General features: G+C 61.7%; 347 protein-coding genes, 4 pseudogenes and 2 riboswitches. Of the genes and pseudogenes, 152 read left to right on the top strand and 199 right to left on the bottom strand.

Features of this window, described 5'->3' with window-relative positions; genetic code table 11:
• The first annotated feature begins 11 nt into the window (after positions 1-11).
• From ACFVHU_RS06285 to ACFVHU_RS06310, 6 genes are all read left to right on the top strand, one after another.
• Positions 12-902, top strand: coding sequence for a LysR family transcriptional regulator (locus ACFVHU_RS06285; RefSeq protein ID WP_388023195.1), 891 nt, complete (start codon positions 12-14; stop codon positions 900-902).
• A gap of 138 nt (positions 903-1,040) precedes the next feature.
• The gene (gene kdgD, locus ACFVHU_RS06290) at positions 1,041-1,979 is read left to right on the top strand and encodes a 5-dehydro-4-deoxyglucarate dehydratase (protein ID WP_105656281.1); all 939 of its coding nucleotides are present in this window, start codon (positions 1,041-1,043) and stop codon (positions 1,977-1,979) included.
• 50 nt (positions 1,980-2,029) lie between these two features.
• Positions 2,030-3,631: an aldehyde dehydrogenase (NADP(+)) gene (locus ACFVHU_RS06295; RefSeq protein WP_332594604.1), complete on the top strand. Its 1,602-nt coding sequence runs from the start codon at positions 2,030-2,032 to the stop codon at positions 3,629-3,631.
• 3 nt (positions 3,632-3,634) lie between these two features.
• On the top strand, positions 3,635-4,963 hold the full coding sequence (locus ACFVHU_RS06300; protein WP_388023199.1) for an enolase C-terminal domain-like protein: 1,329 nt from the start codon (positions 3,635-3,637) through the stop codon (positions 4,961-4,963).
• A gap of 122 nt (positions 4,964-5,085) precedes the next feature.
• Complete coding sequence (locus ACFVHU_RS06305; RefSeq protein ID WP_388023202.1) at positions 5,086-6,027, top strand: AEC family transporter; 942 nt, start codon at positions 5,086-5,088, stop codon at positions 6,025-6,027.
• Positions 6,028-6,669: 642 nt separating this feature from the next.
• Positions 6,670-8,631 carry a S8 family peptidase gene (locus tag ACFVHU_RS06310; RefSeq protein ID WP_388023204.1) on the top strand — a complete coding sequence of 654 codons (1,962 nt, stop codon included), beginning with the start codon at positions 6,670-6,672 and terminating at the stop codon, positions 8,629-8,631.
• An 87-nt stretch (positions 8,632-8,718) separates the two neighbouring features.
• Here ACFVHU_RS06310 and ACFVHU_RS06315 read toward each other — a convergent pair whose 3' ends face one another.
• Complete coding sequence (locus ACFVHU_RS06315; protein WP_105656276.1) at positions 8,719-9,516, bottom strand: dioxygenase; 798 nt, start codon at positions 9,514-9,516, stop codon at positions 8,719-8,721.
• Between ACFVHU_RS06315 and ACFVHU_RS06320 the strand changes: the two genes are divergently transcribed.
• Positions 9,515-10,372, top strand: a complete 858-nt coding sequence (locus ACFVHU_RS06320; protein ID WP_388023207.1) for a MarR family winged helix-turn-helix transcriptional regulator — start codon at positions 9,515-9,517, stop codon at positions 10,370-10,372. The genes ACFVHU_RS06315 and ACFVHU_RS06320 overlap by 2 nt on opposite strands.
• 62 nt (positions 10,373-10,434) lie before the next feature.
• Here ACFVHU_RS06320 and ACFVHU_RS06325 read toward each other — a convergent pair whose 3' ends face one another.
• Entirely contained in the window at positions 10,435-13,650 is a 3,216-nt protein-coding gene (locus ACFVHU_RS06325) for a DEAD/DEAH box helicase (protein ID WP_388023210.1), read from the bottom strand.
• A gap of 140 nt (positions 13,651-13,790) precedes the next feature.
• Positions 13,791-13,912, top strand: a riboswitch (SAM riboswitch).
• Between the two features lie 31 nt (positions 13,913-13,943).
• Here ACFVHU_RS06325 and ACFVHU_RS06330 point away from each other — a divergent pair.
• Positions 13,944-14,495 (top strand): OsmC family protein, encoded by a 552-nt coding sequence (locus tag ACFVHU_RS06330; RefSeq protein WP_332594599.1) that lies wholly within the window; start codon positions 13,944-13,946, stop codon positions 14,493-14,495.
• 76 nt (positions 14,496-14,571) lie between these two features.
• Here the strand turns inward: ACFVHU_RS06330 and ACFVHU_RS06335 are convergent, their stop codons facing one another.
• From ACFVHU_RS06335 to ACFVHU_RS06350, 4 genes are all read right to left on the bottom strand, one after another.
• The gene (locus ACFVHU_RS06335; RefSeq protein WP_388023214.1) at positions 14,572-15,627 is read right to left on the bottom strand and encodes an L-idonate 5-dehydrogenase; all 1,056 of its coding nucleotides are present in this window, start codon (positions 15,625-15,627) and stop codon (positions 14,572-14,574) included.
• Positions 15,617-16,387 carry an SDR family oxidoreductase gene (locus ACFVHU_RS06340; protein ID WP_388023217.1) on the bottom strand — a complete coding sequence of 257 codons (771 nt, stop codon included), beginning with the start codon at positions 16,385-16,387 and terminating at the stop codon, positions 15,617-15,619. The genes ACFVHU_RS06335 and ACFVHU_RS06340 overlap by 11 nt, the downstream gene beginning before the upstream one ends.
• A 172-nt stretch (positions 16,388-16,559) precedes the next feature.
• Positions 16,560-17,267 (bottom strand): FadR/GntR family transcriptional regulator, encoded by a 708-nt coding sequence (locus ACFVHU_RS06345; RefSeq protein ID WP_105656270.1) that lies wholly within the window; start codon positions 17,265-17,267, stop codon positions 16,560-16,562.
• 24 nt (positions 17,268-17,291) lie between these two features.
• Entirely contained in the window at positions 17,292-18,968 is a 1,677-nt protein-coding gene (locus tag ACFVHU_RS06350; RefSeq protein ID WP_388023220.1) for an L-lactate permease, read from the bottom strand.
• A gap of 146 nt (positions 18,969-19,114) precedes the next feature.
• Here ACFVHU_RS06350 and ACFVHU_RS06355 point away from each other — a divergent pair, with 146 nt between their 5' ends.
• The 5 genes from ACFVHU_RS06355 to ACFVHU_RS06375 all read left to right on the top strand — a co-directional run bounded on the left by ACFVHU_RS06355 (position 19,115) and on the right by ACFVHU_RS06375 (position 24,256).
• On the top strand, positions 19,115-19,879 hold the full coding sequence (locus ACFVHU_RS06355) for a (Fe-S)-binding protein (RefSeq protein ID WP_105656268.1): 765 nt from the start codon (positions 19,115-19,117) through the stop codon (positions 19,877-19,879).
• Positions 19,880-19,896: 17 nt separating this feature from the next.
• Positions 19,897-21,348: a LutB/LldF family L-lactate oxidation iron-sulfur protein gene (locus tag ACFVHU_RS06360; protein ID WP_105656386.1), complete on the top strand. Its 1,452-nt coding sequence runs from the start codon at positions 19,897-19,899 to the stop codon at positions 21,346-21,348.
• Positions 21,345-21,977, top strand: a complete 633-nt coding sequence (locus ACFVHU_RS06365; RefSeq protein WP_105656267.1) for an LUD domain-containing protein — start codon at positions 21,345-21,347, stop codon at positions 21,975-21,977. The genes ACFVHU_RS06360 and ACFVHU_RS06365 overlap by 4 nt, the downstream gene beginning before the upstream one ends.
• A 535-nt stretch (positions 21,978-22,512) precedes the next feature.
• Positions 22,513-23,685 (top strand): MFS transporter, encoded by a 1,173-nt coding sequence (locus ACFVHU_RS06370; protein WP_388023224.1) that lies wholly within the window; start codon positions 22,513-22,515, stop codon positions 23,683-23,685.
• Positions 23,686-23,812: 127 nt separating this feature from the next.
• Positions 23,813-24,256, top strand: coding sequence for a hypothetical protein (locus tag ACFVHU_RS06375; RefSeq protein WP_388023227.1), 444 nt, complete (start codon positions 23,813-23,815; stop codon positions 24,254-24,256).
• 113 nt (positions 24,257-24,369) lie between these two features.
• On the opposite strand, the gene ACFVHU_RS06380 is transcribed toward ACFVHU_RS06375, so the two are convergent.
• Positions 24,370-24,918: a YceI family protein gene (locus ACFVHU_RS06380; protein ID WP_105656264.1), complete on the bottom strand. Its 549-nt coding sequence runs from the start codon at positions 24,916-24,918 to the stop codon at positions 24,370-24,372.
• Positions 24,919-25,139: 221 nt separating this feature from the next.
• Here ACFVHU_RS06380 and ACFVHU_RS06385 point away from each other — a divergent pair, with 221 nt between their 5' ends.
• The gene (locus tag ACFVHU_RS06385) at positions 25,140-25,298 is read left to right on the top strand and encodes a hypothetical protein (protein WP_166650780.1); all 159 of its coding nucleotides are present in this window, start codon (positions 25,140-25,142) and stop codon (positions 25,296-25,298) included.
• Between the two features lie 149 nt (positions 25,299-25,447).
• Here ACFVHU_RS06385 and ACFVHU_RS06390 read toward each other — a convergent pair whose 3' ends face one another.
• From ACFVHU_RS06390 to ACFVHU_RS06405, 4 genes are read right to left on the bottom strand one after another with little or no spacing between them, the layout of a single operon-like run.
• Positions 25,448-26,425, bottom strand: coding sequence for a glycine betaine ABC transporter substrate-binding protein (locus ACFVHU_RS06390; RefSeq protein WP_388023231.1), 978 nt, complete (start codon positions 26,423-26,425; stop codon positions 25,448-25,450).
• Positions 26,422-27,150, bottom strand: coding sequence for an ABC transporter permease (locus tag ACFVHU_RS06395; RefSeq protein WP_105661999.1), 729 nt, complete (start codon positions 27,148-27,150; stop codon positions 26,422-26,424). The genes ACFVHU_RS06390 and ACFVHU_RS06395 overlap by 4 nt, the downstream gene beginning before the upstream one ends.
• Positions 27,147-28,409, bottom strand: coding sequence for a betaine/proline/choline family ABC transporter ATP-binding protein (locus ACFVHU_RS06400; protein ID WP_133834049.1), 1,263 nt, complete (start codon positions 28,407-28,409; stop codon positions 27,147-27,149). Before ACFVHU_RS06400 ends, ACFVHU_RS06395 begins: the two co-directional genes overlap by 4 nt.
• A complete protein-coding gene (locus tag ACFVHU_RS06405) occupies positions 28,402-29,043 on the bottom strand; it encodes an ABC transporter permease (RefSeq protein ID WP_105656261.1) in 642 nt (213 codons plus the stop codon). The genes ACFVHU_RS06400 and ACFVHU_RS06405 overlap by 8 nt, the downstream gene beginning before the upstream one ends.
• Before the next feature lie 220 nt (positions 29,044-29,263).
• On the opposite strand from ACFVHU_RS06405, the gene ACFVHU_RS06410 reads away from it, so the two are divergent.
• The 4 genes from ACFVHU_RS06410 (at position 29,264) to ACFVHU_RS06425 (ending at position 33,124) form a co-directional block, all read left to right on the top strand.
• Positions 29,264-30,121: a fumarylacetoacetate hydrolase family protein gene (locus ACFVHU_RS06410; RefSeq protein WP_388023236.1), complete on the top strand. Its 858-nt coding sequence runs from the start codon at positions 29,264-29,266 to the stop codon at positions 30,119-30,121.
• 111 nt (positions 30,122-30,232) lie between these two features.
• On the top strand, positions 30,233-31,294 hold the full coding sequence (locus ACFVHU_RS06415) for a GTP-binding protein (RefSeq protein WP_388023239.1): 1,062 nt from the start codon (positions 30,233-30,235) through the stop codon (positions 31,292-31,294).
• On the top strand, positions 31,284-31,406 hold the full coding sequence (ykgO, locus tag ACFVHU_RS06420) for a type B 50S ribosomal protein L36 (RefSeq protein ID WP_073707785.1): 123 nt from the start codon (positions 31,284-31,286) through the stop codon (positions 31,404-31,406). The genes ACFVHU_RS06415 and ykgO overlap by 11 nt, the downstream gene beginning before the upstream one ends.
• A 227-nt stretch (positions 31,407-31,633) precedes the next feature.
• Entirely contained in the window at positions 31,634-33,124 is a 1,491-nt protein-coding gene (locus tag ACFVHU_RS06425) for a sodium:alanine symporter family protein (protein WP_133834052.1), read from the top strand.
• Positions 33,125-33,211: 87 nt separating this feature from the next.
• Here ACFVHU_RS06425 and ACFVHU_RS06430 read toward each other — a convergent pair whose 3' ends face one another.
• Complete coding sequence (locus ACFVHU_RS06430; protein ID WP_105656257.1) at positions 33,212-34,057, bottom strand: CoA ester lyase; 846 nt, start codon at positions 34,055-34,057, stop codon at positions 33,212-33,214.
• Between the two features lie 608 nt (positions 34,058-34,665).
• Here ACFVHU_RS06430 and cycA (ACFVHU_RS06435) point away from each other — a divergent pair.
• Positions 34,666-36,147 (top strand): D-serine/D-alanine/glycine transporter, encoded by a 1,482-nt coding sequence (gene cycA / locus ACFVHU_RS06435; protein WP_388023244.1) that lies wholly within the window; start codon positions 34,666-34,668, stop codon positions 36,145-36,147.
• 25 nt (positions 36,148-36,172) lie between these two features.
• On the opposite strand, the gene ACFVHU_RS06440 is transcribed toward cycA (ACFVHU_RS06435), so the two are convergent.
• The 9 genes from ACFVHU_RS06440 to ACFVHU_RS06480 all read right to left on the bottom strand — a co-directional run bounded on the left by ACFVHU_RS06440 (position 36,173) and on the right by ACFVHU_RS06480 (position 45,511).
• Positions 36,173-36,580 carry a DUF4262 domain-containing protein gene (locus tag ACFVHU_RS06440; protein WP_181148764.1) on the bottom strand — a complete coding sequence of 136 codons (408 nt, stop codon included), beginning with the start codon at positions 36,578-36,580 and terminating at the stop codon, positions 36,173-36,175.
• Positions 36,581-36,653: 73 nt separating this feature from the next.
• A complete protein-coding gene (locus tag ACFVHU_RS06445; RefSeq protein WP_359185406.1) occupies positions 36,654-37,097 on the bottom strand; it encodes a DUF4262 domain-containing protein in 444 nt (147 codons plus the stop codon).
• Between the two features lie 175 nt (positions 37,098-37,272).
• The gene (locus ACFVHU_RS06450; RefSeq protein ID WP_388023248.1) at positions 37,273-38,448 is read right to left on the bottom strand and encodes an NADP-dependent malic enzyme; all 1,176 of its coding nucleotides are present in this window, start codon (positions 38,446-38,448) and stop codon (positions 37,273-37,275) included.
• 363 nt (positions 38,449-38,811) lie between these two features.
• Positions 38,812-40,413: a sulfatase gene (locus tag ACFVHU_RS06455; protein ID WP_388023251.1), complete on the bottom strand. Its 1,602-nt coding sequence runs from the start codon at positions 40,411-40,413 to the stop codon at positions 38,812-38,814.
• Positions 40,410-41,231 (bottom strand): ABC transporter ATP-binding protein, encoded by an 822-nt coding sequence (locus ACFVHU_RS06460; protein WP_332499324.1) that lies wholly within the window; start codon positions 41,229-41,231, stop codon positions 40,410-40,412. The genes ACFVHU_RS06455 and ACFVHU_RS06460 overlap by 4 nt, the downstream gene beginning before the upstream one ends.
• Positions 41,228-42,004, bottom strand: a complete 777-nt coding sequence (locus ACFVHU_RS06465; protein ID WP_388023254.1) for an ABC transporter permease — start codon at positions 42,002-42,004, stop codon at positions 41,228-41,230. Before ACFVHU_RS06465 ends, ACFVHU_RS06460 begins: the two co-directional genes overlap by 4 nt.
• On the bottom strand, positions 42,001-42,831 hold the full coding sequence (locus ACFVHU_RS06470) for an ABC transporter permease subunit (RefSeq protein WP_332499320.1): 831 nt from the start codon (positions 42,829-42,831) through the stop codon (positions 42,001-42,003). Before ACFVHU_RS06470 ends, ACFVHU_RS06465 begins: the two co-directional genes overlap by 4 nt.
• Complete coding sequence (locus ACFVHU_RS06475) at positions 42,803-43,786, bottom strand: ABC transporter substrate-binding protein (RefSeq protein ID WP_359185397.1); 984 nt, start codon at positions 43,784-43,786, stop codon at positions 42,803-42,805. Before ACFVHU_RS06475 ends, ACFVHU_RS06470 begins: the two co-directional genes overlap by 29 nt.
• A gap of 21 nt (positions 43,787-43,807) precedes the next feature.
• Positions 43,808-45,511, bottom strand: coding sequence for an amidohydrolase (locus ACFVHU_RS06480; protein WP_332499318.1), 1,704 nt, complete (start codon positions 45,509-45,511; stop codon positions 43,808-43,810).
• Positions 45,512-45,690: 179 nt separating this feature from the next.
• Here ACFVHU_RS06480 and ACFVHU_RS06485 point away from each other — a divergent pair, with 179 nt between their 5' ends.
• The 4 genes from ACFVHU_RS06485 (at position 45,691) to ACFVHU_RS06500 (ending at position 49,367) form a co-directional block, all read left to right on the top strand.
• A complete protein-coding gene (locus ACFVHU_RS06485; protein WP_332499316.1) occupies positions 45,691-46,320 on the top strand; it encodes a TetR family transcriptional regulator in 630 nt (209 codons plus the stop codon).
• Positions 46,317-47,267 carry a formylglycine-generating enzyme family protein gene (locus ACFVHU_RS06490; protein WP_359185392.1) on the top strand — a complete coding sequence of 317 codons (951 nt, stop codon included), beginning with the start codon at positions 46,317-46,319 and terminating at the stop codon, positions 47,265-47,267. Before ACFVHU_RS06485 ends, ACFVHU_RS06490 begins: the two co-directional genes overlap by 4 nt.
• A 45-nt stretch (positions 47,268-47,312) precedes the next feature.
• Positions 47,313-47,702: a helix-turn-helix domain-containing protein gene (locus ACFVHU_RS06495; protein ID WP_388023259.1), complete on the top strand. Its 390-nt coding sequence runs from the start codon at positions 47,313-47,315 to the stop codon at positions 47,700-47,702.
• Between the two features lie 429 nt (positions 47,703-48,131).
• Positions 48,132-49,367, top strand: coding sequence for a PLP-dependent aminotransferase family protein (locus tag ACFVHU_RS06500; RefSeq protein ID WP_388023262.1), 1,236 nt, complete (start codon positions 48,132-48,134; stop codon positions 49,365-49,367).
• 126 nt (positions 49,368-49,493) lie between these two features.
• On the opposite strand, the gene ACFVHU_RS06505 is transcribed toward ACFVHU_RS06500, so the two are convergent.
• Positions 49,494-50,426: a LysR family transcriptional regulator gene (locus tag ACFVHU_RS06505; RefSeq protein WP_332498846.1), complete on the bottom strand. Its 933-nt coding sequence runs from the start codon at positions 50,424-50,426 to the stop codon at positions 49,494-49,496.
• Positions 50,427-50,498: 72 nt separating this feature from the next.
• On the opposite strand from ACFVHU_RS06505, the gene ACFVHU_RS06510 reads away from it, so the two are divergent.
• Positions 50,499-51,557 carry a YeiH family protein gene (locus ACFVHU_RS06510; RefSeq protein WP_388023266.1) on the top strand — a complete coding sequence of 353 codons (1,059 nt, stop codon included), beginning with the start codon at positions 50,499-50,501 and terminating at the stop codon, positions 51,555-51,557.
• Positions 51,558-51,585: 28 nt separating this feature from the next.
• Here the strand turns inward: ACFVHU_RS06510 and ACFVHU_RS06515 are convergent, their stop codons facing one another.
• The gene (locus ACFVHU_RS06515; protein WP_388023275.1) at positions 51,586-52,356 is read right to left on the bottom strand and encodes a 3-hydroxybutyrate dehydrogenase; all 771 of its coding nucleotides are present in this window, start codon (positions 52,354-52,356) and stop codon (positions 51,586-51,588) included.
• A gap of 247 nt (positions 52,357-52,603) precedes the next feature.
• Between ACFVHU_RS06515 and ACFVHU_RS06520 the strand changes: the two genes are divergently transcribed.
• Positions 52,604-53,308 carry an NUDIX domain-containing protein gene (locus tag ACFVHU_RS06520; RefSeq protein WP_332488883.1) on the top strand — a complete coding sequence of 235 codons (705 nt, stop codon included), beginning with the start codon at positions 52,604-52,606 and terminating at the stop codon, positions 53,306-53,308.
• Positions 53,309-53,318: 10 nt separating this feature from the next.
• On the opposite strand, the gene ACFVHU_RS06525 is transcribed toward ACFVHU_RS06520, so the two are convergent.
• Positions 53,319-54,455 carry an acyl-CoA dehydrogenase family protein gene (locus ACFVHU_RS06525; protein WP_332488881.1) on the bottom strand — a complete coding sequence of 379 codons (1,137 nt, stop codon included), beginning with the start codon at positions 54,453-54,455 and terminating at the stop codon, positions 53,319-53,321.
• A 118-nt stretch (positions 54,456-54,573) separates the two neighbouring features.
• Here ACFVHU_RS06525 and ACFVHU_RS06530 point away from each other — a divergent pair, with 118 nt between their 5' ends.
• Positions 54,574-55,083 (top strand): GNAT family N-acetyltransferase, encoded by a 510-nt coding sequence (locus ACFVHU_RS06530; protein ID WP_332504326.1) that lies wholly within the window; start codon positions 54,574-54,576, stop codon positions 55,081-55,083.
• Here ACFVHU_RS06530 and ACFVHU_RS06535 read toward each other — a convergent pair.
• Positions 55,080-55,448, bottom strand: coding sequence for a helix-turn-helix domain-containing protein (locus tag ACFVHU_RS06535; RefSeq protein WP_105656244.1), 369 nt, complete (start codon positions 55,446-55,448; stop codon positions 55,080-55,082). The two genes, ACFVHU_RS06530 and ACFVHU_RS06535, sit on opposite strands and share 4 nt — an antisense overlap.
• A gap of 83 nt (positions 55,449-55,531) precedes the next feature.
• Here ACFVHU_RS06535 and ACFVHU_RS06540 point away from each other — a divergent pair, with 83 nt between their 5' ends.
• From ACFVHU_RS06540 to ACFVHU_RS06560, 5 genes are all read left to right on the top strand, one after another.
• Positions 55,532-56,140, top strand: a complete 609-nt coding sequence (locus tag ACFVHU_RS06540) for an NAD(P)H-binding protein (RefSeq protein WP_332488877.1) — start codon at positions 55,532-55,534, stop codon at positions 56,138-56,140.
• 130 nt (positions 56,141-56,270) lie between these two features.
• Complete coding sequence (locus ACFVHU_RS06545; RefSeq protein ID WP_388023281.1) at positions 56,271-57,935, top strand: ABC transporter substrate-binding protein; 1,665 nt, start codon at positions 56,271-56,273, stop codon at positions 57,933-57,935.
• 6 nt (positions 57,936-57,941) lie between these two features.
• Positions 57,942-58,874 carry an ABC transporter permease gene (locus tag ACFVHU_RS06550; protein ID WP_105656241.1) on the top strand — a complete coding sequence of 311 codons (933 nt, stop codon included), beginning with the start codon at positions 57,942-57,944 and terminating at the stop codon, positions 58,872-58,874.
• Entirely contained in the window at positions 58,871-59,668 is a 798-nt protein-coding gene (locus tag ACFVHU_RS06555) for an ABC transporter permease (protein WP_388023285.1), read from the top strand. The genes ACFVHU_RS06550 and ACFVHU_RS06555 overlap by 4 nt, the downstream gene beginning before the upstream one ends.
• Positions 59,665-61,260, top strand: coding sequence for a dipeptide ABC transporter ATP-binding protein (locus tag ACFVHU_RS06560; protein ID WP_388023287.1), 1,596 nt, complete (start codon positions 59,665-59,667; stop codon positions 61,258-61,260). Before ACFVHU_RS06555 ends, ACFVHU_RS06560 begins: the two co-directional genes overlap by 4 nt.
• On the opposite strand, the gene ACFVHU_RS06565 is transcribed toward ACFVHU_RS06560, so the two are convergent.
• Positions 61,257-62,945, bottom strand: coding sequence for a long-chain-fatty-acid--CoA ligase (locus ACFVHU_RS06565; protein ID WP_388023290.1), 1,689 nt, complete (start codon positions 62,943-62,945; stop codon positions 61,257-61,259). The genes ACFVHU_RS06560 and ACFVHU_RS06565 overlap by 4 nt on opposite strands.
• A 207-nt stretch (positions 62,946-63,152) precedes the next feature.
• Here ACFVHU_RS06565 and ACFVHU_RS06570 point away from each other — a divergent pair, with 207 nt between their 5' ends.
• Positions 63,153-64,151: a DNA topoisomerase IB gene (locus tag ACFVHU_RS06570; protein ID WP_388023292.1), complete on the top strand. Its 999-nt coding sequence runs from the start codon at positions 63,153-63,155 to the stop codon at positions 64,149-64,151.
• A gap of 9 nt (positions 64,152-64,160) precedes the next feature.
• Here the strand turns inward: ACFVHU_RS06570 and ACFVHU_RS06575 are convergent, their stop codons facing one another.
• Both ACFVHU_RS06575 and ACFVHU_RS06580 read right to left on the bottom strand, forming a co-directional pair.
• The gene (locus tag ACFVHU_RS06575; protein WP_105656383.1) at positions 64,161-65,261 is read right to left on the bottom strand and encodes an alanine racemase; all 1,101 of its coding nucleotides are present in this window, start codon (positions 65,259-65,261) and stop codon (positions 64,161-64,163) included.
• A gap of 108 nt (positions 65,262-65,369) precedes the next feature.
• Positions 65,370-66,158 carry an IclR family transcriptional regulator gene (locus ACFVHU_RS06580; RefSeq protein WP_105656236.1) on the bottom strand — a complete coding sequence of 263 codons (789 nt, stop codon included), beginning with the start codon at positions 66,156-66,158 and terminating at the stop codon, positions 65,370-65,372.
• Positions 66,159-66,260: 102 nt separating this feature from the next.
• Here ACFVHU_RS06580 and ACFVHU_RS06585 point away from each other — a divergent pair, with 102 nt between their 5' ends.
• The 5 genes from ACFVHU_RS06585 to ACFVHU_RS06605 all read left to right on the top strand — a co-directional run bounded on the left by ACFVHU_RS06585 (position 66,261) and on the right by ACFVHU_RS06605 (position 72,163).
• On the top strand, positions 66,261-66,716 hold the full coding sequence (locus ACFVHU_RS06585) for a VOC family protein (RefSeq protein ID WP_133834072.1): 456 nt from the start codon (positions 66,261-66,263) through the stop codon (positions 66,714-66,716).
• 162 nt (positions 66,717-66,878) lie between these two features.
• A complete protein-coding gene (locus ACFVHU_RS06590) occupies positions 66,879-67,583 on the top strand; it encodes a CoA transferase subunit A (protein WP_332502959.1) in 705 nt (234 codons plus the stop codon).
• 2 nt (positions 67,584-67,585) lie between these two features.
• Positions 67,586-68,236, top strand: coding sequence for a CoA transferase subunit B (locus ACFVHU_RS06595; protein WP_105656234.1), 651 nt, complete (start codon positions 67,586-67,588; stop codon positions 68,234-68,236).
• Positions 68,233-69,402, top strand: a complete 1,170-nt coding sequence (locus ACFVHU_RS06600; RefSeq protein WP_388023297.1) for an acetyl-CoA C-acyltransferase — start codon at positions 68,233-68,235, stop codon at positions 69,400-69,402. Before ACFVHU_RS06595 ends, ACFVHU_RS06600 begins: the two co-directional genes overlap by 4 nt.
• A gap of 253 nt (positions 69,403-69,655) precedes the next feature.
• Complete coding sequence (locus ACFVHU_RS06605) at positions 69,656-72,163, top strand: hypothetical protein (RefSeq protein ID WP_388023300.1); 2,508 nt, start codon at positions 69,656-69,658, stop codon at positions 72,161-72,163.
• 98 nt (positions 72,164-72,261) lie between these two features.
• Here the strand turns inward: ACFVHU_RS06605 and ACFVHU_RS06610 are convergent, their stop codons facing one another.
• Together ACFVHU_RS06610 and ACFVHU_RS06615 are read right to left on the bottom strand one after the other, a co-directional pair.
• On the bottom strand, positions 72,262-72,822 hold the full coding sequence (locus tag ACFVHU_RS06610) for a histidine phosphatase family protein (RefSeq protein ID WP_332488856.1): 561 nt from the start codon (positions 72,820-72,822) through the stop codon (positions 72,262-72,264).
• Positions 72,823-72,885: 63 nt separating this feature from the next.
• On the bottom strand, positions 72,886-73,716 hold the full coding sequence (locus ACFVHU_RS06615) for a metallophosphoesterase (protein ID WP_332498835.1): 831 nt from the start codon (positions 73,714-73,716) through the stop codon (positions 72,886-72,888).
• Between the two features lie 248 nt (positions 73,717-73,964).
• Here ACFVHU_RS06615 and ACFVHU_RS06620 point away from each other — a divergent pair, with 248 nt between their 5' ends.
• The 9 genes and pseudogenes from ACFVHU_RS06620 (at position 73,965) to ACFVHU_RS06660 (ending at position 81,603) form a co-directional block, all read left to right on the top strand.
• Positions 73,965-74,915, top strand: coding sequence for a beta-ketoacyl-ACP synthase III (locus ACFVHU_RS06620; RefSeq protein ID WP_332498834.1), 951 nt, complete (start codon positions 73,965-73,967; stop codon positions 74,913-74,915).
• 137 nt (positions 74,916-75,052) lie between these two features.
• A complete protein-coding gene (locus tag ACFVHU_RS06625; protein WP_105656228.1) occupies positions 75,053-75,391 on the top strand; it encodes a helix-turn-helix transcriptional regulator in 339 nt (112 codons plus the stop codon).
• Positions 75,388-75,713: pseudogene (locus ACFVHU_RS06630) on the top strand (SRPBCC domain-containing protein); the annotation flags it as partial. The gene ACFVHU_RS06625 and the pseudogene ACFVHU_RS06630, both read left to right, overlap by 4 nt.
• 138 nt (positions 75,714-75,851) lie before the next feature.
• Positions 75,852-76,367 (top strand): TIGR03086 family metal-binding protein, encoded by a 516-nt coding sequence (locus ACFVHU_RS06635; protein ID WP_388023797.1) that lies wholly within the window; start codon positions 75,852-75,854, stop codon positions 76,365-76,367.
• A gap of 9 nt (positions 76,368-76,376) precedes the next feature.
• Positions 76,377-76,814 carry an SRPBCC family protein gene (locus ACFVHU_RS06640; RefSeq protein WP_332594985.1) on the top strand — a complete coding sequence of 146 codons (438 nt, stop codon included), beginning with the start codon at positions 76,377-76,379 and terminating at the stop codon, positions 76,812-76,814.
• Between the two features lie 136 nt (positions 76,815-76,950).
• Positions 76,951-77,655 (top strand): FadR/GntR family transcriptional regulator, encoded by a 705-nt coding sequence (locus tag ACFVHU_RS06645; RefSeq protein ID WP_105656225.1) that lies wholly within the window; start codon positions 76,951-76,953, stop codon positions 77,653-77,655.
• On the top strand, positions 77,652-78,647 hold the full coding sequence (locus tag ACFVHU_RS06650; RefSeq protein WP_286172202.1) for an asparaginase: 996 nt from the start codon (positions 77,652-77,654) through the stop codon (positions 78,645-78,647). The genes ACFVHU_RS06645 and ACFVHU_RS06650 overlap by 4 nt, the downstream gene beginning before the upstream one ends.
• A gap of 47 nt (positions 78,648-78,694) precedes the next feature.
• Positions 78,695-80,110 carry an aspartate ammonia-lyase gene (locus ACFVHU_RS06655; protein WP_388023305.1) on the top strand — a complete coding sequence of 472 codons (1,416 nt, stop codon included), beginning with the start codon at positions 78,695-78,697 and terminating at the stop codon, positions 80,108-80,110.
• A gap of 14 nt (positions 80,111-80,124) precedes the next feature.
• Positions 80,125-81,603, top strand: a complete 1,479-nt coding sequence (locus ACFVHU_RS06660; RefSeq protein ID WP_105656223.1) for an amino acid permease — start codon at positions 80,125-80,127, stop codon at positions 81,601-81,603.
• Between the two features lie 75 nt (positions 81,604-81,678).
• Here the strand turns inward: ACFVHU_RS06660 and ACFVHU_RS06665 are convergent, their stop codons facing one another.
• The gene (locus ACFVHU_RS06665; protein ID WP_388023308.1) at positions 81,679-82,455 is read right to left on the bottom strand and encodes a hypothetical protein; all 777 of its coding nucleotides are present in this window, start codon (positions 82,453-82,455) and stop codon (positions 81,679-81,681) included.
• 205 nt (positions 82,456-82,660) lie between these two features.
• Between ACFVHU_RS06665 and ACFVHU_RS06670 the strand changes: the two genes are divergently transcribed.
• Positions 82,661-84,718: a S9 family peptidase gene (locus ACFVHU_RS06670; protein ID WP_388023310.1), complete on the top strand. Its 2,058-nt coding sequence runs from the start codon at positions 82,661-82,663 to the stop codon at positions 84,716-84,718.
• Between the two features lie 31 nt (positions 84,719-84,749).
• Here the strand turns inward: ACFVHU_RS06670 and ACFVHU_RS06675 are convergent, their stop codons facing one another.
• From ACFVHU_RS06675 to ACFVHU_RS06710, 8 genes are all read right to left on the bottom strand, one after another.
• Positions 84,750-87,326, bottom strand: a complete 2,577-nt coding sequence (locus ACFVHU_RS06675) for a hypothetical protein (protein ID WP_388023313.1) — start codon at positions 87,324-87,326, stop codon at positions 84,750-84,752.
• Positions 87,326-88,840: a hypothetical protein gene (locus ACFVHU_RS06680; protein ID WP_388023315.1), complete on the bottom strand. Its 1,515-nt coding sequence runs from the start codon at positions 88,838-88,840 to the stop codon at positions 87,326-87,328. The genes ACFVHU_RS06675 and ACFVHU_RS06680 overlap by 1 nt, the downstream gene beginning before the upstream one ends.
• Positions 88,841-88,899: 59 nt before the next feature.
• Positions 88,900-89,796: a sigma-70 family RNA polymerase sigma factor gene (locus tag ACFVHU_RS06685; RefSeq protein WP_388023318.1), complete on the bottom strand. Its 897-nt coding sequence runs from the start codon at positions 89,794-89,796 to the stop codon at positions 88,900-88,902.
• A 32-nt stretch (positions 89,797-89,828) separates the two neighbouring features.
• On the bottom strand, positions 89,829-90,266 hold the full coding sequence (locus ACFVHU_RS06690) for a carboxymuconolactone decarboxylase family protein (RefSeq protein ID WP_332489305.1): 438 nt from the start codon (positions 90,264-90,266) through the stop codon (positions 89,829-89,831).
• Between the two features lie 136 nt (positions 90,267-90,402).
• Positions 90,403-91,818 carry a dihydrolipoamide acetyltransferase family protein gene (locus ACFVHU_RS06695; RefSeq protein WP_332731564.1) on the bottom strand — a complete coding sequence of 472 codons (1,416 nt, stop codon included), beginning with the start codon at positions 91,816-91,818 and terminating at the stop codon, positions 90,403-90,405.
• A 20-nt stretch (positions 91,819-91,838) separates the two neighbouring features.
• Positions 91,839-92,816 carry an alpha-ketoacid dehydrogenase subunit beta gene (locus ACFVHU_RS06700; protein ID WP_133834092.1) on the bottom strand — a complete coding sequence of 326 codons (978 nt, stop codon included), beginning with the start codon at positions 92,814-92,816 and terminating at the stop codon, positions 91,839-91,841.
• Entirely contained in the window at positions 92,817-93,959 is a 1,143-nt protein-coding gene (gene pdhA / locus ACFVHU_RS06705; protein WP_105656216.1) for a pyruvate dehydrogenase (acetyl-transferring) E1 component subunit alpha, read from the bottom strand.
• Positions 93,960-94,086: 127 nt separating this feature from the next.
• Positions 94,087-95,196 carry a histidinol-phosphate transaminase gene (locus ACFVHU_RS06710; protein WP_332489307.1) on the bottom strand — a complete coding sequence of 370 codons (1,110 nt, stop codon included), beginning with the start codon at positions 95,194-95,196 and terminating at the stop codon, positions 94,087-94,089.
• Positions 95,197-95,278: 82 nt separating this feature from the next.
• On the opposite strand from ACFVHU_RS06710, the gene ACFVHU_RS06715 reads away from it, so the two are divergent.
• Positions 95,279-95,665 (top strand): phage holin family protein, encoded by a 387-nt coding sequence (locus ACFVHU_RS06715; protein WP_105656214.1) that lies wholly within the window; start codon positions 95,279-95,281, stop codon positions 95,663-95,665.
• Between the two features lie 182 nt (positions 95,666-95,847).
• Here the strand turns inward: ACFVHU_RS06715 and ACFVHU_RS06720 are convergent, their stop codons facing one another.
• Positions 95,848-97,197 (bottom strand): hypothetical protein, encoded by a 1,350-nt coding sequence (locus tag ACFVHU_RS06720; RefSeq protein ID WP_388023324.1) that lies wholly within the window; start codon positions 97,195-97,197, stop codon positions 95,848-95,850.
• A 2-nt stretch (positions 97,198-97,199) separates the two neighbouring features.
• The gene (locus ACFVHU_RS06725) at positions 97,200-97,631 is read right to left on the bottom strand and encodes a hypothetical protein (RefSeq protein WP_133834095.1); all 432 of its coding nucleotides are present in this window, start codon (positions 97,629-97,631) and stop codon (positions 97,200-97,202) included.
• Between ACFVHU_RS06725 and purB the strand changes: the two genes are divergently transcribed.
• The gene (purB, locus tag ACFVHU_RS06730; RefSeq protein WP_388023327.1) at positions 97,612-99,021 is read left to right on the top strand and encodes an adenylosuccinate lyase; all 1,410 of its coding nucleotides are present in this window, start codon (positions 97,612-97,614) and stop codon (positions 99,019-99,021) included. The genes ACFVHU_RS06725 and purB overlap by 20 nt on opposite strands.
• 141 nt (positions 99,022-99,162) lie before the next feature.
• Here purB and ACFVHU_RS06735 read toward each other — a convergent pair whose 3' ends face one another.
• Complete coding sequence (locus ACFVHU_RS06735; protein WP_388023330.1) at positions 99,163-100,713, bottom strand: AbgT family transporter; 1,551 nt, start codon at positions 100,711-100,713, stop codon at positions 99,163-99,165.
• Between the two features lie 169 nt (positions 100,714-100,882).
• Positions 100,883-101,971 carry a DUF5937 family protein gene (locus tag ACFVHU_RS06740; RefSeq protein ID WP_388023333.1) on the bottom strand — a complete coding sequence of 363 codons (1,089 nt, stop codon included), beginning with the start codon at positions 101,969-101,971 and terminating at the stop codon, positions 100,883-100,885.
• Positions 101,972-102,127: 156 nt separating this feature from the next.
• On the opposite strand from ACFVHU_RS06740, the gene ACFVHU_RS06745 reads away from it, so the two are divergent.
• A complete protein-coding gene (locus tag ACFVHU_RS06745) occupies positions 102,128-103,987 on the top strand; it encodes a CocE/NonD family hydrolase (protein WP_388023336.1) in 1,860 nt (619 codons plus the stop codon).
• Positions 103,988-104,794: 807 nt separating this feature from the next.
• Here ACFVHU_RS06745 and ACFVHU_RS06750 read toward each other — a convergent pair.
• The 6 genes from ACFVHU_RS06750 to ACFVHU_RS06775 all read right to left on the bottom strand — a co-directional run bounded on the left by ACFVHU_RS06750 (position 104,795) and on the right by ACFVHU_RS06775 (position 108,850).
• Positions 104,795-105,373: a hypothetical protein gene (locus ACFVHU_RS06750; protein WP_388023338.1), complete on the bottom strand. Its 579-nt coding sequence runs from the start codon at positions 105,371-105,373 to the stop codon at positions 104,795-104,797.
• Positions 105,374-105,411: 38 nt separating this feature from the next.
• Complete coding sequence (locus tag ACFVHU_RS06755) at positions 105,412-106,014, bottom strand: hypothetical protein (protein WP_388023341.1); 603 nt, start codon at positions 106,012-106,014, stop codon at positions 105,412-105,414.
• Entirely contained in the window at positions 106,011-106,637 is a 627-nt protein-coding gene (locus tag ACFVHU_RS06760) for a hypothetical protein (RefSeq protein ID WP_388023343.1), read from the bottom strand. Before ACFVHU_RS06760 ends, ACFVHU_RS06755 begins: the two co-directional genes overlap by 4 nt.
• Before the next feature lie 64 nt (positions 106,638-106,701).
• Positions 106,702-108,087, bottom strand: coding sequence for a hypothetical protein (locus tag ACFVHU_RS06765; protein ID WP_332498720.1), 1,386 nt, complete (start codon positions 108,085-108,087; stop codon positions 106,702-106,704).
• Positions 108,088-108,105: 18 nt separating this feature from the next.
• Positions 108,106-108,429, bottom strand: coding sequence for a hypothetical protein (locus ACFVHU_RS06770; RefSeq protein ID WP_105656206.1), 324 nt, complete (start codon positions 108,427-108,429; stop codon positions 108,106-108,108).
• Between the two features lie 133 nt (positions 108,430-108,562).
• Positions 108,563-108,850, bottom strand: a complete 288-nt coding sequence (locus ACFVHU_RS06775) for a WXG100 family type VII secretion target (protein WP_066141890.1) — start codon at positions 108,848-108,850, stop codon at positions 108,563-108,565.
• Positions 108,851-108,995: 145 nt separating this feature from the next.
• Between ACFVHU_RS06775 and ACFVHU_RS06780 the strand changes: the two genes are divergently transcribed.
• A complete protein-coding gene (locus ACFVHU_RS06780) occupies positions 108,996-110,042 on the top strand; it encodes an RDD family protein (protein ID WP_388023348.1) in 1,047 nt (348 codons plus the stop codon).
• On the top strand, positions 110,039-114,493 hold the full coding sequence (locus ACFVHU_RS06785; RefSeq protein ID WP_388023351.1) for an FtsK/SpoIIIE domain-containing protein: 4,455 nt from the start codon (positions 110,039-110,041) through the stop codon (positions 114,491-114,493). Before ACFVHU_RS06780 ends, ACFVHU_RS06785 begins: the two co-directional genes overlap by 4 nt.
• A gap of 22 nt (positions 114,494-114,515) precedes the next feature.
• On the opposite strand, the gene ACFVHU_RS06790 is transcribed toward ACFVHU_RS06785, so the two are convergent.
• The gene (locus ACFVHU_RS06790; RefSeq protein ID WP_388023353.1) at positions 114,516-115,964 is read right to left on the bottom strand and encodes an amino acid permease; all 1,449 of its coding nucleotides are present in this window, start codon (positions 115,962-115,964) and stop codon (positions 114,516-114,518) included.
• A gap of 130 nt (positions 115,965-116,094) precedes the next feature.
• Between ACFVHU_RS06790 and mmuM the strand changes: the two genes are divergently transcribed.
• Complete coding sequence (mmuM, locus tag ACFVHU_RS06795) at positions 116,095-117,042, top strand: homocysteine S-methyltransferase (protein ID WP_388023355.1); 948 nt, start codon at positions 116,095-116,097, stop codon at positions 117,040-117,042.
• 111 nt (positions 117,043-117,153) lie between these two features.
• Here mmuM and ACFVHU_RS06800 read toward each other — a convergent pair whose 3' ends face one another.
• The 6 genes from ACFVHU_RS06800 to ACFVHU_RS06825 form a co-directional block, all read right to left on the bottom strand.
• Positions 117,154-117,918 carry a hypothetical protein gene (locus ACFVHU_RS06800; RefSeq protein ID WP_388023357.1) on the bottom strand — a complete coding sequence of 255 codons (765 nt, stop codon included), beginning with the start codon at positions 117,916-117,918 and terminating at the stop codon, positions 117,154-117,156.
• A 126-nt stretch (positions 117,919-118,044) separates the two neighbouring features.
• Positions 118,045-118,863 carry a xanthine dehydrogenase accessory protein XdhC gene (xdhC, locus tag ACFVHU_RS06805; RefSeq protein ID WP_388023360.1) on the bottom strand — a complete coding sequence of 273 codons (819 nt, stop codon included), beginning with the start codon at positions 118,861-118,863 and terminating at the stop codon, positions 118,045-118,047.
• Between the two features lie 2 nt (positions 118,864-118,865).
• Positions 118,866-121,199: a xanthine dehydrogenase molybdopterin binding subunit gene (gene xdhB / locus ACFVHU_RS06810; protein WP_388023363.1), complete on the bottom strand. Its 2,334-nt coding sequence runs from the start codon at positions 121,197-121,199 to the stop codon at positions 118,866-118,868.
• On the bottom strand, positions 121,196-122,701 hold the full coding sequence (locus ACFVHU_RS06815; RefSeq protein ID WP_388023366.1) for a xanthine dehydrogenase small subunit: 1,506 nt from the start codon (positions 122,699-122,701) through the stop codon (positions 121,196-121,198). Before ACFVHU_RS06815 ends, xdhB begins: the two co-directional genes overlap by 4 nt.
• Positions 122,702-122,973: 272 nt before the next feature.
• Positions 122,974-124,476, bottom strand: a complete 1,503-nt coding sequence (locus ACFVHU_RS06820; protein ID WP_388023368.1) for an NCS2 family permease — start codon at positions 124,474-124,476, stop codon at positions 122,974-122,976.
• A 12-nt stretch (positions 124,477-124,488) separates the two neighbouring features.
• Positions 124,489-124,974 carry a nucleoside deaminase gene (locus tag ACFVHU_RS06825; protein ID WP_388023371.1) on the bottom strand — a complete coding sequence of 162 codons (486 nt, stop codon included), beginning with the start codon at positions 124,972-124,974 and terminating at the stop codon, positions 124,489-124,491.
• Positions 124,975-125,443: 469 nt separating this feature from the next.
• Here ACFVHU_RS06825 and ACFVHU_RS06830 point away from each other — a divergent pair, with 469 nt between their 5' ends.
• From ACFVHU_RS06830 to ACFVHU_RS06840, 3 genes are read left to right on the top strand one after another with little or no spacing between them, the layout of a single operon-like run.
• The gene (locus ACFVHU_RS06830; RefSeq protein ID WP_388023374.1) at positions 125,444-126,820 is read left to right on the top strand and encodes an MFS transporter; all 1,377 of its coding nucleotides are present in this window, start codon (positions 125,444-125,446) and stop codon (positions 126,818-126,820) included.
• Between the two features lies 1 nt (position 126,821).
• On the top strand, positions 126,822-128,957 hold the full coding sequence (locus tag ACFVHU_RS06835; protein WP_388023377.1) for a molybdopterin oxidoreductase family protein: 2,136 nt from the start codon (positions 126,822-126,824) through the stop codon (positions 128,955-128,957).
• Positions 128,954-130,444, top strand: coding sequence for an FAD-dependent oxidoreductase (locus tag ACFVHU_RS06840; protein WP_388023379.1), 1,491 nt, complete (start codon positions 128,954-128,956; stop codon positions 130,442-130,444). Before ACFVHU_RS06835 ends, ACFVHU_RS06840 begins: the two co-directional genes overlap by 4 nt.
• Before the next feature lie 92 nt (positions 130,445-130,536).
• Here ACFVHU_RS06840 and ACFVHU_RS06845 read toward each other — a convergent pair whose 3' ends face one another.
• From ACFVHU_RS06845 to nirD, 6 genes are all read right to left on the bottom strand, one after another.
• The gene (locus ACFVHU_RS06845; RefSeq protein WP_388023381.1) at positions 130,537-130,980 is read right to left on the bottom strand and encodes a hypothetical protein; all 444 of its coding nucleotides are present in this window, start codon (positions 130,978-130,980) and stop codon (positions 130,537-130,539) included.
• Entirely contained in the window at positions 130,977-131,882 is a 906-nt protein-coding gene (locus ACFVHU_RS06850; RefSeq protein ID WP_388023383.1) for an SAR2788 family putative toxin, read from the bottom strand. The genes ACFVHU_RS06845 and ACFVHU_RS06850 overlap by 4 nt, the downstream gene beginning before the upstream one ends.
• Positions 131,867-132,616, bottom strand: a complete 750-nt coding sequence (locus ACFVHU_RS06855; RefSeq protein WP_388023385.1) for a S8 family serine peptidase — start codon at positions 132,614-132,616, stop codon at positions 131,867-131,869. The genes ACFVHU_RS06850 and ACFVHU_RS06855 overlap by 16 nt, the downstream gene beginning before the upstream one ends.
• Positions 132,617-133,147: 531 nt before the next feature.
• Complete coding sequence (locus ACFVHU_RS06860; protein WP_388023387.1) at positions 133,148-133,507, bottom strand: hypothetical protein; 360 nt, start codon at positions 133,505-133,507, stop codon at positions 133,148-133,150.
• 732 nt (positions 133,508-134,239) lie between these two features.
• The gene (locus ACFVHU_RS06865; RefSeq protein ID WP_388023390.1) at positions 134,240-134,656 is read right to left on the bottom strand and encodes a dihydrofolate reductase family protein; all 417 of its coding nucleotides are present in this window, start codon (positions 134,654-134,656) and stop codon (positions 134,240-134,242) included.
• A 534-nt stretch (positions 134,657-135,190) separates the two neighbouring features.
• Positions 135,191-135,568 carry a nitrite reductase small subunit NirD gene (gene nirD / locus ACFVHU_RS06870; RefSeq protein WP_388023392.1) on the bottom strand — a complete coding sequence of 126 codons (378 nt, stop codon included), beginning with the start codon at positions 135,566-135,568 and terminating at the stop codon, positions 135,191-135,193.
• A 358-nt stretch (positions 135,569-135,926) separates the two neighbouring features.
• Between nirD and nirB the strand changes: the two genes are divergently transcribed.
• Positions 135,927-138,542: a nitrite reductase large subunit NirB gene (gene nirB, locus ACFVHU_RS06875; RefSeq protein WP_388023395.1), complete on the top strand. Its 2,616-nt coding sequence runs from the start codon at positions 135,927-135,929 to the stop codon at positions 138,540-138,542.
• A 22-nt stretch (positions 138,543-138,564) separates the two neighbouring features.
• On the opposite strand, the gene ACFVHU_RS06880 is transcribed toward nirB, so the two are convergent.
• Positions 138,565-139,554 (bottom strand): aldo/keto reductase, encoded by a 990-nt coding sequence (locus ACFVHU_RS06880; RefSeq protein ID WP_388023398.1) that lies wholly within the window; start codon positions 139,552-139,554, stop codon positions 138,565-138,567.
• Positions 139,555-139,687: 133 nt separating this feature from the next.
• Between ACFVHU_RS06880 and ACFVHU_RS06885 the strand changes: the two genes are divergently transcribed.
• Positions 139,688-140,569, top strand: a complete 882-nt coding sequence (locus tag ACFVHU_RS06885; protein WP_133834112.1) for an SPFH domain-containing protein — start codon at positions 139,688-139,690, stop codon at positions 140,567-140,569.
• 726 nt (positions 140,570-141,295) lie between these two features.
• On the opposite strand, the gene ACFVHU_RS06890 is transcribed toward ACFVHU_RS06885, so the two are convergent.
• The 6 genes from ACFVHU_RS06890 to ACFVHU_RS06915 form a co-directional block, all read right to left on the bottom strand.
• A complete protein-coding gene (locus tag ACFVHU_RS06890) occupies positions 141,296-141,922 on the bottom strand; it encodes a hypothetical protein (RefSeq protein ID WP_332488581.1) in 627 nt (208 codons plus the stop codon).
• A 195-nt stretch (positions 141,923-142,117) separates the two neighbouring features.
• Entirely contained in the window at positions 142,118-143,599 is a 1,482-nt protein-coding gene (locus ACFVHU_RS06895; RefSeq protein WP_388023402.1) for a nucleobase:cation symporter-2 family protein, read from the bottom strand.
• A gap of 158 nt (positions 143,600-143,757) precedes the next feature.
• Positions 143,758-146,079, bottom strand: a complete 2,322-nt coding sequence (locus tag ACFVHU_RS06900; protein ID WP_388023404.1) for an FdhF/YdeP family oxidoreductase — start codon at positions 146,077-146,079, stop codon at positions 143,758-143,760.
• A gap of 57 nt (positions 146,080-146,136) precedes the next feature.
• The gene (fdhD, locus tag ACFVHU_RS06905) at positions 146,137-146,964 is read right to left on the bottom strand and encodes a formate dehydrogenase accessory sulfurtransferase FdhD (protein WP_388023407.1); all 828 of its coding nucleotides are present in this window, start codon (positions 146,962-146,964) and stop codon (positions 146,137-146,139) included.
• Between the two features lie 170 nt (positions 146,965-147,134).
• Complete coding sequence (locus ACFVHU_RS06910; RefSeq protein WP_105656186.1) at positions 147,135-148,793, bottom strand: BCCT family transporter; 1,659 nt, start codon at positions 148,791-148,793, stop codon at positions 147,135-147,137.
• A 44-nt stretch (positions 148,794-148,837) separates the two neighbouring features.
• Positions 148,838-149,812, bottom strand: a complete 975-nt coding sequence (locus tag ACFVHU_RS06915; protein ID WP_105656185.1) for a flavin reductase — start codon at positions 149,810-149,812, stop codon at positions 148,838-148,840.
• Positions 149,813-149,958: 146 nt separating this feature from the next.
• Between ACFVHU_RS06915 and ACFVHU_RS06920 the strand changes: the two genes are divergently transcribed.
• From ACFVHU_RS06920 to ACFVHU_RS06950, 7 genes are read left to right on the top strand one after another with little or no spacing between them, the layout of a single operon-like run.
• Positions 149,959-150,639, top strand: coding sequence for a GntR family transcriptional regulator (locus tag ACFVHU_RS06920; protein ID WP_286134632.1), 681 nt, complete (start codon positions 149,959-149,961; stop codon positions 150,637-150,639).
• Between the two features lie 30 nt (positions 150,640-150,669).
• Positions 150,670-151,338: an amino acid synthesis family protein gene (locus ACFVHU_RS06925; protein ID WP_105656183.1), complete on the top strand. Its 669-nt coding sequence runs from the start codon at positions 150,670-150,672 to the stop codon at positions 151,336-151,338.
• Positions 151,335-151,886, top strand: coding sequence for an amino acid synthesis family protein (locus ACFVHU_RS06930; protein WP_133834116.1), 552 nt, complete (start codon positions 151,335-151,337; stop codon positions 151,884-151,886). Before ACFVHU_RS06925 ends, ACFVHU_RS06930 begins: the two co-directional genes overlap by 4 nt.
• 34 nt (positions 151,887-151,920) lie before the next feature.
• Positions 151,921-152,673 (top strand): alpha/beta fold hydrolase, encoded by a 753-nt coding sequence (locus ACFVHU_RS06935; protein ID WP_133834117.1) that lies wholly within the window; start codon positions 151,921-151,923, stop codon positions 152,671-152,673.
• Positions 152,670-154,154: an aldehyde dehydrogenase gene (locus ACFVHU_RS06940; RefSeq protein WP_388023413.1), complete on the top strand. Its 1,485-nt coding sequence runs from the start codon at positions 152,670-152,672 to the stop codon at positions 154,152-154,154. The genes ACFVHU_RS06935 and ACFVHU_RS06940 overlap by 4 nt, the downstream gene beginning before the upstream one ends.
• Before the next feature lie 14 nt (positions 154,155-154,168).
• Positions 154,169-154,375 carry a tautomerase family protein gene (locus ACFVHU_RS06945; protein WP_286134045.1) on the top strand — a complete coding sequence of 69 codons (207 nt, stop codon included), beginning with the start codon at positions 154,169-154,171 and terminating at the stop codon, positions 154,373-154,375.
• Between the two features lie 30 nt (positions 154,376-154,405).
• Positions 154,406-155,452 (top strand): LLM class flavin-dependent oxidoreductase, encoded by a 1,047-nt coding sequence (locus ACFVHU_RS06950; protein WP_133834120.1) that lies wholly within the window; start codon positions 154,406-154,408, stop codon positions 155,450-155,452.
• A gap of 68 nt (positions 155,453-155,520) precedes the next feature.
• Here the strand turns inward: ACFVHU_RS06950 and ACFVHU_RS06955 are convergent, their stop codons facing one another.
• Positions 155,521-156,306: a VOC family protein gene (locus tag ACFVHU_RS06955; RefSeq protein WP_133834121.1), complete on the bottom strand. Its 786-nt coding sequence runs from the start codon at positions 156,304-156,306 to the stop codon at positions 155,521-155,523.
• A 191-nt stretch (positions 156,307-156,497) separates the two neighbouring features.
• Here ACFVHU_RS06955 and ACFVHU_RS06960 point away from each other — a divergent pair, with 191 nt between their 5' ends.
• Positions 156,498-158,057, top strand: coding sequence for a long-chain fatty acid--CoA ligase (locus ACFVHU_RS06960; protein WP_105656176.1), 1,560 nt, complete (start codon positions 156,498-156,500; stop codon positions 158,055-158,057).
• Between the two features lie 6 nt (positions 158,058-158,063).
• On the opposite strand, the gene ACFVHU_RS06965 is transcribed toward ACFVHU_RS06960, so the two are convergent.
• The 5 genes from ACFVHU_RS06965 to ACFVHU_RS06985 all read right to left on the bottom strand — a co-directional run bounded on the left by ACFVHU_RS06965 (position 158,064) and on the right by ACFVHU_RS06985 (position 163,738).
• A complete protein-coding gene (locus ACFVHU_RS06965; RefSeq protein WP_388023419.1) occupies positions 158,064-158,858 on the bottom strand; it encodes an enoyl-CoA hydratase/isomerase family protein in 795 nt (264 codons plus the stop codon).
• Between the two features lie 212 nt (positions 158,859-159,070).
• Entirely contained in the window at positions 159,071-160,060 is a 990-nt protein-coding gene (yjfF, locus tag ACFVHU_RS06970; protein ID WP_332727657.1) for a galactofuranose ABC transporter, permease protein YjfF, read from the bottom strand.
• A complete protein-coding gene (locus ACFVHU_RS06975; RefSeq protein ID WP_105656173.1) occupies positions 160,057-161,079 on the bottom strand; it encodes an ABC transporter permease in 1,023 nt (340 codons plus the stop codon). The genes yjfF and ACFVHU_RS06975 overlap by 4 nt, the downstream gene beginning before the upstream one ends.
• The gene (locus ACFVHU_RS06980; RefSeq protein WP_388023423.1) at positions 161,076-162,638 is read right to left on the bottom strand and encodes a sugar ABC transporter ATP-binding protein; all 1,563 of its coding nucleotides are present in this window, start codon (positions 162,636-162,638) and stop codon (positions 161,076-161,078) included. Before ACFVHU_RS06980 ends, ACFVHU_RS06975 begins: the two co-directional genes overlap by 4 nt.
• 284 nt (positions 162,639-162,922) lie before the next feature.
• Entirely contained in the window at positions 162,923-163,738 is an 816-nt protein-coding gene (locus ACFVHU_RS06985) for an ABC transporter substrate-binding protein (protein WP_388023426.1), read from the bottom strand.
• A gap of 335 nt (positions 163,739-164,073) precedes the next feature.
• On the opposite strand from ACFVHU_RS06985, the gene ACFVHU_RS06990 reads away from it, so the two are divergent.
• Positions 164,074-164,574, top strand: a complete 501-nt coding sequence (locus tag ACFVHU_RS06990) for a DUF456 domain-containing protein (RefSeq protein ID WP_208294262.1) — start codon at positions 164,074-164,076, stop codon at positions 164,572-164,574.
• Here ACFVHU_RS06990 and ACFVHU_RS06995 read toward each other — a convergent pair.
• The 4 genes from ACFVHU_RS06995 to ACFVHU_RS07010 are packed head-to-tail and all read right to left on the bottom strand — an operon-like array spanning position 164,571 to position 167,993.
• Entirely contained in the window at positions 164,571-165,176 is a 606-nt protein-coding gene (locus ACFVHU_RS06995) for a response regulator transcription factor (protein WP_105656169.1), read from the bottom strand. The two genes, ACFVHU_RS06990 and ACFVHU_RS06995, sit on opposite strands and share 4 nt — an antisense overlap.
• A complete protein-coding gene (locus tag ACFVHU_RS07000) occupies positions 165,173-166,327 on the bottom strand; it encodes a sensor histidine kinase (protein ID WP_388023429.1) in 1,155 nt (384 codons plus the stop codon). The genes ACFVHU_RS06995 and ACFVHU_RS07000 overlap by 4 nt, the downstream gene beginning before the upstream one ends.
• Complete coding sequence (locus tag ACFVHU_RS07005) at positions 166,324-167,079, bottom strand: ABC transporter permease (protein WP_105656167.1); 756 nt, start codon at positions 167,077-167,079, stop codon at positions 166,324-166,326. The genes ACFVHU_RS07000 and ACFVHU_RS07005 overlap by 4 nt, the downstream gene beginning before the upstream one ends.
• Positions 167,076-167,993, bottom strand: coding sequence for an ABC transporter ATP-binding protein (locus ACFVHU_RS07010; protein ID WP_105656166.1), 918 nt, complete (start codon positions 167,991-167,993; stop codon positions 167,076-167,078). Before ACFVHU_RS07010 ends, ACFVHU_RS07005 begins: the two co-directional genes overlap by 4 nt.
• A 347-nt stretch (positions 167,994-168,340) precedes the next feature.
• On the opposite strand from ACFVHU_RS07010, the gene ACFVHU_RS07015 reads away from it, so the two are divergent.
• Positions 168,341-169,015, top strand: a complete 675-nt coding sequence (locus ACFVHU_RS07015) for a DedA family protein (protein ID WP_388023432.1) — start codon at positions 168,341-168,343, stop codon at positions 169,013-169,015.
• Between the two features lie 3 nt (positions 169,016-169,018).
• On the opposite strand, the gene ACFVHU_RS07020 is transcribed toward ACFVHU_RS07015, so the two are convergent.
• Together ACFVHU_RS07020 and ACFVHU_RS07025 are read right to left on the bottom strand one after the other, a co-directional pair.
• Positions 169,019-169,375 carry a DUF2695 domain-containing protein gene (locus ACFVHU_RS07020; RefSeq protein WP_105656164.1) on the bottom strand — a complete coding sequence of 119 codons (357 nt, stop codon included), beginning with the start codon at positions 169,373-169,375 and terminating at the stop codon, positions 169,019-169,021.
• 104 nt (positions 169,376-169,479) lie between these two features.
• Entirely contained in the window at positions 169,480-170,676 is a 1,197-nt protein-coding gene (locus tag ACFVHU_RS07025) for a pyridoxal phosphate-dependent aminotransferase (protein ID WP_105656163.1), read from the bottom strand.
• Positions 170,677-170,914: 238 nt separating this feature from the next.
• On the opposite strand from ACFVHU_RS07025, the gene ACFVHU_RS07030 reads away from it, so the two are divergent.
• The 3 genes from ACFVHU_RS07030 (at position 170,915) to ACFVHU_RS07040 (ending at position 172,315) form a co-directional block, all read left to right on the top strand.
• Positions 170,915-171,043 carry a hypothetical protein gene (locus tag ACFVHU_RS07030; protein ID WP_286134044.1) on the top strand — a complete coding sequence of 43 codons (129 nt, stop codon included), beginning with the start codon at positions 170,915-170,917 and terminating at the stop codon, positions 171,041-171,043.
• A 24-nt stretch (positions 171,044-171,067) separates the two neighbouring features.
• Entirely contained in the window at positions 171,068-171,916 is an 849-nt protein-coding gene (locus ACFVHU_RS07035) for a fibronectin type III domain-containing protein (protein ID WP_388023800.1), read from the top strand.
• Between the two features lie 153 nt (positions 171,917-172,069).
• On the top strand, positions 172,070-172,315 hold the full coding sequence (locus ACFVHU_RS07040; RefSeq protein ID WP_388023436.1) for a hypothetical protein: 246 nt from the start codon (positions 172,070-172,072) through the stop codon (positions 172,313-172,315).
• 50 nt (positions 172,316-172,365) lie between these two features.
• On the opposite strand, the gene ACFVHU_RS07045 is transcribed toward ACFVHU_RS07040, so the two are convergent.
• From ACFVHU_RS07045 to ACFVHU_RS07070, 6 genes are all read right to left on the bottom strand, one after another.
• Entirely contained in the window at positions 172,366-172,851 is a 486-nt protein-coding gene (locus ACFVHU_RS07045; RefSeq protein WP_359185232.1) for a carboxymuconolactone decarboxylase family protein, read from the bottom strand.
• 94 nt (positions 172,852-172,945) lie between these two features.
• Complete coding sequence (gene rlmN / locus ACFVHU_RS07050; protein ID WP_166650787.1) at positions 172,946-174,157, bottom strand: 23S rRNA (adenine(2503)-C(2))-methyltransferase RlmN; 1,212 nt, start codon at positions 174,155-174,157, stop codon at positions 172,946-172,948.
• Positions 174,158-174,355: 198 nt separating this feature from the next.
• Positions 174,356-174,676: a hypothetical protein gene (locus ACFVHU_RS07055; RefSeq protein ID WP_388023438.1), complete on the bottom strand. Its 321-nt coding sequence runs from the start codon at positions 174,674-174,676 to the stop codon at positions 174,356-174,358.
• Between the two features lie 32 nt (positions 174,677-174,708).
• Positions 174,709-175,842 (bottom strand): FAD-dependent oxidoreductase, encoded by a 1,134-nt coding sequence (locus tag ACFVHU_RS07060; RefSeq protein WP_388023441.1) that lies wholly within the window; start codon positions 175,840-175,842, stop codon positions 174,709-174,711.
• Complete coding sequence (locus tag ACFVHU_RS07065) at positions 175,835-176,548, bottom strand: methyltransferase domain-containing protein (RefSeq protein WP_359185225.1); 714 nt, start codon at positions 176,546-176,548, stop codon at positions 175,835-175,837. The genes ACFVHU_RS07060 and ACFVHU_RS07065 overlap by 8 nt, the downstream gene beginning before the upstream one ends.
• Positions 176,548-177,669, bottom strand: a complete 1,122-nt coding sequence (locus tag ACFVHU_RS07070; RefSeq protein ID WP_388023445.1) for a type III polyketide synthase — start codon at positions 177,667-177,669, stop codon at positions 176,548-176,550. The genes ACFVHU_RS07065 and ACFVHU_RS07070 overlap by 1 nt, the downstream gene beginning before the upstream one ends.
• 167 nt (positions 177,670-177,836) lie before the next feature.
• Here ACFVHU_RS07070 and ACFVHU_RS07075 point away from each other — a divergent pair, with 167 nt between their 5' ends.
• Positions 177,837-178,502, top strand: a complete 666-nt coding sequence (locus ACFVHU_RS07075; protein WP_332499259.1) for a GntR family transcriptional regulator — start codon at positions 177,837-177,839, stop codon at positions 178,500-178,502.
• 39 nt (positions 178,503-178,541) lie between these two features.
• Here ACFVHU_RS07075 and ACFVHU_RS07080 read toward each other — a convergent pair whose 3' ends face one another.
• The 3 genes from ACFVHU_RS07080 to ACFVHU_RS07090 form a co-directional block, all read right to left on the bottom strand.
• Positions 178,542-179,204 carry a GPP34 family phosphoprotein gene (locus ACFVHU_RS07080; RefSeq protein ID WP_359185219.1) on the bottom strand — a complete coding sequence of 221 codons (663 nt, stop codon included), beginning with the start codon at positions 179,202-179,204 and terminating at the stop codon, positions 178,542-178,544.
• A 60-nt stretch (positions 179,205-179,264) separates the two neighbouring features.
• Positions 179,265-180,437, bottom strand: a complete 1,173-nt coding sequence (locus ACFVHU_RS07085) for a hypothetical protein (RefSeq protein WP_388023449.1) — start codon at positions 180,435-180,437, stop codon at positions 179,265-179,267.
• A gap of 78 nt (positions 180,438-180,515) precedes the next feature.
• The gene (locus ACFVHU_RS07090; RefSeq protein WP_388023452.1) at positions 180,516-181,265 is read right to left on the bottom strand and encodes a sulfite exporter TauE/SafE family protein; all 750 of its coding nucleotides are present in this window, start codon (positions 181,263-181,265) and stop codon (positions 180,516-180,518) included.
• Positions 181,266-181,366: 101 nt separating this feature from the next.
• Here ACFVHU_RS07090 and ACFVHU_RS07095 point away from each other — a divergent pair, with 101 nt between their 5' ends.
• Positions 181,367-182,542 carry an FAD-dependent oxidoreductase gene (locus ACFVHU_RS07095; protein WP_388023454.1) on the top strand — a complete coding sequence of 392 codons (1,176 nt, stop codon included), beginning with the start codon at positions 181,367-181,369 and terminating at the stop codon, positions 182,540-182,542.
• 4 nt (positions 182,543-182,546) lie between these two features.
• On the opposite strand, the gene ACFVHU_RS07100 is transcribed toward ACFVHU_RS07095, so the two are convergent.
• Positions 182,547-183,578, bottom strand: a complete 1,032-nt coding sequence (locus ACFVHU_RS07100) for an agmatine/peptidylarginine deiminase (RefSeq protein ID WP_388023456.1) — start codon at positions 183,576-183,578, stop codon at positions 182,547-182,549.
• Positions 183,571-184,548, bottom strand: coding sequence for a nitrilase-related carbon-nitrogen hydrolase (locus tag ACFVHU_RS07105; protein WP_388023458.1), 978 nt, complete (start codon positions 184,546-184,548; stop codon positions 183,571-183,573). The genes ACFVHU_RS07100 and ACFVHU_RS07105 overlap by 8 nt, the downstream gene beginning before the upstream one ends.
• 140 nt (positions 184,549-184,688) lie before the next feature.
• Here ACFVHU_RS07105 and ACFVHU_RS07110 point away from each other — a divergent pair, with 140 nt between their 5' ends.
• Positions 184,689-185,294, top strand: a complete 606-nt coding sequence (locus tag ACFVHU_RS07110; RefSeq protein WP_388023461.1) for a TetR/AcrR family transcriptional regulator — start codon at positions 184,689-184,691, stop codon at positions 185,292-185,294.
• Here ACFVHU_RS07110 and ACFVHU_RS07115 read toward each other — a convergent pair.
• The 7 genes from ACFVHU_RS07115 to glsA form a co-directional block, all read right to left on the bottom strand.
• Entirely contained in the window at positions 185,291-186,421 is a 1,131-nt protein-coding gene (locus ACFVHU_RS07115; protein ID WP_388023463.1) for a signal peptidase I, read from the bottom strand. The two genes, ACFVHU_RS07110 and ACFVHU_RS07115, sit on opposite strands and share 4 nt — an antisense overlap.
• Before the next feature lies 1 nt (position 186,422).
• Entirely contained in the window at positions 186,423-186,998 is a 576-nt protein-coding gene (locus tag ACFVHU_RS07120) for a hypothetical protein (protein WP_388023466.1), read from the bottom strand.
• Complete coding sequence (locus ACFVHU_RS07125; protein WP_388023468.1) at positions 186,995-187,681, bottom strand: hypothetical protein; 687 nt, start codon at positions 187,679-187,681, stop codon at positions 186,995-186,997. The genes ACFVHU_RS07120 and ACFVHU_RS07125 overlap by 4 nt, the downstream gene beginning before the upstream one ends.
• Positions 187,678-188,247, bottom strand: a complete 570-nt coding sequence (locus ACFVHU_RS07130) for a signal peptidase I (protein WP_388023471.1) — start codon at positions 188,245-188,247, stop codon at positions 187,678-187,680. The genes ACFVHU_RS07125 and ACFVHU_RS07130 overlap by 4 nt, the downstream gene beginning before the upstream one ends.
• Positions 188,244-188,819 (bottom strand): hypothetical protein, encoded by a 576-nt coding sequence (locus ACFVHU_RS07135; RefSeq protein ID WP_332489205.1) that lies wholly within the window; start codon positions 188,817-188,819, stop codon positions 188,244-188,246. Before ACFVHU_RS07135 ends, ACFVHU_RS07130 begins: the two co-directional genes overlap by 4 nt.
• A gap of 25 nt (positions 188,820-188,844) precedes the next feature.
• Positions 188,845-189,399, bottom strand: a complete 555-nt coding sequence (locus ACFVHU_RS07140) for an alternate-type signal peptide domain-containing protein (protein ID WP_332489206.1) — start codon at positions 189,397-189,399, stop codon at positions 188,845-188,847.
• Between the two features lie 338 nt (positions 189,400-189,737).
• Positions 189,738-190,766 (bottom strand): glutaminase A, encoded by a 1,029-nt coding sequence (gene glsA / locus ACFVHU_RS07145; protein ID WP_105656141.1) that lies wholly within the window; start codon positions 190,764-190,766, stop codon positions 189,738-189,740.
• A gap of 243 nt (positions 190,767-191,009) precedes the next feature.
• Between glsA and ACFVHU_RS07150 the strand changes: the two genes are divergently transcribed.
• Together ACFVHU_RS07150 and ACFVHU_RS07155 are read left to right on the top strand one after the other, a co-directional pair.
• Positions 191,010-191,432: an acyl-CoA thioesterase gene (locus tag ACFVHU_RS07150; RefSeq protein ID WP_105656140.1), complete on the top strand. Its 423-nt coding sequence runs from the start codon at positions 191,010-191,012 to the stop codon at positions 191,430-191,432.
• Positions 191,433-191,630: 198 nt separating this feature from the next.
• On the top strand, positions 191,631-192,053 hold the full coding sequence (locus tag ACFVHU_RS07155; RefSeq protein ID WP_388023477.1) for a VOC family protein: 423 nt from the start codon (positions 191,631-191,633) through the stop codon (positions 192,051-192,053).
• Positions 192,054-192,057: 4 nt separating this feature from the next.
• Here ACFVHU_RS07155 and ACFVHU_RS07160 read toward each other — a convergent pair whose 3' ends face one another.
• The 3 genes from ACFVHU_RS07160 to ACFVHU_RS07170 all read right to left on the bottom strand — a co-directional run bounded on the left by ACFVHU_RS07160 (position 192,058) and on the right by ACFVHU_RS07170 (position 194,770).
• Complete coding sequence (locus tag ACFVHU_RS07160; RefSeq protein ID WP_388023479.1) at positions 192,058-192,897, bottom strand: SGNH/GDSL hydrolase family protein; 840 nt, start codon at positions 192,895-192,897, stop codon at positions 192,058-192,060.
• A 104-nt stretch (positions 192,898-193,001) separates the two neighbouring features.
• Complete coding sequence (locus ACFVHU_RS07165) at positions 193,002-194,114, bottom strand: 3-isopropylmalate dehydrogenase (RefSeq protein ID WP_388023481.1); 1,113 nt, start codon at positions 194,112-194,114, stop codon at positions 193,002-193,004.
• On the bottom strand, positions 194,111-194,770 hold the full coding sequence (locus tag ACFVHU_RS07170) for a GntR family transcriptional regulator (RefSeq protein WP_388023484.1): 660 nt from the start codon (positions 194,768-194,770) through the stop codon (positions 194,111-194,113). Before ACFVHU_RS07170 ends, ACFVHU_RS07165 begins: the two co-directional genes overlap by 4 nt.
• Before the next feature lie 207 nt (positions 194,771-194,977).
• Between ACFVHU_RS07170 and ACFVHU_RS07175 the strand changes: the two genes are divergently transcribed.
• Genes ACFVHU_RS07175 through ACFVHU_RS07185 form a run of 3 tightly spaced genes read left to right on the top strand, consistent with a single transcriptional unit; the run spans position 194,978 to position 198,057 of the window.
• On the top strand, positions 194,978-196,426 hold the full coding sequence (locus ACFVHU_RS07175; RefSeq protein WP_388023486.1) for an aldehyde dehydrogenase family protein: 1,449 nt from the start codon (positions 194,978-194,980) through the stop codon (positions 196,424-196,426).
• A gap of 30 nt (positions 196,427-196,456) precedes the next feature.
• Entirely contained in the window at positions 196,457-197,227 is a 771-nt protein-coding gene (locus tag ACFVHU_RS07180) for an SDR family NAD(P)-dependent oxidoreductase (protein WP_105656134.1), read from the top strand.
• Between the two features lie 50 nt (positions 197,228-197,277).
• Positions 197,278-198,057, top strand: coding sequence for a FadR/GntR family transcriptional regulator (locus tag ACFVHU_RS07185; RefSeq protein WP_105656133.1), 780 nt, complete (start codon positions 197,278-197,280; stop codon positions 198,055-198,057).
• A gap of 79 nt (positions 198,058-198,136) precedes the next feature.
• On the opposite strand, the gene ACFVHU_RS07190 is transcribed toward ACFVHU_RS07185, so the two are convergent.
• The 5 genes from ACFVHU_RS07190 to ACFVHU_RS07210 are packed head-to-tail and all read right to left on the bottom strand — an operon-like array spanning position 198,137 to position 204,694.
• Positions 198,137-199,552 carry an amidase gene (locus tag ACFVHU_RS07190; RefSeq protein ID WP_388023490.1) on the bottom strand — a complete coding sequence of 472 codons (1,416 nt, stop codon included), beginning with the start codon at positions 199,550-199,552 and terminating at the stop codon, positions 198,137-198,139.
• Positions 199,553-199,580: 28 nt separating this feature from the next.
• Complete coding sequence (locus ACFVHU_RS07195) at positions 199,581-201,338, bottom strand: dipeptide ABC transporter ATP-binding protein (RefSeq protein ID WP_388023493.1); 1,758 nt, start codon at positions 201,336-201,338, stop codon at positions 199,581-199,583.
• 3 nt (positions 201,339-201,341) lie between these two features.
• Positions 201,342-202,193 carry an ABC transporter permease gene (locus ACFVHU_RS07200; RefSeq protein ID WP_105656130.1) on the bottom strand — a complete coding sequence of 284 codons (852 nt, stop codon included), beginning with the start codon at positions 202,191-202,193 and terminating at the stop codon, positions 201,342-201,344.
• Entirely contained in the window at positions 202,193-203,140 is a 948-nt protein-coding gene (locus ACFVHU_RS07205) for an ABC transporter permease (RefSeq protein ID WP_133834157.1), read from the bottom strand. Before ACFVHU_RS07205 ends, ACFVHU_RS07200 begins: the two co-directional genes overlap by 1 nt.
• A gap of 33 nt (positions 203,141-203,173) precedes the next feature.
• Entirely contained in the window at positions 203,174-204,694 is a 1,521-nt protein-coding gene (locus ACFVHU_RS07210; protein WP_388023496.1) for an ABC transporter substrate-binding protein, read from the bottom strand.
• Between the two features lie 187 nt (positions 204,695-204,881).
• Between ACFVHU_RS07210 and ACFVHU_RS07215 the strand changes: the two genes are divergently transcribed.
• Positions 204,882-205,640 carry a FadR/GntR family transcriptional regulator gene (locus ACFVHU_RS07215; protein ID WP_105656128.1) on the top strand — a complete coding sequence of 253 codons (759 nt, stop codon included), beginning with the start codon at positions 204,882-204,884 and terminating at the stop codon, positions 205,638-205,640.
• 60 nt (positions 205,641-205,700) lie between these two features.
• Here the strand turns inward: ACFVHU_RS07215 and ACFVHU_RS07220 are convergent, their stop codons facing one another.
• Positions 205,701-206,309 carry a GNAT family N-acetyltransferase gene (locus ACFVHU_RS07220; RefSeq protein ID WP_388023499.1) on the bottom strand — a complete coding sequence of 203 codons (609 nt, stop codon included), beginning with the start codon at positions 206,307-206,309 and terminating at the stop codon, positions 205,701-205,703.
• Positions 206,310-206,434: 125 nt separating this feature from the next.
• On the opposite strand from ACFVHU_RS07220, the gene ACFVHU_RS07225 reads away from it, so the two are divergent.
• The 3 genes from ACFVHU_RS07225 to ACFVHU_RS07235 are packed head-to-tail and all read left to right on the top strand — an operon-like array spanning position 206,435 to position 209,264.
• Entirely contained in the window at positions 206,435-207,727 is a 1,293-nt protein-coding gene (locus ACFVHU_RS07225; RefSeq protein ID WP_388023502.1) for a histidine kinase, read from the top strand.
• Positions 207,715-208,404, top strand: a complete 690-nt coding sequence (locus ACFVHU_RS07230) for a response regulator transcription factor (RefSeq protein WP_105656125.1) — start codon at positions 207,715-207,717, stop codon at positions 208,402-208,404. Before ACFVHU_RS07225 ends, ACFVHU_RS07230 begins: the two co-directional genes overlap by 13 nt.
• Positions 208,401-209,264, top strand: a complete 864-nt coding sequence (locus ACFVHU_RS07235; protein WP_388023505.1) for a hypothetical protein — start codon at positions 208,401-208,403, stop codon at positions 209,262-209,264. Before ACFVHU_RS07230 ends, ACFVHU_RS07235 begins: the two co-directional genes overlap by 4 nt.
• Positions 209,265-209,350: 86 nt before the next feature.
• On the opposite strand, the gene ACFVHU_RS07240 is transcribed toward ACFVHU_RS07235, so the two are convergent.
• The 3 genes from ACFVHU_RS07240 to ACFVHU_RS07250 all read right to left on the bottom strand — a co-directional run bounded on the left by ACFVHU_RS07240 (position 209,351) and on the right by ACFVHU_RS07250 (position 212,993).
• Entirely contained in the window at positions 209,351-210,178 is an 828-nt protein-coding gene (locus ACFVHU_RS07240; protein WP_388023508.1) for a PspA/IM30 family protein, read from the bottom strand.
• An 84-nt stretch (positions 210,179-210,262) separates the two neighbouring features.
• Positions 210,263-210,982 (bottom strand): AAA family ATPase, encoded by a 720-nt coding sequence (locus tag ACFVHU_RS07245; RefSeq protein WP_388023511.1) that lies wholly within the window; start codon positions 210,980-210,982, stop codon positions 210,263-210,265.
• 112 nt (positions 210,983-211,094) lie between these two features.
• The gene (locus ACFVHU_RS07250) at positions 211,095-212,993 is read right to left on the bottom strand and encodes an FAD-dependent monooxygenase (RefSeq protein WP_105662054.1); all 1,899 of its coding nucleotides are present in this window, start codon (positions 212,991-212,993) and stop codon (positions 211,095-211,097) included.
• Positions 212,994-213,162: 169 nt separating this feature from the next.
• On the opposite strand from ACFVHU_RS07250, the gene ACFVHU_RS07255 reads away from it, so the two are divergent.
• Together ACFVHU_RS07255 and ACFVHU_RS07260 are read left to right on the top strand one after the other, a co-directional pair.
• Positions 213,163-213,828, top strand: a complete 666-nt coding sequence (locus ACFVHU_RS07255) for an IclR family transcriptional regulator (protein ID WP_388023514.1) — start codon at positions 213,163-213,165, stop codon at positions 213,826-213,828.
• 408 nt (positions 213,829-214,236) lie between these two features.
• Positions 214,237-215,001, top strand: coding sequence for a DUF2786 domain-containing protein (locus tag ACFVHU_RS07260; protein WP_105662055.1), 765 nt, complete (start codon positions 214,237-214,239; stop codon positions 214,999-215,001).
• Here the strand turns inward: ACFVHU_RS07260 and ACFVHU_RS07265 are convergent.
• The gene (locus ACFVHU_RS07265; protein ID WP_286134065.1) at positions 214,998-216,245 is read right to left on the bottom strand and encodes an MFS transporter; all 1,248 of its coding nucleotides are present in this window, start codon (positions 216,243-216,245) and stop codon (positions 214,998-215,000) included. The two genes, ACFVHU_RS07260 and ACFVHU_RS07265, sit on opposite strands and share 4 nt — an antisense overlap.
• Before the next feature lie 115 nt (positions 216,246-216,360).
• Positions 216,361-216,819: a GatB/YqeY domain-containing protein gene (locus ACFVHU_RS07270; protein ID WP_105662056.1), complete on the bottom strand. Its 459-nt coding sequence runs from the start codon at positions 216,817-216,819 to the stop codon at positions 216,361-216,363.
• 109 nt (positions 216,820-216,928) lie between these two features.
• Here ACFVHU_RS07270 and ACFVHU_RS07275 point away from each other — a divergent pair, with 109 nt between their 5' ends.
• Positions 216,929-218,353, top strand: a complete 1,425-nt coding sequence (locus ACFVHU_RS07275; protein ID WP_388023518.1) for a DUF4232 domain-containing protein — start codon at positions 216,929-216,931, stop codon at positions 218,351-218,353.
• Between the two features lie 12 nt (positions 218,354-218,365).
• On the opposite strand, the gene ACFVHU_RS07280 is transcribed toward ACFVHU_RS07275, so the two are convergent.
• A complete protein-coding gene (locus ACFVHU_RS07280; RefSeq protein ID WP_388023521.1) occupies positions 218,366-219,640 on the bottom strand; it encodes a carbamoyl-phosphate synthase in 1,275 nt (424 codons plus the stop codon).
• A 13-nt stretch (positions 219,641-219,653) separates the two neighbouring features.
• Complete coding sequence (locus ACFVHU_RS07285) at positions 219,654-220,796, bottom strand: peptidoglycan bridge formation glycyltransferase FemA/FemB family protein (protein ID WP_105656114.1); 1,143 nt, start codon at positions 220,794-220,796, stop codon at positions 219,654-219,656.
• A gap of 96 nt (positions 220,797-220,892) precedes the next feature.
• Between ACFVHU_RS07285 and ACFVHU_RS07290 the strand changes: the two genes are divergently transcribed.
• The 5 genes from ACFVHU_RS07290 to ACFVHU_RS07310 all read left to right on the top strand — a co-directional run bounded on the left by ACFVHU_RS07290 (position 220,893) and on the right by ACFVHU_RS07310 (position 226,554).
• Positions 220,893-221,222: a metal-sensitive transcriptional regulator gene (locus ACFVHU_RS07290; RefSeq protein ID WP_388023524.1), complete on the top strand. Its 330-nt coding sequence runs from the start codon at positions 220,893-220,895 to the stop codon at positions 221,220-221,222.
• A 59-nt stretch (positions 221,223-221,281) separates the two neighbouring features.
• A complete protein-coding gene (locus ACFVHU_RS07295) occupies positions 221,282-221,596 on the top strand; it encodes a heavy-metal-associated domain-containing protein (RefSeq protein WP_105656112.1) in 315 nt (104 codons plus the stop codon).
• Positions 221,597-221,652: 56 nt separating this feature from the next.
• Positions 221,653-223,911: a heavy metal translocating P-type ATPase gene (locus ACFVHU_RS07300; protein ID WP_388023527.1), complete on the top strand. Its 2,259-nt coding sequence runs from the start codon at positions 221,653-221,655 to the stop codon at positions 223,909-223,911.
• Between the two features lie 228 nt (positions 223,912-224,139).
• A riboswitch (glycine riboswitch) is annotated at positions 224,140-224,238 on the top strand.
• Positions 224,239-224,560: 322 nt separating this feature from the next.
• Entirely contained in the window at positions 224,561-226,063 is a 1,503-nt protein-coding gene (cycA, locus tag ACFVHU_RS07305) for a D-serine/D-alanine/glycine transporter (RefSeq protein WP_388023530.1), read from the top strand.
• A 167-nt stretch (positions 226,064-226,230) separates the two neighbouring features.
• Positions 226,231-226,554, top strand: a complete 324-nt coding sequence (locus ACFVHU_RS07310) for a 4a-hydroxytetrahydrobiopterin dehydratase (RefSeq protein WP_388023532.1) — start codon at positions 226,231-226,233, stop codon at positions 226,552-226,554.
• 10 nt (positions 226,555-226,564) lie between these two features.
• Here the strand turns inward: ACFVHU_RS07310 and ACFVHU_RS07315 are convergent, their stop codons facing one another.
• From ACFVHU_RS07315 to ACFVHU_RS07330, 4 genes are all read right to left on the bottom strand, one after another.
• Entirely contained in the window at positions 226,565-227,593 is a 1,029-nt protein-coding gene (locus ACFVHU_RS07315; RefSeq protein ID WP_388023534.1) for an FUSC family protein, read from the bottom strand.
• Entirely contained in the window at positions 227,590-228,042 is a 453-nt protein-coding gene (locus ACFVHU_RS07320; protein ID WP_388023536.1) for a MarR family winged helix-turn-helix transcriptional regulator, read from the bottom strand. Before ACFVHU_RS07320 ends, ACFVHU_RS07315 begins: the two co-directional genes overlap by 4 nt.
• Positions 228,043-228,164: 122 nt before the next feature.
• The gene (locus ACFVHU_RS07325) at positions 228,165-229,175 is read right to left on the bottom strand and encodes an SMP-30/gluconolactonase/LRE family protein (RefSeq protein WP_388023539.1); all 1,011 of its coding nucleotides are present in this window, start codon (positions 229,173-229,175) and stop codon (positions 228,165-228,167) included.
• A complete protein-coding gene (locus ACFVHU_RS07330) occupies positions 229,172-230,995 on the bottom strand; it encodes a flavin-containing monooxygenase (protein ID WP_388023541.1) in 1,824 nt (607 codons plus the stop codon). The genes ACFVHU_RS07325 and ACFVHU_RS07330 overlap by 4 nt, the downstream gene beginning before the upstream one ends.
• A 212-nt stretch (positions 230,996-231,207) precedes the next feature.
• Between ACFVHU_RS07330 and ACFVHU_RS07335 the strand changes: the two genes are divergently transcribed.
• The gene (locus tag ACFVHU_RS07335; RefSeq protein ID WP_388023544.1) at positions 231,208-231,690 is read left to right on the top strand and encodes a MarR family winged helix-turn-helix transcriptional regulator; all 483 of its coding nucleotides are present in this window, start codon (positions 231,208-231,210) and stop codon (positions 231,688-231,690) included.
• Between the two features lie 42 nt (positions 231,691-231,732).
• Here the strand turns inward: ACFVHU_RS07335 and ACFVHU_RS07340 are convergent, their stop codons facing one another.
• Both ACFVHU_RS07340 and ACFVHU_RS07345 read right to left on the bottom strand, forming a co-directional pair.
• Complete coding sequence (locus ACFVHU_RS07340) at positions 231,733-233,256, bottom strand: GMC family oxidoreductase (protein ID WP_388023547.1); 1,524 nt, start codon at positions 233,254-233,256, stop codon at positions 231,733-231,735.
• A 127-nt stretch (positions 233,257-233,383) separates the two neighbouring features.
• Positions 233,384-234,361, bottom strand: a complete 978-nt coding sequence (locus tag ACFVHU_RS07345) for a DMT family transporter (RefSeq protein WP_105656105.1) — start codon at positions 234,359-234,361, stop codon at positions 233,384-233,386.
• Positions 234,362-234,485: 124 nt separating this feature from the next.
• Here ACFVHU_RS07345 and ACFVHU_RS07350 point away from each other — a divergent pair, with 124 nt between their 5' ends.
• A complete protein-coding gene (locus ACFVHU_RS07350) occupies positions 234,486-235,037 on the top strand; it encodes a CGNR zinc finger domain-containing protein (RefSeq protein ID WP_105656104.1) in 552 nt (183 codons plus the stop codon).
• A 291-nt stretch (positions 235,038-235,328) separates the two neighbouring features.
• Positions 235,329-235,637 carry a hypothetical protein gene (locus tag ACFVHU_RS07355; protein ID WP_105656103.1) on the top strand — a complete coding sequence of 103 codons (309 nt, stop codon included), beginning with the start codon at positions 235,329-235,331 and terminating at the stop codon, positions 235,635-235,637.
• A 16-nt stretch (positions 235,638-235,653) separates the two neighbouring features.
• Here ACFVHU_RS07355 and rraA read toward each other — a convergent pair whose 3' ends face one another.
• The 6 genes from rraA to ACFVHU_RS07385 all read right to left on the bottom strand — a co-directional run bounded on the left by rraA (position 235,654) and on the right by ACFVHU_RS07385 (position 241,366).
• The gene (gene rraA, locus ACFVHU_RS07360) at positions 235,654-236,130 is read right to left on the bottom strand and encodes a ribonuclease E activity regulator RraA (RefSeq protein ID WP_332502708.1); all 477 of its coding nucleotides are present in this window, start codon (positions 236,128-236,130) and stop codon (positions 235,654-235,656) included.
• An 83-nt stretch (positions 236,131-236,213) separates the two neighbouring features.
• The gene (locus ACFVHU_RS07365; RefSeq protein WP_286134064.1) at positions 236,214-237,608 is read right to left on the bottom strand and encodes an amino acid permease; all 1,395 of its coding nucleotides are present in this window, start codon (positions 237,606-237,608) and stop codon (positions 236,214-236,216) included.
• A 207-nt stretch (positions 237,609-237,815) separates the two neighbouring features.
• A complete protein-coding gene (locus ACFVHU_RS07370; RefSeq protein WP_286134039.1) occupies positions 237,816-238,109 on the bottom strand; it encodes a hypothetical protein in 294 nt (97 codons plus the stop codon).
• 38 nt (positions 238,110-238,147) lie between these two features.
• Positions 238,148-238,741: a DUF308 domain-containing protein gene (locus tag ACFVHU_RS07375; RefSeq protein ID WP_105662065.1), complete on the bottom strand. Its 594-nt coding sequence runs from the start codon at positions 238,739-238,741 to the stop codon at positions 238,148-238,150.
• 56 nt (positions 238,742-238,797) lie between these two features.
• Positions 238,798-240,018 (bottom strand): alpha-hydroxy-acid oxidizing protein, encoded by a 1,221-nt coding sequence (locus ACFVHU_RS07380; RefSeq protein ID WP_388023551.1) that lies wholly within the window; start codon positions 240,016-240,018, stop codon positions 238,798-238,800.
• Between the two features lie 34 nt (positions 240,019-240,052).
• Entirely contained in the window at positions 240,053-241,366 is a 1,314-nt protein-coding gene (locus ACFVHU_RS07385) for an MFS transporter (RefSeq protein ID WP_388023554.1), read from the bottom strand.
• A gap of 130 nt (positions 241,367-241,496) precedes the next feature.
• Between ACFVHU_RS07385 and ACFVHU_RS07390 the strand changes: the two genes are divergently transcribed.
• Both ACFVHU_RS07390 and ACFVHU_RS07395 read left to right on the top strand, forming a co-directional pair.
• The gene (locus ACFVHU_RS07390) at positions 241,497-242,132 is read left to right on the top strand and encodes a GntR family transcriptional regulator (protein ID WP_105656097.1); all 636 of its coding nucleotides are present in this window, start codon (positions 241,497-241,499) and stop codon (positions 242,130-242,132) included.
• Between the two features lie 77 nt (positions 242,133-242,209).
• A complete protein-coding gene (locus ACFVHU_RS07395; RefSeq protein WP_388023557.1) occupies positions 242,210-242,404 on the top strand; it encodes a hypothetical protein in 195 nt (64 codons plus the stop codon).
• 75 nt (positions 242,405-242,479) lie between these two features.
• Here ACFVHU_RS07395 and ACFVHU_RS07400 read toward each other — a convergent pair whose 3' ends face one another.
• On the bottom strand, positions 242,480-243,820 hold the full coding sequence (locus ACFVHU_RS07400; RefSeq protein ID WP_105656095.1) for an MATE family efflux transporter: 1,341 nt from the start codon (positions 243,818-243,820) through the stop codon (positions 242,480-242,482).
• Positions 243,821-243,972: 152 nt separating this feature from the next.
• On the opposite strand from ACFVHU_RS07400, the gene ACFVHU_RS07405 reads away from it, so the two are divergent.
• A complete protein-coding gene (locus ACFVHU_RS07405; RefSeq protein WP_332731283.1) occupies positions 243,973-244,806 on the top strand; it encodes a hydrolase in 834 nt (277 codons plus the stop codon).
• Positions 244,807-244,847: 41 nt separating this feature from the next.
• Here ACFVHU_RS07405 and ACFVHU_RS07410 read toward each other — a convergent pair whose 3' ends face one another.
• The 9 genes from ACFVHU_RS07410 to ACFVHU_RS07450 all read right to left on the bottom strand — a co-directional run bounded on the left by ACFVHU_RS07410 (position 244,848) and on the right by ACFVHU_RS07450 (position 256,333).
• Positions 244,848-246,047 (bottom strand): MFS transporter, encoded by a 1,200-nt coding sequence (locus ACFVHU_RS07410; protein WP_388023561.1) that lies wholly within the window; start codon positions 246,045-246,047, stop codon positions 244,848-244,850.
• 3 nt (positions 246,048-246,050) lie between these two features.
• Entirely contained in the window at positions 246,051-246,821 is a 771-nt protein-coding gene (locus ACFVHU_RS07415) for a CPBP family intramembrane glutamic endopeptidase (RefSeq protein WP_388023564.1), read from the bottom strand.
• Positions 246,822-246,959: 138 nt separating this feature from the next.
• On the bottom strand, positions 246,960-247,724 hold the full coding sequence (gene aqpZ / locus ACFVHU_RS07420) for an aquaporin Z (protein ID WP_105656091.1): 765 nt from the start codon (positions 247,722-247,724) through the stop codon (positions 246,960-246,962).
• Between the two features lie 158 nt (positions 247,725-247,882).
• Positions 247,883-248,941 (bottom strand): FUSC family protein, encoded by a 1,059-nt coding sequence (locus ACFVHU_RS07425; protein WP_388023568.1) that lies wholly within the window; start codon positions 248,939-248,941, stop codon positions 247,883-247,885.
• 200 nt (positions 248,942-249,141) lie between these two features.
• Positions 249,142-250,065 (bottom strand): LysR family transcriptional regulator, encoded by a 924-nt coding sequence (locus ACFVHU_RS07430; protein ID WP_388023571.1) that lies wholly within the window; start codon positions 250,063-250,065, stop codon positions 249,142-249,144.
• Positions 250,066-250,214: 149 nt separating this feature from the next.
• On the bottom strand, positions 250,215-252,299 hold the full coding sequence (locus ACFVHU_RS07435) for an ABC transporter ATP-binding protein (protein WP_105656089.1): 2,085 nt from the start codon (positions 252,297-252,299) through the stop codon (positions 250,215-250,217).
• On the bottom strand, positions 252,300-254,033 hold the full coding sequence (locus tag ACFVHU_RS07440; protein ID WP_105656088.1) for an ABC transporter ATP-binding protein: 1,734 nt from the start codon (positions 254,031-254,033) through the stop codon (positions 252,300-252,302).
• 256 nt (positions 254,034-254,289) lie between these two features.
• Positions 254,290-255,540 carry a M20 family metallopeptidase gene (locus ACFVHU_RS07445; protein ID WP_388023575.1) on the bottom strand — a complete coding sequence of 417 codons (1,251 nt, stop codon included), beginning with the start codon at positions 255,538-255,540 and terminating at the stop codon, positions 254,290-254,292.
• Between the two features lie 142 nt (positions 255,541-255,682).
• Positions 255,683-256,333 carry a 4a-hydroxytetrahydrobiopterin dehydratase gene (locus ACFVHU_RS07450; protein ID WP_388023578.1) on the bottom strand — a complete coding sequence of 217 codons (651 nt, stop codon included), beginning with the start codon at positions 256,331-256,333 and terminating at the stop codon, positions 255,683-255,685.
• 190 nt (positions 256,334-256,523) lie between these two features.
• On the opposite strand from ACFVHU_RS07450, the gene ACFVHU_RS07455 reads away from it, so the two are divergent.
• Together ACFVHU_RS07455 and ACFVHU_RS07460 are read left to right on the top strand one after the other, a co-directional pair.
• Positions 256,524-257,060, top strand: coding sequence for a hypothetical protein (locus ACFVHU_RS07455; protein ID WP_388023581.1), 537 nt, complete (start codon positions 256,524-256,526; stop codon positions 257,058-257,060).
• Positions 257,060-257,515, top strand: coding sequence for a DUF421 domain-containing protein (locus ACFVHU_RS07460; RefSeq protein WP_133834812.1), 456 nt, complete (start codon positions 257,060-257,062; stop codon positions 257,513-257,515). Before ACFVHU_RS07455 ends, ACFVHU_RS07460 begins: the two co-directional genes overlap by 1 nt.
• Positions 257,516-257,589: 74 nt before the next feature.
• On the opposite strand, the gene ACFVHU_RS07465 is transcribed toward ACFVHU_RS07460, so the two are convergent.
• The 3 genes from ACFVHU_RS07465 to ACFVHU_RS07475 all read right to left on the bottom strand — a co-directional run bounded on the left by ACFVHU_RS07465 (position 257,590) and on the right by ACFVHU_RS07475 (position 259,015).
• Positions 257,590-257,928, bottom strand: coding sequence for a hypothetical protein (locus ACFVHU_RS07465; protein WP_388023584.1), 339 nt, complete (start codon positions 257,926-257,928; stop codon positions 257,590-257,592).
• Complete coding sequence (locus ACFVHU_RS07470; protein ID WP_388023587.1) at positions 257,919-258,515, bottom strand: cysteine hydrolase family protein; 597 nt, start codon at positions 258,513-258,515, stop codon at positions 257,919-257,921. Before ACFVHU_RS07470 ends, ACFVHU_RS07465 begins: the two co-directional genes overlap by 10 nt.
• Before the next feature lie 245 nt (positions 258,516-258,760).
• The gene (locus ACFVHU_RS07475; RefSeq protein ID WP_146112202.1) at positions 258,761-259,015 is read right to left on the bottom strand and encodes a hypothetical protein; all 255 of its coding nucleotides are present in this window, start codon (positions 259,013-259,015) and stop codon (positions 258,761-258,763) included.
• 193 nt (positions 259,016-259,208) lie between these two features.
• Here ACFVHU_RS07475 and ACFVHU_RS07480 point away from each other — a divergent pair, with 193 nt between their 5' ends.
• Positions 259,209-259,625: a CBS domain-containing protein gene (locus ACFVHU_RS07480; RefSeq protein WP_105656079.1), complete on the top strand. Its 417-nt coding sequence runs from the start codon at positions 259,209-259,211 to the stop codon at positions 259,623-259,625.
• Positions 259,626-259,730: 105 nt separating this feature from the next.
• On the opposite strand, the gene ACFVHU_RS07485 is transcribed toward ACFVHU_RS07480, so the two are convergent.
• From ACFVHU_RS07485 to ACFVHU_RS07495, 3 genes are read right to left on the bottom strand one after another with little or no spacing between them, the layout of a single operon-like run.
• Positions 259,731-259,979 carry a hypothetical protein gene (locus ACFVHU_RS07485; protein WP_105656078.1) on the bottom strand — a complete coding sequence of 83 codons (249 nt, stop codon included), beginning with the start codon at positions 259,977-259,979 and terminating at the stop codon, positions 259,731-259,733.
• 27 nt (positions 259,980-260,006) lie between these two features.
• Positions 260,007-260,162 (bottom strand): hypothetical protein, encoded by a 156-nt coding sequence (locus ACFVHU_RS07490; RefSeq protein WP_166650857.1) that lies wholly within the window; start codon positions 260,160-260,162, stop codon positions 260,007-260,009.
• A 24-nt stretch (positions 260,163-260,186) separates the two neighbouring features.
• Positions 260,187-260,447 (bottom strand): Rho termination factor N-terminal domain-containing protein, encoded by a 261-nt coding sequence (locus tag ACFVHU_RS07495; RefSeq protein ID WP_105656077.1) that lies wholly within the window; start codon positions 260,445-260,447, stop codon positions 260,187-260,189.
• A gap of 312 nt (positions 260,448-260,759) precedes the next feature.
• Here ACFVHU_RS07495 and ACFVHU_RS07500 point away from each other — a divergent pair, with 312 nt between their 5' ends.
• Positions 260,760-261,680: an SDR family oxidoreductase gene (locus ACFVHU_RS07500; RefSeq protein ID WP_105656076.1), complete on the top strand. Its 921-nt coding sequence runs from the start codon at positions 260,760-260,762 to the stop codon at positions 261,678-261,680.
• A gap of 37 nt (positions 261,681-261,717) precedes the next feature.
• On the opposite strand, the gene ACFVHU_RS07505 is transcribed toward ACFVHU_RS07500, so the two are convergent.
• A complete protein-coding gene (locus tag ACFVHU_RS07505; protein ID WP_388023594.1) occupies positions 261,718-262,812 on the bottom strand; it encodes a hypothetical protein in 1,095 nt (364 codons plus the stop codon).
• A gap of 245 nt (positions 262,813-263,057) precedes the next feature.
• On the opposite strand from ACFVHU_RS07505, the gene ACFVHU_RS07510 reads away from it, so the two are divergent.
• Complete coding sequence (locus tag ACFVHU_RS07510; protein WP_332499153.1) at positions 263,058-263,228, top strand: hypothetical protein; 171 nt, start codon at positions 263,058-263,060, stop codon at positions 263,226-263,228.
• Between the two features lie 47 nt (positions 263,229-263,275).
• Entirely contained in the window at positions 263,276-264,448 is a 1,173-nt protein-coding gene (locus ACFVHU_RS07515) for an alcohol dehydrogenase catalytic domain-containing protein (RefSeq protein ID WP_105656074.1), read from the top strand.
• 3 nt (positions 264,449-264,451) lie between these two features.
• Here ACFVHU_RS07515 and ACFVHU_RS07520 read toward each other — a convergent pair whose 3' ends face one another.
• Complete coding sequence (locus ACFVHU_RS07520; RefSeq protein ID WP_388023597.1) at positions 264,452-265,453, bottom strand: Ku protein; 1,002 nt, start codon at positions 265,451-265,453, stop codon at positions 264,452-264,454.
• 158 nt (positions 265,454-265,611) lie between these two features.
• Between ACFVHU_RS07520 and ACFVHU_RS07525 the strand changes: the two genes are divergently transcribed.
• The 3 genes from ACFVHU_RS07525 to bcp all read left to right on the top strand — a co-directional run bounded on the left by ACFVHU_RS07525 (position 265,612) and on the right by bcp (position 269,263).
• Entirely contained in the window at positions 265,612-268,128 is a 2,517-nt protein-coding gene (locus ACFVHU_RS07525; protein ID WP_388023600.1) for an ATP-dependent DNA ligase, read from the top strand.
• A gap of 14 nt (positions 268,129-268,142) precedes the next feature.
• Complete coding sequence (locus ACFVHU_RS07530) at positions 268,143-268,400, top strand: DUF4235 domain-containing protein (RefSeq protein ID WP_105656071.1); 258 nt, start codon at positions 268,143-268,145, stop codon at positions 268,398-268,400.
• 386 nt (positions 268,401-268,786) lie between these two features.
• Entirely contained in the window at positions 268,787-269,263 is a 477-nt protein-coding gene (gene bcp / locus ACFVHU_RS07535; RefSeq protein WP_388023603.1) for a thioredoxin-dependent thiol peroxidase, read from the top strand.
• 114 nt (positions 269,264-269,377) lie between these two features.
• Here bcp and ACFVHU_RS07540 read toward each other — a convergent pair whose 3' ends face one another.
• The 4 genes and pseudogenes from ACFVHU_RS07540 to ACFVHU_RS07555 all read right to left on the bottom strand — a co-directional run bounded on the left by ACFVHU_RS07540 (position 269,378) and on the right by ACFVHU_RS07555 (position 273,027).
• On the bottom strand, positions 269,378-270,457 hold the full coding sequence (locus ACFVHU_RS07540) for a YbdK family carboxylate-amine ligase (protein ID WP_388023606.1): 1,080 nt from the start codon (positions 270,455-270,457) through the stop codon (positions 269,378-269,380).
• Positions 270,458-270,785: 328 nt separating this feature from the next.
• A pseudogene (locus ACFVHU_RS07545) lies at positions 270,786-271,777 on the bottom strand (IS481 family transposase).
• On the bottom strand, positions 271,774-272,952 hold the full coding sequence (locus ACFVHU_RS07550; RefSeq protein WP_105656069.1) for a Cmx/CmrA family chloramphenicol efflux MFS transporter: 1,179 nt from the start codon (positions 272,950-272,952) through the stop codon (positions 271,774-271,776). The pseudogene ACFVHU_RS07545 and the gene ACFVHU_RS07550 overlap by 4 nt, the downstream one beginning before the upstream one ends.
• A 21-nt stretch (positions 272,953-272,973) precedes the next feature.
• On the bottom strand, positions 272,974-273,027 hold the full coding sequence (locus tag ACFVHU_RS07555; protein WP_124770126.1) for a chloramphenicol resistance leader peptide: 54 nt from the start codon (positions 273,025-273,027) through the stop codon (positions 272,974-272,976).
• Between the two features lie 566 nt (positions 273,028-273,593).
• On the opposite strand from ACFVHU_RS07555, the gene ACFVHU_RS07560 reads away from it, so the two are divergent.
• Entirely contained in the window at positions 273,594-274,022 is a 429-nt protein-coding gene (locus ACFVHU_RS07560; RefSeq protein ID WP_388023609.1) for a hypothetical protein, read from the top strand.
• Between the two features lie 143 nt (positions 274,023-274,165).
• On the opposite strand, the gene ACFVHU_RS07565 is transcribed toward ACFVHU_RS07560, so the two are convergent.
• On the bottom strand, positions 274,166-275,542 hold the full coding sequence (locus ACFVHU_RS07565) for an NAD-dependent succinate-semialdehyde dehydrogenase (RefSeq protein ID WP_359185078.1): 1,377 nt from the start codon (positions 275,540-275,542) through the stop codon (positions 274,166-274,168).
• A gap of 431 nt (positions 275,543-275,973) precedes the next feature.
• On the opposite strand from ACFVHU_RS07565, the gene ACFVHU_RS07570 reads away from it, so the two are divergent.
• From ACFVHU_RS07570 to ACFVHU_RS07595, 6 genes are all read left to right on the top strand, one after another.
• Positions 275,974-276,846: a hypothetical protein gene (locus ACFVHU_RS07570; RefSeq protein WP_388023612.1), complete on the top strand. Its 873-nt coding sequence runs from the start codon at positions 275,974-275,976 to the stop codon at positions 276,844-276,846.
• 9 nt (positions 276,847-276,855) lie between these two features.
• Positions 276,856-277,275 (top strand): phage holin family protein, encoded by a 420-nt coding sequence (locus tag ACFVHU_RS07575; RefSeq protein WP_388023615.1) that lies wholly within the window; start codon positions 276,856-276,858, stop codon positions 277,273-277,275.
• The gene (locus ACFVHU_RS07580) at positions 277,272-277,850 is read left to right on the top strand and encodes a DUF3618 domain-containing protein (RefSeq protein ID WP_388023618.1); all 579 of its coding nucleotides are present in this window, start codon (positions 277,272-277,274) and stop codon (positions 277,848-277,850) included. Before ACFVHU_RS07575 ends, ACFVHU_RS07580 begins: the two co-directional genes overlap by 4 nt.
• A gap of 155 nt (positions 277,851-278,005) precedes the next feature.
• Complete coding sequence (locus ACFVHU_RS07585) at positions 278,006-279,388, top strand: cryptochrome/photolyase family protein (protein WP_388023620.1); 1,383 nt, start codon at positions 278,006-278,008, stop codon at positions 279,386-279,388.
• 322 nt (positions 279,389-279,710) lie between these two features.
• The gene (locus tag ACFVHU_RS07590; RefSeq protein ID WP_332489345.1) at positions 279,711-280,121 is read left to right on the top strand and encodes a DUF4383 domain-containing protein; all 411 of its coding nucleotides are present in this window, start codon (positions 279,711-279,713) and stop codon (positions 280,119-280,121) included.
• Complete coding sequence (locus ACFVHU_RS07595; protein WP_332504630.1) at positions 280,118-280,792, top strand: hypothetical protein; 675 nt, start codon at positions 280,118-280,120, stop codon at positions 280,790-280,792. Before ACFVHU_RS07590 ends, ACFVHU_RS07595 begins: the two co-directional genes overlap by 4 nt.
• Before the next feature lie 52 nt (positions 280,793-280,844).
• Here ACFVHU_RS07595 and ACFVHU_RS07600 read toward each other — a convergent pair whose 3' ends face one another.
• Entirely contained in the window at positions 280,845-281,906 is a 1,062-nt protein-coding gene (locus tag ACFVHU_RS07600) for a 2,3-butanediol dehydrogenase (RefSeq protein WP_133834796.1), read from the bottom strand.
• A 186-nt stretch (positions 281,907-282,092) separates the two neighbouring features.
• Between ACFVHU_RS07600 and ACFVHU_RS07605 the strand changes: the two genes are divergently transcribed.
• The 8 genes from ACFVHU_RS07605 to ACFVHU_RS07640 all read left to right on the top strand — a co-directional run bounded on the left by ACFVHU_RS07605 (position 282,093) and on the right by ACFVHU_RS07640 (position 291,167).
• A complete protein-coding gene (locus tag ACFVHU_RS07605) occupies positions 282,093-282,623 on the top strand; it encodes a very short patch repair endonuclease (RefSeq protein WP_208294293.1) in 531 nt (176 codons plus the stop codon).
• Between the two features lie 54 nt (positions 282,624-282,677).
• The gene (locus tag ACFVHU_RS07610) at positions 282,678-283,961 is read left to right on the top strand and encodes an MFS transporter (protein ID WP_332504053.1); all 1,284 of its coding nucleotides are present in this window, start codon (positions 282,678-282,680) and stop codon (positions 283,959-283,961) included.
• 216 nt (positions 283,962-284,177) lie between these two features.
• Entirely contained in the window at positions 284,178-285,722 is a 1,545-nt protein-coding gene (locus ACFVHU_RS07615) for an ABC transporter substrate-binding protein (RefSeq protein ID WP_332499419.1), read from the top strand.
• 1 nt (position 285,723) lies between these two features.
• Positions 285,724-286,677, top strand: a complete 954-nt coding sequence (locus ACFVHU_RS07620) for an ABC transporter permease (RefSeq protein WP_332499418.1) — start codon at positions 285,724-285,726, stop codon at positions 286,675-286,677.
• Positions 286,670-287,521 carry an ABC transporter permease gene (locus ACFVHU_RS07625; RefSeq protein WP_286172304.1) on the top strand — a complete coding sequence of 284 codons (852 nt, stop codon included), beginning with the start codon at positions 286,670-286,672 and terminating at the stop codon, positions 287,519-287,521. Before ACFVHU_RS07620 ends, ACFVHU_RS07625 begins: the two co-directional genes overlap by 8 nt.
• Positions 287,514-289,070, top strand: a complete 1,557-nt coding sequence (locus ACFVHU_RS07630; RefSeq protein ID WP_133834792.1) for an ABC transporter ATP-binding protein — start codon at positions 287,514-287,516, stop codon at positions 289,068-289,070. The genes ACFVHU_RS07625 and ACFVHU_RS07630 overlap by 8 nt, the downstream gene beginning before the upstream one ends.
• A gap of 464 nt (positions 289,071-289,534) precedes the next feature.
• Positions 289,535-290,056, top strand: coding sequence for a hypothetical protein (locus ACFVHU_RS07635; RefSeq protein ID WP_133834791.1), 522 nt, complete (start codon positions 289,535-289,537; stop codon positions 290,054-290,056).
• Between the two features lie 271 nt (positions 290,057-290,327).
• Positions 290,328-291,167, top strand: coding sequence for a transporter substrate-binding domain-containing protein (locus ACFVHU_RS07640; RefSeq protein WP_388023627.1), 840 nt, complete (start codon positions 290,328-290,330; stop codon positions 291,165-291,167).
• 103 nt (positions 291,168-291,270) lie between these two features.
• Here the strand turns inward: ACFVHU_RS07640 and ACFVHU_RS07645 are convergent, their stop codons facing one another.
• Entirely contained in the window at positions 291,271-292,044 is a 774-nt protein-coding gene (locus tag ACFVHU_RS07645; protein ID WP_388023630.1) for an SDR family NAD(P)-dependent oxidoreductase, read from the bottom strand.
• A gap of 245 nt (positions 292,045-292,289) precedes the next feature.
• Between ACFVHU_RS07645 and ACFVHU_RS07650 the strand changes: the two genes are divergently transcribed.
• The 6 genes from ACFVHU_RS07650 (at position 292,290) to ACFVHU_RS07675 (ending at position 298,954) form a co-directional block, all read left to right on the top strand.
• Positions 292,290-293,627: an MFS transporter gene (locus ACFVHU_RS07650; RefSeq protein WP_332489285.1), complete on the top strand. Its 1,338-nt coding sequence runs from the start codon at positions 292,290-292,292 to the stop codon at positions 293,625-293,627.
• Positions 293,628-293,679: 52 nt separating this feature from the next.
• Positions 293,680-294,564, top strand: coding sequence for a transketolase (locus ACFVHU_RS07655; protein ID WP_388023634.1), 885 nt, complete (start codon positions 293,680-293,682; stop codon positions 294,562-294,564).
• Positions 294,565-295,557 carry a transketolase C-terminal domain-containing protein gene (locus ACFVHU_RS07660; protein ID WP_332489287.1) on the top strand — a complete coding sequence of 331 codons (993 nt, stop codon included), beginning with the start codon at positions 294,565-294,567 and terminating at the stop codon, positions 295,555-295,557. It begins immediately after the preceding gene.
• 124 nt (positions 295,558-295,681) lie between these two features.
• Positions 295,682-296,344, top strand: a complete 663-nt coding sequence (locus tag ACFVHU_RS07665; RefSeq protein ID WP_388023637.1) for a GntR family transcriptional regulator — start codon at positions 295,682-295,684, stop codon at positions 296,342-296,344.
• 673 nt (positions 296,345-297,017) lie between these two features.
• Positions 297,018-297,671: a helix-turn-helix domain-containing protein gene (locus ACFVHU_RS07670; RefSeq protein ID WP_388023640.1), complete on the top strand. Its 654-nt coding sequence runs from the start codon at positions 297,018-297,020 to the stop codon at positions 297,669-297,671.
• On the top strand, positions 297,668-298,954 hold the full coding sequence (locus tag ACFVHU_RS07675; protein WP_388023643.1) for a type II toxin-antitoxin system HipA family toxin: 1,287 nt from the start codon (positions 297,668-297,670) through the stop codon (positions 298,952-298,954). Before ACFVHU_RS07670 ends, ACFVHU_RS07675 begins: the two co-directional genes overlap by 4 nt.
• Positions 298,955-299,037: 83 nt before the next feature.
• Here the strand turns inward: ACFVHU_RS07675 and ACFVHU_RS07680 are convergent, their stop codons facing one another.
• The 4 genes from ACFVHU_RS07680 to ACFVHU_RS07695 all read right to left on the bottom strand — a co-directional run bounded on the left by ACFVHU_RS07680 (position 299,038) and on the right by ACFVHU_RS07695 (position 303,507).
• The gene (locus tag ACFVHU_RS07680) at positions 299,038-300,111 is read right to left on the bottom strand and encodes an alkene reductase (protein ID WP_359185044.1); all 1,074 of its coding nucleotides are present in this window, start codon (positions 300,109-300,111) and stop codon (positions 299,038-299,040) included.
• A 211-nt stretch (positions 300,112-300,322) separates the two neighbouring features.
• Positions 300,323-301,075: an SDR family NAD(P)-dependent oxidoreductase gene (locus ACFVHU_RS07685; RefSeq protein WP_388023646.1), complete on the bottom strand. Its 753-nt coding sequence runs from the start codon at positions 301,073-301,075 to the stop codon at positions 300,323-300,325.
• Positions 301,076-301,254: 179 nt separating this feature from the next.
• Positions 301,255-302,052 carry an IclR family transcriptional regulator gene (locus ACFVHU_RS07690; RefSeq protein WP_105659173.1) on the bottom strand — a complete coding sequence of 266 codons (798 nt, stop codon included), beginning with the start codon at positions 302,050-302,052 and terminating at the stop codon, positions 301,255-301,257.
• 93 nt (positions 302,053-302,145) lie between these two features.
• Positions 302,146-303,507, bottom strand: coding sequence for a flavin monoamine oxidase family protein (locus ACFVHU_RS07695; RefSeq protein ID WP_286172303.1), 1,362 nt, complete (start codon positions 303,505-303,507; stop codon positions 302,146-302,148).
• 73 nt (positions 303,508-303,580) lie between these two features.
• On the opposite strand from ACFVHU_RS07695, the gene ACFVHU_RS07700 reads away from it, so the two are divergent.
• Positions 303,581-304,984 carry a PucR family transcriptional regulator gene (locus ACFVHU_RS07700; protein WP_388023650.1) on the top strand — a complete coding sequence of 468 codons (1,404 nt, stop codon included), beginning with the start codon at positions 303,581-303,583 and terminating at the stop codon, positions 304,982-304,984.
• A gap of 81 nt (positions 304,985-305,065) precedes the next feature.
• Here the strand turns inward: ACFVHU_RS07700 and ACFVHU_RS07705 are convergent, their stop codons facing one another.
• From ACFVHU_RS07705 to ACFVHU_RS07780, 16 genes are all read right to left on the bottom strand, one after another.
• Positions 305,066-306,577, bottom strand: coding sequence for an MFS transporter (locus ACFVHU_RS07705; RefSeq protein ID WP_388023653.1), 1,512 nt, complete (start codon positions 306,575-306,577; stop codon positions 305,066-305,068).
• Between the two features lie 528 nt (positions 306,578-307,105).
• On the bottom strand, positions 307,106-307,291 hold the full coding sequence (locus ACFVHU_RS07710; protein ID WP_105659169.1) for a hypothetical protein: 186 nt from the start codon (positions 307,289-307,291) through the stop codon (positions 307,106-307,108).
• Positions 307,288-307,677, bottom strand: coding sequence for a riboflavin kinase (locus ACFVHU_RS07715; protein ID WP_388023656.1), 390 nt, complete (start codon positions 307,675-307,677; stop codon positions 307,288-307,290). The genes ACFVHU_RS07710 and ACFVHU_RS07715 overlap by 4 nt, the downstream gene beginning before the upstream one ends.
• Positions 307,678-307,713: 36 nt before the next feature.
• Positions 307,714-309,192, bottom strand: a complete 1,479-nt coding sequence (locus tag ACFVHU_RS07720; RefSeq protein WP_388023659.1) for an aldehyde dehydrogenase (NADP(+)) — start codon at positions 309,190-309,192, stop codon at positions 307,714-307,716.
• A 31-nt stretch (positions 309,193-309,223) separates the two neighbouring features.
• Positions 309,224-310,030 (bottom strand): 2-keto-4-pentenoate hydratase, encoded by an 807-nt coding sequence (locus ACFVHU_RS07725; RefSeq protein ID WP_388023661.1) that lies wholly within the window; start codon positions 310,028-310,030, stop codon positions 309,224-309,226.
• 95 nt (positions 310,031-310,125) lie between these two features.
• A complete protein-coding gene (locus tag ACFVHU_RS07730; RefSeq protein WP_388023664.1) occupies positions 310,126-310,551 on the bottom strand; it encodes an ester cyclase in 426 nt (141 codons plus the stop codon).
• A gap of 4 nt (positions 310,552-310,555) precedes the next feature.
• The gene (locus ACFVHU_RS07735) at positions 310,556-311,089 is read right to left on the bottom strand and encodes a flavin reductase family protein (RefSeq protein WP_208294291.1); all 534 of its coding nucleotides are present in this window, start codon (positions 311,087-311,089) and stop codon (positions 310,556-310,558) included.
• A gap of 9 nt (positions 311,090-311,098) precedes the next feature.
• Positions 311,099-312,487: an LLM class flavin-dependent oxidoreductase gene (locus tag ACFVHU_RS07740; RefSeq protein ID WP_388023667.1), complete on the bottom strand. Its 1,389-nt coding sequence runs from the start codon at positions 312,485-312,487 to the stop codon at positions 311,099-311,101.
• Between the two features lie 531 nt (positions 312,488-313,018).
• Positions 313,019-314,410, bottom strand: coding sequence for an ATP-binding cassette domain-containing protein (locus ACFVHU_RS07745; RefSeq protein WP_388023669.1), 1,392 nt, complete (start codon positions 314,408-314,410; stop codon positions 313,019-313,021).
• A complete protein-coding gene (locus ACFVHU_RS07750; protein ID WP_388023672.1) occupies positions 314,407-315,165 on the bottom strand; it encodes an energy-coupling factor transporter transmembrane component T family protein in 759 nt (252 codons plus the stop codon). The genes ACFVHU_RS07745 and ACFVHU_RS07750 overlap by 4 nt, the downstream gene beginning before the upstream one ends.
• Positions 315,166-315,172: 7 nt before the next feature.
• Positions 315,173-315,979, bottom strand: coding sequence for a glycosyl transferase family 9 (locus ACFVHU_RS07755; protein WP_105659162.1), 807 nt, complete (start codon positions 315,977-315,979; stop codon positions 315,173-315,175).
• A 117-nt stretch (positions 315,980-316,096) separates the two neighbouring features.
• The gene (locus ACFVHU_RS07760) at positions 316,097-317,194 is read right to left on the bottom strand and encodes a nucleoside hydrolase (RefSeq protein WP_388023675.1); all 1,098 of its coding nucleotides are present in this window, start codon (positions 317,192-317,194) and stop codon (positions 316,097-316,099) included.
• An 807-nt stretch (positions 317,195-318,001) separates the two neighbouring features.
• A complete protein-coding gene (locus ACFVHU_RS07765) occupies positions 318,002-319,384 on the bottom strand; it encodes a DNA cytosine methyltransferase (protein ID WP_388023678.1) in 1,383 nt (460 codons plus the stop codon).
• Positions 319,385-319,440: 56 nt separating this feature from the next.
• Positions 319,441-325,074 (bottom strand): hypothetical protein, encoded by a 5,634-nt coding sequence (locus ACFVHU_RS07770; RefSeq protein ID WP_388023680.1) that lies wholly within the window; start codon positions 325,072-325,074, stop codon positions 319,441-319,443.
• On the bottom strand, positions 325,031-326,431 hold the full coding sequence (locus ACFVHU_RS07775; protein ID WP_388023682.1) for a hypothetical protein: 1,401 nt from the start codon (positions 326,429-326,431) through the stop codon (positions 325,031-325,033). Before ACFVHU_RS07775 ends, ACFVHU_RS07770 begins: the two co-directional genes overlap by 44 nt.
• The gene (locus tag ACFVHU_RS07780) at positions 326,424-328,964 is read right to left on the bottom strand and encodes a hypothetical protein (protein ID WP_388023685.1); all 2,541 of its coding nucleotides are present in this window, start codon (positions 328,962-328,964) and stop codon (positions 326,424-326,426) included. Before ACFVHU_RS07780 ends, ACFVHU_RS07775 begins: the two co-directional genes overlap by 8 nt.
• Positions 328,965-329,451: 487 nt before the next feature.
• On the opposite strand from ACFVHU_RS07780, the gene ACFVHU_RS07785 reads away from it, so the two are divergent.
• Positions 329,452-330,159 carry an SDR family oxidoreductase gene (locus tag ACFVHU_RS07785; protein ID WP_388023687.1) on the top strand — a complete coding sequence of 236 codons (708 nt, stop codon included), beginning with the start codon at positions 329,452-329,454 and terminating at the stop codon, positions 330,157-330,159.
• 100 nt (positions 330,160-330,259) lie between these two features.
• Here the strand turns inward: ACFVHU_RS07785 and ACFVHU_RS07790 are convergent, their stop codons facing one another.
• The 6 genes from ACFVHU_RS07790 to ACFVHU_RS07815 all read right to left on the bottom strand — a co-directional run bounded on the left by ACFVHU_RS07790 (position 330,260) and on the right by ACFVHU_RS07815 (position 335,059).
• Positions 330,260-330,889 carry a TetR/AcrR family transcriptional regulator gene (locus tag ACFVHU_RS07790; protein WP_388023690.1) on the bottom strand — a complete coding sequence of 210 codons (630 nt, stop codon included), beginning with the start codon at positions 330,887-330,889 and terminating at the stop codon, positions 330,260-330,262.
• A complete protein-coding gene (locus ACFVHU_RS07795; RefSeq protein ID WP_388023693.1) occupies positions 330,886-331,650 on the bottom strand; it encodes a tyrosine-protein phosphatase in 765 nt (254 codons plus the stop codon). The genes ACFVHU_RS07790 and ACFVHU_RS07795 overlap by 4 nt, the downstream gene beginning before the upstream one ends.
• Positions 331,647-332,483 carry a phosphonate ABC transporter, permease protein PhnE gene (gene phnE / locus ACFVHU_RS07800; protein ID WP_388023695.1) on the bottom strand — a complete coding sequence of 279 codons (837 nt, stop codon included), beginning with the start codon at positions 332,481-332,483 and terminating at the stop codon, positions 331,647-331,649. Before phnE (ACFVHU_RS07800) ends, ACFVHU_RS07795 begins: the two co-directional genes overlap by 4 nt.
• A complete protein-coding gene (gene phnC / locus ACFVHU_RS07805; RefSeq protein WP_388023698.1) occupies positions 332,473-333,309 on the bottom strand; it encodes a phosphonate ABC transporter ATP-binding protein in 837 nt (278 codons plus the stop codon). Before phnC (ACFVHU_RS07805) ends, phnE (ACFVHU_RS07800) begins: the two co-directional genes overlap by 11 nt.
• Positions 333,306-334,193, bottom strand: a complete 888-nt coding sequence (locus tag ACFVHU_RS07810; protein WP_388023701.1) for a phosphate/phosphite/phosphonate ABC transporter substrate-binding protein — start codon at positions 334,191-334,193, stop codon at positions 333,306-333,308. Before ACFVHU_RS07810 ends, phnC (ACFVHU_RS07805) begins: the two co-directional genes overlap by 4 nt.
• Before the next feature lie 146 nt (positions 334,194-334,339).
• Positions 334,340-335,059 carry an ankyrin repeat domain-containing protein gene (locus tag ACFVHU_RS07815; RefSeq protein WP_388023704.1) on the bottom strand — a complete coding sequence of 240 codons (720 nt, stop codon included), beginning with the start codon at positions 335,057-335,059 and terminating at the stop codon, positions 334,340-334,342.
• Between the two features lie 243 nt (positions 335,060-335,302).
• Here ACFVHU_RS07815 and ACFVHU_RS07820 point away from each other — a divergent pair, with 243 nt between their 5' ends.
• The 3 genes from ACFVHU_RS07820 to ACFVHU_RS07830 all read left to right on the top strand — a co-directional run bounded on the left by ACFVHU_RS07820 (position 335,303) and on the right by ACFVHU_RS07830 (position 337,737).
• Complete coding sequence (locus ACFVHU_RS07820) at positions 335,303-336,412, top strand: sensor histidine kinase (RefSeq protein WP_388023707.1); 1,110 nt, start codon at positions 335,303-335,305, stop codon at positions 336,410-336,412.
• Positions 336,409-337,035, top strand: a complete 627-nt coding sequence (locus ACFVHU_RS07825; RefSeq protein ID WP_388023710.1) for a response regulator — start codon at positions 336,409-336,411, stop codon at positions 337,033-337,035. The genes ACFVHU_RS07820 and ACFVHU_RS07825 overlap by 4 nt, the downstream gene beginning before the upstream one ends.
• Positions 337,036-337,188: 153 nt before the next feature.
• Positions 337,189-337,737, top strand: coding sequence for a DUF4822 domain-containing protein (locus ACFVHU_RS07830; protein ID WP_388023713.1), 549 nt, complete (start codon positions 337,189-337,191; stop codon positions 337,735-337,737).
• A gap of 201 nt (positions 337,738-337,938) precedes the next feature.
• Here the strand turns inward: ACFVHU_RS07830 and ACFVHU_RS07835 are convergent, their stop codons facing one another.
• From ACFVHU_RS07835 to ACFVHU_RS07845, 3 genes are all read right to left on the bottom strand, one after another.
• Positions 337,939-338,409, bottom strand: a complete 471-nt coding sequence (locus ACFVHU_RS07835; protein WP_388023716.1) for a GNAT family N-acetyltransferase — start codon at positions 338,407-338,409, stop codon at positions 337,939-337,941.
• A gap of 70 nt (positions 338,410-338,479) precedes the next feature.
• Complete coding sequence (locus tag ACFVHU_RS07840) at positions 338,480-339,844, bottom strand: MFS transporter (protein WP_388023718.1); 1,365 nt, start codon at positions 339,842-339,844, stop codon at positions 338,480-338,482.
• A gap of 163 nt (positions 339,845-340,007) precedes the next feature.
• Complete coding sequence (locus ACFVHU_RS07845) at positions 340,008-341,093, bottom strand: YbdK family carboxylate-amine ligase (protein WP_388023721.1); 1,086 nt, start codon at positions 341,091-341,093, stop codon at positions 340,008-340,010.
• 421 nt (positions 341,094-341,514) lie between these two features.
• Here ACFVHU_RS07845 and ACFVHU_RS07850 point away from each other — a divergent pair, with 421 nt between their 5' ends.
• Positions 341,515-342,309 (top strand): YsnF/AvaK domain-containing protein, encoded by a 795-nt coding sequence (locus tag ACFVHU_RS07850; RefSeq protein WP_388023724.1) that lies wholly within the window; start codon positions 341,515-341,517, stop codon positions 342,307-342,309.
• 241 nt (positions 342,310-342,550) lie between these two features.
• Positions 342,551-343,018 (top strand): DUF4383 domain-containing protein, encoded by a 468-nt coding sequence (locus ACFVHU_RS07855; protein ID WP_105658756.1) that lies wholly within the window; start codon positions 342,551-342,553, stop codon positions 343,016-343,018.
• A 153-nt stretch (positions 343,019-343,171) separates the two neighbouring features.
• Here the strand turns inward: ACFVHU_RS07855 and ACFVHU_RS07860 are convergent.
• The 5 genes and pseudogenes from ACFVHU_RS07860 to ACFVHU_RS07880 form a co-directional block, all read right to left on the bottom strand.
• A pseudogene (locus tag ACFVHU_RS07860) lies at positions 343,172-343,354 on the bottom strand (DUF4193 family protein); the annotation flags it as partial.
• Positions 343,355-343,639: 285 nt separating this feature from the next.
• Positions 343,640-344,194 carry a type 1 glutamine amidotransferase domain-containing protein gene (locus ACFVHU_RS07865; RefSeq protein ID WP_388023727.1) on the bottom strand — a complete coding sequence of 185 codons (555 nt, stop codon included), beginning with the start codon at positions 344,192-344,194 and terminating at the stop codon, positions 343,640-343,642.
• A 189-nt stretch (positions 344,195-344,383) separates the two neighbouring features.
• Positions 344,384-345,913 carry a tripartite tricarboxylate transporter permease gene (locus tag ACFVHU_RS07870; protein WP_332499253.1) on the bottom strand — a complete coding sequence of 510 codons (1,530 nt, stop codon included), beginning with the start codon at positions 345,911-345,913 and terminating at the stop codon, positions 344,384-344,386.
• Positions 345,914-346,480 (bottom strand): tripartite tricarboxylate transporter TctB family protein, encoded by a 567-nt coding sequence (locus ACFVHU_RS07875; protein ID WP_332728656.1) that lies wholly within the window; start codon positions 346,478-346,480, stop codon positions 345,914-345,916.
• Positions 346,477-347,463, bottom strand: coding sequence for a tripartite tricarboxylate transporter substrate-binding protein (locus ACFVHU_RS07880; RefSeq protein ID WP_332489379.1), 987 nt, complete (start codon positions 347,461-347,463; stop codon positions 346,477-346,479). The genes ACFVHU_RS07875 and ACFVHU_RS07880 overlap by 4 nt, the downstream gene beginning before the upstream one ends.
• A 155-nt stretch (positions 347,464-347,618) precedes the next feature.
• Here ACFVHU_RS07880 and ACFVHU_RS07885 point away from each other — a divergent pair, with 155 nt between their 5' ends.
• From ACFVHU_RS07885 to ACFVHU_RS07900, 4 genes are all read left to right on the top strand, one after another.
• Positions 347,619-349,256, top strand: coding sequence for an ATP-binding protein (locus tag ACFVHU_RS07885; protein ID WP_388023732.1), 1,638 nt, complete (start codon positions 347,619-347,621; stop codon positions 349,254-349,256).
• On the top strand, positions 349,249-350,013 hold the full coding sequence (locus tag ACFVHU_RS07890; RefSeq protein ID WP_388023735.1) for a response regulator: 765 nt from the start codon (positions 349,249-349,251) through the stop codon (positions 350,011-350,013). The genes ACFVHU_RS07885 and ACFVHU_RS07890 overlap by 8 nt, the downstream gene beginning before the upstream one ends.
• 95 nt (positions 350,014-350,108) lie before the next feature.
• Positions 350,109-351,596, top strand: coding sequence for an FAD-dependent tricarballylate dehydrogenase TcuA (gene tcuA / locus ACFVHU_RS07895; RefSeq protein ID WP_388023738.1), 1,488 nt, complete (start codon positions 350,109-350,111; stop codon positions 351,594-351,596).
• Between the two features lie 88 nt (positions 351,597-351,684).
• On the top strand, positions 351,685-352,326 hold the full coding sequence (locus ACFVHU_RS07900) for a GntR family transcriptional regulator (protein ID WP_332499244.1): 642 nt from the start codon (positions 351,685-351,687) through the stop codon (positions 352,324-352,326).
• 382 nt (positions 352,327-352,708) lie between these two features.
• On the opposite strand, the gene ACFVHU_RS07905 is transcribed toward ACFVHU_RS07900, so the two are convergent.
• Entirely contained in the window at positions 352,709-353,848 is a 1,140-nt protein-coding gene (locus ACFVHU_RS07905; protein WP_332489319.1) for an alpha-D-ribose 1-methylphosphonate 5-triphosphate diphosphatase, read from the bottom strand.
• Positions 353,842-354,558 carry a GntR family transcriptional regulator gene (locus ACFVHU_RS07910; RefSeq protein ID WP_332489318.1) on the bottom strand — a complete coding sequence of 239 codons (717 nt, stop codon included), beginning with the start codon at positions 354,556-354,558 and terminating at the stop codon, positions 353,842-353,844. Before ACFVHU_RS07910 ends, ACFVHU_RS07905 begins: the two co-directional genes overlap by 7 nt.
• Before the next feature lie 180 nt (positions 354,559-354,738).
• Here ACFVHU_RS07910 and ACFVHU_RS07915 point away from each other — a divergent pair, with 180 nt between their 5' ends.
• The 7 genes from ACFVHU_RS07915 to nhaA all read left to right on the top strand — a co-directional run bounded on the left by ACFVHU_RS07915 (position 354,739) and on the right by nhaA (position 361,658).
• Complete coding sequence (locus ACFVHU_RS07915) at positions 354,739-355,692, top strand: phosphate/phosphite/phosphonate ABC transporter substrate-binding protein (RefSeq protein ID WP_332489317.1); 954 nt, start codon at positions 354,739-354,741, stop codon at positions 355,690-355,692.
• A gap of 41 nt (positions 355,693-355,733) precedes the next feature.
• Positions 355,734-356,513 (top strand): phosphonate ABC transporter ATP-binding protein, encoded by a 780-nt coding sequence (gene phnC, locus ACFVHU_RS07920; protein WP_332489316.1) that lies wholly within the window; start codon positions 355,734-355,736, stop codon positions 356,511-356,513.
• A complete protein-coding gene (gene phnE, locus ACFVHU_RS07925) occupies positions 356,510-358,177 on the top strand; it encodes a phosphonate ABC transporter, permease protein PhnE (protein WP_388023744.1) in 1,668 nt (555 codons plus the stop codon). The genes phnC (ACFVHU_RS07920) and phnE (ACFVHU_RS07925) overlap by 4 nt, the downstream gene beginning before the upstream one ends.
• Complete coding sequence (locus ACFVHU_RS07930; RefSeq protein ID WP_388023747.1) at positions 358,153-359,226, top strand: zinc-binding dehydrogenase; 1,074 nt, start codon at positions 358,153-358,155, stop codon at positions 359,224-359,226. Before phnE (ACFVHU_RS07925) ends, ACFVHU_RS07930 begins: the two co-directional genes overlap by 25 nt.
• 28 nt (positions 359,227-359,254) lie before the next feature.
• Complete coding sequence (locus tag ACFVHU_RS07935) at positions 359,255-359,941, top strand: phosphonatase-like hydrolase (protein ID WP_332489313.1); 687 nt, start codon at positions 359,255-359,257, stop codon at positions 359,939-359,941.
• 182 nt (positions 359,942-360,123) lie between these two features.
• Complete coding sequence (locus ACFVHU_RS07940; protein WP_166650850.1) at positions 360,124-360,285, top strand: hypothetical protein; 162 nt, start codon at positions 360,124-360,126, stop codon at positions 360,283-360,285.
• An 86-nt stretch (positions 360,286-360,371) separates the two neighbouring features.
• The gene (gene nhaA, locus ACFVHU_RS07945) at positions 360,372-361,658 is read left to right on the top strand and encodes a Na+/H+ antiporter NhaA (protein ID WP_388023751.1); all 1,287 of its coding nucleotides are present in this window, start codon (positions 360,372-360,374) and stop codon (positions 361,656-361,658) included.
• Between the two features lie 54 nt (positions 361,659-361,712).
• Here nhaA and pstS read toward each other — a convergent pair whose 3' ends face one another.
• Together pstS and ACFVHU_RS07955 are read right to left on the bottom strand one after the other, a co-directional pair.
• The gene (gene pstS / locus ACFVHU_RS07950; protein ID WP_332595336.1) at positions 361,713-362,789 is read right to left on the bottom strand and encodes a phosphate ABC transporter substrate-binding protein PstS; all 1,077 of its coding nucleotides are present in this window, start codon (positions 362,787-362,789) and stop codon (positions 361,713-361,715) included.
• Between the two features lie 211 nt (positions 362,790-363,000).
• A complete protein-coding gene (locus tag ACFVHU_RS07955; RefSeq protein WP_388023754.1) occupies positions 363,001-363,162 on the bottom strand; it encodes a hypothetical protein in 162 nt (53 codons plus the stop codon).
• Between the two features lie 196 nt (positions 363,163-363,358).
• Between ACFVHU_RS07955 and ACFVHU_RS07960 the strand changes: the two genes are divergently transcribed.
• Genes ACFVHU_RS07960 through ACFVHU_RS07975 form a run of 4 tightly spaced genes read left to right on the top strand, consistent with a single transcriptional unit; the run spans position 363,359 to position 368,132 of the window.
• Positions 363,359-364,063, top strand: coding sequence for an ATP-binding cassette domain-containing protein (locus tag ACFVHU_RS07960; protein ID WP_388023757.1), 705 nt, complete (start codon positions 363,359-363,361; stop codon positions 364,061-364,063).
• The gene (locus ACFVHU_RS07965; protein WP_388023760.1) at positions 364,060-364,734 is read left to right on the top strand and encodes an ATP-binding cassette domain-containing protein; all 675 of its coding nucleotides are present in this window, start codon (positions 364,060-364,062) and stop codon (positions 364,732-364,734) included. Before ACFVHU_RS07960 ends, ACFVHU_RS07965 begins: the two co-directional genes overlap by 4 nt.
• Positions 364,735-364,791: 57 nt before the next feature.
• Positions 364,792-366,327 carry an ABC transporter substrate-binding protein gene (locus tag ACFVHU_RS07970; RefSeq protein WP_388023763.1) on the top strand — a complete coding sequence of 512 codons (1,536 nt, stop codon included), beginning with the start codon at positions 364,792-364,794 and terminating at the stop codon, positions 366,325-366,327.
• On the top strand, positions 366,327-368,132 hold the full coding sequence (locus ACFVHU_RS07975) for an ABC transporter permease subunit (RefSeq protein WP_388023766.1): 1,806 nt from the start codon (positions 366,327-366,329) through the stop codon (positions 368,130-368,132). The genes ACFVHU_RS07970 and ACFVHU_RS07975 overlap by 1 nt, the downstream gene beginning before the upstream one ends.
• A gap of 119 nt (positions 368,133-368,251) precedes the next feature.
• Here the strand turns inward: ACFVHU_RS07975 and ACFVHU_RS07980 are convergent, their stop codons facing one another.
• Genes ACFVHU_RS07980 through arsB (ACFVHU_RS07990) form a run of 3 tightly spaced genes read right to left on the bottom strand, consistent with a single transcriptional unit; the run spans position 368,252 to position 371,202 of the window.
• Positions 368,252-369,679: an FAD-dependent oxidoreductase gene (locus ACFVHU_RS07980; RefSeq protein WP_388023769.1), complete on the bottom strand. Its 1,428-nt coding sequence runs from the start codon at positions 369,677-369,679 to the stop codon at positions 368,252-368,254.
• 42 nt (positions 369,680-369,721) lie between these two features.
• The gene (locus tag ACFVHU_RS07985) at positions 369,722-370,135 is read right to left on the bottom strand and encodes an arsenate reductase ArsC (protein ID WP_388023772.1); all 414 of its coding nucleotides are present in this window, start codon (positions 370,133-370,135) and stop codon (positions 369,722-369,724) included.
• An 11-nt stretch (positions 370,136-370,146) separates the two neighbouring features.
• Positions 370,147-371,202, bottom strand: coding sequence for an ACR3 family arsenite efflux transporter (gene arsB / locus ACFVHU_RS07990; protein WP_388023775.1), 1,056 nt, complete (start codon positions 371,200-371,202; stop codon positions 370,147-370,149).
• Positions 371,203-371,343: 141 nt separating this feature from the next.
• Between arsB (ACFVHU_RS07990) and ACFVHU_RS07995 the strand changes: the two genes are divergently transcribed.
• Positions 371,344-371,718, top strand: a complete 375-nt coding sequence (locus ACFVHU_RS07995) for a metalloregulator ArsR/SmtB family transcription factor (protein WP_332489430.1) — start codon at positions 371,344-371,346, stop codon at positions 371,716-371,718.
• A 29-nt stretch (positions 371,719-371,747) separates the two neighbouring features.
• On the opposite strand, the gene ACFVHU_RS08000 is transcribed toward ACFVHU_RS07995, so the two are convergent.
• Both ACFVHU_RS08000 and ACFVHU_RS08005 read right to left on the bottom strand, forming a co-directional pair.
• Positions 371,748-372,245, bottom strand: coding sequence for a GNAT family N-acetyltransferase (locus ACFVHU_RS08000; RefSeq protein ID WP_286172297.1), 498 nt, complete (start codon positions 372,243-372,245; stop codon positions 371,748-371,750).
• Between the two features lie 9 nt (positions 372,246-372,254).
• Positions 372,255-372,644, bottom strand: a complete 390-nt coding sequence (locus ACFVHU_RS08005; RefSeq protein ID WP_286172296.1) for a MerR family transcriptional regulator — start codon at positions 372,642-372,644, stop codon at positions 372,255-372,257.
• Between the two features lie 187 nt (positions 372,645-372,831).
• Between ACFVHU_RS08005 and ACFVHU_RS08010 the strand changes: the two genes are divergently transcribed.
• Positions 372,832-374,355: a SulP family inorganic anion transporter gene (locus ACFVHU_RS08010; RefSeq protein ID WP_133834748.1), complete on the top strand. Its 1,524-nt coding sequence runs from the start codon at positions 372,832-372,834 to the stop codon at positions 374,353-374,355.
• A 399-nt stretch (positions 374,356-374,754) separates the two neighbouring features.
• Here ACFVHU_RS08010 and ACFVHU_RS08015 read toward each other — a convergent pair whose 3' ends face one another.
• The 4 genes and pseudogenes from ACFVHU_RS08015 to ACFVHU_RS08030 form a co-directional block, all read right to left on the bottom strand.
• Positions 374,755-375,168 (bottom strand): arsenate reductase ArsC, encoded by a 414-nt coding sequence (locus tag ACFVHU_RS08015; protein WP_388023781.1) that lies wholly within the window; start codon positions 375,166-375,168, stop codon positions 374,755-374,757.
• A 10-nt stretch (positions 375,169-375,178) separates the two neighbouring features.
• Positions 375,179-375,901, bottom strand: a pseudogene (gene arsB, locus ACFVHU_RS08020) (ACR3 family arsenite efflux transporter); the annotation flags it as partial.
• A gap of 242 nt (positions 375,902-376,143) precedes the next feature.
• The gene (locus tag ACFVHU_RS08025; protein ID WP_133834746.1) at positions 376,144-376,359 is read right to left on the bottom strand and encodes a CDGSH iron-sulfur domain-containing protein; all 216 of its coding nucleotides are present in this window, start codon (positions 376,357-376,359) and stop codon (positions 376,144-376,146) included.
• Positions 376,356-377,384: an iron-containing redox enzyme family protein gene (locus tag ACFVHU_RS08030; RefSeq protein WP_388023784.1), complete on the bottom strand. Its 1,029-nt coding sequence runs from the start codon at positions 377,382-377,384 to the stop codon at positions 376,356-376,358. Before ACFVHU_RS08030 ends, ACFVHU_RS08025 begins: the two co-directional genes overlap by 4 nt.
• A gap of 921 nt (positions 377,385-378,305) precedes the next feature.
• On the opposite strand from ACFVHU_RS08030, the gene ACFVHU_RS08035 reads away from it, so the two are divergent.
• Positions 378,306-378,542, top strand: a complete 237-nt coding sequence (locus ACFVHU_RS08035; protein ID WP_105658704.1) for a hypothetical protein — start codon at positions 378,306-378,308, stop codon at positions 378,540-378,542.
• Positions 378,543-378,861: the final 319 nt, after the last annotated feature.

Consider the following 378,861-nt stretch of genomic DNA (forward strand, 5'->3'; position numbering starts at 1 on the left):
AAAGGTATCAAATGTTTACTCTGGACCAAGCACGCAGTTTCGTTGCCGTTGCCGAGGAATTGCACTTCGGCCGTGCCGCCGAGCGGCTGAACATGACTCAGCCGCCGCTGAGCCGGCAGATCCAGAAACTCGAGCGCACGGTCGGCGTGGAACTGCTCGAGCGCGACAACCGCCGCGTGGCCCTCACCGCGGCGGGCCGTGCTTTCCTCCAGGATGCCCGCCGGCTGGTCGTGGCCGCCGAGCGTGCCCCGGACAATGCCCGCCGCATCGCCGCCGGCCAGCTGGGCGAGCTGCGCATCGGCTTCACCGCGGCCTCGGGCTTCAGCCTGCTCGGCCCGCTGCTGGGAGAAATCTCCGCGCAGATGCCGCAGGTGCACCTGGAGCTGTCGGAAATGGTGACCGGCGAGCAGGTCGACGCCCTGCTGGACGGCGACATCGATCTGGGCTTAGCCCGCCCGCCCTTCGACGAGAAGCTCTTCGAGTCCGCACTGCTATTAACCGAGGGGCTCTACGTGGCAGTGCCCTCCGGCCACCGGCTGGCCCGGCTGCAGCGGGAGGTATTGTTCGATGACCTGCGCAACGAACCGCTGATCATGCACTCCCCCACCAAGGCCCGCTACTTCTACGACCTGGTGGTGCGCCGCGTCGACATCGAGCACAAGAACGTGCGCCATACCGTCAGCCAGGTGCTGACCATGCTCGCGCTGGTCTCCGCCGGGCGCGGTATTGCTTTCGTCCCGGAGAGTGCCAAGCTGCTGGGCGTGGGCGGGGTCAGCTACCTGCGGCTTGGCGAGGTTACCGACGATCCGGTGCAGCTGCACGCCATCTGGAGCAAGTCCTCGCGCAATCCGGCGCTGGAACGGGTGGTCTCGATCGTGCGCCACGCGCTGCACGCTGAATGATGCACAGTAGGTATCAAACAATACAAATATGGGCTTGGACAGGCATCATAGAGGGTTCCTAGGCTGAGGGTAATACCAATGCACCGCCCCCAGCTTTCCCGCCTCGCCTGAGGCGGGAACCAGTCAAAGGAACAAACCATGGCCCAGTACACCCCCGCCGAACTTGCCTCCAAGCTCAAGGACGGGTTGCTCTCCTTCCCGGTCACCGCATTCGACGCCAACCTGGAAATCGACGAGGCCGCGTACCGCAACCACCTGGCCTGGCAGTCCAGCTTCGACGTCGCCGGACTGTTCGCCGCCGGAGGCACCGGCGAAGGCTTCACGCTGACCCCGGCAGAGGCCTCGCGTGTGGTCCGCATGGCAGTGGAAGAAGCCGGCTCCAAGGTTCCGGTGCTGGCCTCGGCCGGCGGTTCGACCAAGCAGGCCATCCAGAACGCGCAAGACGCCGAGGCCGCAGGGGCCGAAGGCCTGCTGCTGCTGCCGCCGTACCTGACCGAATGCGACCAGGAAGGGCTCTACCAGCACGCGTCGGCCATCTGCGCATCGACGACGACCGGCGTGATCGTCTACAACCGCGCCAACGCGATCTATTCGGCGGACACCGTGGCCCGGCTGGCCGATAACCACGAGAACTTCATCGGCTTTAAGGACGCGCTGGGCGACATCGAGCACCTGACCAAGGTGTACGCCAAGAACGGCGACCGCCTGTTCTACCTGGGCGGGCTGCCTACCGCGGAGACCTTCGCGTTGCCGCTGCTGCAGCTGGGCATGAGCACCTACTCCTCGGCCATGTACAACTTCGTTCCGGAATTCGCGCTGGACTTCTACAAGGATGTGCGCGCCCAGGACCTGAAGGCGGTCAACGAGAAGCTGAACCGCTTCGTGCTGCCGTACCTGGAAATCCGCGACCGCGTCAAGGGTTACGGCGTATCCATCGTCAAGGGCGGGCTGAAGGCCATCGGCCGCGACTCCGGCTCGGTGCGCCCGCCGCTGCAGGATCTGACCGAGCAGGACCTGGCGGACCTGTCCGCGCTGATCCAGCAGGCAGGCATCGTTCCCGCCGGCGCGAGCCTCTGACCAGCACTGGCACTTTACGACACACCAATCAGTCGACTCAGGAGCAATTCATGAGCACAACCACGCAGAACCTCACCGGCCAGTCCATCCTCGCCGGCGCCAGCACCGAAGGCAACGGGCGCAAGGTCAACGGCTATAACCCGGCGACCAACGAGCGCCTGGAACCTGCCTACAGCCTCATCGATGAGCAGCAGCTGAAGCTGGCCACCGCTGCGGCGGCCGAGGCCTTCGAGTCCTTCCGGTCCTTGGAACCGTCGAAGCACGCAGAGTTCCTGGAAGCCATCGCGGAGAACATCGAGGCAGTGGGCGCCGAACTGGTCGCTCGCGCCATGGCCGAAACCGGCTTGCCCGAGGCGCGCCTGACCGGCGAGCGCGGGCGCACCACCGGACAGCTGCGGCTGTTCGCGCAGGTGGTGCGCCAAGGTGACCAGCACGGCGTGCGCGTGGACCCGGCCCTGCCAGAGCGCACCCCGGCCCCGCGCGTGGACATCCGGCAGCGCAAGATCCCGGTGGGCCCGGTCGCGGTGTTCGGCGCGTCGAACTTCCCGCTGGCGTTCTCCACCGCCGGCGGCGACACCGCCAGCGCGCTGGCTGCCGGCTGCCCGGTGGTCTTCAAGGCCCACAATGCGCACCCCGGAACCAGCGAGATTGTTGGCCATGCCATCAGCAAGGCCGTCGCCGACTTCGGGCTGCACCCGGGAGTCTTCTCCCTGGTTTATGGCCCCGGCGCGTCGATCGGCCAGGCGCTGGTGAAGGATCCGGCCATCAAGGCCGTGGGCTTCACCGGTTCGCGGGCCGGCGGCACCGCCCTGATGGCCGCCGCGGCCGCGCGACCGGAACCCATCCCGGTGTATGCCGAAATGAGCTCCATCAACCCGGTGATCTTCTTCGAGGGAGCATTGGCGCAGGATCCTGTTGCGCAGGCCAAGGCCTACTTGGCTTCTGTTGTCGGTTCTTCCGGGCAGCTGTGCACCGCACCGGGTCTCGTCTTTGTTCCCACTGGAGCTGCCGGCGACGCATTCGCCCGCGCCGTCAGCGGCCAGGCACCGGAAACTTCCGGGCAGACGATGCTCACCGAGGGAATCTACAATTCCTGGACCGCTGGTGTCCAAGCGCTCGGCAGCCAGGACGGTGTCGAACTGCTGGGCCGTGGCACCGAAGGGGCAACCGAGAACGCTCCGGCACCAGCCATCTACACCGCTGGAGTGGAGCAGCTGCTGGCCAACCCGGTGCTGCAAGACGAAATCTTCGGAGCCGCCTCGCTGGTGATTCGCTACGCCGATGCCGCACAGCTGCAAACGGCGCTGGGCCGGCTGGAAGGCCAGCTCACCGCCACCTTGCAGCTGGACGATTCGGATCACGAAGCCGCAGGGCAGATCATCGGGACGCTGGAAACCAAGGTCGGGCGCATCCTGGTCAACGGATGGCCAACCGGTGTGGAAGTGGGCCACGCGATGGTGCACGGAGGTCCGTTCCCGGCAACGTCCGACCCGCGGACCACCTCGGTGGGCACCCTGGCCATCGAGCGCTTCCTGCGCCCGGTCGCCTACCAGAACTTCCCGGACGCGCTTTTGCCCAAGCCCATCGCGGAAGACAATCCGTGGAAGTTGACCCGCCGGATTGACGGCGTCCTGCAGGCGAAAGGCGAATAATCCATGACTTCCCAGCCCACCATTGCCTCGGTGAAGGTCATCCCGGTCGCCGGGCACGACTCCATGCTGCTGAACCTCTCCGGGGCGCACGGGCCGTTCTTCACCCGCAATATCGCCATCATCACTGACTCCGAGGGCCGCACGGGCCTCGGCGAAGTGCCCGGCGGCGAGGCGATCCGTTCGACCATAGAGGAGGCCGGCACACTGATTACCGGCGCCCCTGTGGCGACTTACCGTTCGCTGCTGCGCCAGGTGGCAGCCCGCTTCGCAGACCTCGATTCCGGCGGACGCGGTGCACAGACCTTCGATTTGCGCACCACCGTGCACGCAGTCACCGCACTTGAATCTGCACTGCTGGATTTGCACGGCCAGTTCCTCGGAGTGCCGGCGGCCGAACTGCTCGGCGACGGGCAGCAGCGCGACGCGGTTCCGATGCTCGGTTACCTGTTCTACGTGGGCAACCCGGATACGACGGATCTGCCGTATCTGCGCGAACCGCAGGGCAACGACGACTGGGAGCGCTTGCGCCGCGAAGAAGCCATGACGCCAGAAGCCGTGGTGCGCCTGGCCGAGGCGGCTCAGGCCCGTTACGGGTTCAAGGATTTCAAGCTGAAGGGCGGCGTCCAGGACGGGGACTCCGAGGTCGATGCTGTCATCGCTTTGAAGGAACGCTTCCCCGAAGCCCGGATCACGCTTGACCCCAATGGCGGCTGGCTGCTCGAAGATGCTATCCGGCTTGGCAAGCGCATGCGTGGAGTGGTGGCCTATGCCGAGGATCCGTGCGGCCCTGAGGGCCGCTTCTCGGGCCGCGAGGTCATGAGCGAATTCCGCAGGGCGACCGGTCTGCAGACCGCCACGAACATGATTGCGACTGACTGGCGAGAAATGGCGCACGCGGTGCGCACCAGTGCGGTAGACATCCCCCTGGCAGATCCGCATTTCTGGACCATGTCCGGATCAGTGCGCGTTGCCCAGCTGTGCAACGAGTTCGGACTGACTTGGGGGTCGCACTCGAACAACCACTTCGACATCTCGCTGGCGATGTTCACCCAGGTCGGCGCCGCTGCTCCGGGCGAGATCACGGCACTCGATACCCACTGGATCTGGCAGGATGGACAGGGCCTGACCGAGGAACCATTGGTGATTCGGGACGGAGAGATCAAGGTTCCGCAGCGGTCCGGCTTGGGTGTCAGCCTGGACATGGATCGGGTCGCCCAAGCCCACGAACTGTACCTGGAACATGGGTTGGGCTCGCGTGACGACTCGGTGTCCATGCAATACCTGATTCCCGGCTGGACCTTCGATTCGAAGAGTCCCGCGCTGGTTCGCTGACAGGCTGCCAGGGAATCTGAATAATGCACCGTGGACGGTAGAGGGAGCTTTCGCACCCTCGCCGTCCACGGCTTCGAGAAGCCCCGGAGCTGGGAACACCATTACCGGGCGGGAAAGGCAATATGCAAGGAGTTCTACAGGGATTCTCCGTTGTCTTGATCCTCATCGGCATCGGCCTGCTGATGTCGGTCGCACTGCCGCGACAACGCGCGGCCATTGCCCAGGGGCTCACCCCGCTCATCTTCTACATCACCAACCCCGCCCTGATGTTCACCCTGCTTGCCAGTACCGATCTGCATGCGGTGGTTGGTGTATTCACCCCGATAGCCTTGATGGTTGCGGTGCTGACCGGCTCCGCTTATGCATTGGTCGCGCGGCTGGCCTTCAAGACTCCAGCTCATCGGCTGCCCGTTGCGGCCATGTCCACGAGTTATGTGAATGCTGGAAATATCGGTGTGCCGCTGGCCCTTTATGCGGTGGGCAGCACCAGTCCCGTAGTGTCGGTGCTCATCGCGCAGTTGCTGATCATCGCTCCCGTCTACCTGTGCATGTTCGCGGTGCTCTCCCGCGCCAAGTCCGGTGGCGCGGATAGCCTGCCCGGTGCGAAAATGATCCTCAAGTCCATCGCCAACCCTGTCACTATTGCGACCTTCCTCGGTGCGGTGTTCTCCTTCTTTGGCCTGGCACTGCCCGAAGTCATTCATGCGCCAGTGCAAATGATTGGCGACGCATCCATCCCCCTGTTGCTGATGTCCTTTGGAATGGCGCTATACGGCCGGCGTCCATTGTCAGATAAGAACCTGCGCGGCGAAATCTATCTGGCGACCGCGTTCAAGGTGTTCTTCATGCCTTTGCTCGCCTGGCTCGTTGCCCGCTTCGTTTTCGGCCTATCAGGAATCGAACTTCTCGGAGTGGTGATCATGGCGGCGCTTCCAACCGCGCAAAACGTCTTGCTGTTTGCCCAGCAATTCAAGCTCCCCGTCGCCGTGCCGCGCGAAGTGGTGCTGGCAAGCACCCTGCTGACCTTTCCCAGTGTGCTGGTCATTGCCTTCTTGCTGGGCTAGATACGTGCAGCACCGGTATTCGCTCCGGTGGGCATCTTGGGCCTGCCGCTGCTACCCATCCCGTGCGACAGCGTAATCCCTGCCTCGAATGCGCTCGAACCACCTTGCCGAAGCTATCCGTTGCCAGCTGTCTTCCGAACGGTAACTCGGCGGAACTCATGGGCTGGCCAAGCGTCCAGCCGATGAGCTGGCAACCAAGCGGCTATTGGCCATCTCACGGTGCCGAATCCGGAGGGACGCCATTTATTCAATGAATTAGCCAAGATACCTAGCACGCTTGGACCACGGCTTCGACGCCAGGAGAGCTGGATCCCGGAATGTACTCCTAGCTTGAAACAACTTTGGAAAGATAGCGTTCGCTATGCAAATAATTATGTGTTTTCCATGGTCAGTGCGGATCTGAAAATTTCGAACTCCCCAAACATGCAGATAACCATCATTCATTTTTCGAATCTGCGAGTCCGCCGGGATAGTTCCACAGAAATATGTGAAACACCTTTTTAGTACATGAGCGAATATAAAAGATTTATTTGAGAAGTACTTCCTTTAGGAGTTGCCGAGCAGTTACGCTCCTACCGGCACACACCACATCGATTGATCACCGACCTTTGTGCGCCCAAAAACCCTACAAGGAGAACATCAATGGCACGTTTTTCTACCCCTCTTCGGAGAACCCTGGCCGTCTCCGCGGCCGTAGTGATCGGCATGAGCGGCTTCGGCGCTGGCGCCTTGCCAGCTACCGCCTCCCCCGTATCGGCTCCCGCTGAAAAGTCCCTCCCCAAGGCAAATGGCGAAGACAAGGTCAAGATCGGTTCGGTTCAATCAGGCGAGGCCTACGACCAATTCATCGTCACCTACAAGGCTTCAGCCACGCAGACGGGCAAGTCCTCCCGCGCCAAGGCCTGGGGCCAAGCAGCCAAGGCAGCAGGCATTACCGTCAAGGAAATGCGAGCCATGGCCACCGGCAGCTTCGTGGTGAAGGCCGACAAGAAACTCAAGGGCAACGGCGCCAAGGAGTTCATGGCCTATATTGCGCAGTCTGGTCTCGTGGAATCGGTGGAACCCGATGCCATCATGAAGATTTCCATGACGCCTAACGACACCCGGTACGGCGAGCAGTGGCACTACAGCGGCACCAACGGGATGCGCTTGCCTTCGGCCTGGGACATCGCCACCGGCGAGGGCAGCATCGTCGCAGTCCTGGATACCGGCATCACCTCGCACTCGGACCTGAACGCCAACATCGTTTCCGGCTACGACTTCGTCTCCAGCTCTGCCTCGGCCCGCGACGGCAACGGCCGCGACGCGAACCCCCAGGACGAGGGCGACTGGTACGCCGCCGGTGAATGCGGCGGCAGCTACTCGGGCAATTCCTCTTGGCACGGCACCCACGTGGCCGGCACCGTAGCCGCAGTCACCAACAACTCCAGCGGCGTGGCCGGAGTTGCCCCGGATGCCAAGATCCAGCCGGTCCGCGTCCTGGCCAAGTGCGGCGGCAGCCTGTCCGATATCGCCGATGCCATCATTTGGGCTTCGGGCGGTTCGGTCCCGGGAATTGCCAATAACCCAACCCCGGCAGACACCATCAACATGTCCCTGGGCGGTGGCGGCGCTTGCGGAACTACCTACCAGGCGGCCATCAACGCCGCGGTTTCGCGCGGCACCTCGGTGGTAGTTGCCGCCGGCAACGAAAGCCAGAACGCTTCGAATTCCCGCCCGGCCAACTGCGAAAACGTCATTACCGTAGCGGCAAGCAACCCTTCGGGCGCTCCGTCGTACTACACGAACTACGGCTCGGCCGTTGACGTCACCGCACCTGGTGGCGACACCCGCTACGCCGGCCAAGGCGTGCTGTCCACCATCAATACCGGCACCACTACTCCATCCAGCCAGGGCTATGCCTTCTACCAGGGCACTTCCATGGCCACCCCGCACGTAGCGGGCATGGTCGCACTGATGAAGTCGGCAGACCCTGGGATGTCCCCCGCCTCCGTGGAAACTGCGTTGAAGCAGGGCACCCGCGCGATGCCAGGCGGTTGCAGCATCGGTTGCGGCGCCGGACTGGTGGATGCCGCCAAGATCATGAATGCCCTGGACGGCAGCAACCCAACACCAACCCCGGAGCCAACTCCGGATCCGGAGCCAAGCGGCAACCTGCTGAAAAATGCAGGTTTCGAGAACGGGGCGGATTACTGGACCGCCAACCGCGCCGACACCTTCGAGTCCGGCTCGGCAGCCCGCTCCGGCAGCGGATTAGCTGGGCTCAATGGTTGGGGCAATTCCAACACCTACACCCTGGACCAGAAGGTCGCCATCCCGGCAGATGCCACCAATGCGCAGCTGGAGTTCTACCTGCATGTGCTGACCAATGAAACTACTGCCTATAGCCAGTACGACAAGCTGACCGTACAGGTTCTGGACGGCTACGGAACCTACAACATGGGCACCTGGTCGAACTTGGATGCCGGCTCGTCCTACGAACTGCAGGCCGTTGACCTGAACAACTTCCGCGGTAAGACCGTTACTTTGCGTTTCAAGGGCGTGGAAGACAGCTCGCAGGCTACCTTGTTCCGCATTGATGATGCATCGGTAGCCGCCAGCTAGAGGATCGACCAGAAAAGTCCACTATTACCTGCGCAAGCGCGGCACCAATCGGTGCCGCGTTTGCTGCGGGAAAGATAGGGATATCGCCTAGCTCAAGGTCCAGGAGCGCTTGGACAGGCCGTACCAGAAACCGTCAATTGCCGTCTTGGCATCAATTCCACCCGAGGCGTATGCCGCACCCAGCGCAACGTACAGCGGAGCCCAATGCTCCGAGCGCGGGTGCGCTTCGCGGGCCGCCGGGGCCTTGTGCAGGAAGTCGAGGATGGAGTCCACATCCCCGCGGGCCATTGCCTCCTCGGCCCAATGGTCGAACTCGCTGGAGGCCGATGGCGGCGCCGAATCCGGCCCGCCGGCTGGGTTGAACCAGCGCAAGTTGTGGGTGGTGAATCCGGAGCCAACGATCAAGGTTCCCCGCTCGCGCAAGGGCGCCAAGCTCTTGCCCAGATCAAAGAGTCCTGCAGGATCCAGTGTTGGCATGGACATCTGCACCACCGGTACATCCGCATCCGGAAACATTTCCTTCAGCGGCACGTAGGCGCCATGGTCCAGTCCACGCGTCTCGTCGCGCTCCACGTGATGGCCATAGGCCGAGGTCAGCCGTTCGACTTCATTGGCCAGCTCGGGCGCCATTGGCGCGTCGTAGCGAACGTCGTAGTACTTCTGGTCGAAGCCCCAGAAGTCGTAGACCAATTCGTTCTTCTGCTGGGTAGCACTCAGCGTCACCGGCGCATTTTCCCAGTGCGCGGAGATCATCAGAATATCTTTCGGCTTCTCGAAAGTGCCGGACCAGCTAGCCAGCTCCTGGGTCCAGCGCTGGTCGTCGGCCAGTGGCGGTGCGCCATGGCTAAGGAACAAGACGGGAGGGGTATCGGATAGCTGATTCATGATTAAAACCTACCAAGCATTAGTTGAAGCGTCAAGTTTTATTTTCATGAATCCCGATATCCAACTCCAAATGCTCTCCAAGAGGCCCGTGGACAGTGCGGACAGCTTCGCCGCACCACGTTGGGTCCAACGCCAGAGGCAACGGAGGCCATGGCTTTCTTGCTCTGCTTCTGAGCGGCGGCGGAAATCTATTGCTTCTCTAATCACGAATGCAATCGGCAAGTCGTTCTTAAGCTGCGCCGGAGAAGTGGAACTGTACGGCTTTGCAGGCATCAGGCGTTGCCTGGCCAGTCTTTTCCAAGCCATTAATTACGCTCAGCTGGGGATTCGCAGTACGTTCAACACTTCGGCTTCGAACGGCTGCGGTCTCCAATATCAGACTTATCGACCATTAATCTTTAGAATGGTTTGTATGCAAGAAGAAGAACTGATGCAGACGGTCGAAGAAGAATTCACCGCCATCTTATTGCGCGCCCGCCAGATGCTGATCCGTCGCGCCAAGATCATCCACCCGGACCTGCAGGATCCGGGGTACCGCTTGCTTGCAGTGGTCATCCGCGATGAAGCCCAGCAACAGGGAGCACTCGCAGAAAAACTGCGTCTGGACAAGGCGACTATTTCCCGCCTCGTGCAGCACCTCGAGTCTCTGGAACTTGTCACCCGCACCCAGGATCCTTCCGATGGCCGGGCCCAGCTGGTCTCGGCAACAGAAAACGCCAAGGAAAAATGGCGCTCCAGCGGTAACACGCTGCGTGAGGAACTGCGCCGCCAGCTCAAGGAATGGGAAGCCTCCGAACTGAAGAATTTTGGAGATCTCCTGCACCGCCTCAACGACAGTTTTGAACAGATTCTCTAGTCCCCGATCATCAGCTGAAGCCTTGGAGACCTTCTGGTTTCCAAGGCTTCAGCTTTTTAGGCTCACTCCATCAGCGCCAGGAAATCATCGGCGCTTAACGCAGCACTCTGCGCGGCTTGGGCAGTCTCTCCCAGGACATCATTGAACAGCTGCGTCTTCTTGGCCTGCAGCGCGAGCACCTTGGATTCGATGGTGTCCTTTGCCACCAAGCGATACACATAGACCGGACGAGTTTGCCCAATGCGGTGGGCCCGGTCAATAGCCTGGGCTTCGGCCTGCGGGTTCCACCATGGGTCCAGCAAGATGCAGTAGTCGGCGGAAGTGAGATTAATGCCGAAGCCGCCGGACTTCAGCGAGATGAAGAAGACCGGGAAATCTCCCTCGCTGAAACCGTCAATCAGTTCCTTGCGCTTTGGGCCAGTGGTGGACCCATCAAGGTATCCGTGCTCAATGCCCAGCTCTTCAGCGACGTCGCGTGCCTTGGCCAAGAAACTGGTGAATTGGCTGAAGACCAGAATCTTATGCCCTTCAGAAACCGCGTCCCCCATGAGTTCGCGCAGCATTTCCAGCTTCGCGCTCGGGGCATCGCCCTCGCCTACCAGGGACGGATCCAAGGCCAGCTGGCGCAGCAGGGTCAGCGACTGGAGAATCTGGAAGCGATTCGAATCAACGTCGTCAACCAGGCCCAGGACTTCTTGCCGCACACGCTGGAAGCGGCGGTCATAGGCTTTGCGGTGCCCCGGCTCCAGTTCGACTTCCAGCACCTGTTCGGTCTTCGCCGGCAGCTCTGGAACGACCTGTTCCTTGGTACGGCGCAGCACGAACGGACGCAGTCGGCTCTTCAGGCGCTCCAGGCGCTCCTGGTCTCCGTCGGCAATGGGCTTCTGGTAGTTGTCCTTAAAGGACTTCGCACCGCCCAGCAGGCCTGGTGCAGCCAGTGAGACCAACGCCCACAGTTCCAGCAGGTTGTTTTCCATGGGAGTGCCAGTGACCACGAATTTGCACGGCACTGGCAGCTGCCGGGCCTGCTTGTAGCCTTTGGAGGCATGGTTCTTCAGTTGCTGGGCCTCGTCCATGATCATGACGTTGAATCCGGCGGCTTCAAAATCCCCATAGGCCAGGCGGAAGATCGTGTAGCTGGTAACTACCAATTGGGCGTCACCGATCTGCGACGCCATGCTTTGGCCGCTCTTTCTAGCTGTTGAAGTGATGCCGGTGACGCTCATCTGCGGCGCAAATCGCTGCGCCTCATTGATCCAGTTGCCCACCACCGAGGTAGGAGCCAGCACCAGGAATTTCTGGGCAGGATCCTCGACGCGCGCTTGTTCAAGGCAAGCCAGCAGCTGGACGGTCTTGCCCAGACCCATATCGTCGGCAAGGACGCCACCGAGATCATGGGTACGCAAGAAGTTGAGCCAGGATAAGCCGTGGCCCTGATACGGGCGCAGTTCAGCGTTGAACGTTTCCGCTAGCTGGACCGGCTGCATTTCTTCACCGCTTTGCAGCGCATTCATGGTCTGCAGCCACTGGTTGTGCTGGGCTTCGATAATGCCCAGATCCACCAGTTCTTGCCACCAGTCGATGCTCAACTTATGGATGCGGATCGTATCGCCCTGCACCGTGCCCAGCTCCCCGGCCTCTGATATCAGCTGGCGCAGCTGCGTGAAATCTGCACCATCAATCGGGATCACCGTAAGGTCATCGAGGACGAGATACTCATCTTGCTTGGTCAAGGCCTCCAGCAGCAGTGGGAACGGGACCTTGGTCTCGTCCAGGAGCACTTCCACAGACAAGTCGAACCAGTCCCCCGTGCTTTCGCCGGCTTCGACACTGACAGCGGCCGGCGCGTGGCTGATCCGGTACTTCGGCAGCCTGTTCTGCTCTTCAACGACCACATCGGGATGCTCTGCCAATAGCGGCAATGCGTAGACCAAGAAATCGATGGATTCGGAGGTGCTGAATTCCTTCGGCGGGAAGATTCCTGAAGAGGTCAGTTGCCCCAAGGAAGCCTGCGCGCCGAGCTTGTCCTGCACCGAAGCAGCAATTTCCTTTTCCACGGCATACTGGCGGGGGCCCGCGGAGGCGTACTCCCAGGAATAGCTCACGGTCAGCGGAGTTCGGATGCTCTCCAGGGACAGCTTGAGGCTGGGGCGTGCTGGAACAGGGATGCTGTAGCTGTCATCCTCGCTCTTCAACGGTGCCATCAGACGCAATCGGTCCAGGTGCTGGCGCTCGAAAAGCTCAACGCCTTCCTGCGGGATGGATTGCGCACCGGATTCAATAAATGTGGCCAGTTCCTTCGTGACCGGTTCAGCGAACCGGGCCAAACCGATTTCCCTGGCCTTCGGCAAGGGGCTGGACGCGTAAGCCAACAAGGTCGGCGGCGTGCCTATGGGCAAGAGGTAGAGGTGCTCTTCGCTCGGCCCGCGCAGCTTCCCTTCCATGCTCAGGCCATGTTCACCGCGACGCACATCCACGTGTGCCATGGCTGGTTGCTCGCTGAACTCCACCGGGGCCTTGGCCGTAGAACCGCCGTTGACGATCTGCACTCCAGCTTCACGCAGGGCTTCGAACGCATCCAGCAGGTCCTGGCCTGGAAGATCCATCAAGGAGATCCACTCCTTGGGATCCCACGAATGGCGATAAGTATCTTGTTCAACGTGTTCACGCAACCGGTCCAGTTCAACGACCGCACGACGCTGCTTCTTGGAGAACCGCGTATCAAAGGCAACATTGCGCCAGCTGATCCCGGTTTGGATCCAGGGGCTCTTGGTGCCCTGGCGGGCCGGGCGTGCCTGCAAGGTCAGCGCGTCCTCGCCGCCATAACGCGGTTCGCTGACCACTTTCAGGATCAATCCCAACGGTTCTTCGGCAGCCAGCGGCTCATCGGAAATGACTGGAAGCAGACGGTCAAGGGTACGTTCCCACTGCGGCTTGCTATTGCGTTTCCATGCGTGGGGATCCACCCCGGAGTCGGAGACGAAGAAGCCCTGGTCTTCTTCGGTGGTGACCTCAATGAGCAAGGCGGCGACGTCTTCACAGGACTGAACCCCCGGATGCTTGCCGCAGAAGCTGGTGAAGCTGATATTGCCCGCGGTGATTTCCAATTGGGCCATCACCGATTCGCGCAGCACCACACCGGAGATGCGGGTAGATCCCGGTTGCATTACCCGGTTGGCGATCTGCACTTTTCCGGAATCACACAGGAATTGGCCCAGGTTGTATTCGGATTCGGTCACCAAGGTCTGGGCCGCAGAAAGTGTCAGCTGGAATTCCATACTCGCCGTTCATTGTTCGTGCAGTGGGCGCCCGAGAGCTAGATTCCATCTTAGCGAGCCGGAAAGCAAGATGCCCGGTGACGAAAAGTTACTTCTGCCCTTTACCCGCGGGCCCTGCAACCGATAGAAATTAATCACTGAATCACGAGTTCCACTCTTTGAGCCCTGGCTGAGTGGACGGCAACCCTCCTGCGTCATTGTGCGGGGTGCCCCAGGTGAAGATTCGACGCATCTTGACAGCCAAGATGCGTAAGCGATGGCGCCCCTTGCGCCAGAAAGGGGATCAATTCCCCATGACTAATGCAGCATCTGCCCCAACCGTATCCGAAGACCGCGCACAGCGCCTGCAGGAAGCAGGCAAGGGCTGGGGCGAACGAATTTCGGCTGCCCCGCAAAGTGCCCAATTGACTTTCACTGTGGAGGGCGAAGGCTTCGATTCGGTAGCCAGCAACATTGTCTCGGGCAAGCACACCTTCCAGGTCGACGAGCCAGCTGCCCTGGGCGGCAGCGACCTGGCCGCAAGCCCCGTGGAATACGCGCTCGGAGCGCTCATCTCCTGCCAGGTTGTGGTCTATCGCTTGTACGCGCAGAATCTCGGCATCCAGGTGGACGACGTGAAGATCCAGGCCAATGGCCACCTCGATGTCCGCGGACTCTTCGGCATCGACCAGACCATCCGCCCCGGCTTCTCGTCGGTGGATCTGGACATCCGGATTGCCGGACCGGAATCAGCTGAACGCTATGAAGAACTGCGCCGCGCAGTGGATGCCCACTGCCCAGTGCTGGACCTCTTCGCCAATCCGGTGCCGGTGACAACCGCGGTGAGCATCACAGAGATCAACTAGAGTTCGCTGAACTAAAAAGCACCGCGGCGGCCCCCGACTTCAGGGGCCGCCGCGGTGCACTTCTAGCTGAAGCCAACTATTGCCCCAGGAAGTTCAGCAGGACTTTGCCGGAGCGAGCCGAATCTTTGGCCGTTTCGAAGGCTTCAAGCGCATCGGCGACCGGGAACTCGTGGGTTACCGCCTCGGAAACCTGCAGTGAACCGTCGGCCAGGGCAGCAAGCACATGGTCGATTTCGTCGTTGAAGCGGAAGGAACCAACCAGTTCCAGCTCGCGGGTAATAGCCAGCGAAATGAGTGTGGGTTGTTCTCCTGAGGGCAGCAACCCGACCATGACCACTCGACCGCCGCGCACGGCACCGCGCACGGCGGAGGCCAACCCGCGGAAGTTGCCGCTGGCCTCGATCACCACGTCCGCGCCCACCTGGGCAAGAGCTTCCTGGTCATCGGCGCGCAAAGTTGAAGTGACACCGAGTTTCCCGGCGATTTCCAACGGCTTCTCGTGCATGTCCACTGCGATGATTTCTTTGGCTCCGGCACGCTTGAGCACTGCTACAGCGAGAGCTCCGATCGGCCCAGCACCAATAACCAGCGCCTTCTTGCCGGCGACTTCACCGGCGCGCGACACCGCATGCCAAGCAACCGCAGCCGGTTCTGCCAGTGCCGCATCACGCAGTGCTAAGCCAGCAGGCAGCTCACGCAGCATGCGTGATGGCAGGTTCACTTCGCGGGCGAATGCGCCCTCGGTGTGCGGGTAGCGGGCGGCCGAGCCCAGATAGGTGCACCCCGGGGAAAGATTCGGGCGGTCGGCCGGGTAGGGTTCCCCGGTCTCGCCTGGTGTTGCCGGGTGCACGGCGACTTTGGTTCCGGCTGCCGGCCCGCTGCCGTCAGCGGCGGCCTGGATGATGGTGCCGACGATTTCATGCCCGAGAACCATTGGAGCCTTGAGGATCGATTCCCCGGCGGCGCCGTGGCTCCAGTAATGCAAGTCTGATCCGCAGATACCGCCGTAAGCGATGGCAACGCGTGCTTCATCTGCTCGCGGCGCTGCCAGCTCGATTTGTTCAATACGCAAATCATCGGCTGCATGGGCCACGACGGCCAACGTGCTGGTGGCGAGGGAATTAGACGACAACGCTCATGCCTCCGTCGATGAAAATGGTCTGCCCGTTCACGTAGTTCGATCCATCCGAGGCCAACCAGACTGCTGGTCCGGCCAGATCCTCGACAGTTCCCCAACGGGCAGCCGGGGTGCGGCCCAGAATCCAGGAATTGAATTTCTCGTCATCCACCAGATTCTGCGTCATCTCGGTGTGGATGTAGCCCGGTGCGATGCCGTTGATTTGCAGTCCCGAACCAGCCCATTCGGCGGTCATGGCGCGGGTGAGATTGCGCAGGCCGCCCTTGGCTGCGGTGTAGGCGGAGATGGTGGGGCGGGCCAAGTCGGTTTGCACCGAGCAGATGTTGATGATCTTGCCTTCGCCACGCTGCACCATGGAGCGTGCGACTTCTCGGCCTACCAGGAATGCGCTGGTGAGGTTCGTGTCAATCACGCGCTGCCAGTCAGCCACCTCCAGATCCAGCATGGGCACGCGGTGCTGGATACCCGCGTTGTTCACCAAAATGCGGATGGGGCCGATGTTCTTTTCAATGGCTGCGATGTTCTCGCGCACGGCGGCATCATCGGTGACATCGAAGCAGGCGCTATGGATTCTTTCGGTGCCATAGCGGGTACCGAATTCGGCGGCAGTTTCGGCCAGGCGTTGCGCATCCCGGCCGTGAAGGATGATGGTGGCACCGGCATCCGCCAAGGCACTGGCAAGTTCGCGTCCAATGCCGCGGGAGGACCCGGTGACCAGGGCCAGGCGTCCGGACAGGTCAAAAAGTTGGCTCATGAGTTCCCTCGCATGAAGTGTCGATGGTACATCGACGGGAACTCACCAGCGGTATGAACCAGCTGCTGTATCCGAAAAATCAGCCCCGTCGCTTCCCCAAAACATATCAGATATAAGAGGTGCGAGGGGTCATAAAGTCCGACTTATTTATTTGAAAACTATCCTGCCGGATCTAGCGGGTCTGCGAGTAGAACCAGTTGATGTGCTCTTCGAGCAGCTGGGCCGCCCGTTCGCGCTGGTTCGTCGCGAATGCGTGGTGGATGGCCTTGTGCTGGCGGCGCAGGACGCGCACCACCGGCTGCCAGGCCTCGTCGCTGGGCACCGATTCGGAGACATAGTCGCTGATCGAGTTGCGCAGCGATTCCATCATCGATTCCACTACCGCATTGCCGGCCATGGAGGCCAGGAGCACATGGAACTCGGCATCAATGCGGTGGAAGGCCTCGCGCGAGAGCTGCGCGTCGTCCATGCGCATGATCAGCACCGCGGTGCGGTCAATGACCTGCTGGGCATGAATCGGATCGCGCGGCGTCATTTGCGCTGCCCAGGTTTCCAGCAGGATGCGGGATTCGACGATCTCGCGGACGTTGATCCCCTTGGCCGCCAAGTGCAGGCGCAATGCCTGCGAAATGCCTGCCGAGGGGTTGGAGATGATCACCGCTCCGGAGTTGGGCCCGGAGCCGGTGGAAGTCTTGATAATGCCCATCACATCAAGGATGCGGATGGCATCGCGGACCGAGGCCCGCGAGATCCCATGCTGCTCCGCGAGCGCACGCTCGCCGGGAAGCTGGTCTCCAACGGAGAGCTTCTCCTTGCGCAGATCCTCTTCAATTGCTTGGAGAACAATCTGGTACGCACGCGGAGCTGGGTTTACTGGCATCGGATCTATTTTAGCCGTTCGAAGCTAAGGCAGCATCCAGGACAGAACCGGGGTGGACTGCAGGTAAACCAAGCAGCACAGCACCAGCAGCATGCCTACGGACCAACCGGCAACCTTCTTGAGGATTACCGACTCCTGGCCTTCCATCTTCACCGAGGTAGCGGCGATGGCCAGGTTCTGCGGGGAGATCAGCTTGCCGACCACGCCGCCGGAGGTGTTGGCGGCAACCAGCAGGTTCGGATCGATGCCGGCATTGATGCCAGCGGTCTGCTGCAGCTTGGCGAACAGCGCGTTGGCCGAGGTGTCCGAGCCGGTCACCGCGGTGCCGATCCAGCCCAGGATTGGCGACAGGAAGGCGAAGAATGCGCCGGTGCCTGCCAGCCAGGTGCCAATGGTGATGGTCTGGCCCGAAAGGTTCATCACGTAAGCCAGGCCGAGGACCGAGAGGATGGTCAGCGCGGCGTAGCGCATGTTGTAGACGGTCTTGCCGATTTCGGCAGCACCCTCGGCGAAGGTCATCTTGTACTTGCCGTTGCCGTCGTTCTTCGCGTAGACCAGGGCCACGATCAGGCCAGTGATCAGCAGCAAGGTGCCCGGGGAGGATAGCCACTGGAAGTTGTAGATAGTCGACGTTACCGCTTCGCCATCAGCATCCAGGATCTTGCCGTCCAGTCCTGGCCAACCGAACTTGATGTCCGTGCTTGCCAGCCATGCAGGAATGTCCACGCCCAGCTTCCACAGCTTGGCCAGGCCGAAGATGACGATAACCAGCAGGTACGGGAACAAGGCCATCCAGGTGTTGACCGGGTGCAGCTTGGCGTTGGCTCCGTATGGAATTGCGGCAGCTTCAGCAGTCAGCACGCGCTGGCGTGCCTCGTCGGCGCCCTTTGGAGTCCAGAAGCGCAGCAGGATCACTGCCGCGGCCAGGCCAACCAGCGCAGCGACGATATCGGTCAGCTCATAGGAGAAGTAGGTCGAGCACAGCCACTGGGCGACACCGAAGGAGATGCCGATGGTCAGCGTTGCCGGCAGGGTCTGGCGCATGCCGCGCCAGCCATCGAGGATCAGCACCAGGATCGATGGGACGAACAGTGCCAGCAGCGGGGACTGGTGGCCAACGATGGCGCCGATGTCGGCAGCCGGGATGCCGGTCAGGGCACCAGCGGTGGTGATGGGGATCGCCACCGCGCCGAAGGCCACCGGGGCGGTGTTGGCAATCAGCACCGCGCAGGCTGCGCGCAGCGGGGACAGGCCCAATGCCAGCAGCATGGTGGCGGTAATCGCCACCGGTGCGCCGAAGCCGGCCAGCGCTTCAAGCAGTCCGCCGAAGCAGAAGGCAATCAGCACGGCCTGGATGCGCACGTCGCCGCCGCCGATAACGTCAAAGACGCGGCGCAGGTCTTCGAAGCGGCCCGACTTGACGGTGACCTGGTAGAGGAAGATCGCCATGACAACGATCCAGACAATAGGGAAGGCACCGAAGACCATGCCCATCAGTCCGGAGTTCAATGCCAATCCAACCGGCATGTTCCAGCCGAAGATCGCCACGAGGATGGCAACAGCGAGCGAGCCGAGGCCGGCCCAGTGGGCCTTGACCTTGACTACCGCCAGAAGTACGAAGAAGGCTACAAGCGGGATCAGTGCGATGAGCGCTGAAACAGCTATGCTCCCCGCGATCGGATCCGTGGAGGGTGTAAACACGGTGTGGGCGTCCTTACTCGAGATGGTCTGACCATATGTGGTCCGACCACCTAGAGTACAAGGTGAGAGCTATCACAACAAGTCTTGACTATTACGAAGTACGTGGCATAGTATGGTCTGACCACACCCTGAAAGAGTCATTTATTATGCGAATTGCTCTCTTTGCCACGTGCATTGTGGATGCTATGTATCCGGAAACCGCCAAGTCGACAGTGAAAATCCTGGAACGCTTGGGCCATGAAGTCATTTTCCCCAAGGCGCAAGCCTGCTGTGGGCAAATGCACATGAATTCCGGTTATATGCCTGAAGCCCTGCCCGTGGTCGAAAACCACATCAATGCCTTCGACACCGAAGACTATGACGTCGCGGTGGCCCCCTCGGGCTCCTGCGTTGCTTCGGTCAAGCACCAGCACCCTTTCCTGGCAGAGCGCCTGGGCAAGCCGGAGCTCAAGGAACGCGCAGTTGCCGTGGGCAAGCGCACCTATGAACTGAGCCAACTGCTGGTGGATGTCCTGGGGATCACCAACGCCGCCGAGCAGCTGGGCAGCTACTTCCCGCAGACCATCACCTACCACCCTTCCTGCCACGGCATGCGTTCGCTGAAACTCGGCGATCGGCAACTTGATCTGCTCAAGACCGTCGGCGGCATCACCGTCAACGAGCTTCCGGAAGCTGACCAGTGCTGCGGCTTCGGCGGTACCTTCTCGATCAAGAACTCCGATGTCTCCACGGCAATGCTCGAAGACAAGATGAAGAACATCTGCTCCACCGGCGCCTCGGCCTGCGCGGGCGGCGACGCCTCCTGCCTGATGCACATCGGCGGCGGACTTTCGCGCACCGGAGCCAAGCCAAAGACCCTGCACCTGGCAGATATCCTGGCCAGCACCATGGAAGAGACGGTGTCACTGTGACTCAGGTATTCCTCGGCATGCCTGCCGGCGGGCAGGGCAACCTGTTCGAGACCGAGCCATTCCCCAAGGCCGCGCACCGCGAACTGGGCAACACCCAGATGCGCAAGAACCTGCGCCACGCCACCCACACCATTCGCGACAAGCGGCTGAACGTCGTCGGCGAGCTTCCGGACTGGGAAGAGCTGCGCGACGCCGGCAGCGCCATCAAGAACCTGACGATGGCCAACCTCGAAGAGCGTTTGGAAGAGTTCGAGAAGAACTTCACCGCCCGGGGCGGCATTGTCCACTGGGCCCGTGACGCGGACGAAGCCAACAAGATCGTTACCGAGCTGGTCAAGGCGACCGGCTCGAAAGAGGTCGTCAAGGTCAAGTCCATGGCCACCCAGGAAATCGGCCTGAACGAGCACCTGGAGACCGAGGGCATCGAAGCCTTCGAAACCGACCTTGCCGAGCTGATCGTCCAGCTGGGCAACGACAAGCCAAGCCACATCCTGGTTCCGGCGATCCACAAGAACCGCACCGAGGTGCGCGACATCTTCCTCAAGGAAATGCCGGTAGTGGATCCGAACCTGACCGATGAGCCAGCCAAGCTGGCCGAAGCTGCCCGCAAGCACCTGCGCAAGAAGTTCCTTTCCGCCAAGGTCGCCATCTCCGGCGCGAACTTCGCGCTGGCTGATACCGGCACCCTGGGCGTAGTGGAATCCGAGGGCAACGGCCGCATGTGCCTGACCCTGCCCGAAACCCTGATCACGGTCATGGGCATCGAGAAGGTTCTCCCCCACTGGGAGGACATCGAGGTCTTCATGCAGCTGCTGCCGCGGTCTTCCACCGGCGAGCGCATGAATCCCTACACCTCGCTGTGGACCGGCGTGAGCGAAGACGATGGCCCGCAGAACGTGCACATCGTGCTGCTGGATAACGGCCGCACCCGCGCCCTGGCCGACCGCTTCGGCCGCACCGCGCTGAACTGCATCCGCTGCTCGGCGTGCATGAACGTGTGCCCAGTGTACGAGCGCACCGGCGGCCACGCCTACGGTTCGACCTACCCGGGCCCGATCGGCGCAATCCTCTCCCCGCTGCTGACCGGCATCCAGGTCGAGGAAAACGGCTCCTTGCCATATGCTTCCTCGCTGTGCGGCGCCTGCTACGACGCTTGCCCGGTGAAGATCAACATCCCGGAAATCCTCGTGCACCTGCGCGGCGAGGACGTGGATGCCAACCGCGACAAGCACAAGCTCCCGACCCAGATGGATCTGCTGATGAAGGGCGGCTCCTGGGCGTTGGGCAAGGGCAAGAACCTCGGCCTGCTCGAAAAGGCCTTGCCGCTGGGCCGGCTGATGTCCGGCAAGGAAAAGAAGATCAAGAAGCTTCCGGGCATCGCCGCAGGGTGGACCGCCAGCCGTGACATTCCCGCCCCGCCAAACAAGTCCTTCCGCGACTGGTGGAGCGACGAGAAGGAGTCCAAGTGAGCGCAAAAGACGAAATCCTGGGACGGATCCGCTCGGCACTAGCCGATGCTCCCGTCGCGCAAGAGGTACCCCGCGAATACCGCAAGACCTCGGATATGGGTGAAGCTGAGCTCATCGACCTGCTGGTGGACCGCTTGGTGGATTACAAGGCCGGGGTGGACGTCATTGACGCCGCGCAGATCCCGGAATACGTAGCGGCCAAGCTGGCGGGAGCCTCCAGCGTTGTCTACCCGCATGGCTTGGACACCGGCTGGCTCTCAGGGCTGGGCGAGAAGGTCGAGCAGCGCATCGATGCCCCGGGCGCACGGCTGAGCATCGCCGAACTGGATGAAACCAGCGCCGTGGTCACCTCGTCGGCCGTTTCGGTCGCCGAGTCCGGCACCATCATCCTCGATGGCGAGCCAAACCAGGGCCGCCGCGCGATTTCGCTGGTACCCGACCACCATGTGTGCATCGTGCCGATCTCGTCGATCGTGCGCCTGCTGCCAGAAGCCATGCCGCGACTGGCCATCACCCGTCCGCAGACCTGGATCTCCGGCCCGTCGGCCACCAGTGATATCGAGCTGGAGCGCGTTGAAGGCGTGCACGGCCCGCGTACCTTGGACGTCCTGATGGTTCGCGGCCTGTAAGGCTGGCGCAATAAGCTTTCGCGGCCGGTTCCCCCCTCCTAAACCTCCAGGGGAACCGGCCGCGAGTGCATTTAAGTGTGCTGTCGGCTTCTTGCCCTAGCCGCCGGCAATAAAACCCTTCAGGTCCGCCTCTATTCGATCGCGCGCGGCAAAAAAGCGAAGCCGGCAGTCCAGCTTCGAACATTTCGCGGAAGCGCACCGGTGGCATGGAAACGCTCAAGCCCGCGATGACTTCCCTGGCTCCATCGTGACGGCAATCCGTTATGCTTCCCTTGCCTCGGATTTTCATCACCGGAGATATCTGGCGCACCCAGCCCGCCAATCCTGTCCAGGCTTGGACGTGTCCATGGCGCTGCCGCTGGACGCGACCGGTGAGTTGGGCGAATTCTTCGCTCAATTCATGACTGAATCACCAGTAACTGCCTAGCTGCCGATGCGTCATCTGCCCGTGGCAGCTGTCATCCAAAACAGCATCAGCGGGCAGATTCTGATTACATGGATAGGCAGGCGGAAGATTCTCACTTGAAGGGCCGGGATGGAGAAACAACAGGACCTTCGGATTTCGGTACGCACCATTCCCGATTCGGCTTTGCGCTTCGTCGGCTTCCTTTCCTTCTTCGACCGCTATGGCACCCCTCCCATGCTGGTCGCACTTTCGCTGGGTACCTCGCTCAGTTTCGCCCAAGCTGTCCAACTGGTAGCTTCCTATGCCTTGTTCTATGCCATAGGCCAACCGATCTGGGGCGTGCTTAGCGATCGTTTCGGGCGTCTTGCGGTTTTGCGCGCGGCGCTCATCGGCGCTGGCCTCGGTGCGGTCGCCAGCATCCTGTTCACCGACTATTTGCCGCTACTCATTGCCCGCTCCGTCACCGGGTTCATGTTCGGCGCACTGTATCCCACACTGATGACGCTCCTGGGCGATACCCGCACCGGGGTGGAACGCGCTCGCGGCTTATCTGATTTGCAGATCTATTCCTCGCTGGGAACCACCCTGGCGACATTAGCTTCAGGAGCATTGGCAACATACGCGAACTGGCGGCTGGTGTTCCTGTTGCCTGCACTGGGTTGCGTAGCAGCCCTGTATAGCTTGCGGAAGGCGGCAGAGCCCGAGCATTCGCGTTCCGGATTCAAATTCCGTGCAGCTTTGCGTCCCATGAATTTGGCCCTTTATGCCATCGTCTTCCTCGAAGGCGGGCTGCTCATGGGATTGCTGACCTATATCGTTCCCGCCTTGCAAGAATCCGGTGTCGCTATTGGCTTGGCAGGAGCGCTAGGTTGCGCTTTTGCCCTGGGAGTCATTCTGGGTGCACGCTTGATGCGCCGATTGGTGGCACGCATTGGCCGAACGTGGCTTATTGGCGGTGGAGGCCTGCTGCTTTGCGCAGCTTTCCTCCCTTCGGCGTTCGCCCCATCCCCTGCCTCCTACACCCTCACCGCGTTCTTCCTGGGTGCCGCGAACGCGATCATGCACTCATCGATGCAGGGGTGGGCGACCGAAATCTCGCCTGACGCGCGAGCCACCACCGTTTCACTGTTCGTTTTCGCCCTGTTCGCCGGGGCCTCTGCGGCGACCTACCTAACTGCAGATCTAGCGCAGAATGGCCACTACGGGCAGATCTTCGGGATCGGCTTGGCACTGAGCCTGTTACTCGTGGCGTTGGCGACTGGCACTCATGCGCTGTGGCGCAGAATGCACCCAGCCAGCTGACTTCCCTGGCAGGTACGGGGCATTCTGGCATTGCAGAGAGTTCTTCTAGAGATTAGATGTTATTGCCGGTTGCATGTGAGAATCTTGAATTAAGCGAACGAGCCTCACAAGTGGAAAGCAGGTTGCCATGACCAGTCCAGGCGAAGAACCACGAAACCCTTATTCTTCAGGGCACCAGGGTCAGAACCGTCAGTACCAGCAGCCTGGTTCCTACGATCTCAACGGCGTCCCGCAACAGCCTTACTACAATCAACAGGCACATGGCCAACCGGGCCAGTATCCCCCGGGCAACTTCGGCTATCCGACAGCATCCCATTTTCAAGGCACCCAGCTGGCACAGACCTCGATGATTCTTGGCATTGTGTCAATCTTCGTTGCAGGCGTGATCCTTGGCCCGATTGCTATTTTCAAGGCCAATAAAGCCGAAAGGGAATTCAATACGGTATCCACGGTCGGCAAAGTGACCGGTTGGATCGGCACCATTTTGGGCGTGCTCTGGATCGTGTATGTCGCATTCCTTGTCATCGGTGCTATCGCATTTTCCGTGGACCCGTCGTTCAGCGGGTCCTAGGCACGTCTTCCCTCGACTTTAACGACAAAGCCTCCAGCTCACTTTCGTGAGCCGGAGGCTTTGCCGGTATCGGCCCTTATCCCGTCATCCCCATGACGGACTTCGGGAAACTTTTACTCTGCGGTTGGCAGTACGAACGAAGCGTCGATTTCGATCTTGACCTTGTCGCTGACCAGAACGCCACCGGCTTCCAGTGCTGCGTTCCAGGTGATGCCGAATTCCTTGCGGGAGATGGTCGTGGATGCGAAGAAGCCAACGCGGGTTGCACCGAAAGCGTCTACAGCTTCGCCGCCGAGCTCTGCTTCGAATTCAACTTCCTTGCTCACGCCGCGGATGGTCAGATCGCCAACGAGAATGAACTCGCCAGCCTCGCCCTTGACCGCAGTGGACTTGAAGGTCATGGTTGGGAACTGCTCGGCGTTGAAGAAGTCCTCGCCCTTCAGGTGGCCGTCGCGGTTAGCGTCCTTGGTGTTGACCGATGCGATCTGGACGGTTGCCTCGACCGAGGAGTCTGCCAGGGTTGCGCCGGTGGTCAGGGTTGCGTCGAATTCAGTGAAGCTGCCGCGAACCTTGGAGATGCCTGCGTGGCGAACCGAGAAGCCGATCTCGGAGTGCGATGCGTCGAGGTTCCAGGTTCCGGTGGTCAGTGCAGATGCAGTCATGTCTAAATCCTTTCGTCGGGCCATCAAGTAGTTGACGCCTCAATTTGTTTTGCTGATACCAGTATGACACTAATGAAGTTGAAGCGTCAACCACTTTCCCTAAAAAAGTTTCATCTGACTCTTCAAGAGACCCTTATTTTGATACTGACTAGGAAAGTTTCCACTGAAGTTATTTTTCATGCACCTCTTTACTCCGACGTGTACATGGCTAGACTGAGGCCATGAACGCAAATGACCCAGTTCCCGATCATGCCCAAGAAGAAGCCGAGTTATCCGCAGAGCTAGAGGAAATTTGGCAGGAAGAATCCATCACTACCGCTGCCACGACCGAAATCGCCGATGAAGTCGACGGCGAGCTAGGTACCCGGAATCAGCAATAGGTAGATGGCCTCCACCTATTTCCATCCTGCAAGCAAATCCATCCGAGAGAAACCAATCCCCAGTGAATCCTCGGCGACATTGAAATGGATCCCCGGCATCGCGATGACGGGGATCCATTGCTTAATCCATGCAGTTTTCGTTGACTCGGTTAGGGATTGGAGACCAAGCCTTGGCCAACCATCCATTCGAAGGCAACATCTGCCGGTTCACGGCCAACCACGTCCACCTGGTAATTCAGGTCCATCAAGACCTGATCAGTCAGCAACGGAGCGATCTTGTCCATGATCTGCTGGATTTCCGGGTGCTTTTCAAGGAATTCTCCGTTGAAAGCCGGGGCGGCGTTGTAGCTTGGGAAATACTTCCGGTCATCTTCCAGCACGGTCAAGTTAAGCGCCTTGATGCGACCGTCAGTGGTGAAGACTTCACCGAAGTTGCACGCGCCATTAGCGGTTGCCTGGTAAATGGCACCCACGTCGTACAGACCGATATTGTCCTCAGCCACTTCTGAACCACGGTCGATATCGTAGTGTTCCAGCATTGGAGTCAGACCGTCTCGACGGGAATTGAATTCCGGGTCGACGCAGAACGTCAGATCTTCGGGGTCCAGCGTCTGCAGTTCGGAAAGCTTGGTGATACCCAGCCGCTTGGTCGTTTCTTCGTTCATCGCCAATGCGTAGGTGTTGTTCAACGGTGCCGGATTTCCCCAGATAATTCCATTGGCAACATCCTCATCGTGCACCGACTGCCACTGCTCTTCTTCACCCACAACAGGTGATTCGTGGCCCAAGTAGGTCAGCCACGCGGTACCGGTGTACTCCCAGAGCACGCTCGCGTCGCCGGAAAGCAGCAACTGACGTGCCGGCTGGGAGCCAGGAACATTGGTCAGGTCGGTGACGTCAAAGCCGGCAGCCTTGAGCGCGATCACGGTGATCTTCCCCAGCAGCAGCTGCTCGGTAAAGGACTTGGACGTGACGGTCACGGTGGTGTCTTCAGCGTTTTCGACCAGCGGCTTGATCTCGGCGGGGCCGGCGTTGGGCACCGTCCCGGTCGATGGGCTAAGTCCGCACCCAGTCATTCCGATCAGCGCGGCCATGGACAGGACAGCTAAATTCAGTTTGCGGTTCACGAAAGTCCTCTCGGTCGTGCCACCTGTTCGACGACGCGGCCAAGCCAATCAATCGTCAAAGCCAGCAAGGCCACTAGCAACGAGCCGGCAATCAGCACCACATTCAGGTTCAGGTTCACTCCCGTAGTGATCAAGATGCCCAGCCCGCCGCCGTTGATAAAGGTTGCCAACGTCGCGGTGCCTACCAGCAGCACCAGGGCTGTGCGGATGCCCGATAGCATCACCGGGACGGCCAACGGCAGCTCGACCTTCAACAGCACGGACATCTGGCTCATGCCGATTCCCCGCCCGGCCTCCACCAGGCGTTCATCAACCTGCTGCAGGCCAACAATGGTGTTGGAGAGCACCGGAAGAATCGCATAGATCACCAGTGAGACAATGGCAGTTTTCGGGCCGAACCCCAACCAGAAGGCCAAGAGCACGATGACGCCAATGGCGGGTGCGGCTTGGCCGAAGTTGGCAATGGCGCGCACCGCCGGGGCTGCCTTGCGCAGTCCGGGGCGAGTGAGCAGCACGCCGAGCGGAATCGCGATCAGCAGAACGATGAGCGCCGAGATGACCGTGATCTTCAGGTGGTCGAGGGTGTAGCCCCAAATCGTTGCCGGATCCAGCGTTTGCTGTTCGGTCTCGGTCAGGTCGGCTGTTACCAGCCAACCCACCAAGATGGCGAAAGCAGCTGCGATTCCGGCGATCTGCCAAATCAAGCTGCGGGTTTCGGATCTCATGCCGATTCACCATCCTGCCCGGTGGCCGCACGATCGATATTCACGACGTTGATGGCACCCGAGTTCAGGCCAACCGGCGCCTCGTGATTAGCATCCGTGGTGTTGTTCGCGGCCGCGATCGCCTCCATGACGGTCTGCACCGTGATGACACCCGTGAGCACATCACGGCGTCCCGTTACCAGGGCCGACTCGGAACTGGCCACCAGCATGGTGTCCAATGCGTCGTTCAAGGTGGCCTGCTCACCGACGACCGGCATGGATTCATCGTAGGTACCCTCGATGATCTGGGCACGCGACAGTTGCCGGCGGTCCATGCGGCGCAGCGGACGTCCCCGCGAATCAAGCACTACCGCGTATTTGCGTCCGGCGCCCTGCAACTGCGAGAGCACCTCCGAAGCATTCTTGCCCGGTGTGGTGGTGATGGCTTCTCCCAGTTCCACTTCGTTCACCCGCGTCAAGGTCAGCTGCTTCAAGCCGGCACCCGAACCGATGAAGTTCTCCACGAACTCGCTGGCCGGATTGGCCAGGATCCTTTCTGGGGAGTCGTACTGCTCCAACTGCGCACCTTCGTTGAAGATCGCAATCCAGTCGCCGAGCTTCACCGCTTCGTCGAAGTCGTGGGTCACGCACACGATCGTCTTCTGGACTTCAGACTGGATGTTCAGCAGCTCATCCTGCAGACGCTGGCGGGTAATTGGGTCAACTGCACCGAATGGCTCATCCATCAGCAAGACCGGTGGATCCGCTGCCAATGCACGGGCGACGCCCACACGCTGCTGCTGGCCGCCGGAGAGCTCCTTGGGGAAACGGTCCCGGTAAAGTTCCGGATCCAGCGAGACGAGTTCCAGCAGCTCGTCGACGCGGGCAGCGATCTTCTCCTTGGGCCAACCCAGCATCTTTGGAACCATGGCGATATTGGTCGCCACGGTCATATGCGGGAACAGGCCGCCGGCCTGGATTACATAGCCAATGCGGCGGCGCAGTTCATCACCGTTCATGCCGGTGACATCTTCGCCGTCAATGACGATCTTGCCGCTGGTCGGCTCGATCAGGCGATTAATCATCTTCAGGGTGGTCGTCTTGCCGCAGCCCGATGGCCCCACGAACATCACGATGGACCCGGCAGGGATCTCCAGGGTCAGGCCGCCTACGGCCGATTTCTTTTGTCCCGGGTAGGTCTTGGTTACTTCTTCGAGCATGATCGAAGCGCCAGTGACATTCTGGGCCACGGCATTTTCAGGGATCTTATGTTCAGACACGGATACCTCGCGGGGTAGTCAGTCGGCCAATGCCGAGCAAAATCAAATCAAGGATGAGCGCCAGGATCACGACGCCAACTACGCCGGTGATCACGGATTCCAGGGAGTTCGCGCCGCCCAGACGCGAGAGTCCTTGGAAGATGAACCCGCCAAGGCCAGGACCCAGGGCGTAGGAGACCACTGCGGCGACGCCCATCACCATCTGGGCTGAAATTCGTACGCCAGTCAGGATCACCGGCCAAGCTATGGGAATTTCTACTGATATCAGAGTCTTCAGCCGGCTCATGCCGATGCCGCGCGCTGACTCGATAATGGTTGGTTCGATGTTGTTCAGCCCAACGATCGCGTTGCGCAGAATTGGCAGGGCGGCGAAGAACGTCACCACGATGACTGCCGGAGTAACCCCGAAGCCCACGGGGACAATAAGCAAACCGATCAGGGCAAAGGACGGAATAGTCAGGCCGATGGCGCTAATGCCGTTAGCCAAGCCTGATAGGGGCTTGTTGCGGTATACCAATACGGCAATCAGCACAGCAATAATTGTCGCCAGGATCAAGCACTGCGCGACTAGCGAGAAGTGCTGCCACGAGGCGAAGAGGATATGGCGAGATCGCTCGCCAAAAAAGTCACCCACATTAAAACCTGCTTCACTTTAGTTTCGTATCCAGATCGTTATTTCAAGACTGGTCTCTGGGACCGTAGCTTGCCATGAGTTTAGCCGGGTCAGCGGAGCATGGCCAAGCCACGTTTTCCAGATCAAAGCTCTGGCTCGGCCGTATTTAAGGCCAATTGCTATCAATTGCCGATCACGAAATATGGTGCACTTTCAGCGAAAAGTGTAGTGAGATAGATTCATGAAACTTGCAACGCTCCGCCTCGCCAGCGAACCAGGCCATACCACCGCTGCTGTCATTGAAGATGGCCGCGCCTACTACTTGGACAACCTCGATTCAGTGCAGCGTTTCCTGCGTCTTGATGACGCAACTCAGCAAGAAGTAGTTGCTCGCGCTTTGGTGGGTGATTCCATCGCCGAGGGCGAAGCCGACTACGCTCCGCTGATCCCCAAGCCGGAGAAAATCTACTGCATCGGGTTGAACTACAAGACGCATGCGGCCGAGGTCGGCGAAGACCTGCCGAAGTATCCGACGGTGTTCGCGAAGTTCGCTTCCACCCTATGCGGTGCCAAGGACACCATCGAAATTCCAGTGGAAGACCACCGGGTGGATTACGAAGCAGAGCTGGCCATCATTATCGGCAAGCCGGGTCGCCGCATCAGCCAGGAGGATGCTGCCGCGCATATTGCGGGTTACGCCGTGGCCAGCGATGTGTCGATGCGCGGTTACCAGGGCCGCACCCAAGAGTGGCTGCAGGGCAAGATCTGGGATCGCTCCACTCCCCTGGGCCCGTGGCTCGTAACCCCGGATGAGCTGGATCCCGCCGCCCGCATTACCAGCACAGTCAATGGCACCGTGGTGCAGGACGAACAGATCGATGATCTGATTTTCTCGGCTGACGCCTTGGTTTCCTACCTTTCGACGTTCAATGAATTGCAGCCTGGCGACGTCATCCTGACGGGTACGCCCTCTGGTGTTGCGTTGGGCCGCCGCGACGAGAATGGGCGTCACCCGTGGCTCAAGCACGGCGATGCACTTGAAACCTCGATCGAAGGCCTGGGTACCTCTGCGGTAGTTTTCAACGCGCCGCAGAACTGATTTTTCTCGGTGTTTCCGGGGGCCTGTCCGCAGTTGCGGGCGGGCCCCTGAGGCATTAGGCCCCGTTCACAATTTTGCTATTGAGACTCATTCTCATATAAGCTTGAACGCGTGAATCTCATCGTTCTCTCCGCACTTGATACTTCCAGCCGCGACTCCGGCCTCAGCCACCTGGGACACCACCATCCTGATGCCGTCATCTTGTGCTATGACTTCGTCGACGGCAATCGGCTGGTGCGCCACGTCTCCGGATCTGCAGCCGCAGAACATGCCGAAACCGTTCTTGGGCACCCCTGCATCGGCTGTGCGACTAAGTTCGAGATCCTGCCGACGATCCAACGCCTGGCCCCCGAAGATTCCGAGGCCACAATGATCCTGGCGTTGCCCGCCACATGGCCTAGCGGAACGGTGCTGGACATGCTGGGCACAAAGCTCGAACCATTGGAAATCCGGATCAGCAGCATCGTCTTGTCCCTGGATCCCGCCGAATTGGAAAACCAGATGTGGGACCGGCACACCCTCTGGGAATCGGGATTCAACGCCATGGAACGCGATGCCAGGACGTCGGGAGAGTTCTTCTTCACCGAATTGATGCAGGCAGATACCCTCATTCCGGTCGAAGGCCTGGAAACCCAGCTGCTCGAAAGTGCCACCGGTCCGCGGCGCGCGGGCGGCCCCGATTTTGAAGCCGGCCTCGAATTAGCTCGGCAGATGGCACCGCATGCGCATATCTGCGTGCACGCAGAAGGACTCGGCTCCTTCCACCCCGGAGCAGCGCGCCAACGCACCAGCGCCGGGCACCTGCCGCGAACGGCAACCAATGCTCGCACTATGCCGATCCGCCTGCACGCCGAGCGTCCGCTTCATCCCGAGCGCTTCCGCCAGGCCCTTCCTTCCCTGGCCGAATCCTGCACGTGCATCCGCGGCATCCTCTGGGTGGCTAGTGCGCTCAGCGAGCGCGTAGCCATCGGCGGAGCTGGCCCACGCATCTGGATGGAAAACACCGGAGCGTGGAACTCGAATATCGCCGTCTCGGAATTGCTGCTCTACGGATCCGAACACGAGGCTTCGCAGATCGAGACGGTCTTCAAGCAATGCCAGGTCACCGAGGAAGAACTCAAGGACCTGTTCAGCTCCGCACATCATGAAGGAGGTGAATGGCATGAAAGTTAGGAACTCCATCCGTGCACTGAAGAAGGCGCCCGGCTCCCAGGTAGTGAGACGACGAGGCCGCGTATTCGTGATCAACAAGAAGAATCCGCGCATGAAAGCACGGCAGGGCTGAATCCCGGAAATTGCCGGCGTCCACGTCAGTGGATGCCGGCAATGCAGCAGCCAGCCCGAACCCCTGGCCTTTTCGTGAAATTAAGTTAACGAACCGGACATGGCATCGTCCAGCGCGCTTTGTGACACGGCTCTCCCCTTGTCATATGATGGCACTCACATAAGGGGATCGGCTTCTGGCTTGAGACTCTTGATCATCAGTCACTCGCAAATAAGGATGTTAAATCCATGGACGATTTGGGCGCTCTCTTCGGAGATATTTCCTCCGTCATTTGGGGACCGTTTGTCCTCATCCCGCTACTTTTGGGCACTGGCCTGTACCTGACTATCCGTTTGGGCGGCCTGCAATTCTTCAAGCTCGCTGCAGCCCTGCGCCTTGGCCTGCTCAAGCGCAAGGATGCCGAGGCAGAAGGCGATATCTCGCAGTTCCAGGCACTGACTACAGCACTGGCCGCCACCGTTGGCACCGGCAACATCGTCGGTGTCGCAACCGCCATCGGCATCGGTGGTCCGGGCGCCCTGTTCTGGATGTGGGTCACCGGCCTGCTGGGCATGGCATCGAAGTACACCGAGGCGTATCTGGGCGTGCGCTTCCGCGGCACCGACGCCGCAGGCGAAAAGTCCGGCGGTCCGCAGTACTACCTGGAACGCGGCGTCAAGGGACCGTTGGGCAAGTTCTTGGCCCTGTTCTTCGCTATCGCTGCCACCCTGGCCAGCTTCGGCATCGGCAACATGACCCAGGGCAACTCGATTGCCGCCAACTTGGATAATTCCTTCCATGTGACCCCTTGGGTTACCGGCGTGATCCTAACCGTGCTGTCCATCGCCGTATTGGTTGGCGGCATCAAGTCCATCGGCCGCGTTACCGCTGGTTTCGTTCCAGTAATGATCGTCTTCTACGTAGCAGCATCGATCTACATCCTGATCGCCAATGTGGGCGGCATTCCTGCCGCCTTCGGCGAGATCTTCACCGATGCCTTCACCGGCACCTCGGCAGTGGGCGGCTTCGTCGGCTCGGCCATCATCATTGCTATCCAGTATGGTGTGGCCCGCGGCATCTTCTCCAACGAGTCCGGCATGGGTTCAGCAGCGATCGCCGCCGCTTCGGCACAGACCACCCACCCGGTTCGCCAGGGACTGGTCTCCATGACCCAGACCTTCATCGACACCATCATCGTTGTTACCTGCACCGGCCTGGTCATCATCACGACAGGTACCTGGAAGATGCTCGATGGGGAAACCGGCGAGCAGATCTCCGCTGCACTGATGACCGGCCAGGCATTCACCAATGGCCTGCCCGGACAGTGGGGCCACTGGATTGTGACCGTCGGCCTGGTCATGTTCGCCTTCTCCACCATCCTGGGCTGGTGCTACTACGGCGAGCGGAACATCGAGCGCCTCTTCGGCCGCAAGCTCGTGATGCCGTTCCGCATCGTGTTCTCGCTGGTCGTCTACGTAGGCTGCACCACCGAGCTGACCGCCGTTTGGAACTTCTCGGACATGATGAACGGCCTGATGGCGCTGCCGAACCTGATCGGCCTGCTGATCCTCTCGGGCATGGTGGCCCGCGAAACCCGCTGGTACCTCAAGCATGACCCGAAGCTGGAAGCCAACAAGGCGCAGATCGAGGACTTCATGAATGAGCGTCCGGGTTGGGCTGAATGGAAGGCTGGCGACGTCGTCGGTTCCTCGCGCAACCGCGGTGCCCACGAGGCATAGGCTCCGCAAACAGCAAAGAACCCGTCCAGCATCTGATTGATACCAGATGCTGGACGGGTTCTTTGCTATTGGAAGACAGCTAGAGGCTTAGGCGTTCCACAGGCCGTAGGAGTCGGCCAGGTCGGCAATCTTCTGGGCACGGGCCAGACGCGGCAGGTATGAGCCATCGCCCACCGAAGCGCCGGCAGCGTGCGCTTCGAGCAGTTCCATGGCCCAAGACAGCTCGTCTTCACTGGGTGCCAATGCGGCGTTGATGCCATCAACGTGATCGGTGGACAACGACAGCTTGCCGGTCATGCCCATGGAGGCGGTGATGCGAGTTTCCTCCGTCACCTTGGCGGCGTCGGCACCTGCCGGTGGCGGTCCATCGATAGCGCCAGGCAGCTTGCCTACACGCGAAGCGATCACGAGCCGTCCGCGTGCGTAGGCCAATGCCATCGGGTCGTCGGAGACACCGGTGTCCTTGCGGAAGTCGTTGATGCCGAACGCTAGGCGGAAGGTACCCGGGGCCGAAGCGATCTGCGTAGCATTCTCGATACCCAAAGCGGTTTCGATCAAGGCCAGGACGGGAGTACCCGCGCGAAGCCGCATTGCGCTGTAGGTAACCTGTTCAGGCTGCTCGGTCATGGCCAGCATGATTCCACGCAGGCCGGGAGTTCCCGACAGCGCGGCAAGATCATCGGCCCAGAAATCAGTGTCAATGCCATTGACGCGTACCCACGCAGTCATGCCATTGGACAGTGCTCGCACTACGTTGTCGCGAGCCTGGATCTTCTGGTCGTCAGGAACGGCAGCTTCCATGTCAAAAATCACCGAGTCCGCTTCACAAGCCAGTGAAGGAGCGAAAGTTTCCTCCTTGGCCGCATTGACCAAGAGCCAGGAACGGGACAATTTTGCAGGAAGAGCCGCAGCTCGACGATTTCGGAATGCCATACGTCCTACACTACTCACTCGGCCCTCCAAGCTTCCACTGGCCATGTACAGTATTTGCTTCAAGTGAACCGAAAGGCGCGGAATGCAGCACTGGAGCAGTCCGGATGCACGGCACCAACCTGAACCGGGTAGCCTTCTGCGCAGTGGAGCTGAGCATGGATGCAGTGTTGCCTGCGGCGCTCCACGGGCTCCCGCGTTCTGCCATTTCCGAAATCCTACCGCAGGCTGGAAACGCGGGAATTGATCATCGGTGGTTCTGATTCTGCAGATCAACTGCCTCCCGCTAACTCCATTCGCCGGAACCGGAGGATTTCCTTCGCATAGTTTCCTGCGGCTTCATTCTCGGACACAGGCTGCCACCCGGAGGTCCAGCAGCAACCAAATGCCCCATTCAAGTGCAGGTTCAGCCCATCTGGCCACTGCGCGAAGCAGCGGACTACCTACCCGAATCCAGTGGCGTATAACCAACTTCACAACTGTTAAGCTTGCTCGCAGTCCAAGGTGACGAACAAATATAGCTGGTCAATATATCTGCGATAACCTCTTTCAGCGGTCTCGTTCTCCTTCGAAGCAGGCCGTCTCCTTCGAAAAACCGAAGGGATCTGCTCATGAAAGGTGCAGCCGTGGCGATCGATTCCACGCAACTGAAAACCGTTTCCGATGGAACGAATCTTGAGCGCGGACTGTCCAGCAGGCACATCCAGCTCATGGCGATCTCCGGAGCGGTCGGCACCGGATTGTTCATGGGCTCCGGCAAGACCATTTCCGCTGCTGGTCCGTCGGTCATCTTCGTATACATGATCATCGGCTTCATGCTCTTTTTCGTCATGCGTGCCATGGGCGAGATCCTGCTCAGCAACTTGAACTACAAGACCTTCGCAGATTTTGCCGGCGATCTCTTGGGACCTTGGGCTGCCTTCTTCACCGGCTGGACCTATTGGTTCTGCTGGGTCGTCACCGGCATTGCGGACGTAGTCGCGATCGCCCAGTATGTCGCCTACTGGTGGTCCGAGATCCCGCTATGGCTCCCGGCGCTATGCTGCATCCTGCTATTGGTCGGGCTGAACCTGCCCACCGTCAAGGCTTTTGGTGAAACCGAGTTCTGGTTCTCATTGGTGAAAATCGTTGCAATCCTGGCATTGATCGTTTGCGGCTTGGCAATGATTGCCACCGGATTCAGTTCTCCCGAGGGAGACACCGCTTCTTTCGCCCACTTGTGGGCGCACGGTGGCATGTTCCCCACTGGTTTCATGGGCTTCGTCGCAGGCTTCCAGATCGCCGTTTTCGCCTTCGTCGGCATTGAATTGGTAGGTACGGCCGCGGCTGAAACCAAGGATCCTGAAAAGAATCTCCCGAAGGCCATCAATTCCATTCCGCTGCGCGTGATCCTGTTCTACGTCGGTGCCTTGACCGTCCTGATGGCCGTCACCCCCTGGTACAAGTTCTCCGCGGATGCATCGCCATTCGTTAGCATGTTCTCGATGGCTGGTTTGGCCGCAGCTGCGGGTCTGGTCAACTTTGTCGTGCTGACGGCCGCCGCTTCAAGTGCAAATTCCGGGATCTATTCAACATCGCGCATGCTGTACGCCCTGTCGCAAGACGGAGACGCTCCGCGGAAGTTCAGCAAGCTTTCTGCCACGCAGGTGCCAAGCAATGCGTTGCTGTTCTCCTGCATTTTCCTTCTTGCTGCCGTCGTGCTGTTGTACGCGGGTGACTCCGTAGCCCAGGCCTTCACGTTGGTGACCACGGTGTCTGCCCTGTGCTTCATGTTCGTCTGGTCAATGATCCTTATCAGCTATTTGGCCTTCCGCAAGCGCCGCCCGCAGCTGCATGATGCCTCCAAGTTCAAGGTCCCCGGCGGCATGGGAGCCCCGTACATGGTCCTAGCTTTCTTCGTATTCGTCCTGTGGGCATTGACCACGCAGGCCGATACGCGTGCTGCGTTGCTGGCTACGCCCCTGTGGTTCCTGGTAGTTGGAATGTTCTACCTGAAGGTGCGCAAATCCGATGGCCATCAGGCTCTGCGCGCAGCACATCGGGCAAAAGTCCGCGCGGAGAACGAGGCCGCTGCAATCCATCGGCGAAGCTAGGCCCTTGGCAAAGGATGCCAAGGGCCTAATTGTGCCGGGCAACTACATATTCGTAAGGGATATCCCTGCCGACGAGTAGGACTTCTAGCAGCCCCAGGCTTTCTCCGTATCTCTGATAAGCCAAGGGCACCTGCTTGCGGATCCCGGTACTGATCTTGGAGAAGTACAACAGTGTTCCGTCCTTCCAGCGGCCGGTGTGCCCGTGGGCGAAAACCTCATTCCATTCCAGCACGGACGCAGAAAATCCGTTGAGCATCTGGATGCTGTCATCCATGTCCAGCCCTCGAACAAGGAATTCTGGGTGCCCGATGCGACTCAGGCCAACGGTGTAGGCAAGCGATGGGCTGATCCGGTCCGACTCAACAAAAATCACTTCATGTCCGTAGTCGCGGATCCGCTGGTCGATCAGGGCTTCCAGTTGCTTGCGTGTCATGCCATTGCACATATCGCACATGGTCAGGTTCCTCTCCTCGGCCTGCTCATCTTTTGACGATGCGGCGCGGTTCCTAGTGAGCAGACTGTTTCTGGATCACGGCGAAGTCCCTGGGTTCCCTGCAATGCAAGGTTCTTATCGGGGTGTCGCCAAGGATCAGACTGGTGAGTGGAAGAGTGTGCAGTTCCGCCTCTGGCTCCGAGAAAATGAGCTCGCTAAATAGCGATGTGTTGTGGGTACCCTCGGAAAAGACTTGTCCGTGCTCGACGACTTGTGACGCCAGATGCGCGAGAAGCCCGAAAACATCATCTTCGTCTCCACCGATACTGACGATTTCAGGATGCCCTCGTTTGGCCAATCCCAGTGTGTACCCCAGGACCTGTTGCTGCTTTGCCATAGTGCTGAGCACTACGACATACCCCTTCTCTGATATTTCGCGCAGCGCAACAAAGCCAAGTAGCTGCATTTCGGGCAACGAGCTGCGGACACTGAGATGGACGCCTTCAGGATTACTCATCGCATTCCTCCTTGGTTGATCTGATGCCAGCAAGTGTGGCGCGAATTCATCGCCCCGGCAGGAACTTTCTACGATTGTGGATATCCCAAGACAACGGCCTCAGAACAGCCCGGCGCATGAAAAAAGCACTGCCCGCAACGAGTCGTTGCAGGCAGTGCTTTTTCGCCAGCTTTTTCTACTTGGCCTTTTCTGCTTCCGCAGCCACAGCCGCGGCTACAGCAGGCATCACGCGGTCATCGGTTGCCGAAGGAATGATGTAATCCGCTGCCAGATCATCACCAACCAGGTTGGCAATGGCATGGGCCGCGGCGACTTTCATGCCCTCGGTGATCTTCTTGGCACCCGAGTCCAGGGCGCCGCGGAAGATGCCCGGGAAGGCCAGCACGTTATTGATCTGGTTCGGGAAGTCGCTGCGGCCAGTGGCCACCACGGCTGCATACTTCGCGGCAGCATCCGGCATGATTTCCGGGGTCGGGTTGGACAGCGCGAAGATGATGGCGTCCTTGTTCATCTTCGCCACGGCAGCTTCTTCGAAGGTCGATGAGGAAAGTCCCACTACGACATCCGCGCCGTCCAGTGCCTCAGCCAGGCCACCCATGACATCTTCACGGTTGGTGCGGCTGGCCAGGTCGGCCTTGACCGGATTAAGGTCGTCTCGTTCGCGGTGGATGGTGCCACACGAGTCGAGCACGATGACGTCATCCACGCCGGCCGAAAGCAGCAGGTTGGTGACGGCGACGCCAGCCGAACCGGCACCGGAGATGACGACCTTCAACGAGCTGATGTCGCGCTTGGTCTGGCGGGCCGCGCCGATCAGAGCTGCCAGCACCACCACCGCGGTGCCGTGCTGGTCATCGTGCATAACAGGGATATCCAGCGCCTCGATCAGGCGCTTTTCGATTTCGAAGCAGCGCGGGGCGGAGATGTCTTCCAGGTTCACGGCGCCGAAGCTCGGACGCAGGCGAATGACGGTTTCGACGATTTCATCGACGTCGGTGGTGTCCAATACCAGCGGGATCGAATCCAGACCGCCGAATTCTTTGAACAGGGCGCTTTTGCCTTCCATGACCGGAAGCGAGGCAGCGGCGCCGATGTTGCCCAGGCCCAGCACCGCGGTGCCGTCCGAAACGACAGCGACCAGACGGGAGGCCCAGGTGTGGGTGGCGTGCTTGGCTGGATCATCTGCGATGGCCTGGGATACCTTGGCTACACCCGGCGTGTAGGCGATGGACAGGTCGCGCTTGGTGTTCAGCGGCATTTGCGATGAGACGGAAAGCTTGCCGCCAAGATGGGCGTCGAAAATCTCTTCGTCGGTGATGGTGGACAGGTCTTTAGTGGATTCAACAGACATTGAATAGCTCTTCTTTCAAGAAAGTTCTGATTGACGAAAACGCAGTACCCACGAAATTGGTGGCAGAGCGTAGGAACGCGCATGACCATTCATCCGACCGCAATGGAGCGTGACCCACAGGCAATTAAGGAGGGCGTCAGGCTTCCATGTACACAATTCCCAGAGGGGCTCCGCCGGGTGAGGCTGAAGGATCCGTCATGGTGTGCCGGAAGATGGCTGGTCAGTACTTTCTTTAGACCTACGTTTTCCACCATACGGGAACCGCTCACCGTGTGACAAGACCGCTTATCCCGGATATGGAACATGAACGGCGGAGCATGCAGCAATCGCCGACAGACCCCGCCGCCCTTAGAACACTTCTATTTACGCCGCGAATTCAGGCCTGACCTGATCTGAAGCTAGATTCACTAGTTGTTCGCCGAGCGCGGCTTCCAGAGTCTGGAGCAGCTGCTGGCCCTGCTGTAACCCGGCGAGATTTTCTAATTCGTCATAATCGCAGCGGTGGTCATAAAGCTCGTAATCGCTGGTGCCGAAATACTTCGTTAGTCTTCCCTCTGCGGTGACCACCGAACGGATGCGCACAGGAGCGCGAAGTCCATCCAGAGAAAATGGCTGGTCTTCCTCAATCAGCAAGGCTCTATTCTCCTTCCCCAGCCCCAACTGGCCTTCTTCCACCAAGCTCTGGCCCTGGATGCCCCTGAAACCCGGGACCTGCGCGAGGTCCATGAAGGTCGGCGCCAAATCGGCACTGGATACGAGCTGATTGCTACGCCGTTCCGTGGCCTGTCGAGGCATGTGGATCAGCAAGGGCACGCGAGTTACTGCGCGGTAGTGGACGAAATGCTTGAGCATCAACCCATGATCACCGAAAAGGTCACCATGATCCGAGGTGAAGACCACGATGGTGTTTGCAGCTTGGCCGGTTTCTTCCAGGGTATCCAGCACTCGTCCGACCTGCTCGTCCATGAATTCGATCAGGCCGTATTGCGCCGCGGCCGCCAGACGGTACTGCTCCTCGGTCACCGCAAAAGACATAGTCGGGTCAGCGTTGGGCTCTCCCCGGCGCTCGAGCATTTTTTGGATATGCGCCGGCGAGCGCGAGTGGTCCTGGTCGAAGCCCACCGGCAATGAAAGGCTCGCAGGATCGTAACGGTGCGCGTATTCATGCGGCGGGGCAAATGGATGGTGCGGGTCCGGGAAGGATACGAACATGAAGAAGGGATCCTCCTGCTCCGCTGCCTGACGGATCCTGCCGGCGGCCTTGTCCCCGATATATCGGGTAGGGTGCACCTCAGCGGGAATCGAAGACGCGTACACCTGCTCCCAGCTTTCCAGGACCTTGCTGCCAGCCACAGGTCCCCCCAGCTGGTCAGGGTCGACACCGCGTTCGCGGGCCCAGTGCTCCCAGTGCCCGCCCGGCGCGTCTCCGTGCCCGATGACCAGATCGACATCCTGGTAGCCGTAATAGTCATCGGGCAGGGGCAGGAAGCCAGCTGCATGGCGCGCGCGGTTTTCCCATTGGTCCCAGCCTGCTTCGCGCCGGCGCGAATAGGCATCCGCGACGCCCGTGTCCATCAGCTTGGGTGCGCTGGCTTTGATCTGGTCAAGTTGCTCCGGTTCGAAATCCCAGCCCATGCTCTGGTGGTGCAGCTTGCCCACGGCCGACGTGCGGTAGCCGCAACGGGCCAGCTGGCGTACGAAAGTGGATGCTTCGGGGTCCACTGGGATCCCGTTGTACTGCGTGCCATGAGCACTGGGCCAGCGTCCGGTGAGCAAACTGGCGCGGTTGGGCATGCAGGTAGGGTTCGCCACGTGCACGTTCTCGTACACCGTGGAGCTCTGCGCCAGACGATCCAAATTCGGCGTGCGCACTTCACTGTTACCGTAGGCGCCCAGATGGTCGGCTCGCAGCTGATCGGCGATGAACACCAGGATGTTCGGGCGCGCAGCCCGCTCCGGGCTCATGCTGCGGACTTCCGGATAAGCGAGAGCACTTCGGTGCGCAAGCCGGAGAAGGCCGGTAAGGCCCGGGTGCCGATCTGGTCACGGGGTTGTGGCAGTTCAACCGGCAGAATTTCCAGGACGCGGGCCGGTTTGTTCCCGATGGCGACAATCCGATCGGAGAGGTACACCGCTTCGTCGATATCGTGCGTGACCAGCAGAATCGTCATGCCCAGCTCGTCTCGGATTTTCAGGCACAGGTCCTCGAGTTCGAAGCGGGTCTGCGCGTCCACCGAGGCGAAAGGCTCGTCCATGATCAGGATTTCCGGGCGATAGGCCAGGGCGCGGGCGATGGCTACGCGCTGCTGCATGCCGCCGGACAGCTGCCAGGGATATCGTTTGGCCGCGTGGGACAGGCCCACCTCGTCCAGCGCCTCCTTGGTCCTGGAGCGCATTTCCGCGGCCGGCAGATGCAGGTGGCGCAGGGGCAGCTGCAGGTTTTTCTCCACGGTCAGCCAAGGCATCAGGGATCGGGAATAATCCTGGAACACCAAGGCCATTTCAGGTGGCGGGCCGGAAACCTGGCGCCCGTCGATCTTCATAGTCCCGCCACTGGAGGGTTGCAGGCCGGCCAAGCATTTGAGCAGGGTCGTTTTGCCGACACCAGAGGGGCCGACGATGCAAACGACTTCACCGGCATTGACCGAAAAAGTCAGGTCCTCGATGACTTCAACGGCCTTCGGACCGGAGCCGTAGGTCTTTGCCAGTCCTTGGACTTCAAGCCGGGCGACGGCCGCTTCAGCGGATTCGGTTTGCGCTGGGGTGTGGATGGTGGAGTTCACGATACTTTCTCCATTTTCTTGGAACCGATATACCAGGCCAATGCCCGGTTCTTGACGAGGTCGAACAGGATGTTGCCCAGGAAGCCGACTAGCCCGAGCAGCAGGATCCCAGCCCACATGTCGGCGGCCATGAAGGTCTGCTGCGCCAGCAGGGTCATCGCTCCGATGCCCTGGGCGGTGCCCATCATTTCCGAGGCGATCATGACGATGAAGGCCACCAGCAAACTCACTTGCATGCCTGCGGCGATCTGCGGTCCGGCCGAGGGCAGATAGACGGAGAACAATCGGTCCTTGCGGTCCAGCTGGTAGACGGTGCATACATCCTTCAGCGATGAATCCACTGCCTTGATCCCGTCCATCGTGGCGATCAGCGTCGGGAATACCGCTGCGATCACAATCGACGAAATGCGCATCTGATCGGTGAAACCTACCAGCGTAATCAGGATCGGCACCAGCGCTACCGGCGGGATTCCGCGCAACAGGTGCAGCGAGGGTTCGAACTGGGCACGCAGCAACGGCACCGTGGCAAGCACGAAGCCGAGCACCACGCCCAGCACTGCGGCCAGCAGGAAGCCGAGCACCAAATTGCGCAGGCTCGGGACGATGTCGCTGGCGAAATGCTCGAAGAGCCATAAATCAGCAAAGTGGGCCAGAATCTCGCCAAGCGGCGGGAAGAACGGGCTGGTCGACTGGCTGGAGAGCTTGAACCAGGCCAGGATCAGCAGCAGCGGCGTCGCGATGGACAAGATGATATTGAACAGGTGGCGTTTCATTTCGCTTCCTTCCGGAACGCGGGGTGCCAATGCAGCACCCGCCGCTCGATCGCGCCGGACAGGTTCTGGGCCAGCAGACCGAGCACCCCGAGCACCAGCACCAGGGCGTAGGTCCGAGGGAAGTCCCCTGCGGCTTGGGACTGGTAGATGGCACTGCCAAGTCCCGGGGCACCACCCAGCAGGCCGGCGACCACGACAATAATCAGCGCTGCCGGAGCTCCGATGCGCACCGAGGTGCCGATATAGGGAGCAGCCGAAGGCAAGGTGATCCGCAGCAGCCGCTCGGCGCGGCCCATTCCGAAGGAACGCGCGGTATCCATGGCTACCGGGTCAGTGTCGTTGACTCCGGCGACAACCTGGATGGTGGTGGCCAAGACGGTGCCAATCATCACCAGCACCAGGGCCATGGTGCTGGTCGGCCCCCAAATCATCACGCACAGCGGCAGCACGACAATCGGCGGGATGGGCTTGAGGAATTCGGTCATTGCTCGGGAGGCATGGCGCAACCAGTCGACGGTGCCCAGCAGCAACCCGAGCAGGATCCCGGCGGCCAACGCGATCACCATGCCTAATGCGGCAAGCCAGATAGTTGTTGCCGTTTCTGCCCAGAATTCGGGATCACCGATCAAGCGGGCCAGCTCGCTGGCTGTGGCACCGACGCTGGGCAGGCCACTGCCGAAGGTCCCGCGTAGTGCAGCCAGTTGCCAAAGGCCCAGTAAAAGCAGCGCGCCGAGCAGCCCCAATCCGAGCTTGATTGGCGCCGACTCGTAGTCCAGCTGCCAGACCGCGGTGCGCGGGCTACTCTGATTCGAAGATAAGCGATTCATCGAGACCCACCTCCTGTTTCAGGTAGCCGAGCTTTGCCAGCTTCGCGTCGACGCGTTGCAAGTCGGCGATGTCCACCTCGGTTGGCCAGTAGGAATCGGCACCGTTCTTAATGGTTTCCAGATCGATGCCGGTGATCTCGGCCGCCTTGGACTTCATTTCTTCCATGTTCTCGTTGGCGTAGGCATTCGCCTTGTAGATGGCCCGCTGGAATGCGGCCATGCGTTCACCATCGCCGCTGACCTGCCCGGCTCCGGCTACCCAGAGGCCTACCGCGCCATCTTCGAAGAACTCGACTCCCGGGCTACCTAGCAGCTCCATGCCCTCGGACTTTGCGTTGTTGGTAAAAGGAGCTACCAGCCCGGCTGCGTCAACGCGGCCTTGCTGCAGGGACTGCAGGGAACTGGCCGGGTCCAGCACCATCCAATTAATGCTCTCTGGGTTTCCCCCGTCCTTTTCCACCATGTCGGCTACGGTAACCTCGATCTGAGCCTTGCGCGCCGGCACGGCGATCTTCTTGCCAGCCAGGTCCCGGGCCCGGGAAATGCCGCTGTCCGGCTGGATGTACAGCCCGGTGTCATCCACCGAATCGGACTCCATGGAATCAACGGCGCCTTCAGCGTAGCCATCCGCTGCGGCGATGACCGACAGCTTGACATCCTGCGACAGTGCATTGAGCAGCGGGATGGACGGAGTGTAGGCCACATCCAGTTGCCCGGATTGAGCCGCCGCGATTCCGGCAGGCGGATTGGCGACGACCGTGGTTTCTACTTCCAAGCCTTCTTCTTTGAAGTAGCCCTCGTCAATCGCGGTCTGGATAGCTGCATCGGAACTAATGCCGATGATGCCGATAGTGAGCTTCTCGTTGTTGTTGCCGCTGCCGCTATCAGCGGAGCAGGCAGCCAGGGAGGTAGTGATGGCGAGCAGGGCGGCTGCTGCCAGAGTTCGTTTTTTCATGTCATTTTCTCCGGATATTTCTCAGTTGGGCGAGTCGAGCCGATGCACTATGTCGCCATTGACGATGGTGTGGGTCGTGGGATTCTGATGTAGTTGGCGCACATCCTCGGACAAGGGGTCTCGCAAGATGCACAGGTCGGCGAGCTGGCCGACCGCAATGCGCCCCTTGTCGTTCTCTGCATGGTCCTGCCATGAGGGAGTCTGGGTCATCATAGCCAGCGCCTGGGCCAAATTGATCCGCTCAGCTTCTCCTGTGCCAGCGCCTGCACTCGTATCCCGGGTAACGGCCGCGATGACACTGTTGCGCCAATCCGGATCGGTAACCGGTGCATCCGAAGCCAGCGAGGCTGCGACGCCCAGCTCGGCCGCGGTTGCCAGCGGCTGCTGCTGGGCGAAGCGCTCCGGGCCGAGCAAGGCAAGTTGCAATGCCCCCGCATCTGCGCGGATCTTGGGATTGGTGCTGTACCCCATCCCCGCGCGCTGCACCCGTTGGAGCAGCTCCGGCTCGCGGAAGGCTCCGTGAATGATGTAGTGCCTGCGATCCCGGACCTGCCCTGCGTCGCCGAGATGCTCCACCGCCTCGATAAGCGCTTCTGTGGCAGCATCGCCAGTGACGTGCACACCCGCTTGCAGACCAGCCGCATCGATCTCGGCAATGATCTGGCGGAATTCGGCCACTTTCTGCTCGTCGTCTTCGCCCTGCAGGACCAGAGCGCCGTGCCCGTGCCCGCAAGGCAGCTGGTATTCGTCGTGGAACCAGGATGTACCCGAGCGCGGGATGCCGTCGGCGAAGACCTTGACCCCGGCAATGCGCAGGCGCAGCGGGTCGATGCCGTCGGTGGCAGTCGTCAATTTGCTGGCCAACCCCCGGCGCACCGCCTGCAACGATTCGCCACCGGTGCCGGTGAACAGCAGCAAGGCATTGATGCGCAAGCTCAGTTGCCCGTCCCGGGCCATGCTCGCCAGAATCTCCAGGGACTGGGTGCTGCAGCTGGCGGCCATCAATGTCTTGCCGCCCGGCCCGAGGCCCGGCTCGGTGAGCGAAGTGATCCCGCAGGCGTGCAGCTCCTGCTGGTGCTTGGCAAAGGCCTCGCGCAATTGCTCTTCTGCGAATTCCGGCAACCCGTTATTGACCAGTTGCATGGCGGCATCACCAAAGAGCCCACTAGGCGACCCATCGGGCAGCCGTCCGATAACGCCGCCGGGAACAGGTGCTGAGATGCGTTGGAGCCCTAGAATCCCAAGAGCCACGGCGTTGACCATCACCTGGTGCCCGGTCTTGTCGAAAGCGACGACCGGCCAGCGCTTGTTGGCCGCGAGGACGGCACTCGCTCCGTCGGAGCCCAGGCTGGCTTCATCCCAGTGCGCGGCCCTGATCCATCCGCTGGCGTCGGGTTCGGCATTCTCCAGGAGGTCGGCCACCTCGTCCCAGTCCGCGGCACCGGCCACCGAAAGGTGTGCGTGGCGGATCATCGCGCTGGCCGAGAAATGCAGGTGGCCGTCGTTCAGTCCTGGAAGGATGGCTCCGCCCTGCGCATCGATCACCATAGTTTCCGGGCCAGCCAGCTGGAGCAGCTGATCGTCGCCCACGGCGATAATCCGCCCGTCGCGAATTGCTACGGCCGTGGGACGCCCGACACGTTCGACTGCATCGCATTGTGCCGACAGCCCGATATCCGGGACAACTCCCGAATGGACTATCAGCTGGGCAACGTGATCGACCATGATTCCCTCTCCTTTGAAGACTGCGCCAGCATGTGACTTGCGCAACAACTTCAAGTAGTATGTCGTATGACTTAGTCATTTGACCAGCTTTGGCAACAAATTAATTTATTTGACTTCCACGAAGGGCTTAGGCCTATCGGCTAGAGTCCAAATGGAGAGTAGTTTTCGGGACGGGAATCATGGCGCGCATATCAGTAGAAGACCGCAGCAGGCAGTTCATCGAGGCGGCCGCACGCGTGATCGCTTCTGAAGGAATTGCTGCTGCCACTACCCGGCGCATTGCCACTGAAGCTGGCGCCCCATTGGCGGCCTTGCACTACTGCTTCCGCAGCAAGGATGAGCTGCTGGACGAGGTATACAACCACTTGAGCCGGGACTATGCACGCGAGCTCGATCCAATCCCGGAGAATGTCGGTCTGGCCGAAGCCGTGGACTTGCACATCCGCCGCGTTTGGCGGCGCATGCTCAACGCCCCGCACGAGCAGGTCACCACCTTCGAACTGTTGCTGCGAGCTACCCGGCTGGCCGATCCAGAAGAGATCGAGAAATCGAACAGGATCAACCGGTCGATGTACGACGCTTGGGTCTGCTCGACCAGCGCCGTTTTCCGGGACGCGGCCGAGCGTTCCCAACTCAAGGTCAAGACGGATCTGGACACCGTAGCGCGGATGCTGATCGCCAGCATCGACGGGATCAACCTCCAGCACATCTCCGATCCTGATCTGGAACGTTCCGCCCGACTCATCGACCAGCTTTGCACGAGCATCAAGCACATGCTGATCCCTGCCAACCCAGAGCAGATAGCATGAGCGCCTGCTGCGCTCCGCAGCGGACTGGATCGCAGCCCGGAAACCACCCAGGGCCCACTGCCGAGGAATCCGGAACGGATACGGCGCCCCGATCCACTGGCCTTATCAGCCTTCCCGGCGGCGAGTTCATGATGGGCGACCATTTCGACGAAGGCTACGCGGCCGATGGCGAACTGCCCGTGCATCGGGTCAAGGTCGATGCATTTACCATGGATGCCACTCTTGTCACCAACGCCGAATTCGCCCGTTTCGCGGACGCCACCGGCTACCGCAGCGAATCCGAGCGGCTGGGCTACTCCGCGGTTTTCCACGCCTATCTTGCAGCACCCCGCCAAGACGTGCTCGGCCCAGCCGGAGGTGCGCCATGGTGGCTCGGTGTCCGCGGTGCCAGCTGGCGCAACCCCGCCGGCTCCCAGTCGAATTGGCAGGATATCCCCGAGCACCCGGTCGTGCAGGTTTCTTGGAACGATGCACAGGCCTATTGCAAATGGAGCAGGCGTTCCCTGCCAACGGAAGCGCAGTGGGAGTACGCCGCTCGTGGCCTGGTCCCCGGGCAACGCTATGCCTGGGGAAATGAGCTGGCTCCAGGGGCGGTGCACCAGTGCAATATCTGGCAGGGCAGTTTCCCCGAATCAAACACCTTGGAAGACGGCTATTTGGGTACTTCCCCGGTGGGCACCTATCCGCCAAACCCGGTGGGCCTGTTCGATATGGCAGGCAACGTCTGGGAGTGGTGCCAAGACTGGTTCCTGCCCAAGTACTACCGCAACAGCCCGGTGGGCAATCCCCAGGGGCCGACCATCGGTCAAGGCAGGGTCATGCGCGGAGGCTCGCACTTATGCCATGACTCGTACTGCAACCGGTACCGGGTTTCGGCGCGAAGCAGCAATACTGCCGATTCTGCTAGCAGCAACACCGGTTTCAGGACCGTTGGCTCGGGACCTTAGTCGCGCGTCTCGCCAAGATCGGCAGGTCTCAGGCAAAATGAAAGCATGGCATCACCAACTTCAGCACTGGGCAGGGTCCGCACCTTCGAGGCGTTAGATGAGAAGACCACCGCGCGGCTACGCCGCGCGCTGGACGAGTCGGATGACACGACCGTGTTCGTCAACGGCACCGCGTTGAAGTTGCCCAAAGAAGCGCACCAGGCGCTGATCGAGGTGCTTTCACGGTTTGCAGATGGCGAGTCCGTCAGCATCGGCACACCCGAGCTGCTCCTTAATACTTCCCAAGCAGCCCAAATGGCCGGGATTTCCAACAGCTACCTGCGCAAGCTGGCCGATGCGGGGATTATTCCGGTGGAATACCGTGGAACGCATCGCAGCATTCGCCCAAGCGCCATCCAGTCTTGGCTGGATTCCCGCACCGAAACCGAGAAGTGAGCCAACCAGCCGGCGAATACGCCAGCGGCCCGCAGGAAGTCGGGTGATGGGATCGCCTGCTGATCAGGGTCCCGGATTATTCCCTGTTCGCATGGATGGGCGCCTCCCGGTCTTGGGTATTTCCGGGCTTCGGCGGGCTGCGTCGATTTGCTGGTCCTCTTGGTCCGGCAGTGCTGGCTGGCCGGGAGCTAACCGCGAAACCTTTCCGAGAAACTTCACGGCCGCGTCAATGCGGCGTTGGGCCAGCTGAAGATTGAGGAACGCAACGCCTCGCCTGGAGCAAAGAATCACGTGGTTGAAAACTCAGCTCTTGCCAAGCCTTGAATTTCCTGCTGGAATACCAAAGTATTCTATTTGAAAACAATTCTTGTGCCGCACCCAGCGCAGGAACCCCGCTCCCCCGCCCCGGGAGCCTTGCCGAGGAGAACCATGACCACCGCATCAGAACCGCTGACCACTTCGCACGAATCCTTGCTATCCGAGCGCGCGGCCGGAATCAAGCAGTCCGCGGTGCGCGACGTATTCGAGCTCTCCTTGGACCCTTCCCTGGTCTCCCTGGCCGGAGGCAACCCCTACCTGCAGCTGCTCCCGCTGGAAAAGGTCGGTGAAATGGCCCGGCGCATCATCGTCGAGCAGGGCCCCGAAGCATTGCAATATGGCTCCGGACTTGGCACTCCTGAACTGCGTGCACAAATTATCGATGTCATGGCAGCTGAAGGCATCACGAACGTGGGGGTCGAAGATGTCGTGGTCACCAACGGCTCCCAGTCAGCACAGGACATGGCCTGCAAGGTCTTCTGCAATCCCGGAGACACTGTGCTCTGCGAAGATCCGACCTACGTCGGGGCCCTGAATACCTTCGAGGCCTACCAGGTGTCCGCCCGCCCCGTGGGCACCGATGCAAATGGCTTGATTCCTGATGCCTTGCGTGCGCGCATCGCCGAATTGCGCGCCGCCGGCGAGCGCATCAAATTCCTCTACACCATCCCGAACTTCAACAACCCATCAGGGATCACTCTGGCGGCCGAACGCCGCCAGGAAATCGTGGACATCTGCCGCGAAGCCGGCATCCTGATCCTGGAAGACAACCCGTACGGAATGCTGCGCTACGAAGGAGCCCCTGCGCCCACCCTGCGGAGTCTGGACCCGGAAAACGTCATCTACATGGGTTCCTTCTCCAAGATCTTCGCGCCCGGCCTGCGCATCGGCTGGGCCGCGGTCCCGACCCACCTTTTCCGCCGCTTCTACCTGGCCGGCGAGGCGGTAGCCCTGTGCCCACCGACCTTGAACCAGATGATCATCAGCGCCTACCTCAACGAGCATGACTGGAAGGGGCAGATCACCAAGTACAACGACCTGTACCGTTCCCGCCGCGACGCGATGCTCGAAGCATTGGCCAAGTACCTGCCGGCAGGTGTCACCCACACTCGTCCCGAAGGCGGCTTCTTCGTCTGGTTGACCTTGCCTGAAGGCATTGACACCTACGCGCTGCTGCAGCAGGGCGTGAAGGCCGGGGTCATTTTCATTCCAGGCGCGGCATTCAGCCCGAGCGGGCAGGCCGACAACAAGCTGCGCTTGGCTTTCTGCTCCGTTGACGAGAGGACCATCGACGAAGGCGTCCAGCGTCTGTCGGGCCTGCTCAAGAACGAGATCTCCAAACTCTAAGTCCGGAGGCTTGTACCGGGAGCTCACGGCCCGGTACAAATGGCCGCTCTTTCATCCTTGATGGGAAGCTTGCTGTCCGCCTCCTGGCCAAGTCCGCACAGATCCAAGCCGGGGCTGGATCTCCGGCTAGCCCTGCGCAATCCGTGATTCCACGGAAATCTCAAGCAGCTTCTGCTCGGTCGCTTTCAAGACACGGTGCGCAGGCCATATCGCCCGCAGCTCGCGCAACAGCGCCGGCCCATCAAACGGGATCTCGACGAGCAGCCCCTGCTCCAACTGGCTCTCTACCGCCAAATGGCTGAGCACAGCGGGCCCCATTCCGCGCGCCACGCACTGGCAAATCGTTGCGTTCGAGTTGAAGACAGCGACCGGATTCGGGCGTTCGGCATGGGCAATGTAATCCAAGAATGCCCGGGTGCCGGAGCCTTCCTCGCGTTCTATCAGCGCCGTGCTTTGCAATTCGTGCAGGCTCAGCGGTTCCTTCCGTTGTGCCCAAGCATGTGAAGGCGACGTGACCACGAGCATTTCATCGTGAAGTACCTGCCGGCTTTTCAGGCCCAGAGGAATGTGCGGGGTTTCCACGAATCCTAGTCCCAATTCCTCCTGCTGCACTGCACGAATAACGTCATGGGAATTCATGATCTTCATTCGAGGGATGACTCGTGGCAGGGCGCGATGCAGTAGTCCGATCCAATTTGGCGCCAAGAATTCTGCCACCGTCATGCTGGCTCCGAATTCCAGCTCTCCCTCTCCGGTTTCAGCCAGCGAGCGCGCGCCAGCGGCGAAGGCTTCCAGGCTGGACAGGACTTCACGAGCCCACTGGACAGTCAGCACTCCCTCTGCCGTCAAGCGCGATCCGGTGGTCTTGCGTGCCACAAGCTGGTATCCCAGCCGGCGCTCCAACGTTTTCAATGCGCGGGTCGCATTTGGCTGCGCCATCCCGGCCGCACGGGCACCGGCGCTCAGGCTCCCGTGATCGGCGATGCCGACCAGCAACTCCAATGAGGAGGGTTGAATCCAGCGGGCAATGTCTTCGAGAGATGACGAGCTGCTTTCCATATCATGATCATATGTCCGCGATAGCAAGAAGTGGTATACCGCAATTCGCCAAGCCGGAGAAGAATTATTTCCATGCACGACTCCACAAGTCCCGTCGAAGAATCTGCCATCTCCAAACCTGACCAGTCCGGACATCGAAAACCTGCTTCGCGTTTTGCTCCTGCTCTTCCGGGACTGCTCCTCTGCCTTGCCGCCGGCATCTTGTGCATGTTCGCCAGCCGCTACATCCATGGCCTGAGCGCCCTGCTGCTAGCTATCCTGCTCGGTGCGCTGTGGCGCAATCTTGCCCCGGTCCCGCAGGCTTTTGCCCCCGGCACGGCAATTGCCGGCAAGAAGCTGCTGCGCCTGGGCATTGTGCTGCTGGGCTTGCAGCTCTCGCTGGGCACCATCCTCGGCCTGGGCCCCGGGGTACTGCTGGTGGTGGCCCTCTCGGTTGGCATCACGTTCTTGGCCACCTTGTGGATCGGCAAGAAGCTCGGCATGGATCTGCCGCAGCGCCTGCTCATCGCCACCGGCTTCTCCATCTGCGGTGCCGCCGCGGTCGCAGGCGCAGAGAACGTCGTCAAGGCCAAGCAGGATCAGGTCGCCACCGCGATCGGGCTGGTAGTGCTCTTCGGGACATTGATGATTCCGCTCATGCCCGCGGTGGGCTTGCTGCTCGGGCTGGATGAACGCAGCATCGGCATGCTCATCGGCGCGTCCACCCATGAGGTCGCACAAGTCGTCGCCGCCGGCGGTTCGGTAGGTGCCGGCGCCTTGGCCGTGGCGGTGACCGTCAAGCTGGCCCGGGTGGTCCTGCTGGCTCCAATCATTGCCGGCGTCGGCGTCTACATGCGGCGGCGCCAATCGGTGCAAGGCGGCAAGAACCCGCCACTGGTGCCGCTGTTCGTGCTCGGGTTCCTGGCGGCAATGCTGCTGCGCACCACCGGGCTGGTTCCCGAGGCGTGGCTTGCAGTTGCGGCCAGCGCGCAGACGCTCCTGCTTGCCGCGGCCATGTTCGCCTTGGGGCTCGGGGTCCACCTGCGCAGCATCGCAAAAACCGGCGGACGTTCATTGCTGCTGGGGTTGCTGTCCACCGTGGTGATCATCGCCGTGTCGATCGGCGGAACCCTGCTGTTCCCGCCGGCCTAGGCATGGCAGCTAGGTGATCCCGCCGCACCTATTTCGCGCTCCAGCCGCCATCCATGGTGTAGGACGCTCCGGTCACCATGCCCGCGGCATCCGCACTGAGCCAGGCCGCCAGCGAAGCGACTTCCTCTGGCTCAACGAGGCGCTTGATGGCCGATTCGGCAAGCATGATCTCCTGGATGACATCCGACTCGTCAATGCCATGCGAATTCGCTTGATCGGCAATCTGCCGCTCCACCAACGGGGTACGCACATAGCCCGGGTTGATGCAGTTGCTGGTGATCCCGTAGTCGGCACCTTCCAATGCAGTGACCTTCGACAGTCCCTCCAACCCGTGCTTGGCCGCAACGTAGGCGCTCTTGAACGCACTGGCCCGGAGCCCGTGGATCGAAGAAATATTGATGACGCGGCCGAAGCCGCGCTCGCGCATGCCGGGCAGTGCTGCCCGGATCAACAGGAACGGCGACTCCAGCATGAGCCGATGAATCAGCCTCCAGGCTTCGGGGTCGTACTCATGGATTGGAGCCACCCTTTGCACGCCGGCGTTGTTAATCAGGATGTCGGTATCCACGCTGAGATCTTCCAGCGACGCGGTATCCGAAAGATCCACGGCCCATGCTTTTCCGCCAAGCTCGCGGGCCGCTTCTTCAGCGGCCTGTTCATTGAGGTCGGCAATCGTCACGGTGGCACCGGCGTCGGCCAATGCCCGGGCACTGGCCAGGCCTATGCCGGAGGCGCCACCGGTAACCAAAGCGCGGCGCCCCTTCAGCCCTTGGGGCCATGGGCCAATTTGTTCCGCCATTGCGCTCATCCTCTGCTCGGCTCCCCTGCGGCTTCCAGTTGCGATGCCCGCAGCTTCGCGCAGGTCTCTGTGATTCAAACTAGGCTCCGCCAGGAATCCGGTCAACGGCATTTGCTGTGCAGATTCCGCAGGTCAATGTGCAAGCATGCACAGCGGCTTCTGCCGGTTGCGCGTTTGCTGTGCGCTGGAAGCTAAGCTGGCTCTCGAAGGCTATTCTCACTTCCAAGAGCCAAGGACATGGTAGGCAATGACGACTTCCCCGATACCTGCGACTCCCGCCGAGGTCCCGATCCGCAAAGCGGCCAGTGTTTTGCTGCTGCGCGAGGCAGCTGGCGGGTTTGAGGTTTTCGTCCAGCATCGCGTGAACACCATGGACTTCGCAGCCGGCATGGTGGTTTATCCCGGCGGCCGAGTTGATGCCCAAGACGGCCAAGCGGTGGCGGCAGGAGAGCTGGATCCCGCCTTGCTCAGCGAGCACGCCCGGCAATGGGCGCGCACCTCGATCCTTGGGGAAGGACCAGATCGCGCGGAGCATCTGGCCGGGGAGATCCTGGCCGCAGCACGTCGTGAAGTCTTCGAGGAGACAGGGCTGCTGCTGGATCCTGGCCAACTGCGCCCCTGGGCCAATTGGGTCACCCCAGCCGGTTTCCCGCGGCGGTTCGATACGTACTTCTTTGTCGCGGCCTTGCGCCCCGGCCAGGAACCAGTCCACCAGACCACCGAAGCGGTGATCTCCACATGGATCAGTCCCCAGGAGCTCTTCGCTTCCCTGGAACGCGGCGAGATTAAAATGATGCGCCCCACCCAGCGCACCTTGCGGGATGCGATGGAGCAGGGCAGCATCGAGCAGATCATTTCCAGCGAGCCGGCCATCTCATCGGTTCATCCGGATCCCCGCGATTCCCTCTCGGGAAACGCTGTGCGGAATTCGGAAAAGCAGTTCAACGCCTGATTGCCACCGATCAGGATTCCAGCAGCGTGCGTCCGACGATGAGCGACATGATCTCGTTGGTGCCTTCCAGGATCTGGTGCACGCGCAGATCCCGGGTGATCTTCTCCATCCCGTAGTCCGCGAGGTAGCCGTAGCCACCGTGCAGCTGGATAGCGCTGTTGGCGGCGTTGAATCCGGCGTCCGTGGCCATCTTCTTGGCCATCGCGCAGAGGCGGACGCGGTCCGGGCTCTTCGCGTCCAGTGCGGCGGCGGCACGGCGCAGCAAGGAGCGGGCGGCTTCCAGCTCCATGTCCATTTCGGCCAGCTTGAAGACCAGCGCTTCCTGTCTGGTCAGCGGTCCGCCGAAGGCCTGGCGCTCCTTCAAATACAGCGCCGACTTCTCCAGCGCGCTCTGCCCGCCACCCAGCGAGCAGGCCCCGATGTTCAGGCGGCCGCCATTGAGTGCCTGCATGGCCATGGAGAATCCCTGGCCTTCCTCGCCCAGCAGGTTGGCGGCGGGAATGCGCACGCCTTCCATGATCACCTGGCGAGTGGGCTGCGCCTTCCAGCCCATCTTCTTTTCGTTCGGCCCGAAGCTCAGGCCCTCGGCATCCCCGGGAACAAGGAAGGCGCTGATGCCGCGCGAACCGGTATCAGCGGTACGGGCCATGACGATGTAGAGCGCCGAGCTTCCAGCTCCCGAGATGAATTGCTTGACGCCGCTGAGCACATACTCGTCACCGTCCTTGCGGGCACGGGTTGACAGGGCCGCCGCATCGGAGCCGACTCCGGGCTCGGTCAGGCAGTAGGAGCCCAGGTCGTCCATGGCGGTCATCGATGGCAGCCATTTGGCGCGCTGCGCGTCGTTGCCGAAGGTGTCGACCATCCACACGACCATGTTGTGGATGGAAATGTAGGCGGCCAAGGTCGGGTCGGCCTTGGCGAGTTCCTCGAAGACCAGCACCGCATCGCTGCGGCTCAGACCGGATCCGCCATGATCTTCAGAAACATAGATTCCGCCCATGCCCAGCTGTCCGGCTTCGGCCAGCACATCCACCGGGAAGTGCTGTTCCTGGTCCCACTTCAGGGCATTGGGAGCAATCCTGGTCTCGGCGAAATCATGGACCATCTCGATCAACGACTTCTGGTCTTCGCTTACTTCAAACAACACCGGCTCCTTTGCCTGCACCTTGCGTCTTTGACCTCAGTCTATGTGACGCAAGATACAACGAGGGCCAATAGGATGAGTTCCGAAGCATTCATTTCGAAAGAGTTGGGCTAACCGCATGCAAATCCGGACAAGCACCGCCGGGGATTGGCCTGGGATCTTCGGCTTCTACCGCAAAATCATGGATGAGGGACAGACCTACGCCTTCCCCCAAGGCCAAACCCTTGAAGAAGCCCGCCCCTGGTGGATGGAGACGCTACCAGGGCAAACGGTCGTTGCCGTGGCAGATGGCAGGATCATAGGCTCGGCCAAGATGGGGCCAAACAAGCCCGGACGGGGAGCCCACATCGCCACCGCGTCCTTCCTGGTCGATCCGGAATGCCGCAATCGCGGCGTGGGACGAGCACTGGGCGAATACGTGATCGACTGGGCCCGGCAGGAAAATTATCACGGCATCCAGTTCAATGCGGTCGTCGAGACCAATGAGGCTGCAGTGCGTCTATGGCAATCGCTGGGCTTCAAGATCCTGGGCACCATTCCGGGCGCCTTCAACCATCCGACCAAGGGGCTGGTGGGCCAGCACTTCATGTTCCTGCCGCTGCGTCCTGCTGCTCCACCTGGCCATTAGCCGCGCGCGTCGAACCGCTCACGGGCAGCGAGCACTTTGGGCACATGCTCCTCGGACCACAGGCGCAGGATTTCCATGGGTTCCAGGATCCCGCGTCCCAAATCAGTCAGCTCGTAGTCGACCCGCACCGGCACCTGGGCATATACGGTGCGCTGCACCAACCCGTCACGCTCCAGGTTGCGCAGGGTATTGGTGAGCACCTTCGGGGTGACCGCGCCGATGCGCTGGCGTAATGCAGAGAAACGTTGCGGGCCGCCAGCCAGGGACAAGAGGACCAGCGGAGTCCATTTATCGCCTAGGCGCTGCATGATTTCACGTGAAGGGCATTGCTGCACGAACACGTCAAAAGAGCCATGGCTATCCATGAGGAAACCTAGTTTCGTTGTAGTGGGCGGTATCTAAAAGATACCATTGTGCCGGACCCAATTTCCCAAGGAAAGAGAACACCATGAAGATTGCAGTTTACGGAGCTACCGGCATGGTCGGCTCGGAAGTCGTTGCCGAAGCCATTTCACGCGGCCATGAGGTCACCTCGGTCTCCCGTTCGGGCAAGGGAATCGACGGAAGCACCACCGTGGCCGCCGAGCTGGGCGACGGGGCAACCTACCGCGACCTGGGAAAGAACAACGACGTGCTCGTCATTGCCGTACCGCCATCGCGCACCGGTGGCGACCACCAGGAATACCTGGATGCCTTCGAGCAGATCACCGAAACCCTGGTCCCAGCCCGCCTGCTGGTTGTCGGCGGCGCCGGCGCTACCGAGGTAGACGGCGTCCGCCTGGTCGACACCCCGGGCTTCCCGGAGGAATACAAGGCCGAAGCCACCACCTGCGCCGAGGTCTACGACATGTTCACCTCGGTTTCCGGCATCACCTGGACCGTCGCGGCTCCAGCCCCGGTGATCATGCCTGCACGCCGCACCGGCAGCTACACCCTGGGCACCGATTCGCCAGCAGGCGACTTCGTTTCCTCCCAGGACTTCGCCGTGGCCATCCTCGATGAAATCGAAACCCCGGTCCACCAGAACCGCCGCATGACCGTGGCCAGCGAAAAGTAGATCCCTCGCGCAGTGCCGCTAGCCAGGTTTCGTCGGATCGGAGCGATTCGCTCCGATCTGACGAATGCGTTCCAGATGGCTAGAGTTGGTTTGGTCATCACCACTAGTTCATCGAGGTAAGCCCTTCCCCATGCAACGAAACTCGCGCGCGTCCAGGATCCTTGGCTGCGCTATCGCGCTCCCGCTCCTTGGATCCCTTCTAGCCAGCTGCTCGGCAGGTGCAGGACCCGATTCCCCCGCAGAGGAGGCGAAGCCGGTTGCCGGCGGCACCCTGGTCTATGCTTCGGGCGACGCCGAGCCGGCCTGCCTGGATCCGCATGTGGGCGGCAACTACCCGCAAGCCCTGGCAGCAAGCCAGTACCTCGAATCCCTGTTCACCAAGGATGCGGACGGGAAGATCATCCCGTGGCTGGCCGAAAGCACCGAAGTTTCCGAGGACGGCCTGACTCGCACCATCACCCTGCGCGATGGGATTTCCTTCACCGACGGCACGAAGCTCACCGCCAAAGCCATCGAAGCCAACATCGAGCACCTGAAGGATCCGAATACCGCGTCCTCCACCGGCTACCTGGCCGTGGGCAAGGTCGTGGATATCGAGATCGCCGATGAGCTCACCGCCAAGCTGACGCTCTCCGCCCCGGATAACGCGCTGCTGGAATCGCTGTCCATGCCATGGACCGCCATCGAATCCCCCAAGGCGCTGGAACGCGACCAGGCGACCAACTGCGCCTCACCGGTAGGCACCGGCCCGTTCAAGGTCGAATCCTGGGAGCACCAGAAGGCCGTGAACCTGGTCCGCAACGAAGACTACGTGCCGCCGGTCAAGAACACGGAGCGCTCCGATTCCAAGGCCTATCTGGAGGCCATCACCTGGCGCTTCATCCCTGAGGCCGCCACCCGCTACGCAGCCCTGGTCTCGGGCGAAGTCGATGTCATCGACAACGCGCAGCCGGACACCATCGCCACGGCAAAGCAGGACGGCTCGCTAGGCCATCTGGACGCCCCGCGCCCGGGTGCTTCCAACCGCCTGGAGCTGAACAGCTCCAAGGCGCCATTCGATGACCAGCGCGTGCGCGAGGCCTTCATCCGTTCCGTGGATGCCAGCGCCGGCGTCAAGGCCCTCTATTTCGGCACCACCGAGCGCAGCTACTCGCTGCTGTCGTCAGCCGAGCCGCTGGGCTACTCCGATGAATCGCTGTTCGGCACCGATGCGGCCAAGGCCAACGCGCTGCTCGATGAAGCAGGCTGGAGCGAACGCGACGCCGAAGGCTACCGCGTGAAGGACGGCAAGCGCCTGTCGCTGGACTTCCCGGTCTCCACCAACCAGTCGGTTCCTGCCGAGCAGTCCCTGTTCGAGCAGTTCCAGGCCCAGGCCAAGGCCGTGGGCTTCGAGGTGAAGATCCAGCTGCTGGACCTGTCCAGCTGGTACGGCGCCCTGGCCAAGCACGATTACAATCTGGTCTCGGCTCCCTACACCAAGGTCGGCCCGTCGGTGCTGCGCATCCTGTACCACTCCGACTCGACCGTCCCGGCGCCATCGGGCTACTTCGCCAACAACGCGCAGGTGAAGAACGAGAAGCTCGATGGGATCCTGGCCCAGGCCGAAGAGGCCAACGATGAAGCCCAGCGCGCTGCGCTGTACGAGCAGGCCCAGAAGCTGGTCCTGGAGGGCTACTACGTGCTGCCGCTCTACGACCAGCAGAACCACTTCCTCTACGGCAAGAACGTGCACGGCATCGGCGCCACCACCGCGGTGTCTTCGCCGGTCTACTACGACACCTTCATCACCAAGTAGCACCCCTTGGGCACGATTGCTTGGGCCGGGCGCAAGATCGGCGGCGCGCTGGTGGTGCTGTGGCTGGTGGCCACCGCCATCTTCATCGCCATCCGGCTGATCCCCGGCGACCCGGCCGAAGCAATCATGGGCGGCCCCGGTTCCCAGGCCTCGGCCGAAGCGCTGGCCGCGGCCCGCGCCGAGTACGGACTGGACCTGCCGCTCATCTCCCAGTACCTGATGTACCTGGGCAAGCTGGCCACCTTGGACTTCGGCACCTCGTATTCGCTCAAGCAGCCGGTCGCCGGCATCATGGGCGATCTCCTGCCCAATACCCTCTGGCTTGCGCTGCTGGCCCTGGCGGCCGCCTGGGTGCTGGCCTTGGGCTTCGCGGCATCGGCCATGCGGGCCAACCGCTTTGGCGCCTGGCTGGGAAATATCGTGGAGATCATTGCCGCCGCCGTGCCGCACTTCTGGCTCGGTGCGGTGCTGATCATGCTCTTCTCCTCGATGCTCGGCTGGCTGCCGGCAGTGGATAACGGCACCGCCCAGGGCCTGGTACTTCCCGTGCTGACCTTGGCATTGCCGCTGGCCGGGTTCCTCACACAGCTGATGCGCGATTCGCTGAGTGCAGCCCTGGGCAGCCAGTTCGCGCTGGCCGCGCGTGCCCGTGGCGAAAGCCGGCTGGCGGTCTTCTGGCGCCATGGCCTGCGCCATGCCGCCTTGCCTGCCCTGGGCCTGACCGGCTGGGCTTTCTCCTCCCTGCTTTCCGGCGCGGTGGTGGTCGAGGCGATCTTCGCCCGTCCGGGCCTGGGGCGCTCGCTGCTTTCTGCGGTGCTGGCCCGCGACATCCCGATGGTCACCGGCATCGCGCTCTTCTCCGCACTGGTCTACATCGTGGTCATGGCGATCACCGAAGGCATCGAGCGAGCCATCAATCCGGCAGGGGCGAGCTCATGAACCGCACCGCAAGAATCTTCGCCGCCGCATTCATCGCCTTGTGGGTGCTCATCGCGCTGGTTCCTTCGGTGCTGGCCCCGGGCGATCCATTGGCCATCAACCCGGCCGAGGCATTCAGCAAACCCGGCGCCGCGCATTTCTTCGGAACCGACGAATCGGGCCGCGACATCTATACCCGTGTCATCCATGGTGCCCGCGACTCGTTGGCCATTGGCCTGGCGGCTACGGGATTGGGCATGGGATTGGCCATCGTCTTGGGCACAGTTGCGGCATTGTCCCCGCGCTGGCTCGAGGAGATCATCCTGCGCGTGCTCGAAGCGCTCTACGCGATTCCGTCCTTGCTGATGGCACTGCTGATCATTGCCTTCACCGGCCCCGGTGTCGGGCCGGCCATCGTCGCGGTGGGCCTGTCCACCGCACCGGGATATGCCCGGCTGGTGCGCAGCCAGATCCGCACGCTGAAGAGTTCGGAAATGCTGGAGGCAGCCACCGTGCTGGGCCGCGGCTCGTGGCTGCTGGTCCGCAACCATTTGGTTCCCAACGCCCTCAAGCCCCTGCTGGCTCTGGTGACCTTGGGGATCGGCCAAGCCGTGATCTGGGCTGCTGCCCTGTCCTTCCTGGGCTTGGGCACTCCCCCGCCAGCGCCCGAATGGGGTGCCATGCTTTCGGCCGGGCGCACCTACCTGCACTTCGCGTGGTGGATGAGCTTGTTCCCCGGCTTGGCGATAGTTGTCGTGGCCGCAGGCGCCACGCTGATTGGCCGCGCGCTGGGCGGAAGGGCAAGGACAGCATGAACGAGCAAGCACTGATTACGGTCAAGGACCTTTCGGTCCGTTTCGGTTCCGCCGTGGCGGTGAAGAACATTTCCTTCACCGTAGAGGCCGGACGTTGCCTCGCATTGGTCGGCGAATCCGGGTCGGGCAAATCCGTCACCGCCCGCAGCCTGCTTGGCCTCTCCGGCGGCACGATCAGCGCCGCCGAGCTAGCTGTCTGCGGGCAGGACGCCTTGGAGCTCGCCGACCGCGGCTGGCAGCAGATCCGCGGGAATTCGGTGTCCATGATCTTGCAGGATGCGCTGATGGCGCTCGATCCGCTGCGCCCGGTGGGCCGGGAAATCGGTGATGCGCTCAAGGCGCACGGCAAGATGTCCAAATCCGAACGCCAGCAGCGAGTGCTCCAGGTGCTGGAATCCGTGCGCATGCCCGAGCCCGGGCGCCGTGCCAAGCAGCGTTCCACCGAGCTCTCTGGCGGCATGCGCCAGCGTGCCCTGATTGCCCAGGCCCTGGCCGGCAACCCGCAGGTAGTCATCGCCGATGAGGCAACCACCGCCTTGGACTCGGCGCTGACAGCACTGGTCCTTTCGCAGCTGCGCGAGCTCAAGGAGCAGGGCCGCGGCGTGCTGATGATCAGCCACGATCTGGCCCAGGTAGCGCATTTGGCCGACGACATCGCGGTGATGCGCAACGGTGCAATCGTTGAGGCCGGCAGCACCGGGCAGATCCTGGGCGACCCGCAGCACGAGTACACCCGCCAATTGCTGCGGGCCGTGCCTTCGGGGATACCGCGCTTCGCCCCGTTGTCGGCAGCCAGCAAGCCGTTGACGGCACCACCGCCAGAAGCACCCGCCACTACTGTCCCCGCGTTATCAGTCACGCAGCTGTCCAAAACGTTCGGCAAGCACCAGGCCGTGGATGCGATCAGTTTCGAACTGCCCCGGGGCAAGACCCTGGGCGTTGTCGGCGAATCCGGGTCCGGGAAGACCACCACCGCGCGCATGGTGCTGGGCTTGCAGAAGCCTGATGCAGGCAACGTCCAGCTGCTCGGCGAGCACTTTGCCCCGGCCCTCGAATCCCAGCGCCGAAAGCTGCGCGAACAAATGGGCGCGATCTACCAGAACCCGTTGGGGTCTTTCGATCCGCGCTATTCGGTGGGGCAGCTGCTGGCCGATGCGCTGAGCTGCGGCAAGTCCAAGCGCGCCGCCGAGTACCGCAAGCCGGCGGCTGAACTGCTCGAACAAGTGGAGCTGTCCACCGAATTGCTGGGCCGCAACCCGCGCGAGCTTTCCGGCGGGCAGCGCCAGCGCCTGGCGATTGCACGCGCGCTAGCGCCCAAGCCGCAGGTGCTGGTCCTTGACGAGCCGGTCTCGGCCTTGGATGTATCAATCCAAGCCACGGTGCTGGACCTGCTGGATCGGATCCAGCTGGACACCGGAACCAGCTACCTGTTCATCAGCCATGACCTGTCGGTGATCGAGCACATGAGCGACTCCGTTGCGGTGATGCATGAAGGCAAAATCATCGAGCAGGGCTCTACTGACCAAGTCTTCGGCGCCCCGCAGCATGACTACACGAAACTGCTGCTCTCGGCGATGCCGCGGTTGCGCTAGACCAGATCGACCATCTGGTCCTTGACCTGCTTGCGCAGGATCTTGCCCAGCAGCGAGCGCGGCATCTCATCGATCTGCACAATGCGCTTAGGCACCTTGTAGGCGGCCAGCAGCTCGCGGCAGTGGGCGCGCAGCGCGTCCTCGTTCAGCCCGCAGCCCTCTTCGAGCTGCACCGCGGCAACTACCATTTCGCCGCCGCGGGCCAACGGCTTTCCGAAGACCGCGGCATCGGCCACGTCAGCGTGCTGGCGCAGGGCGATCTCGACCTCGGTCGGTGAAACGTTGAAGCCGCCGGTGATGATCAGCTCCTTGGCGCGGTCCACCACCTGGGCGAAGCCGTCCTCGTCAATGGTGACCACATCGCCCGAACGCAGCCAGCCGTCCCCGGTCTTGGCCTTGGCCGTTTCCTCCGGGTTGTTCCAGTAGCCCTGGAACACCTGCGGGCCCTTGATCAGCAATTCGCCCGGTTCTCCCTGGGCCACTTCCCGGCTCGGGTCCTCCACGTCGACGACCTTCATCAGTGTCGAGGGGAAGGGCACGCCGATGGTGCCGGTGCGGCGGCTGGGGTGGAACGGGTTGCCCAAGGCCACCGGCGAGGACTCGGTCATGCCGTAGCCTTCTACCAGCAGGCCGCCGGACATCGATTCCCACAGCTCCACCACATGGTCGGGCAGGTTCATCGCCCCGGAGATGCAGTACTTGGCGCTCTTCAGCGAGACACCGCGCTCCTTGGCCGCCAGGGCGGTGCGCTCGTAGATCGGCGGCACCGCGCAGTACACGGTGGCCGGGGACTTCTTCCAGGCATCCAGGATCATCTGCGGATCGAACTTCGGGAAGAGCACCAGCAGGCCCTGCTTCTTCACGCCGAAGGTCAGGTACAGGGTCATGCCGAAGGCATGGAACATCGGCAGGATCGCGTAGAGGATTTCCTCGCGCTCCTGCGCCCCGAGCATCCAGGCCTCGCCCTGCAAGGCGTTGGAATAGAGGTTGAAGTGGGTGAGCATGGCGCCCTTGGGATGGCCGGTGGTCCCCGAGGTGTACTGGATGACCGCCAGGTCATCGACATCCGGATGCGGGTGGTTCGCATCCAATTGCGCGCCGGAGAGCAGGTCCTTCCATGCCACGGTGCCCGAGGTGCGGGCGGTGAGCGAGGCCTTGGTCTCGCGCAGCTTCTTGACCGGCAGGTTCAGCGCCAGGCGCTTGACCGCGGGGAAGGCTTCCAGCAGGTTGACCGAGACGATCGAGTCGAGCTGGACGTCCTTGGGGAATTCCTGGACGTTGGCCACGACCTTGTCCCAGGCAATCGCGATGCGCGCCTGGTGGTCCTCGAACTGGTGGCGCAGTTCCCGCGAAGTGTACAGCGGGTTGTGCTCCACCACGACGGCGCCAAGGCGCAGGATCGCGTAGAAGGCGATCACGTGCTGCGGGCAGTTGGGCAGGATCAGCGCAACGCGGTCGCCGGCACGCACGCCGAGCTTGCGCAGGCCCTCGGCGGCCTTGGCTACCTGCGCGCCCAGATCGGCGTAGCTGGTGCGGCGGCCGAAGAATTCGGTCGCCGGGCTATCGCCGGCTTCACGCACGGAGCGCTCGAACATGCGGCTGAGCGGTTCGGTGGGCAGCTCGATTTCGGCCGGGACTCCCGGCTGGTAATTTGCCACCCATGCGGGCGCAGCACTATTTTCCATACCTCCAATCATGCCCTGTAACGAAGCGCGGCGCGATTCCAGGGCTTCCCGGGCGCAAACGACGCGCTGCAGGTGGCGGATCCGCCCGCTGGCAGGAATACCCCGGCACCGCACAGCTGGGATTTTCCTGCGAACACCCGGAGCAGGGCAGCGATCGGCGATAGCGTGTGCGTGATTGCACGGCTACGCAACTACCGGGAGGCATCCATGCCAGCACGCCGAAGCAAACGGCTTCCCATCACGCGCCGGCGAGCGGGAACCGGCTTCTTCTACCTGGAAGGGGCACGCACGGTGAAGGACCAGCACCTGCTGGATCGGATCAGGCAATTGTCGATCCCGCCGGCATGGAAACAGGTCCAGATCGCGGCCAGTGCGCGGGCCAAGGTCCAAGCTCGCGGAATCGATGCGGCAGGACGCACCCAGATGATCTACCACCCCGATTTCCGCGAGCGGCAGGATGCCGCCAAATTCGACCGGTTGCCGGCGTTCGGCCGCGCACTGCCCAATCTCCGCCGCCAGCTGCTGCGGGATCTGCGCCGGGGAAGAAACGACAAGGACAGGGTCACTGCGGCCGTGGTCCTGCTGCTGGATCTGCATCTGCTGCGCATCGGCACGCACGCCTACTCGCGTTCCAACCAATCGTTCGGGGCCGCTTCGCTGCGAGCCAAGCATCTGGAGGTCCAAGGGCATTGCGCCACCCTCGAGTTTCCCGGCAAGAGCGGCCAGCAGCAGCATGTGAAAATCAGGAGCCGGCGACTGGCACGAGTACTGGTCCAATTGCGCGATCTGCCGGGCTACGAGCTTTTCCGCTACCTGGATGACGATGGGCACTCGCACCTGCTCCAGCCTGCGCAAATCAACCGGTACCTCGAGGAGCATCTGGGTAGCGGATTCACCGCCAAGGACTTCAGGACCTGGGGCGGCAGCTTAGCGGCTTTCAGGGCACTGATCGAGGCTCCCGCCTCGGCTATGGCTGCCGATGATGCCAGGAATCTGCGCAAGCTGGCCATCGAGCAGGCCGCCGGAAAACTGGGCAATACTCCCGAAATCGCGGCCGGCTCCTATATCGATCCCCGTGTGCTGGAGCTGGCGGACGATCCGGAAAAATTGGCGGCGCTGCGCCGCTCCAAGCGGCAGCTGGGGACCAAGAACCATATGGATCCGGCTTCGCGCTGCCTGCTGCGGTTCCTCGAAAGGGCCAGCTAGGTGCAGAATCTAGAAGTTCAGTCCGCGGGCCGCTACATCCCATACTTCGCTGGTGCCGTCCTCATGCACTGCCAGCACGTTGTCGACCAGGTTCACCGCGACGCAGACATGGTTCGGGATGACGTGGAGCTGCTCGCCGTGGGCCGGCAGGTCCAAGTGCTCGGGCCACAGCACGGTGGCGTGATGCTCCGATAGTGCGCTGATGCGGGCTTCAGGGCACTGGGCGATGCGCCCGTATCCGGTGGCCCAGGCCGGGCGGTCGCTTCCGAGCACCTTGCTGCCGGCGTCCAGCACGATGCGCCGGGGAATCTGCCCATCGCCTTCATGGCGGCTGATCACGGTGGAGGCGACGGTCAGGGAAATATCCTCCCAGCGCACGCGCCCCAGCTCGAACTGCTGCGCATCGCCGAAGACGTACACCCCTGGACGCACCTCAGTCAGCACCGAGTTGTCGCTCAGTTCGGCGGTCGGGGTGGAGCCCCCGCTGATGCGCTTGATGGCATGCCCGGCCTCGCGCAGCAGGCACGCCGCTTCGGCCAGGGCCTTGTGCTCATCGTTGAGTGCCGCGTCGATGCCGTCCGGCGAGTAGCTGTGGCCGGGGAAAGTGAAGATCCCATGCACGCGCATGCCTGCCGCACGGGCGGCATCGGCTATTTCCACCGCGCCTTGCGGGCTGGTGCCGCTTCGGTGATGGCCGCTGTCGATCTCGATGACGAGCTTGATCTTGGAGGCCTTCTCCCCCAGCATCCTGGCCATCTGCTGCACGGCCTGGACAGAGTCCGTGCCGATGCTCAGCTTGGCACGGCGCATCAGCTCCAGGATGCGTGCCGCCTGGGATTCATTGACCCACAATGGGTAGGCGATGAAGATCTTCGCGACCCCGTGCAGCGCAAACGCGAGGGCTTCGCCGACAGTTGCCACGGTGAGTCCGGCGGCACCGGCGTCCATCTGGCGTTCGGCGATTTCATGCATCTTGTGCGTCTTGGCATGCGGGCGCAGTTTCAGGCCCTGGCTCGCCACCCGGTGGGCCACCCGGTCAATGTTCTGCTGGAGCTTCGCTACGTCGACGATGACCTGCGGGGTGTTGATTCCGGCCGGGATAGTGCCCAAATTTTCCGTCCTTCTGCACTTGGCTGCGTCACGGGGAATCCTGGAAATAGGCATTCCCGCCGATCTGAAAGATTACCGCAGGAAGCTTTGTACAGGGGAAGGAAAAAACTAGCGTGGCAGCGTGCTTGACCGGGCCGACAGCTTGGTGGACAACTCATGCGCGTGGTGCAGCAGCAGGTTGCCCAGCTCTTCGCGGCGGTCCGCTTCAAAGCGCGTGTGGATCCCGGTCAGGCTCAGTGCCCAGGCCGGCTGTCCCGAGTTGTCGAAAACCGCAGCGCCCATGCCCCAGCTGCCCTCGACGATCAAGCCGGGGTTGACCGAATAGCCCAGCTGGCGGGTTTCGGCGACCTTTTTGCGCAGCTCTTCGCGCGAATGCGCCGGCCCATATCCTGGCTCTAGATCGGCATCGCGCAGGTAGCGCTCAATGCCCTGTTCAGGCAGGAAAGCAAGGATCGCGATTCCGGCCGAAGCGACTCCCAGCGGGAAGCGCCGTCCTTCATACAGCACGAACGAGCGGATGGGAAAGGCTCCATCCTGGCGCAGCAAGCACACGGTTTCGTCCCCTCGCCGCGCCGAGAGGAACGCACTTTCCCCGGTCGCCTCGGCCAGCGCGGCAACATGCTCGCGGGCCAATTCGCTGATGTCATAGCGCTCGGCTGCCACCGCGCCCATGAGGTAGAGCTCGGGGCCAAGCAGCCAGCGGCCGGTGCGATGATCGTGGTCGCAGAATCCTTCGGTGGCCAACGCGCTGAGCAGGCGATGCACGGTGGGCCGGGCCAAACCGGTGCTCCGGGCGGTTTGCGTCGTGGTGATGCCCTCGGGCATTGCGGTGCTCACGGTGCGAAGCACGGCGGCCAGCCGCCCTACGACTTGGGTTCCAGCCGGGGAATTGCTCATGACCACATTATGGACGATCGGTTCCGGGCCGGATAATTCCCGCTTCATACTTTGTCGCCGTACCCCTGTTGCTATCGAGCTGGTCGGCGGATAATTCAGCACATGGAAAATACATGGCAAATCGTCATCGACTGCGCCCGCCCGCAAGCAATGGTCCGGTTCTGGGCCGAAGCCTTGCGCTACGTTCCCGAGCCCGCCCCGGACGGGCATCCCACGTGGCGCGCCTACTGGCAGTCCATGGGCGTGCCGGATGATGAATTGCCGCCCGGAACCGGTGATGAACCGGAGTCGCTGGTCGATCCGCAAGGTGGTGGGCCAAGGATTTGGTTCCAGCAGGTACCGGAGGCCAAGAGCATCAAGAATCGCCTGCATCTGGACTTGCTGGTCAGCGGCGGCCGCGGCGTTCGCTTCGAGGAACGCAGGCAAATCATCACCGACGAGGCAGAGCGCCTGGTGGCCCTGGGGGCCAAAGTCCGCACCGTTCACGACATGCCGGAGATGGGCCATTTCGCTATCTGCATGCTCGATATCGAAGGCAATGAGTTCGACATCGTCTAGCCCTCTCAGATGTGTCCATAATATGGACCGCTTGGCCATTCCTCCTCACCATCCGACCAGTTACCCGGCAATGCACCGGGTCTATTGCATGCTCACCTGCGACTACGTACGTTAGAGGATAAGCAGATCCGCGCTCCACATAGTGGACACATGGAGGAATCGATGACAACGAAGTTTCGGGATGACGCAGCCGCCGCCTTGGCTGCCGTCGTCAAGGATGGCATGACCATCGCAGTGGGCGGTTTCGGCCTCTCCGGCATCCCCAACCGCCTGATCACCGCACTGCGGGATTCGAAGGCAACCAACCTGACCATCGTGTCTAACAACATGGGCGTAGACGGCAAAGGGCTGGGCATCCTGCTGGAAAATAAGCAGGTCTCCAAGGTCCTGGCCTCCTACGTCGGGGAGAACAAGCTGTTCGCACAGCAGTTCCTCGATGGGGATCTGGAAGTTGAATTCTGCCCGCAGGGGACCTTGGCCGAGCGCTTGCGCGCTGGCGGGGTGGGCATTCCCGCCTTCTTCACCCCCACCGGCGTGGGAACTCCGATCGCCGAAGGCAAGGAAGTCATGGAATTCAACGGCAAGCCAGCGATCCTCGAGCGTGGAATCTTTGCCGATATCGCACTGGTCAAGGCGCACCAGGCCGACGCCGAAGGCAACCTGCGCTACCGGATGACCTCGAAGAACTTCAACCCGCTGGCTGCCATGTCCGGCCGCCATACCTTCGCCGAAGCCGAGGAAATTGTCGAGGGCTACCTGGATCCGTCGCTGGTGGAGACCCCCGGCATCTTCGTGCAGACCCTGGTGCAGGCCGATGCGGTCAAGGACATTGAACAGCGCACCGTGCGCAGCCGACAGGAGGCCTGAGCATGTGGACTCGCGATGAAATGGCGGCCATTGCCGCTAGCGAATTAACCGATGGCCAGTATGTGAATCTCGGTATTGGAATCCCCACGATGGTGGCCAACAACTTGCCGGAAGGCGTTTCGGTCAAGCTGCAAAGCGAAAACGGCCTGCTGGGCATGGGTCCCTTCCCCTATGAAGGTGAAGAAGATGCGGATCTGATCAATGCAGGCAAGCAGACCGTGACCATCCTGCCCGGCGGCAGCTTCTTCGATTCGGCGACCTCCTTCGGCATGATCCGCGGCGGCCACGTCCAGACCGCGATCCTCGGCGCCCTGCAAGTGGCTGCCAATGGCGATCTGGCCAATTGGACCATCCCGGGCAAGCTGGTCAAGGGCATGGGCGGCGCCATGGACCTGGTCGCCGGCACCCCGCGCGTGATCGTTCTGACCGATCACGTGGCCAAGGACGGGACATCCAAGATTGTGGAGAAATGCGACCTGCCGCTCACCGGAGTCGGCGTGGTCAACCGCATCATCACCGACCGAGCAGTGTTTGATATAGAAAACTCGACCTTGACCCTGCGTGCAGTAGCCCCGGGTGAAAGCGTGGAAACCATCAAGGAAATCACGGCAGCAGAATTTGCCGTGGATATTGTGGAGGATCTGAAAGCATGACCGCAAAGATTGTGGGCTACGCCCGTACCCCATTCGTGAAATTCAACGGCGCCTTCGCCGCTATTCCAGCCACCGAGCTCGGCGCCCATGCCGGCAAGGCCGCGCTGGAACGTGCCGGAGTTGATCCCAGCGAGGTCCAGCAGGTCATCGCCGGCCAGGTGCTGCAAGGTGGCGCCGGCCAGAACCCGGCCCGTCAATCCGCCGTGGGTGCCGGCATTGCGCTGGACGTTCCGGCCATCGCCGTGAATGCCGTATGCCTCTCAGGTGCCGAGGCCGTTGTGGCAGGAGCCCGCCTGATCAATAGCGGCGAGGCAGACGTTGTCCTGGCTATCGGCCAGGAATCCATGTCGCTGGCTCCGCATGTGCAGCGCGCCCGTGCCGGAACCAAGTACGGTGCCATTGAACTGATTGACACCCTGGAATACGACGGCCTGACCGATGCTGCCGAGAAGCGTTCGATGGGCGCTTCCACCGAGGAGCACAATGCCAAGTTGTCGATGACCCGCGAGGCCCAGGATACGGTCTCGGCCGCATCCCACCAGCGCGCTGCCGCGGCCCGAGATTTCGCAGCCGGCGAGATTGCGCCATTTACCATTTCCAGCCGTCGCGGCGACACCACGATCAGCGAAGATGATGGCATCCGCGAAGCAACCACCGTGGAATCCTTGGGCAAGCTGCGTCCGGCCTTTGCCAAGGAAGGCACCATTACCGCGGGCAACTCCTCGCAGATCACCGACGGCGCAGCAGCCGTGGTGCTGGCCAGCGATGCGGCCATTGAGCGCCTGGGCCTGAAGCCGCTGGCTGAAATTCTCTCGCACGCTTTCGTTGCCGGCCCGGACCGCACCCTGCACGAGCAGCCATCCAATGCCATCAGCGCAGCCCTGGAGAAGGCCGGGGCCAAAGCCCAGGACCTGAAGGCCGTCGAAATCAATGAAGCTTTCGCCGCTGTCGCGGTGCAGTCCACCAAGGCGCTGGCTCTCGATGCCTCCATCGTGAATCCGCATGGTGGCGCGATTGCCCTGGGCCACCCGATTGGCGCTTCCGGTGCACGCATCATTGGCACGTTGGCCCGCCAGCTCCACGAGATGCCGGCCGGCTCGCTGGGTGCCATCGGCATCTGCGGTGGTGGCGGCCAGGGCACCGCAGTGGTGCTGCGTTCGCTGTAGCCGTTGTCCGATTAGCCAGTGCGGTTGGGTCTTCTGGGATCCAACCGCACCGGCTTTTCCATTTACCGGTGAAGTGAAAGGCGGAACTCGCTCCTTAAGCCGCCGCATATTTCTTAACTGGACTTTGTTCTTCCACTTACTTGTTATGTAATTGGAAGGTCATATTCCAATTGTTCGACTTTAAGTTTCCAAGAACGCCCGGATGTGACGCCATCATCGCACCATGTGAGGACTCACCTTGGAAAATACGCAATTGCCTGATGATCCAAAGGTGCCACCGGCACCTTCGGATCCATTGCCAGCGCCGGCGGCACCGGCGAACCCGTTCCAGAATGCCGGGCAGAACCGGCAGGTCAGGAAATTCACCAACGCGGTCCTGGAACTGAAGTCCCGTGCCAGCCTGCAGCTTCTTGGATTCCAAGCCGGCGCCATTGCGGCCATTGGCATCGTCCTGGCTCTTTGCTACCTTATCCCCCTGGCCTCGATGGCCAAGGAGATCGGTGGCGGCAGCTCCGCTGAATTCAACGTGGCGTCCCAGCTCAATTCCTTCAAGGCCTTCATCATGGTCTTCGGTGCCGTCCTGGGCGGCGGGCTGAAGATCACCGGATCCGGAGGCGGATTCGGCATGTTCGGCGAGCTCAGCCTCGCATTCGCCCTCGTTTCGGTCACCTCCATCGTGGCAATCTGCGCCGCGAACTACCTGATCGTGCGCAAGCTGCGTCGTGGCGCACGCAACGGCGGTTGGAAGAGCGCTGCATTGGCCTCCGGACTGCACGCGCTGGTCCTGGCATTGGTCTTCCTGGTCATTGCGCTCTTCGGGAAGCTCAGCATCCAGGGTGGCGAATTCTTCTCCGCCGCGGTGTCCCCGCGATATGCAGGTGTCTTCTTCACGATTGCCTTGGCCGTTTTCTTCTCGCAGTTCCTTGCCACCGCACCCCAGCGCGCCAACGCCGGATCCCCATTGATTACCGGGGTCCGCGAGGCCGTGGCCCTGGCCGTTTCGACCTTGGCGGCTTTCGCCTTGGTCGGCATCATTGCCGCATTCACCCAGCGTCCAGATGACATGCCCTGGAGCTTGGGCCTGATCCTGCTCCCGCTGCTGGGAACCATCGGTTCATATGTGGCAGCGTTGGGCTTCCTCGGGGCGCTGGCTCCGAATGTCTCCGGCATGGCCAGCTTCCTGGGCGAATACACCGCCGATGCCATGCCCGAATCCGTCCTGCGCATCTGGGATATCGCCGACGGCAAGGGTGCTTGGCTCCTGGTCCTGAGCGCCCTCCTGGTACTCCTGGCGGCTATCCGTATTGGCGTGCACCGTGGTCGACTGGCCACTGGTTTCAACCTGCAGCGCGCTTGGCAGCTGCCAGTAGCGGCTTTGGTCCTGTGGATGATTCTTGCCGGGCTGACCAACATCTCCCTGGGTGGCGCCATCACCGCCAACGAGATGGGCAACATGAGCGGCAGCATGTCCTATGGCATCACCTGGTACTCGGTGATCTTCCTGGCACTCGGGGCCGCAGTTGTCTCGCTGCTGGCAGAAGTCCTGCCCTTGCAGGTCTACCGCTTCGTCCCATCCCTGCTGGCAGTGATTGCCGGCAAGGACGCCGCAGCGCGATGGATTTCCGGCCAGGCACCTGCCGTTGCTCCGGCTTCGCCGGTTGCAGCCGCGCCCAGCCAGGCTGCTCCAGTTGCCGCCGCAGCCCAATCCACCCCTGCCGTGTCCGCCGACGGCCAGCCGATGGCTGGTGAACCGGCTCCGGCGCTGGCCCCGGCCTCGGAAGAGTCCAAGAAGAAGGCCAAGGCCGTTGGCTTCTCGGTTCTTGCGCTGGCAGTCATTGCCGGTCTGGGCTTCGGTGCCATCGCCTACCTGAACGGGCAGCGCAAGCCCGAAGCTGAAGTTGAGAAATACCTCGCGCTGCTTGCCGAGGGCCAGGCCGGCAAGGCGACCGAGATGGTCGACCCGGGGATCGACAACGCCTCGCGCGTGCTGCTCAGCGACGATGTCCTGGGCAACGCCAAGCAGCGCTTGGAACTCGTTGATGTCATCGAGGAATCCAAGGGCAAGGACTCGGCCCGTGTGCGAGCGATCTACTCCATCAACGGCGAGCGCCACGAACGCTCCTTCAATGTCGACGCGGGCGACAAGGACTTCGGCCTGCTCGATACCTGGGTGCTCAATGAAGCATTGATTGTTCCGGTGGAGATCACCTCCGATAAGAGCTCGGAAGTCACTGTCGGCAAGGCCAAGGTCAAGCTGCTTGAAAGCGAGGACTACTACGGCGAGGGAAGTTCCTTCACCGGCAGCTTCTACGCCTACCCGGGCATCTATGATGTCTCAGCGCCTGGCAACGAATACCTGACGAGCGAAGCCCAGGAATTGCGCGTTAACCATCCTGATTCGCAGCCGGCACAGGCGGCGCTGGTTACGACCACCACCCAGAAGCTCGACGAGCTGGTCCTGGATGAGGTCAAGAAGTTCGCCACTGCCTGCGTGACCGTTCCAACCAACCTCGATGACGGTTGCCCGAGCACCTTGCAGTCCAAGGACATCGCATCGTTCTCTGTGAAGTCGCATGCTGAAAGCGTGGCCATCGAGGAATCGGGCAGTTTCTCAAGCTCCGAGATCGTCTTCAAGTACAAGCTCAATGACACGGAGTTCATTGATTACGACGAAGAAGAGCTCACCCGCAGCTTCACGGGCAGCGTGGATTGGTACGGCGAGAAGCCCCAGGTCACCGTCGAAGGCGCATCCTGGTGGTAAGCCGCTGCTTCAGCTGTTGCTAGCCCGCCGCTGACTAGAACGCAAAGCCGCGTGCCGGCCATGATCCATGGCCGGCACGCGGCTTTGCTCTTTGCTTCCTAATGCCACAGCGGTTCGCGCGAGACGTGGTTGACCAGTAGCTGCGCATCCAGCTCGACATAGGTTCCATTGGCCATGCGCGGATTGCTTTCGCCGGTGAGCGCGGCGATTACCGAGCAGATCAAGGCGCTGTGGCTCACGACCATCACGTTCTGCCCGGGATGCTGATGGCAGATCTTGAACAATGCGTTCACTGCACGCCCCACCAGATGCTCTTCGGTTTCTCCGGTGCCAACCAGCAGTTGGCGCTGTTCGTCGGCGCCATCGGCCACCAGGGTGCCTTCGAGATCGCCGAAGTCCTGCTCCATCAGTTCCTGGTTTTCGTGCAGGGCACGGATGCCCAGGCTATTGGCGAGGATCTGCGCTGTTTGACGGGCACGGAACAACGGGGAGGAATACACTGCGTCCCAAGTGCCTTCGGGTGCCAGCTCGGTGGCCAGCTGCTGGGCTTGGCGGATGCCGGTATCGTTCAGTGGCAGGTCGCTGCGTCCATGCAGGCGTCCTGCCTTGTTCCATTCGGTCTGTCCGTGGCGGATCAGGATCAGTTTCTTTGCGCTCATCGTCTTCTTCTTTCTGGCATGCACCGAAGCAACAGGTGCCCGGTGCGAAGTAGTGTTCTGGAGTCAGTTGCCGGTCTGCGAACTCTTGACCGGCGCTGGCAGCGGGGTGCTCGCGTGCAGCGCGGCGTACTGGCCGCTGGATGCAGCGAACGCGTCGACCGATTTCGCCCCGACCTTGATGACATTGAATCCCGCTGCGGGCTCGTCAACGATCTGCGTCGGGGCAAATGGATTCATGTTGTAGGACACTGCAGGAGCCATGAACACCGGGGTGCTCAACAGCTGGCTGGTGGACGCCTGATGGTAGTGGCCGCAAAGGATTGCACGGATATCGCTTCCGGCGGCGATGGCCGCCAGCTCCATCGGGTTCTCCAGCCCGCGGCCGGCGCGGGCTTCATTGGCGGCTTCCACCGGAGGATGGTGCAGCAGAAGCAGGGATCCGCGCGGCGCCGGAACCGCCAGCAGCGAGGCAAGCCAATCGAGCTGCCGCTGTTCCAAGCGTCCCCGGGCCAACTGGAATCCCCCGCTGTCCAAGCCGATAATCCGAAGCCCCAGGACCTCGTGCACCGTGTCGGCTGGATGCGGACCGGTGGACAGACGCCTGGTGTTGAAGGATTCTCCAATCGCGCCCAACGGATCATGGTTGCCCGGAACGGTGATGACCGGGCAATCCAGTTCGCGCTGGGCCTGGTTGAAGATCCCTGCGGCCCGCTCATGGATGTCCGAACCGCGGTCTGCGATATCGCCGGTCACCACAATGGCATCCGGATCCAGGCACGCGGCTGCTTCCAGCGCCTGTTCTGTTCGTTGCCACGAATCAATGGATCCGTGAAGCAGCTGCCCTTCGGGACGCAGGTGGGTGTCGCTCAATTGGATTATCGTCAGAGGTTCCATTTTTTCCTCCTTCACGGCTGCTGCATTTCATCCCATTGAACGCCGGGGTTCTGGCCAGCAGGTGAACAGGGCGTCGACGCCATATGAAGTCCTGAAGAATCGGGGTTTTGCCGATAATCGGACAAATGGGCCATGGAAGGCAGGTAAAACTGGCTGACACATGCTTTCTGGCGCATATGAACGGCGAGTAGCATCCAAAACGACTAATCTTAGAAGAGAAGATTTGAATCCACCGAGGAGCTATATCCATGACCGGCAGCAAAGTCGTCGCCTTTGGCCACTTCCAGCCAGAGCGCATCGTCCCTAACACCGAGCTGGAAAAGTTGGTGGAAACCAGTGATGAATGGATCACCCGACGTGTCGGCATCGAAGAACGCCGCTGGGGAACCGGTGTTGAAACCGTAGACTCCATGGCCATCAAGGCCGCAGAGATGGCGCTGGGCAACGCAGCTGGCATCAAGGCAGCCGATATCGACATGATCATCGTCGCCACCTGCACCGCTACGGACCGTTCGCCGAACATGGCCGCACGCGTAGCTAACGCCCTGGGCATGGACCAAGGGCCGGCAGCGGTGGACGTGAACGTGGCTTGCGCAGGCTTTGCCCACGCAGTTGGCCTGGCCCAGGGCGCCATTGCCGCTGGCTCGGCGACGAATGCCTTGGTTATCGGCTCGGAGATGCTCACCGACTACACCGACTTCACCGATCGCACCACCTGCGTGCTGACCGCGGACGGCGCTGGCGCTTTCGTGATCACCGCATCGGAAGACAACGGCATCTCGCCGGTGGTCTGGGGTTCGGTTCCATCCCTGTCCGATGCAGTGCGCATCGAAGAGGAAAACAACATGAAGTTCGCGCAGAACGGCCAGAGCGTTTACCGCTGGACCGTCACGCAGCTGCCGAAGATCGCTTCGAAAATCATCGACCGTGCCGGCATGAAGCCTGAGGCGCTGGATGCCATTGTCCTGCACCAGGCCAACCTGCGCATCATCGAGCCATTGGCAGAGAAGATCGGCGCACCGAACGCGCGCGTGGCCACCGATGTGGTGTACTCGGGCAACACTTCGGCCGCTTCGGTTCCGCTGGCCCTTTCCAAGTTGATGGCTTCGGATGAGCCATTGCCTTCGGGTTCCAAGGCGTTGCTCTTCGCCTTCGGTGGCGGCCTGGCTTACGCCGGCCAGATCATCACGATCCCTTAAGTATTTTCGCCATGAGTGGGCGCTACGGCATTTTGCCGTGGCGCCCACTAGTGCTTTAACGGCGCCTTCCGCATCAGCCTAAAAAGCTGCTCCGAACCCCTTGCAACAACGCGTTAGTGACTGCTAACGTATTTTTCATGCTTGATCTACTGGAAGTCGCTTCCGAGCCAACGCGCAGGCGCTTGATTCAGTTGCTGGGTTCCGGGGAACGCACGGTGACGGAACTGGCCGCGAACTTCGCCGTCAGCCGCTCCGCCATCTCGCAACACCTGCTGCTGTTGATTGACGTAGGACTGCTGCAAGCCCGCAAGGATGGCCGCAGCCGCTACTACTCGCTGGACCCTGCAGGCATCACGAAGCTCAAGGCCCTCCTTGACTCGTTCTGGAATACCGAACTCGACCTGCTCGTTGCCGAGGCCGCCGAATTGGCGTCGTTCAATGGGCCACCGCACCAGCCACCAGGAGAAAAGCCATGAGCTTTGAACGAACAGTCATCCTCCCCGTTGACGCCGACACCGCCTTTGCACTGGTCACCAACCCGGAACGCCTTCGCCGCTGGCAAACCGTTGCCAACCGCGTTGACCTGCAGACCGGCGGCAGCTACCGCTTCACCATGGGTCCGGGCCACCAGGCCTCGGGCACTTCACCGAAATCGAGCCCGGCAAGCGCCTGGTCTTCACCATGGGATGGGAAGGTTCGGATGCCGTTCCGCCCGGCGATTCGACGGTTTTCATCACCCTGGAACCGCTGGATCAGGGCACGGCCCTGACCTTGCGCCATGAGGGGCTGGACGCCGAGCAGTCCTCGGGCCACGCCGAGGGATGGAACCACTTCCTGGATCGGCTGAAGGAGTTTGCCGAAACCGGCGAAGCAGCCATCGACGAGTGGAACGCCGTGCCCGAGCCGCAGAATCCGATCGTTTCCGCCGAGGGCTCCGTGGCAGCCCTGCAGTTCATCCTGAACAACATCTGCGCAGCGGACCTGGCCAAAGCCACTCCCTGCTCCGAGTTCTCCGTGAGCGAGCTGCTGGATCACCTTGCGGGTTCGGTCTCGATGATCGGCGGTGCTCTGGGCGCTGCCGTATCCGATGACCCGGCCCTGGCGCCGGAAGCACGCATCGCCAACCTGGTGCAGCCGACCCTGGAGGCTTTTGCCGCTCGCGGCGTTGCCGGCGAGATTGATCTCGGATTCGCTGTCATGCCGGCTTCAGTGGTTGCCGGGATCCTGAATCTGGAACTGATGGTTCACGGGTGGGACTTCGCCCAGGCGACCGGCCAGGAGTTCGCGATCCATCCTGGCCACGCGGAATACGTACTGGGCTTGGCACGCAAGACTGTGGGACCGGCTCAGCGCACCTCCGGTTCCTTCGCGGAAGAAACCATGGTCGCCGAATCCGCCAGCAGCCTGGATCGCCTGATTGCGTTCACCGGCCGCGTTCCCGCAGGAGCCTGAGGACCTCCCATGGTTGACGTCTCCACGAGCATCGCTATCGACCGGCCACGTTCGGTGGTGGCCGGCTACGCGATGAACCCGCTGAACGCTCCAGCGTGGTACCGGAATATCCACTCGGTGCGCCGGCTGGATCCCCATGGCTTCGGCCTCGGATCACACACCGCCTTCGAAGCCAGGTTCCTTGGACGGAAGCTTTCCTACACCTACGAAGTCACCAGGTTCGCGGAGAACGAGGAACTGGTCATGGCCACCGCGCAGGGCCCGTTTCCCATGCGCACCACCTATCGCTTCGAAGCGATAGGGCCAACGGCGACCCGGGTCCACCTGCGCAACGACGGCGAGCCAACTGGCTTCGGCAAACTGGCCGGCCCGCTGATGGAAATGATGATGCGGCGAGCCAATATGGCTGATCTCCGGGCGCTGAAAAGCATCCTGGAGAAAGACTGAGGACCAGCGGCGAACACCGCGGATACCTTGCCTGTGGCATCGTGTCCGCGGTGTTCGCGCGTCACTGACCTGAGCATTCCCGATTGCTCCAGTTCCCGACTTGACGTTAAGTGGATCACACCCCAGACTGGTACACGTGAACCTGTCTGACAGCTGGACACCCGGACAGCAACCGATCGAACGACGATCCGCTGCCGAAGGCGTCTTCCATGCACTCCGCCTAGCCATTGAAGCCCAGGAAATCGCCATCGGCGCGAAACTGGGATCCGAAGCTGCCCTCGCGGCCGACTACGGCGTGAGCCGCTCGGTCATCCGCGAAGCGCTGCGCTCCTGCGCGGCCCTGGGCCTGACCCGCACCGAAACCGGGCGCGGCACCTTCGTGGTCTCCCACCGGCCCACCCGCGAGCTGAAACTGGGCACGTTCTCCTCCGACGACCTGCACGAAGCCCGTCCGCATATCGAGATCCCGGCTGCCACCCTCGCCGCCACCCGGCGCACCGCCGAGGACCTGGAGCGGATCAGCGGGCTGATCGAGGCGATGGAGCAGGAAGACGACCCGGCAGCCTGGGTCGAGCTGGACGCCGCCTTCCATGCCGCGATCGCCCAGGCCAGCGGCAACTCGGTGTTCTCCAAGGTCGTCGCGGACATCCGCGAGGCCATGGCCCGCCAGTCCGAGACCGTGAACCTGGTTGCCGGCCGCCGGTCGCCGTCGAACTCGGAGCACCAGGAAATCTACCAGGCCATCGCCGCCCAGGACCCGCAAGCGGCCAACAATGCGATGGCCAAGCACCTCAATGCGGTGCAGCAAGCAGTATCCACCATAGTCAGGAGCAAGAAGTGACCCCCGCCGATCCCCAGACCCTGCGCGCTTCGCTGGTCGTTGAGGCACTGCCGCAGCACGAACCGCTGGTCATCGCCACCCGCGGCGAGGCCGTGGAGTCCATCCACTACGGCTCGGCCGTGCTGCTGGATCCCGCCGGCTCCATCGCCGCCAGCCGCGGCGATGCCCAGGCCGCGTTCTACCCGCGCTCGGCGCTCAAGCCGCTGTTCGCCGTGGGCATGCTGCGCGCCGGACTGCAGCTCGACGACCAGCAGCTGGCCTTGGCCTCGGCCAGCCACTCCGGGAGCCCGCGCCACCTGCAGGTCGCCGAATCCACGCTGGCCGCCGCCGGCCTGGACCACACAGCGCTGCGCAATTCCACCGACCTGCCCTACGGCGTTGCCGAGCGCCAGGACTACCTGGCCGCTGGCGGCAAGGCCACCGCGCTCGCGCAGAACTGCTCGGGCAAGCACGCCGCACTGGCGGCCCTGTGCGAGCTCAAGGGCTGGGACACCGCCAACTACCTGCACGACGAGCGCCTCCTGCAGCTGCTGCAGGACACCGTGGAGGATCTTTCGGGCGAACAGATCTCCGGGGTGAGCACCGACGGCTGCGGCACCCCGGTCTACCGGATGACCCTGGCCGGATTGGCCCGCGCCTTCGGCAAGCTGGCCAGCGCCGCGCAAGGCACCGCCGAGGCACGCGTGGCCGCGGCAATGGCCGGCTACCCGGAACTGGTAGCCGGCGTTGGCCGCGATGTCACCGCCCTGATGCGCGCGGTGCCCGGCTCCGTGGCCAAGGACGGTTTCGAGGGCATCCAGGCCGTGGGCCTGCCCGATGGCAGCGCGCTGGCCGTGAAGATCGCCGACGGCTCGGACCGCGCCCGGATGCCGATCACCGCCAAGCTGCTCGCCGAGCACCTGGGCTCCGAGGCCGCATTGGCCCTTGAACCGCTGGCTACCAGCCCGGCCTTTGGCGGCGGTGCGCCCGTGGGCCTGCTGGCCGCACTGTAATTTTTTCCGTTCCAACCATTTCAACGAATCCTGGAGAAGAATCCACCATGCCTGAAACCTTGCTCAGCGGCCAGACCCGCAGCGAGCATGACCTGATCGGCGACCGCGATATCCCGGCGGATGCCTACTGGGGCGTGCACACGCTGCGCGCCAAGGAGAACTTCGACATCACCGGCACCGAGCTGTCCGGCAACCCGCACCTGATCCGCGCATTGGCGCGCGTGAAGCAGGCCGCGGCGCGTGCCAACCACGAGCTGGGGCTGCTGGACGCCCAGCGCGCGAACGCCATCGACCAGGCCTGCGAGGCCATCGCCGGCGGGGCGCTGCATGGGCAGTTCATCATCGACCCGATCCAGGGCGGGGCCGGCACCAGCACCAACATGAACGCCAACGAGGTCATCGCCAACCTGGCGCTGGAAATCCTGGGCCATGCCAAGGGCGAGTACCAGCACCTGCACCCCAACGACCACGTGAACCTCTCGCAGTCCACCAACGATGCCTACCCGACCGCGGTTAACATCGCCACGCACTTCGCCACCCAGCCGCTGCTGGCAGCCATCGAGGTGCTGCAGGATTCGTGCATCGCCAAGGCCGCCGAGTTCCGCACCGTGGTGAAGATGGGCCGCACCCAGCTGCAGGACGCCGTGCCGATGACCGTGGGCCAGGAGTTCCGCGGCTGGGCCGTGACCCTGGGCGAGGACCGGGCGCGGCTGGAAGAATCGCTGTGCCTGGTCACCGAGATCAACCTCGGCGCCACCGCCATCGGCACCGGGCTGAACGCCCCGGCCGGCTATGCCGAGGCCGCCTGCCGCCACCTGCGCGAGCTGACCGGCCTGCCGCTGACCACCAGCCCGGACCTGATCGAAGCCACTTCGGATGTGGGCGCGTTCGTGCACCTCTCGGGCGTGCTCAAGCGCGTGGCGCTGAAGATCTCCAAGATCTGCAACGACCTGCGCCTGCTCTCCTCCGGTCCGCGCGCTGGCCTGAACGACCTGCAGTTGCCGGCCGTGCAGTCCGGCTCCTCGATCATGCCCGGCAAGGTCAACCCGGTGATCCCGGAAGTGGTCAGCCAGATCGCCTACCAGGTGGTGGGCCACGACTTGACCGTGACCATGGCCGCCGAGGGCGGGCAGCTGCAGCTGAACGCCTTCGAGCCGGTGATCGTGCACTCCATCGGGCTCTCCCTTAAGCACCTGGCCAACGGCTGCCTGACCCTGGCGCACAAGTGCATCGACGGGATCACCGTGGACGAGCAGGCGCTGCGCCGCGAGGTGGAGAACTCCATCGGCCTGGTCACCGCGCTGAACCCGCGGCTGGGCTACGCGGCATCCACCTCGGTGGCCCTCGAAGCGCTGCACACCGGGCGCGGCGTGGCCGAGCTGGTGCTCGAACGCGGCCTGCTCTCGGCCGAAGACCTCAATGAGTTGCTCTCCCCCGAGCGCCTCGCCAACCTCACCGACTAGATCCGAGGAATCATATGGATAATTCCACTCCGCACGCCACCGCGGCGCACGTCCCCGATGCCGCGCTGACGGCCGGCGACAACGATTACCACAAGGGCCTGTCCTCCCGGCAGATGCAGATGATCGCCATTGGCGGCGCCATCGGCACCGGGCTGTTCATGGGTGCCGGCGGCCGGTTGGCCGAAGCCGGACCGGGCATTGTCATCAGCTACGCAGTCTGCGGCTTCTTCGCCTTCCTGATCCTGCGGGCGCTGGGCGAACTGGTCATGCACCGCCCGTCCACCGGTTCCTTCGTGTCCTACGCCCGCGAGTTCTACGGCGAGAAGGCGGCCTTCGCCACCGGCTGGCTGTACTGGTTGAACTGGGTAATGACCGCCATTGTCGATATCACCGCGGTGGCCCTGTACATGGGCTTCTTCGGCAAGTACGTGGGGTGGATCAGCTCGGTGCCCCAGTGGCTCTGGGCGCTGCTGGCGCTGGCCGTGGTGCTGGCCATGAACCTGATCTCGGTCAAGGCCTTCGGCGAGATGGAATTCTGGTTCGCACTGGTCAAGGTCGTGGCCCTGGTGGCCTTCCTGATCATTGGCTGCTACTTCGTCATCTTCGGCACGCCGCTGGCAGGACATGAGGTCGGCTTCTCGCTGCTCAGCTCCAATGGCGGGCTGCTGCCCAATGGCCTGCTGCCGGTGCTGGTGCTGATGCAGGGCGTGGTCTTCTCCTATGCTTCCATCGAGCTGATCGGCACCGCCGCGGGCGAAACGGAGAATCCGGAAAAGGTCATGCCCAAGGCGATCAACACCGTGATCATCCGCATCGCCGTATTCTACGTCGGCTCGCTGGTGCTGCTCTCGCTGCTGCTGCCCTACACCGCGTACAGCGCCGGGGAATCGCCGTTCGTGACCTTCTTCGGATCCATCGGCGTGCAGGGCATGGACGTGGTGATGAACCTGGTGGTGCTCACCGCGGCGCTGTCCTCGCTGAACGCCGGGCTCTACTCCACCGGGCGCATCATGCGCTCCATGTCATTGAACGGCTCGGCGCCGAAATTCGCCGGGCGGATGAACAAGGCCGGGGTTCCCTACGGCGGCATCGTGATCACCGCTGTGGTGGCCGTGTTCGGCGTGGTGCTCAACGCCGTGGTCCCGGCCAAGGCCTTCGAGATCGTGCTGAACTTCGCGGCCATCGGCATCATTGCCTCCTGGGGGATGATCGTGCTGTGCCAGATGGCGCTGGTGAAGTCCGCCAAGCGCGGCGAGCAGCAGCGCCCCGGCTTCCGGATGCCGCTGGCTCCGGTCTCCGGCTGGGTCACCCTGGGCTTCCTGGCCCTGGTGCTGGTGATGATGGCCTTCGATAATCCCATCGGCACCTGGACCATTGCCTCGCTGGTGGTCATCATCCCGTTGATCATCGGCGGCTGGTACTTGTGCCGCGGACGGATCAACGAGATCGCCAAGGCGCGGCTGCACAACGAGCAGCCGGCCAACCAGCGGTAGCAGGATCCCGGGACCGGCCCGGAAGCAGCCTCGAGCTGCTTCCGGGCCGGTCCTTTCTTGCGTGCCGGGCTTGGCCTAGCCCTTGGCCGGCTGGACGCTGAGCAGGATTTCGCGCACCAACGCATATTCCTGGGTATCCAGGAATTGCTGCGCCTGTTGCTTCACCGGGTCATCCGGGACGCCATGGTCTTCCAGATAGTCCTCTTCGACCCACATCATCGGCGACTGCTCGCCGACCTTGAAGAAGTTCAGATCCGGGTTCTCATTGCGCTGGGCGAGCACTTGGTCATCGACCAGGGCAATATCGAACCCGGAATCCTTCTCGCCATCCTCCTGGCTGGTCGATTCCCAGAACTCGGCAATGAAGCTGGCGGGATGGAAGCCGGTGCCAGCTCCGGGGTCCGGCAGCTCTTCGCGCTCCAGTAGCTCCCGCTCGTACAGCGACATGTCCCCATCCGGCGAGGTTGCCGTGGTGGGGATCAGCGTGAGCACATGCTTGCCCTGCGCGTCCTTGATCTCCCATTCATCCCATTCGGTGCATTCACCCTCGCAGTCATCCCCGGTGGCGGTCCACTGCTCCGGGGTCATGAACTGGATGCCATGCACTTCATGCTCCTGGCTCAGCTCGGGCGCCGCCGTGCTTGGCGCATCCGGGCTTTCGGCGCCTGGCGATGGGCTGGATTCGGGACTCGAAGCCTCCGGCGAGCTGGCACTTGCCGATGGCGATGCGCCGCTTGGCGCAGGTTCCTGGCTGGGTGTCGAGTCCGGCTGGGCTCCCTGGCAGGCAGCCAGCATCAGGGCTGCTGCGCACATCATCGGGAGCGCGCCGAGACGGGTTCTGGCACGGTTCATCTTTTCCAACTCCTTGATCCATGATCCGGTCATGCAGCTGACATCGCGAGCTCCCCCATTGAATTCATCCTCCACTCAATTGCAGGTTTTTCCAATGGCGGCGGCATCACGCCTTGGTTGCAAGTTGTCCCGATCTTGTTGCCGATGCCGGGTAATTTTCGATTTCCGGTAGTGCCCAGCCGCGAACAGTGGCAAGATATGTGAAGTGGAACACTCTAAGCATTCATTTCATAATTTAGATTCATTTATCGGCCTGGGCCGCCTCGGCGGCCTGGCGCTCTCCCCCGACGGCACCAAGCTCGTCACCACCCTCAGCGAACTTTCCGAGGACGGGACGAAATACGAAAGCGCCCTTTGGTCGCTGGATCCCAAAGGCGAAGCACCAGCACGCAGGCTGACGTTCGGCGAGCACGGCGAATCGCAACCGCAGTTCACCGCCAACGGCGACCTGCTCTTCGTGGCCAAGCGCTCGTCGAAGGAAGACGCCAAGGCCGAAGGCTGGATCCTGCCGGTAGCAGGAGGCGAAGCCCGCTCGGTGATTTCCCACCCTGCCGGGGTGCAGTCCTTGCGGATCTGCCAGCAGTCCCCGCAGACCATCGTGCTGCGCACCTCGGCTTTCTCCCGCGCCAAGGACCTGGACGCCGAAGCGGCACTGCGCACCGGCCGCAAGGACAAGAAGGTCTCGGCGATCCTGCACACCGGCTACCCGGTCCGCTACTGGGACGAAGATCTGGGCCCGTCCACCCCGCACTACTACACCGGGTCCCTGCCGGGCCTGCAGGACGCCACCAGTACCCAGCTCACCGACCTCACCCCGGGCATCGGCGCGAATCTGGAGGATACCTCCTACGACGTTGCTTCCAATGGCAGTTTCCTGGTCACCGAATGGCAGGTTCCCGAAGGCCGGGCTTCCTCAGCCCCGGGAGTGATGCGCATCGACCTGCACACCGGCGCCCACGAAATGCTGCTGGCCCCCGACGACACGTACGAATATACGCTGGGCAAGATCAGCCCGGATTCAACCCAGCTGGCCTACGCCCGCTGGGAGCGTTCCACCGCCGATACCGCCCCGGTCTTCGAGTTGTGGCTGATGGATCTGGCCGACGGCGCCACCCACCGGATCGCCGCCGGCTGGGACCGCTGGGTCAATGACCTGCAGTGGGTTCCCAACGGGCGCTCGCTGCTGCTGACCGCCGATGACAACGGCCACGCCCCGGTCTTCCATCTGAGCCTGTACAACGACAAGATCACCCGGCTCACCGATGACGGCGCGTACACCGATCTGGCCATCAGCAGCGACTCGCGTACCGCCTACGCGCTGCGTTCCAGCTACCTGTACCCGGCCGAACCGGTAGCCATCGACCTGGCGCATACCGGGGACCTGGAGCAGGGCGAATTCGCGGCCTTGACCGAACTGCGCTCCCCGGTCTCCCGCCCTACCCTGCCCGGAACGCTCACCGAGGTCTCAGCCACCGCCGAAGACGGGTCGAACATCCGCGCCTGGCTGGCCCTGCCCGCCACCGCTTCTGCCGCCGACAAGGCGCCGCTGCTGCTGTGGATCCACGGCGGGCCGCTGGGCTCGTGGAATGCCTGGAGCTGGCGCTGGAGCCCGTGGCTGCTGGTGGCCCAGGGCTATGCCGTGCTGCTGCCGGATCCGGCCCTGTCCACCGGCTACGGCCAGGAGTTCATCCAGCGCGGCTGGGGCCGCTGGGGCCAGGAACCGTACACGGACCTGCTGGCCATCACCGATGCCACCGAGGCGCGGCCGGACATCGATGAAACCCGCACCGCCGCCATGGGAGGCTCCTTCGGCGGCTACATGGCCAACTGGGTGGCTGGGCACACCGACCGCTTCAAGGCCATCGTCACCCACGCCAGCCTGTGGGCGCTGGAAGGCTTCGGCAAGACCACCGACGCCGCGTTCTACTGGACCCGCGAGATGAGCCCCGAAATGCGCGAGCAGAACTCGCCGCATCATTCGGTGGGCAGCATCGTCACCCCGATGCTGGTCATCCACGGCGACAAGGACTACCGGGTGCCCATCGGCGAGGGCCTGCGCCTGTGGTACGAGCTGCTAGCCGATTCGGGGCTGCCCCAGAAGGAAGACGGCAGCACCGAGCACCAGTTCCTGTACTTCCCGGATGAGAACCACTGGGTGCTGTCCCCGCAGCACGCCAAGATCTGGTACCAGGTAGTCACCGAGTTCCTCTCCCAGAAGGTGCTGGGCAACGCGCCGCAGGAACTGCCCGAGCTGCTGGGCTAGAACCGCGCAGTGCCGGACTGCCGGGGCGGAGTCATTTCTGTCCCGGCAGTTCCACTGGCGCTGGAGCATCTCCCCCGGCACCGCGGCTGGCCAGCACCAGCGCCTTGGCCCGCCGCGCCACGTCGGCATCGCGTTCGCCCAGCAGCGCTACCAGCCGGGCCAGATGCGCCGCGCGCTGGGCATAGCCGGCGGCAAGGCGCTGGCCCAGGGTCATCGAGGACAATTCCTGGGCTTCGCGCCAAGCCATCATCAAGGCCCGCTCGAACAATCGCTGCCCTGCCTCGTCCGCATTCGGGGCCGCGGTCGCGCCGAGCACGGCCACCGCATTGATCTGCGAATCCTCCAAGCCCATGGCCAGCTCCTCCAGCTGCCGGCGCGATTGCTGGACCGATCGCGAGCCGCGGGAGAACCTGGTCAGCTGCGTGCTCGCCCCGAGCAGGTACTGGATCACTTGGACCACATTGATCACCGTGAAGAACAGCATGAACACGAGCATCCAGTACAGCAACGTGGTGTTGTAGTCCGGCTGCTCATAGCCGGCCCGCTTGAGCACCACGGCGAAGTCCTCGGCCGTGCCGGCAACTTCCATGGCAGGATAGCTCGACTCGTAGATGCTTCCATGATCCCACCCGCCGGTCGTTCCCCAGGAGGCGGTTCCGCTGATGACCGCTCCGGAAATCAACCCGGGCATGATGCCCTTGCCGGCATCCGTGATCAGCAGCGGGATGATCGTCAGGTCCTCGGCCAGCTCGCCGTTGGAAGGATCCGCGCGATCAGAGTATTCGTCCTTGATCCGCAAGATCGCCGAGCGCACGCTCTCAGGTGTCGACTCGCGGAAGTCATAGCCTTCGACCTCCTTGATGTCCAAGTAGGCCTCCGCATCGCGCACCGCGACCAGGATCTGCTGCGGGGTGTCGAAGTCCTCTTCCATGTACCGGCGGATCTCTGCCTCATCTACCAGCTGCCCCTGGTCATCGATTTCAAGTTCCATCCCCCGGCCGGACCCCTCATAGGTGCGTTCGGGCTCGTTGGATATCGAGGAGACGATGAGCCCCGAGGCTATCAGGCTGGCCACCAGCAGGGCCGCGAGCAGTCCGGCGGTCCAGACCCGGCGCCGCTTGGACGGTTCATCGCCAGCTGCCTTGCGGGTGCCGGCGAAGCGGGCCAGCATGCGCTGCCAGGCTGCTCGTTTGCCCAGCGTCCCTCCGGCGACCTGGTCGGTCTGCATCGTGTCACCGAGCACCCCGCGGGCCAGCGCATTCGCCATGGCGATCTGCTGCAGCGCACCCTGCTTGGTTGCCGGCGGGAGCCCCAGGCTGGCGCGCAGCTCATTGTGCTGGCTGCCGATCTGTGGCACGTCCTGCTTCAGGCCCCGCGGATAGCGGCGCAGCCGGGTGGCGATTTTCCCGGCAAGCTTGGCCAGCCGCTTTTCGGCCTCGGACCAGCGCTCGATGGCCGTGCGCTGGCCGGTGTCGCCATGGGCGGTGTTGAGCAGTTCGCCCAGGGCGCTGCGGAAGTTCTCCAGATCCCCGCCGGCCACCATGGTGCCGGGAGCCGTTTCCAGCCGGATCAGCAGCGCCGTGGCCGCATCGTTGATCGGAGAGCTGAGCTTGTCGAAGGTGGACGCGGTGCCGGCCAGGCGCGCATGCACCGAGCCGGCACCCATCAGCGAGTCGGCCAGTTCCGTCAGCTTGCGCGCGTCGGCCTCGAAAGCGGCCAGTTGCTGCCCGGTGCTCTTTTCCAGGCACTCTGCGCGCGTGAACAGCGAGTGCACCAAGGGCTCTTCGCGGCGGGCGGCCTCCAGGGACAGGGATTCGAGCTGCCGCCACGCCTTGGTGAATCCGGCTGGGCGGCGCGATGGGTCGGTGGCTTGGTAGGTGGCTTCCAGCGCTTCGAGATCCAGGACCACGCGGGCCAGCTTGCGCTGCGCCGCGGCCAGCCGCCGGTGCCGGGATGCCCACCGGGAGCGGAAGCGAAGGGCGCTGGCCAGGAACGCGGCGGTGAGCATGGCGCTGGCGCCGACCACGGCAAACCAGAAGATCGCCGAGTTGCTGGGCGAATCATCCAGCAGCACGGCGGCGGTATGCGCGGCGGCCACCACCGCCTTGGGTCCGTGGCCTACCGACACGTTCTTGACGAAGGCATCCTCGATATCGAAGCGCAGGTCGGTGTGCGCGTCATCGGACGCGGCCAGATTCCGGTCCAGACCCACCCCGGAGAAGCGCTGCTCGGCATCGCTTTGCCCGGAATCCCGGTTGTCCATCTTGGTCGAGACGATGATCTGGTTTTCGGGCACTTCTCCGCGCAGCAGTTCATCACCCGTTAGCCAGCGTTCGGCGACGACCAGTTCCAGCGGGGCCGTGGCCCGCACTGGGTGCCGGGCCAGCTCGGCGTCCACCGTCTGCTGGGTGATATTGAAAGGGTTCTCGCCCTGGACAACCACTTTGACCTCATAGGGTGCCGGGACGTTGGCTGCCTGCACTGCCAGCACGGCGCGCACGCCCAGGGCCGTGGTCACCAAAGCCATGGCAATGGCGGCGATGGCAGTCCAATGGAAGGGGCGGCGCAGGCGCCGCCCGGTCGAATCATGCATCAAGCGGGCAGGCATCAGCAGGCCTCGCTTCCCGGCAAGAAATTTCTGAGCACCGCCATGGGATCATGCTCCAGCGCATCGGCGGCCGGTTGCTTGCCTGCCATCCGCTCACCCAGCCCTTGCGGGACCTTGAGCCGTGCCTGCCCGGCTTGCTCCAGCGCATCGCGCAGCACGCTATCGAGCTCGTCGCGCAGCTCCCATAGCCGCTCAAGGATTCCAGGAGCATCCTCCGCCCCGGTGCCCCGCCGGCCCACCCGGGTTCGCAGCAGCTGCAGCTCATCGGCATGGGTGATGATCACGGTGCGCGCGGCCTGGGCGCAAGCCAGTTGCCCGGCACCGGGAAGATCGAGGAACAGCGCCAGGTCCTCCAGCCGTGCACGGTGGTATTCGAAAATCCGGTTCCAGGACTCGCGCGAATCCCGTGGCCGTACCGTGAAGGCGTGGGCCAGCTGCACCGCTCCGCGCAGCAGCGAGAGCTCGTGCTCGCGGTCGCGCAGCTGGGCCAGCTGCGCTTCGGAGACCTGCTGCGGCTGCAGGGAATCCGGGTCCGTGTCCAGTGCGCGCAAGGCGCCTTGCTGGGAGCCGGCCCGTTGCCTTTCAAGTTCTGCCATGACCTGCGCCAAGCGGCTCTCCCGCGTCAGGCCGGGATCGGGCACCGGATGGCGGCCCAGGTAAATGCTTGCTCGCTGGATCCGTGATTCGAGCAGCTCGGCCTCCTTGTTGCGATCGGCGGCGGCTGCCTGCCGGGCCTTGCGGCGCTTGGCACGCCAGGCCCATGCGAGCAGGAACGCAATGGCCGCGGCGAGCGCGCCCACGGCGATCACCTTGGCCAGTGTCCGGTCAGGCGGTGCCTGCAGCTGCTGCGTGGTGGCCAGCGCGACGGCGGTGATCCCCGCGGTGTAATCCCCGGCGGCGAACTCTCCCTGCCCTGCCTCCAGGATCCGCTGCTGGCTTCCCGGTGCGGTTTCGCGCACGTCGCGCCCGGGATCCACGGCGATGTCCACCGGATCCCCGGCTTCCCGGGGAAGCATCACGCCGATGGCGATCCAGCCTTCCCCGACATAGCCCAGGGTCTTTCCGTTCTCCAGCCAGTCATCGCTCAGCGCGTCGCTGTCGCCGAACATCAGCATCCCGCGCACCAGCTGGCCGGCGCCCTTGAGATTGTTGGGTTCCTGGTCCACCCCGAGCAGGATTTTCGCATCTTGGCCATCGACAGCCGCCCGGACCTGATCCATGATTCTTTCTGAATCCACATCATCGAGCGCCGCGTCGGTGACCGCCAGATAGAAGTTCCCCTCTTGGGAGCTCACCGAAGGAATGCGGACGGTGCCTTCGTCTTCGGAATCCCCGCCGGGTGTCGCCGAGGGGTAGACCGGTGCCGGCGATGGCGCCTCTGATTGGGCGGCTTGCGCGCTTGTCAAGGACGGGATGCTGCCCGCGCCGAGGCCAGGTCCGAGGCAGACCGCGAGCATGCTTGCCAGCAGGGCCCTGCGTGGTACCGGCGGTCCGAGGCGGCGGGGACGAGTCATGGAAACTACTGTATCAACAGGGGTTCGACTAATCCGGCTTCACGTGGAACAGCACGCATCTACCCGGTCAGCGGATCCCACCTGCTCCCCACCTGCCAGAGCTTGTCCGGATTCGAAACCTGCAAGATCGTTCGGATGGATCCCTCGGCCACTTCGATCGCGACCACGTCCTGCCGGTCCGCCAGCCTGAAGAGCAACGCAGGCTCCCCATTGACTCGGCCCATGAAGACGGTTCGCCCGGGATTCTTCCGCTCCACGCCCATCAGGAAGCGGGCGATGCGATGCGCTCCGATCACCGGGTTCAACGCGGCCCTGACCTTGCCGCCGCCATCGGAGTAGAGCACCGCGTCCTCGGCCAGCAAGCTGACCAGTTCCCCGGCATCAGCCGCGCGGATGGCCTCAACGATCTTCGAGAGCAGGGCTGACAATTGACCCGATTCCCTGCTTGGCGCCCGGGCCTGCCCGAGTTTCCGGCTGGCCCGGCTCAGCAGCTGCCGTGCCGCCGCAGGCGAGATCTCCAGAACCTCGGCAATGCGCACCGAGGTATACCCCAGCGCATGGTGCAGAACGTAGGCTGCTCGGGATGGGGCCGAGAGTTCTTCGAGCAGGAAGAGCACGCCCATGCGCAGCATCGACGCGGTGACGGCTGCATCCTCGGGAAGCTCCTGCTGGTCCACCGGCTCGGGTAGCCATGAACCGGCATACTCTGTCCGCTGGTGCTGCGCCGAGCGCAGGACGTCAATGGCCCGGCGCGTGGTCAGCGTGGTGAGGTACGCCGGCCAATTGCGCACCTGCTGCGCGGCCGCTGGATCGAGCTTGAGCAGATTCTCGCCCACTTCGCTGACGACGTCTTCGGCCTGCGCCCAGGCTCCGAGCATGTTGTAGGCCAGGACCGTCAGCCGGCGCCGCTGCGAGTTCCACTGCCCGAGTGCGGCAGATTCCCTTGGTTCTTCCACGCGCCTGATTCTACCTGCGGGTCCTGGCACTATCAGCGCACCGGGGGTTCGAGCTGGGTGGTGATAGCGATGCGGTTCCAGACATTGATCGTGGCGATGGCCAGGATCAGGTTGCCCACCTCTTCTTCGCTGAATTCTTCAGCGGCGCTGTTCCACACCTCGTCACTCACCCCGTGCTGCGGGTCCAGCCGGGTGACCGCGTCGGTCAACCGCAGTGCGGCACGTTCGGCATCGCTGAATAATGGCGAATCGTTGTAGGCGGCCACGGCAAAGAGCTTCGCGGCGGAAATCCCCATCTCCAGTGCGTCATGGGAGTGCATGTCGGTGCAGAAGGAGCAGCCGTTGATGATCGAGGCGCGCAGCTTAACCAGTTCGTATAGTTCCTTGGGCAGCGATTGGCCGGCATAGGCTTCCAGTCCCAGTACCGCGGCGTAGCCCTTCTTGTGGGTCTTGCCCAAATTCATGCGCATGCTTTGCTCCAGTTTCCTAGTCGTTTCCCGGGCAGTGTGCTGCCCTTCAAAAGTACGTCGGATCCGGAGCTTAAACTGTGACACCCCAAGGAAAAACTTTTTCAGGAGTTTTCCTTGGGGTGTCCGCCTCAGTCGCCTAGTCCAGCAGCATCGCCGGTTCCTGCAGGATCGACGCCACGTCGGCCATGAAGCGGGCCGAGAGGTCGCCATCAACCACGCGGTGGTCGAAGGAGCCGCCCAGGGTGGTGATCCAGCGCGGGACCACTTCGCCGTCGATGACCCATGGCTTCTGGCGGATCGTGCCGAAGGCAACGATGGCTACTTCGCCCGGGTTGATGATCGGGGTTCCGGTGTCGATGCCCAGCGCGCCGATGTTGGTGATGCTCAGCGAGCCATCGCGCATGTCCTCGGGACGGGTCTTGCCGGCACGCGCGGTGGTGGCCAGATCGTTCAGGGCGATGGCCAGTTCCTTCATGTTCAGGTTCTGGGCGTCCTTGATATTCGGCACCAGCAGGCCGCGCGGGGTGGCTGCGGCGATGCCCAGGTTCATGAAGCGCTTCTGGTGGATCTCGGCGCCGTTTGCGGTTTCCACCCAGCTGGCGTTCACCGAAGGGTTGCGGGCCGCCGCCCAGATCACGGCACGGGCCAGCACCAGCAGCGGCGAGACCTTGATGCCCTCGAAGTCGCGGGACTTCTTCAGGCGCTGCACGTATTCCATGGTTCGGCTGGCATCCACATCCACGAAGATCGAGACATGCGGTGCGGTGAAGGCCGAGTCGACCATGGCCTTGGCGGTGGCTTTGCGCACGCCGCGCACCGGGGTGCGTTCCACGCGGGCATCGGCCAGCTGGCCGTGGGCCCAATAGGTTGGCGCCGCTGCATGCTCGGCTTCGCGCTGGGCCTGGTAGCTATTGACGTCTTCGCGGGTGATCTCGCCCTGGTTGCCGGTGCCCACCACGTCGTTGATGTCGATGCCCAGCTCCTTGGCCAGCCGGCGTACCGGCGGCTTGGCCAGCACGCGGTCCACGAAGCTCGCCACCGCAGGCTTGCGGCGGTCGACTTCGCGGGTCACCGCGGTACCCAGGGACTGCGCGCGGCGCGAGATGGTCTCGGCCAAGGCGGAGCCGGAGGCGCGCACCGCTGCGGTTCGCGCACCGGCCGTCGAAGGAGCGGGGCGGGTGGTGCGTGCCCGGCGCACCGAGGCATCAGCGGTGGGGCCCGATCCGACCAGCGGGCCGGGTTCCTCCGAGGCCTGCGGTGCGGCGGTGCTCAGGGCTTCGGCTGCTTCGGGCACGCCGGTTGGAGGTGCCGCGTTGCCTTCTTCATCGATGGTGATCAGCGGGTTGTCCACGAGTACGGTATCGCCCTCGGCCGCGTGCAATGCGGTGACCACCCCGGCGAAGGGGCAGGGCAGCTCGACCAGCGACTTCGCGGTTTCGATTTCCACGAAAATCTGGTTGACCTCAACGGTGTCGCCCACCTTGACCTTCCAGGAGGCGATATCCGCTTCGGTCAGGCCTTCGCCCACATCGGGGAGATTAAAGACTGTCATTACTACTCCTTGGATTCCGCTTAGTAAGCGAAAGACCGGTCGAGGGCTTCAAGCAACTTGTCGATGTCCGGCAGGTACTGGGACTCCACCTTCGAAATCGGGTAAGGCATGTGGAATCCGCCCACGCGCAGCACTGGGGCTTCCAGCGAGAGGAAGGCGCGCTCGGTGATGCGGGCCGCGATTTCGCCGCCCAGGCCGCCGAAGGTCGGCGCTTCGTGGGTGACAATCAGCCGGCCGGTCTTCTGCACCGATTCGGTAATGGTGTCGAAATCGATCGGCGACAGCGAGCGCAGGTCGATGACCTCGATGGACCGGCCATCTTCCAGCGCGGCATCAGCGGCAGCCAGGGCGATCGGCACCAGCGGGCCGTAGGCGACGATGGTCGCGTCGGTGCCCGGGCGAACCACCTGCGCCTTGAAGGCATCCAGCGCCGGGGTTTCGGTATCGACCTCGCCCTTGAGCCAGTAGCGGCGCTTGGGCTCGAAGAAGATCACCGGGTCCTGGCAGCTGGCTGCCTGCTGGATCATCCAGTAGGCGTCATGCGCGTTGGACGGGGTGATGATGCGCAGGCCCGCGGTGTGGGCGAACAGCGCCTCCGGGGATTCGGAGTGGTGCTCGATGGAGCCGATGCCGCCGCCGTAAGGGATGCGGATGACTACAGGCGTGGTCAGACGCCCCTCGGAGCGGGCGTGCATCTTGGCCAGCTGGGTGGTGATCTGGCTGAAAGCCGGGAAGACGAAGCCGTCGAACTGGATTTCCACCAGCGGGCTGAAGCCGCGCAGGGCCATGCCCACGGCGGTGCCGACGATGCCGGCCTCGCCCAGCGGCGAGTCGATGACGCGGTGCTCGCCATACTTGTCGATCAGCCCGTCGGTGATGCGGTAGACGCCACCGAGGCGCCCGATGTCCTCGCCCATCAGCAGAGACTTGCCATTGGACTCCAGCACCTTGTCCAGGCCGCTGGTAATGGCCTTGGCCAGGGTCATTGTGGTGGTCATTTAGTGCTCTCCCTCAGCCGCATCGGCGAATCCTGCTTCGTATTCCAGATGCCAGGCCAGTTCTTCCTGGATCAGTGGATGCGCTTCGGCGTAGACCTGCTCGAAGGACTTGGCCAGCGGCGGGACAGGGAAGGCCATGGCGTCTTCGCGGACCTTGGCAGCCATCGCATCAGCGTCGGCGGCCAGCTGCTCGAAGTAGGCGTCGTCAACCAGGTTGTTCTCGCGCAGGTAGGTTTCCAGGCGGATCAGCGGGTCCTTCGGGGCCCACTGGGCCTCTTCTTCGCTCATGCGGTATTTGGTTGGATCATCGGCGGTGGTATGCGCGCCGAGGCGGTAGGTGACGGCCTCGATGAGGACCGGGCCCTTGCCGCTGCGTGCGTGTTCCAGCGCCCAGCGGGTGACCGCCAGAACGGCCAGCACGTCGTTGCCATCCACGCGCACTCCCGGCATGCCGTAGCCTGCGGCGCGGTTGACCAGCGGCACCTTGGACTGGACCTCGAAAGGAACGGAGATCGCCCACTGGTTGTTCTGGCAGAAGTAGACCACCGGTGCGTTGAAGGAGCTGGCGAAGACCATGGACTCATGGGTTTCGCCCTCGGTGGAGGAGCCATCGCCGAAGTAGGCGACTACGGCGTTGCCCTCCTTGGCGCGACGGGCTTCATCCCAGCCGCGCTGTTCCATGTTCAAAGCCATTGCATAACCGGCGGCATGCGGCATCTGCGCTGCAAGCACCATGGTGTACATGTGGAAGTTGTTTTCCCGGGGATCCCAGCCGCCTCCGGAGATGCCGCGGAACAGGCGCAGCATTTCGGAGAAGGAGACATCGCGGGTCAGTGCCACACCGTGCTCGCGGTAGGTGGGGAAGATGTAGTCGCTTCGGCGGGTGGCACGGCCGGAACCGATCTGCGCCGCTTCCTGCCCGCGCAGCGGAACCCAGAGGCACAACTGGCCCTGGCGCTGCAATGCTGTGGCCTCTTGGTCGAATCGACGGGTCAATGCCATGTCGCGGTAGAAGCCGCGAAGCATGTCATCATCAACGTCACCCAGATACGCATCGTACGTTCCATGGGACTGACGCTGGCCGTCCGGAGTCAGGATCTGAATCAGATCCGGCTCCGTCGCCTCGGTCGCAGCACGCGTCATTTATCATCCTTCGGTCATAAATATGCCCCACACGGAATACATTCCGCATGGGACATATACGGCTTGTCTAATTTCTAAGCCTATAGGCACTGACCGCTAAAACGCGAGAAATCAGCACCAGTTGCCCCTATGCCAGGTCTAGTGATTCCTTGCACAGTTCAATAAAACGATCGTTTGCTTCAACTTCGCCGATGGAGACGCGCACTCCTTCGTTCGAGAAGCCGCGCACCGACAGCGCCACGGCGTTTGCCCGCTCGACGAACTCATCGGTATTTTCGCCCAGCGGAAGCCAGACGAAGTTCGCCTGGGTGGAAGGAATCTTCCAGCCCTGCCCGGACAGGGCCGAGGCAACTCGTTCGCGTTCCATGACCAAGCCCTCAACGCGCTCAAGCACCTGGTCGATGTGGGCCAGCGAAGCGACCGCGGCATCCTCGGCCACGCTGGAGACGGCAAACGGGGTGGCCACTACGCGGATGTTATCGGTGATCTCCGGGTGAGCCACCGAGTAGCCCACCCTGAGATTCGCCAGGCCGTGAGCCTTCGAGAAAGTGCGCAGGAGAACCACATTTTCGTTCTCGTTGTAGGTATGGATGCCATCCACCGATTTCTCGTCGCGGACGAACTCGGTGTAGGCCTCATCCAGGACAACCAGCACGTTCTTCGGAACCCGTGCCAGGAAGTCATCGACTTCGGCCTGGCTGAGTACCGGACCGGTGGGGTTATTCGGTGTGCACAGCAAGATGACTGAAGTATTCTCGTTCACCGCTGCGATCATGGATTCCAGATCGTGGCGCCCGTCTTCCAGCAACGGGATTTCAACGGGCAGCGCACCGGCAGTCTGCACGAGGATTGGGTAGGCCTCGAAGGAACGCCACGCATAGATGACTTCATCCTGGATGCCGTCTTCGTTCTGGCCCGCGAAGGCGTTCAGGATCTGCACCAACGCGCCAAGGGAACCGGCCCCGGTCACGATGTCTTCCGCAGGAACGTCCAAGTACTCGGAAAGTGCTTCGCGCAGCTTGGTCGATAGCGGATCAGGGTAGCGATTCAGGCTGGACTGCTCCACGACCGCCCGATGCACAGCGTCCAAGGGACCGAAGGGAATTTCATTCGATGACAGCTTGTAAGCTCTCGCGCCTTCAATAGGGGCAGGCGGCTTGCCCGCAGCGTATTTGGGCAAACGTGCAACTACAGAGCGTGGCTGCACCTGATCTTGGGTCACCGGGTTCTCAGTCATACCTCAAAGCCTAGCCCTCACTAAGGGTTTAGCGATATCTCCGGTTCATCCTAATCCCAGATTTCTATGCCAAAGTTAAGGCATGAGCTTTCTGATTCGAGTCATCGTCAATGCGCTTGCCCTCGCCGCCGCCGTCTGGATTGTGCCCGGCCTCAAGATCGTCGCGGCCGGCGAAGGTGCAGTAAGCACGGTCATCGCCTATTTGGCGGTTGGCGCAATCTTCGGATTGGTCAACGCCTTGGTCCGTCCGATCGTCAAGCTGTTCTCCTTGCCAATCACCTGCCTCACCTTGGGCTTGTTCACTATCGTGATTAACGCCCTGATGCTCCTGCTGACTTCATGGCTGACGACCTTCACCCCGATTGAACTGGTCATCGAGCAGTTCTGGTGGGATGCCATCGCCGGCACGATTATCATCTCCATCGTCTCTGCGGTCCTCGGATTGTTCGTCAAGAGCGAGAACGAGTAAGCGGTATTCGACGCAGTACAAGAAGAGGACGGCATCCGACAGGTGCCGTCCTCTTTCGTTAATATCCGATTCGCCGCCCCCGATCAGCGTCCCATCTTCTGCCCTGATCCACAGCACCATTCATCAGCACGGTGATACCCGGTGATGCTGATCCGGCCGGCTGGTTGCAGTTCTTGAGCGCTTTAGTGGCGTGGTGCCATGTGCTTGAGCCGCTCCTTGTCTTCTTCCTTCAAGGGCGGACGTTCTTTTTGCTTGCGCTCCAGCTTGAACATGCGGATTTTCAGCGGGGATTCGGGAAGGTAGAACTGCTTCAGATGCTCTCTGATTTCCAGTTTCGGGTCCTCATCGAGTTCCAGGAGGTGGTCACCGTAATTCTTGAGATGATGCGACGGGCCAAAGAGCCCGTCTTCGGGCAAGATGTCCTGCATGTGCTCGCGCGGACCTGGGAAAGTGGTGGTGTAATGCTCGCCCTTGCGGGGATTGGGTCCGCCATCGGTGCCGGGCACCATATCTTTTCGGTCTTCTACGGATAGGCTGCGGATATCCTCTGGCAGATCAATAGTGCCGATGGGAGAACCAAGGGTCAGCACCTTGTTCAGCTTGTACTTGCGCTTCAAGAACTTGTTCTTCGTCAGCTGGGCTACGTGAATGCCTCCTTGCGAGTAGCCGGAGAGGATTACTTCATCGCCCTCTTTCGCTCCGCTGAGCCTTAATGCTTCATCGAGCGGTTCCACAAAATTCTCGGATTCCACCCCGAAGCCGTCAGCGATGCCTTCCGGGCCGAAAGGCGAAGGAACTTCGGCGTCATCCTGCGTCCCCGGAAAGAGCGCGATATAAGTATCATCGTCAGCTTCGACGATCATGATCTTTCCGTTGTTCTCCGTGCCTTCGCCCTCCAGCTTTTCGTGCAGCTGGAAATAGCTTCTCATCTTGCCATCCAGTTCAACCGTCTGAGCTGGATCTTGCCCTGCGAGCTCTATTTCGGTATTCCGGTTTGACCCCAGCAGCCGCATAATCCGCGACAGCGACTTGGCGGTACCTTCGATTTGCTCGGTCAAGGTCATATTCGGCGCCAAGGGCCAGTGCGGGATGTAGGACATCAGCAAGCGCAAAAAGGTCTCCATGCTTTCCCTCGGCGGACGCCAGCCGTTATCGCGGGTCTTGGATATGAAGTCCCCGACCAGTACTGCGCTGGTGCTTACGAGCATCATCCGTTCAACTGCGGCTTCGGCAACCTCATAATTCCGCATGGCCGCAGAGACCTTTCCGGTAAGTTCGAACGCTGTGATTTCGCCTTCCCTGGCCTGCTGATAGCTGTCTCTGATCAAATCGCCTAGATGCCCGATGCCATAGCCCCTGGCTTCAATGCCTGCCGCCATGCACTGCAGATTCAGGTCCCCCTGGCAACTGTCCGCAGCGTGCGCGGCCCTGAGTAAAGCGTCGGATATGCCATTGATGTCGCGAGCAACCCGCTGGCAGATTTCCCCTGCCTGGGCGTAATCCGGCTCGTTGTAATTGACTTCATATCCCATGGCTACGAGGCCATTCTCTGGTTCATGATTTGCGCTTCGAGGTTTTGGATCTCACGCATGGCAACCCCCAAGTACTCTTCAGCGTTGTTCAGCTCGCCATTGAGCATTTCCAGTCGCTGGCTCAGCTCCTCAACATTGTCTAGAAACGCCTTGCCAGCCTTTGAATTCCAAGTCAATGCCCGGATTGAACCCAACTGTGCGATGGCAAACTTAGTGGTTTTCTGGGCGTCATCGAGCTGACTTGCCACCGTCAGCAGCGTCGCTTGAAACATCATTTCCTTGCTCCGCATCCTTGAGAATTTGTCCACCATCATGGACAGCAACAATGGGGCACCAGCACGTTTGGCGACCGGTTGTGGAAACAGCAGTGAAGTAAAAGATGTGATGTAGCGCCGAGGATGGAAGAATATGAGTATGGCTGAGATTGCGCGCACTTCCCTTGCTAATGAACCACTGGCTTTGACTGCCCTCGACGGACGCTACCGCAGCGCCGTGGCACCGCTGGTCGACTACCTTTCCGAAGCGGCTTTGAACCGCGATCGCGTTCACGTTGAAATTGAATGGCTGATCCACTTGACCGATAACTCCGTTCTTCCAGGCACCTCCCCGCTTTCTGCGGAACAGAAGGCAGCACTGCGCAAGATCGTCACCGATTTCAACGCTGATTCCGTGAAGGAACTGGCAGAGATCGAAGCTGTCACCGTTCACGATGTGAAGGCTGTCGAGTACTACATCGCTAACCGCCTGGAAGCGATCGGCATTGGCAACCTCAAGCCGCTGGTGCATTTCGGTTGCACCTCTGAAGACATCAACAATCTGTCCTACGCTCTGGGCGTCCAGGGTGGCGTGCAGCAGGTATGGCTGCCGGCAGCCCGCGACCTGGTGGCACAGCTGGCCAAGATGGCCGAGGACTCCCGCGACGTGCCGATGCTCTCGCGCACCCACGGCCAGCCAGCCACCCCAACTACCTTGGGCAAGGAACTGGCAGTTCTGGCGTGGCGCCTGACCCGCCAGCTGGACCGCGTCGAGAAGACCGAGTACCTGGGCAAGATCAACGGCGCTACCGGCACCTATGCTGCCCACTACGCTTCGGTCCCTACCGCTGACTGGCAGCAGATCTCCAAGGGTTTCGTTGAGCACCTGGGCCTGACCTGGAACCCGCTGACCACCCAGATCGAATCCCACGACTGGCAGGCAGAGGTCTACGCAGACATTGCACGCTTCAACAGCATTCTGCACAACCTGTGCACCGATGTCTGGAGCTACATCTCCATCGGCTACTTCGCGCAGATCCCAGTGGCCGGCGCCACCGGATCCTCGACCATGCCGCACAAGGTCAACCCGATCCGCTTCGAGAACGCTGAAGCTAACCTGGAGATCTCCAACGGCCTGCTGAACACCCTGGGTTCCACCCTGGTCACCAGCCGCTGGCAGCGCGACCTGACCGACTCCTCTTCGCAGCGCAACATCGGTACCGCTATCGGCCACTCGGTTTTGGCGATCTCCAACGTTGCCAAGGGCTTGGATCGACTGTCTGTCGCCGAAGCCGTGCTGGCTGACGACTTGGACCACAACTGGGAGGTCCTTGCAGAGGCCATCCAGATGGTCATGCGCGCCGAGGCTATCGCCGGTGTCGAAGGCATGGATAACCCGTACGAGCGCCTGAAGGACCTGACCCGCGGCCACCGCGTGGATGCGGCCCGCCTGAAGGAATTCGTTGGCGAACTGGGCCTGTCGGCTGAAGCCGAAACCCGCCTGCAGTCGCTGACCCCGGGCAGCTACAATGGCATCGCTTCGCAGCTGGTTGACCACTTGAAGAAGTAATCCGGTGGCGCAAGCTTCCCGAACGACGGCTTAAACGAGTTCCGCCCCGGAGCAATCCGGGGCGGAACTTTTTAATACTGGGCATCCGTAGCAGCTTCAATTCGAATTTGCTTCTCAGCGCTGCAATTCCATGCCCCTGTATTAGCGAACGGGGGCACCCGGGCCCAACGGGATGCCCAGCGCCCACCATGCCAAGAAAAGTGCCAGCCAAACCACGAACATGATCACGGCGCAAGGCAGGGTAAAGGAGATCAATGTTCCTATGCCGGCCTTCTTGTTCAAGGTCTGCAGATACCCAACGCAGAGCACGAAACTGGTACTCATCGGAGTAATGGAATTGGTGCAGGAATCCGCAATCCGATAAAGCGCCATGGTCGTCGCCGGATTGGTGCCCAATAGCATCATCATGGGGACGATTACCGGTGCCACCAATGCCCACAACGCTTGCCCTGAAGTAATCAGCAGGTTCAAGGTCGCAACGCCCAACACGACGATCAGGAACAGCCCGACCGTGTTGATCCCCAGCCCCTTGATCGTATCGGAGCCCATTACTGCGACCACGGTGCTGATTTTCGTGTACTTGAACAGGGCCAGGAATTGCGACACCGCGAAGAACAGGACAATCAATGGCGCGATGGCACGTACTCCGTCGGCCATGAACTGGGGAATGTCCGCATTGGACGCCAGCTGACCAGAGCTCTTGGCAAAAGCTGTCCCGATGGCCAGGAAGAACAAGGACAGGAAGAATGCTATTCCGTTCAAGAATGGCGACTCAAGGAACTCGCCGTTCTCGCCTCGCAGCGGTGACGCCGGAATCGCTACTGCCACAGCCAGCACGGCCACGAAAACCAATGCCACCACACCAGTGGTGCGAAGGCCACGACGCTCGGCCACATCGGTCAGGCGCAGTCCCGCTGCCCGGCTGTCGCCTGGCGGCACCTCGGTAGCTTCGACGATAAGCGTCCCTTCCCGCCGTTTCAGAATCAGCTCCGTAACCACGGTGACCGTGACCGCCAAGACCAAGGCCGAAACCGTGGTGAAGTACATATTATCCGTCGCACGAACAGTAGTTGCCGGGTCGATGATTTGTGCGGCTTCCGTTGCCACTTTGGCGAATACCACGTCGCCGGGTGCAATCAACGGATTGGCATCGCCGGCTGCATTAATCGATACGAACGCGACGATCATGCCAAGCATCGGAGAGCGGCCCACCGCTTTAAAAGCCACCGCACCCAAGGGAATCAGTACTACATAAGCGGAGTCCGAGAGGAACTTGGATAAGGCACCGCCTAATGCCACGGCGAAGACGACGTACCGCGGCGACACGTTACTCAATGCACGTCGTGCCATCACTTCGAAGAGTCCGGACCTGTCGGCAACAGCGACACCTAGCATCACGATCAGCACTGTGCCCAGCGGACCGAAGGTGACGAACGATTCTTCCGCGCCAGTTAGCAGATCCCGTATGGCACCTACCGACAACGCACTATTGACCCCCACCGTTTCGCCCGTCGCTGGGTCAACAACTTCGACCCCTGTACGGGAAAGTATCCAGCTGGCTACAGCCAGAACCGCGAACAGGATCCAAAACAGCCAAAACGGATGCGGCAGGGCGTTGCCCGCGCGTTCGAGTCGCGCCAGGAATCTGATTCCCAGCGGCTCTTTTCGGGTTATGGACTCAGTGATAGTCATGGTTCCTCCAGTAGCGGGTCCGTGCCAAGCTCCCATTGCGCTCGGTAACGATGGGGCGGATCGCCCACTAGTGATTTCTATTACAGATGTTGAGCTATATGAGGATGATTAACCAATTTCAGACAATCGTTAGCCGCCCTTTGGCCATGGCATTTTGCCCGGCCGCCGGTCACCGAGTCAGTGTGGACAAGAGATCCGGTCCAAGGCTGAGGACCGTCTTGGTGTCAATCCGGTGATACACAAGTTTCCCCTTGCGCTCCGAAACAACGAGGTCAGCCTCCCGCAGAACCCGCAAGGAACGGGAGATCTGCGCCGCGGGTTGTCCCATGCGCGATGCAAGTTCCGACGTCGTCATTGGTTCAGCCGAAATATGGCGGAACAATTCCATCCGGGAATCGGCGCTCAACGCTCGGAGCCGCTCGCGGACCTGCGTGATCTTGAGAATAGGATCCCTGTCCCGTTGCATCGGGAAGTGGACAATTACCGGGTAGCCGGGGTGATCCTTGACCGTAAGATGATTCCCAATCCATTTCGACGGGATCATCAGAAGTTCCCTGTGCGCCAAGGGCACGCTGCGTTGCTGGAGTTTATCGAAACGCACCTCAGCAACGCCAGGGAAAGCTTTCGCTGTGGCGCCTACTTCTGCAATCACAGAGGTCGGCTCAGAGCGCTTAAACTTCATTGTCAGTTGAGCGGCGGAACCACTTGCCTCCTGGTATAAGTTCTCCCACTCCGCCGCGAAGAAAGAGTTCCAGCATTCGATGCAGAACCGAATAATCCGGCTCCTGAATTTTTGCGGATCATTAACCAATTGTTCCGCCAGTTCAAAGCGGCTCGCAGAGCGTGACCGACAGGAATCCAGAAATTCCTGCTGGGCCTGGCTATCACTGAGCACATCGATGGCTATAGTTTGCACTTGGCTGAACCCCCTCAGCGCCTCAGCTGCCATTCCAGCGAAGGCACTCACCGGCATTGCTGCCAAAGCGGCTAGCTCGCGATCGAACAGGGAACCGGGCTGCAAACTCAGCGGGAAAAAGAATCGAGCCCTGAATCGTGCCCACAACGGTGAAAGCGCTTGGAATTCGCTGATCAGGGGTTCATCCGCGCCGCTGGCGAGGGCCTGGACAGCATCGGAGAATTCAAGGTGGTGATCGGGCTCGGCCCATACATGCAGCAGGGCCATCAACTCAGCCAGCGGTGAACTCGCCACTTTGAGGTCACTGGGGTTGAAGCCCGAAAACTGCAAGGCAATAGCCATTTTTCCCTCCCCAGACCCTGTACACAACAAACATTTGGCTAACTTGCGCCAATTGTCTCATGGACTACCTCGACGACGGATATCTTCGATTGTAGATAATTAGCCGCCGGTCAAGCCCGCAATTTTGATCGGCATTGAACGCGAAAAGAGTGAGCCTTGTCGATCCGAACTGGTGATATGACACCAATTCCAGAAGTTGCCGTGGAAATCCAGGAGTACATGGTGACTCTAAGCGATGGCGTCCAGCTGGCCACGGATGTTTACCGGAACAGCCAACATGAAGGGCCGCTCCCCGTGATTCTGGAACGCACCCCCTATGGCAAGCGAGCCATAAGGGATTCCGACCAGTCTGTTCGCCATAGCGCCGTTCCCATGCCGGAGGAGATTGCCGAATTTTTCATTAGCCGGGGCTACGTTGTAGTTCGACAGGATTGCCGCGGCAGAGGTCGTTCAGGCGGCGAATTCGTAAAGTACTTCAATGAGGGACGCGATGGTTTCGAGACCATTGCATGGATACGCGACCAGCCATGGTGCGATGGGCGTGTGCTCATGAATGGCGTTTCCTATTCTGCCCACGCGCAGACGGCAGTAGCGGCATTGTCTCCCGAATCGCTTGCAGGCATGTTCATGGACTCTGGCGGGTTCTCTTCAGCCTACGAAGTGGGCATGAGGATGGGCGGGGCCTTCGAACTGAAACAGGCTACTTGGGCGTTCCGCCACGCGGCCAGAAGTCCAGAGGCTGCCAGCAGCCCCGAGATCGCCGCGGGCCTGGCCAAGGTGGATCTAGCTGAATGGTTTGAACGGACCCCTTGGACCCCTGGCAAGTCCCCCCTGAGCCTGGCTCCCAGTTACGAAAGCTATCTGCTTGACCAGTGGTCCCGCGAGTCATTTGGGGAGTACTGGAGTCACCCGGCAATCTATGCTCGCGGGTATTATGATCGCTTTCCCGACGTGCCGTCTTTCCATATCTCCAGCTGGTACGATCCATATATTTCCTCAGCCATTGAGAACTTTCAGCAGTTATCTTCCATGAAAAGCAGTCCAGCGTATTTGCTCCTGGGCCCTTGGACCCATGGCAAGCGGTGCCAGAATTATGCCGGAGACGTGGATTTCGGAACCGGGGGCTACTTCGACGGTAACCTCGCACCGTCTTACCTGCACTTCCGGGCCGACTGGATGGATGAAGTGCTCGGCCGGGCTAGGAATGCAACTCCGCGCCACAAGGTCACGTACTTCATGATGGGAGGTGGTCCTGGGACGGCAACTGACGAAGGCCGCCTGTTGCACGGAGGACAGTGGAAGCACGCAACTACCTGGCCGCCAGAGACTTCGGCGAAGACAACCATGTACTTGCACCCGGACGGTGGCATGCGAGCGGACCCGTTCTCGGGCCAGGCCCATTCAACGCTGATTTTCGATCCTCATGATCCTGCACCGACCGTGGGCGGCCAAGTAACCAGCGGTGAGCCGCTCATGCGAGGCGGAGCATACGACCAAGTGGCACCGTCAGGAGCGCTCGACTCTGTCCCCGTCAGCCTGGCCGATCGTGCCGATGTCTTAGTATTCCGGTCGGCAGTGCTCGACACTGCCGTGAGTATCGCGGGCGACGTCACTGCCGAAATATACCTTTCGTCATCTGCACCTGATACCGACTTGACCATCAAGCTGATCGATGAGTACCCACCTAGCGCAGACTATCCGAACGGATTCGCGATGAATCTTACCGAGGGAATCATGCGGGTGCGTTACCGGGATTCGTACAAAGATCCGGAGTTGATGCAGCAAGGACAGGTCTACCGGGTAACGGTCGCTGCGCCGTCGACAGCAAACCTGTTCGCCGCTGGCCACCGTATTCGGTTGGACGTCTCGTCAAGCAATTTTCCCCGGTTCGACATCAATCCGAATACTGGAGGTTCCGCAGCCCGCGATAATCAAAAGCTCATCGCTGAAAATACTGTTCATTTCTCGACTGAGCACCCGACTTCGCTGTCGCTTCATATCCTGCCAAACGCCTGAAAACATACAACTCAGCTGCGTCGCAAGTGGGGTCTGGATCGTGCTGGCGGGTGAAGTTCAATGCATCGCGCCCAGATGCACCAGGAAAGTTCCATGGCCTGCCACATCCTGTGCACGTTGTCCGTGCCTGCGCTTGGAGAGCAATGGGCCGCAAGCCGTCGAGCGGGCGGGGTACCTGGCCCCGCCTCTCGCACCACCGGGCATGCGGGCCAGCATCCGGCGCTTCGCCACGTCACTGAATACGATCCCGAGCACGACTAAAGAACACCATGCCCAAAGCCTCCCAATACCCAGTTGGCAATTCACGAGGAACAACGGAAAATCGAATTACGCCAGTACTCGAGCGAACGTTTCCGACTGTTTATTTTCGTCCTTCGCAACACCAAACGGCGAAGGTCCGCCATCTGGGTCCGGGGACGCTTTCACACCATCCAAGGAATCTGACGCGACTGTCGCCTCACCCAGTCGTCAAGACCAGGGAACTTCCGGCTAATGCACATCCCCGCCGGTTGATAATGGAACAAATCTGGAGGAACTGGCTCCACAACCGCTTGCTGGCTTACCCCCGGTACGCATGCCGCTCATGAGATTCATATTCCTCAGCGCACAGTTCTGCCTCTGGCTTCCTCCCCACCCCCTAGCTGAGACGCAGTTGCCTTCATGCAGGAGTTGAACGCCCTCTTCCCTTGGGCATTTTCCCTGTAGCAAATGCCCACACTGGGCGTACACGAATAGAGGCGCCGCCACCCCGGACGAATTCCTGGGGAGGCGGCGCCTCTTGCACGTCATTTGGCGTAGCCGCTTGAATCAGAACTGAGTAGGTTTAGCCTCGAATGCGAGAGGGATGCCACGATTCTCGAATTGGTCTATTATCTTTTCGTAAAGGGCGCGGTACTCTACGGCAGGATAATGGCGGAGGGACACCTGAATATAGGGCTTTCCTTCCCTGAATTTTCCTGGTTGACCCTCCACGGGTTCGTGCAAATAAATCTCTAATGTCCGGTTCAGGTCCGCTCGATCCCATAGGACTTGGACCTTCGCATTGTTGACGTGCTCGACGCCCATGACCGAAGCAATCGAAGCCCAAGCGATCTTGTGCCCACCGCGAACTGTTAGGCCACTGGCCTTGACCTTCAGATCGATGGCATCGGCCGCTTTTCTACCGGCACCCTTCACTGCGCTGGCAAGTGCGACGGCGCCGAAGATCAGCAGTATGGAGCCCACTACGGTGGGGATACCCTGAAGGACAATTTGAGCAAGATAGCTTGAGGTTTCCGGCAAGTCGTTGGCAATCAGGTAGATGCCCATCAATAAGAGGATCATTCCAATAGCCAACAGGCTGAAGCCCTTGTCAATCCGCGGATAGAAATACAGCGAGGACGCCACGAATTCATTGTGCTCGGGCAATCTGGATCTAGAGGTCTTCATATGCTGCCTAATTCGCTTTCATGGTCAACGTTGTCGAAGATCACCGCATCGAAAAGATCGATCATCGGGTCCATCATGAAATTCAAAGTCGAGAGGTCGGAGTCGAACGCCTCGAGCAGGAAGAGCAGTCCATGTCCCCGCGCTACGGTTCTGACATGCCCGATGGCCGGCAGCACTGCTGATCCGTTTCCTTCCCGCTGCCCATCCAGCGCGATGACGGACGCCAATTGGATGATCTGTCCAAGTGACTCCGAGTGGTATTCGCTCATCTGGACCGGTGCCGCCGATTCGTAGTCCGGCTGGGCCAGTTCCTCCAAACTCAAGGCAGGGTCGTCATCCAGAACTATCAAATGGGCAGTGCCCAGTGCGTGTCCATCTTCAGGCGAATACCAGAGCGTATGCTCGGCTTCGGCTATTTGGTTGTTCGCCACGTCCAAAGCAAGCTGCTCATAGACCTTCCGCAGCTCAAGATCTTCCGGGATGGCCAATTCCGCAAGGTCCTGTGCCCATTGCTCTGCCGTATCCCAACTATCTTCAGGAAATGAGCGAGGTACCGGAATCCAAATTTCCAGATCCGGTTCAATCTCGTATGTTGTCACTGAATTGGCACCCACTTGAAAGTTCCCAGTATCGACAAGCCCAACGACTTTAATCCTTCGGAGAATGCCTCACCATTCTCCGACTCAACGTGCGCGTAGGAATAAAGCAGCCACAATCCGGCTTTTGGATCCGGATCGATGGTTCCATCTGGCAACGGACGAGGAACAACCATGTTCAGGCCATTGTTCTTGAGCTCTGGGGATTCGGCGGCTTGCTCTACGGAAGACCAGAGGTACCAGTCTGCTCCGTCGGCGTCTTCGATTTCGATCTGGTTGCCGCCTGCGGCCTTTCGCGCAGCTTCCAGCAGAGTGCCGGAGGATCCCACCTTGAGTGGGGTCATGATCACGGAAACCGGCATTCCCCCCTCGGCAAGTTTCTCTACCGGCATTGCGAAGCCAAGTGATCCGCGGCGCCTCAAGTACTCGAACGTCTGGTGCATTTGCCGTCGAAGCATCAATACCAGGTCTGCGCGTCCAAGTGCCTTGGGCTCTGCCGTCACCAGTTTCGTCAAAGCCTGCTCGTGCTCAACACTGGTGTTGAATTCGCGCCAACCTGCCGGATACAGCAAGCTGTATCCGATGCCTCGGGGACGCGCCTTCGACGCTGGTGGTGTTGCGCTCATCGTTTCTCCCGCAAATTCAATGTGTGGCTCGGATGTTCACTTTACGGATTGCTCCGCGCCGAAGCTACTTCTCGCGAGTCAGGTCCCAGAGGCTAGGAGGCGCGGTCACTATGACGTTGCCCCGGTCTTCCCAGTTCCCGTGCTTCGCAATCTTTTCCGCCCAGGCTCTGGCCTGAGGACCCATGTCGTCAGGGTTCTTCAGTATGTAGGCAGCCATTTCGCGATGCTTTGTTGCGCTTCCCTCCGAGATGTACTTCACGTATGTCTTCCAGTCGCCTTTGAATTCCTTGTTGAAGCCATCCAAATACTTGTTGGTCTTGCCGGAAACGGTCTGCTGGTACTTTTGCTCGATCTTGCGGTTATTTCGCCGGATCTTGGCTTTGGTCGGACGGTTTCCACGGATCGTAGTTTTCGGTGGGCGCTTGGTGCCCGACTTGATGGAAGACCTGACAATGCCGCGCCCCGTGCTGGAACGCGTTTTGCTAAAGGCCTTGATGATGTTCCGAGGTCCCGCTTTGGATCCTGCCTTGATCCCCGAGGGAAATGCCTTGCTTAAGCCGGAGAAGGCTTTTCCAGCAAAACGGCCGAAGGGGATAATTCCGACTACCGCTATCAGCAAACTGGTCCAGTCGCCATCGCCTTGGACCATCTTGATGACCTCGATTGCCACCACGGCAACGGCAGCGATCACCGCAATTGCTGATGCGATCGGTCCCCACACCGGCGAAGTGATGAACAAGGCCGCAATACCCACGCCCAAGGCAATCCAGCCTAGAACCGAACCCAGGGTGGAGAGGAACTTGTCATCGTTGTCCGCGGCTTTGAAGGCATCCTCGATTTCGCCGACTGCCTCATCGTAGGCATCTTCCCAATAGGAAACGCGACCGTCGAATTTGCCCCACAGCTCACGCAGTTCTTCTTCGGCTTCTTCGCGCGCAGCGGTTGCTTCTGTCAGGTCGCTTTTGGCTTCCGCTTTTTCCTCGTCGGTCCCTTCGCTGAAGCCGAGGAATCCGTCGGCATCATCTACCGCGCCTTCGGCGGTGTCTTCTTGGCTTCTCTTGGTTTGCACGCTCTGGTGCGCATCCTCGATGTCCGTGATCAGCGCGTTCAAGGTCGTGTACGAATCCACTCCGCCCTCAGCGGTGCACATTTGGAGCGCGCCTTGGACCCGGTCCAAAGCATAGGAATATTTCTTCAGGGCCTGGCCTGTGCCGTCGTATCGAATGGCCGCCTTGCGCAACTCGGGAAATACGTCTCCAGCGTTCTCACGCAGCTTGGCGATAGCTTCAGACTTCAGATCCGACGTCCCGTTACTGATGTCTTCCAGCCTGGCCGCAGAGCGTTCCATCTCCTCGCCCGAGGTGATCAAGTCCTTGGCGCTCCGGAGCAGGTCATCAGGATTTCCGTCGATGAGCTGCAGGGTTGTACCCTTTGGCGATTCCAAGGTCATGTCGTCAACTCTCTCAGTTTACTTAGCTTCTTTGGGGGCATCGGAAGCACGTGAATTCAAGAAGGCCTTCTTCGTTTCCAGATCCCACTCTTCGAATCCATCCTTGATGTCCTTCAACCCGGTATGCACTCCTTCAAGATTCTTGAGGAGGTCATCACGGGTATCGTTCCAGTTGTCTTCGAAGTCCTTGACTCGGTCTTTCAGATCGCCTTTGCCCATCGGGTCTCCCACTGAGCCGGCCATGCCCTTGGCAAAGTCAGACGCATTCTCGAAATCCTTAATACTATTGCCTAGCTCCGTGACAATTTCTTCCAGGCGCGCCAAATAGATTTCATCGGCCATAGTGCAAACGACTCCTCAGGTATCCAGCGACGACGCTGCAGGACAATTCGGTATTCAAGGATCAGGCGGTGCAAGAAAAATGTGGCCGCCCGTAATTTCCCAAGGCGGCCACATTACCCCGTAAAAAATGGTCCTACTTGCCAGCCATGGAACGGTCGGTGTCCTGGATCTGCTCCATCATGTCGCGCAGGGCGATGGCCATGTCATTAATGCCGTCGAAAGCCTTCTTCAAGCCATCGTTCAGGTCCTTGTAGCCTTCGCCGAACTGGCCCGAAGCGTGCTCGGTGGTGAAGTCTTCGCCCAGCAGCTTGTCCACGCCGGACTGCAGCTGCTCAAGAACGCCATCCAGGTCTTCGCGCCCGGTATCAAGCTTCGATGCCATGGCTTCCATTTCGCCGTAATTGGCCTTGAAATCAGTCACAACAATGCTCCTCAACTCGTCGACTGGCCCGCTTGCCGGGCCACTCTAGTTCGTTCACAGTCTAGAATAATGTGGCAGATGGCCTCCGTTCAATGGGGAGAACTCCCCGTGGCAGGCCAGCATTGAACTGAAGTAGAAAGGTCCCATGGACGTCGTTTCAGCAGCAGCCCTCGCCAAATCCTCCACCCTCGGAATGCGGCCGGCCGAAGCACGCCTGCGCATTTGGTCCTACCTTATCGACTACGCTATTTCGCTGGCTGCATTGCTGCCCGCCGGCATCGGCTACGTGATTTTCCGGGTGACTGGACAGTACTCCACCGTTCCGCTGGTCCTGTCCGCGGTCAGTGCCCTGCTATTGCTGGTCTACCTGATTGTCTTGCTCACGATGAACAGCCGCAAGGGCTCATCGCCCGGCAAGTCCGCGATGCGACTGCGCGCCACCGGACTGGGCCGCTTCGCCGCACCGGGTTTCCCCCGCGTTATGGTCGCGTCTTTCGCCTTCCTGCTCAGCCATCTCATCCCGCTCATCGGCCCCGTCCTGCTACTGGTCTCCTGCCTGTTCGACAAGGAGCACGGCCGCGGCTGGCTGGACAAGATTGCCCAGACTTATGTGGTCGATATCCGCAATGGACTGGACCCCACCAACCCGCGGGCGCTGGCCCGTGCCGAATACCTGCTCTCGCGCCCGGACCGGGACATTTCCGAGCATCTGCCGCCGCTGGGCACGATCGAAGATGACGCCGAGCGCGAAGAGGCCGCCGTGCCTTCGCGTGCCCGGTCCACCGCGGGCATTGTCGGGGCGCAAAACAGCGACTGGCATTCGCCTTCGGAGCAAGGTCTGGGAATCGTCCGCCGCGCGGCCTTCGCCTTCGACGACGGGTCCTACATCCCGGTTCCCGAATCCGGGCTGATCGGGCGTGCGCCCCAGGCCACCGCGGGCACCGGCAATGAACTGCTGGTCGCGCTGAAGGACCCGGAACGTCTGATGTCCAAAACGCACCTGGCCTTCGGCTGCGACGGGGCGAATGCCTGGATCATGGACCTGGGATCCAGCAATGGCACCCAGGTCATCGTCGCCTCCCGCGCCCCGCACAATGCACCGCCCCATGTCCGCCTGCATCTGAATGACGGTGACGTCGTCCAAGTCGGCAGCCGCACCTTCCGCATTACCTTCCAGGAGACCGCCAAGTGAAAATCAAGGCCACGCTCAGGCGACCGGACACCAGCACCGTGGACGTCATCCTGACCTGCGATGCGACCGCCACCGTGGGAGATGCCGCCCGCGCCTTGGCCGGGGAGCAGGTTCCCGAGCATCCCACGCTGCTGGCCACGGCCACCGGCACCGCGCCGGTGCAGCTCGATCCGCACACCCCGCTGGCCGAAGCGGAACTGGGTTCGGGCTTCACCATCGAAGTCGTGCCGACTACCGATGCCTTCGTCTCGGGCGGCTCGGCGGCCGCGGTGCTGCGAGTAGCCAACGGCCCGGATGCCGGCATGGCCTTCGCGCTGCCCGCCGGCACCTCCTATGTGGGGCGCTCGGAGAAGGCCACCGTGGTGCTCAACGACCGCATGGTCTCCACCCGGCATGCGCGCATCGAGGTGGGCAGCAAGATCGAGCTGGTGGACCTGAACTCCGCCAACGGCATCCTAGTGGATGGCGGGTTGGCCCAGCGCGTCTCGGTGATCCCCGGCCAGCTGATCACCCTGGGCGCCACGGATGTCTACTTCGAGCTGCTGCACGGGACCGCCACGGGGCAGTCCCCGGTCTACGAGATGGGCGGCTCGATCCTCTTCAACCGCTCCCCGCGGGTGGAGATCCGCTACCCCGGCGAGGAACTGCCTCGCCCGGCGATCCCGCAGGAAGCCAGCCCCAAGCTCTTCCCCTGGCCGATGATCTTCGCACCGCTGATCATGGGCTTGACCATTTTCTCGCTGACCCAGCGCGCGCTGTCGCTAATCGTGGTGCTGGTCTCGCCGCTGATGATGCTGGGCAACCTGATCGGCCAGCGCACCCAGAACAACAACAAGCTGCGCCTGGAAATCGAGACCTTCGAACGGCAATTCGAGGCATTGGAAGATGGCCTGCTGGCCGGGGAGGAAGCCGAACGCGCCCACCGGCGCAGCGAAGCCCCAGCCACCGCAACGGTCTTCGAGCAGGCCGAGTCCCTGGGCCAGCTGCTCTGGACCCGACGCCCGGAGCACTGGAACTTCCTCTCCCTGCGGCTGGGCTCGGGAACCGCCCGCAGCCGCACCACCGTGGCCCCGTTGGCGGACCGGGCAGGACTGCAGGAATACGTCGAACGGGTCGAAGAGCTCACCGAGCAATACCGGATGATCGACGATGTGCCGATCATCGAGCTGCTGCCCTCTGCCGGCGCCATCGGCATTGCCGGGCCCCGGCTGCAGTCCGCCGATGTCCTGCGCTCGCTGGCCGTGCAGCTTTTCGGCCTGCACGCCCCCAACGACCTGTGCACCGCCGCGATCATCGACCCGGCCTGGACCGGGGACCTGGAATGGTTCAAGTGGCTGCCGCACACCACCGGGCCGCGCTCCCCGCTGGCCCAGCTGGCGCTGGCCGATACGCAGACCTCGGGCACCGTGCTGCTCAACGCTCTGGAAGAGCTCATCGCCCGGCGCAACGACCCGGCTTCCTACCGGCTGGGCCCGCTGTCCACCCGCAATTCCTCCATGGAGCTGGGCAAGGAAGCCGGCGAGCAGAACACCAGCCTGCCGGTAGCCAAGGACCTCTCGCTGGTGCTGTTCGTCAGCAATGACGCCCCGGTGGACCGCGCCCGGCTCTCGCAGATCATCGAGCGCGGACCGGCCGTGGGCATCTACACGATCTTCGTGGCCCCCACCGTCCAGTCCCTGCCCGCGGCCTGCCGCACCTTCGTGGATGTCACCCGGGGCCTGGAGGATGCCCGCGTGGGCTGGGTGCGCGCCGGCGAAGAAGCCCGCAAGGTGACCGTGGAAGGAGTCTCGCGCGAGCATGCAGAGCACTTCGCCCGTCGGCTGGCTCCGATCGTTGACTCCAGCTCGCTGGTCCCGGACTCTTCGGATATCCCGGACTCGGTGTCGCTGCTGCGCATCCTGGGCACTGATCTGGCCGAAGCACCGGACGCGGTGCTCGAGCGCTGGAAGCAGAACAACTCGGTGATCGACCGCGCCGCCACCGGGCCCCGGCCGCGGCTCAAACGCGCCGGAACCCTGCGCGCCTACGTCGGCCAGAGCACCCCGGATGCGATGAGCCTGGATCTGCGCACCCAGGGCCCGCACGCCCTGGTAGGCGGCACCACCGGCTCGGGCAAGTCCGAATTCCTGCAGGCCTGGGTGCTGGCGATGGCCGCCGAGTACAGCCCCGACCGGGTCACCTTCCTCTTCGTGGACTACAAGGGCGGCTCGGCCTTCGCCGACTGCGTGGAGCTGCCGCACTGCGTCGGGCTGGTCACCGACCTCTCCCCGCACCTGGTCCGCCGCGCGCTGACCAGCCTGCGTGCCGAGCTGCACCACCGCGAGAAGCTCTTCCACCGCAAGAAGGCCAAGGACCTGCTGGAGCTGGAAAAGCGCCAGGACCCGGAGACCCCTCCGGCCTTGGTCCTGGTGGTCGACGAGTTCGCCGCTTTGGCCGGGGAGGTCCCGGAATTCGTGGACGGCGTGGTGGACATCGCCCAGCGCGGCCGCTCCCTGGGCATCCACCTGATCCTGGCCACCCAGCGCCCGGCCGGGGTGATCAAGGACAACCTGCGCGCCAACACCAACCTGCGCGTGGCGTTGCGCATGGCCGACGCCGCGGACTCCAATGACGTGGTGGAGGACCCCATCGCCGCCGGCTTCGACCCCTCGTTGCCCGGCCGCGGCATCGCCAAGACCGGCCCGGGCCGGCTGGTGCCCTTCCAGTCCGGCTACGCCGGAGGCTGGACCACCGACGAGCCCGAAGCGGCCGAGGTGCGGGTGGAGGACCTGCGCTTCGGCGGCGCGCGCGTCTGGGAGCAACCCGAATCGGCGACGCCGGACATCGAGGAGAACAGCGGCCCGAACGACCAGAAGCGCCTGGTCTCCAGCTTCATCGCCGCATCCAACGGCGCCGGGATCCCGGCCCCGCGCCGGCCGTGGCTCGATGATCTCTCGGCCACCGTGGATTTGCGCGAGCTCGCCCCGGATTCGGACAGCCGGATCCCGCTGGCACTGGCCGACATCCCCGAGCACCAGGCCCAGGAAACCGCCTGGTTCGAACCCGATACCGACGGCCACCTGCTGGTCTACGGCACCTCCGGCGCGGGCAAGTCAGCGGCCTTGCGCAGCATCGCGATCGCCGCGGGAGCCAACCCTTCGGCCGGCACCGCAGCGGTGTACGCGCTGGAATTCGGCACCAGCTCGCTGCGGTCGCTCGATCCGCTGCCGCATGTCGGCGCGGTGATCGGCGGCGATGACGTGGAGCGCATCCAGCGCGTCTTCCGCATCCTGGCCGAGCACCTCGATGAGCGCTCGGCCCGGTACGCGGCCGCAAACGCCGCCTCTCTGAGCGAATACCGCCAGGTCACCGGGGACTTGTCCGAGCCGCGCATCTTCTTGCTGATCGACGGCTTCGGCCAGTTCCGCAGCGACTGGGAGCTGGGCCACGGCCGCGGCGAGTACTACCAGGTGTTCATGCGCATCGTGGGCGAAGGCCGCCCGCTGGGCGTGCACGTGGTCACCACCGCCGACCGCTTCGGCGCGGTGCCCACCGCGATCAGCGCGAACATCACCCAGCGCGTGGTGCTGCGCATGGCCGACGAGCAGGCCTACAACGTGCTGGGCGTGGCCAAGGATGTGCTGGGCGAACGCAGTGCCCCGGGTCGCGCCATCATCAAGGGCCACGAGGCGCAGATCGCCGTGCTGGGCGGCACCGCGAACGTGGCCGAGCAGACCGCGCTGACCACCAGCTGGGCCCAAGAGCTGGCAGCTTCCGGTGCCCCGCAGGCGGCCGGAGTCGAGTCGCTACCGCAGGAATTCTCCGCGGCGGCGCTGCCCGACACGGTCAACGGGCAGCCGGCCATCGGCCTGTCGGATGCCACCCTCGCACCCTGCGGCTTCGAGCCCATCGGCACCTTCGTCATCGCCGGGCCGCCGCAAAGCGGGAAGACCAACACCCTGCGCGCCATGGTCACCGCGCTGGAACGCGCCAACCCGGCTACCCAGTTCTTCCACATTGGCGGCCGGCGCGCCGAGCTGCGCGGCTGGCGGACTTGGAACGGCACGGCCTCGGGCCCGGCCGAGACCCGGCAGTTCGCCAAGGACATGCTGGATCTGGTCGCCGACGATTCCATGCCGGGCAAGATCGTGTTCGTTGTGGAGAACTTCACCGAGTTCGCCGATTCGGATGCCGAGCGCCCGCTCAAGGAACTGCTCAAGGCCATCAACCGCTCCGACCACTTGTTGATCGCCGACGGAGACATCAACGCGTTCTCCTCCAGCTTCGGGCTACTCGGCGAACTGAAGTCCAACCGCCACGGCATCGCGCTCAAGCCCGACGCCTACGACGGGGACTCGCTGTTCAAGATGCCCTTCCCGCGCGTCAAGCGCCACGAATTCCCGCCGGGCCGCGGATTCATGGTGCAAAACGGGCAACGCACCCTGGTCCACCTTCCACTCGTGGAACAGTAGGGCCGACGGACTCTGCGCCGGTTCAGTTTCCCGCGAACGATCCCGCACTTTGCCCTTCACGCTGCGGGCTGAACACCCCAGCGCCATGGCGCCAGCGGTAATAGGCCAAGCAGGCAAGGGTGAACGGGACACCGAAGTACAGTGCTGGACGCTGCACTGGATCAAAAGCCACGCCCACCAGCGAAGCGCCAAGCAGCACCAAGGCGATGATCGGCAGAATCGGGAACAACGGTGCCCGATAGGGCAGGGAATCGGTGGATCCATGCAGGGCAACGTAGTGCCGGCGGAACGACAGGTGCGATGCGCAGATCACGATCCACACCGCTACTACCGCAAACCCGGCAATGGATACCAAAGCCATGAAGAGCGACTGCGCCGCGATAAAGCTGGAGAACAGCGATACCAGTCCGCCGAGGATCGACAGGCTCAGGGCCAGCATCGGAATGCCCCTGCTGTTGGTCTTGGACAGGGCCTTGGGCGCCTGGCCTGCGGCTCCCATGGAATGCAGCATGCGAGCGCATGAGTACAGTCCGGAGTTGCCTGCCGAGAGCAGGGCGGTGATGATCACGAAGTTCATGATGTCCGCACCGGCTGGCAGGCCGGCGACATCCAGGACCGTGACGAAGGGACTTTCATTCGCGCCAGCCTCGGCAAACGGGATAATTGCGGCTACGACCACGATGGCACCGATGAAGAACACCGCCAAGCGAACCACGGCGGTGCGGATGGCCCGCGGAATGCTCAGCTGCGGGTTCTTCGCCTCGCCGGCCGCTACGCCGATCAGCTCGGTGCCGCTGAATGCGTAGAACACCGAGAGGACGGTGAGCAGTACTCCGGTAATCCCCGCAGGGAACAGTCCCCCTTCGGTGCTGAAGTTGGACAGGCCAATCACGCCGGCGTCACTGGCCGGGTTGATGCCGATGATCGTGGCGGCGCCAACGACAATCACCAGCAGCACCGCCGCCACCTTGATCAGCGCAAACCAGAATTCGGTTTCGCCGAAGACCCGCGATGAAGTCGCATTCAGCGCAAACAGCAAAGCAGCGAAAACCAGTGAGAAGACCCAGACGGAAATCGAGGGGAACCAACGTTGCATCAGCAGCCCGGCTGCGGTGAATTCGCTGGCCAGGGCTACCGCCCAGCACAGCCAGTAGAGCCACGCCGTAGCAAAACCCCACGCTGGTCCAAGATCACGGGTGGCGTGTGCATGGAATCCTCCTGCCACCGGATGCCGCGCCGATAGCTCTCCCAGCCCGCTCATCACCATGTAGGCCACCAAGGCTCCGACTGCATAGGCCAGCACCGCGCCCAGCGGCCCGGCTTGGGCAATGGTGTATCCGGAGGAAACGAACAGGCCCGAACCGATCACCCCGCCCAAAGCGATCATCACCAGATGACGCGAGGTCATGGTTCTTAGCAGTCCGGAATCGGCTGGTGCAGTCTCGTTGGTGCTGACGATGCTCTCGGTCATGGGGCTCCTTGTGGAATGAATGCGCTTGCAGGATATCGAGCTTGGACGGCAGTCCCGGACGGGCATGTCATCTGTGGTCACACAGCGTCAAGGTCGGTCATCCAAGCACTCGGCGTGTACCCTCGATGACGTGCATACCCCAAACCACCCCAGCAATTTCCGTGACGCATTGCGCGCCGAAGGCAGCCCGCCAATCATCCTCGACGGCGGTCTCGGCACCCATCTGGCCGATCGCGGCAATGACGTGACCGGGCACCTGTGGTCAGCGCAGATCCTCATGGACCGCCCCGAAGAGGTCCGCGCGGCACACCAGGACTTTTTCGCTGCCGGCGCCCAAGTTGCCACGACCTGCTCCTACCAGGTCAGCTATGACGGCCTGGCTCAGGTGGGCTCCGAGCAGAAGATGGAACAAATGCTGCGCACCAGCGTGCGCCTGGCGCGAGAAGCCTCCAGCGCTGGGAGCGCGGACGCAGCACGCTGGGTGGCCGCCTCGGTGGGTCCCTACGGTGCCGGACCGGGCGCCGGGACCGAATACGACGGCGCCTATCGCAAGACGGCCTCCGAGCTGGCCAATTGGCACCGCAAGCGCTTGGAAATCCTGGCTGACGCCGGTGCCGATCTGGTCATCTTTGAAACCGTGCCAAGCCTGGCAGAAGCAGAAGCATTGACCGTATTGGCTCGTGAGCTGCAGCTCCCGGCGTTGCTCAGCCTTGCGGTGCGCGCCGATGACCAAGGCCGAGTGGTTCTGGGCGATGGCACCGATCTTCGAGTCGTAGCCGGAATCGTTCAGGAATCCGGCGTGTGGGACGCAGTCGGCGTGAACTGCTGCCCGGTACCCCAAGCGGTGGCCGCGTTGCAGATCCTGGGAGAAGAAACCGGCTTGCCGCTGTCGGCCTACCCGAATAGCGGAGAAATTTGGGACCACGAAGCTCGTGTGTGGGTCCCAGGAACTGAAGGCAATGATTTGCCCGGAGCGGTTCCCGAACTCGTGGCCGCAGGCGCTCGCCTGATCGGCGGTTGCTGCCAGGTCACCCCGGGACAGATCACCCGGGTCCGCGAAGCCGTCCAGCTCGGCTAAAGCCCTTCCAGGCACTTCGGCTTCCGCTGAGCCAGCGGCTTGTCCGTAGCCCTGGACAGTGCGCGAAAAAGCCGGCAGCAACACGCAGTTGCTGCCGGCTGGGACCAGTTACTAGAACTCGAAGTCGCCGAAGTCCCCACCGGCACCGCCGAGGAAGTCCCCGAACATGCCTTCGGCCTGGCCGCCCAGGCCTTCACCGGCCGCGGAGAGCTGTTCCCCGGCACCGGATACGGTATCGCCCAGGCCCTCGGCCATGGACCCGAACTCTTCGCCGATACCGGCGAAACCATCAAGCAGCGGTCCAGCAATGGCCGTGCCGATGAACGCACCTGCCACGCCGCCGAGCAGGCCAACACCCAAGCCGCCGGCCGCGCCGGCAGCCATGCCCATGCCCCGTCCCTTGCCGCCGGAACCCAAGATCTTGTCCATGAACCCGGGACGCGACATCTCCGCGCGGGTTGCCGAACGGGCCAGGTCCCTTGGGTCCTGGCTCATCGGGCGTTCTGCTGGCGGCAACTGCTTGGAGAGTTCATGATGCAGCAGTTCGCGTTGCTGCGGGGTCAGCCGGGCGAAAGCCTCGGCGTGGGCGCGTTCCATATCCTGCGGCGGAGCGGTACGGAGCATGTAGCGGTACTTCTCGATCGCGGCCTGATCCTCGCGCGACGGTGCCGAGGCCGGCTGGTTGCCGTAGCCGCGCTCGCCGTAATTCTGGTGCTGCGGCTGCTGCTGGTAGCCGCCGGGATTCTGCTGGTAGCCGCGTTGCTGGTTATTGGAGCCGCGCTGATTGCTATTGGAGCCGCGCTGGTTGAGCTGTTCCCGGACGTACTCGCCGGCCATTTGCTTGCCCTTGCGCAGCAGCTTGTCGAACATGGACATGGAATTGGCCTCCTAGACGTTGCGGGCGCGGTGCACGAAGCACCGCTCTCCCCTGTTTAAACTCCCCGGCATTGCTCCTTGTTCCCCACGTTAGACAATTCTCATAATCGCCCGTCGGCCCCGCATCTAGGCGCTGCGCACCGGCTGCTTTGCCCCGGACGTGATCCTCGCCAGCAAGTCGGCAGCCACGGACACCGCAATCACCGCCGGCTGCTTGCCCCGCACCTGCTCGATCCCAATGGGGCACTGGATCGCCGCGATCTGTTCGTCGCTGAAGCCGCTGGCACGCAGATTCTTCTGGAAGCGGGCCCACTTGGCACTCGACCCGATCAATCCAATCGATCCCAAGCCCGGGTGGCGCAACGCGGCATCGCACAGGTGGAAATCCTCGGCATGATCGTGCGTCATGATCAGCACGTGCGTTCCCTCCGGCAGGCAGCTGAGCACCTGCTCCCCGAGCACCGCCACCGCCGAATGGATCCGCGCCACGCTCGGTTCAAGGGCCGGCAGGTCCTCCAGGAATTCCGGGCGCGAATCAACCAGATGCAGCTCCAGGTCATGGCGGGCGAGAATGCGGGCCAATTCCATTCCCACATTTCCCACCCCGAAGATCGCCACCGTGGCAGGAACCGGCAAGGGCTCTAGCAGCACCGTGATCTCGCCGCCGCAGCATTGCCTGCCGTACTTGGCCGGGGCCTTGTCGCTGAGCTTCATGGTGATGCTCTGCGGCTGGTTCCCGCCCGCGCTGATCATCTGCCGGGCCCGTTCCATGGCCGCCATTTCCAGGTTGCCCCCGCCGATGGTTCCGAAGATCTCCTGGCTGGCAATCACCATTTTCGCGCCGGCCTCGCGTGGGGCATGCCCGCGCACCGCGGTGATGGTGGCCAGCACCGCGGGACGCCGTTCATTGCGCAGCGCGGTGACAGCTTCAATCCACGACAGCATGGCTACCGCTCCTCCCGCGCCGCTTCGATCGCCCAGAACACCGCTTCCGGAGTCGCCGGGGACGCCAGCGGCACCGGACGCCCGGTGCGGCCGAAGGAGGCAATGGCCTGCCGCAGTGCCTCGCGCACCGAGAAGGCGAGCATCAGCGGCGGTTCTCCCACGGCCTTGGAACCGTAGACCGCGCCTTCCTCATGCGCCTTGTCCAGCAAGCTGACGTTGAAGACGTCAGGCATCTCGGAGAAGCTCGGGATCTTGTAGGTGCTCGCGGCTTGGGTGGCCACCCGTCCGCGGCCCGGGCCATCGGAGGTGTCCCAGCGCAAATCCTCCAGGGTCAGCCAGCCAGCCCCCTGCACGAATCCTCCCTCGATTTGCCCCAGATCCACCAGCGGCGAGAGGGAATCGCCCACATCATGGACGATATCCACGCGGCGCAGCACGTAGGAGCCGTCAAAGCCGCTGACTTCCACCTCGCTGGCCGCCACCCCGTAGGAAAAGTACTTGAACGGGCTGCCCGTCATCCGCGACAGGTCCCAATGCAGCCCTTCGGTCCGGTAGAAGCCGGCGGCCGAAAGCTGGACCCGCTGGAAGTACGCGGCGTTGACCACTTCTTCCCACCCCAGCGATTCGCTCTTGCCCAGCGCGGTGACCCTGCCGCCGCTGAAGCGCAGGTCTTGCGCCGGAACCCCCAATTTTCCGGCGGCCACCTGCGCGAGCCGGCCGCGGATCTGCTCGCACGCATCCTTGACCGCGCCGCCATTCAGGTCGCTGCCCGAACTGGCTGCGGTGGCCGAGGTATTGGGCACCTTGTCGGTGCGCGTAGGGGCAATGCGCACCTTGGATAGCGGCACGCCCAATGCGGTGGCGGCCACCTGCAGCATCTTGGTATGCAGGCCCTGTCCCATTTCGGTGCCGCCGTGGTTGACCAGCACCGAACCGTCCTTGTAGACCAGCACCAACGCGCCGCCCTGGTTGAAGGCGGTGAGGTTGAAGGAGATGCCGAATTTCACCGGCGTCATCGCCAGCGCCCTTTTGGCGTGCTCGTGCCCGGCATTGAATTCTGCGATCTGCTCCTCGCGCGCGGCGATACCTGCCGAGCCGAGCAGCTGGCTCCAAGCTGCCTCCAAGCGCTCGGGATGCCGGACCGGCTGGTAGTACGGGGTGTCCTGTCCCTGGGTGTAGAAATTGCGGCGGCGCAGTTCCCGGGCGTCCAATCCCAGCTGCGGGGCCACCCGGCCCAGGATGTCTTCCATGACCAGCATGCCCTGCGGACCGCCGAAGCCGCGGAACGCGGTCTGCGAGGTCTTATGGCATTTGGCGATGCGCCCGTTGACCCTGATATTCGGGATCCAATAGGAATTGTCGATATGGCACATCGCGCGGGTCAGCACCGGTTCGGACAGATCCAGACTCCACCCGCCGTCAGCGGTCAGTTGGGCCTGCAGGGCCAGGATCTTGCCCTGCCCGTCGAAGCCGATTTTCCAGGTTGCATGGAATCCGTGGCGCTTGCCGGTCATGGTCATGTCCAGGGTGCGGTCCAGCCGCACCCGCACCGGCCGTCCGGTGAGCACCGCACCGAGGGCCGCCACCGCGGCATAGCCATGGGGCTGCATTTCCTTGCCGCCGAAGCCGCCTCCCATGCGCAATACCTGCACGGTGACCTCGTGGGCGCCGATGCCCAGCACATGCGAGACGATGTCCTGGGTTTCGGTGGGGTGCTGGGTGGAGCAGTGGATCATGATCTGCCCGCTCTCATCCACGATCGCCAGCGAGTTCTGGGTTTCCAGATAGAAGTGCTCCTGGCCGGCGAACTCGAAATCGCCCTCGAAAACGTGGGCCGCCTGCGCGAAGGCTGCCTCCGGATCTCCCTTGGAGATTTCGGGCTGGATTCCGTGGAAGCTGTTGGCCGCGATCGCGTCCTTGATGGTGATCAGCGAGTCCAGCGGCTCGTACTGAACGCTCACCGCCTTGGCCCCGGCCTTGGCAGCTTCCAGGTCTTCACCCAGGACCCACGCCACCGGTTGGCCGAAGAACATGACCTCGTGAACCGGGAGCAGCGGTTCGTCGTGCTTGGCGCCCTGGTCATTGACCCCGGGGATGTCTTTCGCGGTGATGACCCGGACCACCCCGGGTACCTGCTGCGCCGCACTGGCATCCAGGCCCAGGATTTTTCCATGGGCGCAGGTGGACTGCACCGGGTAGGCATGCAGGACCCCGGCCAGACGCGCGGCCAGGTCGTCGGTATACAACGCGGTGCCGGTAACGTGCGCGGCCGCCGATTCGTGGCGGTGGCGCTGGCCGACTACCGGAGCGTCGGGGCGTTGGGATAGCTGGCTCATGAGTTCTGCTCCTGTCCTGCTTCCAAGCTGCGTTCAAGCTGCTGGGCATAGAACCGTTCAAGCGAGGAGGCCAGCATGGCCTTGCGGTAGTTGGCGCTGGCCCGGTGGTCATCCATCGGGGTTCCTTCGGTGCCCATGGTGCGTGCCGCGGCCCGGATAGTTTCCAGGTTCCACGGCTGGCCTTCCAGCTCGGCTTCGGTGGCCACGGCGCGCAGCGGGGTCGCGGCCACGCCGCCCAGCCCGATCCGCGCCGTGGTGATCATGCCGTCCGACACCGTGAGCGCATAGCCGATGGCTACCGAGGAGATGTCATCGAAGCGCCGCTTGGAAATCTTCTGGAAGCTGGTCAGCGGCGCCAGCGGCAACGGGATGCGGATCGCGGTGATCATCTCCCCCGGCTCGCGCACGGTCTGCCGGTAGCCGGTGAAGTAGTCCGAAAGCGCCACCACCCGGTTGCCGCGGATGCTGGAAAGGACCAGCTCGGCCTCCAGCGCCAGCAGCGCCGGCGGGGTGTCGCCAATGGGCGATCCGGTCCCCAGGTTCCCGCCGATGGTTGCGCTATTGCGGATCAGCCTTGACGCGAACTGCCCGAAGAGCTGGGAGAGCAGCGGAACCTGCCCGGCGAGCTTGCGTTCCAGCTCGCTCAGGGTGCAGCCCGAGCCCAGTTCAAGGTACCGCTCGTTCCAGTGGATCTGGCGCAGCTCGGGCAGCCGGTCGATGGCCAGCACCGAGCGGGCGCGGGCGCCCTTGATGTTGACCTCCACGCCCCAGTCGGTGGCACCGGACACCAGTACGGTCTGCGGTTCGGTTGACAGGATCTGCAGTGCCTGGTCCAGGTCCGCCGGCCGGCGGAAGCGGCCCAGGTCCCCGGTAGGGGTATCGGCGCGCTGGATGTCGGTGGCCACCGGTGCCGGGGCCCGGTGCTGGGTCCGGGCAGTCAGCGGGTCATCCGGCTCGGGCTCGCCCAGCGCGTAGGCGGCGTCGCGGATCGGGCGGTATCCGGTGCAGCGGCAGAGATTGCCCGACAGCGCGTGCAGGTCGAATCCATTCGGTCCGCACTCGTGCTCCCCGCCATCACCCGCGCTGACTGCGGGATTGGCGGTCCGCTCGGGGCGGTAGTATTCGGCGGCCATGGAGCAGACGAATCCGGGGGTGCAATAACCGCACTGGGATCCGCCGCGGTTGGCCATCTCTTCCTGCACCGGATGCAGCGCCGCGACGCTGCCCAGCCCTTCGGAGGTGATGATCTCCTGGCCGTCGAGCGCCGCGGCCGGCAGCAGGCAGGCGTTGACCGCCGTCCACCTGCTGCCTTCCCCATCGCTGCGGGCCACCAGGATCGAGCAGGCGCCGCACTCGCCCTCGGCACAGCCTTCCTTGCATCCGATCAATTGCTGCCCGCGCAGGAAATCCAGCGCGTTGGTATGCGGCGGCCCGTCGAATTCCCGGACCTTTCCGTTGACCGTAACCAGGCATTTTGTCTCTTGCGTTGCCTCGGCGCTCATGCCGTTGACACCTCCTGCGCCCGGGTATCGCCGGACGCACCATGAATGAATTGGATGATGGGTGGGATCTGGCGCCCTGCCGGAGGTTCCAGGCTCGTCCAGGGCGCCGCCGCGTGCTGCGGCGGGATCAGTTTCCGTGCGCTATCTGGCCCTTGGACCAGGCGAGGCATCCGCCCATGATTACCCTCCAGAATTCGGATCATTCACATCCATGCAAACCATCAAGGTGAGCCACCTCACCTCAGTGGATCCTTACTATAGCCCGTATCAGCTCAGGCCAGTAGGGCCGTAATCGGGCCCCGTGCGAAGTACACCAGGAAGCCCAGCGCCACCACCCACAGCAGCGGGTGGATCTTGGCGTACCGCCCGGCCGCGGTGTTCACCACCACCCAGGCGATGAACCCTGCGCCAATGCCATTGGCAATGGAGTAGGTCAGCGGCATGGTGATCAGGGTGAGGAACGCCGGCATGGCGCTGGAGAACCGCTTGAAGTTGATCTCGCGGATCTGCGCGCACATCAAGGTGCCCACCAGAACCAGTGCCGCGGCAGCCACCTCGATGGGAACCACCGAGGTCAGCGGCGTGAAGAACATCGAACCCAGGAACAGCACCCCGGTGATGACCGAAGCCAGCCCGGTGCGCGCCCCTTCCCCGATGCCGGCCGCCGAATCCACGTAGACGGTATTCGAGGAGGACGAGCCCATGCCTCCAGCCACCGCGCCCAGGCCCTCGACCACGAACGCGGCCTTCAGCCGCGGAAAGGTGCCGTCCTTGCGCGCCAGACCGGCATTCTTGGCCAGTCCGGTCATGGTGCCCATGGCATCGAAGAAGTTCGTGAACACCAAGGTGAACACCAGCATCGTCGCCGCCAGCGCGCCGATCCGCCCGAAGGATCCGAACAGGTCGAAGTCCCCGGCTAGCGACAAATCCGGCAACGAGACGATATTCCCCTGCAGCACCGGCATGTTCAGGTGCCAGCCATGCGGGTTATCCGCGCCGGCTGGCCCGATCCTGAACACCAGCTCGGCGATCATCGCCAGCACCGTGGAGATCACGATGCCGATCAGGATCGCGCCCTGCACCCCGCGGGCCACCAGCGCACCCATGATCAGCAACCCCACCACGAAGACCATGGTCGGGATCGAGACGATCGACCCGCCATCGCCCAGCTGCACCGGAGGCCCGGCGGCGGTACGGGTAACGAAGCCGGAGTCCACGAACCCAATGAAGGTGATGAACAGTCCGATGCCCACCGTAATGGCGGCCTTCAGGTCCTTGGGGATGGCCCGGAAGATCGCGGTACGCACCCCGGTCATCCCGAACAGGACGATCAGCACGCCGTTGACCACCACCAGTCCCATGGCCTCGGGCCAGGTGACGTCCTGGATCACCGAGACGGCCAGGAAGGAGTTGATGCCCAATCCGGCGGCCAGGCCGAAGGGCAGGTTGGCGATCAGCCCGAACAGGATGGTCATGACGCTGGCGGTCAGCGAGGTCATGGCCCCGACCTGCGCGGCCGGAAGCCAGTTGCCGGCCACATCCACGGGTGCGGCCTCGGCGCTGAATCCGCCGAGGATCAGCGGGTTGAGGATCACGATGTAGGCCATCGTGAGGAAGGTGACGATCCCGCCGCGCAATTCCCGCGCCAGCGTGGACCCGCGTTCGGTGATGCTGAAGAACGCGTCCAGGATGCCGCCCGGCCCGCCCGGCCGGCGCGGCTTGCTGCCGCGCTGCGCGCCCTGGAGGCCAGCTGGCAAGCGACTTGTCGTGGTCATGGTCCTGGACCTTTAGTAGTCGGTCCGGGATTCTTGCGAATCCCATGCCTTGAACGGCAACAGGTGCTCGCCGCCTTCGGACTGGAAGCAGTTCACCGGCATCAGCGAGCGGTTGGATTTTGCTTCGAAGTAGTCGTAGAACACCGCGTCGTCGAATCCGGCGGCAGCCGCATCATGCCTGTTGGCCGCGAAGAAGACCTTGCCGATGCGGGCCCACAGCGAGGTGGCCAGGCACATCGGGCAGGGTTCGCAGCTGCTGTAGAGCACGCAGCCGCTCAAGTCGAAGGTCCCCAAAGCGGCGGCCGCGGTGCGGATAGCCACCACCTCGGCGTGCGCCGATGGATCGTTGTTGGCCGTGACGCGGTTGACCCCTTCGAAGACCTGGCCGTCGGGGGTGACCACGACGGCGCCGAAAGGCCCGCCGGCGTTGTGGACATTTGTGGTGGCAATATCGATGGCCATCGAAAGATAGTCTTGGCCAGTGGTAGTAACGCTCATCGCGTGGCTCCTCATGCTTTGGACAAGAGAACCGCAGCGCGCTGCTTGGCGCTAGCTACCGGTTGCGCTTGTCACCTGAAATCGATCAGTTGCATGCCCGGTAGATAGCGACCCATCAGGTGGGTGCCCGCCATAGACAGCTACGAGATTATCAGTGGATTGTGACGCATGCAACACTTCTTTTGAAATCTCTTTTTCGCATCATGAACAATAAATGCGGTGTTGCCATTGCGTCTGATTCCCTCTAGCGCCGACTAGCGTGGCGTGGTTCTTCCCCGTCAGCACCGCGAATCCCGGAACTACCCGCCTGGCTCCGCGCTCCGGTTTCCAACACGTTACAGCCGCCTATCGGCACACCGATCCCCCGGGTGAATTTAAGTTCCCTTCGGCGCAACAACCTGAGCACCTAGGCGAAATACCTCTTTGAGAAGCTCATAGGCATCAAGTGTTAGAGAAGGGATCGGGTAACGTGAGCGCACAGCTAGAAGCATCTCCCACATCGCAGCCACTACAGGTCCAGCCAGGACGCTGGGTCAGCAACTGGACTCCAGAAGATCCAGAATTCTGGAAGCACACCGGATCGACGGTTGCCAGCCAAAACCTCAAGTGGTCCATCTTCGCCGAGTTCCTCGGATTCAGCGTTTGGCAGCTTTTCGCCATCGTCGTGGTCTACCTTCCGGTAGCCGGATTCAGCTACAGCACCACCGAGTTGTTCTGGCTGATCTCCATCCCGAGCCTCGTCGGCGCCACCCTGCGCATCCCCTACACGTTCATGGTTGCCCGTTTCGGCGGGCGCAACTGGACGGTCATTTCCGCACTGCTCCTGCTGATTCCGGCCGGCGGCATTTCCCTGGCGCTAAATGATCCGTCCACTGAATTTTGGGTCATGCTCAGCCTAGCGGCGCTGACCGGCTTCGGCGGCGGAAACTTCGCTTCATCGATGGCTAATATCACCTACTTCTACCCCGCTTCCCGCAAGGGTTGGGCGTTGGGCCTCAATGCGGCCGGCGGCAACCTGGGAGCGGCCGTCGCCCAGCTGCTCGTACCGGTCATTGTCACGGTCTTCGCCGCCGGGGCGCTGCAGCTTCCGCTGGCAGGCCTGCTCTGGATCCCACTGATTCTGGTCTCCGCGTGGGGTGCCTGGAAGTACATGCACAACCTGACTTCGGCACGCTCAGATATTCGTGGCGCAGTTGCCTGCCTTAAGGTAAAGCACCTGTGGATCATCTCCGCACTGTATGTGGGAACATTTGGTTCCTTCATTGGATTCTCGGCAGTATTCCCCAAACTGATCGTTGACACTTTCCCCGAATACGCAGCCTTGCCGCTGGGAACCGCAACCATCACCCTGGCCTTCCTCGGCCCACTGGTCGCTTCGCTGGCCCGTCCATACGGTGGCAAGATCGCTGACAAACTCGGCGGCGCACGCATCACGGTGGCAACCTTCGCCGCCATGGCCTTGATTACCGCGGCGCTAGTGCTCAGCCTGCCGCGGGCCAACTTCTGGATTTTCCTCTTCCTGTTCTTGCTGCTCTTCACCGCAAGCGGCATCGGCAATGGCTCGACCTATCGCATGATCCCTGCAGTCTTTGCACTGAGCGACGAGGGAAAACAGTCAGGCCAGGTAGACTCTTCCCGCAAGGCGGCCGCAGCCCTCGGTTTGATCTCGGCCATTGGCGCCTACGGTGGCTTCCTGATTCCCCAGGCCTTGGGCCTCTCCATATCAAGCACCGGCGCCTACACCGCGGCATTCATCATCTTCATCGTTGTCTACCTGCTGCTCATGGCCACCGCATGGTTCACCTACGCCCGTGCAGGCACCCGTTTCGCCCAGCACGGAGTCTAAAATGACCGCCACACATTGTCCCTACTGCGCCCTGCAGTGCGGCATCACCCTTGAACCGAACCGGCAGGCAAACAACCCGGAACCCGTGAGCCTGACGGGCCGCGACTTCGAAACCAATGGCGGGGCGCTGTGCCGAAAAGGATATAGCGCCGCCAAGCTGCTCGATCACCCAGAACGCCTGCAGGCACCCCTGCTTCGCCAGACCGACGGCAGTTTTGCCCCGATTGACTGGGAGCATGCGCTGGATCTAGTTGCCCAGAAGGCGCTGAGCATCCGCGCTGAATCCGGAGCCGACGCACTAGCGGTCTTCGGATCCGGTTCGCTGACCAATGAAAAGGCCTACCAGCTCGGCAAGTTCGCACGGCTGGCCTTGGGCACCTCGCGCATCGACTACAACGGCCGGTTCTGCATGTCCTCGGCTGCCGCTGGCACCAACCGCGCCTTCGGCTTGGACCGGGGCTTGCCCTTCCCACTGGCCGATCTGGATGGGGCCGGGATGATCCTGATGCTCGGTTCCAACGTGGCCGATACGATGCCTCCCTTTGTCCGGCATCTGGCCGGGGCGCGTGAGAACGGCGGCCTGGTCGTGGTTGATCCGCGGCGTTCTGCCACAGCCAAACTCTGCGCCGATAATGCTGGCTGGCACCTGCAGCCAACCCCGGCCACAGACCTTCCACTCCTGCTGGGCTTGGCTCACGTGCTAGTGTCCGAGTCCCTGGCAGATACCGGCTACTTAGCGGCACGCACCAACGGTTTCGACTCCTTGAAAGCCTCACTGGCTAGCTGGTGGCCAGAACGAACTGCCCAGGTCACCGGCGTCCCTGCCGAGCAGATCCGGCATACCGCTAGGGCACTGGCCCAGGCTGCCAGCGAAGCGAAGGCCGGCGGCAAGCCGGTCTATATACTCACCGGCCGCGGCATTGAACAGCATTCCAACGGCACCGATACGGTCACCGCCGCGATCAACCTCGCGCTGCTGCTCGGCTTGCCCGGAACCGTAGCTGGCGGCTACGGCACCATCACCGGCCAAGGCAACGGACAGGGCGGACGCGAACACGGGCAAAAGTGCGACCAGCTTCCCGGCTACCGCAAAATCACCGACCCGGAACACCGTGCGCATGTAGCCCGCGTCTGGGGCGTTGCCCCCGAGACCATCCCCGGTCCCGGGCTTCCCGCCGTTGAACTCCTTGACGCGCTAGGCACCCCGGGCGGACCGCGCATGATGATGATCCACGGGGCTAACCCGGTGATCTCCGCACCCGATGCGTCACGCGTGATCCAAGCACTGTCCAGGCTGGATTTCCTAGTGGTCTGCGACTTCTTCCTCTCGGAGACTGCAGCCCAAGCGGACCTGGTCTTGCCGGTGCTGCAATGGGCTGAAGAAGAAGGCAGCATGACCAACTTGGAAGGCCGGATCTTGCGCCGCCGCGCTGCCTTGGCAGCACCAGAAAATGCGCGCAGCGAACTGTGGATCCTCTCCCAGCTCGCCGAACGCCTGGATGCTCCAGGGCGGTTCTCCCCCGATGCCCAAGAAGTCTTCGAAGAACTCAAATTGGCTTCAGCCGGTGGCTTGGCGGACTACTCGGGGGTCCGTTGGGATGACCTCGACGCCGGGGCGGCCATCTACTGGCCGTGCCCTGCCGGCACCGAGGTGAGCGCCGCGCGCGGCATCCGCAATGGCACCCCTCGTTTGTTCCTTGATGGTTTCGCCCATGCGGACCAGCGCGCTGTGCTGGTGCCTGTGTATTTCCAGCCGGCGCCACGGAAGAACAACTCGGCCGTATCGCTGGTTACCGGACGCTTGCTTGAGCACTACCAGTCCGGAGCGCAGACTCGACGCGTTCCCGAACTAGCCCAAGCCGCACCGGAACCACGGCTTGAAATTCATCCGGCAACCGCCCTGGCCCACCAGATTATTCAAGGGCAGAAGGTCGTGATCAGTAATGAACGCGGTGAAGTGACCGCCCGCGCACTGCTGACCGCCGATGCCCGGCTAGACACGGTCTTCCTGCCCTTCCACTACCCGACGTCAGGTACCGCAAATCTGCTGACCGAGGCGAAGGTCGACCCGCACAGCAGGATGCCTGAATTCAAGCACGCCCATGTTTCGCTGAGCGCTGTGAAAGAGGAACAATGAACGAGCAACGCCCGCAACGCATTATTATCATTGGCTTCGGTCCCGTCGCCGCTTCGCTCATTGAGGGGCTGCTGCCCGCGGCTGCGGCCGGTCAATGCGAAATAACGGTGATCAGCGCCGAAGACCAACTGGCCTACAACCGCGTGCTGCTCGCCGAACTGGCAGTGGGCGCCGCCGAGTTCGAACACCTGAGCATGGTGGACCCGCAACGCCTGGCCGATGCCGGGGTCAAGGTGCGCTTAGGTGTGCAGGCTACCGGCATCGATCGTTCACGCCGCCGAGTTCATCTGGGCGCCAACGACTATGTGTCCTACGACCGGCTAGTTTTCGCCACCGGCGCCCGGGCTGTGATCCCGACACTCAATGGCCTGAATTTCGATCCGCATGCTGATGCTGCCCTGCCCACCGGAGTATTCGCCCTGCGCACGGTGGGCGATGCCCATCAGCTGCGCGAATCGATTGGTCTGGGCCAACGTATTTTAATTCTCGGCGGCGGTGTTCTGGGCATTGAAGCAGCCCTAGCCATTGCCGGTACCGGGGCGCAACCGGTGTTGGTGCATCATGGTCCAACACCCCTGGGACGCGTCGTGGATGCCGATGGAGGGGCGCTGCTGACGCGTAATCTGCGTGGGGCAGGTGTCGAGGTGATCTCGGGAGCAAAGGCGACCGGCATTCAAAAGGATGAGCGAGGGTTCGCCGGATTGACGACCTCCACTCACGGGCTGATCCAGGCGGACGCCCTGCTCATTTCCACGGGTGTGCGAGCCAGAACAGAGCTGGCCTCGGGCTGCGGGTTGCCGGTGGGCCGTGGTATCAAAACCGATGAATTCCTCTGCGCCGATACCGAGCAGCGAATTTTCGCCTTGGGCGACTGTGCCGAAGTTGCCGGTCAGCCGCCGGTCGGGTTGCTGGCCCCGGGGTGGGCTCAAGCCGCGTGGTTGTCCCAGCAATTGTTGCAGCTGACTGGTTCGGCTGCGTCCGAATCGCTTGCTGCTCCGGACTTCTCCGCGTCCGATGTGCTGATGCTCAAGGGCCAAGGCATCGAGTTGACCGCCGCTGGCGATATCAGCGCCGGTTATTGGGACGATACGGATCTGCAGGCAACGGTCTATGCGGATCCTGCGCGCGGACGGTACCTGAAGATCGTCACCCGTCAGGATGCGGTCACCGGATTCCTGGCCATGGGCTTGCCGCAGACCAGTGCCGAACTCGTGCTGGCTTATGAACGGTCCACCCCGTTGCCTGAAGACCGTTCCAGCCTGCTGCGGCTAGATGATCCGGCAACGGATCAAATCTCGGCGGTCCCCAGCGATGAAGACCAGCTGTGCCGGTGTTCCGGTGCCACCTACGGCCAGGTGGCCCATGCGGTGGATGCCGGATGCACAACCGTCGCGCAGGTGGGAGAAAGCTGCCGTGCGGGCACCGGATGCGGTGGGTGCAAATCAAAGATCGAAGAGCTGTTGGCCAAGGCTCCTGCCTTGGCGTAATGGACCTGTACTGGATGAATTGCCAGTGTTCGATGCTACGGCAACGTGGGGCAGGCCGAAAGGCCTACCCCACGTTTTTGCCCAAACTACCTTTATTTCAGAAATTTCGGTGCGTTGGCTGAGCGCTGAAAACGAGTTAATTCGTATTCGACTTCAGTTACATCGACGTCGGTATCGGGTGAATCGGCTAGCGGAATGACGTATTCCACGATTGATTCCGAAATTGCCGAAATCATCTTTTCATAACACATTTCGAACGCGCGTATGGCCTTGTTCTCTGACTCAGGTTGATCAGCGATGGAAAATGAGTAGTTTGAAGCCAGAACCTCCACGTATTCGAGACGAGGAGGCTTCGGCATGCCTGCAAATGCTTTTTGCAAGAAGTTGTCAAAATCGTGCGCGTTGTCTGACTTCACTTCCCAATTCAGATCTCCTAGCCAATCATCCTTGGGACGGGCAACTACTGCATGCCATACCTGTTCAGAAGTCGAGTCCTTATGCGCAACTAGTACTGCCAAGAATTCTTCGTCTGTCATCGTTTTTTAACCCACCCGTCTCCAATTTTGCCGGTACTTTTACCGTAGGTAACGACGATCGTTTCACCTTTGTATTTCCATTCGACTATCATGCCTTTACCGGCCGATCTGTGAGTTCCGTTCGCGAATGCCCTAGCCATCAAATCGGCGATCTGCTGTTTACTCTTCGCCCCGACACTGCTCCACCTGTGTTTTGGAGCCATGATTTTGCTCCAGTTCACACCCTTACCATTAAGGAGATACGATTTGGCCGCTTTTTTAACCTGAGTTTTACCAAAATGCTTAATGAGCGCCTTAATGCCGACTCTGGCCAGCACCCCAAGAATATACAGCGCAGGGAAGGCCTGAGCGGTAACCTGTGTCGACGAGATTTCCATAATGTCGCCAGTTGCCCGGTCCCTCACAGTTGCTGAGAATTCTTCTCCACCGAGGTAAATGAAGTTCTCGACAATCAGATCTGCAGTAATATCTTCTCCGTCAACGACGGCGTCGACCGTAATGCTGTCGACAAGTTTTTCAAGTGGCGCATTCTCAGGGTATGAAACCTCGATAGTGGACTCAACACTCGTGCCGTCTAGCTCGACTACTAGTGTTTCTCCGTCTTCGGAAGTTTTGCTAATCAATTCAGTGGAATATATATCGGCAAGTTTGTGAACGCCATAATCTTCGCTCGAATTGTCTATTTGATCGCCAAGGATACTCTCTATTGGTAGTTCGTTTGTGTCATCGATGATCACAGCCGAGTTTCGGAGTTCAGGCGGGTTGTCTCCATGGGAGAACTCGTGCACTGAGTTCGGCATCACGCTAGCATCCGCCGGCGATAGGTTAGCCCCAGTCAAGACGACAGCCAACGCAGTGACGGCCCCTATGCCTGAGAATATTCTTTTCAATTGAACTGGCATGAGATTGTATTTCTGTCTTTCTCTCTTTTGATTTCGACTATCGCTTTTTCGACAGTCAAGTTCGGGGGTAGTTGGTAAATCTTTCTTGTATCAATTTCTTTCCAACAACCAGCAATCATGCCAGCGGCAATGGCTGCTGCGGGTGAAGTACCCGAGTACTTGGTGTAGTCCCTAACACCAGAGGCTCCATGAATGTCTTGTCCAGGAGCCAATATGTCAACATATCCAGTGTTAGTGAATCGAAGTCTCCTCTGATCGCCATCAACGGCGCCCACAGATATAACTCCGTCATAATCAGCCGGGTAAGAGTTGAAATGGCCAAAACCGTTTCCCGCGGCAGCGATGACAATTACACCTTGATTATGAGCTTCCAAGACTGCCCGTTGTAGCTCTGAAGAATCGATTTCAACGTTCAAGCTGCACAAAATTATGTCAGCGCCTTCACGTAATGCAATGTAAATCCCAGAAACCAGATCTTCGATTTCTCCAGTGCCGTCGTCGGATAGAGCTTTTATGTCTAGTAAAAGCGTGGAAGTTGCACCGATAGGCGAGAGATCCTTCATCTTGTTCAACGCGATTGAGGCCATCCCTGTCGCATGATCAGTGGTTCCTGGGGATAGGCCCGGGGCTATAAAATTTCGCACCTCGACGTTACCCAACGCAGGGTGCGTATCTTCCACACCGCCGTCTATGAGTGCTATTCCAAGAGAGTCTCCAGAGTATTCACTAAACATCCACTTCGAGGCGCCAAGAACCACCCCGATTACCACGAGAGCGGCACACGCTGCAATGAGCAGGTAACGTTTGATCGGGTTCTCCTTGTTGCGGTCTCTGATTACCGACTTTTATTCAACATCAAAACTCAACTTGTCCACACAATCACTTTTGCAGGGATCAACGAAAACGGTTTTAAATCATCTCCTAGAAATACTTGAGGACTGGTCACCTAAGCTAGGAAAAATATTACAAGCCACTCCAGCATATTCAAAGACTGATTGGAAAGTTCATCCTAAATGATGATTAATAACCCGAAAATATAACTATGTGGCTCGCGAATATGTAGTTCCCGGGTATGTACATGGTCCGATACCTTGGCCCCTTGAAGCGAGAAAACACATTCCCGTGTTTCTCCGGTTATGCTCGATTACGCCATGTTGAGATAAATCGAATGAACGTCTTCAGCCCGAGTCATAGAAGGTGGCTGATCCACAGGGAGCCCAGGAGAGCAACACGTACCGGGCCGGATCCACAGAATCTTTGAGGGCTTATGGTGGCTCCAGCAAGATTACCGATCGCAATACATATATTCTCAGCTTGCGAAGCGGATACCACGGCATTCGTTCCAATAGTCCGCTTAGTTTCAGCAACGCCATGCTAATGCCGACACGCTGGTCGTCGCTGCTTCCAGCATGCTCTTCCTCGTAAATCTGACCACTTTGGCAGACAAATTCAAATTTGTTGTTGATTCTCAGAAGGACAAAACAACTCATAGACAGCAAGAACATTTCGGCTTTAAAGACAACAGGCTCGCCAAAAGGCAGATTCTCGAATCTAATTGCATCATTATCGGCACCAGCGCACAATTTCGCGAACGTCCGATCAAAACTGTCGGCGAAATGGTTCATCACTGATAAGTCAGAACAGTCGTTTGGTGCGGCGCTTAGCTCTGGATATCGCCGAAGACATCAGTCGAAGGCCTAGAACACGGTTTGCGAAATCGACGGGTTCATCGCATTGGCCGACTAGTCAGAGTATTTCACCGCGGCGTCAGTCATTAACAGACTTAAGAGATGAAAAGATGTGCAGGGAACCGTCGGCTGGATAAATCAGAAGGAGCGACAACCAAAGAGATCTCGCAGCGACTTGGCATTGCACGCAAGACCATACGCTCGGCATTGGCAGCCATTGAAACACCAAGGGGCGAAGCGTAGTTCCATCACCGACGCTTACTAGCCAGAAATCAGGAAGCTGCTCCGCGAGTATCCGCGCATGCCAGCAACGGTCGTCGCCGAACGAATCGAATGGACGAATTCCATCTCAACGCCAAAGATCCAAGTCGCACTGATACAGCCGGAATACACAAGCGTGGACCTTGCGAACCGGCTGGTCCACGGACAAGGGAAACCCGCGCAAAAGAACCGCTAGTTTCCCGAACCCGAATTCCCGACGGGTTCGGCCAGTCAATGATGCTGCCGATGCTGGTGATGGCGCTGTTCGAGTCGAGAGATAACCGCCCTCCGATGCTTCCCAACCGGCCGAGCCCTGACCTGACCGCGGAGATGGCCCCTGAATCTGCAGCGCAACAGCTCTCGCGAAAGAACTTGTTACTCATAGGGTCTAACACGGGGCAGGGATGCTCAGCGAAGCACCTGGTAATCCAGATGCACTTCACTGGCGTACGCCGAGGTCGGAATGCGTTCCAGCTCGATATGCTGCCCCAAAGCTTTGAACAGGGAAATGCCGCTGCCAAGCAATACCGGGGCGATATCCAGGTGCAGCTCGTCAACTAATCCCAGAGCAAGGCACTGCCGCGATATTTTCCCACCGAGCAAGCTGGCAAAGCCATCTTGTGCATCTTGTTTGGCCGATTCCACTGCGCCCGCAATGTCATCGACGACGAAGGTGTAGGTGATGCCGTCGCGTTCTACCGGTTCAGTGGCTGTATGAGTAATCAGGTACACCGGGACCAGAAGCATCCCGCCATAAGGGATTTCACCGTCCTCAATCGTTTGAGTCTTATTCGCACCGCCGACGATGGCTCCGATCTTCTCCATGACCAAAGCAACGCCCCCTCATCTTCGGGAGCGGAGGGCCGGCCAAACAACCAGTCCACCCCACCCTCAGCATCAGCGAGATACTCATCGAGGGTGACGGTCGCATGGATAATCAAAGTGGCCATTGCTTCGATCCTTTTCACCAGGGCTAAGGCTGTCGACGACCAACGGGCAAGAATTTAGCGAGCCGCCTTCCTTGCTACGTGCCACCTTAAGGCGACCGCTAGTGCTCTGGCCAGACCCCATTGGCACATTATCACCGACCTGTTGCCGCAAATGCCTGAATTCCCGCTCTGCTGGCATCGATGTTCCAAGCCGGATGCTGCACGCAGCCAAATGACGCAGGGACGAAAGCCGTGAGCTTTCGTCCCTGCGTTTGGATGATGATGCGAGTTGCCTTATTCTTGCACGCCACCGCTGGAAAATGCGATAGCCGGAGCTAGTTGGTTGCAAGCGAATCCGTCTCGTCGTTCAGTTCGTACCAGCCTTGCCAAGCCGAATGCTCTACGTTCAGGCTGCGATCTGATTTGATACTCATTTGCTCTGCTCCATCCATAGCTGTCCCTCGATTTCCATGAGCCGCTGCACTGGCAACGGCAGCGAATCGGCGTTCAGGCATTCGCCGGTATCCAGTCGGTACACTTCCTTGTGCAGCGGGCAGGCAACGGTGGCCACGCTGGTTCCTTCGACCATGGTGTCGCCCAGAATGCCGCGGGCCATGACCTTCGCGCCGCTGTTCGGGCAGTGATGCGAGGTTGCGTAGAAGGCATCTTCTTCGGTACGGAACAAGGCTAGCTGTGTGGCCTCAAGCCACAGCGCTTCTCCCCATCCACGCTCCAGCTCTGCACTGCGGCAAAGCGGAGCCAAGCTCAAAGTAGCTTCATGGGTGTCTTCTGCAATTTGCGTGCTCATGAACGTAAGCCCTTCGTGGTTGGCATCTGCTGATATACCGAGCTTAGAAGCCGCATGTTTCGCCCGATGCTTCCAGCCATTGCCAGTCCGTAAAGCATGCCTAACAGCAAAAATGGGCACCGTGAATCCTGGATTCTCCCGGAAATCCGCTGGTTTATCCTGTCCAATTGCCTTTGCGCAACGATTGCCCATTGCGAATGATTCGAATATGTTTCAGCCGCTTCACCTGGCTTTCGTCTGATGGTGGAGAGAATTGCTCCGGCCGAAACACAAGGGTAATTGCGGCGCAAAGCATGCTTTCTACAGTGGACTCATCAGCCTGAAACTCACCGTTTCCCAGCGAAAGTCGAAATTGATCATGGGTACTCCACACAATGCACGCAACATCCTGGTTATCGGCGGCGGTCCCGCAGCCCACCGCTTCACCGAAGCCCTGGCCAGCCGCGCACCGCAGGATCTGAGCATCACGGTATTGACCGAAGAAACCCACCTTCCCTATGATCGCGTGGCGCTCTCCCAGGCGTTGACCAACCCCGGAGTCGATCTCACCCTCGGCGATCCGAAGCTCTGGGAAGCCGAGCATGTCACCTTGGAAACCAACGCCAAGGCCATCGCTATCGACAGCACCAAGCGCACGGTCACCACGGAAGACGGACGCATTTTCAGCTACGACGAATTGGTGCTCGCCACCGGTTCCAACGCGGCCACGTTGCCAATCGCCGGCAACGAGCACACCTTTGTGTACCGCACGCTGGAAGATGTCTGGTCCATCGCGCAGAAGGTCAAGGAACTTTCAGCTTCCCTGGGCCGCACCCCGGTGGTAGCTACCATCGGTGGCGGGCTGCTCGGTTTGGAAGCTGCCGCGGGTGCCCAAGCACTGGGTGCGGAGGCAGTGGTCATTGATGGCGGCAAATGGCTGATGGGCACCCAGCTGGATGAAGGCGCTGGCCAAGCCATGGGCCGGCTCATCGAGCAAACCGGATTCACCGTCCACAACGGCGTTTTCCCGCAAGAAATCCTGACCAGCCAGGAGTCTGGCAGCACGGCTGTCACCGGCGTGCTGATGGCTGATGAACGCACCATCGATGCGGATATGGTGGTCGTTTCGATCGGTGTTCGTCCCCGCGATGAGCTGATCCGCAATTACAACGCGGCCCTTGACGAAGCAGGCAGCCCGGCACCCCGTTTCGGCATGGGCCCCCGCGGCGGCGTGGTCATCGACGCGCATTGCGCCACCGATATCGAGCACATCTGGGCTATCGGCGAGGTCGCGAACTACGAGGGTTTCTGCATCGGCCTGGTCGCTCCGGCCAACGCCATGGCGGAAATCGTGGCCGAACAACTGGCCGGCGGCAAAGCCGAATTCGCCGGCTTCGACACCGCCACCAAGCTCAAGCTCTCCGGTGTGGACGTGGCCAGCTTCGGCGATGGCTTCGCCCGCGCCGAGGGGGCGTTGGAAGTGGTCTATGCCGATGCCCCGCGTGGCCTGTACCAGAAGCTCGTGGTTTCCTCCGATGCCAAGACACTGCTCGGCGGCATTTTCGTTGGCGATGCCACCCCATACCAGTCGTTGCGCCCGCTGCTCGGCCGGGAACTGCCCGGCGAGCCGGGAGCGTACCTCAGCGCCCTGGGCGGCGAGGCGCCAGAAGGCGAACTGCCCGATGATGCGGTGCTGTGCTCCTGCAATTCCGTGACTGCTGGCACCATCCGCGATGCCGTCTCGGGTTGCGGTTGCTTCGAGGGCGAAGCGCCGGTGACCACCGTTTCCGGGCTGAAGGGGTGCACCCGTGCCGGCACCCAGTGCGGGTCCTGCGTGCCGATGCTCAAGAAGCTCATGGAAGCGCAGATGCTCAAGGACGGCGCGGAAGTTTCCACCGCCCTGTGCGAGCATATTTCCTTCTCCCGTCCGGAGCTCTACGAAGCCATCCGCGTGGCCGGGTTGCAGGCCTTCGGCGAGGTGATGGAACGCTTCGGCACCGGCCAGGGCTGCGATATCTGCAAGCCGGTGATCGCCAATATCCTCTCCTCGCAGACCAGCGCCCACCCGATGGATGCAGGTCTTGCCGGCGCCCAGGACACCAACGACCGCGTGCTGGCCAATATGCAGAAGGACGGCACCTACTCGGTGGTGCCGCGCATCCCGGGCGGGGAGATCACCCCCGAGAAGCTCGGCGTGATTGCAGCGGTGGCGCAGAAATACGGCCTGTACACCAAGCTCACCGGCGGCCTGCGCATCGATATGTTCGGCGCCCGCTTGGAGCAGCTGCCCGAGATCTGGCGCGAGCTGGTGGACGCCGGCTTCGAATCGGGCCAGGCCTACGGCAAGTCGCTGCGCAATGTGAAGACCTGCGTCGGTTCATCCTGGTGCCGATACGGCATGCTCGATTCCACCGCGCTGGGCATCGAAATGGAGCTGCGCTACCGGGGCCTGCGGGCACCGCACAAGCTGAAGATGGGCGTTTCGGGCTGTGCCCGCGAGTGCGCCGAGGCCCGCGCCAAGGACATCGGCGTGATCGCCACCACCGATGGCTGGAACCTGTATGTGGGCGGCAACGGCGGCGCCAACCCGGCCCATGCCCAACTGCTGGCCGGCGGGCTGGATGATCAAACGCTGTTCAAGTACATCGACCGCTACCTGATGTACTACATCCGCACCGCTGACAAGCTGCAGCGCACCGCGCATTGGCTGCAGGACCTGGATGGCGGATTGGAACGGGCCAAGCAGGTGGTGATCGAGGATTCGCTGGGCCTGGCCGACGAGTTGGAAGCGGCCATGGAAACCCACGTGGCCAACTACGAGGACGAGTGGGCCGCCACCTTGGCCGACCCGGTGAAGCTCAAGCGCTTCCGTTCCTTCGTGAACACCGCCGCACCGGATACCGAGCTGGAATATGTTTCCGAGCGCGGACAGCAGCGCCCCGCCGAGCCGGTGGCACTAGGTGCCAGCATCCCGGTCGGGGCGCCGCAAGGCTAGGAACGGCATCCCACCCGTGCTGCTACCAGCGCGGGTGGATCTGTTCGCGCAGCTTGGCGTCGTAGAGGTCGCGGACCGAGGTGTTGAAGCCCTCGGAGATCTGCAGCGAGCCGGCAGCCGCGTTGGCGCGGGCCTGCTGCGCATTGCGGGCTCCGGGGATGATGGTGCTCACCCCGTCCTGGGCGGCCAGCCAAGCCAAAGCCACCTGGGCACTGGTGGCTTCGGGCGCTTCTGCGGCAGCCAGCTTGGCGAACTCGCCAGCGGCTTGAAGACCGGTGGCGTAGTCCACGCCGGAGAAGGTCTCCCCGACGTCGAAGGAGGAGCCGTCGCGGTTGAAGTTGCGGTGGTCGTCCTTGGCGAACTCGGTCTGCAGGGTGTAGCGGTTAGTCAGCAATCCGCTGGCCAGCGGCCCCCGGGCGATGATCCCCACCCCTGCCTCGCGGGCTGCCGGAAGCACGGTTTCCAGCGGCTTGTGGCGGAAGGCGTTGATGATGATCTGCACGGTGGCAATGTTCGGGCGGGCAATTGCCGCCAGCGCCTCATCCACGGTTTCCACCGAAACGCCGTAGTTGGCCATCCGGCCTTCATCCACCATGGTGTCCAGCGCATCGTAGATCGCATCGGTGGAGTACACCGGGGTTGGCGGGCAGTGCAGCTGGACCAGGTCCAGGGTGTCCACGCCCAGGTTCTTGCGGGAGCGGTCATTCCACGCGCGGAAGGCATCCAGGTTGTAGTTCTCCGGCAGCTGCTCGACACGGCGGCCCATTTTGGTGGCCACGGTGACCCCGGCATCCGGGTTGGCCTTCAGCCAAGTGCCGATCAGCTGCTCGCTGCGGCCATCGCCGTAGACATCGGCGGTGTCGAAGAAGTTCACCCCGGCTTCGTAGGCGGCATCGAGTACGGCTAGCGCGTCGGTCTCGTCTACCGAGCCCCAGTCAGCGCCTAGTTGCCAGGTGCCCAGGCCAATGGCCGACACGTTGCGGTGGGTACGTCCAAGTTCTCGTTTTTGCATGCCTCCGAGTCTAGTGCCCGCAGTGCATATTTCCGGTCGATGGCAGATCATTCTGCTGTGTTGCGGTGTCTGAATTTGTTCTCAATTATCTAAACGATAGAATATAAATTACCGTCACACCATCGAGGAGATCATGTTCCCCACTATTCTTGCGGTCATTTGCGCCGTCGTAGGATTGCTCGTCATGCTTGCCAGCAAATCCATGAAGCCAGAAAACAAGAACCGCTCTTCCACGCGCTTCACCGGAATCAGCATCTTCATCGTCTCGCTGATCGTGCTGGCCATCATGTCAACCACCATCGTGCAGCCACGCACTGTAGGCGTGAAGGTCGCGCTGGGCAAGCCGACCTCCGTGGTGAGCAACGGCTTCCACCTGAAGTGGCCATGGGAAAAGGTCGAGAAGCTGGATGGCTCGGTGCAGAACGACGTCTACTCCGCCAGCAGCGCCATCCCGGTTCGCCTGGGCAACAACGGCCGAGCCGACGTTGACGCCTCGATCCAGTGGCAGCTGAAGACCGACGATGCGATGGACGTGTTCCTGGATTACCGCACCTTCGAGGGCATCCAGTCCAACCTCGTCGACCGCAACTTCCGCGCCGCATTGAACGAGGTCATGGCCACCTATGATCCGCTGGAATACGGCGAACCGGCCAGTGGCGGCCAGGACTTGGAGGGCCTGGCGAAGTCCGTCCAGGAAAAGATGCAGGCCAAGGTCAAGACCCAGATCGAGATCCGCTCGGTTACCTTGCCGATCATCAATTTCGACGAGCCGACGCAGAACCGCATCAATGAACTGCAGGCGGAAACCGCCAAGACCCGCGTGGCCCAGCAGCGCAAGCAGACCAGCACCGCTGAAGCCGAAGCCAACAAGATCCTGGAACGCTCGCTGACTCCGGAAACCCTGACGTCCAAGTGCCTGGATATCGTCGCCGAATCCGGCCAGAGCCCTATCGGCTGCTTCCCGAATTCAGGGGTCCAGCCCATTACGATGACTGGCGAAAAAGACAGCAAATAGTCCCCCTTTGGTCATCGCCCCCGTCCACAGGACAGGGGCGATGACTAGCTTAATTTTGGACCTGCACTAATGAACTTCGTTGCGCTGGTGTTTACGGGGTGACTCGTGGGGAAAAGTTTTATGAATCGCTACTTGCTAATGAGATGAGCGGGTCAATTTTCTGAAACAGAGTCGTTGATGATCCCTAAATACTCTCAAGCCGCGAACCTGTCGGCGATGTCTGAGGCGTTTTCCACTGGCTGTTCAGCCGGGTCGTCTTAGAAGGTCATGTCGTGTTTTTCCGAGTCTCTTTCTATCAATTGGTTGGAAATCCTACACAGTTCATCTGACTGGCTTCGCGCGAGTGCAGGCATGGTTCAGATCCATCTCGAGTGAAAGCGCTGAAAGGGATCATCAAGACTGCACCATAGGAGAACACAGTATTTGATCTGGAGGAAGACCTGCTCTCCGCACGCCGGAGCAGGTGGCAGCCGATGAGGTCAATGAATTTGAGCACGCCCCAGCGCCAAGTTTCTACGACGCCGAAAATCGGCGTGACTCCTATGTGTTCGCATCTGAAACTGAAAGGTCAATAAGCGTGCGGGCGCGCTTCGAATTTGACTACACAAATGCTGCACTGATCTAGTCAGCTTCCAATAGGAGCAACAGAACCCCTAACCGTATTGGCTGGGGGATTCTGTTGTTCTCAACCACGTGATAGCCCAAGAAACCTTGGTCACACAACGGTCACTCGCAGCTTTGAGCTCGCCATTCGTAGCGGATATTTCCGACAGCAGAAAAGCTTTTCGACGATTTCAAATCTGTCTTATAAATGACCCGAAGCTGTGAAACTTCAGCGTTTTCCACACCATTCTTCACGGCACCCTCGAGACCTACCTGCACATTTTCCCCGGCAGGGACTTCGATGGGACTTTCTAAAGGTACTAATCTCTCAGCGATTTCTTTGAATTCTGCTTCTTTGAGGCTCTCATTAGTCCACGCCAACAAGCTAGTCTCACCTTCGGGTAGCAGTGCTGCCACGGATCGCTTTGATTCCCAGCCCGTGGCCTCTACAGCTTGCACGTCGGTGATCCATAGCGGATCCCCTGAGGTGCTGGATGCTACATCCCCGACGAAGTTCTGCTCGTGAAATATTCCGCACAAAGTGTTTTCGACGTCGCCTTCAGGAGCGCCTAGGGCCAATGCCCCAGTCTGCGTGGCTTGAACCCCGCCGCAAGCGGAAAGGGCACAAATAGTTGCTAAAGCAAGACAACCTGAATAGATCTTACGTATCATCATTTGAGCTAATGCTACCGGGATTCTGCGCCGGCCAATCGCGATGACCGCACGCGATTTATCTTTGATTAAAGTCATGTTCTTGTCGAATTTTAAACGTGGCTGAAATGTCCCACATTCTAGGCGAGCGCCAACGCGTCTGAAACCCTCAGAATCTACCAGAATCCGACCGATGAACGGCTTGAAAACTGTTCATACTCAAGGTCAGGATGAACGGCCATGCGCTCAATCCTCGATTCAGATTGGGCTCGGTAGACGAATACTTCCGCGGAGCTAGCCCTGCGGCATCGGACGATCACCGGCGTGGCCTGGCTGCTCCGAGATGACCTGGATTTCCAAGCCCTTGGAGTCGTACAGCTTGCCATCGATCAGGCGGTCGCCGTCTTCAAGGCCGGCCAGCTGGTACTTGTAGACGGTGCGCAGCGACGTTTCCTTCTTGCCCCAGTTCAGCTCGTTGAAGATGATGTTCAGCAGCACCGCCATGATGGTGGCCGAGGAGATGCTGGACTGGAAAATGGTGCCAACCCAGGCAGGGAATTCGGCGTAGAAGTCGGGCTTGACCATGGGAATGCAGCCGAAGGCCAGCGAGGTCGCGATGATCAGCATGTTCATGTTGTCATCCTTGGCCTTGGCCAAGGTGCGGATGCCTGCGGCCGCTACCGAGCCGAACAGCACCACGCCGGCGCCTCCCAGCACCGGGGAGGGGATGGAGGCGACCACGCGGCCAAGCACTGGCAGCAGGCCGAGGACCACCAGGATGCCGCCACCGGCGGCCACCACGAAGCGGCTCTTCACACCGGTAATGGCCACCAGCCCGACGTTCTGCGCGAAGGCCGACTGGGTGAAGGTGTTGAAGATCGGGGCGACGGTGGAGGAGAGCATGTCGGCGCGCAGGCCGTTGGCGATGCGCCGCGAATCCACCTTGGATCCGGTCACCTCGGCCACGGCGAGCATGTCTGCGGTGGTTTCGGTATAGGTCACCAGGATGACGATCATCATCGAGATGATGGCGCCGATCTCGAAGACCGGGGCGCCGAAGGCGAACGGAGTGGGAACCGCGAAAATGTCGCCGGTGAGCACCTGCGAGAAATCGGCCATGCCCATGAACACTGCCACCAGGGTGCCCAGCGCAATGGACAGCAGGATGGACAGCCGCGAGAGCGCAGGGATGCCGGACTTGGACAGCGCCAGCAGGATCAGCAGGGTAATGGCGGCCAGGGCGATGTTCTTGATCGAGCCATAGGAATCCCCTGCGCCCGCCCCGCCCATGGCCCAGTCGGCGGTGACCGGGAAGAGCGAGACGCCGATAATCGTGATCACCACGCCGGTGACCACCGGCGGGAAGAAGCGCAGCAGCTTGGCGAAGAACGGGGCAATGACGATGCCCATGGCGCCCGAGGCGAGCACCGCGCCGAAGACTGCCGGCATGCCTCCCCCGCCGTTGAGGATGGCGATCATGGTGGCCACACCGGAGAAGGACGTGCCCTGGACCAGCGGCAGCTGGGCGCCGAAGAATGGCACGCCCAGGGTTTGCAGGATGGTGGCCAGGCCGCCGATGAACAGGCAGCTGGCGACGAGCACGCCCATTTCGGCCGTGTCCATTCCCGCAGCCCCGCCCATCACCAGCGGCGGAGCGATGATGCCGCCGTACATGGTCAGCACATGCTGGAAACCGTAGGCCACGGTTTTCGGCGCAGGCAGGCGTTCGTCTTCGGGTCTGATGCTCTCAGCGGATTGGCTGCGGGCAGCACTCATGGGGAATTTCCTCTTCGGTGGACTGCGGATTGGCGCACCCCATGCGTTCGGGATGCGCCCCGCCGTCAATTCTCCCGCACAAGCCCGCCAGGTTGACAGCTGGTGAAGCGCAAATGGCTGCGAGGTGCATTACGTCAAGCGCTTAGCACTGCTCCACGTCAGCTATCCAGCGTGCGTCCAGGCTGCTGGGTGTGCTCGACGAAACGCACCATCATCGCCTTGAAACCCGGGGTGTTGGACTCGCGGGCCACCAGATCGCGGTGCACCAGCGCGTTGGCCTCCGGGTAGTAGGCCGCCACGCAGCCCTTGGCCGTCGGATAGGACACCAGGCGGAAGCGGTTCGCGCGGCGCTCGGAGCCGGCGAAGGTGGAAATCACGTCCACCAGGTCCCGGTCGCTGTACCCGGTCTCGGCCAGGTCCTCCGGGTTGATCAGGATGACGCGGCGGCCGTCCTTGATCCCGCGGTAGCGGTCATCGAGCCCGTAGAAGGTGGTGTTGTACTGGTCGTGGCTGCGCATGGTCTGCAGGATCAAGTGGCCCTCGGGAGCTTCCAGCGCTTCAAAGTCCGATACGGTGAAGCGGCCCTTGCCGATGTCCGTGGCGAAGGAGCGGGTATCGCGCGGCGGATTGGGCAGCACGAAGCCGTTCTTCTCCCGCACCCGGGTGTTGAAGTCCTCGAAGCCGGGCAGCACCTTCTCGATGTGGTCGCGGATCACGTCGTAGTCCTCGGCCATGGCACGCCAGTTGACCGGGTGCCCATCGCCCAGGATGGCCTGGGCCATGCGGGCAACGATGACCGGCTCGGCCAGCAGGTGCTCGGAGACCGGGGTGAGCCGGCCGCGGGTGGACTTGATCACCGACATGGAGTCCTCCACCGAAAGGAACTGCGCACCGGTGGGGTGCTTGTCGTCCTTGTCGGTGCGGCCCAGGGTCGGCAGGATCAGCGAGGTCTTGCCGTGCACCACATGCGAGCGGTTGGGCTTGGTGGAGATGTGCACGGTCAGCTTGGCACGCTGCATGCCCGCCTCCAGCGCTTCGGTGTCCGAATTGGCCAGGGCGAAGTTGCCGCCCATGGAGACGAACACGTCCACTTCGTCCTTCTCGAAGGCATGCAGGGCCTCGGTGGAATCGTAGCCGTGGGCGCGCGGGGATTCGATGCCGAATTCGGCGTCCAGCGCTTCGAGCAGCTGCTCGCCGGGCTTCTCCCAGATGCCCATGGTGCGATCGCCCTGCACATTGGAGTGCCCGCGCACCGGGCAGGCACCAGCACCTGGCTTGCCGAAGTTGCCCTGCAAAAGCAGCAGGTTGATGATTTCCTTCAGAGTCGGCACCGAGTGCGGCTGCTGGGTCAGGCCCAGCGCCCAGCAGATGATGGTGGCCTTGGACTTGGCCAGCAGCATCGCGATCTCGGTGATCTGGGTGCGGGTCAGTCCGGTGGCCTTCTCGGTAGCTTCCCAGTCCAAGGTGGCGCGCGCGGCTTGGTAGGCCTCGAACCCGTCGGTGACCGCGGCAATGAACTCGTGGTCCACCACGGTGCCCGGATGCTTCTTCTCTTCTTCGAGCAGCAGGTGGCCGAAGGCCTGGAACAGGGCCAGGTCGCCACCGACCTTGATCTGCAGGAAGTCGCTGGAAATCGGGTCGGCCTTGCCCAGCATGCCGCCCAAGGTCTGCGGGTCCTTGAACCCGAAGAAGCCTGCCTCCGGCAGCGGGTTCACGGCAACGATGCGGGCGCCGCGCTTGCGCGCATCGGCCAGCGCGGAGAGCATGCGTGGATGGTTGGTGCCGGGGTTCTGGCCCACCACGAAGATCAGGTCCGCATGATCGAAGTCTTCCAATGACACGGTGCCCTTGCCGATGCCGATGGTCGGGTTCAGTGCGCTGCCCGAGGATTCGTGGCACATGTTCGAGCAGTCGGGCAGGTTGTTGGTGCCCAGCGAGCGGGCGAGCAGCTGGTACATGAACGCGGTCTCGTTCGCGGTGCGCCCGGAGGTGTAGAACACGCACTTGTCCGGGGTGGTCGCGTTCACGTGCTCGGCGATGGTCGAGAAGGCCTGCGCCCAACTGATCGGGGAGTAGTGGGTCTCCCCCTCGCGAATGATCATCGGAGCGGTGATCCGGCCCTGCGAGCCCAGCCAGTATTCGGTCTTGTCGCGCAGGTCCTCGATGGAGTGCTGCGCAAACCACTCCGGGGTGACGGTGCGGGCGCTGGCTTCCTCGGCGATGGCCTTGGCGCCGTTCTCGCAGAACTCGGCGGGCTTGCGCTTGCCGGTGATGGATTCAGGCCACGCGCAGCCCGGGCAGTCGAAGCCGTCGTGCTGGTTGACGCGCAGCATCGAACGCAGGGTACGCGACGGGCCGGCTTCGGCGAAGCCGCGCTCCATGGATACCATCACGGCCTTCAAGCCGGCGGCGGCGTGCTTGGGTTCGCTGACCTTCAGTTCATCTTCGTTGATGTCCTTTTTGGGTGCCGAACGATGCATGAGACCCTCCTATTGGTAGCGCGGCCGGTACTGATATCCAGCTCACATATTACAAGGCTACGCCCTGATCACCCGATCCGCATGTGTATAAATGTTCACGCTGTGCCTGCGGGAAAAAGCGGCCAGCGTCAGACCCGATTCCTCGGCCAGGTCAGCGGCCAGCGACGAGGGCGCACTGACCGCTGCGAGCACCGGAATTCCAGCCATCGCGGCCTTCTGCACCAGCTCGAAGGAGGCGCGTCCGGAGACCTGCAGGACGGTGTCGCCCAGCGTCAGCAACCCGTCGCGCAGGGCCGCTCCGATGACCTTGTCCACCGCATTATGACGCCCGACGTCTTCGCGCAGGATCAGCAATTCCCCGGCGGTGGAGAACAACCCGGCCGCGTGCACTCCCCCGGTAGCGGAGAACAGCTGCTGCGATTCGCGCAAGGTGTCAGGCATGCCCAGCAGCGTTTCCAGCCCAACCCGCCCCGACTCAGGGGAGGGTGCGAAGGCGGCTTTCTTGCGCACTTCGTCAATGGAGTTGGTGCCGCAGATCCCGCAGGCTGAACTGGTGACCACATTGCGGGCAGCCAGGAGATCAGGATGCTTCGCCCCCGCGCCCAGCTGCACCTCGATGACGTTATAGGTCTGGTTGCCTGCTTCATCGGTGCCGGCGCAGTAGCGCAGGGAGGCCAGATGCTCGGGCGCGGAAATGATTCCCTCGCCCACCAGGAATCCGGTGACCATGTCGAAGTCGTCACCCGGGGTGCGCATGGAGGTGGTGTAGGAGGTATGGCCGAAGCGGATCTCCAGCGGCTCCTCGCCAGCCAGCTTCTCCTCGCGGACGCGGGAGCCCTCCAGCGTTGCCCTGACCACGCGGCGGCGCACGATCTTGCGACCCATTTAAACGCTCCTTGTGCTACATCTTGCGGCTTCCGCCGCTTGCCGCATACTGCTAGAGGACACTCTACGTTTACAGACCCCGGCTCGGCCAACCCCCATGCTGGATTGAGGCAAATCCAAGGCTCCACCGGGGCCGCAATTCGCTGGGCCCAACTATTTCGCGGTGCTGCCTAGCCTGCTTCGTTGCCGTCTCCACTCGGCGCTGCAGCTTCCAGCAAAGGTGCCTGCAGGCGCGTGTCGCAGCGCAGCTCCCTCATAAGCGACATCCCCAGCAGCGTCACAATCACCGTGAACGGCACCGCCGAGAGGATGGCTGCCTGTTGCAGGGCCTCGAGCCCGCCCACCAGCAGCAACACGATCGCGCAGACGCCGGTGAGAAGTCCCCAGACCACTAGGACCGGCCTCTTGGGGTACATATTTCCGCCGGAGGTCAGCGTGCCCAGAACATAGGTATTGGAATCCGCGCCGGTAATGAAGAACAGCACCACGAGAATTACTGTGAATGCCGAGGTCACTTCCGGTATCGGCAGTTCGGCCAGCATCGCGAAGAAGGTGCTGTTGGTGTCTTCCAACGTTGCCTGGCCGATCCCAGAGCTGCCGGTCATCTCCTGGTGGATCGAGGTGCCACCGAAAATGCTGAACCAGATGCTGAAGACCAGAGACGGGACACCCATCACCGCAATAACGAATTCGCGAATGGTCCGGCCCTTGGAAATCCGCGCCAGGAAGATGCCGACGAAGGCGCCCCAGCTCAACCACCAGGCCATCATGAAGTACGTCCACCATTGCATCCACTGCAAGTCTTCGGCTCCAGAGGGAGTCAGCAGCGCCACGGCCGGGAACTCGCCCAGGAACTGCCCCATGGAACGGAAATAGATGTTGGAAATAAATCCGGTGGGACCGGAAACCAGGACGAAAACCCCGATGGCGGCGGCACCGATCATGGTGCCCTGGCTGAGCCATTTGATGCCCTTGCCAACGCCGGAAAGCGCCGAGAGAGTGAATACGATGGTAACGCCTGCAATGATCACGATCTTGACGAACAGATCCGTGGGAATCCCGAACAGGCTGTTCAGCCCCTCGGCGATTTGCGAAGCGCCCAAGCCCAGGGAAGTGGTCGTGCCGAAGAGGGTGGCCAGCACGGTGAACACGTCAATGGTCTTCCCGAGCCATCCGTCCATGGATTTTCCAAGAACTGGCCTGAGCATCACCGAGACGAGTCCCGAGTTGCCCCGGCGGTGCGTCGAGTAGGCAATGGCCAGGCCGAACACGCCGAACAAGGCCCAGGCGTTCGGACCCCAGTCGAAGTACGAGAACTGCAAGGCCAGCACTGCCGCATCCATGCTTTCCGGCTCCGCCCGTCCGTGCGGAGGGACCATGAAGTGGCTCATGGGTTCGGCCGCGCCATAGCTGATCAACCCGATGCCCATCACGGCACCGAGAATCATCGCGATCCAGGCCCATGTGGAGAACTCGGGCCGGTCCGCGTCCTTGCCCAGCCTGATGCCTCCGTAGCGCGAAAAGGCCAGGAACAGCATCAGCACGATGCAGCCGAGAGTCACCAACAGGTAGCTCCAGCCAATGTACTGCGCTGACCAGGTGGATGCCCCGGACATCAGTTCATTGAGCCGGCCCGGTGCAATAGCCGCCCAGAGCACGAACACCACGACCAGCGCCAGCGAAACGAAAAGGACACTGCCCGGACGCTGGAGTTGCTTGTAGACCTGTTTCGATTCGTTCTTGTCCGCGGCCCGGCGCAATTTGCCGCCGGTGAGCGTGGGCCCTCCGCGTGGCCCCTTGCCCTGCTTTTCGTTGGTTTCGGTTTTCATGGCTCTCACACTTCGTTGTATTGGAGGAATCTGCCGACGCCGGGCTATAGCGCGGTCAGTTCGGCGCCGTCGTAGAACCGGCCGGCCTTGTAGACCATCGGCTCAAGCTGGGCGACTTCGGAATGCTTTACCTTGGCGATGAACACGGTATGGGTCTTGGCTTGGAAGCGCTCCTTGATTTCTGCTTCGATGGAAGCGGCCGAGCCATCGATCAGCGGGCTGCCGTTCGGCCCCTGATGCCATTCGAGCTCGGCGAACTTGTCATCACCCTTGGAAGCGAAGGTGCCCACGGTGTCGCGCTGCCCGTTGCTCATGATGTTGATGCCCAGATGGGTGGACTTGAACAGCGATGCATAGGTGCTGGTGGTCTTCTGCACGCACACCAGCACCAGAGGCGGCTCGAGCGAAACTGACACATATGAATTTGCGGCTAGCCCGCGAGGCTTGCCATGTTCATCCATGGTGGTCACGACAGTCACGCCGGTAATGAATTGGCGGTTGAACCCCTTGAGCGCATCGAGATTCGGCACGCCGCTCAAATCGTCCACTACCACGCCATCATCCGTGGACTCGAAGGCGGACTTGAGCGATGGGACCCCCACGTCTTCGAGCAGCTCGCTCTGGTCCCAAGTCACCTGCTCCGAGATGATTTTCCCGTCCTGGACTTCCATCAGGTTGGAACCGCGGGTTTCCACGGTGTTGCCCGTGGCCGGCACACCCTGCAGATCGTTGGTGAACGTTCCGGTGGTGTGCCAGAAAATCGCGATGGACTGCTCCTGCTCATCCACGAGCAGATGGTCGATTTTTGTCACCAGATCAGGGAAGGCCTCCCGCACGGACAAAATCTCTTGCTTCAGCTCTCGGATGGTGGTGACGTTTTTGGATTTCTTGCTGATTCGCCGGAAGTCCGCGTGGAAGATCTCGTCCAGTGCATCGACCTGGCCCCGATCCCATGCCGCTTCCCAGGCGTTGACGAGTGATTCTTTGACAGGCTGGAGTGAATTTACAATTTGTTGCATGCAAGAAATGCTAGCAAAGGTTGTGACGGAGTCAACATGTTTCAGGAAATTCTCTTAAATTTAGCGGATTCAAGGCGATTCCTTGAATTTCTGTTGCATACAAGAGAATCTATGGATAGAGTTCTTGTATGCAAGAGAGTTCAAGCGTGGAATCAAAAACCAGGAGCACCCCGGAGACGCCGTTGCTGGGCCGGCTCCGTCAAATGATCGTCACTGGAGTTGTTCAACCCGGAGACCTATTGGCAGAGACAGCCCTGGCGCAAGACTTCGAGGTCAGCCGTACTCCAATTCGAGAAGCATTGAAGCAGCTGGAGCGCGAGGGCCTAGTTGAGGTGCGTTCGCGGGTTGGAACATTCGTCAGGAAGCCCACCCAGCGCGAAATTCACGAGATGTTTTCCCTGAAGGAGGCCTTCGAGGGACTAGCCGCTGGCCTGCTGGCCAGACGTGGAGCCGTACCTGAATTGGAGCAGCTCAAGGAAAACGTTGCACGCAGCCAACGGGCCGTCGAGCGCGGCGACGCGGAACTCTATTCGCAACTGGTCCATGAATTCCACAGCACGTTGGTTGCCGGGGCTGACAACAGGAAGCTCACCGAGCACTATGACCTGTTGATGAACCAGCTGGCCTACCATCGCATCGTTTCGCAGACCCTGAGCTTGCCCGGGCGCTTGCAGAATTCGAAGGACGAGCACCAGGCAATCATCGACGCCATCAGCTCCAAAGATCCGTTGGCCGCAGAACTTGTGATGCGCAGGCATGTTGCCGCATCAAGCCAGTCGGCGGCCCTGGCCGCAATGAAAGAAGAAGACGAAGAACAACCGGGTTAGCCCCAAAAAAGCCATGCAAAGGAATACCAGATGAATTCTCCACTGGCCCAGCCGCCTCAGCTCATTGATTTGAGCACCCGATCAACGCTCGAAGACTACCAGGATTTGGCCCAGGCCATTGGTTTGCGCAAAATCTCGTGCACGGTGGAAGAAGTTCCCCACCACGAATTAGGCAGCATCACCCGCGCGACCGCCACCGCAGTCATCCCCAATCCTTGGCTCGGCACTGGAACGTCGCAAGATTTATCCGAGCGGACCGAGGCCATCGCCCCATTGCTCGCCAAGCTGCTGTCGGATCGCCTGCTCAATGCCCTGGGCGGAGCCGAACAAGTTGAAGCTTTCGGCAAGGCCGCATTGGTTGGCAGCGATGGGGAATTGGAGCATGCCGGAGCGCTGATCCACACCCCGTTCTTCGGCAACCTGCTGCGCGAAGCCCTCGGCGGCACCTCGATCATCTGCTTTGTCGACGGCCGCGGCGTTCCTGGTGAATCCCTGCGAGTACCGATGTGGCATAAGACCGCAGCTGCCACCCGAACCCACTACCAGACCCTGGAGCTGTCCTTGCCCGATGCCCCGCATGCTGGCGAGATCGCGGTCATTGCCGCGGCATCAAGCGGCCCCCGGCCACATGCACGCATCGGCGATCGAACCACCGACCGAACGGTCACTTCCGAAATACTGAAGGGAATACAACTATGAACTACCGCAAACTGGTAACCATCGTCGAGGAAATTGCCACAGAGGGCGGACGCCCGGTGGATCCGGTAGCCCGCGTGGTCATTGTCGCCGCCGTATTCGACAACCCGTGGGCAGGGCAAGGATTCGTCGAGGACTTGAACCCGGGAATCGACTCGGTCGCCTCGGACCTCGGAGCGCTGCTGGCACCGCGGGTCATCGAAGCGCTGGGCGCCCCGCTCCAGGCCTATGGCAAGGCTGCAATCGTCGGCCTTGACGGTGAAGTCGAGCACGGCTCGGCCCTGATCCACACCCTGAAATTCGGCAACCACTTCCGCGACGCAGCCAAGGCCACCACCTTGCTGCCGGCCGTGGAAAAGCGCGGACAGGCCGGAGTGCAGTTCGACATCCCGCTCAAGCATTTCACCGATGCCACGATCCGCTCGCACCACCAGAGCGTCGAGGCCAGGATCGCCGATGCTCCGCATCCTGGCGAAATCCTGATCGCCCTGGCCGGCGCAACCCGTGGCCGGCCGCAGGAACGCCTGGCCCCGCTGTCCACCGAACAGTAGCAGAGCGCATCAGCCGGAACGGAGCGAAGCACGCATGACAAGCACGAAGCAGCCATTGGTTGTCCTCCTGCATGGAGTCGGATTGGACCGGACCATGTGGAAGCCGCTGCGCGAGCAGCTGGCGCACCAATCAGTGGCCCTGGACCTGCCTGGGCACGGGTTACGCCCGCCCCTGCGCAGCGAGCAGAATCTGGCGAGCTTGGCCGCCGATGTGCTCGAACGCCTTGAAACTCGCGAGCCTGTGCATCTTGTGGGATTCTCGCTCGGTGCCTTGGTTGCCCAGTACCTTGCGCGCTTCGCTCCCGGGCGCGTGCTGACCTTGTCTGCGGTGAACTCCGTATGCCGGCGCACCGCCGAAGAGTCGACCGCGGTGGAAGAGCGCCTGGCTACCGCCGGCACGAACTTCTCCCAGGGAGTGGACCGCGCCATCGAACGCTGGTTCCCGGCCGCGGCCACCACGGTGGACGCGCAGCTCATCGAGGCTACGCGCCAAACTATGGCGGGCAACGATCTCGAATCCTATCTGCACGCCTACGCGGTTTTCGCCCGCGGTGACCAGGAGATTGCCGGCGAACTCGATGCGATCAAGCAGCCGACACTGGCCATCACCGGCGAGCTGGATCCCGGATCGACCCCGGAAATGTCCCGCCGGCTGGTTGCCGCTGTGCCGCAGGGGCGGCTGCGCATCATCCCCGGAGCACGGCATATGCTTCCGGTCGAGAATCCGCTGGCCTTGGCCGCGGAATTGAACAGTTTTTTCAGCGATAACGAAGGGAAACAGGCATGAGCGAGCGTTACATGCATTTCATCAACGGAGAGCACATCGCTCCCAGCGAAGACCGTTTCTTCACCAGCTCCAACCCGGCAACCCTCGAAGATCTTTACGAGGCCGCGCGCGGCAATGCTGAAGATGTGGACCGTGCTGTCAAAGCCGCCCATAAGGCATTCTCCGCGCCCTCGTGGAGCGCCCTGAGCGCCACCGCCCGTGGACATCTGCTGCGCCGCCTAGGCGATCTAATCGGTGAGAATGCCGAGAAGTTGGCCCGCTACGAATCCTTGGACAACGGCAAGCTGCTGCGCGAAATGCGGGGCCAGCTGGCCACCCTGCCGGAGTACCTCTACTACTATGCCGGGCTGGCCGACAAGGTGCAGGGTTCCCAGATCCCGAGCATGAACCCGGCGATCTTGAACTACACCCAGCGCGAAGCATTGGGCGTGGTCGGAGCCATTACCCCCTGGAACTCGCCGCTAACGCTGACCACCTCGAAAATCGCCCCGGCGCTGGCTGCTGGCAATACCGTGGTAATCAAGCCGAGCGAGTACACCTCGCGGACCGTGCTGCTGCTGGCAGAGCTGGCAGACCAGGCCGGATTCCCTCCGGGCGTCATCAACGTTGTCACCGGCTTTGGAGCCGAGGCCGGCGCCGCGCTGGTCAGCCACCCGCTGCTGGCCAAGATCTCCTTCACCGGTTCAACTGCCACCGGCTCGAAAATCGCCGCCGAGGCCGCCAGCCGCTTCATCGGCTGCACCCTGGAACTGGGCGGCAAGAGCCCGAACATCGTCTTCGATGACGCCAACGTCGCCAATGCGGCCATGGGCGTGGTGGCCGGAATCTACGCCGCGGCCGGCCAGACCTGCATTGCCGGCAGCCGGGTCTTCGCCCACAAATCGGTCTACGACGAGCTGCTGGAACGGGTCACCGAACGCGCCAAGTCCATCGTCATCGGAGACCCGCTCTTGGATGCCACCGAGCTGGGCCCGCTGGCCTTTGCCGACCAGTTGGAAAAGGTCGCTTCCTATGTGAAGATCGGCGCAGACGAGGGCGCCAAAGTGCTGGCCGGCGGCATCCGCCCCGAAGGCCTGGACCTGCCGGGCTACTACTTCTCCCCCACCGTGCTCACCGACGTCAACAACGACATGCGCGTGGTCCGCGAGGAGATCTTCGGCCCGGTGGCTGCGATCATGCCCTTCGAGCACGAAGACGAGCTGCTGTCCATGGCCAATGACACCGAGTACGGGCTGGCCGCCGGCGTGTGGACGCAGAACCTTGCCCGCGCCCACCGCATGGCCCGGAGGCTGGATGCCGGCACGATCTGGGTGAACACCTACCGGGCGATGTCCCCGATGTCCCCGCGCCAGGGCTTCAAGAACTCGGGCGTTGGCATCGAGCACGGCCTCGAATCCATGAACGAATACACCCGCCTCAAGAGCGTATGGATCAACACCGACGAGTCCCCCGTCGCAGATCCGTTTGTGATGCGCGGCTAAGGAAAGGGAACCCCATGCCACTGATCGATGTATCCATTGCCAAGGGCCGCAGCCCCCGGCAGCTGCGCGCCCTGATCGACGCCTTGCACCGGGCCGCCGAAGAAACCGTTGATGCGGCCCCCGAGAACATCACAGTCATCGTGCGCGAAGTCGACCATGAACATTGGTCCCGGACCAACCAAACCATCGCCGAACGCAACCGCACCCAGGCAACTGCCTAAGGGCAGCAGAGCAACGAAAGAAGGACAGATATGCGCTTTTCACTGTTCATCCACATGGAACGCTATGACGACTCGATCAGCCACGCACAGCATTTCGAGAACCTCGTCGAACTGACTCAAATGGCCGAAGCCGGTGGCTTCTCCACAGTCTGGATCGGCGAACACCACTCGATGGAATACACCGTCTCCCCGAACCCGATCCCGCAGCTTGCTTACCTCGCGGCTCGGACCTCCACGATCCGGCTCGGAGCCGGCACCATCATCGCACCATTCTGGAACCCGATCCGAGCAGCCGGCGAACTCGCGCTGCTCGATGTCATCAGCAATGGCCGTGCCGAATTAGGCGTGGCACGCGGTGCCTACCAATTCGAATTCGATCGCATGACCGATGGCATGAAGGCCACCGACGGCGGAGCCTCCATGCAGGAGCTCATCCCGGCAGTCAAGAAGCTTTGGGAGGGCGATTACGCCCACGACGGAGAAGTCTGGCAGTTCCCGACGTCCACCTCGGTGCCCAAGCCAACACAAAAGCAGATCCCTGTCTGGGTTGCCGCCCGCAGCCCCGAGTCGCACGAGTATGCTGTGGCCAACGGGTGCCATGTCATGGTGACTCCGCTGATGAAGGGCGACGAAGAAGTCGAATCATTAGTCCAGAAGTACGAAGCCGCCATCGCTGCCCACCCGGAGGTGAAACAGCGCCCTGACATCATGGTGCTTCGCCACACTTATCTGCACTCCGCCAACGAGCCAGAGGCCTGGCGCCCTGCTGCCGAAGGCATCAACAAGTTCTACCGCACCTTCGATGCGGTCTTCGGCAACAAGGTGGAGCCGGTCAACGGATTCATCGATCCCAGCCCGGAGGAGAAGTTCTCTGAACGCGAGGAGTTCACGCCTGAGTCCCTGCACCGCACCGCAATGATCGGCACGCCGGACGTGGTTGTTGAGCGCCTGCGCCGCTACGAAGATCTGGGCGTCAGCGAATACAGCTTCTGGAGCGACAACGCCCTGAGCCACGAGGAAAAGAAACGCTCGCTGAAGTTGTTCATTGACGAAGTTGTGCCGAATTTCGTGAAGTAGGCTGCGAAGGACCAGCCCGAACCGAGGCCGCCGTGCATCCGATTTTTCGGTGCCGGCGGCCTTTGCCGTCAGGCTTCAGATTCCTGTTTGCGCGACGGAGCGATGATCGCGAACTCTGCGCCGGTGACGTCGCTGAGCACGGCCATGCGGCCAAAGTAGGAATCATGGGGCTCATGGATGATCGTGCCGCCGAGCTTCTCGGCGAGCGCCACGGTCTGTTCGGCATCCGCCACCGCGAAGTAGGCGCGCCAACCGGCCTTGGAATCCGGATAGCTGGAGATATCGAAGATTCCGGCCACCGCCTCGGAACCTTGGCCGTAGGTGTGGTAGCGGAATTCGTCCGTGTCCGAGACCGGGGACAGGCACCAGCCCAGTGCTACACGGTAGAAGCGGGCCACCGCCTCGAAGTGCCTGGTGTGCAGCTCGTTCCAGATGCGGGTGCCCGGTGCACGGCTGGCGGTTGTGTCTGCTGATTGGAATGCCTGGAAGAGTCCAACGCCGGTTCCCGCTGGGTCCCCGATGATGGCCATGGTTCCCTGGCCGGGAATGTCGATGGGCTTTAGGTAGACCTTGCCGCCGTGCATCTTGGTGGCATAGGCGGCGGCGTGCACATCGGTCACATTCAGGTAGGTGGTCCAGGCATCTTGCACCTCGGAATCCGGGTCATTGGCAATGAAGCCGGTGACCATTTCCCCGTTGAGGTAGACCTCGGCATATCCCTCGTCGCGGGTTTCCTCGTCATGGCGGACTTCCCAACCGAAAAGCTGCCCGTAGAACTGCGTGGAGCCCTCCATGTCGCTGGTGAGCAAATCGACCCAGCACGGCTCGGCTCGAGGATCCTTTGGTGCCGGCATCGCTTCCCCATTCCACAATTCATCCAGCTCGTTTGGGCTGAGTCTATGTCCTTTTTATCCAGATCAGCAACGGAAATTTTCCATCGGTCAGGATATTGCGAAACTCAATACCTCGCACTGAACCGCAGTTCCAATATGGTTTAATGTGACACGGCACACAATGCAGTGCTGGGCAACCCGAGGAGTTCACCATGAGCGTTTCCACATCCAATCTCACTGTTTCAGTGGCGGCCATCCTCGCAGAAGGGGCTGCCCGCTACGGCGAGCTGAACGCCATCACCGTCGATGGCCGCAGCACCACCTATGAGCAGCTGTGGGAGCAGGCCCGGCAATACGCCGGAGCTCTGCAAGCCCAAGGCATCGAGGCGGGCGACCGGGTGGCCTTGCTCATTCCCAACGTCACGGACTTCGCCCGCGCCTACTACGCGGTTCTGGCCCTGGGCGCCGTAGCGGTACCGGTCCACGCGCTGCTCAAGGCGCGCGAGATCTCCTACATCCTGGAGGATTCCGAAGCCAAGCTGATGATCTGCGCCGCACCCCTGCTCGCAGAAGGAGCAGCGGGGGCCGCCGCTTCCGGGGTGCCGGTGCTCAGCGTGCTGGCTCCGGAGGAATCGGGCGCCATCCGGTTGGAAGACCTGGCCCGGCACGCCGCGCCGATTGGCACCTACCTGCCGCGCCGCCCCGAAGACCTGGCCACGATCCTGTACACCTCGGGCACCACCGGCAAGCCCAAGGGTGCGCTGGGCACGCATCTGGCGTTGATCGAGCAGACCCACACCACATTGCTGAACACCATGGAATTGCGCCGCGGCGACAAGCTCTTCGGCGGGTTGCCGCTGTTCCACACCTTCGGCCAGACCTGCGTGCTCAATACCGGGCTGCGGGTGGGGGCCGAGGTCATGCTGTTGCCCAAATTCACCGCCGAAGGGGCCCTGGAACTGTTGTTGGAGGCTGGCATCGACGTCTTCTTCGGGGTGCCCACGATGTATGTGGCTCTGCTCGAAGCGGGCAAGCAGCGCGAAGGGATGCCGGAAAAACTGCGCTACGCCATTTCCGGAGGAGCCTCGCTTCCGGTATCCATCCTCACCGCCTTCGAGCAGCGCTTCGGCGCGCGGATCCACGAGGGCTACGGGCTGACCGAGACCTCGCCGGTGGCTTGCTTCAACCATGTGGGCGTCGACCCGCGGCCCGGGACCGTGGGCACCCCGGTCTGGGGCGTGGATGTGGAAATCGCCGATCCTGCCTGCCCCGATGAAATCCGGCTGCTGCCGCGCGGGGAGCTGGGCGAGCTGGTAGTGCGCGGGCACAACTTGTTCTCCGGCTACCTGAACCGGCCTGAGGCCACGGCCGAAGCGGTGGTTGATGGCTGGTTCCGCACCGGGGATCTGGGGACCAAGGACGAGGATGGCTACCTGCGCATCCTGGACCGGACCAAGGACATGATCCTGCGCAACGGCTACAACGTGTACCCGCGCGAAATCGAAGAGGTACTGGTTTCCCATCCGGAGATTTCCAATGCCGCCGTGTACGGGGTGCCGCACGAAACCCACGGACAGGAGATTGCCGCATCGGTGACCTTGGAGGCCGGCTCCACGCTGGGCGCGCAGGAGCTGGTGGCGTGGGCCAGCAAGCAGATGGCCGCGTACAAGTATCCGCGGCTGATCGAGATCGTCCAGGAATTCCCGCTGGGTCCCAGCGGGAAGATCCTCAAGCGCGAACTGGTTGCGCAGTTCACTGCCGAGCAGGACTAGCGAACACTACTGGGGCAGTCCACCGTAATCCGGTGTGCGGCGCGAGCAGAACGCGGATCTGCCTTCGGCCAGGTCCGCGTTCGCCCCGTTCTCTTCCCACATCGCTTCCCACCAGCCCTCGGTGGCTTCTCCCTGGCGCACCAAGTTGATGGCCTCATTGGTGCGCGCAATGGAATATGGCGAGTTCGCGGACAGCTTGCCCAGCAGTGCGGCCAGCTCTTCTTCGAGCTGCCCATGGGCAATCACGCGGGTGAACATGCCCCAGCGTTCCGCCTCGGCAATGGAAATCTCCGCGCCGGAAAACAGCAGGTACTTGGCCCGGTGCTCCCCCACGGTACGCACCAGCCGTTCGATGCCCGGCCGCGGGAAAACCAGCCCGATTCTTGCTGGGGTGATCGCGAGTCGCACGTTATCCGAGGCCAACTGGATATCGCAGGCCGAGGCCAGCTGCCAGGCCCCGCCAAAGCAATGGCCTTCCACCACCGCGATGGTGGTTTTCGGGCAGCCCACGATGATCTTGTCGAGCAGGTCGAAATGGTTGATCAGCTCCCCGTCGGCGTCCCGGTCGAAGAGCACCTGGTCCATCTCGTCGATGGCAATTCCAGCGCAGAAGTTCCCTTCCGCGCCGCGAACCACAATGGAACTGACCTCGTCGTCGGTCGAAAGGCCGGCAAAGGCGCCCACCAGCTGCAGGCACATGTCCTTGGTGAGCGCGTTGAGTTGGCCCGGGTTATCCAGCAGCACCACGGCAGTGGACCCGGCTATTTCTACGCTGACCCGTGCTTCATTGTCCTTGCCCATCAGGTTCCTCCCAGTCGCGTGCAAGCCGCAGAAGTTTTAGAGGCAATAGCAATGCCCCCACTTCGCAATCTATCGCGAAATGGGGGCAAGCTGTTGTCCAGGCTGGAAATTATTACTTCCCGGTTCGTTGTACGCGAATTGGAGCTAGGTGGCTGGATACGACCCAGGGCCCGGTACGCTAATACCGGGCCCTGGGCCCTTCCCTTCCGGGCTTAATTTCGCCGCAAGGTAAGAATTCGTTGCAAGACCACGAAGATCAGCAGCAATCCGCCGATCACGATCTTGGTCCACCAGGAACTCAAGGTTCCCTCGAAGGTGATGATGGTTTGGATCAGTCCGAGCACCATCACGCCAACCACCGAGCCGAGAATGAAGCCCATGCCGCCGACAAGCAGGGTTCCACCGATAACCACTGCGGCGATCGCGTCGAGCTCCATGCCCACACCGGTCAGCGCATAGCCCGAGCGCGAGAACATGGCGAAGAGGATTCCGCCCAGCGCCGCACAGGTGCCGGAGATGACGTAGACAACCACCTTGGTGCGTGCCACACGCAATCCCATCAGGGTGGCTGATTGCTCGCCGCCGCCCACCGCGTAAACGGTGCGGCCGAAACGGGTGCGGTGCAGCACCCACCAGGACCCGGCAATCACCAGCACGGCGATGACCACGGCCGCGGTCAACCGCCAGCGCCCCGCAGAAACACCCCAGCTCGACAGGGCGACAAAACCCTCATCGCGGATCGGCACGGATTCCGGGGCGAAGATGAAGCACAGGCCGCGGGCCAAGAACATGCCGGCCAAGGTAGCCACGAAGGGCTGCACCTCGAAGTACTGGATCATCACTCCCATGCCCAGGCCGATGATCGACCCGCTGAGAATCGCGATAGGCAGCACCAGGGACAACGGGATCCCGGCATTGAGCATGGTTGCGGTGATGACCGAGGACAGGGCCAGCACCGCACCGACCGACAGGTCGATGCCGCCGGTGAGAATCACGAACGTCATTCCTGCTGCCAGCACGATCAAGTGGGCATTGTTGATGAACAGGTTGGATAGTACAGCGGGCGAAAGGAAATTCTCGTAGCGCACTCCGCCGATGACGAGCATCAGCCCGAAGACGACCACAGTGCCCAGAACCGGCAGGTAGCGCCGGTCCACATTCAATTTGGATATGGACTTGCGCGGAACACTGAGGATGCTCATGCTCCCACCTCCTGGTAGCGGCGGCGTTCGCGCAAGGAACCGAGCATGGCGCGCAGCCGGGTTGACATCATCAAGGTCACGGCAATGACCACGATGGCTTTGAATAGCGAAGTGACCAGCGGTGAAACGCCCAGAACGGTCACAGCCAGGCTCAGGGTGGTAATGATCAGCACGCCAATCATGGTGCCCGCGAGGTTGAACTTGCCGCCGGCCAGGGACGTGCCGCCGATAACCACGGCGAGAATGGCATCCAGCTCTATGAACAGTCCCGCATTGTTGGCATCAGCGGCCATGGTGTTGCCGGCGAAGATCAGTCCGGCCAGGCCCGATAGCAGGCCGCACAACACATAGACGGTGAATACCAGAGTTCTTGATTTCACCCCTGAAAGCCGGCTGGCTTCCGGGTTGATGCCTACCGCTTCGAGCAGCATGCCCAGCGCAGTACGCCGTACCACGAGGGCCACCACCGCAAACACGCCGTAAGCGATGATCGCGGCCACCGGCAGGCCCAGCACATAGCCCGAGGCCAGTTTGCTGAAAGGTGCGCTATTGACCGTGGTGATCTGGCCGTTGGTAATCAGCATGGCCACACCGCGGCCGGCAGTCATCAGGATCAGCGTGGCGACGATCGGCTGGATGCCGAAGTTCGCCACCAGCACGCCGTTGAATGCGCCGAGGATCAGGCACAGCCCCAAGGCCACGATGACGGCGCCGACGGCTGTACCTGCGGATCCCGGATTGGCCGAGCTGGCGATGAATGTCAGCGCCACGGCTCCGGAGATCGCGACGGTGGCACCCACCGACAGGTCGATGCCGCGGGTGGCGATCACCAGAGTCATGCCCACGGCAACCAGCAGCAGCGGCGAGCTATTGCGCAGGATGTCTATGGGGGCACCGAACAGGTGCCCGTCCAGCACGCTGATGCCCAGGATGTCCGGGCGCTTGATGGTGCAGGCTAGCAGCAGCGCGAGCAGCGCAATCGCTGGCCAAAACAGGCGATGCTTGTAAATACGGGTCATTTGTTTTCTTCCCCGGTGGCGATGATTTCGATCAGGCGTGGCACATCCACATCTGGAGTGCTTGGAATTTCGGCAACCTTGGCGTGATCGCGCATCACAACGATGCGATCCGAGAGGCGCAGGACTTCTTCTAGCTCAGCGGAGATGAAGACCACCGACATGCCCTGTTCAGCTAGTTCGGAGACCAGGTTCATGATTTCGGTCTTCGCGCCGATGTCGATTCCGCGGGTGGGCTCATCGAGGAGCAACAGCTTCGGAGCGGTGGCGAGCCAGCGGGCCAGCAGAACTTTCTGCTGATTCCCGCCCGAGAGGTTCTTGAGCAGGGCGTTCGGATTGGCCGGACGGACGCCCAGTGCCTTGATATAGGCGTCCACGATTTGGGTGGCTTTGGTCTTGGGCAGCGGGCGGATCCATCCGCGCGCTGCCTGCAGGCCGAGGATGATGTTCTCGGCCACGGTCAGCTCCCCCACAACCCCTTCACCCTTGCGGTCTTCGGATGTGTAGGCGATTTTGCGGCCCAGGGCCTGCCGGGGAGTTCGCAGCTTCACCGGTTTCCCGCCCAGCTTGATCACCCCGTAATCTGCCTTGTCCGCTCCGTAAAGCAGGCGCGCGAGTTCGGTACGGCCTGAGCCCAGCAGGCCGGCCAAGCCGATGACTTCCCCGGGATAGAGGTCCAGATCGAAAGGCTGCACCGCTCCCTTGCGCCCGAGTCCCACTGCCTGCAGCAACGGTTCGGCGTCGGCCGCGCGTTCGGTTGCGGCGGTGCGTTCATTGGCGCCGCCCACTTGGGCATCGGAGGTGCCAGCGATCATCAGCGAGACCAGTTCACGTTGCGGCAGCTGGTCCTTCTCTCGTTCTTCCACCAATTGCCCGTTGCGCAGCACGGTAATGCGGTCGGCAATGGCGTAGATCTGGTCCAGGAAGTGCGACACGAAGAGGATCGCCACACCATCATCACGCAACTTCCGCATGACTTCGAAGAGCTGGGCCACCTCGTCGGTATCCAGGCTCGAGGTCGGTTCATCGAGAATCAGCACCTTGGCGTCGACCACCATGGCGCGGCTGATGGCCACCAGCTGCTGGACGGCCAATGAATGGGACCCCAGCGAGCTGGCCGGGTCTATCTTCAGCCCCATCCGTTCCAGATAGGTTTTGGCCTGGCGCCGCATGGTTCGCCAGTCAAGACCACCGAAACGGCGAGGCTCGCTGCCGAGCATGATGTTTTCGGCCACGGTGAGATTGGTGCAGAGATTCACCTCTTGGTACACCGTAGAGATGCCGCGTTCGCGGGCATCGGCGGGGCCTGTGAAGCGGGTGTCGTTGCCGTTAACCGTGATGGTTCCGGAAGCGATCGGATTCACTCCAGTCAGAGCCTTGATCAGGGTAGACTTTCCAGCGCCGTTCTCCCCCATCAGGGCGTGGACTTCACCGGGAAAAAGCCGGAAGCCAACGTTGTCCAATGCTTTGACCCCGGGGAACTCCACGGATATTCCAGCCATTTGAACGATGGGCTTCGTTGTAGGGGAATGCTGCACGGTGATTTCCTCAGTCCGTGACATGGGTGTTGAATCAATCATTAACTTGCCTCTGCGAGTTGCTTGTCCTGCCACCTGGTGGTGAACCGGCGGGCCAGCTTTTGGCCCGCCGGTTCGTGCTCTTGCCTGCGTTTCTAGTAGGTGCGATCGGCCAGGACCTCGGCCGCTTCATCCTGGGTGAAGGCGGCGTCTTCAACGACGATGCGCTTCTCCACAGATTCGCCGGCTACAACCTTCTTGGCGATTTCTGCCAAATCCTCGCCCAGCAGCGGGTTGCATTCGACGATGTAGTTGATCTTGCCGTCAACCTATGCCTGCATGCCGTCCTTGACCGCGTCAATGGTGACAATCTTGATGTCCTCGCCTGGCTTCTTGCCTGCTGCCTCGATGGCTTCAATGGCGCCCAAGCCCATGTCATCGTTATGGGCGAAGACCAGATCGATATCGTCATGGGAGTTCAAGAAACCTTCCATGACCTGCTTGCCGCCTGCACGGGTGAAGTCACCGGTCTGCGAGTCGATAATCTCGATGTCCGTGCCCTCAATGGCCTTTCCGAAGCCTTCCTTGCGGTCGATGGCCGGTGCCGAGCCGGTAGTTCCCTGCAGTTCGACAACCTTCAGGTCCTTGTCCAGATTCTCTACAACCCAATCCCCGGCCCGCTGTCCTTCTTCAATGAAGTCGGAGCCGATGAACGAGGCAAAGAGCGTGTCATCGGTGGTGTCAACGGCGCGGTCCGTGAGGATCACCGGGATATTGGCGCTCTTGGCTTCTTGCAGCACAGCATCCCAGCCCGTTTCTACCACTGGGGAAAACGCCAGGACGTCAACGCCCTGCGCGATGTACGAGCGCAGAGCCTGGATCTGGTTCTCCTGCTTCTGCTGGGCATCAGAGAAGCTGAGCTTGAAGCCGTTTTCTTCGGTCAGGGTGTCTTGGATGTCCTTGGTATTCGCCGCGCGCCACCCGGACTCGGCGCCAACCTGCGAGAAACCGATGGTAATGGTCTCAGAACCGGATCCTCCGCCTTCGCTGCCACTGGAATCCGAGCCGGCGCATGCGCTCATGGCTGCCATAGCTGCGATGCTGAGCGTTGCCAAGCCAGTGCGCAAAAAGGTCTGTCGTTTCATCGTGAGTTCCTCCTCGTAGGTCCCCGCCGGATAATGGTGGAGTGAATGGTCTCCGGCACCAGAAAAATGTGTCGATGGTCACAATGTTAGCGCTAACAATTTAGGGTGTGAAGAGCCTTCCGGCTTTTGATTTCTTTTTCCATTGCCAACGGGCGACGGTTTTCAATCTAAATCGATATCCGACTAGGTAAAAAGGAATCAATGAGAGAAGGGAAATTATCCGGATTTAATCAATTGTTTGTTCGTCAGCTCGGCATTCGGAACAAATATCCCTGAATTCTTGTCCTGCTTGACGGTGCGCCTCATGTAAGGATGCAGTGTGCGAAACTGGGCATGTGGATGCACAAATTATTTACACGATCATCGCCGGGCTGCTGCTAGTTGTATCGGCATTGGGCACCATCTTCCCGGTGCTGCCCGGCTCGTTGCTGACGATCGGCACGCTCTTGGGCTGGGGCTGGCTGCTGGGTTCCGGCGCTTCCTGGTGGGCGGCCGGCCTGGGTATGGCGATCGCACTGCTGGGCTGGTCCGCCTCTGCGATCCTGACCGGCAAGAAACTCAAGGAACATCAAATCCCCAAGGGTTCCATTCTCTTTGCGGTCGTGGGTGCCATCGCCGGTGCTTTCCTCATTCCCGTGATCGGCATGTTCGTCGGTTTCGCAGTGGGCCTATTCGCCGGTGAAAGCGTGCGCCGGCGCGAAGTCTCCGGCGCGCTCGGCTCATCCTGGGCTGCGTTGAAGGCCATGGGCCTGGGCATCGTCGTGGAATTCGGCTGCGTGCTGCTGGCCTCCTCCATTTGGGTTATCGGCCTGATTACCCACTTCGTAACGCGCTAGATCCAGCCCATCTCGCGGGCGTAGCGCGCGGCCTCGATGCGGTTGGCAGTGCTGGTTTTGCCGATCGCATTGGACAGGTGGTTGCGCACGGTTCCCACCGACAGGTGCACCGCCGAGGCAATCTGCGATACCGGCGAGCCGGAGGCGGCCAGTGAAAGGATCTCGCGCTCACGCCCGGTCAGCGGGTTGCTGCGACTCTCCACGCTGAGCATGGCACGCTGCGGATCCACTACCTTGTCCCCGCAATAGACCCTGCGGATGGCGGCAATCAGCTCGGCCGGCGGAGAATCCTTGACCAGGAAGCCGTGCGCTCCGGCTTCGAAGGCCTGGCGGAAATATCCGGGACGGTCAAAGGTGGTCAGGATCAGCACCTTCACCTCGGCGTGGCTGGCCTTGAGTTCTGCTGCGGTGCGCAGCCCGTCGTGCCGTGGCATCTGCACATCCAGCAACGCGATGTCGGCAGGGTGCGCGTCCAGTGCGGCGGCGACCTCGTCACCATCGGCGCATTGCGCAACGACGTGGATGTCTTCTTCGAGGTTCAGCAAGGCTGCCAGCGCGCCCCGGACCAGGTGCTGGTCATCGGCGATGAGTATCCGGATCACGCTGCACTCCCCTCTGCCTCGAAGGCCACTTGCACGCTGGTTCCGCCCAGCCGCGATGCCCCTACTGTACAACTGGCACCGAATTGCTTGGCGCGTTCCTGCATTCCCCGGATGCCGTGGCCTGGCGTGCTGGCTTGCAGGCCATCCCCGTCGTCATCGACGCTGACTTTTCCGGGTTCCAGATGCAGCACGATGGTGCTGGCGTGCGCGTGGCGCAGCACATTGGTGACCGCTTCGCGCAGGATCCATGCCACATGCGAACGCAGCTGCATCGGGACTTGCTCGGCGGTTCCTGCCACCGTGAATTCGAGGTTGTTGTCGTCGCACGCCTGCTGCAGCTCGGCCAGCTCCCCGGCCAGGTCCTGGCGGCTGAGCCCCTGCACCGTCGTGCGCACGGAGTCCAGCGCGTCCACGGCCAGGGCGCTGAGTTGTTCCAGTTCTCCGCGGGCCTGGGCGTACTGTTCCTGGTCCATCAGGCGCAGGGCCAGCTGCGCCTTCAAATTCAATGCGGTCAGCGAATGCCCGATGCCATCATGCACGTCCCTGGCCACGCGCTCCTGCTCGGCGACCAGCAGGTAGTCGCTGCGGATCTTTTCTGCTGCGGCCGAGCGCCGAATAGCGGCCACGGTAATCGCGTACACCACCATCAGCACGAGGTTCAGGCCGATCAGGAAGATCGCGTCCATGAACTGCCCGAAGATGATGGGCAGCGCGAAACTGAGCACCAGCACCGCGGCATAGGCCGCGATGGCCCATTTCCTGTTCAGCAAGAAGATCGCGAAGGAGGTGATGAAGGGGAAGAGCCCCATGGCGGTCAACCCGATGACCGGAATGCCCAGGGCGATAATCGCGCAGAGGACCAGGAAGTTCGCATGCGCCCGGCGAGCGCTGGTTCCGCCCTGCCCGATCTTCTGGGAGAACCTGGCGTAGGACTGCAGGTAAACGGCGGCGAAGAGGGCGATCAGCGCCAAGCCGATGATCCGGGTGGGCAGCGCGTAGTCTTCGATAACCAGGTCCAGCACCGGGAAGACCAGGAAAATCACCCAGACGCCGGCGACCAGCCAACCTCGGCGATCCCAGAATTTCTGGTCCTCGTCGATCTCGCAGAGCGGATCGTCCGCTGGCGCGGTGCTGGGCAGGTTGCGGCTCACTGGCGTGCCTTGGCCTTCCTGGTGGCGAGTACCGCGAAGAGAACGAAGATGAGTGCCCATGCCACTAGGTTAGCGGTTGGGATCCACAACGCGTCCGGGGCCATTTCTACTCCGGCGGGCATGTCCTTGAGCAACGGGTAGCGGGCCAGGGCTACGTAGCCGTACATCGGGGTGAAGCGGGCCGCGTCGAGCATGCCTCCTTCCAGGGGCATGAAGACATTGCCGAAGAAGGCGAAGAACACCATCAGGCCTGAGGCCAGGCCCAGGGCCGATTCGGATTTGAACACCATGCCCACCCCGATGCCGTAGCAGGCGAAGACCATGGCGCCGAGCAGGATGATCAGGTAGCTCGCTCCCCAGATCCAGCCTTCTTGCACTTCGGCTCCAGTCGCGGCGCCCAGGGCGAAGACTACTGCTGCCGAGGCACCGGCTACGGTGGCCGCGACGATCATCTTGCTGCTGACGAACATGGCCGGCGGCATTTTGGTCAAGGCTATTTGCCTGCCCCATCCCTGCATGGTTTCGGTGGCCACGGTCCCGGCGATTGCCACAGTGCTGACCGCCGCCCCGTAGGCTGCCATGGAAATCATCAGATAGAACTTCACGTTGCCTGCGCCCAGCTCGAACTCGGTGTAGCTGGGGATGTTGCCGAACAGGATGTACATGGCGGCGGGCAGCAGCAGGGCGAAGATCAGGTTGTACCCATCGCGGAAGTGCCGTGCGAATTCCACGCGGATGTAGGTGCTCATCATGATGCGTCCTTGGTCAGCTGGATGAAGGCCTCTTCCAGGCTCGGCGAGGAAATTTCCAGGTCGTAGCCCTGGTAGTCGGCGAGCAGGGCGGCCGCGAAGCGGTCCGAATCGACGCTGTGGAAAGCGAAGCGCAATCCGTTGCGTTCGGCTACCTGCACCGAATTATCAAAAGCTCCGGCTCGTTCGGCATGCTCCGCCGAGGGGAAGGAAGCGCTGACGGTGCGTCCGGAGATGAGCTTGCGCAGCTCTTCGGTGGCGCCGTCGGCGACAATGCGGCCTTGGCTCATCAGCACGGTGCGTTCTGCGAAGTTCTGGGCTTCTTCCAGATAGTGCGTGGCGAAAATGACGGTGCGCCCTTCGGTAGCTTCTTCTCGCATCGTGGCCCAGAAATCCCGGCGGGCCATCACGTCCATTCCGGCAGTTGGCTCATCGAGGATCAGTACATCCGGGTCGGGCAGCAGAGCCAAAGCGAACTTGATGCGCTGCTGCTCGCCGCCAGAGCATTTGCCCACGCGCCGCTTGGCGATTTTATCCAGCCCCGTGCGTTCCATGACCGGCCCAATGCGATCTGCTTGCTCATGCATGTGGGCGATGACTGACACTGTCTCCTTGACGGTCATATCGCGCAGCAACCCACCGGTTTGCAAGACGGCAGAGACCCTTCCAGCGGAGATGGCTTGGCGCGGATCCAAGCCGAGGATTTCCACCGACCCTCCTGTGGGTTGGGTCAGGCCCAGGATCATGTCCACGGTTGTCGTCTTGCCAGCTCCGTTGGGTCCTAGGAAGGCCACGATCTGTCCGGTCTGGATCTGCAGGTCAATGCCCTTGACTGCTTCAACTTTGCTGCGCGGCGTTGAGAAGGTCTTCTTCAAGCCGCTGAGCGAAACTGCATTCGTTCTAATCAGCGTTTCCATGCTTCTTAGTCTTCCCCCTTTGCCGGGTGTGCAGAAGAGCAGAAAGTCATGCGTTGCCCATGACCGTTGTCATGGACCGAATCCAGGTGGCTCGATGCAACCTCGCCGACTTTTACGTCGAATCCCGCTGTGAGCTTGGCAACTTGCCGCTTCCCAATGCTCCCTCGGCTCTCGTTGCTGGCCCCGTGAAAAGCCATGATCACTACGGGTCAACGAACAACTTGGAGATTTTCGCCCTTGTGGCCGGGTTGTCCCCCATCAGAGATTACGGATGGCACTCTGGGAAACTCACAGCGTACTCACGTAGGATTTTTGCTGTGCTAGATCATTCTTCGTTTCTTTCCCTTGTGACCGATTATGCGGCTCCAACCATGGGCGCGGCTTTCCTGCCCGACTGGTTGAACCCAGTCGTCTTCCTGAACAACCCCGCGCTTGGCCCATGGGTCTTGCTGCTGGTTTGCGCCATTGTCTTCGCCGAGACCGGCTTGCTGGTGGGCTTCTTCCTGCCAGGCGACTCGATGCTCTTCACCGTTGGCATGCTCATTGCCACCGGCACCATCCAAATTCCGTTGTGGCTCTTCGCCGCCGCGATCTTTGTCTGCGCCTTCGCAGGTGACCAGACCGGCTACATCATTGGCAAGAAATCCGGACCTGCCATCTTCAAGAAACCGGATTCCCGCTTCTTCTCGCAGAAGAACGTTGAGCGGGCCCACGAGTTCTTCGAGAAGTTCGGCGGCCGCGCGGTGATCCTGGCACGCTTCGTTCCAGTGGTCCGCACCTTCGTCCCGGTAATCGCTGGCGTAGCGAGGATGAACCACAAGACCTTCATCCTCTACAACCTGATCGGTGCCGCCCTGTGGGGTATCGGCGTCACATTGCTGGGTTATTGGCTGGGCCAATTCACCTGGATCGAAGAGAACATCGACCTGATCTTCATCCTGATCGTCCTCATCTCGGTGATCCCTATTGGTGTTGAACTGCTCAAGGCCCGCAAGCCGAAGAGCAAGACCCCCGAAAACTGATCTTCAAGCACTTCGGCGGCGGAACTGACCGCCGCCCCACTGTACGCCGCGGCGCATCAACCAATGTTCACATGGTTGGATTGTGCCGCGGCGTACTCCTTTGCAGACAAGATTTTCGTCATTGTCCACGGCTTGAATCGCTTCACGCGTGATCGGGCGGATGGCATTGGCCAGCACTTCGCAGTCGCAGAATCCGCCCAGCAGCTGCATTTTCCGGTCAATCGCGGTAGCTCGCGGAGCGCTCGCATCGCGATAAGACAAGAGGAAGAGATGGGTCCCGTCGCATCCTTGCGCGCAGACCGCACGATACAAATAGCACGCAAGGCATTCATGTTCGACAGGTTCGAGTACTGCAGGCATTGGTGGCTCCTTGAAACAGTGGATGGCAGTAACGAAGCGTTACTGCCATCCACTGTCCATTTTGAAGCGCCGCGCGCAGCGCATTGCTCACCTAATGTGGAAAACTAGCTTCCTGCCAAGCTCTGCCGTAGGAAAGCCGCAACGCGTTCCAGGGCTTCTGCCACACGCTCATATCCGGCCGCGAAGGACAAGCGGATAAACAGGTGGCCTTCGAACGGATCAAAGTCGCCGCCAGGGGTCAGCGCAACATGCGCATGCTCCAAAACCGCTTGGCAGTACTTGCCCGCAGAACCGAAATGCTCCAAGACTTCGGGGGCCAACCGGCCGTAGAGGTAGAAAGCCCCATCGGCGGGAGCTGCCTCGCTGATGCCCAAGCTGCTGAAGTGCTCCAACACGTGGGCTCGGGTGCGGGCGAACTCGTCCACGCGCTCATTGGCTTCATCGAGGCTCCGCTGTTCAAAGGCAGCTACCACCGCGCGCTGTGCTGGCGCTGGAGCGCACAAGGCGAGGTTCGAAGCCAGTGCGTCCACCGTTGGCACTAGCTCATCGGGCACGATCATCCAGCCCAGGCGCCAGCCGGTCATCCCCCAGTATTTGGAGAAGGAGGAGACAACGATGGACGAGCGGGAGAACTCCCACGAGGTATGTGCCTTGCGGTCTGGGACGAATTCAATGCCGTGATAGATTTCATCGCTAATCAGCCGCACATCATTTGCTTCGCACCAGGTGGCCAAGTCCGAGAGCTCGCCTGCGCTGAACATGGTTCCGGTGGGATTATTCGGCGACGCAACAACCAGCCCATCGAGGCGTCCATGCTCCTTCTTGGCCGCCTCAAGCAGCTGCACGGTGGGCTGGTAACGCTGCGCTGCACCGGTGGGCAGGTCGACAACTTCCAGCCCCAGGGCACCCAGAATATTGGCGTAGGCCGGGTAGCCGGGACGGGCCAGCGCCACCACGTCTCCAGCATCGAAGGCTGCCAAGAACGAAAGCTGGAATGCACCGGAGGAACCTGTGGTCATCACGAAGTTCTTTGCGGGGATCTGTAAGCCATAGGTATCGAGGTAGTGCTTCGATAAGGCCTGTCGGGTTTCGAGCAGTCCCGCAGTTGAGGTGTACCCGAAGTCGGCATGCTCGGCATGCAGCTTCGCGGCCAGGTCATTCACGGCCGCTGGAGCACCGCCGCCAGGTTCTCCCACGCACAACGAGATCACGTCGTGGCCGGAGGTCCGCATCGTGGCGACCTGATCAACAATTTGCATCACTTCAAAGGGAGCTACCTTGGAACGCTGGGAGGCTTGCACTGTTTGTCCTTCTTTTCGCAGGCGTGGAAAACCGAAGCGCCCTCGCTTTGATCTTCTCAGCTATCTGCTTCAAGGCTATCGGCTCCAGCTTGGTATTAGTGCGCGAGACAGCCGGTGAGCAGGCTCACCGACCCAGTTCACCCTTCGTTTGCCTCATATCCACCCTTGGGGCACGCGCCCCGGGCATCCTCAAGGTACCCGCCTTTTGCAGGCGACACCTCGCACAGGAGAACGCACTATGAACAACAAGCCCCTCTCGGCCGCACTTGCCGCCGCTGTATTGATCCCGTTGGTCTTGGCGCCGGCAGCCAGCGCCGCTGCTCTGCCAGGAACCGCTGCTTCCGCGCTTCCAGCGGTAACGGCCTAGTCCCCAGAACCGGGTTTCCGCGTACTGCCCTACCTCCAAGCTCCTGCTGCCACGTCGATGACCATCAACTGGATCAGCGAAACCGATGAGCCGGGCACGATAAGCCTCTCGGGACCGGGACTGGGAAAGTCCGGGAAGCAGAGCAGCGCACCACAGTACCTGGATCTCATGGAATACACCCGGGCCGAACTTGATCAGCAGATCGAGGGCTTGGAACAGGGCTCGTGGTTGAAGTCGAATTCGAACTACAAGCACTCGGTGACCTTCCAGGGCCTGCTGCCCGGAAAGTCCTACAACTACACCGTGACCCAATCAGGAGAAACCCACAGCGCGGCTTTCAAAACAGCTCCCAAGGGCGGGGCGTGGAAAAACGTGCGCATCATTGCGTTCTCAGATTCTGAAACCGAACCACGCGGACGCACTGAACACCGCGAGTGGGAGCTCTCCCCGGTCAACGGCTACACCGCAGATTCCATCCAGCGTCCGGGCGCGGGGTCCAAATGGGACCAGCAGTTCGGCATGACCACCCGCAACGGCGAACCGACCCTGCGCTACCCGCTGGACCAGTCCACCGCATTCAACGAGAACCTCAAGCACATCGAAGCTGCCGATCCGGACCTGGTCATGATGGCAGGCGATCTCACCCAGGGTTCGGGATACCAGCCGGCGTGGGATGAGTTCTTCGGCCATGTGGCCGGCGAGCATTCGGACTTGGCCTCCAGCGTTCCGCTGCTTCCAGCTTTGGGCAATTGGGAAACCTATGCGGCGCTGAACGGCGGCTACGGCACGGAAACCGACCTTGACCCCGGTTCACATTTTCCCCCAGCAGGATTCGGAATACCAGTTGGAAAAGACCGAGCGACGCGCCTATGACGACGTCGTGAGCTTCGCGGTAGGCAAGGATGGCGTGCCGCTGGCGAAGTAGTGCCCACGGCAGCGACGACTTGTCGCCACGGCTGCGCGTAGTGGAGTATTGAAGCAGACGGCAAGACGCTGGTCAGAGCATCGTAGAGAGTAAGGCAACAGATGAGTGAGCAACGCGTTTTCAAGGCAGTAGTCGGCAAGGAAGGCAGCTGGTGGAACATCTGGGTTCCGGAATTGGACCATGTGACGTCCACCCGGAAATCACGCAAGATCGCCCTTTACACCCGCTCACTGATCGCTGCGGTTCTGGGGATTGACGAGTCTTCATTCCGCGTGGAACGCGAAGTGGTCAGCGCCGAGGAATTCGAACGCCGCTACACCGAAGCCGTACGCAAAGCCAACGCCTGAGTTCGTATTGGCCGCCGTTTACCCCCACCCGGGCAAACGGCGGCCTTTTGCTATTTGCCCGCCTTTTCCAGTTCGCGTTCCTTGACCGGGTGGCGCGAAAGGATGGAAATCCTGTTGAAGGCATTCATGGCGACGGCGATCCATTGGATGGCTGCCACTTGCTCATCGCTGAGCACCAGCCGGGCCGAAGCCACCGCTGCTATGCGCTCATCGGGATTAGGCAGGTCCGTGGCGGCTTCAGCGATGGCCAACGCTGCGCATTCTTCTTCGCTAAACAGGCCGCCGCATTCATCCCAAGTGCTCAGCAGGTTGATGCGTTGCAGGCTCTCCCCTGCGTCCAGTGCCTTGCGGGCATGCAGGTCCAGGCAGTAGGCACATCCATTGATCTGCGAGACGCGCAGGTTGACCAGCTCGGCGGTGCGGTCGCTGATTCCGGCTACGCGGTAGGACTTGGCGACATCTTTGGAAAATCTGCCAATCGAGTTCCATAGCTCTGGATTGGTCTTATCAAGGAAAAGCGGGTCTGAAACGGCCATATCAGAACCATACATGCAGGCGTGGCCCTCCTGCACGAAGAGGGGTCGTTAACGCACCGTGGAGACCAGCGAAAGCTGGTCTCCACGGTAAATGCTACTTGTCGCCGTCGGCTGCGAGCTGGCCGCAGGCGCCGTCGATTTCCTTGCCTCGGGTATCGCGCAGCGTGGTTGGCACGCCGAGCTCATCGAGGCGGCGAACGAACTTGGAGGTGATATCCGGTTCGCTGCGGGTCCAAATGGAGCCCGGCACCGGGTTCAGCGGAATCGGGTTCACATGCACCCAGCCGCGGCCGCGCGCGTTCAGCTTCTTGGCCAGCATTTCTGCACGCCATTCGTGGTCGTTCATGTCCTTGATCAGCGCGTACTCGATGGAGACACGGCGACCGGTCTTCACGTAGTAGTCGTACGCGGCATCCAGTGCCTCGTCGACCTTCCAGCGCGAGTTGACCGGGATCAGCTCGTCGCGCAGCTCGTCATCCGGCGCATGCAGCGACAGCGCGAAGGTGACCTGGACATTCTCCTCGGTCAGCTTGCGAATCGCCGGAACCAGGCCAACGGTGGAGACGGTGATGCCGCGGGCGGCCATGCCCAAGCCCTCGGGGGCATCGGCGACCATGCGGTGCACGGCGTTCATCACGCGCTTGTAGTTGGCCAGCGGCTCGCCCATTCCCATGAACACGATGTTGCCCACGCGCTCCTCGGGGTGCTGGCGTCCGCCCAGTCCGCCTTCGGCGATCACGCGGTTGGCCTGGACGATCTGGTCCAGGATTTCAGCGGTGGACATGTTGCGGGTCAAGCCCGCCTGGCCGGTGGCGCAGAACGGGCAGTTCATGCCGCAGCCGCACTGCGAGGAAATGCACAGGGTGATGCGGCCCGGGTAGCGCATCAGCACGGACTCGACCAGCGAGCCGTCGAACAGGCGCCAGAGGAACTTGATGGTCTTGCCATCATCGGTTTCCAGGCGCTTGACCTCGGTGAGCAGCTTCGGGAACATGGCCTCGGCCAGTTCCGCACGGCGCTCCTTGGGAAGATCGCTCATCTTCTCCGGGTCGGTGGTGTAGTGCTGGAAGTAGTGCACGGAGAGCTGCTTGGCGCGGAAGGCCGGCAGTCCCAGTTCCTTCAGCTTGGCCTGGCGCTCGGCCAGGGACAGGTCAGCCAGGTGCGTTGGCGGCTGGGAAACGCGGCGCTTGGTGGCGAACTGCAGCTCTGGACGACCATCGGCACCCATCTCCTGCTTCCAGCCTTCGGCGGTTGGAACGACCTGGGCGCGGCCTTCGGCTTCGGCTCGGGACTTGGAGATGCGCATCTGCTGGGCGCGCTGGGCCGCGGCCTGCTCATTGCGCAGTGCCTTGCGTTCTTCAGCGGAAAGTGGGGTGGAATCGATGGAAGTCATTGCTACCTATTGTTTCATGTATCCGCGAGTATTTGGCGGTGAGTTTGGGCACGCGAAAACAGTGCCGCGCCGCCAATCGACTGGCGGCGCGGCACTGCTGCCTTCGGGTGTTCAGTACTTGAAGGATTCCTTCAGGTGGCCGAGGTTGCCCACGGCACCGGCAAGGTCCATGTCCCCCAGATGCCCGCTGATGGCAGAGGCCGGTCGGTCTTTGCTCCAGTGCCGGAATCCATCCTGATGCTCGTAGGTGACCACCGCATCACCGGTGCCGGCCATGACCGCCTCCAGCTGGAAGGTCTCGCCCCAGATGGACTCGCCGTGGTCGGTTTCACCCAGGTAAGCCCTGGCTTCTCCGCTGACCGAGCCGTTGGCGAGCTGCTTGTCGATGTGCACTTCCTGCGCCACTGGGCGCCATCCGGATAGATGCTCCATTCGCAATCAGTCTTTGAAACGTTGCCATTTCGTCATGCGACGGGAACCGAACGCTGTCCGGGACCGGTCATCGTGAAGTCGCGCGCCACCTTCTCATGCAGCCAGGCACTGGAGGCCAGCCGGGAAAACGCCGAATCCCGCAAAGGGACGGCCCAGCGCGGCAGTGCACGGCCCAGCAGCATGTTCGCCTGCGCACGCCGAGCCGCACTGCGGGCGGCCCCGAGCCGCAGGTCGTCCAAGGCTTCAAGGGGTGCCCTGGCGGCAATGAGCTGCACCACCGCCTGCGCATCAGCCAGCCCCAAGCTCAGCCCCTGCCCGCCGATCGGGCTGATCTGGTGGGCAGCATCGCCCAGCAGCACCACGCGCCCATGGACCATCGAGGGCACCATCCGGGTGGCAGTGCCGAAATTGCTGGTCATCGTGCAGGCCTCGGCGTCAAGAAGGTATCCGGTGCGGTCCAAGATGGTCTCGGCCAGCATGCCCGGCGAATCATCGACCTGCGTTTGCTCGATGCGCACCACCCAGCGCCGCCGCGCAGCGGGCAGCGGGAAGGATTCGACAATCCCCTGCTGATGCAGGAAAAGCGCGGCAGTGTGCGCCAGTCCAGTGGTCTCCGGGAAGTCCCCCATCAGGTAGCGGTCCCGATGGTCCCTTCCGGCAAAGCCCACGCCGAGATCCCTGCGGACCGCGGAACGGACCCCGTCGGCTCCGGCCAGCCACAGGGCCCGGTGAACCACGCCGCCAGCGGCAAATTCCACCGCCTGCTCTGACTGCTTGAGAACCTGCTCGAAAGCGCAGTCCATCATCAATGTCCCCGGTGCCAGCTGTTCCAAGCGCTCGCGCAGCAATTGCTCGGTGTCCTGCTGCGGCAAGGACAGCACATACGGGTATTGGCCGCCAATAGTGGAGAAATCCATCGAAGCGATGCTCCGCCCGCGCGAGATTCCCAGTCCGCCGCGGATCCGCACCCCGCCGCGCTGCGCCGCCGGTCCCACGCCGAGTCGCGCCAGGACTTCTTGCGCTGGAGGGTGCAGGCCGATCGCGCGCGAGTGGGCTACCGGTGCGCTGCGCTGCTCGAAGACCCGAACGGTACGCCCGCTTTGGGCGAGCTCTATGGCCAGGGCCAGTCCTACCGGTCCGGCCCCGATGATCGCGGCGTCATCCACGGCCGCCAGCTTCCCAGAACAGCAGGTTGCGGTAGGGCCGCTGCGTGCGCACTTCCCAACCAGGGCGAATCAGATGCTCCAGTTCTCCCGGCACGAAGCTGCGCCGAATGGAGGTCAGGCCATCGCGCCGGATCAGCGAGCTGCCTGCCAACGGCAAGGTCGCCAGCCCGAACAGCCCCAGCGCCACCGGGGAGCGCCGGATATCGCTGTGCATTCCGATCCCGGTGCACAATTGCTCGGTCTCGTCCTGCAGCTGGCGCAGCTGGTCCGTGCCCAGGTGGTGCAGCAGGTGGTTGGAGAGCACCAGATCGAACTGCTCGCCGTCGGCCGCTAGCCGGGTGCTGGTCGTTTCCCGGAATTCCAGCACCCCGCGCGGCAGCTTGCGGCGTTGCAGCCCCTGCCTGGCGTAGGAGATGGCCCGGGGATCCGGGTCGATGCCGCACACTGCTGCCTCGAACCCGTCGGCGAACGCCCAGCGCGCCAGATTCGCCGCAATATCTCCTCCCCCGCAGCCCACGTCCAGTATCCTGGCCCGGACCCGGCGCGCCAGCAACGGGCGGATGTACTGCACGTAATTGCCCCGCCAGCCGGCTACTACCCGGTTCACCAGAGGGAACTGCGCGTAGGTGCGGCGCAGCAGCACCGGGTCGCAATCCGGGCGATCCATTTCCTCGATGGCTTCCGCTGCCCGCGCCAGCCGGAGCATTATCCCTGCCGGCATATGGTGAACAGCCCGGATTCCACGGTCAGCCCCGGACCGAATGCCATGGAGCAGACCCTTTCGCCCTCGTCCGCAGCGGCCGCTTCCAGGATTTCCTTGAGCACGAATAGCACCGTGGCGCTGGACATGTTCCCGTAGCGATCCAGGATCGCGCGGGCTGGCACCAGCTGCTGGTCATCCAGGCCCAGCCGGTTTTGCACCCGGTCCAGGATGGCCCGGCCCCCGGGATGCAGACCCCAGTGCCTAATCCGGTCCACGGAGAGTTCCGGGTCGGCGTCCTTGGCCAAGAGCGGCTGCAGCGCCCCGGTGATGTGCTCGTCGATGATGTGCGGAACGTAGGTGCCCAGCACCATCTCGAATCCGTGGTCGCCGATATTCCAGGCCATGGCCTCCTCGCCCACCGGGGTGAGCACGGTTTCGAAGCCGTCCATTTCCAGCAGCCCGCTGCCCTGCGCCGAGACGATCACCGCCGCGGCCCCGTCGGCGAAGATGGCCGAACCCATGATGGTGTCCGGGTCATTGGAGCTGTGCACATGCAACGTGCACAGCTCGGCGCAGACCACCAGCACGGTGGCTTGCGGATCGGCCAGGCAGAAGTCGCGGGCCGCGCGCAGGGCGGGGAACGCCGCGTAGCATCCCATGAAACCAAGGTGGTGGCGCACCGTGCTCGGTGCCAGCCCCAGCGCCCGCACGATCTGGTAGTCCGGGCCCGGGTTGTAGAACCCGGTGCAGGAGACGGTAATGACGTGGGTGATATCTTCCGGGGCAAGGTCCGGGCAGGCGTCGAGGGCCTTTTTCGCGGCGTTCGTGAACAGCGCGCTGGCCTGCTTCGCATAGATGCCGTTGCGTTCGGCGGTGCTCGGGGAGAGCAGCCGGCCTTCAACCCGGTCGTAGAACAGCGGAGTTTCGGGTTCGGGCAGAGAGAGGTCGAATTCGTCGACGCAGCTGTACCTGGTGCTGATCGCGGCGGAGTTGAACGAGGTGGCGATGAGCCGTTCACCAAGCCGGCTCAGGTTCGGCTGGCTGGCGAAGACATCGCGGATCTCTTCCTGGGCCAGGGTCGTTGCGGGAACTGCGGTTTGGATCGTGCGGATCTTCACTGACATGACCCGAGCCTAGGGCCGATGCGGGGGAAGGTAAACAGCTTTGGCGAATTACCAGCAATAGCCCGAGCATTCTGTTCCGCCGTGCGCGTGGATTATCTATCCCCTGCGAAGAATATGATTATTGTTATTAGCATCAGATTTAATCGATCACGCATGAAGAGGTCATCTTGGCAAAGGCATCAGTTCATTCCCTGGAGGGTATCCGCCGAACCATCCTTGATGGCTTCTGGTCCCCCGGCGACCGCCTTCAACCAACCACTTTGGCAGAGCAGTTCGAGACCAGCACCACCGTGATCCGCGAATCGCTGACCCGGCTAGCGGGGGAAAACCTGGTGGTCATCCGCCCAAACCGCGGTTTCTTCGTGCCGGATCTGAACCTGCGCGAACTGGCGGATATCACCGAACTGCGGTGTTCCACCGAGGCACTGGCCGCCCGCTTGGCGGTGGAGCGCGGAGATGTCGCGTGGGAATCGAACTTGATCGCAGCCCACCACAAGCTTTCGCGCACCCCGCGGCGTTTGCCGGAGGAACCCGGCACCGTCAACCCCGCATGGTCCGAGGCGCACCGCGAATTCCACCATGCACTGCTGGTACCGTGCGATTGCCAGCCGATGCTCAAGCTCTCTGCCGACCTTTCGAACTTCACCGAGCTGTACCGCCGCTGGGCTGCCCCGTCGAAGGCCGCAGGCAAGCGCAACGTTGAAAAGGAGCACCAGGAAATCCTGGATGCCGCCTTGGATCGCGATGCAGCCCTCCTCGGCGAGCTGCTCAATAGCCATTACCGCTCCACTATCCAGGTGGTCATGGATGCGGGATTGAGCACCCTGCGCTGAATCATCGCGCAGTAGTCTTTCCTTGCGAGCGCCGTCCAGCTATTTCTTTCCGGGCGCGGGCGGAATGACGCGCTGGGTAACGATGGCGGCGTTCATCGCTGCCACTGCCCGTTGCGCTGAATCGGCTGCCGGTGAATCCTGCGCGAGTTCCGCAATCCGGGACTGCGCTTGGCTTCCCGACATGGGTGCCAGCTCGTCTTCCAGCACATGGTTCACCAGGCCTATCGCCTGCAAGATCGCGAGCACGGTGGTATCGCTGGTTCCCGGGATCTTCTGTCCGTGCAGGGCGCCTTGTAAATCGGTCCGGATCTGGCGCTGGATCTGCTGGTTGATGATGCGGACCCGTTGCTTGCCCAAGCCCAGCAGTGTGCGTTCGCCGTATTCGATAATCCCGGCCTTGGCCAAGGAATCGGTCAGCGAGCGGGCATCGCACAAGGAATTGATCTTCACCGCTTCGTCGAGGCTCAGATTGCCTCTCTTTTCCAGCTTTTCCAAAGGCGCGGCGAGAACTGGATCCGGGCAGGGGCCGGCACCGATGAGGTGGATCTGCCGATGCTGATCCTCGCTCAACGCCACACGCCCAGCGATCATCAAGTCGGTGATGATGGCAGCATTCATGCCGTATCCCGTAGCTGATACAACTGTCTCCGGCTTTTCGGAGTCATCGGCCATTAGCAAGTAGAGCTTTTCCGCAATCAACATATTTTCAGGCTACCGGCCTGCAGTGGCGAAATGCTTCAGCCTTCCGACGGATATTCAAGTTCAGCCGCCCTTGGCCGCGGACTTCTTCGCCTTGGCTACTTCGGAAGGCGAATGGGTGGTGCGAGGTTCGGAACGGTCCTGGGTCATCGCCGACGTCGTGCGGATGAATACCGAGATCCAGCTGAACATGATGGCCACGACCGAAAGCTCGAAACCGGTCAGGTTGTAGTACGACCATTCGGTCCACAGCTGGAAGGCCGCCCAGATCGCGCCAATGGCTGCGTAGGAGAGCATATGGAATACCGCAGGGTAGCCAGGCAGCAGCACGATGGTGCCCAGCAGCAAGAAGATCATGGCCGCCGAGACCAGTTGCACGAAGGCCGAATGCACTTCCATCGACAGATCGAAGGGGACCAGGCCAATGCCGATAATGCCGACCGAGACAATCAGCAGGCACCAGCGCACGAGCCGCGGCCGGGGACGCACCATTCGTGCAATCCTGTACCTTTCCAGCGCCGGGCGGCAACGGTAGGACTGGGCCAGACGGACCAGGTCGCGGGTCAGGAACTCGGTGAAGGCCGCCAGCACCAAGCCGGAAATCACCAGCGTGAGGTTGAAGGTCCAGAACGAGCCCATGCCGGCCTGCGTGGTTCCCAGCGAAGAGAACATGCTCTGCCACCAGCCCTGGTCTTCGGCCAGCAGCATGCTGATCAGCACCCCGGCGCTCATGAAGATGCCCAGCACCACGGAAAGTGATTCCGCGTTGATGCGCGCGGTTGCTTCCAAGGACAGGTAGGCGGAGATGCCCGTGGCGACGCTGACTGCCAGCGCGCCTGCAAGCACATCCAGATGCAGCCCGTAGAAGGCCTGCTGGAACAAATGGAAGACCACCAGCAGGATCATGACAGAACTGGCTACGTGCACCAATACGAGACCCAGGGCCGTGACGATTTGGCGCCATTTGGGAATCTTCTTCAACCACGGTTCCCGTGCCCTCAGCATCGAACGGAAAGCATAGGCGCTGCTGGTTCCGGCCGAGACAGCACCGCAAACGGCGGAGACAACGCCCACGGACAGATCGCCAAAGAGCGGCGGACGTTCGCCGGCGAAGATAATGAGCCCCACAACCAACCCGAATAGGGAACAGAACAGGCCGGCCCACAGGGCACGGCGCTCAATGTCTAGCTCGCTGACTCGTTTGCTGAGAGTTACATCGGGATATTGGGAATGCACGGAGTACATTCTCTCATTTTCATTGAAGAACGTGTACCGCCCGCGGCGCCGCCGCACACCGCGCAGCAGCGCACTGCGCTAGTGGGAGGCCAAGTCGACCAAGCCGCTGGCCATCAGGCTCACGGCACCGCCGAAGGCAATCAGTATCACGAATGCGCGACTGAACTTTTGCGGGATCCTCGGAGCCAGGTAATTGCCCAGCAAGATGCCCAGCACCATCGCGCCAAGGCAGGCACCCCACTGCTGCCAATCCAGTTGAGGCATGCCGCCCTTGGCGGCCAGGGACGTCAGCGACAGCACCAGGAAGTAGAGCTGCACGGAGATGGCGAACTGCGCCTGCGGCCAGCGGCTGGCCACGGCGTATCCCGCGATGGCCGGGCCGGAGACACCGGCGGTCACCGACATGAATCCGGAAACTGCCCCGGCGCCGATGGCCAATCCCTTGCTTTGGGCCATCGCGAGATTTCGAATCATGAAACTCGAAACCAGTGCCAGGATCACCATGAACGATATGCCGATGGAAAGCCATGGACCCTCCAGCGAGTTCGCCAGCCAAGCTCCGGGAACGGTCATGAGCATGGCCGGTATGAGCATGAAGGCGACCTTCCGGTACTCGACCTGACGGAAGACCTGCGCAAAGATCAGCAAACTGCTGCAGGCGCCGAGCAGGTTGACCAGCATGACTCCATCATGGGGTCCCAAGACCATGACCAGGAAGGGCGAGGAGACCAGCGCGAACCCCATTCCGGAGATTCGTTGCGTGGAGGCGCCCACGAATACCGCGGCTGCCAAGCCGATTACCGCCGCTAGTTGCACGCTTTGCTCCACGCTGCCTCCGCTTTCCCGATTCCCATCCTCTATTACGTTAGTCCACGGCCAATGAGTCAATTGAATGGAGCCCGCTTCAGTTGGAGTTTTACGCTGTAGAGGTGAGCAATAACGTAGATTTCCTGATTATCGGCGGCGGCGCGATGGGCTCGGCGGCTGCGTGGTCCCTGGCCTCTGCGGGGCACGAGGTCCTCATGCTGGAACGCTTTGCCCCGGGCCATTTGGAGGGCGCCTCGCACGGAGCAACCCGCAACTTCAATCCTGCCTACACCGAACCGGAGTATCTTCGCCTGCTGCAGCGTTCCGACGCTTTGTGGGATTCGCTTTCCGAGCAAGCCGGCACCCGGCTGCTGGAGCGCACCGGATTGGTCAATCACGGAATCGTTGCCGAACAACGGGCAATGCACCAGGTCCTCGCCCACGCAGGATTCGGCAGCGAGCTGCTGAGCATCGCTGCGGCAGAAGAGCGTTTCGCGGGAATGAAGTTCGAGACCGAAGTCCTGCATATCCCCGCCGGCGGCCAGATCAATGCCGATCTTGCGGTGGCTTCGCTGCAGAAACTTGCCGTAGCGCACGGAGCTGCCGTGGAATACGGGCACCGGGTGACCGGCCTGCAGGTGCTTGCCGATGACCGTGTCGAGGTGCAAGTCCAGCACCAGGGCACCATGTCGGCTATCCGGGCCCGCCATGCCATCGTCACCGCGGGGGCTTGGACCGCGCAGCTGCTGGGCGATGCGCTCAAGCTTCCTGCCATCCACGTCACCGAAGAGCACCCGGTGCATTTCGCGCAGAAGGACCTGCCGGCGCACTGGCCGGGGTTCAACCACACCCTGGATCCGGCACGGGATATCGGATCACGCGTCTTCGGGCCCATCTACGGCATGCGCACCCCGGGGGAAGGCATCAAGGTGGGCTGGCATGGTTCCGGACGGATCATCGATCCGGAGCGCCGGCCGCACCAGGCCAGCGACGAGCAGCTGCGCGGGCTGCAGGACTACGCGGCACGCTGGCTTCCGGGAGCGGATCCATCGCGCTACGAAACGGTGTCCTGCACCTACGCCAACACCGCAGACGAGCACTTCATCCTCGATTCGCTGGGGCCGGTCACCGTCGGCGCGGGATTCAGCGGCCACGGCTTCAAATTCGTGCCCGCCATCGGCGAATACCTGGCCGACCTGGCCCTGGGCCGGCGTGCGGCCGACCCCCTGTTTTCCGCGACTCGCACGGCGGCGAAACCGGTCTTCCTGGAACGCCGCCGCGCGGTCGGCCTGGGCTAGGGGCCTATTCCCGTTCGGTGGCGGGCAGCTGCTGGGTGATGCAGTGGATGCCGCCGCCGCGGGCGAACAGCTCGCGCGCATCCACGCTGGCCACTTCCCGTCCGGGATAGGCCGCCTCCAGGATGCTCGCGGCCTGGTGGTCGTTGGGATCATCGAAGCTGCAGGCGATGACCCCGCCGTTGGTCACCAGGTGGTTGATATAGGAATAGTCCACCCAGTCCTCGGCATCGCGCAGCACCGTCGGCGCCGGAACGGCAATGAGCTCCAGCGCCCGTCCCTGCGCGTCGGTTGATTGCTCAAGCCGTTCGCGCACCGCCTGCGAAATTGCGTAGTCCGGGTGCCGCGGATCCTGCTGGTCGTGGTAGAGCACCACGCCGGGCCGGGCGAAGCAGGCGACGATGTCCACGTGGCCGCGCGTGCCGAATTCCTCGTTGTCGCGGCTCAGCCCGCGATCGAGCCAAATGGTCTTCCGGGTTCCGAGCAGCCGGGCGAACTCGTCCTCGATGTCCTTCTCGGTCTGGCCCGGGTTGCGCCCCGGATCCAGCTGGACGCTGCGCGTGGCCAGTACCGTTCCCTCGCCGTCCACGTGGATCCCGCCGCCCTCGTTGGTGATCGACGCCCGGATCTCCTCTGCCCCGGCAAGGCGCGCGACATGGCCCGCCACCAGTCGGTCCTTGTCCCAGGATGCCCAGCTCTGCGCACCCCAGCCGTTGAAGTTCCAGTTCACCGCCTTGAGCTGGCCCTGTGCGGTGCGCACGAAGCTCGGGCCGGAATCGCGCATCCAGGCATCGTCCAGCGGCTGCAGGCAGTAGGCGACCGCATCGCCCAGATGGCGCCGGGCTGCGGCTTCGCTGGCCGGGTCCACCACCATCGTGACCGGGGTGAAAGCGCTGACCGCCCGGGCCACGGCGCTCCAGGCGGCGCGGGCCGCTTCGGCCTGCGCTTCGGTTTCTCCCAGCGTGTAGCCGCCGGAGGGAAATGCCATGAAGATGCGCTCATGGGCTTCGGTTTCTGCCGGCATGCGCAACTCAGGCATGGGTCTGCGTCCGTTCTCCCAGCTGGGCGTTTTCGCGCGGCGCCGCCAGCGCCGCGTAGGTATCGGGACGGCGGGTGCGCAGGAATGGGAAGAGCGCCAGCCAGTCGCGCCGGGCGTCCAGGTCCAAGGTGGCCACGAGCACCGCTGAGGCATCGCGCGGGGCGCGGGCCAGGATGCGGCCGTAGGGGTCCGAGATGAATGACGAACCGTAGAAGTCCAGTGCTCCCTCGTCGCCCCACCGGTTGGGGACAACCATGAACAGCCCGTTGGCAATGCCGTTGCCGATGATGGTCTGGCGCCACAGCGGCTCGGTGTCGAAGTCCGGGTGGTCCGGCTCGGAACCGATTGCGGTGGGATAGGCCAGCAGGTCCGCTCCGGCCAGCGAATAGATGCGTGGCGGCTCGCTGAACCATTCATCCCAGCAAGTGGGCAGGCCCATGGCCAGGTCCCCGAGCGCCGCGATGCGGTGCACCGGATAGGGCTCGTCATTGGGCCCTTCGCGGAAGTACTTGTCCTCGTAGTAGCCTGCGGTCCGCGGAATATGCAGCTTGTTGGTCAGCGCGACGATCCGGCCCTGCGGGGAAAGAACCACTGCGGTGTTCAGTCCCAACCCGTCGGCGGCCGGAGCCTTGCGGAACAGCGAGATGTGCACGTGCAGGTTGTACTTCGCGGCCATCTCGCGGGCGAAGGCCACGGTCGGCCCGTTCTCCAGATCCTCGGCGGTCTCGTCCGCGGCGTCGGCGTCCGGGATCTCGAAGGCCGGATATTTGCCCAGGGTCAGTTCCGGGAGGAAGACCATGCGCGCGCCATGCTTGGCCGCGCGGGCAATGCCGTCTTCCAGTTCCCCGCGCAGTTCCCGCGGGTCTTCGCGCCAGCGGTGCTGCACCAGCGCAATGGTGATCTCGCCGCGCGACTTGGCTTCGGCACGCGCTGGGGAAACGGGTGGTTCAAGGGCCAGGATCTCTTGCATTGGGCTCCCCTTCGGATATTAAACGAATGGTATTCGTTTACAGATTAGGTCCAGCGACGGCCTCGGCGCAAGAGATTTAACGAATGACTTTCGTTTATTTGTGTAAGCTCTACCCAGAACCTTCAACAACGGGAGAATTCATGGCCAGGCCTTCCAAGCCGAAGCTCAGCACCGCCGCAATCGCCGATGCCGCACTCAAGCTCGTCGACGCCCATGGCGAGTTCACGCTTCCGCAATTGGCCAAGGCCCTCTCGGTCTCCGCTTCGTCCCTGTACAACCACGTGTCCGGCAAGGATGAGATCATCGAGCTGATGAGAGGCCGGGCCATGTCGGCGATCAGCCTGCCAGATAACGCTTCCAGCGACTGGCAGGAGATCGTACGGCAAATTGCCACGTCCTACTGGGAGTCGTATTCAAGGCACCCACGGCTGATCCCGCTGCTCACCAGCCACACAGTCCGCGACAGCACCACGCTGCGCGTCTACGATGCACTGGCCGAGGCCTTCGCTATGGCCGGGTTCGAACCGAAGCGGCGGCTGCAGGCCATCACGATCGTCGACTCCTTTGTGCTCGGATCCGCCTTGGATGCGGCGGCACCTGAGAATGTATGGGAAATCGACGAAGAGTCGACACGCGCTTTCAGCGAGTCACTGGCCACTGCCCTGGGCGACGAGGACCGGGCGTCAAATACCTTTGCGGTGGGCCTTGATCTGATTATCAATGGTCTATATTCGCTGCCAGACTAGTGCGGTTGGCAGGTTAAACGCTTGTTGCTGCCCAGAAGTCCAGCGCTGCCATGAATTTGAGTAAAGCTCACCGGGGCTGAACTCCATGATCCGTAATTCGCCCTGATCGCCACCGTGAATTTTCTGTCGAAGCCTACGAGCAAATCCAGCAGGGCACCCAGTAGACCCTGGCTCGAAGACAGGGATGTCGTGTAGCTTCGCGTGTTGCCAGCAAGCGACTCTGTCTTTACCGTCGAGCTGCCATTGAGTTGTCCGGTGATGGTATAGGACGTTGGTTCTGGTCCGGAAACTGACCAATCGAATCGGATGGTTTGCTGGTCCCCGACATTGCCTGTGCATTTAGCGTTGGCTGGGGGCAGAGCCGTGAGCGCAGTAGCCGTGGCGGAAGCCGCCGCTTGGCTGGAGAAAGCTGCCTGGGTTTGTTCGATTTGAATCGGCAAAAGGCACAACGTGAGCATTGAAAACATGCCAGTCATCTGAATCAGGGTCCGTCGCCGAGATCGTTGCGACATGGATTCCCGACTAGCTCCGGATACCCGAAATTCAGTGGCTTGATGCTCGCGACCAGCAAAAGGGCCTGGGTCCATTTCGGCCTCATTCATGCCCTGCCCGGATGAAAGTCGGCCGCTTCCACCATCCCTCTTGATGAACGCGACATAGAGCAGGTAGGCGCACAGCAGTCCGCCGAGAAAATAGGCCCATGGCTGGGACAGCCACGATACGACGTAGCCCAGGACCGGTACACTGGCCAGCAGTTTGTCGACGCTGTCCACCGCATACGGTTGCAGGTCCGCGACGGGATTGGCATCACCCTTGAGGACCAGCCCCGCGTCCGTCTTTTCGACAACCCGGTGCGTCACCCGCACTTCGTCACTGATCACCACCGAAACCACGTCGCCCACGGCGACGTCCTCTACCGTGGTCGGAACAGCCAGCCCCAGGGAACCGGTGGGGATGCCCGGTCCCATTGATCCCGAGGCGAAAACCAGGGGCTTGATCCCGAAAGCCAACGCCAGCACCGCCATGACCAGACACAGGGTCCCGGCCGCGGCGCAGGCGTTCAGCACGAGGCGCTGGAACAGCGTCAGCGAAGATCCTGTGCGGGGTCCAGTTCGATTCAACTTCATCTCATGAACCCACCGTCGAGGTGAAGTCCAGGGTGATTGCCGTCGTGGCGCCCTGCAGGGTATTGGCCGCGGTTACTGGCAGCGAGTACTGCACGCACAGGGTTTCGCTGCTGCCGGCGGCCAAGGGCCTGGCGGCCGAGGCACTGCCGAACTGGGATCCAGCGTTCTTCGACAGCAGCGTGGTTCCGCCCGAGCAAGTAACGCTGGAGCCGGTGCCGCTGACCGTGGCGCCTGTTTTTACAACGATATTGAGTGCCGCCCCCAGCGCAGCGTTGCCCGATTCGGTGATTCTTCCGCCGAAAACATAGGTCGCCGAGATGGAACCGGTGTTCTTCACTGTCACGACGGATGCCGATGTCGAGCCCGGAAACAGGTTATTGCCGCTGATGGGCATCTGGTAGCTGGCCGAGGTTGCGCTGGTCGCAGTAGCTCCAACTCCCAGGGCAACGGTGGCCGTGCTGACGTTCGAGGTAGCTGTCGCTTGTCCGGTCCATGAGGCCAGCGTCGAGACGGTGCCGAATCCTACGAGGATGCCCAAGGACAGAATTGCCTTGATGCGCATTGAACGGTCGCTCATTCTTCCACTCCGTCCGTTTCAAGTTCCTTTTGTTTCCTGCGTTGCGCAGCAAGCAACGATAATCCCCCGATACCCGCGATGCCTGCCGCCGCAAGCAGCGCCGCACCGCGGAACCCGGTATCTCCGAGCCCATCATGCCGCTCGGGAGGATCCGATTGGGGCAGCTCTTCCCTCGGCGCATCACTGTCGGGCGAATCCCCTTCGTCAGGCGGCCGCGAAGAATCCGGAGCTTGCCCATCTCCGCCTGCTAATTCGACGGCGTCGATGCGCACCTGCAACGAAGGCACCTGCTGGTTCTCCGACTCATTTTTCGCCGACCAGGGCAGTCCGACCCTCAGTCCGAATTCCGCGGCTTTGTCAGGTTCCAACCGGACTACCGAGGCTCCGGCTGTTTCGAAATAGATCCGGGTTGACGCAGCGGGCTCGATCGTCCGGATGCGGACTTCGATATCCGACTCCCGGTCATTGCGAATCCACAAGGATCCTGTGGATTCAACGCCAGGCGCCAAGACCGGACCTCCTCCAAATACCTGCGGTGGGGCATCGGAATAGACCCGGCCGTCCAAGCTGTAGCTTAGGCCCTGGTCAGTTTCCGCGGCTGATGCGGGCAGTGCTAGACCGAGTGCCGCGCAGGGAATCACGGCCGTCATGGCCGCGCTGGTTGCAAGAAAACGGAGCTTCATCGCTGCCCTTTCCCCTGCCGTTCACGCCATGCCCCGCCGAACATCACCAGCGAATACACGATCAATCCGCTCGCTGCGATCCAGGTCAGCCACGTTCTCTGCTGGAGTGACAGAGCGCTGTTCACGTATCCCAGGAGCGGGACGGAATACCAGAGCTCGCCCCGGATCTGTTCGGGTTGCACCGGCTCGTCATCGGTATTGTTTGCATCCCCGCGGAAAATGAATTGTTCTTCCCCGCCCAGGCTCGCGCCGATAGCGGAAACACGGTGCGTAACGACTTCAGGCTCACCTGATTCCAGCTGGTAGGTGGCAACCTCGCCAATGCGAAGGTACTGCGGGTCAATCGGCTTCACCACCACCAAAGTACCGGGCGGCAAATGCGGCCGCATGGATCCGGTGAGCACGGTATACGCCGTCGCCCCGCCCAATTTCGGAACCACGATCATGACGGCAATCAGGGCAAGGACGATGAACAGCACGAGCCAGGAAAGCACCTGACCGCACCACCACCGGATCCCTGTGCTTTCCTGCTGTTCCCTGCGCCGGACGCGATTCCCAATTGTCATCGTTGCTGCCCCGCGAACCCCAGCTTGAGCGCTACTTTCCCGCCGGAAGCCGTTTGAGGTGCTCCAGAGGGAACCGAAACACGAATGCACAAGGCCTCGTTCGCCATCGCCGGCGCTGCGCGCAGCACCCTGGCAGCTGCGAAGGAGGCGGTGGATCCCAACGGCCCGGCATACAGCCGTTCCCCGGCCAACGGCTGGTCGGCTTCGCAGGCCGCTTGGTCCATGCCGGAATAGATGCTCAGTTGCAAAGCGCTGGACAGGGCACGATCAGCGGCAGTCGGCGAAGCGGTCGCATTGACCGCCCCATCCAGCTGATAGGTCAAGTCCACAGTGCCAGCATTGCTGATCACCAGTGATGCTTGCGTAAACGCCCCGGGGATCAGCTCACTGCCGGACAGCTTCGCGAACTGGTGCTCGGTTTCGCCACCGGCCAGCAATGCCAGCGAACCGGTTTTCAAGGCTGGCGGATCCACCGTGCTTTCGGCGCGCCAAGTTGCGGCCGTGCCTTGCGCGCTGATACCCAGCAGCAAGAGCACAACCGCGACTATGGCGAACTTCAAGGGTTTGGGCATGCACCAGCCAATCCACGTTCCATGACTAAGCGCGGACTTGGTCCAAGGTCAGCGTCAGCGCTTCAAGATCCAGCGGCTGGTCGTAGGTCGACGGCGGGGTGTCCCCTACCGCTCCTTCGGCAAAGGTGACGGTGATCAGGAATGGAACTGAATAGGTGCCCGGATCGGCAAAGCTCAGTGTGCCGTCAGCTTCCTCCGTAATCCCCGGCGCCGATGCGTCGACCTGCAGAGCGACGGTCACGTATCCTTCCAACGCTCCCAGCGCCGTAGCCGCCTGGTCGACGCTCAGGGATCCAGCAATGTTCTTGCCTTCGGCATCGATGGTGGCGGTCTGGCTGAACGCAACGACGTCCCCGGGAACGAGCTGCTGGGTTGCCGGGTCGAACGGCTCGGGCGCTTCCGGATTGCTGATGTCCTGCCAGCTGCCCTCCCCGTTGGTCGTCAAGTTCAGGTGGCCGGTTTCCACGGTGCCCGCGTCAATAGTCTGCTGCGCCTGCCAGCGCGCGATCGTTCCAGCGCCGCCGAGCAACAGCGCTCCGGCTGCAACAGCAGCAATGGTTGCCTTGGTTACTTTCTTCATGAATTACGCATCCTCAAAGTTTCAGGTGCCCCCAGTGACACACACTTTAAGTAAAGCTTGTTTAGTAGGTTTTACAACCCCCGGACGTCACATGTCGCTGCCGCCGGCCTGCACCGCTAAAGGAAACAAGACAACCGCCGTGAAAACGTATTCTCATGGCATCGAAAATTCTTGCTAACCAGCAGCTGACCAGTTCCTTTGCGCGAGGATTTCCACTCTCGAAACGATCCGGCACCGAATGGCGAAAGATGGACGGCAAAGGCCATCCACCTGTCCATAAAAGTCTAGCTAGTTAGCGAATCAATCCGCCTTTTGGATAATGCGCGAAACGCCCGGGATCAGCTTTCCCGATCTGGCGCCGACGCAAACAGATTCAGGCCCATGGCACGCGAAAGCTGCCCGATGGCCAGCTGCGCGCGCACCGAGTTCCCGGCCATATCCAAGGGCGGCGAGAACGCGCCAATGGCACCCTTGCCCGGAGCTACCGCGACAATACCGCCAGAAACCCCGGACTTCGCCGGGATCCCGATCTCGAATAGCCACTCGCCAGAACGCTCGTACAAGCCGTTGGAGGCCACGGTCGCCAGGGTATCGCGGCAAACGTCTGCATCGACGACGCGCTTTCCGGTCACCGGGTTCACTCCGCCATCGGCCAGCGTCGCGCCCATGACGGCAAGATCATGCGCGCTGATATTCAGCGAGCACTGCTTGGTGTACACATCAACGGCATCCGCAGGTTCGTTCTCCAGCCGCCCGTAGCTCTTGAGCAAATGACCCAGGGCCTTGTTGCGCTCGTTGGCCAGCGATTCGGAGTGGTAGACCTCGTCATCCAGGCTCAGCGCCCGGCCAGCAAAGGCGGAGAGCCCTTCCCGGACGTTCTCCCACTTCTTGGCAGCGGTCTTGCCGGGCATCATTGCTGTCGTGGCGATGGCGCCGGCATTGACCATGGGGTTCATCGGCAAGCCGTTGTTCAATTCCACGGCCATCACAGAGTTGAAGGACATGCCCGTATTGTTCACGCCGATGCGTTCGCGAACGACCTCGCGCCCGTGCTCCTGCACCACTAGCGCGTAGACGAACATCTTGGAGATCGACTGGATCGAGAACAGGTGATCGCAATCGCCAACCATGTGGACAGAGCCGCCGACGTGGGACATGGCGATGCCAAAGAGATTGGGGTCCGCTTGGCCCAGGATCGGTATGTAGTGGGCAAGGAGCCCGTCGTCTGCATCCGCGTATCGCTCATGGGCTTCCTTGAGCAGGGAATCGATGCGATCATGTTCCAGCTCACCGGTAGAAACTTGCTGAACGACGTCGTCGAAATCGGTGGGAATAGTTTCGTTATTCCCTTCCGAAGGATAGGTCATCTTCACCTGCCTTTTAGTCCTCGGTCCGTTGATTCATGCTGCTTGATTTGACCTTATCAACAGCATTGCCGCTTAGCACCTTGGAACAGCCGTGAGCAGACAGGAAGCATTGGGCCAATTCTCCCGGCACCCGCCCCAATCACGCGTCCACTTGGTATTCAATGCATGAATCGCATGTGTTTTCCCCTACATTGTGGAGCACCTTACAGCGCAATGCACCCGATCTGACTTAGCATTTTGTGTATGGCTAAGGGTATTACTTTTCATACGCGCAAGTGGGTTCGCCCAGAAGACTTGAACGCAAACGGCACGCTGTTCGGCGGCAGCCTGCTGCGCTGGATCGACGAAGAAGCTGCGATCTACTCGATCATCCAGCTGGGCAACAAGCACGTTGTCACCAAGTTCATGTCCGAGATCAACTTCATCGCCTCCGCAAAGGAAGGCGACCTGATCGAGATGGGCCTGACCGCTATCGACTTCGGCCGGACTTCGGTCACCCTGCGCGCAGAGGTGCGCAACATCTTCACCCAGGAATCGATCCTGACCATCGAGAAGATCGTCTTCGTGAACATCGGCGAAGACGGCAAGCCGGCACCGCACGGCTACGACCACATCACCTACACCCGCGATCGCATCCCGCTGGAAATCACCAAGGCACTGATCTAGTCCCCGCTTGAATGCCCGAAGCCCTCAAGAATTCAAGGGTTTGGTTCAAGGCTCCGCTCGGCCGCGCTTAACTGCGTGCTCTAGCGGGGCCTTGTTTCATTTCAAAGTTAATCCCGCATAGCTCTTGCGCTCGGTTCATGCGTCCAGCAAAGTTGTTTTTGCACTGAGGAATTCCCCCGACGCAGAAGCGAGAAACCCATGGGCCAGATGATTTTCGTCAACCTACCGACCGCCGATCTAGCCAGAGCCGACAAGTTCTACGAGGCCATGGGCTTCACCAAGAACACGACGTTCTCCGATGAAAATGCCACCTCATGGATCATCGCCGAGAATATTCTCGTGATGGTGCTGCGCCAGGAGTTCTTCGCAAGCTTCCTGGTCAACGGCGATAAGCCGGCGCTCGGAAGCGGCCTGCGCGAAACCCTCAATGCCCTGTCGGCAGAAACCCGCGAAGGCGTCGACGACTTCGTCGCACGGGCCGAGGCCGGTGGCGGCAGCATCTACCGCCCGGCAGATGAGCCATTCCCGGGCATGTACCAGGCAGCCGTCCAGGACCCGGATGGCCACGTCTGGGAAATCGCGTGGATGAGTCCAGAAGCAATTGAAAACCCAGGCAGCTAGGCAGCTAGCCGACCTCGGAATTCCGCAGGTGCCGCAGCTCTTCTGCTTTGCGGCGCTTGCGGAACTGCTTCTTCATCCCCTTGGCCGGATGCATCGGCTCCGGCCAGCGGGGACGCAGCTGGTCCCCCAGGGTAATGCCGCGCATGCGCCGCCCGAACATCGGCAGCACCCACTGCCTCAGCCACTCCACGTCGCGCTGCGTGGCCTGCCAGAATCCGACCCGGTCCGCGGCGCCAAAGGGATCGAAAACCAGCTGGTGTGGATACCCGAGGATCTCCAGGATCCTGATGGCCATGTAGCGATGGCCGGCACGATTCATGTGCAGCTTGTCGATATCCCACATGCGCTTATCCCGGTACGCCTCCCAATTCCAGTAGTCAACGAGCACTACTGAGTCCGGATAGCGTTCAGCGAGCCGGCGCACGTGGTCATTGAAGCGCCAGTTGCGCCGCTTGAACGGGGCGAGCACCGGGTGCACGGGGATATCGAACCCGGTGAACAGCAGGACCTTGGCACCCGTGGAAACCAGGGCTTCGACAGCTTGCGAGTATCGGGCAAGGAATTCCTTCATGTCCTTGCGGAATTCCAGGATGTCGTTGCCGCCGGCGTAAAAGGTGATCACCTCCGGCCTGAGTTCCAGGGCTATGGGGATCTGCTCGTCGATAATCGGCTGGAGCCGTCGGCTGCGGATTCCCAGGTTCACGTACTGCCACTCGGGATCCGCTTTGGATAGCTGCTTGGCCACGCGATCGGCCCATCCGCGTACCCCGTTGGGCAGCCTCGGTTCCCAGTCCCCCACGCCTTCGGTAAAGGAATCCCCGATCGCCATAAACAGCCGTCCCATGATTGGCTAATCTACAAGGAACAGTTGACTAAGCAATGACGGGAAAACGAACTCCACCACTCTTTTAGATGACAATGGCGTGCAGTCGGTCTATTGGCATAAGCTCATCGTGCCGCAGACAAGCTCTTCATCACCGATAAACCCGGAACCATAACGAAATCCTCGGATACAAGCCGAGCAATATCGTCTGCAATGCCAGAGGTGTCCTTCCCCATGTTCGGTCCGGCTAGTTCGGGAAGCTCGCGCACCACGCTGACGGCAGCAGATTCAATGGCCATTGCGGCCCGCTCTTCTCCTAGATGCGCGAGCATCATCGCACCAGACAGGATCGCACCGACAGGATTGGCCCAGCCCTTTCCGGCAATGTCGGGAGCCGAGCCGTGGATGGCTTCGAACATGCTAGGTGAGTTTCCATCCAGATTGAGATTCGCGCTTGCTGCAACGCCCAGGCCACCCTGGACGACGGCTCCAAGGTCCGTGATGATGTCTCCGAAGAGATTGTCGGTAACTACTACATCGAATCTTTCCGGGGCAACAGGGAGATGGAAACACATGGCATCGACATGAACGTAGTCGACTTCAACTTCGGGATAGCGCCCAGAAACGTGGTCCACGACTTCCTGCCAAAGCTTCCCAGCTTCGATAAGTATGTTCTTCTTATGGCACAAGGTAAGTTTCTTACGCCGGCTCATAGCCAGCTTGAAGGAATACTCCACTACTCGCGAGATCCCCTGCCGGGTGTTGACCGATTCTTGGAGCGCCACAGTGTGAGGTGTATTTGCGTGGACTGTCGAACCTTGGCCAATGTAGGCACCTTCGGTATTCTCACGGACGATCACCAGATCGCAACGTTCAGGTGTCAGCCCGGCAATGGGGGTGGCGACGCCCGGGTAGAGCTTGACCGGGCGCAGGTTCACCGCCTGCTCGAATTCCTGGCGCATCGCTAGGATAAATCCGCGCTCAAGTATGCCTGGCTGCACTGCTGGATCCCCCATCGCGCCGAAGAGTATGGCATCATGGCCCCGCAGCTTTCGAGTCAACTGCGGGTTCCATAGCTCGCCGGTCTGCAGATAATGCTTAGCACCTGCGTCATAAGTAGTCAGATCCAGCGCGAAGCCGAATTTCTTCTCAGCTGCAGCCAAAACGTCAAGTGTTCCCCCCATGACTTCCGGGCCGATCCCGTCTCCGGGGATGACGGCAACGCTGTAGGTTTTCATTGGATAGGCCTTTCACTAGGGGCTAGGTGGTTTTGAAGTTCGTTGAAGTATTCGCGTACTCGGCGTTGTGCAGCCTTACCGTCTGATTCGGCTAAACACTCCAGGATGCCTACCTGGAGGTTCCGCAGTTTTCCGGTATTCGTCGGGAACCACGCGGTAGCTGGCAAATGCACTTCCTCGGTTATCCGCACAAGGGTCGAGAATCCTTGAAGATAGCGATTGCCCGATGATCCCAACAGCAATAGGTGCACCTTGGAAGCATTATGTGGCGTGGCGGTTCCCGAGTTGCGCAACGCTTGAAGCAGGTCGGCGAGCAAGGGCCTCGATATCTTATCGACTGCCATGCCGCAGGCTGCCGATTCCAATAGTTCGCGGAATTTCAGTGCTTCACGCAGATTCGTTATGTCCATCTTCGTAACCGTGGCTCGCCCGTAGGAATCGAGCTGAACCACGCCTTCATGCTCTAGCAAGGCAAAGGCTTCACGCAAGGGTGTCCGACTGACGCCAAGCTCTTCGGAGAGCCGCTGCTGCGCCAAGACTTGTCCTGGCGCATACCGTCCCAAGAAGACTCGCTCACTGATGACGCCAGCAGTTTCCCGAGCCAGCGAAACGTTGCTCCTCCAGTCAAAAGCCACCGCCACCGCCTGTACTCGCACATCCGAATTTCTCGGTATCCCGAAGTGGAATTGTGAGCATTACTGTTCCCGGAGTTTCGCTTAATGTCAATGAATTCAACGTTTTAGAAGTGTGAAAGGGTCATTTTCCTCAAACCTGTTGACTGCGAGCTAGATCACTGATTAGCTTTGGTCATCTACTGGTCAGACCAGTAGGACTTCCATGGCGCCAATTCGAAAGTAGGAACGATGACTTCTCACTCAGATGCTTACCCTGCGGGATTGCCCATCGGCGATCGGTGGGTGCACTGCGCGGAAACAGTCCCCGTTATTTTCCCTTTCGATGGTTCAGTAGTTGCGCACGCGCCTGTAGGCTCCGCGGCACTAGCCAGCCAGGCATTGGACGCCGCCCAAGGCGTCGCCAAGGAAGTTGAGAGGCTGAGCACCGGCACCAAGCGGTCAATCCTCTTGGCGGTCCATCACAAGATTTCCGAGCACCGCGAAGAGCTCGAGAATCTCCTGGTCCTCGAAACCGGCAAACCCCTGGTGGACTGCCGGGTAGAAGTTGCGCGCACCCTAACCACATGGGCCGCGGCAGCCGAAGAAGTTGCGAACCTGCGCGGCGAAACAGTACCCCTGGATCTGCAGGCCAGCGGCGATGGCATGATTGGGTACTGGACCCGTAAACCGGCAGGAATCGTGATCGGCATCGCCGGTTTCAATTACCCTTTGCTCTTGGCCAGCCATAAGCTTGCGCCAGCGCTGGCGGCTGGGTGCCCGATCATCATCAAGCCAGCACCGAATACTCCTCTGTCCACGTTGTGGGCTGTGCACTTGATCCGCGAAGCCCTCGCCGCCCATCAGGTCAGCACCGCAGCGGTGCAGCTGGTTACCGGCGGCATTGACGTTGGCGAGACATTGGTCGCAGACCCTCGCTCAGCGGTGGTTTCCTTCACCGGGTCCGCGGCCGTCGGCCACCAGATCGCCAAGAATGCGGCACCACGCAAGGCAGTGCTGGAGCTGGGGTCTAACACCGGTTTCATTGTCGCCGAGGACGCCGACATCCATGCAGCAGTCGATGCCGTGCTACGCGGGGGGTTCTATGCCAACGGGCAAGCCTGCATCTCTGTTCAGCGCGTTCTGCTCGATGAGAAAATCGCTGGCGACTTCCAGCGGGAGCTGCTGGCGCGCATCGGCGAAATAGCGGTTGGCGACCCCCGCTCGGAACAGACCCGGGTGGCTCCGCTGATCAATAAGGCATCCACCGGACGCGTGCTGTCATGGATCGAGAAGGCAAAAGAACGCGGAGCACAGGTGCTGACCGGCGGAGGCTTGCTAGGAGAATCCATCCAGCCCACGATTCTGAGCGGCGTCCCGTCCGATGCAGAACTATGGTGCGAGGAAATATTCGGTCCTGTCATCTGCTTGCGCACGGTGCCTGACCTCGATGCAGCTTTTGAGCTGGTGAACGATTCACGGTACGGACTGCAGGCAGCCATTTACAGCAAGTCGCTGAAGACGGCCTTCCGCGCCATCGATGAACTGGAAGTTGGCGGTGTCGTAGTGAATGAAATCCCGGGATTCCGGTCAGACATCATGCCCTATGGAGGAGTCAAGGACTCCGGGATCGGCCGTGAAGGACCCCGCTTCGCAATGGAAGAATTCACTGTCACCCGGATGGCCATCATCCGCCCGTAGCCCGAGGCAACATAAACGAAGGACAACACAATGGATTACACGCAGCTCTTCCAATTTGCCGGCCAGCGCGTCATGGTCATCGGTGCAGGCAGCGGCATTGGCCGTGAAGCAGCTCTGGCCCTCGACGCCCACGGCGCCCACGTGATTTGCGCCGACCGCGATGTCGAAACCGCGCAGGAGACCGCCGACATGCTCAGCAGCGGTTCCACGGTTATCGAGCTCGACGTTCTGGATATTCAATCTGTTCAGGCCGCTTCCAATGAATTCAATGACATCGCTGCCCTGGTGTTCACCGCTGCCACGAATGTCCGAAAGCGCATCGTCGACTACACGATGGAAGAATTCGACCGCGTGGTGAATTTGAACCTGAGGGCTTCATTCGGACTGATCCAGGCCTTCGCACCTCGGCTGGCAGCCAATGGCGGCGGATCCATCATTGGCATCTCGTCCATTCGCGCATCAGTTGTCGAGCCCGGGCAAAGTGTCTATGCGGCCACCAAGGCTGCACTGGTCCAGCTGGCCCGTACCGCGGCCGCCGAATTCGGCCCGCAGGGTGTCAGGGTCAATGTTGTTGCCCCAGGGGTTGTTGAAACCCCTCTGACCGCACAGATCAAGGCCAACCCCGGCTGGTACAACGCCTACGCCCAGAAGAGCGCCTTGGGCCGCTGGGCCAGGCCAGAGGAAATGGCTGGAGCCATTGTCTATCTTGCATCGCCGGCATCGAGCTTCGTGACTGGTTCGGTGCTCACCGTCGATGGCGGTTGGACCGCCATCGATGGTCGTTTCACCCCACCGAACTAGGCGGTGGTGCCAAGGATTCTTCAGACAGACCACCACGAAAGCGACTTAAGATGTCACAGACACCAGAGGTGCCAGCTGCAACTAAGACGCGCGCTTTTGAAGCCATCGTCAGTTCCATTGAAAGCCAGGTACTTAGCGGCGAACTGAAAATCGGGGATCATCTGCCCGGAGAGCGTGAACTTGTAACCCAGTTTGAGGTGAGTCGTTCATCGGTGCGTGAAGCGATGCGGGTCTTGGAAAGCAACGGGATAGTTGCCTCTAGGCCGGGTGATCCGCGCGGAGCGGTTGTCCTCTCTCCCACGTCAGCGCCTTTGCGCAAAATGATAAGCCGTTTGGCCACGACATCTTCGTCGAGCCTCGCGGATCTGCTCATTTATCGCATGACCATGGAATCTTCGGCCAATTCGCTGGCCGCAACGCGACGTTCCGATGCGGACTTATTGAAGCTCGAGAAGGCGATGGCGCGGATGCGGGCGGCGCGTTCGCAGAGCCAAAGCGCTTTCAGCCAGGCAGACCTCGATTTCCATGACGTGATCGCGCAGGCCAGCGGCCATGCACTGCTGCAGATTACCGGCGAAGCAGTCCGCCAGTCCATCGAGCAGCTCATCACGTCCAGCATTGAACAAAGTTCCGATGACGAGGCTTTGATGCAACGCACCCTCGACCATCATCACGAGGTCTTCATGGCCATCCAGAAGCAAGATGCGCATCTGGCTGAGCATCTTGCCCGCAGCAGCCTGTTCGAATACTACGGTCATCTGGTACCTGCCGATGACCGGACAGCTCTTGCCGCGCTGGCGTCCTTCGGACAGGCCACGCAAACCAGCTGATTTCCCGATACTGCAGATCAGAACAACAAGCAGGGCACAGCAACTGCGGTGGTTGCTGTGCCCTGCTTATACGGGATTTTCAGTCCAAGTTCGACCACTGCGGTTTGGCGCTATCTGGCCGAGCTGCCTCATACCAGCTGGCTGCGCGAAGCACATCGTCATCGGTTCCAACTGCTCCGGCCAGCTGCACGCCAATGGGCTTGCCCTCGGACGTGAAACCGCAATTGACGGTAGCCGCTGGCTGACCGGACATGTTGTACGGGACGGTGAAGGCAATATGGCCCATGGTGGCGTCAGGATCCACCACTGGCATCGGTTGTTCCGCAGGAAAAGCAGCCATCGGGGAGACCGGAGAGATGATGAGGTCATACCCGGCGGTAGCCGCGATGGTCACCTTCTGCATCTGGTCGATCGCACCGAAATTCCTGATCGTGTCGGCGCCATCGAACTTGGCTCCTCCTTCGCACCAGCGCACGATGTAACCCAGGACCTTCGCCTGCTCGCTTTCGCTCAGTTCACGGAAATCGGCCCAGGACCGGGTACGCCAAAAGCGGTCAAGCTGGTCAAGCATGCCTTGGTCGATGAAGGGCGGCAACTCTTCCACCCTGGCACCGTCCTGCGCAAAAGTGTCCGCTACCGACTGCACCGCCGATCGGATTTCGGGGTCGACAGCGACCCCAGCGTTAGCTTCAAGCTGCAACCCGATTCTCATCCCGCGGACGCTGCCAAGCTTTGACTGCCATTGCATGGCCGGATAGGCCCGTGCCGAATAGTCACGGATATCTGGTTGTCCGAGCACTGACATGAAAAGGGCAATGTCATCCACGGTACGTCCCATGGGGCCGGCCGCCCGGCCAATGTACGGGACATCCAGGGGAATCAATCCTGCACTGGGTTTCAGTGTTGCCAACCCCTGCCAGCCGCCGGGCAGGCGAATGGATCCACCGATGTCGGTGCCGACATGCAGCGGCCCGTATCCAGCAGCAGCGGCAGATCCCGCACCCGCACTGGAGCCACCGGTGGTCCATCCAGGGTTCCAAGCACTACGCGATATTCCGTGAAGGCTGGAAACACCCGAAGAGAGCATGCCCCAGTCCGGCATCGTAGTCGAGCCAACCAGGACGCCGCCGGCTTCAAGAATCCGATCGGTGATCGGCGCGTTCTGCGTGGGCACCTTGGGGTTGGATAGGGCCGTTCCCGAAGGCATCGGGATGCCCTTGCGTGCTATATTCTCCTTGACCGTTGCCGGCACCCCGTCTAGTGGACCGAGCGGTGTTCTGCTGGCCCAGCGTTGCTCGCTTTCGCGGGCCTGGCTCAGCACGTCTTCCGGATCGAACTGGTACATCGCGTTGAGTACCGGTTCACGTTCCTGAACCCGTTTGATGACCGACTCTGCTACATCCACCGGCGAGATGTCCTTCGCAGCATAGGACGCGTGAAGTTCCTGCGCGGACAGCTGGTGCAGTGCGGTGGTGTGTTCAGAAAGCTGGGACATGATGGCCTCTCAAGGAAAATGAGCATTACTAGCGCAGGGCCAGTTCGTTGCGCAGGGACATGGATGAATTCACCAAAGTCCGCGTATACGCATGCTGCGGACTGTCATAGATCTGTTCGGTTGTTCCGCTTTCGACGATCCGCCCTTCATTCATCACCACGACGTTGTCGCAGATATGCCGCACCACGCCAAGATCGTGGGAGACGAAGACGAGGGTCAGTTGGTAGTCGTCGACCAAGTCCGAAAGCAGGTTCAGTACTTGGGCCCGGACGGAGACATCCAGAGCGCTGACCGGTTCATCAGCCACCAGCACCCGAGGCTCGCAGATCAGCGCACGAGCAATGGAGATTCGCTGGCGCTGTCCACCGGAGAATTGATGCGGGAAGCGTTCCGCGGCATCGGCCGGCAGTCCCACCGATCCGAGCATCTCTGCGACCATCTTCCGGTGCTTGGCGCTATCCACCTTTTGCCCCGGAACAAGCAAAGGCTCAGCGATAATGTCGCGGACACGCATCCGCGGATCCAGCGATCCCATGGGATCCTGGAAAACGATCTGCAGCTGCTGGCGCAATTGGACCAGATCCCTCTCCTTGGCCCCTGCAACCTCGCTTCCTGCCACACGAACACTGCCTGAGGTGGGTTGGTCCAGACCTGCCAAGATGCGCAAGAGGGTGGATTTTCCGGAACCGGATTCACCGACCACACCGAAACGTTGCCCGGCAGCAACGTCAAAGGAGACGCCTTTCAACGCATGCACCTCCGAACGCTTCCCGAAGAGCGACGAGCGTCCGACAGGATAGAATCGCGTCAGGTCCTTGACACTGATCAACGAGGGCACTTCGGGAGCAATGTCCCCCGCGGCCTGATCGTGTTCCCGGAGATCGCTTATTTCCGCGTTTGCTGCTTCCACGACTGGCTGCGCTTCGGCCAAAGGCGGAATGTAGGAAGCGGCCGAAGCCACGGTGAATAACCTGCCGTCGGCATCTGTGGCATTCAGGTCCGAGGCGGCCAGCAGTCCTCGGGTGTAAGGGTGTTGCGGATTGCTGAATACCTCTCCAGTATCGCCTTCTTCAACCACTTGGCCGTTGTTCATCACCAGCACCCGGTCGCAGACGTTGGCGACCACCGAAAGGTCATGGGTGATGAACAACAACCCGGTGCCGCGTTCTTGGACCGATTCCAAGATCAGATCCAGAACCTGGCGTTGAACCGTAACGTCCAAAGCCGTGGTCGGTTCATCGCAGAGCAAGAGACCCGGGTTATTCGCCAAGGCCATCGCCAGCATGGCGCGCTGTCGCTGGCCTCCAGAAAGCTGGTGCGGATAAGAGCGGGCGGCCCGTGCCGGATCCGGGAGCTTAACCGATCCGAGCAGTTCCACCGCACGAGCCTGAGCCGCTGATTTTGAAGCAACGGTCTTATGACTGGTCATAATTTCCGCGACCTGCGGACCGACTTTCATCAGCGGATTCAATGCGGTCAGCGGCTCCTGGAAGACCATGCTCATATCATTGCCACGGATTTTCTGCAGTTCCCTGTCAGTTGCCTCGACCAGATTCCGTGGGTGACCCGCAAGCTGGATGGAGCCACTGGCGCTGACACCTTCCGGGAGCAACCCCATAAGGGCGGATGTGGTCATGGACTTTCCGGAACCAGATTCGCCAATCAGCCCTACACGATCCCCCGGATTCATGCGCAGATTAAAGTTCGAGACAAGCGTGCGGTGCTTGGTGCTGATTGTCAGGCCCCTGACATCTATCAGAGCGCCGGTAGTTGTTTTCTTATCCATGGATTACCGATCTCCATTCAGTTTCGGATCGAACCGATCACGCAGACCGTCACCAAGCAAGGTGAAGCCCAACACTGCAACGGCAATGGCGGCGCCCGGCCAAACGGCGAGCATCGGGAAGGTCCCCAGGAATTGCTGGGATTCTTGCAGCATGCGGCCCCAGGATGGGACTGGTGGTGGAGTGCCCAAGCCAAGGAAGGACAGCGCTGCTTCGGCAAGTACCGCAATTGCGAACGATACCGAGCACTGCACCACGACCATGCCGATGATATTGGGCAGCACATGGCGCCGGGCGATACGCCAGCTGCTCTGGCTGGATGCCTTGGCAGCCATGATGTATTCGGTGCTCATCACCTGCAGGGTGCCGCTTCGCGCAACACGCGCAAAGCCGGGTATCGAGCCAATGCCGATTGCAAGCATGGCCGTGAATGTGCTGGCTCCAAATACGGCGCCAAACATGATCGCTACCAGCAACGCGGGAAAAGCGAGGAGAATATCAGCGCCACGCATGGTAACTTCCTCGGTGATGCCGCCTCGCATGCCAGCCAGAATACCTAGCGGCGTCCCAATGATCAGGGCGATACCTACCGCAACCAAACCCACCAGCAAGGTAATGCGCGCTCCGTACAGGATTCCCGAAAAGACGTCGCGTCCGTACCTGTCGGTACCCATCAGATGGGTGACGCTGGATCCTTGCAAGCGATCCTGGGGAACTGCTTGTACCGGATCGAAGGGGGTCCAGACAAAGGAGACGAGTGCAGCGAGCACCACGAGAGCTACGAGGATGCTGCCTACCAGCAGCGTCACGGAGAGTTTTCGACGGGTGCTTGAAGCGGTAACTGGTTCTGCAGACATTACGCGCCCTTTCGAATGCGTGGATCCAGGATTGTGTAGAGAACGTCCACGACCAAGTTGATGATCAAGGTAATCGCGACGAGCACCATGACCACCGATTGCACGGTAAGAAGATCGCGGTTGCCCACCGCGTCGAGCAGCATGGACCCAAGGCCTGGGATCACAAACACCCGTTCAATGACCACCGCGCCAATGATCAATGCCGCTAACTGCACGCTGGTAACTGTCAGAACCGGGATGGAGGCGTTGCGCAGACCATGCTTGATCAGCGATTCAAGCTTCCCGAGGCCCTTGGACCGTGCGGTCCGCAAGTAATCCTCGCTCATCACTTCCATCACCGCCGAACGGACATAGCGAGTCAGGATAGCTCCCTGCACGGATGCCAGAGCGAGCACTGGCAGGACGACGCGGGAAATGAAATCTCCGAAGTCCTCGCCGGGCGGTGTCCACCCGTTGGCCGGAAGCCAACCCAGGCCCACGGCAAAGACGACCACCAGCAGAATGCCGGCGAGAAAGTTGGGAATGGCCACGCCTACCTGGCTGATTCCGCTGACAATGATGCCGCTCGGATTGCGGTGCTTGACCGCCGCGTAGGTGCCGAAGGGAATCGCAATCGCCAAGGCGAGGACCATTGCCAGCAGTACCAGGATCAGGCTGACTTGCACCCGGTCGACAATCAGCGGACTGATATCTTGCCGCGTGACGTAGGATGTGCCGAAGTTGCCGGTGGGCAACCCCAGCGCCCAGTCAAAGTACTGGACGATCAGCGGCCGATCGGTCCCGAACTCGGCTCGCGTTTTGGCCAATAGCTCCGGGGTGGCGTTCACACCCAGGGCAATCTGGGCAGGATCTCCGGGAATTGCTCGCATGAAAAGGAACACTGCAACCGTTGCAATCACATAAGTGACAACGAATCTTGCCAAGTTGATCAGTAATCTAATACCCACGTGATTTTCCCTTTGTCGGTGCGGCTATGGAAGCTATTTCCAGCCGATATTGGTCATATCCAATGCTTCGGTCACGGAGTTGGCCGGAATGCCGGTCACCTCTGCCCTGGCTACCACGATGTTCGGGAAGATGAACAGGGTATCTGCAGCTGCATCATCAACGATGGTGCGAACCACCTTTTTCATGCCATCCACGTATCCGGCTTCGTCGGCAGCATCGGCTTTTGCGGCAAGCTCCTCAATGCCTGAATTGTCGTAGCCCAGGTAGTAGTCCGGGTTGTTGAACATTGCCAAAACATCTCGGCTCTCCACTGCCAGGACGACCGACATCTGGTAATCGTGCTTGGTGAAGACCTCGTCGAGCCAGACCGCGGGGAATTCGGAGGACTCGATCTTAGCGTCGATTCCGACATCAGCCAGTTGAGAGACGACTATTTCAGAGACTGCGGTTGCGTAAGGGCGAGTTGGAACCTTGAAAGTGATCTGCAGGTTCTCGGCTCCAGCTTCCTTGAGTAACGCCTTGGCCTTCTCCGGGTCGTACGGGTAGATATCGTTCAGATCCTCGTAGTACGGGTCGGTGGTCGGAACCGGTCCGCCCACCACCGTGCCGTAGCCGTTCCATGCGGTGTCGACTACAGCTTGGCGGTCGATGGCATACATGACGGCTTGGCGCACGCGCTTGTCATCGAACGGAGCTTTTTTGTTATTCATGGACAAGACGATCTCGCCATTGGAGGTGCCGTCAAGGACCTGGTACTTGTCATTTGATTCGAAACCGGACAGCAGTTCCGGGGACTGCATGTTGTAGACGACATCCACGTCGCCGGATTGAAGTGCATTGGTCGTGGCTACCGCATCGGCGAAGTAGCGCAGTGAGACCTTTTCAACCTGCGGTTTCTCGCCCCAGTAGTCATCGCGTGTCGCGAGTTCGATGGACTGCCCGCGGTTCCACGCATCAATTTCGTATGGCCCAGTCCCAATGGCGGTCGAAGCTAGTTCGTCAACGCCGCTTGGATCGAACATGGCTCCGACCAAGGTGCCCATGTCGAAAAGCCAGGCATTACTCGGCTGCTTCAGGGTAATGGCGACTTCGGAATCACTGAGGACATCGACAGAGTCCACGATTTCCATTTTCGTCTTCAAGCTAGAGACCCAGTCATCGGATTGGACTCGTTCGATACTGAATTTGACGTCATCGGCAGTGAACGCTTCGCCATTGGAAAAGGTTGCGCCTTCGCGAAGCTTGAACGTATAAGTCTTGTTCCCGTTGCTCAGCTCCCACGATTCGGCGAGCAACGGCTGGATCTTTCCTTCTTGGTCGATCTCGACCAATCCTTCATAGACATTGGACATGAGCGCTTGCGGAATAGCAGCGCCTGCAGTCGTGGTGAAGTCCAGATTGACCGGTTCACCAGTTAGCGCGACGGTCACTGAAGTGTTTTCGGCCGAGCCTTCCGACGAAGTCCCGCCTGATCCTGCAGAGCACGCGGTTAGCGCCAGAGAGCCAACCAGCACTGTCGCCGCAAGCCGACTGTAGTTCTTTTTCTCTTTCATGGGATCTCCATCGGTCAACATGTCCATTGAGTGATGTGATCCATACAACACCATATATGCTGATATTTCTACTAAGTTTTCTGGTCTTACCAGTTGTCGAAATATTTGGCTGGGGCGGTGCCGCCCCGGAGAACTGCAATACCTTGTCCGCTAACCGTTTCCACTCGCAGCTAAAGGAAGGCCCCAATTGAGCAAGCTAACTTTCACGCCGGCCGTGCCAACATTGACCTACGAGCGAGTAGTGCAACAGATAGAGGAAGCGATTCTGTCCAAGGAAATTGAACCTGGCCAGCACCTTCCCAGTGAACGCGAGCTCATGGTGCAGTTCTCCGTCAGCCGGCCAACGGTCCGCGAGGCATTGCGAGTATTACAGAGCCAAGGCCTCATTGCGTCGCGTCCCGGTAGCCGCAGCGGTCCAGTTGTCTTGCCGGTTTCCACGGATAATCTGGGCAGATCCTTTGCCAATATGGCGCGCATAGCTACCCTCTCACTCTCGGAATTGGTTCAATTCAGAATCGTTCTGGAGAGTTCCGCCTGCCAGCTAGCGGCCGTAATGCATAGTTCCGAGCAATTATCGGTCATGCGCGATGCAGTTGAACGCATGGAATCTGAGGCGGCTGCGGGCTCCGGATCCTTCAACCGAGCCGACCTCGATTTCCACGCGGCCGTATGGGAAGCCAGCCACAACAGCCTGTTGCGGATCTGTGGCGAGGCGGTATCCGGTGCCATCTTGAGCGTCATGAATGACCAGATGAGCCACGCGGACAACGAGTCCCTAGAAATGAAAAAAGTGGTGGCATTGGACCGAGCTATCTTCGATGCAATTGAAGCCAGAGAGCCAGTCACCGCCGGAAACGCAGCCAAGACGGCCATTTCCACGTATTTCAAACCTCGTCTGGATGATGAAGGGGTGCGCGGCGTTGAAGCGCTGACGGAACCTCGCTAATTCACGCCGGTTCCTTATCCCGGTGCCAAAGCGGAGCAAATGCAACACAGCGTCACCGGGTCAGAGCAGTTTGCGCATGATCAGCCGGGGCATCCTGCTGGCCTGGGCGTCGCTGACCCCGACGACCTCGAACCCGGCCTGCTCGAACATCTTCCTGGTTCCGACGAAGGCCATGGTCAGGTCCATCCGCCCTGCCGGATCCACGGGGTAGGCTTCGACCGCTGGCGCCCCGAGGTCCCGCGCATACTGCACTGCGCCTTGGACCATTTCCCGATTCACGCCTTGGCGGCGGTAGCCGCTGCGCACCACCATGCAGGTGATGCTCCAAGCCTCCAGATCATCCACGGACCTGATGAGCTTGGACTTTTCCAGCAGTGGGATCCTCGATCGCGGAGCGATGCTGCACCAGCCCACCGGTTCCCCTGCGCGATAGGCGATCACTCCCGGGGCAATCGGCTCGGTGCTCAGTGAGCGCATGGCGGCGAACCGGTCCCCTGCGCCTCGTTCCCTGATCTCGACGGCACCGATCCGGTGCGACAAGCACCAGCAATGCTTCTGCCTCCGGCTCGGATTCACTACCGTCGCGAAGTCGTCCATGCGTTCTTCGGCCAGCGGCCTGATCTCGATGGGCGCTGTTCCTGCCGCCTGCGGATCCTGGTTCGTGTCCATCTGTCCATCCTGCGCTCCGAAAAGCCCAAAGGGCACCCTGGGAGGCAAATTCTTCGGGTTTTCCATAATGAAGAACTCCGGTTCCCTCGGTGTTGGCGCTGACCTGCGCGCTCTAGTGTTGAGGTATGACTTCGACACCTAAGGTTCTACCGGGCACCGCACCTGCCCGTCCCCCGCTGAGATTGGGCATGACGCTGCTGCATATGGCATTGTTCGGGTCTGCCGGCCTGATCCTGTTTTCGCTGCTGCTGGCCTGGCTCTCGGTAGGCGTCGCGCTGACCCCGATCCTCGGTTTGGGCCTGGTCGTCTTGGCCGGAATGGTCTATGCGCTCTTCGGCCTGGCCCGCTTCGAGCTGACTCGAATCAGCAACCTCTACGACATGGACGTCGCTCCGCTGACCTGGCGGCCACGCCGCCGTGAAGGCTTTGGCGAATACGTCCGTTCACTCGGACGCAATGTGTCCAACGGACGCATGTGGGCGCTGCTGGGAAGCTTGCTCTTCTCCTGCCTGGCCGGCTCGCTGATGCTCACTGCCCTGCAAATGGCCGTGCGTTCGTCCATCGTTGCCTTCGCCCCGGTCTTGCAGGCAGATAGTGCCGACCCGCTGGGAACCGTTCCCGGGCTGTGGGGCTTCCAGACTCCGGTAAGCCAGGCACCTTGGCTGGTGCTGGCGGCGCTGCTGGGAATAGCAGTGGTTATCGGCTTGGTTTTCTTGCACCGGATGGTCACCGTGGGAATCGTCGGTTCTATTGCCCGCGAGAGTGCACTGGTCGAACGCGTGCGCACCACCGCGGTGCAGCGTGAAGGAGCGGTGCGCGCCGCAGAGGTGGAGCGCACCCGCATCGAACGCGACCTGCACGATGGGGTCCAGCCCCGGCTGGTCTCCGTGGCCATGACCTTGGGGCTTGCGCACCAGCAGATCGACAGCGATCCGCGCCAGGCCAAGGAACTGGTGGCCGAGGCCCATGCTTCAACCAAGTCCGCGATTACCGAACTGCGCCAGCTCACCCGCGGAATCTACGCGTCGGTACTCGATGACCGCGGACTGGATGCGGCGCTCTCGGCTATCGCAGGCCGCTCGCATATCCCGGTGGGCCTGGATATCCAGCTCAATGGGCGCTATCCGCGCGTGGCCGAAGCGGCGGTGTACTTCGCCATTGCCGAGGCGCTGACCAATGCTGCCAAGCATTCGCGGGCCCAGCGCTGCCAGATCACCGTGAGGGTCCGGGAGCATGAGGGCCAGCAAAGCCTGTGGGCCCGCATCGAGGACAACGGCACCGGCGGGGCGCTCATCACCCCCGGCGGCGGCCTGGATGGAATCAATAATCGGGTGCTCGCCGCCGGCGGCACCTTCAACCTGGACAGCCCCCAGGGCGGGCCAACTGCAGTGGAGGTGAACGTGCCATGCGCGTACTGATTTGCGAGGATTCGGTCCTTCTGCGTGAAGGGCTGGTCAGGTTGCTGGCCCACAGCGGCCACCATGTTGTCGCGGATTTGCCCGAAACCAGCGGGCTGATGGATTTCCTGGACAACTCGTCCGCCGATGATTTCCCGCAGGTCTGCATCCTGGATGTCCGCCTCCCGCCGACCTACACGGATGAAGGCATCCGTGCGGCGCTGGAACTGCGCAAGAAGTATCCAGACCTGCCGGTGCTGGTGCTCTCCCAGTACGTCGAGGAGCGCTACGCCTCGGAACTGATTTCCACCCAGTCCGGAGCGATCGGCTACCTGCTCAAGGACCGCGTTGCGGATGTCAGCGAGTTCATTGCCTCGCTGGAGCAGATTGCAGGTGGTGGAACCGTCTTGGACCAGGAAGTGGTGGCACAGCTGTTGACTCGACGCAATCACGATGACCGCATGCAGAAGCTGACCGACCGGGAACGCACAGTCCTGGCCGCACTGGCCGAAGGAAAATCCAACCAGGCGATCGCCGCGCTGCTCTTCCTCTCGGAGGCCAGCGTAGAAAAGTACATCACTTCCATCTTCCAGAAACTCGGCTTGGAAGCCGACGGAACGGGCAACCGGCGCGTGCTGGCAGCCCTGGCTCATATTGAAACCCTGGGCACCAACCGCACAGACAGGACAGGATCATGACTACCACGCAAACCATGCCGCTACCGCCAAACCCACCGGCGCCACCCAACAACGGCAAGCCGCTGAATATCATCCTCGCGGTGCTCGGCGGGCTGGTCATTCTCACCTTGGTCATCGCCACGGCACGCAGCGCCTTTGCTTCGGTCTCCCGGGAGCATTCGGTCCACGAAGCAGAGGTCTCCGGGGTGACCGCCTTGGAAGTTTCGGCGAGCTCGGGACGCTTCGATCTGGTCTTTGCGGACACCGACAAGGCAACACTTGAAGTCAAAAGCGCCAAGGCCGCGAGCTGGAAGCTGCATCGGGAGCGCAATCGGCTCATCGTCGAAGCCCCGAATGCCTGGGACAACTTCTGCTTCTTCGGCTGCGGATTCGACGACAACGAGGCAACGCTGGTGCTTCCGCAATCCATGGACAACGGAACGCTGGATGCGGACTTCGAGCTGTCCGCCGGATCCTTCAACGCAGTCGGCGCCTACAAGGACCTGGTGGTTGAAGTCGGTGCCGGGGAGCTGAACCTCACCGGCAGCGCGCACACCGCCGATATCGACTTGGGCGCAGGGGAAGCAACGGTGCGCCTGGACAATGTCCGAAGCGCCCGGTTTGATATCTCGGCCGGCGAACTCATTGGCGAACTCTCGGGCACGGCGCCCAAGAGCATCGAGGGCAGTGTCAGCGCCGGCTCGCTGGAGCTGGAACTGCCCGAGGCCACCTACGACCTGCGGCAGAATACGGCCGCCGGATCCGTCGAGAACCTGCTCGCCACCGATCCGAACTCCCCTAACAAGATCACGATCGATGTCTCCGCAGGCAGTGCCACCTTGCATCCAGCAGGCACCGCCCAGGAATCGGTTGGCCGCTAGACCCGGTTCCCACGAAAAAGGCAAAGCGTCCCTTCCCGGATCAGTAGTGATCCGGGAAGGGACGCTTTGGCGCTTGTGGCTAGGACCTAGGCCTGGTTCTTCTTCAAGGCAGCCAGGCGTGCCTCGACCTCGGAAACCTGCTGTGCGCCGGCTTCGATCTGCGCTGCGCCGTCGGCTTCCTCGAGGATGTCCTGTGGGGCGTTGCTGGCCTTCAAGGCTGCCAAGCGCGCATCAACTTCGGTCTCGGCACCGAGGTCTTCCAGCTGCGCGAACTGCGCACCCAGGGAAGAGGCCGCCAGTTCCTGCGCACCGCGGACCTTGGCTTCGTCCTGGCGGATCTGCTGCTCGAAGCGGCTGATCTCGCTGGTCGGGTCGTTGATGTCCAGGGCCTTGAGGGTGTCCATCATCTGGTTCTGGGTCTTGGCATTGCGCGCGCGGGCCACCAGCTCATCGCGCTTGGCCACCAGTTCCTGGCGCTTGGTCTGCATGGTGTTCAGACCGGTCTTCAGCTTGGCCACGACATCACGCTGGGTGGTGATCGTGGATCCCAGGTTCTTGGCGCGCTTCTCGGCGTCCATCTGGCGCTGGATGGCCACCGTGGCCAGCTGGTTGAACTTCTGCTGGTTGGTGCTGTCACCGGCGGCAGAATATTCGTCAGCCTTGTTCGACGCGGCCAGCGCCTTGTTGCCCCAGTCCTTGGCTTCCTGCTGGAACTTGGCGTGGTCGTCCTCGGCCATGCGCAGGTTGCCGATGGTCTGGGCAACCGCCTGCTCGGCCTGGGCAATGTTGTTGGTGTATTCGCGAACCGACTGGTCCAGCATCTTCTTCGGATCCTCCAGAGCATCCAAAGCGGCGTTGGCGTTAGCCTTGCCGATACCGAACATTCGAGCCCAAATTGAGCGCTTCTTGGCCATAGTGCGTCCCTTCGTCTTCCGTTGCTTAAAGCTTAGGGGAATTAGCAGCGCCGCTCTAACCGAAGACCACGCTGCGTCGGCAATCTAGTCATTGAAATGGCGCAGGTACCGTCCCGGGGCATCCAGGAAAAGCCGCCAGTTCCGCACCATGTCCAACTCGTCGTAGTCTGATTCGCGGATGCCCCACTCCCCGATTTCATAGATTCGCGCCTCCGGCAAGGAAGCAAGAATTGGCGAGTGGGTGGAGAGAAGTACCTGGGAACCGGAACGCAGCAGATCTGCAATATGCGAGAGCAGCATGAGGCAGCCATTGAAGGACAGCGCTGATTCGGCTTCGTCGAAGACCCACAACCCGTTGACATACGAGCGCTCGGTGAAGAACTCGACGAAGGATTCGCCATGGCTCTGGAAATTGTGCTTTCCGCGCGAGCCGATGGAGCCCAGATAGGCGAAGTGCCCGTGCATGGTTTCCGCGCGCAAGAACACGCCGGCCTTGGACGAACCGGCTCCGCGTTCCAATTGCAGGTGCGAGGACAACCCGGATTCGGTGGGTTGGGTCTGGTGCATGCTGTTGCGGGTTCCGCCCTCGGCATTCAGCCCAAAGGCCGCTGCAATCGCCTCGACGAGCGTTGATTTTCCCGCGCCGTTTTCCCCCACCAGCACAGTCAGCTGGCCCAGTTCAAGGCCCTCGTCAAGCAGTTGCTGCACCGCCGGGATCTGGGCGGCCCAGTCGGAACGATCCATGGGTGCCTTGGGATGTTCGGTGATGCGGCGAACCGGCAGCGTGTCGAAAAGTGCGCTCATGCACCCGAGGCTACCAGCAGCGCGCGACAGCTTGGCGGCCGTTATGCAGGCTTGGCCCCTTGGCCGCACCCATGGTTCAGTCGGGTGCGGCCAAAAGAGCCAAGAGGGTTTTCTAGCCGTTGGCCGGAAGCATGTTCCCGGCGAAGAACGCGGCGATCTCCTCACGCGCATCCAGCGGGAAGATCCCGGCGACGTACTGGTCCGGGCGGACCACCACGATGGCGCCGTTCTTGCTGATTTCGCGGTCGCGGAAGATGTCGCGGCCGTGGCCGGCTGCGAATACCTGGTTGATGTCGTGCAGGCCGTACGGGACCTTCAACGGCTGGAAGGCCTTGGGCACATCATGCAGCTCGACCTGCGTATAGTCCTGCTGGTAGATGGCCTTGGTATCGAAAACGGCATCCTCGTCCCCGCCCGCCGGGGTGTACAGGTTGCGCGGCGATGCCGGATCGGCGCTCCACCAAGCGGCGAAGTCGGCCATTGCGGTGCCCTCCAGTGCCGGTGCTGCCGCATCGGCGAAGGCGTAGATGCGCCAGCGTCCGTCAGCCTCATGGAAGTGGCCCAAGTGGCGCCAGCGGTTATCAGAACGGCGGATGACCTCGGCGGACTTGAAGCGCTTGCCCACCGGGAAGCCCGGGGCCAGATCCTGGTGCTCCAGGCCGGCGGTGATCGGCGATTGGGTGTACTGCGTCATGAACCCGGCAGGGAATTCCTGGGTCTTGGTGTAGTACTTCTCCAGCTCGTCAGGGTCTTCCCAATCGTCCACCGACTTGGCCATCAGGGTGGACCATTCCTTGTCGAAGTCGATCAGGTTCTGCGCGATGACCTTGCGTTCCCCGGCGTAGGTATCCAGCAGCGCATCCGGGGCGCGGCCTTCGAGCACGGCGGCCAGCTTCCAGCCCAGGTTGAAGCCGTCCTGGATGGACACGTTCATGCCCTGCCCGGCCTTGGCCGAGTGGGTGTGGCAGGCATCGCCCATGATGAAGGCGCGCGCGCAGCGGGTGCCGCGCTCCTCATCGGAAACGTCGTCGAAGCCGTCGGTGATCCGGTGGGCCACCTCGTAGACCGAGAACCAGGCGACGTTCTTCACGTCCATCGTGTACGGGTGGATGATGCGGTTGGCTGTGGCCACGATTTCCTCGACCGGGGTGTTGCGGATGGCCCCGGCATCCTCGGCGGTCAGCTCGCCCAGGTCCACGTAGAAGCGGACCAGATAGCCGCCCTCGCGCGGGATAAGCAGGATATTGCCCGCGTCATGGGACTGGATGGAGCATTTGACCTGGATGTCCGGGAAGTCGGTGTTGACCATGACGTCCATGACGCCCCAGGCATGCAGGGCCGCATCGCCGTGCAGCTTGTGGCCCAGCGAGCGGCGCACCTGGCTGCGCGCGCCGTCGCCGCCAACCAGGTACTTGGCCTTCACGGTGCGCTCTTCGCCAGTACGCGGCCCCGCCACGTATTTGATGCGCGCGGACACCGGGTATTCGGCGTCCGGGTCGATCTCGCAGCCGAGGTATTCCACGCCGTAGTCCGGGGTGATTTTGCCCGGCGCGCGTTCGGCGTCACGCAGGAAGTAGTCCAGGATGCGCGACTGGTTCACGTAGATGTGCGGGAACTCGCTCATTCCGGTGGAGTCGTCGGCAGCACGCGAATGGCGCTTGATGTTCGCCGGGTTCTCGGGGTCCGGGGTCCAGAAGCACATTTCGACATTGCGGTAGGCCTCTTCGACAACCTCGTTGGCGAAGCCGAAAGCCTGGAAGGTTTCCACCGAGCGGGCCTGGATGCCGTCGGCCTGGCCGACGTCGAGCCGGCCCGGGCGCATCTCGATGGCGCGGGCGTTGATGCTCGGGAAGCGCGAGAGCTGCGCGGTCACCACGGCGGCCGCCGGACCGGTTCCAACGATCAGCACATCCATTTCATCGGGAATTTGCTCGGCGCGGTCGATGCCGTAGCCGGCCGCTTCCTTGACCCGTGGATCCCCGGAAACGTATCCCCTGTGGTGAATCTGCATAATGTGGCTCCCCTATCGCTGTGCCGCTGAACTTCATTGTCTCTATAATTGCGACACTGTTCTAACTATAGAAACAATCGTAGCTTTCACGTAGGCTGTAGGCAAGACGTGGATCACACCGGGAACAGCACGGCAGGCATCTGCGCAGGCCAGATGGAATGATTGGAACATGAGCAAAACCACCGAAGGCGGTTCGCAGACCCTGGGCCGCGGGCTAGAGGCACTGACCCTGATCGGGGAATCCGCGACGCCGCTGAGCGTCTCGGAACTCGCCGGACTGCTGGGCGTGCACCGCTCCATGGCCTACCGGCTGGTCAAGACCTTCGAGCAGTACGGTTTCGTGGAACGCAATCCTGCAGGCGAGCTCGAGTTGGGAGCCCGCCTGGGCGCGCTGGCGCGCAACGTCGCCAAGCCCCTGCAGGCCGCGGCCGCACCGCATCTGGCCACCGTCTCCGATGAGCTGCAGATGACGGCGCTGCTTGTCGTCTTCGATGGCGAGGCAGCCGTTACCCTGAGCACCGCAGAACCCCGGCTCGCCGATGCCACCGTAGCCCAGCGCCCGGGCACCCGCCATCCGATCGACAACGGCGCACCGGGACGGGTCATCCGTTCCATGCTCAATCCCCAGGAGCACCCGGCCAAGGACTTCGAATTCAGCCATGACGAAGTGATCCCGGGACTAACCTCGATTGCCGTTCCGCTGGTGCTCCCGCAGGGCAAGCCCGCGGCCATCGCCGTCATCTACCCGCCACTGGAACGCGATCGCAACCACATTGCAGCCGTGCTTACGGCCGCCTCGGCACGCATCTCGGCAAGCCTGGGCATCCGCTCGTGAGCGGTACCTGCCCGCACGCTGCGCTAGCTAGGCGGTGCAGGCCTCATTGGAGCACCCCGCATCACGCGGACGGTAGGTCTGGGTTCCTTCAACCTTCTCCCACACTATGTGGCGGTGCTGCCCGCAGCGATCGCATGAAGGAGCCAGGTACGTGGCCCGCTCTTCCATGGTGTATGCACGAAAATCACCCATCACAACCTCCGATGACCAGCCGCGAAGCGAAGTTCGCGGGCCTGCTGGACCTGCTTGGTGCCTTCACTCTACGCGCGGTTTGCACAACCGGCTAGGGTCCACTGGCGGCAGTTACCCACAGCCCCTCAAGCAGGGCTCTGCACCTCGTGGCAAACTAATGCAGAGAACCGGATATGACCGCTTCGCCACCGCCGGACCGCTAGCAAGGAAGAAGCCATGAGCACCTCTGAGCAAAAGCTGCAACGCTTGAAAGAACGCATTGCCCTATTGCTGAACAAGGCCGAGAACACCACTTTCCCGCACGAAGCGCAGGCCTTCCAGGAACATGCCGAACGGCTCATGGTGCGCTATGGCATCGGCCGTGCGGAACTGGATGCCGACTCGGCCCACCGGGGCAAGAAGAAGGAAGCCATTATCGAGGAGCACTTCGATATGCGCGGCGTCTACCGCCTGGGACAGCGCGATGGCCTGTCCGCTGTGGGCCGGGCCTTCCGCACGGTGTCCATGCTGCAAAGCAACTACTCGACCTCGTGCAGGCTGTACATCATCGGCCATGAATCGGATGTAGCTACCGTCAAGAATCTCTTCGCCTCCTTGGTTGTCCAGGCGACTGCCGCCATGGCCCACTGGTGGGCACAGGAGGGCAAGCTCTACGCGAACTGGTACACCGATTCCGAGAAAACCATTGAACGCCGCGAATTCCAGCGCAGCTTCTACCTGCAAGTCGCTTCGCGCATCGCCATCCTCTACCAGGAAGAAAGCGTGCACAGCGGCAGCGGGACCGAACTGGTCCTGGCCAGCCGCAAGGAACAGGTCGACGAATTCGTCAGCAACCAATATCCGTTCCTGCGCCGCAGCAGGAACCGCGCCGCAGCCGGAAGCGCCAATGCCTCATTGGCCGGACGGGTCGCAGGAAGCCAGGCAGATCTCGGTTTCGACAAGCACGTCGACTCAGCCGCGACCGGCGAAGTCGCCAGCTAGCGCACTTGCTCTAGTTGCGTGTCCTCGATGTAGCGCGGACGCCCGGCCATGATGCCGACCAGGGTCTGGAAAACGATCAAGCCGGCAATAAGCCACATTGGCGCAACCCATGAACCCGAAGTTTCGTGCAGCACCCCGACCAGGAACGGACCGGGGAACGCCAGCAGATAGCCCGCAGACTGGCCGAAGGTGGAGAGCTTCGAGACACCCGCGGCGGTGCGGGCCTTCAAGCCGATCATGGTCAAGGCCAGCGGGAAGTTCGACCCGCAAATGCCCAGCAGCACCGCCCACAGCACCGCTCCCTGGACCGGAGCAAGCAGCATGCCGATGATCGCGATGATGCCCACGGCACCGTTGAAGATCACCAATGGCGCCTGGTTCGAGAATTTGGCAGCGAGCGCCGGCATCACGAAGGACAAAGGCACGCCCACACCCAGCAGGATCGCCAGCAGGGATCCAGCGAATGCCGGCGAGACTCCCAAGTCGATGAAGATCTTGGGCAGCCACCCCATGAAGATATAAGCCACGGCGGACTGCCCGCCGAAGAACAACGCCACCCACCATGCGGTGGCGTTCTTGCTCATCGGCCCGATGCCGGCCGCATCATTTGAGTTACTGGCAAGATGCTGCTGCTGGGCTGCGATTTGGTTGCGCATCCCGAAGTACACCAAAAGCCACAGCACCAGCGCCAGCAAGGCCAGAATTGCCCAGAATCCCAAGCCCACGCGCCAGTTTCCGCCGAGCATCTGATTCACCGGCACGGCGACCCCCGCAACTCCGGAAGCACCCAAGGCAACCGCCGTAGTGTAGGCGCCGGTGACAATCCCGATCTTTCCCGGGAACCAGCGCTTGACCAGTACCGGCATGAGAATGTTGCCCACCGCGATGCCCGCAAGGGCCAATGCGGTGCACAGCAGGAAGAATCCGGTCCCCGGAGCCACCGCGCGCAGGGCAATGCCCAACAGGACAGCACCCATGGCTGAGGCCACCACTAGTTCCGGTCCGCGCTTCCCGGCCAGCCGTGGCGCCAAGGGACCCAGCAGCGCGAAGCACAGTGGAGGGATGCCGGTGATCATTCCGGCCACGAAGCCATTCATCTGCAGGTCGCCAATCACCAGATCAAGCAGGGACCCCAAGGAGGTGACGGCAGGACGCAGGTTCAGCGAGGCCAGGATGATGGCAAGGATCAGCAGTGCGCCAGAGCCCTTGGACAGGGTGGCGCGGTTTTTCGGGAAGTCAGGCATGGTATCCACAGACTATCTGCTTCAAAACCCGGATCCCATCCCCGTTGCCTGGACTACGGCAACGGGCCGCCCCAAAAGTTGGACGGCCCGTGCCGAATGAAAAGTCCAGTGTTGGCTAGCCCAGTTTGGCGCGCACCATCTGGGAGACAGCCTTGCCATCGAAGCGGCCAGCGATTTCGGCGCCGACCAGCTTCATGGCCTGGCCCATGTCCTTCATGGTCAGGTCGTGATCGGCTGCAAGTTCGGCCATGATCCTCTCGACAATGTCCTGGGCTTGCGCTTCGTCAAGCATCTTGGGCAGGTACGTGGAGATGAAGGCGGCTTCGGCCAATTCGCGTTCAGCCAATTCGGTGCGGCCGTCCTTGGCGGCCAGGCCAGCAGTTTCCTCGCGGTTGCCGACTTCCTTGCGAAGCAGGTTCTCGACATCCTGGTCGTTGAGCTCGCTGGGGTTCTTTCCGGACTTTTCCTTGGTGCCGATGGCACTGAGGATATTGCGCAGGGTCGTCTTTTCCAGCTCGTTGCCGGCCTTCAGATGGGCGATGCTGTCATCGCGCAGGCGATCTTTCAAACTCATGGGAACTCGCTTTCAATACGTGTGCTTGAAATTTTACTCGCATTATCCGGTTATCGTTTTCCGGAGTACCAGCGGTCAAGCATGAGGTCGCATTTGATACAGTAGCCAGATGAATTCACTGCGCGCTGGAGCTAGCGTCATCGCACTGGCTCTTATCGCAGCCATCCTGGTGATCTGGCAGCCATGGAATTCCTGCGTCGCGCCCGATGAAGTTTGCGATTTCGTTGCAGCCGTCGAGGACCGGGACGGGGTCCTTGGCGTCCAGATGTCCTCCGAGGTCATGGATCACGATGTCTTGGCCGCACCGGATCTGTCAGTTGACCTGCAATTCGTGCAATCGGATCAGCTCGATCCTGCACAAGCGGAAGTAATCGTGCGGGAGATGGCACAACAGATCCAGGCTGGGGCCCATGCCCTGAGCTTGCGGAACATCGACCTGGCCTTTGTCGCCGGTGAACCCCAGAATATCCCAGGCTCAAAGACGAAAACCTACCCACTGGAAGTCTCCGACAATTTTTCGCACTTTGGAGGCGAAGAGCAAGCGAAGCCTGGTCTTCTCGGTGAGAGGGCTTCATTCGCATTCCGCCTACGCGGGCTCGGCGCGGCAAGTGCGGCTAACTACTCGGCCACGGCGTTTAATTTGGAGCAGCTGCTGGCGCTGGGAAAATTCGCTGCACAGGCCAAGCACCCCACCGATTTGGCACTAGCAGATCGATCCGTGCGCTATTCGCCCGCGAATCGCACTGATATTCCCGAGCTCCAGCTTCTTATCGAGGCGGCCAAGCGAGGTGTCTTCGAGAGCGCCAGCATTGACCATTCCGGATTGAACCTGGTCCTCGGCAACGAGGCGCCAGCAGAGGCGGAAAAGGAAACCCGCTTATGGCTGGAGCGGCATGGTCCCTTTGGCGAGCCCATGCCCTACAAGCTGGCATCGCCTCGATACGAGGTCCTTGCTGAAGGCTGGGTTGGAAACAAGAAACCACAATGGCTGATTCCCAAGCCTGTGGTTCTTCCCGACAAGGTCAAAAGCTGGCCAGCGAATCAGCCAGCTCCGTTGTGCGCAGAGGGGGACTTGGAAATAGCCCTCGGCGCACCCGATGCAGCTGCCGGTTCACGGTACATGGCGGTCTACGCCAAGAACATTTCTGCTCGCTCGTGCGCGTTGCAGTCCTACCCGCAGATCGATTTCCTCAACGAGGCCGGCGATGCCCAGCCGGATATCGAGCTGCAGCCCGAACCGGATATCCTCCTTGAACGCGTTGCCATCCCTTCCGGCGAAGCGGTGATTTCGACGCTGGATTGGAATGCCATGTCAACGTCCCAGGATCCGGATGAAACCGTTGCCCTGGTCATCGCCGCAGCCAAGGGGATGAAACCGGTCCAGCTCGCACCCCAATACGATGGCCAGCCGACGTCCCTTGACATCCTCGACGGGGCGCAGGTCGCCCAAAGCCCCTGGGTCCAGGCGCGCGACGGGTGGGCAATTCCTGGAGACGCCTTCAAACCGCAACCACCGGCCACTCCTAGGCCCTAGGCCTGGGCAATCCTACTGGGTGCGCGGCGGGAACGCCTTGAACTTGCGGTAGTGGTTGGCCGCATTCAACAGCAGATAGAGCTTGCGGCGAGGGTTCTTCTCGGCTGCGAACTTCAACGGGTTCGAGACCTTGCCTGCCTTGAGCAGTGCTTCTGCCTTGCGGCCGGTTCCGCTGTCCAGGAAGCGGCGCAGCAAGTGGTGCGGCAGCACGGTGAATAGCCGCTGGCGCGACAGCTGCAAGACACCTGTGCCGGTGTCCACCACCGCGTCGGTTTCCGGGTTCGACTGATCGAACTGCGCGCCGAGGAACTCGGTGACATAGAAACGGGCCGGGTTCACCCCGGCTGCGGTCAGGTAGAAGTGGTTGCGGCCCAGGCGCGGGTTGATCTCGAAGAATTTGATCTGGCCATCGCGGTGATCGTATTTGGCATCGATCATGGCAATTCCGCGCCAGCCCAGTTCTTCGAGCATGCGCGCGCCATCGGCGGCCATCGCATCGTTGCGACCGGTGATAATGGCGGCCGAATTGCCCAGCACCAGCGGGGCATGCTCCTCGATCACCACTTCGCCGTAGCCGGCGAAGATGACCTTTTCTTCCTGGGTGGCGAAGTAGGTGCACAGGCGCATCGCGTCATCTCCACCCGGAATGTACTCCTGGAAGATGTACCCCGAGTCGTAGCCGCTGCCATCGATTCTGGAAACCAGGGCTTCGAGGTCGGCGCGGCTGTCGATAGTGTGGATCTTCTGCTTGCCCTCGAACTTGGCGGCGATCCAATCCGCGGAGCTCGATGGCTTGCCGATGACCGGGTAGTCGAAGGAACCTACAAGCGAATCCAGCGGGGTTCCCGGGTAATACACGGCGGTGCGCGGATGGGCGATGCCCAATTTTTCGGCGAGCGCGTAGAAGTTCTCTTTCAGTGCCGCACCCTCGATGGTTTCCAGCTGGGGGTACGGGATGACGTACTGTTCCTCAAGCTGCTCACGGTTCTTGGCGATCAGCATGATGTGGAAGTCCAGGGAGCCGAAAAGCATCAGCGGCCGATCCGCCGCGGCCTTCAGCTCATCGGCCAGCTCGACCAGGGCCGCGACTACGCGTCCCTCGTCGGCCATGGAGCCGATGGGGCGCAGTTCGATGGCTACCGAGTGCTCGATGACGCCGTTGCCGGCAGCCGGCAGAACCACCGAGCGCACCCCGTAGGCCTCGTAGAATTCGCGCGCCAAGGTGTAGGTGCCGATGTCCCCGCCGAGGATGACCGGGACAAATGGCTGGGTTGGATCGATTGCCAAAGTGGTGTTTTCCCTACTTCTTGCGCCAGTTCATGTATTTTTCGAAGGCCCACGCCAGGGGCTTGTTCAGCGCCAGGTCCCACTCGCCGTTGGTCTGCACGATGTCGCAGCCGGTGTTGGTCTTGAACTTGGTCAGCCCCGAGAGGTGGTGCTCCTTGTCCAGGGTCGCGCTCACGCCGCCCTGGTCCAGATAGCGGCAACCTGCCTCGATGGAATCGATGACCATGTGCTGCATGATCGCCTTCGGCGCGAACAGCTTGCGCTGCTCCGAGGAGGAAGCGCCGTACAGGTACCAGGCCAGGTTCGAGGAACGGATGACAATGGATGCGGCCAGGTCCACGCCTTCATTGCTGGCGATGTACAGGGTGCAGGAGCCCGGCACCGCTTCGTTGAGCACGGTGTGCATCTTCTCGAAGTAGCCCAGCGGGCGGCCGGTGAAGTCCTGGCGATCCGCGGTGTGGTTGTACAGGGCATGGAAGCGGGCCATGTCCTTGGTCTGGCCAACTTCGATTTCCAGGGTGCTCTTCAGCGCCTTGCGGGTCTCGTTGCGGGTGGTCGCCGAGTAGCTGGCCATGACCTGGTCCACGTCCAGCTGGTTGCCGTCATCATCTTGCAACGCCACGCGGGCCACGAATTCCGGCTGGCCCGCAGCGAAGTCCAGTCCCACATCTTCTTTGGAGAAGCCCATTTCCAGCAAGGCGTCATTCAGCGCTAGCGCGGTGCCTGAGGTGCTCTGGGTTTCAAGGTCAGCGAGCTGGGTGAACCCTTCCTTGCCCAGGTTCTTGCGCACCGCGGCGGCACCCCAGGTGCGCACGGCCAGTCCCGGGCCCATCTTCAGCTGGAACGCGCCACGATTCTTCAGGTAGGCGGCCAGCGGCTGGATTACCTGTCCAGGAGCATAGGTGCCGAAGTCGATGACCGGGCCATCGGGGATGTAGGCGAGGGTCTTCTTGATGACCGGGGCTGCACGATGCAGCACCAGTGCCGCGCCTACCAGCTCGTCTTCCTCGAACCAGCCGAGGGATTCACCGCGCCAGCCGCCCTTGACCTGGGCCCATTCGGGACGCTGCAGGAAGCTGACGTCTTGGGCGGTCTCAAGGAATGATGAGTGCTCGGTGCCGGAAATCGGACGCACATGAAGTTCGTTGTGGCTCACGGGTGAAATCCTACCGTGCTTCCCTCTCCGGCTGGGGGATGCTGGATACCCCTAGGGGGTACTTGACTTAATACCCCTAGGGGGTATGATCGTTATATGGATACCAACCACACGCCACATGAACCAGCTGAGCACCACGGCTATCACGCGGATAAAAGCGCCTTGGAACGACGCCTGAAGCGCATTGAAGGCCAGGTGCGCGGAGTGGCCAAGATGGTAGATGAAGACAAGTACTGCATCGACATCCTGACCCAGATCTCCGCTATCAACGCGGCATTGCACAAGGTCAGCGTGCAGCTGATCGATGACCATATCGGCCATTGCGTGGTTGATGCGGCCAAGTCATCCATCGAGACGGGTGATCCATCCATCGTGCAAGACAAAATCGCCGAGGCCACGGCCGCCATCTCCCGTTTGGTGCGCTGAGCGCGCCCCAACGGACCCATTTCCAATTCACACAGAATTCATCGAAAGAGAGCAAGATCATGAGCCACAACTGCAATTGCGGATGCTCCTCGGAAAAGAACTCCAACCAGGGCCTGCAGATCATTCCCCGCGAGCAGAGCACCCCGCTGACTAGCCATGTGGAAATCAAGATCTCCGGCATGACCTGCGGCCACTGCGTATCCTCTGTCACGGAGGAGCTCAAGGAGCTTGATGGGGTGCAAGAGGTGGAAGTGTTCCTCGATGCGAAGGGCGTGTCCACCGCCAACGTCACCACCAGCGCAACCGTAAGCGAAGAGAGCATTCGCAATGCCATCGACGAGGCTGGTTACACCGTCGAAGCAATTAACGCCTAGCCGCAAAAAAGCCAGGCACCAAGCCACAACGGCAAGAAAGTGCAAGGTCGTAAATCATGACTTCCCATGCCCCGCATGAAACAATCCCCGAATTGCGCACCGTCGATCTGGACATCCAGGGAATGACCTGCGCCTCGTGCGTGAATCGGGTGGAACGCAAACTCGGCAAGCTGCCCGGTGTCAGCGCGACGGTGAACCTGCCCCTGGAAACCGCCAAGGTCCAGGTCCCAGCCGATGTCACCGATGAGGCACTGATCGATACGGTGCAAGCCGCCGGCTATACCGCTTCCCTCAAGCACCCGCCCAAACCCGCCGGTTCGGATCACCAGGGACACGGGGAGCATGATCACGGCGGGCACGAGCACATGGTGCCCAACCACCTGCTGCGCCGCCTGCTGGTCTCCGCGATCTTCACCATTCCGCTGTTCATCATTTCCATGATTCCCGCAGCGCAGTTCCCGCATTGGGGTTGGGTCGCCTTCGCGCTGGCCACTCCCGTGGTCTTTTACGGCGCCTGGCCTTTCCACAAGGCAGCGGCCGTCAACGCACGGCACCTGGCCTCGACCATGGACACTCTGGTTTCCCTCGGTGTGCTCGCGGCCTACTTCTTCTCTGCAGTGCAGCTGATCCTCGATCCGCAGCTGACCGCCCATATCGGCATGTCCATGTCCGAGCATGCGCTCTACTTTGAAACTGCCGGCGTCGTGGCCACCTTGCTGCTGCTGGGCCGTTTCCTGGAGCACCGCGCCAAGTCCTCGGCATCCGATGCGCTGAAGTCCTTGCTGAACCTGGGCGCCAAGGATGCAGTGGTGCTTCGCGACGGCGCGGAAGTGAAAATCCCGGCCGGGCAGGTGCAGGTCGGGGACCATTTCGTGGTGCGCCCCGGCGAGAAGATCGCTACTGACGGCGTGGTCATTGACGGCGCCAGCGCGGTAGACACCTCGCTGCTTACGGGCGAATCGGTCCCGCAGAAGGCCGGGCCCGGCGATGAAGTCACCGGCGCGACCTTGAATGCCTCAGGCCGGCTGGTGATCGAAGCTACCCGCGTTGGCGCGGACACCACCTTGGCCCAGATGGGCAAGCTGGTCTCCGAAGCCCAATCGGGCAAGGCTCCCATTGCCCGCCTGGCTGACCGGATATCCTCCGTCTTCGTGCCTATCGTACTGGCCATTGCGCTGCTCACGTTCGTGACCTGGTTCTTTGCCAGCGGCGATCCCTACCAGGCGTTCACCGCTGCGGTCGCCGTGCTGGTCATCGCCTGCCCCTGCGCATTGGGCCTGGCGACCCCGATCGGCTTGCTGGTCGGTACCGGCCGCGGCGCGCAGCTGGGCATCCTGATCCGCGGCCCGCAGGTCCTGGAAGATACCCGCAAACTGGACACCATCGTGCTGGACAAGACCGGCACCGTGACCACCGGGGTCATGGCCCATCAGGGCACCGAGGCCATCGACGGAGTCGATCCCGATGAGGTCCTGGCCTTGGCCGGTGCCGTGGAACACCATTCCGAGCATCCGATCGCCCAGGCCATCGCCAAGGCCGCAGCCGGCTTGGGCCCGCTGCCCGAAGCCAGCGACTTCGATTCCGATCCGGGCGGCGGCGTGGTCGGCACGGTCAACGGGCATCGCGTTGCCGTAGGCCGCTCCAGCTGGCTCGAAGCCCAGGGCGCGTCCTTGGATGACTCCGCCAAGGCCATGCTCGCGGAAGCCGAGCAGGCCGGCGCGACCGCCATCCTGGTCGCGGTGGACCAGCAGTTCCAGGCAGTGATCTCGGTGGCGGACAAGATCAAGGACAGCTCCGCAAAAGCTATTGCCGAACTCCAGGAGCGCGGCCTGCGCGTGGTGCTGCTGACCGGCGACAACCAGTCGGTGGCTACCGAGGTTGCCGCCCAGGTAGGCATCAAGGCCGAGGACGTATTCGCCGGGGTCTTCCCTGCCGGCAAGGCCCAGGCGATCACCTCATTGCAAGAGCAGGGCAAGGTCGTGGCCATGGTGGGCGATGGCGTGAATGACGCGCCAGCACTGGCGCAGGCCGACCTCGGCATCGCCATGGGCTCGGGCACCGATGTGGCCATCGAAGCCGCGGACATCACCCTGATGGGTAACGACCTGCATCAGGTCACGCAGGCCATCGACCTGTCGGCCCGAACCCTGTCCACCATCAAGATGAACCTGTTCTGGGCTTTCGCCTACAACACTGCCGGCATTCCGATTGCGGCCCTGGGCTTGCTGAACCCGATGATCGCCGGAGCGGCCATGGCAGCCAGCTCGGTGCTGGTGGTACTGAACTCGCTGCGGCTGCGACGGTTCGGGAAGTAGCCCTCCGTACCTCCCCACGCGGGGCATCGGTTGAACCGATGCCCCGCTTTGCCGCATCCATGCCCTTGCTTCCCGAATCATTACGAAGCGGAGAATCCCCCATTTCGCCAGCCACTTTCCACGATTGGCGTGGCCAAGCGGTTATCCGGGGCCCGAAGTGTGAAATTGCGACTTGCACCACGTTTTATTTTCTGGGCATACTGTGATGGCAATCACCACATATGCCGTTGATACGTGGCGGGAGAGATCCGCCCAAGCCAAGGGCGGGCGCCGTAGGAGCAATTTCCTCCCCGGGAAACTCTCAGGCACCCGTACCGCCACGAAGAGGCAAATCTGGAAAGCAGCGCGGCTCCACCGTGCTCACCGAAGGAGCAAGCTTCGCCCAGTAGTCGGGCCGAAGTGAAAACTCTCAGGTAGATATACAGATTGGGGAGGGACCAAGAACAGTGCCGCACCGAGCGCACCGGTTTCGAGGTACTCCCCGTGGCTTACCTGGCTCCTGCTCCTTGCGCAGCTTGCCGGGCACGCCAGCTGGAATCCTTTAGTACCGGATGTGTTCAACGAAGCCAGTTCCTGCGCTCCAAGCCATGATGGCTTGGAGGCAGAACAACTTCAGGGCGTCACGCCACACTCCTGGAAGGCAACCAGCATGAGTACCACCAGTTCTGATCCCACTCTCGAGCGCGGACTCTCCAATCGTCACATCCAGCTGATCGCCATCGGCGGCGCTATCGGCACCGGCCTGTTCATGGGCTCCGGCAAGACCATTTCGGTCGCCGGCCCGTCGGTCATCTTCGTTTACATGATCATCGGCTTCATGCTCTTCTTCGTCATGCGCGCCATGGGCGAGCTGCTGCTGAGCAACCTCGAATACAAGACCTTCGCCGACTTCGCCGGGGACCTGCTGGGCCCATGGGCGGCGTTCTTCACCGGCTGGACCTACTGGTTCTGCTGGGTTGTCACCGGCATTGCCGACGTGGTGGCCATCGCCCACTACGTCGCTTTCTGGTGGGGCGACCTTCCCCTGTGGATCCCGGCGCTGGGGTGCATCGCGCTGCTGCTGGTGCTGAACCTGGCCACCGTGAAGGCCTTCGGGGAAACCGAATTCTGGTTCGCTCTGATCAAGATCGTGGCTATCGGCGCGCTGATCGTGGTCGGCTTGGTCATGATCATCACCGGATTCGAGCACGACTCGGCCACCGCTTCCTTCTCCAACCTGTGGACCGAGGGCGGCATGTTCCCCACCGGCTTCATGGGCTTCGTCGCCGGCTTCCAGATTGCGGTGTTCGCGTTCGTGGGCATCGAGCTGGTCGGCACCACCGCAGCTGAAACCAAGGACCCGGAAAAGACGCTGCCCAAGGCGATCAATTCGATCCCGGTCCGCATCCTGTTCTTCTACGTGGGCGCATTGATCATCTTGATGACCGTCGAACCGTGGAACCTGTTCTCCGCCGAGCAGTCCCCGTTCGTGGGCATGTTCGCCCTGGCCGGCCTGGCCGGCGCCGCGGGCATCATCAACTTCGTGGTGCTCACCTCCGCGACCTCCAGCGCCAACTCGGGCATCTACTCGACCTCGCGCATGCTGCGCGGCCTGTCCATGGAGGGCGATGCGCCCAAGGGCTTCGCCAAGCTCTCCAGCCGCAAGGTCCCGAAGAACGCGCTGCTGTTCTCCTGCATGTTCCTGCTGGCCGGCGTCGCCCTGCTCTACAGCGGCGACTCGGTGATGGGCGCCTTCACCCTGGTCACCACCGTCTCGGCCCTGTGCTTCATGTTCGTGTGGACCATCATCCTGCTCAGCTACCTGGTCTTCCGCGCACGCCGCCCGCACCTGCACGATGCCTCGAAGTTCAAGGTGCCCGGCGGGGTCATCATGCCCTACGTGGTACTCGGCTTCTTCGGCTTCATCCTGTGGGCCTTGACCACCCAGGCCGATACCTTCAGCGCCCTGCTGATCACCCCGGCATGGTTCCTGATCCTGGGCGCCGGCTACCTGTACATCCGCCGCAACCCGCAGCACCAGGCACTGCGCGCCGCGCACCTGGCCAAGGTGGCGCATGAACGCTACGAGGCCGCGGCCTACCGTGATGCGAAATCCTTCGCCATGCACGAGGAGGAAACCGCCGCGCAGGTCTCCGCGGACATCCGCCAGTAGCCCCGCGCGCACCAGCCCTATCTGTTAGGCTCCGGCATCACCAGATGCCGGAGCCTAACTGCATAGACGCTGGGATCGCTACCGCAAAGGCCGGGGTCGATGCGATCATGGCTGCAGGCAGCAACCACTTGCACAGTCCGACCCGCTGCCGCTTGGAGGAGAGAACCATGGCATCAACCGGTCCGTTACCGCGCTTCGAATTCGACCAAAGGCTGGGGGCCTTGCCCGATTGGAAGCGTGATGACCTGGGTTTGCGGGCCGCTTACCGTTTCGATTCCGCGAGCACCGCCTTGCAGTTCATTGTCCAGGTAGGCCTGCGCGCCGAGCAGGACAACCGGCATCCGCACCTGGATTGGCGGGTCGCCATCGTCGAGCTGCGCCTAACGCACAACCAGCCCGAGCACCTGGGAGCGCTGGACCTGGAATTAGCCCGCCATATCTCCATCGAGGCCGGCAAGCTCGAAGCGCAGGTGATCACCGAGCACTGGTAGCTCCCAGCGTTCAGCCTTGGCGCCGGCGAGCCACGAGCAGCGAGATGATGACGCTCTGCACCGCGCCCACCAAAGCACCGAGCGCCGTCATGGAAATGCGGTCGATGAGCAGGGACGCGGCCGGTTCAGGGCTGACCAGATGGACCATGAGCAGCGCGGTAACGGTCATGAAGACCATGCCCACCGCATAGTTGCGCAGGATCACCAGCTCGATGATGAATTGGGAAGCCAGCGCGGCGGCCAGGATCACCCAGATGGGGGAATCGAAGGCGAAAACTATGGCGGTCAGCGCTACGCCAATGCAGGTGCCTGCGCAGCGCTGCAGCCCGCGGGTTACCCGCGCATAGGCATCGGCCCCGGTGACCGCAGCGATCGCGCCGAGGCTGGCCCAGTACCAGTGGCCGCCTCCGAGCAGGTATGCAACGATGCCCGCGAGCAGCACGCCCGAGCCCATTTGCGCGGATTGGGCCATGGCCCGGCCCGAGGGCAACCAGGCGTATCCCGAGCCCAGGGTATGGAGCAGGTTGGCTTTCCGCATCGACAGGCCGAGCATCAGCAGCACGCTGAAAGCCATCGTTCCACCGCCGGCCAGCAGCACCCCGGTGAAGCTTTGCGCACTGGCCGGTATGCTCAGGCAGGCGCCACCGGCGAAGACCGCGAAGACCGGTCCTGGCGGCATCCAGCGCGCGGCATGCGAGACGTAGTTGGCGCCAAAACCGATGAACGCCAGCACCAGTGCGCGCACCAGGAACGGTGCGTCGATAAGCGAGAAACAGGTGCCCAGCAGCATCGCGGCCAGCTGCACGATGCCTGCCGAGAGCTGCTGCCAGAAACGCGGTGCGTACGCATCGAAGCGGCCGAAGACCGCGCAGAAGGCGCCGAACGCTGCATACATTGCCCAGTCCAGGCGGCCGAGGCTTGCCAGCAGGATCAGCGGCACGGCCAGGCTGATCGTCGCCTTGGTTGCCGGGATGAGCGACGGGCGGTGCGGGGCCACGACGACGCTGCGCTGCACCACTTCTTTCAGATGGCGTTTCACTGGCGTGCCTCGCCGTCCTGCGCGGCGACCAGTTGCAGCAGGGCGCGCAGCTGCTCCTGCTGCCGCTCATCCAAAGCGCCAAAGGCCTTGGCTTCGTTATGCGAGGCAGCCTTTATCGCCCGGGCAGCGAACTTCTTGCCCTCGGAAGTCAGCGTGATGAGGTTGCGGCGGCGATCTTGCGGATCAACGTTGCGTTCCAGGATTCCACGGTTCGCCAGCTGATCGAGGTAGGCCACCAGGTGGCCGCGATTCACATTCGAACGTGCTGCTAGGTCATTCTGCGAGATGCCGCCGAACTCCTCCAAGGCGCAGATGATGGTGAAATGGTGCCGGGCCAGGGACTCGGATTCCATCAGCTCGGTGAGCTCCTGGGTGCCGATGCGTCCGGCGCGGGCGGTGAGGTAGCTCAGCGAGTTCCATTGGAACTGCGGAATCCGGGGTTTATTCATTCCTTCAAAATATCATTTCACGCGGAAACGATTTCAATTTGAAGCGGTTAATTCGATGAATCTCACACGCAGCCGGCGGCCCCCGCCATTGAGCAATCATGGCGGGGGCCGTCGGTTTGGAGCTAGCCGCCGTTGCTCTGGCTGATTCCTTCATCCAGGGCCTCGAAGGTGTACACGTAGCCACCGGACTTGCCGCTGACCGTCGCGTAGCCTCGCGTGGTGCCCGGCTCGATCGCGATGTTGGTCGCGGATTCCAGTCCCTGCGCATCGTCCGGAATCCGGATCTGCGCCTTGAGCTGGCCGGTCTTGGAATAGACATCGATCCGCGGATCATGCTCGAACATCTGGTAGATATTCCCTGCTGAATCCACTGCATTCGAATCGACCTTGGCCACCCCGGCATCCACATAGATTGCCGGTTGCACGGCGGCAGCCTTCATCCCCGCTTGGTCCAGGGTTAGCAGATCTATGCGGTTGGCCGCATATTGGCTGAGCCACAGCCCCGAGTAGTCCTCGTTGAAGGAGATGCCATTGGTCGAGGGCAGGTTTTGGGCAACGACGCTGCCCGCGGCAGTTTCCCCATCGATGCGGATGATCCGGCCCGCCTGGGCCGCCTCCAGCCCGGCACCCGGGAAGGCCGTGAAGTCGCTGACGAACAGGTTCCCTTCCTTGTCGAAAGCGATGTCGTCCGGGCTGACCCTGCGCCCGTCCACTTCGCCTTCGAAGAACACCTGCACGTCGCTGCCGTCGGAATTCATGCTGATAATCCGGCCGCCGGCAATGTCACTGAGGTACATCCGATGGTCTTTCGGGGAGAACTGGGCCGAGGAATAGGCGCCAGTGCCATCGGTGTGCACCTGGGAAACATCTTTTGTGTCGAGATCGATTTTCAGCAGCTTCGCTTCGCCAGCGGGCGCCGGCACATCCACCACGAACAAGTTGCCCTGCCCATCCAGGACCGGGCCTTCCAACAGGGTCATCCCGGTTTCGGCATGCACCTGCGAGACCTGGAGCAGTTCAGTGGCAACTCGTTGCCCAACGCCCTCGGAGGCCGGCGGGCTCTGGCCGCAGCCGGCCAGCGCCAGCAACAGGCCCGCCGCGGCCAGGCCCAGGGCCGGGCTACGGCGGCTCATGCACTCACCTGGGCATAGCGCGCGGCGAAGTCAGCCAGCTCGGTCTCGCGCCAGTTGGCGAGCAACTGGTGGAAGGCGACCGGTCCGGGGCCGAAGGCATTGGACTTGCCCCTCGGCTTGCCCTCCTGGTTGTAGTATCCCGGGGTGCAGGCCTGCAGATACGCGGTGTTGTCCACGGCCCGCTCGCCGATGGCGGCGGTCCAGGCTTGCTGCTCTTCGAGCGTCGGCTCGATGACCTCGGCGCCAGCCTGTCGCGCCGCGGCAATGACGGCAGCCACATGTTCGGCCTGCTCCTGCAGGATGTGCACGAAGTTCACCGAGTTCGCCGTCTGCAGCGAAGAGAGGTGGAAAAGGTTCGGGTAGCCGTGGGAGTAGAAGCCGTGCAGGGTCTGCGGGCCTGCCTGTCCCCAGGCGTGCAGCAGCTGGACTCCGCCGCGCCCGTAGACCGGCATGGTTCCGGAGATGACCCCGGAGACTCCGACCTCGAAGCCGGTGGCGAAAATGATGCAGTCCACTTCGTATTCCGTCTCGCCGACGAAGACCGAGGTCTCGCTGACCTTGCTCACTCCCCCGAAGTCCGCGGTATCCACCAGCGTGGTGTTCGGGCGGTTGAAGGACTGCAGGTAGGTGTCCGAGAAGCCCGGGCGCTTGCACATGTAGCGGTACCACGGCTTGAGCAGCTCGGCCGTGGCCGGGTCCTGAACGATGCTATCCACGCGGTCGCGGATCTGGTTCATCTTGGCGAAGTCCAGCAGCTCCTCGGTGCGTTCGCGTTCCTCGGCGCTGATTGAATCATCGATCTTCCCGGTGATCATGGCACGCTGCAGCTGCGGCACGGTGGTCCAGCCATCCTGGATCAGGTCTTCGCCGTATTCCTCGCCGGAGACGATGCGCAGGAAGTTGTCCTGGCGCTCCTTCTGCCAGCCCGGCTGGAGGCTGGCGGCCCACTGCGGGTCGGTATCGCGGTTGGCGCGCACGTCCACGCTGGATGGGGTGCGCTGGAAGACGAAGGTCTGCTTGGCGCTGGCTGCCACATGGGGAATGGCCTGCAGCCCGGTAGCACCGGTGCCGATCACGGCCACGCGCTTGTCGGCCAGCTTCTCCAGTGCGCCATCGGCGGATCCGCCGGTATAGGCATAGTCCCAGCGGCTGGTGTGGAAGGTGTGCCCCTTGAATGTATCCAGACCCTCGATGCCCGGCAGCTTCGGCTGGGTCAGGGTGCCCGAGGAGGTGATCACATGGCGGGCATGCATGGCATCGCCGCGGTCGGTTTCCACCAGCCATTGGCTGTTTTCCTCCTCCCAGGCCAGGGAAGTGACCCGGGTCTGGAAGGCGGTGTCGCGGTAGAGGTCGAATTTCCTGGCGATGGCCATGGCGTGCTGGCGAATCTCCTCGCCCGGCGCGTAGCGGCGCTTCGGGATGTAGCCGACTTCTTCAAGCAGCGGCATGTACACGTAGGATTCGATGTCGCAGTGGATCCCCGGGTAGCGGTTCCAGTACCAGGTGCCGCCGAAGTCGCCCGCCTCATCGAGCATGCGGATGGACTCGATGCCGGATTGGCGCAGCTTCGCCGCGCTGACCAGCCCGCCGAACCCGCCCCCGATCACCAGCACCTCGACGAAGTCCGTCAGCGCTTCGCGTTCTTTCCATGGTGTGTAGGGGTCTTTGGCGTAGTAGCCGAATTCTCCGGCGGCTCGGCGGTACTGTGAGTTGCCGTCTTCCCGGATCCGCCGATCGCGCTCTGCCGCGTATTTCGCGCGCAGCCCGGGGACATCGATTTCAGTTTCGTTAACAATGGGGGTCGCTGGGTTCTCGCCCACAAATTCCTCGTCTTTCGTCGCGCACTGGTGCTTCTTGCTGTCCCGGAACTTGCGAGCAGCGAGTGCGAGGAATGACGTTGGCGGGAAGGCCCCATGGACTTGCCGCGTGGATTGCCCGCAGGTTCGGAACTCCCAAAAGCTTAGCCTCATCCTAAGTAATTAGACAAATGGGGCCGTCGGGCCAACAGCCGCGCGGTCACTATGATGGGAACATGTCCAGCATTCCCCACAGTTCCGCCTCCCGGGACGAGTTACTGCGCCAGCTGCACCAGTCCACGGATGCCATTGCCACCGCTGCCCTGCCCTCCTCCATCCTGCCGCTGTTGAATCTGGACCTGACGGCACAGCAGGTCAAGGTGCTGACCATCCTTGTCACCGCCGAGAACGGGTCCACCGGGCAGTTGCTGGCCAAGGGATTCGGTGTCTCCATGGCGTCGATGTCCGGGATGCTCGACCGGCTGGTCACCCGCGGTGCCGCGGAACGCTACCCCGACCCGCATGACCAGCGGGTCCGGCGCATCAAGGCCACACCGCTGGGCCGCGAGGTAGTGCGCCAGCTGGTCGCCGACCGGCCGGAGCTGGCCGACGAGATTACCGCACTGTTGAGCACCGGCGATCTGGCCGCCTTGGCGCAGGGGATGGCCGCGGTGGCTCGGGCCATGGAAACCCTGGCTGGCTCCCGCCGGGACTCGTGAACCGGTCCGGGCTGCACGGCCGCGGGGAAAATGCGCCGCCTTTCAGAGCCCCAGATCCGATACCAGGAACTTGGCGCCCAGCTCGCCGATGAGGATGGCCGGGGCATTGGTGTTGCCGGTGGTGATCTTGGGCATGATCGAGGCATCGATGACGCGCAGCCCTTCCAGGCCGCGTACCCGCAGCTGCGGATCCACCACGGCCTGCGCATCCGTTCCCATGCGGCAGGTACCCACTTGGTGGTGGTAGGTCACCACGTTGTTGCGGATGTAATCTTCTAGCTGCTCATCGCCGCGTATTTCTTCGCCCGGGTAGATTTCCCTGGCTCCCCAGTTCTGCGCCAAGGCATCTTGCTCCACCATCGCGCGGCATTGCTTCATCGATACCAGGAATGCCTGCATATCCCGCGGATCATCCAGCGCATTCAAATCGATGTTCACCGGATCAGCCAATCCAGGACCGCTCAAGGTGATTTCGCCGCGGCTGTACGGCGTGACGATCCCGGAATGCAAGGTGAACGCGGTGCCGTCGATCGGCTCCATGCCCGGGGAGTACATGGGCACGGCGAAGAAGATCGGCTGGGTATCGGGGCGGTCCAGGTCCTCGCGGGACTTGGCGAACATATGCGATTGCGAGACCGAAACCCCGGCACGCGGGGCGCGAATCGCCCGGGTGGTGGTTTCGGCGATCACCGGGGCCAGCAGGTGGTCATGCAGGTTCTTGCCAACCTGGTCCAGCTCATGCAACGGGATGACGCCCGCGGCCTCGAGCTCGGCAGCCGGGCCGATGCCGGAGCGCAACAGGATTTGCGGGGATCCCAGGGCGCCGGCGCTGAGCACCACCTCATCCGCGCGCAGTTCCCGCAGCTGCCCGTCGATCTGATAGCGCACGCCAACCGCGGTTCCGGACTCCAGGATCACCGAATGCACTTCGGCGTCCGTGATGATTTCCATGCGCTCGCGCACCGGCTTCAGATAAGCCTTCCAGGTGTTGATGCGTTCACCGCCAGCAACGTTGATCTGCTCCTTGGAAACGCCTTCCAGCTGCTCGCCGTTGTAGTCGGGATTGAACCGGATTCCGGACTGCACCGCGGCGTCGATAATCGACTGGTGGATCTCATCCAGCTCGTAGTCGTTGTCCACCGGCACCAGCCCATCGCTGCCGTGGAATTCGCTGGCGCCGCCAGAGAAGTTCTCGATTTCCTTGTAGATCGGCAGGACATTCTTCCAGGCCCACTGCTCGCCGCAGTCCTTGGCCCAGTCATCGAAATCCTGCGGGGCGCAGCGCACCCAGATGGTCGCATTCAGCGCGTGGGAACCGCCGAGCACCTTGCCCCGTGGCAGGTGCATCGGCTTGTTCGCTGCCCCGGCCATCGGGACGGTGTGGTAATCCCAGTCGTCCTTGCTATGCCACAGCTCGCCCATGCGCGAGAGGTCGTGGATGGCAGGGTTGGTGTCCTCGGAGCCAGCTTCGAACAAGGTCACCCGCGCCCCGGCATCCACGAGCCGGCGCGCGACCACCGAGCCAGCCGAACCTGCGCCTACGACTATGACCGACTTGCTGCCCATGGGTATTCCTCCAGCTAGGATGCCTGCGAAACTTGTTTCTCCCAGCCTGTACAGGCCAGCGGGTTTTCCCTTGGCATCCGGCGCACAACAATTGGCATCGCGTGCGCGTTTTTACCCTACGGGCCGCTTAGATCCCCTTGCGTGCCGCACGCAGTTCATCGACACGCACCAGCACCACGCCGCACACAATCAGCAGGCCGCCGAACAGCTGCACCGCACCCGGCAGCTCGGAGAGCAGCAGCCAAGCCCACAGCACCGCGAAAAGCACCTCGGTCAAGGAGATGAAGCTGGCCACCTTGGACCCCAGTTCCCGGGCGGCCATCACACCGGTGGTGTAGGAGAACACGGTAGCGATCAGGATCAGCCCGGTCAAGGCCAACCACCACGGGGTTTCATATCCAGCAAATGATCCGCTGCCGGCGGCCCACTGCATTGGAAGGATTCCCAAGCCGCCAACCAGCAGCATGGTTAGCGCGCCAACGGCCATGCCACCGGCCGACAGCATGATGGGTGGCAGCGCGCCATCGACCTTGGCGCTAATGAAGAAGTAGACCGTCAGGCCCACCGCTGCCCCCAAGCCCCAGAGCACGCCGATCGGATCAATCCGCGTGGTGCCGGTCAGATCCAGCACCGCCACCAGGCCCGCCAATGACAATAGTGTGCCAGCGATCGTTGCCGCCGACGGGCGCTTCTGGTGCTTGGCCCAGAGCACCAGCACGATGAGCACCGGAGCCAGATACTCCAGCAGCAAAGCCACCCCGACATCCAAGCGCTGCACCGCCAAGAAATAGCACAGCTGGCAGGCTCCCACTCCAAACAATCCGAAGAGCACAATCGACACCCAGTTGGTGCGCAGCAACGTCCAGCGGCCGCGCATCGCCAGGACCGCAGGGATCGCCAGGACCAGCGCGGCGCCGGCCATGCGTGCGGCCACGGCCGCAGTGGGACTCCACCCTGCTTCGAAAAGCCCCTTGGCGAAGGAGCCGGAAATCCCGAAGGCCGCGGAGGATGCCAGCGCAATCCAGATCCCCCGGGACTGGCTTTGACGCAGTACTGGACTGCCGGCAGTGGCGGCCGGAAGGCCGGAATCAGACAGGTCGCTCATGAGGGTCTTTGAAGTCTTTCGCGAAGAATTTCATGCCGCCGTTCAGGGGCAAATGGGGGTATGAGCATGACGATACGGTTAGGCTTGAGTGGCAGTCAATCTACCCAGCTTCCAGGAACGAATTATGACCTTTGCACCAGATATCGAAGCTTCATTGAAGTCCGTGGTGAACCTTCTGAATACCGAGGTGCAAATCGTGGATATGCTCTCCACCGTCGCTGATCTCGATGAGTTCCTTGATGCCGAGAATTTCGAAGGCTCCCGCGCGCACAACCAGGCAGAGCTTCGCTCCATTCGCCAGTTGCGTTCCCAGCTGAAGAACATCTGGATAGGTACCGAAGAAGAATCCGTCTTCCGGGTCAATGCGATCCTGCGCAACGCCAACGCCCAGCCTCAATTGATCAAGAGCGAATCGCTGGGTTACCACCTGCACGCCACCACCAACAGCACCCCGCTCTACGACCGCATGGCCGTGGACGCCGCGATGGCACTGGCGGAAGTGATCCGCTCCGGCGGATTGCAGCGGCTGCGGATCTGCGCCTCGGAGGACTGCGAGGCGGCCCTGCTGGATCTGTCGCGCAACCGCTCCAAGCTGTACTGCGATACCGGCAACTGCGCCAACCGCGAGCACGTGCGCGCCTACCGTGCGCGCAAAGCCGGAAAACGTATCGACTAGCCAGAAGCCCGACACTGAGCACACCAAGTCTAGTTTCGTCCGTGATCGGCCAGCGCCCCTGCGCACTTCATCGCCGCAGCGTGGCCGAGTAGCTCGCTGTGGCCTCGGGCCCACCGCCCATGCCCGTGACCAGCGCGGAGCGCCTGTCATGGCCATCAGGTTTCCTGCATGGGGGGCCAGCACGTGGCCAAAATGGCGTTGGGCGATGCCCCTCGCCTTTTACCTTGCCCGGGCCATATGATGAACACACAACCGGGATACCGGCAGTTGCAGTAGTGGAAGGGGCAGATCATGACTCAGGAAACCCACGCTTCGGATGATTACGAGGCACGGATAGAAGCAGCTGAGAGCGGACCATTGAAAGCCGCGGCCCGCTGGGTTGTAGCTCTGGCTTCTGCCACGCTGGGCGATGCCGAGTACGAAGCGAACGAGCCCCAGGTAGTCGTGCATTCCCGCCAAGACGATTCGGTACTGCTGCGCATGACAACCTCCAGCCTCGAAGAAGCTGAGCGGCTGATCGTCCAGATCCGCGCGGATTTGGAGGCCTTGGGCACCGAGGAGTTCAAAGCGGAATGGGAAGGCGCAGGCGACAAGCCCTAGCTGGATGGGCTAGCGGCTAGTTTTCGACAAGAATCCCGTCGATATCCGCATACACCATCGCGCCCGGTCGGACCTTCACATCCCCGATGCTGATCACTTCATCCACCGAACCGTGCGAGCGCTTGACGGTTTTGCGCGGGTTGCTGCCTAGTGCCTTGATCCCGAGTTCCATTTCAGCCAGTGCCGCACGGTCGCGTACGGCGCCGCTGATGATGACCCCGGCCCAGCCATTGGCTTCGGCATTCGCGGCAATCATGTCACCCATCAGGGCGTAACGCAGGGATGCTCCCCCATCGACCACGAGCACTGCGCCATTGCCCGGGAAGCTCAGGATCTCCTTGACCAGGCCGTTGTCCTCATGGCACTTCACGGTACGTGCCGGCCCGTGGAAGGACAGCCGCCCGCCGAAGTCCTGGAATTGAGCCGAGACGGACTGCAGTGCATCCCCCTGCTGGTCGTAGAGGTCGGCGGTGCTGATCGGTTCCTGGTGCATGGTGTTTCCTTCATGAGCTGCGATAGTGGTCCACCACACAGCTTAGCCCGCAGTGCCCGCAACCCCAGCGCATGACGAAAGTGTCAGAGATTCAGTTCCGCTTCATAGGCCTTGGCGTCCAAGGCGCCGAGGCGCGAATTGCGGCGGCCGAAGCCCAGATAGATCGCAGCTCCCACAGCCATCCAGATGGCGAAGACCAGCCAGGTGATGCCAGCCAGGTTGAACATCAGGAACAGGCAGGCAGCGATGCCCAGAATCGGGGTCACCGGATACAGCGGGACGCGGAAGGTCCGCGGGGTATCCGGCTGGGTTTTGCGCAGGTACATTACCGAGACACCTACCAACGAGAAGGCGAACAGGGTGCCGATGCTGGTCGCTTCGGCCAGCTGGCCCAGAGGAATCAGCGAGGCGGCAATGGCCACGACCGCGCCGGTGACGTAGGTGCCGATGACCGGGGTGCGGGTGCTGGGCGAAACCTTGGCGAAGAAGCGAGGGATCAAGCCGTCGCGGCCCATGGAGAGCAGGATGCGGGTCTGCCCGTACAAGGTGGTCAGCACCACCGAGACGATCGCGATCACCGAGGCCAGGGCGAAAGCCAAGACCATCCACTTCTGTCCGGTGATTTCGGAAACAATCTGCACCAGGGCGGCTTCTGACTCGGCGAACCAGTTCCACTCCCGGGCGCCAATGGCAGCTACGGCAACCAGCACGTAAATGGTGGTTACCAGCACCATGGCGATCATGATCGCCCGCGGCAGGTCCTTCTGCGGATTCTTGGCTTCCTCGCCGGCGGTCGAGGCCGCGTCGAAGCCGATGTAGGAGAAGAAGACCATGGACGCTGCCCCGGTCACGCCCGCGGCGCCCATGGGCAGCAGCGGAGCGAAGTTCCCGGCATTGAAAGCGGTGAAGGCGACCACCACGAAGAAGACGAGGATGGCGATCTTCACGATCACCATGACGGTGTTGGCCAGCGCCGATTCGCGGGCACCGCGTACCAGCAGCAGGGTCGCCAAGATGACCACGATCAATGCCGAGAGGTTGATGACGCCGCCGTCGCCCGGGCCGGCGGCCAGGGCTTGGGGCAAAGCCAAGCCGAAGATCTCCAGCGTCTGGTTCACGTAGGCGCCGGCACCCACCGCCACCGCTGCCGCGGAAACTGCGTATTCCAAGACCAGGCACCAACCGCACACCCAGGCCATGCCTTCGCCCAGCGTGGCGTAGGAATAGGAATAGCTGGAGCCGGAGACCGGGACCATGCCCGCCATTTCGGCATAGGAGACCGCCGAAAGCAGCGCGGTGATGCCGGCCAGCACGAAGGCGATCCAGATCGCCGGGCCGGCGACCGGAACGGCAGATCCGAGGATCACCAGGATGCCGGTGCCCAGGGTGGCTCCGACGGAGATCATGACCAGCTGGGTGACGCCCAGCGAGCGCTTGAGCGTCCCGAGCCCGGCGTTGTTCGCGGCGTCGTTGGCCATCGCCTGGATGGACTTGCGCCGTCGCAGCTGCTTGCCCAGTGGGGTGCGGCCATGCTGATCAGAGATACTCGTGCTACTCACTTGAAATCCTTGGTGCGTGCTTGAGGCGTCCTGCCTCGATCAATTGGCCCGGCAAACGACAACGCGCTGGGACTATCTGTGGATGGACAGTCCCAGCGCGTCATGCCGCGTGGCTAAGCTTTATTATCAGTCTTCAAACTTCTTGTCCGGGTTGGATGAGGATCGGTTTACCCCGGTCCCCTTTCCCAGGTCAGGATCATTGTCCTTGGCAGCCATGGTCATCACCGAGATGACCAGCAGGCTTGCGACAAAGGCGATGCCGAAACAGGCCAAACCGATATCGAAGCGCAAGGGATTCTGCGATCCGCCGGTGGAGCTAACCAAGCCGACCACGCCGGCGACGATGGCCAGGATCAGCGAGAAGCTCAGTGGGCCCTTGATTGACTGGCTCCACGGTTGCTTCTTCTTGTTGTTTCCCACCAGGAACTCCGTTTCTACTTTTACTGCAGACCTAAAGACTAGTTGCTTTCCTGGTCCGGCGAATTGATCGTGGTCGGGGCGGCTGCCTTCATTTCATGGCGATGGCCGAAGGCGGCAATCAGCGCGAAAACGGCCAGAACGATAGTTCCGCCGCCAATCAGGCCGAACAATGCGTGCGCATCCATGCCACCGCTGAAGCACAGCGAAATGGCCAAGATCACGCCCACCGCGCCGGTAACCAGCTGGTTCCTGAACGGCGGGAAGGCCTCGCGATGCTTGGCAAAGACGATGAGCTCGGCAATGCCTCCGGCCAGGAATGCAAAGGCACCCACATAGCCGACCCAGGCAATCGAGCTGACGAAGATGGTTGCAATACCAGCCAGAAGCATCAGTCCCGCACCCAGCGCGTAGGGGGCGCGCGACTTCTCCGGCGCGCTTTCCACAGATACGTACTGCCACATGAACACGCCAGTGACAACGAGGAACGCTGCCGTGGAGTAAGTGACAACCTTGTCATCTGCGCCGATCCAGAAAATCGACATCAGGGCATAGGCCAGGGCTGTCAGGCCGCGCAGGAAGACTGGGCGGAAAACTTCTGAAGCTTGAACTGGGGTGGTTTTTGGTGCAGGCACAATTCCTATTCTACCGCTCATAGAACTAACCGCCACTTCGCCCGGGGTTAATCACATCAGCCACGGCGGCGAATCAGCGACTGGTCCAGATCCCAGATGCTCGCCGCGCCCATCAGCTGCATAGTCACTTCCACTTCCTTGGCCAGCAATTCGATGGCACGGCTGACGCCTTCCTCTCCCCCAGCCATCAGGCCGTAGAGGTAGGCGCGGCCAATCAGCACGAAGTCCGCTCCGGCACACAGCGCGGCGACAATGTCCGCGCCGGACATGATGCCCGAATCCATGATGATTTCCATGTCCTCACCGACTTCGGCACGCACTTCGCCCAAGGCCTCGAAGGCGATCGGCGCGCGGTCCAGCTGCCGTCCGCCGTGATTGGAGACCACCAGTCCGTCAGCACCGGCGGCCTGTGCCTTGGCAGCGTCTTCGCTGGTGAGCACGCCCTTGACGAAAAGCTGGCCCTTCCACAGCTCGCGGATCCATTTCAGATCCTCGAAGTCCAAGGAGGAATCGAACATGGAGTTGATGATCGTTGGCAGGTCTGCCGACGTATCCGACAGCGATGCGAACTTCAGCGAATCGGTGGTCAGGAAGTTGTACCACCATTCGGGTCGGTACGACGCATCGAGCACGGTCTTCACGGTCAATTCCGGCGGGATCTTCATGCCGTTGCGGGTATCGCGGTGGCGCTGGCCGGCTACCGGGGTGTCCACGGTGACCAGCAAGGTGTCATAGCCCGCTGCAGCAGCACGTTCCACCAGCGCCCTGGACTTTTCCCGGTCCTTCCACAGATAGAGCTGGAACCATTTGCGGCCCTCGGGTGCCGCCTCGGCGACCTCCTCGATGGATCGGGTGCCCATGGTGGACAGGCTGAAGGGAATCCCTGCTTTCTGGGCAGCCCGCGAGCCGCCGATTTCGCCCTCGGAGTGCATGAAGCGGGTGAAACCGGTGGGGGCGATGCCGAAGGGCAATGCCGATGGGGCACCGGCAATGGTGGTGGAAAGATCCGACTGCGCGGTTCCGTGCAGGATTCGCGGCAACAGCTCAACGCTGTCGAACACCGCTCGGGCGCGGGTCGCGGTGATTTCTCGCCCGGCAGCGCCATCGACATAGTCGAAGGCCGCGGCGGGGGTGCGGCGCTTGGCGATCTTGCGCAGATCCCAGATGTCGGCGGCACCGGCCAGCCGGGCGGCGCGAGGGCTAGTGGAGGGGAGCTTGAACTTCATCAGGCTGACCAGTTCGGCCACGTCGGGCAGTTGGCGCTTGAGATTACCCATGGATTGTTCCTTTACTTCGGTGGAAATTGCCGGTCTAGTACAGGGTGCGCGAGCTTGCGCGGGTGCCGATGAAGATTGCAATGGCCGAGGACAGGCAGCACAGCGCCAGGTATCCCGCTGGCATCGCGATGGAGCCGTTGCCCGCCTGCAAGAGCGCAGCGGCAATCAGCGGCGAGAGCCCAGCGACGATGGCGCCGTTCAGTTCGCGCGCGATGGCAATCCCGGAGAAGCGCACCGAGACGGGGAACAGCTCGGTGAGGAAGGCCCCTTGGGCACCGGAAGTGCACGGGATCACCAGCGCGTAGCCGGCGGCGATGCCCAGGAACCCGAGGGCGAACTCGCCGGTGGAGATCAGTGCGAAGATCGGGAAAGCGAGGACCAAGCCTGAAATGTTTCCCGCCGCCAGCACCTTGGAAGCGCCGAACCGATCGGCGAGCCAGCCGCCCACCGGCGTGAGCAATACGGAGACCAAGGAGCCCAGGGTGACCGCCAGCAGCGCATGGCTGCGTTCCATGCCGCTGGTGACCATCAGGCTCAGCGCGAAGACCGCAAGGATGTAGTTCACCGCGTTATGCCCGGTGATGGCCAGGAAGCCCAGGGCCACGCGGCGCCAGTGCGCGGCGAAGACCTGCACGATGGGGAGCTTGGCCTGCTGCTGCTCGGCACGGGCCGAGGCCATGGCGGCGGCATAGTCAGGGGTCTCTTCCAGCTTGTTGCGGATGTAGATGGCCACGACGAACAGCAGTGCCGAGACCAGGAATGGGATGCGCCAGGCCCACCCGAGCAGTACCACGTCACCGGCCAGCGAGACCAGGAAGAAGCACACGGTGGCCAGCGCGATGCCCAGCGGCGGGGTGGACAGCACCAGCGAGGTGTAGAACCCGCGTTTTCTCGGCTCCACGTATTCGGCCACCAGCGTCATGGCACCGGTCAGTTCCGCGCCAGCGCCGAATCCCTGGATCAGGCGCAGCAGCACCAGCAGGCCCACGGACCACACGCCCCAGGTCTGCGCGGTCGGCAGCAGGCCGATGCCCACGGTGGCGATGCCCATCAGGATGACCGAGAGCAGCATGGCCGGGCGGCGCCCGAACCGGTCCCCCAGGTGGCCGATGAGCACACCGCCCAGCGGGCGGGCCACGAAGCCCACCGCGAAGGTCGCAAAGGACGCGATCGAGGCCGCCGATTCTCCGGCCCCGGCGAAGAACAGCGGACCGATCACCACCGATGCGGCCGCGCCATACAGCGCGTAGTCGTACCATTCAATGGCCGTGCCGAAGACAGAGGCGAACAGGGCCCGGCGCCGGTTGCGCGCTTGCTGCGTGCTGGCAGAGTTCTGGGTGATCGGCACAGTCGTAGTCCTTGCGATAAAGTGGTGTTCCGTAAGATACCTGAAATATATTTCATCCCAGACTAGAGTGTTGCCCAGAGCGATAGCTAGATCAGGTCGCCAAGTTACGCCCCTTAGAAATCGGAAAACCATGGCCAGCTCGCTCTCCGAACAGCTCACGCTCACCTTGCGCGAACGCATCAACCGCGGGGAACTTGCCCCGGGAAGCCTGATCATCGAGCCGGCACTGGCCCAGGAGTTCGAGGTCTCCAAGACTCCGGTGCGCGAGTCCCTGCGCCAGCTCACCAGCGAGGGCCTGCTGCAGGTGCTGCCCAAGAAGGGCTATCTGGTTCGCGCCATCTCGATGAATGATGTCTATGAAGTCCTGGAACTGCGCAGCTTGCTCGAACCGCATGTGGCGGGACAGGTAGCCAGCATGCATTCGGCCGCGCTTGTAGTTTCCCTGGCCGGGCACCTTGAAGCCCAGCAAAAGCTGGCGGTCTCCGACCCCATTGCCTCCATGCATGCCGCCCAGTGCTTCCATAGCGAACTGGCCGCGGCATCGCGCAACTCACGCATTGTGGACAGCCTGGAGAACTGCTTCACGCAAACCGCTCGAGCCCACTACGTGTTGCCTTCCATGCAGCCATACATGTCCCAATCGGACGAGCTGGCCGAGCACCAGTCGATCTTTGCCGCCATACAGAATTCAGATCCTTCAGCGGCCGCCGAGGCCATGACGCTGCATCTGGAATCCATCCGCCGAGCCATGCTGGGACATCACTAGCGGCCAACCACTGGTGCATCATGGGCAATGCACACAGCATCTCCGTGCTCGCCGGTAGATGATGCCCGATAACCGGATTGAGCGGCTTGGCGTGCACGACACGATCTTCTTCGGCGCAGTGGGGCAGCCTGCTGCCATTCCGCCAATCAGGGGACGTGGACTTCTTCGTGGTCCGCGAGAACATCTTCGAAGGCACCGAACGCGAGACCGTCATCTATGAAACGGCAATGACGCGTACCGGTATCGATTGCACCCTGAGTCCAACGCACTAGTCGTTGCCCAGAAGATTGCCGCCCAGGCGATGAAGCTCCAGGGTAATCGCTGGCGAGCGGCCTGGTGGCCTGGGTTCAGCTGCCCAACCGCATCCATGCACTATTCCTGGCACGCAGGGACAGGCTCACGCCGCGAGCTGCCATGTAGCCGATGGCGAAAGCAACCCAGATCCACAAAATCGCTGACGTGGAATCCTTGGCAAAGACCTGAACCGCCCAGAGCATCGGCACGTAGAGAACAAGGTTGGCTATGCCCACCAACCCGAGATAGCGGGCATCCCCCGCACCGATGAGCACGCCGTCCAGCACGAACACCAAACCGCACAACGGCTGGGACAATGCCAGTACCCACAGCCCAACGGTGGTCAGCTGGCGGATCTGCTCATCCGGGGTGAAGATCATCGGGAAGACCCACGAGGTGGCAAGCAGCAGGATCCCGGTGACCACACCGAAGCAGATGCCCCAGCGGCTCATGATCCCGGTGAGCTTGCGGACCTGCTCTGCATCCCCGCGGCCCAGCTCCTGGCCAATCATGGCCTGGGCCGCAATAGCCAACGCATCCAGCGCAAAGGCCAGGAAACTGAAGATCGTGAAGACCAGCTGGTGCGCTGCCAGTGTCTGGGTGCCGGCGTTGGTGGCGACAAGAACCGTGAGGAGCAACGCCGCGCGCATGCTCAGGTTGCGCAGCATCAACCAGGAACCGACTTGCCCGGTGGAAATGAACCCGGACCAGCTCGGCGCCATGGAAATTCCTTGCTTGCGGATTCTTGGCAAGATCATCCACAAATACACCACCGCCATCATCCACTGGGCAATCGATGTGCCAAGCGCGGCACCGGCTACGGACATATCGGCCCAGTAGACCAGCACGAAGTTCAGGACGATATTCAATCCGAAGCCAGCGGTGGCCACGATCAACGGTGTTTTCGTGTCCTGCATGCCACGCAGCACGCCGGTGGCTGCCAGGACCAGCAGCATCGCGGTCAGGCCAGGCATCGAGTAGCGGATGTAATCGACGGCGAATCCAGCGGTTTCCCCTTCGCCGCCCATCAAGCCCACAAGCCGATCGGCACTGAAGTATCCGAGCAGCGACAGCACCACCCCGAGGACTATGGCAAACCACATGCCATCACGCCCCGCCGCCATGGCCTTGCCGGGGTTGCCTGCGCCCAGGGCCCTGGCTACAGCTGGCGTGGTGGCATAGGCCAAGAAGATCATCAACCCCACCGCAGTGTGCAGCACCGTGGTGCCCAGTGCGGCGCCGGCCAGCTCGGCCACACCAAGGTGGCCCACGATGGCCGAATCGGCCATCAAGAACAGCGGCTCGGCGATCAAAGCACCCAAGGCGGGAACTGCCAAGGCAAGGATCTGCCGGGCCAGGCTCCGCGGGGATTCGGTGGGGGTTGAAGGATTCACAACCTCAACTCTACGAAGCAGAGTGGACTTTCACCATTTGCTTGCGCGCAGGAGGATTCCCGGTGCAGTCCTCTTTCCTGCATCCGGAGCGAGTACTAGGTTTGGAAGCAAGCAGGGCACAGCCAGCACCGCCACCAGAAAACAGGTTTCCCATGGGACAAGAACATATTGGCCATTGGCAATGCGCGGGTTGCGCCGTGGAGTTCCCGCCGGGCCCGCAACCCACCGGCACCTGCCCCATCTGCGCCGATGAACGCCAGTACATTCCGGGCGGAATCCAGCGTTGGGTGCGCACCGAAGACCTGGCAGCAGCCGGCCACCAGCTGACGATCACTTCGCTGGAGCCGGGACTGAATGCGATTGCTTCTCCCGAAATCGGCATAGGCCAAAGCTCCTTGCTCGTGGAGACCACCGCGGGCAACCTGCTCTTCGACGTGCCCGGGCTGATTACCGGAGAAATCATTGATTGGCTGGATAGCCGCGGAAAGCTGGCGGCCATTGTGGCGAGCCATCCGCACATGTACGGGGTGCAGCAGCAATACAGCCAGGCGCTGGGTGATGCGCCGATCCTCGTCGCCGAGAAAGATGCGCAGTGGGTCCAGTATTCCTCAGCCGCCGTCAGGACCTGGTCCCAGCCTTTTGAGGTGCTGCCCGGGATCAGGCTGATGCAGCTCGGCGGCCACTTCCCGGGCAGCACTGCGGCTGTTTGGGAAGCAGGGGCCGATGGCCGCGGAGTCCTGCTGGCTGGCGACGCGATTTTCCCCGTGGCCGATGGCAATGCGACCTTCTTGCGCAGCTACCCCAACCGCATCCCGCTCTCGGCTGCCGTGGTGCGGCGCATGGCCAAGGATCTGGAGCCGGTGAAGTTCGACCGCCTCTACAACAACTTCGCGGCCTGCATCCAGGCCGATGCCCACCGGGTGGTCCAGTTCTCTGCGGAACGCTATGCCAGGTGGGTATCAGGAGAATTCGACCATCTGACCTGATATTCCGCGCAAAGTTGAGTATTCCGAATGCGGAATATGAATTATCCGCGAAGGGATGGGTCCCTTTTGGAGAGCAAGGAAGCCAGGATCAGGGCAACCACCTGCAACGCGCCAACGCAAAGCACGACGCTGGCCCAGCCGTAGTGCATGAAGGGGATGCCGATGAGCCATCCAAGCAGTGATGAGCCCACATAGTAGAACAAGTTGTACAGGCTGGAGGCCTGCGCCCTGGCTTCAGTGGCCAGCACCGGCACCCACCCGCTGGCGACCGCGTGGGCCGCGAAGAATCCAGCGGTGAAGATCAGCAACCCGCTGATGATCACGACCAGGTTCCCGGCCAGGGTCAGCAGCAAGCCCAGGGCGCTGGTGAGAATGCTGATGCGCAGGGTATTTCGCCGTCCAGCCTTGGCGACGAGTTTGCTGCTGGCCACCGAGGTGTAGGTTCCAGAGAGGTAGGCCAGGAAGACCAGTGCCGCCCACGAAGCCGGAATCAGGTAGGGCGGTGCTTCCAGCCGGAAAGCCAGGTAGTTGTAGACGGCCACGAATCCGCCCATGAGCAAGAATCCCTGGGCATAGACCAGTGCCATTTTGCCATGCAATGCATGTGCGAACTTCTTGGCGATGCTGCGCAGGTTCTGGCCGTGGATGGGGTCGAAGCCCTGGGCGCTGGGCGCCTTGAACAGGAAGAAGAGCGTCGCCAGGCCAGCCATGATGCTCACTGCCGCGACCCCCCAGCGCCAGCCGGCGGGGTCTGCGACAAAGCTGGCGACCAAGCGTCCGGCCAGCCCGCCAAGGGTGGTGCCGGAGATATAGGTGCCGCTGGCCACGGCAACGGCTCGCGGATTGACCTCGTCAACGAGGAAGGCCAGCGCAGAGCCGGGAACACCTGCCAAGGCAATTCCCTCGAAGAACCGGATCGCCACCAGGAACTCGAAGCTTGGCGACAGGCAGCTGAGCAGTCCCAGAGCAACCGAAGAGATCAGGGCGATGCTGATGACCTTGCGGCGCCCGACGCGGTCGGAAATGATGGCCCATGGAGTCACGGCCAATGCCAGCCCCAGGGTCGCTGATGAAACGGCAAGTGCCGTGTGCGAAGAGGTGATGTGGAAATAGCCGGCGATGACCGGCAGCAGCCCCTGCACCGCATAGAGCTGGGAGAACGTGGCGACGCCGCCGGCAAAAAGCGCCAGCAGCATGCCCCGATAGGCGGGGGTGTTCGGTTCGAGTCCGGTAAATGCCACTGCCTAGGCTCCCACAGGAAGCAGCGGGTAGATCAGGTACACCACCAGCAGCGCTACGGCATTGTTAATGACATGCAGCATGTAGGAGTAGGCCAGCGACTTGCCGCTGAGGATGTAGGCAACACCCATCATGACGCCCAGCATGAAGTACGGCACGACCTCCAGCCACGAGCCGATGCCCGCGCCAATGAAGTGGATGCTGGCGAACAGCACCGTGGAGATCAGTGCGCAAAGCCAGACGTTGAGCTTGCGTGAAAGCTTGCCGATGAGCAGATGGCGGAACAGGTATTCCTCGACGAATGGGCCGAAGAGCGCAGTGACCACCAGCATGACCGGCAGCGGCACCGTTCCGGCCATGGATTCCAGGGCCGCCTGGTTCTCGCTGGTGGCCGCTTGGCCCGTCAAGGCGGCGATGATTCCGTTGGCCATGATGGTCAGGAACCAGCCACCGGGCAGCATCAGCCATTTGGCCCAGGGGTGGTAGCGCATGGTCTTGAACGACTCGAAGAACTGCGGACCGCACTGGATCATCGCGAGAATGAAGAAGGTGACATACAGGATCAGGTTGATCCCGAACAGCGCCTGTTCCTGGGTGGAGAAGGCGCCCATGTAGCCAGGGATCAATCCGATGAGGCCTGCTGCGCCCCCGACAAAGAAGACGAGGTAGGCAAGAACTGTCCAGGAGTCGCCCTTGGTGAATTGCCCGGCGTTGAAGACGCGTTGCTTGGGCCGCGGAGCCGAATAGGGGTTCATGTACTCTGGCCGTTGTTGCATATGACAAGCCTAATCGCCTTCCATGTGGATTTCCCAAGTCCATCGTTCCACGTGAAAGGACGAACCCAGTCCAGCCGACGTCGAAGTCTGCTGGACTGGGTTCAGCGAGCTGCGGTAACCGCGAGCTCCCATCATCTGCTAGTTCTTGTCGAAACCTTCGCGACCCTTGTCCACGAAGGCCGGGAAGAGCACCTTGTAGCTGACACCGGCAATGGCCGCACCGATAACCGGTGCCAGGATAAACAGCCATACCTGGCCCAAGGCTTCCGGGCCGGCGAACCATGCGACGCCCAGGGAACGTGCCGGGTTGACCGAGGTATTGGTGATGGGAATGGACACCAGGTGGATCAGGGTCAATGACAGGCCGATAGCGATCGGCGCGAAACCCTGCGGCGCGCGCTTGTCGGTGGAGCCGAGGATCACGTACAGGAAGATCGCAGTCAAAACGATCTCTGCGACCAGTGCCGCAACCAGCGAATAGCCATCTGGTGATCGCTCCCCATAGCCATTGGAAGCGAAACCGGATTCGACTGCGTTGAATCCGTCCTTGCCCGAAGCGATCCAGAACAGCACGGCACCCGCCACCGAAGCAGCGACGATCTGCGTGACGATGTACGGGAGGACATCCTTCCACGGGGTGCGCCCGGCAAAGGCCGTGCCCAGGGTGACGGCAGGGTTGAAATGGCCGCCGGAGATATGCCCTACTGCGTACGCCATGATCAGCACAGTGAAACCGAAAGCCAGAGCTACGCCCAGGAATCCGATGCCCATGTTCACGGTTTCATCTGCGATGACCTTGGCTGCGAAGATCGCTGAACCACAGCCACCGAAGACCAGCACGAATGTGCCCAAGAATTCTGCCGATAGTTTTGCGCCAACAGTTGGCACAGCTGCATCTGACATGCTTTTTCCTTATCCTCGATGAATTATGCGAGTTCAAGGCCAGCTTATGTCCTGCCGATGGGGCTGCGGTAGGCCTGCGGCTACTTAATAGATCTCATTCGTCTTATTTTTCTTCTGGGTTCATGCTTCTGATCTGCCGCGCCGCAGTTGCGGCGTTCCTAGCTCGTGGTTCGGGGCTGCCGTTCGAAAATTGAAGCGGCCGCAATGCCGACAACGACACCGAGAAGATTTCCCATAGCGCAGTCCCACACCATCTGGGATCCGCTCTTCGGATTAGCCAGCTGAAGCATCAGGATAATCAGCGGCGTGAAAAAGCTGAGGGCAAGGCCGTAGTTCCGGACCATATAGGCCTCGGTTGGGAACATCAGCAAGATGATGCAGCAGCCGATCATCTGTTCGCCGGGAGTCAGGGCCGTGATCCCAAACAACACGCCTATACCGGCCAGGGTTCCCCCGATGCGGTGAGCCCCACGTCGCAACCGTCCCCGGGCATTGCCGACGGCAAGCGGAACGGCCGCCCCGGCCATGGTCCATTGGAGATGCTCGACCTGCAGAGTAATCCCGACAGCTCCAGCTAGGAAGACAACTATCAGGTAGGTGCATGCCCTGCGCAGGATGCGGGGCCATGGAATCGCGAGGCCTTCCGAGCCGCACTCTTCCACTCGTCCGAAGCGTGCGGCTTGGCCGAGCAGGATGCTGAACAGAGCGGTGGCGACGAACGCGGCCAGGCCTTCAAGGGCGGGAAGCTCCCCCACCGACAAAGTTCCCAACGCACCAAACGCAAAGAGCGGAAAGAAGGCACCGCCGGGCTTGAGCCCATATCGATCAGCGATCAATGAGCTGAAGGCCGCCCAGAACATTCCTCCGGCAATCAGCGTCCACCCGCGCATACCCAAGGGGGCCATGGCGATCCCGCAAATTCCCGCACACAGCATCAGTGCAGCTCCGAGCACCTGGTCCTTCAGTCGCTGCGAGCGATGCGGATTTCGGCCGTACATCCCGACAATGGAGCCGAAAACAGCGTAGGCAAGGAGGTCCGTTCTGCCAATCAGCAGCAGTGCAATCCCCGGAAGTCCCAATCCGAGGCCTACGCGCAGGGCCGGGCGGATCTCTGGGCTGTGCGAAATGGCGAAGAGCTGCCAATTCACGAGCGAACCGCGCGTGAATTTGAACTTACCAATGGCTGTGGAGACCGGAGCTGCTCTGCCTGCCGTCATCATGGAATCCCGAGTCGTCCTGGCAATTATCTGATTGCTTGCATCCCTCGGATCCCATGGTGCCTCAAGATGGTCAGGTTCCACTGTTCTCTCCGCTCCCAGTTGCACGGCCCAATTCCTAAGCGACTTGGGGTCTGGTTCTAGGTTCAGGGATTACCATTGATCAGATCCAATAATTAGATCCGATGATTCAGTAAGTGCTACTTATGATTCCTGCTGAGATGCATATCGACCGCAGGGAATGTGCTAGAAATTATCTTTTCGAGCGCCTGCGACATCAGGGTTAATGGACTGCTGTCTTCCATTACAAGAGAAATTTGCGAGGTAACTTGCGGATCATCCAGCCTGTAAAGCTCAATACCAGGCAGAGCTCCCAAGGGTGGCAACCACTGGCGCGGAGCTATGCTGGCCCAGTTCCCGGTGGACACATGCGCGAGCAACGTGACTATCGAGTCGCATTCGATTCGCGGCGAGACTACCAGATCGTGCCGGCTGAGCGTCTGGTCGAGGACCTGGCGCCCTCGAAGAGATGAGTCGAGGAGGCATAAGGGCAACTCCAACGCCGTCGCCCAAGCCGTCGTTGCGCCCTCGGGGAGCATCCCCGGCGCAGTGAGCAGCACATGTTCCTCGGCATAGAGCGGATAGACCAGCAGTCCAGCTAGGTCCTGCGGCTCCGCGTAGATAAGGCCCGCGTCAAGCTCGTAGTTCCTGATCTGACGGACGATGTCCGCCGAATGGAGACTCGCCTGGACGTTGATGCCCACTTGCGGATGCGCACGGGCAAACTTGTCGGTGAGGGTTGCAACAGTTGAAGAGGCAGCAGGAACCGTTCCCAATCGAAGTGTTCCGTTCAGGCCATTCTCGTAATGGGAGATTTCCTGTCTCAGCGAGGCATGGTCTTTCAGGATTTTCCGAGCCCATTTGAGAACCGTCTCGCCTTCAACGGTCAGTCCTTGGAAGGCATGGCCCCGGCGGACCAATGGCGCGCCCAGTTCCTTTTCGAGTTTTCGAATGCCCTCTGATAATGCTGGCTGGGAGACCGCGCATTCTTCAGCTGCCCGGGCAAAATGTCCCTCATTGGCCAGTGCCACCAGATATTCCAACTGTCTAAGCATCATGTTCATATTGCATCATTTCCTGCAGGAACAAGTGCTATCGATGGCCTGGGGGCGTGCCGCAGCGGTTCGATCAGAAGCAGGCCTGGCAATGCAAAAAGACCCCGTCACCGGCAGTGAAAATCTGCCAGATGCCGGGGTCTTCGCGACTCAAGGTCCTACTCGGTTTCTTCCTTTGCTTCCGGTGCCATGTCACTGGCCACCGTGGCTCCGGCCGCTACCGCGGGCACCGCAGCCGTATCCGGATTCGCATCCACGTCCTCGGCCGGGCCGGCGAACTGCGACTGGTACAGCCGGTAGTAGGCGCCCTGGGTCCCCAGCAGGTGCTCGTGGTTGCCCTGCTCCACGATCCGGCCGGACTCCATCACCAAGATGGTGTCCGCGTCGCGGATCGTGGACAGCCGGTGGGCAATCACGAAGCTGGTGCGGTCGCTGCGCAGCGCGGCCATCGCCTGCTGCACCAGCAATTCGGTACGGGTATCCACCGAGCTGGTCGCCTCGTCCAGGATCAGCAGCGACGGGTTGGCCACGAACGCGCGGGCAATGGTGATCAGCTGCTTCTCGCCGGCCGACACGTTGGTGCCTTCCTCGTCGATGATGGTGTCGTAGCCATCGGGCAGCGCGCGCACGAAACGGTCCACGAAGGTCGCCTTCGCGGCCGCGATCACTTCCTCATCGGTCGCATCCAGCCGGCCGTAGCGGATGTTCTCCATGATGCTTCCGCCAAAGAGCCATGCGTCCTGCAGCACCATGCCCACCTTCGAGCGCAGGTCAGCGCGGGAAAGGTCGGTGATATCGCGGTTATCGAGCATGATCTTCCCGGAGTTCAGCTCGTAGAAGCGCATCACCAGGTTCACCAGCGTGGTCTTGCCCGCGCCGGTCGGGCCGACAATCGCCACCGTGTGCCCCGGATCCGCGTCGAAGGACAGGTCCTCAATCAGCGGCTTGTCCGGGGAGTAGGAGAAGGACACATTCTTGAAGGAGACATGCCCGTCGGCGCGGGCAGGAAGGCTGTCCTGCGCGTCGTCCGGTTCCTGTTCCTCGGCGTCCAGCAGCTCGAAGGTGCGTTCAGCCGAAGCCACGCCGGACTGCAGCATGTTCGCCACGCCGGCAATCTGCCCCAGCGGCTGGGTGAACTCGCGGCTGTACTGGATGAACGCGGTCGCGTCGCCCAGGCTCATCGTGCCCGAAGCCACGCGCAGCCCGCCCACCACGGCGATGCCCACGTAGGCCAGGTAGGACACGAAGTTCATCACCGGCATGATCATGCCCGAGACGAACTGGGCGCCGAAGCTGGCCTTGTACAGTTCCTCGTTGCGCGCGGTGAAGCGGTCCACCATGTCCGCTTCGCGGCCGAAGACCTTCATCAGCTCGTGGCCGGAGAAGGATTCCTCGATCTGCCCGTTCAGCGCCCCGGTGTTCTTCCACTGCGCGGTGAATAGCTTCTGCGCCCGGGTGCCGATAATGCCCGCGGCAGCTGCCGACAGCGGCAGGGCCACCAGCGCGATCAGCGCCATCTGCCAGGAGACCACGAACATCATGATCACGATGCCGATAACGGTCATGGCCGAGGAGACCAGCTGGCTCAGCGCCTGCTGCAGCGCATTCTGGATGTTGTCCACGTCGTTGGTCACGCGCGAGAGCAGATCGCCCCGCTGGCGCGTGTCGAAGTAGTTCAGCGGCAGCTTGTTGATCTTGTCCTCGACGTCCTTGCGCAGGTTGTAGACCACGCGCATGACCAGCTTGTTCAGCAGCCAGCCCGAGGCCCACGAGAAGAGCGAAGCGACGAAGTACATGGAGAGCACGATCAGGATGTACTGCGAAAGCTGGGTGAAGTCGATGCCCTGCCCGGGGACGAAGTCCACCTTGGAGAGCATGTCGGCCTGGGTTCCCTGCCCCGAGTCGCGCAGCTGCTGGATCACCAGCTCCGCGGGCGTGCCGGCCGGGATGTTCTTGCCGATCAGCCCGGCGAAGATCACGTCCATGGCCTTGCCCAGGATCCGCGGTGCGATCACCGAGAGCACCACGTACACGGTGATCAGCGCGAACACCAGGACCATGCCCAGCTTGTACGGGGACATCAGCCCGACCAGGCGCTTGGCCGATGGCCAGAAATGCTCGGCCTTGCGCACCGGGGCGCCGCCGCTCCAGTCGTCGGCTCCCGCCGCGGCATCGAATTCATTGACGTCCGCAAGCTCGCTTTCGAGCTGCTCCGGATCGATATTCTTCTGCTTCTTCGCCATTTAGGCCACCTCCTCCACACTCAGCTGGGATGCCACGATTTCCTGATAGGTTTCCGAGGTTTCGAGCAGTTGCTCGTGGGTTCCCCGGGCCACGATTTCGCCATGGTCCAGGACCAGGATCTGGTCCGCACCGGTAATGGTCGATACGCGCTGGGCCACGATGATCACCGCGGCGTCCTTGGTCGGTTCAGCCAGGGCCGCACGCAGCCTGGCATCGGTGTTCACATCCAGGGCCGAGAAGGAATCATCGAACAGGTAGGTGCTCGGCTTCGCGGCCAGGGCCCGGGCAATGCACAGGCGCTGGCGCTGGCCGCCGGACACGTTGGTGCCGCCCTGGGAGATCTTCGAATCCAGCTGGCCTTCGCGTTCGGCTACGAAGCCGTCGGCCTGGGCCACCCTCAGCGCATCCCACAGATCATCTTCGGTAGCGTCCTGGGCGCCGAAGCGCAGGTTGCTGGCGATGGTCCCGGAGAACAGGTAGGGGCGCTGCGGCACCGCGGAGATGTTCCGCGAAATGGTGTCGCGTCCCAGTTCCCTCAGCGGCACCCCGCCGATCAGGATTTCGCCTTCGGTGGCGTCGTAGAGCCGCGGGATCAGGTTCAGCAAAGTGGTCTTGCCGGCACCGGTGGAGCCGATGATGGCAGTGGTCTGCCCCGGCTTGGCGGTGAAGGAGATATCGTTGAGCACCGGCGCCTCGGCGCCGGGGTATCCGAAGCTGACGTTCTTGAATTCCACGGTGCCCGGGGTGGGCAGCGCGATTTGCCGTTCGGCGGCATCGAGCATGCTCGGCTCGCTGTCGAGCACCTCGGAGATGCGGTCGGCCGAGACCATGGCACGGGGAATCATCATGGCCATGAAGGTACCCATCATGACCGCCATCAGGATCTGCAGCAGGTACTGCAGGAAGGCGGTCAGCGCGCCGACCTCCACCTGGTTGTTATCCACCCGGTGCCCGCCGAACCACAGCACGGCGGCGGTGGACAGGTGCAGGATCATGGTGATCGCCGGGAACATCAGCACGAACAGGTTGCCGACCTTGACACCGAGGTCGGTCAGTTTCTGGTTGGCATCGGCATAGCGCTGCGTCTCATGCTCTTCGCGCACGAAGGCGCGCACCACGCGGATGCCGGTGATCTGCTCGCGCAGCACGCCGTTGATCCCGTCGATGCGGGTCTGCATATCGCGGAACAGCGGCATGAGCTTGATGACCAGCAGGCCCACTACTATGAGCACCAGCGGTACCGAAACCCAAACGAGCCAGGACAGTCCGGGATCTTCGCGGATCGCCATGATCACGCCGCCGATGGACATGATCGGCGCGGTAATCATGAAGTTCAACGCCATCAAGGTGAGCATTTGGATCTGCTGCACGTCGTTGGTGCCGCGGGTGATCAAGGTGGCGGCGCCGAATTTGTTGACGTCCTGTGCCGAGAAGGTCGAGACCTTCTCGAAGACCGACTGGCGGATGTCGCGGCCTACGCTCATGGAGGTCTTGGCCCCGAAGTAGACGGCGGCCACCGCGGTGGCTACCTGGATGAGGGCCACCACCAGCATCAGTCCGCCGGTGCGCCAGATGTAGTCGATATCGGCTTCGACCACGCCGACGTCGATGATCCTGGCGTTCAGGCTAGGGAGATAAAGAGTGGCCACGGTGGTGGCCAGCTGCAAAATGACTACGGCAATGATCCACCCCGTGTACGGCTTGGAGTGTTTCAAGATGAGCTTGAGAAGCATGTGGGAAATCCTCGCTGGCATCAAGCTCTCCGGCATGCTGGACCTTCGGATTAAGGGCAGCGTGATTGAAGAGCGATTGCCAGTCTAGCGCTCGCCTTGGACACTTTGAATCATCCTTGCGATTGATTTTTATCAATCACTGGAAAGTACCCGTATTCCCGCAGGATCCCGGGCATGGTGGCGTTAATCATAAACCGTGTATTTACCGGCAGGACAGGTGCCGGTTACTTGCCACCAGCTCCTCTTGCGGCGGACATCACCGTTCTGCCGAGTCCTGTGCCCCGTGGCCCAGATAGGCCAAGGCGGCCACCACCTGGGCGCGGGTTCCGGTTTCCAGGGTCGGATGGATCACTGGGGCGAAGAATGGCGAGTGGTTCGCCGGGATCTTCGAGGCAACGGTGCCCTCGGCGACCGCCGCCCGGTAGGCGTCCGGATCCGCGCAGCCCACCGTCCAGTAGACGTACGGGATCCCGAAGGCATCGGGAATGACGCTGAAGTCCTCCGAGGCGGTGGCCGGTTCGGCCTGGTAGACCTGGCCCTGGTCGAAGTGGGCTTCGAAAGCCTTGGTGATCCGGTCGTTGGCCACCGCGTCATTGCTGGTCAGCGGGAACTGGTCGTAGAACTCGAAGTCCGGTTCCTTGGGCGAGCCGGCCGCGGCGCATTCGCCGCGCACGATGCGTTCGATGGAGTCGATGACGTGCTGGCGCAGCTGGAGATCATAGGTGCGAATGTTCAGCAGCAGCTGGGCCCGGTCCGGGATGATGTTCGCGGCGCTACCGGCATTCAACGCGCCGACGGTCAATACTGCGAACTGCCCGGGCCGGGTTTCACGCGAAACAATGGTCTGCAGCTTGAGCACGATGGACGAGGCCAGGACTACCGGGTCCACCGAATTATGCGGCATCGAGCCGTGCGCACCGCGCCCGTAGACGGTGATGCGCAGGCTGTCGCCGGCGGAAAGGATCGGTCCCGCGGTGGTGCCGATCCTCCCCGCTTCGACGGGCATCACGTGCTGAGCCAGCGCCACATCGGGCTTCGGTATCCTCTCCACCAGCCCATCGGCCACCATGGCCTTGGCCCCTGCGGCGGTCTCCTCGGCTGGCTGGAACAACGCCAGATAGGTGCCGGACCAGCGCTCGCGGTTCCCGGCCAGGAACTTGGCCGCGCCCAGCAGGGTGGCCATGTGCATGTCATGGCCGCAGGCGTGCATGGCACCGGGGACCGTGGAGGAATATTCCAGCCCGGTGTCCTCGGCGACCGGCAGGGCATCCATGTCGGCCCGGGCCAGTGCCACAGGCCCCTCGCCATTGCGCAGGATTCCGACGATTCCGGTACCGCCGATCAGGCAGGTTTCATAGCCCAGATCCTCAAGTTCCTCGCAGATTCGCGCCGAGGTCTCGTGCTCGGCCAGGCCCAGTTCCGGGTGCCGGTGGAAATGCTTGTAGAGCTCCTCCTGCCAGGGCAGCTGCTCCAAGATCGAGGCGGTGATTTCCTGTGCAGTGCCCATCGGGTTCCTTCCATCGCGCCCAGCTGCGCTGAGCCCCAGGGTCCCGCTGGCTAATTCGTTTTCAATCTATCCCCTGGCCGGCAGGACAGTCCAGAATCCGGCCGATTGCAACGGGAGCCAGATCCGGCGAGCGCTGGTGCCGCTAGCGGTCCCGTTCGGTGCAGATGCAGAACCTGTTGCCCTGCCGGTCCGTGGCCACGGTGAAGCTCGGCGCATACTGGGCATCGAGGCCGGCGCTTTCGCTGCCCAGCGCCTCGAGGACCGGCTCGCTTTCGGAGAATGGGACCCACACATCCAGATGCAGGCGGTTTGGGTTCGGGACCGGTGTTTCCTGGAACCAGATGCCCGGCAACCTGCCCGCTGGATCGGCAAGGCTGCCGTCGGGCTGCTCGCGGTAGCCCAGGCCAGCGGCCCACTGTCCGGATATGGCTTGGGCGTCGTCGGTGTCGATGCCGATTTCCACCACCTTGATCAAATCCAGTCGCGCTTTGGCATGCAAGGCGGCGGCCCGCTGCGAGATTTCCGAGGCCAGCGCGAGGTCCCTTTCGGTGATGTCGCCACCGGCATCGTGGGACACTGTCGAAACGAACAAGAGGTTGTAGCGCCAGTCCACATCCGGATGGTGGTTGGCCATCTGCGCTGCGCCAGCGATGTCGCTGAACAATTCGATGGCCTCTGCCGAGCTCTTGGCCTCATACACGGTGCAGAGCTTGCCGGCCAGCTTGCGCCACTGCGGCAGAGTCTCCAGCCGGGAGGCCAATTCGGTGCTTTCAATGCGGTCGTTTACGGTCATGTTCTCCTCCTTTTGGTGCAACTGTGGCACCACTTCCGGGCCGGCTCAAGCGGTCGGCCGCAATGCACAGGTTGGCGCCAGCGCCAGCCGCTGCGAACTGGATGCCGCCTGTGAACCGGAACTCGGCTGGTCCTGGCGCGGGCGAATCGGCTTAGCCTCGATAGGAATAGCGCAAGGAGGGCAGAATGCCATGCTGAACATCTTCCAGGCCAAGATCGACGACTCGACGCTGGATGACATCACCTCGGAGGACAGCAATCGCAGACGCCGGCTGCTGAGCCTCGCCACTCTGCTCGTGATTGCAGCCTTCGTGCTGGCGGCTCTGCTCGGCGCATTCGACCAGAAGAAGAGCATGGAACAACAGGCCGCCGGCTTCGCGGTCCAACTGCAGTATCCCGCGGTGGTCCGTGCCGGCAATGAAATCCAGCTGAGGGTTGAGATCACCTCTGCCAACCCCTTGCCCGAGACCATCACGCTGGACCTGAGCGAGGACTATCTCATGCTCTTCGAGGACTTCTCGGCCTTTCCCGAACCCGAGTCCGAGTCGAGCCGAGCTGATGGAACCATTGAATTCGAGGTCGCCCCGGCACCGGGGTCGCGGCAGATGGTGGCCACCCTCACGGGCCGGGCTTCGGACGAATGGTCGCCGAGCGCCAAGGGCGTGCTCGGAATTACGGTCAACGGCGAAAGCACGGACATGAAGATCAGAACTTGGAGGATCCCCTGATGGAAATAGTCATCCGCGCAGCCACCGCCTTCATCATCCTGTGGCTGGTTACGCGCGCCGCCGGCAGATCGACCCTGGGCGAGCTCAGTTCCTTCGAGCTGGTGCTGTTCGTCGTCCTGGGCGACCTGGTGCAGCAAGGGATCACCATGGAGGACCGTTCGCTCACCGGCAGCTTGCTGGCAGTATTCACCATGGTGGTCCTGGCCGCTGCACTGAACTTCGCCAACATGCGCTGGCCCAAGCTGGGCAAGCTGATGCAGGGCCGCCCGATTGTGCTGATCCGCGACGGGGTCCTGGACCGCAAGGCCCTGCACAACGAGCGCATTGGGCTGGACGAATTGAGCATGCTCGCCCGCCAAGCAGGCATCGAGAACTACAGCAGCATCCGGCTGGCGATCCTGGAAGCCAGCGGCAAGATTTCCTTCTTCACCCAGGAAGCCGAATCCCGTCCGTGACCATTTAATGCAATTGGAAGAAGGGGCATCCCTGCACGGGATGCCCCTTATGCGGTTCTCAGCCCGCCGGCGCGCTACTGCTGATCGGGTGTTTCGCGCTGGTCCGGCAGGTTGGCGGTTCGCTCGGCGTCCAGGCCTTGCTCGTCATCCTGGGCGGGGTAGTCCAGCAGCGTATCGTCGACCGGACGCTGCCCGTCAATCGGTTCGGGTAGCAGCGTTTCGGGATTGAGCGCCAAGGGATCGCCGTCGTTTTCCTCCAGCACCCGGTCTGCTCCGCGCAATGGATCCTCGGCGTCCTGGGCCTGGGGTGCATCCGATGAGCCAGCCGCCGGCTGGCTATCGCGCCCATCCAACGGCTCGTCCGTGTCCGAGTCCTTGCGCACGTCGTCGAATTCAGAATTATTCAGTGACATTCCAGCTCCTTCTCGTGTTTCCAATCGGTAATGATTTCCGAGGTGGTCTTCAGCTTCTGCCGATGCTGTTTGCGCATGAATTCCAAGGTAGTCCCTTCGAAATCCGGGTCGGCCGATGCTGTGGCGTCGGTGGCCACCGCCACCGGCAAGTTCGCAGCGAAGGCATCGGCCGCTGTGGCGGAGATGCACGTCTCGGAGGAGACCCCGGCGATCACCAGCGAACTGGCGCGGTGCTGCAGCAGCAGGTCCTTGAGCGCCGTATTCCAGAAAGCGCTGTCCCTGCGCTTGACCACCTCGATGGCCCCGTCCAGTTCCAACTCCGCCAGATACGCGGCCTGCCCCGTTCCTTCGAACAGGTAGCCCTGGTCGTCTTCGAGCATCTTCAGCGTCCATGTGGATTTATCTTCCTTGTGCACGGTGCGCACGCTGATCACCGGGTATCCGGACGCTCTCGCCGCCACGGCCAGCTGGTTGCAGCGGGCTGCCAGATCCTGGCGGGCCAGTGCCAGAACCGGATCCTCGAAGAATCCTTCTTGCAGGTCAATGAGCAGCAGCGCAGGGTGGCTGAAGTCGCTTGTCGCGCTCATGGCTCAGCGTGTTCGGCGCAGTGCTGGCAGCAGTACGCCTTCTGGACGTCGTGGACAGCGTGGCCCAGAATGGCGCAACCGCAGTGCGCGCACCTTTCGGCCATGGCGTGGATGGCGCATTCGAAACTGTCGAAGCGGCCCGTGCGCCCGTTCCGGGTGAGCGTGAACACCGTTTCGCTCGCATTGCCGCAGATATCGCAGGTCTGCATGGTTTGCCTCCTGAACTCGGTTTGGCCGTGGGACAGCTAGCGGTCCCCGTCGCCTTCGGAATACTGGTCTTCCGGGGAATCGTCGAGGTCCGGGTCGGCTCCTTGGACAGGAGGCAGGTGATTGCCGGGCTGCTCCAAGCCCTCTTCTGCCGGTTCCCCGGAATCGGCTGGCAGGTGCTCGTCGTCGGGTTGCCCCAGCGGCCAGAGATTCTCAACCAGGTCCTTGTCGGGATCCTTGAATCTGTCGGCAGCATGCGAAATGGCATCTTTGGCTTTGTCGATGAATCCCATGGTCATTCTCCTCACGTTGCGTTTCCCGGTGCTCTACCAACTACCAGCTATCGGCTGCACAAGTACATGATTAATCGGCTGTTGCCAGAGTCGAGGGGGCGCATCTGCAAGCTCGCTGGCAATGGTTGAAGACGTGCTTGCTGTGCTGGAGCGTGGAGGGTGTCCCACAAAAATACGCGAAAGGAGCACGATCATGGTTGCAGCCAAGGAACTAATGACCTCGCCTGCCAAATGCGTCAAGGAGCAGGACTCGATTCAAGTGGCCGCCCAGATGATGAAGGACCTCGGGGTCGGCATGCTGCCGATCTGCGGCAAGGACAACCGCCTGGCCGGCACGATCACCGACCGCGACATTGTCATCAACTGCGTTGCCGACGGCGTCGTGACTTCCAGCACCAAGGTGGCCGATTACGCCCAGGGCAAGCCGGTCACCATCGGAGCAGACGACTCGGTCGAAGAAGCCATCCGCACCATGCAGGAACACCAGGTGCGCAGGCTTCCGGTCATCGACGGGCATTCGCTAGTCGGCATGCTCGCCCAAGCAGACGTCGCCCGCTACTACGACGAGCAGAGCACCGGCAACCTGGTCGAAGGGATTTCCCAGGACTAGGATCTCCCAGCCCAGCCGGACCACAACGGAGAGCTTCCGGGAAAACCATGGTTTTCCCGGAAGCTCTGCCCTTGTTCTCCTGCGATTCTCCTGGCGGGAACGCCGTCACCGTCCGTTGGCGTCTGTGCCTCCCCGCGGATCGTCCAAGGAGCTCGGTCCCCGGATCACGCGGTACAGGCCGTAGATGAAGACCAATGCGCCCCAGCCGGCCACGATCCATAGCGGCCCTGAGGTGCTGTCAGGCGCTGCGAGCAGCGCATAGATGGCGAATCCTACGGCCACGAGCCCGCCGACAATCGCCAGCCACAGGCCAGCGCGATGTTTGCGGGGGCTGTCCGCTGCTTTGCCAGTCATGGCTTCTCCTTTCGCTGGCAGGAAAGTTCAACCTGCGTCATAGCGTTCTTCCCTTTCCTCGGATTCATCTTCGGTGTTCTCGTTGATGCTGCCCCGGCGAACCACGCGCTCGTCGCCTGGCTGGGCATCGTCATCCGGTTGCGTGGTGCGAGCCGGATTCTCGGGCTTCTCGCGTTCACTCATTGTGTCTCCTTCCGTGGCGGTCTGCTATGAATTGCGCAGGGCTTCGATGAGTTCGGCCTTGCGCATTTTAGAACGGCCATCAATGCCGATTTCCTTGGCCCGGTCCTGCAGCTCCCGGACCGTCCAGTCCTCGTAGTCCCCGGCCTTGCCTCCGCGCTTGCCCACTGCTGACCGGCCATCGCGGGCGGCGGCGTTGGCGATGCGCGCCGACTTCTGCTTGGAGTTCCCCTCCTCGCGCAGCTCCTCGTAGAGTTCTTCATCCTTGATCCGGCTCTTGCCTGCCATGGGTTTCCTCCCTCTCACGCTTCGCCAGCCGGCCCTTTTGCAGTGCCAGCACTGTGCGTTCCACGCTAGCCACTTCACTGATCAGGGGACAGTGCCCCTGCCGGACTTTGCGCTGAATCCCAGACTTCAGCGGTAGCACAATTCATGCAGCGGGGTGCGAAACTGGATCTTCGCAGAAAAAAGTCTGGCTGTTGCCGCCGAAGGTGGAGGTGATCCTCGCGCAGCGGAAGGCCCGGAGCACACTGGATGTGAACCCGGACGCCGCTGAGCGCACCGCGCCGGCGTCCTGCCGCAACAGCAGGAGGAGATCCCATGCCCGAGAAGAATCCCCAGGACCGCGCTGAGCCGCTCGGTACCGGAAGCGAAGACCGCGCCGGCAAGGAAAAGATCAGCCCGCCCGAACAGCGCCAGGAGGAACCCGGCCTGGACCGGGACCTGAAGCCCAAGGCGGATCATGGCGAGCGCAGCTATAAGGGCCGGGACCGGCTGGCCGGAAAACGCGCCCTGGTCACCGGCGGCGACTCCGGCATTGGCGCGGCGGTGGCTATCGCCTTTGCCCGCGAGGGAGCCAAGGTCGCCTTGGCCTATCTGCCCGCCGAACAGCCTGATGCCGATGCCATCGCCGGGGTCCTGGAAGATGCGGGAGTCGAAGTCCACTTGCTGCCCGGGGACCTGCGGGACCGCAATTACCGCGATTCATTGATCGACGAGGCGGTGACCGCCCTGGATGGCTTGGATATCCTGGTGAACAACGCCGGCAAGCAGATCAGCGTCGAGTCCTTGGAAGAGCTGAGCGACGAGCAGGTCGAAGCCACCTTCGATGTGAACATTTTCGCGATGTTCGCCTTGAGCCGCGCAGCCCTGCAGGTGCTTCCCGAAGGCGGCTCCATCATCAACACCACCTCCATCCAGGCCTTCGATCCGTCGGACCACCTGATGGACTATGCCGCCACCAAGGGCGCGATCAGCAACTTCACCAAGTCGCTGGCGTCCCAGGCAGCGAAGAAGGGCATCAGGGTCAATGCAGTGGCTCCGGGCCCCATCTGGACTCCATTGCAGCCTTCGGATGGCCAGCCGATCGAGGCGCTGCCTGAGTTCGGCCACGATACCTGGCTTGGCCGGGCCGGCCAGCCGGTGGAAGTGGCCCCGGCCTATGTGTTCCTGGCCAGCGATGAGGCTTCCTACGTGGTCGGTTCCACGGTGCACGTGAACGGCGGCAAGAACCAGCCGTAGGACGGTGAACTGGTCCCCGGGAAACAGGGCCCGGGGATCATTCCACGTCATCCTTGCTGATGGTGAATTCCATATTCCTCCGCTCGTATTCGCGCTGGCTGAAGGTGGCGCGCTGGACTTCCTTGACCTCGTCAAAGCTGGAGCCGATGGCTCCGCCCATGGTTCCCAGCGAGGATGCCAGCCAGGCAAGGTTGATGTATTCGGCCAGCGTGACATCGTGGCGCAGCTGGTAGGCGAGATATTCCTGGTCAATGACAATCAGCGAGCCTGCCAGCAGGGCGAGGAACAGGAGCAGGTACATGACTGTCGCGGCAAACCCGACCGTCAGCACGGTGGCCGCGTTGTAGACGACCATCCGCTCGCGGCGGCGGTTGCCCTTGGGCCTCTCCCACAACCGGTTGTGCAGCAGCAGCCAGAGCGTGAGGATCAGGATGCTTGAGACCGTGATCAGCGAAAGCCGCCCGGCAGGCAGGTAGTCGGCCATGGACCAGATGCTCGTGTAGAACACGCCGAAAGCACCAGTGGCCGCCGCACCTGCCATCGCGGAGGAAAGCCGCGGCACCAGTTTCCACGGCTGGTTGCTGCGCACCATCCCGGCAATCAGCAGCAGCCGCCCGCGCACACCCTCGATGCTCGAGATGCGGTTCTGCTCGTTTTGCCCGTCCTGCCGGCTGGCGTGCACGCTCATCACCCGTCCCAGCGGGGTCGGAGGCGGAGCCGGCTGCTTGCCGGTAGCCAATTCCCTGACCAGTTCGGCCAGTTCCCGTGCCACGGTGCGCGGTCGGGCCATCCCGAGGCTGGGCATGGAAAGCACGGCCGAGGCATCCTCGACGGAAATCACCGAACGCACGGGTCGGTTCTGCACATAGTGCGGGGCATCGGTGAGGTAGATGATGAAGTCCCAGCCATGCTTTTCCCGCAGCCTGGGCACCTTGTCGTTCAGCGCGACCCGTCCGCTCTCCCCCAAAGGGAGGGAGAAGGGAGCTACCTGCACGTCCCATTGCTGCTCGTGCTCCTGCAGCTTCTCCATGACCCCTTCCAGCCGGGCAGCGATCCGATTGGCCATCGCATCGGCTATGCCAGGGTCGGCAATTAATCCCACCGTGCGCTTCTCGGGCTCTTGCACGCTCATCAGCACCTCGCAGCTCTCAGGGCAGCAGTTTGGCCCGCTCCCACAGCACACACTAGGAAGTCGTGCCCGGGCCTGCAGTGCCGTTCAGCAACCTTGCAGGAACCGGCACCGGCAGTGCACGCTGGATCCCCGGAATTCCGGGGATCCCCGACTCACAGGCAATGCCCATCAAACTTGCCTTGTTGCCTGCTGCCCGGTGTGGAATGGTCGGTGCCATCGCCCATCTGATGAAGAAAGGACCATCCATGGAATCCAACCAGCCAGAAGAAGAGCGGCACGCGGGGATCACTCCAACGCCCGATGAGCCCGCGGAGGAAAAACAGAATTCTGTCGGGGACCACGAAGACGCGTTCGAGCAGCCAGCCGAGGAGCAGGACCCGGACCAGGTTGACACCGACCAGTTCAATACCGACTGATCCGCGTTTGTGTTCCTCCGGCAACGATACGACTAGGAGATCACCTCTTGAAAGCATTGACATGGCAAGGCAAGCGAAAGATCGGTTTCAGCGATGTCCCGGATCCGGTGATCCAGGATCCCGGGGACATCATCATCAAGGTCACTTCCACCGCGATTTGCGGATCGGACCTGCATCTCTATGAGCTGCTGGGCCCCTACATGCATGCCGGCGACGTGCTGGGCCACGAAACCATGGGCATCGTCCAGGAAGTCGGCAGCGGCATCACCAAGCTGTCGGTAGGCGACCGGGTAGTCATCCCGTTCAACATCTCCTGCGGCCACTGCTGGATGTGCCAGCACGACCTGCAGTCGCAGTGCGAGACCACCCAGGTGCGCAAGCACGGCAAGGGCGCCCAATTCTTCGGGTACTCCGAACTCTACGGACAGGTGCCCGGCGGCCAAGCCGAATACCTGCGCGTGCCCCATGCCGATTACGGTGCGGTGAAAGTTGGCGACCAGCTGCCCGACCACCGCTACCTTTTCCTCTCCGATATCCTGCCCACCGCGTGGCAGGGCGTGCACTATGCCAATGTCCCCGACGGCGGAACTCTCGCGGTCTACGGGCTCGGGCCGGTGGGGCAGCTCGCCGCGCGCATCGGCCGGCATCTGGGCTATGAGGTGCTGGGCATCGACCCGGTGGCAGAACGCCGCGCCATGGCTGAGCGCCACGGCATCCAGACCCTGGACTTCACCAAGGACACCGTGGGCGAATTGCGCGGGCGCACCGGTCGCGGCCCCGATGCCGTGCTCGATGCGGTGGGCATGGAAGCCCATGGTTCCCCGGTCTCCTCGATGTTCCAGCAGGCCACCGGGTTGCTGCCGGACAAGGCCGCGCAGCTGGCCATGGAGAACGTCTCCGCGGACCGCACCAGCGTGCTGGATTCGGCCATCGATGCCGTGCGCCGCGGCGGCACCCTGTCGATCAGCGGCGTCTATGCCGGGGCCGCCACCCCGATGCCGATGGTGAAGCTGTTCGACAAGCAGATCCAGATCCGACAGGGCCAATGCAATGTGCGCTCATGGACCCAGAAGCTGCTGCCGCTGGCCGAGGATGCAGCCGATCCGCTGGGCCTGGACGACTTGGTCACGCACGAGCAGCCGCTCTCGAACGGTCCGCAGATGTACGAGACCTTCCAGAAGAAGCAGGATGCGTGCATCAAGGTGGTGCTCAAGCCCTAGCGGCTAGGCGCTTTTCTTCCCGGAACCGGAGGCCTTCTTCTTGTGTGGCGAGGAGGAGGCCTCCTTTGCCGTTGCCTTCTTCGTGGCTGGTTTCTTCGCGGCCGGCTTCTTGGCTTCCGTTTTCTTCGCTGGTTTCTTCGCCGCTGGTTTCTTCGCTGCTGGCTTCTTCGCCGCCGCGGCCTTCCCATCCTTGGCTGCCTTGGCCGGGGCCTTGGCCTTGCGCCCGTCGATGCTGCGCTTGAGCGCCTCCATCAGATCGATGACCTCCCCGGACTCGCTGCTCTGGTCCGGGGAACCGAAGGTCGCCTCGGTATCCAGGTCCTCACCCTGCTCGATTTTCGCTTCGATCAGCGCCTGCAGCTGGACCTGGTATTCATCCTGGAACTCGTCCGGCGTGAAATCACTGCTGTACTGGTCCACCAGGGAGGCAGACATCTTCAGTTCCTGCTCGCTGATCCGCGGTGATTTCTCCGGTGCCACTGCCTCGGCATCGCGCAGCTCGTCCGCCCACATGACCGCTTGCAGCACCATCACCTTGGATCGGACACGCAAGATGCCCAGCCGGGTCTTCTGGCGCAGGGCGAAGCGCACCACTGCCAGCTTATCGGTGTCCTGAAGCGTTCGGCGCAATAGCTCGTAGGCCTTGGGCGATTTGGAGTCCGCCTGGAGATAGTAGCTCTTCTCCAGCATCAGGGGATCTACTTGGCTGGCCGGGACGAACTGGACCACCTCGATTTCGCGGCTCTTCTCCGCAGGCAACGCGTCCATGTCCTCATCGGTGAGCACAATGGTCCGTTCTCCGTCCTCATAGGCCTTGTCCAGATCCTTGTAGGCGATTTTCTTCCCGCACACTTCGCATCGGCGCTCGTAGCGGATCCGTCCGCCGTCCTTGTCATGGACCTGGTGCAGGTCGATGTCGTGGTCCTCGGTGGCGCCGTAGGCCTTGACCGGCACGTTCACCAGGCCGAAGGCAATTGATCCAGTCCAGATAGCTCGCATGGGCATAGTGAAGCATCTTTCCAGCCAGTGTGTCACTGCCCTAGTGATTCTGGCAGGCGGCGCTGAGGTTCGGCAGCGCGAAACGCAAAGCTTGCTTGGAACGCTGGATTCCCCGGCGCCGCTCGGGAAGATTGGTCCTCATAAGGCAAAGCAAAGGACAGCGCATGGCACGCAGGGAGCAAACCGTCACCGTCGCGGGGCACACGCTGAAGGTCAGCAATCTGGATAAGGTCCTGTACCCGCAGACCGGGACCACCAAGGGCGAAGTCATGGACTACTTCCAGCAGGTGGCCCCGGTGCTGATTCCGCATGCCGCGTGGCGCCCGGCCACCCGCAAGCGCTGGGTGGACGGCGTGGGGACCCCCGAAGAACCGGGCAAGGTGTTTTTCCGCAAGGATCTCGAGGACTCTGCCCCAGGCTGGATTCCCTCGGCCAAGCTGCAGCACAAGACCCACTCCAATATCTATCCGCTAGTCAACAACGAGGCGGTGCTGGCCTGGATGGCCCAGGTGGCTGCGCTGGAAATCCATGTTCCCCAGTGGCGCTTCGATTCCTCGCTGGAACCTGCCAATCCGGACCGGCTGGTGCTGGACCTGGATCCCGGTCCGGGCGCCGGCTTGGAGCAGTGCGCTGAAGTCGCCTTGATCTGCCGGGAGATTCTCGACGGCATGGACCTGCCCAGCTTTCCAGTGACCTCCGGTTCCAAGGGCATCCACCTCTATGCCGGACTGGATGGCAAATACACCTCGGAGCAAGTCAACGAGGTGGCCAAGGAATTGGCCTCCACCTTGCAGAAGGAGCATCCGCAACTGGTTCTCGCCAGCATGAAGCGCTCGCTGCGCGAGAACAAGGTGTTCGTGGACTGGAGCCAGAACAACGCCTCGAAGACTACCGTGTGCCCGTATTCTCTGCGCGGCCGCGCACGGCCCACTGTCGCGGCCCCGCGGACCTGGGAGGAAATCGAAGCGCCGGGGTTGGAGCAGCTGGACTTCCACGAGGTGCTGGACCGCATTGCTGATGGAATCGATCCGCTGGCGCAGCTGGCCTCGGGACAACAGCAGGATCCCGATCGCCTGGCGGTCTACCGCTCCAAGCGCGATGCGGCGCTGACACCTGAACCGGTGCCGGAGCAATCCGGGAATTCCCAGTCCATGCAGCCGGGCGGAAAGGACGGCACCGGCCTCTCCTTTGTCATCCAGGAACATCATGCCCGCGCGCTGCATTGGGATTTTCGCCTGGAGCACGACGGAGTGCTGGTCTCCTGGGCGGTGCCCAAAGGTCCACCCCTGGAACCAGGAATCCAGCGCTTGGCGGTCATGACCGAAGACCATCCGCTCTCCTACGCAAGCTTCGAAGGCAGCATCCCCAAGGGCCAATACGGTGCCGGGGAAGTATCGATCTGGGATTCGGGAAGTTGCACCATCGAGAAGTGGCGCGAAGGCAAAGAAGTCATCGCAGTGCTCACCGGCTCCCGCGAGGGCGGGCTGGGTGGAGTGGACCGGCGGTTCGTGCTGATCCAGGCCGCAGGGATGGGCGGCAAGGACAATTGGCTGCTGCAGCTGGCCAAGGATCAGCCGGTAGGAGCCGGTGCGGGAACGTCCGCTGATTCCGGTGGCGAAGAACCGGAGGCTGCTCGCGAGCCTAGCGCCAAGCAGGCCGTGGCTGACCTGTCGGGCCAGGCGTTGCGCCCCATGCTGGCCACTGCCGGCACTGCTCGGGAGATCTCCGGCGAGCGGGGTTGGAGTTTTGAGATGAAATGGGACGGCTACCGCGCGTTGGCAGTAGTCGATGGCGCCAAAACCAAGCTGATTAGCCGCAACGGCCATGACCTGACCGGAGACTTCCCGGAACTCGAAATCCTCGGTTCGCTGCTGCCCGACCGCTGTGTGGTGGACGGGGAAATCGTCGCCCTGGATTCTTCGGGCCGCCCTGACTTCTCGCTGCTCCAGCAACGGGTGGCCCACCAGCGGAAGAAACGCACGAAGCAGGCCTCGGCCATCAGGATCCAGTACATGGTCTTCGACGTGCTGCAGCTGCCATATGACAAGGATGCAGGACTGGTGGATCTGACTTCCCTGCCCTACGCGCAACGCCGCCAACGGCTTGCGGGCCTGGATCTCGACCACCGGTACGTGCAGGTGCCACCGGCCCACACCGGGACCTTGGAGCAGGCCATCGAGACCAGCCGTGCGCTGGGCCTGGAAGGCGTGGTGGCCAAGGAACGCGACTCCGTCTACGAGTTGGGCCGGCGCAGCGGCAGCTGGGTGAAGCTCAAGCACCAGCGGCACCAGGAAGCTGTGGTGATTGGCTGGCGGTCTGGACAGGGGTCGCGCAGCGGCAGCCCGGCCTCGCTGCTGCTGGCCATTCCTGGAAATGGCGGCTTGGAATACGCCGGCCGGGTGGGCACCGGATTCAGCGACGCGCAACTGGCCGAAATCCGCGAGCGGCTTGAAAAGATCGAACGCAAGACTCCCCCGGCCAAGAACATCCCGGCAGCGCATCAAAGCGATGCCCACTGGGTGAGTCCGAAATACGTGGCAGAAGTCCGATACAGCGAACTGACCTCGGACCGCCTTCTGCGCCATCCGGTGTGGCGCGGCTGGCGCGAAGAGAAGCAACCGGATGAGGTCCGCTGGGAACCGGCAGATCCGGCCGGGAACCAAACTCCAACTAACCACTAACAGAGGAGCAGAACATGAAATTGCTGGTAAAGATCTTCGGAACCCTGATTTCGCTCGGCGCAGGCTGGCTCGGAGCCAAGCTCGTCTCCGGGGTCTGGCATAAAGCCATGGGTGAAGAACCGCCATCCCTGGCCAACCCCGAAAAGCAGCAGCAGGCCGCCGTAGGCAAGGTGCTGGCGTTCGCCGTGATCTCGGGGGCAAGCGCTTCTGCCATCCAGGCCATGGCCAAACGGTGGACGCGTTCCCTCGAAGCCAAGGCCGCCAACCGCTAGCAGGCCGCATTCTGGCCGGTAACCGGATGCACCGGGTCGCGCAGCTGCTGCCCAGTTGCACGGCTCGGTGTTTTCGTTGGTGCCGGGCAGCTTTCTGCCCGGTGTGCACTGCCCTGGTGCATCGCGGATGGCTGACGGCCTGCGGGAATCGCATGGTGACCAATTGGCCGGTCGACAGCTTCTCCAGCAGGCAGAACTGCCAACGGGATTGCAGGCTTTTGCAGCATTCAAGCCTTCCTTGATGCCTTGGAAGTGTGCGACACGGTCCATGGCGAGGTTATTGCCTTCCAGAAGTCCGTCGAAAATATATCCCAGAAGTCTCTGGCATTGAGTGCATCCACTGAATTAGAATGAAAACAAAATATCACTATATGAAAGTTGAATCGATGACTGCCCATTCTTCTCCGCTCACCGCCGGCCAGCCAGCGCCAGCCTTCTCCCTGCAAGATGCCAAGGGAGAGACCATCTCGCTTTCGGATTATTCAGGGCAGAAAGTGATCGTGTATTTCTACCCCAAGGCCGCGACTCCCGGCTGCACCACCGAGGCCTGCGATTTCCGCGACAACCTCAATTCGCTGCAGGCCGCAGGATTCTCCGTTCTGGGCATTTCTCCGGACGCTCCGGAAGAGCTGGCTGCCTTCGCTAGCGATGAATCGCTGAATTTCCCGCTGCTTTCCGACCCGGGCAACGAAGTTGCCAAAGCCTACGGCTCCTACGGTGAAAAGAACATCGGTGGAAAGACCGTCGTGGGCACGCTGCGCTCCACCGCAGTCATCGATGAAGACGGCAGCATCCGCCAAATTGAATATTCTGTGGACGCCCAAGGGCATGTGGCGCGACTTCGCGATTCCCTCGGAGTCTAGAGGATTCCGCACCCGGATCTTTCCGGTGCCAGCCCGGACGCTTCGAGCCGGGGCCAACTTTAACCGGCCCCGGCCACATCCTGCAGTCTGCGTTGAGGATCCCTGGACGGCAAGCTACATCTGCATCTCGGAATGGGCATTGGCCAACAGATGCGTGAAAGCACCACGCTCGAATGCGGCCCGCTGGCGGACGGCGCCATTGCCTGTCTCCAGCATGTTCCTGAGTGAAATCACGGCATAGTCGTAATCTCCATGTTCCTTCAGTGCGCCCTCAATGAGTCGGAGCATTCTGCGGGCCAGTTCCTCCACAGCGACCGGCTCTCCGGTTCGCGTGTCCACGTGCACTCCGGTGATTCCGTTCTTGGCCGCTTGCCACAGTGACAGATCCAGGACTTCGGGCAGATACTCCGGCGCATCGAATTCGCCGGCCACCGCAGTCTCGACCAGCCCTCGCATGAGCACGGCCAGCAACACCGAATCCTGCGCTCGCAACTGCGAATCCGCGACCCGAATTTCGAGTGTCGGGTACTTTTCCGACAACCGGGCAGACCATCCGATATGGCCAGGGTCGGGAACCGCATCGGTTCCATTGATTCGCGCAAGCCGAGTCCCATAGTCTTTCGAATCCTTGAAGTACGGCGGAATCCCCTGGACGGACCACTTTCGGTAATGAATGGTTCTCCACGATGAAAAGTTGCTGTCGACCCCTCTCCAATACGGAGAATTGGCGCCCAGGGCGCAAAGAAATGGCAGCCATCCGCGCAAGAAGTTGAGCGCACGAATTCCCGCTTCGGAATCCGGGATGGACACATGGACGTGCAAACCGCACATGTAATGCTCTGACGCTATTCCGGAAACGAAGTTGCCGATTTCCCGATACCTTGCATTATCGGTCAGCTCCGGAGCCTGCTGGGCAATCATCGGCGCCGCGCCCAAACCCGCGACCAGCAGGCCGCGGGAGGCCGCTTCGCTTGCCAGAGCACTGCGGAAACTTCCCAGCTCATGCAGGGCCTGATCCCGGTCTTCGCAGATGGCGCTGGCATGTTCTATTTGGCAAGCAAGCAGTTCGTTCTGCACTTCGCCATTGCGTTGCGAATCCAGCGCTTGCCGTAACGCTTCTTTATCCGTGCTGGCCGGCAACCCTGTTTCTGCGTCGAACATGAAGAATTCTTCTTCAATGCCAAAGGTGCTCATTTCGTGCCTCCCGGAACATGGCTGCTAGGGCGTCGGACCAGCAACCGGCCTGTGTTGACTTACTGCTGGCTAACCTGGTCTGCCTGATGCGAACTAGCGGGGAACTGCTCATCATTCTTCTTGCGCGGAACGGATTGCCGCATGATCAATCCCCTTTCAGCTAGGCTGCGAATATCCGGATGGCCGCAGCTTCATCCGCCTCGGCGGCTTGCGTTCTGCGTAAGCGGATTCTGAAACAGTAGATCCCGTAGCCTGGCTGCATCTGCTTGCCCGATGGATTCTCATGGTTTTCCCATCAACCCAGAATGAATCGGACATGAAATCTGAACTAGCTGTGAGGTTCAGGGACATTGTTTAGTCGGGCGAAGGGTGCGCAGCCAATCGCTGAGTGGTGTCGGTGGTGGTTGTAGAAGTGGAGCCAGCCGGGCAGAGCCAGGCGTCGCTCGGCGTTTGAACCGTAAAACTTGGCATAAGCCCACCCGCCCCTGAGTGTGCGGTGGAACCGCTCGATCGTCCCGTTCGTCTGCGGCTGATAGGGAGGTGCTCGCTTGTGTCTGATGCCAAGCCGAGCGCAGAAGTCCCTCCAAAGGTGGGATCTGTAGGCCGACCCGTTGTCGGATAGGACTCGCTCGACGGTCACGCCCCGTTCAGCGAACCAGGCCACAGCGCGTTCGAGAACTCCCACCGCTGTGCTTGCCCGCTCGTCCATGCAGATCTCTGCATAAGCGGCTCGGGGGTGGTCGTCGATCACTGTGTGAACGAACGCCGTTCCGGTCCGCGGCTTGTGGTCTTTGCCTCTGGGCAGTCCCGGAGTGGCGGTTCTGTTCCGTGCGCCTTGCTGCCGACCAACGTAACGATGTCCACCACCGTCGGGGATATTCCCGAACTTCGTGACATCGACATGGATCAACGATCCCGGATAAGGGTGCCCATGTCGCCGCAAGGGCTCACCAGTGACACGATCGATATGGGAGAGGCGGTTCACGCGGCAACGGGCGAGGACCGCTTGAACCCTGGACGCCGGGAGACAAAGTCACGCAGCGATCTGGGCTGGACCAGCCGAAGTCGCAAGCGCAGATTGATGATCTGCTTCTTCTTGGCATGCTCGGGCGTCCTGCCTGGACTGCAATGCGGCCTGCTGGAGCGATGCTGCATCCCATGCCCACCCTCTTCCCGTCAACGACCGGCCCCCTTCCGGGCAGTGATCGGAGAGAGCATATACATCTTCGCTGCCATCGTGGCCGGATAGCCGTCTTCAACAATCAGACGGGCTATCCGGAGACGGGTACGAGGCGTGAGCAGCGCATTTGGATCAGTCATCGATTGGCCTCCGCAGTGGTTTCCAAAAGCGTGTGCCGGCTCAGCACCATGGTCAAGAGCGCGGCCGCCGCCAATGCCGCGGCCACCCAGACCGGCGCGAGCACCCCCAACCCTGCCGCGAGCCCGAACGCGCCAAGCACAGGACCCGCCGCGGCACCGAGGTTCAATGCCGCGGTTGCGTACGAACCGCCCATCGTTGGAGCAGCCGACGCTGCATACAGCACACGCGTGATCAAGGTGCTGCCAATGCCGAACGACAGGAAGCCCTGAACGAAGACGAGGACGATAAGCGCAACGGGATGCGACGCGACCAATGCCAATCCGATCCATCCTGTCAGCAGCAGCGGGCCGCCGACTGCAAGCACGACGCCGGGGCGTTGATCTGACAGTCGCCCAGCGATCGTGACGCCAAGGAATGATCCGACGCCGAACATCACCAGTGCGAAGGACACCCACCCATCAGCCATCCCCGCAGTCTCGGTCACTACGGGGGCGAGGAAGGTGAACGCCGCAAAGGTCCCTCCGTTGATCAGCGCTCCAAGTGCCATGGCCAGGATGAGCCGCGGCGTCGCCAACTGGCTGAGCTCGGCACGAAGCCTTGGCGAGGACCCGGCAGTTGCGGTCTGACCGGCATTGTTCGTGATCCCTCGAACGACTCCGAAGACCGCCGGAATACAGAGGATGGCGACTGCCCAGAACGTCGTTCGCCAGCCCAACGCTGTGCCGAGCAGAGACCCAGCGGGGACACCCGCGACGGTTGCGATCGTCGTGCCGGAGAGCAGGATCGACAGTGCACGCCCCTTCTGGTTCGCTGGCACGAGAGTAGTGGCCGTGCTCAGTGCTACCGCGAGGAATCCTGCGTTTGCAAGAGCGCTGAGCACCCGGGTTATGAGGAGGAGAGCGAACACGGGTGTCATCGCTCCGATGACGTGGCTTCCCGCGAACACGAGAAGGCAGACGATCAACGTGAGCCGCGGTGGCCAACGGCGAGCGAATGCCGCCATCACTGGCGCGCCGATGACCATACCGATCGCGAAGGCCGAAGTCAGCAGGCCCGCCGTGCCGACCGAGACGTCAAGCTCGGTCGCGATCGCGGGGAGCAATCCCGCGAGCATGAATTCTGAAGTGCCCATGACGAAAACCGCCAAGGCAAGCATGTAGAGAGCAAAAGGCATCGAGTACTCCGAAGTAAGAAATCAAGAAATGGTTCTTCTTGTCACCACGGCCAGCACCCCGGGTACGCCAGACATACGCCCACACAGATCGTGGGCGTCGTAACTACTGGTTGAAGGGGCTGGCGGTGTGACCGACAACCCCGGACTTGTCTGACTCGGGACTCGACATATCCCGAACTCTACAGCGCTCGACTGCGCGTGGCGTGGATAGACACGTCCCTAATCGGCACGACGTCGTTGCGCGCGGGGGCAGAACACTGTCCCTGGACATCACAACTGGCTCTGGAAGCGGCAACGATCTGCCCGCAGCTGCGGCGAACAGCAAGCACGGCTGTGGACCTTGGAAATGCGGTCCGTTCCGGCGTACATACGAAGCCTAGCGACGGGCAGTCCGCGGCAGACCAAACAAACTACTGACTAGGCCGGAAGCTAAGTTCAAAAAGCTCTCCTCTGAGCCTGAAAATTAGCTGAGAACCCAGGGACACCCCTCCCGGTCGTAGACCAAGTGGCCTAGATTTAAAGCACACTCCGCTTCTCAACGACGGCGAACCTTGCCTGCTGGCAGACTCATCGGCAATCTGCGAAGTGGCGTGACTTATGGGGTGCACTCGAGAGTTACGAACAAAGTGGAGGTAGTACTAATGCCAGGACGTATAGTCAGGTCCAAGACTGCTGAACGTGTCGCCGAACTCCTGGGGTCGCGCGAAGGACGCTCCCATCTGAGCGAGTACGGGTGGATCCAAGGAATGCCCGTGATCATTGCACAACCCAACGAGCCGGTAGACGACGTCATGGGCCTCGCTTCCGTTCACAATTGCGCTGTTCTCGTGGCGATACTGGACGCCCAGGGCGAGCAGCTTCGTTTCATCCATGTCTCGCCTCCCAACGGTGCTCTCCGGATCGTCGATGAGACTCCTGCGAATACCCGGATCTGCACGCTCTTCGAGCAAGCGGAGGAAAGCGGCATGCTGGCCTTCCGAGTTCGGTATTGGACCCACACGGCAATTGCCAACGCCCTGCCGGTCTTTACTCCGGAAGAACAGCGGCCGATGGCAATGACGCGCGGCTAGCTGCCGGGTGACTGGAGGTTCCCGCCCAGGTGCTGCTGATTCAACGACTCGTTGCTAACTGCATATAGGCCATTTTCGACTGACGGTCCTGGCTTTTCCGGAATTCCTCGGGAAAGCCAGGACCGTTGCCGCAATCCCCTGGCTCAGCGCCCGGCGATCTTCACCAACTTGTGGTTGATGAATTCGTCCATGCCGTACTTGCCCAGCTCGCGGCCGATGCCCGAGCGCTTCACGCCGCCAAAGGGCAGCTCAGGGTAGGAAGCCGAAGGCTCGTTGACGGCGACCATGCCGCTTTGCAGCTGCACTGAAACGCGCTCTGCGCGTTCCATGTCCCGGGTGTGGATGGAAGCTCCCAGCCCGTACTCGGTGTTGTTGGCCAAAGCCACGGCTTCCTCTTCGCCATCCACCTTGTAGAGTACGGCGACCGGGCCGAAGAGCTCCTCGGAGAAGGCGCGCATCTCGGGGGTCACCCCGGCAAGGATGGTCGGCTCGTAGAATGCGCCCTCGCCCTGGATCGGCTTGCCGCCGGCCAAGACCTGGGCACCCTTGTCGATGGCGTCCTGCACCTGTGCGGCCAAGCCGTCGCGGGCCGCGGCCGAGGACAGCGGGCCGAGGAAGTTCTCCGGCTGGGCCGGGTCGCCCACCTTGATTCCGGCCACCTGCTCCACCAGCGCCTGGGAGAAGTCCTCGTAGACCGATGAATCGATAATGAAGCGCTTGGCCGCATTGCAGGCCTGGCCGGTGTTCCCGAAGCGGGCGCGCATGCCCAGCTTGGCGGTGCGCGCCACGTCCGCGTCGTCGAAGACCACGAATGGATCCGAGCCGCCCAGTTCCAGCACCACCTTCTTCAGGTTGCGCCCGGCAATCTCTGCCACGGCGGATCCGGCGCGCTCGGAACCGGTCAGGGATACTCCCTGCACCCGGCGGTCGGCGATGATGTCCGCGACCTGGTCATTGGTGGCGAAGATGTTCACATACGCGCCCTGCGGGGCTCCTGCTTCCTTGAAGATCTCTTCCATGGCCAGCGCCGACTCCGGGCACTGCGGCGCGTGCTTGAGCAGGATGGTGTTGCCGTTCATCAGGTTCGGCCCGGCGAAGCGTGCCACCTGGTAGTACGGGAAATTCCACGGCATGATGCCCAGCAGCGCACCGACCGCTTCCTTGCGCACCAGCGCCTTGCCGCCCGAAGCGATCTCCAGCTCCTCGTCGGCCAGGTACCCCGGACCGTTCTTGGCGTAGTAGCGGTAGATCGCCGCCACGATGCCGATTTCCCCCAGCGACTGCTTGATGGGCTTGCCCATCTCGCGGGTGATGATCGCGGCCAGCTGATCGGCGCGTGCCTCGTAGATGTCTGCCACCCGCTCCAGCAGGGCGACGCGTTCCTGAAGCGCGGAGACCGACCACTGGGTGTAGGCGTTGTGCGCCTCGGCGATGGCATCCTGGATCTGCGCATCGGTGGCAGTCGGGTAGGTTGCTTCGACTACGCCGGTGGCGGGATTGGTAACGGCATAAGTGGACATGGTGCTCCTTCGAAGATTCGCTTGTTGGACACTTAGCGCCCAGTCTTCCAGCTCCCGGCGCCAATGCCCCGGACTCGTCGGGTATTGGCGTGTTCGCCACGGAAAGTGCCGCTGTTCCTCCAAAGCCGCGAACTGGGCCGCAGCAGGGATTGCAGGGGCTGCTGGACTCCTCGCAGCTGCGCCGGGTGGTGCGCTGGACGCTCGGGATCCGGCTCGATCCTACTCGCTTGCCTCCTGCTTTCCTGGAAGCTCCGAGCTGTCGCCATCGAACCTGAATGCTTCCTGCGGATTGGCCGCGATCCGTGACCTGCGGCGCGCTCTTGCCTAGCGTCGTAGCCAACCAGCAGCGCTCCGCACGGACTGCGGAGCCGGATGCACGGCCACCTGCCGCGCCACCCGCAGCTGACGACAGCAGCAGAGGAAGGGAAGACATGAGCACCAACGATGACACCAGTTCGAATCCATTCCCCGATGACCCGCGCAGCACCCCGCAACCCGGAACCGTCCGCCACGGCTTGAACGATCCGGATCCGTTGGCCGAGCCGCAAACCGACCTGTTCCCGTCGGGCACTGTCGAACCGGTACCGGCCGACGCGCATGATTCCGATGACCGGCAGTCCGAAGGAAGCGGCAGTACGTCGGGCAAAGCGCAGGCAGCCCAGGATCTGGCGCGCGAGGGCCAGGAATCCGCAACCCACGTGCTTGACAGCGCCAAGCAGGAAGCCTCGATGCTCGCTGAGCAGGCCAAGGACCAGGCCACCCATCTGTGGGATGAACTCGGCTCCGACCTGAAGGAGCAGACCTCCGCGCAGCAGCGGAAGGTCGCGGCCAACCTGCGCGACATCAGCGATGAGTTCCGCGCCATGCTCGACCAGTCCAGCGCGAGCGGAACCGCCTCCATGCTGGTGGACCAGGCTTCGCATCACAGCGGACAGGCCGCCGATTGGCTCGAACAGCGCGAGCCGCACGACTTGCTGGATGAGGTCAAGGGCTTTGCACGCAAACGCCCTGCGGCCTTCTTGGGACTGGCGCTGGGCGCCGGCCTGCTGGCAGGACGCATGACGCGAAATGCCAGCGAGCCGAAGGAAGGCACAGGGCGCCGCGACCAGGAGCCACGCCCCGGCACCACCAGCGCACCGAACGCCTCGGGCGTTGACGGGCCAGGTCCGGTGCGGGTTGACCCGTCCTTCCAGGGAACCACCCGCGTGGATTCGGCAGGCAACCCGCTGCATGACGATTCGGTGGATGTTGACCCGCTGCGCTCCTACCCTCCTGGGGATCCGCGCAGCACCGACTACCGCTAGGAGCATTCGATGACTCACACGACGCCAGATCCCGATTCCGCAGAACATGAACGCAGTTCCCTCGGCGCCCTGTTCAATGACCTGACCCAGAACGTATCGCTGCTGGTCCGCCAAGAGATCGAGCTGGCAAAGACGGAGTTGAAGGAGTCGGCCAGCTCCGCCGGCAAGGGTGCAGGCATGTATGCCGGTGCCGGTGTTGCCGGCCATTTCGTCTTGCTATTTCTTTCCGTTGCGGCTTTCTTCGGATTGTCGCTCTGGATTGGCTACGGCTTCTCGGCCTTGGTGGTCGCCGCCCTCTGGGCGGTGATCGGTCTGGTCTTGGCAAGCGCAGCCAAGAAGAAGATGCAAGAGATCAAGGGACTGCCTAATACGGCCGAGACAGTCAAGAAGATTCCATCAGCTTTTACTCCGAAGGATGATGCACCATGAGCAAGAATTCAGAAGAACTCCGCGCGGAAATCGCCCAGACACGAGGCGACATGCAACAGGATGTGGATGCGATTGCCGACAGGGTCAGTCCCAGCCACATTGCCCACCGACAATCCGAAAAGGTCAAGGACTCATTCAGGAAGGTGAAGGTCTCCGTCATGGGAACCAGTGAATCAACAAGTGACCAGCTGCACCACTACAGTGAAGACGCCGCGGAAGCCGTCAGGGACGCACCGCACAGGGTGGTGGAGCAGACCAAGGGCAATCCGCTGGCCGCCGGAATCATCGCCTTCGGGGCAGGACTGCTGGCCTCGTCGCTGCTTCCGGGGACCCAGAAAGAAGCCGAGCTGGTCCAGCGGGTCAAGGACAAGGCAGAACCGCTGGCCGAAGAGGCCAAGGATGCGGCGAAACAGATTGCCGAAGACCTGCGGGAGCCTGCGCGACAGGCCGCAGAGGACCTGCGGGATTCCGCGCAGGAATCCGTGCAGACCGTCAAATCCGAAGCCAACTCCGAAGCCGAGCATCTGCACAGCGAAGCAAAGGACACGGCCAAGGATATGGGTAACGGCTCCTGATCCCTAGGCGCGGCAAGAGGCTGGTGCGTGCAATCACTGATTGGAACCACCAGCCTCTTGCTATGCCCGGTAACCGCCGAGCTAGGCGGGGCATCCACCAGAATTTAGCTAGCTAAGCTAAATAACCACTAGGATGAGTCCATGGAGAACTCCAAATGACTCAGCCTGCTTTGCCTGCCCAGCTGGTATGGTTCCGCGATGATCTGCGCACCAGCGATCACCCAGCGTTGGATGCCGCGCTTTCTTCCGGTCCGGTGATCGCGGTATATGTCCTGGACCAGGCATCTGCCGGCATCCGCCCGCTGGGTGGCGCGGCCAAATGGTGGCTGCATCAGGCGCTGGAGGACCTTCGCCGATCGCTGGAAAAACTGGAAATCCCGCTCATCCTGCGCCAAGGCCCGGCCGCCGGGATCATCAGCGAACTCGTGCACGAAGGCAACGTGCAGACCGTGCACTGGAACCGCCGCTACGGCCACGCTGAACGCGCCGTCGACATGCAGATCAAGCAGGACCTCGACGCGCGAGGCGTCCATGCCCGCAGCTACAGCGGGACGCTCTTGCATGAGCCCTGGGAGCTGCTGACCAAGAACAACACCTGCTACAAGGTCTTCACGCCCTTCTACAACGCGTTGCGCGACAGCGAGATCCGGCCTCCGTTGCCCGCGCCACAGGCACAAGAACCCCTCCCGGACACTAATCTTCCCGCCAGCGACGAGTTGGAGAGCTTGGGATTATTGCCGGCTTTGGACTGGATTGACGGGCTCGCCGCGCAATGGGAACCCGGAGAAGCGCCTGCGCGCCAGCGCCTGGAGCAGGTGCTGGAATCGATCGCCGAAGACTACCCGGAGCACCATGACCGCCCCGATCTGGACGGAACGTCTGCCCTCTCCCCCGCCTTGCGCTGGGGGCATGTCAGCGCAAGCCAGACGTGGGAGGCGCTGGGCCGTCTGGCCGCCGTAAATCCCGAGGCTTCCGACGGTGCCACCGCGATGCGCCGCCAGCTCGCCTGGCGGGATTTCTGCTGGCACCTGTACTACCATCACCCGCAGCTTCCGGAGCGGAATCTGCGTGCGCAGTTCGATCATTTCGACTGGGCCTGGCCTGAGGCAGACCCGCAGGCCGCGGAATATATGAGCTGTTGGCAACAAGGACGCACCGGTTTCGGTCTAGTGGACGCCGGCATGCAGCAGCTCTGGCAGACCGGATGGATGCACAACCGGGTGCGCATGGTGGCAGCCAGCCTGCTGGTCAAGAACCTGCAAGTGCATTGGAAAGCCGGCGAGCGCTGGTTCTGGGACACCTTGGTTGATGCGGATCTCGCCAGCAATACTGCCAATTGGCAATGGGTCGCCGGCAGCGGAGCCGACGCTTCCCCATATTTCCGGGTCTTCAACCCGGAATTGCAGGCCAAGAAATTCGACCCTCAGGGAAGCTACGTCGCAAAGTACGCCCCGCTGGCTACCGAACCCATTGTGGATCTTAAGCAATCGCGGCGGGCTGCATTGGATGCCTATGAGCAGATGAAGCTCATCTCATAGTCGCGAAGCATCGGGCAGCGGGAAAATGAAGCCGCGGATCCACGAAGATCTTCACATGCTCTTCGCTGTTTCAGCCCGATGCCTCTTCGACTCCCTGTCTCAGTGCATCAGCTTCCTTGCCGGAGGGTCCAGAGCATTCTCCACCGAGTGCCGGAGCTTATACGCATACCCGCATCCTTGGGTACGCCCGATAACCGCAAATAAGTCCAATCAAGACCAATCCGCCTTCCGCCCTTCTCCGAAGAACCTCTACAGGGTTCCTTCCGGAGCCCGCAAAACTCGACACGGACTAGAATCCGTGTCCCAGGAAGGACTGATTGCCATGCGCACATCGCCTAACCGCTTGCTCGCAACGATTTTCGGGGCCGTGTACCTCCTTGTCGGCCTGCTCGGGTTCCTTGTCACTGCCGGCGTGGACTTCTTCGCAACAGAGGGCGGGAAGCTGATCATTTTCGAGGTCAATCCACTTCACAACGTCATCCACCTGGCCATCGGCGCAGCACTGCTCATCGCTGGGCTCGGATCCGTGCGTGCTTCCAAGCTCGCCAACACCACAGTGGGCGCCGTCTACCTCCTGGTTGGCATCCTCGGCCTCTTCTTGGCCTCAACAGCGCTGAACATCATTGCCCTGAACGGTGCGGATAACGTCCTGCACCTAGCCAGCGCGCTTGTCCTGCTGTCGGTAGGCCTGTCCCAGGACCGGACGCCAGCAGCCCATACTGCACGGTCATGAATTCCCACGAGGCGACGGCGGCTGCCACCGAACCTGCCACTCAAGGGCGAGGTGCAGTTGCGGGATCCGTCGCCTTCGGCGGCCTATATGCCGGGATCGCTGGTCTGGGAGTTGCGGCGCTGGCCGCGGCCTCCTCCGCCAGCTTGGCATCGGCATTCGGGGTCGGGTCCGCCCCGGCACCGTGGTGGGCGTGGCTCGGCGCGATAGCATCCGCAGCCTGGGCTGGGGTGGCGCTGGTGTACGCCGTTGCCAGCCTGCTGAAGGCAGCGGCCCCTGCCGTGAAGCTTGCGGTCCCCTGCCTGGCGCTCGTCTCCTCCGTGCATTTAGCCAGCATTGTTGCCGGCCTTTGGGGGTTCCCGGAGGGAACGAAGAATCTGGATCTCACGATTGCTTCCTTGCTGCTGCTTGAGCTGTCGGTGCTGGCGGTATTCCTGTGGCAGCGCAAGCGGCGGAAGAACTATCCGCACCGGGCAGTGCGTTCCAGCAGCCTAGTTGTCCTCGGGAGCATGTTTGCCGGTTCGGTTGCGGTTGCGGCGGTTGCCAGTTTGGGGTTGGCAGCTTCGTCCGCTGGAGAACTCGCGGTACCGCATTCCGAGCACGGCGCTCATCGTTCGGGAGACATCGACCCGGGAATCATTGGCAAGATGAAACAGGCAGAACACCACCACTAGCCGCAGCCAGGGGGCCAGTGCCAGTGATCCAACTGGCCCCGATAGCTGCAGGCTAGGCCCGCGGATCAACAATGATCTTCACGTGTTCCTCATTGTTGTTGATCAGCTGGTCGAACCCTTCGGAAACCAGCTCGTCGAGCCCGATGCGCCCGGTGATGAACGGGGCCAGGTCCAGTTTGCCGCTTTGCACCAGGGCAATGGTGTCCGGATGGTCATTGGCGTAGCCGATGGTGCCGCGCAGGTCGATTTCCTTCAAGACCAGCTTGGGCATGTCCACTTGCGGCTTATGCCCCCAAATCGAAACGTTGACGATCACCCCGCCGGGAGCCACCGCGTCCAGGAGCATATCCAGCACCACCGGGACCGAGGAACACTCGAATCCGGTATCCGCACCCCGGCCGCCGGTCGCTTCGCGCACCCGTTCGGCCACGTCCCCTTCCCTGGGATCGAAAATCCCGTCGGCAATTCCGGTTTCTCGCGCCTTGGCCTTGCGGGCCTCGGAGAGTTCCGAGATGTAGACTGTCAGCCCCTTGGCCTTGAGCACCGCTGCGGTCAGCAGGCCGATCGGGCCGGCACCTCCCACGATCGCCACCTGCCCGGCCTTCGCCCCGGAGCGGACGAAGGCGTGGTGGGCCACCGACAGCGGCTCGATCAGCGCGGCCTCATCCAGGGGGATCTTGCCGATGGGATGCACCCAGCGGCGTTCCACGACGATTTTCTCCGATAGCCCTCCGCCGCGGCCGCCCAGGCCGATGAAGTTCATGTCCTGGGAGAGCTGGTACTGCTGGCCTTCGCCGGTGTCCACATCCTCATGGATGATGTACGGTTCCACCACGACGTTCTCGCCGATTTCAAGGCCGGTGATGCCTTCGCCCAGGGCGGTAATGGTTCCGGAGAATTCATGGCCCATGGTCACCGGAGCGCTCTCCCCGGAGAGCGGGTGCGGATGCCCGGCCGGCGGGATGAAGATCGGGCCCTCCAGGTACTCGTGCAGATCGGTGCCGCAGATGCCGCACCAGGCCACGTCGATGGCCACCGTTCCGGGCTTCAGCTGCGGTTCATCGATGTCTTCGATCCGGATGTCCTTCTGGTCGTAGTACCGTGCTGCGCGCATGGCTCCCCCTCGATTCTTCTGCCTGTCGGTGACCGGCCCGATCCCGGCCGGCCATTCCAGCTCCAAGCTACTGCGGCAGCCAAGGTTTGGGAACCGTTGCAAGAGGTTTCATCCGATGGCTCCAGCAAGCCATCCAGCCAAAACCCAGCCAGCAGTGCGCGGCCTGTTCGCGGCGCACAATGGACTATGGACATCATGTCGGCGGCGCAGCGTTCGGCGCTCATGTCGCGCATTTCCAGCAAGAACACCGGACCGGAACTGGTCCTGCGACGGTTGCTGCATGCAGCGGGGTACCGCTACGGCGTGCACGGCGTCCTGCCTGCACGGCAAGTTGCCCAGCTGCGTTCTGCGCATCCCGGCATCCCGCTGCGGGGCGGAAAGCTTCCCGGATCCCCGGATCTGGTCTTCAGCGCCCGGCGCAAGGCCATCTTCGTCAACGGCTGCTTCTGGCACGGCCACGACTGCCCGGTGGGCCAGCGGCGCCCCGCATCCAATACCGGGTACTGGAACCCCAAGCTGGATGCCAACATCGCCCGGGACCAGCGCAATCGCGATAGCCTGGCGGCACTTGGCTGGGAATCGCTGACGCTCTGGGAATGCGAGCTGAAGGCGATGGATGGCGTCTTGGACAGGGCAGCAAGTTTCCTCGGACCGGTACGGATCCTGCCGGGCAGCCCCGGCGGGCAGGACCCGTCCCAGGGCACCGGAGTTGGCTAAGATCAAAGAGTCCGCCCGATCTGCCCGCAGAGCACCTACCCGTTCCCGAGGTCCATGAAAACCAGCACGTCCCGCTTCGAAGTCCCGGTACTGCTGGGAACCCAGACGCTGTTCAATATCGGCTTCTACGCCGTGGTTCCCTTTCTTGCCGTAGTGCTGGCCAACGACTTCCTGCTGGCAGGCGCTGGAGTGGGCCTGATCCTGGGTATCCGGACCTTCGCCCAACAGGGCCTTTTCCTGGCCGGAGGCAGCTTGGCCGATCGCTTCGGCGCCCGGCGCATGATCCTCATTGGCTGCGCAGTGCGCGCCGCCGGGTTCTTCACGCTGGCCGCCTCCCTGTCCTTGGGCGACCCGAAGCTCTGGTTGTTCATCCTGGGCACATTGCTCACCGGATTCGGCGGGGCGCTTTTCTCTCCGGGCCTGAGCATTCTGGTGGGCGCTGCCCAGAGCGCGCGCGACAGGGGCCAACCCACGGGAGCCAAGCGGGCCACGCTCTTTGCCTGGCTGAGCGTCACCGGAGAAATCGGCGCGGTGGCCGGACCGTTGGTGGGAGCGGCACTGTGGGACTGGGGGTTCGCGGCCGTTGCAGGTTTCGGGGCAATCTTCTTCATCGCCATCGGACTGTTCCTGGCTGCGGCATTGCGCCGCTACGCTCCGGAAGTCACTTCGCTGGATCATGCTGGATCCCGGGCCAAGCGGCCGGCCCAGCCTGGCAGCCTGCGCCGTTGCCTGGCGGACCGGAAATTCGTGGCCTTCTGCGCCTTGCATGCCTCTGACCTGCTGGCATACAACCAGCTCTATTTGGCCGTTCCCCTGGAATTGGAACGCACGGGTCTGCCCACCCAGTGGCTGGGACTGGTTTTCGCGTGGATCTCCGTGCTGACCCTGGGCTTGCAATTGCCCATCGCATGGCTCGCCGCACGGATCGGCGCGGCAGCGACCCTGCGTTGCGGATATGTCTCCAGCGCCCTGGGTTTCGGCGTACTCGCCTTTCTCCCCGCCACGGCTTTCGGCGAAAATACCGCGGCGGTACGCATCTTGTGCGCGGTCACCCTGCTGGCCTTGGGGCATATGAGCGTGCACCCTGCAGCTCTTTCGCTGGTTCCCGGATTCGCCGGGCACCGGGGTACCGGATCCTACTTCGGCTTGCTGTCCAGTTGCGGCGGCCTGGCGGTGCTACTGGGGAATTTGCTGGTGGGCTGGCTCTTGTCCCAGGCCGGCCAGGGCCACGTCCCCGGATTCCTGCCGTGGCTGGTTCTCATCATTCCGCTGGTCGTTGCTTCTTGGCTTGGCGCATCGCTCGTGAGGCGTTCAGGCCTGCAGACCCAGGGTGCGTGAACTGCGACACATGACGCGCTGCCCTCGCAGAATTTCCACGGGGCACCCCAAGTTTGCACTACTCAGCTTCCACTCTTCCCAGGCTCTCTGCGGGGGCTTTTCCTCCGCTTTCCCTGCCGGGTCATAATCAGCAAAACGAGGCAACTAATTAGGGTACGCTTACCGAGGCTCTATTGCATTAGATGCCAATCCATCACGTAATACCGAAGGATTTCCATGAAACTTGGACGATTGAGCGTTGCCGCAGGTTTTGCGGCCATTGCCCTGGCGCTGACCGCCTGCAGCTCCACCTCTGCGAGCTCCGCCCCGGAACAAGCCGCGGACTCGGAAGCCCGCGTGGTCGTGGCCAATTTCCGCGCCCCGGTATCCAACTGGGCGTTGGAAAGCGACGACGCCTATGTGCTCTCCATCGCCGGTTGCTTGGAAACCCTGGCCAAATACAACCAGAGCACCAAAACCGTTGAACCGATGCTCGCTGCTTCCTGGAAGCAGTCCTCGGATACCGAATGGGATTTCGAGCTGCGCAAGAACGTACTGTTCCAGGATGGCACCGCCATGGATGCCAAGGCCGTTGCCGGCTCGCTGAACCACGTCCTTGAGGCCACCGCTCCAGCCCGTGCGGTGAACCCCAAGACCATCAAGAAGGTCCAGGCCCTCGACGCTGATACCGTGCGCGTCACCACACCCGCCGCGGATCCGTTGCTGCCCTACCGCATGGCCAGCGTGAACGCCGGCGTGCTTTCCCCTGCCGCGTACACCGGCAAGGGCATCGACCCGATGAAGCACTGCACCGGACCATTTGCCCCGGTCTCCGAAAAAGCCGGGCAGTCCCTGACCTTGGACCGCAACGCGAATTACTGGGACGGCGAGGTGAAGCTGGCTGGCGGCGAAATCCGCTACATCACCGAAGGCGCCACCCGTTCCACCCAGGTGCAGACCGGTGAAGCGGACATTTCCATGTCCATCCCGGCCACCAGCTTGGCGGCCTTGGAAGCCGATAGCAAGATCAGCGTACTCAAGGCCGACTCGCCTCGCACCTCGACCTTGTACCTGAACAACTCGCGCGCTCCATTCGATAACCGGGAGCTGCGCAAGGCCGCCACCATGGCCTTGGATCTGCCGGCCATGGCCGGCAGCATCTACGAAGGCGCAGCGCAGCCTGCCACCGGTCCTTTCGCCCCGAGCGAGCCTTGGGCCAACCCGGATCTGGCCGTACCGCAGGTGAATATCGAAGAAGCCAAGAAGCTGGTGGAAGCGTCCGGATACCAGCAGGACAAGCCCCTGGAAATCATTGCAATCACCGAACGCGCGGAGTTCGCCGGCGTGGGCGCCATCATCCAGGAGCAGTTCAAGCAGATCGGCTTGCAGGCCAATGTGGTGACCAAGTCCTACGGCGCCGCAGAACCCGATGTGCTGGCCGGCAACTACGACATGATCCTCAGCCAGCGCAACCGGATGATCGACATTGCCGATCCGATCGGCTTCCTGCAGTCCGACTACACCTGCGAGGGTGGCTACAACCTGAGCCACTACTGCAACAAGGACTACGACCAGCTGATCGGCCAGGCACTGGCAGAGAAGGACGAGGCCCAGCGCCACGACCTGTACCGCCAGGCAGGGGATCTGCTCGCCGACGACGCCGCGAACCTCTGGCTGGTCAACGAGCAGGCTATCGACGGCGTGGGAGCCAAGGTCCAGGGCTATGTCCAGGACCCGCTGACCCGCTACGTGCTGACCAAGGATCTGGCGAAGACCAGCTAGCGTGTCTCCTCTAGCCATCATGCTGCGCCGGGCCATTGGACTCGGCGCAGCAGTTCTGCTTTCATCCTTCGCGGTATTCCTGGTCCCCTTCGTTTCCCCCGGGGACCCCGTGCGGTCCTTGCTGCGCGCCCGCATGGACATCGGGGCCGCCGACGAGGCAACGGTGCAGGCCTACGCACAGCAATTCGGCCTGCACGACCCGATGCTGGTGCAGTTCGGACGGTGGCTGGGCCGGTTCGCCACTGGAGACATGGGCATCTCGCATATCAGCGGCACCCCGGTAGCCGACCAGGTGCTGCCGGCCATTGGCGTCACCCTGTCCTTGGCAGGCAGCGCGCTGGTGGTGGCCATCGCCGTGTCCATTGTCTTGGGAGTGCTGTCGGCCACCCGTGCCGGGAGGTGGCCCGATAGGCTGATCACCTCGGCGACCCATGCGTTGATTGCCATCCCCGAATATGCGCTGGCTCCGCTGCTGGTCCTGCTCTTCGCGGTGCGCTTCTCGCTGCTTCCCTCGGCCGGTTTCGATTCCCCGGCCTCGTTGGTGCTGCCGGTCTTCATTCTGGCTTTGCGCCCCATCAGCTTCTTCACCGTCGCGGTGCGCTCTGGGGTGCGCCAGGCATTGGACTCCGAGCACGTGCTGGCCGCCCGCGCCCGCGGGCTGAGCAGCACCCAGGGGCTGGTCCGCCATGTGGTTCCCCACGGTTTGCTGCCGCTGTGGACCATGGTGGGTGTCTGGTTTGCCGGACTGCTGGGCGGGTCGGTCATCGTGGAAGTCATCTTCGCCATTCCCGGAATGGGCCGGCTGATCTTCGACTCCATCGTCGATGCCGATATCCCGGTCGCCCAGGGTGGCGTGGTGGTGGTCGTCACCTGTGCTGTAGTGGTGACCGGAATCGTTGACCTGGTGCACAGGATCAGCGATCCCAATGTGAGGATTGGTGTACGACATGGCTAGGAATCATTCCAGGGAAATCCTGCTTTCCCCTCCCGCGTTCATCTTGCTGGCGGTGGTCATCCTGACCATCGCCGCTCCGTGGATTTCCCCCTACAACCCCGACGCCCAGAACCTGGCGGACCGGTTGCAGGGACCCAGCCTGTCCCATCTGCTGGGCACCGATGCCCTGGGCCGCGACACCTTGAGCCGCGTGCTGCACGGTGGCCGGTTCTCGCTATCGGTAGCGCTGATCACCACGCTGTTCGCGCTGCTGGTTGGCACCGCACTGGGCCTGCTCAGCGCGGTGCGCGGCGGGTGGCTGGATGAGCTCTTCCTGCGCGTGAACGACTTGCTGCTCGCGCTGCCCGAAATCGTGATTGCGTTGCTGATCATCGCGGTCATGGGTCCCGGATTCTTCACCATGGTGCTTTCCGTGGGAGTCGTGGCATGGACCCCCACCGCACGGTTGGTGCGTTCCATGGCGGCCCAGGCCTTATCCACCCACCACGTCGAAGCCTCCAGGCATGTCGGTGCTTCGCGCTGGTTCATCCTGCGCCACCACGTCCTGCCCTTCGTGGCTGGACCGGTGCTGGCCCAGGCGGCATTGCGCTTCGGGCTGCTGCTGGTATTGCTCGGCTCCTTGTCCTATCTGGGCATCGGCGTCCAGCCGCCGCAGTCCGACTGGGGTTCAATGCTGGCCGAAGCCCAGCCCCATGCCATCCGTTCCCCTTGGGGCCTGATTGCGCCGGGCGCAGCCATCTTCCTGGTCAGCTTCTGCGTCACCTTGCTGGGCAATCGAATCACCCACGTGCTGGGCGGGCAGGACGTGCTTGCCACCGAGGCCAAGGCGGAAGCCCATGACTAGAGAACTTGAATTCATTGATCTTTCGGTCAGCTCCGGCGATCAGCGATTGCTCTCCGAAGCACGCGGCGCCCTGCGAGCCGGCGAATTGGTGGCGGTTGTCGGACGTTCCGGTTCCGGCAAGACGCTGCTCACCAAGGCGATCATCGGCCTGCTGCCCCAGCAGCTGCGTGCCGAGGGCCAGATCCTGCTTGACGGCCAGCGCCTTGACCAGCTGGGCGAGAAGGCCATGGACTCGGTGCGCGGACGGCGCATCAGCATGCTGTTCCAGCAGCCCAAGCGCGTGATGAACCCGCGGCTGACCATCCGCGCGCATCTGCTTGAAGCTCTGGGAGCCCACGGCTGGGGCAAAGCCCGCCAGCACGAGCAGCAGGTGCTGTCCTTGCTCGAAGAAGTAGGCCTGTCCCCTGCCCAGCAGATTGCCGGCCAGCGCCCGGACCAGCTTTCCGGCGGGATGGCCCAACGCGCCATGCTGGCCATCGCCTTGGCCGCTGACCCGGAGTTCATTTTGGCTGATGAACCAACGTCATCCTTGGACTCGATTCTCAAGGCCGAAGTGCTGCAATTGTTGCGCCGCAAGCAGCAGGAACGTGGCGTGGGCGTCCTGTTCATCACCCACGACATCGCCAGCATCCAGCACATCGCAGACCGCGTCGTAGTAGTCAGCGACGGGCAAATTGTGGACCAGTGCCCCACCGCGCACATCTTCTCCAAGGACCGCCATTCCAAGACACGCGAGCTGGTGGAAGCCAGCTTGCCTCCCCTGCGCACGCCACGCGTTAAGGATTCCGCATGCTTGCTGGAAGCAGTGGATGCGGGCAAGAACTACACGCGCCGCGCAAAGGGCCCGGCAGCATTGAAGCCCACAAGCTTGCGCCTGCACGGCGGCCAGGTCCTGGGAGTGGTGGGCCGCTCCGGTTCGGGCAAGAGCACCTTCGCCCGGCTGCTGGCCGGGTTGGAAGAGCCAACGACCGGACAGATCATCGATACGCGCCGCAATGGCGAAGCAACGCGGGTGCAGGTCATTGCCCAGGAACCGTACTCGTCCTTCGATCCCCGGCTTTCCATCCGCACGTCAATGAGCGCGGCGGTGCACCGGCTGCCGGCAATCCAGGCCGGCGAGCGCATGGCGCAAGCCATGGCCCAGGTGGGATTGGCCGAGCAATTACTGGATCGCAGGCCGGGCCAGTGCTCCGGCGGCCAGCTCCAGCGTCTGGCTATCGCACGAGCGCTGTTAACCGAACCCCAGGTATTGATCTGCGATGAATCAACTTCGGCACTGGATTCGGTAGCCCAGCGCCACATCCTTGATCTGCTACTTAAGTTGCGCGACTCCATGGGGTTGAGCCTCGTGGTCATTTCCCACGACATGGACGTGATCCGTTATGTCAGTGACGACGTGGCCGTGTTCTATGAGGGCGAATTGGTCGAGCACCGTTCCCTCAGTGAATTCTTGACCAATGCGAAACATCAGCACAGTCGAGATCTCATCGCGGCCTTAGACATGACGTCGACAAATGATCGAATGCCCCGGCCTCTTACGTCGGCGTAAAAGCGCAGTTCAACAACTAATTATCTATCTGACTGGTCATTGGCGGAGGCAAAATGGGAGTCGCGGATGTCAACGATCGTTGCGCAACAAAACGGTCTAGCTGCACGATCCTGCTCCTGCGAGTCGACTAAATCCGTTCCATTCATTGGGTTCCATTCGTCGAACGACGGCTCAGCCTTGCACAGTTTCAGCAACCGAAGCCAAATTTCTTCACTTGCCATCCGGTCGTAATTCGGAGTGATACATGTAAGACCACAGGGCCAGACCACTAGCGAAACGTGGACGCGCGCTCAGCATTATCTGGCCTAGAACCGAACGAATATCGGAATGTCAGTGGGGCTCATGAATTGCCGGGCAGAAAATGGAACCTGAAGAATTAACTATCCATCCTTCACAGGACCGGATTATTCGACAAGGCAAACACCACGATGAAACAATGAACAACCCTCAATCAAGGAGTTGAATTGACCTTATCTATGATGGCCATTATCTTCTCAGGCGTCTCAGTATTCATTTCCGCTAGCACTTACATGACGAATCAGTGGGCGCGAGAGCGTTCGAAAGTGAACGAGGCGGTCGACGCGCTCACTACAGAATCCATTGCTCGATGCCGATTGGTCATCGGGGCAATCTCTCGGACAGACTCACAAACCACTTTGAATTCCGAGGATCACAACGAATTTGTTGAGGCGGCCTTCCGTTTGATGTGGGCCATACAGCGCACAGCATTTGCGACCAATACGATCAAGAATTCAGCAATCGCTCCTGTCGAAGCTCAGCGACTCTATCATCACCTATCAGTAATTACCCCAGAACTTTCGGAGGCCATCAAAAATCATGGTCACGAAGTCAACTGGGGCGGAGAACTGCAGGAAACGAACAAGGTAATCCGTGAGCTTCCCGAACATGTCTTGGATGGCTGGTCGCGTAAGATCTCGAAAAAGAATTTTAAAGTCCTAGAAAAACCTTCATTGATTACCCTGTGAGTCGGTACTTCATCGAACTCCATAAGTTCGTTGGCAACACCCAACTGACAGCCAGGGCCTCTTCCGTGATTCACCGCAATCGTAATGAGACAAGCTGACCGATTAGAGACTAGTCTCCCCGTGCCCGGTTCAACGTCTCTGAAGTACTAAATCGTTCTTTGCCGCGGCATCGTCGGACATAACCGCGTCGTCAGTTCGTGCAACAGCTCCGGAACGTAAGATCAGCGACCGGCCCTTGTATGGCGACGGACGGAACTTATAGGTTTTAGTTATGACCGACCGTTCAAAGAAGATCCCGTCCTTCATCCGCCGTATGCCGTTACTCGCCTTGGGCGTTGCTGTATCCGTCTCGGGATGCTCCGCTCCCGCACCGGATCCCGGCGCTGGACAGGAACCAGAGGCAACAGATACCCGACTGGCAGCGGTCAGCGACTCGGGAACGCTGAAGGTCTGCACCACCGGGGACTACCGGCCGTTCACCTATCTTGACCCGGACACCGGGCAATGGTCGGGAATCGACATCACGATGGCCAAGAATCTTGCCGAGTCGATGGGCGCAGAACCCGAGTTCATCCAGACCTCCTGGAAGGACTTGATGCCGGACTTCCTCTCCGAATGCGATATCGCCGTGGGCGGGGTTTCCATTTCCATGGAACGCGCCCAGCAGGCCTACTACAGCGAAGCCACCCTGGACGAGGGCAAGACGCCCATCACCTTGTGCGAGAACGTGGAGAAGTACGACACGGTCAAGGAAATCAACCAGCCCGGGGTCCGTTCCATCACCCCGATTGGCGGGACCAACGAGAAGTTCGCTGATGCGAACTACCCGAAGGGCGAGATCATCCGTTTCGAGGACAACAACAAGGTCTTCGATGAGATCATTGCCGGGCGTGCCGACGTGATGACCACCGACGCCTCGGAGACCCGCTGGGTGGCCAACGAGCACCCCGAGCTGTGCGCGGTGCACCCGGATCAGCCATTCAATTTCTCCCAGAAGGCGTACCTGCTGCCGCTGGGCGATGACGAGTTCCAGGAATACGTGAACCAGTGGCTGAACCTGGCCAAGAACGATGGGACTCTCGCGGCTGCCGAGAAGCCCTGGTTCGGATAGCCGCCGCCAGAACATGACAATAGGCCAGCGGCCACACCCCGAACTATTCGGGGCGTGGCCACTGGCTTCTTCTAGTCCTTGGACTGGCCCAAACCTGGAACTGCTAATGCATGTGGCTGCCGCCATTGATGTCAATGGTGGTGCCGGTCAGGTAGGAAGCGCCTTCGGAGGCCAGGAAACCAATGACCGATGCGACTTCTCCGGTGGTTGCGGTGCGCCCAATGGGGATTCCCGCGGCAATGGCCGCCTCCTGCTCGTCGGTGCTGCCCACCCGGATGTTGGTATCCACAGCGCCCGGTGCAATCGCGTTGACGGTAACGCCGCTGGCCGAGATCTCGCGGGCCAGCGCCTTGGTGAATCCGAGGATTGCCGCTTTCGCCGAGGAATACGGGACCTTGCCGAAGACTCCGCCGCCCCGCTGGGCAGAGACAGAGGACATGTTGATCACACGTCCCCATCCGCTCTCGATCATTTCCGGCAGGAATGCCTTAGTCACCAGGTACGTGCCCGTGGCGTTGACGTTCATGATCTTGTTCCAGATCTCCAAAGTCGTATCCAGGAAATCCACCGGGGAGGTAATCCCCGCGATGTTCACGACGGCACCGGTAGGAGGCAGTTCCCCCGCGGCGACGCGGGCTGCCACCGCCGCCTGGGCCGCGGCGACCGAGGATTCGTCGGCAACGTCGATCTGGTGGCCGAATGCCGGCACGCCAAATTCCTCTGCAATCTCCGTGGCTACGCGCTCGGATGCGGAGTGGTCCAGATCCAGAATCGCTATGCCCCAGCCTTCCCGGGCCAGGTGCCGGGCGGTTTCGATGCCGATCCCCTGTGGCGAGGTGGCACCGGTTAGTACTGCAGTGCGCTGGGTTTGATTCATCGGATTCCTGCTTTCAATACGGCCCGCCCGAACAACGATGAGGCGAACTTGGTGGTTGCGGTGCTCTGCTCTGGACAAACGCACCAGAAGTTTGTGGTGCACACCACGATAGTTTTGTTTACTGTTGACAGTCAACTGTTAAATTTTCTCTTGACAGAACTTGTGCCGTCGCTCACACTTCTATTAGTGTTGACTGTCAACAATGAAAATTGCCCGCATCCCACAACTCACGAAGGGAGCCACTCATGAGCAGCGAAGCTCTAGAAATGCGTGGCCCGATCCACGGCACCAAGGACGCCAAGCGCGTCGCGATAGGCTCCAGCGTTGGAGCCACCATTGAAACCTACGATTTCATCGGCTTCGGCACCGCGGCCGCCCTGTATTTCGGACACGCATTCTTCCCCGGCGCTGACCCGCTCACGGGAACACTTGCATCCTTCGCCACCTTGGGCGTAGGTTTCGCTGCCCGGCCCTTGGGCGGGATCATCGGCGGCCATCTCGGTGACAAGATCGGGCGCAAGCCGGTGCTTGTCACCTCGCTGATCGTCATGGGCCTTGCCACATTCTTCATCGGCGTGCTGCCCACCTACGAGCAGGTCGGCGTGCTGGCTCCAGCGCTTCTGGTCTTCGTGCGCATCGTCCAGGGCCTGGCCTTCGGCGCCGAATGGGGCGGGGCAATCCTGATGACCTACGAACACGCGCCATGGAAGCAAAAGGGCAGGTTCACCGGGATTGTCCAGTCCGGATTCCCGGTAGGGCTGCTGCTGGCCAATCTGGTGTTCCTGGTCAGCGTGCAGTTGCCTGGCGACTGGGGATGGCGTGTTCCGTTCCTGGCCAGCCTGCTGCTGGTGATCGTGGGACTGGTCATCCGTTCGAAGGTCCCGGAGTCCCCGGTCTTCGATGACGTGAAGAAATCAGGGCAGATCGTCAAGTCGCCGATCAAGGATGTCATTCGCACCGACTGGCGCAATATCCTGCGCGGCATCGGGCTTCGCATTGCCGAGACCGCGGGCTACGCGGTCTCCATCACCTACATGATTTCCTACCTGCACACCACTGGCTTGGCCGCGAACTGGCAGACGCTGACCGCCTTGAGCATCGCCTCGGCCATCGGCATCTACGCGACCTACCGCTGGGGCCGGCTCACCGACCGCGTTGGACGTCGCACCGTCTACCTCTTCGCTTGCGCCTTTGCCGCGCTCTTCGGCATTCCGATGTTCCTCATGGTCAACACCGGCTCGTTCCTGATGATCATTGCCACGATCGTGATCTCCTATGCCATCTGCCAGAACTCCATGGCAGGTGCCCAGGGGGCCTGGTTCCCGGAGCTCTTCCAGGCCAAGACCCGCTCCTCCGGCGCCTCATTGGCTTACCAGATTTCGGCCATGGTTTCCGGTTTCACCCCGTTCATCACCACTTTGCTTTTCATGCAGTTCGGCTGGATGGGCCCGGCCGCGCTCTTCATCGGCTACGCGCTAATCGGCCTGTGGGCGGCTCTGGTGACCAAGGAAACCTGGGGCCCTCGCGAACGCCACCTTGCTGACCAAGCCATCGCCGAGAATCCGCAGGCAAGTTGCGTCTGACCCGGTGAGCCAACCCGAACCCCGACCCGTTGAATTCCTGAAAGGACTTCCCATGGCAATTGCAGCCACCGACAACCAGACGCTGACTTTGGGCCAGCGCACCGAAAGGGTACGCGACGCCGCCTACCGCATCCGCCACCACTCGCTGAACATGGGCGAGGTGCAGGGCCAAGGATATGTAGGTCAAGCATTGGGCGCTGCGGACATGTTCGCGGCCGTCTACGCGGACCAGCTGGACTTCCGTCCGGCAGAACCTGACTGGGAAGACCGCGATCGCTTCCTGCTTTCCACCGGCCACTACGCCATCGGCTTCTATGCCGCATTGGCCGAAGCGGGCATCATCCCGGTGGAAGAGCTGGAAACCTACGGGTCGGACGATTCGAGGCTTCCGATGTCCGGGATGTCCACCTACACCCCGGGCATGGAAATCTCCGGCGGCTCGCTGGGGCACGGCCTGTCCATCGCGGTGGGCATGGCCCTGGGGCTGCGCCACCAGAACAGGACCCAGCGGGTGATCAATTTCCTCTCCGATGGCGAACTGGATGAAGGCTCCACCTGGGAAGCGGCGATGGGTGCCGCCCACCACCAGCTGGGCCAGCTGACCGCCGTGGTGGACATCAATGCCCTGCAGGCAGATGGCGCGACCGCCGGGGTCCTGCGCACCGAACCGGTCACCGAAAAGTGGGCGGCCTTCGGCTGGTACGCCCAGCGGATCAACGGCAATGACCCTCGAGCGCTGCTGCAGGCCTTCGACAACATCGCGGCCCAATCGGCCCTCGCCTCGCGCCCCTCGGTCATCCTGTGCGACACCAAGGTAGGCCGCGGCGTTCCGCTGCTGGAAAACCGCGAGAAAGCCCACTTCATGCGCATTGAAGACAACGAATGGCAGATCTGCCGCGACCAACTCACCGAAGGCTTCGAAGGGAGCAACTCCTAAATGTCTGCCACCGCTAAACCACGACTGAAAACCTCGGCCATGATTGCCTCCTTCGCGGAGCCCGGCCAGAAGACCGCGCCAGCGCCTTTCGGCCATGCCCTGGCCAAGGCGGCCGAGCAGGATCCGCGCATCGTGGGCCTGACTGCCGATCTGGGCAAGTACACGGATATGCACATCTTCGCCCAGCAGCATCCCGAGCGCTTCTTCCAGATGGGCATGGCCGAGCAGCTGCTGTTCGGGGCCGCCGCGGGCTTCGCCGAAACCGGCATGATCCCCTTTGCTTCCACCTATTCGGTGTTCGCGGCCCGGCGGGCCTATGACTTCCTGTGCCTGGATATCGCCGAGCCGAACCTCAATGTGAATATCGTGGGCGGCCTGCCCGGGCTGACCACCGGCTATGGCCCGAGCCACCAGGCCACCGAGGACATTGCCATCTTCCGCGGGATGCCGAACCTGACCATCGTGGATCCCTGCGATTCGGTGGACATCGAGCAATCGGTGCCGCAGCTAGCGGCTTCTGAAGGGCCAACCTACCTGCGCCTGCTGCGCGGCAAGGTGCCTACCGTCCTGGATGAATACGACTACAGCTTCGAATTGGGCAAGGCAAAAGTACTACGCGGTGGACGTGACGTCGTCTTCGTCTCCAGCGGCCTGATGACCATGCGCGCACTGGATGCCGCGAAGGAACTGGCCAAGCACAACGTGGACGTTTCCGTGGTCCACTCCCCCACCATCAAGCCCTTCGACTCGGAAACAGTTCTGAAGGAGGTGGCCGGGGACCGTCTGGTAGTCACGCTGGAAAACCACTCGGTCATCGGCGGGTTGTTCGAAACTCTGGCTTCCACCATGATCCGCGGCGGTGTTTCCTCTAAGGTCGTTCCCATCGGCCTGCCCGATGAGTTCTTGGATGCGGGCGCATTGCCAACACTCCATGACCGCTATGGGTTGTCGATCAGCGCGATTGTGTCCAAGGTCCTCTCCGAACTCGGCTAGCTCGCCGGGTAATCCACCAGAACGATCGCCTTTGGCGGGTGCGTTGCTCTCGACGCACCCGCCAAAGGCGCTAAAATCAACAGTTAACAATCAACAGTTGATCTCCAAGATTGAGGGGCGCTTTATGGCTATGGCCGATTCTTCCTTGGTGGGGCTTCGGAAAAAGAGCCTGCGCGAGCAGGCTCTGATCGCCCTGCGCCGCGCCATCACGACCGGTGAACTGGAGCAAGGCACCCATCTGGTGGAAACAGAGCTGTCTGCCTCCATGCAGATCAGCCGCGGCACCTTGCGCGAAGCCTTGCGCCAGCTGGAGCAGGAAGGCTTGGTCTCCGCAGGCGAACGCGGCCGGTTGTCAGTTCGCCACCTGGACAACAAGGAAATCCAGGACATCTTCGCGGTGCGTGCCTCGCTGGAAACCCTGGCGGCAACGACGTTGCTGCAGCGCGAAGACCTTCCAGACGCTCTCGCGCAACTGCGCTCCGCGGTCAGCACCATGGAGCAACTCGAGGGCCATGAAATCGAGGAGCGGATCGAAGCGGATCTCGAGTTCCACCGCACTCTGTGCCGGCTGTCCGAGAATGACACCTTGCTGCATGCCTGGGAGCAGCTTGAGGGCTCCATCCGCATGTCCATCATGTTTGGCGGCTACGAACGCGGGGTGCGCAATATGGATGTCGCACGGCATTTCAAGCTGGTGGACACCATCGAAGCTGGCGACAGGGCCGCGGTCAGCGCGGAAATCTCCGAGCATATGCGCATTGCCGCCGAAACCCTGATGGGCTCATAGGAATCTTCTGCGGTCTGCCCATCTCGCTCCTCGAGGTGTTTGTGCTATGCCTCGATGCGGCGGGGCCCAACCGGACTTGCACCGGTTACGGTAATACGGTCTGGAAAGCCGGACGTTCATCGAACAAAGCGTTCAGTCGCCCCTGACAATGGTGCCGGACGGGATCGTTGATCCGCTCCTTTTTCCACGTGCTGCTCCTCGACTGGTTACGTCGCCACCACGAACCACCAAGCGGATAGTGATAGCAACACGGATCCTTACTATCATTTTCTAAGAAAGTGATAGTAAGGGGAATTCATACCATCGCTTTGGAGGGACCCATAGCCGGCTCCCTTTACGCCTGGCCTGCGTTCAGCTCCCCTATTTTGAGGTACCAAGAGCACTTCTGACTGCCGAAAATCCTCATACTCTTTTCCGGTGCTGAAGTTCGGCGATCGAGATGACCTGGACTTTGCGCAAATGAAAAAGCTCATCAAGATCGATTTGACGCAAAAGCTTTCGCTATTGAAACCTCCCTGTTGCCCAGTGACCTAAGCCTACGCGCACGTTCATTCACATTAATCAATGTGAACAAACGTATACTTTCGTAAAAGTGTACGTATATTCACCTTCTTGATTGTGCACGTACGTTCACTTATAATAATGTGTATATACGTGCACAACAGGAGGTTTCATGAATCGCGACGTTTCGACCCAAAAGGAACTCGGAGCATTCGTGCATGATGCCCGGATGAAACTCGGCCTCACTCAAGAAGCCCTAGCCGACCGCGCAGGCGTTTCGCGCAAATGGCTTATAGGCCTGGAGCAGGGTGTACGCACGAGAGCTGAACTCGGCAAGGTGTTAGATACCTTTGAAGCACTCGGGATATCAATAATTCTTTCTTTCAATGCTGAACCCGAAATCGAGTCATCAGATGAAGACCGCTACCATTCGATAGCTCGTATCTCTCCGGCCGCGTCGGAAGCAATTAGAAAAGCCTCGAGTTTGGATCAGTCCTCTTTCCCAAGATTGGCACCCTCGAACATAGGTCAATCGGCCTTCCGAAAACTAGCCGCATCGGGGCTCGGCGAATCCTCATTCCAAAAGTTCGCCAAAGAACTGCGCAACCAAACAGGCATCCGAAACCTAGCCGCCTCCGATCTCGGTCAATCGGCGTTGCAACAGTCCCTTAGAAAAGGGTTGCCTAGTTCAGATGCTTCGACTTTCGATCGCAACTCAAGCACCGCGAACGACGTAGAAAGCGAGCAGGATCAAGCACTTCTTGATAATGACGAATGCAATGAACCGGACAATAAAGATGAGAACAACGAACAGGGCCCGCGATGAAAGAACTCGTGACCTTTTTATACGGGCAGCCTGTCGGAATCCTTCAACAAGATCATTCCGGTAACAGAAAATTTCAATTCGTCCCACAAGATTCTAGACAAGCCAGATTATCCCTGGCAATGCCCTATCGAGAGACCCCTTACCAGCGCTCTATTACTGATCCGTTCATCGAGGGGCTAATTCCGGAAGGCGAAGCTGTCCGCCAGTCGTTCGCTGATGACTTTGGCATTTCGGCAAAGAATCCCTTCGCCTTACTTGAGCATATTGGGTTTGAATGTGCAGGAGCAGTGCAGTTCGTACGGCCGGATGAAATTGACGAGCTAACGCGTTCCGCAGGTGAACTCGTGGCTTGCAACGACAATGAAATCGGTCAACGCATCAGGGTTTTATCTTCGTCTCCGAAAGGATCGTGGACTGTCGGTCGTGAACGGTGGTCACTAGCTGGAGCTCAAAGCAAATTCGCTTTGAGATGGCAGGACGGATGGCATGAAGCCACTGGCAGCGAACCGACAACCCACATTTTCAAGCCCGGCATCCAAGATTTTCGAGATCAAGCACTCAATGAGCACCTATGCCTGAAGACTTTGGGACGCATGGGATTACAAGTTGCCGAAACCAACTTCACGCAGTTTGACGGGCAATCGACAATCGTGGTGAAACGGTACGATCGGCTTATTGAGGGAAACAACGTCTATCGGGTCCATCAAGAAGACTTCTGCCAGGCCACTTCGACCTTACCTACAAACAAGTACGAGTCGAACCGGGGACCCAGCGCACTCAAGATCATTAAGACCCTTCGAGAAGCTCGTGCTCCTGAAACTGAAGTTCAAAAATTCATTGAAGGCCTAATAGGAAATTACCTTTTGGGAGCTCCCGACGCACACGGCAAGAACTACTCGATACTCCATCTCCCTGATGGCCGTGTGCAGCTTGCGCCATTTTATGACATCGCATCTGGCTTGCCCTACGAACACGTTAGTAACGACGGTTTTCCGAAGAAAAACGATGGATTGCGGAAGGCCGCCATGTCCATCGGGGGCGAGCGACAGTTCGGGAGAGTCTCATCAAAGCATTGGTCAAGATTTGCTCGTGAAGCAAAAATAGATGAAGAGTGGTTGCGGATGACAGTGAGTGCGATGACGTACGCTCTGCCTATCGCCATGGCAGAAGTTTTCGAAAACGAATCCGGGGCCATAGGCAACAGCGAACTACCGAGCAAGCTTTATCCAAAGGTCGAACACCTCTGTGCGACAACTCAAACTCTTCTAGAGCATGACGTGTAGCTCGCTGGATCTGGAGAAGCCACCGCTTCCGTTTACGAACGGAAGCGGTGGCTTCATCTAAACTAAGTCAGAAGTTTTAGAGGCTAGTTCTCCCAGAATGGGTAGTCGATGTAGCCCTTTGGACCTTCAGTGTAGAAGGTCGCAAAATCTGGTTCATTCAGCGGCAGCTGTTCCTTCCAGCGGCGCACCAGATCCGGGTTGGCAATCGCAGGGCGTCCCACGACAACCGCTTCGCCCCAGCCTTCGGAAGCCACGCGTGCGGCTTCCTCATAGGTGGTGATCTCCGCGAAGCCGGTGTTCAGCAGCACCGGTCCGCCAAATGCCTCGCGCAGCGACTGGACCAGCTCGCCGGCTGGGTCATGGTGCAGGATGCTCAGGTTGGCCAGCCCCAGTGGCGCGATGCCCTGGACCAGCGCAGTGTAGGTAGCCAGCACATCCGCACGATCGTTTTCCACGGCACCCTGGACATTGTGTTCCGGCGAAATGCGCAGGCCGGTCTTGCCAGCGCCAATGGCGTTGGCTACTGCGGTCACGACTTCGATGACAAAGCTGGCCCGGTTCTCCGGGGAACCACCGTAGTTGTCGTTGCGGGTGTTGGCCGAAGGCGCCAGGAACTCGTGCAGCAGGTAGCCGTTGGCCCCGTGAAGCTCCACGCCGTCGAACCCGGCGGCGATGGCGTTGCGCGAAGCGGTGACGAATTCTTCGATGATCCTTGGGAGTTCTCCGGTGGCCAGGGCATGCGGAACCGGGTACGCGTGCTTGCCGGTGTAGGTGCGTGATTCGCCTTCAACTGCTATGGCGCTTGGCGCCTCGACGTAGTTTGCACCGGTGGTTTCCGGGTGGGTGACTCGTCCGGCGTGCATGATCTGGGCAACGATGAGGCCGCCTTCGGCGTGCACCGCATCGGTGACCTTCTTCCAGCCGGCAATCTGCTCCTCTGTGACCAGGCCCGGCTGGCGGACGAAGCCCTGGCCGGCAAAGCTCGGGTAGGTGCCCTCGCTGACGATCAGGCCCAGGGATGCACGCTGGCGGTAGTACTCGACTACATCGGCGTTGGGCACGCCGTCCTTGCCCGAACGAGAACGGGTGAGCGGTGCCATGACCAGGCGGTTGGAGAGCTTGAGGTCGCCGAGGGCGAGAGGGGAAAACAGATCCATGGGATGGGACTCCTGAAGTGGAAATTGTAATTGCACAGCGTAACTAACCTCGCCAGCAACTTATTCCGTTTCAGCCAAGAACGTGATCTGGCTAACGGCTTCAAAGCTTTGGATTCGCCTGACGCTCATGGCCTGGATTCGCGGGCTCACGAGGAGCAGGAAACAAGCGGATGCGGCACAGCTCCGCACCGCATCCGCTTGATCCGACAGGCTATACGGCGGTGTAGCCGCCGTCAACCAGGTGGTAGCTGCCGGTCACGAAGGACGCGGCATCGCTGGCCAGGAATGCCACGAGCGCGGCCACTTCTTCCGGCTTGCCCAAGCGGGCAATCGGGTGCTTGTCGACCAGCGCGTCATAGGCTTTCTTGGGCATCTGCTGCAGCAGCGGGGTGTCGATGAAGCCCGGGGCCACGCTGTTCACGCGCACGCCCTGGGTCGCATACTCCACGGCGGCAGTCTTGCTCAGGCCCACCACGGCATGCTTCGTGGAAACGTAGGCGGAGCTGCCGGCGAAGCCCACCGAGCCGAGGATCGAGGCCATGTTCACGATGGACCCTCCCCCGTTCTCGCTCATGGCGTTGGCCTGGGCGCGGGTTCCGCGGAAGACGGCGTTGAGGTTCACGGAGATGACCTTGTCCCAGTCCTCGTCGGTCAGCTCGCCCACCTTGGCGGCGCGGCCGCCGATGCCTGCGTTGTTGACGCCGATCTTCAATGGAGCCATGGCGTTGGCGGCCTTGATGGTTTCGTCGATGACAGCCGAAGAGCTGGCATCTCCTGCAACAGCTACAGCTTCTCCGCCTGCGGCCTTGATGGTTTCCACGGTAGCGCCCGCGGCCTCGGCATTGAGGTCCTGGACCACCACTTTGGTTCCGTTGGCGGCTAAGAGGATGGCGATAGCCTGGCCGATGCCCGAACCGGCGCCGGTGACTACTGCCGAACGATCTGCTACATCATACTGAGCCATGATGGACCCACTTTCCGTTTCAAGATGGTCACGGGATTTCCGTTGGCCTCATACCTTGGACGCTACTCCGATCCATCTCGAAAGTCGATGACGTGTCAATCAAAGGTCTATGAGCTCAGTCACTGCTCCGCAGAGCCAACCAGGCGACGCAGGTTGCTGCACGCCAGCATTGCCCGGACCTATTCCCCGGTCATCGAAACGATGCGTCGGCGTACCATCTTGGCGCCTTCAAGCAGGCCCTCGATCTTCTGCACTTCCAGCTTTTCGGTGTCCACGCGGTGGCGCGGTGCCATGTAGGCGAGCATTCCGATGAGATCGTTGCCAGCGCCGCGGATCGGGACCGCCACGGAAATGATTCCCACTTCCAGCTCGTCAATGGTGCTTGCCCAGCCGCGTTCGCGAATCTGATCCAGCTCGGCGTCCAAGGCTTTCCATGTGGTGATCGTTTGGCTCGTCAGCTTTTCCAGCTTGCTTCCGGTAGCAATGCGGATCGATTCCTTATCCAGTTCGGAAAGGAGCAGCTTTCCGGTAGCCGAGGCATGCAATGGCCAGCGCTGGCCCTGCAGCTCGGTCATCGACATTCCAATGGCGCGCGGAGACGCTTGCTGCACGAGATCCAGGTCGTACTTCCCGTGGCGCACGCTCAGCGTCACCGTTTCGTTGAGCATGTCGGCGATCTCCACTACCACGTCGCTGACCCTGGATAGCAACCCCGGGGTGGGATCAACGTCCTGGGCAATGCGGGCCAGATCCCAGCCGAGGGTGTAGTGCGTGTCCTGGCGGTCGACGAACCCTTCTTCTTCCAGGGTCAGCAGCAGGCGGAAGACCGTGGCCCGGGCCAAGCCGATCTGCTTGGCGATCTCCGTGACCGTCAAGGGTTCCCCCCTGGCGGCAAGGGCGCGCAGCACCGCGATTGCCCGTGAAACCGACCGGTTTGCCGCCATGCCGCCAGAGGATTTTCCACTTGTTTCTCCCATGGAGGGGAACCAGCCTTTCGAATAGTCTTCTATTCAGCCTAGCCGGTTGACCGCAGGGTGAACACTCTGCCCATAAATCGAGCCAAGGCCCGATTACCCTTCGAGTGCGGCGCGCACCTCACGGGATACCCGCAACCCGCTCTCGATAGCACCGTCGAAGAAGCCGGCCCAAAGGTTGGCCAGGTCGCTGCCGGCCAGGTGCACTGCCCCTTCGGCACGCTGCAGCTCGGCTTGGCCCGTGGTGTAGGCCTGCGGCCGGTGGATGAGCCAGGTTTCCTTGGCGTAGGGATCCGCGTTCCAGTCGTGGGCCGCGATTTCCAGGACTTCCAGGTCATCGCGCCAGGCACGCAGCGCTTCCTGCACGTCCTCGATACTGGTGATGTCCAAGCGTGAGGCGTCGGCGCCGAAGGAGACCAGTACTGCATCCTCTTCGCCCACGAATTCCGTGCGTACCACCGAGAGCGGGTGCTCCTGCGTGGAGTACGCGAAGAATGGCTTGATCGGACCCTTCACCCGGATCCAGAGCTTGAGCCCCTGTGATGCGGTACCTGCCTGGCTCACCTCGCGCTTGACCGGCGACAGCGCAGGCTGGATATCCAGCTCGTGCAGGATGTTCAGCGGAACGGTGACAATGACCCGGCGAGCGCGCAAGCTCTCGCCGCTTGCCAGTACCACGGTGGCGCCCTGCTCATCGTGGGCAATCGAGGCCACTGGCGCATTCAGGCGGATCTCTCCGGGAACGTCGGATGCAATGGCCTTGACCAGCTGGTCATTGCCATCTTCCAGCCGGTAAACGGCGCTGGCCTCATGCATGACGCGCCATGCTCCGGAGGTGGCCGCGGTCCAGCGGATCGCTGCGCTGAAGCCGACCTGGTCCAGCGGCCCATTGCAATGCCCCACCCAGGCCGCTTCATTGGCCTGCCGCTCGTCATCGCTCAGATCCAGGCGGTCAAGGGCCTGCTGCAAGGTCAGCTGATCGGCCTGCGCGAACTGATCGTCATTGGAGACCAAGTCGGGGCGCGGCAGGAGCTTTCCGCTTTCGCCTACCAGGGCGTGCATGCCGTGGTCGATCAGGTCCATGAAGCCGGCCAGGTCCCCGCGCTGCACCTTGCCATCGGCATACCAGAAGGTCTCCTCGGACTTCGGACCGCGGCCCGCGCGCAGTCCGTAGCGGGTGACCTCGGCCCACACGTGCGGCTGGGTCCAGTGCAGCCAGTTTCCGCCCAGCTCCAGGTGCTTGCCCAGGCGGTCCTCGGTGTAGAGGCGGCCGCCCATGCGGTCGCGCGCTTCGAGCACGGTGACCGAGTAGTCGGCTGCGCCCAGTTCGCGGGCGGCGGTCAGGCCGGCCAGGCCGGCGCCGATGATGATGACATCTGAGTCGTAAGTGTTGTCCATGGTTTTCCGGTCCTTTTCATGTGCCAGTCGTGTACTGGTAGCCACTGTATGGTGCGGCATCCAGGAGATCACTTATGCGGATGTAAGATATTCATACTATTTTCATCACTGCGCACAAAACCCTGGAGAAAAGATGGCGGAACTGCTCACGATCGCCAAACTCATTTCTGATCCGGCCTTGGATACCAAGGTGATCGCCGGCCAGTCAGGCCTTGGACGCATCGTGCGCTGGGCGCAGACCAGCGAATCCGCTGAGCCGTGGCGCTGGCTGGGTAACGAGGAACTATTGATGTCCCTGGGCCTGAATATCCCCGCGGAAGCCCAAGAGCAGGCCGATTTCGTCCGCAAGGCGGATGCTGCGGGGATTGCAGGGCTGATCATTGGCCAGGATGGGCTCGCACCCGAGCTCACACGCGAGATGCTGCAGGCGGCCGATGAACTGACCTTCCCGGTGCTGTCCACCGGACCGCAAACCCCCTTCGTGGTGATCGCCCGGACAGTGGCCGCCGTGACCACCAACCAGCTGAACCGCTCGGTCCTGCTACTTTCCCGGATGTACCAGGAAGCCGGATCGCAGAATCGGAGGGGCAAGCGCAGCGGCGACTGGGTGGAAAAGCTGTGCTCGGTGGACATTGCTGTCCAGGACACGATGACCGGATGCCCAGTGATCGGCACACTGCCCACGAATGCGCATCGCCGCCACTCCCTGTCCACCATCCGCCCCACCCAATTGCTCGTCCCGGCCGACGCGCAACTGGATGCCCTGCTGCTGGTGCACCTCAAGCAGATCCTCGCGGTCGATGCCAATTCGCTGCTCCAGGATGCCGGCAATGCCGTCGCCGCGGCCGAAACTTCCCTGCGACTGGGCCTGGCCGGCAAGCTGGGCGAACAGGATATCGATGGCGGTGCATGGATCGCTGGGGAGCCCGGATTCCGGGTCGCCTGCGCCCCGGGAAAGCTGCTCGATGCCGTGGCGATGTCCCTGTCCTTGCACGGGTTGATGCCGCTAGCCACGTCGTGGAAGAACAACTCCATCGCCGTAGTGCGCGAGAAGGATCTTCCGGTGCTACGGACGATCGCCAGCGAATTGCAGGCCACTTTCGGACTAAGCTCACCGCAGCAGCGCTTCGCGGACCTCGAAGGCGCGGCGCAAGAAGCGCAGGGGGCGATTCCTTCTGAACCCCGGCCCGGAGAACTCGTTGAATTCTCCGGACTGCAGGTGTCACTGCTGGCCCGATCCGCCTCGGAAGCCGAGCGAATCGTCAGCATGGTGCTCGGCCCGCTGGCAGGCTCCAGCAACCAGGTAGCCGTGTACCGGGATTCCCTTTTCGCCTTGCTGGACCGCGACCTGCAATGGCAGCACACCGCGAATTTCTTGGGCATCCACCGGCAGACCTTGGCCTACCGGATCAAGCAGGCCGAATTGCTGACCGGGCGCAGCGTACGCAAAGTAGTGGATATCTCGGACTTCTACCTCGCGCGCAAGGCCTGGCCCATCACACAGACCGGATCAGCACGCACCAACTACAGCGGATAGGCCCCCGCAACGCGAACCGCCCGATACGCGTTCCCTCCGTCGGGAACGCCCACCGGGCGGTTGCTGCAAGGCTTTTCGATTCTAGCTGCTCGTTTCTGGAGCTCGGGCTGGCACCGGGGCGAGAAGCATGGTGGAGGTATCCAGCAGCTCATTTTCATCCTGTCCCTTGGCCAGGGCCAGCGCTTCTTCGCGCGTGCGCACCACGGGCGCCGAACCGAGCAGCGGACGGGATGCCGTCTCGCGCAGCTTGAAGGTGGCAAAAAGCGCGATGACCGAGAAGAACATGATGTAGTAGGCCGGTGCGAAGTGGTTGCCGGTGGTGTTCACCAGGATCTGGCTGACCAGCGGCGTGGTTCCGCCGAAAATGGAGATCGACAGGTTGTGTGTGACTCCCATTCCGCCGTACCGCGAAGCGGTGGGGAACAGCTCGGACATGACAGCTCCGGTCAGGGCCAGGAAGAAGGCGCTGGGCAGGGCCACCATGAACAGCGAGAGGTACAGCGACCACATGGTTCCCACGTGCATCAGCGCAAAGGCGGGCACCAGCAGGACCAGGTTGCCGATGGTAGCCATCATGTAGATCGGGCGCCGCCCGATCTTGTCGGACCAGATCGCCACCAGCGGGATCAGCGCCGCCTGCAGGACCAGCACAACTACCGCAGCCACTGCGGTGTGCACTGCCGGCGACCCGATTTCCGCTTCGAGGTAGGTGGGCATGTAGCTGGTGAGCATATATCCGGAGGTGCCATCCGCGGCGATCAGCGCGCAGCCGATGAGGATCTGCGGCCAGTAGTGGCGGAAGATGTTCGGCAGATTGTGGCGGACGAACATCGGATGGACCTTGCCGACCTCGGCAGCCTCGCGGGCCGCTTCGAAGGTCGGGGATTCCGGGATCTTGCTGCGCAGTGAAATCGCCACGATGCCCAGCGGCAAGGCAACCAGGAACGGGATGCGCCAGCCGCCGGCGAGCATTGCATTCTCGCCCCACACCGATGTGGTGAGCATGGAAGTCGCAGCAACAGCTGCCGCACCGGCAGCGAAGCCGAGCATCGATCCCGAGTTCAGCAGGGAGGTCATGAATCCGCGGCGGTCATCCGGGGAGAACTCGGCAACGTAGGTTGCGGCGCCGGAGTATTCGCCGCCGGTGGAGAAGCCCTGCAGCATCTTGAGCAGGTACAGCGGGACGATCACCCACAGGCCGACCTGCCCAGCGGTGGGAAGCAAGCCAATCAGCGTGGTGGCTCCGGCCATCAGGGCGATGGTGAAGAACATGACCTTGCGCCGGCCGATCTTGTCCCCGAGCGGGCCCAGGATCATTCCGCCCAGCGGGCGGACGATGAAGGACACGGCGAAACCGAACAGCGTTACCAGCAGGCCCATGCTCTGGTCCATGCCTTCGGTGAAGACCGCGGTCATGGTCACTGCCAGGTAGCCGTAGACCCCGATGTCATACCATTCGATGAAATTGCCAATGCCCGCGCCGATCTGTGCGCGGCGCAATTCCTTCTTGTCGACGACAATGCAGTCATCGGCGCGGAGCCTGCGCGATACCTTGGGCAACGCGGGGCGCTGCATTCTCGATGATTCGCTCATCGTATTCTCTTTCCTGCCGGGAATTGGTTTCGAGATCTGATGCTCTCGCTGCGCATGAACTGCTGTGGAATTTTCACTTGCAATAGCGAAACAAGAACTTCATAACGTTCACCAGATGATCATGCTAGTTATCTAGTGAACACGACACTTCGGTGATGCACAACACATTCTGCAAAACATTTCATCCTCGGACCCAGCTTCGGGGCCCGGAAATTCAAGGAGTGCAGCTGCACGAACGGAGCTGACATGGCGACTGAGATGTTTTTGGCGCCCTGGGCGTTGAGCAGAAATGTCCCGGATTAAACCCGCGACGGCGCAGGAGCATTGCCCATATGGCCGGGCCCATGGCGGCACGAGGGCGCCAAGGCAGCGCCAGAAAGCCGCGCGAGGAAGCGGGATGATCCCGCGGGGATTCGCGCGGCTTGGGTGGAGAGGCACCAGGATTTTTGCCGGTGGCGCCTCAGGCCCGCGGCGTCCAGCGCCCGGGAGCCAGGGGCCTTGTCCAGCAGGCCTGGTCCCTGCGGGAGGCTATTTTCCGCTGTCCATGTAGTGGATGCAGCGGCGGGCCAGGCTCTTGCTCACCCCGGCTTTTTGCGCGATGCGCTTGGCATCGCGGATCGGCACCGGGATGCCCTGGCGTTCAATGACGGTCGCCACCCGCTGCACCGCCCAGGACGGCGGCGCAGCCGGGGGCGCCATTGCGATCCCGCTCATGCAAGGACGCTTTCCCGCAGCTGTGCCGCGCGTCGCGTCTCGGCCACATCCCGATGCAGCTGTTCCACCAGGGTTCCAGCATCCGCATATTCAATTTGCGGGCGCTGGAATTCCAGCAGGCGCACCACCAGGTGCTGACCGTAGAGATCCCCGGAGAAGTCGAGCAGATGCGCTTCGAGCAGCACCTGCCCGCCGGTGCGGTAGAAGGTGGCGCGCCGGCCGATGGACACGCAGGCAGGCACCTGGCGCCCATCGGGCAGCAGCACTTCGGCACCCCACACGCCATCGAGCTGGTCATCTTGCAGCATGGGGACATTCGCGGTGCGGAAGCCGAGTTCTCGCCCGCGGGCGTCTCCGTGCTCGACGATTCCTTCAATGGCATGCATGGGCTCTTCCCTCCTGGTGGTAATTCGCGGTTCCGGTCAGCGACCGCGCGGCTGGCCGTTGACCAGCTGCGGAACGCTGTCCGGGTTGGCATCCTGCAGCTGTGCCGGGAGCAGATGCTGCGGGAAGTTCTGGTAGGCCACCGGGCGCACGAACCGCTCGATGGCGGCGGCACCGACCGAGGTGGTCCCCACCGCGGTGGTGGCCGGGTAGGGGCCGCCATGCTGCTGGGCGTAGGTCACCGAAACCCCGGTGGGCCACTGGTTCCACAGCACGCGTCCGGCCTTGTTCGCCAGCACCGCGACCAGCTCTTGGACGCGGTCGCCTTCTTCGCCGTGGATGGTTGCGGTCAGCTGGCCCTCGAAGGTCTGCGCCGCAGCCACCAGCTGCTGCTCGGAGTCGTATTCCACGACCAGTGCGGTCGGCCCGAAGCACTCGGCCTGCAAGGCCTGCGGATCTGCCAGCAGCTCGTCGATGCCGGTGATCAGCAAGGTGGGCGATGGCTGCTCGCCCAGCGGTTCGCCGCCCTGCGCGAGCACCTCGACACCGGGGTGCGCGGACAGCTGGTCCAGCACCTGCCCGTAGCCTTCGCGGATGCGCTGGTTCAGCAGCCCGGCCCCGGCCGGGAGCGCGGCCTCGGACAGCAACGGGCGCAAGCCCGAGCCGCGCGGGATGAACAGCGTTCCGGGCTTGGTGCACAGCTGCCCAGCGCTGGTGGTGAAGGAGCCGATGAAATCGGCGACGATCTGCTCGCCGCGCACGCTGGCAGCCTGCTCGGTGACGAACACCGGGTTGTTGCTGCCCAGCTCCCCGTAGAAGGGAATTGGTTCATCGCGGGAAACAGCCAGGTCCATCAGGGCCCGGCCCCCGGGGATGGAACCGGTGAATCCTGCGGCCTTGATCCGCGGATCCAGCAGGACGGTGCGCCCGGCTTCGGTTCCGAAGACGACCTGGAATAGCCCGTCTGGCGCGCCAGCCCCAGCCAAGGCATCGTTGACCACCTGGGCGGTGAGCCGCGAGAGTTCCAGATGCCCATGGTGCGCCTTGACGATGACCGGGTTGCCCGCCGCCAGCGCCGAGGCGCTGTCGCCGCCGGCCACCGAGAAGGCGAAGGGGAAGTTGCTGGCCGCGAAGACCACGACCGGACCGAGCGGAATGCGGGTGCGCCGCAGATCCGGGCGGGCGGCTCCCATGGGCCACTGCGCATCGGGATGGTCGATGCGCGCGTCGAGGTATCCGCCATCGCGCAGCAGTTCCCCGAAGAAGCGCAGCTGGAAGGTGGTGCGCTTCAGTTCCCCGCGAAGGCGCAGCTCGGGCAGGTTGGTCTCGGCCATGGCTATCGGAACCAGCTGGTCCGCGGCGGCATCCAGCGCGCTGGCCACGGCGTCCAGGATGCCGGCTCGCTGGGCCGGGCTGGTTGCGGCCCAGGCGCCGAAGCTGTCCTGCGCGGCGGCCAAATAGGCTTCCAGCTGCCCGCTGGTGGTGTTTTCGATGGTTGGCGCAATGCTCAGGGCCATTTTCAAGCTCTTTTCTGCTCTGTGTATCGGTTCAGGAATGCGTGGCGGCACTAGGTGCGGGCGTGTAGTCGAAGGAGATTTCTCCCCATCCCTCGAAGCGGCCGGTAATCGCCGTGCCGGGGACCATCTTCTCGGCAGCCAGGCAGCTGCCGGGCAGGATGAATTGTCCGGCCTTCAGGGTGATGCCGTATTCGGCGATGCGCCGGCAGAGCCAGGCGATGGCCGATACCGGATTGCCGTGGATGGCGTTGGTGTTCCCGCGGGCCACTTCTTGGCCGTCGAATTCAATGCAACCGGGCTGGTTCGCGAGATTGAGCTCGGACAGCTTGCGCGGCTGCCCGCCGAGAATCACCCCTCCCACCGAACCGTTATCGGCCAGGGTGTCGAATAGGCCAATCTTCCAGTCCTTAATCCGGGAGTCGATGATTTCCAGTGCGGGCACCACGAAGCCGGTGGCGGCCATGACGTCCGCCGCGGTGACATGCTTGCCGCCCAGGTCCTTCTTCAGCACGAAGCCAGGTTCAAGCTCAATGAAAGGCTCGATGAAGTCGGCGGCGCTGATCGGCAGGTTCTCCGGGTAGAACTGGCTGGCCAGCAGGTAGCCGTAGTCCGGTTCATCCACCCCGAACTTGCTCTGCATGGCCTTGGCGATGTTGCCCAGCTTGAAGCCGGAGATGCTGTCTCCCGCTTCGACATTCAGCCGGATGATCTCCTGCTGCACGCGGAAGGCATCGGCCACCGTGGGGCCTGCGGAATCATCGATCAGGCTTTCCAATGGCTGGCGTGATTCCTTGGCGGAAATCAGGCGCTGGGCAGTCTGGGTAATGTTGATTGGCAAAGGGATCTCCATCCTCACCTCGGGCGGCGCGGGCCGCCGGAATGTCTTGGGCAGACGGGGCGGCGGCTTGCCTGCCGCCCCGTCGCTGCTGCTTGCTACTTCCTGATCCGCTGGTCGCCCAGGTGCCAGATGCTCATGGCCGAAAGCATTTCGCGTGGATCCCAGACCACCGATTCTTCGGTGACCTTGCCATCGCAGTGGCTGATGAAGGTCGCGCCGGTCACGGTCACCGTGCGGCCGGTCGGCGGGACGCCCATGAATTCGCCGGTGTGCACCCCGGTGCTGCGCCAGTGGATTGCTGCCAGGTTGTCGTCCTCGATGGCCCGCAGGATTTCCATGTTGAAGTCGCTGAAGGCCTGGTGGGATTCGGTGATCTGGTTCAACAGGTCATCGATGCGCTCTTCGCCGGTCTTGGAGTAGCGCACGTAGTCTTCGGATACCAGATCCGCAAAAGCCGCGGTATTGCCCTTGCTCCACGCCTCGGTCCAGGCGGAGGTGATGCGTTCCAGGATTGATGCCATGATGCTAGGCCTTTGCAGTTGGGGCCGGTGCCGGCCAAAGGTTGAAATCTCCGAATTTTCCGCCGCGGAAGAGCAGCGCTTCGCGCTCTGTGGCTTCCATGGTTTCCACTCCGCCGACAATCATGTAGTGGTCTCCGGCGACGACTTCCGAAAGCACTTCGCAGTCGATCCAGGCCGAGGCCCCGGCGATGCGCGGGGTGCCGTTGGCACCGATCTCGTAGTCGATGCCCTCGAACTTGTCCACGCCCTTGCGGGAGAGCGCCCGGCTGACCGGAAGCTGCTCGGTGGACAGGATGTTCGCGGTGAAGCGGCCCAGGGAGCGCAGGGTCGGCCAGGTGCTCGAGCCCTTGTCGACGCAGAAGGTGACCAGTGGCGGTTCCAGCGACAGGGACATGAAGGTTCCCACGACGAAGCCCATGGGCTTGCCGGCGGCGGTCATGCCGGTGATGGCGGTGACGCCGGTGGGCAGGGCGCCGAAGACCTTGCGGTATTCGGCCGGATCAATCCCCGTGTTCTGCGGGGTCACAATGATGGACATGGGGAACTCCTAGCTGGCTTGTGCGGTGGTCTGCTGGTTCAGTGCTGCGCCTGGGTGGTCCAGGGGCAGCCGGGCGTTGCCTTCTCCGAAGAGCGTCTCGCGCAGGGTGGACCCGGCGAAGGAGGTGCGCATGGCGCCTCGGCGCTGCAGTTCGGGAACGACGAATTCGGCGAAGTCGTTGATGTCCTGGAACTTGATGGCATTGGCCAGGTTGAAGCCGCTGGCCCCGGTCTGTTCCATCCAGGAAATCAGCTCATCCGCGCAGGTTTCCGGTCCGCCCACGATGACCGGCGAGGTGCCGCCGATGCCGATGTACTCGGCGATGTCACGGGTGGTCCAGTCCTTGGACGGGTCCATTTTCAGGAAGAAGTTCAGCATGGTCTGCCCGGCGTTCGTATCGATGTTCTTCAGCGGGACATCCGGGTCGAAGGCCGACAAGTCCACCCCGGCCCAGCTGCTGTAGCGGGCCATGGCCCCGTCGTAGGAGACCAGCTTGAGGTACTCCTCGTATTTGGCCTGCGCTTCTTCATCGGTGGCAGCGCTGATGACGGTGATCATCTGCAAGGTGGCGATGTTCTCCGGGTTGCGCCCGAATTCCAGCGCCTTGGCCTTCAGCCCGTCGACCTGCTTCTTCAGCGCTTCCTTGGTCATCGCGTTCAGGAAGACAGCCTCGGCTGTCTTGGCGGCCAGGGCCACGCCGCGCGGGGATCCGCCGGCTTGGAAGATCACCGGGGTGCGCTGCGGCGAGGGTTCGCACAGGTGGATGCCCGGAACGCTGAAGTGCTCGCCCTGGTGTTCGATATTGTGCACGCGACTGGGGTCCACGTAGGTGGAGGTCGCGGCATCGCGCAGCACTGCGTCTTCGTCCCACGAAGTCTCCCAGAGCTTCATGGCCACGGTGATGAATTCCTCGGCGCGGGCGTAGCGGTCGTCATGGGCTTCGGCGGCTTCGAGTCCGGCGATGTTCCGCGCTGCGCTGTTGGTATAAGAGGTGACGACGTTCCATCCCACTCGGCCATCGGTCAGGTGATCCAGAGTGGAGAACTTGCGGGCCAGCTTGTACGGGGCGTCGTAGGCGGTGGAGGAGGTGACGCCGAAGCTCAGGTGCTTGGTTACCGCGGCCATGGCCGGAATAAGGTATGAAGGATCATTGGCCGGGATCTGCGCGCCGTCCTTCAGGGAATCGTTCACCGAGCCCTTGTAGGTCTCGTGATAGCCGTCGTTGTCGGCAAAGAAAATCCCGTCAAAGCAGGCAGCTTCGAGGAGTTTCGCGTACTCGACCCAATAGCCGAGCGACTTGTATTCACCACCCCGGTCCTTCGGATGGCGCCATGTGCCAGCGGAAAGATGCGCCGGGCCGTTGAAGTCGAACGCGAAAACGCGCATCTCCTTTGTCATGTTGAATCCCTTCAATGTGTTCACTAGATGAACTATGTGTTTATTCAGTGATCACAGACTAGGGTGTCGAAGGCCACACCGTCAAGCGGTAAAGGAGTTCTATTTCACATGGATCGGCAATTGTGACAAGCAAGCTCGCAGGCGGGCTTTGCAGCAAAAGCCAGCCGCTTCGGATTCCTCCACGTCACTTCGCGTACGCGAGGGATTGAAGGCATGAAATCTGGTGACGCCAAGAGAATGTTGGTGCGAGGAGGAGCCAGCGGAGCAGTCGGAGCAGTTCTCTCGATGAGCTGACCTACGACTGCGTTTTTACCTTGGTTTGGGGACCAATTCCTTGCACGGCCGGAATGATGACTCAGCTCGCGAGGTGCAATAATGGCTGACCGAATAGACGAGTACCCACAATCCACCGGGGCAGAAGGGTGTGAATTCACCGTACGGCGTGCATGGCGCAGAGACTTGATTACCTTGGAGCGCACCGGGAATAGGCTTGGCCCAGACGCGGGCGCCTATCCCGCAGCAGAAAAATTGCTACGACAGCTGGTGCACCCTGTGCGCGGTGGACGACATGAACCGCTCATCGTGGGAGGAGAACAGCACCGCTCCCCCGCGTTCGAGTACCGAATCGATGGCCCCGTGCAGGCAATGAAGCCCAGCCGAATCCAGCGCCTCGGTTGGTTCGTCGAGGAGGAGCAGCTGCGGTTCGCGCACCAGCACGGTGGCCAAGGCAACGAGCCGGCGGGCCGAAGCCGGCAGCTCATAAGGGTGGGTCTGCGCGTAGGATTCCAGGCCCAGCTGTGCAAGCACCAACGGCACGCGGACACGTTGGACGCTCTTCTTGGGAAGGCCGAAGGCGACCTCTCGGGCTACGGTACGTTCGAAGAGCTGGTCCGAAGGGTTCTGCAGGAGCATCCCAGCATCACCTGCCACCCGCACTTTTCCGGCAGTTGGCTTGATTAGCCCTGCGGCGGCTTTGAGCAGTGTCGTCTTGCCCGTTCCGTTGGCGCCGGCCAGCCCCACGCATTCACCGGCACGGACTTCAAGCTCAAGGCTGGAGAGGACCGGGGCGCTGGCGCCTTGGTATCCGAGTTGCACGCCGGAAAAGCCCAGCAAAGGCTTTGCAGATGCAGCGGGGACAGATGGTCTTTTTGACTTGGAAGGCAACGCAGTGGTTGCAGCGCCTGCAGTTGCCCGCTGCAAAGTTCCCTCCGCCAAGTTCCACAGTGAATCCGCTTCTGCGTCCCATGCTTCTGCCGTCCGGCTCAGCACCACAAGTGCAGTGCCCTCGGCACGTAACCTGGTGATCATCGAGGTCACGGCCTGAGTTGCCTTGGAATCCAACCCGGCCAACGGTTCATCGAGCACAATGATGGACGGTTTGGCTGCGGACAACGCGGCCAGTGCGACCAGGCGTTCTTGGCCTCCTGAAAGCTTGGCGGGATCGCGTTCAAGCAGATGTTCCAGGGACAGCCGCGTGGATAGCTCTTCGATGAGCTCTGCCATCTCTTCACGGGGCATTCCTTCGTTCTCCCGCGCGAAGACCAGCTCTTCGGCAACCGTCTGGCGAATCCCCGAGAGGTAGAGCCCGGCATCTTGGGGCAGCAGTCCCACGTGCTTGGCCCAGCCTGCGACGTCGATTCGTGGCGAATGCTCCGGAGAATAATCGATCCGTTGCCCCGCCAGGGTGACCGTTCCCTCGCATTGGTCCGCTCCCGGCCGCGGCAGCATGCCAGCTAATACTCCGCCCAGCGTGGACTTCCCGGATCCAGAGTCGCCGGCAATGACAGTCAGGGAACCCGGGGAGAATTCCAACTCGATCTCGCGCAAGGTCTCGGCGTGCGCCTCGAAGTAGCTGAAGCTTCCCAGCCTGAGGTGCAGCGCCGCCATGGTTCCGGCAGGTGCACGATGATCCATATCCATCATGAGGCTCCCCCAAGAGGCACCAGAATCGCTACCGGCACCAGCACCGAACACAGCAGGGCAATCCAGCGGACGCCCCGCTGGATCTGCGAGTCTGCGACGTGGCGCAATCTGCTGTGCTCACCGCGGGCGGGAAATCCGCGCGCTGCCAGATGCACCGAACGGTCATGGGCGTCTTGCACCGAGGAAAGCACCAGCGGTACAGCTCGCAGCCTCAGGCGCTGCAGCCACCCGGCCAAGCCACGGCCGGTTCCTGCCTTCCGCAAGGCCTGGGCTTCGCCGATGACATGCTGCTTTTCCATCATCTGCGGAAGAAGGAACAGCGTGGATGCCAATAGGTATCCCGCCTGCGGCGGAGCCGGAGACAAGTCGATAGCAGCCACCAGCTGATGCTTATCGATCAGCAAGCCGCAAAGCAAACCGGCCACCACCAGCACGGCGGTGCGCAAGGCCAAGGCCATGGCGATCTCCACTCCCCCGAGCGTCAGGCTGATTGGTCCCCAGGCCGCGATCACCGCCGAATTTTCCCGCGAAGCCAGGCCATGGATCATCAGCAAGGACAGGAGAGTAGGGAGCATGATTGCACCGCTGAGCGCCGCGAGTTTGCGGGCGTTGCCCGCAACTGCGCCAATGGCCAGGCAAAGCGCTATTACCGCACAGCTCAGCCACCAGCGGCTGGCCGCCGTGGCCACCGAAATGGTGAGCACGGCTAGGCACAGCACGGTAAAAGGATGCAAGTCAGCGATGCGTCGCTTCATTAGTGGCCTACTTGTTTCCGCTCTTGCCCAGCACCTTGTAGCGGCGGATGAATTCGAAAGAACCGCTCAAGCGCTTCGGCAAGGCGAAGACCAGCAGCGCCGCGATGAGGAAGACGATTGCCTTGTCTCCCGGATCGGAGATCAGGGCCTGCTTGGTGACCGCGGAGAGCAGCGAATCACCCATGGAGCGGAAGGCCGCAACCACTGCGCCGGTACCGACTCCCGAGGTGCCGCCATAGACGAAGGCTGCCACCGGCGAGGAGACTACGCCAACCAGTACACCGGAAACCAAGCCCGCGATTGGAGCAAGGTATGGCCGCCGCAAGGCGCCGTAGCGAGCGGCGGTTCCCGCAAGGAAACCGACCAGTGCGGCTCCGGCAGCGAATGGCAAGACGGTGGGGGCAAACAGCGACCAGATCAGCGTGCTGAGCACGCCGGTGGCGGCACCGGCACGGCGTCCGGCTAGGAAGCCCACCAGTACCGTTCCGATGGAATCCAGGTAGAGCGGGACCATGACGGACCCGACGAATTGGCCCAGGATGATGTTCAGTGCCAGTGCGACCGGGATCAGCGTCAGAGCGGAGACCGGCAGGTCCGGCAAGACTGCGAGCAGCAGCAGGACGGCAGCGATCAGGTAGGCAGCGAATGTTGCCAGGGCAACTCCCTGGCCCAGGCCCTCGACGATTCCCGCGGGTTGGGTGATGACCAGGAACAGATAGGTTCCAACGAGCAGAAGGGTTCCAGCTGCTCCGAGCACCCTGCGGCGCAGGAGCTGGGTCGCTGACGCTTCGGGCAAGAGAAGGTTCGGTGACATGATGAGGCAATCCTGGGGATACGAGTTTGGCTGCGCACAGGATTGCTCCCGCAACGCGCGAATGGCAGGTCTATGTCACCTCGACCCGGTAGACGATTCTAGCCCACCTGCCCGCGCTCAGGAATTTTCGTTGAGTTTCCTTGCCAGCGCACCGAGGCGCTGGACCAGCTCGGCAAACCCTGCTTCGGGGTCATTTGCCACGACCACGTGGGCATTCGCCGGCTTGCCCCATAGCCCGCGGAAATCGGCCACGGTGGTACCAAAGAGCAATGCCGATTCTGTCTCAACGTCCACCGTTGCAGGACGGGTCTGGTAGTCCAGAGTCCCTGCGGCAACACCAGCTGCAAAGTAGTCGTGCACGTGGGCGATGTAGCCCTGGTCGTAGTGCCTGTGGAATTCGAAGTAGAACCGCAGGGCGTCGGAGAGGTAACGCACCAGCGGATTGGAGGACTTGCTCAAGGTCCCTTCCGGGTCGCTAGCCTGGACGATCTCTGGTTCAGCGCATCCAGCTTCTTCGGAGAGCTTCGTCAGGAAGTCCGGCTGCATTTCGAAGCGTTCCGTGGTGTCCAGAGAGCAGACAATCGGCAGCTTCGAGGAATCCAACCCTTGTTCAGCGGCGGCTGTGTAGGCGGCAAAAACTTCCTTGGCGGCGTGCGGGTCTACGTGTGTGTTCCACTCTGCGGTAGGAGTGGTGTTGCCTTGGTAGTAGAAAGCGCCGCCCATGATCACTACCTTGCGCAGCAACCAGGGAAGACGCGGTTCGCGGCGAAGCGCTAGGGCAAAGTTGGTCAGTGGCGCAGTCAGGAGCACCGTGAGCTCGCCTGGGTTGGCGCGTGCCGCATCAATCCAATGGTTGACGGAGTCATTGCTTGCCATGGCGTTAGATTCAGGGTCAGGTAGTTTTGCGTAGCCCACGCCTTGCGGACCATGAGTCTCTGGCGTAGTTACTAGCGGAATCATTAGTGGTGCACGGGCGCCAACCATCACTGGTACATCAAATTTTCCGCACAGCGTCAACAGGGCGCGGTTGTTGGCTGCCACTTGCTCCATATCCACGTTGCCCGGGCTGCTCGTGACAGCTTCTAACTGGACATGATCGAGCGAGCAGATATAAGCCAGCGCCAATGCGTCATCGATGCCTGTGTCGCAGTCAACCAAAAAACGTTCAGTCCCCAAGCCATAGATCTGATCCGAAGTTGTTACAAGTAAGTTCATTCAAGTTCCTACCTATTTAGAATTAATAACGACTTATGTCGCGAGACGTAGATTAGAAAATTGACGTGTCGTGATTCGTGCGTGGCGAATTCCACTTATGAGATCCTTAATGCAAGACCCATAAGAATAATCCCGATGCTCTGAAAGGTAACACTCAAATCGTACATAATCCGCGTTGGACTGAAGAAGAAATGATCCTAGCAGCCGAATTGGCGCACAATCGTGAGTGGCGCGGTGTGAATTCAGATACTCCGGGAATCAAGGAGCTCTCTCAATTGTTACGCGCATCCAATATACATCCGGACACAACCAAGGATGATCGATTCAGATCAGCAAACTCCGTGAGCATGAAAGTTAACAACCTCATCGCAGGCCATCCCGACCACACCGGAGTTGGGTTGCGATCGACTGCCGCGGAGAAATCTATTGTCAAAAGATTTCTGGACAATTCTACAGAAATGACCATGTCGGCCGCGACCATTCGAAGCCAAATACAGAAATCCAGTTACAGAGTCAATTAGGCCATCTTCATCTCAGAAAATGCTTAGTGCTAAACCTAGGAATTCAAAAGATTCAGAAGTTTCAAGACCGACACTAACTAATTGATTCCAATCACTGAAATTTTGATTTGAGACTTCTCCGCAACATTTAAAATGTTATGGGCAGCAATTAATTATCACACTTGCACCTAATTCTGTTCAACACATTGCCTTCAACGGCGCACCAATCTTTGCGCCATCGAGATCCCGGACGCATTCCGGGATCTCGCGATGACCTGCTCGGCAAGCACAAGGCATTCTTTTCGTGTTACCGCAAGGCTTCAGCAATCATTTTTCCGATTGCCAATCCGAGCCACGGAGAAACAGCGTTGCCTACCTGCGAGTACTGAGGGACCTCAAACCTGCGGCGGTGTGCCCCGGTTGTCTCTGGGCCGAGATACTCGAACGAATCGGGAAAACCTTGAAAACGAGCGAGTTCCCTTACTGTGAAGACACGAGGTTCTCGCGGATGAACATAATCGTCAGGCAAAGTAACGACCGTTCTCGCTGGTTCGTCCCACGAAAGAACTTTTTGCGAATGTTTGCGCGTTGACGATTCAAAGATAGTGTCGCGAATTTCAGCCACGGACAATCCGGGAAGGAAACCTCTTGTTTGCGCATTTGCAACACCCGTTGCGTTTAATATCAACTCCGAATCAATGTAACTTTCCGCAGCTTCCTCAGTCATATCCGCGATTTGGCGCAGCAATCGCTCCGCGATTCCGGCTTCTTTCAAGAACTGATATATATGAAATCTTTTGATCGTTGAATCGCGGTGTTTACGCGGAACATGATTTGTCGATCGGCCGTTCAGGCGCGACACTGAGCTTGGCGCAATTGTAGAACCGAAGGTAGTGTTCAGATCTTCCACATATGAATTCGCGCCTCGTATCGGCGGACTCTGCAGCAAGAGATCTCCAACCGCATCACAGACAAGACGCCTCTCGTGATAAGCAATAGTTGGTTTAGGTGCCAGGGCCGGTGTCTCGGCGGTCAGAAAATCGGTGTAGTTTGACTTCCACAAGGATCCTGAAGAAGAGATGTTCTTGGCATGCGCGATTTCTTTGTCTAGTCCGACAATCAGCAAACGTGGTCGATGTTGAGGAGCGCCATAGTGCACGGCATCTGCCTGGACCGCCTGAACTTCATATCCAGAACCGATTTGAGACAAGGCGACCTGCAACTGCGCGAAGGACGAATCGGAGCCCTTTGAAAAACTTTGCCCCATCCCCAAGACATTCTCAATTACAACAATCTTAGGTCGGGTCCGTTCAACAAATTCTAGGTACTGGTACGGAAGCTGATTTCGCACGTCATCCGGTCGCCGGAGCCCTGCTAATGAAAATCCCTGACAAGGAGGACCTCCAACAACGAAATCTATTTTTTCCTCGCGCAACTGAGACATTACCTGAGCGTTGTTCAAGAGGTTCTGAACTTCATCGACAACCACGTGGTCAGCTGCTTGTTCTTCCAGCGATTTTTCCAGATACTCCTGCCAGGAAGTGTCGCTTGAAACATCCGCAACTAAATTGTGTCGGAACGTTCGAGCGGCCTGGTCTGATTTTTCAACAGCTAACACCAAGTCCGCACCGCTGGTTTCAACCCCGAGGCTTAAACCACCACAGCCGGAGAATAGATCTACGTATTTCATCAGTATCTATTCTCCGGCATCAAGGGACATTTTAGTGAATTGGAGGGCCCTCGCAGCTACAGGCTTTTGACAACCTCGAAATAGGGAAGCCCTCTAACGAATCGTCCGTCCACACCCAACGATTTATACAGCGCTTGATGGACTTCAAGCTTAGGAATCTTTTGCATCATGACCTCAGTCTTCTCAGGCAACCCCAACATGGATAGATCCTTCTGGGAAATCGATGGAACCTTATGAACAAACCAGGTCAGCAGCGGCTGCGCATAGTCTTCCTGCCCTTGCTTGAAGTGTGTCAGGTACTGGGAAGCAAGAATTACACCGACGCCAAATTCTCGTCCTTGCAAAAGCAAGCTCATCAGCACAGGAAATTTGTACTTCATGATGTTCACAGCTTCATCCACCAGCAAGTACGAGTTCAACGTCCTGAGTTGAGGATCAGAACCTATATAAGGCCATTTCTTCGAGTTCAGCATGTAGTCGTAGTACAGGTTTAGGAACAACACCACCAGAGCATTCTTACCGTCATCATCTGTGCCAAAATCATTCAACGCTACAACAACCACGTTGTTTTCCATGAGCTCTTCAAACGACTGAAGCTGATTCTTGTCCTTTGAGAAGATTTCTGAGACTACGAACTTACGCAGCAACGCGGTTACTGAATCGGGCTTTTCATGGTCCTCCTGGTACCTAGCCAGGACCTCTGAAATCGTTGGAGCCACAGGCTTCATCTCACGATAAAGATCAGTTATGACGCTTTGCAACCGGTCCTTCTGGATCGGGCCAATTCCCCCGTAGATCTTATCTAGGACATCAATGAACTCGTTAGACTTCTGAGAGGCCCGCATCGGAGTGTAACCTCCACGAAGTGCAAAGAAATTCAGTGGAATGTTGTCGATATGCAGCAACTTACCGCCGACTGAGTCCAAAAAATCCTGGTCTTGGAAATCCCGTTTGTAGTCAAAGATGAGAGTGGTGAGTGGAGTCTCCTGCTGCTCTTTAGCCTTTCGTCGTAGTTGAAAAACAAGACTTTTAAGAAGCTGCGTCTTACCGGTGCCAAGATCGCCGACGACGCCAATATTCAACTGATTAAGACTGGTGTTGCTCGGCCAAAAATCGACAGATTTCTGGGCGCTTCCCAAAGTATCTCCAACTTTAAACCGAATACCGTTGTTCTTCTCGACTAGTGGCTCAGTAAAGTCAGGACCTTTCTTCCCACCTTCGCCGTTATTTTCTGGCACTACATCTGTCTTTGCAGGAGCATTTTCAACTTCTTGCTTTTCAGCTCCATTATTTTGGCTCGTCCGGATAGCTTGCGGGGCTTTGGATTGAACTTGCCCGATGTTCTCCACGGGCTTCGATTGGGATGCTGCTGGCTCGTTGTCTTCCGGTGGAGAAACAGACACAGGCTTCGCCGCACGTAGCGCACCTTCGGACTTGTCGTCTGGATCTACACCTGCATGACATGGTGCAGCTGACCTAAGGGACCAATTCACGAGCTCACTCCAGCGAGATACCAGTTCATTGCCTGAAGACTGGACGGCGGCGAAACCGCTGCTAGCGGCTGCAGCCATAAGTCCATATTCGCCATATTCTTCTGCAAGTTGCCCCTCAGAAACACGTTGCACAACCGTACTGTGGCCATCAGCGGTAGTTCCTTTATGTCGGAAATACGTGACGATAGGTTTACCGACGTAGACACTAAATTTGCCATCAACTACGGACTGTAAAGCTGAACGTGTAGCTTCAAGGTCCTCCACGGGGACAGGATTAAGCCTGATAGCGGCTTCGATTAAAGCAGCCATGCCATTGCTCCAAAGGGCTGCATTAGCTACGTTCGCCCGCGCGGTTCCCCAGGCTTGACTAACTCCCTGCAGTAAGCCAATTGTGACATTGGCTTGGGCTACCGCCTCCGCCAGTAAAGTGTCCGACGATCCGCTCGGCAGAATTGATTCCGTATCAGATGCGACTCCATAGAACTTGATCTCTATGGGCGACAACGTCACTTTCCCATTTTCGAGCCTTATGAGCAAGAGATCCGCCCTACGCGCGGAGTCAGAGGCGTGTGCTGTCTCAGCCAGTGAACGGAGAAATCCATCGCAAGCGTCAATCGGCAGAACGAAAGTACCGTTGAATTCGTTCTTCGCTTTCTCCATAAGTTCAAATACAAGATAAAAGCCCAAGGCTCCCGACGCGTGTGTCGCACCCATAGCCAGCATTGACGATAGCCCTACACCGCGAGTGCCAAGTCGCCCGAGAATATCGATCTCAAGTTTCTCTGGAACCCGTTCATCACCGATGACTCGATCTAACAATTCACGAATTTGTCTCCGGAAAGTACTCGGAACTTTGGCAATGGATACAAACGGCCGTCGTTCCACGGCAGGGGCGCCCTTTGAACTCTCCAAAAACGGTGGTCGCCATTCCCACAACATTTGTTCGCCTGATGAGCTTTTCTGTATGATCTCGGCCATTGCGCTAGGATTCATCAAAGATTCGCCGGCGACGGTCCAATTCGCTTGATCGCTTGCTAACTGCGACGCAAATAGTCGCGTATCAATGACAGTATTTCGACTTGCACCTTCAAGCTCCACCAATGCGTCTACGAATGGCTGCCATCCCCGGTCGGTTGTCAGAGTCGGCGAGGATGTCGAATATTTGCCCGTTGACACTTCACCACTCATAGCTTCGTATCGGCGTAGAGGAACTTCAGCCAAGGCGCCTAATTGAGAAACCGAGATATCGTCGCGTAATCTTACTTTAACTCCACCGTCTTGGAGAATGCGGATATCCGCTCTGATAGAACTGCTATTTCTAGCACTGTACCGGTTCCACGACATAGGAACATCCCGTGCCGCGTCTACATTGCGAGCAATCGCTTCTAATGGTGGCTCGCCTGTCCGCTGCGATGAATCCCAAATGCGTATTCCTCCACGCAGCGGCATGTTTTTATCTGCAGCCCAACTGTAGCCTTCCCGCAACACGGACACGTCAACTTCGGATAAGCGTGCTTGGCTTGACTGAGCTGCCAGATCGACAGAAAGTGTAGATAAATGCGGATTTATCTGCTTGTAACTACGCATGGCTGCTGCGACGGCGGTCGCGTTCAGTCCGCTTACGGCCGTTCCTGGTAGACGAACACCCGCTGCTAGCGTAGGGGATTGCAAGGTTTTTGGGTCAGAAGTTGAGGCAATAACCAACATCGACCAGCCAAGGAAGACCTGTTCGTTTCCTGTCTCCATAGGTACAGCCATAAACCGCCCGTACGGTTCTTCACGCGGCCCGAAGAATGGGATGTTCCAGCCTTCTACTGTTCCAGCAAGACCCTCCGCAATATTGGATCCCCAGAGAGTGGCTTCGACACCGGATAACCACGCCAGCCTAAGAGGGTGCAACGGGCTAAGTAGCACTGCTTTTGTAAGTGCATCATCTCTCGTCGACCAAATACTGATTGAAAACGGATATGCTGCCCAGAACTTTCCAGCTGGGTCCCCGATCCTATTCGATGCACGGATTAGGTCGGCGTACGCCGTAAGATAGTCGTTGATCTCACGCCTCTCGCCGCTCCAAAGATGACGCCAGCTGACAGTTGAAGGACGAAGATGAGTCCTTCCTTCATCGTCGACTTTGAATTGCTGACCCAACTTCAGCGCTCTAAAGGCTTCTCGAAATTGGTTGGCTTCGACTGAATTATAAAGTTCTTCAGGAACCTCAAGGTCCGTCAGTTGTCGCCAATCGCCAGCAAGCGATTCGTGCATGAGAAAGCCATTCCCAACAGGAACAACTTCTTCGCGGTACGTGTCTCGATCTTCGGGCATAGCAAAATGACCCAACGCGCCAATCACATCTTCATCCGCGTAGTTCTCTACGATCCATTTCTCGTACAACCCACGTAGTGATTGTTCCTCTCTTTGAGGCAATGGATCGCGGGAAGGCATTCGCTTAGCTATAGCTGCCGCGACGGGAGATAACGGAGCTTTGCTGCTATCCTCTGCACGGCATTCGAATTCTAGGTCTCCCACGTTGATACTGGCAAGTGCCAGTGGCGGCGAGTCAAAGTACCAGATACCCTCCAATTCGCCCCGAGACTGAAATTCATCGCCTTCGAATGTTGGGACAGACTCGTCACAGCCCCAGGCAATATACCTGTTTTTGGCTGCAGTCCCCTCCACCGTGAAGGACCACACCGTTCCTGTCGAGTTTTCAAGATCTGCCGCTTCTTGAATGGACTCAGGTCCGTAATAACTGGGTTTCCCAGTTTTGAGCGACTTTTTGCCGGTTAGGGGAATTGAGATAAGTCCAGAAGTTGAAGCGCTAACAACGTGGAACGCACACCCAGCCTGCTGATCGATCTTACCAACCAACACATCGTTGGCTGGAACTTCAATTTTGAGGCTTACTTTCGAAGGTTGAATATTTACAGGAGGAACTGCACTTGTGGATACCGTGCCCACGAAGTACAGTCCTCCATCCTTTTCATCCTCTACCAGTTTTCCTTCCCACGAATATTTCTTCGGGGAACAGAGAAGCTTTACTCCGCTATTTATAACTCCCTCAATCCGACCATTTTTTGCCGTCGGAAGACGTACGTAAAGCTCCTCAGAAACATACAAGCCGTCCCACTCATTGAAGTGAGCTCGAACAATGATCGGTCCGTCAGAGCTGGTGCCAAACCCGAAACTGAGAGATTCCTTGTGGGATGTGAAGACCTGCAGTTTGCGGAGATCAGATGATCCGCGGCTAGGGTCAGTAAATTGGCTTTCAGTAAGCTCACTGAATTTACTCGTGGCTTCTGGCTCGTTGCCAACAAGTGCACCGAAAGCTAGTGCTAGGTTTTCTTGGATGATCAGTTCATCATCGAATTTTTCCCATCCTATGTCCGCGATAGGATGCTCATTGTCGTCCTCTTGCCCCGTGTATCCGAGCATCTTGGACGAATTTTCGATCAATGATCTGTCTGACCAGAAACTCTTATAGGCGTCAGCAAGTTCTACTGCACTATAGCTCTTATTTGCTTCCTGACGTGGCAGGCCGAAGGCTGCAAAAATATACTTCTTGAAGTAGTTCTCCACGTCTATGACAGTTGGTCTGTCATCAATAATTAGCGACGAGAAGACTTTTAGCCCTGAATCCGCAGCGTCGTACCACTGCACATTCCATGGTTTAGTTCCTTGGCGTAGGGCTTGAAGGATATCTGCCAATCGCGTGAGCGCACCGAACACCTGAGTGGAGCAAGACTCCAACAAGTCCAGCGATTTCGATGGTAAATCGACCGACTGAAAAAGTAGCTTGGTCGCTGAATAAGCTACTTCTCTCAGAGTGATAGATCCGCTTGATTCTTCCGGAAAGCTAGCTCCCAAGGCTTCACTGAAAACGCCTGTGACCGACCCTAAATCAGGGTGCCTTCCCGAAACGACCGCAAGGTGCTGTCCCTGCCGATAACGGACCGCATCACGCGACGATTTTGCTGTTTCGTCTGAATCCGGTGTTACCAAGAATGCATAATCATCGCTCCCAAATTGCTTGTTGGCCCGTACCACGATATCTTCCGCAAGACTTCGCTTAACTCCCGTGGGAAGATAGGCAGCGTTCAGTCCGGAACGATCCGTGAAGCATTCTACAAAAACCTGTGATAACAAAATTGTCCTCCTAAAAAGCACTTTGAATGCGAACGCCCTGGTCTGCGTCAGCACTTCCTCGTGCTAACCCTGCGCGTTCTAATAGGTCTACGACATCAGAAAGTTCGGGATACAGACCTAGCAGTTGAAGATTCTTCATCAAATCTCCGACATTTGCCTCTGCTCCGGGGCGTTTGCAGGTCAAACTGGCCACAACGGTGATCCATTCAGTTCCTGGATCGACTGTCAAGAATCTTCCCGAAGAACGAAGCAAACCATAGTAGTCGGCAGTCTCTCCAACACGATCGCGGGTCTTCAGGGTGTAACGAATTGCTTCCTGTATGTTGCTGGTGTTCTTTTGGGTATTACTCAAGGCTTGGTTGAGTGCTGTGCGATATTCACCATCGGAATGCATCATGCTCATCGCATCTTCGAATGAGAGGTCCTCAAACTTGCCGCTCTTATCCCAACTAGAAAGTTGTTCTCGAACGACCGCGCCGTGATGTACAACCCAGGATAAGTAAGCCGCGATGTCTCGAACTGAAGTTGAAGATCTCATGGACCGCCACGGCAGGATCTCCCCAACTGACTTGATACATTCTTCCCACGGTTGCTGCTCGCCTGCCACTACAGACTTAGCAAGTTTTACATACCAGGTGGCTTCCCAAAGAAACCCCATAGCGAAAGCCAGTCGAAGGACGGTTGCTGCCCAATCAGCCCACACACGAGCTGGCAAGGCAGAAACCCATTCTTCAGAAGTGAGGCGTGACCAACTCTCTTGGAACCAGGTAAAAGGCGTGCCAGAAAAATCTGCAGTAGGCAGAATGGAAGTCAGCTCTTTAGAAGACAAAGTTTCTTTGAAAGTCAGTTCTCTAATAGCGCTATCCATTGCCGCTAGCAAAGGATCCAGTCCACATCTTTGCTGAGCTGATCGCAACCAAAGCGCTGATGCGCGCGGTTGAGGTTCCGAACCCTGTGGCAGCCCATGCTGATACATGGCGTCCAAGATCCCACCCAGATCAGGAGGATTACGCGTCCCCTGAATTCCCCTCATGTCCTGCATGAGAGCAAAAGTCGGGGTCAGCGGACTTGAAGCCTGGATAGTTCCCTTTTCTGACTGAATTCCAGAAACTGAATTGGCGACGGCCTGAGCGAGGATCTCCGAATCTACATCTTCGACAGTTACACCATGCCTCGCTAGTGCCCTACCAAACTCGGATAGTCTTTCTCGCTCCGGAGCCGTTTCGATAATGCGCACCCGTTTGGACGTACTCTCCTTAATCGAGCGGTAAATACGGCCGATGGAGCCTGTACCGTTTGCGCTGTTTTCAACGTCAAAACACTGCCACGCCAGCGCGCTTACAAATCCCTCAGGGATTGATACATACTGTGGCCTGTTAATCTTCAAAACCATGCTACTGGCGTCAGTCATTGTTACCTTCTGCAAATGAATTTTCTGAAACGGAACTAACTCTTACGATGTAGTCTGTGTTTCCGTCGACGATTCGGTACTTATCTGAAGTTAGATTCCCAGGTACAAGCCGAGCTGAACGGACTCGTTCCAGACGAGGCGAAGTTGTCTCGCTAAGCTCAGTTACACCCGAATAGTTAAGAGAGCACGCATTGGCCTCTCTAACGAGCGACAGATCCAGAGAGATACTGCCTACTACTTTGCCGCCTTCTTTAAGCTCGAGTTGGAGTTCTTCTCCATGTGCTTTCGTCTCAAGCTCATAGTTTTCAGTTGATAATGCCAACTTCGGACGGACGACAGATCCGACTATCGGTACAGTCCTGCTATCGAGAACCGGCAATAATGACCGCGAAATCGATTCCTCCGGATTTCGGCTCGGTCTCAAAAGAGTCCTGAGTCCGGATTCCAGAGCCTTCGGAATTTGTGGACTGTTCTTCCACGCTTGCTGCCACAACTCGATATCACGACGGAACGCAGGGATTCCCTGATAAAGCGCGTACAGGCGGGTTAAGTACGCGCCATACCAATTCACGAATTTGGCACGATCCTTTTCTTTCGTGCGCGGGTCCTCAAATACTCTCCGGAATGATTTGTCCAGATTCAGTTCGAAAGAAGTAATCCCGTGAGCTACGAAGTCACTCGCTGTTGACTCTTGATCAGAAACTAGAGCTTCCAGGGGAGATTCGCCTGGCCCATATCCGCTTAAAGCATCTGTAACAGGACTGGCCCATCCATGGCTTTTGGGATCTGAAATCCTACCCGCCACAGAATCGCGAAGAGGATCGATTTGGCATGTGAGTCTCGTAACCGGATTTTTCCTTGGATCGGGGAGACCAGAATTTGAAATGCATGAAGTTCCATAGAGCGAGTTTGAAATCCTAATGTCACCGGCAGTCATCATTGATTCAAACTGTTTACTCGGAGAACTTTGTAATACGGGCTCTCCGATTGATAGGGAATTATTTACATCACCCGGCAAAGTAGTATCCGGAAGATGCCCGACGATGCTTCTGACAATAGCTCCCCAAATCTCCCGGTATGTAAAGCGGCTACCCGTATAGATCTCTGCGGACCTCAAGGTCGACAGTAGGCCGCTTCGCATCTGTGCATTACTCAGCGTAAGGATGTTGGCCACAACCGGGTTTGTCCCGGCATCAGAATATAGCGAGTGTGGCATATCCAGATAGTCAATTACTTCAGAAAGCAATCTTCCAGCGGCTGAACCAGAATAGTCATCGATAGATTTATTCGCGGTAGAGACCGGATATTCCTGAGGGATGATATCTCCATTGTCGAGGATCTGTACCCACGGTGTATGTTCAAGGAGGGAACACACATCTACATAGACCACAACTATACGAGAATGTAATTTCCCGTTATACTCAACAATTCCGGACTGAATGTATGGAGATTGTCCTTTAAGTTCCAAACTCCAATTTCCTGAAACATACGCCGAATTCGCAGGGTCCTTTATTCGAAGAATTATTTCTGCCGGCAAGTCAATAGTGTCATCTGTCTGCTGATTCTCTACGTATTCTTGAACTTCCTCGACAAGCATTCCCCTGTTGACGCATGCAACAAGGTGGCTTCTAGAAATCAGTGCATCCGAAATTTCGTGAGCCAATGCCAGTTCGGGGTAATCATCGCTCGGAATAGTTGCGTCGTTTACGAGCTTAAGAGGGAGCTTGTTTCCCGAATACTCATAGGTTCGATGAGCCAGCTCATCATCTGACGGGGAGACTCTTTGTAACCCTGCCATTAGATTGCGCGCCATATGACTTTTTCCCGCGCCAGGTCCTCCGACCAAAAATAGCATTCGAGGAACTTCTGCCTCTCCCAAGCCGGAGGCAAACCATTGGCCTGCTTCTTTTAGGCCAGCTGGTCTTGGCCCTTCCAAATGCTCAAGCGGATCACTGACTGATTGCGTAGGGATAATCGTCTCAGGTCGGTCAGCGACTGCTTCGCCGCCAGTAGCACGAGCCCAGAGCGATGAAACGCGCTGCCAAAATTCAGCCTCCCCATTCGGTTCTTCGGCAAAATATGGCAAAACAGAAATGGAGCTGGTCTGTGGTTTCAACGATGTGCTTTGGAATGCAGCAACATTATTGTCTATCGACTCTACCTCCGACAAATCAAACGGCCCCGGTTCCGGAGCAACATCGTCTGCCGTGCCTTGGGCTAAGCCGCTCACAGTGACTTCACCAACACGCTCTCCCGCCAGCTCAAAAAGTCGTTTCTGATAATTAGATCTAGGCTTATAACCTTGTATATATGGGATTCCAAGGTCAATTAAAGCTGCGCTCAAGTTACAAAACTTGAATTCAACCGAAGATGTCGTGCGTCCCGTTAAGCTAACTACGTTTTCATTGTGGCGCCGCTTGACATAAGAATGGCCATTCATTTCTGCTCGCAGCATCTCAAAATATTCAGAAATTAGTACGTTGAGCTCTTGATCAGCCCACCCACCGGTGCCTACTACCAATGACTTCTCCATTTCGCCTAGTTTTGATCAACATAACACAACCCTCGGACCGTTTGAACTAGGTAAGTTGCCTAATGAACTGCAGAACAGTCACTGCTGGGCTGTCATGCTCTATGAATTGACCAAGTACTTTGAAATCGTAGGATACGTGTCAGTCTTGACGCGCCGTCAGATCCGACTTATATCAGGATCGTTCACGGAAATTAGGCAAAAATGACAATGCTTCAGCTTCATCCGAAAGTAGATAACTCCTGCACCAGAAGAAAAATGAAGTTTCGGAAAATACTCAGACATCCGTTGGCACGGAACATCCCAGATTCGATGAGCTACCCTCAACGCCTGACCGGCCTCATTATCTAGATAGACGAGGGCATCAAAACAATAGCTGTTCAACATGATGTTCGCGAAAGGCACGCACCTACCCAACTCACGATTACGAATCTTTTCCAAAGGTCCTAATCGTCGTCAGCTCTACCGGATATCGTATTGACTTCCTCGGATGCCAAAAATTCCTCGATTACGTCTCTTGAACCGCGATAGTTGTACTTGCGATATCTGTGCTGAGGAAATCATCCAGAAAGCAGCCAAAGAAGGCGGGCTTTTCGTCCGCACTAATGCCACAAATAAGGAAGGCCTCAAGGGCCTGTTCGCCACAGTCAAGGAGACCTACGGCTCGGTGGATATCGCATTCAACAACGCGGGGATTTCCCCTTTAGGTGACGCTTCCATCCTGGATACCGGCATCGATGCCTGGCGCAAGGTGCAAGAGGTCAACCTGACCAACGTGTACTACTGCGGCAAGCACGTGTTGCCTTACATGCAGGAACAGGGACGGGGCTCCATCATCAACACTGCTACCTTCGTCGCTGTCATGGGTGCGGCGACCAGCCAGATCAGCTACTCGGCTTCTAAAGGTGGAGTGCTGTCCATGAGCCGCGAACTCGGTATCGAGTTCGCCCGGCAGGGCATCCGAGTCAACGCGCTTTGCCCCGGTCCGGTTAACACCCCGTTGCTCAAAGAGCTCTTTGCCAAGGACCCGGAACGAGCGGCACGCCGATTGGTGCATGTACCGCTTGGTCGCTTCGCAGAACCGGATGAGCTGGCGGCCTCGGTAGCCTTCCTTGCTTCCGATGATTCTTCCTTCATCACCGCAAGCCAGTTCCTGGTGGACGGCGGCATCGCTGGAGCCTACGTTACCCCGCTGTAAATCACTTGTTCTGCTCATCTACGAGGCGTGAGCCGCAGGCAGACGGGATGCCTCCCGGAAGACCCAATCTTCCGGGAGGCATTCCGCCGCAAAGGCGGATCTATCGGGAAGGGAAAGCGACCATTCCCCGCCAAACCATGTCAAAGGCTTTTTCAAGCCTGGCGCGGGTTTCCGGCAAGCGGAAGCTCTCGCCGCGCACCACCAGCTGGTAGTACGCGGCTCCTGCCAAGGTATCGAAGCAGGATTCGATATCCAGGTCGCTGCGCAGTATCCCGCTTTCCATCCCCGCTCGCAGCGCATCTTCAATCGGCACCCTGCGCACCTTCACGTGCGATTGCCAATAAGCGCGCTGGAGCTCGCGGTCAGCCATCACCAGGCGGATGCGCTGCCTGAATCGGGATTCCGAGTACATCTCCACTGCCTGTTCCGCTCCGTGGCCAAAGAGCGCCTCGAAGATGTTCCTTCGCAAATCCCCGTCACCGCAAATGGCCGGCGGCACGACTCGTCCGGTGTTCAGCGCCGAAGCGATCAGCAAGGTCAGCGACGGCCACCTGCGATAGAGCGCAGCACGGCTGACTCCGCTGCGCTCCACCAGCTTGGATATCGTGATCTCCTGCTCCGCATCGATCAATTCCAGCGCTGCATCCAGTACCTTCTGCTCCAGCTCCTCATGCCGAGGACGTCCCGGACGCCGGCGCACCGGCGCCTGTTCTACGGCCAAGACGCTCATCGTTGCACTGCGCGCTCGGACAGGCGCTGGATGGTGTCCTCGCCCAGCCCAGCGGCACGCAGCGGGGCCAGAGGATCACCGTGGCGCGTCCGCAGCTCTCCGAGCATCATTTCCATTGCCACGTCCATGGATCCGCTGAGCAGCTGCGAGGTGTCTACCTCGGAGAAGTCCATGCCCAAAGCCCGCCACATGGCGCCCATCACCGGCCGGTTGCGCTCCATGATGGCGCGCATGTTCTGCCCGGTCAACGCGTAGTCCGCCACGATGTCCTCGTCGCTGGCACCCAGAGCGAGCAGGAGCATGGCGGCCAGCACGCCGGTGCGGTCTCGTCCTGCCGCGCAATGGAAGGCTGTGGTCCCCGGCGAGTAGGCAATGATGTTCAAAGCCGTGACCAGCTGCGCGGCGGAGTTCTCCACCATCTGAAGGTACATCCGGCCCATGGCCTCATGGGTGAATCCCTCGGCGCCCTTCGGTGTCGACCGCGAGACATCGCTGATCAACGGAAGGTTGTGATAGGCCACCGGGAATTCAGCCAGCGGACCTCGTCCGGTCGTGGCGACTTCTGCCGGCGAGCGCAGGTCGATGACCGCGGCCAGTCCTGAGCCCACCAATTGCTGTGCGACTTCGCGGGTGGCATAGGCGATGTCATCGGTGCGGATCGCCAGCTGCGGGCGCAGCGTGCCCCCGGCAATCCGGATTCCACCCAGGTCCCGCAGGTTGACCGGTGCGCTGAGCTCAAGTTCGATGGCTGGTGCACTCATGTGATTCTCCTTCTTATCAGGGCGCTGCCCTGGTCGATGATCGTGACGAGCACGATGATGCAGATGATGATGGCGCTCAGGTGGCCGTAGTCGTACATGCGCATGGCGGTGGTCAGCTCCAGGCCGATGCCGCCGGCACCCACCAGGCCGAGGATGGTTGCGCCGCGCACGTTGCCCTCGAAGAGCAGCAGCGTGTAGGAGACCAGCAGCGGGGCGGCCTGCGGCAGGATGCCGTACTGGATCACCTGCCGCTTGGACGCGCCGACGGCCTGCATGGCGGTCATCGGTCCCTTGTCCACCGATTCCATGGCCTCGGCGAAGACCTTTCCGATGGACCCGAGCGAGCCCAGGGTCATGGCCAGGATGCCGGCGAAAGGCCCCAAACCCACGGCCGAGACGAACATCAGGGCGAATACCAGGTCCGGCACGGCACGGATCACGTTCATGGCCCAGCGCGATGGGTAATACAGCCATGGAGGCGCGATATTGGAGGCCGCGCCGAAGGCGACCAGCAGCGAGAGCACCACGCCCAGCACGGTTCCGACGATGGCCATTTGCAGGGTTTCGAGCAGCAATTCCAGGATGATCGAGATCTTCGAGAAGTCCGGCGGGAACAGCCGGGCAAGGAATTCGCCCATATTCAGTGTTCCCTGGCCGAGCTTCAGGAAATCGAAGCCCACGCCGCCCGCGGACCACAGCAGAATCAGCAGTGCAACGGGTATGCCCAGCAGGAAGCGTGCGCGCGGGATGGAGAAGGCCCGTTCCAGGCGGGTCCTCTCGGAGGCCGGCAGCTCATGGTCCGCCGGTGAAACGGTTCTGGTTTCAGTGGACATCGGTATCACCGTCTTCGTAGATCCCCTTCAGCGACTGGGCATCCAGTTCGCTGCACTTCCCGGACAACAGCATCTTGCCCTGGCGCAGCCCCACGATGCGATCGCTGTGGGCCAGCGCGAGCGGCACCACATGCAAGCTGACCAGCACCGGGATGCCGTCTTGCTGCGCGATGTCCCGCAGCAGCTGCAGGACCGAATCGGCAAGCTTCGGGTCCAGCGACGCCACCGGCTCGTCGGCCAGGATCAGCCGGGGCCGCTGCATCAGCGCCCGGGCGATGGCCACGCGCTGTTGCTGCCCGCCACTGAGCGAACGGGCCGGTTCCTTGGCCTTGTGCGCAATCCCTACCCGGTCCAGCAGTTCCATGGCATATTTGCGATGCGCGCTGGAGAAGCCTCCCACGAGATTGATGGCCCCTGCCTGGTGCAGGGCACCGGTGAGGACGTTGGACAGGACGCTTAAGCGCGGGATCAGGTTGAACTGCTGGAAGACCTGGCCCACCTCGGAGCGCAGCTGGCGCAGCTCGCCGCGCTGGAGATTGCGCAGGTCATGGCCTGCCACGCGCACCGTGCCAGCTGTCGCCGGGGCGAAACCGGTCAGGCTTTTCATCAAGGTGGACTTGCCCGACCCCGAGGCACCCAGCAGGGACACCATCTCGCCCGGGAACAGGTCCAGGTCAACACCGTCCAGCACGGGCACCGGCTTCTTCTTCTCGTAGCTGACCTCCAGCCCGCGCACGGTGGCCAACGGCAGAGCTCGGCGCAGTTCGGCGGTGCTCATCATTTCGGTGGGCAGCGCAGCTGCTCCGGTTTTGAGAACGGGACTCATTTCAGGTCCTCTAGCTCAACACCGGCTACCTCAGCAATTTCGGCGAAGGAGGCATACCGGCTGGGGTCTGGGCCGACCTCGACGTCCAGTCCGATGAACGAGGAGTAGCTGGCCAGGGCCTCCTTGTTCTCTTCGGAGAAGATCTTCGGAAGGGCTTCTTGCAGTGCGGTGCGGGTTTCCTCATCCAGCGACTGGCGGGCCAGCACGCTGCCCATGATTTCCATGGATGGGCTCTGTCCAACCGCGCGCCACTGCCCCTCGGCGAAGGGGAACATCGGTGCTCCCATTTCGGTGAGCACGTTAGCGGTGCAGGCCGCGTCCACCTGGCCTTGCGCCAGGGCGGCGAAACTGCCCTCATGCCCGCCGGCGAAGATGGCCTCGTAGTCCTTGCCCTGCTCCAGCCCGGCCTGGTGCAGCATGTACACCGGCATGAAGTAGCCGGAGCTCGAAGCCTGGTCCGCGAAGGCGATGGTCTTGCCGCGGAAGTCTTCCAGGGACTTCACCGGTGAGTCTTCGAGCACCACGCAGGTGGACACCGGATCGTCGCTGCCCTCCCACGCCAGCAGGGAATCGACTTCTCCGGTGTTCAGCGCGAGCGCCGAGGGGAAACCGCTCATGATCCCCATGTCGACATGGTCTGCTCGGATTGCTTCCACCACGCTGAGGTAGTCGGGAACGTCGGTGACTTCGACCTCGCGACCGGTTTCGGCTTCGAGCAGTTCCACGAGCGCTTCGTTGGGATTGACCGCCGTCGGGTCATCCGAGACGGGCAGGGTGGCGATCTTTATGGGCGCATCGGCCGCGGTGGCCGATGCTTGGCAGCCCGTGAGAGCCAAGGCGGCGAGGCCGAGCAGGCTCACGGGAACGAGTGCAGGGTGGCGCATGAGGCGGACCTTTCAAAGCGGTGCGAGTGCCCTCTATTTCGAGAACACCATTACTCAAACACCGGAAAGTGACAGCGAATTACGAGACTGCCGTACTCGTTAGCAAACGTGGAATGAATGATTGGTAACGCGGCCGCTGGCCGGATCTACCCGTGGGATTCGATGACCTCGGCCAGCTCTTCGAAGCCGAGGCGTTTCGCATTCTCCAGCGCCGTGCGCCCCTGCGGGTCAGTGATGTCCGGGTCCGCGCCGGCCTCCAGCAGCAGCCGGACGACTTCTTGCTGTTCTTCTCCCCCGTCGTTGAGCAGCACCGCTTCCTGCATCGCCGTCCAGCCCGGGTCATTGACGTGATCCACCGGAACCCCCGCCTCGATGAGCATCTTCACCGTTTCGACATGCCCGTGTTCGCTGGCCGGGATCAGCGCCGTCCCGCCAAAGCGGTTCAGGCTCTTGACGTCCGCCCCATTCTCCAGCGTGAGCTCCAGGATCTCGTTGAATCCCTCGGCCCCGGCATAGAGAAAGGCCGAATCCTCAAGATCATCCTTGGCATTGACGTCCCCTCCTGCGGAAATCAGTTCCCGCACCAATTCCACGTCATTGTCTTTGGCCGCGCGGATCAGCCGCTGATCCAGTTCATCCTGCTCCTCGTCGGAGAGACTCGTTTCCGGTGCCGTGGCTTCTGGCGCTGCGGGGCCGGTGCTGATCGGTGCAGGAGTAGCCGTGGGTTCCGCTTCGGGCGCTGCCATGGAGCACCCGGCGAGAATAGCCAAGCCCGCAAGCGGCAGTGCGCCGATGGCCACGACTCTTCTTCCAGAGCCAATAGCCCTGATCTGCGTGGCAGTTGACGGGTCCTGGTTCTTGTTCATGAATACTCCTTGCTGGGGATCTCCCGTAGTCCGGAAAACTGGCTTCTTTCCATCATCTTGCACTACGGCTGTTGCGGGCATCCTCCGATAGGCAATGAAAACCATCCAAAAGGCGGAGCACAACACCGGCCCCAGGTTCTACGATGGGGAAAGCATCATCACCACGACAAAGGTCCTCCCATTTCTACCGATACCGCTGCCCCGAATTCCCTGCTGGCGCCACGGGCCGACATCGACACCCTGGTGCATATCGGCTTTGCCGTGCTCATGCTCACCGCGCTCATCCGCTACGTCTTACGCCATGACCCGGTGGAGAACCTCTGGATCATGGTGCTCGCCGGGGTGGTCTGCGCCCTCTATCTGGTCACCGCATTCCTGGTGAACCGGGGAATGGGCCAGGGCCGGTGGGTCATCATTCTGGTAGCGACGTCCTCGGTTCTGGTGCTCCTCGCACCGAGTTTCGCCTGGTGCTCCTTCGGGCTCTTCTTCCTGTGCCGTAGGACGCTGCGCGGATTGGCCGGGTACCTGGCCGGCGGGCTGGCCATCCTGGCCGCGGCGGTGAGCTGGTTCAGGTTCAGCGACGACAAGGACATCGTGATGCTGCTCGGGCCCATCGCCATCGGCGCAATGCTGACCCTGATCTTCGACAGGATGGAACGGGACGCGGCGGAGCAGCGCCGGCTGAACCAGGAGATCTCCAGTGCGCAATCGCAGCTCGCGGCCAGCGAGCGCCGCGCCGGGATCATCACCGAACGGGCACGGGTCTCCCGGGAAATCCATGACACGGTGACCCAGGGCTTGGCCAGCAGCCTGCTGCTGCTCGAAGCGGCCAACCGGAATTGGCCTGCAGCGGCCTCGCAGGATGAAGTCCGCCAGGCCAGCGAATTGCTCAGGCAGAACCTCATGGAAACCAGGCGGCTGGTCCATGACCTGGCTTCGCCTGCCACGGATGCCGGTCCGCTGCCCGAGGTGCTCCGCGAAGCCGCTGCCGCCTACCTCGCGGATCTCCAGCTTCATGTCGTGGGCACCGAGCGACCGGTATCCCCCGAGGTCCGCCATGCCCTGCTGCGCGTGGTGCAAAGCGCCGCCGCCAATGTGAAACTGCATTCCGGGGCGGAGCAGGCCACCGTCACCATCGGTTTCCTCCAGGACACCGTCACCTTGGACATCCATGACAACGGTCGGGGCTTCACCCCGGAAAAGCTCCAGGCCCCCTCCCAGTCCGGCGGCTACGGGCTGCGCGCCATGAGGCAGCGCGTGGAGCAACTAGGAGGGGAATTCTCGGTAGAAAGCGCCCCGGGTTCCGGAACCATCATCGCCGCGCAGATCCCCAGCGAGGAGAACATCTCATGACAACAATTTCGGTGCTTCTGGTCGATGACCATCTCGTGGTCCGCAGCGGGCTGAAAGCGCTGCTCGATACGCAGCCGGATATCGAGGTCATCGCCGAGGCCGGCTCCGGCGAGGCCGCACTGCGGATCCTTGAAAATCTTTCCCCCGGTGTCGTGGTCATGGATCTGGCGATGGGCGCGGGCATGGACGGCATCGACGCGATCAAGGAAATCCACCAGCGCAACTCCAAGCAGGCGGTGCTGGTGTTCACCACATACGATTCGGATGCGGATATCGTGCGGGCCGTGGATGCCGGCGCCATGGGATACCTGCTCAAGGATGCCGCCCCTGAGGAGATCTTCAGCGCCGTGCGCGGGGCCTCCAACGGAAAGAGCGTGATGAGCGCCCCGGTGGCCTCCAAGCTCTTCCGCAGACTGCGCAACCCCGACGAGGCACTGACTCCACGCGAGGCGGAATTGCTCAGCCTGCTGGTCGAGGGGCTTGGCAACAAGGAGCTGAGCCAGCGGCTGTTCATCTCGGAAGCTACGGTCAAGACCCACCTGGCCCATATCTATGCCAAGCTGGGCGTGGAAACACGCGTCGAGGCGATCACCACCGCCCTCCGCCGGGAAGGCATGCGCTAGGTGCCGCAAGGCGCTGGAAGACTCATCCACCAGGCCGCCAGTCCCAGCTTGATGGCCGATGTCTTTGCTGGCTTGAAACGACAAGATTGATTTATCACCAAGCCCCGTCCGGGCCTTAGTGGACATCATCTTTTGTGAATCGAGGAAGAACCCATGAAGAAGCACATCAACATCTCCAAGCTGCTCATGTCGCTGGGCGGCGCATCCCTGGCTATCGGGCTGCTGGCAGGCTGCACCGCCGGCGCCGAAGCCGGGCAGGCCAACGCAGGCAGCACCGCCGAAGCCACGCAGGGCGCATCAGCAGCCACCGGCACCATGACCCCGTCCGAGATCCTGTCCTCCACCGCCTGGGAAACCACCGGTGCCACGGATGCCCAAGGCGAAGCAGTGGAGCTCTCCGACAAGGATGTCAGCAACTTCGTGGGCAACGCCTACTTCCGCGCCGATGGCACCTTCTACATGTACAACCTGGATGACTCTCCCAAGATGCAGGGCGATTGGACCGTCAGCGACGATGGCAAGACCCGCAGCATCGTCGCCAAGGATGACGCTGGCAAGGTGCTGTTCACCCGCGATTCGCAGATCGTCACGCTCACCGGCGAAGAATTCACCTACCGCGTCTTCCCAGATCCTGAAAAGACCGATGTCTACTTCGATATCATCCACACCCCGACCAGCCACCCCGAGCCAGCTGTCTCCTGACGATCATATTAAGCAATCCATCAGCCCACCACTGCTAGGAACCCTCCGGAAGTGGCGGGCTGATGGATAGTCGGCAAGCAAGTTAGATTCAGCCAGTCCTCGCCAGCGCTCCAGCCTTGCCCGGAATCGACCGAATTTGGTGTCCTTCATGGCCTTTGGCCCAACGGGCACAAGAAGTCCTGGCAGTGCCCTGCCCAAGAGCTAGTTCAGTTCGAGGATCCGGGTCATGTAGATGCTGTTGGGGTCCTCCAGATAGGAACCGAAGGGCTGGCATTGCTGGAAGCCGTGCTTTCGGTACAGCGAGCGTGCAGGTGCGAAGAACTCCATCGCTCCCGTTTCAAGGGATATGCGCGATAGCTTGCGCTGCGCGGCATCCTCCAGAGCATGGAACAGCAACCGGGAAGCGACGCCTTGCCCGCGGAAGTCCGGGTCCGTCCGCATGCTCTTGAGCTCCTCGTGGCCCGGCTCCAGTACCGCCAACGCGCAAGTTCCCACTATGCGATGATCCTTCTGCGCTGTCCAGAGCCGGACGGTTGGCTGGCGTAGCGCAGCCAAGTCCAAGGCATGCTGGGACTCCAGTGGCGACTGCGGTGCCATGTCAGCAAGGTGGGCTTCGAGGAAGGCTCCCAGGGAGGGATCCTCGAAGTCTGCGGGTTCAATGGACAACGTCATGAGCGACAAGATATCAGCAGTTTGTATCGCAGATGTTACGGGCAGCTAGTTGCCCGTTCACCGCCACTGCTCACAAATGCTCGGGCCCGGCTTCTTCTGTGTGGCCTCCCGATTCTCCGGTTGCGCCCTCCTGCGGATACAAATCAGCTCCGGTGCGATCCTTCAAGGTCAGGGTGGCGATCAGCGAAGCGCCCACCCAGATGAACAGATAGGTCGAGACCGCCACGGTGGTATTGAACTGGCCCACCAGCGCTGCGGCAATGGTCGGGGCGAACGCGCCACCGACCACCGAGCCCAGGGCGTAGCTGATCGAGGAACCGCTCAGGCGGATGCGGGCCGGGAACAGCTCGGCATACAGCGCCGGCAACGGTCCGTAGGAGAAACCCATGAAAGCGCCGAAGACCACCAGGGACACGGTGACCCAGGCCAAATTCCGGGTTTCGATCAGCAAGAACAGCGGGAAGAGCCAGGCCAGCAGCAGCACCCAGCCGATGATGAACATCTTCTTGCGGCCAATGCGGTCCGAGACCACGCCGCCGATCCAGGTGGAGATCAGCCAGGCCAGCGAGCCGATGGTGATGATATTCAGGATGTCGCCAGCCTGCAGTTCCAGCTTGTTCGTTGCATAGCCCAGGATGAAGCCGCCGGTGAGCATGTACCCGGCAGTGTTGTTGCCCATGAATACCAGCGTCGCCTGGATGACCTTCTTGGGGTGCTTGCTGAACAGCGTGGACAGCGGGGCCGACTCGGTCTGCTTGGTCCGGGCCATTTCCTCGAAGACCGGGGATTCCTCCACGCGCTGGCGGATGTAGTAGCCGATGAGGATCAGCACGAAGCTGAGCAGGAACGGGATGCGCCAGCCCCAGGCCATGAACTGCTCCGGGGAGAGAACGGCGGCGATAATGGCGCTGACTGCGGAGGCCAGCAGCATGCCGGCCGGGACGCCGAGCTGCGGGAAGGCACCGAATTTGCCGCGCGCATGATCCGGCGCGTGCTCCACTGCCATCAATGCCGCACCGCCCCACTCGCCGCCGGCGGAGAAGCCCTGGACGATGCGCAGGAAGATCAAGAGAATCGGAGCCCAGATGCCGATGCTCGCATAGGTGGGCAGCAAGCCCACCAATGTGGTGCCGACGCCCATCAGCACCAGGGTGATGATCAGCACCGCGCGGCGGCCGTACTTGTCACCCACCCGGCCCATCACGATGGCGCCCAACGGGCGGAAGAGGAAGCTGATGCCGACGGTAGCGAAAGCGATGATGGAGCCCAGCGACGCTTCGGCGGGAGTGAAGAATTGCGGGGCCAGGACCAGGGCCGCCGCGTTGGCGTAGATGAAGTAGTCATACCACTCCACGGTGGTGCCCACCATGGTCGCTCCCGCGACGCGTTTCTGCTCCTTGGTCATGCGCCCGGGTACTGCAGCTGGAGTGCTCATGATTCCCCCTCGATGTTGCGAGTATGCAGGAATCACTTTCCTCCGTCCCAGCACCCCCGTACTGGCCGTTCATGCAGGATCGACTCCCTGCCTTGATAGTAGGCCTCTGCCGAACCCGCTACAAGCGGTATTTCTCCATGCGCGTTACTCCTGCGAAAACCTGTCAGGCTTGCGCGAACAGCTTGGCAGCATCAGCCACGACCTGCTTCGCCCCGCCCTGGTTCCAGCTCTCGAGTTGGCGCGTGGCACCATTGCCGAGATTCGCGAGCGAGTCGAGGTAATCGGCCACGAACTGTTCATCGCCATTGCGCTGCAAGTGCCGGCCCGCGTAATCGAGCACCCGCTGGATCATGGCCTTGGCAGGCACGGGAGTCCTGGCTTCGCTATCGAAATAGGTGCCTTCCACTCCCGACTTCGCCGCCTGCCACAGGCCCAGGTCGAGAACTTCGGACGCTGCCGTGCTGGCAGGGCTGTCCGTTTCCGAAGCGGTATCCACAATGGCCCGGATGAGCAAAGCCAAGGCCACGGATTCGCCGGCTGCCATCTGCGTGTCCGCCGCGCGGACTTCAATGGTCGGATGGTTCACCGACAAGCGGGCAAACCAGCCGATATGCCCCGGATCAAGCAGCGCCCCGGAGGTGATCATGTCCTCAATGCGCTGCTGGTATTCCTGCGCTGTCGCAAAAGCCGGCGGGATGCCTGCCGCAGACCATCTGCGGTAGTGCACCGTCCGCCACGAGGCGAAGCCGGTCGGCTCCCCGTTCCAGATCGGAGAGTTCGCGCCCATTCCTGCAATCAGCGGCAACCAGCCGCGCAAGGCATTCAGCGCCCGGACTCCGGCGGCGGCATCCGGGACATGCACATGGATGTGCAGTCCGTTGATGAAATGCTCGCGGGCGATCCCCGGGACGAACTCGTGGATGGTTGCGTAGCGCTGGCCCTTGGTGAACTCCGTAGTGCTCGGAAGCCCCAGCGCCGTTCCCGAAGCAAGCGGAAGCACCTGGTGTTCGCGGCAGATCCGCTCAATGGCGGCGCGCCGCAGCACCAGCGCTTCCACGGCTTCTTGCGCAGAGGTGCAGATTCCGGTGACGATTTCCAGCTGGCTGGCCAGAAGTTCGCGGTGGACCGTGGTGCCCTGCAGTTCGAGGCCAAGCAGCTGGGCGCTGAGCTCATCGGCCATCGGCACCGGGGCGGCAGTTTCCGGATCCACGAGGAAGAATTCCTCTTCGATCCCAAAGGTCCTGGTCATGGATGCTGGTTCGCCTTCCCTGTACAGCAATACGAACTGAACATTAGACGGCAGCTGGCCCCGACGGCCGTTCCCCGGCAGGAAACCCAGCGATTTTCCAGCTTCGCAGCAGCTGCGGAAGCAGCTGCTCGCAGTCACCCATTCACCCACCTCGCCCTACGCCCGATAGCTGTCCCGGGCACCTGCTGACCGCTTTTCACAGCTGCTACTGAGCTTGCGGCCATGCAAGCACAAGCCCGAGTGCAAGGGCTTGCAAAGTGTGCCACGCTCTAATCACCGCGGCTTGTCAATGCACTGCAAGAAGCCAAGCTGCGGGCCGTCACGCCCACTTGGAGGCGCAGCTTCAGCCGGCCGGCCACTGGCCAGCCGGACTGGAATTACTGGATTGATCCGAAGTCGAACGCAGCAGGAGGACAGACCCATGATCAGCACAGAACAACTTCAGGAACTCAGCGCAATTGGCGGCACCGTCATTGGCCCCGACGGCCAGAAGATCGGCAAATTCGGCCAGATTTTCCTTGACGACCGCAGCGGGCAGCCAGAATGGGCGACCGTCCGCACGGGCCTCTTCGGCCTCTCCGAGAGCTTCGTTCCGCTCAGCCAGGCAACGGTCGCCGGCGATACGCTCTCGGTGCCCTATGGCAAGCAGACCGTCAAGGACGCCCCGAACATCGATCCGGAGGGCCAGCTCACCCCAGAGCAGGAGCAGGAGCTCTACCACTACTACAGCCTGTCCTACCAGGAAGCGGACCAGACCTCCGTGCAGCCCGGCGTCCCGGAGACCGATGCCCGTGCCGAGTATTCGCGGGAAGACGTGCGTGATCCGGTGGACGGCACTTCCCAGGCCTCTGCCATCCGTTCCGAGGAGCGCCTGCATGTGGGAACCGAAAGCGTGGAAACCGGCAAGGTGCGCCTGCGCAAGCACGTGGTCACCGAGGATGTGGCCACCACCGTGCCGGTGAGCCATGAGGAAGTGCGGCTTGAGCGCGAGCCCATCACGGATGCCGAAGCCGCTGGCACCAGCGGAGAACCGGTTGAAGACGAGCAGGAGGTGACCTTGCATGAGGAACGCCCCGTCGTGGAGAAGACTGTTGAGCCAGTTGAACGGGTCAGCCTGGAAAAGGAAACAGTCATCGAGGAAGAGCGCCTCGAAGCGCAGTTGCGCAAGGAGCAGGTACAGGCCGAGGGCTGGGAAGGCGGCCGGCAAACCCGCTAGCGCTGGCGCGCTGGCTTTGCGCAGGAGCTGAACCTGCACGCAGCGGTGATCGGGGCGGAATCCGGCGGGTGCCGGGTTCCGCCCCGATCCGCGCACCACCGATTCTGGACGTTCCCTAGGTACTGGAAGATTCCCGTGCCATCCAGCCGGCAATCCCCTAGCGTGGCTAGCATGACGGCGGCCAGCATGCCTGGCCAACGTTTCCTTCCGATCGCAACAGCCAGAATGAAGGAGCAAGATCATGGAACATCCAAAAGATCCTGTCATAGCAACACGTCCGCTGGTGCAAAAGGCCGCCCTGGCGGTCGGCATCGTGTTCTTCCTGGTCGGTGTCCTCGGATTCATTCCGGGAATCACCACCAATTACGAGTCTCTCTCTGGTGCCGGCCATCACTCTGAAGCCAAGCTGCTGGGCATCTTCCAGGTCTCGTACCTGCACAATGCCGTGCATCTGCTCTTCGGTGTTGCCGGCTACCTGATGGCGCGAACCGTGCCTGCTGCCCGCAGCTACCTCATTGGCGGCGGAATCATCTACCTGGCCCTGTGGGTCTACGGGCTAGTCATTGATTTCGACAGCGCCGCCAACTTCATCCCGCTGAACGATGCCGATAACTGGCTGCATCTGGGACTCGGTGCGCTCATGATCATCTTGGGATTGCTCCTCTCCCGCAAGGCGACCGGACAGCATCGGGACCCGCACGCGGCTTGACCAGATGCTCAATTGCTGAGGCGGGCACCCTGGCATGCCGGGGTGCCCGCTCTGTCCATGCAGTCCATGGCAAAGTCCTCAGCGTCATCGCCATGCCCAATTCCTTGGAACGCCTAGATGGCCGAACGCCGGGAACCTGGGAATCCCAGGAATCTAGGCGAGTTCGCTGGCGCAGTCGCGGCAGATGACGCCTAGGCCAGTCTTCTGCACGGCTTGGCTGCGATGGCGGATAGTGAAGCAACTGGCGCAGTGGAACTCATCCGCTGCTTGCGGGAGGACTTCAACGCTCAGCTCTTCCTCGACGATGGCGCCAGGGAGCTCCACGCCATCGGAAAGGTCGGTTTCTTCAAGCTAGGCCACAACGCTCTTCGCGTCGGGGGCATCGGCTTGTTGCACGTCCTTGAACGTCTTCTCGGACGCCGCGGCGAAATCCGGACGAACCTCGTCATAATCTGCAGCCATGTTCCTGCCTCCACAGGTGGGAGAATACGCGACAACCACAGCGTGGTGGCGTGCCCTTCGATCGCCAAAGCCCTGGAAGGCGGGCTCCGGTCCAGCGCAGCGAAGCCGCCGTCCGGAAGGCTGGCTTCGACGGCGGCTTGGCCGGCTGGCGGCCAATTGCTAGGAGCTGAGCTCCGCGGCAATGGCGCTGTTGAACGCATCGAGGTCGCCTGGATTGCGCGAGGTAATCAGCACGAAGCCGTTAGCCGGGCAGCGGAAAACCTGTTCGTCCTTCCAGGTGCCGCCGGCATTGACGACATCGGTCTTGATCGAGGTGTACGAGGTCAAGGTCTTGCCCTTGGCCAATCCGGTTTCCACCAGCAGCCATGGCCCATGGCAGATGGAAGCGATCGGCCGGCCAGAACCGGCAAAGGACTTGGCAATGCGCTGGGCATCGGCATCCAAGCGGAGGTTGTCGGCATTCAGCGTTCCGCCGGGGATCAGCAGCAGGTCGAAATCCTGTTCGTTCACTGCCGCCAGCGCTTCACTGGCTTCGAAGACCTCCCCCAAATCCCAATCGCCGACCAGCGACTTGACCTGGCCGGCCTCCGGGGCCGCGATCACCACCTCCGCACCGGCTTGGCGCAAGTGCTCCACCGGCTTCTTCAGCTCATCCTGCTCGACTCCGCGGTTGGAAACTGCCGCAAGAACTTTCTTGCCTGCTACGTCTGGCATATTCATGCTCCTTTCATCGTCCACAGCCCACTGTGCTCTGGGCAGCTACCGCAGGCAAGCCGCAGTCAGGAAGCATCCAGCCGCCGGCTTCGGATCGGGCTTTCGCCGTGCTGCCATGCGCCTTGAACGCGCGCAGCAGGCCTTGCCGCGGTAGAGGCGGCAAGGCCTGCTGTGCTGGGAAGGAGATGATCAGGCGTTGATCAGCTCGGCATCTTCCTTGGCCTTCTTGCTAGCACGCACGTGCTTGTAGGCGGTGAACGCCAGCGTCAATGCGAGGATCGAGTACAGGGTAATCGTGATTCCGCTGGAAACCAGGATGCTCGCATCGCCTTCCGAGACGGTTAGTGCACGGCGCAGCTCGGTTTCGGCCAGCGGGCCGAGGATCACTGCAATCAGTACCGGAGCCAAGGGGATCTCGTAGCGACGCATCACGAATCCAACCAGTCCTACACCCAGCAGGATCCACAGATCCAGCAGCGCGGCGCTGATGGCGTAGACGCCGAGGACCGAGAGCACGGTAATGCCTGCGTACAGGTAGTGGCGCGGGACCAGCAGCAGCTTGGCCCACAGCACCGCGAACTGCATGTTCATGACCAGCAGGATCACCAGTCCGATGAACAGCGAGGCCAGCAGGGTCCACACCATAGGGCCGCTGCGTTCGAACAGCAGCGGGCCTGGCTGCATGCCGTACTGCTGGAAGGCGGCGATCATGATGGCCGCGGTAGCGCTGGTGGGCAGGCCCAGGGCCAGCAAGGCGCCCATGGCGGTGCCAGCGGTGGCATTGCCAGCGGCTTCCGGAGCAGCCACGCCTCGGATGGAACCGATCTGGCCGAATTCGATATCGCCGCGGCGCTTGGCCAGGCGCTTTTCGGTGCCGTAGGCCAGGAAGGTCGGCACCTCGGAACCGCCAGCAGGGATGATGCCGAAAGGCAGGCCGAAAGCGGTACCGCGCAGCCATGCCGGCAGGGCCTTCTTGATGTCGTGGCGGTGCAGGCGCGGACGGCCGCTTGGCTTGATTTTCACGGCTTCCGGGTCGCGGTGGATGCGCGAGGCAATGTGCAGCACTTCGCCCAGGGCCAGCAGGCCCACGGTGATCACCACAATGGAGATGCCGTCAAAGAGCTGCGGCAGGCCCAGGGTGTAGCGGATGGTTCCCGAAGGGCCATCCACCCCGACCATGGCCAAGACCAAACCGATGCCCAGGGCCACCAGGCCCTTGACGATCGAATCGGAGACTACCGAGGAGATTGCAAGGAAGGCGAAGACTGCCAGCGCGAAGTATTCAGCCGGACCGAAAGCGGTGGCCAGCTTGACCAGGGTCGGGGCGAAGAACACCACGACGGTGGTGGCCAGCAGGCCGCCAATGAAGGCGCCCATGGCCGCAGTTGCCAGGGCCTTGGCGGCCAGGCCGCTGCGGGCCATCCGGTGGCCTTCGAAGGTCGAGGCGATCGCCGAGGAATTGCCCGGCGTATTGAGCAGGATGCCGGAGGTGGAGTCGCCGAACAGCCCGCCGTAGTAGACGCCAGCGAACATGATGAACGCGGCGGTGGGATCCAGCGAGAAGGTAATAGGCAGCAGCAGCGCCACGGCCATCGCCGAGCCCAGGCCGGGCAGCACGCCTACGGCGGTGCCCAGCAGGGCACCAAGCAGCACCCACAGCAAGTTCATTGGGGTCAGTGCGTTTGAGAATCCCTCAAGCAGCAGATTGAGCTGTTCCATCTAGAGCAGTCCTTCCAGGAATCCCGCAGGCAGGTTCAATCCCAGTCCGGCGTTGAAAGCCAACTGGATCACGCAGGAGAAGAGCAGTGCAATGCTCACGTCGAATAGCGCCTTCTTGCTGCCCAGTGCGCGGGCAACGACCCAGAACAGGGCTGCCGCGCTGAGGATCCAGCCGGCGTAGGGCAGGATCAGGATGAAGCCGATGACGCCGGCAACCACCATGCCCATGGTCTTCCAGTCCGACTGGGTCTTGTACTGCTTTTCTTCCGCGGCTGGCGCGGCTGCGCCGCCACGCGGGGAGCGGAAAATCTGGATGGTGTGGGCGATGACCACACCGTAGAGCAGCACGCACACAATGGTCGGGAAGAACTGCGGGCCGGGGACCGACTTGCCCAGTACCTCCATGGTGGCGGTCTGCCAAGTCAGGAAGACCGCCAGGGCCAGTACCAGAGCCGGGACGATCAGTTCGCTGCGCCCGCTGAAGAAGTTCTGGGCAGGGGCGGCGTTACGGCGGGTGCCGGTGCCGTTGCCGGTGCCTTCTGTTGCTTGGGGTGCTTGAATGCTCATAGTCCCAGTCCCTTGACGATTTGTTCCGTGACTTCGATTTCGCTGTCCACGTAGTCTTCGAATTCCTTGCCGATCATGAAGCTATCGGTCCAGTTATTGCGCTCCAGCGCATCTTTCCACTGCTCGGATTCATGGATTTCGTGGACCATGTCCACGAAGACCTGCTTGTCCTCTTCGGTGATGCCCGGGGCACCGACGAAGCCGCGCCAGTTGGCCATGACCGCGTCAACTCCCTGTTCCTTGAAGGTCGGGACGTCGACCCCCGGCAGCCGTTCTTCGGAGGAGATGGCCAGCGCCCGCAGGTTTCCGGCTTCGATCTGGTCAGCTACTTCGTTATAGCCGGACATGCCGCCAACGGTGGTGCCTGCCAGCATCGAGGTCAGTGCCTCGCCGCCGCCGGAGTACGCGATGTAGTTGGCCTTGGACGGGTCGATGCCCACTTCCTGGGCCACCGCACCGGTGAGCAGGTGGTCGATCGAACCCAGCGAACCGCCGGCAATCGAGGTTTTCCCCGGGTCCTTCTTCCAGGCCGCGATGAACTCGTCCAGGGTCTTGATCTCGGACTTGGCCGGCACTACCAGCACCGCGTAGTCATCAGACATGCGCGCGATCAGCTCCACGTCCTTCATGGTGGCTTCGGAGTTGGCCAGCTCGATTGCGCCGATCATCACCCCGCCGGTGGCCATGAGCATGTCGTGGCGCCCGGTCATCTGCACGAATTGGCTCAAGCCGATGGTGCCGCCAGCTCCGGGGATGTTCGTGACCTGCACGTTGTTCACTGCGCCGATGGACTTCAGTGCCTGCTGGGCTTCACGGGCGAAGCCGTCCCAGCCGCCGCCGGGCGAGGCAGGGGCCATGATGACCAACTTGTTCCGCGCCGAGGACTCTCCGCCCGACGCTGCCGCGTTGGTGAATGCGAGTCCCGCTACCGCCACGACGACAACGCCGTACAGGGACCGGCTCAAGATGCGTTTGCTCACCATTTTCCGTAACCTCATTGTTAGTGATTCACCTCACCGATTCCCGGTGCGGCCTTTCCCAGTGTGCAGTCAAAGTGAGCCGAAACACACCGGGAATGCGGTTCTGGTCATAACGGGCAATTAAGAAAATAAAAACAACGGGAGCAAGCGGGTCCACCATGCAATGGATAAAGAACAGCCAGCGCTTCCGCGTTCGCATCCTGTTCCTGCAATTAGCCATCGTGCTGATCACGCTGCTGGCAGTTTCGGTGATCGTGATGCGCTTCGAGATCAACCGGGTGGAGGACAGCGCTTTCAGCCGCGTCGCCCTGGTGGCCGAGGAAACGGCCCAGCTGGCCCCGATTGGCCACGCGCTGGCAAAAGATCCCGACAACGCAGCCGAAGTCGTCGCCCCGCTGGCCCACCTGGCCGAATCGGCATCCGGAGTGGACTATGTGACCATTGCCGATCTGAACGGCATCCGCGTGGCCCACCCCGATCCCGGGTCCATCGGCCAGCCGGTTTCCTCGGATCACGAATCCATCCGCAACGGCGAAACCTTCAGAGGTGTGGAGGAAGGCCCCCTGGGCGTCACCCTGCGGGTGAAGCAACCGGTCTTCGATGAGGGGAAGATCGTTGGCACCATCTCCGTGGGCATCCTGCAAAGCAAGGTGCGCGCCAGCCTGGTTGATATCGTCTGGGCATTCGCGCCGTGGATTATCCTGGCCGTGGCCATCGGCTCCCTGGCGGCCGCGCTGGTGGAACGGGCCATCCGCAGGATCTACCGGGTTGATCCCGAAGAGGTGGATTCGCTGAAGCAGGCGCAGCAGGCCGTGCTCTACGGAGTCAGCGACGGCGTGCTGGGCGTGGATGGCAACGGCCGGCTCACCTTGGTCAACGGCGAAGCGCGCCGGTTGCTGGATCTTCCCGAAGACACTGTGGGCCAGCAAGCCGAAGAGGTCCTGGACCAGAGCCTGGTGGACCTGCTGCGCAGCGACTCCCCCGAGGCCGAATCGGTGCAGAACGTGCTTTCCGGAGAACGGGTGCTGATTGCCACCCGCCGCGAGGCGATGCTGGGTCCCAAGCACTATGGACGCACCCTGACCTTGACCGACCATACCGAGCTGGAAGAGACCTTGCGCGAGTTGCGCGGCCAGAGGTCCTTGGCCGATACACTGCGCGCCCAGGCCCACGAATTCACCAACCGCTTGCACCTGCTCTCGGGGCTGATGTCCATCGGCGAATACGAAGAAGCCAAGGAGCATATCCAGCGTTTCTCCGGCGCTCGCGGCGAGCATCCGGAAACGCATCTGGGCGACCCCACCCTGTCAGCGCTCTTCGTTGCCAAGCAGGCCGTGGCCAGCGAAGCCGGGGTCCGGCTGGAACTGCACCCGTTCTCCGCAGTGGTGCCCGGAACCGTAATTGACGACGATGCCATCACCGTCGCCGCGAACCTGCTGGCCAACGCCATCGAGGCCGCCGGCGATGGCGGCGTGGTGTCATTGCACTTGAACGCCGGGCCCACCGGCGTGCGCATCGCGGTCAGCGATTCCGGCCCGGGCATCAAGGAAGGCGAGGCGGCCCGCCTGGTGCAGCTTGGCTACAGCAGCAAGACCGGCGCGCCGGGCGCAGTCCACGGACGGGGCATCGGCCTGGCCCTGGTCGACCGCATCCGGACCCGGCGCGGTGGCGTGCTGAAGTTCGGGTCCAGCGATCTGGGCGGAGCCGAGGTCATCGTCGCCTGGCCTCCGTCGAAGCCACCTATGGTTAAGCAGAGCATTCCCGTTCCCGCGCAAGGAGATTACTTCAATGATTAAGACACTCGTGGTCGATGACGACTTCGCAGTGGCCGGGCTACATCGCCGCTACCTGCAGGGCATGGAGCATTTTGAAGTGGTCGGCGTGCTGGAGCGCGGTTCCGGCGTGGTTCCCTTTGTGCAATCCGGGCAGGTGGATCTGGTCTTGCTCGATGTGCACCTGCCGGATCTGACCGGGCTGGAAGTATTGGCCCAGCTGCGCGCAGCTGGGTCCGACGCGCACGTCATCATGATTACCGCCAACAATGAACGCGATGCGGTGCGCCAAGCAGTGGGCCACGGCGTCGAGGATTACCTGGTCAAGCCCTTCACCGTGGACGAGTTCAAGCAGCGTCTGGCGCTCTATGCCCAGCGCGTTTCGGAGCAGCCCGGAGCGGTGGCGCAGCCAGAGGAGCAGATCGACGAGCTGGGCCAGGCCGAGATCGACCAGCTGCTCCAGGCCGCCAGTGGACGAGGGGATGCCAAGATCCCCGAAGTCCTCGAACTGGCACCCGGGGCCGTCACCGGCGCCCAGACCGAGCGTTTGCCCAAGGGCTTCACCGCGCCCACCATGGCACTGGTCGGAGAAGCCTTGCGCAGCGCACCTGGCCAGCCGGATGGCACCTTGTCTTCCTTGGAGGTTGCCGAAATTTGCGGGATCTCCCGGGTCAGTGCCCGGCGCTACCTGGACTTCCTGGTCACGGCGGGCAAGGCCCAGCTGCGTCCGCGCTACGGTTCGGCAGGCCGTCCCGAGCACCGGTATTCGTGGGTCGGCTAAACTTCCTGCACTCCACTGGCTTTTAATGCACATTAGTGTATACACTAATTTCGGATCCACGTTTTCCCACGTCTTCATTTCCGAAAGGTCATCCCATGACAACCCATGCTCAGGAAACCGCTGCCAACGTCGCAGACGTCATCGTGGTCGGCGGCGGCAACGCTGCCTTCACCGCAGCGCACGCGGCAGTGACCCGCGGCCGCAAGGTACTGCTCCTGGAGAAGGCACCCCGCGACCAGTTCGGTGGCAACAGCTACTACACCGCAGGCGCAACCCGCATCGCGCACAACGGCCTGGAAGACCTGCAGGACCTGGTCGAATTCGATGAGCGCCACCCGCTCTCCGAAGTTCCGCCCTACTCCGAGGCCGACTACGCCGGCGACATCGCCAAGGTAACCGAAGGCCGCAACGACAAGGAAATGACCGAAGTCCTGGTCAAGGAAGCAGCACCCGGCCTGCGCTGGCTCAAATCCCTGGGCCTGAAGTACCGGCTGATGTACGAACGCCAGACCTACAAGACCCCCGAGGGCGGCTACCTGTTCTGGGGCGGCCTGCATGTGGGCAACGTCGACGGCGGCGAAGGCCTGATGAAGGACCACCTGGAAGTAGCCCGGAAGCTGGGCACCGAAGTCCGTTTCGAGCAGGACGTCTACGGCCTGATCGTGGAAGAGGGCAAAGTGGTGGGCGTCAAGGTCCGCGCCAACGGCGAAGAGCAGGAACTGCGCGCCGAGTCGGTCATCCTCGGCGCCGGCGGCTTCGAATCCAGCCCGCAATGGCGCCAGGAGCACCTGGGCGAAGGCTGGCAGAACGCCAAGGTCCGCGGCACCCCATTCAACAATGGCGAGATGCTGGCCGCCGGCCTGGAAATCGGCGCCGCCAAGGGCGGGGACTGGAGCACCTGCCACTCGGTCCAATGGGACGCGCTGACCCCGAAGAACGAATCCAACCGCGAGCTGACCAACCGCCTGACCCGCCAGTCCTACCCGTTGGGGATCATCGTGAACAACCGCGGCGAGCGCTTCCTGGATGAGGGCGCGGATTTCCGCAACCTGACCTACGCCAAGTACGGCAAGGTGATCCTGCAGCAGCCGGACTCCATCGCCTACCAGGTCTTCGACGCTTCGCTGCGTCCGATGCTGCGCGCCGAAGAGTACGAGATGCCGGAGATCTCCGAGGTCATCGCCGACACCGTTGAGGAATTGGCGCAGAAGATCGGCGTGGATCCAGCGGCGCTATCCAAGACCGTCTCGGAATTCAATGCTTCCATCGACACCTCCATCGCCTACGACCCGAACGTGCTCGATGGGCGCGCCGCGAAGGTAACTCCGCCTAAGAGCAACTGGGCCAACCCGCTTGAGACCGGCCCGTTCTACGCCTACCCGGTCACCTGCGGCATCACCTTCACCTTCGGCGGCCTGAAGGGCAACACCGACGGCCAGGTGCTGGACGAGAACGGCGAGATCATCCAAGGCCTGTACGTCTGCGGCGAAATGCTCGGCGGCCTGTTCTCGGCCAACTACCCGGGCGGTTCCGGCCTGGCTGCCGGTGTGGTCTTCGGCCGGCGTGCCGGTAACCTTGCCTAAGTACTAAATCCCCTTGTTCCGCCAGTACGCCTGTACTGGCGGAACAATGGTTTTACCCGCCATCCAGCCTTAGACGAGAATGGGGATCATGGCCAAGCTCGATTCGGATTCAATCCATGCCCAGCTCAAGGACGACTTGCTGCAAGGCGCATTCCAGCCCGGGGATGCCCTGCGCGAGGTCGCCCTGGCAGAACGCTTTGGAGTTTCCCGCACCCCGGTGCGCGAAGCCCTGACCCGCCTGCTGCATGAAGGGCTGCTGGAGCGCCGCGCCCGCGGTCTTTTCGTCAAGGAAATCGACCCCGAACAGATCATGCAGGTCTACGACCTGCGCATCCTGCTCGAAGGCCAGGCCGCCCAGGAAGCCGCCTCGGTGCGCACCGAAGTGGACCTGATGCGGCTGCAGGCCCTGGTTGACCGGGACCGCGCACTGTCCGAACCAGATGACGCCACCCGCTTGGCCACCAACATCGAGTTCCACCGCGCGCTCTGGCGCGCCGCGCACAACCCGGTGCTGGAGGATCTGCTGGAGCGCCTGGCCACCCACCAGATCCATGCCCCTACATCCACGCTCTCGGTCGGCTCGCGGTGGACCGAAGCGCTGGAGGAGCACCAGCGCATCGTGGAGAACATCCGCGAGCGCGACAGCGCCAAAGCCAGCGGACTCATCCAGGCGCACATGGCCACCGCCAAGGCGCTGCGCTTGAAGATGTTCGCCAGCCTGATGCATTAGCGTCGGGCCCACGGCAGCCGGTTCCTAGACCCCGGCTCGCCCATTGGCAAGGACAAGCAATGAAATTCAGCGCGCTCCAGAGCATGCACGTCGCATCAGGGATTTGCGCACTTGTCGCTCCCCGCATGACCCGCAATCCCGGGGAGAATGGCGGATTCGTCGAGTTGCTGCAATATCAGCCGTCTCAAGCGGACTGGCAGGCTGTCCAGGAGACCGGGCACCTTTGTCCCTCCGGGACCACCCAACTCGACAAGCACCGGATACCAACGGCATTGAAGGCTGACCGAGCCGAGAACGCAGCGGGCTCCGAACCAACCGACTGGCCCTGACTTTCCCCGGCTTCCAACGTCCGGGGTACTGCGGTGCGTCCTGGCTGCCCTGATTATTGTGCGCTCAGGGTACGCATCACTCGGGGACGCTCGTTCACCTCCGCACAGAGCACCAGATCGGCGCGGTACCCCGCAGCCACCACACCCCGGTCATCGAGTCCAGCGGCTCGGGCCGGATTCTCAGAGATCAGGCGCATGGCATCGAAAGGTGCCAGCAGCCCCGTCTGCGCCAAGGCATAGGTGGCCATCAGCATGCTCGATGGCAAGTAATCCGAAGCCAAGATGCCCAACGCCCCGGCCTGGGCCAAGTCGATGGCTGCCACGTTTCCCGAGTGGGATTTGCCGAGCAGAATATTCGGCGCCCCGGCCACGGTCGCAATCCCCTGCTGGGTGGCATGGACAGCAGCTTCGAGCGTTGTCGGGAATTCGGCGATCACCGCATTGCGCGCAACCAGCGCATCAATTTCCGCCGGCGTCACCGGGTCATGGCCCATCAGGCGGATCTCACCGTCTCCGGCGGCCTCGCCCAGCCACGCCAAGGTTTCCTCCTTGAACGGAAGCTGCTGGTCACGCTCGGCCACCAACTGGTCAACGTGCGCTGCTGCCCGCTGCGGATCCATGTGCTGCGCCTCGCGCAACCAGCGTTCCATCACCGTGCGATCGCGGTATTGGCCTTGTCCTGGGGTGTGGTCTTCATAGGAAACCAGCGGAACCTGATCAGGCTCCAGCACCCGGCGCAGCATCCCCACGCCCTCGCGGCAGCGCACATCCAGCCGATGCAGCACCCGATGGTCCATCCGCGGGTTCGCGTAGCCGCTGATGGCCTCATGGATTTCCGGGGCGTTGGGCGAGCCAATGGGCAAGCCGACCGGAGACTTCGCTTGGAAGGACACCGCATGGAATGCGGTGGTCACGCCGGCAGCCAGCAGATTCCCCTCGGCGGCCTGCATGGCGATGTCCACCGGAAGCCGGGCGCCGGGGCGGGGGCGGTATTCGCGCGACAAGGCGTCGCTATGCAGATCAACGATTCCGGGCAGGCACAGCTGTCCGCGTCCGTCGATATCCGCACCCAATCCCGAGCGGTGATCGCGGATTTCCTCGATCCTGCCATTGACCACGCTGATCAGCTGATCTTCCAGCACTCCGTGCTCGGAGAGCAGGCGCACATGGCCCAGGGTGTAGCTTTCTACCATTTGCCCACCTCCGTCACCACGTCGAAGACGTCCGGCTTCAGGTAGCTTTCCACATACTCCAACCGTGCACCGCTGCCTGCGCAGCTCACGAGGCCCTTGAGCAGGATCTGCGGAGGGCGTCCGCGCAGCTTCAGCACGGCACAGATTTCTTCGGGTGGGGACGACAGCCGGCTCTGGCTCCATTGGCGCACCGGCTGGTAGTTGTAATGCCTGCGCAGGACCGTGTCCAGGGATTCATCGGCCTCCAGCACCGAGGCAAGCTTGGGCACGCGCGCGGCCGGCAGCACCGAGGTGGCCGTGCTGACGGCGGCCCCGTCAATGAAGCGCACCCGGTTGAGCACCGCCACCTGCGCGTTGGCCGGCAGGGCCAGGATTTCGCGTTCCGTGGCGTTCGCCGGGCGGGTGAAGGGCTTGGCGTTCTCGGTGCGCGGCTCTCCCCCTGCCGCGCGCACGGTCTTGGTGAAGGACGGGGCGATCTCCGGCCCGATGCGGTATTCATAGCGGCGGGTGCGGAAGGAGCCGCTGCCCTTGATCCGGCGGATCAGCCAACGGCGTTCCAGCTCGTCCAATGCTGCCCTAATGGTCTGCCGATTCACCCCAAAACGGCTGCCCAGATCGTGTTCGGAGGGCAACGGAAGATGCGGTGGCAGGTCCTGGTACTGTTCCATGATCTGTTGGGACAGCTTAAGATAGGTGGCTTCTGTCGACATGACATAAGGGTAGCGCAGAATTCTCGAAATTCCTTATGAATCCGGGGAATAAACCTTAGGTGAACATTGCCCAAACTAGGCCGATCTGTCTAGACAAATATCTTCTGGAGCCAGCATGCTGGAAAAGAAAGATCAGCCATGCTTCGCCCTAACCACTCTTCCCGGAACAGGTACATACCCATGAAACGCAAACTCGCACTTGCCGCCACCGCCCTTCTGGCCGCCACCACCTTGGCCGCCTGCGCCCCGGCAGAATCCGCCACAACCGAATCGGGCTTCCCCGCCGAAATCGTCATCGGCGCCATCCCCAATGAGAACTCCGCCGACCTCACCGGAACCTACGAGCCGCTGATCCAGATGCTGGAAGCCGAAACCGGCGCCGAAGTGAAACTGCAGCAGGCCAGCGACTACGCGGGCATAGTCGAGGGGCTGATCGCAGACCGCGTGGATATCGCCTTTCTGGGCCCCTTCTCCTATGTCATTGCCACTACCAACGAGGCTGACATCAAGCCATTGGGCGCATTGGCTGGCAAGAAGGGCGAAGCCTCCGGCTACTACTCGCTGGGCATCACCCAGGGCGGCAACGACGAAGTCACCTCCCTTGCGGACTTCGCCGGCAAGGACACCTGCTTCGTGGATCCCGGTTCCACCTCCGGCTTCCTCTACCCATCGGCCGGCCTGATTGAAGAAGGCGTGATCGCCAGCGGCAAGGAATCGGATGTCAGCGCCGCGCTCAAGCCGATCTACGCCGGCGGCCACGACGCCTCGGCGCTGGCCGTGAAGAACGGCGACTGCGAAGTCGGCTTCTCCATGCAGTCAATGATTGAAGAAACCCTGCCCGGCTCCGGAGAACTGGCCGAGGGAGACCTGAAATCGGTCTGGACCTCGGAAATGATCCCTGGCTCGGTCTTCGCCGTGCGCAACTCGCTGGGCGAGGAAACCACCGCCAAGCTCACCGAGCTGTTCACCGAGAAGGCCAACGCCGACTACTTCGAATCCCAGGGCTACTGCAACGATGAGGATTGCCTGATCACCGGCGAGCATGCCTGGGGCGTTGTTCCGGCCACCGACAAGGACTATGACGGCATCCGCAGCGTCTGCACCTCGACCAAGTCCGAGAAGTGCCAGTCATGAGCCTCGTCCAATCCCCTGCGCAAACTTTAGGAACGGGCACCATGGCAGCTGACAACACCGCAATCCGCACTACTGCCCTAGCCAAGAGCTTCGGCGACGCCCCTGCGTTGAAGGGTGTTGACCTGAGCATCGCCAAGGGCGAATTGACTGTGCTGCTGGGCCTGTCCGGCTCAGGCAAGTCCACCTTGCTGCGCTGCCTGAATGGATTGCACTCGATTACCTCCGGTGAAGCCACTGTGCTGGGCACCGAGCTGCACAAGGCCCCAGCCCGCAAGCTGCGCGCCCTGCGTGCCAAGGTCGGGTTCATCTTCCAGCACTTCAACCTGGTGGGCCGCCTGACCTGCCTGGAAAATGTGCTGATCGGTGCCGCCGGGCGCATCCGCGGGCCGCGCTACGGGCTTCTGAGCTATTCCAAGTCCCATCGCCGCGAAGCACTGGGCTACCTGGAGCGCGTCGGTTTGGGCGAACTGGCTTTCCAACGCGCTGATTCCCTTTCCGGCGGCCAGCAGCAGCGCGTTGCCATTGCCCGCGCCCTGATGCAGAAGCCAGAGGTCATCCTGGCCGATGAACCGGTGGCCTCGCTTGATCCGCAGAACTCGGCCAACGTCATGGATCTGCTTTTCCAAGTCTGCCTGGAAAACAAGATCACCGTGGTGTGCACCTTGCACCAGGTAGATCTCGCACTGCAGTGGGCAGACCGCATTATCGGACTGCGCAACGGCGAAAAGGTGCTGGATGCCCGGGCTTCGGAACTGGATAAGGACCGTGTGCTTGAGATCTACCAGCAGCTGGAACCTACCGGGCAGGCCGCGGCACGATGACCTTGAAGACCTCACCGCATCCTCCGGCATCAACCACGCGGGCCGAGCGCCCGGAAGGCGAAGTGCGACTGCCGCGCGCCGGCCGCGAGAAGATCACCTTCTGGATACTGCTAGCAGCGCTCATCCCGCTGACTTTGGCCAGCGCCCGGATGATCGAGTTCGACGTGGCGGCCTTGGGCGGCGGCTTCGGCGATGTGCTGAACCTGTTGGGCCGCATGCTCCCACCGGAGCTCAGCGACCCTCCTCGCATCAGCGAACTGCTGCTGGAAACCCTGATGATGGCGTTGCTGGGCACCGTACTGGCCACCGCCATCTCCATTCCGCTGGCCTTCCTGGCTGCCTCGAATACTTCCCCGCACCCAGCGGTGCAGCGTGCCGCACGAGGGGTCATCACCCTGTGCCGAGCCATCCCGGACCTGGTCTTCGCGGTGCTGTTCGTCCGCGCTTTGGGCATCGGCGTGCTGCCGGGCATCCTGGCCCTGGGCCTGCACTCGGTAGGCATGATGGCCAAGCTCTTCGCCGATGCCATCGAGGCCACGGATGCCGGGCCGCGCGAAGCGGTACGCGCCACCGGGGCCTCCCGCCTGGGCGAACTGCTCATGGGCGTGCTTCCGCAGGTCATCCCGGCCTGGCTGGGCACCTTCATCTACCGGGTGGACATCAACCTGCGCACCTCGGTAGTGCTCGGCTTCGTCGGCGCCGGAGGCATCGGCTTCGCCCTGCAGGATGCCTTGCGCGGGCTGATGTACGAAAGCGCCATGGGCATCGTGCTGATCATCCTGCTGGTTATCGCCGGCATGGAAATCCTCTCCGTGCTGCTGCGCCGGACCCTGCTGAACCCGCCGGACACCGGTCCGGCGCCGAAGCTGCCGGCCGCCGATTCCGCCCTGCTGGGCCCGATGACCGGCGAGCGCTCCACCCGCCTGCTGGCCGGGCTGCTGGTCCTGGCCGCCACCTGCTATTCCTTCATCCACCTGCGGATCAACCCGCTGGCCCCGTTCTTGCAGTTCAAAGAACTGCTGTCAGTGTTCGGCAAGCTGCTGCCGCCCTCCGTCGAAGGGATGGAGGAGCTGCTGTTCACCGCGGTGCTCGAAACCCTGGCCATTGGAGTGGTTTCCACGGTGGCCGGGGCGCTGCTGGCCATTCCAGTTGGCATCCTGGCCGCTTCCAATGTCGCGCCGTCGCGCGCGCTCTATGCGCTCAGCCGCGGGCTGATTCTGGTCGTGCGCGCGATCCCGGAATTGATCCTCGCGGTAGTCTTCGTGGCCGCCATCGGCCTCGGCCCGATGGCCGGAGCCATGGCGCTGGCCGTGGGAACCATCGGTTTCCTCGGCAAGCTGGTGGCGGATTCCATCGAGGAGATCTCCGCCGGCCCGCTGGAAGCAGTCCGGGCCGTGGGCGGCGGCTGGTGGGACCAGCTGCTGGGCGCGGTGATCCCGCAGGCCCTGCCGCAACTGGTCGGCCATTGGATGTACATGCTGGATGTCAACATCCGCACCTCAACGGTGCTGGGCATCGTGGGCGCCGGCGGCATCGGCTTCCTGCTCATGGAATCGGTCCGCACCCTGAACTTCAACGTGGCCGGCACGATCATCCTGATCATCTTCGTGCTGGTCTTCCTCATCGAAAGGCTCTCCGCATGGATGCGCAAGCTACTCGCCTGAAAACCACGGCCCAGCTATGGGTGGGCGGGCAGGAATTCGAATCCCGCGAATTCGATCTTCCAGAACTGACCGGTTCGCAGTCCATCGCCCGGATCGATCTGGCGACCGTGTGCGGCTCCGATGTCCATACGGTCACCGGCCGTCGATCAGGGGCGTGCCCCTCGATCCTGGGCCACGAGGCAGTGGGCACCTTGGTGGCAATCGGCCCTAACGGAGCCCGGGACGCCTTGGGCAGGGACCTGTCCGTCGGCGACCGGGTCATCTGGAGCGTCACCGTGTCCTGCGGCGCCTGCGACCGGTGCCTGGCCGGGCGCAGCGCCAAATGCCGCACCCTGCTCAAGACCGGGCACGAAGCCCTGGATGGGCCGTGGGGAATATCCGGCGGCTACGCCTCGCATATCCACCTGCCCGAAGGGATCACGCTGGTAGCGGTGCCCGATGAGTTGTCGGATGCGGCGGCGGCCCCCGCAGCTTGCGCCACGGCCACCGTCATGGCGGTGCTGGAAGCAGCCGGCGATGTGAGCGGGCAACGCGTACTGGTCAGCGGGGCAGGAATGCTCGGATTGGTAGCGTGCGCGGCGGCCCGCCAGCGCGGTGCGGCCAGCGTCGTGGCCAGCGACATCAATCCCGAACGCCTGGAACTGGCCCGGGCCTTCGGGGCCACGGACACCCTGCAGTCTCCCGGCAAGCCGCAGCCCAGCAGCTTCGACGTGGCGGTGGACCTGTCCGGAGCGCAGCCTGCGCTGGCCGCGGCACTGGATGCCCTGGACGTCGGCGGGCGCTTGGTCGTAGCCGGTTCGGTCTCCCCCGGCCCCGCCTTGTGCGTGGATCCCGAACGCGTGGTCCGCTTCCTGCTGGGCATCACCGGCGTGCACAACTACGAGCCACGTCACCTGCAGCAGGCCATTGCCTTCCTGATGGCAACGCGGGATCTCTACGACTGGGATTCCCTGGTCGCCGCGCCGCGCCCGGCCCGCGAGCTGGCGCACCTCATGGCCCCGCCGCAGGGCAGGATCCTGCGCAACTCCATCACTTTCAACAGCAATTAATGAACCAGAATCCGAGAGCAGGAGCATCATGATCAAACTAGTCGTCCTCGATATGGCAGGGACCACTGTGAATGAGCACGGGGACGTGTACCGCGCATTGGAAAGTTCGGTCACCGCCGCCGGCGCCACCGTGCATGCCCAGGACCTGCAAGCCTGGATGGGCGTGGACAAGACCGAGGCCATCGCCGCGTTGCTGGAGCTGGGCGGGATCAGCCCGGATCCGTCCCTGGTGGCCCGCCAATTCGACCTCTTCCGGCAGCTGTTGGCGCAGGCCTACGCCGAGAATCCTCCAGAGGCCCTGCCGGGAGTGGACGCCGCGCTGGCCGAACTCAGATCCCGGGGCGTCAAGATCGCTTTGAGCACCGGCTTCTCCAGCGATGTGGCCGCTCCGATCCTGGATACCCTGGGTTGGGGAATCGGCGAGGGAGAACTGCTCGATGCCGTGGTGACCAGCGATATGGTGGCCGCTGGACGCCCGGCGCCTTACATGATCCATCGGGCCATGGAAGCCACCGGCATCCATGATGTCCGGACCGTGCTCGCCGGGGGCGACACGGTGGTGGATGTCCTGGCCGCGCGCCATGCCGGAGTACGCGTCCTTGGAGTGCTCACCGGAGCCTTGGAACGCGGAGATTTCGCGGAACACTACCACGATTGGATCCTGGACAGTGTTGCGCAACTGCCCGCGGTGCTGGAAGACGAGGCCCTGGTTTAGCAGTCCGCAGCACCCGGCTGGTGCCGCAGTTCCCCAGGTAGCTGCGGCACCAGCTTTGGCTCGGCAACCGCATCGACGGACCCTCGCAGATCAGCTGCCAGCCTGATGCACTAGCGGCAAGCCCACGGCAGCCGTGACGTCTCGAGTTAGGCCAATGCATCGCTGGTCTGTAGACTGGAAGCATGGCTCTGGTTGTCTCAACGCATGCGCAGCGGCTTCTCGCTGCCGTTTTCCCCAAGGGAAAACTGCTGACCAAGCTAGCCAGCGGCACCAATGGGTGGTTGAGTTCCTGGGGAACCAACGCCCACGGCGAGATCGCCGGCTGCCCGCCACCGCGCCACTAGTTGCGCGGTCCCGATTCCTGGTTTTTCTCCGGCGGATTCCGCGCGCCCTCGTGCCCTTTTCCCGGATCCCAGAAAGACCCGTTACTTTGCCATACCCCTCAACTGGCGTATCCCGCCAAGCACCCCACGCCCTGTGGCGTGGAATCCGCCAAACCCTCAAGCAGGACTCGATGGGCGGGCTGCTGCTGCTCTGCGCCACCCTCGCCGCCTTGGTCCTGGCCAATTCCCCTGCAGCCCCATGGTACGAGGGGTTGCGCGACTTCCGTTTCGGCCCCGAGTCCCTGCACTTGAATCTCTCGGTCGGAGCCTGGGCCGCTGACGGCCTGCTCGCCATCTTCTTCTTCGTTGTCGGCTTGGAACTCAAGGAAGAATTCGTTGTCGGCAAATTGCGCAATCCGCGCACGGCGATCGTTCCGGTGGCCGCAGCCGTAGGCGGCGTGGCGCTGCCGGCACTGTTCTACGTCCTTGTCATCTCCGCATCGGGAAGCTCCGCCATCAACGGCTGGGCAATCCCCGCAGCCACTGATATCGCCTTCGCGATCGCCGTGATCGCAGTGGTGGGCAAGTTCCTGCCCCCTGCCCTGCGCACCTTCCTGCTCACGCTGGCGGTGGTCGATGACCTGCTGGCCATTTCCATCATCGCCATTTTCTACACCGATGACCTGGCCTGGCTGCCGCTGCTCCTCGCGCTGCTGCCACTGGCGGCATTCGCGCTGGCAGTGCAGCGCGGGGTCCGCGCCTGGTGGGTCCTGATCCCGCTCGGCGCCACCGTCTGGGCATTGGTGCATGCCTCGGGAATCCACGCCACGGTGGCCGGCGTGCTGCTGGGCTTCATGGTTCCGGTGATTGCCACCCAGCGGGCGCATGTGCGCACCGGGAGCACCGGGAGCACCGAGCAGGGCGAAGTGATCCACGAAGGCCTGGCCGCCCACTTCGCGGACCGGTGGTCCATTCCCTCATCCATCATCGCCATTCCGGTGTTCGCCTTCTTCGCTGCCGGTGTTCCGGTCGGCGGCCTGTCCGGACTGGGCGAAGCGCTGGCCAGCCCGGTGGCACTGGGCATCATTGCCGGCCTGGTGCTGGGCAAGTCGATGGGCATCACCGCCGCCACCTTCCTGGTCACCAGGCTTCCGGGAATCAAGCTGGATGGCAGCATCAAATGGCCTGATGTGCTGGGGCTGTCCTTCGTGGCAGGCATCGGCTTCACCGTCTCCCTACTGGTCGGCGAGCTGGCCTTCGGCCAGGGCGGCGAGGAAGCGCAGTACGTGAAGGTCGGGGTGCTGTGCGGTTCGCTGCTGGCCGCGGTCATCGGCGCGGCGCTGCTCGGGTCGCGAAATCGCGCGTACCGCGCGGCGGCCAAGACTGCTGCATAGCTAGCCCTGCTGCATCCTTCCTGCGGATGGATGCAGCAGGGCTGTTCGCCCGAATCAGGAACGCGCGGTGATCGAATCGATGGCTTCGCGGGCATCTTCGGCCAGCTGCTGCGGCATCGGTGCGCTCTTGGCCGAGTCGGACGCTGTCTTCTGCCCCTGGTCGCTGACGACGTACTGGCCGAAGGTCTTGGCCAGTTCCACGGTCTGCGGATCCTCGTAGCCGCTGCAGAACAGCAGGTAGGAGACCAGCACCATCGGGTACGCGCCGGCGGCGGTGGTCTTGCGGTCCAGCTCCAGGGCGATATCGTGCTCACCGCGACCGTGGACCCGTTCCGATTCGGCCACTGCCTTGGCCGCTGATTCCCCGCTGACTGCCACGAATTCCTCGCCGACCTTCAGCTTCACCTTACCCAGCGACTTATCCACCAGGGAATCATCGGCATAGGTAACCGCGCCCACGGCGCGGGTCACGGTGGTCACCACACCGGCATTGCCCTGGGCCTTCTCCAGGCCGGTGGCATCCGGCCAGCCGCCATCCGGTTCGTGCGGCCAGGCTTCGGGAGCAACCGCATGCAGGTACTCGGTGAAGTTCTCGGTCGTGCCCGAATCGTCGGCGCGCGCCACCCCGGTGATCGGCAGGTCGGGCAGCTGGACCTGCGGGTTCAGCTGGGCAATGGCCGGGTCCTGCCACGAGCGGATCTCACCGGAGAAGATCCTGGCGATCGTTGGGGCATCCATGTTCAATTCCTTGATGCCCGGCAGGTTGAAGGCGATGCTGATCGGCGAAATATACGCCGGGATATTGATCGCACCCTGCGGGCCGCAGGTCTCGATGGAGCGCTGGACTTCCTCTTCCTTCAGGTAAGCGTCGGATCCGGCGAATTCGGTGCCGCCTGCCAAGAGCCCGGCACGTCCGGCGCCGGAGCCCACCGAGGCGTACTGCACCTGGACCTGGGGATGCATGGTGGAGAATTCGGTGGTCCAAGCGTTCATGGCGGAATTCTGCGCGGTGGATCCGCCGCCGGTCAGCGTGCCTTGGAGGCTAGAGCTATTCGATTCAGCGGCCTTGCGCTGCTCTTCTCCCAGCGGGTAGTCCGACCCGCAGCCCGAAAGCAGCAGGACCAGGCCCATGCTGGCAATCGCGGTGAAAGCGGCGGTTCGAGGCAGAGGTGGCCGGGCAGGTCCGGTGGTTCGCAAAACTTCTCCTGGGGTCCAAGGTGAACGGCGGATGAACTTGAAATTCCAGTGAATCATCATCCCTGCACTTTCCGAAATCATTCCTTGGTTACAGCCGATGAATACTCGGCGGGCGCTGTGGGCGTCGAATTGCTTTTCCAGACACCTAGTCCCCTCCGGTGCCAGTCCTCGAGTCAATGGCAGCGAGGTCCTGCGTAGCGGACCCGGTCAGCCCCGCGCCTACGACGATGGCGTCATAGGTTGCGCCCGGCTGGAATTGGTCGGCTCCACCGGAAGAACGCTTCGCCTGCCATAACGACTCCATCATCGCTTTCTCCTCTTGCTCAGTTTGCTGCCGCACCCTGATTCCACGGTATGCACAAGCGCCGAGGTTCGGTACGGCCACGAAAAATTAGGCGAATTCACCCAGCTTGGCCAGCAGCCGCGGCCCGCCACGGCCGCCTTGCCGATCCCGGAGGCTGATTTGCGCTGCCGAGAAAACTTAAGTGATAATGATTCTCATTATGACTCTTGAAGAGCCCGAGCTCGCCCGCCAGCCCCGCGCCCCACTGCCGCCCAGCCCGGCCTTGTGCCTGCGTAACGCGCGCCTGGGACTGCCCGGCGCCGCCAGCCCGCTGCTCGACGTCGAGGAGTTCATGCTTCTTCCCGGCGAGCGCGTGGTCATCACCGGCCCCTCGGGTGCTGGCAAGTCGCTGCTGCTGTCGATGATCACCGGGAACTGGGCACCCGGACTGGAATTCACCGGAACCCGCACTCCCGGATCAACGCGCATCGGCTACATCCCGCAGCGCGGCCAGGACGCCCTGCATCCGCTGCTGCCGCTGGGACGGCAACTGCGCAAGGCCACCGGCGCCAGCGCGCAGCAAGTCCGCGGCATCCTGCAAGACGCCGGGCTGGGCGATCCGCAGCTGCTCGCACGACGTCCCGCAGAACTCTCCGGAGGGCAAGCACAGCGCGCCGCCATAGCCCTGGCCGTGCTCAGCCAGGCCCCGGTGATCCTTGCCGATGAACCGACCAGCGCCCTGGACCACACCGCCCGGGACCTCATCCTGGAACTGCTGGGCACCCTGCTGGGCCAGCAGCAGGCCCTGGTGCTGGTCACCCACGACGCGGCAGTTGCCCAGGCGCTGGCCACCCGGCACCTGGTCCTGGACTCCGGGAAGATCGCCAGCACCCGCGCGCCCCGGCTGGAACGGGTACCGGCTTGAGCATCCCCGCATTGGAAGTATCCGCGCTCAGCGCACTGCGCGGGCACGGCGCAGCCCGCCGACTGGTCCTGGAGCCCCTTGGCTTCACGCTGGCCCCGGGCGAATCGGTGGCCGTCACCGGGCCGTCCGGCGCCGGCAAATCCACCCTGGCCGACATCGTGCTGGGCCTGGAGCTGCCGGACTCCGGAGAAATCCGCGTGCTGGGCCAGCACTGGAGCGCACCGAAGCGCAGCCACGCGCCAGCACGCCGCCGGCTGGTCCAGGGCGTGCCCCAGGATCCTGCCGCCGCCTTCGTGCCGCGCTGGAGCATCCGCACCTCGCTGCAGCAGGCCATCCACCGGCTGGCTCCCCCAGCCGGCCCCGGAACGGGCATCGACCGGGCTGCCGAGCTGGCGCAATTCGACACGGCACTGCTGGATCGGCGCCCGCACCAGCTCTCCGGAGGACAGTTGCAGCGGGCCGCGCTGGCCCGCGCCGTGGCAGTGAACCCCTCGGTGCTGGTGGCGGACGAGCCGACCAGCGCCCTGGATCCGGACACCGCCCAGGCAGTCGCCGGCCAGCTGCTCTCCACCGCCGCCAACTCGGGCATTGCCTTGCTGCTGATCACCCATGACCCGCAGCTGGCCGCGCAATGCTCGCGCACCATCGCCATCCGCCCACCGTCCCAATAACCCGCCCACCAGCTGATCACCCATCACCGATCACCCATCCCCAAGGACCTCGCACCCATGAATCGACCCCGCCCCAAGACCCTGGCTTTGCTCACCATCCCGCTGGCCGGGGCACTTGCCCTCAGCGGCTGCTTCTCCGCGGCCGCCGAGCAGGCCGGAAGCACCGACCGCATCTCCGTAGCCCACATGCAGCCGCCCCGCTCCGGGCTCAGCCCGCTCAGCGACGACGCGTTCAAGCTCTCGCGCTGGTCCACCGCCGAAACCCTGGTCAATCTCGACGCGTCCGGGGACGCCCAGCCGGCATTGGCTACCAGCTGGGAACGCAGCGGCGAGCTTGCCTGGGACTTCGAGATCCGCGAAGGCGTCAGCTTCCACAACGGCCAGCCGCTGACCGCCCAAACGGTGGCGAACTCCTTGCAGCGGGCCATCGACTCGACCCCGGTGCCGCGCATCCTGAACGGAACCGCATTGAAGGTCGCGGTGCGCGGGGAGCACGGACTGCGGATCACCACCGCGGACCCCGACCCGCTGCTGCCCCAGCGGCTCTCCAGCCCGCAGCTGGCCATCTTCGCCGCCGAAGCCTACACCGCCAACGGGGTGGATCCGGCCGGCCACGGCACCGGCCCCTTCCAGATCGTGGACGTAGACGGGATTTCCGGGGCCACCCTGGACCGGTACGAGGGCTACTGGGGCGAAAAGGCCGCAGCCTCGGGCATCGACGTGAAGTTCGTGCCCGATGGCACCGCCCGCGCCGCCGCGCTGCGCACCTCGGAAGCAGATGTCATCGAGGCCATCCCCGCCGGGCAGGCCGCCACGGTGGACCAGGAGCTGCTCACCGAAGTGCCGATGCCGCGCACCAACACGCTGTACCTGAACACCGAGAAGGGCCCGTTCGCCGACCCGGCGGTGCGCGCCGCGGCCCGCGAAGCCATCGACCGGGCGGCCATCGTGGAGTCGGTGTACGAGAACCGCGCCGATATAGCCGAGGGCCTGCTCGGCCCGGCCCTGCCCTACGCCGCCGGGCTGCGCGATTCTGGAGAATACCGGCAGCTGCTGGCCCAGCGTGCCGAACCGGCCAAGGTCAAGGACGTGGAAATCACTCTGGGCACCTTCACCGACCGCGCCGAACTGCCAGAAGTCGCGGTGATCCTGGAGCAGCAGCTGGAAGCGGCCGGGTTCATCGTGAAGCAGGATGTGCGCGAATACCAGTACATCGAGGCCGACGCACTGGACGGCGCCTTCGATGCCTTCATCCTCTCGCGCGCCACCGTGCTGGATTCCGGGGACCCGGTTGCGTACTTCGCCTCCGACTTCACCTGCGAAGGCGGCTTCGCCATCGCCCAGCTCTGCGACAAGGACGTGGACCAGGCGATCGCCCGAGCCTCGGAAACCGAAGCCGGGGAACAGCGCCAGCAGCAGATCATGCTGGCCGAAGCCCGGATCCTGGGCACCGACGCGGCCATCGCGCTGCTGCACGAACGCGTGATCCAGGGCGAGGGCCCCGCCGTGCGCGATGCCGCGCAGGATCCGCGCGAACGCGAGCTGATCACTGCGCAGACCCGCCTGGACAGCGACCAGGAGCCGCAACGCTGATGAACTGGTTCGCTCTGAAGGCGCGGCGCCTCTCCTGGCCGTCCTTCGCATCCTGCCTGCTCAGCGCGCTGGCCCTGCTGATGGTAGCCGGCGCGCTGCCCTGGCTTTCGCGCACGGACCCGGCCGCCGCGGTGCTGCGCGCACGCTATGCCGAACTGGAACCCACCGAGCAGGCGCTGGCCGCCGTGCGCGCGCAGCTGGGCCTGGACCAGGGCCCGCTGGCCACCAGCCTGCACTGGTGGTCCGGGGTGCTGCACGGGGATCTGGGCAGCTCCTGGGTCAGCGGGGCAGAAATCGCTCCCGGCGTCTGGCGGGCGCTGTCGGTCTCCGCCACGCTCACCGCCTTCGCCACCATCATCGCGCTCGCCGTGGCCTTCGCCCTGGTGCTGCCCGCCGCGCTGCGCGTGCTGCGCAACCGGCAGCATTCAGGATCCGGGCCGCTGGGCGTGGCACTGACCGCCTTGCCCGAATTCCTGCTGGCCAGCTTGCTGCTGGTACTGGTGGCGGTGCAGCTGCAATGGCTTCCGCCCTACGGGTGGACCGGGCTGGACACCGCGGTCCTGCCCGCACTGGCCCTGGGCATCCCGGCCGGCGGATTGCTGGGCCGGCTGCTGGCCGATGCCATCGCCTCGGTGGCCGCCGAACGCTGGGCCGGGATCTGGCACCTGGCCGGAGCTCCGGCGCCGGCCATCCTCTCCGGGGTGCTGCGCCGGGCCGCCGCGGCGGTCATCGACCAGCTCGGCTTGGTGTTCATCGGCTTGCTCGGCGGCGCCGTGGCCGTAGAGCAGGTCTTCGCGGTGCCCGGACTTGGCCGCTATCTGCTCGGGGCGGCCAATGCGCAGGATATTCCCGCCTTGCAGGCCGGGCTGCTGCTGATGGCGGGATCGGCGCTGCTGATCGGAATGCTCACCGCAGCGGCCCGGCGCGCGCTGCGCGGCGGCGCCCTGCCCGCAGGATCGCTGCCAGCCCCGCCCGAGGCGCGCGGCAACGGCAGGATCCAGCGCTGGACTGCGGCGATCACCTGCACCGCGCTGCTGGCCATCCTGGCTTTCGGACTGCCGCGCGACCCCTACACCCTTGCCTTCCAGAGGCTGCAAGCCCCGGGGGCCGGTTTGCCATTCGGCGCCGATTCCAGCGGACGGGATCTGCTGGCCCGCGTGGCCCACGGAACCTTGGGCACGGTAGGCCCGGCGCTGGGAATCGTGGCCTGCGCAATCCTGATCGGCCTGCTGCTAGCGGCAGCAGGCGAGATCTCGCGCGGGCCGGCGGTAATCGCCAACGCGACTCCGCCGATTCTGGCCGGGGTGGTCATCGCGGCCTTGCTGGGCCCCTCGGTCGGCGGTGCGGCGCTGGCCGTGCTCTGGGTGAGCTGGCCTCCGCTGGCCACGCATGCTGCCTCGCTGCTCGACGAAGCCCGGGCCATGCCGCATATCCGCTGGCTTCCGCTCTCCGGGGTGCCGCGCGGCCGGATCTGGGTCCAGCATCTGCTGCCCGCGGTGCTTCCGGCCCTGCTGAGGCACGGGATGCTGCGGCTGCCCGGGGTGGCACTGGCCTTGGCTGCCCTCGGATTCCTCGGGCTCGGGGCACAGCCGCCCACCCCGGAGTGGGGCCTGCTGCTGGCCGAAGGCATCGGCTATGTCGAGCGGGCTCCGTGGACTGCCATCGCCCCGGCTACCGCGCTGGTGCTCACTTCCGTATGCGCGGTGGCGCTCGCCGGAATCCCGGCGCCGCAGCGTGCCGGTACCCGAGGCGCGGCAAAGCAGCAGGATCCGGCGTCCAGGAACACACCGGTCCCGGTGAGCTGATACGCGGGCCTATCCCGGCGCTCGAAAAGAAAATGGAGCCAAGGGGCAGCGCGACTTATGCCGCGTTGCCCCTTGGCTCCATCGAGTTTCCGTGGCGATCGACCCTTGCCCAAGCTGGCTTACTGGGCGGCCACTTCGCTGTTGCCGTGCAGTGTTCCCGTGGCCAATCCCAGGCTCACCGGCTGCGGCGAGGTGCAGCAGCCGGCAGCTTCGGCGGGCTCGGTTCCGCAGGCGGTGTCGCTGGCCGCGGGGGCATCGCAGGAACCGCCCAGATCCGTGGAGCAGACCCCGGTTTCCGGCAGATCCAGTTCAACCCGGCCCGCCCCTTCGGCATCGCCGGACAAGCCAGCGGCAATGGAGCGCACCTGCTCGTAGCCGGTAGCCATCAGGAACGTCGGAGCCCGTCCATAGCTCTTCATTCCAACGATGTAGAAGTTCTTTTCCGGGTGCGCCAATTGCTTTTCGCCGTGCGCGCTGACCGTTCCGCAGCTGTGGAATTCCGGGTCGATCAATGGCCCGAGCTGGCGCGGGGCTTCAACGCATTCATCCAAGTCCAGACGCAGTTCGGAGAGCATCTGCAGGTCCGGGCGGAAACCAGTGGCCGCGATGATGCGGTCAACGGCCAGCTCGCGCCCGTCAGCCAGCGACACGGATAGCTGCTCGCCGGCGCTCATCGAAGCCACGGACACGTTTTCCAGCAGTTCCACATTGCCGTTCTCAACCAGCCGGCGCAGGGACGTGCCCAGCTGGCCCCGGGCTGGAAGCTGGTCAGCAGCTCCCCCGCCGTACAGGCGAATCGGGTTGGCCGCCCCGCGCAGGCCCCAGAGGATCCGGGTGTCCGGGAACTTCTTCTGCAACCGGCCCAGGGCAATGACGGTATTCGCCGCCGAATGCCCGGCGCCAAGCACCAGCAATTTCTTGCCCGCGAGCTCCTGCTCATCGGCGCCCAGCGGATCAGGAAGCCCGCAGATGATGAAGCCGCGCTCGCGCGCCTGCGCTTCACCGATGGCTTCGATTCCGGCCCGGCCTACCGGGCTTGGCTGGTTCCAGGTGCCACTGGCATCAACCACGGCACGGCCGAGAAGATCCACCGGGCCGCCCGGAGTTTCGGTGCGCACCAGGAACGGGGCTTCATCTCGGTGCGCGGTGCGTGCCTTGTCGGCACCGCGGCCGTCGGCCAGCACACGGCTGATCTTCGCCACGCGGTGGCCGTAGCGGATGCGCGGTGACAGGTCCGGGTGGGCGGCCAGCGGCTGGAGATATTCGCTGACCAACTCCGCGCCGGTGGGAAGCTTGGTGATCCGCGGCGCTTCCCAGCCTCCGGCGTATCCCTCGCTGGGGGTTTCCAGCAGCCGGCGGGCGGCGACATCGATATTGAAACGCCATGGGGAGAAGAGCTTGATGTGGGCCCATCGCGAAATCGCGGCGCCTGCGCTGGCTCCTGCTTCCAGGACGAGCACCTCCTGCCCACGTTCGCGCAGGTGGGCGGCGGTGGCTAGGCCGATGGGGCCGGCGCCGATGACGATGACTGGAAGGTTCTCCTGCATGGGTTTCTCCTTGGCTACTGGAATTCTGGAGACGGTCTGCGCTTAGCTGGCCGGCAGCAGGTCGGCGATGAGGTTCTCAATCCGGGCACGGATTTCATCACGGATTGGCCGCACGCCGTCAATGCCCTGCCCTGCGGGGTCTTCCAGCTTCCAGTCTTCATAGCGCTTGCCCGGGAAGAATGGGCAGGCATCTCCGCAGCCCATAGTGATCACCACATCGGAGTCCTGCACGGCTTCGGTGGTCAGCACCTTGGGGATTTCCGCGGACATGTCGATGCCGACTTCTTTCATGGCTTCCACGGCGGCCGGATTGACCGAATCGGCCGGGGCGGAACCGGCCGAGCGGACCTCGATCCGCCCTCCGGACAGGTGGGAGAGGAAGGCGGCGGCCATCTGGGAACGCCCTGCATTGTGCACGCAGACAAAGAGAACCGAAGGCTTTTCGATAGCAGTCATGAGTTTTTTCCTTAGGCAGAAGTAGCGGGAGCCTTGGCAGCTGGGAAGAATTTCCGGGACCACAGGGCCACGTAGACCAAGGCAACCAGGATCGGCACCTCGATCAGCGGGCCGACCACGCCGGCCAGGGCCTGGCCGCTGGTGGCACCGAAGGTGGCGATGGCTACCGCGATGGCCAGCTCGAAGTTGTTGCCGGCGGCAGTGAACGCCAGAGTGGTGGTGCGCGGGTAACCCAGCTTCAGCCAATGCCCGATGAGCATTCCGGCACCGAAGACCACCACGAAGTAGATCAGCAGCGGGATCGCCATGCGCAGCACATCCAGGGGCTTGGAGATGATGTTATCGCCCTGCAATGCGAAGAGCAGCACGATGGTGAACAGCAGCCCGTACAGTGCCCACGGCCCGATTTTCGGCAGGAATTTTCCCTCGTACCAGTCGCGGCCCTTGGCCTTTTCGCCCAGGGTACGGGTCAGGTAGCCGGCCACCAGCGGAATGCCCAGGAAGACCAGCACCGAGGCGGTGATGGCGGCAATGGAGAACTCGGCGCTGGTGGTTTCCAGCCCCAGCCACGATGGCAGCAGCTGCAGGTAGAACCAGCCCAGGGCACCGAAGGCGATGACCTGGAAGACCGAGTTGATGGCCACCAGCACCGCGGCCGCTTCCCGGTCCCCGCAGGCCAGATCATTCCAGATGAACACCATGGCGATGCAGCGGGCCAGGCCCACAATGATCAGGCCGGTGCGGTATTCGGGCAGGTCTGCCAGGAATACCCAGGCCAGGACGAACATGAACGCCGGGGCCAGGACCCAGTTGATCACCAGCGAGGTGATCATCAGCTTCTTGTCGGCCAGCACGCGGCCGGTTTCGTTGTAGCGGACCTTGGCCAGCACCGGATACATCATGACCAGCAGGCCGATGGCGATGGGTACCGAGACCCCGGCCACGGTGAAGCGGTCCAGCAGCTCGCCCAGCTGAGGGAAGATGCGGCCCAGACCCAAGCCGACGCCCATGGCCAGCAGGATCCACAGGGCCAGGTAGCGGTCCAGGAAGGAAAGTTTTGCCGCCACGGGGGCAGTGTCTAGCGCAGGCGCGGGTGCCACTGATTCATCACTCCAAGAATAGGCATCGACGATTGTCGATGTTTTGAGTATGATGAAACATATCGACGTTTGTCAATCTCTGGCACCAGAAGAAAAGAGCCAAGGCCCGTGAGCACAGCCACCGTGAATCCTGCCGGAGAAACTTCCCCAGTACCGGCAGCCGACGCCTGCTGCACGCCATCCCAAGGCGAGGCAATCCTCAACGCCGGGCAGGCCGAAGCGTTGGCGCTGCGCTTCAAGGCCCTGGGCGATCCCAACCGCCTGCGCATCCTGTCCATCGTCTCCGCCAGCGAATCGGCCGAGACGTGCGTCTGCGACCTGCCCGAACCATTGGGCCTCAAGCAGCCGACGGTCTCGCACCACCTGAAAATCCTGGTGGAGGCCGGAATCCTGCACCGCGAAAAGCGCGGGGTGTGGGCGTACTACTCCGTCGTCCCTGGCGCTTTGGAATCCCTAGGATCCAGCCTGGCACCCAAGGGCTAGGCCGCAGACCCACCTGGGCAGGGCGCTACCTAGAGCCTGAGCTCATACAGGACGGTATCCAGCCATTGCCCCGCCACTGCCCCGCGGGCACCCCGGGCAATCCGCTCGCGCCGGCCAACCTCGCGGAACCCGGCCCTGGCATGCAGTACCCTGCTGGCTTCGTTGCCGGCGATGACTGCCGACTGCACCATCCAGTAATCTTCTTCCCTTGCCCGGGCGATCAGCTCGGCCAGCAGCCGAGTGCCAATGCCGCATCCGGCATGATCCGGATCAATGTACACCGAGTGCTCCACCACGCCGTGGTAGGCCGGGCGGGCCGAAACCGGGCTGGCCGCAGCCCAGCCGAGAACCTTGGCATCGGGCGCAATGGCCACCAGCGACAAGGCAGGAATTTTCGCCGCGAAGAACTTCTCGCGTGCCGGCACCTCGGATTCGAAGGTGGCCAGGCCGGTCTCGATGCCGCTGGCATAGATGCGGGCGACATCCGCCCAGTGGTTCTGCGCCATCGCGGCTAAGCGGATCTCCATGCTTCAGGCCTACTTGGTGCGAAGATCCGCGATGAAGGACTCGGCACGCTGCAAGTTCAGCGCGAGCTTGTCGCGCTTGGCGCTGGCACGCTGGGTGTAGTCATCGAGCTTGGCCCGGGCGACGGAGTCCTGCGGATCTGCCGCGAGCGCGTCCACCGCGTCAAGCAGCTCCCCCATTTCCTCCAGCGAGAAGCCCAGCGGCTTCATCGAGCGGATCACCAGCATGCGGGCCAGATCCGAGTCGGTATAGATCCGGAAACCGCCTTCGCTGCGGGTGCTCGCCGGCAGCAACCCCACCTCGTCGTAGTGGCGGATGGTGCGATGCGACAGGCCGGTAGCCTCGACCATGTCACCGATATGCATCGAACCGCCCGCACCTTCGGTCTTCGCTTGATCCATGAAGTCCTCCGTTTCCTCCAATTACAACCCTACCCTTACGTTAGGTTAGAGTTATATTCGACGGCATCAGTTCTACGACCGCTCCGGCAGCTCTTGCCTCGTCTGCGGCGCAATGATGCCCATCCCATGAATTCTACGCACTGCACGTGCCCCACGCTTACTGGCTTGAAAAGAAGGGAGCTCACCTATGAGCACCAGCACCACAGCGGATCCTTCCGCACTGAGTCCCACCGAGCGCCAATCGGTATTGCGCACCCTGAAATCACCGCGGCTGCTGAAAACAGAGGTGCTGGCAGGCCTGGTCGTGGCCCTGGCCCTGATCCCCGAGGCCATCGCCTTCTCCATCATCGCCGGTGTCGATCCGCGCATCGGGTTGTTCGCCTCGTTCACCATGGCGGTGTCCATCTCGTTCTTCGGCGGCCGCCCCGCCATGATCTCCGCGGCCACCGGCGCCATCGCGCTGGTCATCGCACCGCTGGTAGCCAGCCACGGCGTGGACTACTTCATCGCCGCAGTCATCATGGCAGGCGCCTTCCAGGTGGTACTGGCCCTGCTGGGCGTGGCCAAGCTGATGCGCTTCATCCCCCGCCAGGTCATGGTCGGATTCGTCAACGCTCTGGCCATCTTGATCTTCCTCTCCCAACTCCCCGAGCTGCTCGGCGTACCCTGGCTGGTCTACCCGCTGGTGGCCCTGGGCCTGCTGATCGTCTTCGGCCTGCCCAAGCTGACCACCGCCATCCCCGCCCCGCTGGTGGCCATCGTGGTGCTGACGCTGATCACCGTATTCGCCTCGGTTGCCGTACCCACCGTGGGCGACAAGGGCCAGCTGCCCGAGTCCCTGCCAACACTGTTCTTCCCGGATATCCCGCTGAACCTCGAAACCCTGCAGGTGCTCTTCCCCTACGCACTGGCCATGGCCTTCGTCGGCCTGCTCGAGTCCTTGATGACCGCCAAGCTGGTCGATGACGTCACCGACACCCACTCGAACAAGACCCGCGAATCCTGGGGCCAGGGCGCGGCGAATATCATCACCGGATTCTTCGGCGGCATGGGCGGCTGCGCGATGATCGGGCAGACCATGATCAACGTCAAGGCCTCCGGGGCACGCACCCGCATCTCCACCTTCCTGGCCGGAACCTTCCTGCTGATCCTGGTCGTGGCACTGGGCGACATCGTGGCGCTGATCCCGATGGCCGCACTGGTCGCGGTAATGATCTTCGTTTCCATAGCCACCTTCGACTGGCACAGCATCCGCCCTTCCACGCTGCGCATGATGCCCAAGAGCGAAACCACGGTCATGCTCATCACCGTGGCTTTCACGGTCGCCACCCACAACCTGGCCATCGGCGTCGGGGTGGGCGTGCTCACCGCGATGGTGCTCTTCGCCAACCGGGTGGCCCATCTGGTCACCGTGGAACGCCGCCTGGCGGAGCACTTCGGGGAGCAGATCGCCAAGTATGAGGTCAATGGCGAGCTCTTCTTCGCCTCCTCCAACGATCTCTACACCCAGTTCCACTACGCCGAGGATCCGGACCGCGTGGTCATCGACATGTACAACTCGCACCTGTGGGACGCCTCTACCATCGCATCGCTGGATGCCATTACGGAGAAGTACGAGAAATACGGCAAAACCGTTCAGATCGAGGGTCTGAATACCGCCAGCCTGAAGATGCGCGAACGCCTAGGCGGAAAGCTCGGCGGCGAGCACTAAGAGGGCGCAGGCAAGCACGGGCAGCCAGGCTGCCGATAAAAATCCGTGCAAATGCTCGGCGGGGGTTTTGAACTGGTCCTCGATAGTTGGCCCAGTTAGAAGAATTCGAACCGCTCTTGGCGCAGGTTCTCGCTTACCAGCCGGTGGCCTCACCGTTTTCCCGCGGCGCCTCGGACTCGATCTGAGCGCAGAAATTCGCGGTAAGAGCTGCAATTGAAGCCCATGCAAACTAGCTGGGTGCTGCGCGCCGGGTTCTGCGAAAGCTTTCTACTATCCGCACTAGGGAGTCTGCGGTTTCCAAACCAAAAGGCCTGGCAGACGCCAGGCCTTTTGGCGTTGAACTAGGACTCACTGGAAGCATGGAAGCCATGCCTGCCTGGCTCCTCGCCAAGAGCGAGACTAGGTGCCCTTGATACGCTCCCACAGATCGTTAACGCGAGTCTCGATATCGCTGAAGATCTCGCTGGTCTTCTCGAATGTCACATCCTGCGGATCGGCGATTTTCCAGTCAAGGTATTCTTTGCCCGGGAAGAATGGGCAGGCATCTCCGCAGCCCATAGTGATCACCACATCGGAGTCCTGCACGGCTTCGGTGGTCAGCACCTTGGGGATTTCCGCGGACATGTCGATGCCTTCCTCCAGCATTGCCTGGACGGCGGCCGGGTTCACCGAATCAGCCGGGGCGGATCCGGCCGATCGCACTTCGATGCGGCCTTTGGACAGGTGGGAGAGGTAGGCAGCGGCCATTTGCGAGCGCCCGGCGTTGTGCACGCAGACAAAGAGGACCGAGGGCTTGATGTTGTTTTCAGCCATGATTGTTTCCTTAGACAGAAGTGGTAGTTGGCTTGGCAGCGGGGAAGAATTTCCGGGACCACAGGGCCACGTAGACCAGGGCGACGAGGACCGGCACCTCGATCAGCGGACCCACCACCCCGGCCAAGGCCTGGCCGCTGGTGGCACCGAAGGTGGCGATAGCTACCGCGATGGCCAGCTCGAAGTTGTTGCCGGCCGCGGTGAACGCCAGAGTGGTGGTGCGCGGGTAACCCAGCTTCAGCCAGTGGCCGATGAGCATTCCGGCGCCGAAAACCACCACGAAGTAAACCAGCAGCGGGACGGCCATGCGCAGCACATCCAGCGGCTGGGAGATGATGTTGTCTCCCTGCAGCGCGAAGAGCAGCACGATGGTGAACAGCAGCCCGTACAGTGCCCACGGCCCGATTTTCGGCAGGAATTTACTCTCGTACCAGTCGCGGCCCTTGGCCTTTTCGCCCAGGGTACGGGTCAGGTAGCCGGCCACCAGCGGGATGCCCAGGAAGACCAGCACCGAGGCGGTGATCGCGGCAATGGAGAACTCGGCGCTGGTGGTTTCCAAGCCCAGCCAGGATGGCAGCAGCTGCAGGTAGAACCAACCCAGGGCGCCGAAGGCGATGACCTGGAAGACCGAGTTGATGGCCACCAGCACGGCAGCCGCTTCACGGTCGCCGCAGGCCAGGTCATTCCAGATGAACACCATGGCGATGCAGCGGGCCAGCCCCACAATGATCAGGACTGCTCCGTCGTCCCTGACGCTTTGGAATCCCTGGGCGCCAGCTTGACGGCCAAACCCTACGCAGGCTTGCCGCAACTGCATTCCAGGCGGCTGGGATCGCGCCACCCGGGATCCACCAACTAGCCGCATTCCCGCGTCCGCGCAGGCAGCTCGGCGAACGGCATCAAACGCTGCAGGTCCCGGCAGTGCCGGCCCGCTGCGGACCGGATGCGCAATAGCCCGTTTCAGGAGCCAGTATCCTACTTCGGGCGCTCGAACTTCATCAGCTTGTGCGTGCCATCGCAAAAAGGCTTGATGGCAGAGCCCCCGCAACGGCATAGCGCGACCGGCCCTTTCCGGGCCTCGATGGATTGCCCCTCGGCATCCACGATTTCAAATTCTCCCCTGAGCAGCAATGGGCCCTGCGGGCAAACAGTAATCATGGCCGCTTCCGAAGCGCTGCGCCCCTCGCTCATACCACTGCCCCCGCTCCGGCATGCAACGCCGACCTTCCAGCTTCCCACGCGTCCAAGTACTTCGCGCCTGCCAACGCGTCAACCGCTGCAGCGGCTTGGGCTCCGAAGAGTATGTCGGGCACCAGATCCGGTTCGTCTTCAGCCAGTCCGCCCGCGAGGTCGCGGCCGGCAATTTGCTCATGGACAGCATCAGCTTCCACATGCTCATCGAAGTAATCGGTCACCGGGGATTCATATCCCAGGCGCCGGAACCCGCGGGCATAAGCGGCCTGGGGTATTGAGGAAGTCATCTCGTACAGTGCCAGGTGGCCAGTGATGGCTCCCCGAAGGCGCCGGTGCATGCCGAAGAGCGAAATCATGTTCACTGCCGCCAGCGTCACCGCCGGTATGCGGTCCACGTACGCGCCGAAATCATCACGCAACCCCACGCCCTTCATGGTCTGCCTGAACAGCTCGCTATGCATTCGCGGCAGCTGCCCATTTCCGTATTCATCAGCCTGGATCTCCACCATGGCGGCTTTTGCACGGCCTTCGAGTTTCGGGATCGCCCAGGTATGCGGATCAGCTTCCTTGAGCTGGTAAATCGACTTCAGTATCAGGAATTCGCGTGCTTGGCCGGCAGTGGCCTTGCGCTGGATGAACCTCGAGACCGACGGCCCAGCATCATCAGCAGCAAGCTCGAACAGGGCTTGGGCCACTTTCGCGGAGCTGGGTTCCACGCTTGGAATCGAGCCTGCCGCCTCGCGCAGCGCTTGCTCGAAAGCCTCCTCGATCCGGGCCCGAAGCGAAAGGAGCCCGGGGTCCCATTCCCAGCGGTCATCAACTTCTTCAAATCCCCGATAGTGCAGTTCGTAGAGCACGAAAAGGCTCAGCTGCAGGTCCCCGTCATCCAGCACATCCGAAGCCGCAGCCAACCGATCAGTTGCGACCGTTGCCAAATAGGCTGCGTATTCCTCCGAGGGGTTGCACAGCAACGCATTGTTCAGCGCTTGGGACAGGTCTCCGCGGGGTACGGGCAGATGCATGATGCTCCTTCGTTCACACTGATCGCACGGTCAGCAATAGTGGCAGTAGGATGATCGTGCCAGCATCCCCGGGATATAACCACCATTGGGAGGAAAAGCCAAGGTAAGCCCCTGATCGTGCTCCCCAGCTATGTTCTCGACAGCACCTTACCCCTGAGGAACATAGGGCTGTCGGCCGGCCAATCTCGACATGATGTCTTGTCCCAGCTTTTCCATAGCCAGTGGGAGCTGCGACCGGGATTGGGTTGGGATCATGATGGCAACCGATTAGAGGCAGAACTTACCGGAGTCGTCAGGGAGCACCTGTCGCCGCCCACTCTTATTGGCACATTCAATCTGGCAAGTAAGCAGGTCATGCCGTGTAAAACTGCCGACAATACTGGCGCCCAGAAGTTGCTCGCACCACTGACAACAAACCCGGTCCAGAATCTTTTGCTCCATGTCCACACCCAACTGCCAGGTGTCGACTCGTTCATTTCCCCAAGATGAAAACAGGTTCCCTAGGGCTGTCGCGTTGCCACTTTAGTATCGAGTAGGCCCGTCTGCTACTCCAGCAAGGGACCAATTACTTGGCATCATTCACTCGCTCGCACTTTCGAATAACGAACTTTCAGGGCCGCACTGGTCGTCAGGTCCGTGCTCGCTAATCAAGGAGAGTCATGCCCCTAAGCCGCTAATATCACAGCTTTGAAGCAGTGGGCCCGGGCACTTCAGAGGCACTGGAAGTTTCACAGAGTTACTACAGTTGCTCCATGGGCCATACTGCGATCGATTATTCGGGATCCAGCGCTGGGCGCTTGGCAGGCGCTGTATTACGAGAAGCTGCTCCCTCAATACCCTGCTAGGCTCAAGATGCTGCCGACGTTGCGCCGCGTGTACGGAAGAAACATCCGAATTTATCTTCATCGATGGGAATATCTCATGGGCAACAGCCCTGAAGCAGCACTAGGTATCGCACTACTGACATCACTGGTCCGCCAAGACCGAGAAGCCTTCCTGATCATCGCCTCCGAGCTGGAAGGAGGCAACACGCAAGCCGTGGCCATCCTTGCACGGCTAGGTGAAGCAATGGTCGCGATGATCGCTGAGCTGCTGCAGATCGGCAACGAGGAAGCGCTCACACGCATCGCAGCGTCACTGGCCCTCAAAGCTGGATAGAACTCAAAGAAATATGTGAAAGAGCAGAATCTGACAGCGGAAGAACAGCGAGAGCGGCCGTGAACCTGAGTAGAATGGGGGTAATAGGCTCGGTCGGGTAATTTATTGTTCACGACGCAGCGAGCTCTTTCAATCAAGGATTATATTTGCCTCGCAGTTCTCTGCTGGACGCTCCAGCACCCACCGTTAAACCCGGTGATCCTCAAAGTTTCTTCCACGTCAAAAAGTTGGTCACCGAAGCTGGACTGGTCGGCCGCCGCCGCGGGCACTATCTCGGGTTGGGCATCGTGCTGACGGTGCTGCTAGCCGGTACCGTTAC

Origin of the sequence: Glutamicibacter sp. NPDC127525 (genome assembly GCF_042672105.1) — a bacterium.
Taxonomy (GTDB): Bacteria; Actinomycetota; Actinomycetes; order Actinomycetales; family Micrococcaceae; genus Glutamicibacter.

What these genes read in the sequence shown, in the direction of transcription:
- ACFVHU_RS07480 (WP_105656079.1), top strand. Translation starts at nt 259,209, where the DNA reads ATGGTTGCAGCCAAGGAACTAATGACCTCGCCTGCCAAATGCGTCAAG.
- ACFVHU_RS07065 (WP_359185225.1), bottom strand. Translation starts at nt 176,548, where the DNA reads ATGCTCCGGCTGGCGCGGGCAGCGGAAGCCATCGAGGAAATGGATCGC.
- ACFVHU_RS07115 (WP_388023463.1), bottom strand. Translation starts at nt 186,421, where the DNA reads ATGAAGTTGAATCGAACTGGACCCCGCACAGGATCTTCGCTGACGCTG.
- ACFVHU_RS07560 (WP_388023609.1), top strand. Translation starts at nt 273,594, where the DNA reads ATGCCAGGACGTATAGTCAGGTCCAAGACTGCTGAACGTGTCGCCGAA.
- ACFVHU_RS06855 (WP_388023385.1), bottom strand. Translation starts at nt 132,616, where the DNA reads ATGTTTAGTGAATACTCTGGAGACTCTCTTGGAATAGCACTCATAGAC.
- ACFVHU_RS06620 (WP_332498834.1), top strand. Translation starts at nt 73,965, where the DNA reads ATGACCGGCAGCAAAGTCGTCGCCTTTGGCCACTTCCAGCCAGAGCGC.
- ACFVHU_RS07845 (WP_388023721.1), bottom strand. Translation starts at nt 341,093, where the DNA reads ATGACCAGGACCTTTGGGATCGAAGAGGAATTCTTCCTCGTGGATCCG.
- ACFVHU_RS06425 (WP_133834052.1), top strand. Translation starts at nt 31,634, where the DNA reads ATGGACGATTTGGGCGCTCTCTTCGGAGATATTTCCTCCGTCATTTGG.
- ACFVHU_RS07740 (WP_388023667.1), bottom strand. Translation starts at nt 312,487, where the DNA reads ATGACAAAGGAGATGCGCGTTTTCGCGTTCGACTTCAACGGCCCGGCG.
- ACFVHU_RS06560 (WP_388023287.1), top strand. Translation starts at nt 59,665, where the DNA reads ATGAACGAGCAAGCACTGATTACGGTCAAGGACCTTTCGGTCCGTTTC.
- ACFVHU_RS07345 (WP_105656105.1), bottom strand. Translation starts at nt 234,361, where the DNA reads ATGAGCGACCTGTCTGATTCCGGCCTTCCGGCCGCCACTGCCGGCAGT.
- ACFVHU_RS07265 (WP_286134065.1), bottom strand. Translation starts at nt 216,245, where the DNA reads ATGCCTGACTTCCCGAAAAACCGCGCCACCCTGTCCAAGGGCTCTGGC.
- ACFVHU_RS07225 (WP_388023502.1), top strand. Translation starts at nt 206,435, where the DNA reads ATGACTTCGACACCTAAGGTTCTACCGGGCACCGCACCTGCCCGTCCC.
- ACFVHU_RS07905 (WP_332489319.1), bottom strand. Translation starts at nt 353,848, where the DNA reads ATGGTAGAAAGCTACACCCTGGGCCATGTGCGCCTGCTCTCCGAGCAC.
- ACFVHU_RS06820 (WP_388023368.1), bottom strand. Translation starts at nt 124,476, where the DNA reads ATGACCACGACAAGTCGCTTGCCAGCTGGCCTCCAGGGCGCGCAGCGC.
- ACFVHU_RS07935 (WP_332489313.1), top strand. Translation starts at nt 359,255, where the DNA reads ATGATCAAACTAGTCGTCCTCGATATGGCAGGGACCACTGTGAATGAG.
- ACFVHU_RS06885 (WP_133834112.1), top strand. Translation starts at nt 139,688, where the DNA reads ATGTTCCCCACTATTCTTGCGGTCATTTGCGCCGTCGTAGGATTGCTC.
- ACFVHU_RS07450 (WP_388023578.1), bottom strand. Translation starts at nt 256,333, where the DNA reads ATGACCGTAAACGACCGCATTGAAAGCACCGAATTGGCCTCCCGGCTG.
- ACFVHU_RS07195 (WP_388023493.1), bottom strand. Translation starts at nt 201,338, where the DNA reads ATGGATAAGAAAACAACTACCGGCGCTCTGATAGATGTCAGGGGCCTG.
- ACFVHU_RS07885 (WP_388023732.1), top strand. Translation starts at nt 347,619, where the DNA reads ATGCAATGGATAAAGAACAGCCAGCGCTTCCGCGTTCGCATCCTGTTC.
- ACFVHU_RS07380 (WP_388023551.1), bottom strand. Translation starts at nt 240,018, where the DNA reads ATGGGTAATCTCAAGCGCCAACTGCCCGACGTGGCCGAACTGGTCAGC.
- ACFVHU_RS07030 (WP_286134044.1), top strand. Translation starts at nt 170,915, where the DNA reads ATGAACAACAAGCCCCTCTCGGCCGCACTTGCCGCCGCTGTATTGATC.
- ACFVHU_RS07760 (WP_388023675.1), bottom strand. Translation starts at nt 317,194, where the DNA reads ATGAACTTACTTGTAACAACTTCGGATCAGATCTATGGCTTGGGGACT.
- ACFVHU_RS07490 (WP_166650857.1), bottom strand. Translation starts at nt 260,162, where the DNA reads ATGAGTGAACGCGAGAAGCCCGAGAATCCGGCTCGCACCACGCAACCG.
- ACFVHU_RS06310 (WP_388023204.1), top strand. Translation starts at nt 6,670, where the DNA reads ATGGCACGTTTTTCTACCCCTCTTCGGAGAACCCTGGCCGTCTCCGCG.
- ACFVHU_RS06585 (WP_133834072.1), top strand. Translation starts at nt 66,261, where the DNA reads ATGGAAAATACATGGCAAATCGTCATCGACTGCGCCCGCCCGCAAGCA.
- ACFVHU_RS06780 (WP_388023348.1), top strand. Translation starts at nt 108,996, where the DNA reads ATGGACGTCGTTTCAGCAGCAGCCCTCGCCAAATCCTCCACCCTCGGA.
- ACFVHU_RS07980 (WP_388023769.1), bottom strand. Translation starts at nt 369,679, where the DNA reads ATGCAGGAGAACCTTCCAGTCATCGTCATCGGCGCCGGCCCCATCGGC.
- pstS (WP_332595336.1), bottom strand. Translation starts at nt 362,789, where the DNA reads ATGGGCCTGGTCCTGCTGCTTTCGGGCTGCGGGTCGGACTACCCGCTG.
- ACFVHU_RS07390 (WP_105656097.1), top strand. Translation starts at nt 241,497, where the DNA reads ATGGCCAGCTCGCTCTCCGAACAGCTCACGCTCACCTTGCGCGAACGC.
- ACFVHU_RS06980 (WP_388023423.1), bottom strand. Translation starts at nt 162,638, where the DNA reads ATGTCACGGACTGAGGAAATCACCGTGCAGCATTCCCCTACAACGAAG.
- ACFVHU_RS06495 (WP_388023259.1), top strand. Translation starts at nt 47,313, where the DNA reads ATGGCATCACCAACTTCAGCACTGGGCAGGGTCCGCACCTTCGAGGCG.
- ACFVHU_RS06880 (WP_388023398.1), bottom strand. Translation starts at nt 139,554, where the DNA reads ATGCAAAAACGAGAACTTGGACGTACCCACCGCAACGTGTCGGCCATT.
- ACFVHU_RS07220 (WP_388023499.1), bottom strand. Translation starts at nt 206,309, where the DNA reads ATGGACACGAACCAGGATCCGCAGGCGGCAGGAACAGCGCCCATCGAG.
- ACFVHU_RS07125 (WP_388023468.1), bottom strand. Translation starts at nt 187,681, where the DNA reads ATGAAGCTCCGTTTTCTTGCAACCAGCGCGGCCATGACGGCCGTGATT.
- ACFVHU_RS07210 (WP_388023496.1), bottom strand. Translation starts at nt 204,694, where the DNA reads ATGAAAGAGAAAAAGAACTACAGTCGGCTTGCGGCGACAGTGCTGGTT.
- ACFVHU_RS07590 (WP_332489345.1), top strand. Translation starts at nt 279,711, where the DNA reads ATGCGCACATCGCCTAACCGCTTGCTCGCAACGATTTTCGGGGCCGTG.
- ACFVHU_RS07080 (WP_359185219.1), bottom strand. Translation starts at nt 179,204, where the DNA reads ATGTTGATTGCGGAAAAGCTCTACTTGCTAATGGCCGATGACTCCGAA.
- ACFVHU_RS06285 (WP_388023195.1), top strand. Translation starts at nt 12, where the DNA reads ATGTTTACTCTGGACCAAGCACGCAGTTTCGTTGCCGTTGCCGAGGAA.
- ACFVHU_RS06715 (WP_105656214.1), top strand. Translation starts at nt 95,279, where the DNA reads ATGAGCTTTCTGATTCGAGTCATCGTCAATGCGCTTGCCCTCGCCGCC.
- ACFVHU_RS06790 (WP_388023353.1), bottom strand. Translation starts at nt 115,964, where the DNA reads ATGACCGAGAGCATCGTCAGCACCAACGAGACTGCACCAGCCGATTCC.
- rraA (WP_332502708.1), bottom strand. Translation starts at nt 236,130, where the DNA reads ATGCACCAGGAACCGATCAGCACCGCCGACCTCTACGACCAGCAGGGG.
- ACFVHU_RS06345 (WP_105656270.1), bottom strand. Translation starts at nt 17,267, where the DNA reads ATGCCAGTAAACCCAGCTCCGCGTGCGTACCAGATTGTTCTCCAAGCA.
- ACFVHU_RS08015 (WP_388023781.1), bottom strand. Translation starts at nt 375,168, where the DNA reads ATGGCTGAAAACAACATCAAGCCCTCGGTCCTCTTTGTCTGCGTGCAC.
- ACFVHU_RS06735 (WP_388023330.1), bottom strand. Translation starts at nt 100,713, where the DNA reads ATGACTATCACTGAGTCCATAACCCGAAAAGAGCCGCTGGGAATCAGA.
- ACFVHU_RS07550 (WP_105656069.1), bottom strand. Translation starts at nt 272,952, where the DNA reads ATGCCTTTTGCTCTCTACATGCTTGCCTTGGCGGTTTTCGTCATGGGC.
- ACFVHU_RS06500 (WP_388023262.1), top strand. Translation starts at nt 48,132, where the DNA reads ATGACCACCGCATCAGAACCGCTGACCACTTCGCACGAATCCTTGCTA.
- ACFVHU_RS06720 (WP_388023324.1), bottom strand. Translation starts at nt 97,197, where the DNA reads ATGGGATATGAAGTCAATTACAACGAGCCGGATTACGCCCAGGCAGGG.
- ACFVHU_RS07745 (WP_388023669.1), bottom strand. Translation starts at nt 314,410, where the DNA reads ATGATGGATATGGATCATCGTGCACCTGCCGGAACCATGGCGGCGCTG.
- ACFVHU_RS06915 (WP_105656185.1), bottom strand. Translation starts at nt 149,812, where the DNA reads ATGCAACAAATTGTAAATTCACTCCAGCCTGTCAAAGAATCACTCGTC.
- ACFVHU_RS07130 (WP_388023471.1), bottom strand. Translation starts at nt 188,247, where the DNA reads ATGACAATTGGGAATCGCGTCCGGCGCAGGGAACAGCAGGAAAGCACA.
- ACFVHU_RS06825 (WP_388023371.1), bottom strand. Translation starts at nt 124,974, where the DNA reads ATGAGCGTTACTACCACTGGCCAAGACTATCTTTCGATGGCCATCGAT.
- ACFVHU_RS07045 (WP_359185232.1), bottom strand. Translation starts at nt 172,851, where the DNA reads ATGGCCGTTTCAGACCCGCTTTTCCTTGATAAGACCAATCCAGAGCTA.
- ACFVHU_RS07890 (WP_388023735.1), top strand. Translation starts at nt 349,249, where the DNA reads ATGATTAAGACACTCGTGGTCGATGACGACTTCGCAGTGGCCGGGCTA.
- ACFVHU_RS07160 (WP_388023479.1), bottom strand. Translation starts at nt 192,897, where the DNA reads ATGGGACGGCTGTTTATGGCGATCGGGGATTCCTTTACCGAAGGCGTG.
- tcuA (WP_388023738.1), top strand. Translation starts at nt 350,109, where the DNA reads ATGACAACCCATGCTCAGGAAACCGCTGCCAACGTCGCAGACGTCATC.
- ACFVHU_RS07585 (WP_388023620.1), top strand. Translation starts at nt 278,006, where the DNA reads ATGACTCAGCCTGCTTTGCCTGCCCAGCTGGTATGGTTCCGCGATGAT.
- ACFVHU_RS07930 (WP_388023747.1), top strand. Translation starts at nt 358,153, where the DNA reads ATGGATGCGCAAGCTACTCGCCTGAAAACCACGGCCCAGCTATGGGTG.
- ACFVHU_RS08000 (WP_286172297.1), bottom strand. Translation starts at nt 372,245, where the DNA reads ATGGAGATCCGCTTAGCCGCGATGGCGCAGAACCACTGGGCGGATGTC.
- ACFVHU_RS07960 (WP_388023757.1), top strand. Translation starts at nt 363,359, where the DNA reads ATGACTCTTGAAGAGCCCGAGCTCGCCCGCCAGCCCCGCGCCCCACTG.
- ACFVHU_RS07865 (WP_388023727.1), bottom strand. Translation starts at nt 344,194, where the DNA reads ATGCCAGACGTAGCAGGCAAGAAAGTTCTTGCGGCAGTTTCCAACCGC.
- ACFVHU_RS06370 (WP_388023224.1), top strand. Translation starts at nt 22,513, where the DNA reads ATGGAGAAACAACAGGACCTTCGGATTTCGGTACGCACCATTCCCGAT.
- ACFVHU_RS06450 (WP_388023248.1), bottom strand. Translation starts at nt 38,448, where the DNA reads ATGTCTGTTGAATCCACTAAAGACCTGTCCACCATCACCGACGAAGAG.
- ACFVHU_RS06985 (WP_388023426.1), bottom strand. Translation starts at nt 163,738, where the DNA reads ATGAAACGACAGACCTTTTTGCGCACTGGCTTGGCAACGCTCAGCATC.
- ACFVHU_RS07110 (WP_388023461.1), top strand. Translation starts at nt 184,689, where the DNA reads ATGGCCAGGCCTTCCAAGCCGAAGCTCAGCACCGCCGCAATCGCCGAT.
- ACFVHU_RS07155 (WP_388023477.1), top strand. Translation starts at nt 191,631, where the DNA reads ATGGGCCAGATGATTTTCGTCAACCTACCGACCGCCGATCTAGCCAGA.
- ACFVHU_RS06320 (WP_388023207.1), top strand. Translation starts at nt 9,515, where the DNA reads ATGATTAAAACCTACCAAGCATTAGTTGAAGCGTCAAGTTTTATTTTC.
- ACFVHU_RS07200 (WP_105656130.1), bottom strand. Translation starts at nt 202,193, where the DNA reads ATGTCTGCAGAACCAGTTACCGCTTCAAGCACCCGTCGAAAACTCTCC.
- ACFVHU_RS06325 (WP_388023210.1), bottom strand. Translation starts at nt 13,650, where the DNA reads ATGGAATTCCAGCTGACACTTTCTGCGGCCCAGACCTTGGTGACCGAA.
- ACFVHU_RS07230 (WP_105656125.1), top strand. Translation starts at nt 207,715, where the DNA reads ATGCGCGTACTGATTTGCGAGGATTCGGTCCTTCTGCGTGAAGGGCTG.
- ACFVHU_RS06945 (WP_286134045.1), top strand. Translation starts at nt 154,169, where the DNA reads ATGCCACTGATCGATGTATCCATTGCCAAGGGCCGCAGCCCCCGGCAG.
- ACFVHU_RS07295 (WP_105656112.1), top strand. Translation starts at nt 221,282, where the DNA reads ATGAGCCACAACTGCAATTGCGGATGCTCCTCGGAAAAGAACTCCAAC.
- ACFVHU_RS08030 (WP_388023784.1), bottom strand. Translation starts at nt 377,384, where the DNA reads ATGCATCTGCCCGTACCCCGCGGAGACCTGTCCCAAGCGCTGAACAAT.
- ACFVHU_RS07255 (WP_388023514.1), top strand. Translation starts at nt 213,163, where the DNA reads ATGAGCAAAACCACCGAAGGCGGTTCGCAGACCCTGGGCCGCGGGCTA.
- ACFVHU_RS06475 (WP_359185397.1), bottom strand. Translation starts at nt 43,786, where the DNA reads ATGAAAAAACGAACTCTGGCAGCAGCCGCCCTGCTCGCCATCACTACC.
- ACFVHU_RS06800 (WP_388023357.1), bottom strand. Translation starts at nt 117,918, where the DNA reads ATGTCCATGTTCGACAAGCTGCTGCGCAAGGGCAAGCAAATGGCCGGC.
- ACFVHU_RS06545 (WP_388023281.1), top strand. Translation starts at nt 56,271, where the DNA reads ATGCAACGAAACTCGCGCGCGTCCAGGATCCTTGGCTGCGCTATCGCG.
- aqpZ (WP_105656091.1), bottom strand. Translation starts at nt 247,724, where the DNA reads ATGTCAGATGCAGCTGTGCCAACTGTTGGCGCAAAACTATCGGCAGAA.
- ACFVHU_RS07705 (WP_388023653.1), bottom strand. Translation starts at nt 306,577, where the DNA reads ATGAGCGAATCATCGAGAATGCAGCGCCCCGCGTTGCCCAAGGTATCG.
- ACFVHU_RS06305 (WP_388023202.1), top strand. Translation starts at nt 5,086, where the DNA reads ATGCAAGGAGTTCTACAGGGATTCTCCGTTGTCTTGATCCTCATCGGC.
- ACFVHU_RS07275 (WP_388023518.1), top strand. Translation starts at nt 216,929, where the DNA reads ATGAATTCACTGCGCGCTGGAGCTAGCGTCATCGCACTGGCTCTTATC.
- ykgO (WP_073707785.1), top strand. Translation starts at nt 31,284, where the DNA reads ATGAAAGTTAGGAACTCCATCCGTGCACTGAAGAAGGCGCCCGGCTCC.
- ACFVHU_RS06955 (WP_133834121.1), bottom strand. Translation starts at nt 156,306, where the DNA reads ATGCCGGCACCAAAGGATCCTCGAGCCGAGCCGTGCTGGGTCGATTTG.
- ACFVHU_RS06665 (WP_388023308.1), bottom strand. Translation starts at nt 82,455, where the DNA reads ATGAACCGTGCCAGAACCCGTCTCGGCGCGCTCCCGATGATGTGCGCA.
- ACFVHU_RS06680 (WP_388023315.1), bottom strand. Translation starts at nt 88,840, where the DNA reads ATGACTCGTCCCCGCCGCCTCGGACCGCCGGTACCACGCAGGGCCCTG.
- ACFVHU_RS07105 (WP_388023458.1), bottom strand. Translation starts at nt 184,548, where the DNA reads ATGCAAGAGATCCTGGCCCTTGAACCACCCGTTTCCCCAGCGCGTGCC.
- cycA (WP_388023244.1), top strand. Translation starts at nt 34,666, where the DNA reads ATGAAAGGTGCAGCCGTGGCGATCGATTCCACGCAACTGAAAACCGTT.
- ACFVHU_RS07690 (WP_105659173.1), bottom strand. Translation starts at nt 302,052, where the DNA reads ATGGGAGAAACAAGTGGAAAATCCTCTGGCGGCATGGCGGCAAACCGG.
- ACFVHU_RS07240 (WP_388023508.1), bottom strand. Translation starts at nt 210,178, where the DNA reads ATGGCCAAGAAGCGCTCAATTTGGGCTCGAATGTTCGGTATCGGCAAG.
- ACFVHU_RS07675 (WP_388023643.1), top strand. Translation starts at nt 297,668, where the DNA reads ATGAAAGAACTCGTGACCTTTTTATACGGGCAGCCTGTCGGAATCCTT.
- ACFVHU_RS07670 (WP_388023640.1), top strand. Translation starts at nt 297,018, where the DNA reads ATGAATCGCGACGTTTCGACCCAAAAGGAACTCGGAGCATTCGTGCAT.
- pdhA (WP_105656216.1), bottom strand. Translation starts at nt 93,959, where the DNA reads ATGACGCGTGCTGCGACCGAGGCGACGGAGCCGGATCTGATTCAGATC.
- ACFVHU_RS07180 (WP_105656134.1), top strand. Translation starts at nt 196,457, where the DNA reads ATGGATTACACGCAGCTCTTCCAATTTGCCGGCCAGCGCGTCATGGTC.
- ACFVHU_RS06640 (WP_332594985.1), top strand. Translation starts at nt 76,377, where the DNA reads ATGGTTGACGTCTCCACGAGCATCGCTATCGACCGGCCACGTTCGGTG.
- phnC (WP_332489316.1), top strand. Translation starts at nt 355,734, where the DNA reads ATGGCAGCTGACAACACCGCAATCCGCACTACTGCCCTAGCCAAGAGC.
- ACFVHU_RS06515 (WP_388023275.1), bottom strand. Translation starts at nt 52,356, where the DNA reads ATGGCGGAACAAATTGGCCCATGGCCCCAAGGGCTGAAGGGGCGCCGC.
- ACFVHU_RS06770 (WP_105656206.1), bottom strand. Translation starts at nt 108,429, where the DNA reads ATGGCCGATGAAATCTATTTGGCGCGCCTGGAAGAAATTGTCACGGAG.
- ACFVHU_RS07100 (WP_388023456.1), bottom strand. Translation starts at nt 183,578, where the DNA reads ATGCCTGAGTTGCGCATGCCGGCAGAAACCGAAGCCCATGAGCGCATC.
- ACFVHU_RS07020 (WP_105656164.1), bottom strand. Translation starts at nt 169,375, where the DNA reads ATGCCTGCAGTACTCGAACCTGTCGAACATGAATGCCTTGCGTGCTAT.
- ACFVHU_RS07475 (WP_146112202.1), bottom strand. Translation starts at nt 259,015, where the DNA reads ATGGGATTCATCGACAAAGCCAAAGATGCCATTTCGCATGCTGCCGAC.
- ACFVHU_RS07790 (WP_388023690.1), bottom strand. Translation starts at nt 330,889, where the DNA reads ATGAGCGTCTTGGCCGTAGAACAGGCGCCGGTGCGCCGGCGTCCGGGA.
- ACFVHU_RS06445 (WP_359185406.1), bottom strand. Translation starts at nt 37,097, where the DNA reads ATGAGTAATCCTGAAGGCGTCCATCTCAGTGTCCGCAGCTCGTTGCCC.
- ACFVHU_RS07520 (WP_388023597.1), bottom strand. Translation starts at nt 265,453, where the DNA reads ATGCCCATGCGAGCTATCTGGACTGGATCAATTGCCTTCGGCCTGGTG.
- ACFVHU_RS07335 (WP_388023544.1), top strand. Translation starts at nt 231,208, where the DNA reads ATGTCCAGCATTCCCCACAGTTCCGCCTCCCGGGACGAGTTACTGCGC.
- yjfF (WP_332727657.1), bottom strand. Translation starts at nt 160,060, where the DNA reads ATGAGCATCCTCAGTGTTCCGCGCAAGTCCATATCCAAATTGAATGTG.
- ACFVHU_RS07260 (WP_105662055.1), top strand. Translation starts at nt 214,237, where the DNA reads ATGAGCACCTCTGAGCAAAAGCTGCAACGCTTGAAAGAACGCATTGCC.
- ACFVHU_RS06765 (WP_332498720.1), bottom strand. Translation starts at nt 108,087, where the DNA reads ATGACCTTGGAATCGCCAAAGGGTACAACCCTGCAGCTCATCGACGGA.
- ACFVHU_RS06570 (WP_388023292.1), top strand. Translation starts at nt 63,153, where the DNA reads ATGCCAGCACGCCGAAGCAAACGGCTTCCCATCACGCGCCGGCGAGCG.
- ACFVHU_RS06655 (WP_388023305.1), top strand. Translation starts at nt 78,695, where the DNA reads ATGCCTGAAACCTTGCTCAGCGGCCAGACCCGCAGCGAGCATGACCTG.
- ACFVHU_RS06835 (WP_388023377.1), top strand. Translation starts at nt 126,822, where the DNA reads ATGACCGCCACACATTGTCCCTACTGCGCCCTGCAGTGCGGCATCACC.
- ACFVHU_RS07465 (WP_388023584.1), bottom strand. Translation starts at nt 257,928, where the DNA reads ATGTCACTGAATAATTCTGAATTCGACGACGTGCGCAAGGACTCGGAC.
- ACFVHU_RS06615 (WP_332498835.1), bottom strand. Translation starts at nt 73,716, where the DNA reads ATGGAACCTCTGACGATAATCCAATTGAGCGACACCCACCTGCGTCCC.
- ACFVHU_RS07610 (WP_332504053.1), top strand. Translation starts at nt 282,678, where the DNA reads ATGAAAACCAGCACGTCCCGCTTCGAAGTCCCGGTACTGCTGGGAACC.
- ACFVHU_RS06505 (WP_332498846.1), bottom strand. Translation starts at nt 50,426, where the DNA reads ATGGAAAGCAGCTCGTCATCTCTCGAAGACATTGCCCGCTGGATTCAA.
- ACFVHU_RS06510 (WP_388023266.1), top strand. Translation starts at nt 50,499, where the DNA reads ATGCACGACTCCACAAGTCCCGTCGAAGAATCTGCCATCTCCAAACCT.
- ACFVHU_RS06600 (WP_388023297.1), top strand. Translation starts at nt 68,233, where the DNA reads ATGACCGCAAAGATTGTGGGCTACGCCCGTACCCCATTCGTGAAATTC.
- ACFVHU_RS07915 (WP_332489317.1), top strand. Translation starts at nt 354,739, where the DNA reads ATGAAACGCAAACTCGCACTTGCCGCCACCGCCCTTCTGGCCGCCACC.
- ACFVHU_RS06340 (WP_388023217.1), bottom strand. Translation starts at nt 16,387, where the DNA reads ATGAGCCAACTTTTTGACCTGTCCGGACGCCTGGCCCTGGTCACCGGG.
- xdhC (WP_388023360.1), bottom strand. Translation starts at nt 118,863, where the DNA reads ATGCTGTCGTGGATTGAAGCTGTCACCGCGCTGCGCAATGAACGGCGT.
- ACFVHU_RS06295 (WP_332594604.1), top strand. Translation starts at nt 2,030, where the DNA reads ATGAGCACAACCACGCAGAACCTCACCGGCCAGTCCATCCTCGCCGGC.
- ACFVHU_RS06940 (WP_388023413.1), top strand. Translation starts at nt 152,670, where the DNA reads ATGAGCGAGCGTTACATGCATTTCATCAACGGAGAGCACATCGCTCCC.
- ACFVHU_RS07430 (WP_388023571.1), bottom strand. Translation starts at nt 250,065, where the DNA reads ATGAACATGATGCTTAGACAGTTGGAATATCTGGTGGCACTGGCCAAT.
- ACFVHU_RS07595 (WP_332504630.1), top strand. Translation starts at nt 280,118, where the DNA reads ATGAATTCCCACGAGGCGACGGCGGCTGCCACCGAACCTGCCACTCAA.
- ACFVHU_RS07425 (WP_388023568.1), bottom strand. Translation starts at nt 248,941, where the DNA reads ATGACGGCAGGCAGAGCAGCTCCGGTCTCCACAGCCATTGGTAAGTTC.
- ACFVHU_RS06925 (WP_105656183.1), top strand. Translation starts at nt 150,670, where the DNA reads ATGAATTCTCCACTGGCCCAGCCGCCTCAGCTCATTGATTTGAGCACC.
- ACFVHU_RS07715 (WP_388023656.1), bottom strand. Translation starts at nt 307,677, where the DNA reads ATGCATGCCATTGAAGGAATCGTCGAGCACGGAGACGCCCGCGGGCGA.
- ACFVHU_RS07665 (WP_388023637.1), top strand. Translation starts at nt 295,682, where the DNA reads ATGGCTATGGCCGATTCTTCCTTGGTGGGGCTTCGGAAAAAGAGCCTG.
- ACFVHU_RS06965 (WP_388023419.1), bottom strand. Translation starts at nt 158,858, where the DNA reads ATGGGCAAGGACAATGAAGCACGGGTCAGCGTAGAAATAGCCGGGTCC.
- ACFVHU_RS07500 (WP_105656076.1), top strand. Translation starts at nt 260,760, where the DNA reads ATGCCCGAGAAGAATCCCCAGGACCGCGCTGAGCCGCTCGGTACCGGA.
- ACFVHU_RS07340 (WP_388023547.1), bottom strand. Translation starts at nt 233,256, where the DNA reads ATGGGCAGCAAGTCGGTCATAGTCGTAGGCGCAGGTTCGGCTGGCTCG.
- ACFVHU_RS07010 (WP_105656166.1), bottom strand. Translation starts at nt 167,993, where the DNA reads ATGGAAACGCTGATTAGAACGAATGCAGTTTCGCTCAGCGGCTTGAAG.
- ACFVHU_RS06300 (WP_388023199.1), top strand. Translation starts at nt 3,635, where the DNA reads ATGACTTCCCAGCCCACCATTGCCTCGGTGAAGGTCATCCCGGTCGCC.
- ACFVHU_RS06395 (WP_105661999.1), bottom strand. Translation starts at nt 27,150, where the DNA reads ATGAGATCCGAAACCCGCAGCTTGATTTGGCAGATCGCCGGAATCGCA.
- ACFVHU_RS06850 (WP_388023383.1), bottom strand. Translation starts at nt 131,882, where the DNA reads ATGCCAGTTCAATTGAAAAGAATATTCTCAGGCATAGGGGCCGTCACT.
- ACFVHU_RS06595 (WP_105656234.1), top strand. Translation starts at nt 67,586, where the DNA reads ATGTGGACTCGCGATGAAATGGCGGCCATTGCCGCTAGCGAATTAACC.
- ACFVHU_RS07495 (WP_105656077.1), bottom strand. Translation starts at nt 260,447, where the DNA reads ATGGCAGGCAAGAGCCGGATCAAGGATGAAGAACTCTACGAGGAGCTG.
- ACFVHU_RS07070 (WP_388023445.1), bottom strand. Translation starts at nt 177,669, where the DNA reads ATGTCAGTGAAGATCCGCACGATCCAAACCGCAGTTCCCGCAACGACC.
- ACFVHU_RS06430 (WP_105656257.1), bottom strand. Translation starts at nt 34,057, where the DNA reads ATGGCATTCCGAAATCGTCGAGCTGCGGCTCTTCCTGCAAAATTGTCC.
- ACFVHU_RS07575 (WP_388023615.1), top strand. Translation starts at nt 276,856, where the DNA reads ATGACTCACACGACGCCAGATCCCGATTCCGCAGAACATGAACGCAGT.
- ACFVHU_RS06910 (WP_105656186.1), bottom strand. Translation starts at nt 148,793, where the DNA reads ATGAAAACCGAAACCAACGAAAAGCAGGGCAAGGGGCCACGCGGAGGG.
- ACFVHU_RS07325 (WP_388023539.1), bottom strand. Translation starts at nt 229,175, where the DNA reads ATGAGCCGCCGTAGCCCGGCCCTGGGCCTGGCCGCGGCGGGCCTGTTG.
- ACFVHU_RS06690 (WP_332489305.1), bottom strand. Translation starts at nt 90,266, where the DNA reads ATGCGCATGAATTTGGGCAAGACCCACAAGAAGGGCTACGCCGCGGTA.
- ACFVHU_RS07310 (WP_388023532.1), top strand. Translation starts at nt 226,231, where the DNA reads ATGGCATCAACCGGTCCGTTACCGCGCTTCGAATTCGACCAAAGGCTG.
- ACFVHU_RS06490 (WP_359185392.1), top strand. Translation starts at nt 46,317, where the DNA reads ATGAGCGCCTGCTGCGCTCCGCAGCGGACTGGATCGCAGCCCGGAAAC.
- ACFVHU_RS06355 (WP_105656268.1), top strand. Translation starts at nt 19,115, where the DNA reads ATGCGAATTGCTCTCTTTGCCACGTGCATTGTGGATGCTATGTATCCG.
- ACFVHU_RS07235 (WP_388023505.1), top strand. Translation starts at nt 208,401, where the DNA reads ATGACTACCACGCAAACCATGCCGCTACCGCCAAACCCACCGGCGCCA.
- ACFVHU_RS07680 (WP_359185044.1), bottom strand. Translation starts at nt 300,111, where the DNA reads ATGGATCTGTTTTCCCCTCTCGCCCTCGGCGACCTCAAGCTCTCCAAC.
- ACFVHU_RS06675 (WP_388023313.1), bottom strand. Translation starts at nt 87,326, where the DNA reads ATGCCTGCCCGCTTGATGCATGATTCGACCGGGCGGCGCCTGCGCCGC.
- ACFVHU_RS07755 (WP_105659162.1), bottom strand. Translation starts at nt 315,979, where the DNA reads ATGTCACCGAACCTTCTCTTGCCCGAAGCGTCAGCGACCCAGCTCCTG.
- ACFVHU_RS06440 (WP_181148764.1), bottom strand. Translation starts at nt 36,580, where the DNA reads ATGACACGCAAGCAACTGGAAGCCCTGATCGACCAGCGGATCCGCGAC.
- ACFVHU_RS07825 (WP_388023710.1), top strand. Translation starts at nt 336,409, where the DNA reads ATGACAACAATTTCGGTGCTTCTGGTCGATGACCATCTCGTGGTCCGC.
- ACFVHU_RS06465 (WP_388023254.1), bottom strand. Translation starts at nt 42,004, where the DNA reads ATGAAACGCCACCTGTTCAATATCATCTTGTCCATCGCGACGCCGCTG.
- ACFVHU_RS07530 (WP_105656071.1), top strand. Translation starts at nt 268,143, where the DNA reads ATGAAATTGCTGGTAAAGATCTTCGGAACCCTGATTTCGCTCGGCGCA.
- ACFVHU_RS07320 (WP_388023536.1), bottom strand. Translation starts at nt 228,042, where the DNA reads ATGAATAAACCCCGGATTCCGCAGTTCCAATGGAACTCGCTGAGCTAC.
- ACFVHU_RS07645 (WP_388023630.1), bottom strand. Translation starts at nt 292,044, where the DNA reads ATGAATCAAACCCAGCGCACTGCAGTACTAACCGGTGCCACCTCGCCA.
- ACFVHU_RS07440 (WP_105656088.1), bottom strand. Translation starts at nt 254,033, where the DNA reads ATGCTTCTCAAGCTCATCTTGAAACACTCCAAGCCGTACACGGGGTGG.
- ACFVHU_RS06580 (WP_105656236.1), bottom strand. Translation starts at nt 66,158, where the DNA reads ATGAGCAATTCCCCGGCTGGAACCCAAGTCGTAGGGCGGCTGGCCGCC.
- rlmN (WP_166650787.1), bottom strand. Translation starts at nt 174,157, where the DNA reads ATGCGCATCTCCAAGTCCCGAGCCGAAGCCGAAGGCCGCGCCCAGGTC.
- ACFVHU_RS07485 (WP_105656078.1), bottom strand. Translation starts at nt 259,979, where the DNA reads ATGACTGGCAAAGCAGCGGACAGCCCCCGCAAACATCGCGCTGGCCTG.
- ACFVHU_RS07685 (WP_388023646.1), bottom strand. Translation starts at nt 301,075, where the DNA reads ATGGCTCAGTATGATGTAGCAGATCGTTCGGCAGTAGTCACCGGCGCC.
- ACFVHU_RS07710 (WP_105659169.1), bottom strand. Translation starts at nt 307,291, where the DNA reads ATGAGCGGGATCGCAATGGCGCCCCCGGCTGCGCCGCCGTCCTGGGCG.
- ACFVHU_RS07630 (WP_133834792.1), top strand. Translation starts at nt 287,514, where the DNA reads ATGACTAGAGAACTTGAATTCATTGATCTTTCGGTCAGCTCCGGCGAT.
- ACFVHU_RS07955 (WP_388023754.1), bottom strand. Translation starts at nt 363,162, where the DNA reads ATGATGGAGTCGTTATGGCAGGCGAAGCGTTCTTCCGGTGGAGCCGAC.
- ACFVHU_RS07815 (WP_388023704.1), bottom strand. Translation starts at nt 335,059, where the DNA reads ATGAACAAGAACCAGGACCCGTCAACTGCCACGCAGATCAGGGCTATT.
- ACFVHU_RS06565 (WP_388023290.1), bottom strand. Translation starts at nt 62,945, where the DNA reads ATGGAAAATAGTGCTGCGCCCGCATGGGTGGCAAATTACCAGCCGGGA.
- ACFVHU_RS07700 (WP_388023650.1), top strand. Translation starts at nt 303,581, where the DNA reads ATGGCGGAACTGCTCACGATCGCCAAACTCATTTCTGATCCGGCCTTG.
- ACFVHU_RS07835 (WP_388023716.1), bottom strand. Translation starts at nt 338,409, where the DNA reads ATGACGTTGTCCATTGAACCCGCAGACTTCGAGGATCCCTCCCTGGGA.
- ACFVHU_RS06935 (WP_133834117.1), top strand. Translation starts at nt 151,921, where the DNA reads ATGACAAGCACGAAGCAGCCATTGGTTGTCCTCCTGCATGGAGTCGGA.
- ACFVHU_RS06610 (WP_332488856.1), bottom strand. Translation starts at nt 72,822, where the DNA reads ATGAGCGCAAAGAAACTGATCCTGATCCGCCACGGACAGACCGAATGG.
- ACFVHU_RS07245 (WP_388023511.1), bottom strand. Translation starts at nt 210,982, where the DNA reads ATGAGCGCACTTTTCGACACGCTGCCGGTTCGCCGCATCACCGAACAT.
- phnE (WP_388023695.1), bottom strand. Translation starts at nt 332,483, where the DNA reads ATGTCCACTGAAACCAGAACCGTTTCACCGGCGGACCATGAGCTGCCG.
- ACFVHU_RS06840 (WP_388023379.1), top strand. Translation starts at nt 128,954, where the DNA reads ATGAACGAGCAACGCCCGCAACGCATTATTATCATTGGCTTCGGTCCC.
- ACFVHU_RS07875 (WP_332728656.1), bottom strand. Translation starts at nt 346,480, where the DNA reads ATGAGCATTCAAGCACCCCAAGCAACAGAAGGCACCGGCAACGGCACC.
- ACFVHU_RS06480 (WP_332499318.1), bottom strand. Translation starts at nt 45,511, where the DNA reads ATGGTCGATCACGTTGCCCAGCTGATAGTCCATTCGGGAGTTGTCCCG.
- ACFVHU_RS07040 (WP_388023436.1), top strand. Translation starts at nt 172,070, where the DNA reads ATGAGTGAGCAACGCGTTTTCAAGGCAGTAGTCGGCAAGGAAGGCAGC.
- glsA (WP_105656141.1), bottom strand. Translation starts at nt 190,766, where the DNA reads ATGACCTATCCTTCGGAAGGGAATAACGAAACTATTCCCACCGATTTC.
- ACFVHU_RS07780 (WP_388023685.1), bottom strand. Translation starts at nt 328,964, where the DNA reads ATGGAGAAGTCATTGGTAGTAGGCACCGGTGGGTGGGCTGATCAAGAG.
- ACFVHU_RS07850 (WP_388023724.1), top strand. Translation starts at nt 341,515, where the DNA reads ATGATCAGCACAGAACAACTTCAGGAACTCAGCGCAATTGGCGGCACC.
- ACFVHU_RS07970 (WP_388023763.1), top strand. Translation starts at nt 364,792, where the DNA reads ATGAATCGACCCCGCCCCAAGACCCTGGCTTTGCTCACCATCCCGCTG.
- ACFVHU_RS07445 (WP_388023575.1), bottom strand. Translation starts at nt 255,540, where the DNA reads ATGGGCACTGCACAGGAAATCACCGCCTCGATCTTGGAGCAGCTGCCC.
- ACFVHU_RS07005 (WP_105656167.1), bottom strand. Translation starts at nt 167,079, where the DNA reads ATGATGAGCACCTACATCCGCGTGGAATTCGCACGGCACTTCCGCGAT.
- ACFVHU_RS07985 (WP_388023772.1), bottom strand. Translation starts at nt 370,135, where the DNA reads ATGACTGCTATCGAAAAGCCTTCGGTTCTCTTTGTCTGCGTGCACAAT.
- ACFVHU_RS07880 (WP_332489379.1), bottom strand. Translation starts at nt 347,463, where the DNA reads ATGGTGAGCAAACGCATCTTGAGCCGGTCCCTGTACGGCGTTGTCGTC.
- ACFVHU_RS07565 (WP_359185078.1), bottom strand. Translation starts at nt 275,542, where the DNA reads ATGTCCACTTATGCCGTTACCAATCCCGCCACCGGCGTAGTCGAAGCA.
- ACFVHU_RS06385 (WP_166650780.1), top strand. Translation starts at nt 25,140, where the DNA reads ATGAACGCAAATGACCCAGTTCCCGATCATGCCCAAGAAGAAGCCGAG.
- ACFVHU_RS07795 (WP_388023693.1), bottom strand. Translation starts at nt 331,650, where the DNA reads ATGAGTGCACCAGCCATCGAACTTGAGCTCAGCGCACCGGTCAACCTG.
- ACFVHU_RS07810 (WP_388023701.1), bottom strand. Translation starts at nt 334,193, where the DNA reads ATGCGCCACCCTGCACTCGTTCCCGTGAGCCTGCTCGGCCTCGCCGCC.
- ACFVHU_RS06700 (WP_133834092.1), bottom strand. Translation starts at nt 92,816, where the DNA reads ATGACCACCACAATGACCCTGGCCAAGGCCATTACCAGCGGCCTGGAC.
- ACFVHU_RS07750 (WP_388023672.1), bottom strand. Translation starts at nt 315,165, where the DNA reads ATGAAGCGACGCATCGCTGACTTGCATCCTTTTACCGTGCTGTGCCTA.
- ACFVHU_RS07175 (WP_388023486.1), top strand. Translation starts at nt 194,978, where the DNA reads ATGACTTCTCACTCAGATGCTTACCCTGCGGGATTGCCCATCGGCGAT.
- ACFVHU_RS06625 (WP_105656228.1), top strand. Translation starts at nt 75,053, where the DNA reads ATGCTTGATCTACTGGAAGTCGCTTCCGAGCCAACGCGCAGGCGCTTG.
- ACFVHU_RS07455 (WP_388023581.1), top strand. Translation starts at nt 256,524, where the DNA reads ATGCTGAACATCTTCCAGGCCAAGATCGACGACTCGACGCTGGATGAC.
- ACFVHU_RS06930 (WP_133834116.1), top strand. Translation starts at nt 151,335, where the DNA reads ATGAACTACCGCAAACTGGTAACCATCGTCGAGGAAATTGCCACAGAG.
- ACFVHU_RS07900 (WP_332499244.1), top strand. Translation starts at nt 351,685, where the DNA reads ATGGCCAAGCTCGATTCGGATTCAATCCATGCCCAGCTCAAGGACGAC.
- ACFVHU_RS06890 (WP_332488581.1), bottom strand. Translation starts at nt 141,922, where the DNA reads ATGACTTTAATCAAAGATAAATCGCGTGCGGTCATCGCGATTGGCCGG.
- ACFVHU_RS06530 (WP_332504326.1), top strand. Translation starts at nt 54,574, where the DNA reads ATGCAAATCCGGACAAGCACCGCCGGGGATTGGCCTGGGATCTTCGGC.
- ACFVHU_RS07855 (WP_105658756.1), top strand. Translation starts at nt 342,551, where the DNA reads ATGGAACATCCAAAAGATCCTGTCATAGCAACACGTCCGCTGGTGCAA.
- ACFVHU_RS07355 (WP_105656103.1), top strand. Translation starts at nt 235,329, where the DNA reads ATGACTCAGGAAACCCACGCTTCGGATGATTACGAGGCACGGATAGAA.
- ACFVHU_RS07405 (WP_332731283.1), top strand. Translation starts at nt 243,973, where the DNA reads ATGGGACAAGAACATATTGGCCATTGGCAATGCGCGGGTTGCGCCGTG.
- ACFVHU_RS07840 (WP_388023718.1), bottom strand. Translation starts at nt 339,844, where the DNA reads ATGAGCACTCCAGCTGCAGTACCCGGGCGCATGACCAAGGAGCAGAAA.
- ACFVHU_RS06760 (WP_388023343.1), bottom strand. Translation starts at nt 106,637, where the DNA reads ATGAGCGCAACACCACCAGCGTCGAAGGCGCGTCCCCGAGGCATCGGA.
- ACFVHU_RS07735 (WP_208294291.1), bottom strand. Translation starts at nt 311,089, where the DNA reads ATGTCCATCATTGTGACCCCGCAGAACACGGGGATTGATCCGGCCGAA.
- ACFVHU_RS07505 (WP_388023594.1), bottom strand. Translation starts at nt 262,812, where the DNA reads ATGAGCGTGCAAGAGCCCGAGAAGCGCACGGTGGGATTAATTGCCGAC.
- kdgD (WP_105656281.1), top strand. Translation starts at nt 1,041, where the DNA reads ATGGCCCAGTACACCCCCGCCGAACTTGCCTCCAAGCTCAAGGACGGG.
- ACFVHU_RS07605 (WP_208294293.1), top strand. Translation starts at nt 282,093, where the DNA reads ATGGACATCATGTCGGCGGCGCAGCGTTCGGCGCTCATGTCGCGCATT.
- ACFVHU_RS07600 (WP_133834796.1), bottom strand. Translation starts at nt 281,906, where the DNA reads ATGCGCGCAGCACGGTACTACGACCAGAAGGACATCCGGATCGAAGAC.
- ACFVHU_RS06740 (WP_388023333.1), bottom strand. Translation starts at nt 101,971, where the DNA reads ATGGCTATTGCCTTGCAGTTTTCGGGCTTCAACCCCAGTGACCTCAAA.
- ACFVHU_RS06535 (WP_105656244.1), bottom strand. Translation starts at nt 55,448, where the DNA reads ATGGATAGCCATGGCTCTTTTGACGTGTTCGTGCAGCAATGCCCTTCA.
- ACFVHU_RS07580 (WP_388023618.1), top strand. Translation starts at nt 277,272, where the DNA reads ATGAGCAAGAATTCAGAAGAACTCCGCGCGGAAATCGCCCAGACACGA.
- ACFVHU_RS06950 (WP_133834120.1), top strand. Translation starts at nt 154,406, where the DNA reads ATGCGCTTTTCACTGTTCATCCACATGGAACGCTATGACGACTCGATC.
- ACFVHU_RS07640 (WP_388023627.1), top strand. Translation starts at nt 290,328, where the DNA reads ATGACCGACCGTTCAAAGAAGATCCCGTCCTTCATCCGCCGTATGCCG.
- ACFVHU_RS06410 (WP_388023236.1), top strand. Translation starts at nt 29,264, where the DNA reads ATGAAACTTGCAACGCTCCGCCTCGCCAGCGAACCAGGCCATACCACC.
- ACFVHU_RS08010 (WP_133834748.1), top strand. Translation starts at nt 372,832, where the DNA reads ATGAGCACCAGCACCACAGCGGATCCTTCCGCACTGAGTCCCACCGAG.
- ACFVHU_RS07120 (WP_388023466.1), bottom strand. Translation starts at nt 186,998, where the DNA reads ATGAGCGACCGTTCAATGCGCATCAAGGCAATTCTGTCCTTGGGCATC.
- ACFVHU_RS07650 (WP_332489285.1), top strand. Translation starts at nt 292,290, where the DNA reads ATGAGCAGCGAAGCTCTAGAAATGCGTGGCCCGATCCACGGCACCAAG.
- ACFVHU_RS06710 (WP_332489307.1), bottom strand. Translation starts at nt 95,196, where the DNA reads ATGACTGAGAACCCGGTGACCCAAGATCAGGTGCAGCCACGCTCTGTA.
- nirB (WP_388023395.1), top strand. Translation starts at nt 135,927, where the DNA reads ATGGGTACTCCACACAATGCACGCAACATCCTGGTTATCGGCGGCGGT.
- ACFVHU_RS07625 (WP_286172304.1), top strand. Translation starts at nt 286,670, where the DNA reads ATGGCTAGGAATCATTCCAGGGAAATCCTGCTTTCCCCTCCCGCGTTC.
- ACFVHU_RS07570 (WP_388023612.1), top strand. Translation starts at nt 275,974, where the DNA reads ATGAGCACCAACGATGACACCAGTTCGAATCCATTCCCCGATGACCCG.
- bcp (WP_388023603.1), top strand. Translation starts at nt 268,787, where the DNA reads ATGACTGCCCATTCTTCTCCGCTCACCGCCGGCCAGCCAGCGCCAGCC.
- ACFVHU_RS07150 (WP_105656140.1), top strand. Translation starts at nt 191,010, where the DNA reads ATGGCTAAGGGTATTACTTTTCATACGCGCAAGTGGGTTCGCCCAGAA.
- purB (WP_388023327.1), top strand. Translation starts at nt 97,612, where the DNA reads ATGGCTGAGATTGCGCGCACTTCCCTTGCTAATGAACCACTGGCTTTG.
- ACFVHU_RS08025 (WP_133834746.1), bottom strand. Translation starts at nt 376,359, where the DNA reads ATGAGCGAGGGGCGCAGCGCTTCGGAAGCGGCCATGATTACTGTTTGC.
- ACFVHU_RS07135 (WP_332489205.1), bottom strand. Translation starts at nt 188,819, where the DNA reads ATGCCCAAACCCTTGAAGTTCGCCATAGTCGCGGTTGTGCTCTTGCTG.
- ACFVHU_RS06895 (WP_388023402.1), bottom strand. Translation starts at nt 143,599, where the DNA reads ATGAGTGCTGCCCGCAGCCAATCCGCTGAGAGCATCAGACCCGAAGAC.
- ACFVHU_RS06485 (WP_332499316.1), top strand. Translation starts at nt 45,691, where the DNA reads ATGGCGCGCATATCAGTAGAAGACCGCAGCAGGCAGTTCATCGAGGCG.
- ACFVHU_RS06375 (WP_388023227.1), top strand. Translation starts at nt 23,813, where the DNA reads ATGACCAGTCCAGGCGAAGAACCACGAAACCCTTATTCTTCAGGGCAC.
- ACFVHU_RS07290 (WP_388023524.1), top strand. Translation starts at nt 220,893, where the DNA reads ATGGATACCAACCACACGCCACATGAACCAGCTGAGCACCACGGCTAT.
- ACFVHU_RS07720 (WP_388023659.1), bottom strand. Translation starts at nt 309,192, where the DNA reads ATGGCCCTGAGCATTGCGCCAACCATCGAAAACACCACCAGCGGGCAG.
- fdhD (WP_388023407.1), bottom strand. Translation starts at nt 146,964, where the DNA reads ATGGGTCGCAAGATCGTGCGCCGCCGCGTGGTCAGGGCAACGCTGGAG.
- ACFVHU_RS07785 (WP_388023687.1), top strand. Translation starts at nt 329,452, where the DNA reads ATGCCAAAAATTCCTCGATTACGTCTCTTGAACCGCGATAGTTGTACT.
- ACFVHU_RS07615 (WP_332499419.1), top strand. Translation starts at nt 284,178, where the DNA reads ATGAAACTTGGACGATTGAGCGTTGCCGCAGGTTTTGCGGCCATTGCC.
- ACFVHU_RS07055 (WP_388023438.1), bottom strand. Translation starts at nt 174,676, where the DNA reads ATGGAGCATCTATCCGGATGGCGCCCAGTGGCGCAGGAAGTGCACATC.
- ACFVHU_RS07655 (WP_388023634.1), top strand. Translation starts at nt 293,680, where the DNA reads ATGGCAATTGCAGCCACCGACAACCAGACGCTGACTTTGGGCCAGCGC.
- cycA (WP_388023530.1), top strand. Translation starts at nt 224,561, where the DNA reads ATGAGTACCACCAGTTCTGATCCCACTCTCGAGCGCGGACTCTCCAAT.
- ACFVHU_RS06590 (WP_332502959.1), top strand. Translation starts at nt 66,879, where the DNA reads ATGACAACGAAGTTTCGGGATGACGCAGCCGCCGCCTTGGCTGCCGTC.
- ACFVHU_RS06815 (WP_388023366.1), bottom strand. Translation starts at nt 122,701, where the DNA reads ATGAGCGCCGAGGCAACGCAAGAGACAAAATGCCTGGTTACGGTCAAC.
- ACFVHU_RS07765 (WP_388023678.1), bottom strand. Translation starts at nt 319,384, where the DNA reads ATGAAATACGTAGATCTATTCTCCGGCTGTGGTGGTTTAAGCCTCGGG.
- ACFVHU_RS06660 (WP_105656223.1), top strand. Translation starts at nt 80,125, where the DNA reads ATGGATAATTCCACTCCGCACGCCACCGCGGCGCACGTCCCCGATGCC.
- nirD (WP_388023392.1), bottom strand. Translation starts at nt 135,568, where the DNA reads ATGAGCACGCAAATTGCAGAAGACACCCATGAAGCTACTTTGAGCTTG.
- ACFVHU_RS06860 (WP_388023387.1), bottom strand. Translation starts at nt 133,507, where the DNA reads ATGAACCATTTCGCCGACAGTTTTGATCGGACGTTCGCGAAATTGTGC.
- ACFVHU_RS07695 (WP_286172303.1), bottom strand. Translation starts at nt 303,507, where the DNA reads ATGCCGCACCATACAGTGGCTACCAGTACACGACTGGCACATGAAAAG.
- ACFVHU_RS07775 (WP_388023682.1), bottom strand. Translation starts at nt 326,431, where the DNA reads ATGACTGACGCCAGTAGCATGGTTTTGAAGATTAACAGGCCACAGTAT.
- ACFVHU_RS06330 (WP_332594599.1), top strand. Translation starts at nt 13,944, where the DNA reads ATGACTAATGCAGCATCTGCCCCAACCGTATCCGAAGACCGCGCACAG.
- ACFVHU_RS07250 (WP_105662054.1), bottom strand. Translation starts at nt 212,993, where the DNA reads ATGCAGATTCACCACAGGGGATACGTTTCCGGGGATCCACGGGTCAAG.
- ACFVHU_RS07435 (WP_105656089.1), bottom strand. Translation starts at nt 252,299, where the DNA reads ATGGCGAAGAAGCAGAAGAATATCGATCCGGAGCAGCTCGAAAGCGAG.
- ACFVHU_RS06540 (WP_332488877.1), top strand. Translation starts at nt 55,532, where the DNA reads ATGAAGATTGCAGTTTACGGAGCTACCGGCATGGTCGGCTCGGAAGTC.
- ACFVHU_RS07270 (WP_105662056.1), bottom strand. Translation starts at nt 216,819, where the DNA reads ATGAGTTTGAAAGATCGCCTGCGCGATGACAGCATCGCCCATCTGAAG.
- ACFVHU_RS07525 (WP_388023600.1), top strand. Translation starts at nt 265,612, where the DNA reads ATGGCACGCAGGGAGCAAACCGTCACCGTCGCGGGGCACACGCTGAAG.
- ACFVHU_RS07870 (WP_332499253.1), bottom strand. Translation starts at nt 345,913, where the DNA reads ATGGAACAGCTCAATCTGCTGCTTGAGGGATTCTCAAACGCACTGACC.
- ACFVHU_RS07470 (WP_388023587.1), bottom strand. Translation starts at nt 258,515, where the DNA reads ATGAGCGCGACAAGCGACTTCAGCCACCCTGCGCTGCTGCTCATTGAC.
- ACFVHU_RS07975 (WP_388023766.1), top strand. Translation starts at nt 366,327, where the DNA reads ATGAACTGGTTCGCTCTGAAGGCGCGGCGCCTCTCCTGGCCGTCCTTC.
- xdhB (WP_388023363.1), bottom strand. Translation starts at nt 121,199, where the DNA reads ATGAGCCAGCTATCCCAACGCCCCGACGCTCCGGTAGTCGGCCAGCGC.
- ACFVHU_RS08035 (WP_105658704.1), top strand. Translation starts at nt 378,306, where the DNA reads ATGGGCAACAGCCCTGAAGCAGCACTAGGTATCGCACTACTGACATCA.
- ACFVHU_RS06455 (WP_388023251.1), bottom strand. Translation starts at nt 40,413, where the DNA reads ATGAGCCCGGAGCGGGCTGCGCGCCCGAACATCCTGGTGTTCATCGCC.
- ACFVHU_RS07350 (WP_105656104.1), top strand. Translation starts at nt 234,486, where the DNA reads ATGACCTTTGCACCAGATATCGAAGCTTCATTGAAGTCCGTGGTGAAC.
- phnE (WP_388023744.1), top strand. Translation starts at nt 356,510, where the DNA reads ATGACCTTGAAGACCTCACCGCATCCTCCGGCATCAACCACGCGGGCC.
- ACFVHU_RS06470 (WP_332499320.1), bottom strand. Translation starts at nt 42,831, where the DNA reads ATGAATCGCTTATCTTCGAATCAGAGTAGCCCGCGCACCGCGGTCTGG.
- ACFVHU_RS07365 (WP_286134064.1), bottom strand. Translation starts at nt 237,608, where the DNA reads ATGGCCAACGACGCCGCGAACAACGCCGGGCTCGGGACGCTCAAGCGC.
- ACFVHU_RS07415 (WP_388023564.1), bottom strand. Translation starts at nt 246,821, where the DNA reads ATGCAACAACGGCCAGAGTACATGAACCCCTATTCGGCTCCGCGGCCC.
- phnC (WP_388023698.1), bottom strand. Translation starts at nt 333,309, where the DNA reads ATGAGTCCCGTTCTCAAAACCGGAGCAGCTGCGCTGCCCACCGAAATG.
- ACFVHU_RS06845 (WP_388023381.1), bottom strand. Translation starts at nt 130,980, where the DNA reads ATGACAGACGAAGAATTCTTGGCAGTACTAGTTGCGCATAAGGACTCG.
- ACFVHU_RS07940 (WP_166650850.1), top strand. Translation starts at nt 360,124, where the DNA reads ATGGCTCTGGTTGTCTCAACGCATGCGCAGCGGCTTCTCGCTGCCGTT.
- ACFVHU_RS07140 (WP_332489206.1), bottom strand. Translation starts at nt 189,399, where the DNA reads ATGAAGAAAGTAACCAAGGCAACCATTGCTGCTGTTGCAGCCGGAGCG.
- ACFVHU_RS07730 (WP_388023664.1), bottom strand. Translation starts at nt 310,551, where the DNA reads ATGGCATCAATCCTGGAACGCATCACCTCCGCCTGGACCGAGGCGTGG.
- ACFVHU_RS07540 (WP_388023606.1), bottom strand. Translation starts at nt 270,457, where the DNA reads ATGAGCACCTTTGGCATTGAAGAAGAATTCTTCATGTTCGACGCAGAA.
- ACFVHU_RS06695 (WP_332731564.1), bottom strand. Translation starts at nt 91,818, where the DNA reads ATGACAGTCTTTAATCTCCCCGATGTGGGCGAAGGCCTGACCGAAGCG.
- ACFVHU_RS07165 (WP_388023481.1), bottom strand. Translation starts at nt 194,114, where the DNA reads ATGAAAACCTACAGCGTTGCCGTCATCCCCGGAGACGGGATCGGCCCG.
- ACFVHU_RS07185 (WP_105656133.1), top strand. Translation starts at nt 197,278, where the DNA reads ATGTCACAGACACCAGAGGTGCCAGCTGCAACTAAGACGCGCGCTTTT.
- ACFVHU_RS06380 (WP_105656264.1), bottom strand. Translation starts at nt 24,918, where the DNA reads ATGACTGCATCTGCACTGACCACCGGAACCTGGAACCTCGACGCATCG.
- ACFVHU_RS06315 (WP_105656276.1), bottom strand. Translation starts at nt 9,516, where the DNA reads ATGAATCAGCTATCCGATACCCCTCCCGTCTTGTTCCTTAGCCATGGC.
- ACFVHU_RS06900 (WP_388023404.1), bottom strand. Translation starts at nt 146,079, where the DNA reads ATGCATCGTTCGGCACCCAAAAAGGACATCAACGAAGATGAACTGAAG.
- ACFVHU_RS06960 (WP_105656176.1), top strand. Translation starts at nt 156,498, where the DNA reads ATGAGCGTTTCCACATCCAATCTCACTGTTTCAGTGGCGGCCATCCTC.
- ACFVHU_RS07910 (WP_332489318.1), bottom strand. Translation starts at nt 354,558, where the DNA reads ATGTCGACAGAAGCCACCTATCTTAAGCTGTCCCAACAGATCATGGAA.
- ACFVHU_RS07830 (WP_388023713.1), top strand. Translation starts at nt 337,189, where the DNA reads ATGAAGAAGCACATCAACATCTCCAAGCTGCTCATGTCGCTGGGCGGC.
- ACFVHU_RS07660 (WP_332489287.1), top strand. Translation starts at nt 294,565, where the DNA reads ATGTCTGCCACCGCTAAACCACGACTGAAAACCTCGGCCATGATTGCC.
- ACFVHU_RS06360 (WP_105656386.1), top strand. Translation starts at nt 19,897, where the DNA reads ATGCCTGCCGGCGGGCAGGGCAACCTGTTCGAGACCGAGCCATTCCCC.
- ACFVHU_RS08005 (WP_286172296.1), bottom strand. Translation starts at nt 372,644, where the DNA reads ATGGATCAAGCGAAGACCGAAGGTGCGGGCGGTTCGATGCATATCGGT.
- ACFVHU_RS07460 (WP_133834812.1), top strand. Translation starts at nt 257,060, where the DNA reads ATGGAAATAGTCATCCGCGCAGCCACCGCCTTCATCATCCTGTGGCTG.
- ACFVHU_RS07300 (WP_388023527.1), top strand. Translation starts at nt 221,653, where the DNA reads ATGACTTCCCATGCCCCGCATGAAACAATCCCCGAATTGCGCACCGTC.
- ACFVHU_RS07510 (WP_332499153.1), top strand. Translation starts at nt 263,058, where the DNA reads ATGGAATCCAACCAGCCAGAAGAAGAGCGGCACGCGGGGATCACTCCA.
- ACFVHU_RS06975 (WP_105656173.1), bottom strand. Translation starts at nt 161,079, where the DNA reads ATGACCCGTATTTACAAGCATCGCCTGTTTTGGCCAGCGATTGCGCTG.
- ACFVHU_RS06520 (WP_332488883.1), top strand. Translation starts at nt 52,604, where the DNA reads ATGACGACTTCCCCGATACCTGCGACTCCCGCCGAGGTCCCGATCCGC.
- ACFVHU_RS06865 (WP_388023390.1), bottom strand. Translation starts at nt 134,656, where the DNA reads ATGGAGAAGATCGGAGCCATCGTCGGCGGTGCGAATAAGACTCAAACG.
- ACFVHU_RS06555 (WP_388023285.1), top strand. Translation starts at nt 58,871, where the DNA reads ATGAACCGCACCGCAAGAATCTTCGCCGCCGCATTCATCGCCTTGTGG.
- ACFVHU_RS07190 (WP_388023490.1), bottom strand. Translation starts at nt 199,552, where the DNA reads ATGTCCCAGCTTTCTGAACACACCACCGCACTGCACCAGCTGTCCGCG.